Below are 456,200 nucleotides of genomic sequence, written 5' to 3'. Positions count from 1 at the left end.
CCGAATATCGCACTATCATTAGGCACGAGACGGAGGCAGGCGAACGCGCGCAGCCCAACGCAGTGGTCTCGCGTCTCGCTTTGAGTTGAGATCGATCGCCTCAGGCGACCAACAGGCCCAGCTTGCCGACCATCGCAAGCGAGCGTTCAACGCTCTCTCGAGTTGAAAGCAGCAGCGGCTCTACTGGCTTTCCGTCCTTGTCCTTTTGTTCGATCCGGATGCTGGAGCCAAATGCTTCGGTGATCTCGGCCGTGATCTGGTCGATAGTGTGAAGGCCGTCGAGCAATTGCAGGAAATGCCGGGTTCGATCGTCCTCCAACTGCACTGTTTGGTGGAGCAGGTTGGTGACGTGCGGACTTGTCTGCGACTGTTTACGGGCCAGTAAGCTCGCTTGCGGCCGGTCGGTAATTTCCTTCAGCAGGAATGGCGGCGATACCAGGAAGGAGACCTCGCCGCTGCAGCACAGGATGTACATCGCATCCGTCAGGACCCCTTCGTCATCGTCGGCGTGACGGCCATCCAGCAGCGCGCGCGCGCCGTGTAGCAACTCGCCGAATGACAAGGCGCGCGGCCACGCCCGGCCGAGGCACAGATGCGCTGCCTTCAGGAGGGGATTGGTCACGGTAATCCTGCTGCCGTTCTGGATCTCGAATTCCATTGCAGAATCGTCTGTCACACGGTCTTCGGGATCGACGGCGCTGGTCGTGCTCAAGAGGTGGTACCGCCTGACGAAATCTGTGTCGATCTGCCGGTCGAGGGAAACATTGTCGTGGCAAAACAAGCTGCGCCGGAAGCCGTTGCCGTCGATGAAATCCTGATACTGGTCGCGTGCCATGAACTCGCTTTCCGGGAAACGCTGCAGCGTGGCACGGACCTCCTCGGAGTAGCCGGCGAGATAGCGGCGCGAAAAATCGGAATCGCCCAGATACTGCAAGCCACACTGGGCGGCATCCTCTGCGACTTCGTGCAACAGGAAGGCGGTGGCGCCATCGTCGAGATCGTCGTGAAACAACAATTCGTCGGGAGACTTGAGAACGCGGTTGTACTGATCCCGCATGATCGCGCCGTGAACCGTGTTGGCCTTCGAGCCGTCGCTCAGGAACTTCAGGATCGCGCGAGCCTGTCCGACCTTCTCCTTCATGCCGGTGAGGCCGCGGGTGTGATACCGCATCATGTCGCGGGCCATGTCGCGGAGGTGCGAGAACGGATGCGCATTGTAACTGACGTAGCAGATCCCGCGCGGTGACAGGTTCTGCTTGAAAATCGTCATCATCTTCTCACGCACGGGCAGTGGCACCCATGAGTACACGCCGTGCGCGATGATGTAATCGAACTGTCCGAAGCTTGGATCGACATTCATGATGTCGCAATGGAGGAGCTTGATGTTGTTCAGGCCAAGTGTCGCGATATTTTTCTGGCCGCGCTCGATCGTCACGCCGCTCAGGTCGACACCGACGAACTCGCTGTCCGGATATTGAAAGGCCATTGGCAGAAGATTTCCGCCGACGCCGCAGCCGAGCTCCAGTACTCGGCAGCACTCGACCGGCGCAGGTTGCATGCCGTAGACGGTGGCAATCGTTGCAAGATGGTTGGGGTGGGTGAGCCCGTAGACGTGGCCGGGATAGTAGACCTCGTCGTACCGTGTTGGGCCGGTCGTCGAAGGGCGATGCTCAGTGTGAACATTCATCGTGCTCAGTTCCACGAATATGCGAACTTGTCGTTCGCGATTGAGACGCGCGTCTGCTTGATCTCTTCCTTGGCAAGCGATTTTCTCAGGAACTCGCGCGACAGCTCCGGCAGCAATGTGTTGGTGATGATGTTGTCGATCATGCGCCCGCCGGAATCCGCATCGTTGCAGCTTGACACGATGTGCTCAACGACGGTGTCGTCGTAGCTGAACGCCGCGTTGTGATTATCGCGTAGCCGACGGCCGATGCGGTCGAGCTGCAGCCGGACGATGCCGCCGAGCATCTCGTCCGAGAGCGGGAAGTAGGGGATCGAGACGATACGCCCGAGCAAAGCCGCCGGAAATACCTTCAGCAGTTCCGGCCTGAGCATTTTCGCGAGCTCTTCCGGTTCATTGCGATACTTTGGATCGCGGGACAGCCCCATGATCAGATCGGTACCGACATTGGTCGTCAGGATGATCAAGGTGTTCTTAAAGTCGATCCGTCGCCCGTTGCCGTCCTCCATGACTCCCTTGTCAAACACCTGGAAGAAGATCTCATGGACGTCGGGATGGGCCTTCTCCACTTCGTCGAGCAGGATGACGCTGTATGGCTTGCGCCGGACCGCCTCGGTGAGGCGGCCGCCTTCTCCGTAGCCGACGTAACCGGGAGGTGCTCCCTTCAGGGTCGAGACGGTATGCGCCTCCTGGAACTCCGACATGTTGATCGTGATCATGTTCTGCTCGCCGCCGTAGAGCGTCTCGGCAAGCGCCAACGCGGTCTCGGTCTTTCCGACCCCGGATGGTCCGGCCAGCATGAAAACGCCGATCGGCTTCGAAGGGTTGTCCAGCTTGGCGCGGCTGGTCTCGATACGTCTGGCGATCATCGTCAGCCCGTGGGACTGGCCGACAACGCGGCGGTTGAGGATCTCCGGCAGCTTCAGCACGGTTTCGATCTCGTCCCGCATCATCCGACCAACCGGGATGCCGGTCCAGTCGGACACGACGGACGCTACCGACTGCTGGTCCACATGGGCATAGACCATCCGTTTTTCCGGATTGATCCCCTCCAGCGTCTCGAACTTGCCCCGCAGCTCCGCTCGCTTTGCATCTGAATCTTGATCTTCCTTGGGCTCGGACAGGATGTCACGAATGCTGCGGATGTCCTTGACGAGCTCCTGCTCCTTGGCCCAGTCGGCCTCGAGCGCGGTTAGCTTTTCTTTCAACGCGGCGATATCGCTGTCGATCGTAGCGACGCGCTCGCCGTCCTCGATGCCCAGATCGCGGTCGCTGACCAGCGCGGATTTCTCAGCTTCGCGAGCCGTGATCGCGACACGCGTGTCCTCGATCAGGGCCGGCGTGGCGCTCTGGCTGATCGCCACGCGGGCCGAGGCGGTATCGAGCAGGCTGACGGCCTTGTCCGGCAGCTGTCGGGAGGGAATGTAGCGGTGCGAGAGGTTGACGGCTGCAATGATTGCGGCGTCGGAAATGCGGACACCGTGGTGCTTTTCCATTGGACCAAGAAGGCCGCGCAGCATCACGCAACAGGTCTCGACATCCGGTTCGTCGATCTGGATCGGCTGGAAGCGTCGCGCGAGCGCCGGGTCCTTCTCGATGTACTGGCGATACTCTGCCCAGGTGGTAGCTGCGATCGTGCGCAGCGTGCCACGGGCGAGTGGAGGTTTCAGGAGGTTTGCCGCGTCGCCGGTGCCGGCTGCACCGCCGGCGCCAATTAAGGTATGGGCTTCGTCGATGAAAAGGACGACCGGGGTGGGAGAGCTCTGCACCTCGTCGATCACCGAGCGCAGCCGCTGCTCGAACTCGCCCTTCATCGAGGCGCCGGCCTGCATCAAGCCGATGTCGAGGGCGCAGAGCCGGACATTGCGCAGCGGCGGCGGCACGTCCCCGGCGGCGATGCGTTGCGCGAATCCTTCCACCACCGCCGTCTTGCCGACGCCGGCTTCGCCGGTAAGAATCGGATTATTTTGCCGCCTTCGCATCAGAACGTCTATCAACTGGCGAATCTCTTCGTCCCGACCCAAGATCGGGTCCATCTCGCCCGATTTGGCCTTCGCCGTGAGATCCTGCGAGAAACGGTCGAGCGGTGTCGTGCCTTTCGGGCTGGTCTGATCCGCGCCCTCCGTGCCAGCGCCTACAAGACCCGAGCCGTCCATGGGCCGCATGCTCTCCTCGTCGGAGCCGGCCCAGATGGCGCGACGCTCGGCGGCCAATGCTTCGACGTTGACCTTGGCGAATTCCTGGGAGAGGTTGTTCAGCGCGCGACGGATGTCGTTCGACTTCAGCCCAGCCACGAGCAGGTGGCCGGTGCGGATCTGGGTTTCGCCGAAAAAGAGCGTGGCGTAGTGCCAGCCACGATCGAGGAGATCGATGACCGGATTGGCGATACCCGGCATGTCTGTTTCATTCTTCCGAAAGCCGTTGATCGCGCCGGCAAGTTCCGACAGCAACCGCCCCCGGTCGAGCTTATAATGGTCCACCGAGAGGCTTACGTCTGTGCGCTCCTGCTGCAGGATATGAAACAGCCAGTGCGCAAGCTCGACGTTGCGGTTCCCGGCGCTCTTGGCATGGCGAAGAGCCTGTATGAAGGCGTCGTAACCGGCGCGGTTCAGTTTGCCCGTTACGGCTTCAATACTGATATCGGTCACGGCAGCCCCTCCTGCTCAATTGCTCCGCCGATGTTTGACACCCAACGGAAATTGGCGCGAATCCCATGACATTGGGACGATCGGCGCGGTCGATAGGTTCAAATTGCCGAGGCATCGGCTGCGGCGTTCCGGCGGGCTCGCAGGCGCTCCCCGAGCTGAAAGCGGGCATCGCGGCGATATTCTTCAGTGGAGGTCCAGTTCGGGGAGACCCAGGTGGTCCATCCAAGCCGTCCGCTCTGCCCTAGTCTGACGGGGACGACCTCTCCCGCTGGAATGGCGAGCTCGACCTCCCACTCTAGTTCGTCGCCAACGTAGAAGAAAACGGCGTCGGCCAGCGGCTCCGACAAGTTGCGCGCTTCGGTCGGCAGGAACTGCTCGTACTGGACAAAATTCTTGACGAAGACCCGAACCCTGATCTTGTCTTCGACGCTGAACACGCGTGAGCCGAGAAGCGCGTCCCGACCGAGGCTGGCATGCGCCTCGCCAAGCCGGCTGCAGTGACTTGGATCGAACGCAAGCCAAGTGCCGACAAACTCGTCGATCTCGACCTTGACGTCGAACAGTCCCTGCAAGAACCGCGTCAGCCGTGACGCACATTTCGCCCTCGGGGCGACCAGTCCGACGAAGCTGAGCTTCGCCATGTCGGGTACGGTGTCCCGATTGGCGAAAACGTTTGAGCCGAGGCCGGCGAAGGAGCCGACATAGGCGATGAAGCGATCATCCGCGGGACGGTCGTGCTGCGCGATCGGCCGGGCGTCGGCCCAGGCACGAAAGAAGAGCTGCAGGAACCGGCCGTTGAGCAGGTCAAGAAAGCGGGGGAAGGCCTCGTCCCGCATCAGCCACCAGCTCAGACTTTCATCGGTCGTGGCAAGTGGCAGCGCACCTTGCGGACCCAGGAGGCCGAGAAACTTGACGAGGATTCTGAGCCGGCCATTCTGGTCGTCGACTACGGCAAGATTAGAGGCAGGGAACTCGAGGTAGGGCACTTGGCCGAGATCGACGTACTCCTCGCGGCGGGCGGCGCTGTCACCGATCCGAGGTCGATCCGGATTGGCTCGCTCGAGCTGACGCAGGGTATTGAAGAAATCGAACCGCCAAGGTTCAGCCTTCATCTGGTCGATCAGCGTCACAGCGGTCTCCGCGTGCCCATGCGCGGTGGCCACCGCATGATCTCGCCACGCTCCGGCGTCGAGACGACCGTTTGGGTGAAGGTGTTGAAGCCTGAATAGTCGGCGAAGAAGCGCTCCAGCACAGCTCCGAGCAGGAACACGCCGCTCCCCTCGAACGCCTTCTCGTCAAGTGTGACAGTGATCTCCAGGCCGCGCGCGGCACCGCTTCCGGTGCGCTCCCGCACCCGTCGCACGACGGGCCGGCTTTCGATGCTGCGCACGCCCCGGATCTTGCGTTCGGTGGCGTCGTCGTACTGGTCGGCAAACAGGGACAGCATCTCGCGCAGCGCTCCTGCGTTCTTGCCGCCGTTGCGCTCGACAAGGCCGAGATAGTTCAGGCTCAGCATGTTGATCAGCCGCCAACTGACGATCCCGCTGTTGGCGATTTCGCTGCGACTGCGCAACTGGGCGACCACCGGCTCGCGCGGCCGGGTTGGACCAGCAACGCACACCAGGTCGAGGGACGTGTCGTCCAGCAGGTGGAAGTCGGCGCCGCTCGCGCCGACCGGCAGGTGCTCAGTGAGGTGCCGATTGGAACACAGCGCTCGGACGCTGAGCTCGGCGGCCGAGTCCTGCCCGTTCAATTCGCCGGGCTCGAGCAGCGATAGGAACATGTCCGTCCCGGTGTAATCGGAAGATGAGCCGTACGTCTTCTCTTCCACCGTGCGGCGCCGGGGCAGGCGGCGGACCGTGAAGTAAAGCCCCTGTGCGCCGGTCTGGTCGACGCTTGCCGAATACAGCGGGCGTACCAGCCGCTTGTCCTTCTCCGCCGGCATATGCGCGTAGACTTCGAGGACCTGATGCGGCTCGTATTCGAGATAGCGACTACGATCCGGCACCACGTGATATTCGTGGGTGTTCGACTTGAGGGGGATTCGATCACTCGTCTTCTCGAACAGGTTGATCGCCGGTGCGGTGTAGAGCCTGAAGCTATCGGAACGCACCGCGGCCGCGAGCCGCGAATTGTGTTCATCGAAGGCGAAGACGATATCGATCGACTTGCTGCGCAGGCGCGGCATCACGCTGCGGAGTCCGGTCAAGTGAACGCCAAGGAACTTGCGCGGAAACATGAAATATTCCCGGAGCAGCTCTGAGCCGCGAAAGACGCGGTTGTCGTGCGGGAATAGCGACTCGGTTTCGTCGAAACCGATCTGCTGCACGCAGTCGTGCGGTGCGCGCGTCACCACCGGATCGCCGAAATCGTCGAGATGTCGGAAGTAGACGCCCTTGCAATTCGATATCAGTTGTTCGTAGAGCGCTATGCCATCTGATTCCGCACCGACGAGATAGATCGGGAGCTCGCTCATGCGGCAGCCCGCAAACCACGTTTCCGGCTTTGTCCGAGCCTCTGCATCCGACAGTTCCTCGTCAACCTGGGCCGCGGTGCGGTGGGTCAGCGACAGCCTGAGTCCGGCGATGACGTCGCCGCCGACCGGGATTCCGAGTGCCTGCAGCGCGCCCGCGGTCGAGAAGTATTCGGCGCCTGTGATGTCGAACGGCCAGAGCGTGATATCGCGGCATAGTCGAAATCGGCAGGCGAGGCTTCGCTCTCTCTCTCGGTAGGTGGCGTCGAAATAGGCGCCGCGCGCGATCTTTTTGCCGTCGCGCAGGGCCGGGTCGGCATAGGGCGGTCCTGCTGCGACCAGCATGGCCGACGGGGTAGGGGCAAGGTAGTTCGGAACCAGCTGTTCGAGCAGATTCGATGTGAATTCCGGAAATTCGTGCTTTAGCTTCAACTGGACACGGGCGGCAAGAAACGCCGCGCCTTCCAGTAGCCCGGTGATCATCGGATCCGAGCGGTCCCTGATCAGGCCGCCCAGGCGTTCAGCGATGCCGGGATACTCCTCGGCAAAATCTCCTGCTTGCTCGTACAGCAGGGACAATTCGCGATTGTAGAAGTCCAGGAATTCGCGATTCATGCTAAAGTCGATTGATCTGGATATCGCCGCTGTCGAGCTCGACGTCGGCGACGAATTCCACGGGAACGTTGAGCGGTTCAGCTTTCAGATCGGCGTGAACGATGAAGCGCAGCTTGAGCTGCTCGGGTCCGATCGAGGCGTCGCGGCGGACCCGGATTGTCTTGCGATCGAGCCTTGGTTCATAATTGAGCAGTGTGGTGCGCAGCGAGCCGCTGAGCTCGTCGTCCGTGACCTCGTCGATCGACCGATTGGCGATGTCGGGAAAGCCATAGTTCAGGATCGACGTTCGTACGCAATCCCGGCCGCTCATGTCTAGCGTCGATTCGAGAGCGATCGTATTGAGGAGCGTTTCGACGTCATGGGAGACCTCGCGCCGGAGGAGTGCCTCCGAGATCGGATGGCGTCCTGTGCTGCGTCGGCCTGCGATAATCCGTTCACCGGACTGATCGCGCAGATCGAGCTTCTTGCGCGCATCACGCGCTTCATGCGCCGCGCGAAAGGCGAGCATCAGCGGCGGAGAGAGCCGATCCTTTTTTGGCGTAAGCGTCAATCCGGTCCCCATGACGTTCGGCGCCTATGCCGCTTCGAAAGGCGGCAATCGGCGTCGCACTTGACGTATCGTGGCCAGGCATCCGGCCGTAACCGGGGCCATTCGAAGGATGCAATTTGGGATAGCGCCGCATGGCGCCGGTGTCCGCTATTGGCAACCGGCGCCAGGCGAGGGGCCAAAGATCATGCCCATTCCTTGTTGGCAGGAACGTCCCAGCCGAAGGTCGGCGAGGCGCCGGCGGCACCCTTGTCCGTCTGGGTCTTGTAGGTCATCTTGACCTTGGCGAAGTTCAGACTCACGTTTTCGGTTAGGCGCTCTTCGCCATGCGATCCGCCGGTCGACACGCTGGAGACCAGGACGTGCTTCATCTCGATCTTGAGATACTCCAGCGGGTTCTCGCCAGCCTTGCGCACAGTCAGGATCGCCGTTTCGATGTGCTTTCCGTTCGCGCAGACCTTAAACAATTCCGGGGTGGACTTGTCCACGAAGTGCGTGAAGTGGAGATCCTGGACGTTGACCTTGCCAGCGCCGCCTCCGGATCCGCTGTGGAATGTACCGGCCTGGCTTTCGCCGAACGACCAGCTCAATACATCAATCTCGTCCTTGTGCTTGTCATCCAGCGACTCGCCCTTGATGGGATCGAGTTTCAAGAAAATATCGACAGCCATAGCTTAGTCCTCTCAAAAATCTGCAATTGACAGTTGCGATGACGTGGCGTCAGGAACTCGGGCCTGGTAGGCGCGAGACGAGACTGAGGCCGACGTCCATCGCTTCGAGTTGGAAGTGTGGACGGAGAAAGAAGCGTGCGTTGTAATATCCCGGGTTCTCCTCGTTTGCTATGACCTCGACCTTCGCTGCGGCCAGCGGTTTGCGCGCTTTCTGAGCTTCTGACGATAGGGCTGGGTTGGCATCAACGTACTCGTTGATCCAGGTTTGCAGCCAGACCGTCAGCTCATCCTTTTCCTTCATGGATCCGATCTTGTCGCGAACCATGCACTTCAGATAGTGCGCAAAGCGGGACACTGCGAACATGTAGGGCAGACGTGACGACAGGTTGTCAGACGCGGTTGCATCCACGCCTTTCTCGCCGAAATACTTCTTCGGCTTGTAGAGCGACTGCGCACCGATGAAAGCCGCCTTGTCGGTGTTCTTGCGATGGATCAGCGGGATCAGGCCCGCCTTGGCGAGTTCATGCTCGCGACGATCGCTGATCGCGATCTCGGTTGGACATTTCAGGTCCACGCCGCCGTCGTCGGTCGGGAACGTGTGCGTGGGCAGGTTGATGACCTCGCCGCCGGACTGAACACCGCGGATGCGGGTGCACCAGCCGAACTCCTTGAAGGCGCGGTTGATGTTGACAGCCATCGCGTAGGAGGCGTTGATCCAACCGTACTTGTCGCCGGTATGCCCGTCGGTTTCTTCCTCGAAGGCGAATTCTTCCACCGGCTCCGACTTGGCGCCGTAGGGAAGGCGACCCAGCACTCGCGGCATGCAAAGGCCGAGATAGCGCGAGTCATCCTGGTCGCGGAGACCTTTCCAGGCCGCGTATTCCGGCGTGTCGAACACCTTGCCGATGTCGCGGGGATTGGACAGCTCGGTCCATGAATCCATGCCCATCAGCGTGGGCTCGGCGCCGGCGAAGAAGGGAGCGTGCGCGGCGCCGGCGACCTTGCTGAGATCACGCATCAACTGCACGTCGGTCGGCAGATGACTGAAATAGTAGTCGCCGATCAAGCAGCCGAACGGCTCGCCGCCTAACTGGCCGAATTCGTACTCGTAGACCTGCTTGAACAGCGGGCTCTGGTCCCAGCGGGCGTCTGGATATAGCCGCAGGTTGCGATAGAGCTCGGTCTTGGAGACATTCATCACGCGAATCTTGAGATTGGCATCCGTCTCGGAATTGAAGACGAGGTAATGCAGGCCGCGCCAGGCGCTTTCGATCGCCTGGAACTCGGGCGCATGAAGAATCTCGTTCATCTGCGCGGTGAGCTTCTGGTCGATCCGCGCGATCATCTCCTCGATGGTGTCGAGGACATCCGACTTGATGACGCTCGTGTCCTTCAACGCCTCCTGAACGAGCGTGGATACCGCATTCTCGACTTCGGTCGCAGCGCGTTCGGTGCGGGGCTTGAAGCTCTGCTTGAGTAGGTTCGCAAACTCGTCGGCCTCGGCGGTCCCGACCTGAGTGACGTTCGCCTTTTGACCAGCTTCTTTTGCCATGGTCCCCAGTCCTTCTCTTTATTTCTATTTCTCGGCGTCGGGTTCGGTCGGTTGGCTCGCTGTGCGTTCTTTCAGCGCGGCCATCAGTTGCGGATCGCTAAGGAGCTTCTTCAGCTGATCCTCCGCAGCCACCTTGCCGTCCATGTAGCGGAGCAGGTTGGCGAGCTGTTCGCGGGCCTCCAGCAGCTTGGCCGTGGCTGGAACCTGTCGGGCGACCGCTACGGGTGAGAAGTCGGCCATCTTGTTGAAGCGCAGGCTGATGGAAATCTTCTCGTCGGCCGCTTCGCTTAGGCGGTTGGCCACGCGGGCTGTCACCCCGGGCTGGATGGCCGCCATGCGGTTGTCGAAATTGTCCATGTCGAATTCGAGGAACTTGCGCTCCTCGACCTTGGGTTTCTCCACGCCAGCGTTGTTGCCGGAAAGGTCGGAAAGGACGCCCATCACGAACGGCAACTCGATCAGCCGCTCAGCGTCGTAGGGATCTTCGTAAGTGATGTGAACGCGCGGTGCGCGGTTACGACGGATGAATTTTTGACCGCTGTCGGTAGCCATGGTTCCCCTCTTTGCGAAATCATTGAGAAGCCGGTTTGCCGCGACGCAGGTTACAAGAGCAGCTCAACTTGCGGTCGGCAAAATCTATATGTCCTGTTAGTGACGTCGAGCGAAATGCGGGTTCAATACGATTTGTCGATTGTCTTGAGCGCGCCCTCGGGCAGGACGTCGTTCAAAAGGCTGAGAAAGTCTCGCTGTGCCAGTTCGCGCGCGCGGTCGACCAAAAAGGGAATAGGGCTCGACGGTTCTGCGGTCCGAAAAAATGCGGCCACTTTGGCCAGCATGCCCAAGGCCTGTGCTCTATTTTCTGCAGAGAAAACAGTATCTTGAACTTCGCTCTCGATCCCGGACGAGGATGGGGTGGCAAGCTCCGCCATCCGTTCGATGGGCAGGTCGAAGAACTTGTCTCGCCCGATATTGATCGCGGCGCTCTCTACGTGGGCGGGCACCAGCATTCGCATCACTTCGATAAAAGATTTACCAACCATCTCCTGCGCCTGACGCACCAGCAACAGGGCGGGATTGGACGGTTCCATTCGGGCGAAATAGTCCGCGGCGGCGGCAAGTGCCGCAGTGGCCTGCCCCGACGACGTCAGCGCACCGGTTGCTTCAATCGGGTGTTGCGTGTCGGCTAGTTCAGCGTCGTCTGACGGCGCAGCCACCACGGCGCTCGGGTCACGCTCCGCGACGAGACCCGCAAGCCAGGCGGCCATGCCATTGACGACGCCGGAGAGCCTGTCGAGGCTGATGGGTTGCCCCGAGTTCAACTTTTCGTGCCAGATCGTCGTGATGCCTGCAATTTCGGCAGCGACTGCCGAACAACGTGCACTCACTGCCCTCAGGGTCTCGAGATCTGTGTCGCCAATGATGCGCTCGATCATTGCAAGATCGGGACCGTCAGTGTCGGCGTCACCAGCGGGAATTTCTCCCTTGGCAACCTGATAGGCACGGTAGTTGAGGGTCCCCTGTCTGCGATTTTCGATCAGCGGCAGGAATTGGAGGGGATTGATCACGGTTGGAAACACGTCGATCGCTTCGATCGTGACTGCGCGAAGAGCGTAGTCGCCGTCTTCGGCCCTCGGATGTACAGCTTCCCACTGCTCCCTAAGCAACGTGGTCGTCGCCTTCAGGCAATTGAGAAAGCCGTCAAGATCCCGGTTAAGGATGGAGAACTTGGCCAGCAGCATGTTCAAACGCAGATCGCGGGTGCGCGCCAGAAGAGGTCGTGCGGCCGCAAACTGGCCGACGATGTCGATGGCCTTCGGATCGAAGCGCCCGCGATCTCCATTGGCGTTGACCACCTCGAAGTACGACATCGGAAGCAGCGATTCCGCACCTGCGAAGAAGTTGAGGTACTGAACGTCCCCACTTGCGTCGAGATCGGGCCCGCAGGGATCGTCCGCGGCTACGGGCTGGGTCAAGGAGGCGACGTCGAGCATGATCGTCCATCTGCTGGGCCCCCGCCGAACCCCGTGACGTACCCAGGAGCGCGGGAGAGACTATGATCCGATTGTCTTATGGGTCAGATGCTTGCGGGTCCCGGTTCATTCACCGGTGATCATGACAGTTTCGCGTGAACCAGCAAGCTCTTGGAGGCGACTACTTGAAGGCCTGGGTGGTTCTGTGTACGGCTGCTGTGGCGCGTCAGGATGCCAACCCCGGACGGACCTACCGGCCTGCCAGCAGCGGCCAGGATGTCCGTGGTTCTTGCATGACCGCCTGATCTGCTCTTTGGAGCCGATCATGCGGCCGACGAGGGAGTTTAACGCCCACATGGGCCAGCTTACCCAAGATACCCGCCTCTGCGAGCTCAAGACGCCACTCGGCAAGGACGTTCTGGTTTTCGTCGGATACGAGGCTTCGGAAGGTCTCAGCGAACTCTTTGAGTATCGTATCGAATGTCTCAGTGAGGACGCCGATCTCGACTTCGACCGCGCAATCGGTCAGCAGTGCACGCTGAAGATAAAGCTTCATGAGAAGGAGCGCGAGTTCAGCGGCATTCTCACCGAAGCGCAATGGCTTGGGGTGAAGAACGACTATTTCAGCTATAGAATCGTGCTTCGGCCCTGGTTATGGCTGCTGTCGCGAACCACCGATTGCCGGATATTCCAGGACAAGAAGGCGCCCGACATCATCAAGGAGGTCTTCAACGATCGCGGCTTCAACGACTACGAATCGAAGCTGACCGAGGAAGGTTCCTGTCCGAAGCTCGAATATTGCGTTCAGTACCGCGAGACCGATCTGAATTTCGTTTGCCGATTGATGGAGCAGCACGGCATCTACTACTTCTTCAAGCACGAGGGCGGCAAGCACACGCTGGTACTGGCGGACTCAAAATCGTCGCACAGTCCGATCAACGGACTCGCCTCGATCCCATACATACCGCTGACGGGTGCCGACCGGCGAGGCGAGCAACACATCTACGAATGGGTCTCGGAGCGCAGGTTTCGGACCGGCAAGGTCGAGCTCAACGATTACAATTACCAGAAGCCCAACGCGCAGATGATCAGCGACGCCAAGGGCAACGAGCATTACTCCCGATCAGAAATGGAATTTTACGACTATCCGGGGAAGTTCAAGGAAAAATCCGACGGCGAGCGTTACGCGAAGATCCAGCTTCAGTCCGAGCAAGCCATGGACCGGCGGCGCCGCGGCAACGGTGATGCAGTCAACCTGTTCCCCGGTGGATTGACTAAACTCGAGAAGCATCACAAGGACTCGCAGAACGTCGAATATCTGGTGGTACGAGCCACCCATTCGTTCTCGATCGAATCTTACCGCACGGGTGGTCCCAGCGACGCCGGTCAGCACGTCTATTTCGGGAGCTACGAGTTCTTGCCGAGCGACCGTCCGTTCCGGGCGCCGATGTTGACGCCGAAGCCAAGGATTAATGGTGTCCAGACCGCCAAGGTGGTGACCAAGGACGACAATTCGAGCGAGGAGATCGACGTCGAAAACCTCGGCGAAATCTATGTACGGTTTTTCTGGGACCGGAAGAAAAAGCGGTCTTGCCGGTTGCGCGTTGCTCAGGTCTGGTCCGGCAAGAAGTGGGGCGGTCAGATCATTCCGCGCGTCGGACAGGAAGTGGTCGTCGAATTTCTGGAAGGCGATCCGGACCGGCCTCTGATCATCGGCACCGTCTATAACGACGAGTACAAGCTGCCCTATGACCTGCCGTCCAAGAAGACGATCGCGGGATTGAAGTCCGATTCGACCAAGGGCGGCGGCGGCTACAATGAGTGGAATTTCGAGGACAAGAAGGGCTCCGAGAAGATCACGGTGCATGCCGAGAAAGACCATGACGTGACGGTCCGCGACACCGAGACGCGGACCATCGGCGAAGCCGCGCTCGGCGGCGACACCCGCAAGACGACCCTCGTCAACGGCAACGACAAGCTCGATATCCAGTTAGGCGGTCAGCATATCACTATGGCGATGGATCAGTCGGTCACCGCAGGCCTAACCATCACGCTCATGGCCAACGTCAACATCACGCTGCAGGTCGGCCCCAGCCAGATCATCCTGACGCCTGGGGGCATCGTCATCAATGCGCCGACCATCGCGATGACGGCGCAGGGAGCCATGGCGCTAACAGCCGGGGGCCCGCTGGGTGCCCACGGCCTGCCAACCCTTGTCGGTTGAGTGCTATGAGCCAAGTTAGGTTCGGTGCGGTGCGGGATCTTTTTCAGGCCTACCCAATGGCGCGCCATGACGTCGGCAGGGCCGAGCCCGACAAGCCTTCACTCGATTTCCTGCAGGACGCCACCGATGCGTGCAATTGGAACGGGGCCGTCTCCTTCTGCGCTTATCTGCTGCCCCGGCGCGTCGCCGTTGCCTGGGGATGCCGCTCGTTACGGCGGATGTTCGACCATTTCGATGCCAACGACGCCAGGTCGCTGAACTACGTCGAGGCCTGGGTCAGGCAGCCCGACGAGCAGTCCCGGAACAAGGCGTTGGCCGTCGGCAACGCCAACGATCCGGAACAGCCGGCGACATGGCTTGCGCTGGCGGCCGGATGGTCTGGCGGAAGCGTGGTCCCGGCGGAATTTGCGCCGGTCGAGGCCAAGCCCGATCAAGCTGCACGCGCGGTACGCGCGGCCCTGCTGATCGCCCTTTGCCGGCTCCCCCGCGAGTCCCGGGACCGGATAATGACGGCATGCCTAGAGGATGGTATTCAGTTGGCACGCGGCGAACCGCGCCCGCCGCGCTAACGAGACGAAGAGATGGTGCTTCGCTTCAATATCGAGAACGAATCGAACCTTCCGGACGGTGGCCCTGTATCATTTACGGTCACCGGCAGGCGCTCGGTCGATATTGGCCGCGACCGTCATCTTGACTGGACGTTGCCTGATCCGGCTAGGACGATCTCCGGAAAGCATTGCGAGGTGCATTTTCGCGATGGCGGCTATTGGCTGCATGACGTCTCGACGAATGGCACCTTTCTCAATGGCGCCGACCAGCGAATGCGGGCACCGCACCGGCTGCGTGACGGAGACCGGCTCACCATTGGCCACTACATCATCGGGGTTTCACTGGAGGATGAGGCGGGCGGGCATCCGCAGGACCGCGAGGCACAGCAGCACGTTCCTCTCGTCCAGCAACATGCCGATTATCAGGAATTGTGGGCGGCCGATCGCGACGTACCGCCGCCCATCGATCCGCAGCAATTGAAGAAGCCGCGCGAGGCGGCGCGGCCCGTCAATCCGGAGTTTCTGGATTGGGCGGCGAGCGTCCCGTCGCCGGGCGTGGATCCCTTTCGACGACCCCCGCCGACGTCGCCGTACCTGTCTTCCGCGCAGGACGACATGAGCTGGGCCGACGGCCCGGTCGCCGCACCGAAAGCCCCCATCGAACCGCCGCCCGCGATGCCGACCCCGCGCCGGCCCTCGGTGTGGGCCGATGCTGAAGCGGCGCCCGTCCAATCGCCGCCACCGCCATATGTCGAGCCGTCGCGACCGGCGCAGGCGATGGACGAAACGCCGGCGCCCGCCATGACGGCCGGCGGTGCCGACTTCGCGCGGCTGGTGGCACGCGCCGCCGGATTGCCCGACACTTTCTTTGCCAACACGACCGATGCCGAGCTCGCCGGACAGCTTGGTAGCATCTTGCGCATGACCGTGGACAATCTGATGGCGCTGCTGCAAGCGCGAACTCAGGCCAAGCAGCTGACGCGCAGCACCAGCCAGACCACCGTTCAGGCGATTGAGAACAACCCGCTGAAATTCTCGCCGACCTCGGAAGATGCAATGCGGATTTTGTTCGGGCCGAAGACGCGGAGCTATCTCGACGCGCAACGCGCCTTTGCACAGGGTTTCAGCGACCTCAAATCACATCAGTTGAAGACGTACATGGCGATGCAGCACGCCGTTCACGAGCTCATCACCGGCATCGATCCGACCCTCATCGCGCGCGAGCTCGAGCTTCAGCGCGGGGCCAAATCCTGGCTCGGTTCGAACAAGAGCAAATTGTGGGATGAGTTCATGACGCGCTGGAAGGCGCATCTCGGCCGCGACAACAGCGCGCCGATCGATACCTTTATGCTGTATTTCTCCGACTATTACGACCGCTCCGACAAAAGCGGTGCAAAGTGAACTAGCGGCGGCCGTCCGGTCGCCGACATTGCTAATGTGGATGTAGGAATGTCTTGGTACAGCAAGGTTTTCTGGTCGGAAGGTCTGTTTCTGCGGCCGCACCATTTGCAGCAGAATGATCGCTATGTCGAGCACTTGCTGGAAAAGCGCGTTCGTTACACGACGCCATACCCTTGGGGATTTGCCCAGCTCGAGATCAACACGGACCTCACTGAACAGAGTAAATTTGCGGTGCGCAACGCCTCCGGCGTCATGCCAGATGGCACGCCATTCGACATCCCAGCGGACAGCCCGATCCCGGACGCGATAGAGGTGCCGGATTCGGCTGCCGGCCAGATCGTTTGGCTGATGATGCCCGTCGCCGCACCGAACACGCGCGAAGTGGACGAAGATCGGACCGACAGCGCCAGCCGCTATGTTCGCACTTCGGAGACTTTCATCGACTCGACCTCCACGCTGCGCATCGAGGAAGAGATCGACATCGCCTATCCGCGGTTGTCATTCGAGTTGCGCAAGACCAGCAAGCCAGGATACATGGGCCTCGGCATCGCGCGCATTCTGGAGGTGCGTGACAAGAACGTGCTGTTCGATGACAAGTTCGTGCCGCCGATGCTGGTCTGCGCCGCACATCCGATCATCGACGGCTGGCTCAATCGCATCATCGGCTGGGTCGAGACGAAGCTCGATGAGCTCGCACGCTACGCGGTCGATCCATCGTCCGGTGGCGGATTGCAGAGCGTGGACTATCTGGTGCTGCAAGTGCTCAACCGCACCATTCCCGTGCTGACCCATTTTCAGCGCTCCGGAAGTATTCATCCCGAACGGCTGTACGAGGAGTTGCTGAGGTTCGCCGGTGAGCTTGCGACGTTTGCCACGCCGGAACGCCGCGCACGCAACTATCGGGCATACGATCATGATGACCTCGAAAACATTTTCACCCCCCTGGTAAGCGACATCCAGGACTTCCTGAGCGCGCGGCTCGGCCGGCGGGCGATCCGCCTTGAGATCATCGAGCGTGCACAGAATGCATTCGTGTCGCCGATCCGCGATCGGGCGCTATTCCGGAATGCGACCTTGGTGCTCGAAGTTGCGGCACGGCGGCCGCTCGTGGAAATCCAGAACGATTTCCCGCATCTGTTCAAGGTCGGCCCGAACACCAAGATGAACGAGATCGTGCACGCCAACTTGCCGGGGTTGACGTTGGTGCACTTGCCGACCCCGCCGCCGCACATCCGGGCCATCACCGATCACGTCTATTTCTATCTCGATCGAAAGTCGCCGCTGTGGCCCGAGTTCAGCACGGCGGCCTCGATCGGGATGCACTTCTCCGGCGACTGGCCGGAGCTTGAACTGTACCTTTGGGCGATCCTGGAAGATAGGCCATGAGCGACAGGGACAAGCCGGTCAATCCTTTCGGTCGGGGCGAGCGGACGATCATCCGTCCCAATCCCGGCGGGAAATTGCCGCTGGCGCCTGCCGCCCAGCCGCCGGCGGGAGAAGGGCCTGCGGCACGCCCTGCCTATTCGCCGTCGCCCGTGCCGTCTCCCGGCGCCGCGCCGTCGTCATCGTTTTCCCCGGTTCCTCAGGGCCCGAGCTACGCCGCCGCACCAACCAGCCATCCGTCGGAGGAATGGATATCGACCCCGACGCAACCCTCCGCGCAGCAAGCGATGCTGCCGCCCGGACCGCCTCTGCGCGTCGATGATCTGGTCGCGCCGAACGCCAATCCGGTGATGCGCGCCGCAGGGCCCTTGCTGCAACTGCTGGGCCGCTTGCGGGTGGCGCTCATGCGCGCATCATTCGCAAGTCTGATGGAACAAGTAGCCGATGCCATAAAATTCTTCGAGAAGGACATCCGTTCGGCGGGCATCTCCGAGCACCAGGCCAATACGGCAAAATATATCCTGTGCGCCACCGCCGATGATATCGTGCAGCATATCCCGACCGAGGAGCGCCACGTCTGGACGCAATACTCGATGTTGAGCCGGTTCTTCGGCGAGCGGGTGGGCGGTGTCCGCTTCTTCGAGATCCTTGACCATTTGAAGGTTGATCCGCTGGTCAATTATCCGGTGCTCGAATTGCAGCATGCCTGCCTCGCGCTCGGCTTCCAGGGCATTCACCGCACATCGACGGGTGGGCTCGCCAACCTCCAGGTGATCCAGCGCAACCTGTATGAAACGCTGCGCCGGGTCCGGCCCAAGACGATGAGCGACCTGTCGCCGAACTGGCGGGGGCAGGCGCTGGCGGCTCGCCGGCAGCGCCTCCGTGTTCCGGTTTGGCTGGTAGCGGCCGTGGCCGCCGCGCTGCTGATGGGCTCTTATTTCGTCTTGCGCACACTGCTGGCCGGCCGGTCAGAGAATGCCGCCGAGGTGGCGCTGGCCCTGCATCCAACCGATCCGATCGAGCTCAAACGCAAGGTGATCGCGCCGCCGCCGCCACCACCACCGCCTCCGCCACCACAGCCGGACCGCATCACCCAGTTGCAGCGCATCCGCAACGCGCTCGCCAAGGAGAATACCGCCTGCGCCATGACCGCGGACCAGACCGCGAGCTTCATCGTGATCAGGGTCTGTGACCTCGCACTGTTCTCGTCGGGCCAGGCAACCATCCTCGACGGCTTCAAGCCGATTGCGGTCCGGGTCGCTGCAACCCTCGACAAGGAGCCGGGGCGAATCCGGGTTGTCGGCCATACCGATAGTTCGCCGATCCGCACCGTGCGCTTCCCGTCGAACTTCGAATTGTCGGTCGAGCGCTCCAAGGCGGTCGCCGCGGCGCTGAAGGCCGGCCTGACCGATGGTTCGCGTGTCGACGTCGAGGGCAAGGGCGCGGACGCGCCGATCGCTCCCAACACGACACCTGAGGGACGCGCCAAGAACCGGCGTGTCGAAATCTTTATTGAACGCAGCGAATAGCTGCCACCACAGCTCACGCTGTTTGCGACAGGTACCGGTCAATGCTCGCCAAGGATATTATCCGCATCATTCTTTACGGAGTTGGGCTCAGCTCGCTCGGCTGCGTGATCTATTTCGCCGGTCCCTTCATCGCATTTGGCGACTGGCACCCACTCGAGAACCACATTATCCGCCAGATCGCAATTCTGCTGCTCACCACGGCGGCGGCTGGCATCGGCGGCTTCAGCTACTTCAAGCGACGCAAGAACGCCGAGAAGATCGCCGACGGGATCAGCGCGTCCGATCAGCCTGTCAGCGACGAACCGGTGCTCCAAGAGCGCATGAAGGATGCGCTCGCGACGCTGAAGACCGCAAGCGGAAACAAGTCGGGCTACCTCTACGATCTGCCCTGGTATGTCATCATCGGGCCCCCCGGCGCCGGCAAGACCACAGCGCTGGTGAATTCCGGGCTCAAATTTCCGCTTGCACGCGGGGCAACGCCGGCGGCAATCGCGGGGGTCGGCGGTACACGCTACTGCGATTGGTGGTTTACCGAAGAGGCTGTGCTGATCGACACCGCCGGCCGCTACACGACCCAGGACTCCAACAGCAAGGCTGACAAGGAAAGCTGGCTGGCTTTTCTCGACATCCTGAAAAAGAGCAGGTCGCGCCAGCCGATCAACGGTGTTCTCGTCGCCATCAGTGTCGAGGATGTGCTGATGCTGCCGAAGCAGGAACTCGCGCTTCACGCCGACGCCGTCAGGATGCGCCTGCTGGAACTGCATCAGAGGCTCAAGGTCAGCTTCCCGGTCTATGCCCTCTTCACCAAGACCGATCTGGTCGCCGGCTTCACCGAATATTTCGCCTATCTCGGCGAGGCCGGTCGTCGTCAGGTCTGGGGCGCCACGTTCCAGACGGCCGACAAGACCCAGAATCTGGTGGGGCAGATTCCTATCGAGTTTGACCGTCTGCTGGAGCGCCTGAGCGAGGAGACGCTTGATCGTCTGCAGGACGAACCGACGCCGCAACACCGCGTCCAATTGTTTGGTTTCCCCGCGCAGATGGCGCGCCTCAAGCCCCAGATCCACGACTTCCTCAACCAGATATTCGAGCCGACGCGCTATCACGTCAATGCGAACCTGCGCGGGTTCTACTTCACCTCGGGTACCCAGCAGGGGACGCCGATCGACCAGTTGATCGGGTCGCTTGCGCGCACGTTCGGCGCCGAGGAGGTCGGTTCCGGATCCTATTCAGGAACGGGCAAGAGCTACTTCCTTGCCGATCTCATTTCCAAAGTCATCATCGGCGAGGCTGACTGGGTCTCGACTGATCGTGCTGCGGTCCGCCGCGCGCTGATCATCAAGACCGCGGCGCTGTCCTTGATCGGCCTTGTCTCGATCGGGCTGATCGCGGCGTGGCTGACGAGCTACAAGCGCAATTCCGACCTGATCGAGCAGAGCCTGCAGGCGGACAGCGAATATGCAGCCGCCGGGGCGCCGCTCATCAAGCAGACGCTGATCGACGACCACGATCTCGACAAGGTGTTGCCGCTGCTCTATCGGCTGCGCAACGCGCCCGCAGGCTACGGATTGCGCAACGAGGCGGTGCCCCTGTCGGCCCGCTACGGCCTCAGCCAGCATCAACGCCTGCTGTCGCCCTCCAAGGCCGCCTATCACGCCGCGCTTGAACGCATGTTCCGGCCTCGCCTGCTGTATCGCCTGGAGGAGCAGCTCAACGCGCGCATCAACGAGCCCGCGTTCGTTTACGAGGCGCTCAAGGTCTACCTGATGCTCGGCGGCCTGCAGTCGTCGGACCGCGAGCTGATCCGCTCCTGGATGCAGCGCGACTGGCAGGACAACCTCTATCCCGGCGCAACCAACGCGGAGGGACGACGCCTGCTCGATGAGAATCTCACCGCGATGTTCGACCTCGAGACGGAGCAGCCGCCGCTTGTCCAGCTCGATGGCCGGCTGATCAAGCAGGCGCAGAACTCGCTCGCGCGCCTCAGCGTGTCGCAGCGCGCGTACGAGTTCCTGAAATCCGAGGCGCGGTCATCAACCGCAGGCGACTGGATCGCCGCACGGCGCGGTGGTCCTGATATGGCCATCGTGTTCGAAACTACGACGGGGCAGCCTCTGGACGCTGTGCGGGTGCCCCAGTTCTTTACGTATAGCGGCTTCGAGCAAAACTTCGTCGCGAAACTGCCGGGATTGTCGGAGCGCATGAAGAAGGAGCGCTGGGTGCTGGGCGATGCCGGCCAGCAATCGGCCATCGACCAGCAGTACGACAAGCTTGCCGGCGACATCTTGAATATTTATTCCAACGAATTTGTCACGACGTGGCGAACCGCACTGGGCGGCTTGCGTCTGAAAAAACTGCTTGCCGACAAGCCGAAATACGAGGTGCTGAGGGCTCTTTCCGCGCCAACCTCACCGATGCGGCAAATCCTGGAATCGGTGCGCGACGAAACGGTGCTGACCAAGGAGCGGCCGAAGCCGGCGAACGCAGCGGCGCCTGCCGCGGCCGCGCCGGCACCGGCTCTTTTCACCAACGCCCAGGATGGACCGCCCCGGGGCGACAATCGAAGCGCAGTTCAAACCCTATCATGCGGTGTTGGAAGGCGACAGCACGCACCGCCCGATCGACTCGACCATCGCCAACCTGAACGATATCGCGCAGAACCTGACGCTGATGATCGAGAATCCACAATTGACCGCGCAGGCGACCGCTTCGCTTCAGACCCAGGTCGCAGCCCTGCGCAATAATGCCTCCCGCATGCCGCCGCCGTTCTCCGACATGTTGCGCGCGGCGGCTGCGGAGTTTGAAGGCAACATCGCGGCCTCGACGGCCGGACAGATTCTGCAGACCTTGCGCGATCAGGTCACGCCGGTCTGCCAGCAGACGGTGAGCAATCGCTACCCGTTCGTCCGCGGTAGCAATCAAGAGGTTCCGCTCGCCGACTTTGCCAAGGTGTTCAGTCCGAACGGCGTCATGGACAAGTTTTTCACCCAGTACCTCGCGCCTTACGCCGACACCTCGAAATCGGACTGGGTTTGGCGAAAGGAAAGTCCCGTCGGACGATCGTTCTCCCCCGACACACTGAAGCAGTTCCAGAATGCGGCCTATATCCGTGATGCTTTCTTCCAGACCGGCGGCAGCGTGCCTGCAGTATCGTTCTCGATCCGGCCGCCCGGCGCATCCGGACCCGGCGTGACGGTGAAGACGGAGATCGGCGGTACTACAATCGCGAGCCCGATCACGCCGGGCGCGCCGACCGCCTCGCCGATGTTCGGCGGCGCGCAACCTCCGCCACCGCAACCGCAAAGCAACCCACCGACCACCGTGCTCTGGCCGGGCCCATCGCCGCGAACCGCGATTTCGGTGAGCAACGATACCGGAGCGCCATCCATTCTCGAGCGCAACGGCCCCTGGTCGTTGTTCCGGATGCTGGAGGCGGGCTCTTTGGCTGTGAAGGCGGAAAGCGCCAGTGCGACTTTCATCGTTGCCGGGCGGGAGCTCAACTATCAGATTTCGACCGGATCGTTGCGTAATCCCCTCAACCTGTCCGTGCTCCGCGAGTTTCGTTGCCCGACCGGAATATGACCATGCGTTGCGGGCTATTCGGCAAGATCGGCGCCAAACGCGATTTCATCGCGATCGCAACGCCGCGCAGCTTCCTGGAAGCCTGGGAGCCGTGGGTGCAGGCTGGGCTGTCTGCAAGTCGCCATCAGCTTGGCTCGGGCTGGCAGCAGGCCTTCCTCACTGCGCCGGTGTGGCGCTTCTGGCTCGGCGCTGCGATCTGCGGCACCACGGTGACAGGGGCGATCATGCCTTCGCTCGATGGGGTGGGACGATACTATCCGTTGACGCTGCATGCGGTGAGCGACGAGATCGCCTTGTTGCCGCCGCCGGGCATCGACCCGCAGGATGAATGGTTCGCCAAGGCGGAGGCCTTTCTGCTCTCGACCCTGGACCGCGCCGCAACGTTCGAGCAGATCTCGGATTCGCTGGATCGTCTTGCGCTGCCGCGACTACAGCCTTCGCTCTCCAATGGATCGGACGTGACCGCATTGGGCGCAACGGGGGTGGCAGCGCTTTCAGACGTCGGCGCGTTCGCCCAGTCGTTCACCACGCTTGCTGCCGCAAATCCGCAGATTCATGCCGCTGCCAGTTTCTGGTGGACCGCCGGTGGGGAAGGCTTTCCGTCAATGGCGCTGGCCTGTCGCGGATTGCCAGATCCGTTTCACTATTCCACACTGCTGAGCGGCGATCTCGGCCGTACAGAATCCGGGACCGGGTGACGCGCGATGGTACAAGTCGCATCCTCGTTCGATGTTGGCAGCGTCACCCATGCAGGACGGGTGCGGACGCGTAACGAAGATTCCTGCCTGGTCCGGACCGATGTCGGCATGTGGGCGGTCGCAGACGGCATGGGGGGCCACGAGGCCGGAGATCTCGCGAGCCGCATCGTGGTGGAGTCGCTTGATGCAATAGGCATGACGGATTCCGCCGCCGACTTTCTGGCGGAGTGCGAGGAGCGGCTGTTCCGCGCGAACCAGCAGATACTGACGCTCAGCCGGGAACGGCAGGGCGCAACCGTCGGCACCACGGCTGCGGTTCTGCTCGTGCGCGACGGCTATTATGCCTGTATATGGGCAGGCGACAGCCGGGTGTACCTGATCAACCGCAGCGGCATCAACCAGGTGTCTCATGATCACAGCGAGCTGGAGGAACTGATTGCCGGCGGTGCGGTGTCGCGCGAGGACGTCAAGGACTGGCCGAGCAATGCGATCACCCGGGCAGTCGGCGTCGCCGACGATCCGGAGTTCGAGGTCGTGACAGGTCCGGCCGAGCCGGAAGATGTCTTTGTGATCTGCAGCGACGGCCTGACCAGGCATGTGCAGGACGACGAGATCCTGCAGTATGCAGCCATGCAGCGCGCGCAGGCGGCTTGCGATGATATGCTTGCTTTGGCTCTGGACCGAGGAGGGCTCGACAACGTGACGATCGTAGTGGTGCGGCTGCTGACGCCTCGATCCTCGGAGCCGACGAGAACGCCGCTGGATCGGGAGCCGCAAGCATGAACTCCAACGATCCGTTCCGGTCGAACTATCGCAGTGTGCCGCCCGGCACCCGGCTCAACGGCATCTACGAGATCGAAGCGGTGATCGGTGCGGGCGGGATGGGCGAGGTCTACAAGTGCCGTGAGATCCAGACCGGATCGCCGGTTGCCGTGAAGATGCTGTTGCCCGACATGGTCGAAAACGAGGCGGCGCTTGCGCTGTTCCGGCGTGAGGCGGCGGCACTCCACAATCTTCCGCACGATGCGATCGTTCGCTATTTCCTGTTCACGGTAGAGCCTGTGCTGCAGCGGCCATATCTCGCGATGGAGTTCGTGAACGGCCGCTCGCTGTCGAATATGCTCGACGAAGGCCCGTTGACCTTCGAGGCGCTGGTGAAGCTGATGCAACGTGTCGCGTCCGGGCTGGATGCCGCCCACGAGCATGGCATCATCCATCGCGACGTCTCTCCGGACAACATCATCGTCCCGCTCGATGATGTGAGGCGCGCCAAGATCATCGATTTCGGTATCGCGCGATCGACCCAGATGGGTGAAAAGACCATTATCGGCTCAGGCTTTGCCGGCAAGGACAATTACGCGTCGCCGGAACAGGTCGGGCTGTACGGCAATGAGGTGACCGCCAAATCCGACGTCTACAGCTTTGGCCTCGTGCTGTTTCATGCGCTGACGGGACAGAAGCTCGACATGGGCGGGAGCCAGTTTCAGCTGGTTGAGAAGCGCCGGCGCGTACCCGATCTCGGTGCGGTAGACATGCGCATCAGGCCTTTGCTGGAGCAGATGCTGCAGCCCGATCCGGCGTTGCGTCCAACCATGGCGGAAGTCGCCAGCTGGACGCCGACCGGTTTGGCTCGCACATCCACCGCACCGTTGTCCGGCTTCGATCCGCTGGCGCGGCCCGAAAGTGCCGCGCAGGTGCGACAGGACATGGCGCCATCGACCGCTGCAAGGCGGCGCGCCCCCTGGCTCGGTGTGAGCGTGGCAGCGGTGTTGCTTGTGCTCGGCGGGGGCGGGTATGCTTTATTCGAGCTGGTCCGGTCGGCGCCCGGCGTGCCGACTTTGCCGCCGCCTCCGAAGCTTGCGGGAACGATGTCGCCGACGAAGGCTGAACCCCCGCCAAAGCCCGAACGTCAGGAGACGGCGAAGCTGTCGCCACCGCCGACGGGGACACCCACTCAGCCCAGCGAAGGGCCGGCTCGAGCCGACCGCATCCGCAAATACGTGGCCCAATACTCCGGCGGCGACTGCTTCTTCATCTTGCCGGTTGCGGTTAGTCAAACCGCCGCGGTGATCGAAGGCTTCGGTGCTTCGACGGCTCCGTTTGATACGTTCGACAAGGCGTTCAGGCGGGAGCAGGGATTTGAGGCGTCGGTCGGTGTCAGGCAGGTGACCGAGGCACAGTGCCCTGCCGTGAAGTTCCTGAGCCAGCTCGGGAGCGATCAGACGCGGGTGCCGCGCATCACCTTGTCGGCGACGGAGCTAAAGGGAGGCGAAACCCTCAATGGCACCATCGAGAACTTCGCGAACCGCGTAGTGGAGCTGCTCATGGTTTCGGACCGCGGGGAGGTGCAGAGCTTGTCCTACCTTTTGAGGCCGGGGATCGACTCGCTTTCGTTCACACTCCCGACACCGCGCGCGAACGGTCCGCAACTGCTGTTGGCTGTGGCCACGCCGCAGGTTCTTGACTCGTTGCGCCAGCCGCGACCGACAGCCGCTGATACATTCTTCCTGCAGGCGTTGAGCGATTCCCAACGCAACCATGTGGCGATCACCGCGGCGGCACGCTACGTGTTGCTCACGAACTGATCAGCGCGCCCAGAGCATGATCCGGGAAAAGTTTGAAGCAGTTTTCCGCTGGGATCATGCTCAATCGACAAGCTAAAGCGGGATGGCAGTTCGTCCCAATATGATCGCGGATTAGAATTTTCCGATCACCAGGATCTTCAGGTCGGTATCCGGTTTGAAGTCCCCTGCCGTATATTCGGGCGTGCCACCCGCCGACGATGCCTTGAGCCGACCTTGACAGAAGCTGACCAGGCGGTCGCTGCCGCCGGCTTCGATGGTCAGCTTGAACGATCGGATCGGACCTGCCCAGTTAGCGCCGGTCTTCAGCACGTATGATATGCGCCGCTCCTGCAGCTTCGCGCTATTGGCCTGGCCGTCGCCTGCGCGCTTATCAAGCTCGGCGAGGAATGCATCCGTGACGCAATATTCCTTCCGATAACGCGCGACCTCCGGGCTAAGCGCGCTGTTGCGGCGCAGGCTCGCGCGCAGGATAGTGTCTGCGCTAGAGCCGACGCTCGGCCGGTACTGATGTTCAACGACGACGGTGCGCGCGGGCGGGAACACCTGCTGACGCACGGCGGAGGTCCTGGTGACCCAGCCCGGTGCATATTGCTGCCGACCGTTGTCGCTCACGCCGGCAGGCATCAAGAGCCCATCGTCCACCAGCCGCGTCCGGATTGTTGCGGGCAGGTCGGCTACCCGGATCTCCCGGCTGCCGATGGGCAGCAGCGGCAGCTTGAACTGGCGGAGCTGCGCGCTGACATCCTTGTCGCCGATCATGGCGCGCTGATCGATTGTCAGCGGCGCCGGGCTGCCGTCGACCTTGGTCTCGAAGTCGACGAAGTTCACCGGGTCGTTCGACGGCAGAGCAATATTGTCGGCTTCCGAGAGGTCGATGTCGGGCAGCGGAAAGGCCACAGTCAGCGTAACCGGCTTATTGGTGATGTTGGCGAACTGATACCGAACGCTGACCTTGTCGAGAGCGATACGCAGATCCTCGCTCTCCATGGCCACATCGTTGGTGCGAACGAACTGCAGCCCGCCAATCGACAATTCGGCAGCCGAGTCGTTGGCCCGTGCCGGCCAAGCGGTTGCAACCATCAACGCGGCGATCAGGGCCAGCGGCCGGAACGAAGGCCGGGGCGGCAGTTCATTCACCATGCTAGTCTCCATATGGCGTGGCAACGTCTGCCGGTTCCGCCCGGCAATGGATTAGTCGAGGGCTTGGTAAAGCTCGCCCCATTCGGACTTCCAGACGCCGTCCGGATCCCACACCACGATCGCGAGCTTGACGTCATTGGCAAGCCGGATCGCGCCGCGAAAGGCATCCTGGGCAGGCAACGGGGCGCTGACCTGGTCATTTGACAGCCGCCCGCCGCTTGCAGCGGCCGGCATCACGACCGATCCAGTGGCGCTGTCATTGTCGCGTTTCAGGACCAGCGTGATGGCGTCGGGCTGGACTTCCTTGACCTGTTCAAATCTATTCCTTGTCATGGATTTGCACCGCAAGCTGAAGAATTCGGACTATCACCGTCCAGTGATAGAATTGAACGGGATCGAGATTGGTCACCACTAATTGACGCGCCGCATTCACGGCATCTCGGATTAGTCGGTCCGGCGCGACGATCGGTTCGGGGTACACTGAGGCGAATATGTTTCGTCGATTTTGCTGGACTTGGGTCTTCATCGCCGGTGCCGGCATTTTCGCCGCCCTGGCGCACGCCGAGGATACGGTCGTGCGCAGCTTCGCCGGCGGTTCGGCGCCCTCGATGGTAGGCATCGTTCCCGCCAGCGAGGACGTGGAACTGGGGGGGCCCCAAGCGCTCAGCGCCGACGGGCAGGGCAACCTGTACGTACTCGACCAGATCAACGGCCGCATTCTCGAGTTTGATCCCAAACAACCGAACTCCGCCCCGGACGTCCTGAAGATGCCGAAGGATGTCCAGCCGACCGACCTTGTCGTTCACAACGACGACATCATGGTTTGGGACGGCGGCGTGCGCACGTTGAAGGCAGCGGCCCAGCAGTCCACGCGTGGGCTCGGCGACGAGATCCAGCTCGAGGAGGTCTCAAGCCGCGGCGTGGACGATCAGGTCGCCGCCTCCGCCTTCGCCCAGATGGGATCGCAGCCGCCAGGCAGCGCAACCGACCTACTCGACCAGAACACGCGCGCGGCCGTCATCGGGCAGGGGCGGCAGCCCGATCGGCAATACATCGCGTCCCGCAGCAAGGGCTCGGTCATCGCCGACATCCTCCCGGACAAGGGCAATTCCAGCGTACGGATCGAGATCCAGACCATGGTCACGAACGAGAGCATTGGCGCGCTCGGTCTGCGCGTGCGCGACCAGCTCGGCACGGTCGAATTTCTCGAGATTGACAACAGCGACCGCTTCTATGTGCTGGCCGAGGACATCCCGCCGTCGGGGAAGAACGCCTCGACCTTCGTCGCACGCTATGCCGCGAACGGTCGTCTCGAAGGAATCTACGAACTGCCACTCGAGAACACCCCGCTGACAAGGCGGTTCGTCACCGTCTCGGGTGATGGCGATGTCTATTTCCTGCGAACCAAGCCAGACGGTGTCGAAGTGGTTGGCGTTGGCTTCAAACCGCTGGGCAACGTGTCGCTCATCGACGTGCGGCCGTCGCGGACCTCAGCGAAGCCGGCCCCGGGCCCCGAGGGCCGGCCCGGCCACGACGTCAAGTTCAGCGCGCCTGCCGCGGTCCGGCCGTCAAATCGTCAGCAGGCGATCGAGACCGCGTTCGCATTCGAAGGCGTGCAGTGGAGGCTGACGCAGGCGAACTATGGCAACGATCCGGATAGCCAGTGCAGCGGCTTCAACCGCATTCGCCGGCCGTGGTATCTACAGGGCAAGGTGAACCAGGAGGTGCGCGGCGTACCCTATTGCTGGGGCTGCCACGGTTCGCTCGCAAACTTCCGGCAGCGGATCGAGAGCGGGACGCTGGCAGGCAACGTCTGCACCCGGAACGCGCCGCGGCCGGACGCGGCGGGCGTTGACTGTTCGGCCTTCGTCAGCGCCGCCTGGGGACTCTCGGTCCACTACACGACCGCCGCCATCCCGGCGATCGCGACGCCCGTGTCGAATCCCTGGGACCTCAAGCCCGGCGATGCGCTCAACAAACCGGGCTCCCATGTGATGTTATTCCTGCGGTTCACGCCCGATCGCAAGGCGGAGGTGATGGAATCCTCGACCGGTGGATGCAATGGACGCGTCTGCCGCAACGTCTATCCGTTGGCGAGCCTGCTGGCACGTGGCTACAATCCGGTCCGTTTCCGTGCCTTCGCGGATGACCAGGCGACGGTCTCGGTGGACGCCTATCCAGAGGACGATGCCCCGACGGGGGGCAAATCGACGGCTGCCAAAGCCGCGACCAACAAGCCGGCGACCAAGAAGCGCTGAACCCCCGGTGTCCTCGGCGCTACAGATGACTATGAACTACCGCCTCGATCCGACAGTCCGGTTCCGGGGCGGCCTGCATGACGTCGAGGTGGATCAGGGATGCGAAGCTCCAGAGGATTTGACCACAGGTTCGGCCGCTTGTGCGTCGCCATCGCGCTCGCCGCGACGATCGGCCTGCCGCTGCAGCATGCTCGGGCGGCGGAAGCGCTTTCGATCGGCAATCCGGATGGCGGTGCCGTGCGTGGGCTCGTGATCGGCATTGATGATTATCAACACGTCCGCAAGCTGAAGGGGGCGGTCGCCGACGCCGCCGATATCGTCTCCAGCCTGAAGACGATGGGGGTTGGCGACGTCGTCGAGCTGACCAATGCTCAAGCGGACAGGGCGAGCGTGCTGCGCGAAATCAGCGCGATGGTGGAGCGGACAAGGAACAACGATCTCGTCTTTCTGTCGATCGCTGGTCACGGCACGCAGGAGCCGGAGCGCATCAAGGGCTCGGAGCCGGACGGCATGGAGAACGTGTTCCTGCTGCCAGGCTTCGAAACCACGCCGACTGGATCGGTCGAACGTATTCTGGGGAGCGAGTTCAACCACTTCATCCGGCAGTTCGAACTTCGCGGTGCGAAGGTGATTTTCGTCGCGGACACCTGCCACGGCGGCGGAATGGTGCGCGATATCGATCCACGGGCTGAGGAGATGAGCTTTCGCCAGGTGCCTCGCTACACGCTGCTGGTCGATGAATTAAAACCGGTGTCGGACAGCAACGATCCGAAGTCCGAGCTCGATCTCGATCACACCGCGTTCCTGGCCGCCGTTGATCGCAATACCAAGGCCCCGGAAGTGCGAATCCCCGGGATCGATGGCCTGCGCGGGGCTCTCAGCTACGCGGTGGCGCGGGCCGTAGAGGGCAGCGCGGACATCAATCACGATGGCAAGGTGACACTCAAGGAGCTCTTCGCCAACGTTCGCCAGGTCGTCTATCAGCTTTCAGACCAGCGCCAGAACATCGTGACGATATCGTCACCCGCCCAGACGCCGGAGACGGACGTCGCGTTCGAACTGACGCGCGGGGTGGTGCTCATTCAAGGGCCCGCTCCGAGAACCGCCACTGCTCAGGCAACGGTTCCCGCCGATGGGAAGGCGCCCCCCGCACCGGTTGCTACGACGAAGACTCCGACGGTGCCAGCCCTTGCCGCCGCGCCCAATTCAGCTCCCGGCAATCCAGTTCCGACCGGCACCGCGCTCGCCGGCACCGCACCGGCGCCCATCCGTCTTTCAACGCCAATCCGCCTGGCGGCGCTCGACGGCAAGATGAGCTATTTCTCGGGCGTGAGCACCAAGGATGTCACCGTGCAGGCGGTTCAGCCGACGGACAATCCCGACTTGATCTGGGACCCCGTGTCTCATGACGTGATCGCCTGGGGCGATGTGGTCGCCTACGGGATGGAGGTGGCCAATTTGCCGACGGTCGTGGATCGCACCGCGGCCATCCGCGAGCTCAAGCGAATGGCGACTCGTTCACCCCAGACGATGCGTATTTGGCCGGACGATCGACAGCAGCGCGCCGGCCAGACCATCGAAGTTGAACTGTCCGACGTCGCGGCGAGGGCGCTATTGCTGTTCAATGTGTCCGGCGATGGAACCATCCAGATGTTGTATCCCGTGGGTACGGATGCGCCGTTGGCCAAATCGCCGAGCTTGCGGCTGCCGCTCAGGGTGGGCGAGCCTTTTGGCGCCGAGCAGATTGTCGCGGTGACCTCGCAGCAGCGCATGTCCGACCTTGAGACCGTCCTGATCCAGCTGAATCGGCGTCGTGCATCGGGGCAACTGATCAAGAGCCTCGAGCGTTACCTGCCAGCGGACGCGCGGATCGCCTCGGTCGGCTTCTTCAGTGCTCCCTGACAGTTTGACCGGGGGAGCCATGTTGCCATCGGAGCCGATCCGCCGCGAGCGAATATACCTCGCGTTGCTGCTCCTGTTGACGAGCGAGCCCGCGCACTCAGCGCCATTGCCCCCGGAATCCCCGCATGCAAGCCCGCCGATCTCTTCATCGCTTTGGCGCATCCAGGTCACGCGCGGACAGACCAGTGCGGTGCAGAGCAATTCCGCGAACGTGTCCCTCGAGATCCTGCCGGGTCCGACGGTCGAGGTCGGCGGCAAGGTATCGTTCGGCGTAACTTCCAGGAAAAAGGGCTACCTCATTCTGGTCGATGTGGATGCGGAAGGACGCATGTCCCAGATCTTTCCGACTCCCGAGTTGGTGGAGCAGTCGGACGAACGCGACATCAATCTTGTCAAGCCCGGCGTCCAGTTCATCGTGCCGACGCCGACAGCGCGGCAACGGGGCTTCGAGTATGTCGTTGCCCCCCCGACCGGCGCGGCAATCATCGTTGCGATCCTCAGCGAGCGGCGTGTGCAATTGCTCGATTTGCCGGATCTCCCGCGCAAGCTGCAGAGCCAGGCCGACGCGTTGAGCTACCTGGCGGCCTGGACCAGCGAGTTGCGTGTGCCGGACAGCGCCAACGGAAGACTGCTGTCGAACAATTGGTCGCTGGACGTCAAGTCTTATTCCATCAAGTAAGCCCGGGCCTTCGACTGGCTCAGAACTTGAAACCAAGCGTGAGAGTGCCGGATGTTTCCATCTTGCCGTCAACCGAGCAGCTGCCGTTGAGCGCGATGTTGACGCGCCCGAACTTCGCGATGTCGACGTTGACTCCGACGCGGGAGAAATCTGTTGGCGAACTCGGGATCATGAAATTCACGTTGTCGAGCGCCCAGAAGGGCAGCTTGCCCTGCAAGTCGGTTTTCCAGAGCAGTTCGACAAAAATATGCCGCAACGCGTCCGGGTCGACGATGATGGTACCTTTGCTGTCCCTGACCACAAAGCCCATCTCGTCGATGTGAAAGTTGCAGATCCGCTTCGCGACGGCACAGTGCACCGAGGTGAGATCGGGCAGGATCTTCGAATCGCCGAACCGAGCCGAAGCCTTGGGATCAATCGCCGGCCCGGTTCGCGGGTCGGTCGTCGCAACCGGTCTTTCTTCCGGAAATGTCTGCCAGATTTGCCGAAAGCCGATGCCCTCGGTTGCCAGGAACGAGGCGTTGCCGGCGAAATGACCGCGGCCGGATCGTTCTCCACGAAAAAAAACACTGTTGCCGGCGGGATATTTCAGATTCGTCAGCACGTCGAGAAGCCGGTTGTGATCCTTGGCGACGAAATTGATGCCGTCGAGCACGAGCCGTCCTGCCTCCAGGTGCGAACCGATGTGCTCGTCGAGATCGACACCAAGACCCTCCACCCGCCGGTAGATATTCCTGAACACTTCGGTGTCTCTCGCCGTAACGACCCGGGCCCGTCGCAGCGCGTCGAGACGCCGCTCATCATCTTTCTCCAGAATGTAGATCCGGCACAGCCCGGGCCGGTCGATCGCAATGTCGAGATGCACGTGAGGAGCTTTTCCGGTCTGCGTGAAGCCGACGCTCTTGACGCCTGCCTTCAGCCACGGGTCATAACCCGGCATGTCGATCTGGTCAGAACCGAGCCGCGGCGCCTTGCCGGCGGCAGCGAGCAATTGCCGCCAGTTGTCGCACATGAAGTCAAAGCCAAGCGGATTCCAGTACGGCACAAGGTCGTGGATTTTATAGAAGCCGTAGAGCTGAATCCCGGCTTCGTGCAGCTTCAGCGCGACCTTGTTCATGTCCGCCCGCATCGCGGCGCGGTCCTGCCCCATGTTGCCGGCCATCGGTGCGGTGTTCGGGTCGAAGGGGCTGCCCGTCATCTGCGAAGGTCTCCTCGCGTGGCTACGGCGGAAGCTAACAGGTGGCCGGTTGGCCGGCTAGTCCGCGATGCCGCAGCCGTTCCCGCAAAGTCTACAGCTTGCTCAACCGGCCGTAGAAACCGCTCCTGGCGATCATGTAATGAATGTCTTTCGGAAAAGGAAAAGCGTCGCGAACGTTTGAAATCGCCGTTTTGAGGAATTCACCGTGATGCGACGCGGGCTTGTGGCCGAGGGGAACTTGGTCGGCGACCTGCGGAATCATGAAGCGGTCCACGTAAGCTGGATCCAGATCATTGACCCTGACCATCTGCCCGAAGGCTGGAAATGCGTCATAGTGACCTACGCTCACATTGAGGTTCTTGAGGGCAGGGCGCGGCGATGGAGCACGATCGCCATCGGGCGTTGCTAGTCCGCGTCCGAGCAAGTCCAGCTTCACCGATTGCGAAAGCGTCGACGGACCGTAGACGACCTCGAGTGCGCAGGTGCTCTGCGCGGACAACCATTGGTACCAGAAAATCGCATCATCGGGATGTGCCATCGCGCCATAGAGGCAGTCAAATCCCCAGCAAGCCGACAGGTTGGGCTGATATTTTCCGAGGCTTCCGACCAGATTGCGCATGCCGTTCCCCCCGCCAGAATGGCAAGCGATGATGAGCTTACCGATCCGGAGTTGGGGTACGCTCTCCGAGCCAAGCTTGGTCCCGAAGCCGGGACCGGTTCCGAGAGCAGGAGCCAGCCACTTGGCAAGAGCCCCCAGTATTTCGTCGAGGTAGCGTTCGCCCCATTTGGCGGAGGCCAGATCCTTGACGCTGTAGTTGCCGGCAAAGCTGTCGCCGACGGCATATTCGTAGCCCAGAAATGGCGCGATAAGCACAACGTCCCTGCCGGAATCCCGGACCTGTTCGCGCAAGCGCGCGGGATCATTGCGGAACAGGTATTCATGATCCCTGACATAGAATCCATGCAGCCAGAGCACGACGTCGAATTTGGTGGCGCTCGTGAGGTGCTTCGGCGGGAGATAGACCGCCGTCGGCCTCATGCCGGGCGCCTGCCGTTTGGTGAAGAGGGTCACACCTGGAAAGGTGCCGATATCCTTCTGCTCCAGTTCACACGTTGTCACTCAGATCGCTCCGCTTCGGGCACCTCTTCTGCGGCGCGCTAGTTGCAGACCTCGGCATTGGCATCGTTGCCGGGGCCGCCGCCGCCGCGATATTCGAGATGGCAGCCGCGGTTGACCGCGCGACAGCCGCTGTTGTTGCAGAATAGCTGTCCGCCACTCGAGCGGCGGCTGGCGCCAGCCGCAGCAGCAATGCCCGCAGCGCCACCAAAGCCGCCGGCCGCTCCGGCAGCCTCTCCGCCGGCTTGACGACGCTGCCGTGCGGGACGCTCGTCGCCGTCGTCACGCTTTGCGGTCGCAGGCTTGGCGGTCGCTGGCTTGGCGGGCTTGGCGGCGCGCTGCTTCTCGCACTCGTTGTCGTCGTTGAGGAACGAGCCCTCGGCGCAAGTGATCTTGCTGCACTGGTCGCCGTCGGCTCGGTAGCCGTGGTCGCAGATCATCGGACAGATCCGCGACGACCGGAGCTTGATCGCATCGAGCGCATCGACGCTGGCGAGCTTGGTGTCGAATTTGGTCCCCGCTTGGCGATTGAAGAGCTTCAGCGATCGCTGGGAAGCCGCATTCCATTCGCCATCGACGGCACCCGTGAAGCACCCGACGCGGCTCAATTCGCTCTGTAACGACTTGGCCAGTTCGGCTTGAGGGACATCGGTCCTAGCGAGATCGACTTGGTGCGGCCCGTCGCTCAAGGCAGCGATCGCGTCGCTCTGGACGGACTTAGCTGCCGGAGGCGAACCAACTGCGGCGGAATTCTTGGTCGCGGACCTCGGGCTGAGTGCAGCGATGATCGATGCCTCGGAGGCGGCCCGCTTCCGCTCGGCATCAGTCGCTTGCTGCTGGGCCACCTGCTTTGTCGTTTCGGCGGCAATGCGGGCGTTCTCCGCGGCCTTCAAGTCTGCGGCCGCCCTTTCCTGGTCGGTGCTCTGGGCGCCTTCGGAAGCCAGCCGAACGCGCTGCTGTTCGGCCTGCGCTTTCTCGGTTGCCTCAATCCGTGCGTCCTCCGCCTCGATCTGGTTGAGCTGAAGCTTTGCCAGACTGGCGTAATATCCTTCGGGATGCTGGCTCAGGAATACGCCCAAGGCGGCCTTGTTGTTGAGTTGCAACGCCAGTTCGTAGTCACGGCGGACCTCGGACTGGGGATTCTGCGCCGCGGGCTTCGGTTCCTCTTTCTTGGCGCTAGGCACGAGAGCAACGTCCTCGCCTCCCAACGAGCCGTAGACGTAGGGCTCCTGCCGGTTTCCTGTGGCTTGCAGGACGTCGTCGCGGACAAAGCCGAAGACCCTGCGCAGGTCGAGGCCGGGCTTTGCGATGTATTTGACCAGAGCCGCCGCGTACGGGCTGTTCTTGCTATTGCCGTCGAGCGCCGTCAATCCGGCCTTTGCGGCGAAGGCGATCAGCGTATTGGACACGGTGGGCTCGACCCTCGCAAGCCCGCGACTGATCGATCGTGAGGCGACAGTTCGCTTCATGGTGTCGGCAAAAGGATTGTTGCGGCAAGCATCGACGATCACGACCCGTAGCTGCTTCGCAGGCTCGATCGCCAGCAGCACACGGTCCAGCGAGAAAGCCTCGTCATAAATGTCCGTATCGCGTTCAAGCCTTGCATCGGTCGGGATCAGATAGTTTGTGCCATCGATCTCGATCCCATGGCCTGCGTAGTAGACGAGAGCAATGTCGGCGTCGCGTGCTTGATCAGCAAAATCCCTCAGGGCTCGCTTCATGTCCGTCGCGGTGAGATTGAGCCTCGAGTCGACTACGTCAAACCCTGCGCCTTTCAACGTCGCTGCGATGGCGGCGGCGTCGTTGGCCGGGTTGGGAAGCAGGGGTGCGTTTTGATAGGTGGAATTGCCGACCACCAAGGCCACACGCTTCATCGCGGAAGCCGGCTCAGCAGTCAGGACCAGCAAGGCGCCGAGGACAAGGGCGAATAATCTGATTTGCGTATAGAAGCTCATGGCGAAACGTCCAGTATCAGCCGAGCGGGGAGCGTCAACGGAGGTGGCCGCGCAGAATGCTAAAAAATGAGCTCTCGGCGGCCGCTTGTCTCCGTTTAGGAGTAGTCTCGAGCCCGATCCATTCCTAAATTTGTCGCGCATTTCAGTGAATGCGTTCAAAGGCCTGAGACGATTGTCGTGCCGGGCACGTTGGGCACGGTTGGCGCGTATAGGGGGAGTGCTGTAATTTAACGTGCTGATATTTAACGACTTTTTGGTCTTATGCGATGGCTTCGTTGAAGCGTACAAGGGGCTAGGCTTGCCTAGAATCGGCGTTCCGCTGGCGGCACATCAAGCGGAAGTGAAATCCGGTGTTAGACCTGCGGATCGATAGCTTTAGCGAAAGCTCTTGGCCAGCTTTGGCCGATCGTCGAGGTCTTGCAGGGATCAGAAAAGGAGTTGCAGCGGCATAGGCGGCATATTACGGAAGTGCCTGCCTCAGGCTTCGCTTTTCGTTGATCATCCGTCGGCATTGACTCGTCACGACCATGATGTCGACGAGCACGGCAAGCGAAGGCGGAGGCTATCGCGTCGTAGCGGCGGAGGTGGCGGCCCCCTTTATGCCGTTCTTCCTGCCCCTGAAATATTTGGCAGCCTTGCGCATGTCCGTTCCGCTGAGAGTTTATATCACGCCGTTTGCCGATAGAGGCGTTCTCGAGCCTGCGCAATGGGATTGCGACACGGCCAAGAAGGCGGTTGATGTCGTCAATACGATCTGGTCGAAGGCCAAGATCGCATTCGTGATCAGTGATTCCGTGATGGAAAGGCCGCTGGACATGGCAAAGAGCCGGCGCAGCAGCGACGAGGTCCTGCTGGGTGTTCTGGCCTCCCGGCATGACCCCGACAATGCGGTCCACATCTTCCTCGTCAATTCTATTCCAAATCTGAACGCCGGCGGGGGCTCGTTTCCGAACGGCGCTCCCGAGCCGACGAGCTTCGTCCAGTGGTATGGCAATGACCACGCCAATGGACGCGCCTGGGCACACGAGCTTGGGCATCTGATGGAGCTCGATCATGTCGAGATCGATTATTCCAACGAGAAGCAGGCGGCGCAGCGCGTCAAGAACCTCATGGTGCCTGGGTTGAGTGCAGGCAGCGATTTGACCAGCCAGCAGATCGGCACGGCCAAGGGGTCAAAGCTTGTCAAGAGATTTGGCGGCTAACCCGCGTCCGAAGCTCCACCATGCGATTGATCCGCGCAGCGTCATCGCTGTCTAAATTAGATAAGCGGGCAGCCGCATTCGGAAAACGGGCTTGGTTTCTGTTCAAACACATGATCGAGAGCGCGACAAAGGCCACCCGGATCACCGACGTTGCGGTGAGCACCTATCTCTGCCGACCTCCGAAATTGTGACCGGAACCGGGCGGCTCGCCGCTCAACGCGCTCCGAGTCTGAGCCACCCCTACCCAGCGTAACCCGCTCTCGAAATTTCACCCGAGGCTCAGATAGTTCTCCGGCTGCAGCGCACCTCGCACCCGCAGCCGCCATCTACTATGCATGGGGTTGTTTTCGACCTTTGTCGTTCGGCCGCGGATTGCGCATTCGCCGGAGCGCCGAATCGCATCGCGACCGCAGCCGCGAGCCTGCAGATCCGCGCCGGGTCCATTGAACGCCGTCGCGCTTCGCCGCGACCAAGAGGCGCATCCTGCGGTCGAAACCTCTGTTGGAGGAGCCCATGGCACCGTCCTACAAACCTGTCCCGCTCGTCGGCGCGGCATTCAGCTCAAATTCCAGGACCGGCGGCAGCGTTCCGGCCGCTTTCGACACCTTCCTCTACCAGCCGACTGGCGGCTTCAAACACGTCAAGCTCACGATTAAGCTCAAGATCAGCCTCAAACAGGCCAGGGGATTTCTGCCGGTCCAGCTGGACGCCGACAAAAAGCCGTTCCTCACGACGCCGTGGACCGACGCCCAGTGGTCTGCGTTCGTCAACAGCGCGTCGGCGCAGGTCAACCTATGGAATAACAGGTTCTGGCTCGTTCCGCCGCCCGCCTTTTCGGGGCTCGACGAGGTCTACCAAAAGGATCCGTTCTTCAACAAGTTTCCGAACAAGATCTTTCGGCCGAACCTGCTGTGTGCACTAGAGGTCGACTTCTCGCCCGCAAGCGGTGCCCACAGGACCATCGAGGTCACCAACCTCAACGCCGCCTTTATCACCGCAACCGGCAGGGTGCCCGATCCCGGGGTATTTCGCTCCCACGCGTTTCTTTACGACTCGTTCGACGCGACCCCATGGGCGTTCCCTCTCGGCCACGCCCCCGGCATGCCGGCAAGCCACCCCGTGATTGCTCACGAGATCGGCCACGCCATCGGGCTCGACCACATCGGTGTGCTGACGAAGGCGCCGATCTGCCAGCTCGCCGCGAATCTCAACACGGCAAATGTCGACCGGTATCTGCCCGCGGGAAGCCCGCTCGCGGGCGGCACGAACGCGCTGGTCTGCTATGGCTCAACGAACGCGGCACTCGCGAGCAACATCATGGGCGCCGGCCAGGCATTCTCCAGCGAGAACGCGAGGCCCTGGCTGTGGGCCCTGTACACGCTGCTGGACAAGCTGCTCGACAAGCCCGAGCCGATCACAGAAAAGGCCAAGTGGCGGGTGGTCATGACAGATCCAGGGCCGGGCCGCTGGATCGATAACGGCTTGGACATCATCACGTCGGATCCCGGTCCCGTGCGAGTCACCGCCAATGATGACTCGCTGATCAGGATCAGCGGAGACGTCTTGTTCGATACCGACAAATCGAACATCAAGCCGGAGGCCAACGCGGCGCTGGAGAAGGCCGCAGCGGACATCAAGGCGAGAATCGGCCCGCGCCTGCGATATGTCCTCATCAACGGGCACACCGACGCGACAGGCTCGGCAGACTACAACCAGCGCCTGTCGGAAGCGGCGCGCGCCAAGGCGGCCGCCGATTGGTTCGTCACGCGCAAATATCTCGAGCGCGCCAAGATCCGGACGCAGGGTTTCGGGAAGACCCAGCCCCTTTCGCCGAACACGGATGAGCCGGGCCGAGCCAAGAACCGGCGGGTCGAGCTTCATATCGTGAACAGCTGACGCGCTGATGCGCGAACTGTCATCGTAGTTCGTCGGGGGAGCGAACATGCCTGCTCGCGTCGGGGCATTCGTGGACTACCTCGTGGAGTGCATGGGCGGCACTCGCGGACCCCAGACGATCAACGCCGCACCGCCGCCGCCGAACTAGACAGACGCGCGCGGCAATCCTTCTCGAACCTCTGCGAGCCTCGGACCGGTTCAACTAGTATCGAGACGCGCTCGCTGGGCCGCAGCCCGGATGGGCGGACTGACGGCTCGACCCTGTCAGCTAGGGGGCCCTGAATTATTGAGGAGGTTACCGCCTCGACCAGTTGGGCCGGCGCGAATGGCTTGGACCGCATCGCGCTGCGCGGCACTCCGTTCGCCGCCCACCTGTGAGCGCTATCTCCAGTCACGTAGAGGATTGCGCAGCGGGGATCGTGCTGCCGCGCCAGGCGGGCGAGCTCCCATCCGTCCATCCTGGCCCGAGATTGATGTCGGTCACCAAAGCGCGCGTCAGGAGTGTCGCGCCGAGCAGCCTGATCCCCTCCTCGCCCGATGCGGCGCTGAGGACGCCGAAGCCGTCCTCGCTCAAGGTTTTCTCCAGCATCTCCCGAGGCGCCAGTATTAAGCGCGTCCTCTGGACGATTCTCACGGTCAACGGGCGCGATTGCCGAAAGTGGGAACTCGCGCGCGGTGGGGTGGTTGGTGGCGATACCGCGCCGCAGCAATGGCGGTGGCGAGCCATTGGCGCGCCTGTTCTAACTGCGTAGGGTGCGCATTGAAAAAGTGAGAGGTCGATCATGCCCTTGCCGCGGCCCGTGCCTTTTGTAAGCCAAGCCAATGATCCCACAGGTTGCTGGTGGGCATGTGCACGCATGCTGCGCTTATACTACGGGGGCGGCTATGCCAGTCCGCTGCAGTTGCCGGAACTCGAGAACGAAGACGGCACTCATCAACGACTGGGAGGGGACGCGTATAACAAATTTATGAGAAACGAGGGTTTAAGCTTTCTTCACAAGGACGTTCCGACTTCCACAGCGAAAGATATCGACCTAGCGCTGACCGCGCTCGGGCCAATCATGGTTAGCTGGGACGGAGGTCTACACGTATCGCTGGTCGTTGCCGTCCTCGGGGTGGACTTGTACCACCATGATCCCGCCGTTGGACCCAATCAAACGATGCCGGTGAACAGGTTCAATATTTATCGCACCGGTGGAGGCGCCTTCAAGGGTGGAATGCTGGTGCGCGACCCGCAGCTCAACCAGTGGGCTCGATACCAGAAAGAACTCGTTCTCGCATCAGACGGAGTGACAAAAAAAGATGGATGGCCGACGGGCTGGTGGCGTGTGTGGGACGGCAGCACATGGTACTATTACCTCGCCAACGACAGTATCGCGATGTCGAGTAAGACGGCACCGTCCTCGCCCGGCCCCCCGGCCAAGCCACACAACACCGGCAGGTGGGTTTTCACTGATCCGAGTACCCTCGCGATCACTTGGAGGCCGGCCGCCGGCACTACGAAGCCGTGCGTGGAAACGTTCTGGAACGCGTCGCGCGAGTGCGAGCGGATGAACGCGAATTCGAACCTGTACTCACCGCTTGCGGCGACCCGGTTCGGGAAGTGAGGCGGTGCCGGAAGTCTGCCCACCGGCTGCGCATGCAAACTCATGCCTTGCAGCAGTTTTTCTTCGAGGACGAAAAGAAGCCAGCCTGAATTCGATCAAAGCACAAGGCGCCCGCCGACACGTTGCGCTCTACAGAGTAGTCGTGCAGGTCCAAGTTGACGATGGGCAGAAAGCTTGAATTGATCGGCCTGAAGGCTTCCTGCGCAAAGGTCCTGTAAAGCTCGCCGATCTTGGTCGCTTCGGCGAAGAACATTTCTTGTGCGGATTTGGCGTATTCGGCTGTCAATTCCGTGAACCTGTCGGGCGACTTCTCGGCTGCAAGCTTTTCGAAATAGGCCTTGCTGGCCTCGAACGACGACTTCGCGAAATCGGTCTGGGCGGTTGTGATAGCGGTAAGATGCTGCTGAATGCTGGAAAAACCCAGGACATGTTCGATCTCGCCCGGCATATCGTCGAGAGCGCTCGCGGCGAGAAAGTAGGCGCGCTGCCTCGAAGCATTAGAGACACGTTTGCGAAAATCGGATGAAGTATGGCCGCTTGGTTCAGTAGCGTGCTCCCACCCGATCGCTGCGATGGTGCCAGCCCTTCGCTTCCTCAACTCGGCGGATGCCTACTCGGCTATCACTGAATTCTGGAGGACGCCAATCCCAGATATCTCGACCTCGACGGTGTCACCGGGCTTCATCCACAGCGGCGGCGTGCGTTTTAAACCAACGCCGCCCGGCGTGCCCGTGACGATGACGTCGCCCGGGACGAGGGGGCAGATGGCGGAGATGTAGGCGATCAGCTCGGGGATCGCGGTGATCAACAGATCGGTCGTGGTGTTCTGCACCACGGTGCCGTTTAGGCGGGTCTGGAGCGTGAGCTTCGATGGATCGGGGATTTCGTCATCTGTCACCAACCAGGGGCCGAAACTGCCGCTGTTGGCAAAAGTCTTACCCGACAGAAACTGGCTGGTGTGACGCTGCCAATCACGTATGCTTCCTTCGTTGTAGCAGGCATAACCGGCGACATGATCGAGCGCCCGGTCTGCCGGGATATGTCGGCCCTCCTTGCCGATGACCAGCGCGAGTTCGCCTTCGTAGTCGAAATTGTCGCTGACCTTCGGCCTGACGATCGGTTGCATGTGGCCGACCTGACTGCAGGCGAAGCGCGCGAACAACGCCGGCTTCTCGGTGACGGTGCGGCCAGTCTCGGCGACGTGATCGTGGTAGTTGAGACCGACACAGATGATCTTGCCGGGGTCTGGGATGACAGGCGCGAAGGCGATCGTTTCGAGCCCATGATCCGGCGCCGATGCCACGACCAGCTTGGCCGCCTCGGCGACGCGGTTGGTTTCGAGTAACTGCCGCAGCGAGGTGCAACCGGACATGCGCGTGGCAAGATCGACGATGCCGTTGTCTTTGATGGCGCCAAAGGAGGCGCGGCCGTCGGCGATGAAAGAAAGCAGCTTCATGGGATATCCTCGGGAATGTGTTCAGGCCGCGAAGGCACGTGGATTGGAAGGATGACGGCGGCGGCGAGCCGGTCGAGATCCCCGTCGTTACTGGCGGCGCCGACCACGTAGCGGTCGGGTCGGACGAGGGCGGCCCTGAGGCCGTTGTCGCGCAACCAGGTGCCGACGCCGGCGGCTGCGTCGCCGGTGAGCATCGACACGCCGTTATCGCCGAACGCGCGTTGCAACGGCCGGGGGATGGCGCCGGCGGACTCGGTGAGAAGGACGTAAGCGTAACCGATGGCGTCGTCGCTGCGTCGGCCATCGTGCAGCGTGAATTGTGGCGCGAGATGTCCGGCCATTGGTAGATCCGACAGCGCAAGCCCGGGGCCGAGCAGGGGCTTCTTCACCTCGAGTTTGACCGGCGCGTTCTCGCGTGCTTGGCCGGCGGCGAGGCCGGCTTCGACCGCCTTGGTGTTGATCAAGCCGCCGAGCCGAATGGCCAACTCGACGAACTCGCGGACGTGCGGCTGGCGCTCGCTCTGATAGGTGTCGAGCAGGCGCGCGTCGGCATGGCCGCTTAGGATGGCGCTGAGCTTCCAGGCAAGGTTTGCGGCATCGCGGATACCGGCGCACATGCCCTGCCCCAGGAAGGGCGGGGTCTGGTGGGCTGAATCGCCGGCGAGGATCAGGCGGCGGTCGCGCCATTGCTGCGCGATGGTGGAGTGGAAAGTGTAGACCGCGGCGCGCTCAAGCTCAGCGTCCTCGGGCGTGATCCAGCGCGACAGCAGCTCCCAGACCTTTGTCGGCTGGGTGACGCCCTGCGTATCCTCGTCGGGTAGAACCGTGATCTCCCAACGGCGGCGCGTGCCGGTGCCGCGCACATAGGTGGCGGGCCGCCGGGGGTCGCAATGCTGCAGGCTGTAGTCGCCGAGATCGTCGCGGTTTCGCTTGAGCAGCACGTCGACCACGAGCCATCGCTCGTGAAACCCGAGATCGTCCATGCCGGATCCGATGAAGCGGCGCACCAACGAACGGGCGCCGTCACAACCGATCACATAGCGGGCGCGGACCTCGGTGAGCTGCCCGTTCGAGAGATCTTCGTAGCGCACCCGCACGCCGGTCTCATCCTGGTCGAGCGCGAACACGTCGCAACGGTTGCGTGTTGCCACGTGAGGCCAACGTTGCAGGCCGCCGATCAGCACTTCCTCCAGATCCGGCTGGTGAAAGCGGTAGCTAAGGTTCCAGCCCAGCGGAGTTAGCGTCAGGGGCCGCGACCAATCCAGCAGCATGCGGCCGTCGGCGTCGAGAAAGAGCATGCCAGGACTGACGATTACGTGGGGCAGGATCGCCTCAGCCAGGCCGATGGCTTGGAACACGCGCATGCATTCGTCGTCGAAGTGCACCGCGCGCGGAAGATGATAGGCACGAGCCTCGCGCTCCAGCACCAGCGTCCTGACTCCGCATAGGCCGAGCAGATTAGCGAGCGTGGCCCCGACGGGGCCACGACCGATGATCACGACATCATAGCTCTGGAAGGCATACCCATCCTGCATGACTCCATCTGTTTCCCAGCCGCCCGCCACCTTCAAGGTCGTGTTGCCAAGTGTCCGCACAGCGGACGAGCCCATCCAGCGGCCGTTTGTCCGCCAGCCGGACAAGTTAGCGATAATGCTACGCGCAAGCATTCCGGTTTCGCTAGGGAGAAAGCAAAGCCAATAAGGCTGATCGGCCGAGGCAGTCCAAAGCGGAGGAAACGACGATGCTGCGATCCGTGCTGCGTGCATGCCTTGTGATGCAATTGTTTGCTGCGCCGAGCTTTGCCGCCGACATCAACGTTGGAATCATTCTGTCGGCGACGGGTCCCGCTGCAGCCATAGGCAACGCCGAGCGCAGCGGAACAGCCTTCGGTCCCACCGAAATCGGGGGTAAAAAAGTCAATTACTTGTTCCTTGATGAGGCTTCGGATGCTACGGCCGCCGTTTCTGCGCTGCGCAAGCTGCACGAGGAAAGCAAAATTGACCTCCTGATTGGGCCGACTACGACACCCGCCTCCTTCGCGGTGATCGAGCCAGCGGTCGAGTATAAGCTGCCCATGATCACCTTGGCGCCCGTCAACGCGCTGGTTGCGCCAGTCGACGCCAGGCGGCGTTGGGTGTTCAAGACCACGACCAACGACGATCATGAAGCGACGCCATTGTTCGCCAACATGAAGAGGTCCGGGGTGAAAAAGCTGGCTCTGATCGGTTTCGGCGATTCCTACGGCGATGCCTGGAGCAAGGTCAGCGCCGAAATGGCCAAGGCCGCCGGCATCGAGCTCGTCGCCAACGAGAAGTATGCACGAACCGACACCACGGTTGTGGGACAGGTGCTGAAAATCGTCGCAGCCGGTCCGGATGCAGTACTGATCGCGGCGTCAGGCGCGCCAGCCGCCCTTCCGCTGTTGCAATTGCGCGAGAAAGGATATGAGGGCCAGATCTACGGCACGCTAGGCGCGACGTTCGGCGACTTCCGGAAGCTCACCGGTGCGCAGGGCGATGGGATCTTCGTCCCGCTGAGCCCCGCCGTCGGGGCCGCGTCCTTCCCCGACGACTATCCCGCGAAGAAGTCCGCGCTGGAATTCATCCGGCAATACGAGGCGAAGTTCGGGGCGGGAAGTCGGAACATCTTCGCGGGGTCGTCCTACGACGCCTTGCTTCTGCTCGAGAAGGCCGCTCCCATGGCTCTGAAGACCGCCGAGCCAGGCACGCCGGAATTCAGAGAGGCTCTGCGTTCCGCGATCGAATCCTTGAAAGGCGTCGCGGGGTCGCGGGGTGTCTACAATTACGGACCCGATGATCACACCGGACTGGATCAAAGCGCACTGGTTCTAGGCAAGCTCGAAAAGGGCGAGTGGACCGCGGTCCGCTGATACGCGCATGCAAGCGGACAGAAGGTCATGAACATAGCCCACTTGGATGTGCCTACCTACGACGTCGATCTCTACAGTGACGAGGTTCTTCGTGATCCTTATCCTCACTACCGAAGGCTCAGGGAGCTCGGCGCCGCCGTCTGGCTTCCGCGACACGATCTCTACGCCATCGGCCGCTTCGACGAGGTCCGAGCGGCCTTGCGGAACCCAACCGTCTTCTCGTCAGCGGATGGCGTCGCAGCCAACGGCAATGTCAACGAAATGTCGCGAGGTACGACTCTCGCGAGTGATGCGCCTTTGCACGATCGGCTCCGGGCGATCATCGGCGCTCCCCTGTCGCCGCGATCCCTCGAGGAGATCGGTCCTCAGATCCGGGCAGAAGCAAGGCGGCTCGTCGATGACCTCGTGGAACGGAAGCAATTCGATGCTGTGACAGATCTGGCGCAGTACTTGCCCCTTACGATCGTGTCGAAGCTGGTCGGTCTCGAAGATTACGGGCGCGGCAGCATGCTCAGGTGGGCGTCGGCAACGTTCAACGTGCTCGGCACGATGAACGAGCGAGGCTGCGCCGCCATGGGGGATATACATGAGATGCGCTCCTACCTCGGCGTCCCCGATATTCGCGAACGATTGCGGCCTGGGAGCTGGGGCAGACGGATTTTCGAGGCAGCCGATCGTGGCGAAGTCGAGCCGGAGCGTTGTCCTGTCCTGATGCGGGATTATCTCGGCCCCAGCCTGGACACGACGATCTTTGCGACGGCTAACCTGATCCTGCTGTTCGGCAGACATCCGGATCAATGGCAGCTGGTCCGTGAAGATCCGAAGCTGATCCCAAGCGCCATCAACGAAGCGCTGCGCCTGGAATCTCCAATTCGCGGCTTCACGCGTTGTGTCAGCTCGAACGCAACCGTCACGGATGTGCTCATTCCGGGCGGAAGCCGGGCGCTGCTGCTGTACGCGTCGGCCAATCGTGACGAGCGGAAATGGCAAGATCCGGAGCGGTTCGATGTGCGCCGGCGCGCCAATGACCACCTCGGTTTCGGAAACGGGACGCACATGTGTGCCGGCGTGCATCTGGCTCGTCTCGAAATGACGGCTCTCTTGGAAGTGCTGGTCGAGAAGGTGCGCAGCTTCGATATCGGCGAGCCGGTGCTCGCCTTGAACAACGTGCTACGCGGTCTGGCTTCTCTGCCCGTACGGGTGAACTAGCCGTTGATCGGAATTTCGGCCGCCGCCTTGCGCATGGGAATCAAGAACTGCGAAACGGCCTCCTCCAAGGACAGGGCGGAACGGATCCAGATGATCGAAATACAGCCGAAGACAGCCTCCTCTCGAACGATCGGCACGGCGATCGAGGCGGTCTTGGGGTTGTATTCGCCCTCATTGCGGACTGCGTAGCCACGCTCACGGGTCTCGGCGATCATGCGTTCGAGCCAGTTCCCCCCAAGAAATGGGCGATCTTCCACCTCGTCGATCCGCCGCAAATGATTGACGATCAAGTCTCGCTCGCGCGCCGCTGAGGCTGCCAGGTACGCCCGACCGGCCGATGTCCGCAGGATGGGCAGGCGTTTGCCAATCATGCCGCGGTCGATCGACATGGGGCTACGGGAATGGGTGGTCTCCTGGACCACCATTGCGGCGTTCTCGTAGGTGGAAAGGTCGACGGGCCAGACCAGGGCCTTGCTCAACTCGCCGAGATATGGCGCCGCCGCCTGGCAGATCACGACGCTCGGATCGTAACCGTCGCCAAGACTGGAGGCCAGCCGTGTCACGCGAAAGCGGTCGTCGCTCGCTGAGCGAGCCACATAACCGAGCTCTTCGAGGGTCTCGAGCAGCCGGTAGACGGTCGGCCGGGGGAGGCTAAGTGCACGTGCAACGTCGGCGGCCCTCATGCCGCCGGACTTATTTACCTCGGTGAGGACGTCGAGACCGCGCTTGAAAGCGCGTACACCCGCCGAGGCTTTCGGTTGCTCGTCGCGCGTCCGCTCCTTGGACAATTCAATTTCCTTCCTTGTGCCGGACGGTACGGAGCCTAACGTGTTGCAAACGCGAGGCGTCCGCAAAACTTAGTGTACGATCGCGGTGCGTCGGCATCAACCTCCGGCGGAGCCGCCGCGCGGCCAACAGACGCGATGAACACAATGGAGGAGCCTGGATGGAGATCTCCGCACTCGGCTATATCAGCATCGGCTCGTCGCAATTGGATCAGTGGAGTCACATGGCGACGAAGTTGCTCGGCATGCAGCAGGTCGATCGCGGCGGAAAGACGCGAGCGTTCCGGATGGATGACCGAAAGCAGCGTCTGATTGTCGACGGCGGCAACGACGCCGGTCTCACAGTGATGGGCTGGGAAGTTCCGACAGCCGCGGAGCTCGATCGTCTCGCCGCCAGGCTGGAAAGCCATGCCGTCGAAGTCACGCGCGGATCGCGCGCGCTGGCCGATGAACGCCATGTGCGCGAGTTGATCCAGTTCGCGGATCCCGCGGGCAACCGGCTTGAGGCGTTCTGCCAGCCGGCGCTCGCGACGGAGCCGTTCCGGCCAGGGCGGCCGATCTCCGGCTTTCGTACCGGCGCCCTCGGGATGGGACACGTGGTTCTGAACGTCGAAGACGTCGAGCCGCTGCTGCCATTCTATCGCGACGTGCTCGGCTTCCACGTCTCCGATTTCGGGCTCAAGCCCTACGGCCTATATTTCTTCCATGTCAACGGCCGCCACCACAGCTTCGCAATGGTAGGGTCGGGCCGGAGGGCGCTGCACCACTTCATGGTCGAGCTCGGTAGCCTTGACGACGTTGGGCAAGGCTATGATCTTGCGCAGCTGGATGACGGGCGGGTCGCCTACACCCTGGGGCGGCACACCAACGACCATATGACCTCGTTCTACGTCAACACGCCGTCTGGCTTCTTCGTTGAGTACGGATGGGGCGCTCGCGTCATCGATCCGGATACCTGGCAACCGCACGAGACGTTCGATGGACCGTCGCTCTGGGGGCATGAGCGCCTCTACATGCCCGATGAGCAGCGGAAGCGCCTACGCGACATGCGGATTGACGCGGCGGCACGCGGCGTACGTGCGCCCGATCCGATCGTGCCGCCCCTGAATTGCGCATGGCTAGATGCCGTGGTCGCTAGGGAGTAGGCCTCACCCCGCATCGCTACAATCGTTCGCGCCGCGACCAGTACGACGGCGTGCCAAGCTACGCATGTTGTCCGAGTGTGAAGAGGCGTCCAAGGTTGACCCATCGCCGCTTGCTGGAACAATATTCTAGCTCGCCCATCGGTGTCGGCCCCTACCCCGATTTACACCCAGGCAGAGAATCCCACTCTCTCCGCCACGGGCTCGCGGAAGTGCCTGAAACTCCGCATTTACCTATAAAATAAGGCTTTCCGAAAAGTCCCGGTGGTACACAGGAGTGGTCACCGTGAGACTCGTCGTGATCGGCCCTTGGAAGAATCCGCGCTCGAACGTCTATTGGTTCAGACGCCGCATTCCGGCGAAGTACCGCATGTTCGGAATGCCTGCCGAGATCAAGTTCAGTTTGGGCACGGGCGATCTGGAAGAGGCCAAGATCCTTTGCCAGGAAGAGAACCTGAAGCTGGAGCGGCAATGGCGCGCCAGCTTGGTGGGCCAGCAACCGACGCAGCTGACGCATCTCCAGATCACCGCGCTCGCCGGCGAATTCTACAAGGAAACGGTGGCGGCCCGCCGCGACGAGCCGGGCACGCCGGCCGAAGTCGAACGGTCGCTGAGGGAACATGCCAGGCGCAAACGGCCCCCCATCGGGCCGCTCGATCCGCATCTATTTGTGACGTTCGGTCCCGAAGCAAAGGCCTTCCTGCAACGGAAGGGAGTCCACCTCGTCGGCGACCGGCTTCATTCCTTCCTCCGCTCCTATGTCGAGGCCAAGGAGCTCGCCGGGCAGGAATTGCTGCAGAACGCGAGGAAGGACTACACGCCCAACGACAGGGTCTTCGAACGCGCCTTTGCCGTGCAGGAAATTCAGGATGTCCGACCGACGTTGACCGGCTTCGGCGGAACGACGATCGAGTTCGGCGATCTCCATGCGGACCTCTTCCATCTGTTCGCGGAGATATGTACGACGGTTCTCGATCACCGATGCCTGGAAGCGTTCGACCTCGTCAAAACGCCGTAGCGCCACTTCGGGCAGCTCGATACCTGCCGCCTGGTAGAGCGTTTGGACAGCGGTGTAAGCAGGCGGTTTTTCTTCGACGAGCAACCCGTCGAGATAGGCGATCGTCCCCTGAGCGCGGGAGAGGTCGAGTGAGAGCCGCGACAGTTCGTTTCGCAAAGTGGCGGCCTCGGCAGCGAGCTCCTTGTAGCTGTCGAGCACTTGAAAGTTCTCGCTCTGGCGCTTGAGGCGTTCGACCTTCTCCTCTACCCGTACCAATTCGGGCCGGATCGATGCCGACGTGCCGAACATGCTACCGAGCTCGCCTTCCTTGATCGCCTTGCGCAGCTTGCCGAGCGTCTCGCGTCGCTCCTTTCCCTCTTTCATTTCCGCAGGTATCTGCCAATCCAATCCCAGTAAGTAGGACAGCGCTATCTGTGCGTCGCTCGCAGGCTGAGCGGCAAAATAACGATCGATATGGGCAAAGCCGATGTCGCGGCTTCGACGAGCGAAATAGCCGATCAGCTTTCGAAACGAAGGCGCATGCTTGGAGGCAAACGGCGTTCCCATGGGATGGCGTGGCAGACCGAACCAAGCCCAGCCCAGATATTCTTTCCAGTCGTCGAGGGCGACGAACGGTTGCCCATTTCCTTCCTCCCGACGCAACTCGAGGCCGAGCCGCCGCGCGCGTTTCTCGTCGATGTAGATTCGGCGGACGTCGTCGCAGCGACGGGTGACAGCCACGATTTTCCCGTTGATGCGCAATACGGCGGCGAAAGAGTGTTCGGCAATCCCCGGAACCTTGAAAAGCGAGGTCTTCTTGTCCGCCGAGCAGGAAATGAACGATCTCCACAAGGCTCGACTTTCCCGCGCTGTTGCGCGTGTGCCCTTCTGTGGATTCGCCAGCGATGTCGGCCAGCAGCACGTTAAGACCGCGGCGGAGCCGCACAGTCTTGAACGTCTCGATGCTGCTGCTGATCGACAGGATCATGACGGCTTGTCCGCGATGATCTTATCGCCCTCGACCCGGATCGCGGCGATGGCAAAGAGAAACGTCAGTGCCAACACGAACCAGTCGTAGGCGAGCGGCGTTGCGCGCTCTCGGGCTGCACGTGCGGCGCGGACCGCGTCCCATATCTCCGACACGGTAGAAGGCCGACCCAGCACAGCGAGAATGTCGCCGCCGACAACGACTAGGCTACGGTCGGCACTGATGTGCTTGCCTGGCAATATCACGACGCACCCCTGGAAACCTTATCCTCGAAAATCGAGCACTTCTCGAATAAGTAAGCGATAACTGCCCATGAGGCGGTCATTTCCTCCGTCGATCCCAAGCGCCCCGCCAGCGCGAAATCGGCCAACTTGTCCACGATCTGGCCCGGATCAAAGCCTTGGGCGCGAAGCTCCTTGTATTTGTCCTTGAACGCCACGGACAGTCGGGTGGCAAGCGACGCGTCCGCGTCCTCGAGCACGCAGGATTCCACGACGTCACGCGCCAGCAGGCCGTTCTTGATGGCTGCCGCGTGGCACGCTGGAATCTCGTTGATCTCCAGCTTGCTCACTGGGACCGGCTTCGTCATTTCGCCGAGATACTTCAGCGAAAACGCAGCCGCGACCGAGTTCACGACTTGCCGGACCGCGGCGGGCTGCAGGCGGATGTAGTCCTCCGTCACTGGTATCTCGCCAATTAGATCCTCAACAACCTCTGCGTCCATCTCCAGAAGATGATGCTCGAAGCGGTTCCATCCGAAATACCTGACGACGACCTTGCCGTCCGCTGACAGGTCTTCGAGCGCACTCGTCACGGGTGCAGGGACAACGCCCATATAATTCGAAACGAACGTCCACTCCTTTATTGCCGGCCATTTATCCACTGCCCCCGAATAGTCTGACGTCGCCTTCGAAACGATATCAGACGGCTGGCGCGACGAACCGCCGTTCTCGGGTCCATAGCAAGCGAAGACCGTGGGAGGCGACTTTAAGTATCCATCGCAGGACAGGTCGCCCTTGTTGCCCACGGGCATTGTGGAACGAAATTCTCGCCATGGATTCGAGCCATCCGCGCGGCAGTCAGGTCCTGGAAGGCATTCCCATGCGACCGCCGCAGCCGTAGCTCCAGGTAGTGCCTGAAATGACGTCGTTTCTCGCCCGACAATGTGGCCATCGCCCACTCGCTTATCCTGCGGGGCCAGCCTTCGGCGGCTCCGCAGAGCGGTGTACCATCGCTGCCAGCAAATCAGAATCGATCCGTGAGCCTAATCCCAAATGCTGCTGCGCATTCGGCGGGGCTGGACTCGCGTGTTCTTGCTATGTTCTAATGGAGACATGACAGACCGACCCGCGAGCTGGCGCATGCCGACCCCGAAGCAGATGGACAAGCTGGCCACGGCCGTCGGCAAAAACGTCGCACCAGGGCGGTCGATCGGCCCAGCCGACGAGCTAACGGCCGAATACTGGGAGGCCCTCCTACGGGAGGCTCCCGCCGACGACAGAGGCTCCAGCCCCGGCATACGGATGCGGCGGCTCACCGACATCCCACAGCACGTGCTTAGGGTTTCCTGCCGCCGCTGCGCGCGGATCGTCGAGATCCAGAAGGCCGACGCGACACGCTTGTACGGCCCGCAGGCACTCTGGAAGGACGTCGGGCAGAGGCTGCTGGACAACACCTGCACGCAGCGTACCGGGCGCCTTGAGGAAGACGGCTGCTGGCCGTCGCTCGACGGCGCCTAGCCCGGCGGCGGGGCGGCCATGGCCCCCAAGCACCACCCAACCCCGTTGTCCGGAGGCGACCGCAAGGCTCTTGCCAAGGAACTCGGCCGGGCCCGGGCGATGACCTCGATCCTCGCTGCGCAGTCGGCCGAAGCCCGCGCGAAGGGCGAGGCCTTGATCCGGACGGCCGACAAGCTGCTGTGTGAATCCTGGAACGAGCGCATGTGGGCCACCGGCGAGCCGCTCGACCCGTCGCCCACGATCGACCAGGCCCTGAATGGGGGATACCCATGGATCGAGATCGAGTGCCAGCGCTGCAGGACGAAGCGCGACGTCGACATGGCCGCGCTACGCCATCCGCCCACCACCTTCGTCCACGACCTGGCGAGCCGTCTTCGCTGCAGCAAGTGTGCTAAGGCGGGCCGCCGGCCGCCGGCCAAGCTACTGCAGCTGGCGCCACGGGCCCGCCATCCGGATCCGGAGAACTGACGACCTTGTGCAATCTGTACTCAATCACCACCAACCAGGCCGCCATCAGCGCGCTGTTCCGCGTCGTCAACCGGTACGTCGGCAACTTGGCCCCGATGCCCGGCGTGTTTCCGGACTATAGGGCGCCGATCGTCCGGACCGGCGCCGACGGCCGCGAGCTCGCGACAGCGCGCTGGGGAATGCCGTCGTCGTCGAAAGCTTTGATGGACGCGACGAAGAAGCGGGCGGAGAAGCTCCAAGCGAAGGGCAAGACCATCGACTTCAAGGAATTGCTCCGGATGGAGCCGGATGGCGGCACGACCAACATCCGCAACGTGAAGAGCAAACACTGGACGCGATGGCTGGGTCCAGAGCACCGCTGCGTGGTGCCGTTCAACTCGTTCAGCGAGTTCAACAAAGCCGAAGGCGGCGACATCTGGTTTGCGCTTGATGAGACCCGTCCGCTCGCGTGCTTCGCCGGAATCTGGACCAACTGGACGTCGGTCCGGAAGGTCAAGGAAGGCGAGACCACCAACGACCTCTACGCCTTCCTGACGACAGAACCTAACGCCGAGGTGGGCGCCATCCACCCGAAGGCGATGCCGGTGATCCTGACGACGCCGGAAGAGGTCGAGACCTGGATGACCGCGCCTCCGGACGAGGCGCTGAAGCTGCAGCGGCCGCTCCCGGATGGGGCGCTTCGGATCGTAGCCCGCGGCGTAAAGGAAGACCCGGCGCTGACCACTTAACGCCTTAGCGAGGCCTAAGCTCGACAATGGCCCCGGACCGCCCAAGTACCTCCGTGAATGACGTCAATCTCAAGGCCGGGGCGCCAGGAGGATCACGACGGCGCCGACGATGCAGATGGAACCGCCGGTAACGTCCCAGCGGTCCGGACGGTGCCCCTCGACGATCCACAGCCACAAGATAGACGCGACGATGTACACGCCACCGTACGCAGCGTAGGTCCGGCCGGCGGCGTCGCTGTCGACGAGCGTCAACAGGTAGGCGAAGAGAGCCAGCGATGCCATGCCTGGAACGAGCCACAGTGCTGACTTGCCCAGCCGAAGCCAGGCCCAGAACGCGAAACATCCTGCGATCTCCGCGACAGCGGCGCCTGCATAAGACAGAACCGTGATCACGCCAAATCCACTCGCGCTGCTCCTTCAGAAGCGTCCCGCCCAATCCGCCATGAACGACGGAAGAACCTGGACCAGCTCCGTTTCGAGAGCCCTATCAAGACCGAACAGGATCAGCAACCCGCTGGCGATGAGCACGCCGCCGAGAATGGCCTTGCCGCCATTGCCGAACGAAAGCATGCGGCCACGCCAGCGCATCAAGGATTCGCGAGACAGCACACCAACTAGGAGGAGCGGCAGCGCGCTACCGATTCCGAAGGCGAACATGGTCATCGCGACGTGCCCAAGTTCTCGACCTTGTGCCGCAAGTACGGATGCCGCGCCCAGCGTCGGACCCACACAGGGGCTCCAGACGGCACCGAGTAGGACCCCGACGCCGAACTGTCCTCCCAGGCCTCCGGACCGGCCGCTGGCAAATTTTTGCTCGGTCCAATTGGCGATCGGCCCCGCAGCGAGCGCCACCTGCGCCTGCCAATTCGGCACGACCAACACGGCCCCCACCGCAACCAGCAAAACAGCCGCGACTTTGCGGAAAACCTCCCCGTCCAGACCGATGGCATAACCGACTGTCGCGACGAACATTCCGATAGCGGTGAACGACAGCGCGAGCCCGCCGGCGAGAGCGGCAGGTCCGTATCTGTGTTCCGAGACCGCTGCGCCGAGCACGATCGGCAGCAAGGGAAGCACGCACGGCGAGAGGATCGAGAACAGGCCGGCAATCAGTGCCAGCGGAATGCTGAAAAGCTCCATTATGACCGCCCTACAGCGCTTTCCGGAAGAACGCCTCGACCGCCTCGGGACTGGTCGCTCCGGAGGAGCGTGCGACCTCCTTGCCGCCGCGATAGAGAATCAGCGTCGTAAGCTGCAGCGCATTGATTTCGAGAAGCTCCTTCTTGTGCGCGTCGTAGTCGGCATCGAACATCGTCAGGTGCGCGAATTCCGGCTTTTCCAGCATTTTCGCGACGACTGGTCGCTGCCGCTGGCACGGGCCGCACCACTTTGCCGTGATCTCGATGACGATCGTCTTCCCGGCCGCTTGGGCAGCTTTGAACGCGGCGGTGTCGAACGGCAGCCCATTCGACGCATGAGCTTGGGGAGCAATCAGCGCCGTGACGGCGAGGGCGAGTAAGAGGGTGCGGCGGTCGATGTTCATGGTCGATTCCTTATGAGACTTGTTGATGAGCGAGTTCGGGTGCGAAATGGTTGAACAGGTCCTCGGCAGCCAGGGCTGCGTCGGGAGGCGCCGTGATCGTGACGTGCACGCCATCATTTTTCTCGATGGTCAGGATGTCGAGGAAAGCACAACAGGACTGCTCGGCGCGGACGAGAGCGCGGACCTCGCCGAGGGCGTCGGCTGCGTAGACCAGATGCAGTGACAGCGGTCCCCTGCGCGCCGAAATCAGCGAGTGCGAGGCCAGCGCTCGGATTGACTTCACACGTTCGTGGTAGCTGGAGGCCGACAACGTGCACGCGATCGGCGGGGCGACCTCGTCGAGCCGAAGTCCCGGGGACGAACATTGACAAGTTGGCACATCGGGCTTCGCAAGCCTTCTCCGGCCGGCAAACAGGGCGCCGACCGCAGCCGCCGCCAGCAGCCCTAGGCCGCCGGCAACGCCCCAACTCGCCGCGCCGACTTGGAAGATGCCGCCCGCGAGGACAGCGGAAATCGGCAGCGCGCAGCACAGCATTCATAGACCGCCGGCGGCCGCGAGCTTGATCGCATTCATCATCACGTGAGCCTGTCTGGGTTGTTCTTGCCGGGACCCTGGGACCTCAAGTAACTTGAGGTTCAAGTCACGTTTCGGAGAGATCATGCCCCTCGACGCGTCGCCGCTCACCATTGGTACCCTGGCGGCCCAAACCGGCTGCAACGTCGCCACCATCCGCTACTATGAGGAAGTCGGACTGTTGCCGAAGCCCTCCCGAGGCCCCGGCGGGCATCGGGTCTATCGGAATTCCGACCTGCGGCGTCTCATCTTCATTCGACGATGTCGCGATTTCCAATTTCCCATCGAGCAGGTCCGTGAGCTCGTCGAGCTGATAGGAAATCCGGAACGAGACTGCACTGCGGCTAAGGACCTTGCCGAGGATCATCTCGTCGGCGTGAGAAAAAAGCTGGTCGAACTGCGTGCACTCGAAAAAAGCCTGGCCGAGTTCGCGGAAAGCTGTTCGTCCAGATGTGCCGGAGGCCCCGCGAGCGGCTGCGTCATCTTGGAGGACCTGTCCGTTCCGACGAATACTTGCTGTTGAATTCGAAAAGCTGACGCAGGCTCGGCAGCCTTGTCTGTCGCGAGTTCATTTCGCGGGCTCAAGATGAGCGGCGGAGCTTGGTTCCGACACGCAAGGCCTCTCCACCTTTCATTTTTGATTGTGCTAGGAGGCAGATCGCGACCGTGTCCACTTCGCCGCCGGCACGTCGGGGGCTGTGGGACCTGAGAGATGGTCACATTCGCCGACGCCTTTGCGGGCTATGCTGCCGCTTTCTCGGAGGAGACCGATGATGGCCGCACTGGTGAACGCGCTCTCACGCTCGACGGGTATGCATGTCGAGGCCGAGGATCTGAAAACCATCCTGATCTTTTGCCGCCTCGGGCTTTTGCTGTCGCTTGCGGCCGCGATGACCTGCGGCCTCAACACCGCAGCTGATCTGTTCTAGGCGACGCGCCGTCACTTTCCCGGCGGCCTCAGCGGGCTGTCCGCCCACCTGCAGGCGGTGGGGTCGTGCAGCGGATCGCCCTCGCAGTTGGTGCAGACGAAATTCTCCCGTCAGGGGAGCTGGTCTGCTCGCTTCGCGATCAACTCCGCCAGGGTCGATGCCGCGTCGGCCCGTGCAAGCCGGAGAAGTGCGCGTTGTTCTCTCAAAGCGGAGAGAAACGCGCGGGCCTCATCGCGCAACCTGCGACTGTCCTCCTGCGCGATCTCCAATTTGGCCAGTAGTGAATCGTCCATTCCGACATTGGGGGAAAGCTGGCCGGTTCCCGCATTTAGCTAGTTTAAGGAAAGGGCGGCGAACACGTGGACAAAGCGGAGCCACCGCGTTTCGGAATCCCTGTCCCGTACTACCCGCAGGAACGAGCCGGGGGGCCCAAGGATTCGTCTCGGCAGGAGTTATCTCGATGCTGATGACCAAGGAAAAACCCCAAGCGGTCCGCACGCTACGCGGCTGGGCTATCCACGTGCTGCAGGAGGCGGGCGCCATCCACGAATGCGAAGAGCACGGCTGGGCGAAGGACCGCGCCGACCCGCATGCGCGCGAGCACGCGTTGGATATGGCCAGGCAAGAGCCACCGACTGGCATGTCTCCGTCGCAGGCGGTCTCGGAGGTCCGCGAAGTGCTGGATTCGATCGGCGATACCTGCCCGGAGTGCCAGCCCGGGGAGTAGCCGTTCGACCAAGAACGGCAGCAGCGGAACCTCCCGGTACCTCAGACGTTCGAAACTGATTGCGAATCATATTCTTGAGGGTCGTCCGGTGCGTATACTTGTAGTCGAGGACGATCCGCTCGTTCGGGAATTCGTAGTCGAGGCGCTGCGGGACGAAGGCTGGAACGTGATCGAGGCCGGAGAAGGCGAGGAGGCACTGTCACTGTGCCGAACGAAACATCCGGACGTTCTCGTCACCGACATCAAGCTGCCCGGACATATCGACGGTTGGCAGATCGCGGAGCGGTGCCGAGAGCGCGATCCAGGGCTCCCCGTGATCTACGTGACCGGCTTTTCCCCGGTCGAGGCCAGGCCGGTCCCGGATAGTTTGACCCTCCACAAACCGTACCATCCGGACCGGATCGTCGAGGCCATCAGGACGATGGGCAAGGAAAGGCCGAGCTTCGGTTGAAAGCGGAGACATCCGCTTCGACCCCGGATTCTCCGGCCGGTCTAGGAAGAGATCGGTTGGCGAGCCACGCGGCCGCGACTACGATCACAAGAACCTCGCGGAAAAAAGAAGAGGCTACGGATGGCGGGCGTGATCGAACGAAACAATGTCCACGTCCGGGGAGCCGGAAGCAGGGCGATGATGTTCGCTCACGGTTTCGGCTGCGACCAGAACATGTGGCGGTTCGTGGCGCCAGCCTTCGAGAAGGACTTCAGAACGGTCGTGTTCGACCACGTGGGCGCCGGCGGCTCCGATCTGTCGGCGTACGACCGGAGCAAGTATTCCAGCCTGGGTGGGTATGCGGACGACGTGGTGGAAATCGGCCGCGAGCTAGATCTCCAGGACGCCGTCTTCGTCGGTCATTCGGTCAGCGGCATGATCGGGGTGCTCGCCGCTCAGAAGGCGCCCGGCATGTTCGGCAAGCTGGTGCTCATCGGCCCCTCCGCTCGTTACATCGACGACGAAGGCTATGTGGGCGGGTTCAGCGCAAAGCAGATCGAGGAGCTCCTCCAGTTTCTGGAATCCAACCATATGGGCTGGTCCGCGCAGATGGCGCCGGCGATCATGGGCAATCCGGATCGCCCAGAGCTTGGAGCCGAGCTCACCAACAGCTTCTGCCGAACGGATCCCGAGATCGCAAAGGCATTCGCCCGCGTGACCTTCACTTCCGACAACCGCAAGGATCTTCCGTTCGTCAGCGTTCCGACCCTGGTCCTGCAGTGTAGCGAGGACATCATCGCATCGCAGGAGGTAGGCGATTACGTGAACCGCAGCATTCCAAAAAGCCGGATGATCGTTCTGAAGGCGACCGGCCATTGTCCCAACCTCAGCGCGCCGGACGAAGTCGTCGATGCGATGCGGACCTTTGTCTAGTGGACGACTCCGCTCCCGACTTCCAGGATCTGATCGAGAATGCACCCTGCGGCTACATCACCGTGCAGGCGAACGGCCGCGTCGATCAGGTGAACCGGACCTTCCTGGAGTGGAGCGGGCATTCCGCGGAGCAGATGATCGGGAAGCGCTTCAGCGATTTCCTCACGATCCCGGGCCGCATCTACTATGAGACGCACATCATGCCCCTCCTGCGGATGCAGGGCTCCTTCCACGAATTCGCCATCGACATGCTCGCTGCGGACGATACCCCGCTGGAGATGATCGCGAACGCGAACGAGCGCCGCGATCCGGACGGGAAGCTGCTGCTGATACGTCTTGCGCTGATCAAGGCGACGGATCGGCGGCGCTACGAACAGGAGCTTCTGGCCGCCCGCGAGCTGGCGGTCACCGCCGAGAGGGCGACCAAGGAAGTGCTGCGCCTCGAGCATCAGAGTTCCGAGTTGCGCGAGCAGTTCATCGCCGTGCTCGGCCACGACCTTCGCAATCCGCTCGCATCCATCAGCGCCGGCGCGCGCATCCTCGACCGGACCGCGCAGAGCGAAAAAGAGCACCAGATCATCGCAATGATGCAGACCACGATCATGCGGATGGCTGCGATGATCGACAACGTGCTCGACTTCGCGCGCGGCCGGCTGGGCGGCGGCATTGCTCTGGAAACGGATGCCGACAAGCCGCTCGAACCTGTCCTGACGCAGGTCGTCGATGAGCTCCGACTGGCTTCGGCGGGGCGGGAAATCCAAACCGACTTCAAGATAGATCGGCCGATACCATGCGATCGCACCCGAATCGGCCAGCTCCTGTCCAACCTTCTGGGCAATGCTCTGACACACGGAGCGGCAAACAAGCCCGTCGTCGTTCGTGCCGCTACGGCCGGGGCCACCTTCGAGCTTTGGGTCTCCAATGCCGGAGAGCCTATCCCGCCTGACACGATGGATAAGCTGTTCGAGCCGTTTTTTCGCGGGAAGGCGCGGGCGAGCCGCCAAGGACTGGGTTTGGGTCTCTACATCGCATCCCAAATCGCCAAGGCGCATGCAGGAACTCTGACCGTGACCTCGTCGCCCGAGGAGACCCGATTCCTGTTCTCGATGCCGCTAGAGCCCGCCTGAGATCTGCTCGAAACCGCGGCGGATCGGCGGGGGTTCCCGCCTCCTTCGGGGGTGCAGACGCCCGCAAGATCGCGAGAAGACACTACCAGCCGGCCGGCATCGCTCTCGTTCACCGACGGCGGCTAAACCACATTCCGAGCACGAAGGCGACGGCCAGCGATTGAAGCGGCGCCTCAACGGTGGCCTTGCGGAGTTGATCCGCCCAACCGGCGGCGGCGTCTTGAATCGATCGCGGCCGGCGCGCTTCTGCGGCCGGCTCCTGCTCGTTCACCAGCCCGGAGGCTTCCGTCATCGCCGAGGCTTCCTTGATATCCATGCCGCTCTCCTAATCTTGGGTCAGGCGGACCTTCGCTGCGGCTTGCCCGCGGGCTTCTTTGCCGCTGCTTCCTTCGCCGGCTTCTTGCCCGCGATCGGCATTAGCATTTCCTTCTGGCCGGCCGCAGCCTTCTTCGCCTTCTTGGCCGGCTTCTTCGAAGACTTGCTCTCCGTCGCCGCGCCGCCGACGCTTTTGCGCAACGCGTCCATCAGATCGACGACGTTCTCGCCTTTCGGCCGATCCTTCGGCACGATCGGTTTGCCGGCGCGCTTCTGGTTGATGAGCTCGACCAGCGCCGTTTCGTACTGGTCCTCGAACTTGTCGGGGTCGAAATTGCCGGCCTTCTGCTCGACGATGTGCCGGGCCAGGTCCAGCATGTCTTTGGTGACTTTGACGTCCTGGATTTCGTCGAAATATTCCTTGGGATCGCGCACTTCGTAAGGGTAGCGCAGCAGCGTACCCATCAGCCCCTTGTCCAGCGGCTCGAGCGCGATGATGTGCTCGCGGCTCGTCAGCACCAGGCGCCCGATCGCGACCTTGTCCATCTCGCGGATCGTCTCCCGGATCACCGCGAAGGCATCGTGCCCGACCTTGCCGTCGGGACGCAGGTAATAGGGGCGGATCAGGTAGCGCGGATCGATGTCGGTCTTGTCGACGAACTCGTCGATCTCGATGGTCCGGGTGGATTCCAGGGCGACGTTCTCGAGCTCCTCCTTCGTCACCTCGATGAAGGTGTCGGTATCGACCTTGTAGCCCTTCACGATGTCCTCGTTGGGGACCTCGTCGCCGGTGTCGGCGTCGACCTTGAGGTACTTGATGCGATGACCGGTCGCCCGGTTCAGCTGGTTGAAGCTGATCTTCTCGGACTCTGAGGTGGCAGGGTACAGCGCCACCGGGCAGGTGACGAGCGAGAGCCTCAGAAAGCCTTTCCAATTGGCGCGGGGGGCCATGATACGCGGAACTCCGTTGAGGTGGCTCCGATTCAAGACGACTGCGGGTGCTTGGTTCCGACACGGCACGCCCGGTCCACAGCCTCATCTTTTTGATCGTGCGAGGGCAAAGTCCGCGAATGGTCACGTCGAGCCGATATAGCCGCTAGACGAGTGGAGGGCTACCTGACCTGAGAGCTGGCTCACACTTGGCGAGACCGCTGGGGCTATGCTGCCGCCTTCTCGGAGGAGACCGATGATGGCCGCACTGGTGAAGGTGCTCTCGCGCTCGACGGGCATACAGGTCGAGGCCGAGGATCTGAAAATCATCCTGATCTTTTGCGGACTCGGGCTTTTGCTTTTGCTTGCGGCCGCTATGACTACGGCCTCAACATCGCAGCTGATCTATTCTAGGGACGCGCCGCTCACTTTGCCGGCGGGCCTCAGCGGGCTGTCCGCCCACCTGCGGGGATCGTGTCCTCGCAGTTGGTGCGGATGAGCGCTCCCGTCCGGGACCGGTCCGTTCGAGCGTGAATAGTAATTTTCTCCGTAATCGCCGCAGGCTCCCATCTCTCCGTGTTGATGAAGGCGAGAGCGGTACGCTGAATGAGATTGGGCAAGACGGCTAAGCGTCTGAAGCGGTCCGCTGCGCGCGGCAGGTCAGCTAGGGCCTATGACAGGGGCCTATCTGCTCGCTTCGCGATCAACTCCGCCCGGGCCGATGCCGAGTCGGCCCGTGCAAGCCGGAGAAGTGCGCGTTGTTCTCTCAAAGCGGAGAGAAGCGCGCGGGCCTCATCGCGCAACCTGCTACTGTCCTCCCGCGCGATCTGCAATTTGGCAAGTAGCGAATCTTCCATTCCGGCATTGGGGGCAAGCTGGCTGGTTCCCGCATTTAGCTAGTTTAAAAAAACGGCGCCGTCGGCCCCTCAGGCCACTATCGGAGTGACCCCCGCGTGAAATAGATCATGGCACCCGCAACGCCCAAGAGTAGAGCCGAACCGCCGCAGAGAAGCAGAATGGCCATTGGCGGAATCCTTGTCCTTGGCCCGCAAAACTTCGCCGGCTGACGCGAGTTCCTAATCTCTCGTCCGTCCCCTTTGGAAGAGCTCGCTGGGCTGCACTCCGTGCGGGTCACAAGCCGCCGAACGCCGCGGCGCAGGCAGAATAAAGCCGGTCGCCCCCGCACGCCACACGCACCTGGGACGTGACAACCTCAACGCGGCTCAATTGAAGTCGGCACGCCTGAAAACGCCGTGAATTCCCTGTTTCCCGGTACCTCGTGAAGCCATCCTGTGTCACACCGGTCCGCGAACACAGCGCTGCATTGGGGAATCGATGCTTCAGGACACTACCGATCTGGCCGCGATGGCCGATACTTTGGCCAGGTCACCGGACTACCGCGTGCTGCGCCGCCTGGTGCCGCGGCCGACGTCGATGCCGGCGTCAGGGCGGGAAACCCGGACCGGCATCCTGCTCGACACCGAGACGACCGGCCTCGATCACGCCATGGACGAGATCATTGAGCTCGGCATGGTCAAGTTCGAATACACCCCGGATGGTCGCATCGTCGGCGTCCGCGACACGTTCTCCGCCTTCAACGAGCCGTCGGAGCCCATCTCGGCCGAGATCACCGGGCTGACCTGCATCACCAACGATATGGTCGCTGGTCACAGATTCGATGATGCCGCCGTGACCGCCTTCGTGGAAGGTGCCGCCATCGTTATCGCCCACAACAGCGGCTTCGACAGAAAATTCGCCGAACGCTACTGGCCCGTGCTTGAGCACAAGGCTTGGGGCTGCAGCATGAGTCAGATCGACTGGCGCCACCACGGCTTCGCCGGCGCGCAACTCGGCTACCTGCTGCACGGAGCCGGATATTTCCACCAGGCCCACAGGGCCGTAGACGACTGCCACGCTTTGCTGGAGATCCTGGACTTCACGCTCCCGACGACCGGCGCGCCGGCGCTCGCGGTCCTGCTCGATAGGGCACGCCGGAAGACGGTCCGTATCTGGGCCGAGCAGTCGCCGTTCGAGCTAAAGGATTCGCTGAAGAAGCGCGGGTACCGATGGAACGACGGCAGCGACGGTCGGCCGAAGTCCTGGCACATCGATGTCTGCGAGACCGCGCTCGATGACGAGCTCACGTTCCTGCGGACCGAAATCTACCTGCGGGACGTCGAGCCGCGAAAGCAGACGATGACCGCCTTCACCCGCTTCTCCTGCCGGATCTGAGACGGCAGCACCAGAAGAAGCCGCCGGCTGCACATCAGCGCCCGAGACGCTTCTCGACCCGCTTACGGGAATTGCCGACTTTCTTGACCGCCTTCTTGACGGCGGGCGCCGACCGTCCGGTCTTCTTCGCCTCATAACCGACTTCGTACTTCTGTCCGCCGGCGACGCGCGCCCGGTCCTGCTTGCGTCCACGCGCGGTCTTCTTCGCTGCCTTCGCCATGTTCGGCTCCTCACTTTTGGTCAAGGGCAACGTCGCAAGGATTCGCCGGTTCCGGAAACGAATTCCGGCCCTCGGCAGATTCCGAGAGTAGTTGTGTTGGGTTCGTTGAGTATGTTTCAGCGCGACGTGCCTGGCGAGACCCAGCATGTCCTTGGTCACCTGGATCTCTCGAAACACCCTTGTCAGAGTCAAACCGGACGGCGATCCGCTTTGGAGTTCTTGGCCGCTTTGATCCCTGCGGAAAAGAGTCCAGAGTATGACGATCGACCTTCTTCCTCATACTTTGATATGCTAGTTCCTAGACAAGGTCATACTATGAGGTTCGGCTTCAGCCCTGAACGTTATCAGTGCAGGCGGATCAGTTTGCGTAAAGCTGCTTGGCGCATCACCTTAGCCGGCATCGCGTTGACGGGCCTTTTGGCTGAAGGTCCAGTCTGCGCGCAGACGGGGCCAGCGGCGGGCTCACTGCCGCCGGTCACCGTCTCCGCACCGAAAGCGGTACCCAAGCGTACGCGGCGAGCCCAGACTTCGGCACCGAGCAGTGCGCGTCCTTTCCTGCAATCTTTAGTCTCTCAGCCATCTTCGCAGCCATCAGGACCGCTCCTGTCGGCGGGCGACGGCGGCACGCCAGGGCGGGGCGACTTGTCGAGCGCGGTGACTGCGCTGCCGGCGGCCACGACCGTGGTGGACGGGCCCGCGATCAGTCGGCTTGCAGTAGCCACCTACGGCGACCTGTTCCGCCCTCTTCCCGGCTTCAACGTCTCCAACTACGGCCAGGGCGGCATCGGCTACGGCCTGTCGCTACGCGGCTACACCGATGCCGAGCATGGCCGCGACATCGCCTATCACATCGACGGTGTTCCGCTCAACGAGGTCTCCTCGCTGCATACGCCGAACTATGCCGACCTCAATGTTTTATTCCCCGAGACGATCAAGAGCATCGAGATCGTGCGTGGGCCGTTCTCGGTCGAATACGGCGACTCCAACATGGGCGGCTCGGTCAACATCACCACCAAGCAGACGGAGCCATTTGCGACGGTGGGAGTTTCCGGCGGCACTCAGGGCACCGCCCGTGGCCTAGCCACCTACAGTACGACACAGGGTGCGTGGCTGCCTTATGTCGCGCTGGAGGGTTATCACACCGACGGTTATCGCGATAACAGCTTCATCGATCGCTACAATTCGTTCAACAAGGTCACGACGACTTTGCCTGACGGCGCGATTATCTCGTTCCGCGCGCAGGCCTATGGTACCGAATACGGTTCACCCGGATATGCCAGCCGAGAGGCCATTTCTGCAGGGATCGTTTCCGAGCGCTCGGCAACAAATCCCACCGACGGCGGCAATAAGCAGCTTGAGAACTTCGTCACGAACTACGTTTCCGGCGCTCAGGATCAGGAGCTGAAAGGCGCGCTGTTCGTCAGTCACCAGTTCTCGAACCGCTTCGCCGATTTCGGCGGCGGACAGCGGGTGCAGCACGAGGACCGCACCATGGTCGGTGGCCGTGTCAGCAAGGTCTGGAGCGGCGCCATAGCAGACGACATCCCGGTTCAAATATTGCTGGGCAGTAATTGGCGCACCGACTTCGTCGAGGCCTTCCAGGCGCCGACCATCGCACGTGCTGTGTCGGGTCCCGTCGCCGTCAACGTCGGATTGACCGAGACGAATGTCGCGGGGTTCGGTCAGGTCCAGATCAAGCCGCTCCCCTGGCTGAAGTTCACCGCGGGCGGACGCTACGACCAATTCTACTACGATATCGATGACCGGATCGCATCCGGTGGCACGCCCAACATTTCGAACGGCATAGCCAGCCCCAAGGTTGGCGTCGCCATCACGCCGATGAGATGGTTCGAATTGTTCGCCAATTACGGCGAGGGCTTCCGCAGCATCGACGCGCCAGCCGAGCTCATCGGCAACCCCGGCATTCAGCCGTTCAAGGTGGTCAGCCGCGAAGGCGGCGTTCAATTCACCATCGACCGCTTCAAGCTATTCGCCAGCTACTGGACGACAGATTCGGCCAACGAGGCATTTCAGCCGGCTCCCGGCTTGCCGGTTACGTTTCTCGGCAAGGCCCAGCGTAGCGGATACGACGTCGACGCCCGCTGGCTCGTGGTCAGAGACCCGGTCAACGAGGTGTCCCTGTTCGCCAACTTCGTCGGGATATCGGCGCGGCTCGTCGATGCAGCTCCCTCGTACTTCGTCCCGAACGTGCCGGACTACGTTGCCAATATCGGCGTCGACTTCAACTTGGCGACGGGCAATGCGCAAACGCTATCCGGCTCGGCCTACGTCATCTTCGTGGGCAAGAAGAACCTGACGCAGGATGGGCTCATCACGACCTCGCCGTACTCGCGCGTAACCGGGAAGCTTGCTTATTCATGGCCCGAAGGCTGGACAGCGTTCACGCAGGCTACCTGGTATCCGGGCGAGCGTGTGAGCGAAATCGCAATCAACTTCGGCGATCCGGTGGGGGCAAAAACTTCCGATATCTTCGTGAGCGCGCAGCCGACACTGGCCGTGCTGGCGGGTGTGACATATCGCTTCCCGACCGCCATGGCGGCCGCCCCAAAGCTGGTGACTAAATGATCGATTCCCGTCTCGTTAGATCCCTGCCGCTCGCGACGGCCCTGCTGCTCGGCTCCCTCGGTCCGTCGCCGGCGCACGATGTCTGGCTCACGCTGTCCGGACCGGCGAGCGCTCGCCGTGCCGTCGTCAATTACGGTCATCCCGACGACCGTCCTCCCGCGTTCGCAGACAAGGTCGTGGACATCTTTGCGATCACGCAGAAAGGGCGCAGCTCGCTTCTGGACGGTCTCGCGGCCGCATCGGAAAACGGCGTCCAGATCGCAAGAACAAAGCCGTTCCTCGATGACGGCCATACGCTGCTTGCAGCCCGCTACGACAACGGCTTCTGGGTCAAGACGACCGGAGGCGTCTACCGGAATGCCACGCGGCGCTTAGTGCCGGACGCGGCCGAAAGCTTCTGGTCCGGTAAGTTCGCCAAGGCGATCACGGGTGCCGACGCACCTTGGCAGGCGTTGCTTGGACATGACCTCGAGCTTGTGCCGCTATCCGACCCGGCCAAAGCGAAGCCGGGTGAGCCACTCAGGATCAAGGTACTGTTTCGCGGCAAGCCGTTGTCAGATGCGGAAGTCGAACGAAGCGACGGCAAAACCCCCGTCGCGGAGAAAGACATACCCAAATTCAAGACTGACGCCGATGGGGTAGCGGCAATTCTCATTGCCAAGTCCGGCCCCCATCTGCTGGTGCTAGATCATCGCGCGGCCCCATCGGCTGCGTCGGATCAATCGACAGCCGACCTTTACAATGCAACGCTCTGGTTCGATGTGGGGACCAAATACGGCCACGTCTCCCAATGAAAGCTACACTTGCGACTCGCCGGGAGCTCGCGGATCCGCTGGCATCTCTGATTGTCAGGGAACTTTGGCGCTTTGAAGGAGCCAATGCGGAACCACGAGATACGAAATCACTCCGAGTTCTTCGCGGCGAGGGAACGGACGTGGTGGCTTGGATGAGGCGCTGCAGGGATCAGAAGCTAACCACAGGATCAGGATCATGAAGAACGTTGTGCTGTCTTGGACATTTTGGGCTCTGCTTTCTGCAGCATTCGCCGCCCTCACAGCAGTTTTTGCCAAGATCGGTATCGAGAATGTAAATTCTGATTTCGCGACGTTCATTCGGACAATCGTCATCTTGATGACTGCAGCACTGATCGTCGTCGCTACTGGCAACTGGCAGCAACCTACTACTGTATCAGCCAAGACCTGGATTTTCTTGGTGCTGTCCGGACTAGCAACCGGGGCGTCCTGGATTTGCTATTTTCGCGCGCTGAAGATTGGGGACGCCGCCCGTGTCGCGCCTATCGACAAGCTTAGTGTCGTGTTCGTTGCGGTCTTTGCAGTACTCTTCCTTGGTGAAAAGCTATCGGTCCTCAATTGGCTGGGGATTATCCTGATAGCGACTGGAGCGGTACTCGTCGCATATAGTGGGTAGCCGAATGACTGCAGCTGACTCCGCCGCAGTGAGGCCGCTAAAAAACCTGGGCCGCAACAAACTCGCTCTCGCAGAGAGGATGACGGGCGGGTTCTTCGAGGTCATCCCCGGCCTCAGTGTTTGCCATGGCCGTGACCATTGCCGTGACCGTTGCTGTCATTTCCTCCACTGTTGCCGTTGCCGTTGCCGTTGTTGCCCTTGCCGTTCCCGGTTGCGCTCTTGCCGTCCTTGCGGTCCTTGCCGTCCTTCCCATCATTGCCTTTCCCATTCCCCTTATTGTCCTCAGAGTTTCCTCTGGTAGAACCATCACTGGACGCGCCTGCGGTCGTAACGGCTGCCGGCGTGCTCGCAGCTGACGTGCTCGTGCTTGCGACAGCCCCGCTGCTTGTCGTGCCTGCGGCCTGCCCAGCGCTATTGGATGTAGTCGAGCTGGTTTTGCCCTCATTCCAGACCGTTTCGATCCGGGATTGAGGCGCACCTCTCACCGTGCCGAGCGCTTCCCCTCCTCGCGCCAGCCCGTGCGTGGCCTTGTGGACGTTCAACTTGACCTCGCCGAGCGGATTCGAGATGCGCACGACGCCAGCCTTGGGCACGTGACCGCTGGCCGCCTGTTGCGATTGCTTGAGTGCGCCGGCGGCCTTGGTGCCCTTGTCGGTCGGACCGAGCGCGTGGACCGCATGGCCATTCGCGGCGTCGCGCGGGGCCGACAGGCCTGATTTCGGCACCGGGATCCGCTCGATCGTCGCGGCGCGCGGCTTGCCGTGCTCGATCGGATTGAACGTTCCGGAGCCGCTCAGAGAGACGCCGGGCTTGCCATGCTCGAAGACGGTGGCGGCCTGCCCCGGCAGGATCTGGGCGATCTGCCCGGTCTTGAAGTCGGAGACCTCGACCTGCCCGCGAAGCACGCCCACCTTGGTGCTGCCCGCATTCACGGTGACGCTGAACTGGGTGCCCTTGACCACGGCCGCGAGATAGGGCGTCTCGACCTCGAAATGTTTGACGTTGCGCTTCTCGACCTCAAGCAGAATCGAGCCCGCCTGCTGGATGATGGTGGTCGAGAGACCGTCCCTTTTTTCCGTCGGCAAGCCGACCACCGAGTTGGGAGAGATCAGGATCGTTTCCTCGCCGCGCACGAGCAGCACACGGCCATTACGTCCCGTGCGAATGGTGTCGCCGGGCTTGAGTGCCTCCTGCTGGTTCAACGACACCTGCTCCGCACCGCTGGTGGCGACCCAGACCTCGCCGGTGGCCTTGCCGACAGACCAGACACCATCGTCCGCGGCGGATGCGCCGGAAGCCCTTCCCAGGATCAGCGCAGCCGCGAAGGCGCACCGCATTCCAATTTTGCTCAGCATGGCGGTCCTCAGTCCACGATAGTCAGTCCTGAGGGGTATCCAAAATTACTCAACATAGACTTAGCGAGAAGCAGAGCAGCAACATCGCGTTAACGATCCATTGACCATAAAAAGTTACGAAAAATCATGCCAATAACGCACTCTCACCAGCTCATGGGCAGTTCTCCGTCAAACTACGGGAAAGGGCTCATTGCGTGCCAATGGCATCTATTTGCCGCGCTGATGTTGATGACCCCAATTTTCACCGGAGTCTCGCAGGCGCTCGCGCAGCAGGCGAACCAGCCAGGTTTCGATCCGCGCCAACCCGAGAAATACTTCGAAAACCAAGCGGAGCAGGAATCGCTGCACCGTCCAACACTGGCCGCCCCCAAGGTCGGCGCGCCCAACACCGGCGGCGATACCAAGCCTCAGTTCGTGCTGCGCGGCATCAACGTCAGCGGAGCCCGGGCCGTTTCCCCCGATCGTATCGCCGCGGTCTACCAGCCTTATGTTGGCAAGAAGGTTTCGCAGGCGGATCTCGGTGCGATCGCCGGCGCGATCAGCGATCTCTACCGCGCCGATGGTTTTCACTTGAGCCGTGCGATCGTGCCGCCGCAGGACATTGCCGACGGCCTGCTTCAGATCCAGGTGATCGAAGGCGCCATCGTCCAGGCCGAGCTGAAAGGCGACGGCGCCGAGCATTTCGGCGTGAGACCGATGCTTGGGCCGGTTCTGGCCGAGCAACCGTCGCGCCTGGCAACGCTGGAACGCCAGCTTTTTCTCGTCAACGGCAGACCTGGCGTCCGGGTCACCGATACCGCACTGGAGGAGATCGGCGACGCAACCGGCCGCTTCCGCCTCGTCGTCTATTTGAAGACCTGGCACGTCTTCTCGTCGTTCGGTCTGGACAATCTCGGCTCATCATCAGTTGGTCCGTGGCAGACCTACGCGACCGGCGCGTTCAACTCCTATCTCACGCCCGGCGACACGCTGGCGGTCAACCTGTCGACCATCGCCAACGACCCCCGCCAGCTCGGCTTCGCACGGCTGTCCTACGACGCACCAGTCGGTGTCGACGGCGTGCGTCTCGGCGGGTCGGTACTGTACAGCGCGGTCAGACCGGGCGATGCCCGCCGCCTTGACAGCGACATCACCACGACCGAGGCGTTCGAGCTGCGTGGGAGCATCGTCCCATTGCAGTCGCAATCCTCCTCGCTGACCCTGACCGCGGCGACGACCTTCAGCAACGTGTCCGAGCATGACCGTTACGGCCCTTGGTACAACGACCACATCAGGACCGCGAGCCTGACCGCCGACTACCGGCTTCAGGATCATTTCGGCGGCACCAATTTCGCGACGCTGACCTACCGCCAGGGTCTCGACATCTTCGGTGCCTCGCATTTAGACGACGACCTGTTGTCGCGCGATGGCGCCTCATCGAACTTCTCGGTGCTGAACCTCTGGTTCACGCGCTACCAGGCGCTCAATGACGTCTGGTCGCTCAAGCTCTCCGCTGCAAGCCAGACGGCGTCACGGCCGCTGTTCACCTCGCAGCAATTCTATCTCGGTGGCGCTGCCTTCGGGCGCGGCTATGGCGCAGCAGAGATCAGCGGGGACAACGGTCTTGCCGGCTCTCTCGAACTGCGCTTCGACCAGAAACTCAACTACCGCTACTGGACCGGCTACCAGCTCTATGCCTTCGGTGACGCGGGCGCAGTCTGGAACGACGGTTACCGCCTGAGCGACGGCCTCTCCTTGACCTCGGCCGGAGCTGGCGTGCGGTTCTTCCTGCCTGACGATTTCCAGGCCGATCTCGGCTTGGCCGTCCCCCTGAGCTACCGTGCGCCCGACAACGAGCGCCGCAGCCCGCGCTTTCTGTTTACCCTGTCAAGCGCGTTGCGGCTCTGCTCCGAGCGCGGCAAGGGCGGCTGTCTGTAAAAGCGCACGTTCAACCTTCACATCCTATGCCTCCTCCGCTTGCCCCTCACGAGGGCCGCTCCTGGCCCGTTCGAGACGTGCCCGTCCGGTCTGACCGCGTCCGCTTATCGGGTTAGACCCGGATGTCATCGGCTCACGGCCAAAGCGGCGCAACTGACCCAAACCGGCCCGCTCCAGCGGTCCACCGGGCTTGGCTTTTGCGCGGCAACTTTTCAGGTACTTGCAGCGTTTCGTTTGCTGGCCGTCCAGGCCGGCGAAGTGGGTATGCAGGAGTACGTTAAATGAGGTTTCAGAGCGCAAACGACCTTCAGAGCGCCGATGACATTCTCAGCAAAGTACCTGCCGTCACGCTCGGCTTCTGGGTCATCAAAATCCTTGCCACCACCCTCGGAGAGACTGGTGGCGACGCGGTAACTATGAGCTGGCTTCACGCAGATCAGAATGCCCAGAACGGCGGATATCTGATCGGAACTGCAATCTTTCTGGCGATTTTCGTTGCCGCAGTGATTGCTCAGATTTCGACGACGAAGTTCAATCCTTGGGTCTACTGGCTCGCCATTGTTGCTTCCACCACCGTGGGTACCGCGCTCGCCGATTTCTTTGATCGCTCATTGGGGATTGGCTATGTGGGAGGCTCATCCATCTTGCTTGCAAGTGTGCTTTGCTCCCTTGGTGCGTGGTACGTGACTTTGGGCTCAGTGAATGTGGACACGGTAACATCCCCAAGGACCGAACTATTCTATTGGATCACGATTACCTTTTCACAAACCTTGGGTACCGCTCTCGGAGACTGGATCGCTGACGACACCGGACTGGGATACGATGGAGGCGCTCTACTGTTTGGTGCGGGACTTGTGGTGCTTGCGGCGCTGTACTACTGGACCAAGGTATCGCGGGTGTTTCTGTTCTGGGCGGCCTTCATCCTCACGCGTCCTCTGGGGGCAACTGTTGGAGATTTTCTAGACAAGCCAGTTGGCCATGGCGGGCTCGCCCTTAGTCGTCCTCTAGCTTCCGTGGTCATTCTCGCTGCAATTGTCTTGCTCGTCGCTATCCTGCCGCAGCGGCCAGGGCGGCATTCGGTCGATTGGGCTTCGCAGCCATGGACCGAGTAGTCCCATGGATCCGAAAGGTCGCCGCTGGTCCGGAGCTGTCTGTGAGGGCAGCCCGCTTCGTCCAAGGCATCAACGATCCTGCGGATCTTTGAACTGCACGTTCGCTGTCCGCTAGAGCCCGATAGGTCCGTTCCCTTGCTTCTAATGATAGCGGGTAAATGGGTCTTTGTCGAAAGAACCTTCCGGTACTGCTCAGCCAAGCTCAAGGTATTCTTCCGGCGACATCACGACCTCCCGCTATTCCTAGCGCACAGTCGGGTCTGAGGTTTCAAACCTGATCTGTCGGGTCTCACCTGACGTATTAGGGATATGAATCGCGAACGCGAAAAAGAAGCAGTCAAAGAGAAATTGGCGCGCTGGCAGCTTGCGCGAGAGTTCGCCACAGGACCAACGGCTTAGATGATACACGACCTTGAAGCAGATCTTCGCGAACAACTCCGAGCCCTGGAGGACAACGAGTAGGGTCGCCCTCTCTTGGTTCGAAAGCATACGTCCGCTCGTGCCCCATCTGCGACCTCGGAGGCGATCCGCTGTTGGGCAGATGTTGACGGCAAATCGGACGTCAGACGGCAAGGTGCTGAATGCGTATACGCCTCAGTTACACGCCGGGCGGCGCCGCCGCACTGCTTGGAGAGCAGGTTCAATGCCGCACGATTGGCGCCTCGCGAAGCGCATTGACGCCGATCCGCTTAGCCCGGGAAAAACCGAAGATGAATATGTCGTCGCCGTCGTTGTAAATCTCGACCAGCCATTGATAGGTTCGAGGAATATGTCGTCGATCCCAACGCCGAACATCCCGCCGCGCACTTTGCTGCCGACCTGTGTTCCAAGGCCGGCGTTGTAGTAGATCGACTGTCGACCTGATCCGCCCCAACGGGAGCGGCAAGTGTGCGGAGCCGCCAGACGTTCGTGTTGTCTTGGTCGTATTCCAGGTGCCATCGACGAAGAGTGCTATCCGCTTCTTAGGCTGTTCGCTTGCCAATTCGCCGGTCATTCTCAATCCTTCTGGTGAGTAATGGCGGCGATGTTACTTGTGGTTGTGAGGATTGGCGAGCGCAGTGCGCTCCCGGCGCTGGCTCCTCAACAGAAAGAACCGGAGCTACCGACCTTGCCCGTCCTGGACTTCATGCCCCTAGCGGTCCCGTGAGTTAGTTCGGGAGCTTGCCCGGGAGCCTTCTATCTCTCTCGGACAAAACCGGCGAAGTGTCCAACAAGAGCTTCGTCGGCTTTATCTGTGTCGAATGCGGCTGGCGGTAGGAGGCTACTGCAGCAGAATCGGCAGATTGAGCGGCCCGCGGAAACCGAATCCGTGCCAACGCACGCTCACTGGATCAGGCAAGGTCATTTTTGGAAAGCGCTCGAACAGCAGCGGTAGGAGGATGTCCCCCACAGTTCGCCGCGAGAGGTGCGCGCCCGCGCAATGATGCGGGCCATTCCCAAATGCCTGGTGAGGGTTGGGTTCGCGAAGGGCGTTATAGTTCTCACCGTCCCGGAAGACGTCCTCGTCCCGGTTTGCAGAGGCCTGGATTGTCATAACGGTGTCGCCCTTCGGGATGAAGCAGCCCCGAATCTCAGTGTCCTCCATTACAAGCCGTGAACTGGCCTGGATCGGCGCCACCCATCTGATTCCTTCCTCGAAGGCTGCGCGCCATTTGCCCCCGGCGCGGACCGCCTCGAGCTGATCGGGGTTGGTCAAAAGGCCGTAGAGGACCGTCAGCAGGGCGTCACGCGGCTCGTTGATGCCGCCGCCGATCGCGATTTTCACGTTGGCAATCATCTGGCTTTCCGGAATCGGATTCTTTGCATTCACCATGAAGGAGAGGGCAGAGGAGTCCGGCTCGGCTCGCACCCGTTCAGCGTTGGCCCGGATGCATCTATCCATCTCCGCGTTGGCGATGTCGGTTGCTTGGAAAGGCCCGGGCGTCCAGCCGAAATTGCCGGCACCGTCGATCAGCATCTGCGACCACCGCTGCATGTCCTCATCGCTCGCATCCGGAACGCCCATCGCATGCGCCAGAATCCGTGCAGCAAGGGGCCCCGCGAGCGCCGGAAACAGATCGACAACCTCGCCGCGCGGCAAACGGTCGAGATACGCTTCCGCGAGGTCCGCATATAGCGCTGCCCAGACAGATTCGATTGTCTTCGGCATCAAGGCGGGCATCATAGCCATGCGTTCGCTCCGGTGCTCCTCGTGGTCCTTCCGCATCAGCGTATGCGCAAGAAAGGCGCGCTTCATGGGCGTGTTCGGATCATTGGAGCTGAACAAGGTTGGATTGTCTTTGACGTACTTAGTGTCAGCGGCCTTGGTGAGAAACGTGCGCCCCACTGATTTGACCCGCAACACGGGCGCTTGGCGCCTCAAGCGCTTGTAGATTGGATAGGGATCGCGAACGAGGTCCGCGATTGTGATCGTCTCGTCCAGGGGGCTCGATCGGTCTGTCACGTAGGTCATCCGTCGTCCACTCCCTACTATGAGTCGAGGCAGGCAAGCGCCATCGGCTAAACTATCATCAGTGCGGATTCGTTCACGGCCAACGGCAATCGATAGGCTTTTCTATCGAAAAAGGCCCGAGGCGCTGAGGCGATTTCAAAAGGTGTGAGAGGCACCTATCAAGCTGTGACACTGAGCTTCTTCCGCTAAAGGAGCGCTTCGGCGAACGGATGTCTGCGCACACTGCGAGACCGCGTCTGGACGCCTGGATTCGTCCTGTTTGCAATGCGCGATCGCTTCTGAGCACGTCGCTGCGGAGGCCGGCGAGGGAACAGGCAGGCGACGAAAACAGCAGCGGTCAGTATTCGCATGGGGAGCAAATCCCGGCTGTGGTGCGATCGATGTATCGTAACCAGAGCACCGGGGTCGCGGGGAAATTCCTATTTTACCGGCGGGCGCAGCGGGCTATCCGCCCACTTGCGGGCCGTCGGGTCCTGCAGCGGGTCATCGGCGCAACTGGTGCAGACGTACCGCAGCTTCCGGTCGCCGATTTCATCGCGCACAGCCTTCATCGGCCTGCCGCAAGCCGGGCACGCCTTCCGGACCGGATCGGACACTGGCATCTGGTTTTCCCCCGCTATGGCAGTCTACGTCCGCCGCCCACCGCGATCTCAAGACGGTTGCGGAGAGTTGCATGGGCTTGCCGACGCTTCTTGACTCCAAGACCGCGGGTTACTCAACTCCAGGCAGTGATTGCGTCGGGGGCGTGATGGGGCAGGAGTTTTATGAAAGCCTCGCGCAGCGGGTCCGTGTCATCGCCGGAAAGGCCAATCCGTTCACCCGACGTCGTCTGCTGGGTCTCGCCAAGCGGTACGACGCCAAGGGAGGCCCTTGGGCGATCTGGAGCAATTGACGGCGGCTGCCGGTCCCGGGCACCCCGCCCGCTTCCATCTTCTCCGGACCGAGCGGGGCCTGACCAGGCCTTCGACAGCGGGCCGCTTCGTCGCAACCCTATCTCCGCGTGAAGCTTGCCAGCTAATGCTCGAGGAAGAAACGCAGCATCTCCCTGGTCGCGTCCGGCCCGCGCGGATCCGTGTAGGACCCGGCAGGACTGCCTCCTGACCAGGCGTGGGCGGCCCCGTGGACGCTCCAGTGCTCGGACGTGCCCAAGCCACCTTCATCGGTGAGGATGGTGCGGGTATATGCGTGCCCCTCAGGTACTCGCCCGCGAAGAATTTCCGTCCTCAGGCTCGCATCTTCGCTCGGGCCACGGAGAATCCGGTCAGCATTGCTCGGATGCACCGTGGTGTCGCGATCGCCATGGAAGACGATGGTCGGCACCGATGCGCCAGCCGTCCCGATCGGTCCAGCGCTGCCCTGCCGCATAGCGGCCAATGCGGACGGAAGGTCGCTGGCAGCCCCGCAGGCCAGGCCGGAGTGGACGCCGACGGCGGCATATAGGTCGGGGTACGTCGCACCCATGATGGCCGCGGCGGCCCCGCCAGCCGACAGGCCTGCGACGTAGACGCGCTTGGGGTCGATAGGATGCTCCCGCATGATCTGGCGGGTGATGCCCGCGATCAGCGAAGGCTCACCGCCATCCCGCCGCTGGTCCCCTGTGCGAAACCAGTTCCAGCATTTCGCATGGTTGGCTCCGCGTGGCTGCTCCGGATAGACAACGAAGCAATTCCGCTCGTCCGCCAGAAAATTCATCCGGGTGCCGGCGGCGAAATCGTCCGGCGACTGGGTGCAGCCGTGAAGCATGACGATGAGGGGACGCGGTCCTCCATCAGCGCGGCTGGGGATGAACAGCTTGTAGGTCCGACTTCCCGCCGCGTTGGTGAAGGTGGCAGAGACGAACCTTGTGCCGTCCGGTGCAATATCCGCTTTGGACATCGGAGTACGCCCGACCGGGCCTGGCATGCCGAACCCGGAAAGATCTTTAACGCCGCCGAAGGGCGAGAGGCGATTGTGTCGTTTGGCAGGCGTGGCTTGTGAGGACGGCCCGCTCTCCGTCTCCTCGACGACATTGGCCTTCAGCTCGAGTGTCGGCGGCTCGAGCCTCGCACGCTCGACAGGCACAGTAGTTCCCCTTGTCGCTGCGGGGCCGCCGTCGCCGCGCAGCATTCGCTGCAGCAGTGCAGTGGCTTCGACCAGTTGGCCGGCGCGTGTGAGGCGAGTCGCTTCGCGAACCATGTCTGGATTCAGCATCGTTTCACCTCGTTCGGTCGGCGAGAGCGGCCTTGACCGCGGGGCTGGCATGAAGGGCTCCGAGCACCGAGACCGAGGCAATTGTGGCGCGCGCCAGCTCGGGCGTGACGTCCTGGTCGATGGTCGCCAAGCCGAGAACGTTGATGTGCAGCATCTCGCCGTCGCACCGCGCCCTCTCGAGATCGACGCGAGCATAATTACGCAGCCCCAGGTCGAGACTTTTACGGGCGGTGGATTGCTTGACCACATCCGCGTGCCGCTCGAGCTGGTTGCGGATCGCGGTCCGGATGAAATCGGTACGGTTCGAATAAAACCCTTCCTGCACCATGAGATCGACCTGGCCGAGGTCCACATAGCCTAGGTTGATTGTGATCTTCTCCGTATCCGGGGTCCGGGGTCGCAGTTCGCGAACATTGTCGGTCATCGGTACATCCATTTGTCCATCCAATTGGATGGCGCATGGATGGTAAATGGACATTCACGGGGGAATTTCAAGGCGGCAGGCAAACGTCTCCCCCCGCCTTGCTTTCGGACCGGAGCCGCTGCCGTTTCGCGATTTCCCAAGGTATGACGGAACCCTTCGTCCGGTCGTCAGGTCTAACCGTCTGAAACCAACTGAGGGCTCGTTGGGCGGCGTGCTATCATCGTTGCTACAGGAGGAAGACACATGTCCACTTCCAAGAAGCGATTAGCACCCGATGATTTTCCGGTGACCGCCGAAGGACAAAAGATCAAGAAACAAGATGGCGAGCCCATCGCCACTACGGAGGATCATGAAACCGCTGCCGACCTGGCCGAGCGCATCAACGACGACGAAGCGCGCCGTGAGGAAGACAAATGGTCGGCCTGAGCGGCTTCTCTCAGTCCTCCAGCAACGTGTCGATCAGCTTCAGCAATTGCTGGCGCTCAGGGCCGCCCGCCGCTACGCGCAGCGCCCACACGTCACCATTGCTGCCTTCGTAAAGAACTCGCTCGGTCATACCGATCAATCGAACGGGCAATAATCCGTCCAGATTGGCCTAAGGCAGGTCCGAGCATCTGTGTCGATTTGCTCGCTCGCGACGAGTAGGGCGCGCCGCCGCAGCGCCCTGCACAGCTACTTCTGCCCGGACGGCGCCTGGGCGTTCGAGTTGCTCGGGTGTCAATCGGCGTTCAAATTTGACCCCGTATCGGCGTCCAATTTTGACCCCTTTGAGCGACGAGTCTTGACGGTAGCGCTCGCCTCGTCGGAGCTGGCCGGGGTTGCGGAGACGAGGCGAGCGCGGGTTGTGTGATCGTCGTCGCGGCTTTTGAAGCGCCAACTGTCGTTGCCACTCTCGACGATGTCGCAATGGTGGGTCAGGCGGTCGAGCAGCGCGGTAGTCATTTTGGCGTCGCCGAACACGCTGGGCCATTCACCGAAGGCAAGGTTGGTGGTGACGACAATCGAGGTGCGCTCGTAGAGCCGGCTGACGAGATGGAACAGCAGCTGGCCGCCGGACTGGGCGAACGGCAGGTAGCCAAGTTCGTCGAGGACGATGAAGTCGAGCCGGGTCAGATGCTCGGCGATGCGGCCCTGCCGTCCGTTGCGGGTCTCGATCTCCAGGCGGTTGACGAGGTCGACCACGTTGTAGAAGCGACCGCGGGCACCAGATCGGATGCAGCTTCTGGCGATGGCGATGGCCATATGTGTTTTGCCGGTGCCGGTACCGCCGACCAGAACGGCGTTACGTTGCTGGGCGATAAAGCCGCCGCCGGCGAGATCATTGACCAGGCTCTGGTTGATGGGGGTGCCTTCGAACTGGAAGTCCTCAAGGTCCTTGGCAAGCGGCAGCTTGGCGATGGTGAGCTGGTACTTGATCGAGCGGGCCTGCTTCTCGTTGATCTCGGCATTGAGCAGGTCGCCGACAATGCGTTGGGGTTCGTGCTGGCGCTTGATGGCGGTCGCCATGATCTCGTCGAAGGCGGCCTTCATGCCGTAGAGCTTGAGCTCACCCATGAGGTCGAACAGTTGAGTACGCTCCATCAGATGGTTCTCCTGAGGTTGTCGTAGCGGGCACAGTCGGCGATCGGGGCATGGCGCAATGTCAGCGCAGCCGGGGTGAGGATGTTGGCCGGCGGGGCAGGATCACGCTGGCGGGCCAGGATGTTGAGCACGACATCGGCGGAATGAACGCCGTGAGCGGTCGCCTCGGCGCAGGCTGCTTCGACGGCCGGCAAGCCGTCGGTCAGAACCGCGTTGAGGATGTCGACCATCTGCCGGTTGCCGTCGTCGGCACCGGCGAGCTTGCGCCGCACACGTTCGATCGCAGCCGGCAGCACCCAGTCCTTGAAGGGAGCGCCGTTGCGCAAGGCACCGGGTTTGCGAGCCAGCACCGGCACGTAATGCCAGGGATCGTAGACGGTATCACCGCGGCCGAACGAGCGAGCATGCTCGGCAACGATGCGTCCGTCCTGGCGGATCACAATGCGATCGGCGTAGGCGTGAACCTCGACAGGCCGCCCAACGGCACTGGCCGTGACCGAGTATTTGTTGTTATCGAAGCGCACCAGGCAGGTCTTCGAGACCGATGCCAGCACCGCGTGGAATCCGTCGAACCGGCCGGCATAGGGAACGAGCATTGGTCGCTCGGCTTCGAACACCTGCCAGACCGTTTGCTCGGTCAGTTCCGGATGCCGGTGCGCTTTGGTGTAGGCGATGCACTTGTCCAGCAGCCAGGCGTTCAACTCGTCGAGGTTCTTGAACCGCAGCCGTGGCGTGAAGAAGCGTTCCCGGACAAGCCCAACCTGGTTCTCGACCTGGCCTTTCTCCCAGCCCGACGCTGGCGTGCAGGCCACCGGATCGACCAGGTAGTGACTGCACATCTGCATGAAGCGGCGATTGTAGAGACGCCCTTTGCCGACGAAGATCGTCTCCACGGCGGTCTTCATGTTGTCGTAGATGCCGCGCACGCAGGTGCCTTTGAACAGGGCGAACGCCCGATCGTGGGCGTCGAACACCATCTCCTGCGTCTCGCGCGGATAGCACCGCACGAACAGCATCCGGCTGTGGCAGAGCCGGACGTGGGCGGCCTTTACCATCACCGTCACGCCATTGAGCAAAACGACCTCATGGCTCCAGTCGAACTGATAGGCTTCTCCCGGCGCAAAGCTCAGCGGGACGTAGGCCGCAGCCGTCGATTGTCCGCGTTCCTTGCCCCATCGCCTGGCGTAACGTCGCACGGCGTCGTAACCGCCGTCATAGCCGCGGCCGCGGAGCTCCTCGAAGATCCGGATCAACGTCAGCTGCTCGCGAGCCGACTTGCCTGCGTTCCCTGCCAACAATCCGTCGAGTTCTGCAGCCCACCGTCCCAGCTTCGGTCGCGGCTGGATGACACGCTCGTACTCGAACGAGGTCTCTCCCGACCTCAGCACTTTACGGACCGTGTTCCGCGACACCTTCAGGTCACGGGCGATCTCCTTGATCGTCTTGCCCTTGATGAAGTGCTCGCGCCTTATCCGGGCAATCGTCTCCACGATCAGCATCCCCAACCACCTGCTTCATGACGAAGCAGGCAGCGCAACAGACCAACCTGTAGGGGGTCAATTTTGGACGCCGATCCCCCGGCTTAGGGGGGCAATATTGCAGGCCGAATGACAAGGAGGTAATCGACAGTCTGGGACTATTCAACCGCAGCGCCCACCCGGCGGCTTCTTCTTTGGCTTCGATCTACCTCAAGAGGCGTTCGCTCTCGCGCCTTCGCGCGCCTCACGACGACGTTGGCGGCGTTCGCGCCGCCGCTTGGCACGGTCGGCAGGTTGCCGCAGCGGAGGAACCGGCGCTGTCTCGGATACCGATTTGGGAGCCTCATCGGCTGCGGCCTGTTGGGCCGGCTCGGATGCCTCCGGGCGGGGTTCCATGAATTCAAGCACTGCCCGACCCTTTGCCGTGATCTTCCAGCCGCCGCTGATGCGCTCGACTAAGCCTTGAGAAAAGATATCGAGATCGGGTACCCGCGCGGCGAGGCGCTTGGTCCGATTCGCCCATTCGCGGCCACTGGTCGCCAGGATGGCCATGTCGCGCTTGAGGTCTTCCATGACGGCGAAGCCGTCCGGATAGCTCACCAGGATCTTCAGCACCGTGACCTGGAAATTCACGCCCGCCTCGACCGATCAGCGCCACATCGTGGGTGCACGCGAAAGGGCATCACGGCCTACCTGCCTGAGTTCGTCTAGTGATACCTCACCTTTGGTAGCAGCCTCCAGTATCTTTGAGGCGACATGGGTACGCGCTCCGATCTCGCGGTGCGAAACGCTCTCGGAAACTTCGTTTAAGACCGCGCGCAATAGCGCAGTAGTTGACGGATCGAACATGAATGCCCCCAGAAGGGAAAACCTATCATAGCCAACATTTCGCGTGCCGCGATTCAAAAATGATTGCGATAGGCCAGCTGGTCTGACCGACCTTTTGGAAATTGCCTCCACGGTGGACTTGCCTTGCAAGATCAGGCAATTCGTAAGGCTATCTTCGAGATCAGGAAGTCGCGTGTCGAGACCCCACCGAGCCTATAGGCAGGTCGTTCTTTCGATGTCGGTAGTCATGCTCCTGGCAGCCGGCGCCGCGGCCCAGGAGGATAAGAAGACCGACGACGACAAGCCGGCCGATCCGGACACGGGTGAGAGCACCGTGGAGGAAAAGACGCTCGGCATTCTGCCCAATCCGCTGCAGAAGTACGGCGTGAAGTTCGCGGCCACTTACATAGGCGAGGCGTTTGGTAACGCTTCCGGCGGCCTGAAACAGGGCGCTATCTACGAAGGCCGTCTCAACCTCGCGGTGGATGTCGATCTGCAGAAGCTCGTCGGCATCGACAAGCTCACTTTTCACGCCAACATGTTCCAGATCCATGGCGATGGCCTGTCCCGGAGCAATCTTCAGAACTTCTTTGTCGTCAGCGGAATCGAGGCTCTTCCCTCAACGCGTCTTTACGAAGCGTATTTCGAGAAGCGGTGGGGCGCAAAGAGGATCTCGCTGAAAGTGGGTCAGCTCGCCGCCGACAGCGAATTCTTCAACACCAAATATACAGACGTGTTCACCAACGCCTCAATGGGTTGGCCCGCGATCACGTCGCTTGATCTTCCCAGCGGCGGACCTTCGCCACCTTTGGCGGCTATGGGCGCAAGGCTACTGGTCAACGTGACCGACCAGCTTTCCGTTCTGGGCGGGATCTTCGACGGCGACCAAGCCGGCCCCGGATCGGGCGACCCGCAGGAGCGCAATCGCTACGGCGTGAATTTCCGCGTCAACGATCCGCCGTTGTTACTGGGTCAGATCCAGTACGCCTGGAACAACAAGAAGGGCGATCCCAACCTGATTGGCCAGATCAAGTTCGGCGGCTGGCGGCACTTTGGCTCTTTCGCGGATCAACAGCTCGCGTCGAACGGCAGCTCGCTCGCCGCTCCCGGTAGCAGCGGCGAGCCGCTATTGCTCGCAGGAGACATCGGTGGTTGGGCGGTCTTCGAGCAACAGATCTACCGCGTGCCTCACAGCGACAATCGCGGGATCGGTGTGTTCGCAAGGGCCGCCGGCGCGCCCGCCGATCGCAACCTGATCGATCTCTACGCTGATGCCGGCGTCGAGTTCATTGGGCTTCGTGACGGCCGGCCCGATGACAAGTTCGGGATCGCCGCGGGCTATGCCCATCTGTCCAAACGGGCGCAGGCGCTCGACGCCGACTACCGCATGCTGGTGAATCCCAACTGGCCCTCGCGAAACTTCGAGGGGTTGCTGACGACGGTCTACCAATACCAGATAAAGGAGGGCTGGTCGTTGCAGCCAAACTTCCAATACATCATCCACCCGGGCGGCGGCGCCACCGGGCAGGCGACGCCATTCGCCGGCAAGGCCCTCAAAAATGCGTCGGTATTCGGCCTCAGGACGACGCTCAAATTCTAGCACCGTGCGCATCGCACGGACTCTGCTCAGGAAGAGCTCGTGCAGATGAACACGATGGCGCAGGTGGCATCAGAGCGCCCCCCATGTCGTCCTCCGGGCGGACATCTCATTGAGCCTTTTCAGCCTGCTCGCGCTCGCGCAAGCCTCGGGCAAGTTGATCAACAGACGTCTCCTGCGCCAATTCGTCTTGTTGGCAATCCTCGTCATCGACATTCAGCCGCCTGGCAAGCTTCTGCAATATTCTCAAAGACCGCGTCGCCTCCCGTTCAGAGAGCAGATTAATCTGAAGTTCTAGACGATCTCGCTTCTCCAAAATGCGGTCGGTCGCATTTTGGCGAATGAGGACACAGGAGGTGAGAAGTACCGCCTCCAGCGCGAGGAATGTCCCGAGCAGCGGGAACGGGAATGGATCAAGCGCGCGATCGGGGAATACCCCGCCGAAGGCAATCCAACACACCACCGCCCCGCACTGCAGCACAACGAACTGCGGAGTGCCCGCAAACGATCCGATTGCATGAAAAACACGATGATGAAGAGCGATCTTTTCCTCATCCTGCTTTTCAAGCCGCAGGATGGCGTCGATATTTTCTACCGGTCTTTTCGATGATGTCGGCGTTGACATCGTCAGCTGGCGATCTGCTCGGCGGCTCGCCGCGCTGACTGTCGGGTCCGGTCGAGTGTCTCATCTCCGGCTTTTTCGGCCTTGGCACGCGCTTCACATTTTGAGCGAAGCTCCTCAATCTCATCGTCTGTGAGGTGCTCAATTCCCACGAGACTATTGCGCGCCGCACTCACGCGAATGAGTTCGTCCAGCTTTACCTGAATGGCCGCGCTGTCACGGTTTTGCGAGTTCTGAATCAGAAATACCATAAGGAAAGTTACGATTGTGGTCCCAGTATTAATGACCAACTGCCAAGTGTCCGAGAACTGGAAGAGCGGGCCGCTTATGCCCCACACGACCACCACACCCGCAGCTAACAGGAAGGTCGAGGCGCGCCCAGCCGCAAGCGAGGTCTTGTTCGCCAAATCACCGAAGAATTTTGAGATCCGGGATGGTTCGTTTTTCATGACTCAGCCTTTGCCACCAACCATAATGTTGTTTCGGGGCGAAAGTTCCGCGTCAGGAACCGACATACATTGGCAGCAAACCGAGGCAGGCTTTGCGCGGGAGCTCCCGAGAGCACGTATTGAGAGCGATCGCAGAGTACGTCCAAGCCACGCCCGTTCGGATGCCGACCTCAACTCTAGAATTCAACTTGCTCCTGATTCGAAAACGGCATGGCCAAGGATTCCATTCACGCCAGTGCCACAAGCCAGCCGCGGATCTCTCACCCGCAGCGTCCTCCACGAGCGATCAGGTTGCGATATCGGGTCTCGTATTCATTCGCCATCCGGCTTGCGGCGAAGCGCTCTTCGAACCGGGCGCGGACCACTCGTCTGTCCAGTCGGCCCAGTTCTTTCACCGCGCTGATCGCCTGCTCCTGACCGTGGACGATGAAGCCGGTGACGCCATCCTCCACGACTTCCGGTACCGAGCCTGATCGATAGGCGATCACGGGTGTCCCGCAAGCCATCGCCTCGATCATCACCAGACCGAACGGCTCGGGCCAATCGATCGGAAACAGCAGGCCCGCTGCGTTCGCGAGGAAGGGCTGCTTCTTCGCGTCGTCGACCTCGCCGACGAGCTGAACCGCCTGGCCATCGATGTTCGGCTCGAGCTTGTTCTTGAAGTAGGCCGTCTCCGCCCGAGGGATCTTGGCCGCGATCCGCAGCGGCATCCGGGCCGCGCGCGCGATTCGTATGGCGTCCTCCGGTCCCTTGTCCGCCGTCAGCCGCCCCAGAAAGCTCAGGTACGAACCCGGTTCGTAGGAGGGCCGAAACATATCTTTGGGCAGTCCGTGCTGGATCGTCGCGATCCAGTTCGCCTCTGGAAGCGGCCGGCGCTGGTCGGCGGAAATCGAGACGAACGGAGCGTCTGCAAAGGCACCGATGACCTGGGGCAGACCGGGAAGATCCAGCCGACCGTGCATCGTCGTCAGGAAAGGTACGCCGGTCCGGCTCAGCACCGGAAGGGGCAACCAGTCGACGTGGGAGTGGATCACGTCGAACTCGCGCGCTCGCTCGGCGACGGCTTCGATCAGAAGCGCGCAGGCGGCGCTCGGATCCGCCCCTTTCCGCCCCAGGCGCAGCGCGCGCGGCCACACGGCGTGAAGCTTTCCCTTTGTCTTGGAGTCCCCGCTTGCAAACAGGGTCACGTCGTGTCCGGACTCGACCAGTTCGTCCACGAGCCAGGCGATCACACGCTCAGTGCCGCCGTAGAGCTTGGGGGGTACGCTCTCGGCCAACGGAGCAAGCTGGGCAATCCGCATCGGCTAGGCCCCGAACACGAACCGCAGGACCGTCACGATCGTCGCGGAAATGAGGGATGAAATCGCGAGCAGCGTCCAATTGGGCCTCGTGCTTCCCCGGGCCACGCGCGCTGCGAGCGCCTTCACGGCGGTCAACATTCGTCTGGAGGAAGCCGCTGCAGGTAGGCTATCCCGAAGCCAGCGAGTTCTTCGGTATCGCTCTCTCGCGCTTCCGACCTGCTGTGGAGGTGGCGCTCCAGCAGGCAGCGCCGGCTGTCGTGCGGATCGACCTCGGGGTGCTGCGCCCGGTACACCGTCCAGGCGGTCTCCATGGCGTTCTTCAAGACGACTTCGTCGACCATACTCACTCCCTCCGGAGACCGAACCCAGTCGCTGCCAACTCAAGGCACTCCGGAAAGTTTCCGGTTTTTCCCGCTGGCTTAGCCGCTCGAGAAGGAGCCTTTGCTCGGCTCTTTCGCGCGCGGTCCGACCGAGCTGCAGGCGTTGGCTTCGGCCGGACCTTCTGGATGCAAGCGGGGCGGCCGTCGCGGTCACGGCGGCGGGCTCCGTACTGGCGCATCGCGCGCCGTCTCCGGCGGCGAGGATTCCATTGCCCGCGCCGCCCGGGCAGCTGCAACCATTGCCTCTTTTTCCCGTTATCGGTAGGGCGCGGAGCAATGTGAAAGGAATCTCGATGAAGAAGATCGCGATGTCGGCGCTGATGGTCGGCGCTCTTGGTCTGTCCACGGTGGCCACCACCTCTCCTGCCGAAGCCCACTGGCGAGGTGGCTGGGGACCGGGCATCGCCGGCGGTCTGTTGGCCGGCGCCGTAATCGGCGGGCTTGCCTCGTCGGCTTATGGATGGGGACCTGGCTACGGCTACTACGGTGGCTCGGGCTACTACGGCGCAGGCTATTACGGCGGCCCCTATGCCTACGACTACGGCTACGACGAGCCGTATCGCTGGGGTGGTGGTTACGCCACGACGACCTACTACACGGCGCCCGTGTCCTACGGCTACCGGTACCGTCGAGCCGTGCGGCCCGCTTACGCCTATTACCGCGGATCATATCCGGTCGTGAGACATCGGTGGCATCATCGCTGGTGAAGACCGAGGCGACCGGGCCGCGATCCGGACGGCGCGGCCCGGCCCGTTGCACGTGTGCTCGTGGTCGGTATGGGGCGAACATTTACCTGCCGAAGGCGACGCCGGGGCTTGGCCGTGAGCCTTCGATGTGGCTTGGCTTAGGCGGCCTTGAACCTCGCGCTCTTGCGCCCGAGAGGTACGCAGAGCGTTCTGGTGATGCTGCCTTCAGCATCGAACCAGAATTTCGTACTTACCGCGCTTCCGTCGTAATCACGGTAGTCGAGGCGAATGCAATCCTGCTCGATAAGGATTTCGTCAAGTTCGAACGCGGCCGCCGTTGCGCCCCGGAGCTTGGCCGACCAATACTGAAGCAAGCCGGAACCTCCGACGAACCGTTCTCCGCTACAGCAATCCATCGTCGCGTGATCTGCATAAAGCGCCAGCAAATTCTCCAAACGGCGCTCGCGACACGCGTCCAACCAATCGATCACGATCCCGATGGGATCGAACCCAGTTCCCAAGTTTGACATGCTCCACCTCGCAGTTGTCCCCGGTGGCAGCGTCACATTGGGCGGCGCGACTTGAACGACGCATGAACTGCCTGTTCTGCTCCCGTTTAAGTCTGGACCAGAGTGACGTCTGGCTCGCGGTGAGTTGGAACGCTACAGCATGATGGTACGATCAAGCGGGATGACGCCTCGCAGTCCCGCGCGCATCCGGACGAGGCGCGTCAACACACTTCAAAACACGCCGCTGGAGGAGGGCAACGGCCGTGCGAATGAGGACCAGATCGTCATGCGGGTATTGATCGTCGACGACCATCCCATCGTCGTTGCCGGATACCGGGCCTTGTTCACTTCGGATGCTTCCGTAGAGATACTGGAAGCTTCCGATGCGAAGGCGGGGCACCGCGCCTTTCTGCAGAACCATCCCGACGTCACGGTGGTGGATGTAAGACTTCCCGACCTCACGGGGTTCGAGTTGACGCGCCGGATCCGAAAAGACGATCCGGCTGCAAGAATCCTCATGCTTAGCGTGAACGAGGATCCCGCATTCGTGGTGCGTGCAGTCGAAATGGGCATCCAGGGCTATGTTTCGAAGACCGACGATCTCCGGGTGCTGGCCAAGGCGATCCGCAAAATCGCAGCGGGCGAGCGCTTCGTCTCGCCTCGCTTGGCTGGAGCGACTACCCGCGGCGGCGCGGCCATCAAGGCGAGTCCATTGACGCAGATGAGCGCGCGTGAACTCGAGATCTTACCGCTTCTGGGCCGGGGCGACCGCCTCTTGGAAGTGGCGTCAGAACTGGGCATCTCCTACAAGACCGTGGCCAACGCTACCTCTGCGCTCAAGACCAAGCTCGGCGCGAAAAGCCACTCGGACCTTGTCCGGATTGCCGTCGAGATCGATTTGCATTGACGAGCGACATCAACATGTCAGGTCGCGCGGACAATTGCGCGCGTCTGGAGTCGACTTAGGGAAGAAGGAGTGCGATGGAGAAAGGAAAAAACTCGAGCATCAGATCGCATTGGCTACCCGCACAAGCGCGTATACCCAGGATCAGAACACGCCGGCAGATTGCGGCAGTTCTTACCTATGCTGGCGAATGGAGGCTGCGAGACCCGAGGAATGCCGTCAGCGGTTGCCGCCTACGGTGTCGGCGACCTTCGCTCCCCTCGACCCCATCGGCTTGGATCTGCCGGTGGTGGTGTCGCGCTCGGTCTGATGTTCCATCTCCGCGTCGACCTCCGCACCGAGCAGGATGACGATGGCGGAGATCCATAGCCAGGTCATGAACCCGATGATCGCCCCAAGTGAGCCGTAAGTTTCGTTAAACTTACCGAAATTTGCGGCGTACCAGGAGAAGGCCCCGGAAACCGCGATCCACAGCAGAGCCGCGATGGCACTGCCCCAAGTGACCCAACGCCAGCGGGCCGTCTGCCGGCTCGGCCCATAGCGATAGATCACTGCGAGCGCGAGGGTCAGGATGAGAAACATCGCCGGCCACCGCCCGATCCGGAGCAGAAGGTCGCCTGCGCCGGACAGGCCGACATAGTCCAGGATAACGGGTACTGCGACAATGGATCCGAGAGCCACGACGACGAAGGCGATGCCGCCCAGCGTAAAACCTAGTGAGACGGCATTGAGCTTGAAGAACCCACGTTTCTCTTCCTCGCCGTGGACGATGTTCATAGTGTCGAACAAAGACTTCATGGCCGCGTTCGCACTCCAAAGTGAAGTACCAAGGCCGATGGCGAAGGTAATGCCGAGCGTCTGTGAGCCCTTGGACGCAACTCTGGTGAGTTGGTCGCGTGCGATATCGATCGCTCCGCCGGGGAGAAATCCGCCCAACTGATCGAGGTGCCGCGTTATGGTAGTGGGATCCGAGAAAAGGCCGTACACGGCGACAAGCGCGGCGATGGCGGGAAAAATGGCCAGGATGCTGTAGTAGGTCATGCCAGCCGCCAGCGCCAGAATGCGGTGCTTGGAGATGTTCGCGTAGACTCGCAGAAGGATGTCTTTCCAGCCGCGCGGCGGGATTTCCGAGGGGGTTGTGGCCTGGCGGCCTCGGTCTTGGTCAGCGCCTTCTGCTCGCGTGCGCGAGGAGGGAACAATAGATGGGCTCTCCTCCCGATCCTGTTGCGTCGGCAACAAGCGATCCGAGATGAGCGCAAGGCCGAGAAGCGCCAATGTGGACGCCAGTGACCAACCGATCGACTGCCGCTCTGAAACGTCCGGGTGTTCCGTCATACTTCTGTCGTCCTTGCCTTGCGAGCCGGGACAACTTTGCTCCAGTCGCGATCGTTCCTGTACCGCTTCGCCTCTCCGCGCACGCCAGTCGCGGATTTTGCAACCGAGGACGATCCCGGCCAACGAAGCGCCAACCGCATTTGCAGCGATGATGACCCAATCGCCGCGCATCGCCCCATAGACGACCCACAAGGCCAACCCTGTGGTCAGCGCTACCAACATTCCCATGGAGAGATCGGCGGTAGATCCGCGGGGCCACGCCTTTCGGACCTGTGGGACGTAGGAGACCGAAGCAAAGAAGGCAGCAAGTCCGCCCAGATAGGTGGTGAGATCGTGTGACATCTGGTTACCTCTCCGGTGCACCGGCTGAACGGACCTCCGATGGAAGGGTTCCGGCGCCAAGGAGGGTCAAGCAGCTGAGGTACGCAGGACGTCAAGGCAAAGGAGCCGTGCTGCGCTTCGCACAGAGTGTTAGGACAACGTGAGTAACCGCATGAGGTAGGGCTCTCACGTTACCCAGGACGCGTCTCAAGGAGTGGATTGGCGGCGGTGCCAGGCTGAAATGATCGTCCAGTGTCGTACCCTCGTACTCCGCACGGAATAGCGCGCGCTCCTGCAAGATAGGCAGCACAAGCTCGACGAAATTCTCGAAGCCCTCGTGGAAATAGGGCGGCATGATGTTGAAGCCGCCGGCGGCGTGCTCCTCGAACCAGAGCTGGAGCGTGTCCGCGATGCGTTGGGCCGAGTCGCAAAGGATTCAGTGCCACGCGCGGTGAGATTGTATAGATCGCGCAGCGTCATGTTCTCCCGGGCGCCCTTGGCCAGCGTCATGCTGGCGAAGCTGCGATAGCAGTCCGATGGTGCGATGTCAGGATCGGCTCGTCGAGGTCGTAGGCCGACATGTCGTACCCGAAGCGGTCCAAATAGAATCGCCGGCGCATTGCTAAAAAGACTTGCCAACTCGTCGCTGATTGCTGCGATGCGACCAGTCCCTTGACGAGTTTGAGCGCTGTTTCCGCGCCATGCCGCTGCCCAACTAGCGCCAAACCAAATCCACCCGCAGTCGAGCCCGCCGCGGTGATCGCTTCGATGAGGTGAGGAAAGTGCAAACTGGAGTGCCTGAATCAGACGGCCACAGCCGTATCGTCTACAAATGCCAGACCAAGGGCTTGTTCTGAATGAGTGCGCTCCCTTGAATAACGAGCGCGGCGCTATGTCTTCCTAGACTCCTCTTTTCAGGCCCGACTTCAGCTTCCGACTCCAGTCAATGCGTCGCGGTTGCTTCTTGCGTGCCTCCTTGACGATCGGCTGACGCTCCTCGGAACCATCGTCGAACGTCTTCACGAGAAAGCGCTCGATCCCCTCTTCAATGACTTCTATCCCGACCTGCTTCTTTGCCATTCCCGCAAACGTGAGAGAGGGAACGCAGTTCCACGCGAACCTCTCCGCTTAACGCAGGTTATTCTCACACAGCACGAGGAGAGTGGAACATGGATAAAGATCGCGTAGAAGGCGCCGCAACAAACATCAAGGGCAAGATCAAGGAAGGCGTCGGCAAGATGACCGGCGATGCTAAGACGGAAACCGAAGGTCAAGCGGACCAGGTGAAGGGCAAGGCCCAGAACGCCGTCGGCGGAGTGAAAGACAAAGCCCGCGAAGTATTGAACGGCGAGTAGTCTTAAACTCAAGAGCCCTCGCGAAAGCGGGGGCTTTTTGTTGTCTACCAGTAATCTCATGCTCACTGCCTCGCTGCGCGAGATCTTAAAACGACCGGCGCGCCCGCGCTCGCCGTCCTGCTCGAGAGCGCACGAAAGACGACCGTCCGGATCTGGGCCGAACAGTCGCCATTCAAAGATTGGCTCAAGCGCCTCGGCTACCGGTGGAGCGGCGGCACGGACGGGCGGCCCAAGTCCTGGTACGTGGACGTCTGCGAGGCCTCGCTCTATGCCGAACTCGCTTTTCTGTGGTCGGAGATCTAAGCCTGTGGTACGTGGCCGCGACCCGGGCCCGCGACCTGCTGATCCTGCCCAGGCACTCCGCCGACCTGTCGGACAAGTGCTGGGCGAAGCTCGTCGATCTGGGCCTCGCTGGTCTTCCGGCGGTCAACCCGAAGGATGTCGGCACAGCGAAGGACAGGAACGTCACGTCGCGAGAGAACGGACAGACCCGCGAGACCTTCGCCGCCGAGGCGACCGCTATCTTCGGCGCGCGGAAGACCGCGGTCTGGCGTCGCCCAAGCCGGAGCGAGCTCGATCAGGTGGATGTCCCGGAAGCGAAGATCAAAAGTGGCGATATTCCAGAAACCGGCGCTATGGAGCCGGCTGCCGTTCTCGGCAGTTCGACGCGCGGCACCATCCTCCACAAGCTGATGGAGGAGGTGCTGACCGGAGAAGCCTCCGACGCGAGGACGGACCTTGAAACGCGGGCTGCGGAATTGATCAGGCAGATGGGACTCGAACCGGCGGCGGATCCCAAGATCGGCATCAACGCCGCTGAACTCGCCGCTACGGTGCTGCGTACGCTCGCTCTTCCGGACGCCGTGACGTTGCGATCGCGCCTCGCCCCCGAGCTGCCGCTGTTCGGAAGCCAGATCAACGAAGGCAGCGAGGTCCTGCTCTCCGGACAGGTTGACGCCATCGCGTTCGACGACGCCGGCGCCATCGACGCCGTCGTCGACTGGAAGAGCGACGTGGATCCGGACGCCTCGAGCATTGTCCACTACAGGCAGCAGATCGCGGACTATCGGAAGCAGACGAGCGCTAAGCGGGCGTTACTGTGTCAATCGGCGTTCAAATTTGACCCCGTATCGGCGTCCAATTTTGACCCCTTTGAGCGACGAGTCTTGACGGTAGCGCTCGCCTCGTCGGAGCTGGCCGGGGTTGCGGAGACGAGGCGAGCGCGGGTTGTGTGATCGTCGTCGCGGCTTTTGAAGCGCCAACTGTCGTTGCCACTCTCGACGATGTCGCAATGGTGGGTCAGGCGGTCGAGCAGCGCGGTAGTCATTTTGGCGTCGCCGAACACGCTGGGCCATTCACCGAAGGCAAGGTTGGTGGTGACGACAATCGAGGTGCGCTCGTAGAGCCGGCTGACGAGATGGAACAGCAGCTGGCCGCCGGACTGGGCGAACGGCAGGTAGCCAAGTTCGTCGAGGACGATGAAGTCGAGCCGGGTCAGATGCTCGGCGATGCGGCCCTGCCGTCCGTTGCGGGTCTCGATCTCCAGGCGGTTGACGAGGTCGACCACGTTGTAGAAGCGACCGCGGGCACCAGATCGGATGCAGCTTCTGGCGATGGCGATGGCCATATGTGTTTTGCCGGTGCCGGTACCGCCGACCAGAACGGCGTTACGTTGCTGGGCGATAAAGCCGCCGCCGGCGAGATCATTGACCAGGCTCTGGTTGATGGGGGTGCCTTCGAACTGGAAGTCCTCAAGGTCCTTGGCAAGCGGCAGCTTGGCGATGGTGAGCTGGTACTTGATCGAGCGGGCCTGCTTCTCGTTGATCTCGGCATTGAGCAGGTCGCCGACAATGCGTTGGGGTTCGTGCTGGCGCTTGATGGCGGTCGCCATGATCTCGTCGAAGGCGGCCTTCATGCCGTAGAGCTTGAGCTCACCCATGAGGTCGAACAGTTGAGTACGCTCCATCAGATGGTTCTCCTGAGGTTGTCGTAGCGGGCACAGTCGGCGATCGGGGCATGGCGCAATGTCAGCGCAGCCGGGGTGAGGATGTTGGCCGGCGGGGCAGGATCACGCTGGCGGGCCAGGATGTTGAGCACGACATCGGCGGAATGAACGCCGTGAGCGGTCGCCTCGGCGCAGGCTGCTTCGACGGCCGGCAAGCCGTCGGTCAGAACCGCGTTGAGGATGTCGACCATCTGCCGGTTGCCGTCGTCGGCACCGGCGAGCTTGCGCCGCACACGTTCGATCGCAGCCGGCAGCACCCAGTCCTTGAAGGGAGCGCCGTTGCGCAAGGCACCGGGTTTGCGAGCCAGCACCGGCACGTAATGCCAGGGATCGTAGACGGTATCACCGCGGCCGAACGAGCGAGCATGCTCGGCAACGATGCGTCCGTCCTGGCGGATCACAATGCGATCGGCGTAGGCGTGAACCTCGACAGGCCGCCCAACGGCACTGGCCGTGACCGAGTATTTGTTGTTATCGAAGCGCACCAGGCAGGTCTTCGAGACCGATGCCAGCACCGCGTGGAATCCGTCGAACCGGCCGGCATAGGGAACGAGCATTGGTCGCTCGGCTTCGAACACCTGCCAGACCGTTTGCTCGGTCAGTTCCGGATGCCGGTGCGCTTTGGTGTAGGCGATGCACTTGTCCAGCAGCCAGGCGTTCAACTCGTCGAGGTTCTTGAACCGCAGCCGTGGCGTGAAGAAGCGTTCCCGGACAAGCCCAACCTGGTTCTCGATCTGGCCTTTCTCCCAGCCCGACGCTGGCGTGCAGGCCACCGGATCGACCAGGTAGTGACTGCACATCTGCATGAAGCGGCGATTGTAGAGACGCCCTTTGCCGACGAAGATCGTCTCCACGGCGGTCTTCATGTTGTCGTAGATGCCGCGCACGCAGGTGCCTTTGAACAGGGCGAACGCCCGATCGTGGGCGTCGAACACCATCTCCTGCGTCTCGCGCGGATAGCACCGCACGAACAGCATCCGGCTGTGGCAGAGCCGGACGTGGGCGGCCTTTACCATCACCGTCACGCCATTGAGCAAAACGACCTCATGGCTCCAGTCGAACTGATAGGCTTCTCCCGGCGCAAAGCTCAGCGGGACGTAGGCCGCAGCCGTCGATTGTCCGCGTTCCTTGCCCCATCGCCTGGCGTAACGTCGCACGGCGTCGTAACCGCCGTCATAGCCGCGGCCGCGGAGCTCCTCGAAGATCCGGATCAACGTCAGCTGCTCGCGAGCCGACTTGCCTGCGTTCCCTGCCAACAATCCGTCGAGTTCTGCAGCCCACCGTCCCAGCTTCGGTCGCGGCTGGATGACACGCTCGTACTCGAACGAGGTCTCTCCCGACCTCAGCACTTTACGGACCGTGTTCCGCGACACCTTCAGGTCACGGGCGATCTCCTTGATCGTCTTGCCCTTGATGAAGTGCTCGCGCCTTATCCGGGCAATCGTCTCCACGATCAGCATCCCCAACCACCTGCTTCATGACGAAGCAGGCAGCGCAACAGACCAACCTGTAGGGGGTCAATTTTGGACGCCGATCCCCCGGCTTAGGGGGGCAATATTGCAGGCCGAATGACAAGCAAAATCGGTCGACGTGGTGCCGGTGGTCGATCTCAACTTCCGATTTGCGGATTGTCAGCCGCAAGAGCGCACGTACGACCTCACGAAGCACAGCACGATCTACTACGGCGCATCGATCGTCTGCCAGCTTAACGTCGCGTACATCAGCTACGACCGGAAATATCGGTATCAGAGCGGCTAATCGATAATACGCAAAGGAGACGGCGATGACGAAAATGGTCTTTCACATGATCGCAGCCGCTCTCGTGGCCGTGATCACCATCACCCAGGCACCCTTCACGTCCACAGCTCGCGCGGGAGAGGGCTTTTTCGAGAAGATCGGCGATGGGTGGCGCAAGGGAGAATGGGTTCGCGGCCTTCCCGACGTAAAGCCGCAAACCTGGCAAGAGGTGGTGTTTCCCATCTGCTGGGGGAGCCCGCAAGATTGCCGCGGGGAGGCTGAGAAAACCGCATCCAAACCAGGGCAGGCGGTGCCGCCCCTCTATTCAGCAACGTTTCGCGTCGATTGCATCGACCGTGACAACGGGCGCGACAGGGGCGACTCCACCAGCATCTTCACGTCCGGCAAGTCGCTCGATGACGCAAAGCAGGCAGCGACAAACGCATACAATTCGTCTGATCTTTGCCAAGTCGACCCGAACTACAGGGATGCCAGCCGTATCGTAAAGCCCGGTTCGGGGCGTTTCATCTAGACCGAAGCCACCAAGTCAAGCTCAAGGGCAATGCAGATTGCCCTTGAGCACAGTTGTTGAGAAGTCTTTGGGGGCGGCCCGTAACAGATCTGCAACACGCGGCCCTTAAGGCATTGATTTCCCAAGCACTAAAACGGTTTCCTAAACCGTAGGTCGGAAGTTCGAGTCTTCCCGGGATCGCCAGTTTTTCATCAGCCGCCGTCATGGTTTGCCACGCCGATCGGCGCAAAAATTGCTAGAAGCGAACGGCTTCCTTCCTTGCTGGCCCGGCTGATGTGCCCGCCAGCCACGCCCCACTATCCCATCCGGAGACGACAATGCCCTTCGACTTGATCCTGCGCGGCGGCCGTGTGGTCGACCCGTCCCAGAAGCTCGACGCCGTGACCGATGTCGCCTTTGCCGGCGGCAAGGTCGCGGCGGTCGGCACCGGGCTCAAGGCCGATCCGGGCACCGACGTGCGCGACGTGTCACGCTACATCGTGACCCCGGGGCTGATCGATCTCCACACCCACGTCTATTGGGGCGGCACGTCGCTTGGCATCGACGCCGAGGAATTCTGCCGTCTCTCCGGCGTCACCACCGCGGTCGATACCGGCAGCGCGGGGCCTGGCAATTTCGCGGGCTTCCGCAAGCATGTGATCGAGCCGAGTCAGGTCCGCATCCTCGCTTATCTGCACGTCTCGCATGCCGGCATTTTCGGCTTCTCGCACCGGATCATGGTCGGCGAGAGCGAGGAATTGCGGCTGATGAATCCGATCGAGGCGGCTAAGGTGGCCGACGCCATACAACCGCGATCTCATCGTCGGCATCAAGGTGCGCGTGGGGCTGCACTCCTCGGGCACGTCGGGCGTCGTGCCGCTCGACATCGCGCTCGAGGTCGCGAACGAAGTCGGCATGCCCCTGATGGCGCATATTGATCATCCGCCGCCGAGCTACGAGGAGGTGCTGGCGCGCCTGCGCCCCGGCGACGTGCTCACCCATGCGTTCCGGCCCTTCCCCAACACGCCCGCGACCGCGCAGGGCACGGTGAAGCGGGCGGTGCTCGACGCGCGCGAGCGCGGGGTGCTGTTCGACATCGGCCACGGCAAGGGCTCGTTCGCGTTCAAGACCGCACGCGCCATGCTCGCCAACGGCTTCTATCCGGACACGATCTCGTCCGACATCCATCAGCTCTGCATCGACGGCCCGGCCTTCGACCAGGTCACGACCCTGTCGAAATTCCTGTGCATGGGCATGCCGCTGTCCGACGTCATCGCAACCTCCACTGTCAACGCCGCGATGGCGCTGCGGCGCCCCGAGCTCGGCAGCCTCAAGCCTGGCAGCGTCGGCGACGCCACGCTGATCTCGGTGAGGGAAGGCCAGTTCGACTATGAGGATGTGGTCGGCGAGCACCTGATCGGTGAGCGCAAGATCGTCTCCGAAGGCGTCGTGATCGGCGGCCGCTGGTGGCATCCGAATTGAGCGGCGCTAGCCCCGCTCGCGATAGAATTTCAGCAGCCGCGCGCCTGCCGGAGAAAGCCAGTCGGGCGCACCGGCGATGTAGCCCTCGACGTGACCGCTCGCTCCGACGAGATAGGTGATGGGCATGCCGACGAGGGAGAATATCGCGGTCGACGCTTCGGCCGCCGCGCCATAGGCGTCGACATAGCAAGCGAGGTTCTGCACGGCGAGGCCGCCGAGGAAGGTGCGGATCTTGCGCAGGTCTTTCGTATCCGTGCAGATCGCGACAACATCGAGCCGGTCAGGCCGCGATCCCGCGAGACTTGCGAGCACAGGCAGATCGAGCCGGCAGGCCGCGCACCAGGTCGCCCAGAAATTGACGAGGGTGATGCGGCCCGGCTTCGCGCTCAACGCGACGTCCTTCCCGCCAGTGTCTTGAAGCCTAAGCGTTGGCATCGACGCGCGCGGCCGCACCAGCGTGAACTGACTGCGGCCGGCCTCGAACACCGGCGGCCAGCCTTCCTGCGCATGGGCCGCGCGCAAGGAGGCAAGAAGCGCCGGCATGGCCATCAAGATCGATCGCCGCGACGGCAATGGACCGCTTTTGCACGCGGTCTTACGCATGGATATAGGCCCAGCCCTTGAGCTGCAGATCGACCACGCGTCCGATCCCGAACGGCACGAGGCTGGCACCTGCTATCAGCGGAATCGAGACCTGCTCCTTGGCTTCGGCGATCGCTTTTGACGACGCGCACATGCTGTAGGCGAGGTTGGGCACCGACTGCCGCAGCGTCGCGAGCGGCTCGACCAGCGGGGTCTTGTCCGCCCGGAAGACGTCGATGCCCTTGCCGTTGGCGACGACCTCGATCAGCAATCGCGCGCCCCTGTCCGCAAAGTGCTTCGAGAGGTTAGCCGAGTAGCTGATCGCGTGACCCATGACATAGGGCTCGTTGCTGTCGATCAGGATCACGACGCCGTCGGCGAGACGATCCTCCTTGGCCGCGGCGGTGCCGCCGGCCGTGAGGATCGCGGTGCCGGCGAGCAGGCCCCTGCGGGACCATCCGTTGGCGGAGATCATGGCCGCGGCGCTCGCCGATCAGAACCGGCGCGGCGCGATCGGCGCCTTGCGGTCGCGCCCCCACAGCACGAACACGCTGAGCGCGAGCAGAACGACGTTGAGCGGTGTGACCGGCGCCTCGCCGCGCGAGATGTGGAAGACGAGCGCCAACACCTGCAACATGGAGCAGCCCAGCGCGGCCAGCACCGTCAGCCGGGGCAGGACCCGCGTCAGTGCCGGCAGCAGGATGCCGATTCCGCCGGCGAGATCGACCAGCCCGATGAACCGGACGAACGTTGCGGAATACTGGCCGGCCCAGGGCATCATCGCGGCAAGCTCGGGAATCGGCGTCAGCAGCTTGACCAGCCCGGCCGCGGTGAAAACGAAAAAGAGCAGGCCCTGTGCGATCCAAAGGCCGATACGAATGGCGCGGCCGGGGGAGGCAGTCTCGAAGGCGGTGGTGGACACGGTGGTTCTCCAAAAGATGACGGTCGCCACCATTTGATAGTTTCCTCATATTTGATCATTATGCGTCCCAGGATTAGTTCATTTCCTGGGTGTTGATGATTTCATGGATTCTTTGGTCAGCATGAGGGTGTTCTGCCTGGTCGCCGAGCTGAAGAGCTTCGCGACCGCGGCGCAACGCCTGCGCATCTCGCCTGCGATGGCGAGCAAACACGTGATGCAGCTCGAGAAGCGGCTGGGCACGCGACTGCTCAACCGCACCAGTCGGCGCGTCAGCCTGAGCGAAAGCGGAGCGCTCTATTTCGAGCAGGCGCGGCAGATGCTGGATTCGCTCGACGAGGTCGAAGCCGCCGTCAGCAATGCGACGGTCGTTCCACGCGGCACGCTGCGGCTGACCGCGCCGGTGTGGATGGCGAACACGATCTTCGCGGGCGTGCTGGCGGACTACCAGGCGCGCTATCCGGAGGTGCGCCTCGATGTCGATCTCAGCGGACGGATGGTCAATCTGGTCGAGGAGGGATTCGATCTCGCCCTTCGCGCGACCGGCGCGCCCGACGAGGCGCTGATCGCGCGGCCCATCACCAAGGTTGCGTTCCTTATGGTCGGCGCGCCCGCTTATCTCGATCGCGCGGGGCGCCCGACCAAACTTGCCGATCTCGCCGGCCAGGCGATGCTGCACTACGCGCTGTACCCGGGTGAAAGCCTCTCCTTCGAGGGCGAGCACGGCACCGAGACCGTCAAGCTCAATCCGGTGCTGCGCAGTGGCAATGAAACGCTGCTGCACATGGCAGCGCTCGAAGGCATGGGCCTCGCCTTCCTGCCGAAATGGCTGGTCGCTGAGGATATCGCCGCCGGCCGCCTCGAGCACGTCATGCCCGGGCAGGTGCTCTTCGAGGGCAAGCTGTTCGCGGTCTATCCCAGCCGCAAATACCTTTCCGCCAAGGTCCGGACGTTCATCGACTTCGTCGCGGCCGACAAGCGGATGAGATAGCCGGCTATAGCGACCTGATTACAGCGACCTCGCGATCAACAGCTTCATGATCTCGTTCGTCCCGCCATAGATCTTCTGGATGCGGGAATCGATGAAGATGCGCGAGATCGGATATTCCTGCATGTAGCCGTAGCCGCCGAACAGCTGGAGGCATTCGTCGGCGGTCTCGACCTGCTTCTCCGAGCACCAGTATTTCGCCATCGACGCCGTGACGGTGTCGAGGTCCTTGGCGACCAGCCGCTCGATGCACCAGTCGACGAAGACGCGCGCGATCATCGCTTCGGTCTTGCGCTCGGCGAGCTTGAAGGCGGTGTTCTGGAAATCCATCAGCGGCTTGCCGAACGCCTTTCGTTCCTTGGTGTAGTCGACGGTGAGCTTTATCGCGCGCTCCATCGCGGCGACCGCGCCGACGGCGAGCGCGAGGCGCTCCTGCGGCAACTGCTGCATCAGCTGCACGAAGCCCTGGCCTTCCTCGCCGCCGAGCAAATTGTCTGGCGGGACCGCGACGTTGTCGAAGAATAGCTCGGACGTGTCGGAGGCATGCAGGCCGATCTTGTCGAGGTTGCGCCCTCGCTTGTATCCATCCGCGCCTGAGGTTTCGACCACGATCAGCGAAATGCCCTTGGCGCCGACATCGCCGGTGCGCGCGACCACGATGACGAGATCGGCGGCTTGGCCGTTGGTGATGAAAGTCTTCTGTCCGTTGATGACGTAGGAATTGCCCTGCTTCCTGGCGGTGGTCTTGACGGCCTGCAAATCCGAGCCGGTGCCGGGCTCGGTCATGGCGATGGCGCCGACCATCTCGCCCGAGGCCATCTTCGGCAGCCAGCGCTTCTTCTGCTCCTCGGAGCCGTAATTGAGGATGTAGTGCGCGACGATCGCGCTGTGCACGGAGACGCCGGTCGTCAGCTCCGGCACCGTGCTTTCGAGGTCGTCGAGCACGGCGGCGTCATAGGCGAAGGTCGCGCCCAGGCCGCCATATTGCTCGGGCACGCTTGCCAGCAGCGCGCCCATCTCGCCGAGCCCGCGCCAGGCAAAGCGGTCGACCATTTTCTGCTCGCGCCATTTTTCGGCATGCGGGGCCAGATCCTTGGCAAGGTATTTCCGGAACTGGTCGCGAAAGATTTCGAGCTCTTCGGTCATCCAGGAGGAGCGGTAGGACATGGAAACCTCGGTTGATGCAGTGTTCCGGCTTGGTAGGCCAGTCGGCAGCGGCAATTATTGTGTTTTCAGGCTGCGCCGGTGACGCTACCAAGGCGGCCGGACTAGCGTCTGTCGGAATGGTTGATTGTGGCTGTCAAAACTCAAGAGCTCAAGCTCGACATCGCGCGCATCGGCACGGTCTCGGCGATCCTGATGCAGCCGGACAAGGCGCGCGCCTGCTACGTTCTGGCGCATGGTGCCGGTGCAGGGATGCGGCACGCATCGATGGACAGGATTGCGGAGGGGCTCGCTGCTCGCGGCATCGCGACCTTCCGCTTCAATTTTCCTTACATGGAGAACAAGCTGGGCCGTCCCGACCAGCCGGCGGTCGCCCATGCCACGATCCGCGCGGCAGTCGAGGAAGCCGCGCGGCTCTGCCCCGGTGTGAAGCTCGTTGCGGGCGGAAAATCCTTCGGTGGACGCATGACCTCGCAGGCACAGTCCAAGGCTCCGCTGCCTGATGTCAAAGGGCTCGCCTTCCTCGGCTTTCCCCTGCACGCCGACAAGAAGCCGTCGGCGGAGCGCGCCGAGCATCTGGCCCGTGTCGAGATCCCGATGCTGTTCCTGCAAGGCACCCGCGACGGGCTCGCCGATCTCGGCCTCCTCAAGCCGGTCATCGCCGCTCTTGCCCCGAAGGCGACACTGCATGAGGTCGAAGGCGGCGATCATTCCTTTGCGGTGCTGAAAAAGTCCGGCCGCACCAATGACGAGGCGCTGACCGAGGTGCTTGATGCGCTGGTGGTCTGGATCGACAAGCTCGCCTGAAATCTCACGCCGAATATAGCCCCTTGTCGCGCGCCTTCTGGATCGCCAGCGCGGCAATGAGATCGAGGGTCGGCGTCGACAGGCCGGCGGTGCGCGCGAAGGCTTGGGGCGCCTTCACCAGGACGTCGATCTCCATGGCGCGGCCGAGCTCGTAGTCCTGCAGCAGCGACGGCTTGTGATTGGGGGCGGGGCCGCTGCGTGACACGCGCTTGACCTCGGGGATGAAGTGCTGGGCGATCTCGTTGGCCTCGTTCAGCATCCGCGGGATGACCTCGGCGAACGCAGGATCGTCGCGCACGCCGCGCGCGGTCTGGCCGGTGAGCAGGCACAGCACCGACAGCGACATGTTGGTCAGCAGCTTTGACCAGATCGCCTCGCGGATCTCGGCGACCGGCGGCGATTCCAGCCGCGCGTCGGTGAAGACACCGCGCAGCGTGGTGATGCGCTCGCAATTGCGGTCGTCGCATTCGCCGATCAGCAGCCGGTTGCGGTCCGGCGTCAGGTTTTGCACCACGCCGGGCGCGATCACCTCGTTGGAGGAGAAGACCACGCCGCCGACAATCCGCTCCTTCGGGATGCAGGCGCGCAGGCGCCCGCCCGGGTCGAGGAAGGAAATGTCGGGCGGGGTCGGGTGTCGCGGCGGCAGGCCGATCCCGTACCACCAGGGAATGCCGTTCTGCGCGAACACGATGGCGGTGTCGTCCTGCAGCAGCGGCTTGAGGCTGGAGACCAGCCCGGTCAACGCGGTTGCCTTCAAGGTGCTGATCACGACGTCCTGGGGGCCGAGCTGGACCGGATCGCCGGAGGCGTTCACCTTGGCGGAGACCTCGGAATCGCCGACGCGCAGCTTGAGGCCGTTGGCCCGGACCGCCTCCAGGTGCGCGCCGCGCATTACGCACGAGACCTCGTGGCCGGCGCGGGCCAGCCTGACCGCGAGATGGCTGCCGACGGCGCCCGCGCCGAAAATGCAGATGCGCATGTGATGTCCGTCCCTGATCCCTTAATGCCGCCCCGCGGCAGCATGACACAAGCCGCCATGCGATGGACGCGGCTGCCCTACGCTCGAAAGATATGGATCAAGGTGCGGAGCCTCGGTCATAGTGCGCGCCAAACAAAACGAGCGGAGGAACAAAGATGACCGACAGCCCCGTCCTGTGGACCCTGGATGCGCGTGGGGTTGCGACCGTCACGTTGAACCGGCCGGAGGTCAACAACGCCTATGACGGCGCGTTGATCGCGGGCGTGCTCGCGGCCATGGACGATCTCGGCAGCAAGCCCAACCTTCGCGTGGTCGTGCTCAAGGGCAATGGCAAGCATTTCCAGGCCGGCGCCGACCTCAAATGGATCAACGGCGTGCGGCCGCAATCGGCTGATGCGAACGAGGCTGCGTCGCGGGCGACATTCGAGGCCGTGCAGCGGCTCAACACGCTGCCGATCCCGACGGTCGCGCTGGTGCAGGGCGGCTGCTTCGGCGGCGGCACCGGCGTGATCGCAGCCTGCGACGTCGTGATCGCGGCCGACAACGCCCTGTTCTCGATCACCGAAGTGCGTTGGGGCTTGACCGCGGCCATCATCATCCCGCAGCTCTGCGATGCCGTCGGTGTACGGCAAGTCCGCCGCTACGCGCTGACAGGTGAACGTTTCGGCGCCGAGGATGCCTGCCGCATCGGCCTCGTCCACGAGGTCGTGCCGCTCGCCGATCTCGACGCCGCCGGCGCGAAGGTGATCGAGCAGTTGCTTGCCAACGGACCTGAAGCGATGGCCGAGACCAAGCGGCTGGCACTGGAGAGCTCGTTCGGCGGAATGGCGGTGGACGATGCCGCCTACGAGCGGCTCGTGCAGCTGCATTCGCTGAAGCGACAGAGTGCGGAAGCCGCGGAGGGGCTGGCGTCGTTCGCGGAGAAGCGCGCGGCGAATTGGAGTGGCGGCAAGGCCTGAGCGCGCCGCTCAGCAGCAAGCCGATACGATCTGCATCGTGCACCATCCCCAATCGTGCACGCGGGATCGATTCGAATCCCCGTAATTCCGCGGGGCCATCCTTAAGAGTTCAATCATTCCCGACCATTATGGTTACGACAATTGTCACGCCATGGTGTCGGATGCACAGAGAAGTTCTGGGATTTTGGAAGGCCGGATCGATCGTCGCGGCGGCAACGCTGCTGGTCCTGCATCCGGTTGCCGCTTCACCTCGGCTGGTCTCTCTGGCGTTCAATTCCCAGCTTGGGAGCCCGCAGCAGATCGGGGCGGATGAATTTCGCCAGAAGCTGGTGGCATTGCCCGGCAAGCCCATCGTGATCGACCAGCGCGCCACCAATGCAGTCGGTAGCGAGAACGCCATTCTCGCAGCGACGCAGTCCGGCGCCGTGGATATGGCGGTGCTGTCGGGTTCGGTGGTCAGTGCGGTTGTCCCCGAACTCGGCGTGTTCGACATTCCCTTCCTGTTTCGCGATACGGCTCACGCCAAGGCCGTGGCGCAAGGTCCGGCCGGCGCGGCAATCGCCGCCAAATTCGGCGACAAGGGGCTGACCTTGCTGGCGATTGGCCGACAGGGCTTCCGCAACATCACGAATTCCAAACGGCCCGTTCGCAGCCCCGAGGATATCAAGGGTCTGAAGATTCGTGTCATCCCGAACCCGATCTATCAGATGACGTTCAAGGCGCTCGGTGCCGAAGTGGTCCCGATGGAATTTCCGCTGGTCTATACCGCGCTCAAGGACGGCCGGCTCGATGGGCAGGAAAATCCGGTGCCGACCATTGCCGGATCCCGTCTCTATGAAGTCCAGAAATACCTCACATTGACCGGCCACTTCTTCGCGCCGGTCGTGTTCATCGCCAACCGGGCCATGTTCGAGCAGCTCACTCCGGCCGACCAGGCCACGCTGATCGCGCAGGCAAAGGCGGGAGCGGAGGCGACATGGCAGGCGAAGCTCGATGCCGCGTCGCTCGAGCAGGTGCGCAGTGGCGGCATGGACGTGATCGAGAAATTCGATCGCCAACCCTTCGTCGACGCGGTCAAGCCGCTCGATCAGGAATTCGAGAAGCGGTTCGGCAAGGATCTGCTCGCCACCATCCGGTCCACCCAGTAAGGATTTCGGGATTCCAATGAAATTATCGCACATGATGTCCCGGGTCGGTGTTCGTCCGCGCGTGTTTGGCGGTTTCGCGCTGGTTCTGAGCTTCCTGGTCGTGCTGGCGGGCTTCGCCGTGGTCCAGGTCGAGCGGATCGGCGGAACGGTCAATGACCTCGTGACCAGCGCTGCTGGCGACGCCGGCATGTCACAGGCGCGTGCCGCGCTTCTGGAAGCGAACTCGGCGGTCGAGAAATTCATCCGAACCTGGAATGTCGGCGACAAGGATGCCGCAGCCAAGGCGATCGACAGCGTGGGCAAACTGGCCGATCAGGCCGATCGGCAATTCGGCAAGCTGCAAGCGATCGCGGAAGGCATCGGCCCGGTCAAGACGGCGCTGGAAACCTATCGTTCGTCGTTCACCGCGGCGGCGGATGCCGCGGATCGGCTGCGCGCCGCCACCACGAGGACCGACGCCCACGGCGCGGCCGCCGGCCTCAATGTCAGCGGCATTCAGGTTGCGCTCGCCAATCGCTCGGATGATGCGGAACGGCTTGTCAACCCGATGCGCCTGGCCGGCGTCGTCGACGCGCTGCGCGTCACCGTGATGCGCTATGGGTCCACTTTGTCGACGGGCGATGCCGACGACGCCAGGCAGGCGTTGTCCTACGCCCAGTTGGCGATCGCAGACACCGAGGCTGAGCTGGCGACTGCGGACGCCCCCAAATTGAAGACGCTGGTCGCAGCACTCAAGACCGCGATCGCCGCCGACACGACGGCGCTCGAAGAGGTTATCAAGGTCGCCGCCGATCTGCGCGCCAGGCAGGCTGAACTGAAGAAGGCGAGTGCGGCGATCGACGATCAGGTCAACAAGATCAATGCGAAGCTCGGCACCGTGCGCGCCGAGCAGGGCGACAAGACCTCGGCGGCGGTCGATCAAACCAAACAGACCGTCATCGCGACCGCGGCCGGCGCGCTGCTGCTGGGAGCGGCGCTCGCATGGCTGATCGGAGCCAGCGTATCCGGCCCGATTCGCGGCATGACGGACCGGATGCAGTCGCTGGCGGCGGGCGAGCTCGATGAGCCCATTCCAGGCGGCGAATCGCGCGACGAAATCGGCCGCATGGCGCGTGCCGTCGAGGTGTTTCGCGAAAATGCACTGGCGGTTCGTCGCATGGAAGGCGAGGCCACGGCGCAGCGCGAAGCCACCGAGGCCGACCGTGCCCGCATGATGTCTGATCTTGCCGGCCGCTTCGAGCAGGGCATGCAGGGGGTGATTGCCGGTGTCGGCGGCCGCGCCGACGACATGGGGCGCAGCGCCGAGGAGTTGGCAAAGGTCGCCGAGCGTGGTCGCGGGCTCGCCGAGGCGGTCGCGACCCGCGCCGAGCAGGCATCGATGAACGTGCAGACCGTCGCCTCCGCCACGCAGCAGCTCGCGGCCTCGATCCGCGAAATCTCGAGCCAGGTGCACCGCTCCGTCGCGGTCTCGAACCGGGCGACCGACGAGACCAACCGCACCTCCGATTTGATCCATGGGCTGTCGGATGCGGCTGAAAAGATCGGCACCATCATTCAATTGATTCAGGCCATCGCCAGTCAGACCAATCTGCTGGCGCTGAACGCGACCATCGAAGCGGCGCGCGCCGGTGACGCCGGCCGGGGCTTCGCGATCGTCGCCAGCGAGGTCAAGAGTCTCGCCACCCAGACAGCGCAGGCGACCGAGCAGATCGCCAGCCAGATCGCGACGATCCAGAGTGCGACCGGCCAATCGGTCCAGGCGATCAAGCAGTTCGGCACCACGGTCAAGGAAATGGCCGACATCGCCACCGCGATCGCCGCGGCGGTCGAAGAGCAGGGCGCGGCAACGGGCGAAATCGCGCGCAACGTCGAAGAGGCGGCCAACGGCACCACGGCGGTGACGCAGGAAATCGGTCAGGTGCGCGCGGTCGCGGGAGAGACCGACGCCGGTGCCGAAGCCGCTCTTACGGTCGCGGCGGCCCTGAAGCAGCAGGCGGATTCGATGAAGTCGAACGTCGACGATTTCCTCCACACCATCCGCTCGGCGGCCTGAATTCCCGGAGAAATCGGCGACGCCGCGGGTGCAACGAAACGGGCTTACAGCACCGGCAACAGCGAGCTCTTCAATTCGCGCAATAGCGCCTGAACCGCTGCAGCCTGGACCCGTCGCTCGGGAATGGTGGCCTTGACCCATAAATCGGGGATTGGAAAATCCGGCAACACGACCTGCAACGTGCCTTGGCGTAGAGCCTCTTCCGCAAGATAGTGCGAGATGAAGGCGATGCCGTTGCCGGCGATCGCGCTCTTGACGAGCACGTGGCCCTCGTTCGAACTCAACAGCGGGCGGACCTGAACGGTGATACGGTCGCGCGGCCCGTCGAATACCCAGTCCGGGCCGGTGGGAAGAAAACTCAGGCAACGATGATCGACCAGATCGCGCGGGTGTCGCGGCATGCCGTGCGCGCCGAGATAGGCCGGCGACGCGCATAACAAGCGCTTCAATCGGCATAGGGGTTCGTCGACCACGCCGCCAAACGAATGCGGGAACGCGCCGATGGCGATATCGAAGCCTTCCGTCACCGGATCGACGGGACGATCGATCAAGACGATTTCGAGTTTCAGCTTCGGGTTTTGGGTCTGGAACGCGCTGAACACATCGGCAAGCCGAGCGATGGTCAGCGAGGTCGGGGCCTTGATACGCAAATGATCGATAAGATCATGGCCTTTCTCGCCCATGCGCGACAGGAGATCGCCGACATCGGCGACCACGCTCCGCGCCTCTCTGGACATATTCCTGGCCGGCCGCGGTCAGCCGCAATTGCCGCGTCGAGCGATGAAACAGCGGCGTGCCGATCCGCGTCTCCAATTGGGTGACCCGCTTTGCGACCACCGAAGTTGCGACATTGAGTTTTCTCGCCGCGGCGGAAAATCCGGCGGCGTCCGCGGTGGCGAGGAAGGCTTGGAGGTTCACGAGGACGTCCATTTTCCACCTTTCTCGATTCGTGAAAGCTGATCGTGTATTTTGGTGGATTGTAGCCCGGCACGCGTTAATTCATAGTCGGCCCAAGCAAGAGATTTCGGGAGCAGGACGCGCCATGCGGGCCATGACGATCGAAGAACCGGCACGCCATGTGCCGATCTATGGCGAATATGAAGTGGTCGTGCTCGGCGGCGGTCCGGCCGGCATCGTGGCGGCGGCCTCAAGCGCACGCGCGGGACGGAAGACGCTGCTGATCGAGCGTTACGGCTTTCTTGGCGGCATGGGCACCGCGGCCGGCGTCACCAATTTCTGCGGCCTGCATGGCAATGTCTACGGCGAGGCCCATCGGCTGGTGCAAGGCATGGCGTCCGAGCTGCTGGCGCGGATCAACCATTTGAACGGCCTCAACGCGCCGCATCTGATTCTCGGCAAGGTCTTCGCCCAGGCCTACGACACCGCCGCCTACAAGATCGCGGCCGACCAACTGCTCGCCAGTCACAAGGTGCACATCCTTTTCCACGCGCTCGGTGCCGGCATCGTGATGGGCGATAACAGCCGCATCCATGCGCTGATGGTCGAGACCAAGGCCGGCCGGCAGGCGGTGCGGTCGGAGATCTTCATCGATTGCTCCGGCGACGGCGATCTCGCGGTTTGGGCCGGCGCGCCGTTCGAATTCGGCGACGAGCACGGCCATCCGATGTATCCCTCGATGATGCTGCGTCTCAACGGCATCGATCCCGCGAAGGCGGGCGATGCCTGGCGCACCATCCCGCAATTGATGGAGCAGGCCGCCGCCGCCGGTACCCACACATTCCCGCGCAAGAGCGCGATCGTGCGGCCGCAAAAGTCCGGCATCGAATGGCGGGTGAACTTCACGCAAGTGGCGCGCGAGGACGGCCATGCCATCAACGGCATCGAGCCTGACGATCTCACCCGCGGCGAGATCGAGGGCCGCAAGCAAGCGCTCGCCGCATTCGAATTCCTGCGCACCGTGCCGGGCTTTGAAAAATCCTACATCGTCGACCTGCCGCCGCAGCTCGGCATCCGCGAAACCCGCCGCATCAATGGCGGCTATCAGCTTAGCGGCGCGGACGTGCTCGGCTGCGCCTCGTTCGAGGATTCCATCGGGGTCAATGGCTGGCCGATCGAGGCCCATGTCCCCGGCGACGTCGTGTTCACCTTCCCGCCGATCCCGGAATCGCGCGGCTATAACGAGCTGCCTTACCGCATGCTGGTGCCCGAAGGCGTCGACAACCTGCTGGTCGCCGGCCGCTGCGCCTCGATGACCCATGAGGGCCAATCGGCGGCCCGGGTCTCCGGTGCCTGTTTCGTGATGGGGGAGGCCGCCGGTTCCGCCGCAGCGCTGGCGCTCTCCGGAAACCGGATCCCGCGTGACATCCCCGTTGAAAAGCTGCAGGAAAGGTTGAAACAACAGGGCGCCTTCATCGGACGGGACCAGCCCGTGCCCGAAGGCCTGTAACCGACTGCAAGATAACGACGGCGAGGAAACGAAATGACCGGGATTGTGCGGCTCGCGCTAGCTGGCCTGATGGCGATCACAGCGATGGGCACGGCCCGAGCCGAAGACGGGCTGAAGGCCAGGATCGGCGTGCTCAGGCTATCCTCCTCCGCGCCGGTCTTCATCGCGCAGGACAAGGGCTATTTCCGCGAGGCCGGCCTCGACGTCGAGCTGAAATTCTTCGATGCGGCGCAGCCGATCGCGGTGGCCACCACATCCGGCGACATCGATTTCGGCGTCACCGCCTTCACCGCCGGTCTCTACAATCTCGCCGGCAAGGGCGTGCTCAAGGTGATCGGCGGCATGAGCCGCGAGAAGGCCGGCTATCCCCTGATCGGCTATTTCGCCAGCAACAACGCCTATGCGAGCGGCCTGAAGACGCCGAAGGATCTCGCCGGCAAGCGCGTGGCGATGACGCAGGTCGGCTCCTCCTTTCACTATTCGCTCGGCCTGCTTGCCGACAAATACGGCTTCAAGCTCGCCGACGTGAAGATCGTGCCGTTGCAATCGCTGTCGAATGCGGCGGCCGCGCTGAAGGGCGAAACCGTGGATGCGGCGCTGCTGCCGATCTCCACCGCGCGAAAGCTGATGGACGACGGCGGTGCGAAGTTTCTCGGCTGGGTCGGCGACGAGACACCCTGGCAATTGGGCGCGGTGTTCGCCTCGCCGAAGACGCTGACCAACAAGGTGCTGGTGACGAAGCTGCTCGGCGCTTTGGCAAAGGCCGACCGCGAATATCACAACGTCATCCTTGCCGCGATGAAGGACGGTGTCGCGCCGATCAATGACAAGACAAAGCCGCTGCTGGAGATCATCGCCAAATATACGAACCTGCCGGTCGAGCAGGTGGTCGGCAACTGCGCCTATATCGATCCCGACGGCAAGCTGGATGTGAAGAACGTCGACAACCAGATCAAATGGCTCCAGGAGCAGGGTTTTGCCGACAAGGGTTTTGACGCGAATGCGATCATCGCAAAGGAATTTGTGAAGGCGGATTGAGAGTAGAACGCAACGCATGGACCTGATCGCCAACCACATCACCCATCGCTTCGGCGAACTCGCCGTGCTCGACGACGTCTCGTTCACCGTCAGCGCGGGCGAGGTGGTGGCGATCGTGGGGCCCTCCGGCTGCGGCAAGAGCACGCTGCTGTCGATCCTCGGTGGGCTGTTGTTGCCGACCTCCGGCGCGCCCGAGCTGCGTGGATCGCCGCCGGCGGACAGTCTCAATCCGTTGACCTTCGTGTTCCAGGATTTCGCGCTGCTGCCCTGGGCCAATGTGGAGGAGAACGTCGAACTCCCGCTGCTGCACACCCAGCTCTCGGCCGTGCAGCGCCGCGCGCTGGTCGACGACGCCTTGCGCCGCACCGGCCTGACCGATTTTCGCAAAACCTATCCAAAGCAGCTGTCCGGCGGCATGCGCCAGCGCGTCGGCATTTCGCGCGCGCTTGCGGTCAGGCCGGCCATCCTCCTGATGGACGAGCCGCTCTCGGCGCTGGATTCGCAGACCCGCGAACTGCTGATGGAGGATTTCGTCCGGCTGCTCGCCGATGGCGGCATGGGCGCGGTCTATGTCACGCATAATCTCGAAGAGGCGGCGCGGCTTGCCGATCGCATCGTGGTGCTGTCGCGGCGTCCTGGCCGCATTCGCGAAGTCGTGAGCGTGCCGATGACGCGCACGGAGCGCGGTGACATTGCAGCCCGTGAGAAGCTGCTCGCGCTTCAGAACCAGATCTGGTCGCTGATCCGCAACGAGGCGATCGATGCTGAACGCGAGGTTCAGCATGCTTGATCGCGCGCCAGTGGGACCATCTGCGAAGGATGACGCGGTCCGACCCGTCCGCTTTCGCGGCGCCGGCTTCGTGCCGGCGAGCAGCCGTTTCGGCGGCTGGATCGCGCTCGCGTTGGTCATTGCGATCTGGCAGGCGGCGGGCAGCACCGGCCTCGTCAATCCGCTGTTCCTGCCACCACCATCGGCGATCGCGCGTGCGATCTACCAGCTCGCGATCTCGGGTGCGCTGTGGCAGCACCTTTCCGCGTCGCTCCTGCGCATCGGTGTCGGCTGGCTGCTCGGCACGGCGGCCGGTGTCGCGGTTGGCTTTGCCATCGGCCTGTCGCGGCTGGCGCGCAGCGTCGGCATCACCTTCATCTCGGCGCTGTTCCCGATCCCGAAGATCGCGCTGTTGCCGCTGTTGATCCTCTGGCTCGGCATCGGTGAAGAGCCCAAGATCGCGACCATTGCGCTCGGGGTGTTCTTCTCGACCGCGATCTCGGTCTATAGCGGCGTCGACGCGGTGCCGCGCAATCTCATCCGCATGGCGCAGAGCTTCAACGTGCCGTTCGCCACCATCGTGCGCAAGGTGGTGTGGCCGGGCGCGCTGCCCGCGATCCTCGCCGGCTTCCGCATCACGTCGTCGGTGGCGCTGCTGCTCGTCGTCAGCGCCGAGATGATCGGCGCGCAATACGGCATCGGCGCGTTCGTGCTGCAGGCCGGCAATTTGATGCAGACGGATCAGCTGCTCGCGGGCGTGGTGATTTTATCGGTGTTTGGGTTGATCGTGGGGCGGGTGATCAACTGGCTGGAGATGCGGCTGTTGCACTGGCGTTAGCCATAGTCGCTGCTGCCGTAGGGTGGGTTAGCGAAGCGTAACCCACCACCTTGTGTCGACGTGGAGAAACCGATGGTGGATTACGCCTTCGGCTAATCCACCCTACGACATTCACGCATTCCCGCGATCTTCCCGGAACAAGTCCAGCTTCTGCTGCACGGGGCGATCCGAGAAGCTGAACAGCACCGCGTCCATGTCAGCCTCGTGCGTCACCCATTGCCAGCTCGGCACCACGAACAAATCGCGCGGGCCCCATTCGAAGGTCGATTCCCCGATGCGGGTGCGGCCGTGGCCTTCGATCGGACAGAACACCGTTGCGTCCGTCGCGCGATAGCGCGCGGTCTTGAAGCCCTTCGGCAGCAACTGGATGAAAGTGCCGATGGTCGGCATCGCGAAGTCGCCGGTCTCGGGGTTGCTGAATTTCAGCTTCAGCCCGTGACAGGCGTCCCACTCCTGGCTCGTGCGGGCTTTCTCCAGTGCCTCGCGCGTGTAGGCATAGGGATAGCTGAAGATCGGCGACGTCTTCGAGCTCCGCTTCACGTCGACCGGCAGCAGATTGTGGCCGTAGCGTGCGAAGCTGTCGCCGGCGGGCCTTGTAATCTTCTGCTGATCCTCGTTGGAGCCTTCCGCGAAAGAGCAGTCGAAGAATTGCACCAGCGGAATGTCGAGACCGTCGAGCCAGAACATCGGCTGGTCGGTTTCGTTGGAATGATCGTGCCAGGTCATCGACGGCGTGATGATGAAGTCGCCTTGCTCCATCGCGGTGCGCTCGCCGTCGACCGCGGTGTGGGCGCCCTTGCCTTCGAGCACGAAGCGCAGTGCCGATTGGCTGTGTCGGTGAGCTGGCGCGACGTCGCCGGGCACCACCATCTGCACGCCGGCATAGAGCGACGTGGTGATTTTCGACTGCCCGCGCAGGCCGGGATTTTCTAGCACAAGTACGCGTCGCTCGGCTTCTTTCGCCGTGATCAGTCTGCCGGCTTCGGTCATGTAGTCGCGGATGACCTCGAACTTCCACAGATGCGGCCGGCAAGCGCTCTTCGGCTCCGGCGTGATCAAATCGCTCATGACGGTCCAGAGCGCAGTGAGATTCTCGCCGTCGATCTTCTTGTAGAACGCCTCGCGTTCCGGCGTCTTAGTCACGGCTTCCATGGTGCGGCTCCCGTCGTTTTGTTGATTGACAGTATACTTACGATCTAGGTAGCGTCAACGTGCGAACAAGAACGAAACGGGAGGGTTCCGATGAAGCTGCACGGCTATTTCCGCTCCAGCGCCGCCTACCGGGTGCGGATCGCGCTAAACCTCAAGGGTCTCGGTGCCGAGCACCTGCCGCATCACCTTCGCAAGGGCGAGCAATGCGCGCCCGCCTATCTCGCCATCAATCCGCAGGGCCTGGTGCCCGCGCTGGAGAACGATGCGGGCGCAGTGCTGACCCAATCGCTCGCCATCATCGAATGGCTCGACGAGACCCATCCCAACCCGCCGTTGCTGCCGAGGGATGCGTTGCAGCGCGCCAAGGCGAGGGCGTTCGCGTTGGCGATCGCCTGCGACACTCACCCCGTGCAGAATCTGAAAGTGCTGGCGCGGCTACGCGAGCTCGGCCTTGCCGAGGAGAAGGTTCAGGATTGGGCGGCCTGGGTCAACCGCGAGGGGCTCGCGGCCTGCGAGACGCTGATCAGAAACGAGCCGGGCCCGTTCTGCTTCGGGGATGCGCCGACGCTCGCCGATCTCTGTCTGGTGCCGCAGCTCGCCAATGCGCGCCGGTTCGGCGTCGACGTCTCCGCCTATCCGCGCCTGCATAAAGCGGAAGCTGCGGCCAAGGCGCTGCCGGCGTTCGTCAACGCCGCGCCGGAGAAGCAGCCCGATGCCGAGTAAGCCTGCCCTTCCGATCACGATAGACGCAGTCTATGCCGCGCCGGGCTATCTGTTCCGGCGCATGCAGCAGATCGCGGTCTCGATCTTCATGGAGGAGTGCAAGGCGTTCGACCTCACGCCGGTACAATACGCGGCGCTGATCGCGATCCACACCCACTCCGGGATCGACGCGACGCGACTGTCCGCGGTGATCGCCTTCGACCGCTCCACGCTCGGCAGCGTGATCGAGCGGCTTCAGGCCAAGGATTTCGTCGAGCGCAGGCCGGCGCCGGAAGACAAGCGGATCAAGCTGCTCTATTTGACCAAATCAGGCGCGGCGATCCTGCGCGACATCATTCCCGCCGTCGAACGCGCCCAGATGCGGATGCTCGAGCCGCTCAAGCCTGCGGACCGCAAGGCTTTGATGGGGCTCCTGGTGCAGCTCGTCGATCTCAACAACGAGGCATCGCGGGTACCGCTCCGGGCGGAGGACGCGCTGGAGCATCTGGGGAAGACGCCTTAATCTTGGTTGTCATTCCCCGCGAAGGCGGGGAATCCAGTACGCCGTGACCTCTCCGCATTGCTCGCCTTCTCGGAGTACTGGATCGCCCGCCTTCGCGGGCGATGACGGCGTGGCTCACATCCGCAACAGCGCCTGCCGGTCGATCTTCCCCGTGCCCGTCTTCGGCAGCTCGTCGATGAAGATCACCTCACGCGGATATTTGTAGGGAAGCAGCTTGCCTTTCACGTAATCCTGCAGCCGCCGGGTCGTCTCGCTCTGGTCCGCCGCGCGGCTGTTCATCACCACGACCGCCTTCAGCGTCATGCGCCGGTCCGGCAGCTCGGCCGCGAACACTGCGCATTCGCGGATGTCGGGGTGGTCGGCGAGGCACAGCTCGACCTCGAGCGGGTAGACCCACTGGCCGGAGATTTTGATGAGGTCGTCAGCGCGGCCGCGGAAGAAGTGAAAGCCGTCGGCATCGCGGACGAAGCGGTCGCCGGTGTAGATCCAGCCGCCTTCGCGGATGGTCTCGGTGGATTTGTCCGGCCGGTTCCAGTACAGCGGCGTGTTGGAATCGCCGCGCACCCACAAGATGCCTTCCTCGTCGTCGCCGACGTCGCGTCCGTCCTTGTCGCGCAGCGCGACCTCGTAGCCGGGCACGCGCAGGCCGGCGGCGCCGAGCTTCTTCCGCTCGGGGCGGTTGGAGAGATAGATGTGCAGCACCTCGGTCGAGCCGAGGCCTTCGACGATCTCGAGACCGGTGAGCGTCTTCCAGCCGTTGAAGACGTCGGCCGAGAGCACCTCCGCGGCCGAGAGCGCCATGCGCAGTGACGAGAAGTCGGTCCTGTCGGCACTCTCGGCCTTGGTCAGCGATGTATAAAGTGTCGGCAGGCCGAAGAAGACCGTCGGCTTGTACTGCTCGATCGCCGCGAAGATCGCCGCGGGCTTCGGCTGGCCCGGCAACAGCAGCGTCGTCGCGCCCGCCGAGAACGGGAAGGTGATCGCGTTGCCAAAGCCATAGGCGAAGAAGATTTTTGGCACCGAGAAGCAGATGTCGTCCGGCGTCAGCTTCAAGACGTTCTGCGCAAAGGCGACTTCGCTATAGGCCATGTCGTGCTGGAGATGCACGATGCCTTTGGGCCGGCCAGTCGATCCGGACGAGTACATCCAGAACGCCATCTCGTTGCGATGCGTATCGGCTTCCGCGAGTTCGGCCGAGAATTGCGGGAGCCAGCCGGCGGCAGAGACGGCGTTCGGTGCTGCGTGATCGCCCACCGCGCCATTGACGATGACTAGCGTATGCAGGGCCGTGTCCTTGCAAGCCTCGGCGTTGAACCGTGCACAGAACTCGGCATCCGCCACCGCAACATAAGCGCCGGAATCGGCGAGATAGAATTGCAGCAGATCTGGCGGTGTCAGCGTGTTGATCAGCAATGGCACGAAGCCGGCGCGCACCGCGCCGAAGAACGCGGCCGGGTAGGCCGGGGTATCGTCGAGGAACAGCAGCACGCGGTCGCCGCGCTCGAGGCCAAGCGAGACAAAGCCGTTGCCCCAGCGCCCGGCTTCCGCGCAGAGCTCGGCGTAGGTGCGCGTCCCCGCGGGGCCAATGAGCGCGAGCTTGTCGCCGCGGCCTTTGCCGACATTGTCGAACAGCACGCGGCTGGCATTGTAGACCTGCGGAACGGAAAAGCCGATCTCGCGCGCGCCCGCGCAGTCCGCGGGCACCTGGTCTTTAATCTGCCCGCTCATGCCTCGTCCCCACCGTTCTTGGCGGCTTCGTAGCGCGCCATGAAAGCCGGCGACATCGCGCGCAGGCGGGAGTCGTCGATGCGGCCTGAGCGGGTGATGTAGCTGTAGGCAAAGTCCATCAGGCCCTGCTGCATGTGCTGAGCAAAGTGCTCGTACCAGAACGCGCTGGTCCGCGCGGCGTTGACGAGCTTCTGCACCACCGGCTTTCGCGCGGCCTGGTAGCGATGCAGAGCGGTCGAAAGATGGGCGTCCGATTCCAGCGCCTTGACCAGCGCAATGGCATCCTCGATCGCGAGCCGCGTGCCCGAGCCGATCGAGAAATGCGCCGAGTGCAGGGCGTCGCCGAGCAGCACCATGTTCTTGAACGACCAGTGCTCGTTCCAGACCCAGGGGAAGTTGCGCCAGACCGATTTATTGGAAACCAGCGAGCGGCCGCCGAGCGTGTCGGCGAACACCTCCTCGCAGACACCCTTGGACTGCTCCACGTCCTTGTAGGCGAAACCGTAGGCCTGCCAGGTCGCATGATCGCATTCGACCAGGAACGTGCTCATGGTCGGCGAATAGCGGTAGTGATGGGCGTTGAAGGCGCCGCGGTCGGTCTTCACAAAGGTCTGCGACAGCGTGTCGAAGCGCTTGGAGGTGCCGTACCAGACGAACTTGTTGGAGGAGTAGGACAGCGAGGTGCCGAAATCGCCCTCGAAGGCGCGGCGCACCAGCGAGTTCAGCCCGTCGGCGGCGACGATCAGATCGTGGCCGTTGAGCTGGTCGATCGCATGAATCGGCGTGTCGAAGCGCGGTGTGACGCCGGCATCGAGCGCGCGCTGCTGCAGGAATCGCAAGAGCTCAAGCCGGCCGATCGAGGAGAAGCCGACACCGTCGATGGCCACGCTGTCGCCGCTCAGGTTCAGCGTGATGTTCTCCCAGCTCTCCATGTGCGGCGCGATCGCGTCGACCGTCTCGGGGTCGTCGGCACGCAGGAATTCCAGCGCCTGGTCCGAGAACACGACGCCAAAGCCCCAGGTCGCGTCGGCCGGGTTCTGTTCGAACAGGTCGACCTGATCCTCGGGGTGACGCTTCTTCCAGAGATAGGCGAAGTAGAGCCCACCGGGCCCCCCGCCAATCACGGCGATCCGCAACGTCTGTCCTCCCTGATTGACAGTATACTTACTATCTAGGGGTAGACTAATGTGCTCCGGCTTTCCGCGCCAGCGGAATTATCGGCGAAGCGCGCGGCACGCCGAAGCTCATGTCCGGACGCGCGTTTGGCGCGTGTCCGAAGCAGTGACCTCGCGAAGCATAGCCAAACCGCGCCGGCTTGGCCATCCGCCCCGTCAGACGCAGCGCTTCACGTAAACCCCGTCCACCAGCAGCCTAGTACAGCGGACCACCGGATCGCACGCCTCTCTAGCGTGCAGCGAACGGCGCCAGCACGTCCTTGCAGGCGGGCGACAACGACGCGGCGTTGCTGGCAACGCATTGGATGATCCGACCGCCACCTGGCGCCACGCTGCCGCACAGCGTGCGGACATCCTCGCGACATGCGGACTGGACGATGAACAGCTCTTCGCGTGGCCGCAGCGGGCGCAGCACGATCACGGCAGGCGCGGCCGCCGGTGCTGCTGCCGCCGCAGGAGCCGCGCCCGCAGGTGCTGCCGCGCCACCGCCGCCGGCCGCGGCGGTGACGGCCTTCTCGCAGGCCGGCGAAACCTTTGCCTTGTTCTTCTCCAGGCATTCGAGCGCAGGCGCGCCGCCCGGCGGCACGCTGGCGCACACCTTGGGATAATCGGCGCGGCACGCGCTCTTGACGGCGGCGACCTGCGCGCTGCTCGGCGGTTTGGCCGCAGCGGCGGCTGCGGCGGCCTTGGGCGCGGCCGCCGGCTTCGCGGTGGGAGCGGATTCAGCCTTCGGAGCGGCAGGCGCGGCCTCCGCCTTGGGTGCAGCCTCCTTGGGTGCAGCTTCGGTTTTCGGCGCCGCAGCTGGCTCGACGGCGCGAACCGCGGTTTGGCATCCCGATGACAGGCCGGACATGTTCTTCTGCAGGCATTGATAGGCCTCCACGCCGCCGGGCGTGACGCTCGAACAGTGCGCCATGAAATCCGAGCGGCATGCGGAGCGGATCGCGCTCTTCTGCGCCTCGGTCGGTGCTTGTGCGAATGCGCCTGCTGCAGTTGCGAAGAGAGCCGCCGCCAGCAACGCCCCGCGTGCCGACGCATGTTTCAACATGTTGAACATTTGAGTGAATTCCTGCCCTGTCGGTAACGCCGACAATTTTTCAAATGTGATGCAAATAATCGTCGCGGGTGATGCCGCGCGCGGCATCATTGGCCGTCGCGACCTCTACCGCAAGTAGATATTGGCTTTGCAATTGCGACGTAACTACGTCGTCAGAGCTTGACCATGCGCTTGCCGCGGTTGTCGCCCGCCAGCAATCCGATCAGTGCCTTCGGCGTGTTCTCGAGGCCGTCGATGATGTCCTCCTGCACCTTCAGCTTGCCGGATGTGACCCAGACCTGGAGGTCGGCGAGCGCGCGCTGGCTTTCCTTCATGTAGTCCATCACGATGAAGCCCTGCATGACGAGCCGTTTCACCACGATCAGGCCAGGCACGCCGCGCGGGCCGTGTGCCGAGGGCGCGCCGTCATATTGCGAGATCGCGCCGCAGCACGCGATGCGGCCGCAATTGTTCATCTGCGGCAGGCAGGCTTCGAGAATGTCGCCGCCGACATTGTCGAAATAGACGTCGATGCCCTTCGGAGCCGCCGCGCGTAACGCCTTGAACACCGCGCCGTCCTTGTAGTCCACGGCTGCATCGAAGCCGAGCTCGGAGGTCAGCCAGTTGCACTTGTCGGCGCCGCCGGCGATGCCGACCACGCGGCATCCCTTGATCTTCGCGATCTGCCCGACGATCGAGCCGACCGAGCCCGCGGCCGCGGAGACCACGACCGTCTCGCCTTCCTTCGGTTTGCCGATCTCCAGCAGGCCGAAATAAGCCGTGAGGCCGGCGATACCGAACACGCTGAGCAGATGCGTCATCGGCTCGAGCTTCGGCATCTTGGTGAGATGCTTGGCGGGCACTGCCGCCAACTCCTGCCAGCCGGTGTCGCCGAACACGATGTCGCCCGGCGCAAGCCCCGGCGCCTTTGAGCTGACGACCTCGGCGATGGCGCCGCCGGCCATCACGCTGTTGGCTTCGACTGCTGAACGATAGGTCGCGCCGTGCATCCAGGCGCGGTTGGCGGCGTCGAGCGAGATGTATCGCACGCGCAGCAAGGCCTCGCCGTCCTTCGGCTCAGGCACCGCACCTTCGACCAGCTTGAAGTGCTCGGGGCCGAGCTTGCCGCTGGGCTTTTCCACCAAAAGAATCTGACGATTGACGCTGGCGCTCATGATGTTTCCCCTCGGTCGTTTGACGATTATTGATGCAGCTGCCGCAAGAAAAACGTGCAAGCCGCTTTCGTTGTGCGCTGCATGAAGGCTAGATCGCGAGCGCCAGTTGCGCAACGGGAACATCCGCCCCGGCGATCGCACGCCAAGCGTGTTGCGTCATCATCATATCTGCGACATCATGAAGCGGTCGGTGTAGCGGGGGTGTTCAATGTCGAACAGGTTTACGCAATTCATTCTGGTGGCGATGGTGCTGGGCATCATCATGGGCGCGGCGATCTATAATTTCCTGCCCGACACGCGGGGCGACTGGGCCTCGTCCATCAACCTGATCGCCGTGATTTTCCTGCGCCTGATCAAGATGATCATCGCGCCGCTGGTGTTTGCGACCCTGGTCGGCGGCATTGCTCACATGGGCTCGGGCTCCAAGCTCGGCCGCATCTTCGCCAAGACCATGGGCTGGTTCGTCAGCGCCTCTTTCGTCTCGCTGATGCTCGGCCTCGTGATGGTCAATCTGCTCCAGCCCGGCGCGAACTTCCCCGGTACGCTGCCTGACAAGGCGCAGTCGACCGGCCTGCCGGTTTCCGCCTTCTCGATCGAAAAATTCCTGACCCATCTGATCCCGACCTCGATCGCGGATGCGATGGCGCAGAACGAGATCCTGCAGATCGTGATCTTCGCCGTGTTCTTCTCGGTGGCGATGGGCTCGATGCCCGAGCGCTCCAAGCCGATCCTGGCGCTGATCGACGACATCGGCCACATCATGCTCAAGGTGACGGGCTATGTGATGCTGTTCGCGCCGTTCGCGGTCTGGGCCGCCATCACCGCGACGGTTGCCAAGAACGGCCTGCTGGTGCTCTGGAAGCTCATCGTCTTCATGGGCGGCTTCTATCTCTCGCTCGCGCTGCTGTGGGGCATCCTGGTGGTCGTGGGCTTCATCGTGATCGGGCCGCGCTACGCCCATCTGCTGAAGCTGATCCGCGAGCCGCTGATGATCGCGTTCTCCACCGCGAGTTCCGAAGCGGCCTATCCGAAAACCCTGGAGGGGCTGAACAAGTTCGGCGCCTCGTCGCGGATCTCGAGCTTCGTGCTGCCGCTCGGCTATTCCTTCAATCTCGACGGCACGATGATGTACTGCACCTTCGCGAGCGTCTTCATCGCGCAGAGCTACCACATCGACATGCCGCTCGGCACCCAGCTCGCCATGCTGGCAACGCTGATGATCACCTCGAAGGGCGTCGCCGGCGTGCCGCGCGCCTCCCTCGTGGTCATCGCCTCGACGCTGTCGCAGTTCGGCATCCCCGAGGCCGGGCTGTTGATGATCATGGGCATCGACACCTTCCTCGACATGGGCCGCAGCGCCACCAACGTGATCGGCAACACGCTCGCGACCTCGGTCGTGGCCAAGTGGGAAGGCGAGCTCGGGCCCGAGCACGAGCTTGAACCGGGCGATGCCGTGCCGGGGGACATGATCCCCGGCGAAGTGCCTGCGATGGCCGGCCATTGATCGGAGTGCATCATGCGCCTTTCAATGGCGATATCGGGCGGCTTGTTTTTGGCAGCGTGCCAGCTGGCCACGGGTGCCTTCGCCCAGACCGGTGGCAGCGAAGGGCTTAGCCCGACGCTGTCAGCGATCAAGACCGCGCACACCGTGCGGCTCGGCTATCGCGAGAGCTCGCCGCCGTTCTCCTTCCTCGATCAGGCCAACCGGCCGATCGGCTACAGCCTCGAGCTTTGCGAGGCCATCGTCGAGGAGATCGGCGTCGAGGTCGACGATCCCAATCTCAAGATCGCCTACGTCAAGGTCACCTCGGATGACCGAATCGACGCCGTGCTCCAGAACAAGATCGACCTGGAATGCGGCTCGACCACGGCCAATGCCGAGCGCGGCAAGCGCGTCGCCTTCTCGCCGCTGATGTTCGTCGCCGGCACCAAACTGATGGTGCCGAAGGCGTCCAGCGCCCAGTCACTGGCTGATCTGAAGGGCAAGACCATCGTGGTGACGAAGGGCACCACCAACGAGCAGGCGATCCAGGCGGCCGACAAGAAGTCCTCGTTGGGACTGACCATCGTTGTCGGTGCCGATCACGAACAGTCATACCAGATGCTCGTCGACGGCAAGGCCGATGCGTTTGCGACCGACGACATCCTGCTGTCCAGCCTGATCGTGCGCCACAAGGCACAGGACAAGTTCCGCGTCACCGGCGATTACCTGTCCTACGACCCCTACGGCATCATGTTCCGCAAGGGCGAGCCGCAACTGACGGCCGTGGTCGATCGCACCTTCCGCAAGCTCGGCTCCAACCACGACCTCGTCCCGCTCTACAACAAATGGTTCACCGCACGACTTCCGACCGGCGAACGGCTGAACGTGCCGATCTCGCTGCAGCTGGAGGAAGCCTTCAAGGCGATGGACGATTCTGCGAGCGCGAATAACTAGTGCCTGTGCGACGAGCGCCGCTGCGCCCTTTCCCTTTACAAGGGAGAGGGCCTGGCAACGATCAGCGCGTGCTCACGCGCCTGCGGGCACCTGGTCCAGAAATCCCGTGATGCTCCTGATACGGCCGTCCTTCAGCACGGCGAAATCCGTCCCCTTGATCGGGCTGTCGATGCCCTCGGGACCAAGGCCCCAACTGAAGCGGACATGGTCGCCGTAGCCGTTGGGCTCGCCGATCAGCTTGAACTTGAAATCGGGAAAGCGCTGCTGCACGCCTGCGATCAGCGCATCGACGCCGTCATGGCCGTCGCCCTTCATCAGGGGATCGACATAGCTCGCATCCGCCGTCCAGTTCTGGCTCAGCAGTTCGCGCCGGCGGCCGGCTGCACGTTCGTTCCAGAGATCGATGTAGCGGCGGGCGATGGTGATGGGGTCGGTCATTGTAGTCTCCTTCGATGGCGCCGTGTCGTTCGGCTGACCTGACTATCGAAGGTTCACGCGCGCTGATCGATTACCGCTGAGGTCATCAGCGCGCGTAAATTTTCCGCGGTTACTTCGCCGCAGTGACCATGATCTCGACGGTGTATTGTGCTGCCGCGAGCTTGGCTTCGACGGTGGCGCGCGCCGGCGTGTTGCCGGGCGAGACCCAGGCGTCCCACACCGCGTTCATCTCGCCAAACGTCTTCATGTCGGTGATGTAGATCGTGGCCGAGAGCAGCTTCGACTTGTCGGTGCCCGCTTTGGCGAGATGGCTGTCGATGGTCGCCAGGATGTCCTGGGTCTGCTTCGTCACGCTTTCGCCGGCGGCGTTGTTGGCGACGACACCGGCGAGATAGACGGTGTTGCCGTGCACGACGACCTGGCTCATGCGCGGGCCGGTTTCAAGACGCTGAATGCTCATTGGGAGTCTCCTTTGAATGGCGGCCCTGTCTAGCGCAGCGGCCTGCCCTGTGCCACCCCAGGCAAGCATGCGTTGCCGGGGACGCATGCGTCGCGCTTCAAGGAAACTGGCCGAAGAACGTCCAGATCGTCTCGGCGGCGTCGATGTCGCCGTTCTGCGATCCCAGCAAGCTGGCGGCGACCTTCGGGAAACGCGCATCCGGAGAAAATCCGGGCATGCGGTGACCGCCTTGATTGATGCGATAAAGCACGACGTCGTGCCCTCCAGGACAGCGCGAGGAGATCCGTGTCACCGTGGACTGGTCTGCGGGCGCCCTGTCGGGCAAATCGGTTATGTCGGGATTGTCGGTCTCGCAGCCGTTGAGCTTGCGCCAGAACGCAAGCGTCTCGTCGGTGGACCAGAATCCGTCTGCGGCATAATAGCTCGATCCGCGGCCGCCCTCGTAGGGGACCAGCGGATCGGCCGTGCCGTTCATCAGCAGCATCGGTAGCGGCCGCGACGGATGGCACGTGACTGCGGCCTCATCGGTGAGGTTCATGCTCACGCTCGCGGCGGCAGCAAACAGATCGGCGCGGGCGCAGACCAGCGTCATTGCCATGGCGCCGCCATTGGAGATGCCGGTGACATAGACGCGGCGAGGGTCGGCGGTGCCGTTCGCCACCAGCTTCTCGACGAGCTTTGCGATGAAGGCGACGTCGTCGGTGCCCGCGGGCGGGCCACGGAGCGCCGGTCCCGCCTTGGTCCTCGCATCGGCCCAGGCGTGGTTGAGGCCATCGGGAAAGACCACCGCAAACCCTTCGCGCTTTGCGACCTGCGGCCACGCCGTCCGCGTCATCATGTCGGCGCCGCGCTGGGTCTTGCCATGCAGCACGACGACGAGCGGCACGAGCCGCTTCGCCGGCAATTGCACAGTGTAGGACCGCTTCACGCCGTCGACGTCGATCGTATCGGCGGACGCAGCCGAGGCGGCGGCCAATGCCGCAACAAACGCCGCGATGCGCAGCCGCCACCGCATGATCTAGCCCACGGCCTTCGCCGCGGCCCGGCCCGCATTGCGGCCCGAGAACAGGCAGCCGCCGAGGAACGTGCCTTCCAGCGAGCGATAGCCGTGCACGCCGCCGCCGCCGAAGCCGGCGGCTTCGCCCACTGCATAGAGACCAGGGATGACGCTGCCCTCCTCACCGAACACGCGCGAAGAGAGGTCGGTCTCGAAACCGCCCAGCGTCTTGCGCGTGAGGATGTTGAGCTTGACCGCGATCAGCGGCCCTTGCGCGGGATCGAGGATGCGGTGCGGGGAGGCGGTGCGGATCAGCCTGTCGCCGATATAGCGCCGCGCATTGTGGATGTTCATCACCTGCGCATCCTTGACGTAAGGATTGGCGATCTCACGGTCGCGCGCCTCGATCTGCATCCTGATGTGCTCGAGCTTGAGGAGGTCGCTGCCGGCCAGCTTGTTCATGGCCGCAACGAGATCCTCGATCTTGTCGCGCACGATGAAGTCGACACCATGGCTTTTGAACGCTTCCACCGGCGCCGGCGCGCCCTTGTTGGTGGCGCGCTTGATCGTCATGCGCCAGCTCTTGCCGGTGAGGTCGGGGTTCTGCTCCGAACCCGACAGCGCAAACTCCTTCTTGATGATGCTCTGGGTCAGGATGAACCAGGAATAATCGTACCCGGTGGACATGATGTATTGGAGCTGGCCGAGCGTGTCGGAGCCGGGAAATAATGGCGCCGGCAAGCGCGTGCCGGTGGCGTCGAACCACATCGAGGAGGGGCCGGGCAGGATGCGGATGCCGTGGCGCGGCCAGATCGGTGACCAGTTCTGGATGCCTTCGACATAATGCCACATGCGGTCGCGGTTGATCAGCCGCGCGCCTGTTTTCTCGGTGATGCCGATCATGCGGCCGTCGACATGCTCGGGCACGCCGGAGATCATGAATTTCGGCGGCGCGCCGAGCCGCTTCGGCCAGTTCTGCCGCACCAGCTCGTGATTGCCGCCAATGCCGCCGGACGCGACGATCACGGCTTGGGCCTTCAACGCAAACTCGCCGACGATTTTGCGCGATGAGCTCTTGCCGCGCTCGACATTATCCGGGGCGAGAATGGCACCGCCGACGCCATCCACCGTGCCGTTGGTGATCGAGAGCGCGTCGACGCGATGGCGGAACCGAAAGCTCAGCCGGCCGCTCCTGACGGCCTCGCGCGCACGGCGCTCGAACGGCTCGACGATGCCGGGCCCGGTGCCCCAGGTGACATGAAAGCGCGGCACCGAATTGCCGTGGCCCATTGCGTCATAGCCGCCGCGCTCGGCCCATCCGACCACGGGGAAGATGCGATGGCCCATCGCGCGCAGCCACGCACGCTTCTCGCCGGCAGCGAACGCCACATAGGCCTCGGCCCATTGCCGCGGCCAGAAATCCTCGTCACGGTCGAAGCCGGCGGTGCCGAGCCAGTCCTGCATCGCGAGGTCGAAGGAGTCCTTGATGCCGAGCCGGCGCTGCTCCGGCGAATCGACCAGGAACAATCCGCCGAACGACCAGAACGCCTGACCGCCGAGCGACTGTTCGCCCTCCTGGTCGACTACGATCACGCGCTTGCCGGCGTCCGCGATCTCGGTTGCGGCCACGAGGCCGGACAGTCCTGCGCCGACAACGATGACGTCAGTCTCTTCAGTCATCTGTTCGGCCATATGTTTCCCCCTTCATGTGTTTCCCCCTCCATGTGTTTCCTCCTCCACAGGTTCCCCCCTGTAGTTGCCCGGATTGAAGCCGGCGGTTGCAACTGAGATCAAGAGGACGGCGCGCAAGACATCGTTAACTTGTTCCACTTCGGGAAAAAGACCGCCTGAGTGCAGCGCCGGCGCAACACTGGATTTGAATTTGTTTTGAGCGAGCCGGCATGCCTAGACAAAACCGCGGTTACGACGGACCCTAGCAGGGCATCACCACCTGACACACAGATTCGAATTCGACTGGGGCGGGGGCCAATGAAGTTTCTGACGGGGTTGCTTGCGGCGGTTCTCCTGATCGCGAGCATGGGCGCTTCTCACGCGGTGGTTCGGATCGCGGATGACCGCGGTGGCCGGATCGGAACCTACGTCGACAAATACCAGGACCTGCGACAGTCGGGCGACACCGTCATCATCGACGGTCTCTGCGCCTCTGCCTGCACCATCGTCCTCGGCGCCATCCCGCCTGACCGCATCTGCGTGACGTCGCACGCGACACTGGGCTTCCACGCCGCGTGGGATTTCGGCAGCAACGGTCGCGCGGTCACCAATACCGAAGCGACCCAGATGCTCTATGCGATGTATCCCTCGCAGGTGAAACGCTGGATCAATCAGCGCGGCGGCCTCACCCCGCACATGCTCTTCCTGAAGGGCAGGCAGCTCCAGGCCATGTACAAGCCCTGCTACCTCGACGCGCAGGCCTCGGCCAATAAGCCGTCGCCGCGGTAGGCCGCAGTCGGTCGTTTTCAGAGCTGATCTCTATCCTTCGTCATGGCCGGGCTTGTCCCGGCCATCCACGTTTTTGGCCCGAGCGAGAAGTACGTGGATGCCCGGGTCTTCGCCTCGCCGGAGCGGCTTCGGCCGCGCAGGCGGGACAAGCCCGGGCATGACGGAGATCCTCCGCACCAATTGATCTCCGGCCGCCTACCGCGCTTGCCCGGCCCCGCCCCAACGCCTATTTGAGAGCCAAGGGAACCCTTCACCCCGATCGTTGTCATGGCTCAACCACTGCACCCCGCCCATCCTGTATCGGACAATTCGCCCACTGCCGGCCGGATGCCGTTCGTGCTGCTGTTGGCGGGTGCTGGCGTCGGCGGCCTGGTCGTGCTCGGCGTGCTCGCGCTCTGGTTCCACTACGGCAGCCAGGTGTTCTTCGAAATGATCAGGACCGGTTTCGCCGCCTGCTTCTGACCCGCGACAGGAAGTTTTCAGCTCATGAGCTCCACCGCCCGTCCGCTGGTGATCGCGACAGCCTTCGCCGCAAGCCTCATCCTCGGGCTGCTGATCGTATTCTGGGCCATGGGCGGGGTCAGCAAGGTGGCGCAGCCGGCCGCGATCGGTGGCCCGTTCCAGCTCACCGACCAGAACGGCAAGGCCGTCACCGACAAGAACCTCAAGGGCAAGCCGACCCTGATCTTCTTCGGCTATACCCATTGCCCCGACGTCTGCCCGACCTCGCTGTTCGAGATTTCGGAAGTGCTGCGCGCGATGGGTAAGGACGCCGACAAGGTCAATGCCGTCTTCATCTCGGTCGATCCCGAGCGCGATACGCCGGCCGCGATGAAGGATTATCTGTCGAGCTTCGACCCGCACCTCGAAGGGCTGAGCGGCGATCCTGCCGAGACCGCCAAGGTGATCACCTCCTACCGGGTCTACGCCAAGAAGGTCCCGACCAAGGACGGTGACTACACCATGGACCACACCGCGTTGATCTACCTGATGGACCGCGACGGCCGCTTCGTCTCGCCATTCAACCTGAAGCGCACGCCTGAAGAGGCCGCGGTGGACTTGAAGCGGTATCTATAGGCTTCCCTATTGGCCGCAATCCGCGCTCGCGTTCCCGGCCGGATGGGCTATAAGGCCCTCCGATCCCAACGAAATTCGTTCATTTTCAGCCGATGGCTCCATCGCAACAGGCGAAATCGTCCAAATCCGCCCGTGGCTTGCTGACCGGGCTGGTCGTCGGCGTCTGCCTGCTCGCTGCTGCGCCGTGCGCGCAGGCGCAGGCCCCGGCCAAGCAGCCCCCAGCGGCGCCGCAAGCCTCACCCCAGGTCGCGCCGCAAGCCGCCCCGCAGGCCGTGCCGGGCTTCTGGGACCCGCGGCGGCGGCCGGAGCGGCCGGACTTGTCGCGCCTGACCGTGATCCGTTTCCTGACCGAGACCGACTATCCGCCGTTCAACTATACCGGCGCCGACGGCAATCCGGCCGGCTTCAACGTCGATTTCGCCCGCAGCCTGTGCGAGGAGATCAAGGTCACCTGCACGGTGCAGATGCGCCGCTTCGAGACGCTGGTGGACGCACTCGCCTCCAACCGGGGCGACGCCATCATCGCCTCGATGGCGGTGAGCCCGCAGCTGCGCGCCCGGGTCGACTTCACCGACCCCTATTACCGCGTGCCGGCGCGCTTCGCCTCGCGCAAGGACGCGGTGATGCCGGAGATCCGTCCCGAATATCTCGAGGGCAAGAAGGTCGGCGTCATCGCGGGCTCCGCGCATGAAGCCTATCTCAAGGCGATGTTCACCGACGCCGAGCTGCACCCCTATCCGAACGACGACGCCATGCGCAGCGCCTTGCGCAAGGGCGAGGTCGACTTCATCTTCGGCGACGCCATCGCGCTCGCGTTCTGGATCAACGGCACCGATTCCGGCGATTGCTGCGCCTTTTCCGGCGGTCCCTTTGTCGAAAGCCGCTTCTTTGGCGAAGGCATCGGCATCGCCGTGCGCAAGGGCAACGACGTGCTGCGCCAGGCCCTGAACTGGGCGATGTTCCGCGTCTGGGAAAAGGGTCGCTACACGGATTTGTGGCTGCGGTATTTCTCGGTGAGCCCGTTCTAGTTTCGCTGCCTGCTCTGCCGTCATTGCGAGGAGCCCTTGCGACGAAGCAATCCAGGCTGTTTCCGCAGTGGCAGTCTGGATTGCTTCGCTTCGCTCGCAATGACGGCGCGGTGGCAGTACTCCGCAAAATTGCATTCTGCCTGGAAATCGCTATTTTCCGCGGCCCGGAGGCCCCTTAGATGTCCGTTATCGATCTTGCCGCGAACCCGAGCGATCTGCGTGCGCTCGCCGAACAATCCAACGCCTGGCCGTTCGAGCAGGCGAAGGCCATTGTCGCGCGGCTGAAGAAAAGCCCGAAGGACGAGTTGCTGTTCGAGACCGGCTACGGGCCATCAGGCCTGCCGCATATCGGCACCTTCGGCGAAGTCGCGCGCACCTCGATGGTGCGGCACGCCTTTCATGTGCTGACCGAGAACAAGATCAAGACCCGCCTGCTCGCGTTCTCCGATGACATGGACGGGTTTCGGAAAGTCCCCGACAACGTCCCCAACAAGGAGATGCTGGCCGCGCATCTCGGCAAGCCGCTGACGCGCGTGCCGGACCCGTTCTCCAACGAGTACCCGTCGTTCGGGCACCACAACAATGCGCGGCTGCGCGCCTTCCTCGATCATTTCGGCTTCGACTACGAATTCGCCAGCTCGACCGACTATTACACGTCCGGCCGTTTCGACGCGACGCTGCTCAAGATGCTGGCTGCCTACGACAAGGTGATGGCGATCATCCTGCCGACGCTCGGACCCGATCGCCGCGCGACCTATTCGCCGTTCCTCCCCATCAGCAAGACCACGGGTGTCGTGCTGCAGGTGCCGATGATCCGCCGCGACGTAGCGGCCGGCACGGTGACCTATCTCGATCCCGATACCAATCAGGAAGTCGAGACGCCGGTCACCGGCGGCAACGTCAAGTGCCAATGGAAGGCCGACTGGGCGATGCGCTGGGTCGCGCTCGGCGTCGATTACGAGATGGCCGGCAAGGATTTGATCGACTCGGTCAAACTCTCCGGCGCGATCGCGAGGGCGCTCGGCGCCACGCCGCCGGAGGGCTTCAACTACGAGCTCTTCCTCGATGACAAGGGCCAGAAGATCTCGAAGTCGAAGGGCAACGGCCTCACCATCGACGAATGGCTGCGCTACGCCTCGCCGGAATCGCTGTCGCTGTTCATGTATCGCGAGCCGAAGGCGGCCAAGCGGCTGTATTTCGACGTCATCCCGCGCAACGTCGACGACTACCAGCAGTTCATCGACGGCTTCGCCAAGCAGGACGCCAAGCAGCAGCTCGGCAATCCGGTCTGGCATGTCCACAGCGGCCATCCGCCGAAGTTCGACATGCCCGTCACGTTCCAGCTCTTGCTGACGCTGGTGTCGTCGTCGAACGCGGAGAATGCCGAGACGCTGTGGGGTTTCATTGGCCGCTATCGGCCCGGCGTGAGCCCGCAAACGCATCCCAAGCTCGATGCGATGGTCGGCTATGCCATCAACTATTATCGCGACTTCGTCGCGCCGACAAAGACGTTCCGCGAACCGACCGAGACCGAGCGCGCGGCGCTGCAGGATTTGCGGGATGCATTATCGCAGCTTCCGCAGGATGCCACGGCCGAGGACATCCAGAACGTCGTCTACGAGATCGGCCGCCGCGAGCCGTTCCTCGACCAGGTCAAGAAGGGCAAGGACGGCCGTCCCGGCGTAACACTCGACTGGTTCAACATGCTCTACCAGGTGCTGCTCGGCCAGGAAAAGGGCCCGCGCTTCGGCTCCTTTGTCGCGGTGTATGGCGTGCAGAATGCGGTGAACATGATCGACGGCGCGCTGGCGCGGAGTGCGTGACGCGACAGCTTCCGTTCTAGCGAACTCGTAGCCCGGATGAGCGAAGCGACATCCGGGACCGCCGGTGCGGCTAGCTAGCAAAAACCCCGGATGTCGCTTCGCTCATCCGGGCTACAACCTTCGGCCCAGCTCAGATCGACCGCAGCACGTAGCGCCGGTTGTCCTTCTGCACCGGGCGCGCGTTCATCGGATAGAGCTTTGCGAACGCGGCGACATCGGTGGCCGACACCTGGATCGGGTTGGTCAGCAGCAGCCATTCGACCACTTCTGAGCAGGGTGGCGTCGTCAGTGAGCCGGGATAGCGGAAGTAGCTGAGCTTCGTGGGCAGCATGGCGTGGGGATCGATGGTCGTATCTGCCTTCACGGCGGGGCCTTCCGCGGCCGGCATGGTCTTGACGATCTTGCCGAAGGCCGGGTTCGGCCTGCCCTCGGCCATCAGCACGCCGACCACGGCGAGCCCGCCGGCCTCGTTGCGATGGACGAAATGTGCCTCCATCGGAAAATTCTTGCCGCCGATCATGTGCTCGCTCGGCCGGTGGAAATGCACCTGGAGCAGCTTGTATTTGACATCGCCGAGCGTGAGCGTGCTGCCCTCGGTGAAGTTGAGCTGGATCGTGTGCCCGTTGTTGACGATGGTGTCGGCGCTCTTGCCCCAGTTCGGCTTCAGCGCGGGCAATTGCGATTTGACCGTCGCCTCGATGTCGATCGGCGATTGTTGCAGGCCGACCGCGCAGGCCTTGTTGGCCGCGTCGAGATCGCCCCATTTGGCGCCGGCGCCTTCGTAGCTCCAATGCGCACCTTCGGCGGCGAAGGCCGGCTTGCACAGCGGACAAAGCGCAAGACCCGCGAGGGCCTTCAATGCGTGACGGCGATTCATCATATTCCCCCTAACATGAATTTGCTCGGCAATGAGTGGCGGCAACCTATGCGAGAGAGATGATGAGTCGCAAGGCTGCCCGCGGCGAATGCGGCGCGGCTGACGTCATCGCCCGGTCACGACGCCAGGCGAGACGCGATCACTGGCTCGCCCACACGATCCGCGCGATCCAGCCGACCTCGCTCGCCGCCATCCTGCGTTCGGCCTGAGAGGTATCGAGCGGCTGCAACTCCAGAGCCTTTGCCGTGCGGCGCTTCAGCGTCGCCACCGTCACCTCGCCCGCCTTGCTCTTCACCACCACGCGATCCCCTTTGCGGATCGGCGCGCCGGGGGCGACCAGGATGATGTCGCCGTCGCGATAGGCGGGCGCAAGCGCTTCGCCGGAAATCTGCAGCGCGAAGCTGTGGTTGCCCTCGGCGGCGGGAAGGGCAAATTCGGTCCAGCCCTTGCCGATGGGAAGGCCGGACTCGTCGAAGGCACCGCTCGCGCCGGCCAGCGCGAAGCCGAGCAGCGGCACCGAGCGGCCGCCGCCTGCCTCGTCGGCGACCAACCTTGCAAAGGTGTCGATCGACGAATCTGCCGCCGCCAGCGCTTTCGCGATCGATTCGGTCGAGGGCCAGCGCTCGCGGCCGTCGGAGGTGACGCGCTTGGACTTGTTGAAGGTGGTGGGATCGAGCCCGGCGCGCTTGGCGAGGCCGGACGGCGACAGGCCGGCATGCGCCGCCAGCCGATCCAGCGCGCCCCAGATCTGGTCGTGGGTGAGCATCCTCTGCGCTTTGGCCTGCCTGACCATGGAAGGTCCAGCCCGTCGCAACTCAGGAAAACTATCCTCAAATCAATCGGTTTTCCGTTTTCGGTGCAAGAGGCGGCGTCTAAGTCTTGAGTTCGGCAGGGGTGGCCTTTACGGTCCCGCCCGGGATTTAACGACCCACGAGAGACGAAAATCCCCAGGAGACTCAAAGAGCTGTCTCCCCGGGCAAACAGGGCTGCGCAAGCGGTGGTCAAGATCTACAAAATCTGTCCGGCTTCGGCCTGGCGTGAGGCGGAACGGCAGGGTGTCTACCGCGGCAGCGCGGACGATTCGCGCGACGGATTCATCCATTTCTCGACCGCATCCCAGGTTCCCGAGACCCTGCAGAAGCATTATGTCGGGCAGCGCGCGCTGTTCCTGGTCGAGGTCGACGGCGATGCGCTCGGCAGCGCATTGCGGTGGGAGCGTTCGCGCAATGAGGAGCTGTTTCCGCATCTCTATGGCGAGCTCGATCTCGGCGCGGTGATTGCCGTGATCAACCTCAACACGCGCTCCGACGGCGGTCACGACGTTCCGGAGCTTGCCCCGTGATCCGCGCTTTCGACGCTCTCTCGCTGCCGGTGTTGCGTTGGCTCGATCCGGAGGATGCGCATCGCCTCGCGATCCAGGGCCTGCGCTTCCTGCCGCCGGGCAAGCCGCACGCTGACGATCCCAAGCTCGCGGTGCGTGCGTTCGGGCTCAACTTCCCCAATCCGATCGGCATGGCGGCGGGCTTCGACAAGAGCGCCGAAGTGCCGGATGCGCTGCTGCGGCTCGGCTTCGGCTTCGTCGAGATCGGCTCGGTGACGCCGAAGCCGCAAAGCGGCAATCCGCGGCCGCGGCTGTTTCGTCTGGAGCGCGACGAGGCCGTGATCAACCGCATGGGTTTCAACAATGACGGCGCGGAGACAGCCCTGCGCCGGCTCGCGGCGCGCGCGCAGCACGGCGGCATCGTCGGCGTCAATGTCGGCGCCAACAAGGATTCGCCCGATCGCGTCAACGATTACGTCAGGCTGATCGAGACCTTTGCGCCGGTCGCGAGCTATTTCACCGTCAACGTCTCCTCGCCGAACACGCCGGGCCTGCGCAATTTGCAGGAAGGCGCGCTGCTCGACGATCTCCTCGCCAGGGTGATCGACGCGCGCCAGCGGGTGCGCGAGAGCGCCGGCGACACGCCGGTGCTGCTCAAGATCGCGCCCGACTTGAGCCTCGCCCAGCTCGACGACGTCGTGCAGGTCGCGCGCTCGCGCCGGGTCGACGGCATGATCGTGTCGAACACCACGATCGCGCGGCCGAGCACGCTGCGCGAGGAGATGCGCGCCAAGGAACAGGGCGGCCTGTCCGGCCGGCCGCTGTTCCGGCTGTCGACGCGGATGGTCGCCGAGACCTATGTGCGCGTCGAGGGCGCATTCCCCCTGATCGGCGTCGGCGGCGTGGACTCGGGCGGCGCCGCGCTGACGAAAATCCGCGCCGGCGCGAGCCTGATCCAGCTCTATTCGTCGCTGGTCTACAAGGGCCTCGGCCTCGTCGACGAAATCAAGCGCGACCTCACCTCGACCCTATTGCGCACGGGACGGGATTCTCTCTCCGAGATCGTCGGCTCCGACGCCGCCACGCTGACGGCGGAAGCCTGGCCGGGGATGTAGGGGTTTTCTTTACCTCGCCCCGCTTGCGGGGAGAGGTCGGATTGCATCGAAGATGCAATCCGGGTGAGGGGGACTCTCCGCGAGTCCCGCTCTCACCGTCCCTGCCGAGACTCCCCCTCATCCCGACCTTCTCCCCGCAAGCGGGGAGAAGGAGAAGAAAGAAACGTCTTCCTGTACAGTGCCGGATAGCGCGCGGCCTGCAACCCGCCGCGCGAGACGTAGGAGGCGATCAGCGCGCTCCACAGCCCGGCATTGCCGAACGATTGCAGCGCCCACCATGTGGCGAGGAAGATCGCGAGCGAGGCCAGCATCAGATTGCGCATCTCGCGCGCCCAGGTCGCGCCGATATAGATGCCGTCGAAGCCGAAGGCGAACACGCCGGGAATGGGAGCAAGCACGACGAACGGCAGGAATTCCCGCGCGCCGCGACGGACGGCTTCGCTCGCCGTCATGACATCGATCAAGTTCGGCCCAAACAGCGCGAACAGCGCGGACACGATCAGCGCGAAGCCGAGCCCCCATAGCAGCACCAGCCGGGTCGAATCGGCAAATCCCCTGGCATCGCGTGCGCCGAGCGTTCGGCCGCAAAGCTGCTGGGCTGCGTTGGCAAGACCATCGAGGAAGAAGGCGCTGACCAGCAGAAAATTGTTGAGCACGGAATTGGCGGCCAGCGTGACGTCGCCGGCCCGCGCGCCCTTGGCGGTGAAAAACAGAAATACGGCGATCAGCGCCGCGGTGCGGATCAGGATGTCGGAGTTCACCGCCAGCAGCCGCATCAGCTTGGCCCGGTCGAACAGCTCTGCGTACGGCACCGCGAACCCGCCGACCGCATAGCGGCGGCAGACCATCACGCCGAGTCCGAATCCGGCCGCTTCAGACAGCAGCGCGGCGATCGCAGCACCCGCGATGCCGGTGTCGTAGACCAACACCAGCAGGATCGTCGCCGCGGCGTTCACGACATTGATAACAACCTGGAGCGCGAGCGCCGGATTAGCGCGGGCCTGGCCGACCAGCCAGCCGAGGATGACGTAGTTGGCGAGCGCGAGTGGCGCCGACCAGATCCGGATCACGAAGTAGGTCTTCGCCGCGCGCGTGACGCCTTCGCTGCCGCCCATCAGGTCGAACAGCACGGCGGCCAATGGCAGTTGCAGCGCGATCAGGGCTATGCCGATCAGGCCCGCGACGATGAAGCCGCGCACCAGGATCGCGGTCAGCTCGCGCGTCTCGCCAGCGCCGAGCGCCTGCGCCGTGAAGGCGAGCGTGCTCATGCGCAGGAAGCCGAACAGCCAGAACAGGCAATCGAAGATGACGGACGCGATGGCGACGCCGCCGAGCAGCGCGGCGTCGTCCAGCCGTCCGATCGCGGTGGTCGAGACCACGCCGATCAGCGGCGTGGTGAGGTTCGCGACCATCGCGGGGCCTGCGATGGCGAACACCTGGCGGGAGCCGATCTTCAAGTGAACGGGTGCGTGCATGTCAGAACACGAGCAGCATGCTGTCTTCGGCGGCGAGGTGGGCGATGTCGTCGAGGCGCGACAGCACGTCTTCGCTCATATGGGTGAGCACGAGGCGTTTTGCGTCGATTTTGGGAAGATGCTGTTCCAAGGTCTTCAGGCTGAGGTGATTCTTGACCACCTTCTCGTACATATAGGCTTCGGCGATGAAAAGGTCCGCGCCATGCGCCAGCGGAATGAGCGCCTCCGTCCATTCGGTATCGGCGCTGTAGGCCAGCGTGCGACCCTCGGCTTCGATGCGATAGGCGAGGAACGGTCCGCCGGATTCGCCGTGCACGACGGGATAGGGCGTCACCGTCACCGGGCCGAAGCTTCGGCTCTGCCCGGGCGCGAGCTCGATGACCGTCAGCTCGAAGCGCTGTTTCGTCGTCGAGGAATGCTCGAACAGAGCCTCCATCACCGCACGCAGCCGCATCTCGATGCCTTTGGGGCCGGCGATCGTGAGCGGCCGCGTCCGCCGCGAGAACTGCGCGTCGAGCAGAACAAACGGCAGCCCGGCAAAATGGTCGCCGTGGAAATGCGTGATCAGGATGAGATCGATCTCATTGCAGTCGATATCGAGCCGCTTCAGCGCCGGCAAAGCCGACGCGCCGCAATCGATCAGGAAGTTGGCCTCGCGCCCCGAGACGTGGAAACAGGTGTTGAACCTGCCGCCGGATCCGAAGGCGTCGCCACAGCCGACAAAGCGCAATTGCATCGGCCGCGAGCTCCCTAGAGCATGATCCGGAAAAGTGTGAAGCGGTTTTCCGACAAGATCATGCTCAAAACTAACGACTTACCTGCGCGGCGTGCCGAAAACGCGCATCAGCAGCCAGATCGGGATCACGATGACAGCGCCGAGCAGGAAGTAGCGCCACAGCCAGTTCACGGTGTCGAAGCCGAGATCCCACAGCCGCTGGAACAGGAGACGAATGCTGGTGAGGATATTCCAGGGATCGAAGCCGATCGCGGCCAGCACGACGCCGACGAGGATCGAGAGCAGCACCAGGCGAAACGCGACCGCCAGCGGCGAGCCGCCGAGAAAGCGGTTCAGGCCGTCACTGCGGCCGGCCGGCAAATCTCTGACGTCGTGGGCCATCTCAAACTCCTCAGGGGATTCGACCCTATCATAGGGCAAGGCGGGGGACATGGGGAACCCGCAACGGCGCGTCAATCGGTTTACGGGATTTTAATGCGGGCAAGCACACGCCCGGGGCTTTTAAGCCTCAACCTCGGCCGCCTCCGCTTTCAGCATCTTTTCCAGCGTTTCCAGCCGGTCGGCCTCCCGCGGCGGCTTGTCCCAGCGTAAGCGGCTGATGCGGGGAAAGCGCATCGCGACGCCGGATTTGTGCCGCGGCGAGCGCTGCAGCCCCTCGAAGGCGACCTCCAGCACCAGCCCCTTGTCCGGCTCGTGCACCACGTGGCGAACGGGGCCGAATTTTTCGGTGGTATTGCGACGCACGAAGCGGTCGATCTGGAGCAGCTCCTCATCGGTGAAGCCGAAATAGGCTTTTCCGACCGGCACCAGCTCGTCACTGCCCGCGCCTGCGGTCCAGACGCCGAAGGTGTAGTCGGAATAGTAGGACGAGCGCTTGCCGTGGCCGCGCTGCGCATACATCAGCACGGCGTCGATGATGTGCGGATCGCGCTTCCACTTCCACCACTGTCCCTTCGGCCGTCCCGGCAGGTAGGGTGCGTCGCGCCGCTTCAGCATCACGCCTTCGACGGCGTCCGCGTCTTCCCCCGCGCCGGCGCTGGCGGGATCGGCGCGTGCGGCGGTCAGCGCGTCCCAGCTTGCGAAGGGCACGGTGGGCGAGAGATCGATGCGGGGATCGTCGAGCTTGCCGATGAAGGTCTCCAGCCGTTCGCGGCGCTCCGCGAACGGTAGCTCGCGCAAATCGTTCTCGTCGTCGCCGAGCAGATCGTAGGCGCGCAGATGAATCGGAAACTCCTTGATCAGCTTCGGAGACACGACCTTGCGGTTGAGCCGCTGTTGCAGAACATTGAAACTCTGCACGCGCCCTTCGCGCAGGATCAGAAGCTCGCCGTCGATGGCGCCTGGTAGCCGCAATGACGGGACCAGGTCCGGAAAGCTGCCGCTGATGTCCTCGCCGGTGCGCGAATAGAGCCGCGCGGTGATGTGGCCGCGCTCGTCGCGGCCGGCCACCGCCTGCACGCGGATGCCGTCCCATTTCCATTCGGCGATGTAGTCGGCGGGATCGAGCGCGGCGAAATCGGTGTCTTCGATCGCGTGCGCCAGCATCACGGGACGGAACGGCGCGGGATCGCGATTGACCGGCTTGTCGCCGCGGCCTTCCAGCCAAGCGAACAGGTCGAGATAGGGTGGGGCGAGACCGGGCCAGATCAGCTCGACCTCATGCGGGTCCTTGTCACCGAGCGCCGCGGCCGCGGTCTTGGCCAGGCGCGCGGAGATGCCGATGCGCAACGCGCCGGTGACGAGCTTCAGCAGCGCCCAGCGGCCGGTCTCATCCAGCTCGTCGAGCCAGCGCTCGAGCTGCTTCGGCAGCTCGGTCTTGCCGAGTGTGCGCAGCGTGGTGACGACCTCGGTCAGCGTCGGCGGCGGTGGGTTGTTGTGGACACCCACGGCCTTCGGCCACATCAGCGCGATCGTCTCGGAGAGATCGCCCACATAGTCCCAGGATAGACCGAACAAGACCGGGTCAGTTCGTTGGGCGATAAGATCGCGCAGCAGAGAAGGCTTGGCGTGCTTGAAGCTCAGCGCGCCGGTCAGCGCGGCCAGCGCGTAGCCGCGATCGGGATCGGCGACCTCGCGAAAATAGCTGGTGATCAGCCGCAGCTTGTTGTTGCGGCCGGGCTCGTAGGCGAGGCGGTCCAAAAGTTCGGCGAAGCGGTTCATGCTTCGGCCTCGTCAGCGAGCGGCGTCTCGGTCTCCTCCTCGTCGCCATAGCCGACGAGATCGAGCGGCCGTGCCCGCAAACCCTTGCTTTGGCACCAGTGCACCAGCGCGTCTTCCTGGCCGTGGGTGACCCAGATCTCGCCGGCGCCGGTTGCGGCGATCGTGGCGGTGAGGCCGTCCCAATCGGCGTGATCCGAGATCACCAGGGGCAGCTCGATGCCGCGTTGCCGCGCGCGAGCGCGCACCCGCATCCAGCCGGAGGCGAATGCCGTGACGGGATCGGGAAACCGCCGGGTCCAGAGATCGGATGTCGCAGAGGGCGGCGCCAGCGTGATGGTACCGGCGAGCGCCGCCTTCTTGACGCCCTTCACCGGCCGCAACTCGCCGAGCTCGATTCCGCGGCTCTGATAGTAATGCGTGATCTTCTCCATCGCGCCATGCAGATAGATCGGCGCGTCGTAACCGGCTTGGCGCAGCAGTGCGATCACGCGCTGCGCCTTGCCGAGCGAATAGGCGCCGACGAGATGCGCGCGCTCCGGAAATAGCGCGACCGAAGCCAGCAGCTTCTTGACCTCATCGGCCGCATCACCATGGCGAAACACCGGCAGTCCGAACGTCGCCTCGGTGATGAAGACGTCGCAGGAGACCAGCTCGAACGGCGTGCAGGTCGGGTCGGGCGCATCCTTGTAGTCGCCGGAGGCGACGATGCAGGTGTTTTTGCAGGTGACCGCGACCTGCGCCGAACCGAGCACATGGCCGGCCGGGTGAAACTTCACGCTGACATCGCCGAGCCGGATCTCCTCGCCATAGTGGATTGCTTGGGTGGAGCCAGCAAAATTCTCGCCATAGCGCAGCCGCATCATGTCCAGCGTTTCCTGCGTCGCCAGCACCGCGCCGTGGCCGGCGCGGGCATGGTCGGAATGGCCGTGGGTGATCACGGCCCGCTCGACCGGGCGGACGGGGTCGATATGGAAGCCGCCCGGCTTGCAGCATAGGCCGGCGGCAACTGGCAGCAGGATGTCTTGCGGACGCATGCCTGTTATATAGGTTGCGACCCCGCATCTTCGAGTCATCACCGCTTCGTTCCCTGGTTCCCCCCAATGCCCCTGCGCCTGTTCCTGACCTCCGGCGATCTCATGGCCGACCGCCGCTTCGAGTTCGCGCGCGACCTCCAGCTCAAGGGCGATCTGGCGGCCGCCGCCGACCTGCTGGAGCAGACCATCGAGCTTGCGCCGAATTTCACCTCGGCCTGGTTCACGCTGGGCGAAATCCGCGCGCAACTCGGCGAGCGCGACAAGGCCATTGCGGCCTTTCGCAAATCGCGCGAGTCCGACCCGAGCGATCAGCACGGCGCTCATCTGCATCTGATGCGCCTCGGCGACGCGCAATTGTCCGAGATGCCCAAGGCCTATGTGCAGGCCTTGTTCGATCAATACGCGCCGCGCTTCGAACACGTGCTGATCAACGATCTCGGCTATCGCGCGCCGTCGCTGATCTTCAAGGCGGTGGTGGCTGCCCGCGTCGCCGCGAAGAAGCCCGCCCTGTTCAAGCGCGCCATCGATCTCGGCTGCGGGACGGGGCTCGCGGCCGCCGCCTTCGCAAAACAGGTCGACCAGTTCATCGGCATCGATTTGTCGCCCGGCATGGTCAAGGAGGCGCGCGCCACCGGCCTCTATGCCGAGCTCGAAGTCGCCGACATGATCGAAGGCCTGCGCACCAAGAGTGACGCGCGTGCCAACCTCGTCGTCGCTGCCGATGCATTCGTCTATCTCCCCGAGCTCGCGCCGGTGCTCAGCGAAGCCAGGCGCGTGCTCGCGCCCAATGGCGTGCTCGCCTTCACGCTGGAGACGCATGACGGCAGCGGCATCGTTCTCGGCGAAGGCCTGCGCTATGCCCATTCGGCGGAATATGTGCGCGATGCGATAGCGCAGGCCGGCTTCAAGCTCCTCACATTGGAGCAGGCCTCGCCACGCACCGAGAACAACGAGCCGGTGCGCGGCCTCGTCGTGGTCGCCGAGAAAACTTGAGTCTAGGCGCTATAAGCGGGGCTTTAAGCGTCATTGCGTCGCAAAGCCGTGACTTCCCACTTGCGAGCCGTGCGGCGATGCCAGCACAATGCGCGCACCAGGGAGAAATGAATAATGACGAAGAATCCATCGCGGCGCGATTTCAGCGCCGCCGCGCTCGCCACCATCGCGGCATCCACCTTGCCCGCGCCCTACGTCTGGGCTGCCGAGAAGAAATACGATGCGGGGGCCAGCGACACCGAGATCAAGATCGGGCAGACCGTGCCGCATTCCGGCCCCGGCTCGCTCTACGGCGTGCTCGGGCGCATCGGCGAAGCCTATTTCCAGATGCTGAACGAGAAGGGCGGCATCAACGGACGCAAGGTCAAATTCCTCACCATGGACGATGCCTACAGCGCGCCGAAATGCGTCGAGGCCACGCGTCGCCTGGTCGAGCAGGAGGAGGTGCTCGCGCTCTACGGCTCGCTCGGCACCGCGCCGCAGACCGCCGTGCACAAATACCTCAACTCGAAGGGCGTGCCGCAGCTTCTGCTCAACACCGGCGCGTCGAAGTGGAATAATCCGAAAGAGTTCAAATGGACGATGGCGGGCCTGCCGCTCTATCCGACCGAGGCGCGCATCCTGGCGCGGCACGTCGTCAGCGTGAAGCCGAACGCGAAGGTCGGCATCCTCTACCAGAACGACGATTTCGGCCGCGATTTCCTCGGCCCCTTCAAGAAAGTTCTGGAAGACGCCGGCGGCACCGCCAAGGTGATCATGGAGCAGACCTACGATCTGACCGATCCGACCGTCGATTCTCAGCTCATCAACCTCTCGAAATCGGGTGCGGACGTCTTCTACAACATCTCCACCGGCAAGGCGTCGTCGCAGTCGATCCGGAAAGTGGCCGAGCTCGGCTGGAAGCCGCTGCAGCTGCTGTCGGCCGGCTCGACCGGCCGCTCGATCCTCAATGCCGCGGGCCTCGAGAACGCCGCCGGCATCGTCGCCATCCGCTACAACAAGGAAGTCGGCCTGCCCAAATGGGAGAAGGACCCCGACGTGATGGCGTTCGAGGAGCTGCGCAAGAAGTACACGCCGGCGATCGATCAGGACAACACCATCGCCTTCGCCGGCTACGGCCAGGCCGTCACCATGGGCGAGATCCTGCGCCGCTGCGGCGACGAGCTCACCCGCGCCAACGTGCTGAAGCAGGCCTCCAACCTCAAAGGCTTCCACTCGCCTTATTTCCTCGACGGCGTCACCTACGACTACACGCCGGAGGACTACACGCCGATGAAGACGCTCTTCATCTCCACCTTTACCGGCAAGGACTGGGACATCTCCGACAAGCCGATGTCGGAGTAGGCGCTTTTTTCCTTCTCCCCTTGTGGGAGAAGGTGGCGCGAAGCGCCGGATGAGGGGTCTTTCTCCGCGTACTCGAACGGAGCTCTTTCGCGGAGAGATACCCCTCACCCGTCTCGCCGCTTCGCGGCGATCCACCCTCTCCCACAAGGGGAGAGGGAACGTCGGTATCGCGCTCGTCGTTCGCGCCACCCCCTCGACGAACCCACCCCCACGGCTTACCTGTGATGCCGTGCCGCCCCGCATCCGCAAATCTCCGGCCGAGCCCGCCGCGCTGCTGCCCGACCGCTTCCAGGCGTGGTTCGCAGCCCGCGGCTGGTCGCCGCGCGCGCATCAATTGGCGCTGCTGGAGAAAGCGCGCGAGGACCGGTCCGCACTGCTGATCGCGCCGACCGGCGCCGGCAAGACGCTGGCGGGATTTCTGCCGACACTGGTGGAGCTGAGCTCTGCGCCCAAAGCTTCGGCGAAATCGGTGATCTCCACCGGCCGCAGTCTGCAACGCACCGGCGGCCTGCACACGCTCTACATCTCGCCGCTCAAGGCGCTCGCCGTCGATATCGCGCGCAACCTCGAGCGTCCCGTCGCCGAGATGGCGCTGCCGATCAAGATCGAGACCCGCACCGGCGACACGCCGACGTCGCGGCGGCAGCGGCAGCGGCGCTATCCGCCTGATATCCTGCTGACGACGCCCGAACAGCTCGCGCTGCTGCTGTCCTCCGACGACGCGCCATTCCTGTTCTCCTCCTTGAAGCGCATCGTGCTCGACGAGCTGCATGCGCTGGTGACGTCCAAGCGCGGTGATCTGCTGTCGCTTGGGCTCGCGCGGCTGTGGCGATTGGCGCCGCAGATGCGCGCCATCGGCCTGTCGGCGACCGTGGCCGAGCCGGAATCGCTGGCGCGCTTCCTGGTGCCGCAGCCCGGCGGCAAGGAAGCGGCCGCCGACATTGTCGTCGCCGGCGGCGCGGCGCCGCCGCTGGTCGAGATGATGGACACGCGCGAGCGCCTGCCCTGGGCCGGGCACAGCGCGCGCCATGCGCTTCCCGAGATCTACGAGCTGATCAAGGCCAACAAGACCACGCTGGTTTTCGTCAACACCCGCAGCCAGGCCGAGATGCTGTTCCAGAATCTCTGGAGCATGAACGACGACAATCTCGCCATTGCCCTGCATCACGGCTCGCTCGACGTCGCGCAACGGCGCAAGGTCGAGGACGCGATGTCGGCGGGACGCTTGCGTGGCGTGGTCTGTACCTCCTCGCTCGATCTCGGCGTCGACTGGGGCGACGTCGATCTCGTCGTCAATATCGGCGCGCCCAAGGGCTCCTCGCGCCTGATGCAGCGCATCGGCCGCGCCAACCACCGGCTCGACGAAGCCTCGCGCGCGGTGCTGGTGCCCGCGAACCGCTTCGAGGTGCTGGAGTGCCGCGTCGCGATCGACGCCATCGCGGAAAATGCGCAGGACACGCCGCCACTACGCATCGGTGCACTCGACGTGCTGGCCCAGCACGTGCTCGGCTGCGCCTGCGGCGAGCCGTTTTTCTCCGACGAGCTCTACGACGAAGTGCGCACCGCCGCGCCCTACGCCGATCTCACGCGGCAGGATTTCGACGACGTGGTCGATTTCGTCGCCTCCGGCGGCTACGCGCTGAAGACCTATGAGCGCTTCGCCCGCATCAAGCAGGACAAGGAGGGGCGCTGGCGCGTCGCCAATCCCAAGGTGCGGCAGAGCTACCGCATGAATGTCGGCACCATCGTCGAGGACGACATGCTGAAGGTGCGGCTGGTGCGATCGCGCGGGGGAGGCGCGGGGTCAACGGGCGTGATCGCGCGCGGCGGCAGGTTGCTCGGCGAGATCGAGGAAGCCTTCATCGAGGGCCTCAGCCCCGGCGACACCTTCGTGTTCTCAGGCGAGGTGGTGCGTTACGAAACCCTGGTCGAGGACCAGGTCTACGTCTCGCGTGCCAACGACAAGGACCCGAAAGTGCCGTCCTACATGGGCGGCAAGTTTCCGCTCTCGACCTATCTTGCCGAACGGGTTCGCCGCCTCCTCGATGACGGGCGCGCGTGGGGTGCCTTGCCGGAGCAGGTGCGCGACTGGCTGTCGTTGCAAAAGGACGTCTCGCGCGTGCCTGAAGTGCGCGAGCTCCTGGTCGAGAGTTTTCCCCGCGCCAACAAGCATTACATCGTCTGCTATCCCTTCGAAGGCCGTCTCGCGCACCAGACGCTCGGCATGCTGCTGACACGCCGGCTGGAGCGCGCCCGCGCCCGGCCGCTCGGCTTCGTCGCCAACGAATATGCGATCGCGGTCTGGGCGCTCGGCGACATGTCCTCCATGATCCGGGACGGCAGGATCGATCTCGACGCGCTGTTCGACCCCGATATGCTCGGCGACGATCTCGAAGCCTGGCTTGCCGAATCCGCGCTGATGAAGCGCACCTTCCGCAATTGCGCGATTATCTCCGGCCTGATCGCGCGCCGTCACACCGGCGAGGAGAAGAGCCGCCGCCAGGTGCTGTTCTCGACCGATCTCGTCTACGACGTCTTGCGCAAGCACCAGGCCGATCACGTGCTGCTGCGCGCCGCGCGCGCCGATGCCGCCACCGGCCTGCTCGATCTGCGCCGGCTCAGCGACATGCTCACGCGCATCCAGGGCCGCATCACACATCGGGAACTCGATCGCGTCTCGCCTCTCGCGGTCCCCGTGATGCTGGAAATCGGCCGCGAGTCAGTCTATGGCGAAGCGGGAGACGAGCTGTTGGCGGAAGCCGCCGACGAGCTGGTCAAAGAGGCGATGGGATAACAGCAGGTTTTGACGTGACGGCAGGCGCGCTAGTTTCAGGGGATGTCGAGGACATGCGCGTTTCGAATGTCAGCATCAGCAGCGTGACCTTCGCGGCCGATCTTTCCGGCGCCCTGTTCTGGGAAGAGCAGCGCCTGCTCGTCGTCTCCGACCTGCATCTGGAAAAAGGTTCCAGCTTCGCCATGCGCGGCGTGCTGCTGCCGCCTTACGACACCATCGCGACGCTTGGCCGGCTCGCTGCTGTCATCTCCCGCCATGATCCGCGAATCGTCATCGCGCTCGGCGACAGTTTTCATGATCGCACCGCGCATGGACGGCTGTCGGCGGAGGATCGCGACGCGGTCGCCGCCTTGCAGGCCGGCCGCGACTGGATCTGGATTTCCGGCAATCACGACCCGGCGCTGCCGCGTGATCTCGGCGGCACCGTCGCCGACGAAGTCGCGATTGGTCCGATCACCTTCCGCCACGAGCCGACCGGCGCGAGCGGCGAGATCGCCGGCCATCTCCATCCCAAGGCTCGCGTCTCCGCGCGCGGCCGTTCGATGGAGCGCCGCTGCTTCGCCTGCGACGGGATGCGCGCCGTGATGCCCGCCTTCGGCGCCTATGCCGGCGGCCTCAGCATCCGCGACGTGGCGTTTGCAAAGATCTTTCCGAAGAACGGGTTTGTCGCGCATTTGCTCGGCGACCGCCGCGTCCACGCGATCGCCGCGTCGCGGTGCAGCTAAGCCGCCTTCGCCTGCACATCGTCGCAGAACTCCGCCAGCCGATCGGCCAGCCGCAGCGTCGCTGGACTTGCGCCCGGCGCAGCCATCAATGCGACTTCCGTCCGGTTGATTGGCGCAAATCCGTCCTTCGCGGTCAGCACGCGGTGGTCGGACTGGATCGCCATCTCCGACAGGATGCTCAAGCCCATGCCGGCGGCGACCGCAGCCTGGATGCCGGCGAGGCTCGATGACGTATAGGACATGTGCCAGGGCCGGCCCGCGCTTTCCAGCGCGTGGATGGCGCCGGCGCGGTAGAGGCAGCCGAGCGGAAACCCGATCAGCGGCACCGAGGCGACATCGGCGTGGATCGGATGGCTCTTGCTGGTCACCCAGTGCACCTGCTCCGGCCACACCGCGATCGCGCCCTTCGCCCCGGCCTCGCGCTTGAACAGTGCGAGGTCGAGCTCGCCGCGTTCGAGATCGCGGGCCAGATTCTTGCTCTGGTCGGCGCGCACATCGAGCCGCAGGCCCGGATGCGAACGCGAGAACGTCCCCAGCAGCTTCGCCAGCCGGTACGCGGCAAAATCCTCGGGAATGCCGAGCCGGATCGCGCCTTCGCCGTCGGGCTGGCGCAGCACGTCGCGCGCCTCCTCCGCGAGCGACAACAGCCGCCGCGCATAGGACAGCAGCCGCTCGCCGGCTTCGGTCGGGCGAACATCCTTGCCGTCGCGATGCAGCAGCACCTGGCCGACATCCTCCTCCAGCCGCTTGATCTGCTGGCTGACGGTCGATTGGGTGCGATGGACGCGCTCGCCGGCGCGGGTGAAGCCGCCGGCATCGACCACCGAGACGAAGCTGCGCAGGAGCTCCAGATCGAGCATGGGCGCCTCCATTCGAAAATCCACTAGCTAGAAGTTAATCATTTAATTTCCAAATGACAAGCCGGCTCCCTAGATCGAGGGCTCAGGAGAATGTCGCTCATGTCGCTCACCCCCTCGCTCGCCGTTCCCCGCAGCCGCTTCAACACACTGCCGCTTGCGATCGGGCTGTTCTGCCTGCTCTGGAGCTACGCCTTCGTCGCCGGCAAGATCGGCGTGACCCATTGCCCGCCGCTGATCCTGCTCGCCGCGCGGTTCTCGCTCGCCGGCATCCTGATTCTCGGTGCCACGCTGGTCCGCGGCGACGACTGGTCGCTGTCCTGGCGCGACGCCGCGATCTTCGCGGTGCTCGGCGTCGCCAATAACGCGCTCTATCTCGGCCTCGGCTACACCGGGCTGCAATCGGTTTCCGCCGGCCTCGGCGGGCTGATCGTGTCGGCCAATCCGGTGTTCACGGCGGGCCTCGCCGCGCTGCTGCTCGGCGAAGGCATGACCTGGCGCAAGGCGAGCGGTCTCCTGCTCGGCATCATCGGCGTGACCCTGATCGTCTGGCACCGCCTGTCGGTCGGCACCGACTCGCTGCACGGGATCGTGTTCACGCTGGCCTCGCTCGCCTCCCTCGTCGCCGGCACCATTTTGTTCAAGCTGCTCGCGCCGAAGGGCTCGTTGTGGATCGGCAATGGCGTGCAGAATCTCGCCGCCGGCATCGTGCTGACGCCGGTGGCGCTGACCTTCGCCGATGTTCATGCCATCGACTCCACGCCGGGCCTGATCGGCGCCTTCGCCTTCCTCGTGCTCGGCGGCTCGATCCTGGCCTACTGGCTCTGGTTTCATCTCCTGAAAGTGTGTGGCGCGACGGCTGCGAGTGCCTATCATTTCCTGATGCCGCCGCTCGGAATGCTGTTTGCCTTCATCGTTCTTGGCGAGCACGTCGAGGCGCGCGATCTGCTCGGAATCATCCCGGTCGCACTTGGCATCTACCTGGTGACGCGGCCCGCCAAATCCGTCTCGTAACAGGAGTCCATCATGCCCATTTCCATCACCCTGATCGGCGGTCCCACTGCGCTGATCGAGATCGATGGCTTTCGCCTGCTCACTGATCCGACCTTCGATGCGCCAGGCGCCTATCAACTGCCGCACGTGAAGCTGGAGAAGACGATTGGACCCGCGCTGAAGGCCGACGCAATCGGCCCGGTCGACGCGGTCCTGCTCAGCCACGACCAGCATTCGGACAATCTCGACAATTCCGGCCGCGAATATCTCAAGCACGCAAAGCGCGTCCTGACGACAGAAGCCGGCGCCAAGCGCCTCGGTGGCCATGTTGAAGGCCTGGTGCCGTGGGGCACGACACATCTGAAAGATCGCGACGGCAATTCGCTGACGATCACCGCGACCCCGGCGCGTCACGGCCCGGCGGGCATCGAGCCGTTGTCAGGCGACGTCATCGGCTTCGTGGTGTCGTCGAGCCGGACCGACACAACCTCCATCTATATCAGCGGCGACACCACCTGGTTCGACGGCGTCGCCGAGGTCGCGCGCCGCTTCAAATGCGGCGTGGTGATGCCTTTCGCCGGCGCCGCGCAAACGCGCGGGCCGTTCCATCTCACCATGGACACCAACGACACCATCGAGACCGCACGCGCCTTCCCCGAGGCGATGATCGTGCCGGTTCATACGGAGGGTTGGGCGCATTTCCGCCAGAACAGCGAGGATCTGCGCAAGACCTTCGACGTGCTCGGCTTCGGGACAAGGTTGCGGTTGCTGGAGCCGGGCGTGCCGACCGTGGTGCAGGCGCCGTAGCCCCCCAGTGTCGTCCTGGCGAAAGCCAGGACCCATTACCCCAGGGAGCAGTTTGACGCTGAGTGGTAACTCCGAATTCCCGTAATCACGACTGCCTGTGGTTATGGGTCCTGGCTTTCGCCAGGACGACTCGGGGAGAGCGCCTGCGCTCGCAATGACGAAGGTCAATCCTTCCGAAACACGATCGACGCCATCCAGCCCGTCATCAGCGCCATCGCGGCAGTGACGAGGCCGTAGATCAGCCCGTTCTGCCGCGCCGTCGTTGCGACGAACTGCTCGAAGCCGACCTTGACGATCTCGAACGCGGTCTCGGTCTTGCCGATGAACGCGCCGTCGGCAAACAGCTTGATCTCCACCTCATAGGTGCCGATCGGCACCTCCGCCGGCAGGGGAATGCCGGTACGGAACAACGTCGGCGTCAGGAACGTCACCGCGCTCGGATCCTCGCGGTAAAGACCGCGCTGGGTTCGCAGGCGGATGAAGGCGGAGCGGAACGCGTCGTTCGGCACCACGTCGGCATAGTCGCCGCTGACGCGTTGGGTCAGCAGCACGTTGTTGAGCCCGATCTGCTGGCGCCGCGCGATCTCGGGCGACGTGATGACGTCGAACGGGCGGTTGGCGAACAGTGCGAGATAGCTCGGCACCGCCAGGAACTGGCGATAGTCGGTGTTGATCCAGATCCCGAAAGTGCGCTCCTTGCGCCGCGTCACCATGTCGGCGCGCGGGCCCATCACCGTGACCACGAGATCGTAGGTCCTGCGGTCGACGGGCGTCGAGGCATCCTTCTCGACCGAGCCGAACAGCACGAGCTCCTCGCCGGAATAGTTCGGCGTCACCGTGACGCGATGGTTGGAGACCGACACGATCAGCCGCTCGGCGCGCGCAGCGGAGCCGAGCAGCACAACGAGCAGGACCGCGAGAGCTATACGCATCATCCATTCACCCCCAGCTCGCGGATGGTGAAGAGGTCTTCGGGCCGGATCACCAGCTCGATCGCGAAGCGAACACCGACCGAGAGGATCAGCAGGCCGAGCAGCAGCCGCAACTGCTCACCGCGGATCTTCTGGCCGGCGCGTGCGCCGAACTGCGCACCGGTGACGCCGCCGACCATCAGGATCAGCGCCAGCACGGCGTCGACCAAATGATTGGTCACCGCATGGAGCAGGGTCGCGAACAGCATCGTGACCAGCGTCAGGACCATCGAGGTGCCGATCACCGTCGAGGTCGGCACCCGCAGCAGGTAGATCATGATCGGCACCAGGATGAAGCCGCCGCCGATGCCCATGATGGCGCCGATGAAGCCGATCAGGATGCCGACGATCACCACCGGAATGACCGAGAGGTAGATCTTGGAGCGCTTGAACCGCATCTTCAGCGGCAGGCCATGAATCCAGTTATGGGTCCGGCGCGGCGGCAGCGCGCCGCGCCGGGTCCGCATCAAAGCGCGCAGGCCTTCGGAGAACATCAGGCTGCCGACGGTGGTGAGCAGCACGACATAGGACAGTGCGATCATCAGATCGAGCTGGCCGAGCGCGCGCAGCTGCGTGAAGGTCCACACGCCGAGCGCCGTCCCGGTCACGCCGCCGCACAACAGCACGCTCGCCAGCGCGGGGTCGATCGCGCGCCGACGCCAATAGGCGAGCGCGCCGGAAAAGGACGAGGCCGCGATGTGGCTCGCGACGGAAGCGACCGCGACCGCCGGCGTGATGCCGATGAAGATCAAAAGCGGCGTCATCAGGAAGCCGCCGCCGATCCCGAACATGCCGGAGACGAAGCCGACCGCCGCGCCCATCGCCAGCACGAGGAAGACGTTGACCGGAAGATCGGCGATCGGGAGATAGAGCTGCATCGAGAGACCACGCTTCCCGCGAGACGGATCGATTGCGCGGAATGCTCGCAGGAGGGCAGAACGATTGCCGCGCCTCTCAATAGCGGAATTCGGCGGCGGGCGGGACCAGGAATTTCGGGCGTGGTGAATGGCTGCGGTGAGGAGGGTGATCGAGGACGCCGTGGCTCCTCCAAAGTCGTCCTGGCGAAAGCCAGGACCCATTATCCCGACTGGTCGTTATCGCGGCAGGCTGTGGCCACACCGTCCTCCAACAACGATCGCTTGTGGTAATGGGTCCTGGCTTTCGCCAGGACGACGAGGCGAGATTTTTCGTCAGAGACGATTGAGCGACCGCTCTCAGCGCACCGCCGAGGCCGCGCGCTTGGCGGCAACCGGCTTCGGCGCAGGCTTCGCGTTGGCCTGCGGGGCGCTGTCCCAGCCGCCGTTCGGGGCCGCAACATTGACGGCGTCGTCGGGCTGCGGCTCGGCGCTGAAGGTCTGGATCGCGAGCTTGGCGGCCGCGAGCGACTGCGGGTCGAGACGCTTGGCGACGTCATCGCGCTTGGTTGCTGCGTCCGCGTCGCCCTGGGCGGCGGCGAGGGTGAACCATTTGTAGGACTCGGCGAGGTTCTGCTCCACCCCGATGCCGCGGGCATAGAGGATGCCGAGGTTGAACTGGCTGTCGGCGACGCCGCGATCGGCGGCCTTCCGGAACCACAGTGCCGCGCTCTTGTAATTGGCGCCGCGTCCGCCGCCGTCGGCATCGAGCACCGCGAGATTGTGCATCGCCTTGGCGTTGCCGCGCTCGGCGGCTTGCGTGTAGTAGCGGCGGGCGATGTCGGCGTCCTTCTTCACGCCGAGACCCTTTTCGTAGAGCGTCCCGAGGCGGAAGGTCGCGGGCACCACGCCGGCCTGCGCCGCACGGTCGTACCATTTGGCGGCTTCGTCGTAATTCGCGGCCACGCCCTTGCCCTCGGCAAAGCGCACGCCGATCTCGTAGGCCGCGGTCGCATCGCCCTTGATCGCGGCGGTGCGCAAGGCGGGGCCACCGATGCCGTCAGGCAGCTTTTCGCCCGGCGGCACCTGGATCATCGCGAGTTTCGCGCGGCTCGTGCCCGACAGCGCGCCGGTGACGTCGTTGGAGGCCGCAGGCGGGGTTGGCGCCGCGGTTTGCGGGATTTCGACCGAAGCGGTGCCGCTCGGGCTCGTCACGGACCCCGGCGCGGCATTGTTCTGCGACTGCTTTCCGATCGGCGTCGGCGAGGTCATCGAGGGCGTGACCTGCTCTGGCGCGGCGGGCTTGCTCTCAACGGGCGGCGGGGCTCGCGGGGCGGGCTCGCTCGACGTATTCTCCATCGCCTGCGGCGACGACGACGGGCTGCTGCCATCGAGCAGGTTCATCGCCATCTTGAAGGTGCCGAGCACGATCACGACCACGCTCGCGCCGACCAGCAGCGAGCGGATTTTCGAGGTGATGGTCGAGCCACCTTCCTGGCCCTTGTCCTTGGCGCGGGCGATTGCGGCCTTGGCGCCACGGGCCGGCTTTTCGGGCGGCTGCGCGGCCGCGGCCTGGGCTGCGCGGCGCGCGGCGGCGATGAAGCTCGACGACGATACCGGCTCCTTCGGCGCGGCCGGGATTTCGCTGATTGCGCTTTCGGACGCGGCAATGCGCTCCGACGGCGTGGCGATGCGTGCACCCGGCCGGGTGCCGGGCTCGAGCGGGTGATCCGGCGGCAGTTCGGGCGCAAGCGCGGCGCGCGGGGGCGCCGTATGCGGCTCCAGGATTTCGCTGATCGCGCGTGGCGGAAGCGGCGGCGCCATTGGCATCGGCATCGGCGGCGGCGCTGCCGGCGCGGCGGCATGGAATTCGCGCGGCGCGGCGGCGAAGGCGGCTTGCGCCGCCTGCGCGGCGGCCGGATTGGGCAGCTCGGGCTTCGGATCGTATTTCGGGTGCTGCTGTTGCTGCGGCCGCTGCTCGCGCGCCATCGGCGCGGGCGCCATGGGAGCGGCCATCGGCATCGGCATCGGCTGCGGCGCAGAGGCGGCGGGCGGCGCGGTGCGCACATTGCGAAGATCACCCTCGATCATCGAGAGACGATCGACGACGTGGCCAAGCGCGTTGTGGACGGCCTCCAGCGAATCCTGGGTGGTCCGGTTGGTTTCGGCCTGGCTGAAGCGGATGTCGGAGAGCTCGCGCTTGACGAGATCGACCATGCCGGAATCGGCAGGCGGCGCGGAGTTGCGGCTCTCGGCGAGCGCGGAATAGGTCGCCTGCTGCCGCTCCAGGTGGCGCAGGATGTCGTGCAACCCGTCCTCGACGCGGCTGAAATTGCCGTTGCGCGGATCGGCGGCGGCCTCGAGCCGCTCCAGCAGATACGACACCCGCTGTTCAAGATGAGCAAAGGTCGAAGCCGAGTCGTTGCCGACCTGCATGCGATCGAAACGGTCGGACAGGGCGCGGATCGCGCTTTCGAGATGCTCGCTGCTCTCGGAGGGCTGAGGGCGCTCGCGTGTTTCCAGAGCGGCGGTGAGCGCCGCGATGCGCTGCTCCAGCACCGCAAAACTGTCGCCGTTGCCCGAGGCGCGGGTGACCTGGTCGACCTTGGACGACAGCAGCTGCACGTCGTCCGAGAGCCGGGCCAGCGCTTCGTTGGAAGCGACGTTGGAGACGATGCCGCGCAGCGCCGAGATCGCGCCTTCGAGCTGGCGGACCGTGGACGGATCGTCATTGGCGCGCAGGATCAGATCGAGCTTGGCGCCGAGATTGCGGATCGCCTCGTCATAACCGGTGAGCTGCTCGGCCGGCGTCAGCGTGCGCAGCACCTGCTTGATCTCGGACAGCGCGTGCTCGATGCCGGACAGGACCTGACCGTCGGTGCCGTTGGAGCGGGTCTCGTCGATGCGCCGATGCAGCGAGCGGATCTCGTTCTCGATCGATTCGATCGCGCGGCGCGGCATCGCCTCGGTGATGGCGTTGCGGATCTCCGCAAGCTCGCTGCGGAACGTGTTGATCGCCTGCTCGGTATTGTCAGGGCGCTGCAGCGATTCGATCTGGCTCGTGATCTTGAGCAGATGGCGCTCGAGCGCAGAGAAATCCGGCCCCGGCTGCGGTGGCGGCGGAGCGTAGGCAGGCGCGGGCGGCGCCATCGCGGGTGCGTAAGGAGCTGCCGCAGGCGCGATCGGCGGTGCGGCGCGCGGCGGCATCTGCCTGGGCGTAAAGCCGTCGAGCTCGCTCTGCCGTGCCGTGATCTCGGCGACGGCGACGTCGAACGAAGCGGGGCTCAGGGGCGGTGAGCTGCGATAGACCTGCGCTGCCGCGCGCTCGACTGCATCGGCCTGGCGCTGGCGCATTTCAACGGGGGCCTGTCGCGGTGCCGGAGCCTGCTGCGGCTTCGAAATTTGCGACAGCCTTGCATCGAGCCGCGAGATCGCATCGTTGAGCTGGCGCGCAACGCCCTGCTCACGCGAGACGTCCTGTCGCGAAGTGTCTTGCCGCGAAGGATCTTGGCGCGGCGCGGGTTTTGAAATCCGTTCGATCTGCTGGGTGATGGCATCGAGCCGCTGGTGGATGTCGGCGACTTCGCGGCTTTCCTGGCTCGGCGCGTGACTCGGTGCTTGACTCGGAACGTGCTGGGCTTGCGGACGCTGGTCGTAAAGTCCGCGAAAGTTCGGCGGGGCGGTCTCGCCGAGCGTGGAATTCAGCCAATCGTTGAGTGACATGCCGGCGCGACGCGCAGCAGCTTCGGCCCGCTCCCGGACGGATGGATCGATGCCGTCAACACTCCACGATACGCGCGAATTCATGACTCTGTCCGGTTCCGACTCCGGCGCCCCACCCGGCGCCTCCAGTCTCCCCTCGCGTGCCGGTTGAAAGACAATCGGATTTGGCGCGGGTCGTCTGCCTCGAAAACCGACTTTTGTCTGTTACGGTAAATAACGGGTTAAGGAACCCGTTGACGGTGTCTTAAAGTTGGGCGGGGGCGCTGTGCTCCCCAGCCCGTCGGATGCGATCGGAATCTCGCATTGCCAGGAACTCTCCGGGTGCTAGCAGCTCGGAACTTCAGCGACCAAAGGATGGCTCAGAATGGCTGGTCTGACCGAAGAAGAAGTTCGCAAACGCGCTTGTGAGATCTGGAGGGTGCCGGCGAGTCCAGCGGGAAAATGGACACCTTCTGGTACGAGGCCGAAAGCAACTTCTGGCCGAACGCTCGGAGCAAGGCGAGGTGCCGCCCGGAATGACTGACAATTTGCCGAGCTAGGTGCTGTACCCAAACCGTCAATGGCATTGGACTTAGATCCCGATCGCGTCCAAGGACACGCGGCAGGAGTTTGTGGCACCCTTGTCGGTTCTCGCATCGGGCCTTAATTCCTGCCCAGACGACACCGGCGAAGGAGATCAGTCCATGCAGCGGAAAAGTTGGGCCTCGTACGAGTGCCCCATGGCCCGCTCCGTTGACGTCATCGGCGACTGGGGCAGTTTGATGATCCTGCGCCAGGCCTTCGGGGGCACGACCCGATTCGACGATTTCCAGAAGGAGCTGGAGATGTCGCGGAATCTACTGACCGCCCGCCTGAAGAAACTCGTCGCCTCTGGCATTCTCGAACGCCGGCCCATCACCGAGGAAGCGCGGCGGCACGAGTACGTTCTGACCGAGATGGGCGAGGATCTCTTTGCGACCATCATCGCACTTCGCCAATGGGGCGACCGATGGCTATTCCGGCCCGATCCGCCCCCCATTCGAATGCTTGACGGCATCGACGGCAGCGAACTGGAGCCGATAAAGGTCCGCTCCTCCCTTGGGCGCGAGATCACGCTTGCCGATATTCGCTTGCGCCGGCGCGCCGCGGGCAAGCCGAAGGCTCGGGCCGGCAACCTCTAGAGCTTTATCGGTTCTAGAGTCTCGTTTGACGCGTTTTCTTCACGCAAACCGGCCTCCATTTCGCTCGAAAACGCTCTGGTTCACGCCGGCGCCGCGACGAGGGCTTGCCAACGATCATTCATGTCAGTAAAAGTTCAATAATGAGACTAACAGGTCAGGCGACCTAGCGCGAGGAGTATGAAATGCGGGCAGCGTACATCAACGGCTACGGCGACAATTCGGTGGTCACCTACGGGGAGGTCAGCGACCCCGTTGCGGGCGCCGACGAGGCAATGATCGAGGTTCGGGCCGCCGGTGCGAATCCCGTCGAGGTCGCCATGCGCCAGGGTCTGTTCCATGCCGCCTTTCCATTCACCTTTCCGCAGGTGATGGGCTACGACGTCGCGGGCGTTGTTGTCTCCGCGCCCTCGGGCGCGGCGTTCAAGGCAGGTGACGAGGTTTACGCCCGCCTGCCTAACCGGCGTCCCGGCGCCTATGCCGAGCGCGCAGCCGTTCCACTGAATCTCCTGGCCCACAAGCCGCGCACCCTTTCGTTCGAGGAGGCGGCGAGCCTGCCGACCGTCGCCTTGACCACCTGGCAGGCATTTGTGGAGCGCGCCCGGCTCAAGGCCGGCGAAAGCATCTTGATCCAGGCAGGGGCGGGTGGCGTCGGCGCCTTCGCCATCCAGCTCGCCAAGCACCTCGGGGCCTACGTCGTTGCGACGGGCGGACCGAACAGCCAGACGTTCATGGCCGGGCTCGGAGCGGACCGCACGATCGACTACACAGCCGAAAGCTTCGAGGCTGCCGGCCCGTTCGATGTGGTCTATGACGGTGTGTGCGGTCCACTGACCGAGCGTGGCATCGACACCCTGCGCGAAGGCGGCCGCTATGTCGGTCTCGTGCGCACCGCCGACGCCCAGAGCTATCGCGAAATCGGCTTCCCGCCTCCCGTGGCCGAGCAAGCTTCGGCGGCCGTTCGACCGTTCATCGCGCGCGCCGCTGCCCGAAAGGCGGAGTTCCACGGCCCTCTCACCCGGCCGGACGGCGCTCAACTGGCGGAGATCGCGGCCCTGATCGACACCGGCGCCATCCGCGCTTCCGTGAGCGCGGCCTATGGCTTCGACCAGCTCGCCGCCGCCTACGAGCTTCTGGCCGGCCGACATACGCGCGGGAAGCTCGTCATCGTCCCCTGAGGCAAGGCTCCTTCAACAAGTCCGCGGAACGGAGGCAACCATGAGCGACATCCCCGCTAGGATCAGCATCGACAAGTCCACGCCGGGGTATTGGCGCGTGACCTTCAACAACCCGCCGATCAACGCGATCGACGATCGCACCTACGACGAGTTCTACGACCTGGTGGAGGAGATCGAAGCGGACGATGCGTTGAAGGTCGTGACCTTCGAGAGCGCCAACCCGGACTTCTTCATCGCTCACTACAGCACAGCCGAGCCCCACAGCCGGTTCGGCGCGCCACGCTGGATCGAACCGGCCACCAAGCTGGCTCAGAGTAACGTCCTCAGCATTGCAGTGATCCGCGGCCGGGCGCGCGGCGGTGGAAGCGAGTTTACCCTGGCCTGCGACATTCGCTTCGCCAGCAGGGAAAAGGCGATCTTCGGCCAGCCAGAGGTCGGATGCGGCCTCATCCCAGGCGGCGGGGCGCTTCAACGCCTGCCGATCCTGGTGGGCCGCTCTCGCGCCATGGAGATCATCCTCGGCAGCGACGATTTCGATGCGGAGACCGCCGAACGATACGGCTGGATCAACCGCGCCATCCCCGAGGCCCAGCTTGATGAGTTCGTCGCGAATTTCGTGCGGCGCATCCTGTCGTTCGACAAGCAGGCGCTGAGCACCTGTAAAGCGACGATCAACCAGCACGGGCTGCCGGACCCCGCTCAGCTGCAGGCGACGCAGGACACCTTCTTCACGACGTTCGGCTGGCCAGGCGCAGCAGAGCGCATGGCGAAGCTGCGCGCGCGAGGCATTGGATCCGCCGGCGACTTTGAGCTGAACCTCGGCCGCGAAGTCGGGAATCTTTAGCCGACAGCGGTCTCAGCCCTTGCCTTCCCGCTTGCCTTCCTCCAGCGGCACCACGGTGCCGTTTGCGCTCATCGCCGACAGCGCCTCGAGCGCCTCTTCGCAGAAATCGGCGACCATCTGCTCATGCCGGGCTCCGAGCTGAAGCAGCAGCAGGTTACCGAGGTCGAGCACGCCGGACGCGGCCCCTTCCGGAAAGCGCTTCTTCAGGATGCGCTCGTAGTTCTCGTGGCGATCGCGGTGGTGCTCGAGCCGGGCCATCAGGTCGGTGCGCATGGGCTCGAGGCCGATGCTGTCGAGCGCATGCAGCCGCACCAGGAGGTCGTCCTTGATGGAGGGGGGCGTGCTTGGCCGCGCGGCCCAGTGCCGCAGCGCTGTTCGGCCCTCCGGAGTCAGCGTATAGATCAGTTTGTTGGGTTTGCCGGTCTGCACGACCTCGCGGCCCTGGATGTAGCCGCGGTCACGCAGCTTGGAGAGCTCGCGGTAGATCTGCTGGTGGTCGGCCTTCCAGAAGAAGCCGATCGAGGAATCGAATGTCTTGGCGAGCTCGTAGCCCGTCATCGGACGTTCCGTCAGGCATGCGAGGATTGCGTCGCCCAAAGCCATGACCCGGTCCTCCTGTTCTCGACCTTAACCAATTGGCTTGACTTTATGCGCATCGGCGCATATGCGTCAATGTGCATATGAGGCGACCCAACAACGAGGGCAAACACCGCCCCGAAAACCCCAATGGAATCAACCTTCGCGCTACTGTGCATGGGGTTGTTTTCGCGTTTTTTTACGCAAGCCTTTAGGGAGGCAGCTGAATGACCGGCCTCGAGTCCTGGTACGGCTACATGAAGTCGCATGACCAGGCAGCGCTCTGGGACCTGCTCCATCCCGACGCAATCTTCGAAAGCCCCGTCGTGCACGCGCCGCAGCGCGGCCGCGACATCACCTTCAAATATCTGGCCAGCGCCGAGAAGGTGCTTGGCGGTCCCGGCTTCACCTATGTCGGCGAATGGAAGAGTGAGAGCGGCGCGGTGCTCGAATTCAAGACCATGATCGACGGCATCGAGATCAACGGCGTCGACATCATCAGCTTCGACGGCGACGGACGCATCACGCATTTCAAGGTGATGGTGCGGCCGCTCAAGGCGATCAACATGCTGCACCGCCTGATGGCGGAGCAGTTGGCCGCCGCCCAATCCTAATCCAGCATCATCACTTCAAGGCCTGCCGGGAGACCACCATGCCGATCTACAAAGCCCCCGTCGAAGACGTGAACTTCCTGCTCAACGACGTCTTTCAGATCGATCGCTACGACAATCTGGCCGGCTTCTCCGATGCCTCGAGCGACGTGCGCGAAGCCATTCTCGGCGAAGCTGCCAAGCTCGCCGAAGAGGTGCTGCAGCCGCTCAACCGCGTCGGCGATCTCGAAGGCTGCAAGCGCGCCGATGACGGCAGCGTCACCACGCCCAAGGGCTTCAAGGAGGCGTTCAAGCAGGTCGCCGAGGGCGGCTGGCTCGGCCTGTCGGCACCGACCGAGTTCGGCGGTCAGGGTCTGCCGGTGACGCTCTCCCAGGCTGTCAACGAATTCCAGATCTCCGCCAACATGGCATTCTCGATGTATGGCGGCCTCACCATGGGCGCGACCGCAGCGCTGATCGTCCACGGCACGCCGGAGCAGAAGCAGACCTACGTGCCGAAGATGGTGGCGGGCGAATGGACCGGCACCATGAACCTGACCGAGCCGCATTGCGGCACCGACCTCGGCATGCTCCGCACCAAGGCGGTCCGGCAGGCCGATGGCAGCTTCAAGATCACGGGCACCAAGATCTTCATTTCGGCCGGCGAACACGACCTCGCGCCCAACATCATCCACCTCGTGCTGGCCCGCGTCGAGGGCGCGCCCGCCGGCATCAAGGGCGTGTCGCTGTTCGTGGTGCCGAAATTCATGGTCAATGCCGATGGGTCGGTCGGCGCACGGAACGGCGTGGTCTGCGGCTCGATCGAGCACAAGATGGGCATCCACGGTAATTCCACCTGCGTGATGAACTACGACAACGCCGTCGGTTGGCTGATCGGCGAAGAGAACAAGGGCATGCAGGGCATGTTCGTGATGATGAACGAGGCCCGCCTCGGCGTCGCCGTGCAGGGTCTCGCGCAGTCGGAAGTGGCCTATCAGAACGCGGTCGCCTATGCCCGGGATCGCATCCAGGGCCGTTCGCTCACAGGTGCCAAGGCGCCGGACAAGCCGGCCGATCCGATCATCGTGCATCCTGACGTGCGCCGCACGCTGCTGTCGATCCGCGCCTTCAACGAGGCCGCGCGCGCCTTCGTGATGTGGACCGCGCTGAAGAGCGACGTCGCCCATCGCTCCGAGGATCCTAGGGATCGCCAGGCCGCCGACGATCACATGGGCCTGATGACGCCGGTGCTGAAAGGCTTCCTTACTGACTATGGCTTCGCCAACGCGGTGCAGGCGCAGCAGATGTATGGCGGCCACGGCTACATCGCCGAGCAGGGCATGGAGCAGTTCGTGCGCGATGCCCGCATCGCCATGATCTACGAAGGCGCGAACGGCATCCAGGCGCTCGACCTCGTCGGCCGCAAGCTGCCGCGCGACGGCGGCCGCGCCATCATGGCGTTCTTCGGCGAGGTCATGGCCTTCGCCAAGGAGAACGGCGGCGACGAGGCGATGAAGCCCTACGTTACTCCGCTGTCGGCTTCCCTCGGCCACCTCCAGCAGGCCACGACGTGGCTGATGCAGAACGCGATGGCCAAGCCCGACAATGCCGGTGCCGCCGCGACCGATTACCTGAATCTCTTCGGCTTCGTCGCGCTCGGCTACATGTGGGCGAAGATGGCGAAGGTGACGCAGATCAAGATTGCCGAGAGCGGGACGACCCCCTATCTCTCGACCAAGCTCGTCACCGGCCGCTTCTTCATGGAGCGGATGCTGCCGGAGACCGCCGCCAATCTCGCGCGCATCCAGGCCGGCTGCGCCACCATCATGGAACTGCCGGCGGAAGCGTTCTGAAGCCGCTTTCGCTGCGACCCGTCCAAAACCAGATCAAGACCAGAAGATCATCACATCAGGAGGGCGTCATGCCTGAGGCATTCATCTACGACCACGTCCGCACCCCGCGCGGCCGCGGCAAGGCGGACGGCGCGCTGCACGAAGTCACCGCGCTCGCGCTCGCGACTGTGCCGCTCAAGGCGCTCAAGGACCGCAACAACCTGCCGGAAGATTCCGTCGATGACGTCATTCTCGGCGTGGTCGATCCGGTCGGCGAAGCCGGCTCCGACATTGCGCGCTTTGCCGCGCTGAAGGCAGGCCTCGGCGAAGCGGTGCCGGGCGTGCAGATCAGCCGCTTCTGCGCCTCCGGCCTCGATGCCGTGAATTTTGCCGCAGCCCAGGTGATGAGCGGCCAGCACGAGCTGGTGATCGGCGGCGGCGCCGAATCGATGAGCCGCGTCGGCATCGGCGCCTCCGGCGGCGCCTGGCCGATGGATCCGTCGATGGCCGTGCCGGCCTATTTCATGCCGCAGGGTGTCTCGGCCGATCTGATCGCGACCAAATACGGCTTCTCGCGTGACGATGTCGACGCCTATGCGGTGCAGAGCCAGCAGCGGGCGGCGAAGTCCTGGGATGAAGGCCGCTTCGACAAATCGGTCGTCCCGGTGAAGGACATCAACGGCCTCACCATCCTCGCCAAGGACGAGCATATGCGTCCTTCGACGACGATGCAGTCGCTGGCTCAGTTGCAGCCGGCGTTCACGATGATGGCACAGATGGGCGGCTTCGACGGCGTCGCGGTGCAGTCGCATCCGGAAATCGAACGCGTCAATTACGTGCACCACGCCGGCAATTCGTCGGGCATCGTCGATGGTGCCGGCGCCGTTCTGCTCGGCAGCAAGGAAGCCGGCGGCAAGTACGGGCTGAAGCCGCGCGCGAGAATCCGCGCCTTCGCCAATATCGGGTCCGAGCCGGCGATGATGCTGACCGGTCCGGTCGACGTCACCGAAAAGCTGTTTGCGCGCTCCGGCATGAAGAAGTCGGACATCGACCTGTTCGAGCTCAACGAGGCCTTCGCCTCCGTCGTGCTGCGCTACATCCAGGCCTTCGACATCGACAACGCCAAGATCAACGTCAATGGCGGTGCGATCGCGCTTGGCCATCCGCTGGGCGCGACCGGCGCCATGATCCTCGGGACCGTGCTCGACGAGCTCGAGCGCACCAACAAGGCGACAGCACTGGTGACGCTGTGCATCGGCGGCGGCATGGGCACCGCGACCATCATCGAACGCGTCTAAGGGTAGGGAGCAACCAGCATGGCTTACAAGAATTTCAAGGTTGAGACCGATTCCGACGGCATCGCGCTCGTGACCTGGGACATCCCGGGCCGTTCGATGAACGTGCTCGACGAGACCTCGACCAACGAGCTCGACGCGATCGTCAAGGCGACCACGGCGGATGCTACGGTGAAGGGCGTCGTCATCACCTCCGCCAAGGAAGCGTTCTGCGCGGGTGCCGATCTTTCCATGCTCGAAGGCATGAACCAGGCCTACGCAAAGGTCTTCAAGGAGCAGGGCGAGACCGCCGCGAACCAGATGCTGTTCGAGCAGAGCCGGCGCTTCTCGCAGGTGCTGCGCTCGATCGAGACCTCCGGCAAACCGTGGGCGGCGGCGATCAACGGCCTCGCGCTCGGCGGCGGTTTCGAGATCACGCTGTGCTGCCATTATCGCGTGGCGGCGGAGAATCCCAAGACGCGGCTTGGCCTGCCCGAGGTCAAGGTCGGACTGTTCCCGGGCGCCGGCGGCACGCAGCGCGTGCCGCGCCTGGTGCCGCCGCAGGACGCGATGACGATCCTGCTCAAGGGCGATCCGGTCACGATCGAGAAAGCCAAGGCGCTGAATCTGATCCACGCCATCGTTCCCGCCGCCGATCTCGTCAAGGCGGCAAAGGACTGGATCAAGGGCGGCGGCAAGGCCGTCGCGCCCTGGGACGAGAAGGGTTTCAAGCTGCCGGGCGGCCCGGTGTTCTCCAAGGCCGGCATGATGATGTTCCCGGCTGGCAATGCGATCTATCGCCGTGAGACCTACGACAATTATCCGGCCGCGCGCGCGATCATGAGCTGCGTCTATGAGGGCCTGCAGCTGCCGATCGACGCCGCATTGCGGGTGGAGTCGCGCTACTTCACCTCGGTGCTGCGCTCGAAGGAAGCGGCCGCGATGATCCGCAGCCTGTTCCTGTCGATGCAGGAGCTCAACAAGGGCGCGCGCCGTCCGAAGGATGTGCCGCCGACCAAGGTGAAGAAGATCGCCGTGATCGGCGCCGGCTTCATGGGCGCGAGCGTCGGCTATGTCTCGGCCCGTGCCGGCCTCGACGTCGTCCTGATCGATCGCGACCAGGAGAGCGCCGACAAGGGCAAGGCGCATGCGCAAAAGGTGATCGAGGAGCAGATCAAGAAGGGCCGCGCCAAGCCGGGCGACGCAGAAGCCCTGCTCGCGCGCATCACGCCGACCGCGGACTATTCCGCATTGAAGGACGTCGATCTCGTCATCGAAGCCGTGTTCGAGGACCGCAAGGTCAAGGCTGACACCTTTGCCAAGGCGCAGGAGCATATGAAGCCGGACGTGATCTTCGCGTCCAACACATCGACGCTTCCGATCACCTCGCTGGCCGAATCCTTCAAGGACCAGGGCAGGTTCGTCGGCATCCATTTCTTCTCGCCGGTCGAGAAGATGATGCTGGTCGAGATCATCCAGGGCAAGAACACCGGTGATCTCGCGATCGCGACCGCGCTCGATTACGTCCGGCAGATCGGCAAGACGCCGATCGTCGTCAACGACTCCAGAGGCTTCTTCGCCAATCGCTGCGTCGGCCGCTACGTCGCCGAAGGCAACGAGATGTTCCTCGAAGGCGTGCCGCCCGCGATGATCGAGAACTGCGCCAAGATGGCCGGCATGCCGGTCGGCCCGCTCTCGCTGTCGGACGAGGTCGCGCTCGACCTCGGGCTCAAGATCATGAAGGCAACGGAAGCCGACCTCGGCCCCAACGCCATCAATCCCGATCAGAAGAAGCTGATGGTGGAGCTGGTCGAGAAGCAGGGCCGTCTGGGCCGCAAGAACAGCAAGGGTTTTTACGACTACCCCGAGAAGGGCAAGGGCCAGAAGAGCCTGTGGCCGGGTCTCTCCGCACTGCAGCCGAAGCAGCTCGACCCCGATACCCTCGACGTCGAGGAGCTGAAGCAGCGCTTCCTGGTGGTGCAGGCGGTGGAAGCCGCGCGCACCGTGGAGGATCACGTCATCACCGATCCGCGCGAGGCGGATGTCGGCTCGATCCTCGGCTTCGGCTTCGCGCCGTTCACCGGTGGCACGCTGTCCTATATCGACTTCATGGGCACGAAGAAGTTCGTCGAACTCTGCCACAAGCTGGAAGCGAAATACGGTTCGCGCTTCACCCCGCCGAAATTGCTCGAAGAGATGGCGGCGAAGGGCGAGACCTTCTACGGCCGCTTCGCTCCGAAGAAGGCGGCGGCGTGATTCTCTGAACCCCTAGCCGGGATGAAAAATACGAAAGGCCGGATCTCGATCCGGCCTTTCGCATCTGCGCCTCAGGCCGCCTGAATCAGCCCTTCCTTCTTCATCGCTTCCTGCACCTGCGGCCGCGCCGCGACGCGGGTCTTGTACGCGGCAAGGTTCGGCATCGCCGAGAGGTCGAACTTCATCCGGTCGCCCCAGGTCAGCATCGTGAAGAGATAACCGTCGGCCACCGTGAACTGCTTGCCCATGAGGTAGTCGCGGCCGGCGAGCTGGCTGTCGATGTATTTCAGCTTGCCCATGACGCGGTCCTTGAAGAAGGCCTTGGCCTCGTCGTTCAGGGCCGGCGCGAACATCGGGCCGAAGCTCTTGTGGACCTCCGAGGTGAGGAAGTTCAGCCATTCGAGCAGCTTGTAGCGCTCGGCGCTGCCGTGGGCCGGCGCCAGCGCCTTGGCTGAGGCCTGATCGGCGATCATCTGGACAATCACCGGGCCTTCGGTCACGATCTCTCCGCTATCGAGGCCCAGCGCAGGGACCTGGCCCTTGGGGTTCAGCTTCAGATAATCCTCACCGTTTTCGAGCTTCTTGGCCCGGATATCGACCTTGACCAGTTCATAGGGCAGGCCGGCTTCCAGGAGCGCGATATGGGGGGATAGCGAGCAGGCACCGGGCGAATAGTACAATTTCATGGAATTTCCTCCTCTTGTTGCTTGGCTCAGGCGAAAGAACGACTACATGCATCTGCTTGAAATAGTCAAGATTGATGCAGGTGCATCGAATAGGGTAAGAGACGGGCGACGAGCTTGAGCGGGACCATGAAACGCAAACCATCGACCGAGGCAACTTCCGCCTGGATCCGCTTGATGCGGGTGCAGAGCCGCGTGCTCAATTGCGTCGAGCAGGACCTGAAGAAGGCCGGCTTCCCGCCGCTGGCATGGTATGACGCGCTGCTCGAACTGTCACGGGCGCCCTCGGGCGAGCTCCGGCCGGTCGAACTCGAACGCCAGATGCTGATCCCGCAATATTCGACATCGCGGCTGATCGACCGCCTGGTCGACGAAGGCCTCGCCTCGCGGCGTGAATGCAAGATCGACAAGCGTGGCCAGTTCGTGGAGATCACGGAAGCCGGCCGCGAATTGCAGAAGCGGATGTGGGGCGCCTATTCGGCCGCGATCGAGAAATATGTCGGTTCGAAACTGTCCGATGCTGATGCCGTCAAGCTCAGCGGTCTGCTCGACCGTCTCGGCTGCTCGTGCGGCGAGATGAAACTGCCGCCGGCCCACGTCAACGAAACCACGCCGTTGCGATGATCGCGCGGCAAACCAGCTCGTCCGTGCAGCCGGTGGCTGCGCGGACCATCCCTGTCACCCACGCGCGTTCGATCGAAGCGCTTTTGATTAGAGTCTGATATGGCGCGAGACCAGATCGATATGACGCCGCTGCAATCGCGTGACGAGCTCGTCAAGTGGTTCGAGGAAGGCTGCAAGGACCCGTCCGAATTCCGCATGGGCACCGAGCATGAGAAGACACCGTTCACGCTCGAAGGCCACCGCCCGGTGCCCTACGAAGGCCCGCGCGGTATCGGCGCGCTGCTCGAAGGCATGAAACTCCTGCTCGGCTGGGAGCCGATCATGGAGAAGGGCAACATCATCGGCCTCTACGACGTCACCGGCGGCGGCGCGATCTCGCTGGAGCCCGGCGGGCAGTTCGAGCTTTCGGGCGCCCCGGTCGAGAACGTGCACCAGACCCAGAGCGAGCTGATGGCGCATCTGGCGCAGGTGCGCGAGATCGCAACGCCGCTCGGCATCGGCTTTCTCGGGCTCGGCATGACGCCGTCCTGGTCGCGCGCCGACATCCCGGTGATGCCCAAGGGCCGCTACAAGATCATGACCAATTACATGCCGAAGGTCGGCCAGTACGGCCTCGACATGATGTACCGGACCTGCACGGTCCAGACCAATCTCGACTTCTCCTCCGAAGCCGACATGGTCAAGAAGCTGCGTGTTTCGCTCGCGCTCCAGCCGGTCGCAACCGCCTTGTTCGCCAACTCCCCGTTTACCGAGGGCAAGCCGAACGGCTTTCTCTCCTTCCGGTCCGAGATCTGGCGCGACACCGACAACGCGCGCGCCGGCATGATGCCGTGGGCATTCGAGGACGGCATGGGCTTCGAGCGCTATGTCGACTACGCGCTCGACGTGCCCATGTATTTCGTCAAGCGTGACGAGGACTACATCGATGTCTCGGGCTCCTCGTTCCGCGCCTTCTTCGATGGCCGCAACAACAATTTACCCGGGGAACGTCCGACGTTGTCGGATTGGGCCAACCATCTTTCGACGATTTTCCCGGAGGTGCGGCTCAAGCGCTATCTCGAGATGCGCGGCTCCGATGGTGGCCCGTGGGGCCGTCTGCCGGCGCTATCGGCGTTCTGGGCCGGGCTGCTCTACGACGATGTGTCACTGGATGCCGCCTGGGACCTGGTGAAGCACTGGAGCGCGCATGAGCGCCAGGCCCTGCGCGACGACGTGCCGCGCTTCGGCTTCAAGTCGCGGATCAAGGACCGCTATCTGTTCGAGATCGCCAAGGAGTGCCTCGTTCTGGCACATGCCGGCTTGCGCCGGCGCGGCCGGATCGACCAGCTCGGCCGCGACGAGACCAGGCATCTGGAGCCGCTCGATCGCATCATCGATTCCGGCCGCACGCCGGCTGAGGAGATGCTCGACAAATTCAACGGTCCCTGGAACGGCTCGGTGGAACCGGCCTACGCGGAATACGCGTTCTAGGACACAAGGCCAGCGGTCAGGAGCCGAGCCGTTCATCGCCCGTACAGGTTTGCGGCGATCAAATGGCCGGCTGAAAAACCCGAGCGTCGTCAATAACTCGAAAGCTGTTCCGATGGGGAAGGGCCGCCTGGCCGCAATGGCAAGCGTCGTGGCCTGCGCCGCGCTGCTTTCGCTCGCGTTTGCGAGCTGGCCAGCGCGCGCCCAGACGGCGTTCGACCGGCCCGGCGGAGACTATTTCAGCACCCCGGTCACGTCGGGCGATCCGGAGGATTGCGCGCTGCTGTGCGAGCGCGACCGCCGTTGCCGCTCGTGGAGCTTCAGCTATCCCGACGTCGAAGGCGGCTCGGCGGTGTGCTGGCTGAAGAACACGGTGCCTGCGCGTGTGCCGGGAAGCTGCTGCATCTCCGGTGTGCGCGGCGCCGGCGTGATCGAGCCGCGTGTCGAAGGCGTGGAGACCTCGATCGACCGCCCCGGCGGCGATTTGCGCAATTTCGAGATGAAGGACGGCGAAGGCGAAGAAGCCTGCAAAGCCGTCTGCACCGCCGACAACAAATGCCGCGCCTTCACCTATGCCCGCCCGGGCTACACCGGACGCGAAGCGCGCTGCTTCCTGAAAAAGGAAATCAAGCCGCCGCGGCGGAAGGCGGGCTTCACGTCGGGCGTGGTGCGGTAGCATGCAGCTCTCACCGCTGTCATTGCGAGCGTAGCGAAGTAATCCAGAATCGCTTCCGCGGTGGCAGTCTGGATTGCTGCGTCGCTTCGCTCCTCGCAATGACGGGGAGGGTAAAGCGGGCATCTCACTCGGCCGCGATCACCGTGATCTCGGGCCATAGCGTCTTCCAGCGTGCCGCCTTCGCCGCGTAACTGGCGGCTGAAAAATTCGGCGCCCGATTGGGGCGCACGATCAGCTTCGCGATGTCGTCGAACCCGTGCGGCGCGTAGACGTCGAAATCCCGACCGGCAGGGCGAATGCCCAATTGCGTATTCTCCGTGAGGAAGCGGTCGATACCGTCGGTCGCGCGCATCAAGCGCGGATAGGGCAGACCGTGCTTGCCGGGATACCAAAGGTGCACGCGCGCCTGGTTGCGGATTTCGACCCTGGGACCGAGATGCGCGAGCTGCGCGTGCAGCTTGCGGATCACCGCGTCTTCCGCCTCCCATGAGGTGTCGGAATCGAAATAGAACACGTCGTAATCGGCGATGCCGTGATCGATCGGGCGGCCCGTGAGCGCGTTCCACACCGTCTGCACCAGGCAGCCCGCGACGAGCCACGCATCCGGCAGCGCGCGGCGATGGATTTTATCGAGGATCGCCGCATTGAACGGATTTCGCAGGGCGAGAGCCAGAAATTCGTCGCGGATCATTACTCTTGCGCTCCCTCTCCCGCGTGCAGGAGAGAGGTGAGGACATTCCAGCCTTCAATGCACGGCGGTGAAAAACCGCGCCATGCGAAATCCGGACAGCCAAGTCCACACCGGCTGGCCCCGGATGCCGAGATCCCAGGATCCGAGCACGGCATCCGCGCGGCCGACCAGATTGTCGATCGGCAGCATGCCGACGCCGCCGGAGCGCAGGGGCACCCGGCTGTCGGCGGAGTTGTCGCGGTTGTCGCCGAGCACGAAGAGATGGCCCGCCGGCACCGTCACTTCCTGCGTATTGTCGAGCGGACCATTGTCGCGCATCTTGAAGATCAGATGCGAGACGCCGTTCGGCAGCGTCTCGACATAGCGATAGGCGGGTTCGCTGCCGCCATTGTCGTCCTCGGCGGCGCCAACGCCGTCCGGCTTCAACTCGGCGGGGCGGTCGTTGACGAAGAGCTGGCCCTGGCGCAGCTGGATGCGGTCGCCGGGCAGGCCCACGACGCGCTTGACCCAGGCCTGCGAGCGGTCGCCGGGCCAGCGGAAGACGACAACGTCGCCCTGCTTCGGCGTCTCCGCGAACACGCGGCCGCTCTCGGGCAGGTTGATCTGGATCGGCAGCGACGAGGTGCCGTAGCCGTAGGGGAATTTCGAGGCAATCAATGCGTCGCCGATCAACAGCGTCGGCTCCATCGAGCCCGACGGCACGTAGAACGGCTCGGCCAGCGCACCCTTGGCGATGAACACCGCCGCGACGATGCCGGCGAGCTGCACGAGCTGGCCGGCCCAGCCGCTGCTCTTCCGTTTGGTGGTGACAGTTATCTTCTCGACACTCATCCGCCTGTTCCACCCACCGTAATGCGTTCCATCAACAGCGACGGCTGGCCGACGCCGACCGGCACGCCCTGACCGTTCTTGCCGCAGGTGCCGATGCCGGTATCGAGCGCGAGGTCGTTGCCGATCATGCGGATGCGATGCAGGTCGGTCGGCCCGTTGCCGATCAGCATGGCGCCCTTCAAGGGCGCACCGATCTTGCCGTTCTCGATCTTGTAAGCCTCGGTGCACTGAAACACGTATTTGCCCGAGGTGATATCGACCTGGCCACCGCCGAAATTCGCGGCGAAGACGCCGTTCTTCACCGACGCCAGGATCTCGGCCGGATCGCGGTCGCCCGCTAGCATGTAGGTGTTGGTCATGCGCGGCATCGGCACATGGGCATAGCCCTGGCGGCGGCCGTTGCCGGTCGGCTTCATGTTCATCAGCCGCGCGTTCTGGCGGTCCTGCATGTAGCCGACCAGGACGCCGTCCTCGATCAGCACGGTGCGGTTGGTCGGCGTGCCCTCGTCGTCGATCGACAGCGAGCCGCGGCGCGAGGCAATGGTGCCGTCGTCGACCACGGTCACGCCCTTGGCCGCGACCTGCTGGCCCATCAGGCCGGCAAACGCAGACGTCTTCTTGCGATTGAAGTCACCTTCGAGGCCATGGCCGACCGCCTCGTGCAGCATCACGCCGGGCCAGCCGGCCCCGAGCACGACGTCCATCTCGCCGGCGGGGGCAGGAATCGATTCCAGATTGACGAGAGCTTCGCGCAGCGCGCCGTCGGCGGCGTCGCGCCAATTCTTGCTTTCGATGAATTCGGCGTAGCCGGCGCGGCCGCCATAGCCCTTGCTGCCGCTCTCCTGCCGGTCGCCCTGACCGGCGACGACGGAGACGTTGACGCGCACGAGCGGGCGGATGTCGCGATAGCTCTCGCCGTCCGGCCGCAGGATCTCGACCACCTGCCAGGTCGCGCCGAGGCTGACGCTGACCTGCCGCACCCGCGGATCCTTGTCGCGCAGATAGGCGTCGATCTCGGCGAGCAGCTTGACCTTGGTCTCGAAGCCGGGGGCATCGAGCGGATTGTCGTCACTGTAAAGCCGCACGTTGGTATGCGCTGGAGGCGCGGCGAAGCTGCCGGAATAGCCACCGCGCACGGCCGCGACCGCGTCCGCGGCGCGAATCAGCGCCGGCAGCGACACGTCGGAGGAATGCGCGTAGCCGACCGCGTCGTCCTTGACGGCGCGCAGGCCAAAACCTTGCGAGGTGTCGTAGGTCGCCTGCTTCAGCCGCCCATTGTCGAACATCAGCGCTTCGGTCTGGCTGTATTCCAGGAACAATTCGCCGTCGTCGGCACCGGCAAGCCCGCGCGCGAGCTCGTGGCGAACCTGGTCGCGGTCGAGATTGGCGCGGTCGAGCAGGGAGGTTGTGGCAGGGTTGGTCATGCGTCCGTCCATTATCGGGGGATGTGAGGCAAGATAATGGTTTCCCGGCAGTTCCGCGAGGGCGCCAAGTCTCACATTACGGAAACAATAGATTCGCGGGTCTAACCGCCTTCGCCCTACGGCAGCTTGTCATATCCCTCGCCGAGCCCGTTCAGGCTGAGCGGGAAGCCGATGCCTTCTTCCGGGGTCTCGAAGATGATGAAGGTCGCGGTCTTGGCGGTGCGGAGCTGGCCGAGCAGCTTGTCGTCCATGACGACTTCGGCGACGCAGCCATTGGGCAGGCAGCGGACAAAGCCGGCCCGGCCGACATCCTGGTTGTCGAGCTTGAGGCCGAGGCCGGAGGGCAGGAGAACGCCGAGGGGGGCGACGACCCGCATCAGGCGGCTCTTCTGGTCGGCGGTCTTGAGGACGATCACGGTCAGGCCGGCGTTGGAGCGGTCTTCGGCCACCACGCTCTGGATCAGGGCACATTGCTCGGACTGGGCGCCCGGCGGGGTGTCGCAGCGGATCTGCCAGTCGCCATGGACGGAGCGCACCGCGCCCTGCGCATGGGCGAGGCCCGGAAGCGCCAGGACGACGACTGCCGCCAGCAGGGCGGCCAGCATCGTGAGGCCGCCAGCCTGGCTTTTAGCCCGCCTTGCCATGGATCTCGAAAACCCCATCGGGTCGGCCCTCTGCTCGCCTGGGTCGCTCGCGTCAGGCGGACTGATACGGGAATGACGGCGTCTTGAAGGCGATTCGCAAGCAAATTCCACGCCGCCACGGCCGCCGTCGCCCGCACGAATCAGGTTCCTGTGCGGCTGTCCGCCAGTGCCTACCGCGGGCAATTCCGCTGTCAAGCGGCAGCATCCCGGGAAACGGTATTTTTGTCTGATGTTACTGGGAAATATCTTGCGGGTGATGGCTGACAGACGAGCCTCAAGACTGCATTGCGATAGATCAAGAATTATGGTTTGAGAGGCTTGATTTCGGCGTTCTAGCGATCTGGCCCCAATTCCTCTTAGAGGTATTCTTGCGCGGCGGTTTGTCAGACGGGGGGATCGAATAAAGCGTTTCCCGAAAATAGGGGAATGCACTTGGGGTGATTTCGTTAGGGGAGCGCGAACGGCATGAAGATGTCGATGGGCCCGGTGGGCCGGCACTTGCTGGGATTGGCCGTAGCGGGTCTGACGCTGGCGACGGGCGGTGCGGCATTTGCCGAGCTCGGGCAACCGGCTGCGTGGGAGTGGACGCTTCAGCAGTCCGCTTCCCCGGTGATGGACAACATCGTCTGGTTCCACAATTTCCTTTTCGTGCTGATCACGCTGATCACGCTGTTCGTTCTGGCGCTGCTCGTGATCGTGGTCGTGAAGTTCAACGCGCGAGCCAATCCGGTGCCGTCGCGGACCACGCACAACACGCTGATCGAGGTGGCGTGGACGCTCGTTCCGGTGCTGATTCTGGTCGGTATCTCGGTGCCGTCCTTCCGCCTCCTGTTCCTCGAGCTCGATGTGCCGAAGGCGGATCTGACCATCAAGGCGACCGGCAAGCAGTGGTACTGGTCCTACGCCTATCCTGATAACGGCAAGTTCGAGTTCGACTCGCTGATGGCGCAGGACAAGCAGCCTCGTCTGCTCGGCGTCGACAACGAGATGGTGGTGCCCGTCAACAAGGTGGTCCGGGTTCAGGTCACCGGCGCCGACGTGATTCATGCCTTTGCGTTGCCGGCCTTCGGCGTCAAGATCGACGCCATTCCGGGCCGGCTCAACGAGACCTGGTTCAAGGCCACCAAGACCGGCATGTTCTACGGCCAGTGCTCGGAATTGTGCGGCAAGGACCACGCCTTCATGCCGATCGCCATCCGCGTGGTGAGCGACCAGGAGTTCGCTTCCTGGGTCGAGACGGCGAAGAAGAAATACGCGAGCGGCGGCACCAGTACCTACGCCTCCACGGCCGGCCCGACGCAGTAAGCGCCAGGTGACGGGGTCGAGGAAACTGAAAGCGACATAAGGCGGGACCTCCAGAGGTCCGATCGGGACGCAAGGCAGGATTAGAAAATGGCAACGAGCGCAGCGGCACACGGCGATCACGCGCAAGACCACGGACATGACGAGCACGCCCATCCGACCGGATGGCGGCGCTACGTCTATTCGACCAACCACAAGGACATCGGCACGATGTACCTGATCTTCGCGGTCATCGCCGGCGTCATCGGCGCCGCGATGTCGATCGCGATCCGTGCCGAGCTGATGTATCCGGGCGTGCAGATCTTCCACGAGACGCACACCTACAATGTGTTCGTGACCTCCCATGGCCTGATCATGATCTTCTTCATGGTCATGCCCGCGATGATCGGCGGCTTCGGCAACTGGTTCGTGCCGCTGATGATCGGTGCGCCCGACATGGCGTTCCCGCGCATGAACAATATCTCGTTCTGGCTGCTGCCGGCCTCGTTCGCGCTGTTGCTGATGTCGACCTTCGTCGAGGGCGAGCCGGGCGCCAACGGTGTCGGCGCCGGCTGGACCATGTACGCGCCGCTGTCGAGCTCCGGCCATCCGGGCCCGGCCGTCGACTTCGCGATCCTGTCGCTGCATCTGGCGGGCGCCTCGTCGATCCTCGGCGCCATCAACTTCATCACCACCATCTTCAACATGCGCGCACCGGGCATGACCCTGCACAAGATGCCGCTGTTCGTGTGGTCGATCCTGGTGACGGTGTTCTTGCTGTTGTTGTCGCTGCCGGTGCTCGCCGGTGCGATCACGATGCTGCTCACCGACCGCAATTTCGGCACGACGTTCTTCAATCCCGAAGGCGGCGGCGATCCGGTGCTGTTCCAGCATCTGTTCTGGTTCTTCGGTCACCCCGAAGTGTACATCCTGATCCTGCCCGCCTTCGGCATGGTCAGCCAGATCGTCTCGACCTTCTCGCGCAAGCCCGTGTTCGGCTATCTCGGCATGGCCTACGCCATGGTCGCGATCGGCGGCATCGGCTTCGTGGTGTGGGCGCACCACATGTACACGGTCGGCATGTCCTCGGCGACGCAGGCCTATTTCGTCGCCGCCACGATGGTCATCGCGGTCCCGACCGGCGTGAAGATCTTCTCGTGGATCGCCACGATGTGGGGCGGCTCGATCGAGTTCCGCGCGCCGATGATCTGGGCGGTGGGATTCATCTTCCTGTTCACCGTCGGCGGCGTCACCGGCGTGGTGCTGGCGAATGCCGGCGTCGACCGCGTGCTGCAGGAGACCTATTACGTCGTCGCGCACTTCCACTACGTGCTGTCGCTCGGCGCGGTGTTCGGGATCTTCGCCGGCTGGTACTACTGGTTCCCGAAGATGTCGGGCTACATGTACAATGAAGGGCTCGCCAAGGCGCACTTCTGGGTCACCTTCATCGGCGTGAACCTGGTGTTCTTCCCGCAGCACTTCCTCGGTCTGTCGGGTATGCCGCGCCGCTATGTCGATTATCCCGACGCGTTCGCGGGCTGGAACCTGGTCTCGTCGGTCGGCTCCTACATCTCCGGCTTCGGCGTGCTGATCTTCCTCTATTGCGTGATCGACGCCTTCGCGAAGAAGGTGCCGGCTGGCGACAATCCGTGGGGTGCAGGTGCGACCACGCTGGAATGGACGCTGCCCTCGCCGCCGCCCTTCCACCAGTTCGAAGTGCTGCCCCGCGTGCAGTAAGCCAATGCTCGCGGCGCCCGTGACGGGCGCCGCGGCTCGACAACGAAGCGAGTCAATCCAGTGTCCGTCCTCGACCACAACGCCATCGACATCAATCCCCGCATCTCCGAAGCGGAGGTTGGCGATTACATCGCGCTCCTGAAGCCGCGGGTGATGTCGCTGGTGATCTTCACCGCGCTGGTCGGAATGGCGATGGCGCCCGGGCATTTCCACCCGGTGCTGGCCTTCACCTCGCTGCTTTGCATCGCCGTCGGCGCCGGCGCGTCCGGGGCGCTCAACATGGCGCTCGAAGGCGACATCGACGCCAAGATGTCGCGCACGGCGAACCGGCCGATTCCGCGCGGCCGCATCACCCGTCCCGAGGCGATGACCTTCGGCATGACGCTCGCCTTCTTCTCGGTGATGACGCTCGGCATCCTGGTCAATTGGATCGCGGGCGCGCTGCTCGCCTTCACGATCTTCTTCTACGTCGTGATCTACACGATCGGCCTGAAGCGCTGGACCGCGCAGAACATCGTGATCGGCGGTGCCGCCGGCGCGCTGCCGCCGGTGGTGGCCTGGGCCGCGGTCACAGGCACGGTCGACGTCGAGCCGCTGCTGCTGTTCGCCATCATCTTCTTCTGGACCCCGCCGCACTTCTGGGCACTGGCGCTGTTCCGCTCCGACGACTACGCCCGCGCCGGCATTCCGATGCTGCCCAATGTCGCCGGTCCCGACGCGACGCGGCTTCAGATCCTGCTCTACACCATCGTGCTGATCGCGGTCGCGGCTGCGCCCTGGGCGCTCGGCTATTTCGACGCCATCTACGGCATCGTCTCGCTGATCCTCGGCGCCGGCATGCTGGCGTTCGCCATCAACGTCTATGTCCGTCGCGAGCGCAGCCAATCGCTGCGGGCGACCCGCAAGCTGTTCGCGTTCTCCATCCTTTATCTGTTTGCGCTGTTTGCGACCTTGCTGGCCGAGGTCGTGTTCCGGGCGCTTGCGCCGATGGTAGGGGGCGCATGATCGCAGGAATGGCCGACAAACCCGAGAGAGATGGAATCGTCCTCACCGAGGCGCAGAAGAAGAGCCGTCGTCAGCGCTCGATTGCGATCGCGCTCGCGCTCGGCGTGCTCGTGGTGCTGTTCTTCGCCGTGACCATGGTCAAGGGGCCGGCCGTGCTCGTCCGGCCGATGTAGGAAACATGGATCAGAAGTCGACCATATCGCAGGATCAGAGCCGGACGGCCACCAAAGGCCGCAGGCCTGCTAAGGGGCTTGGCCGCGACGTGGTGGTCGCCTCGATCTGCGGCGGCGTGGTCGCGCTGATGGTCGGCGCCTCCTACGCGGCGGTGCCGTTCTACAACTGGTTCTGCCGCGCCACCGGCTTCAACGGCACGACCCAGGTCGCGACCTCGGCGCCGGCCAGCGGTCCGATCGCACGCAAGATCGCGGTGCGTTTCGATTCCAACGTTGCGCCCGGCCTGCCCTGGAAGTTCGTACCGGAGCAGAGCGAGATCGAGGTCAATATCGGCCAGGTCGTGACCGTCTTTTACACTGTGACCAACCAGGCCGCGCGGACCACCGCAGGCCAGGCCGCCTACAATGTCGCGCCGCTGACGGTCGGATCCTATTTCCAGAAGATCAACTGCTTCTGCTTCACCGAGCAGACCATGGCGCCCGGCGAGAAGCGCGAGATGCCGGTCGTGTTCTACGTCGATCCGTCGATTGCCGACGACCACGAGAACGACGGTCTCAACACGATCACGCTGTCCTACACGTTCTATCCGGTGAAGGATCCGGTGGTGAAGCCGCTCGCGGCCAGCGAAGACGACAGACGCAAGGGAAATCTCTGATCTCCGGGCTCACGCGCCGGGGTTGGAAATAAGGGGATAAGTGCCTGACAGGCACGGGATTGAGGAGCGAGACCGCAAATGGCAACGGCGCACACCAAGCATCACGACTACCATCTGGTCGATCCCTCGCCATGGCCCGTCGTCGGCTCCATCTCCGCCTTCATCATGGCGGTCGGCGCGATCACCTGGATGCACCACATGTTCTCGGCTGCGCCGATCATCTTCGGTGTCGGCACCGTCGGTGTGCTCTACACCATGGCGAGCTGGTGGGGCGATGTGATCAGGGAAGCCCAGTACAAGGGTGATCACACCCGCGTGGTGCAGCTGCATCACCGCTACGGCATGATCCTGTTCATCGCCTCGGAGGTGATGTTCTTCGTCGCCTGGTTCTGGGCCTATTTCAACGCGGCGCTATTCCCGGCCGACGCTGTCCACGCCACTCGCGATGCGGTGTTCGGCTGTGGTCTCGGGACCGCGGCCGGCGCCTGCGCCGTGCCGGGCACCTGGCCGCCGCACGGCATCGAGACCTTCGATCCCTGGCATCTTCCGCTCCTGAACACGCTGATCCTGCTCACGTCAGGCACCACGGTGACCTGGGCCCACCATGCGCTGCTCGAGAACGATCGCCAGGGCCTGAAATATGGCCTGATCCTCACCGTCGTGCTCGGCGCGCTCTTCACCTGCGTGCAGGCCTATGAGTACGGCCACGCGGCCTTCTCCTTCGGCGGCAACGTCTACGGCGCGACCTTCTTCATGGCGACCGGCTTCCACGGTTTCCATGTGCTGGTCGGCACCATCTTCCTGCTGGTGTGCCTGTTCCGCGCCTATGCCGGCCACTTCACGCCGACCCAGCATCTCGGCTTCGAGTTCGCCGCCTGGTACTGGCACTTCGTCGACGTGGTCTGGCTGTTCCTGTTCCTCTGCATCTATGTCTGGGGACACGGCGCCGAGACCATGGCCCACGGCGCGCATTAAGCGGGCCGACATCGGATCGAGAAAGGGCGGCCCCGGGGCCGCCCTTTTGCTTTCTGCGCGCAGGGTTTCGGCAGAAACTGTGATAGACCCTGTCATCATGAACGAAGCCACCGATACGTCCGAGCCGCAAGTCACCGTCCTGCAGAGCGCGCTGCGCGGGCTTGCCTGCAAATGCCCGCGCTGTGGCCAGGGCAAGCTCTATGCGGGCTTCCTGACGTTAGCGCCGTCCTGCGAGCGTTGCGGCCTCGACTACGCCTTCATCGATTCCGGTGACGGTCCGGCGATCTTCATCATCATGCTGGCCGGCGCGATCGTGGTCGGCTGCGCGCTCGTCGTCGAGGTCAAGTACCAGCCGCCGTACTGGCTGCACGCGGTGTTGTGGCTGCCGCTGATCCTCGCGACGACCCTGCTGCCGTTGCGCGCGATGAAGTCGCTGCTGATCGCGCTGCAATTCCATCATAAGGCGGCGCCGGGCCGGCTGGTCGACCGCGCGAAATGAACGAGACCGCGCGCAAGCCCCGCGTGGCCGGCTTCGCGCTGTTCACGCTATTCCTGACCGCGGTCTGTATCGTGCTCGGTATCTGGCAATTGCAGCGACGCATCGCCAAGCACGAGCTGATCGCCGCACTCACCGAGCGCCTTGCGGAGGCACCGATTCCTCTGCCGCCGCCGGCACGATGGGCCGCGTTAAGTCCCGCGCGCGATGAATTCCGCCGTGTCAGCTTTACCGCGACCTATGCGCCCTTGCCCGACGCGATGGTCTATTCCCCCGGCTCCGCCGTGCGCAAGGACGCATCGAGCCCCGGCACCTGGGCGTTCCTGGCGGCGCGGCTGCCGAGCGGCGAGACGGTGGTGATCGATGCGGGCTTCGTCGAAAACACCATGCAGGATCGCAGCGTCGAGGATCGCGCGGTCAAGAAGCTCGTCACGGGGCAGGAGGTCTCGTTCACCGGTTATCTGCGCTTCCCCGAGGCGCCCGGTTGGCTGACTCCAGCGGAGAACCGCGACAAGCGGCTGTGGTTCGTACGCGATCACGTGGCGATCGCGAGCGCGCTGGGCTGGGGCGCGGTTGCGCCGTTCTATGTCGACCTCGAGCAGCCCGCGCCCGAGAACGGCATTCCGCGTCCGGGACCGCTCGACGTGCATCTCAAGGACGATCACCTGCAATACGCCATCACCTGGTTCACGCTTGCAGGCGCCGTGCTCATCGCCTTCGCCGTGTGGGCAAGAGGGCGGCGGCGGGGCTGAGCTCCGTAGATCCACCTAGGGAACCCGGTATCGCCCGGGGTTTACCATTCAGCGCACATTCACGAGTGTGGTCCTAAGCCGCCATCGTTTTTTCGCGGCAGACAGGATTGCAGCGTGAGCGATTTCGACCAGATGGGAATTGTCGTGGACTGGGTGGATGCCTGCAGGAAGGGCGACCTCGCGACGCTTCTCGACCTCTATGCGGACGATGCCCAGGTCGAATGCACGTGCAACGGCACGCAGCACTATCGCGGCCGGAGCGAGCTCGAAGCCTATTGGCAGCCCCGGCTCAGTGCTTTCTCGTCGGCCGGTTTCGGGCTGGAGGAAATCCATCCTGCGCCCCACGGTATCGATCTCGAATATTCCGTCGCCGGCGCGCTGCGCATCCGCGCCTCGTTTTGCTTCAGCCCGGACGGCAAGATCCGCACCACGCTGTGCGAACCGGCGCGACAGAACGCGCAGCTTGGCTGTGCTTGCTAGAGACTCTAGATTCTTGCTTTGACGCGTTTTCTTCACGCGAACCGGTATCCACCTCCCGAAAACGCTAGCCAGTGACCGGCGCCTCGCGTGCCGGTTCGGCGGGAAGGCGGCAGCGCACATAGGTTCTGTCGTCCAAGCGCAGCAGTGACAGCGATCCGCTGAGTGCGCGCACGCGCTCATGCATGCCGGTCAGGCCGCGGCCGAACACATTCCCTTCGGGAAAGCCGCCGCCGTCGTCGGAAATCTCGATGACGAGCGTCTCGCCGGCGAAGGTCGCCTGCACATGGGCATTGCTGGCGCCGGCATGACGCAGCACGTTGGTCAGCGCCTCCTGGATCACGCGATAGACGGTTTGAGCCAGCGGCCCGTCGATCGCGTTGAGATCCGGATCGATCGTGTCCGTCAGGTCAATAGATGGCGCCTGCTTGCGAAAATTCCGGAGCAGTGTCTGCACGCTGGTCTCCAGACCCAATTCCTCGATGTAGAGGGGTCGCAACCGGTCGAGGATGCGGCGGTTGGTCTGCTGGAGCGCTTCCACCGATTGCAGTACCTCCTGCGCCGAACTGCCGAGATTTCCCGCCGGCGGCGAGGCATCGACCAATGCGATCGTGCCGACGCGGATGCCGAACAGCAGCGGACCCAGTTCGTCGTGCAGTTCGCGCGCGAGATCGCGCCGCTCGTCGTCCTGAAGCGACACCAGGCGGTGCAGCAGGTCGCGATTGTCCTGGCTCAATTGCACCAGCGTTTCGGCCAGCGCATTAGCCTCCTCACAGCTTTGCCGGATTTCCGGCGGTCCCCCAACCGGGATCGGCGTTGCGTAGTCGCCGCGCCGTAGCCGCGTGAGCCCTGCGCCAAGGTCCTGGAGGGGGCGCAGGGCTGATCCCGCAAACACATAGGCGACGACCCCTGTCAGTCCCGTGAGCCCGACGACGAAGCCGGCCAAGGCGAGGAAGCCTACCCAGGTCTCGAACAGCGCTGCGGACAGGTCGGGGACAAACACGATGTCGCCGAAATGATCGCCATTGACGGATACGGGAAATGCAATGTGCAAGTCCGGAATGGACAGGAGATCGACAAACCATTTTGGCGGGCCATGCGAACCTTGCAGGCCTCTCGACGCAAAGGGAGGAGCAACCGCTCCTGCAGGAAGGAATTGAATATCCGAGGACCCGTCCAGCATCCGGACGAAGTCATCGAGCGTTCTTCGCGGATGGTCGGATGAACGCAGAGCGTTGTTGAGGGCCTCGGCCACGGCTTTGGTCGATCGTTGGGCCGGCAGGTTCTCCTCGGCGAGCTGACCGGTCGTGAAGACGTGCAGCAGGACGCCACCCATGATCAGCGCCGCCATGAACAGCAGGCCGAGCGGCAGAAACAATTGTGTACTGAAGGACAGCCGGTGCCACATTAGGTCAATTCTAACGCGCATCAGGGGATTTTGCTCTTTCCATTTGTTCCCGTCGGTTTATGAGTCGAAAAACTAGAGAGTTACAATGCAAGATACTGCCAAGCCGGCGACCCGCGTCCTGATTGTCGACGACCATCCCGTGGTGCTGTCCGGTTGCCGCACCCTGTTCGCCTCCGACCATTCGATCCGGATCGACGAGGCAACCGACGCCAAATCCGGGCATCGCGCCTATGTCAGCAAGCGGCCCGACGTCACTGTGATCGACATCAGCCTGCCCGATGTCTCCGGCTTTGAACTGATGCGGCGCATTCGCAAGGACGATCCCGACGCCAAGATCATCATGTTCAGCATGAACGACGATCCGGCCTTCGTGGTGCGGGCGGTCGAGCTGGGCGCGCAGGGCTACGTCTCCAAGGGCGACGATCCCCGGATCCTACTCAAGGCGGTGCGCAAGGTGGTTGCGGGCGACAATTTCATCTCACCGCAACTCGCGGAAGCCGTGACGTTTTCCGGCGCGGCGATCAAGGCCAATCCTGCCTCGCAGATGACGCCGCGGGAGCTCGAGATTCTCCGCCTGCTGGGGCGAGGCGACAAGATCGTCGAGGTCGCCGAGGCGCTCGGTATCTCCTACAAGACCGTCGCCAACACCACCTCCCTGCTCAAGCAGAAGCTCGGTGCCAAGAACCATTCCGACCTGATCCGGATCGCGGTGGAAATCGGGATGAACTGACGCCCGGGGCGCCGAACCGGCTGCTCCAGGATGCTGCCGGTTCGGCGGGCGGACCGGTCTCGGCGCTCGGCCGGGCAATGCATGGATAGCGCCGACACCATCCGCCGACACAATGAGCGCAGCCGTCGTTCGTTCCTGAACCGTCCGGTCGCTTGGGATATAATGGCAATGCGTGGCGCATGGCCGCTGGCGAACGCTTGTCCGAGCCGAAACCGGTCGGGAAAAACAGGAACATTTTCTCGCACAATCCCGTTTTGTCCCTTGACGATGTCGTGACAGCCGACGAAAGCTTGCGCGAACAGTTTTTGCGGGTCGGTGACCCCAAGAGGCCAAACCGGTCTGCACACAACGACAGACCTTCCAAGAGAGGGCTGCGGCATTGCCGCAGCCCTTTTCGTTGGCAGCCTTTTTTCCTTGGATGGCCCCAGCCGCGAAGCGGTTTCCTGATGCCGCAAAACACTTTATGGTGGCCCAAAGCCTCTGGCTGTTAACAAGTAATTTCGTAAAATCAAAGGCTTGCGGATCGAGCCCAGGCTCGGCCGGCCTTTGGAGGGCAGTTTGACTCGTTATATCTCGACCCGGGGCGAGGCCCCCGAACTCGGCTTCTGCGATGTGATGCTGACCGGGCTCGCCCGCGACGGCGGCCTGTATGTGCCGGCCACCTGGCCGCAACTCTCGACTGACGCCATCGCCGGCTTCTTCGGTCGTCCCTATTGGGAGGTCGCGGTCGAGGTGATCCGCCCCTTCGTCGCCGGCGAGATCTCGGACGCCGAGCTCGGCCGCATGGCGAACGAGGCCTACGCCACTTTCCGCCATCCGGCGGTGGTGCCGCTGCGCCAGATGGCGCCGCACCAGTTCGTGCTGGAGCTGTTCCACGGTCCGACGCTCGCTTTCAAGGACGTGGCGATGCAGCTGATCTCGCGGCTGATGGACCACGTGCTCGCCAAGCGCGGCCAGCGCACCACCATCGTGGTCGCGACCTCGGGCGACACCGGCGGTGCTGCGGTCGACGCGTTCGCAGGGCTCGAAAATGTCGATCTCATCGTGCTGTTTCCGCATGGCCGCATCTCCGAGGTGCAGCGGCGGATGATGACGACGACGGGCGCGGCCAACGTCCATGCGCTCGCCGTCGAGGGCAATTTCGACGATTGCCAGGCCCTCGTGAAGGCAATGTTCAACAACCATCGCTTCCGCGATGCGACGTCGCTGTCCGGCGTCAATTCCATCAATTGGGCGCGGATCGTCGCCCAAGTGGTCTACTATTTCACCTCCGCCGTTGCCGCCGGTGCACCCGCGCGCGCGGTGGACTTCGTCGTGCCGACCGGCAATTTCGGCGACATCTTCGCCGGCTATGTCGCCAAGCGCATGGGTCTTCCGGTGCGGACCCTGGGCATCGCCGCCAACGTCAACGATATCCTGGCGCGGACGCTGAAGACCGGGATCTATGAGGTGCGCGAGGTCCACGCGACGGCGTCGCCGTCGATGGACATCCAGATCTCCTCGAATTTCGAGCGGCTGCTGTTCGAGGCTGGCGGGCGCGATGCCGCCGGCGTGCGCCGTCTGATGGATTCGCTGAAGCAGTCCGGCCGCTTCGTCCTGCCCGATGCGACGCTGGCCGCGATCCGCGAGGGGTTCGACGCAGGCCGGGCCGACGAGACCGAGACCGCGGCCGCGATCCGCGCCGCCTGGCGCGAGGCGGGCGAGCTGGTCGATCCCCACACCGCGGTCGCGCTTGCGGTCGCCGACCGCGACACCACGGACAGGACGGTTCCCAGCATCGTGCTGTCCACCGCCCATCCGGCCAAATTCCCCGATGCGGTCGAAGCGGCCTGCGGCCAGCGGCCGCAACTGCCGGCCTGGCTCGATGGTCTGATGACCAAATCCGAACACATGAAGGTGATGAAGAACGACCAGGCCGAGGTCGAGCGGTTCGTGCTGTCGGTCAGCCGCGCCGCGAAACAGGGAGTAGCCGGATGAGCGTCGAGATTTCCAAGCTTGCGTCCGGCCTGACTGTCGTCACCGACAAGATGCCCCATCTCGAGACCGCGGCGCTCGGCGTCTGGGTCGGCGTCGGCGGGCGCGACGAGAAGCCCAACGAGCACGGCATCTCGCACCTCCTGGAACATATGGCGTTCAAGGGCACGACGAAGCGCTCCTCGCGCGAGATCGTCGAGGAGATCGAGGCGGTCGGCGGCGACCTCAACGCCGGCACCTCGACCGAGACGACGTCCTATTATGCGCGGGTGCTGAAGGCCGACGTGCCGCTCGCGCTCGACGTGCTCGCCGACATCTTGGCCAATCCCGCCTTCGAGCCCGACGAGCTCGAGCGCGAGAAGAACGTCATCGTGCAGGAGATCGGCGCGGCGCAGGACACGCCTGACGACGTCGTGTTCGAGCACCTCAACGAGCTCTGCTATCCCGACCAGCCGATGGGCCGCTCGCTGCTCGGCACCGCCAAGACCTTGCGTGCCTTCAGCCGCGACTCGCTGCGCGACTATCTGTCGACGCATTATCGCGGGCCGGACATGGTGGTGGCGGCAGCCGGGGCGGTCGATCACAAGCAGGTGGTCGCCGAGGTCGAGCAGCGCTTTGCCAGTTTTGAGGGAACGGCGGGTCCCAAGCCGCAACCCGCGCAGTTCGGCAAGGGCGGCACCAAGGTGGTGCATCGCGAGCTCGAGCAGGCGCACCTGACGCTGGCGCTGGAGGGCGTGCCGCAGACCGATCTGTCGCTGTTCTCGCTCCAGGTCTTCACCAACATCCTCGGCGGCGGGATGTCGTCGCGGCTGTTCCAGGAGGTGCGTGAGAAGCGCGGCCTCTGTTACTCGATCTACTCGTTCCACGCCCCCTATACCGACACCGGCTTCTTCGGCCTCTACACCGGCACCGATCCGGCCGATGCGCCCGAGATGATGGAAGTCGTGGTCGACATCATGAATGATTCGGTCGAGACCCTGACCGAGGTCGAGATCGCGCGGGCCAAGGCGCAGATGAAGGCGGGGCTGCTGATGGCGCTGGAGAGCTGCTCCTCGCGTGCCGAGCAGCTCGCCCGGCATGTGCTGGCCTATGGCCGGCCCCAGACCGCCGAGGAGCTGGTGGCCCGGATCGACGCCGTCAGCGTCGAATCCACCCGAGACGCGGCGCGTGCGCTGCTTTCGCGCAGCCGCCCTGCGGTTGTCGCATTGGGCAGCGGCAGGGGTCTGGACACGGCGGTGTCTTTTGCGGAAGGATTGACCCGGGCACGCGCCAAGGCGCGGCTGCATTAGGAGCCGCGCACGGGTTGATCCGCCCCGGGAAGCATCACCATGGCCCTCTTTCGCCTGCCATCCAGTGGACCCGCCGCTCTCGCGCCGCGCGGCAACGGCCTGTTGCTCCGCGCGCCGCAGATGTCGGACTTCCTGCAGTGGGCCCATCTGCGCGAGTCCAGCCGCGATTACCTGACGCCCTGGGAGCCGATCTGGCCGTCGGACGATCTCACGCGCTCCGGTTTCCGCCGTCGCCTGCGCCGCTATTCCGAGGACATCGTCGCAGACCGGTCCTATCCCTTTCTGATCTTCCGGGAGCTCGACGGCGCCATGGTCGGCGGCATCACGCTCGCCAATGTCCGCCGCGGCATCGTCCAGGCCGGCACCATTGGCTATTGGGTCGGCAAGCCCCACGCCCAGCGCGGCTACATGACGGCCGCGCTGCGGGTGCTGCTGCCGACGCTGTTCGGCGAGCTCAATCTGCACCGGGTCGAGGCCGCCTGCATCCCGACCAATGCGCCGTCGATCCGGGTGCTGGAGAAATGCGGTTTCTCCCGCGAGGGGCTGGCGCGCCGCTATCTCTGCATCAACGGGATCTGGCAGGACCATTTGCTGTTCGGCCTGCTGCACGAGGATTTTCGCGGCTGAGCGGCCAAAGTCTCCTTGTTTGCTGCCTTATCATGCTTGCCTTGGGTTCGCCGGTTTTGACGATATAACGGCGCAAGCCGGCCGGTGATCGGCCGGGGATGTTGCCATGGAGTATGGGGCGTTGAGGGTGCAGGAGCTTCGGTCATCGCGGAATGCGTTGCGGCGGGGGGCAGCGGTCGCGCTGGCGTTGTCGGTTGCGCTCGTCTCCGTCTCGCCGGTTGCGGCGCAGTCGCTGACCGATCGATTCAAGGGCCTGTTCGGCGGCAAGTCGGACGAGCCGGCCCAACCCAAGCCGGCGCCTGCGCCGGGCCAGCCGGCGGCTGATGACGATCTTGATTGCCCGCAGGTCACGGTGCGTGCCGGAGCCTCCACGTATGCGGTCGGTGCCACCGGCAAGCCGGCCGTCGGCAATGAGATCCGCTTCCAGGCCACCATCACCAAGATGGCGCGCGAATGCGCCCGCAATGGCGGCGATATCACGGCCCGGATTGGTATCCAGGGCCGCGTCATTGCCGGTCCCGCCGGCGCGCCTGCGACCGTCGAGGTGCCGCTGCGCGTCGCCGTGGTGCAGGGCGGCGTCGGCGAGAAGGTGATCGCTTCCAAGGCCTACCGGACCACGGTCGGAATGTCGGAGGGCGGCAGCGTCCCCTTCACCTTCGTGGCCGAGGATCTGGTCTATCCGATGCCTTCGGCCAAGGACGCCGATAGCTACATCTTCTATGTCGGCTTCGATCCGCAGGCGCTGTCACCCGAGCCGAAGGCGCGGGCGAAGAAGAAGTAACCAATGATTTTGCAAGTGACCGTCATGGCCGGGACAAACCCGGCCATGACGACGAGAACGCAAACTACCAATCAAAAAAGCCGGCGCTCATCGCGCCGGCTTTTTTGATTGGTGAAGGCGAAGCCCCTCAGTTCAGCTTCTGCCTGACTTCGGTGATGCCCTTGGCGAGCAGATCGTCGGCGACCTGGCCCCTGACCGACTGCGACAGGATCGTGGAGGCGGCCTGGACGGCGGCCTCTGCGGCTGCGGCGCGCACATCGGCGACCGCCTGGGCCTCGGCGAGCGCGATCTTGCCCTCCGCGGTCTTGGTACGGCGAGCGACGAAATCTTCCACCTTGGCCTTGGCCTCGATTGCGATGCGCTCGGCTTCGCTCTTCGCGTTCGCGATGATGTCGGCGGCCTCGCGTTCGGCCGAGGCGGTGCGCGCCTTGTAGTCGGCGAGCACCTTGGCGGCTTCCTGCTTGAGGCGCGTCGCGTCGTCGAGCTCGGCCTTGATGCGATCGGCGCGATGGTCGAGCGCAGTCATGGCCTTCTTGAAGACCCCGAGATAGCCGAACACGACCATCAGGATCACGAAGGCGATGGCGACCCAGGTTTCAGGATCGAAGAACATACCGATTAACCCTTCAAGGACGCATCAACGGCGGCATTCACCAACGCCGCGTCCGGAACCACGCCGGTGAGCTGCTGCACGATGGTGCCTGCCGCATCGGCCGCGATGCCGCGGACGTTGCTCATGGCGGTCGCACGGGTCGAGGCGATGGTCTTCTCCGCCTCGGCGAGCTTGGCCGCCAGTTGCTCTTCCAGCGCCTTGCGCTCGGCGTCCGCCTGCGCATTCGCCTTGTCGCGGGACTCGTTGCCGATGGCCTGCGCGCGCGAGCGTGCCGAAGCAAGCTCGCTTTCATAGGCCTTCAGCGCCGCTTCGGACTGGTCCTTCAGCTTCTGCGCTTCGGCGAGGTCGCCCTCGATCTTGTTCTGGCGCGCCTCGATCGCACCGCCGACGCGCGGCAGAGCGAGCTTGGACACGATCACGTAAAGCGCGACGAAGAAGATCGCGAGCGACACCAGCTGCGAAGCATAGGTGCCGCTCTCGAACGGCGGAAAACCGCCACCGTGACCGCCTTCGGCCCCGGTGTGGGCGCCCGCCGCCGGACTTTTCGCCCCGCCATGACTTTCAGCCATGGATTACTCCTGTTGCAGCCATGCGCGTCGCTTCGGTCGAAGCGGCGCGAGAAATCGTTCTCAGAGCGGAACGAACAGCAGCAGCAGCGCGATCAGCAGCGAGAAAATGCCGAGCGCTTCGGTCACGGCGAAGCCGAAGATCAGATTGCCGAACTGGCCCTGAGCGGCCGAGGGGTTGCGAACGGCTGCGGCGAGGTAGTTGCCGAAGATCACGCCGACGCCGACGCCCGCGCCGCCCATGCCGATGCATGCGATGCCCGCGCCGATAAGTTTTGCTGCTGCCGGATCCATTTTAGACTCCTTGGAAGAAAGATTGGGTTTTGGGTGGAAATTCCCCGGACCGCTCAGTGTCCCGGATGAATGGCGTCGTTGAGGTAGATGCAGGTCAGGATCGCAAACACATAGGCTTGCAGGAACGCGACCAGAATTTCGAGAGCGTACAGCGCGACCGTGAGCGCCAGCGGCAGCACGCCGCCGACCCAGCCAAGGGCGCCGAGCGAGAAGCCGAGCATGGCGACGAAGCCCGCGAACACCTTCAGCGCGATGTGGCCGGCCAGCATGTTGGCGAACAGACGGACGCTGTGGGAGACCGGCCGCAGGAAGAACGACAGGATCTCGATGAACATCACCAGCGGCAGGATGTAGCCGGGGACGCCGTGCGGCACGAAGATCGAGAAGAATTTCAGGCCGTTCTTGGCAATGCCGTAGATCAGGACCGTGAAGAAGACCAGCAGCGCGAGTGCTGCGGTGACGATCAGATGGCTCGAGATCGTGAAGGTGTAGGGGATGATGCCGACCAGGTTCGAAACGCAGATGAACATGAACAGCGAGAAGATCAGCGGGAAGAACTTCATGCCTTCCGCGCCGGCCGTCGAGCGGATGGTCGAGGCCACGAACTCGTAGGAGATTTCGGCGACCGATTGCAGGCGCCCGGGAACCAGCTGCGTGCCGCTGGCGAGCATCAGGATCGAGATGATCGCGACCGCCACCAGCATGTAGAGCGACGAATTGGTGAAGGCGATCGTGTGGTTGCCGATATGGCCCAGGGTGAAGAGAGGCTCGATGTTGAACTGGTGGATCGGATCGATTTTCATCAGCGCGGCATCTCTTGGTCTGCCGGGCGATGCCGGCGGGTCTCGGTCTGCCGGTCGGGCCCGGCCCGTACCGGCGCGAGCCGGCACGATCATTCCTCTCCTGGTGTGGATCGCTTAAGAACCACCGCGCCTGTTTTGACCCGCGCCTGCCGTTCTCACCACATTCACCACGCCGGCGACGAAGCCCAGCAGCAGGAACACGATAAATCCGAAAGGCGACGTCGACAGCAAGCGGTCGAAACCCCAGCCAATCCCCGCTCCGACAACGACCCCGGCGACCAACTCGGAGGATAACCGGAAACCAAGCGCCATCGCCGAGGCTCTGGCCGCTCTGTCCTCACCGTCACCTGCGGGTTGCTCGGTCTTGACGTGGCGGCCGCGAAATTCGGACAACCGCTGATCAAGATTTCCGAGCCGATCGGAAAGCGCAGCTTCCTCGGGCGATCTATCGCGATCTCCATTCTCGCCGTGTCCCGTGCCCTGTGTCATGCAACGAAGACCCGAAACGCCGCGGCTGAATGGAAATTACGCCCGCCACCCTCAAAAGCCGCGCGGACCATACTGATGGCCCATAATCAAGTCAAGCCAAGTCACGATTGTGTCCATTCCATTTATGTATTTGATTTGTTTGACAATATCGGCGCGAGCGGCAGCGCTGCACACAGCGTGACGCCGCACCGCAGCAGGTCTCCGCTGGATCGGCGGACGCAGTCGCCATTTCGCCCGGCTGCTGGGATCAAAGGGGGCGCCGTGATCGTTCATGTCAGAGGCGCGTTTTGAGCGGCGGATCGCCTCGCCGGGGTGTAGAATTTGCAAGAAGTGCCACTCTTATGAGTGCCACTCTTATGAGTGCCATCTTGATGAGCGCCATCTTTGGACGTGCTACCGGCCCGTCGTGGCGGAGAACGCGATGAGACCAGCGAATTCATCTACAGCATCATGCACAGCATCGTGGCTCGCGGCGGCGGCGTTCGCGGCGGTGATGGCGGTCAGCGCCGGCGGCCTTGCCGCGCAATCCGCGCCCGACAGCGAAAACGGCCGTTACAGCATGACCCCGATCCCCGAGGGCGTGCTGCGGCTCGACAGCCGCACCGGCACCGTGTCGACCTGCACCCGCAGCGGCGGCGGCTGGGCCTGCTACGCGGTGCCCGATGAACGTACCGCGCTCGATGCCGAGATCGGCAGGCTCCAGGCCGAAGTCGAGACGCTGAAGGGACGGCTTGCGGCGGGGCCGACCGTGTCAGGCAAGATCGACGAGGCGCTGCCGAAAACCGATCCGCTCAAGAAGGCGGAGCCGCAAGCACGAGACCCAAAGGCCGCCGAGGGCGAGCGCAGGATCGAGATCCCGCTGCCGAGCGACCAGGACGTCGATCGCGTGATGTCGTTCCTGGAAAAGGCCTGGCGCCGGCTGATCGACATGGCCAACCGCGTGCAGAAGGACGTGTCGGGGAAGATTTAGCGCATGGCGAGATCCGGTAGGGTGGGCAAAGGCGCGACGCCGTGCCCACCATCTATCCAACACGCAGAGCGAAGGGTGGGCACGCTTCGCTTTGCCCACCCTACGGCAGCTTTCGATCAGGCGAGACCCTCATGACATCAGCCAAATCCATCTCGCGCTCGGAGCCGTCGTCAGGGCTGGCCACCACCATCGCGTCGTCGCTGCTGACGGTGCAGACGCCGGGGCGCGGCTTCATCGACCTCACCGCCGAGGCGGCGCGGTTCATCGCCGACGTTCATGCGCGGGACGGCGCGCTGACGTTGTTCGTCCGTCATACCTCGGCATCGCTGACCATCCAGGAGAATGCCGATCCTTCCGTGCTCGTCGATCTCACGACGGTGCTGGCGCGGCTCGCGCCGGACGATGAAGATGCAGGCTGGACTCACGACACCGAAGGGCCGGACGATATGCCGGCGCACATCAAAACCATGCTGACAGGGACCTCGTTGCAGATACCGGTCCTGGGTGGCGCGCTTGCGCTGGGCACCTGGCAGGCGATCTATCTGATCGAGCATCGCACCCGCCCGCATCGGCGCGAAATCGTGCTGCAATTCATCGGCAGCAATCAGTAGGGCCAAAACAAAACCGGCCGCGGAGACCGCGGCCGGTTGGTGTTGTCGATCGGTGCGTCGATCAGGTCGACTTGATATCGACGTCCTTGGTCTCCGGCAGGAAGAACAAGCCGATCACGACGGTAATCGACGCGAAGATGACCGGATACCAGAGGCCCGCATAGATATCGCCCGTCGAGGCCACGATGGCGAAGGCGGTCGCCGGCAGCAGGCCGCCGAACCAGCCGTTACCGATGTGGTAGGGCAGCGACATCGAGGTGTAGCGGATGCGGGTCGGGAACAGTTCGACCAGCATCGCGGCGATCGGGCCGTACACCATGGTGACGAAGAGCACCAGGACGAACAGCAGTCCGACGACCGCGGCCACCTGCGGACGGAAGATGTCGAACGGGTGCGCCATCTTCACGATGCCCGCATCGCCGGGCTTCGGATAGCCGGCTCCCTGCACGGCGGCGAGGACTGCCGGGTTGCCGTCCTTGGCGTTGGCGTAGGCAACTTCCTTGCCGTTGACCATCACCTTCACGCCGGAGCCTGCCGCACCCGGCGTGGTCGAGTACTTGACCGACGACTGCGACAGATAGGCACGTGCGGTGTCGCAAGGCGAGGTGAAGACGCGGGTGCCGACCGGGTTGAACAGGTCGCCGCAACCCGTGGGATCCGCCACCACGTCGACCTTGACCGTCTCGATCGCTTTTTCCAGCGCCGGGTTGGCGTTGGTGGTGATCATCTTGAAGATCGGGAAGAAGGTCAGCGCCGCGATCAGGCAGCCGCCGAGGATGATCGGCTTGCGGCCGATCCTGTCGGAGAGCATGCCGAACACGATGAAGAAGCCGGTCCCGAGCAGGAGCGACCAGGCGATCAGCAGGTTGGCAGTGTAGCCGTCGACCTTGAGGATCGATTGCAGGAAGAACAGCGCGTAGAACTGGCCGGTGTACCAGACCACGCCCTGGCCCATCACGCCGCCAAGCAGCGCCAGCAGCACGAGCTTGCCGTTCTGCCAGTTGCCGAAGGCTTCCGTCAGCGGGGCCTTCGAGCTCTTCCCCTCGTCCTTCATCTTCTGGAAGATCGGGGATTCGTTGAGGCGAAGCCGGATCCAGACCGAGACGCCGAGCAGCAGCACGGAGACCAGGAACGGAATGCGCCAGCCCCAGGCCGCGAAGTCGGGTTCGCCGAGCGCGGAGCGCGTGAACAGGATCACCAGCAGCGACAGAAACAGGCCGAGCGTCGCCGTGGTCTGGATGAAGGAGGTGTAGTAGCCGCGCTTGCCGTTCGGAGCATGCTCCGCGACGTAGGTCGCCGCACCGCCATACTCACCGCCGAGCGCCAGGCCCTGGGCGAGACGCAGCGCGATCAGGATGATCGGGGCCGCGATGCCGATGGTCGCCGCATTGGGCAGCAGGCCGACGATGAAGGTCGACAGACCCATGATCAGGATGGTGACGAGGAAGGTATATTTGCGGCCGACGATGTCGCCGACACGGCCGAACACGATCGCGCCGAACGGGCGCACCAGGAAGCCCGCCGCGAAGGCCAGCAGCGCGAAGATGTCGCGGGTTGCCGGCGGATAGGCCGAGAAGAACTGCGCGCCGATGATGCCGGCCAGCGAACCGTAGAGATAGAAGTCGTACCACTCGAAGACGGTACCGAGCGAGGAGGCGAGAATGACGAACCGTTCGTCCTTCGTCATCCCTCCCGCGCCTGCTTGAGACACAGCCATTGTCGACATGTTGAGTCGCTCCCCGAAAAATCGTTTCCTCGCGCCTTGGATGTTCGGTCATGCCGGATCAACCCAAGCCTTGCCCCCAAGGTAACATTGGCGTGAAACCCGCCCCAATACGACTTTCGGCCTTTCGCACTGACGCGCACCTGACGTCGCGGGCGGTCCATTCGGCAACATAGTGCCGGCCTGTGGATTAACCCCGTTGCCGCAAAGGGATAATGTCCGCTTGCATGCCACGGCTGGTCGGGAAACAATTGACCGAGGCCCGGCGCCGGCTTACTGGCCCGGTGCGACCGCCAGCAAGAGAACGATGAACGCTCCCTCGACCCATCTCGTCATTGCCGATGACCATCCATTGTTCCGCGCCGCGCTGCGGCAGGCGGTGGCGGGCGTCCTGAGCTCGGCCAAGATCGACGAGGCTGGATCGTTCGAGGATTTGACCAAGCTTTTGGAACAGACCTCCGACGTCGACCTGATCCTGCTCGACCTCTCGATGCCCGGGATCTCCGGCTTTTCAGGCCTGATCTATCTGCGCGCGCAATATCCGGCGATCCCGGTGGTGATCGTCTCCGCTTCCGACGACAGCGCCACGATCCGCCGCTCGCTTGATTTCGGCGCTTCCGGTTTCATTCCGAAGCGGTTCGGCGTCGAGACCCTGCGCGACGCCATCCTCAAGGTGATGGAGGGCGACGTCTGGGTTCCCGCCGACACCGATCTGTCGGCCGTCGCCGATCCCGACATGACGCGCCTGCGCGACCGGCTGGTGACGCTGACGCCGCAGCAGGTCCGGGTCCTGATGATGCTGTCGGAGGGGTTGCTCAACAAGCAGATCGCCTATGAGCTCGGCGTCTCCGAGGCCACCATCAAGGCGCATGTCTCGGCCATCCTGCAAAAGCTCGGCGTCGAAAGCCGGACCCAAGCCGTGATCGCCGCCGCAAAGATCGCCGGCGGCCAATGGAAGCAGGGCACCCCGACGGGGTGAGCATGGAGCGAGGGCCTCCTGCAGCCTGTAGCCCGGATGAGCGAAGCGACATCCGGGACCGCGAGTGCGGCTAGCTAGCAAAAACCCCGGATATCGCTTCGCTCATCCGGGCTACGGGACCGCGCCTGTGTCGCCCCCTGTCAATCCGCCGCCGCAAAAATATTCCACTTTACCGAAATTCGGTTTTGGCGTATGTCTCGCCCATCCCGGCTCATCCTTGAGGGGCGATCTTGTGGTCGTCACGTTCGCGAGCCGGGCTTGCGGTGGACGCGGCAGCGTTCGGGTGCGAGGAGTCGGGCAGGGCGGATTGCTCTCCGTGAGCCCAAAACTTCGTTCCGACGAGCGGCGCTGCTAGGCTTCGTCTCGTCTGTAAGTTTCCGGCTCCGTCGACAGGGCTGGGAATACTGCGGCGAAATGGCGGGCCGTGCGTACGGCAAAACCGTGTGGTCCTGGCCGTCGTTGCTACGGTCAAGCTCTTGCGGATGCGGCATCTGCGCCAACCGGCGCAGTGTCGGCGACTTCTGTGAGAGTGAGGGAGGCCAGCAGGAACTCGGCTCCCGGGAGAGCACGGCATAAGCCGTCCAACCATCGCGCAGGGAAGGCCGAGTGATTGGCTACACCTGTATGCTGCTGTGCGGTTTTCCTGCGTGTGCTTTTCGCGCAGCGGACCGCGGGTGCCAGCCGGCACCCGGCCTTCCCTGCGCCCTCTTGGCTTTGAGGGTGGAATGACGAAGCAAAGCTCGGGCGAAACGCGCCGCGAGGATGCGAAGCTGTGTCTGCATCGAATGCGAGCTGGAAGAGTGCCGCTGCCGCCTCATACTCCGTCATTGCGAGCGCAGCGAAGCAATCCAGTCTGCCGCCGCGGAGGGATTCTGGATTGCTTCGCTACGCTCGCAATGACGATGTGGAGAGAACGGACGCCCGACTCCACTCTCATGCCCCGGACGCAGCGCAGCATCCCTTCGACGGTGCGCTGCAGAGCTGGGGCCCATCTCCGCCGCACTGTGCCATGTCGCGGCTGGGTCCCGGTTCTGCGCAGCAACGCAAGAGCGTTGCTGCGCGCCCGGGACACGAGAGGCACGGAGTCCGCCCTATAATGTCTGCAACAACATGTCGGCGGCCCTGATATCGGCTGTCTCCGAACCCTGGGCGAAGCCTTCATACGCCAATTGAAGCCGCCGCTTCGCTTCCTCGCGCCGGCCGCGTTCGGCAAGGAGACCGGCGAGATCGATCGCGGCCCGCAGCTCCCAGGCCTTGGCGCCTTTGTGACGACTCAATTCCAGTGATTGGACGAAGTGGGCTTCTGCCTGATCAGCGTCGGGCTGGGGCCCGGCCAGGAGAACCCTTCCCTTCATGCGCAGCAGCTCGGGCATGTACAGATGATCGCCGCTTTGCTCGACGGTGCGGATCGCGTCGTCAATCAGCCCCGCACTCCGCTCGATCTGCCCAAGCGCCATCAAGCCCTGAACAAGCGCGATGTTGAACGTCGTGGTGAGCAGCTCGTAACCGGCATCGTGGAGCTCACGCAGACACGCCCCGATCGTCTCGACGCCATCCGCGGCATCGCCGCGCCGGATCGCCAGTTCGCCTTTGACGCCGCGGCCGACCGCAAGATAGGGGCCCATGGAGCGCCATTCGGCATGGGCGATGAAGCGGTCGATGTTCTCTTCCGCGGCATTGAGGTCTCCGTTCCAGAGATCGATCGAGACCGCCCAGATCAACGCAATGCAGAGCGTGATCGGATGGTCCATCTGCGCGGCCTCGACGACCGTCTGCCGGGCCAGTTGCAGCGCATCCGCGGGGCGGCCCTGCAACCAGAACTCGCGCGCGAGCGAGATGCCGGCCCGGTTGCGGTGATCGAAACCATAGACGGTGCTGATTCGCTCCGTGCCCGGCCCATGCCAGGCGGTCTCCAGCATCGTCAGCGCGTCGCGATGCTCGCCGGCAAGATGCAAGGAGACACCGAGGAGCGAGTGGGCGAGAGCGAGCGAGGCGGCATCGCCGAGCGTCCCGGCGACCGTGAGGCTTTGCTGCGCATAGCCGAGCGCGGCGTCGAACTGTCCCATCCGCTCGTGGAAGATATGCATGCGCCCGAGCAGCTGGAGCTGGTTCGGTGCGTCGCCGCGCGCCTCGGCGATCGCAAGGCTTCGGCTCAACGCGGCACGCGCCGCTTCGCTGCCGCCGCGCGTGAACATCAAAGTCAGTCCGAGCGCGGCCTGGATGTGCATTTCCTCGGCGCCGCCGCGCGAGGAAGGATCGATCGCAAGCAGCGCCCGTTCAGACCAGCGCCGGCACTCGACCAGCAACGACATCGCGAGAAAAATTGGCGCCGCAGCTGCGGCAAGTGCAATGCCGATGCTGGCATCGCCGTCCGTGCCAAAACACCAGTCCAGCGCCGCGCGCACGTTGTGAAGCGCGGAGAAGTGGATCGCGCGCTCGTCGGCGCTCGGCACCGTGGCCCATGTCGTGCCGGCCTGCTCCAGCCATTGCCGGTAATAGGTCGCGTGGCGGGCGGCGAGCGCCGCGTCATCAGGTTCGATCTCGAGCAGATAGGCGCGCGTCGTGTCGAGCAGACGGTAACGCATCATGGCGCCAATCGGCCGCGCCGCGACCATCGATTTGGCCACCAGGCCGTCGATGGCGTCGAACAGGCGGGAGCGGTCGACGCGTTCGTCCGGCACGATCTCGAGTGCGGCGTCGATAGTGAAGTGACCGGCGAAAACCGCGAGCCGGCGCAGCACCAGGCGCTCGATGTCGGACAAGAGACCGTAGCTCCAGGCCAGCGTCGCCTGCAATGTCTTCTGTCGCGGCGGCGCCGTGCGCTGGCCCTGCCAGAGCAGATTGAGGCGCTCGTCGAGCATGGCCGCGGTCTGCTCCAGGCCGTAGGCTTCCACCCGGCCGGCGGCGAGTTCGATTGCCAGCGCCATGCCGTCGAGCTTGCGGCAGATCCCGGCGACGATCGCTGCATTGGCATCATCGAGCGCGATCTGCGCGCCGCCGGCCGTGGCACGTTCAAGGAAGAGTTGAAGCGCGGGATAAGTCTGCGCTGCGGCCGCCGTCAGCCCGGGATTGTCGGGCGGAACGGCAAGCGGCGCCAGCCGATAGACCTGCTCGCCCTCGACCCGCAGGGCTTCGCGGCTCGTCGCCAGAACGTAGATATTCGGTGCGGCGTGGAAGATCTCGGCGGCCAGCGGGGCTGCGGCTGCGATGACGTGTTCGCAATTGTCGAGGATCAGCAGCATCCGCTTGTCCCGGAGATGCGCGAGCAGCGCAGGCAGGGGGTCGTCGGTTTGCGCCGGCAAGCCCAGCATCAGCAGGATCGAGGTGATCACGAGATCGGGATCGCTCAGCGCGGCAAGATCGACGAAATGTGCGGCGTCGGAAAATGTCGCGAGCAGATCGTGAGCAATCGCAACCGCAATGGCGGTCTTGCCGACGCCGCCCGGGCCGGCGATCGTGACGAAGCGCGAGCCGATGAGCCTGTCGGAGACAGCGGCGACCGCATCGTCGCGCCCGACCATCCGTTGCAGCCGGTTCGGCAGTTTGACGGGCGGCAATTCCGTTCGCGATGCGGTGCGCCGCTCTGCCGGGATACTCGCCTGCGAGATCGGCGCCACGAAGCAATAGCCGCGGCCGGAGAGTGTGGTGATGTAGCGAGCACCGTCCTTGCCGTCGCCAAGGACCTTACGAAGCGCCGCCACGTGAAAGCGCAGATTGGCGTCCTCAACCGTCATGCCGGGCCACACCAGCGCCATCAGATCATACTTGCTGACGACCTGGTTCGGCCGCGACATCAGTGCGAGCAGCGTGTCGAAGGCCTTTGCACCGAGCGGCAGCGCGACGCCGTCGCGCGTCACGAGTCTTTCATGCGGCGTCACAGTGAATGGCCCAAACGAGAGGGTTCCCGTTGCGGTAACGGCCGGCTCGGTCATGGCGGAATCCTGATCCTTTCGAGCGCACCGGATAGCCAGATGATCGCAATCCGGCAAGGCCGTCCCTCCGCGATCAGACCGCGAATGCAGGCCCCCCGTGAGGCCCGCGCGCCGAGACCTCACAACTTCTCACAACTCCCAACGGGTGTGTCGCGGCAGCCGCTGCTAGTCAGTTGTGCGACGGCAAGGAGACCTTCATGACCCAAGCGGCAAAGTTGCTTTACACAGCCCGGACCCGCACCAGCGGCGGGCGACAGGACGGGATATCGCGCAGTTCCGACGGGCGCCTGGATGTCAAGCTGTCGCCGCCGGGCGGCACCGGCATCGGCACCAATCCCGAGCAATTGTTCGCGGCCGGCTGGTCGGCCTGCTTCGAGGGCGCGATGGAGATCGCAGCCCGCAAGCGGAAGATCGAGCTCCCCAGGAAATGCGCGATCGATGCGGAGATCGACCTCGTGCTCGACGAGGGCGCCTATTCGCTCAGGGCTCGCCTCGATGTCAGCCTGCCTGGGCTCGATCGCGAGATCGCGCGCGGGATCGTCGATGAGGCGCATCAGAACTGTCCCTATTCCAAGGCCGTCCGCGGCAACATCGACGTCACTCTCGCGCTGATCTGACGTCACCACCTCAAACCATCAACAAGGTAGCAACAACATGAAACAGATCATCGATCAGCACCGCCGCCAGTTTTTCGGTATCGCCGCGGGAACCGTCGCCGCCGGCCTTGGCGTGATCGGCCTCGCCCGCGCCGAATCGGAAGCGCCGCGCTCCGTCGCAACGAATGCGTCGTTCGGCGCGATCAAGCAGATCGATGCCGGCGTCCTCAGCGTCGGCTACGCGGAGGCGGGTCCTGCGAACGGCCCCGTCGCGATCCTGCTGCACGGCTGGCCCTACGACATTCACGCGTTCGTCGACGTCGCGCCGATCCTGGCAAAGGCCGGTTATCGCGTCATCATCCCTTACCTGCGCGGCTACGGTTCGACGCATTTTCTCTCCGCCGAGACGCCGCGCAATGGCGAGCCGGCAGCAATGGCCGCCGACATCATCGCGCTGATGGACAAGCTCGACATCAAGAAGGCGGTGGTCGCCGGTTTCGATTGGGGCGCGCGCACCGCCGACATCGTCGCCGCGCTGTGGCCGGAGCGCTGCCGCGCGCTGGTCTCGGTCAGCGGCTATCTGATCTCCAGCCAGGCTGCAGGCAATGCGCCGCTGCCGCCGTCGGCCGAGCTGCTATGGTGGTACCAGTTCTACTTCTCGACCGAGCGCGGCCGCGCCGGATACGAGAAGTATACGCATGATTTCGCAAAACTGATCTGGAAGCTGGCTTCGCCGCAGTGGAAGTTCGACGACGCCACCTTCGACCGCAGCGCGGCGGCGCTGGACAACAAGGATCACGTCGCGATCACCATCCACAATTACCGCTGGCGGCTCGGGCTCGCCCAGGGCGAAGTCAAATACGAGGAGCTCGAAAGGAAGCTTGCGGCAGCTCCGGTGATCAGCGTCCCAACCATCACGATGGAAGGCGACGCCAACGGCGCGCCGCATCCCGATCCAAGCGCCTACGCCAAGAAGTTCTCGGGCCGCTACGACTATCGCCTGATTACCGGCGGCATCGGCCACAATCTGCCGCAGGAAGCACCGCAAGCCTTTGCCAAGGCCGTCATCGACGCCGACGGCGGCGCCTGAGGATTTTGGCAGCACCTCGGTCCGGCAAGGGGCCGGAAAGGCTGGACCGAGGCCTGACATGCGATCGCAGTTCAATGAAGCATCAGCGAAAATGAAATCCGAGAAGTCAAAATTTCCATCCTCTACGGCGATGATCGTGCTGGCCGTGCTCCTCCTCGTCGTTGTCCTGACCTGCGTGCCGTATCTGGTCACGATCGCATTCGCGCAGGGCCCGGCGGAGGCCTCGCCGATCTTCGGCGTCACTGTCCCGGAAGGCTACAAGCGGTGGGAGCTGATCGCGCCGGCCGAGGAGGCGGCTCCCTTGGACGAGCTGCGTGCCGTCATCGGCAACAGGACCGCGATTGATGCCTATCAAGGCGGCAAGCTTCCGTTCCCGGATGGCACAATTCTGGTGAAGCGTGCCTGGAAGCGGAAACAGTCGCCCGAATTTTCGTCGGCGACGATTCCTGGTGAGGCCACCACCGTCCAGGTGATGGTTAAGGATTCCAAAAAATATGCCTCGACCGGCGGCTGGGGATTTGGTCGCTTTGTGAACGGCAAGCCGGTCGACGAGGCCCAGCATCGCACCTGCTTCGCGTGCCACGAAGCTCGTGTGAAGAGTCGCGACTACGTGTTTACGAGGCTTGCGCCTTGAGCGCGGAGTTTCACTCCGCCGCCACCATCTGCTGCGTGCGCCATTGGCCGAGCAGGGCGCGGAGCGAAGCCGGCTTGACCGGCTTGTTGAGCACCGCGACCTTTTCGTCGCGCGCCGCCATTTGTACGGCGGGGCTGCGGTCGGCGGTGATCAGGATCGCGGGAATGCCGTCACCGAAGCGGCGGCGGATGTCGCGGATCGCGGCGATGCCGTTGCCGCGGTCGAGATGGTAGTCGACCAGCAGGCCGGTCACGCGACGGCCGGCGGCTTCGATCGCGGCGATCGCGCCCTCGGGATCGGCGACCGCGATCACCTCGGCGTCCCACGCCTTCAGCAGCGTGCGCATGCCGTCGAGGATCGCGGCGTCGTTCTCGATGCAGACGATCAGGGTCCCCGAGATCGAGGTGCGTGCGAGCGGCGTCGCACTGGTCACAGCCGCGGTGTGGGTGATCGCCTTCGCCGTCGGCACCGTCACGGAAAAAACCGAGCCGCCGCCGACATTGGAATCGATGGCGATGTCGTGCTTGAGCACGCGCGCCAACCGCTCGACGATCGACAGGCCAAGGCCGAGGCCGCGGGCGATCCGCGCGCCCTGCTCGAGGCGGTGGAATTCCTTGAAGATCTCGCTACGCTTGACCGTCGGAATGCCGACACCGGTGTCGTAGACGCAGATCTTGAGCGAGGCGCCGCGGCGGCGGCAGCCGACCAGCACGCGTCCGCGCGGGGTATATTTGATCGCGTTGGAGATCAGGTTCTGGAGCAGCCGCCGCAGCAGCAGACGATCCGACTCGACCGGCAGCGAGCATGGCACGAAGACGAGCGCCAGATTCTTGGCGCGTGCGATCGGCGCGAACTCGATCTCCAGCGAGCGCATCAGATCGGCCATCTTGAAGCTCGAGATCGAGGTCGTCATCGCGCCGGCGTCGAGCCTGGAGATGTCGAGCAGCGCGCCGAGGATCTCCTCGATCGCCTGGAGCGATTCGTCGATGTTCTCGACCAGCCGCGTCTCCTCGCCGCTGTGCTGGCGCTCGACCAGGCTCGTGACATAGAGCCGCGCCGCGTTCAGCGGCTGGAGAATGTCGTGGCTGGCGGCGGCGAGAAAGCGCGTCTTGGAGATGCTGGCGTCTTCGGCCGCGCTCTTGGCCAGAGCCAGCTCGGAATTCAGCCGGGTCAGCTCCTCGGTGCGGTCGCGCACCCGCTTTTCCAGCGTCGCATTGGCCCGCTCCAGCGCTTCGGCCGCCTCGAACGTGGGCGTGACGTCGGTGAAGGTGATAACGAAGCCGCCGCCGGGCATGCGGTTGGTCAAGATCTCGATCACCATGTGGCGGTCGGGCAGGCGCTCGAGATAAGGCTCGCCGTCGGTGGTGTAAGCCACCAGCCGGCGCTCCAGCATGGCCTCGCGCTCGATCGGATCGGCCGGCTCGCTCACGCCCATGAATTCCAGGATTTCACGCAAAGGCGTGCCGAACTGGATGAAATGCGGGGGAACGTTGAGGAGATCGCCGAACTGCCGGTTCGAGCAGATCAGTTGCAGATCGGCATCGAACACCGCGATGCCCTGGCGCACATGGTTGAGCGCAGTCTGGAGGATCTCGCGGTTGAAATGCAGCGCCGCATGGGAATCGTCGAGCAGCTTGAGCGCAGCCTTCGCTGACACCGTCCGTTTGCGCAGCAGCAGCGACATCACGAGACGCGAGGAGGCCGCGCCGATCGAGGAGGCAATCAGGTGCTCGGCGTGCTGCAGCAGCTCGAAATCGGCCGGTGCCCCGGACTCCAGCCGCACATTGCGCCGCGCGGAGAAGGCCTCGAACGAATGCCGCGCCCGGTCGGGCCCGAGATATTGCGCCACCGTGGTCTGGATGTCCTGCACCGTGACGGTGGTGCGCCAGCGCCGGAAGTTCGGGGAGATCGGCGCGAGGGTGTTGGGGACGAACAGATCGGCCTGCACCAGCTCGATCGAAGACGGCCGGCGCGCCAGCGACAACAGCACGTAGGTGAGGATGTTGAGCGACAGCGACCAGACCACGCCGTGCATCAGCGGCGGCAAATCGGCGCCGAACAGCGCCTGCGGCCGCAACGCCTCGATCCCGAACGGGCCGTGCTGGAGCAGCAGGATGCCCGCCGTCGACGTATCCATGAAGCTCGGGATGAACAGCGTGTAGAGCCACACCGCGAAGCCGACCAGCATGCCGCCGATCGCGCCGCGCGCGGTCGCGCGCCGCCACAGCAATCCGCCGAAGAAGCTTGGTGCAAGCTGGGCGATGGCGGCAAAAGACAGCAGCCCGATCGCCGCGAGCTGGGTGTTGCCGAGCGCGCGGTAGTAGAAATAGGCCATCACCATGATGGCGAAGATCGCGAGCCGGCGCGAGCGCAACAGGAAGTCGCTGAAATCGGCGCCGCCGGTGCGCCCCTCGGGCCGTCGTTGCAGCACCAGGGGCACCACGAGGTCGTTCGAAACCATGATGGAGAGCGCGACGCATTCGACGATCACCATCGCGGTCGCCGCCGACAGCCCGCCGACGAAGACGGCGACGCTGAGCAGATCCGCGCCGCCTTCCATCGGCAGCGCCAGCACGTACATGTCAGGATCGGCGGCGCCGAACGGGAAGCTGACGAGGCCGGCGAACGCGATCGGGATCACGAACAGATTGATGGCGACGAGATAGAGCGGGAACAGCCAGCGCGCGCGGCCGACCTCGGCGTCCGAGGAATTCTCGACGACGCTGACGTGGAACTGGCGCGGCAGCAGCATGATCGCGCACAGCGACAGCAGCGTCATGGTCAGGAAGTTGCCGATCGACGGCGAATAGTTGATGACGCGCACCGCCTCCGGCGTCTTCATCGCGCGCTCGATCAGTTCGTGCGGCGAGAACATCCAGAACGTGACGAAGATGCCCGCGGCGAGGAAGGCGACCAGCTTGATGATGGATTCGGTCGCGACCGCCAGCATCAGGCCGTGCTGGTGTTCGGTGGCATCCGTCTGCCGCGTGCCGAACAGCACTGCGAAGGCCGCCATTGCCAGCGTGACCATCAGCGCCACGTCGCCGACGATCGGGATGTGGGAGAAGGCCTGGTCCTCGCTCAGGATGGTTTCGAGCGAGGAGGCGACCGCCTTGAGCTGCAGCGCGATGTACGGCACCGAGCCGATGATCGCGATCAGCGCGACGGTTGCCGCAACCGCCTGGCTCTTGCCGTAGCGCGCGCCGATGAAGTCGGCGATCGAGGTGATGTTGTGGGCCTTCGCGAGCTGGATCACGCGGCGGAGGACGCCGGCCCCTAACCCGATCATCAGGATCGGGCCGACATAGATCGCGAGGAAGTCGGTGGAGGTGCGGGTGGCGAAGCCGACCGAGCCGAAGAAAGTCCAGGAGGTGCAGTAGATCGCCAGCGACAGCGGATAGATCAGCCCCGAGGCGCGGCCGCGCCCGGCCGGCGAGCGGCGGTCGCCATGGCTCGCCACCAGGAACAGAAAGCCGATATAGCCGAAGGCGGCGGCGATCACGCCCCAATCGTGCAGCATGGCGAGCGTGCTTCTCCCGGGGCGCGCGCGCACTGGCCGCGCCCGATCTCATTTTCCCTGTAAATCTAGCGCGTTGGGCCGGTGGAGGCGACAGCGAAATGTCGTGGGGGCGCGGGAACTGGGGGTGTCGTTAAGGTGCAAACCCCCAGCGTCGTCCTGGCGAAAGCCAGGACCCATAACCACAGGACACGGTTATGGGCACCCCAATGGCCCCAGCAAGCCGCAACAATTCACAGTCGGGGTAATGGGTCCTGGCTTTCGCCAGGACGACCCGGACCTACTCCGCCGCCAGCGACTTCTGGCGCAGCGGCAGACCCAGGCGGTCCCACACCTGCAGCAGGGCTTCGGCGAGCTGGTCGATCAGGCCGTCGTCGTGATAGGGCGAGGGCGTGATGCGCAGGCGTTCGGAGCCCTTGGCGACCGTCGGATAGTTGATCGGCTGGATGTAGATGCCGTGCTGTTCGAGCAGGAGGTCGGAAGCCTGCTTGCACTTCTCGGCATCGCCGATGAACAGCGGGACGATGTGGGTGTCGCTCGACATCACCGGCAGGCCGGCGGCGTTGAGGATCGCCTTGACCCGGGCGGCGCGATCCTGGTGACGCTCGCGCTCCCAGCTTGACGTCTTCAGATGCTTGATCGCGGCGGTCGCGGCCGAGCAGATCGCCGGCGGCAGCGCGGTGGTGAAGATGAAGCCCGGTGCATAGGAGCGCACCGCGTCGATGATCTGACCGTTGGCGGCGATGTAGCCGCCGAGGCAGCCGAACGCCTTGGCGAGCGTGCCCTCGAGAATGTCGATGCGATGCATCACGCCGTCGCGCTCGGCGATGCCGCCGCCGCGCGGGCCGTACATGCCGACGGCGTGGACCTCGTCGACATAGGTCATCGCGCCGTACTTCTCGGCGAGGTCGCAGATCTTCGCGAGCGGGGCGATGTCGCCGTCCATCGAATAAAGGCTCTCGCAGGCGATCAGCTTGGGTCGGCTCGGGCCCGCAGCCTGCAACAGCGCTTCGAGATCGGCGAGGTCGTTGTGGCGGAACACGACTCGTTCGCAGCCGGACTGGCGGATGCCCTCGATCATCGAATTGTGGTTGAGCTCGTCGGACAGGATCAGGCAGTTCGGGATCAGCTTCGCGATGGTAGCGATGCCGGTCTGGTTCGAGACGTAGCCGGACGTGAAGAGCAGCGAGGCTTCTTTGCCGTGGAGATCGGCGAGCTCGGCCTCTAGCTGTACCAGCGGATGATGCGTGCCGGCGATGTTGCGGGTGCCGCCGGCGCCGGTGCCGACGCGGGTCGCGGTCTCGACCATCGCGCCCACCACCTTCGGGTGCTGGCCCATGCCGAGATAATCGTTGGAGCACCAGATCACGACGTCGCGCTTGCCCTTCGGCGAGTGCCAGAGCGCATGCGGGAACCGGCCGGCGATGCGCTCGAGATCGGCGAACACGCGGTAGCGCCGCTCGGTGTGGAGACGATCAAGGGCGGAATTGAAGAACTGGGCGTAATCCATCGTCAAACCTGCAGCGGAACCGACCAAAGACCCGCATATCCTTAGAGCTTTTCCAGCTCCAATGTCTATGCGCTATCCCACATTTGGACCTGCGGGGCATTTGGGCAAAATGCCCTATCGTGCGATTTGAAACTTGATCCGGATCAAGTTCGCGCGAGATGCGATGTTGCTCTGCACCATCCGGTGCATTGAGCGCAGCCCTCAGGTCGTCCTGAACTGCAACACGCCGTCTTTCATCTCCGCCGTCAGCCGGCCTTCCACGATCATGTAGTTGACGTGGGCGACCAGTTCGCCGGCGGCAAAACCCATCTGGTGTTCGTCCAGCACGTGCTTGTTGAACACCACGGGCACCAAGGCGCGCGAGGTCTGCGGCACCTCGTGGCAGGCTTCCGCGATCAGGCGGCAGCGCTCCTCGTGGTGATCGGCGAGCTGCTTGATGCGGGTCTTCAGCCCGTAGAACGGCACGCCGTGGCCGGGCAGCACCAGCACGTCATAGGGGAGAGTCGTGGTGAGGCTGGCGAGTGAGGCCAGATATTCGCCGAGCGAATTCTGGTCGGGTTCGACCGCCCACACGCTGACGTTCGGCGAGATCTTGCTCAGCACCTGGTCGGCCGAGAGGAACAGCTTGTCGTCGGCGCAATACAGCATCACCTGGTCGAGCGCGTGACCGCCGCCGGTGATCACCTTGAAGCGCCGCGTGCCGATCACGACGTCCTCGCCATGCGAGATGCGGCGGTAGGACGGCGGCAGCACCGAGACGCGCTTGAGATAGTCCTGGCCGCGACCGAGAAGTTTTTCGGTGAGCGACTCGTCCATGCCGTGGCGGCGGAAGAACAGCCGTTGCGCCTCCTGCCGCTCCTCCGTGCCGCGGTTCTGGTGATAGACCGATTGCAGATATTCGACCTGCGACATCACCAGCGGGCAGTTGAACCGCTCGACGATCCACCCGGCCAGGCCGACATGATCGGGATGGGAATGGGTCACGATCAGGCGCGTGATGTTGACGCCCTTCAGCGGCCCGTCGAACAGCTTCGTCCAGGCTTCGATCGTCTCCTCATTGCCGAAGCCGGCATCGATCATGGCGTAGCCGTCGCCGTCGGCGAGCAGGTAGATGTTCACATGGTTGAGGCGGAACGGCAGCTTCAGCCGCGCCCACAACACACCGGGCTTCACCTCGACGACCTGTTCGGGGCCGGGATGCTGTTCCCAGGGATAGCGCAGGGCGTCGGCGGAGGACTGCACGGTGTCGGTCTTTGCGTTCATGCTACCGACTTAAACCCGCTCGTCGCGGCGCGCCAGCCGAAAAAGGACGCTGGCGCGGCCCGCATAGCGGTCATTCCGGGTTACGGAACAGCGCCTACGCCGCCCGCATGTTGTTGAGGAACGCGTCGATCTCTCCGCGCAGCATGTCCGCCTCGCGGCGGAGCGCGTCGGAGGCGCCGAGCACTTCGTTCGCCGCTGCGCCGGCTTCCGCCGAGGCCGTGGAGACGCCGACGATGTTGCTGGAGACCTCGCTGGTGCCGCCGGCCGCATGCTGGATGTTGCGGGCGATCTCGCGTGTCGCCGCGCCCTGTTCCTCGACCGCGGCGGCGATCGTCGTGGTGACGTCGTTGATCTCGCCGATGATCCGGCCGATGCCCTGGATGGCGCCGACGGCCGAAGTCGTCACTGACTGCATGCTGGCGATCTGGCTGCGGATCTCCTCCGTCGCCTTGGCAGTCTGGCTCGCGAGGCTCTTCACCTCGGAGGCGACCACCGCGAAGCCACGACCGGCTTCGCCCGCGCGCGCCGCCTCGATGGTGGCGTTGAGCGCCAGCAGATTGGTCTGCGAGGCAATGGTCTGGATCAGGTCGACCACCACGCTGATGCGGCTCGCGCTGTCGGCGAGGCTCTGCACTGTGGCATCGGTCGCGCCGGCTTCGTCGACCGCCTTCCTGGCGATCGCGGCCGAGGTCACGACCTGCTTGCTGATCTCCTCGATCGAGGATGAGAGCTGCTCGGTGCCTGACGACACGGTCTGCACGTTGACCGATGTCTCTTCGGCTGCCGAGGCAACCGCGTTCACCAGCGCATTGGACTGATCTGCCGTGTTCGACATGCTCTGCGCGGTCGATTGCATCGAATTGGCTGATTGCGCGAGATTGTCGAGTGCGGAGCGGACCGTGCTCTCGAATTCTGCAATCTTCGCCTCCATCTGCGCCGCACGCTCGGCCTTGGCGACGCGATCCCTGTCCTGCTCGCTGGCAAGCGCCCGGGCTTCGATCATGCTGTCGCGGAATACCGTCAGCGTTTCCTTCATCGCGCCGATCTCGTCGTTCTGCCGGGAGCGGACGATCTCGGTGTCGAGGTCGCCGGCCGAGAGCAACTGCATGGCGCGTTGAAGCTCGCGAATGCGGCGCAGGATGTTGCGGCCGACATAGAGCCAGACGAACAGCGCCGAGCCGACCAGCGTCAGTGCGCCGAGTGCCAGCATCGCGGTGGTCGCAAGCGAGATCTCCTGCCGCGCCTGGAAGGTCGACGCGTTGGTCTCCTTCTGCACGCCCTCGACCAGCTGCTGCACGCTGATGCCGAGGCCGACATTGAGCTTGCGGGTCTCGTCCAGAATGGTCTGGCCGTAGTCGATGGCGTCGAGCTCCTTCTGGCGGATCTTGAACACGCCGGACTTGCCTTCGCCGAAGGCGAACAGCTTTTGCACGGTGTCGCGCACCGCTTGCATCGAGGCCATGTTCGGAAGGTCCTCGAGATTCGACTTGACGCGGTCGCGCGTCGCCTTGAACTCCTTCTCGATCGCCTCCAGCGTATCGCTGTTGTTGGCCGACAGCGCCGCCATCATGTCGGCGGCCATCAGATTGCCGTTGGCGGAGATGGTCGCGACCTGGGAGACGGTGCGGGCGGCTTCGGTGGCATCGTCGGCGGAAACTTCCGCCGCGCCGAGGATCGCGTTCAGGCGCGTTTGCGCATCCAGCATGGCAGGACCGGCCGCACCGACGAAGGTGAGCTGCGCCTTGCGGAGCGCTTCATACTGCTTGTCATGCACCGCGCCGGCATCGAGCCGCTCGCGCGCGGCCGATACCAGGCTCTGGGTCGCCTCGTCGATGCTCTTGGCGGTCTCGCGCAACGCGGTTGCGATCTGCTTGTCGGCGCCGAGCTCAATAATCTCGCCAAGCTTGGCCATGGCGAGCTGCTGGATCTCCTGCACCTTCTTGGTGCGTTCGTTCAGCGCCTCGTCGGACGGCGACGCCAGGAGGCCCGGCCCCTGTGCCGCGAGCGTTGCGCTTTGCGATGCGAGTTGAAGGCTGGCGGAAAGGCGCGGGATGTCGCGGCCGCTCAGGTCCATCATGGTGCTGCCGAGATGGTTGAAGACGAAGCCGGCGCCGGCTGCAATCACGAGGCCCATGCCCGCGATCACCGCGAAGGCCGTGAACAGGCTGCCGCGCACGCCCCATGTCGGCATTTTGAAACGAGGCCGGATACGACCAAGCAAACGGCCAAGGCCCAGACGGATCGCCATCGAAATTCCCCCACGCGTGATCTTTATGTTTTCGCCGCGGAGTATCCGCGCGTCAGGTTAAAAAATCGCAAGTTGCTCAATCGGTTGCGTACGTTCCGCACAGCGAAAAAAGAAGGGCCGGCAATGATGCCGGCCCTTCATCATGATAAGGTTTTGATAACCGTTCAGTAGCGCGCGACCGCCGAGTTGGCCCAGTTGAAGCGGTAGTTGACGCCCGCCTTGATGGTGTGGTCGTCGGTGGTGAAGTTGCCGGTGCCCGCCAGCGGACCGCCGGTGAAGTGCGCGTCGCCGAAATTGTAGTACTGGTACTCGGCCTTGGCCGACCAGTTCAGGGCGAACATATATTCGAGGCCGGCGCCGACGGTGTAGCCGTTGCGGTGATCGCCCGTGATGACGAAGGCCGCCGGCACGCCGCCGACAGTGACCTTCTCGTTGTTGTCCGAATAAGCGTAGCCGCCCTTCACATAGAGCAGGCCCGGGCCCCAGGTGTAGCCGACGCGGCCGGTGATCGAGCCGAGACCACGCTGGTCGTTGGTGTAGGCGACGCCGCCCGGGAACACCGCGCCGACGCTGCCGGAGAGCCAGGAATACTGGCCTTCGACGCCGACAACGAAGTTCGGGTTGAACTGCCAGTCCGCGCCGGCCTGCAGACCGCCGAGGAAACGGCCGTTGCCGTTGTTGCCGGTGGAGAGGCCGCTGAAATTGTTGTCGCTGGAGAACGCGCCGCCGACATGGCCGCCGATATAGAAGCCGGTCCAATTGTAGATCGGTGAGGCATAGGCGGGCGCGGGCGCCTTATAGTAGTTGCGGTTACCGAGATCGGCACCGACCGCCGGCGCGGCAGCGCCCACAACGAGCAGCGCAACGGTCGCAAACAGAATCTTCTTCATCGTCCAAACTCCAACACTTAGGTCCCCGGCAGGCGCGCTTTCCGCGCCGTCGTTGGTTCTGCAGATAGCTCGCTTTTGACGAAAATGCTGTCACATCCGTGGCACAGCGGCAGCCAAGCTAACTTATTGGGCTGTAAATGATTTTCGTGCTTAATGTCGGCTTAAGAAGTGGTGAAGGAAGGCTTAACTCGGCGCTATCAAGGTAACTTGCGCGCGCATCTCGTTAACCAAGACGGCGCCGCGCCTCATCGCGCATCTGTTCGCGGAATGCAGCGCGCTTTGCGGGCCGGTCTTCCTCGCGCACGTCATGACGATCGAAGACGTCGAACTTCTCCAGGATCGGATAGCGCTCGCTCGCCATCGCGAGCACGCGCAGCACCTTGGTCGCCGACGGTGTCGGGCCGCTCACTTCCCAGCGCCGGATGGTGTCGGCGCCGCCCTTCTCGGGCAATCCGCAAAGCCGAGCCATGTCGGCCGCGGTGAGCTTGCGCTCGAGGACGTCCGAGAGATCGTTGCGGAGTTGCTTCAGTTCGGGACCGGTCATATCGCCTCAATACGCGAAGTCGATGAGGTGAATGCACTAGCGCTGATTCGGGTCCATCCGAAGGCGAGGCATGCGAGCGGGCAGGCGTGCTAGTCTCCCGCCCGCCGGGCTCAGTCAGGAAAGGAAAACCGCATGCCGGTGTTCAAGCTGCCTCTGTCGGGGGACGTTGTTCAATCCATCAACCCGATCACGTCGTTCTTCAGCCCGGCCGGCGGCCAGTTCGGTCTCGTGAACATCACGGTGGGCCAATCTTCGGCGCCCGACGTCGAGAAGGACCTGCTGTCGGATGTCGGCAGTTACGGCAAGCAGATCGGTCAGGTCGCGGATGCGCTGCTCGTGGTCATTGAGCATCTGGAAGCGCTCGGTGACAGTGCACTCGGCGACGACAAGGCAGTCGCGGCTTTCAAGGAGCTGATGCACTCGGTTGCGACCGTCAAGGAGCGCCACAACCGCAAGGCCTGTCGTCCGCGGCGGCGCTGATCATGCCGTGCGACCGGCCCGCGGCACCTTCGCCCGCGCACGAAGTTATGAATGGGGTGCCCATGGAAATCCGCCGCTGAATGAACAGATGCCAAGGGGGCCGCAGAATGAAGTGATCAGCCATGACAAGCATCAAATCCGCCATTGCCGCCCTCGTCACCGTCGGGCTGCTTGCCGCGCCGTTCGCGGCTGAAGCCAAGAAGCACCGGTCAAGCCGATCTTACAGCACCGGCGTGGTGGCTCCGGGCTATGGGAGCGCCGGATCGTTGGCAGCACCGCCCAGAGCTTACGGGTCGAGCGGACAGTCGGTCGGGACGGTCACGGCGCCGTCGATCGGCACGTATAATTGGCCGTCGGTCGGCGTGACCAACGCAGTCCCGACCTGGAGTAACACAAACCCGCCCGTCCGGTAGGCGCGCCTGTTCGGCGAGCCAATCCCGGTCACCCTGCGCCGGTCGCAAGGCCAGAGAAGATCAAGTGCGACCAGCAATGATCATGGCAGTGGACCAGGCATTTCGGATCGTTCAGGGACAGCGTGGTCCCGATCCTAAATTCCCCGTCCGACCTGTTGGCCGATCACGCAGCGCCATCCGGCGAGGCGCTCGGCCGGATGCTGGTTCATCCATTCGGCGAGCTGTGGCGCACCCATCAGGCACGATTGCATCGAGACGTCGGCGAAGTCGGATGTGGTGACGGTTTGCTCATGACAGTTCGCTGGAGAGGCGAGGTTGCAGAGCACGGCGATGATCTTGATCACGCGAGGTTGCCTCCGTCGCTGCGATGCGCGGAGGCCCCGCTCGATCGTTCGCTCACCGGATCAGCCGGCGGGAAGATGCTGTCGTAGATCGCGCGCGCTTCCTGGATGAGGCGAATGCGCTCACGCTCGGATTTCGAGACAAACTCAATAACCTGGCCCATGTCGGCTCCAATAGATCCTCAATCCATCATCACATGATGGAAATCATTTCATGCAGATGTGGGGTGCCGGCTTCGGCTTTGCAGCCGTGCGGGCGGTCACGAGGGATAAAAAGCCCGTGAGTATTCCGTTCCTGAAGTGGAGCGGGATACCTTCAGCGATGCGCCGGTCTCACGGCGCATCTGTTCGGGCCGTGACCGCTTCGCAGCATCGTGATGACGAGTTGAGCCCTGCGGTGTGAGCGCATTGCGGCACATTTCCTCGCGCGCGGAGTTGTAAGATCACTCAATGCACGGGCGCCTGACGAACGGCATTGCGATTGAGAGACCGCCCGAAAGGATCACCCATGACAACGAAACACTCGATTGCTGCACTCATTGCTCTCGGATTGGCCGCAGCGCCACTCGCTGTCAACGCACAGACGTCGGCGACAGGTACACCAGGCAGCACGAGCGGACGCACCGGAGCGCCGGTACAGCAAGGGACTATCGGAAGTTCCGGGCAGACTGTCGGGACCGTGACAGCGCCGTCGGTCGGAACGTCCAACCAGCCCTCCGTCGGCGTAACAAACTCAGTCCCCACCTGGAACAACACGAATCCTCGACCGAAGTAGGAACCGCGATCGGCTGACTTAAGCCGTCGGCGCGCGCGCTCTCTGCCCGGGCACTGCCCCGAGCAGCTCGCGCGTATAGGGATGTTCGGGCGCAGCGAACAGCTGCGCGGTCGGCTTCAGCTCGACGATGACGCCGCGCTGCATCACGGCGATGCGGTCGCAGATTTGCGCCGCAACGCGTAGATCATGGGTGATGAACAGCATCGAGAGGCCGAGGCGGGCCTTCAGGTCTTCGAGCAGCCGCAGGACTTGCGCCTGCACGGAGACGTCGAGCGCGGAGACGGCCTCGTCCGCGACGATGATCTCGGGCTCGAGCGCGAGCGCACGCGCAATGCCGATGCGCTGGCGTTGGCCGCCGGAGAATTCATGCGGATAGCGCTCGAGCGCGCCGGCATCGAGCCCGACCATCTTGAGGAGATCGCGGGCGCGGTCGAACGCGACTTTCGGATCGGTGCCGGCCGCGATCGGGCCGTCGGCAATGATATGACCGACCTTGCGGCGCGGATTGAGCGAAGCGAACGGATCCTGGAAGATCATCTGGATGCGATGACGCTCGGCGCGTAGCGCCTTACCCGCGAGCTTTGTGAGATCGGTCTCGCCGATCCGCACGGTGCCCCGGTCAGCCTCGATCAGCCGCATCACCAGACGCGCCACCGACGATTTGCCGGAACCGGATTCGCCGACCAGGCCGAGCGTCTCGCCCTTGAGAATCGTGAAGTTGACTTCGCGCGCGGCATCGACGCGGCGGTCCTCGCGAAACCAGCCGCCCGAGGTGACGTAGGTCTTGTCCAGTCCGATCACCTCGACCGCCTTGGCCTGGTCGTCGAGGGGGCTGCGGGCGGGCGGGTCCATCGAGGGCACGGCGGCGAGCAGCGCCTTGGTGTAGTCGTGCTGCGGCGCGTTGAAGACCGCCGAGGCGGGGCCTTCCTCGACCACCTTGCCATGGCGCAACACGACGACCTGGTCGGCGATGTCGGCGACCACGCCGAAATCATGGGTGATGAACATCACCGCCATGTTGCGATTGCGCTGGAGGTTGCGGATCAGTTTCAGGATCTGTGCTTGCGTGGTGACGTCGAGCGCGGTTGTCGGCTCGTCCGCGACCAGCACCGCCGGTTCGAGCGCGAGCGCCATCGCGATCATCGCGCGCTGGCGCTGGCCGCCGGAGAGCTGGTGCGGATAGGCGCGCACGATGCGCTCGGGGTCGGGGAGGCCGACCTCGCGCGCCAGCGACAGCGCCTTGGCGCGCCGCTCCCTCGGCGTGAGCAGCCCGTGCGCCTCGAACATCTCCGCCATCTGGTCGCCGATCCGCATCAACGGATTGAGCGCGGTCATCGGCTCCTGAAATATCATCGCGAGCCGGCGGCCGCGCAGATCGCGCCAGCCGTCGTCGTCGAGCTTGAGCAGGTCGCGGCCTTCGAATTGGATCTCGCCGGAGGTGACGGCGACCGTGTCAGGCAACAGGCCCATCAGCGCATGCGCGCACATCGATTTGCCCGAGCCGGATTCGCCGACGACGCAGACGATCTTGCCGGGCCGCAAATCGAGCGAGACGCCATCGACCGCGAACGGCCGTTCCGCCCCCTTGGGCAGCGCGATCCGCAAGTTCTTGATGGAGACGGCGGGCGGTGCGGTCATGATCAGCGGCCCTCCCGCGACAGCCGCGGATTGAGCGCGTCGTTGAGGCCTTCGCCGATCAAATTGAGGCCGAGCACCGAGATCAGGATCGCGACGCCGGGAAACACGGTGATCCACCAGGCCTGGCGGATCACGGTGCGGCCGGCACCGACCATGTAGCCCCAGGAGATCAGATTGGGATCGCCGAGGCCGAGGAACGCCAGCGAGGATTCCAGCAGGATCGCGGTCGCCACCATCAGCGAGGCCAGCACGATCACCGGCGACAACGTGTTCGGCAGGATTTCGCGCAGGATGATCCAGGTGTTGCTCTGGCCCGTGACCACCGCGGCCTGGACGTACTCCCGCGTGCGCAGCGACAGCACCTCGCCGCGGACGAGGCGCGCGACCGGCGGCCAGCTTACCAGCGCGATCGAGGCGACGATCGAATAGATCGAGGGCTGCAGGATCGCGACCAGCACGATCGCGAGCGCAAAGCTCGGAATGGTTTGGAAGAACTCCGTGAAGCGCATCAGGGCGTCGTCGACCTTGCCGCCGAAATAGCCGGCCATGGCGCCAATGGGAACGCCGACGACCAGCGCCACCAGGGTGGAGACCATGCCGACGAGCAGCGAGACGCGTGCGCCAAAGATCATTCCCGCGAACACGTCGCGACCGAGTGCGTCGGTGCCGAGCGGCACGGTCGCGAGCGTGAACGGCGGCAGGAACGGCCGTTGCACCATGCGCCAGGGCGAGTTCGGGAACAGCATCGGACCGAACAAGGCGACCGAGATCGCAAGGAGCAGGATGATGAGCCCGATGACGCCGCTCGGGCTCCTCAACATCGATTTCCAGAACTGTTTCATGTGGTGAATTCGATGCGCGGGTCGACCAGGCGATAGACCAGGTCGGTGATGAGGTTGAAGATCAGGACCATGGCGGAGCAGATCACGAAGACGCCGAGCAACAGATTGTAGTCGCGCTGGAGCAGGGCGTCGTACATCAGGCGTCCGATGCCGGGCCAGGCGAACACGGTCTCGGTGATGACGGCGCCGCCGATCAGGGTGCCGGAGTGGACGCCGGCGAGCGTCACGACGGGCAGCAGCGCGTTGCGCAGGACGTGGCGACGCTGGATCACGGCATCGGACAGGCCTTTGGCGCGCGCGGTCTTGACGAAGTCGAGACGCTTCACCTCCAGCATCGAGGCGCGCGTCATGCGGGTGTAGGTCGCCATGAAGAACAGGCCGAGCGTCATCGCCGGCATGATCAGGTGCTTTGCCACATCGACGGCATGGGCAGGGCCGGTGAGGTTGGCGCCGACCGTCTCGTAGCCGAAGCTCGGCAGCCAATCCATGGTGACCGAAAACAGCAGGATGCCCATCAGCGCCACCCAGAAGATGGGCATGGCGTAGAATATTAGGGCGAAGACGGTGATCGCGGTGTCGAGAAAGGTTCCGGCAAAGCGCGCGGCGAAGGTGCCGAAGAGAACGCCAAGCACGAGCGAGATCGCAAACGCCGTCAGCGTCAGCAGCAATGTCGCCGGCAGCCGCTCGCCGATCAGCTTCGCGACCGGCGCCTGCTGGCGGAAGGAGAAGCCGAGGTCGAGGGTGGCAATGCCCTTGACGTAGATGAAGAGCTGCTCAGGCAGCGGCTTGTCGAGGCCGAACTTCTCCCTGAGCTGCTGGACGAAGATCTGGTCGCTGGCGCCGGCCTCGCCCGCCATCACCACGGCGGGATCGCCGGGCGCAAGCCGGATCAGGAAGAAATTGAGGACGACGATCGCGAGCACGACGATCACGCCCTTCGCGACACGCTGAGCGACAAAGGAGAGCATCTAGAGGATCATATCTTGGAGCGTGACCTGAAGCCGTCGGGGCAGTGCGCTCCCTCGCCCCGCTCTTGCGGGGAGAGGGTTGGGGTGAGGGGCCTCTCTCGACGTACGAGAATGTCGATGGATCTGTACCCCCTCACCCGCCGCGCCCTGCGAGCGCGTCGACCTCTCCCCGCAGGCGGGGAGAGGTGAAGGAAGCCGCACCCTCACTTGTCGAGCCATGCGTCCTTGAAGCCGTCATTGACCCCGATCCCGGTGGTGATCAGGTTCTTGACCTTGCAGCGCATGATGGTCGGAAATTGCAGCTCGAGCATCCAGGCCACCGGCACGTCCTCGACCAGGATCTTCTGCGCCTTCTCGTAGATCTCCTTGCGCTTGGAGTCGGGCGTTGCCACTGCGCCGTCTGCGAACAGCTTGTCGATCTCAGGGTTGGAGTAACCCTCGACGTTGTTGAACACCTGGCCCTTGGCGATGGCGCTGGAGACGTAGTTGCGGCCGACGCCGAGTGCGGGGTCGCCGTATTGGTAGAGATAGGTGAAAGCGATGTCGTAGTCCCAGTCGCCGATCTTTTGGTTGCCGCCGGCAACGTCGGTGGCGATGGTCTCGATGTTCATGCCGACGTCCTGGAGGTTCTGCTTCACGGCTTCACCCCAGCGCTGCCAGGTCTCGCCATAGGCGAGCGGCAGAAGACGGATCTTCTCGCCCTTGTAGCCGGCTTCCTTCAGCAGCGCCTTGGCCTTGGCGGGATCGTAAGGGTATTTCGGCACGTCGCCGGTGTAGTATTTGATGGTCGAGGCCGACGGGCCGGTCGCGACCTTGCCGAGCCCGTTCCAGATCACGTCCTTGGCGAACTCGCGGTCGATCGCAAACATGACCGCCTGGCGCACTCGCTTGTCGGCGAGCGGACCCTGGCGATTGTTGAGCCACAGCCAGGCCAGCGGCGAGAAGAACTCCCAGCCGGCGCCGGTGACGCAGGTGTCCTTCAGCTTGGACAGCCGCGGCACGTCGAAATTCTCGACCGAGCCGCCGGGCAGCACGTCGACCTTGCCGGTCTCATACGCCACCGAGCGCGCCGCGGCATCGGGAATGATCTGCCAGTAGATCTCGTCGAGATAGGGTTTGCCCTTCTCGTAATAGTTCGGGTTCTTGACCAGGCGGATGAATGAGCCCTTCTGCCATTCCTTGAACATGAAGGGGCCGGTGCCGACAGGGGCGTTGTTGTAGGGATTGGTCTTCCAGTCGGTGCCCTCATAGAGATGCTTCGGCACCATCGGCATCGAGCCGACCTCGAAGATGCCGAGGAACGGGCCGAACGGCTGCTTCAGCGTGAACACCACCGTGTAGTCGTCGGGAGCCTCGACCTTGTCGACCTGCGCGAGATTGTTGCGGGCGCGCGCATGCGTCTGCTTCAACATATCGAGCGAGAACAGCACGTCGGCGGCGGTGAAGGGCTTGCCGTCATGCCAGGTCACGCCCTTCCTGAGCTTGAATGTGTAGGTTTTTGCGTCCTCGCTGACGCTCCAGCTCTCGGCCAGCTCCGGCTGCGGCTCGAGCTTGGGGCTGTAGCGAAGCAGGCCTTCGAAAATGTTGCCCGACACCATCTGCACCGGGCCGTTCTGGACCATCGCCAGCATCAGGCCGGGCGGCTCGGGCTGAATCACGGCATTGATCGCTCCACCCGCTTTCGGCTCTTGCGCCAGCGCCGGGGCCGCGAGACCGCAAGCCAGGAGGACACCAAGCAACACTCGTTTTGACATGTCGTATCTTTCTCAAGCGAGACCAGCCGCAAACGCTTCGCACGTCATGGCGCGCAAAGCTAGGCCGGCCCATCCCAGTCCCCATCCGGGATCGAGGCTCACACAGTCTCGTTCGGCGCCGCAAGATGAAAGTCTCGACAGTGTTCGCACAAAAAATGTACAGCGCGTCCTGTTATGGCGTTTGACGGCCAAACCGGCGCCGCCGCGCCGCACGGCTCAGGAGGGCCGCAGCACCCGTTGCAACTCGGCAAGCGCATCCGCGAGTTGCTCCCGGTGCGCGATGTCGTCCTTGGGGATGGCCGTGACACTGCCCGCGAGCTCGCGCAGGATCGCGGCGAGCAGGCCGAAATTGAGGTGCAGGTGCACCGATTTGCGTTCCTCAGCCGTGCCCGGATGCTGCAGCACCAGCGCAACGCCGCTGCCGTCGATGTGCCTCGAACCGCGATGAATGCCCGAAGGTGCCGACATAGAACTTGTCGGGATATTCGAGCGCGATCTCTGCCTTGTCGGGAACCGGCTTGGACATGTGAGCCTCATTGATGTCAGGCTATTCTGGCCGGGAATAAACTGGTCCGCCTTGCGATAGGTCAGAGGCGGGCTCGTTCCGGATTTGATCGGGATCAAAGCCGGGCTTCCGCTTCTGCGATCTGATGGCAAGACGCGTGAAGCCCCGCGTGCCCGGTCAACTGCGAGTGCATCGGCGATGAACGTCCATTCCACCCCACCCGAAGCGGATTCAGACGATATCGCCACCTCCTTCGCGGACGAGGCGTCGGCACGTTGCGCGCAATTGCTCGGCGATGCCGGCCTCAGGCTGACGCGCCACCGTCTGGCGCTCGGTCAAATGCTGTTCCTCGGCCCCCATCGTCATGTGACAGCGGAGGGGCTTTATGAAGAAGCCACCGCCGCCAATCTGCGGCTGTCGCTTGCGACCGTCTACAACACGCTGAACCAGTTCACCGAAGCCGGCCTGTTGCGCCGGATCGCGGCCGACGGCATTAAGTCGTTCTTCGACACCGATACGTCCGTGCATCCGCATTTCTACCTCGAAGGCGAGGATGTGCTGGTCGACGTCACCGACGGCCTGACCTTCACCAGGATACCCGAGGCGCTTCCGGGCCACGAGATCGCGCGGCTCGACGTCGTCGTCCATCTGCGCCGGAAGCGCGACGCAGACCCGGCATGAGGATCGTCTAGCGCAAGCCCGCCCGCCGGAATCCTTCCAGATAGTGCTCGCGGTCGGCCTCGTTGGCCCATGGCAATTGCGTCGCGATCCAGTGCAACGAGATGTTGGGCTGGGTACGGCGGAGCTCGCCCAGCGCCATCTCCGCAAGCATGCCGTCGCCGGTCATACCGGCAGAAACCGCCAGCACGCGGTAGGCGCCGGTGAGGTCGCCGCGGTGGCGGATCGCCTCGCGCGCGAGCGCGATGGCCTCGCCATAGCGCCGCTCGGTGAAGCGGGCATAGCCGGCGATGCCGTGATAGATCGCCAGGGATGGATCGCGCGGGGAGAGCCGCATTGCCCTCTGCGCTGCCTCGAATGAATCCTTCGGTCGTCCGGCATAGGACAGCGCCAGTGCGTAATAGCCCTGCGCCAGCGAGAAGTTCGGATTGAGCGCGAGCGCCTGCTCGAACTCGGACAGTGCGTCTGCAAGCCTTCGCGTCGAGAAGCAGACGCTGCCGAGCGCGGCGTGCGCCCAGGCGTCCTCGTGATCGCAGCGCACCGCGGCGAGCGCGGCGGCTTCCGCCACCGGCGCCACCAGCGCAAGCTCGGCCCAGCCGAGATGCACGCCGAACATGTGGTTCGCCGCGAGCACCGACAGCGCCTGGCCGTAGTTCGGATCGATTCCGATCGCGCGTTCCAGCAGCACCCGTGCGGTCTCGTGATCCCGCCGCGTCACGCGCCAGTAATGCGACAACGCCCGCATCAGGAGATCCCAGGCATCCAGGCTCGCGGGGGGCTTGCGATGGGCGCGAAAACTTTCCGCCGCATGAATTTGCGGCTCGATCGCCGCGGCGATCGCATTGGTGATCTCGTCCTGCACGGCGAACACGTCGACCAGCTCGCGGTCGTAGCGCTCGGCCCAGAGATGGCTGCCGGTTGTGGCGTCGTTGAGCTGAGCGGTGATGCGCACCCGGTTGTCCGACTTGCGCACGCTGCCTTCGACGACGTAGCGGACGCCGAGTTCCTCGGCGATCTGCCGGATGTGGACCGCGCGGCCCTTGTAGGTGAAGGACGAGTTGCGGGCGATCACCATGAACCAGCGCTGCTTCGACAGCGCGGTGAGGATGTCCTCGCTGATGCCGTCGCCGAAATAGTCCTGTGCGGGATCGCCGCTCATGTTCTCGAAAGCGAGCACTGCGACCGCCGGACGGTCCGCCAGGGCGCGCGGCAGGACAGCGACGGGTTGCGCAGGCGCCGTTGCGGCTGCCACTTCTTCCCGGACTTCGCCGACGAAACGAAAGCCCTTGCGCGGAATGGTCTTGATCAGCCGCTGGCTCGCACCGTCGTCGCCGAGCGCCTTGCGCGCGGCGTTGATCCGGCTGTTCAGGGCGGAATCAGAGATGATCCGATCGCTCCAGATCTGGCTGATCAGGTCATCCTTGCTGACCACACGGGTGCGCTGCGCCACCAGATAGAGCAGGAGATCGAACACCTGCGGCTGCAACGGCACGGCGGCGCCGCTGCAGGTGAGTTCCCGCAGGTCGCCGTCGAGCACGTTGTTTTCAAAGCGAAATCGCACGTTTCTGTCGTCTCAAGCAAAAATCAAAGCCGTCTCAGGCGAAAATCAACCGTCCGCCAAAGTCTTGCGACCTCCGGTGCGGCATGGTGCAGCGACCAATGAAGTGCCGGCGTTTTGGCACAACGGAGCTGTTTATGACCCAAATTGATCATCAGGTTCATCCTATCGGCCCGGTTGCGGGCTCACGCATTTTCAAGTTCATCGCATTTCTGTACGGAATTGCGGCGTATCTCGTGTTTTTCGTCACCATTCTCTACGCCATCGGCTTCGTCATGGGGCTGGTGGTGCCGAAGACCATCGACACCGGGACCGACACGCCCGTGGCCGAAGCCGTCGTCATCAATCTGCTCCTGATGGCCCTGTTTGCGGTCCAGCACAGCGTGATGGCGCGCCGGCAATTCAAGGCGTGGTGGACGCAGTACGTCCCCAAGCCGGTCGAGCGCAGCACCTATGTGCTGTTTGCGAGCCTGTCATTGCTGCTCCTGTTCTGGCAGTGGCGTCCGCTGCCCACGGTCGTATGGGACGTCGCGAACCCGGATCTTGCTGTGACGATCGTCACGCTGTCGCTGGTGGGCTGGGTGCTGGTGTTCACCTCGACCTTCATCATCAATCATTTCGAGTTGTTCGGATTGCATCAGGTGACCAATCATCTCGTCGGCAAGGAGGCGTCGCCGCCGCGCTTCAAGACGCCGCTGCTCTACAAGTTCGTCCGTCATCCGATCTATCTCGGCTTCATCATCGCGTTCTGGGCAGCGCCGGTCATGACCGCGGGCCATCTGCTGTTCGCCGCCGTGACCACGCTCTACATCTTCGTCGGCATCGCGCTGGAGGAGCACGACCTCATCGATCTCTTCGGCGACGAGTACCGGCAGTACAAACAACGGGTGTCGATGCTTATTCCCTGGCGCAAGTCGGTATAGCTTGCGCGTCTTTCCGTCGCGTCCCCCGAAAGGAGGACGCGCGGCGGCGCCGAGGCGCGTATCGGAGCTTGCCGGACGCAACCTTTAACGCTTCTCGGGGTGATCTCCCTCACCCCGACGTTACCTGCGCGAGCGAAGCTCGTCGCGACCCCCGCGTTCGTTTTTGCCGAGTTATCGGCAAACAGGAGCGGGGAGAGGAATCTGAACAATCATCAACGGAGACGACCTAATGAAACATGTTGGAAACTGCTTCTGTGGCGCGGTCACGATCGAGGTTACAGGCGCGCCGGAGGCGATGGGCTATTGCCATTGCAGCTCGTGCCGCTCGTGGTCGGGCGGTCCGGTGAACGCCTTCAGCCTGTGGAAGCCCGAAGCCGTGCGCATCACAGAAGGTGCAGAGAATGTCGAGACCTTTGCGAAGACGCCGCTCAGCCAGCGCAAATATTGCAAGAAGTGCGGCGGCCATCTCATGACCAACCATCCGCCGCTCGGCCTGGTCGACGTCTTCACCGCCACCATCCCCACGCTCGCCTTCGCGCCCGGCGTCCACGTCAATTACGCCGAGACGGTGCTGCCAATGCGCGACGGCCTGCCCAAGCTCAAGGATTTCCCGGCCGAATTCGGCGGCAGCGGCGAGATGATGCAGGAGTGATGCGCTTTCTTCTCTCCTCTCCCCGCAAGCGGGGAGAGGAGAGATTCGCTATGTCATCCCCGCGCGCCGCAATCCCTCGAGGTAATGCTCGCGATCCTCGTCCCGCAGCATCGGTAGCTCGCGCGTGATCCAGGCGAGCGAGATGCCCGGTTGGGCGCGGCGCAAGCCTTCCAGGGCGGAAGCCGCGCGCGCGGAATCGCCCGACATTCCGGCGGCGGCCGTCAGCACGCGATGCGCGCCGACGAAATCGGCGCGCTGCCGCATCGACTCGCGCGCCATCTGTGCGGCGCCTTCGTAATCGCGGCCGATGAACCGGGCATAGGCCGCGACGCCGCAATAGATCGCCGCGAGCGGGTCGCGCGGGCTCAGCCGCAGCGCGCGGCGCGCGGCGACATCGCCGTTCTGCCATCGTCCGGCGTAGCACAGCGTCACGCCATAGAAGGCGTGCGCCATCGCAAAGTTCGGATTGAGGTTCAGCGCCAGCTCGAATTCCGCCAGTGCGTCGTCGAAGCGGCGGCGGAATAAATAAGTGTATGCCAGGCCGTGATGGGCCCAGGCATCCTCACGATCGGCCTCCACCGCCGCGAGCGCGGCGTGCTCGGCGACCGGCACGGTCGAGGCCATGTCGGACCAGCCCATATGCGCGCCGAAGATGTGGCTGGTCGCGAGCAGGCCGAGCGCCTTGCCATAGGCGGGATCGAGCGCGACGGCCTTTTCGAGCAGTCCCTGCGCGGCGGCATTGTCCTCGCGGGTGATGCGCCAGTAATGCGACAATGCGCGCATCACGAGGTCCCAGGCATCCAGGCTTCCCGGCGGCTTCTGCTGGGCGCGAAAACTCTCGGCGGTATAGAGCTGCGGCTCGATCGCGGCGACGATCGCCTCGGTGATCTCGTCCTGCACCGCGAAGATGTCGGCAAGCTCGCGGTCGTAGCGTTCGGCCCAGAGATGGCTGCCGGTCGAGACGTCGTTGAGCTGGGCTGAGATACGCACGCGATCGCCGCTCCGCCGCACGCTGCCTTCGAGCACGTAGCGCACGCCGAGCTCGCGCGCGACCTCGTTCATGTGCACCGCGCGGCCCTTGTAGACGAAGGAGGAGTTGCGCGCGATGACGAAGAACCAGCGCAGCTTCGACAGCGCGGTGATGATGTCCTCGCTGATCCCGTCGGAGAAATAATCCTGATCGAGGTCGCCGCTCATGTTGGTGAAGGGCAGCACCGCGATCGCCGGCCGGTCCGGCAGCGGCAGCGGGGCCTGCAGAAGCTTCGCTCCGAAATCGGAGTCCGGCGCGGTTGCTCCACGCTTGGTCTCGACGTCGCCGACGAAACGAAAACCCTTGCGCGAGATGGTACGGATCACCGCCTGGCTCGCGCCGGTGTCGCCGACCGCCTTGCGTGCCGCATTGATCCGGCTGGTCAGCGTGGATTCGGAGACGCTGCGCCCGTGCCAGATCTTGTCGATCAGCTCGTCCTTGCTGACTACCCGATCGCGGTTCTCCATGAGGTGGACAACGAGATCGAAGACCTGCGGCTCCACGGCAACGGGAACCTGCTCGCGGCTCAGCTCGCGCAAGTCGGTATCGAGCAGGTGATCCCGGAACAGAAACTGCACGTCGAAAACTCAGACCTCAAGGCAACATCGGGCAATGATGAAAGCAAAACGGATTTCGGCTGATGTCTGTGAGTCCACCGAGGAGCCTACCCGGTTCACCACGATCGCGTGATGGCAGCCATGCGATTTACGGGGAGGAATGCAACCTGGATTAGAAAGTGGCCGGTTCGGCCGGATTGTCCCGGTCTCCTCGCTGGACCTGATCTTGCTGAGCGCACAGTTTATCACCGTCACCCTGAGGCGCCGTAGCGAAGCCTCGCACGTCAGGATGACGGAGGCGACAGTTTAGACGTCTGAAAACTTGACGAACGGTGAATGTCCATTGCCGAACAGTTCCGTGTGCGTAAGCTGCCCTCACACAACACCAACAACGAAGAAACGCCCATGCCCGCTTTTCATCCCTCGACCACCGTGCTCGATTCCATGCTGTTCCGCGATGCATTCGGCACACCGCAGATGCGGGAGGTGTTTTCCGATATCGCGACGGTCGCGCGCTATGCCGAGGTCGAGGTGGCACTGGCGAAGGCGGAAGCGAGATGCGGGGTGATTCCGCAGGATGCCGCCGACCAGATCGCGGCGCGGACCGACGTTGCCGCGCTGGATTTCGATCTGTTGCGGCAGGAGACCGATGTCGTCGGCTATCCGATCCTGCCGCTGGTGCATCAGATGGTGAAGCAATGCGGCGATGCCGGCCGCTATGTGCATTGGGGTGCGACCACGCAGGACATCATGGACACCGCCGTGGTGCTGCAACTGCGCGCCGGGCTCGAGATCGTGGAGCAGGACATCGCCGCACTGCGCACAATCCTCGCCGACCTCTCGAAGCGCTACCGCGACACGCCGATGGCGGGCCGCACCCATCTCCAGCAGGCGCTGCCGGTCACCTTCGGTTACAAGACCGCGATCTGGCTCGCGATGTTCGACCGCCACGCCGAGCGCCTCAGTGAATTGAAGCCGCGCGTTCTGGTCGGCCAGTTCGCCGGCGCCGCCGGCACGCTGGCCTCGCTCGGCGACAAGGGGTTCGAGGTGCAGGAAGCGCTCTGCGCCGAACTGAGGCTCGGCGTCCCCGCCTCGACCTGGCACGTCGCACGCGACGGTTTTGCCGAGGCGGTGAATTTCCTGGCGCTCGTCACCGGCTCGCTCGGCAAGATCGCGCTCGACGTCATGATCATGGCCTCGACCGAATTCGCCGAGGTCTACGAGCCCTTCGTCAAGGGACGTGGAGCTTCCTCGACCATGCCTCAGAAGCGCAACCCGATCTCCTCGGAACTGATGCTCGCGGCGTCCAAGGCGGTGCGCCAGCACGCCGGCCTCATGCTGGATGCCATGGTGCAGGATTTCGAGCGCGCCACCGGGCCCTGGCACGCCGAATGGATGGCGATCCCCGAGAGCTTCGTGCTGACCGCCGGCGCGTTGCATCAGGCGAAGTTCGCGCTCGCCGGCCTCATTGTGGACGAAAGCAAGATGAACGAGAATCTGGCCGTCAGCCGCGGTCTGATCGTGGCCGAAGCCGTCATGATGGGGCTCGCGCCGCAGATCGGGCGGCAGGAGGCCCATGACGTGGTCTATGACGCCTGTCGGCTCGCCAATGAGAAAGGTCTTACACTGGCGGACGCACTGTCGTCCGATTCCCGCGTCTCCGTCAGAATCGATCGTGCCACGATCGAGGCGCTGACATCACCGAAAAATTACCTCGGCCTTGCTCCCGCCATGGTCGACCGGGTGCTGAAATCGGCAACGCGTTGAAAACCAAAATGCGCGAAACTGCGTATCTTTGGGGTGTCGCAAGGCACTCGCGCACTTGTGTCTCGCGATGCTAGACTTAGATTGAGCGAGAGACGTTCGGCAGAGGATTCGGCATGACTGATCAACGCATCACCTCCACTCCCATTGATCCCGTGAAGCTCGACCGGCTGGCCGAGGTGGCGGTGAAGGTGGGCCTGGGCTTGCGGCCCGGCCAGGATCTGCTCTTGACGGCGCCTGCGATCGCGTTGCCGCTGGTGCGGCGGATCGCCGTGCATGCCTACAAGGCCGGCGCCGGCATCGTGACGCCTATCCTCTCGGACGAAGAGATGACGCTGGCGCGCTACCGCCACGGCCACGACGACAGCTTCGATCGCGCCGCCAACTGGCTGTACGAGGGCATGGCCAAGGCGTTCTCGAACAACACCGCGCGTCTCGCCATCGTCGGCGACAATCCGATGCTGCTGTCGGGCGAAGATGCATCCAAGGTCGCGCGCGCCAGCAAGGCCAATTCCATGGCCTATCAGCCGGCGCTGGAGAAGATTGTCAATTTCGACACCAACTGGAACATCATTGCCTATCCGAGCCCGTCCTGGGCCCGGCAGGTGTTCCCCAATGAACCCGAGGAAATTGCCATCGGCAAGCTCGCAGACGCGATCTTCGCGGCATCCCGCGTCGATCGCGAGGACGCGCCGGCCAATTGGGCGAGCCACAACGCGGTGCTGCGCGAGCGCACCAACTGGCTCAACGGCCAGCGTTTCCGCGCGCTCCAGTACTCGGGACCGGGCACCGACCTCACCATCGGGCTCGCCGACGGCCATGAATGGGAGGGCGGCGCCTCGCTCTCCAAGAACGGCATCAGCTGCAATGCCAACATTCCTACCGAAGAGGTCTTCACCACGCCGCATTGCCGGCGGGTTTACGGCCATGTCGTCAGCTCGAAGCCGCTGTCCTATCAGGGCACGCTGATCGACAACATCGCAGTGCGTTTCGAGGACGGCAGGATCGTTGAGGCGAAAGCCTCGCGCGGCGAGGAGATACTGAACAAGGTGCTCGACACCGACGAGGGCGCGCGCCGTCTCGGCGAAGTGGCCCTGGTGCCGCATTCCTCGCCGATCTCGCAGAGCGGGCTGTTGTTCTACAACACGCTGTTCGACGAGAACGCGGCCTCGCACATCGCGCTCGGCCAGTGCTATTCGAAGTGCTTCGTCAACGGCGCCCAGCTCACGCCGCAGCAGATCGCGGCGCAAGGCGGCAACCAGAGCCTGATCCATATCGACTGGATGATCGGCTCGGCCGAGACCGACATCGACGGCATTCTCGCCGACGGCAGCAAAGTGCCGGTGTTTCGCAACGGCGAATGGGCGAAGTAACTACGCCGCCGCGTTGCGCAGCATCGGGCTGTTGTCGATGCTGAAGCGGTTGAACAGCGTCGTGAACGGGCTGCCGTCGGTGGCCCGCACGACGGCGTCGGAGGCCGCCACCGCGTCGTAGAGCGCACCGACCGGATCATTCGCCTCGGGCAGGTCGAGACCCCCGCGGATTTGCTCGCGGGCCTCGTTGACGTCGTCCTCGTCGTCGAGTGTCGCCTCCAGCGCGTCCGCCGCCCGCCGCATCTCATGGAGGTCACCGCCGGCGGAAAATTTGAGGATGTCGAGCCAATAGGGGCGCGCCACAACGAGCTGGACGAAAGCCTCGAAACTCTCCGCGATGATTCCCGCGCGGCCTTCCGACGAGGCGTAGAGCACGTTCTGAGACGGCAGCAGCACGAACGCGCCGCCGGAGCCGTCACTGCCGATCTGCCAGGGGCTTTCGATGCCGTCGACGGTGAACCAGGGCTCCTCGTCGGTTGCGAAGGAGACATCAAGGCTGCCGAGCCAGGCGACGACCTCGCCTTGAGCTGCGAGAACCTCCGGGGTGAGGGGCATCGGTATGGCTCCTTTCAGATAGCTCCGCGCACTTTGTCGCACCCCGGGAAAGAGGGGTTCATGTGCGCGAAATTGCAGGGAAATTGGGACGTTAACCGTTTCGCGTCTGCACTTGCGGCTGATTGTCGGGCCCTGCGTAAGAAAGAATTAAAAACCGGCTACTAGCGTTCCCGCCATCTTTGAACAATCCGGGCCGAGACCCGGCGGATCATATTTTATCCCCTGGGGGAACAGATGTCGCGCACATTGATTGAAATCAGTAGTTGCAATGTAGAGCTTGAGCTGCGGCCGATCGAGCCTTCCTGGATCATCGAAGGCAATCCGGTGTCGCGCTCGCACATCCTCTCCACCAGCGCCGACGGCACCGCTTCGACCATCATCTGGGCCTGCACCGAAGGGCGCTTCAACTGGTACTACGATATCGATGAGACGATCATGATCATGGAAGGATCGATCGTGCTCGAAAGCGACGGCATGCCGCCGAAGCGCTACGGCCCGGGCGACGTCGTTTTCTTCCGTAACGGCGCGCACGCCAAATGGCATGTCGAAGGCCACGTCAAGAAGATCGCCTTCTGCCGCAAGACCAATCCCGTGATGATCGGCTTCCTGATCCGCGTCGTCAACAAGCTCAAGAAGATGCTCGTCTCCACCGGCGAGCGCCGCCCGGCCTCGCTGATGGGCGCCGGTTAGAGTTCAACCAGTTTCAAGGACGCTTCCCAGCGGTCACGACGGAACAGGGGCCGGGATCAACATCCCGGCCCCTGTTCTCGTCATGGCGCCAATCCCTTTCAAGGCAAATCGAGCCGGTAGAAATTGCTCGCGGTCTGCGAGAATAACGCCGTCTTCTCTGTCTCGCTCAAGGGTGCGGCGATACGCTTGAACGCGTTGAAGATCACCTGGTAGCTGCACTGGCCCTTGTCCGGTGGGAAATTGCTCTCGAACATTGCGCGCTTGGGTCCAAACGCCTCGATGCAGGCCTCAATGTAAGGCCGCCACGCCGCGGCAAGCTCCTCGGATGACGGCGGTCTCCCGCGCAAATGGAAGTCGTAGCCGAGCAGGCACATCGCGAGCCCGCCGAGCTTCACCGCCACGTTCTCGCATTTGGCGATCTTCTGGATCGACGCGCGCCATTGCGCAAAAACCTCCTCGCGTCGCCCGGCAAAGCGGCCGATTCCGGCCGGGCCACCGCAATGGTCGAGCACGATCCTGGTGTCGGGAAATGCGCGGGCGAGCTCGGTCAGCTCGCCGATCTGCGGATGGAACAGCCAGGCGTCGAAGCTCAGGTTCAGCGGCGCGAGACAGGCGAAGCCCCTGCGGAAGGTCGGGTCCTGCAGCAATCCCTGCGGCCGGTTCGCATACATGCCGGCGACAGCAGGATCCGGGTCCCAGGCTGAGGAATGCCGGATGCCGCGGAAGCGACCGTTGCCCGCCGCGATCTCGGCCTCCAACACCGGTTGTGCGGCATCGCCGAGCAGCAGATTGACGTGGCTGACGATGCCGGCGCAAATCGCGGCCTTGCCGTAACCGCCGCTGGCGCTCATCGCGGCGACGCCATTGGCGAACTCGACTTCGCCGACCGGCCGGAACGCCTCGGGCCCGTGCGCACGATACATCGAGCGGCAATCGACATAGACGGTGGCGATGACGTTGTGGCCGGAGGCGATATCGGCCGCCATCTCCTCGATCAGATAGCGGTGCCCGCGATTCCAGAGATGGTGATGGGGATCGACGATCGGCCGTAAGGGATCGATGATCTCCTCCTGATGCAGCGCGAGCCAGTCCTCGCGCGGCTCGACGAATAGCCCGCTCGTGCTGGCGGGCAGACCGCTTGCGGCCATCGGTGTTCGCTCCCCTTATGAATGCTTCTTGTTCGGGGAGCCTAGCACCTCGTCATCGCACGCAGCACCGCGCGTTGCGCAACCGCACCCGGCATCGCGGGCACAGCGGCGCCGTCGTCAACCGTTGCGCCGCTTCGCCCTCACATCGACCACAAGCCGCCAATCGGTTGCGGTGGCCGGCTTGACCTCGCCGAGCCAATGGAAGAAATCCTCGGTGATCTCCGTAAAACTCCACCGCGTCAGGTCGCCGGCTTCGGTCGTGCCTTCCTGCACGATGTCGGCATCGCGTGGACGGCCAATCTGCTGGCGGAATATGCAGCGGCCGGGATCGAACCAGGAAATCCGCCAGGCATCGATGGTCGGATCGTAGACCCGCAGCGTCGTGCCGTACCAATTGCCTGCGATCGGCAAGGCCGGGCTGCCGGCCGGGCGCGGAATGATCCAGACGTCCTGCACGGCGCGGCCCTCCAGCACCCAGCCGAAATGGATTTCGCCGGGCGCGGTGTGTTTCGTTCCATCAGGTCCATGGGCGGTGATCTCGGCGTCCCAATCGCCGACGAAACGGCCGTAAAGCCGCAGCGCCGCCGCGTGCTCGGGGTTCGGTCCGTCCGCGTGCAATAATCTCGCAAAGTCGGTCATGTCGATCTCCTGTTGCGAGGAGATCAGCACGACCGGCCGGCAGCCGACTTGGAGAAAATTGCGCGTCAGACGCCGTCGAGGATGATCACTGTCGGCTTCGACGGCAACGCATCCCGGGAGATCCGGAAACTTCGTTCCATGCGCCGGTCGATCTCGAACTGCTGGCCGACGCGTTGCATGAAATCGTCGAGCGGGGTGGCGAAGCGGTGCATCGGCAGCACCACCGAGGCGCGCAGCCGCTTGGTGATCTCGGAGACGCCGTCGAGCGACATGGTGTAGGTGCCGTCGATCGGCACCATCACGATGTCGAGCCGCCCGATCTGGGCAAAGTGGCTGTCGTCGAGCTTGTGGTGAAGATGGCCGAGATGGCCAATGCAGAGGCCCGCGACCTCGAAGATGAAGATGGAGTTGCCGTCACGGATCATGTCGGCGCCGGAATCGTCGCCGAAATAGCGGCGGATGTCGGTCGTGACGTTGCGGATGAAGGTGTCGGCGATGCGCTCCGACACGATGGCCGGCTTGCCGTCCTCGCCCCAGCCATGGAGCACACGAGGAATGCGCTTGTCGGGATATAGAGAGTAGTGCGTGCTGTGGGCCCGGTTCATGGTGACGACATCGGGCAGCCGGCCCACCTGGTAGGCCCCGCTATAGTCGGTGGCGATGCGCAAGCCGCCGGGCGTGTCGATGAAATAGGTGGAATGGCCGGCATAGGTGATCTGGACTTCAGCCGAGGCTGCGGCCTGCCGGAACGCGACCGGCGTCACGCGGGGTGCCGCATTCGCCATCGCCAGGCATTCGCTGCGCTGAGGTGATTGCTGTGCGAGGGCAGGTGAGAGGAATGCGCCGAACAGCGCCAGAGCCGCCGAAACTAGTCGCCGCATGAATCCATCCCCGATGACTTCAGGGGAAAGTCTAGCGTGCAATGCAACGCGTGGCCAACAGCGCGCGATCAACAGCGCGTCAGTGTCGCACCCTCACGCCGGCCCATTGTCACTCCCGCCGCGGGCTGAACTTCCAGGTGATGGCGACGAGGCTCGCGGTGATCAGGCCGCTGACGAGACCGACGATGGGCAGCGTGAGCACCAACGCGGCGCTGGCAGCCCAGCCGATCGAGGAGAACGCCTCGGCGAAGGTCGCAAGCCGCGACGAGGTCTGGCGTCGGCGGAATTGGCTGCGCCGGGCCTGGACCCGGAACCAGAGCTGGATTGCGGTGGCGGAGGCCGCGCTGACGATGACCGCACCGGCACTGACCGCGGCCTGGAACGGCGAGGCGAAAGCGAGCGCCGCGACCAACGGGCAGAAGATGACGGCGATCGCGATCAGCACCACCTCGATCTTGGCGCGGATGACGCTCGACGGCGTCAATGGCGCGGTTGCAACCAGGTCGGGCGCGTCCTCGCCCGAGATCGTCAGCCAGGCAAGCCCGCCGGCGAGTTGTCCCGCCGCCATGACGATGACGGGCGTGATCAGCGTCAGCGCCGCGGAGCTGTCGGCAAAGTTGCGCCAGAGCAGCAGCGCCGGCGGCACCAGATAGAGCAGCTGCATCAGCGTCTGCGAGATCAGCCAGGGATCGCGCCAGAGCAGCGAAAATTCCTTGCGCCGCAGGGCATGCTGCCGCGATCCGCCGCGGAACGGGCGTACCTTCGCGCTGCGACGGCCGGACGCGCCATAGGCGGCGGCATCGATCGCCGTGTCTGCGAAGCGGCCCGAGAAGATCGCCATGACGCTTCCGAGCAGCACGAGCCCGAGTGCCAGGAGCAGCAGCAGCGCTTCGGCGTCCCCCATCGCCGCCCGCGCCGGCCACCACCAGATGCTGTCGGCATCGGGCGCGTAAGCGGCCAGGCTACCTGAAGTCAGGATGGTGAAGCGCGACAGCGTGCCGTAGGACATGATCGCCGCGACCTGGAGCGCGATCACGAAGCCGGCGCCAATGATCGCGGCGAGGATCTGGGCGACGAACCGTGTCCGTGCCGGACCGATCAGGCGGAACAGCAGGATAGTGACGGCGATCGCGACCGCTGCGGCCGACAGGCCCATCGCGACGACAACCCCGAACGCTGCAAGCCAGCGCGCGCCGCCCCCGAACACCAGTACGTCGATGAAGGGCGTCGAGAACAGCAGCGCCATCACCGTGAGGGTGAGCGCGATCGCGGCGATGCGCACCGAGAACAGATTGGCCAGCGTCGCGGGCGAGGACATGATGAGGTCGAGATCGGCGCGTGCGTAGAACACCCGCGTCACCGATTCGATTGCCTGTGACAGCATCAGCGTCCAGGCGAGAAAAATCGTCGCCGAAATCACGATCACCGAGGATTTGTCGAGCGGCAATTGCAGGTCGGCGAAGCGGCCGATCACCGCCCAAGCCGGCACGTGCAGCAGCGCCGCGAAGAACAGCAGGCCGATCACCGCGGCACGCGTTCGTTTGCGCCGCCCGCCGGTCATCATGGCGAGCCATTCGCGCCAGGCGAGCCGGAGCTCGTGGCGGGCGAACCAGGACAGCGCGGTGGCCGAGCTCATGCGGCTTCCTGCAGCGTCACCAGTGCGATGAAGAGATCTTCCAGGCTGGTATCGGCGTGCCCGTTTTGCTGGCGCAGCTCGGTCAGCGTGCCCTCGGCAACCAGGCGGCCGGCTGCGATCACGCCGATGCGGTCGGCCATGCGTTCGGCGACCTCAAGGATGTGCGTGGTCATGATGACGGTGCAGCCGGCGCGGACGCGCTCGCTCAGGAGTCCCTTGACATGGCGGGCGGAGACGGCGTCCAGTCCCGTCAGCGGCTCGTCGAGGATGATGAGGCGGGGATCGTGCACCAGTGCGCCGGCGAGAGCGACCTTCTGGCGCATGCCCTTGGAAAAACCCTCGCAGCGTTCGTGCCGGTGCGGCTCGAGCCCGAGCGAGTTCAGGAGCTCAGTGGCGACCGGTTCCGAGGCCGATGGTGCGATGCCCCACAGACCGGCCACGAATTCGAGATATTCGAGCGGCGTGAGCTTGTCGTAGATCATGGGCTCGTCGGAGACCCACGCCATCACCTGCTTGGCGGCGACGGGGTTTTGGAGCGCATCGATGCCGAAGATGGAGACTGCGCCGGCATCGGGCCGCAAAAGGCCTGCAACCATGCGTAAAGTGGTGGTCTTGCCGGCGCCGTTGGGACCGACCAGCGCATAGAATTCGCCGGCATGGATGGTGAGATCGAGGTTATCGACCGCCAGACGGTCAAAACGCTTCGTTAACCCCATGACTTCGAGCGCCGAGTCGTCCCGCTTCATCACGGCCACACCTTGCGGTTTTGCATCGCTCGCGACCATGCCCCGAAGATGTTTCGGCACCGTGAATCGCGCTGCCGCAAATTCCGTCATCCGGATAGGACTAAAGGCAAGTCACCGTTTGTTGACAGCGCTTGGCGGTTCAGGCTGAATTGGCGAAGGGACGAATGGCGCGAACGCAGCGAAACGACTGCGTAGCGACTGAACACAAGATGCGGCAAGGCGGTCAGGAAGAACCGCCGGTTGTATCGGGAGGATGCGCGACGATGCTGGATTTCGTTCAGCAGCTGGTCAGCGGTGTTGCGCTCGGCTGCGTCTACGGCCTGATCGCGCTCGGCTTCGTGCTTGTCTACAAGGCCACCGAGGTCGTCAATTTCGCCCAGGGCGATCTGATGATGCTGGGCGGCTTCTTTGCCTTCACCTTCATCGGCATGATGGGGCTGAACTACTGGATCGGCTTTGCCGGCGCGGTGGCGGCAATGGCGCTGTTCGGCATGCTGGCCGAGCGCGTGGTGGTGCGGCCGATCCTCGGCTATCCGCAATTCTCCATCATCATGGCCACCATCGGGCTCGGCTATTTCCTGCGCTCGGTCTCCGGCATGATCTGGGGCACCGACGATTTCAAGATCGACACGCCGTTCAGCCAGGGCGTGCTGCGGATCGGTTCGCTGGTGCTCGCCCATGACAAGCTCTCGGTGATCGCGGCGACGGTCATCCTCTGCGCGCTGCTCTGGCTGTTCTTCAACAAGACCACGCTCGGCACCGCGATGCGCGCCAGTTCCGAGAATATGCTGGCGGCCTATTACATGGGCATCCCGGTCAAGCGCGTGGTGTCGATCGTCTGGGCGATCAGCGCGGCGGTTGCGACCTGCGCCGGCGTGCTGCTGGCGCCGATCACCTTCATCCATTCCAATGTCGGTCTGGTGCTGGGCCTGAAAGCGTTTCCGGCCGCCGTGCTCGGCGGCTTCGGCTCGATCCCCGGCGCCGTCGTCGGCGGCGTCCTGATCGGCGTCATCGAGAGCATGGCCGGCTTCTATCTGGCCGAGGGCTGGAAGGACGTCGCGCCCTACATCGTGCTGCTCGCCGTGCTCTTGCTCAAGCCCGAAGGCCTGTTCGGCCTTCACGTCCGCAAGAAGGTCTGAACGCATGCGCTTCCTGTTCAAGACCGACTACGAGGACGACATCAGGCTGTTTCCGCATTCGGGCTATTACGTCTCATACGGTCTCCTGCTGGCCGTGCTGCTGATCGCGCCCTATGTGCTCTCCAGCTATCTGATGAGCCAGCTCGTCTTCGTCTGCATCTATGCGACGGTCGGCGTGGCGCTGCTGATTTTGACGGGTTTCACCGGGCAGGCCTCGCTCGGGCATGCGGCATTTCTCGCGATCGGTGCGTATACGGCGGCCTATTTGCAGAAATATGGTGTGCCGTTCCCGGTCTACTTTCTCGCCGCCGGGCTCCTGACCGGGCTGATCGGTGCCTTGGTCGGCTTCCCCGCGCTGCGGCTGCAAGGCATTTATCTCGTCATCGCCACCATCTCCTTCGCCTTCATCGTCGAGGAGATTCTGGCACGTTGGGAGAGCGTCACCAACGGCAACGAGGGCATGCGGATCAAGGCGGTGTCGCTGTTTGGGGTCGCAGTCTCGCGCGACAGCCACACTTTCTATTTCCTTTGCCTCGCCGTGCTGGTGCTGACCATCGTCGGCACGCTCAACCTGTTGCGCTCACCCACCGGGCGCGCCTTCGTCGCGATCCGCGACAGCGAGACGGCGGCGCGCAGCATGGGCGTCAATGTCGCGCTGTACAAGGTGAAGTCCTTTGCGATCTCCGCGGCAATCACCGGCTTCGCCGGCGTGTTGTTCGCGCACAAGCTCTCCTTCATCTCGCCGGAGATGTTCACGCTCCAGCTCTCGATCGAGTTCATCATCGTCATCCTGATTGGTGGTACCTTCAGCCTGCACGGCGCAGTGCTGGGAGCGATCTTCATCGTGATGATCGATCCATTCCTGACCTACCTCAAGGACGACATGCCCGGCATCATCGCCGGCATTGCCGCGACCTTCGGAGCGGGCACGCAAGCGGCCGCCAATGTCCAGTCCAAGATTGCGGCCTTTGCTTCGCTCAACGGTCTGAAAGGTGCGATCTACGGCATCATCATCGTATTGTTCGTGCTGTTCGAGCCGCTCGGGCTTTACGGCCGCTGGCTCAAGATCAAACTCTTCTTCCAGCTGTTCCCACTCTACAAGCGCGCCACCTTCAAACGGCAGAAGATCTACGTGAAGTCGGAGCGCAACCGATGAGCTATTTTCGCGCCGAGAGCTTGTCGCTGCATTTCGGCGGGCTGAAGGCCGTCGATGCGGTGTCGTTCGCGGTCGAAAAGGGCGAGATCCTCTCGATCATCGGGCCGAACGGCGCCGGCAAGAGCTCGATTTTCAACCTGATTTCGCGGATCTACCGGCCGACCTCCGGCCGCATCTTCTTCGAGGATCAGGACATCACGGAGCAGCCGCCCCACGACATCGCAAGGCTCGGCATCGCCCGCACGTTCCAGAACATCGAGCTGTTCGAGAACGCGACGGTGTTGTCGAACCTGCTGGTCGGACGCCACCGGCATTCGACCACGCAGCTTTGGCAGGAACTGTTGTTCCTGCCGGGCGTACGGGCCGACGAGAAGGTGCATCGCCGCAGGGTCGAGCAGGTCATCGAATTCCTCGATCTCGAACCCTACCGCGACAAGCTGATCTCGGGTCTGCCTTACGGCGTGCGCAAGGTGATCGAGCTGGCGCGCGCACTATGCTCGGAGCCGAAGCTGATCCTGCTCGACGAGCCGTCCTCCGGCCTCAACGTGGAGGAGACCGACGACATGTCGTTCTGGATCCGCGACCTCAAGAGCGAGCTCGGCGTCACCGTGCTCATGGTCGAGCACGACATGTCGCTGGTCAACCGCGTCTCCGACCGCGTCATCGCGCTGAACTACGGCCGGGTGCTGGCGATGGGCTCGCCCGCCGAAGTGCAACAGCACCCCGATGTCGTCGCCGCCTATCTGGGAGCCTGACGCGATGGATGCCGTGGTGACACCAGACATCATCCTGAAACTCTCCAACATCGAGAGCTATTACGGGCCGATCATGGCGATCCGCGGCATCTCGCTCGAAGTGCCACGCGGCCGCATCGTCACGCTGCTGGGCGCCAACGGCGCCGGCAAGACCACGGTGCTCAAGACGATCTCGGGCATTCTCGATCCGCAGAAGGGCGCCATCGAGTTCATGGGCAAGTCGATCCAGCGCATGGAGGCGGACAGGATCGTGCGGCTGGGCCTCAGCCACGTGCCGGAGGGACGCGAGGTGTTCCCGTTCCTCTCCGTGCGCGAGAATTTGATGATGGGGGCCTATCCGCGCAAGGATCGTAATGGCGTCGCGGACGATCTGGAGCGCGTCTATGGCTATTTCCCGCGGCTGAAGGAGCGCATCAACCAGCCGGCCGGACAGCTCTCCGGCGGCGAGCAGCAGATGCTCGCAATCGGCCGCGCGCTGATGAACCGGCCGACGCTGTTGCTGCTCGACGAGCCCTCGCTCGGGCTGTCGCCGATCCTGGTGAAGGAGATCTTCGCCATCATCCGTCGGGTCAACGAGGAGCAGGGCATGTCGATCCTGCTGGTCGAGCAGAACGCCAAGGTGGCGCTGGAGACGGCGCATTATGGCTATGTGCTGGAGATCGGCCGGATCGTGATGAACGACAGCTGCGACCGTTTGATGCATTCGAAGGACATCCAGGAATTCTATCTTGGCGCCAAGGAAGCGGGCGCACGAGGCGAGCGGCGCTGGAAAAAGAAGAAGACTTGGCGCTAAGGAATACTTGGGTTGCAGGAAGACTTGGGTTGAAGGAAGACTTGACGTTAGATCGGGAGACCCGTCCGCAACAATAGACCGCCGGCAAGGCAGGCAGCGGAGGGGAACGCGACAAGGAGGAGACGTGCATGGCCCGACCGGCGGTGCTGACGGTCGCTGACACGATCGCGAAGAGCTTTTTGCGCGCCGCGGAAACGCGGGGCGACAGGCCGGCTATACGCGAGAAGAAATTCGGGATCTGGCAGCCGACCAGCTGGCGCGAATGGCTGGAGATCTCGAAGGAGATCGCCTACGCGCTGCACGCCATCGACTTTAGGCCCGGCGACGTTGCTTCCATCATCGCCAACGCCGTGCCGGAATGGGTCCATGTCGACATGGGCATTCTGTGCGCCGGCGGCGTCTCTTCCGGGATCTATCCAACCGATGCCTCATCCCAGGTCGAATATCTCGTCAACGATTCCCGGACGAGAGTGATCTTCGCCGAGGACGAGGAGCAGCTCGACAAGATCCTGGCCTGTCGCGCACGCTGTCCGTCTCTGCGAAAGATCATCGTGTTCGACATGGAGGGCCTCAGCGGCTTCTCCGATGAGACGGTGATGTCCCTCGACGAGTTCCGTGTGCTCGGGCGCAACTATATGGCCGGCCGTGACGCGCTGTGGCAGGAGATGATCGACAGTCGCAGCGCGAGCGATCTCGCGGTCCTCGTCTATACATCCGGCACCACGGGCCCGCCCAAGGGCGCCATGCACGCCAACCGCAGCGTCACGCACCAGATGCGGCACGCGAACGATTTCATTCCGGCGCGCGAGAACGAGGACCGGCTGATCTTCCTGCCGCTCTGCCACGTCGCCGAACGGATCGGCGGCTATTACATCTCGGTCGCGCTCGGCTCGGTGATGAATTTTGCCGAGAGTCCGGAGACTGTGCCGGACAATCTGCGCGAGGTGCAGCCGACCATCTTCCTCGCGGTGCCGCGCATCTGGGAGAAATTCTATTCCGCCATCACCATTGCGCTGAAGGATGCGACGCCGTTGCAGCAATGGGTCTACCGCCGCGCCATCGATATCGGCTATCGCATGGTCGATTGCAGGATCGAAGGGAAGCCGCCGCCGCTGTCGTTGCGCATCGCCAACGGCATCGCTTACCGGCTCGCATTCCGCAACATCCGGCGCATGATCGGGCTCGACCGTTGCCGCGTCGCCTTCACCGGCGCGGCGCCGATCGCACCGGAGCTGATCCGCTGGTATCTCGCGCTCGGCATCGATATCCACGAACTCTACGGCCAGACCGAGAATTGCGGGGTCGCCACCATGATGCCGGCGGAGCGGATCAAGCTCGGCTCGGTCGGCAAGGCGGTGTCGTGGGGTGAAGTGGCGCTGTCGCCCGACGGGGAGATCCTGATCAGGGGCGACTTCCTGTTCATGGGCTATCTGAACCAGCCGGAGAGGACAGCTGAGACCATCGACCATCGCGGCTGGCTGCATACCGGCGACGTCGGCACCATCGACAATGAGGGCTTCGTCCGCATCACCGACCGGATGAAGGACATCATCATCACCTCGGGCGGCAAGAACATCACGCCGTCCGAGATCGAGAATCAGCTGAAATTCTCGCCCTACATCTCGGATTCCGTGGTGATCGGCGACAAGCGGCCATACCTCACCTGCCTCGTGATGATCGACCAGGAGAATGTCGAGAAGTTCGCGCAGGACCACGACATCCCCTTCACCAATTATGCCAGCCTGTGCCGCGCGGCGGAGATCCAGGACCTGATCTGGCGCGAGATCGAAGCGGTCAATGCCAATTTCGCCCGCGTCGAGACCATCAAGAGATTCTATCTGATCGAACGGCAACTCACTCCGGAGGACGAGGAGCTGACGCCGACCATGAAGCTGAAGCGCGGCTTCGTGAACAAGCGCTATGCCGCCGAGATCGACGCAATGTATCCGACGCGGGCGGTGGCTTGAACAATCCTGTTTGCATAACAGCGAAGGAGTGATGGCCCCACCCTTCGCATCATAAGGGCCCCAAGGAGAGGAGACGTCAATGTCGAGATCGTTGAGAACGTTCGGCTTTGCGGCAGGCGCGGTGGTGCTCACCTGTCTGCCCGCCGTCGCGCAGACCAAGGTCACCAATGAAGGCATCTCGGCCTCCGAGATCGTCATCGGCACCCATCAGGATCTGTCGGGGCCGATCAAGGTCTGGGGCGTGCCGGTCTCGAACGGCATGAAGATGGCGGTCGAGGAAATCAACGCGGCCGGCGGCATCAATGGCCGCAAGATCAGGATGATCCTCGAGGATAACGGCTACGATCCGAAGAAGGGCGTGTTGGCGTCCCAGAAGATGGTCGAGCGCGACAAGATATTTGCAATGATCGGCTCGATGGGATCGGCGCCGACGCTCGCCGCGCAGGACATCCTGTTTGATGCCGGCGTGCTCCAGCTCTTCCCGCTGACCGCCGCCGAGTTCACCTTCAAATTCGACCCGGCCAAGCCGCAGGAGCGGCTGAAGTTCAACAACCTCTTGCCCTATGTCGAGAGCACACGCGCCGCGCTGAAATACATGGTGGAGTGGAAGAACTTCCAGAAGCCCTGCATCATGCATCAGGATGACGAGTATGGAAAGAACGTGCTCGACGGCTTCACCCAGCAATTGACGGCCATGAAGCTGCAGCCGGCGTCGGTGACGAGCTACAAGCGCGGCGCCTCCGATTTCAGCGCGCAGATCGCCAAGATGAAGTCCGACGGCTGCGATCTCGTCGTGCTCGGCACCGTGATCCGCGAGACCATCGGCGCGATGACGGAGGCGAAGAAGCTCGGCTGGGACGTTACTTTCCTGGGGGCGACGCCGACCAACGTGCTGGAAGTGCCGGCGCTCGGCAAGGACGCCGTCGAGGGCCTCTATGCGGCGAGCGGCTTCGAGATCCCCTACGAGGACACCGCCAAGGGCAAGGTCCACGACTGGCTCATCAACTACAAGAAGATGTTCAACACCGATGCCAACACCCAGGCGATCATCGGCTACAATGCGGTGACGACGTTTGCGTTCTACGCAAACAAGGCGGGCAAGGATCTGACCGGCCAGAAGATGCTGGACGCGCTGGAATCGGGCGACAAGTTCCTCGACATCTTCAACTCGCCGCCGACCAAATTCTCCAAGACCGACCACCTCGCCAACACCGTCACCCAGGTGCAGCAGGTCAAGGGCGGCCGCTGGGTTCTGGTGAAGGACAATCTGATGTTTTGATTTGTTCGCCTCTCCCCGCATGCGGGGAGAGGCCGGAGTTTGCGCAGCAAATCCCGGGTGAGGGGGCTCTCCGCGAGTCGAACTGTCGCCGGATTCGCTTAAGCAGCCCCTCACCCCAACCCTCTCAGCGCGAGCGAAGCTCGTCGCGACCCGTAAGAACGGGGCGAGGGAGAGCACACAGCCCTACGATCCCCCGCCCGCGGTGCCTGAATTCACCGGGGCCAACTCGTCTTCCCGGCAGCGCCAGCCGTCGGCGGCTTTCACAAACGCAAAAGTGCGCTGGATCCTGAGGCGGCGTGTGACGTTGAAGGCGTCTGCGGAGCGCTCCTTGTTGCCGACGCCAGGCTGCGGACGACCCGTTCTGGCGTCCCAGCAGGTGCCCGTGCACGTCGTGGCGATCTTGCTGCAGGTGGCGAAGGGCGCCAGCACGGCCATCTCGATCTCGCCCGTGACCTGCGCCTCCTGCTCGCCCACCTGGCTGTCGAGTGCGTAGACGCGGTTGATGCGGAGGAAGTTGCCGCAGGAATTGGCCGCGTGGATTCGCGCGGCGCAGAAGTCGACGGCATCGGTGTCGGGCGCCCGGGCTGCGACCTGCCGGCCGAACACCTTCTTCGGATCGCCTTTCGCCGCGCCAATCTCGTCGGCCTTGTGCTTCAGATAGCCGGCGAGACAGTCCTCCGCGGACTCGAGCTCCCCGAGCGGCACATTCTCCTTGCCGACCAGATTGCATTTGCGATCGCGCTCCCGCGTCCACCGGCCATATTCGGCGAAGGCAAAGCGGGCCGCGGTCGGATCGAGCTTGCCGATCAGGCCGAGAACCTGGCTGTTCAACTCGGTCTCGGCAAGCGCCAGCGACGGGTCTGCGCAGATCAGCGCGCCCGCGGCGGTGTTGGCTGCGAGACAGTCGAAATCCGGATCGCGCACGATCGCGGCGCGCTCATCGGTCACCTTGAGAAGACATGCCTTCACCCGGTCAAAATCGTCGGTGCGGATCGCGGTCTGGCCGACGATGCCGCAGCCGAGATTGCGCTGGCGAATCCAGATCGCGTTCTCCTCGATCCCGGGCAGGCGATCGGGCAGGCGGGCAAGCCGCGCTTCGATTCCCGTGCTCAGCTTCTCGGCGGCGGCGGCAAGCTCGGCATCACCGCAGAACAATTGATTGCCGGGATCGCGGATCTGCTGGCAGTTGTTCCTGGCGAACAGCGGCAGCCTGTCGGCGACGGAGCGGACAGTCGGGCTGGATTGCGCGAAGCCTGGAGCCGCCGGCAAGGCCAGCAGCGCAAGCAAAGTCAGCACGATGAACCGCATTCCAGTCGCCCCCGCATAGCCGCGGCCATGCTAGCGTCCGGGATCGCACTGTGGAATGGGTTTGTGGGTAAGCGCGCATTGTGCTGGTAGCCCGGTGGAGCGCAGCGCAATCCGGGATTCGTGCGACAGGCGGCAGCGGCCCCGGATTTCGCGGAGCCCGTCATCGGGCGGCGCTGTGCGCCGACCCGGTGGCTCCATCCGGGCTACAAGAAAATCAACGCGCCTCGGCGGCGACCATCGAGAACCGCGCGGGTTCGTCGACATATTTCAGCACGGCCGACCGGTAGAGGACGAACAACGGCTGGTAGCTCCGCGCAGCGTCGTCCTCGACCATTGCCATGCGGCGGTTGTCGAGCATCAGCCAGTGACCGTCGAGCCGTGCAGCGGCAACCGCATGCTCTTCGCCGGCGCGGATGTCGCGCACGACGACGATGCGGAGATCTTCGGCGGCGACGCCCGCGAGCTTAAGGGCGGCGAGCTTGGCAATGGCATAGTCCTCGCAATCCCCGGCGCCACGCGCGAAAGTCGCGAGCGGCGAGCTCCAGACGTCCTCAGAACCGTCATCGGCGGCACGGATGGCGAGGTTGATGGCGCGATTGGTTTCGCCCAGCAGAGCGCGGCCGTCACGGCTGCGGGCCTGGTCGACGATGGCGAGCAGTTTCAGCGCAGCAGGCGAAGCGCAATTGTCCCGGTCGCCGTCGCACAGCGCGAGCTGCACCATGTCATCGTCGAGCCTGGACCTCAACGCGAGCCATTTCTGTTGCAGGCTGCCGGCGGAGATAGCGAAGGCGAACACGCCGAACGGCTCGGCGGATTTGCGCACGAGGACGCCGGCCCCCGGCGACAGTAGCGTTCCAGCGCGAAGCTCGGCGGCCGATCCGAGCAGGATCAATCCGCACAGCACAACGATTGCACGCCAAGCGCGCGAGCGAGCAGCGGTCTCCATCTGACATCCCCTTCCGGCTTCGCCAGGTCCCCCTCGACCTGCACGTGCCGGGCTTTGTTGCTTTCGGGGAGATAGTGCGAGGCGGCCGGTTTTGTTCTGCTTAACGCGCCCGGCTGGGGTCCCAAAACCGGGCAACAGGCTGAAACGGGCCTGCTCAAATTGCGTAAAATTTTACGATTCGCCAGTTAGGAGGGCGGCAGTTGCCGCGAAGAAGGACCAATTGCAGGCACAAGTTGTCGTGGAACTGATTCTGCGCCTTATGGCTAACGGCTCGCTATTTCACGGCTTCTGTTAGTTGGATCACAGATTTGGCCCCGTATTTGCCGCAGGGTGGTGCGGGGATCCACGAACAAAAGACGACATAAGTATCTATTGTAGGATTTCTACAATAGAATACATGGGGTTACTGGAAATGAGCGAAAATAAGCGCTACTTTACTTATGAGTATTTCAAAAATTACTTTGGCTTCTCTGCGGACGCCCAGCCGCCTGAGAGCATCGACCGCTTGGTGATGCCAAATCACACAAGCAATAGGTGGTTTCGCTAAGGACTTGGTAATGATATGCAAGTTTAGGCGAGCGATACTTACTTAGATTTTAACTCCCTTTTTTGGTGCCCGGATTGAATTACGCTGGCAAATTTGACGCCGCGATTTCCTTGGACGGCTTGGGTTCCCGATCGCCCGCCGATGGCCATGTCGATTCCTTTACCGCCAAGGCGCACGGTCACGTGCCTGATGGCGCGTTCGTCGTTCCCGACCCGAATCTGATCTTCAACGGCGATTTCAAGCGCGCCGGTCTCGACCTCGTGCTGTCCCATGATGGGCACGATTTCGTCGTTCACGATTATTTCAGGGGCGACAAGCGCGCGGCGATCGCCTCGCCCGACGGCGCGCACCTCACCGGCGACGTCGTCAACGCACTCACCGGCCATGTGCAATACGCGCAGGCCGCCTCCGGCATTGCCGCCGCCCAGGTCATCGGCCACGTCACCAAGCTCTCCGGCAGCGCGACCGCGGTCCGTAACGGCGTCTCCGTCATCCTGAACAACGGCGACAATGTCGAGAAGGGCGACGTGGTCTCGACCGGCGGCGACTCGACGCTCGGCATCACGTTCATCGACGGCACGGTGTTCGGCCTGTCCTCCAATGCGCGGATGGTGCTGAACGAGATGGTCTACGACCCCAACGGGTCGAACAATTCCTCGCTGCTCAGTCTGGTCGCGGGCACCATCACCTTCGTCGCCGGCGAGACCGCCAAGCACGGCGACATGAAGGTCGACACGCCGGTTGCCACCATGGGTATCCGCGGCACGGCGGTGCTGAGCCAGATCAACTTCGTCGTTCCCGCCGGCGGCGGCGATCCGCAGCCGCAGGCGAGCTTCCAGGTGCTCGTCGAGCCGAACGGCACGACGGGCTCCTACATCCTGTTCGACAAGGTCACGCTGCTGCCGATCGCGACGGTCAACCAGGCCGGCCAGATGATCCAGATCAGCGGCGGCAACGTCTCGATCTCCAATGCCCTGATGTCGCCGGACATCCAGAAGCTGATCACGGACGTGTTCACGCTGAAGTTCACGGACAACAACAGCAACACCAAGCTGACCCAGAACTTCACCGACTCGATCACGCAGACCGGCAACATTGTCTTCATCAAGACGGATACCGGTGCCACCGCGACCGCGACCTTCACGCATCTCACTGAGCCGACATCGCCGGGGTCCGGCCATGATCCGGCGACCAGCACCCGCATTCCCGGCCCGCCCCTTGCGCGCAGTCTTGATCTCAACGGCAATGTGCAGACGGCATTCGCGCTGACCGAGCGCGCGGATACGACCGGCGACACGACGCATTACGATACCATCTCCGGCCTGATCACCTTCGACGACCAGAACCTGGGCGACCGGCCGACTGTGAGCATGAGCGTCGCCGACGCGCCCAACTACGTCTACAAGGACGCCGGGCTGCACGATGTCACCGGATCGCTCACCGCGCTCCAGAAGCAGGATATTGCTGCGACGCTGATCAACATCGACGTGGTCGCCAATGGCGGCAACACCAACCACGGCTCGGCGGTCTGGACCTACACGATTCCCGACCACGTCTTCGACTTTCTCGCGGCGGGTGAGACGCTGACGCTGACCTACAAGGTCCGCGTCAACAATAATTTCTCGGTCAATGCCGAAGCGTCGACCATCGACATCACCATCACGATCACCGGCACCAACGACAAGCCGGTGATCACCACCAGCGTTCCGGTCATCGTCTTCGAAGGCGGCACCAGCGTGCCGGGTGGCCCGCTCACCAGCGAGGTGCCGACTTCGGGCACGCTGACCTTCAATGATGTCGACCTCACCGACACCCACACGGTCGCTGTCAAGCTGACCAGCGCGACCCTGCCTGATGGTACCGTTCCGCCGGGCCCGCTAGCTGCGTTCCAGAGCGCGATGTCGGTCGCGATCGCGGCGGGCGCCGACAGCACCGGGGACGGCACCGGCACCATCAACTGGTCGCTGGCCGACCTGCCGGTCTATCTCGCCGACTTCATCCCCAAGGGTGAGGTGCTGACGCTGGTCTACACCGTGACGCTCAGGGACGCGCAAGGCGCCACCTCGCAGCAGACCATCACCGTCACGATCACCGGCACCGACGCTCCCGCCGTGGTGTGGATCGCAACCGACCATGCCGGCGCGCCCTCCGGCGGCTTCTGGAAGGACGCGGCCAACTGGGAAACCGGCACGGTCCCCACCATCAATGACGACGTCATCGTCATCACGGATCAATTGCACGGGCTGACGCCGTCCTATCCGGTGACGATCGACGCGGCTGCTTATGCCAAGTCGATCACGATGAACGACTACGACACCACGGTCGGCCACACGGCACCGGAAGTCATCAACAAGAGTGCGTTGACGATTGCGGGCGAGGTCAGCCTCAAGGCCGATTCGAAGCTCACCAATTTCACGGCCAGCACGATCTCGGTTGGTGGCAAGGCTGAGTTCCTGGACAGTAGCGTCCTCACCAACGCCGGCTACCTGACGCTCAAGGGCGGCGGCGATTTCGCCAAGAGCACCACGATCACCAATTCCGGCACGATCGAGCTGTTCGGCGGCACGCTGACGACGTTGGCCGGAATTGACAATGCCGGTGGCACGCTGAAGGCCGATGCCGGCACGACGCTGATCGTCGACACCGCCACCATCAGCGGCGGCACGGTCACCATCGCCGGCACGCTGGAACTCGACGGCACCAGCGTCCTCAAGGACGGCACGCTGAACAATTCAGGAGCGGTCAACGTCAAGGGCACGGCGGAGTTCGCCCACGAGGCCGCCTCCAACACCTCCAGCGGCACGATCAAGGTGCTGGCGAATGGCTGGCTGACCATCGACCAGGGCTCCGGCGTCACCAACAATGGCAACGTCACGGTGGACGCCTCCGGCAAGCTGACGGTGAACGGGGCCACGATCAGCGGCACCGGTACGGTTACGGGCAACGGCGAGATCGACCTGACCGGCGCTGCGGTGCTGAGCGGCGGCATCCTGAACAACAATGCGGCCTTCAAGGTCAGCGGCACCGGCAACGCGCTGGACCATGAGACGGTCACGAATGCGACCACTGGCACGATCGAAGTGCTGGCGAACGGCGCGCTGACGATCGACCAGGGCTCCACGGTTGCGAATGCCGGCAACGTCACGGTCGATGCCAACGGCAAGCTGACGGTGAACGGGGCCACGATCAGCGGCACCGGCACGGTCACGGGTAACGGCGAGATTGATCTGACCGGCGCTGCGGTGCTGAGCGGCGGCATCCTGAACAACAACGCGGCCTTCAAGGTCAGCGGCACCGGCAATGCGCTCGACCACGAGACGGTCACGAACGCGAGCACCGGCACGATCGAAGTGCTGGCGAACGGCGCGCTGACGATCGACCAGGGCTCGACGGTTGCGAATGCCGGCAACGTCACGGTGGACGCCACCGGCAAGCTGACGGTGAACGGGGCCACGATCAGCGGCACCGGCACGGTCACCGGCAACGGCGAGATCGATCTGACCGGCGCTGCGGTGCTGAGCGGCGGCATCCTGAACAACAATGCGGCCTTCAAGGTCAGCGGCACCGGCAATGCGCTCGACCACGAGACGGTCACGAATGCGAGCACCGGCACGATCGAAGTGCTGGCGAACGGCGCGCTGACGATCGACCAGGGCTCGACGGTTGCGAATACCGGCAACGTCACGGTGGACGCCACCGGCAAGCTGACGATCAATGGCGCCACAATCGAGGGTGCCGGCACGGTCACCGGCAATGGCGAGATCGACCTGACCGGCGGCGCCGTTCTGAGCGGCGGCATCCTGAACAACAATGCGGCTTTCAAGGTCAGCGGCACCGGCAACGCGCTGGACCACGAGACGGTCACGAATGCGAGCACCGGCACGATCGAAGTGTTGGCGAACGGCGCGCTGACGATCGACCAGGGCTCGACGGTTGCGAATGCCGGCAACGTCACGGTGGACGCCACCGGCAAGCTGACGGTGAACGGGGCTACGATCAGCGGCACCGGTACGGTTACGGGCAGCGGCGAGATCGACCTGACCGGCGCTGCGGTGCTGAGCGGCGGCATCCTGAACAACAATGCGGCCTTCAAGGTCAGCGGCACCGGTAACGCGCTGGACCATGAGACGGTCACGAATGCGAGCATCGGAACGATCGAAGTGCTGGCGAACGGCGCGCTGACGATCGACCAGGGCTCGACGGTTGCCAATACCGGCAATGTCACGATCGATGCCGCTGGCAAGCTGACGATCAACGGCGCCACAATCAACGGTGCCGGCACGGTCACCGGCAACGGCGAGATCGATCTGACCGGCGCTGCGGTGCTGAGCGGCGGCATCCTGAACAACAACGCGGCCTTCAAGGTCAGCGGCACGGGTAACGCGCTCGACCACGAGACGATCACGAATGCGAGCACCGGCACGATCGAAGTGCTGGCGAACGGCGCGCTGACGATCGACCAGGGCTCGACGGTCGCCAACACCGGCAACGTCACGGTCGATGCCACCGGCAAGCTGACGGTGAACGGGGCGACGATCAGCGGGGCCGGCACGGTCACCGGCAATGGCGAGATCGACCTGACCGGCGCTGCGGTGCTGAGCGGCGGCATCCTGGACAACAATGCGGCCTTCAAGGTCAGCGGCACCGGCAATGCGCTGGACCACGAGACGATCACGAATGCGAGCACCGGCACGATCGAAGTGCTGGCCAACGGCGCGCTGACGATCGACCAGGGTTCGACCGTTACCAACACCGGCAACGTCACGGTCGATGCTAACGGCAAGCTGACGGTCAATGGCGCCACAATCAACGGTGCCGGGACTGTCACCGGCAACGGCGAGATCGATCTGACCGGCGCTGCGGTGCTGAGCGGCGGCATCCTGAACAACAATGCGGCCTTCAAGGTCAGCGGCGCCGGCAACGCGCTGGACCACGAGACGATCACGAATGCGAGCACCGGCACGATCGAAGTGTTGGCGAACGGCGCGCTGACGATCGACCAGGGCTCGACGGTTGCGAATGCCGGCAACGTCACGATCGATGCCAACGGCAAGCTGACAGTGAACGGCGCGACGATCAGCGGGGGTACGATCGACGGTCCCGGCACGATCGACGTCACCGGCGCCAGCAAGATCGATGGCGGCGCCACGCTGAGCAGCTCTGCCGTGACGGTTGAGAGCGGCGTCATCCTGACGCTGGATGACGTGACTGTTGCGGGCACCGCAATAGCCAATCATGGCACGGTCAAGGTCGATGCAAGCAGCAAGCTGACATTGAACGGTGCAAGCCTGACCGGCGGCGCGCTCAATGTTTCGGGCACGCTGAATTCGACTGGCACAACTGCGATTACCGACGCCAACATCTCGAACAACTATCTGATCGAGGCCACCCTGGGCGCGTTGACGCTGCTGGCGACGAGCTCCGCAACCTCGATCGCGAATGACGGCATCCTCCGGGCCAATGGCGCCGAGCTCGACATCAACGGCGAAGCCATCGCAAACACCGGCACGTTGGCGGCGATCAATCACGGGACACTGAAGCTGATCGGCATGACGGTGACCGACACCGGCAGCGGTCATGTCTCGGTCGAGTCCGGCTCGACACTCGATCTCCAGGGCGCGACCATCGTTGGTGGTACGGTGACGATTGCCGGTACGCTGGAATCGACCGGCACCAGTGCCATCAACGACGCAGACATCACCAACACCGGCACGATCACGGTGACCAGCGGCACGCTGACGATTGATCCCGCCATCCTCCACACCATCACCAATCACAATCTGATTCAGGCGAACGGTGGTGAACTCGATATTTCCGGTGACCTGATCGTCAACTTCGCCGATATCATGGCGGTCCATGGCGGCACGCTGAAGCTTGCGAGCGTCATCGTCACCAATTCCGGCGGGACGATTACGGTCGACGGCACCTCGAAACTCTATCTGACCGACGTCTCGATCAACGGCGGCAGCCTGAGCAATGCCGGCAATCTCTACGGCGTATCCGGCTCCAACACCGTTTCGGCGATGGTCACGAACACCGGCACCATCGAGGTGCAGGCCGGCACGCTCAACCTCGCCGGCGGCCTCAGCGGTGTCGGCTCGGTCATCATCGATAGCGGCGCGACGCTCGAACTCGCCGGGGCGACGGCGCAGACCATTGCCTTTGCCGGCGGCGCCGATACGCTCCAGCTCGACAAGGTGGCGGGCCAGAGCTTCACTGGCACCATTGCCGGTCAGTCGACGAAAGCCGGCACGTTCACGATCAAGGGCGCGGCCGATATCACGACATCGAGCGGCGATGCGCTCGACTTCACCGCATCGGGCGGCACATCTGCAGCGCCCGCCAACATCGTTCTCACGCCCACCGGTGCGCTGACGGGCGCGGCCAATGGCGTCGCGGTCACCCAGAACGGTACCGGCGATATCTCGTTCACGGCGACCGGCGACATCAAGGGCCTCGCTGGCCACGGCATCTGGCTGCGCGACAGCGCGACCGGCGCTGGCGATATCACTGTCAACAATCTCACCGGCAAGGCGACCGGCACCGGCGCGAATTCGGTCGGCGTTCTTGTCGAGAATTTGAACAGCGCCAGCGCCGGCGGCATCTCGATCACCCAGCTCGGCGGCGCTGTTGGTGGCGCATACGGAATCGACGCGACCACGCAGGGCGACGGCGACATTGCCATTGACGCCGGCGGTACCATCACCGGCAGCTCCGTCTACGGTATCCGTGCGCGCAGCTACGGCAGTGGCAGCGAGACCGTCACGACCGAGGCCGGCAGCGTCGTCACGTCGGGCAGTTCGGCCATCATCGCGGTCAATCGAGCAGATTCGATCGACGCGTCGGACGGCAGCACCATCACCGTCACGACCTACGGCACGATCAATTCCGGCAGCAGCCTAAACCAGAGCGGTAACACGCCGGCGGGCATCCAGGCCGGTTACACCGGTGCCACGACCGGATCGACCGCCAATACCAACGTTAACGGCACCGTCACCATCAGCAATCACGCCAACATCAACGCCGCGGCGGGCTATGGTATCGACGCGTACAATTACGGCAATGGCGACGTCAGGGTGACCAGCTTCGCCGGGACCACGATTTCGGTCTCCGGGACCCAAAGCGTCGGTATCAACGCCTCGGCATTGAGCGGCGGCACTGGCGACGTGACGGTCACGCTTGGCGCAAATGTTACGATCTCGGGTGCGACGAGCTACGGCATCAGGGCTTACAGCATCGATGCGGGCGACGTCAGCGTTACCATGGCGAACGGCGACAGCATCACGTCTGGCAGCACCGGCATCGTGGCGGTCAACTACGCCACTGCGATCGCTGATGGCGTCGGCAGCACGATCTCGGTCGAGGCCCATGGCACGATCCACTCCGGCTCGACCTCGAATAACGACGGCACCACTCCCGGCGGGATCATCGCCGGCTACAAGCCCGGCGGGGCCGGAACGTTCTCGAATGCAGTCAAGGGCGACGTCACCGTCACGAGCGATGCAACGATTATCGCCGATGCGGGCTACGGCATCGAGGCGTTCACCTGGGGTGTCGGCAACCTCACAGTCACGACCGGCGCGACCTCCTCGATTACGGCCGCCGGTACCGCTATCGGCGCCTTCGATCACGGTGGCGGCGACGTCAGCGTCACCAATAATGGCTCCGCCATCGGTGCGGTCGGCGTGTCTGCCATCGCCAACGGCAGCGGCGACGTCACCATCGTCAATCACGGCGGTATCACCAGCACGAGCCTCGCCGGCATCAGTGTGACGCAGAACGAAGTGGGCGCGACAGGCTCGACCCATATCACCAATACCGGATCGATCGTGGCCCCGAGCGCCCATGCGGCGATCTTCATCCAGGAGAACGCGACCGGCACCGCGCAAATCGATAATTCCACCACCGGAACGATCGGACCTGCCGTCGCCTCGACCGTGACCGCCGCGACCTACGCCATCGTCGAGACCGGCGGCGCCATCACAATCAACAATGCCGGCCACATCAACGGCAATATCTCGGTTGCTACCGCGACGTTCAATAACGAGCTGGGCGGCACCTGGACGGTGGCCGGAACGGGCGTCTTCGGCAATGCGTCGTCGATCGTGAACCACGGCGACATCGATCTGCACGGGGCTTCGATTTCCGGGACCGGGCTGAGCATCGCGAATTACGCGACCATCGATAGCTGGGGCACGGCGTCGATCACGGGCACCATCGCCAATACCGGCAGCATCGAGGTCCATGACGGGGCGCTGACGCTGTTCGGCACACTGTCCGGGACCGGCTCGGTCACCGTCGACGCCGGCGCGTTGCTGAAGCTCGAGGGCACGGTGACGGCCACGCAAACGATCACGCTCGACGGCGACGGCGCCCATCTTCAGATCGATGCGTCGACCTTCGGCGGATCGATCGCGGCGTTGTCCGCGCACGATACGATCGATCTGTCGAGCATTGTTTATGACGACGGCACGTCGGCGACCTATAACGCCGCGACCGGCGAGCTCGTCGTGAGCGACGCCCACAATCATACGATTACGCTGAAACTCGCCCCCGGCGTCGACTACAGCAATTATCATTTCGCCGGCAGCGACGACGGCCATGGCGGCACGCTGATCACGATCAGTCCGAATGACGACAAGCCGCTGTTCGATACGGCAACGGCAACGCTGACCGCGACGGTCTCCGAACGCGAGAGCACCACCGGCTCTTCGGCACTCGACCCCACGCCCACTGCCGCGACCGGCTCGATCGATTTCAAGGACGTCGATCTCACCGATCGGCCGACCGCGGAGATCACGAGCCAATCCGTAACCTGGCTCGACACCGACGGCACGACTCCGTTGACGCTGACGGGCCAGGAAGCTGCGCTCGAACACGCCCTGACCCTTCTGCCGCAGACCGGCAAGAACAACGGCACGGCCACCTGGAGCTATTCGATCGCCGACGGCGCGCTGGACTTCCTCGGCGAGAACCAGAGCGCCAAGGTAGTCTCCACCGTCACCCTTGATGACCACCAGGGCAAGACCGATACAACCGACGTCACAATCACGATCACCGGCAAGAACGATGCGCCTGCGATCACGGCGGAAACGAACGACCATTCCGGCGCGGACCTGCTCGAGACGAATACGCAACTGGTGAAGCATGGTACGCTAACGGTTTCGGATGCCGATACTACCGATCACGTGACGGTCGCGGTCGGTCATCTCGATATCTATTTCGACGATGTGCTCCAGACCGGCTATGTCGGCGAGCCCTCGAGCGCGACGCTGCTCAACTATCTGGCCGTGCAGCCCGGGGACATTCTCAATGGCTCCGCCACCCACGCCACGTTTACGTGGGATTTCAACTCAGGCAGCGAGGGCCTTCGACTTCCTTGCCGCCGGCCACACGCTGTCGCTGCAGTACACGATCGTGCCCAACGACGGCCACACGCCGACCGGAGCCGGTAACGGCGTGATCGCCATCAACATCGCCGGCAGCAACGATGCACCGACTCTGGGTGACGCGACGCTGGCCTCGGTCAGTGGAGATAACACTGATCCGGATGGGACCACAGTCAGCGATCTCCTTTCCGGCAATTTCCACGACGCCGATGACGGCGCCAGCTTCCAGGCCGTCGCGGTCAGCGCCGACAACGCCACTTCGGATCAGGGAGTCTGGCAGTACGAAATCGCCGGCTCCGACCAGTGGGTCAATATTGCCGGCGTCAGCGATACGAATGCGCTCGTGCTCAGCACCGATACGCTGGTCCGCTTTGTCCCGGCTAACGGCTTCAGCGGCACGCCCGGCTCGCTCGACGTTCATGCGCTCGACGACACCTACACCGGCGGGATCAGCGCCGGCTCCCCGGTCTCGATCGATGTCACGAGCGCCGGCATCGGCCACGGCGGCACCACGCCGGTGTCGGACCACGCCGCTTCGGTCAGCATCGAAGTGACAGTTCCGCCGGATGTGCTGGTTGCGAACGACGATGCGCTGGACAACGCGACGCCGCCTTCGACCGATGCCGGCTGGGTGCTCGACACCGATAACGGTCACTACTACCGGCTCGTGACCACCGAGCTGAGTTGGGGCGACGCGAAGACGCAGGCTGAATCCGATGGAGCCTATCTGGCGACCATCACCGGCCAGGGCGAGCAGGATATTGTACAGGGGCTCTCCGTGGGTTACCGCGCCTGGATCGGCGGCGGGAGCACCGACGATACCGACGGGGCCGGCGCCCATTTCTCCTGGCTGACCGGTCCCGAGTCGGGCTCGGCATTCGGCTACACGCATTGGCGTCTTGATAGCAACGAGCCGAACGGCGGCTTTGGGTCGAGCACGCAGTACGTCCATATTGAAGGCGTCGACGATGCCGCGAACGGTGGCTGGAATGATGCGCCGGGCGACGCGGGCGGCCGGTACTTCATAGAGGAATGGGGTGGCCAAGGCGGTCAGGTCGCATTCAAGGAGAATGTTGGGACCACGCTGACCACGGCGCAACTGTTGGCGAACGATACCGATTCCGCGGGCAATCCCATCACCGTCACGTCGGTCGGCGATCTCTCCGGTCAAAGCCTCCATGGCGGCACGGTCACGCTCAACGGCAACATCATCACCTATACGCCGGCCACGGACTATTTCGGCGCAGACAGCTTCACCTATACGATCGCTGCCGGCGTCGAGACTTCGACCGCGACGGTGTCCTTCAACGTCCACCACGACGGCGGCCCGGTCATCAACACCGAGAGCTTCCAGGTCTGGCACAACAACGAAGGCAATACCGATACCATCACCGGTCTCTCGGTCGTCGACACCGATTCCGGTGCCGCGACGGACGACTTCAGGATCACGGCCGTAACCGGACACGATCTGGTCAGCAGCGTCGATCCGGGGACGGCTTGCGGCAACCTCGACGATGTCAACTCGGCCCTCGCCGATGGCGTGACCTACATTCCAGGAGCCACCCCGCCCGCGACCGACCAGATCACACTGACGGTGACGGACAAGACCACGGGCCTGTTCGACACCGTCCACTTCATCTTCAACGAGGCTGGCGACACCAGCCACGGCGTCAGCCTGCAAGGCACCGGCGGCAAGGACGTCATCTTCGGCACCGATACGAACGACACGCTGACCGGCGGCGACGCCAAGGATCAGTTCGTGTTCGCGCCGGGCGTGCTGTACGGCGAGAACGGGCAACCCGTCACCGACTTCTCGCACACCATCACGGACTTCACCGAGGGCCTCGACAAGATCGACCTGCGGCAGTTTTCGAGTGTCGGCTCCATCAACAATCTCACCATCATCCAGCAGCAGGACTCCGACGACACGCTGGTCACCTGGCAGCAGCAGCTACATCCCCTGGAGGGCGCGCCGATCACCGAGCACGAGGTGCTGCTGCTCAAGAACGTGATCGCGGCCAGTCTCAAGGGCAGCGATTTCATCTTCCATATCACCTGATCGCGGCCGGGCTTGCCTGCGGCTGCCTCGCGGCATGACCACGGCAAAAAATCCAAAATCCTCCGCATTCAGGAATGGCCAATTGCAGGCCGGCGCGCCATGATCGGCGCGCATGGCGTGATGCAAGGCAGGAAGTCCTACTGAAATGAAACGTCTCAAGATCCTGCGGCGGTGGTTTGCGCGGAAGTTGGGGTTTGCGCGGCTGATGTGCCTTGCGCTGCTGGTCGTGTTTGCCGGCGCTCGCCTCTGGGATCCGCCGCCGATCCAGGAACTGCGGCTGCGCACCTTCGACATGTTTCAGTTGATCGATCCGCGCCACAAGGCGGCGCGGCCGGTTACGATCGTCGACATCGACGACAAGAGCCTCGCCAAGCTCGGCCAATGGCCGTGGCCGCGGACGCGGATCGCCGACCTGATCCAGAACCTCACCAGTCACGGCGCGGTCGCAATCGGCTTCGACGTGGTGTTCTCGGAGGCTGATCGGCTCAATCCGGATCTGGTCGCGAGCCAGATGCGTTACCTCGACGATGCCACCCGCGCCAAGCTGCGCGAGCTGCCGAGCAACGACCAGATCCTCTCCGAAGCGATCAAGCGCTCGCGCGTGATCCTGGGCGAGACCGGGCAGCGGGCGATTTCGTCCGAGGTCGACAAGTCGCTGCCCTTTACCGGCGTCGCGACGGTCGGCGAGGAGGGTGCTGAGCGCTTCCTGTTCGAATTTCCCGGGCTGTTGCGCAACGTGCCCGAGATCGAGAAGGTCGCGGCCGGCCGCGGCCTGTTCTCGATCAAGACCGAGCGCGACGGCCTGATCCGGCGCGTGCCGATGATCATGCGGGCCCAGGGCATGGTCATGCCCTCGCTGAGCCTCGAGATTTTGCGCGTCGTCACGGGCACGCCGACCTTGCTGGTCCGGACCGACAAGACCGGCGTGCGGGCCGTGCGTCTCAAGGGCGTGGAGATTCCAACCGACAGGAACGGTCAGCTCTGGGTGCATTATGCGCGCCAGGATCCCTCGATCTACGTCTCGGCCGCCGACGTGCTCGACAACACCGTGCCGCCGAACAAGATCGCCGGCAAGCTGGTGCTGATCGGCACCTCCGCTGTTGGGCTCAATGACATCAAGACCACGCCGGTGTCCTCGACCATGCCCGGCGTCGAGATCCACGCCCAGGTGCTGGAGAGCGTGCTGAGCGGCGCGGTGATCTCCCAGCCGAACTACGCGCTCGGCGTCGAGCTGCTCGCAGCGCTCGTCATCGGCTTGCTCGTCATCATCTTCACGCCGAACCTCGGACCGGTCCGTCTCGTGCTTGCCGGCGCGACCTTCGCCGCGATCCTGATCGGAGTGTCCTGGTTCTTCTATGCGCAGCACCGCTATCTCATCGACTTCACTTATCCGCTGCTCTCGACCACCGCGATCTATCTGACGCTGATCTTTGCGAGTTTCGTGCGTGAGCAGCGGCAGCGTGTGCAGATTCGCGGCATGTTCGCGCAATACATGTCGCCGGTGCTGGTCGAGCAGCTCGCGCAGTCACCGGAAAAGCTCGTCCTCGGCGGCGAGGAGCGCGAGATGACGATCATGTTCTCCGACGTGCGCGGCTTCACCACCATATCGGAAACCTACAAGCACGATCCGCAGGGCCTGATCGCGCTGATGAACCGTTTCCTGACCCCGCTGACCGACGTGATCATCGATCAGAAGGGCTATATCGACAAATATATGGGCGACGCCATCATGGCGTTCTGGAACGCGCCGCTCGACGATGCCGAGCACGAGGTCAACGCCTGTGAGGCCGCGATCCAGATGCTGGAGAAGATCGACGCGGTGAACAAGGACCGCGAGCAGGAGGCCATTGATGGCGGTCACGTCTACATCCCGCTCAATGTCGGTATCGGACTCAACACCGGCATCGGCGTGGTCGGCAACATGGGCTCCGACCTGAAGAAGAACTATTCGGTGCTCGGCGACAGCGTCAACCTGGCGTCGCGCCTCGAAGGCCAGTCGAAGGAGTACGGCTTTCCCATCATCGTCGGCTCGAGGACCGCGCTCGCGGCCAAGGACAAGTTCGCGATTCTCGAGCTCGACTTCATCATGGTCAAGGGCAAGACCGAGCCGGAAGTGATCTACGCGATCGCCGGCCGCGCGGACGTGATGCATTCGGGCGCCTTCCAACGCCTGCGCAACGTCACCATCGAGATGCTCGGCTGCTACCGCAGCCGCGACTGGCAGGGCGCGCTGGACGCGATCGAACGCGGCCGCAGGAGCGAGGATGCCGACACGCTGGAAAAGCTGTTCAAGCTCTATGAAGTGCGCATCAAGGAATTCCAGGTCAATCCGCCGGCGGAAGGCTGGACCGGGGCCTATGCGCTGCTGACGAAGTAGCGGAGCAGATGCGCGGTTTGAAGCTAACCACACATTCACTGTCGTCCTGGCGAAGGCCAGGACCCATTACCCCAGGGAGAAGTTGTTACGGCGAGCGGCCAACCACCAATCTTCGCCAAACGAAATTCGGTGGCTATGGGTCCTGGCTTTCGCCAGGACGACAGTGGTGTTTGCGGACGCCGAGCGTTGAGCCGCAACCCTCACTCCGCCCCGATCGTCGTGAGGTCCTGGAACCAGTGCTGCGCCTGCACGAACTGCTTGACCTTGGACGACAGCGCATGCGGGTTGGTGTCGTGCACCACCCACACCAGCGTGGCGTCGTCGACGATCAGCGCGTGCGCCTGCGCCAGCAGCTCGTCCTGCTTGGTGCTGTCGAAGGTCTGCTTGGCCTCGTCGATCAGCGCGTCAACCTTCGGATTCTTGTAGCCACCCCAGTTGACGCCGACCGGCGCGATCTGGCTCGAATGGAAGAAGCGGACGATGGCGTAGAGCGGGTCGGAAGTGACGTAGGCGATGTTGTTGGCGGTGATGCCGGCGTTCATCTCGTCGGCCGCGCCCTTGCGCCAGTGCGTGTATAACGTCTCGAGCTCGACGACCTTGAAATCGATGTCGATGCCGATCTCCTTGAAGCTCTGCTGCAAGAATTCGTTCATCGGCAGCGACAGCATCTGGCCGGTGCCGCCCTGCGCGATGATGAAGGTCGCCTTCAGCGGCTTCGCCTTGGAGTAGCCGGCTTCCTCGACCAGCTTCTTCGCCGCGGCGACATCGTATTTCAGCTCGAAGCTCGGCTTGCCGAACCAGGGACTCGACGGATCGACCTGTCCCTTGGCGGGTTTCGCAAGGCCATTCATCAGGCCCACCACGGCCTCACGATCGATCGCGAGGTTCAGCGCCTTGCGCAGGCGGATGTCGGTCCAGGGCGAACCCGGCAGCACGCTCAGATGATAATTCCAGACATGCGGCGTGACGTTGTCGACGAGCTTCATGCCGGCGGCCTTGAGCTGCGGCACGGCATCCGGCGCCGGCGTCTCGATCAGATCGACCTGTCCGGCGAGCAGCGCATTGGTGCGCGTCAGCGCTTCCGGCATCGGCACCAGCACGAGCTTGTCCACCTTGGGAATGCGTTTCTTGTTCCAGTAATCCGGATTCTTGGTCAGCTCGGCGAGCTCGCGCGGCACCAGTTTGGTCAATTTGAACGGGCCGGTCCCCGAAGGCTGGCTCGCGAACTTGTCCCAATCCTTGCCGAGCTTTTCGTATTGCGTCGGGCTCGAGACCAGGAACCACAGCATCTGATAGGGAAAGAAGGAATCGACCGTCTTGGTGGTGATCTCCACCGTGGAGTCGTCGATCTTGGCGTAGCTCGCGACCGAAGGCAGGCGGGTTTTGACCTGCGCACTCTGGCGCTTGTCGAATTGTGGCGCCTTGTCGTTGAGCACCTTGTCCAGATTCCAGATCACGGCATCGGCGTTGAACTCGCTGCCGTCGTGAAACCTCACGCCCTTGCGCAAGGTGAAGCGCCATTTGGTCTTGTTCTCGTCATCGACTTTCCACTCGGTGGCCAGTCCCGGCACCAGCTTTCCCGGGCGGTCGGCGACGTCCATCTCCCACGCCACGAGCGGATCGTAGATGGTGTAGGCCGTGAACTGATAGGCGCCGGCGCCTCGATCGGGCTGGCCGGTCGTCAGCGGGATGTCCGCCATCGAGATGCCGTAGCGCAGCACCGTCTCGGCGCCCGCGGGAATCGCGGACAACGCCAGTGCAAGCACGGCGAAACAGGTCGATAGTCGGATACGCATGGGCCAAAGCTCCAGGGAAGGCTTCAAGGACAATCGGAGCCAAACCTGCAATCTTGATGCCAGAATAGGCAGCGAGGTGCTTTCACCGAGGCGTCATCACAAGGACTTGTCGTCGCAGGGGCAATTTGCAGAATAAGTTTCCCCATTGGCATAGGCATTGCATACGATTGCATCAAAATTAGTCATCGAAGCCGGAAAAGGATTGAGTCAATGCTTATCAATAAGAACAAGACCCGCGCGGCGCTGATCGCGTTGCTGGCGCTCAGTAGCGCGGCTTCGTGGCCGCGCGCCGCCAGTGCCGAAACCGTGCTGCGCATCGCCATGACGGCTGCCGATATTCCGCGCACGCTGGGCCAGCCCGATCAGGGTTTTGAAGGCAACCGCTTCACCGGCCTCACCATGTATGACGCGCTCACCGGCTGGGACCTGTCCTCGGCTGACAAGGCGAGCGTGGTGATCCCCGGCCTTGCCACCGAGTGGAAGGTCGACGATGCCGACAAGACCAAATGGACTTTCAAGCTGCGGCCAGGCGTCACCTTCCATGACGGCTCGCCGTTCAATGCGGACGCCGTGGTGTGGAACGTCGAGAAGGTGCTGAAGCAGGACGCGCCGCAATTCGACGCCAGCCAGGTCGGCGTCACGGCCTCGCGCATGCCGACGTTGGCGTCCGCGAAGAAGATCGACGACATGACGGTCGAACTCACCACCAAGGAGCCGGACAGCTTCCTGCCGATCAACCTCACCAACCTCTTCATGGCGAGCCCGGCGAAGTGGCAGCATTTCTACGACAAGGCAGAGGGCGCCGACGCCAAGGCGAAGTCGCAGGCCGCATGGACCGCGTTCGCCAAGGACGCTTCGGGCACCGGCCCGTGGAAGATGGCGGGCTTCACCCCGCGCGAGCGGCTCGAGCTGGTCAAGAACGCGAGCTACTGGAACAAGGACCGCGTGCCAAAAGTCGACAAGATGGTGCTCTTGCCGATGCCGGAAGCGAATGCGCGCACCGCGGCGCTGCTCTCCGGGCAGGTCGATTGGGTCGAGGCGCCGGCGCCGGACGCGTTGCCCGAGCTCAAGCAGCGCGGCTTCAAGCTCTACGCCAACGAGCAGCCGCACGTCTGGCCATGGCAGTTCTCGCGCGTCGAGGGCTCGCCCTGGAACGACATCCGCGTCCGCAAGGCCGCGAACCTCTGCGTCGATCGCGAAGGCCTCAAGGACGGCCTGCTCGCGGGGCTGATGGTGCCCGCGACCGGCACCTTCGAGCCTGGCCATCCCTGGCGCGGAAAGCCGACCTTCGAGATCAAGTACGACAAGGCGGCTGCGCAGAAGCTGATGCAGGAGGCCGGCTTCGGCCCGAACAAGAAGCTGACGGTGAAGACCCAGACCTCGGCCTCCGGTTCGGGCCAGATGCAGCCGCTGCCGATGAACGAATATCTCCAGCAGGCGCTGGCCGAATGCTATTTCGACGTGCAGCTCGATGTCATCGAGTGGAATACGCTGTTCACCAATTGGCGCCGCGGCGCCAAGGACCCCAGCGCCAACGGCTCGAACGCGACCAACGTCACCTACGCGGCGATGGATCCGTTCTTCGCGCTGGTGCGCTTCCTGCAATCAGGCATGGCGCCGCCGGTCTCGAATAATTGGGGTTTCATCAACAATCCCAAGTTCGACGAGCTGGTGAAGAAGGCGCGGCAGACCTTCGATCCGGCCGCGCGTGACGCCGCGCTCGCCGAGCTGCACGCCGCCTCCGTCGACGACGCAGCCTTCCTCTATGTCGCCCACGACGTCGGCCCCCGCGCCATCAGCCCGAAGGTGACAGGCGTCGTGCAGCCGAAGAGCTGGTTCATCGACTTCTCGCTGGTGTCGATGCAGTAGTTCGCTCGGCTTGCTCAGTGCACCCTCTCCCTTGCGGGAGAGGGTGGCTTCGCGGATAGCGAAGCCGGGTGAGGGGTTTCTCTCCGCGAGAGACGCTCTCTTATTCGTTAACACTGCATCCGGGGATACAACCCCTCATCCGGCGCTTCGCGCCACCTTCTCCCGCAAGGGGAGAAGGGAAGAAAAGAAACAACGTGCTCGCCTATATCGCCAGACGCATCGTCTACGTCGTCCCCATCGTCATCAGCGTCGCGCTGGTGTGTTTTCTGCTCGTGCACATCACGCCGGGCGATCCGCTCGTCGCCGTGCTGCCGGCCGACGCCTCGCAGGAGCTCGCCGCGCAGCTCCGTACCGCCTACGGTTTCGACCGCCCGCTGCCGGTGCAGTTCGGGCTTTGGCTGCTCCGCGCGCTTCACGGCGATCTCGGCAATTCCATCGCCACGGGCCGCCCGGTGCTCGCCGAAGTCATGCGCGCGGTCAGCAACACCGTCACGTTGGCGATTGCGGCGGCCATCATCGGCTTCACCATGGGCATCCTGCTCGGCCTGATCGCCGGCTATTTCCGCGAAACCTGGATCGACAAGTTGGCGACGTCGTTTGCCATCGCCGGCGTTTCGGTGCCGCATTACTGGCTTGGCATGGTGCTCGTCATCATTTTCTCGGTTCAGCTGAACTGGCTGCCCGCCGTCGGCGCCGGACCCGGAGGCTCGGCCGCCTGGGCCTGGGACTGGGCGCATTTGCAATATCTCGTGCTGCCGGCGATCACGACCTCGGTGATCCCGATGGGCATCGTCACCCGCACGGTGCGGGCGCTGACCGGCGACATTCTCAGCCAGGATTTCGTCGAGGCGCTGCGTGCGAAAGGCCTGCATGAGCGCGGCGTGTTCCGCCACGTCATCAAGAACGCCGCGCCCACCGCGCTCGCGGTGATGGGACTTCAGCTCGGTTACATGCTCGGCGGCTCGATCCTGATCGAGACCGTGTTCTCCTGGCCGGGCTCGGGGTTCCTGCTCAACTCCGCGATCTTCCAGCGCGACCTGCCGCTACTCCAGGGCACGATCCTGATCCTGGCGCTGTTCTTCGTCTTCCTCAATCTGCTGGTCGACATCGCGCAAGCCGCGATCGACCCGCGCATCAAGCGGGGCTAGCGGGATGAGGTGCCACACATTCAGTGTCGTCCCGGCGCAGGCCGGGACCCATAACCCCGAAAGGTGGTTGTGGAACGAGACGGCAACGACGAGTCTTCGCCAAACGGCCGGTCGTGGTTATGGGTCCCGGCCCCTCCGTGCGCAATTGCGCACTAGGCCGGGACGACATCGGAAAGTGCGGCTATGACCGAGCTTCCGCTCTCCGTCACCTCCGACGCCGCGCTTCAGTCCGCGCCCGCGACCAAGGCGCGCGGCTATTGGGCGACCGTGGGCCGTCGTATCCGGCGCGACAAGGTCAGCATGGTTTGCGCGCTGGTGCTGCTGCTGATCTTCCTGTCCGCGATCGTTGCGCCGTGGCTCGGTCTGGAAGACCCCTACAAGGGCTCGATGATCCGGCGCCTTCGGCACATCGGCACATCAGGCTACCCGCTCGGCACCGACGAGCTCGGTCGCGACATGCTGGCGCGACTGATCTATGGCGGCCGGCTGTCGCTTCTCATCGGCATTTTGCCGGTGATCCTCGCCTTCTGCATCGGCACGTCGCTCGGCCTCGTTGCCGGCTATGTCGGCGGCAAGCTCAACACCGCGATCATGCGCACGATCGACGTGTTCTATGCATTTCCGTCCGTGCTGCTGGCGATCGCGATCTCGGGCGCGCTGGGCGCGGGCATCCTCAATTCCATCGTGTCGTTGACCGTCGTGTTCGTGCCGCAGATCACCCGCGTCGCCGAAAGCGTCACGACGGGCGTGCGCAACATGGACTTCGTCGATGCCGCGCGTGCCTCGGGCGCGGGACCGTTCACCATCATGCGCGTGCACATTCTCGGCAACGTGCTCGGTTCGATCTTCGTCTATGCCACCAGTCTGATTTCGGTCTCGATGATCCTTGCAGCAGGCCTGTCCTTCCTCGGCCTCGGCACCAAACCGCCGGAGCCGGAATGGGGCCTGATGTTGAATACCTTGCGCACCGCGATCTATGTCAACCCCTGGGTCGCCGCACTCCCCGGTGCGATGATCTTCGCGGTCTCGATCTGCTTCAACCTGCTTTCGGACGGCCTGCGCAGCGCCATGGACATCAGGAACTAGCCATGAGCGAAACCAACGCCTCCGTCACGATGCTGGAGCCGATCGAAGACCTCGGCGGCGTCGCCCAGCCGCTGCTTCAGGTCAACGGCCTGACCAAGCATTTTCCGGTGCGTGGCGGCTTGTTCGCCGCAAAGCGCACCGTGCGTGCCGTCGACAATGTCTCCTTCTCTGTCGCCAAGGGCGAGACCGTCGGCATCGTCGGCGAGTCCGGTTGCGGCAAGTCGACCACCGCGCGGCTGCTGATGCATCTGATGCCGCGCGACACCGGCGATATCATTTATGACGGCATGAGCGTCGGGCAGTCGCTCTCCCTGCGAGAGCTGCGGCGCGGCATGCAGATGGTGTTCCAGGATTCCTACGCCTCGCTCAATCCGCGCCTGACCATCGAGGAATCGATCGCCTTCGGCCCAAAGGTGCATGGCATGGCGGACGGCGCCGCGCGCGCGCTGGCGCGCGAGCTGCTCGGCAAGGTAGGCCTTGTCCCTGCCAATTTCGCCAATCGCTATCCGCATGAGATCTCCGGCGGCCAGCGCCAGCGCGTCAACATCGCGCGTGCGCTGGCGCTGTCGCCGCGGCTGGTGATCCTAGATGAAGCGGTTTCCGCGCTCGACAAATCGGTCGAGGCGCAGGTGCTCAATTTGCTTGCGGATCTCAAGAGCGAGTTCGGCCTGACCTATCTCTTCATCAGCCACGATCTCAACGTCGTGCGCTACATCAGCGATCGCGTGCTGGTGATGTATCTCGGCGAGGTCGTCGAGCTCGGCCCGGTCGACCAGGTCTGGGACCAGCCGGCACATCCCTATACACGCGCACTTCTTGCTGCGATGCCGTCCTCGGATCCGGACCGCCGCACCGAGACGCCGCCGATCACGGGCGATCCGCCCAATCCGATTGATCCACCTTCGGGCTGCCGCTTCCACACCCGTTGCCCGTTTGCGGAGCCGCTCTGCGCAAATGCGACACCAAAACTCACCGCGCTCGATAGAATGGGCCACGAGGCCGCGTGCTACATGGCGATCCCGGGTTCAGGCCATAGCCGCGCGCCGAAGGAGGAAACTGTATGACGAGACCGACGACAAAAGAGATCAAGGCGACGGCACAGGTCGCCGGCGTTCCCGTCGACGACGAGATCGCGACGCGCATCTCCAATTCCATCGGACCGGCCTTCGAGGGCTTTGCGGCCATTGCCGGCACGCTGCCGTTCGATCTCGAGCCCGCGCTCTATCCGATCGCGCAGACTGCGAAGGTCTCGAAATGAGCACCGAGCCCGCATTGATGACGCTCACCGAGGTCGCGCGCGCGATTGCGATGAAGCAGGTGTCCTCGCATGAGGTGACGCGGGCGCTGCTGCATCGCATCGCGCAATGGCAGCCGCATCTCAACGCCTTCATGTCGATCGAATCGGAGGCCGCGCTGAAGGCTGCCGATGCCGCCGACGCCGAATTCGCCAAGGGCGAAGTCCGCGGGCCGTTGCATGGCGTGCCGCTCGCGCACAAGGACATGTACTACGACGCGGGCCACGTCGCGACCTGCGGCTCGTTGATCCGCCGCGATTTCGTTCCGACCGTCACCTCGACTGCCTTGCAGCGGCTGAAGGACGCCGGCCAGGTTCGGCTCGGCACGTTGCATCTGGCCGAATTCGCCTATGGCCCGACCGGCCACAACGCCCATTACGGCCCGGTTCGCAATCCCTGGAATGTCGCGCACATCACCGGCGGCTCGTCGTCGGGCTCGGGCTCGGCGGTCGCGGCGCGATTGACCTATGCCGCGCTCGGCTCCGACACCGGCGGCTCGATCCGCATGCCCGCGCATTTCTGCGGGGTCACTGGATTGAAGACCACCGTCGGCCGGGTCAGCCGCGCCGGCGCGATGCCGCTGTCGCAATCGCTCGACACGGTCGGCCCGCTCGCCCGCACCGCCGAGGATTGCGCGCTGCTGCTGGCGCTGATGGCCGGCCCCGATCCCGAGGATTCGACCGCGAGCCGTGAGCCGCTGTCTGACTATGTCGGCGCGACCAAGGGCTCGCTGAAGGGACTCAAGGTCGGCGTCCCCTCGTCCTTCTATGTCGACGATCTCGACGGCGAGGTCGCGCGCGTGCTGGACGAGACCATTGCGGTGCTCAAGCGCGAGGGCGCCGACATCGTCACGGTCGAGCTGCCCGATCAGCGGCAATTGTCCTCGGCAAGCCAGCTCGTGCTTGCAGCCGAAGCCGCCGCCTTCCATAAGCGCTGGATGATCGAGCGGCCGCAGGATTATGGTCCGCAGGTGTTGATGCGGCTCCAGAACGGGCTCGCGGTCCCCGCCATCACCTATCTCGAGGCGATGCGCTGGCGCGGAGCTGCGCTCGCCGCGCACAACGCTGCGACATCGGGTGTCGACGCGATCATCGCGCCGGCGTCCCCGGTGCCGGCCCCGACGATCGAGGAGAGCGACGTCGGCGGCGGGCCGAACGCGCCGGCGCTGTTGCAGCGGCTGACGCTGTTCACCCGCCCGGTGAATTATCTCGGCCTGCCGTCGCTCACGGTGCCCTCTGGCTTCACCAAGAGCGGTCTTCCGATCGGCATGCAGCTGATCGGCCGCTCCTTCGATGAAGCGACCCTGCTCACCATCGGCGCCGCGTTCCAGCGCGCCACCGACTACCACGACAGGCTGCCGAAACTTCCGTCATGACAAAGCTCGTCGAGATCTCAGGCCTCAACATCCGCTTCACCGGCGAGCGTACGGTCTATGCCGTGAACGATCTCAGCCTCTCGCTCGGCGACGGCGAGGTGCTGGGCCTGCTCGGAGAGTCCGGTTCGGGCAAGAGCGTGACCTTGCGTGCACTGATGCGGCTGTTGCCGAAGAAGCGCACGCAGATCACGGGCAAGGTCAACGTGATGGGCCGCGACGTGCTCGCCATGAACGACGAGCAGCTGTCGTCGTTCCGCGGCCAGACCGTGTCGATGATCTTTCAGGAGCCGGCGCTCGCGCTCGACCCGGTCTACACCATCGGCGCGCAGATCGCCGAAAGCGTGGTGCGTCACGAAGGCAAGTCTTATGCGGAAGGCAGGGCGAGGGCGCTCGAAATGCTCGAGGTCGTGCGCATTCCCTCGGCCAAGCGGCGGCTCGATGCCTATCCGCACGAGATGTCCGGCGGCATGCGTCAGCGCGCCATGATCGCGCTGGCGCTCGCCTGTCGTCCCAAGATATTGCTCGCGGATGAGCCGACCACGGCGCTCGATGCCACCGTGCAGATCCAGATCCTGCTGCTGTTGCGCGAGCTGCAGCGCGAGTTCGGCATGTCCGTCATCTTCGTCACCCATGACATCGGCGTCGCCATCGAGATCTGCGACCGGGTCGCAGTGATGTATGCCGGCCAGATCGTGGAGCAGGGCACGCTTCGCGACATCGTCCGCTCGCCGGTGCATCCCTATGCCAAGGGCCTGCTCGCCTCGACCGTCCACGGGGCCAAGCGGGGACAGCGGCTCGAGACCATCCCCGGCACCCCGCCGTCGCTCGGCGAGAGGCCGCACAACTGCTCCTTTGCGCCCCGCTGCGCCGTAGCCCAGCCGCGCTGCCTGGAACAACTGCCAGGGAATGTGGAGGTCGGCCCGGGCCGGGCGGCACGGTGCGTGCTGGCGGAGCCGGTCACCGCGTTGTCTTGATATTTGGACCGCCAGCGGGGAACGGGGAACAGCATTCAGACCTCGTTCATCCCGGTTCCGCTTCCATGGAACCGTTCACGGAGAGGGACCTCACTTATGTACATTTCCAATGAAGGCCTGCTTGTCATCCTGTTCGTCGGCCTGGTGGCTGGCTGGTTGGCCGGCAAGGTGGTGCGCGGAACCGGATTCGGCATCATCGGCGATATCGTGGTCGGCATCGCCGGCGCGCTGGTGGCAAGCTTCCTGTTTCCGAAGCTCGGCATCCACATCGGGACCGGGCTGATATCGGAGATCATCTATTCCGCGATCGGCGCAGTCATCCTGCTGCTGGTGGTGCGGCTGGTCCGCGGCGGCGGCCGGTTCTAACGGCCCCCGAGTTCAATTGATCGAACTTTTGACCTCTCCCCGCCCGGGGAGAGGTGACATGTCTGCAAGAAAAAGCCGCAAGATCGTGAGATTCCGGACTTGCGTGCAAGGTCGGTCGGGGGTGATGTGGGCCATAGGGGTCCCGGGTGTTCGACTGCGTTGGGCGATGAGCGCAAACGCGATGTTAATCCGGGTCAATTACTCCTGAATTTGCCTTTGAAATCAGGGACTTTGGCCCCTACCCGAAAGAGATCAGACTGATGGCAGCCGTTCCCGGCGTCCGCCGCTCAGAGCTCGGTGATGCGCTGCGCGCCTGTCGCACGGCGTTTGTCGGCGTCGGCTTGATGAGCTGCATGATCAACCTGCTCTATCTGACCGGGTCGATCTTCATGCTGGAGGTCTACGACCGGGTGCTGCCGAGCCGCAGCATTCCGACCCTGGTCGGCCTGATCGTCCTCGCCAGTTTCCTCTACATGGCGCAGGGCGTGCTGGACATGATCCGTAACCGGATCCTGGGCCGGGTCGGCACCGCGCTGGACGAAGCCCTGAACAAGCGGGTGTTCGACACCATCGTGCGCCTGCCCTTGCTGGTCGGTAGCCGCAACGAGGGGCTTCAGCCGCTGCGCGATCTCGACAATGTCCGCTCCTTCCTCGGCGGCATGGGACCGAGCGCGTTCTTCGACCTGCCCTGGCTGCCGCTCTATCTCGCCATCTGCTTCGCCTTCCACGTCATGATCGGCGTCACCGCGCTGGTCGGCGCCGTCATCCTGGTCGGGCTGACGCTGGTCACCGAGTTCATGTCCCGCCAGCCGGCGCGCGAGGCGATGGGGCTTGCCGCCCAGCGCAACGATCTCGCCCAGGCCAGCCGCCGCAATGCCGAAGTCATGGTGTCGATGGGCATGGCCGGCCGGATGAACGCGCGCTGGAGCGAGGCCAACGAAAAATATCTCGACGGCAACCAGCGTGCGAGCGACGTCGCCGGCGGTCTCGGCGCGGTCGCAAAAGTGCTGCGCATGATGCTGCAATCGGCCGTGCTCGCGGTCGGCGCCTATCTCGTCATCCACCAGGAGGCGACCGCCGGCATCATCATCGCCGGTTCGATCCTCTCGGCCCGTGCGCTCGCGCCGGTCGACCTCGCGATCGCGCACTGGAAATCCTTTGTCGCGGCACGTCAGAGCTGGCACCGCCTGACCCGCCTACTGGAGCAGATGCCGGCGCAGACGATGCCGACCCAGCTGCAGGCGCCGACCAGCCGCCTCTCGGTCGAAGGCATCGCCATGGTGCCGCCGGGCGACCAGCGCCTCATCGTGCAGGACGTCACCTTCGCGCTCGAAGCCGGCAATGGCCTCGGCGTGATCGGACCGAGCGGCTCCGGCAAGTCGTCGCTGATCCGCGCGCTGGTCGGCGTCTGGCAACCGGTCCGCGGCAAGGTGCGGCTCGACGGCGCGGCGCTCGACCAATGGTCGTCGGACATGCTTGGCCGCCACATCGGCTATCTGCCGCAGGACGTCGAATTGTTCGGCGGCACCATCGCGCAGAACATCAGCCGCTTCGACCCCGAGGCCACGTCTGACGGCATCATCGCCGCCGCCAAGGAAGCCGGCGTGCACGAGATGATCATCAAGATGCGCGAGGGCTACAACACCCAGGTCGGCGAGCAGGGCACGGCGCTCTCCGCGGGCCAGGCACAGCGCGTGGCGCTGGCGCGCGCCCTCTATGGCAATCCGTTCCTGATCGTGCTCGACGAACCCAATTCCAATCTCGACACCGAAGGCGACGAAGCGCTGACCCGCGCCATCCGCGCGGCGCGCGAGCGCGGCGCCATCGTCATCGTGGTGGCGCACCGTCCGATCGGCGTGGAAGCGGTCGACCAGATCCTGGTGCTGCGCGACGGCCGCATGCAGGCCTTCGGGCCGAAGGAACAGGTGCTTGCCCAGGTGCTCCAGCCGCGTGTGACGCCGCCGGCGCCGATCAAGATCGTCAGCGAAGGCGGAGCCAAGGCATGAGCACGATGGCGCTCGGCGGGGCGAAGCCCGCCGCGAAGCGGACCGTACGGCAGTCGATCCGGTTTCACCTGATGCTCGGGCTTGGGATCGTGCTGGTCCTCCTGGTCGGGCTCGGCGGCTGGGGATCGACCGTGCAGATCTCAGGCGCGCTGATCGCGCCGGGGCAGATCGTGGTCGAATCCAACGTCAAGAAGGTGCAGCATCCGACCGGCGGCGTCGTCGGCGAGCTGCGCGCTCACGATGGCGACGTGGTCAAGGCTGGCGACATCGTGGTGCGGCTCGACGACACCGTCACCAAGGCCAACCTCGCCATCGTCACCAAGAATCTCGACGCGGCGCAGGCGCGTGCGGCGCGGCTCCAGGCCGAGCAGCGCGGGATCGACAGGATCGACTACCCGCAAGCGCTGCTCGATCGCGGCAACGATCCCGACGTCAAGGCGCTGCTCTCCGCCGAAACCAAGCTGTTCGACGTCCGTGTCAACGGACGCGCCGGCCAGAAGGCGCAGCTGCGCGAGCGCATCCAGCAGCTCAACGAGGAGATCGAGGGCCTCTCCGCGCAGGAGCGGGCCAAGGACAAGGAAATCTCGCTGGTGCAGCAGGAGCTCGTCGGTGTCCGCGATCTCTATGACAAGCATCTGGTGCAGATCTCGCGCCTGACCACGCTCGAACGCGACAGCGCCCGCCTCAACGGCGAGCGCGCGCAATACATCGCCTCGCGCGCGCAGGCCAAGGGCAAGATCACCGAGACCGAACTCCAGATCATCCAGGTCGACAAGGACATGGTCAGCGAGGTCTCCAAGGATCTGCGCGAGACCAACGACAAGATCGGCGAAATGATCGAGCGTAAGGTCGCCGCGGAGGACCAGCTTCGCCGCGTCGACATCCGCGCGCCGCAGGACGGCATGGTGCTGCAATCGACCGTGCACACGGTTGGTGGCGTCATCACCGCCGGCGACGCCCTCATGCTGATCGTGCCGCAGGCCGACGATCTCCAGGTCGAAGCCAAGGTCAATCCGGTCGATATCGACAAGCTCCAGATCGGCCAGAAGACGCTGCTGCGCCTCTCCGCCTTCAACCAGCGCACCACACCCGAGCTCAACGGCGTCGTCAGCCGCGTCTCGCCCGACGTCACCACCGACCAGCGCACCGGCCAGAGCTACTACACCATCCGCGTCTCGCTGTCCGCAGAAGAGGTCGCCAAGCTCGGTGACTCCAGGCTGATCCCCGGCATGCCGGCGGAAGCCTTCGTCCAGACCGGCGACCGCACCATGCTGTCCTATCTGATGAAGCCGCTGCACGACCAGTTCATGCGCGCGTTCCGGGAGAAGTGACGCGCGGAAGTGCGTCATCGCCTCCTTTCGTCATTGCGAGCGTAGCGAAGCAATCCAGGTCGCCTCCGCGGCGAGATTTTTTGGATTGCTTCGCTACGCTCGCAATGACGGGCGGCTTCTTTCTTGCTTTGGTTTTCTTGCTATAGTTCGATTCAGCCCCAGCAACCCGGCGTCGAACAATGCAATCCATCCAATCTCCACCCTCCGTCGCCACCGAGTCCTTCTCCGATGCTGGCCTCGCCGTCGCCCGCCTCGAAGAGATCTACGAGCGCAACACGAAGTTCCTGCGCGACCGGTTCGAAGCTTACGTCAACGGCGAGGCAATCACGACGCGGGTGCGGGCCTTCTATCCCTTCGTCCGTGTCACCACCGCGACGCATGCGCGGCTGGATTCGCGTCTCGCCTACGGCTTCGTCGCCCGGCCCGGTGTGCACGAGACCAGCGTCACGCGTCCGGACCTGTTCCGGACTTATCTGACCGAGCAGATCGGGCTGTTGATCCAGAACCACGGCGTCCCGGTCGAAATCGGCGAGTCCAGCGAACCGATCCCCGTTCACTTCGCCTACCGCCGCGACATCAACATCGAAGCCGCCATCACCACCAGCGAGAACTCGCCCGTAACGCGGTCGCTGCGCGATGCGTTCGACGTGCCTGATCTTGCCACCATGGATGATGCCATCGCCGACGGCACTTTCGAGCTTCAGCCCGGCGCGCCCGAGCCGCTGTCGCTGTTTCGGGCAGCTCGTGTCGACTACTCGCTGCGCCGGCTCTACCACTACACGGGCACGGATCCAGAGCATTTCCAGAACTTCGTGATCTTCACCAACTACCAGTTCTACGTCGACGCCTTCGCGCAGCTCTGCCAGCAGCGGCTTCAGGCTGGCGAGGCCGGCCTCGATGCCTTCGTCGCTCCAGGCAATGTGATCACGCGCAGCGGCGGCGCGACGACGGGCGTTGCGCCTCCGCGTGCGCCGCAGATGCCGGCCTTCCATCTGGTCGCGCCCGGCTATCGCGGCATCACCCTGATCAACATCGGCACCGGTCCGTCCAACGCGCGCAACGTCACCGACCATGTTGCCGTGCTGCGGCCCCATGCCTGGCTGATGCTCGGCCATTGCGCGGGCCTGCGCAACACGCAGCGGCTCGGCGACTACGTGCTCGCCCATGGCTATGTGCGCGAGGACCATGTGCTGGATCGTGAGTTGCCGCTGTGGGTGCCGATCCCGGCGCTCGCGGAGATGCAGGTGGCGCTCGAGGAGGCGGTCGAGGACGTCACCGGGCTCGAAGGTTTCGGGCTCAAGCGCCTGATGCGGACCGGCACCGTCGCCAGCGTCGACAACCGCAATTGGGAGATCAGCGGGCCCGATGTCATTCGCCGCTTGTCGCAGTCGCGCGCGGTTGCGCTCGACATGGAATCGGCGGCGATTGCCGCCAACGGCTACCGCTTTCGCGTCCCCTACGGCACCCTGCTGTGCGTCTCCGACAAGCCTCTGCACGGCGAGATCAAGCTCGCAGGCATGGCCAGCGAATTCTACCGCCGCCGCGTCGGCCAGCATCTCGAGATCGGCTTGAAGGCGCTGGAACGGCTCAAGCAGCAGGAATCCGAGCGGCTGCATTCGCGAAAGCTCCGCAGTTTCGCCGAAGTTGCGTTCCAGTAGGCGATGGATTGCCTTTGCTGCTGACAAGCAGCGGGATTTTCTGCATTTTCGGCGCGGGGGTCGACCGGGACGAATTGATGCCACTCATGCGCGACAGGATCATTGGCCATGATCTCGAACGCCTCGCCTTTCGCTTCACCATGCTGAACGACGGCGAGGTCGTGCAGTGCCAGATCAGCGACGCCGCGATGGACGAGCTTGCGGGCATGCAGGGTACCGAAAGCAGCGCGCGGCAGGCCCAGTTCCTGTCGCTGCGCGAAACCATCGAGCGGCTCGCCTCAGACCTCTACGACGAGGCGCCGCGGGTCAGGGGTCACGTGGTGCGGATCTTTACGCGACACTTGCTTTGAGCGATCGACGCCGAAGCCATAGCCCGGCGAATCAAACGGGGCCTAATCCCTGTGCGGCGACGCTGCTGCCGTACTGGGAGACACGTGCAATTGGCTTTGTATAGACGCGACGAAGCCGGAGAAAAGGCGCTTCCACGTAAACGAAACTGATGATCCCGATCGGAATCATCAGGGTGAAGCAGGCGAATGACCACGCCAATGCGACGTAGAAGTTCGAAATGTCCATGACGTGGCGTTGAACGAACTCCGCTAGCTCGACCACGAAGAACGTATGCAGCAGGTAGATTGAATAGCTATATTCGCCAATCTTCGAGAACGCCCATGAAATGCCCGCGTTCCTCAGCCTGAAACTGGTGTCATAGTAGGCGACAAGCGACGAGTAAGCGACGGCTTCGGCGGTCGGGAGGATTATCCATAGCGGATTGCGCTCTGTTCCGTAGTAGCCGCCGGCAATGTCGAACATCCAGAACCCCACACTGAACGCTGTGAGTATTCCGATGGCCGAAAGGTGTCTTCCGGTGAAAATGTGTCGATAGCTGAACGCGATGATGCCAAAAGCGAACTGATCTATGCGGCCAATGATCGTGTAGTACGCGTAATATTCTACTTCGCCGACCATTGCGAAGATGATGGAGCGCAGGGCAATTGCTGCTCCCACGAAGATGAGTGGTGTCCACTTATGGCGCCGGCTCGCGTAGATCAGAAAGGGCAGCGCGATATAGAAATGCATTTCGATGGTGATGGACCACGCGCCATTCGGCCAAGCTGGGACCACGAATCCCTGCGCTAGATTTGCGACGTATCCACCGAGCCCCTCGCCCTCCGCATGCCTGATGATCCCGACCAGGATGAGGACGAGGACCAGGAGCGGGGCGAGCCGGATCAAACGGTTCCAGAAAAATGCAAGGTAGTTTATCGTTTTGCCGTCAAGCAGCTTCGCGAACAGATATCCGCTGAGCACCATGAAAAGCGCCACGCCGGTGTGACCTTCGTCAAACAGGGCCAGCGGAAACACAGCCGGGGCGCCCTCGAAGGTCTCGGGATAAGCACCAACGGCATGCGTGAAGTGCCAAGCGAAAACCATGAGCACCGCGACTGCCCGAACGTGGTCAAGCCCGATGAAGTGCAAACCGGCTGATGACTTCAATTGTATCCCTCAAGTCTCGAAAAACTTAGACCGTGCGAGGGCCAAATCGCGCCTTTGATAGAGATGGAATGAGCAAAGCAACGACTGGTTAAAACTCGGTTGCTCACGGAGAGGAGTTGTTCAGTTTTCAGCAATCGCTCGGCTATGCGATTGCACGCGGCGCCTCCTCCTATGGGCAATCCACGATCGAAACGCCGAAAGAACCGCTGTCTCAAATCGTTCGAGCTGGCCTTTCAGCCGAAGAGCGTGTTTCTCGAGGAGGTGCCAGGAGGCGACAGCGACGCCAAAGGCAATCGGCAGGCTGATCAGGACGTTCAGATACCAGTACTGAAGCGACGGGCCAAGCGCTGCAATGCACTGCTGGATGACGAATCCATAGAGGTACATCCCGTAGGAATAGTCGCCGGACGACACGATCCAGATTCGCCGCGGGTTCGTGAGGCCCAGATAACACGCGATATAGGCGGCCGGCACCGCAAAAATCGCATCGCTGCGTCCGCCAGCCATGCCGATCATGCAAAGTACAAGCGCGAACAGGCCCGTGGCCCGGTTGAACGGTACCTTGTCGCGCCAGAGGTAGAAGCCAACGCCTAAGAGGAAGCAGAACACCAGAATGTGCGGGCGAAGGTGAATGAAAAGTTCGTCCGAATGGTAGATATCGTACCAGACGAGGCCGATCTGGGCGAACACCAGGAACCCAAGGTATAGTGCCCTGTTGAAGCAAATCGTGGTCGCGGCAAGAAGCGCCAGGATAGCGTAACACCACAGCTCATACGGCACCGTCCAGAGCTGAGCATTCACCAGGTCAGGCACCGGATTGTAAAGAAATACACCCGGGAGTTCGAAGTGGACGTCGCCGAGCATGTTGAGAAAATAGACATGGAATCTCGGGTCCGCGAAGTACTCGGTCAAAGGCATCGCGGTGAAGATCGGGCCGATGATGATGGCTGAAAGCGTCGTCTCAACCGCGAGAGCGGGCGCGATGCGAAGCACGCGCAGGCCGATAAACGAAATCAGGCTCTTGCACCTCAACAAGCTGCCCGTCACCAAGAATCCGCTCAAGGCGAAGAACAGCGCAAGAACCGTTGCGTTCACCATGCGAAAATGGCCTGCTACCTCCATTGCCCGATCAAGCCCAAGTGTGACGTTCGCGCTGTGCAGGCAGATGATCGCGGCCGCCAGCGCAATTCGCATGTAATCGAAACCTGCAGGCCGATTACGCGAAAGAGCCGCTGATCAGCCAGACTGAACATGCTTGTGCTCTTAGCGGAACGCCACAAAACCGCACGCCGGAGCGGCGATCAACCAGCACTTCTCGATCCGCCGACGCGTGGCGTGCTCCCAGCGCACTTGAACCCACGATCCGCACGCTTTTCGACGTCCCCAGGCGGGGGCGCGCCCCCATGCGGAGTAAGTCAACCCGCTAAACATTCCAGATTCCCAATTGCGACGGCAGACGTGCAACTTCGCGCTGCTTCTTGGAGTTCTAGCACGCGCGTCGTTCGGTTGTATTTACAATGAGTACTATCGTTTGTGTGTTGGTGAAGAATTTGTTCCTAATGTTGACGACGGCCTTCCAAATATGGAACCGACGGGCGGCCGCTTAAGCCGGAATGAGAAGCTCCGGATCGCAAGACCCAGAAGATGCCATTGAGGACACGACGGTCATTCACCCGTGGCACGCCGCGCGACTTATCGGCAGCATCGGCTTAATGGCAGACCTCGTGCTCAATCTTTGGCGCGGACCCGGCTACCTGTTCGCCACGGGCCTCGTCTGAGCTGCGGCGCGGCAGCTCCTGAAGCAGTCGCGTTGCGACTTGGCCGGTCCGGACCAGTTGCCTCAATCCTGAGCGTTCCGCCTCATCCGGCCTTCAGCTGTCAAACATGATCACGCTGCGCAGCGTCTTGCCGGCTTTCATGTTGGCAAAGCCTTCATTGATCTCGGAGAGCTTCAGCTTGGCCGAGATCCAGTCCTCCAGGTGCAGCCGGCCGCGCAGGTAGAAATCCACCAGCCGCGGCATGTCGACGCGAAAATGGTTCGAACCCATCGATGAGCCCTGGATCCTGCGCTCGCGCAGGAAGTCGAAGCCATGCAGCTCGATCTTCTGGCCGAACGGAATCATGCCGACGATGGTGGCCGTGCCGCCCGAAGCGAGCATGCCGAAGGCCTGCTCGGCGGTCTCCTTGCGGCCGAGCACCTCGAAGGAATGATGCACGCCGCCATTGGTGAGATCGCGCACCTGCTTCACGACGTCGCCGTCTGCCGGGTTGATGATGTCGGTGGCGCCAAGCTTGGTCGCAAGCTGGAGCTTGGCCGGATTGGTGTCGATGGCGATGATGCGGCCGGCGCCCGCGATCTGCGCGCCGTTGATCGCAGCCATGCCGACACCGCCGCAGCCGATCACGGCCACGGTCTCGCCGGCCGTCACCTTCGCCGTGTTCACGACCGCGCCGTAGCCGGTAATGACGCCGCAGCCGATCAGCGCGGCAAGATCGAGCGGCATCTCCTTGCGGATTTTTACGATCGCGTTCTCGTGCACCAGCATCTGCTCGGCGAAGGACGATAGGTTGAGGAACTGATGCAGCTTCTCGGAGCGGGCCCATTGCATCCGATTGGAAGCGCCCGGCAGCAGTTTTACGGTGGTGTCGGTGCAGAGCACCGTGCGGCCCGTGGTGCAATTGTCGCAAGTGCCGCAGAACACGGACAGGCAAGTGACGACATGGTCGCCCGGTTTCACATAGGTGACGTCGGAGCCGACCTGCTCGACGATACCGGCGGACTCGTGCCCGAGCACCGCGGGCAGCGGATGCGGATAAAGGCCTTCCATGAAGTGCAGATCGGAGTGGCAGAGACCTGCGACCGAGGTCCGGATCAGGACCTCGCGCGGGCCGGGCTTCGGCAGGCTGACATCCTCGATGACCAGAGGCTTGTTGACTTCATGGAGGACGGCGGCCTTCATCGAGCACTCCCTATCGCTTTTTTTGCTTTGAACGTGGGTGCAGCCTACGCCGCCAAGACCAGTTCGCCAACCTCGCTCATGCTGCCTGCGCGATCGCCAAGCAGCAGCGCGGCGATCTTCTGCTGTACGGCATTTTCCGTCAGCCGGAAGGGATCGCTCGGCGACACCCGGTGATCGACCACCAGCCGCGACAACAACAGCCTTCGCGCATCGCCGCGCATGTCGTGAATACGATGCGCCTCCCAGGCGAGCGCGACGGCGCTGGCGACATGATAGAGCAGGCTGGTGGCGCGGCGCGCATCGGCTTCGTTTTCGGATTTCGCCGCGACCTCACGCGCAAAGCCGACCGCGCGATCGGTGAGGCCGCGGAGCCGGTCGCGCCAGGCCTGCGGCACCGAGGGGCTGTCATCGAGGCGGGCGTGCAGATCGGCGGCGAGCGCGGATTCGGCACCGTGGCGGCCGACCGCGCGCCGGAGCGCATCGATCGCGACGATGTTGCCGGTGCCTTCCCAGACCGAGCCGAGATGCGCGTCGCGCAGCAGGCGGGCGGTTGCGAATTCCTCGATATAGCCGATGCCGCCGCGCATCTCGAGCGCGTCGCCACAGACCTTTCGCGCATCGCGGGTGGCGCGGAATTTCAAGGTGGGCGTCAGGATGCGCAGCAGTGCGGCTGCATCCTGGCTGCCGGCCTCGGCGCGGTCGAGCGCGTCCGCAGTGAGAAAGCTCATCGACAACGCCTGCTCGACCGGCAGCATGATCTTCAGCATCTGGCGCCGGCCCAGCGGCAGGTCGATGATGCGGTTGCCGAACACGACGCGATTTTTCGCGACCGTCATCGCGTCATGGTAGGCCCGCCGCATCAGCGCGGTGGATTTGACGCCGTTTGACAGCCGCGACGAGTTCACCATCTCGGCCATCTGCACGAAGCCGCGGTCGAGCTTGCCGACCGCGTAGGCGATCGCGCCTTCGAGCTTGATCTCACCGGAGGCCATCGAGCGCGTGCCGAGCTTGTCCTTCAGGCGCACGATCCGGTAGTGGTTCTGCGAACCATCGTCGAGGAACCGCGGCATCAGGAACAGGCCGACACCGCGCGTGCCGGGGCCGGCCCCTTCGGGGCGCGCCAGCAGCATCACGACCTTTGCGTCGGCATTCGAGCAGAACCATTTTTCGCCGGTGAGGCGCCAATGGTCGCCTTCTTGCACGGCCGTCGTGGTCAGCGTGCCGACGTCGGAGCCGCCTTCCTTCTCGGTCATGAACTGGCCGCCCTGGGTCAGCTTGCTCATGTCGGTCTGGGTCAGGCCGTCGAGATATTTCGCCTTCAGCGCCTCGCTGCCGAAATTCGCGAGCAGCTTGGCGCAGCCGTCGGTGACGTTGATCGGGCAGCCCATGCCGAATTCGGTCTGGTTGAACAGGAAAGTGAAGGCGTGCTTGGCGACGACGGGATATTTGTCCGGCCAGCCCATGATGCCCTTGCGGATCGAGAGCGCGTGGATGCCGAACTCGCCGAAGGCTGCCTTCTCCAACTCGCGATAGGCCGGATGGTATTCAATCCACTGCACGTCGCGACCGAACTTGTCGCGCTGGTGCAACACCGGCGTGTGCCGGTCGGCGAGCCGCGCGCAATCGTCGAGATGTCCGCCGGCGAGTTCACCCAGGTGATCGAGATGCGGCTCGATGTGACGGAATAGCGTGTCCGGCAGATGAATGCGCAGGAGATCGGTGAGTGCCTGATCGGTGCGGTAGAAATTCATGCCGGTGGTGTCGGGAGCCAGCAGTCCGGATGGTGCGGCCGCGACCTGTTTTGCCTGCGCGGGGGCCGGCTTGTGCATGATCGTCCTCTTCGTTTCCGCCTTGCGGCCATTTTGCGCTGATTTGGCGCTTGCCGCTTGGGATGATGTCGATCATGCTCCAGTCGCGAAAGCGGATAAAGCCGCAAATTGTCAGGGAGGCATGATCGCCGTGTGGGAGCAATTCGCCCTGCGGAATTGTGATCGGCTTGCCCAAAGCTCTGGCTGGTTGTCCGCGCGGGCCGTGCATAGATCAGCGGCTTCCCGTCTTCGAGAGATCACGTCATGGAACACCCCAAATACAAGATCGCCCTCATCGTCGGCGCCGGCGAAGGCCTGAGCGCCTCGCTGGCGCGACTGTTGTCCGCCCAGGGCATCCGCGTCGCACTGGCCGCGCGAAAAATCGAGAAGCTCGGCGCGCTCTGCAGCGAGACCGGCGCCAAGGCCTATGCCTGCAACGCCACCGAGCCTGATGAGGTCGAACGCCTGTTCGGCCTCGTCGAACGCGAGATCGGCACGCCCGATTTGGTCGTCTACAACGCCAGCGGCCGGGCGCGCGGGCCGTTCGTCGATCTCGTTCCGGCCGACGTGGCGAACGCCATTGCGGTCAGTGCCTATGGCGGTTTCCTGGTGGCGCAGCAGGCGGCCAGGCGCATGCTGCCGAACCAGCACGGCGCGATCCTGTTCACCGGCGCCTCGGCCAGCGTCAAGGGCTATGCGCAGTCCGCACCGTTCGCGATGGGCAAGTTCGCGCTGCGCGGGCTCGCGCAGAGCATGGCGCGCGAATTGTCGCCGCAAGGCATCCATGTCGCGCATTTCGTGATCGATGGCGGCATCAGGAGCGCAGCGCGCACCGAAGCGCCGGAGAAGCCGGATTCGATGCTCGATCCCGATGCCATCGCGGAGAGCTACTGGAATTTGTTGCAGCAGCCGCGCAGCGCCTGGAGCTGGGAGCTGGAGCTGCGGCCCTGGGTCGAGAAGTTTTGAGACGATAGATTCACAACGACCGTCATTGCGAGCGAAGCGAAGCAATCCAGAAATGCCTCCACAAAAAAAGGCTGGATTGCTTCGTCGCTTCGCTCCTCGCAATGACGAAACAGAGGGAGCAGCATGACCACGGAAACCACCATCGACACCGGCACCAATGAACTCCTCTGTGTGATCCGCGATCGCGTCGCCGTCATCACGCTGAACCGGCCCGAGGCGCGCAACTCGCTGTCGGACGCGCTGACCCCGGCGCTGCGCACGATGATCCGCTCCTGCGGCGAGAACCCCGATGTCGGCGCGCTGCTGATCACCGGCGCGGGCGAAGCGTTCTGCGCGGGCGGTAACGTCAAGGGCATGGGCGCGCATCGCGACCCGAAGAAGCTGGAGATGTCCTTTGACGACAAGGTCGCCGATCTCCAGGAGCGGCAGCGCCTGCTCACCGGCGCGCTGGTGTCGGTGCGCAAGCCGACCATCGCGGCGCTGCCGGGGCCGGCGGTCGGCGCGGGGCTCGCCATCGCCATGGCCTGCGACATCCGCATTGCTGCGCAATCGGCCTTCGTGGCCACCGGCTATGCGCGCATTGCGCTCAGCGGCGATTATGGCATCGCATGGCTGTTGACGCGCCTCGTCGGCACTGCGCGAGCGCGCGAGCTGCTGTTCACCGGCGATCGGGTCGATGCCGTTAGGTGCGAGGCCATCGGTCTCGTCAATCGCGTGGTGCCCGACGACAAATTACAGGCGGAGGCCTTTGCATTGGCAAAATCCCTGGCCGGAGGTCCGCGCCTCGCGCTGCGCTACATGAAGGACAATCTCGACGAGGCCCTGCTGTTCGACTTCGAGACCGCGCGCGACCACGAGGCCGAACGTCTGGTCCGCCTGACCACGACCGCCGATCACAAGGAAGCGGTGCAGGCCTTCATCGAGAAGCGCAAGGCGGTGTTCGCGGGGAAGTAGGGGCGAAAAAAATGCCCGGCTCTGGTTTTCGCCAGGCCGGGCTCGAGTGGTGTCAGGCCGAGGCTGAGGGGCTATCGGCCTGACGGGAAAGAGCGACGAGACGCCAGCTCGCACAGGGAATGTCTTTCGGTGCGACGGAGAGCTCCTTGTCGAAGCGCACCAGCTTCCAGTCGTCAGGATGTTTGACGAAGGCGAAGTCCGATTTGCGCGCGAGCGAGATCATGGTCGCGTTGGAGCGCAACGTGTCGCCGAAGATGTGGTCGGCGCCAAGCGCGGCCGCGCGGCATTCAAGATTCTTCATCAGCACGGTGGCGATGCCGTGGCCCTGCCAGCGGTCGGCAACTGACAGGCCGAATTCAAGCGTCGCGGTTTCGGCATGCAGCGCATAGCGCGCTTCGGCGACGATGGTCTCGAAGCCGTCGACCATCATGGTTGCGACCACGGTAAAACGCTCACGCTCGCCGATCTGGAGGAATTCGTGCAGCAGGCCCTGCGGCAGTTCGCTGATCGCGCCGAAGAAGCGGTTGTAACGGGACCGCGTCGAGAGCGAGCGAAAATAGTGCTGGAGCTCCTCGGTGTCGCGCGGCTCGACGAAGCGAACGCGCAGCGCCTCGCCGTCTCGCGTGCGCAGCGTGTCCGAATACTGCTTCAAATCTTCCAGGCGAACGGTGCTCATGACACGCCCCCAAGGGGACCAAAGGAAAAAGGGACCGCCGGCGCCCCCATAGTCAGGCGGCGCCGGCCTGGCGGCCAATCAGGCCCGCCAGAAGGGTTTGTCGGCCTCGTAGGCCACATCGCTCCAGGACAGCCCGACATCCTGAAGGTCGCGCGCGGACCAGTTGGTGAGCTCCCGCCGGGTCCGGTAGCGCTCGTGCCAGACATGGAGAGTCTCGCCGATCTGATGGATCAGGCCCGGCGCATGATGATTTGTCATCGAATTCTGGGTCAAAGTAGACATTGTCAGCTCCTGGAGCTAAGTTGACCGCTAATATCTGCTTGCTGGTGCACTGCGACAAACGACAATTTGTACTCTTTCGTATGAAATAAACTCATGTATTCTGCTGCCAGATGACTGCCAGATTGCCCTCCCTGAACGGATTGCGGGCCTTTGAGGCCGCCGCGCGCCATCTCAGCTTCACGCTGGCGGCGTCCGAGCTGAATGTGACCCAGACCGCGATCAGCCATCAGATCCGCAGGCTCGAGGAGGAGCTCGGCATCCGCCTGTTCGTCCGGCAGAACCGCGCGCTGACGCTGACGCCGGAGGCGCGCGACTATCTGCCGGGCGTCCGCGCCGCCTTCAACGACCTCCGCCTTGCCACCGACCGGCTGCTGCGCAAGGACGACGACAAGGTGCTGACGGTCTCGACGCTGGCCTCGCTTGCTGCAAAATGGCTGTTGCCGCGGCTGACCGATTTCCAGGAGCACCATCCGGGCATCGACGTCCGCATCACCACATCCACCAGCCTCGTCGACTTCCAGCGCGACAATGTCGATGCCGCGATCCGTTACGGGCGCGGCCAGTGGCCGGGCTTGCGCGCCGACTGGCTGATGGCGGACGAGCTGTTTCCGGTGTGCAGCCCGTCTCTGCTGCGCGGTGACAAGCCGTTGCGCTGTCCCGAGGACCTCAAGAGCCACATGCTGCTGCACACCTCCAATGCCAACAGCGACGACTGGCGGCTGTGGCTGACGGCGGCGGGTCAGCCGGCCGACATCGCCAGGCAGCCCGGCATCACCTTCGACATGATCTTCATGACCATCCAGGCCGCGATCGACGGCATCGGCGTCGCGATGGGGCGGACCTCCTACGTCCAGGACGACATCGCCAAGGGCCGGCTCGTCGTCCCCTTCAAGATCGCGCTGCCGGCCGATGCCGGCTTCTACCTGGTCGCGCCGGAGGGCCGCCGCGAGGCGCCGAAGCTCGCCGCTTTCCGCGACTGGATGATCGCTGCAACGCAGAATAAAGCCTGAGATCGTGCCGGCGCAGTCCGCGCCATCTGCTTCGCTACAGGTCCACCACGACGTAGTCGCTCTCGACTTTCACCGGAATCGTCTCGGCAACGTACGGCCCCTTCACCACGCTCGCACCCGGCTCGACACGCGCGGGATAAGCCTTCACCCGGAAGCGGCGGGGGTCGCAATAGGACTGGCCGGTGCGGATGTCGAACTCCCAGCCGTGCCAGGGGCAGCGAATGATCTCGCCGAGCTTGGTGTATTCGATCTCGCCCGGATCCGTCGATTGCGCGAGCCCGATCAGCGGTCCCTCGCACAGCGCCGCGCCCTGATGCGGGCAGCGGTTCATCAGGCCGAAATATTCACCCTTGATGTTGAAGACCGCGATCGGCCGTCCGTCGATCTCCAGAAATTTTCGCGTGCCGGGCGGCAGCTCGTCGACCGCGGCAATCACATGCCGCGCCATCAAGCGATCCCGTACAGCTTCTTCGCATTGCCGAGATAGAAGGCCTCGCGGTCATCGTCGCTGACGCCCGCGGGCAGCACGCGCGACGGCTCGTCGTAATCCCAGTGCGGATAGTCGGTGGCGAACAGCAGCCGATCCCAGCCGATCCACTTGATGACGTCGAACAGATCCTCGCGCCGCTCCGGGTCCTCCATCGGCTGCGTCGTCCACCACACCTGCTCGCGGATATATTCAGACGGCGGCCGTTTGACATGCGGCACCTCGCTGCGCAGCCGCTGCCAGACCTTGTCGAGCCGCCACGCCAGCGACGGCGCCCAGCCGAAGCCGGCCTCGATCATCACCATCTTCAATTTCGGGAAGCGCTCGAACACGCCCTCCAGCACGAGGCTCGCGAGCGCCGATTGCTGGCACTGCGAGTGGCCGACCATCTCCTCGATGTAATAGGAAGGCCAGCCCGACGGCGTGATCGGGTTGCCGCCGAAGCCGAAGGCGTGGACGCCGACGGGAAGGCCGGCCTCTTCCGCGGCCTGATAGATCGGCCAGTAGCGGCGCTGGCCGAGCGGCTCGACATTGCGGCTGAGCAGCAGCACCTGCACGAAATTCTTGTCGCCGGCGCGCTCGCGGATTTCGGCGGCGGCCGACAGCCCGTCCTCATTGCCGACGACGATGGAGGCTTTCAGCCGCTTGTCCTTGCTGGTCCATTTGTCGATCTGCCAGTCGTTGATCGCCGAGCACAAAGCGGCCGAGAGCTCGTGATTGCGGATGCCCTGGCCGGTGTTGAGTGGATTGAGCACGCCGAGTTGCACGTTGTGGGGGTCGAGCAGCTGCTTCTGCATGAAGGACAGCGAGGAGCCCTGCGGCCCGCCTTCCGGCGGATAGGCGTCGCGGCGCGAGGCGTTGGGCTGGGCCTTCGGATAGGGCGGACCTTCCATCATGCCTTGATAGGCATGGACGCCGTAGACTTCGAGATGATGCTGCCAGCGTTTGGCTAGATAGGGATAGAGCTCGGCGCGGGTCGCGCGTGCCGGATGGATGTCGCAGTCCGCGATCGCGGTTTTGACGGTCAGTGGGGAAGCGGCTTCGGAGCTTTCGCGGAACTGAATATTCATCGCCTTGCCTCCTTTGGCAGCGGCTAAGTCAGGCGGGGATAGGTCGCATGCGGATTATCGATCATGATCTTGCGCACGAGATCGGGGGTGAGACCTGCGGGCAGCGCCTCCTGGCCGTCGAACTGCCAGTGCGGATAGTCGGTGGAGAATAGGACTAATTCGTCCGACTGCATATGATCAAACAGGCGAATTAATGTCGCCTCATCCGGCGGCGCATCGAATGGCTGCAACGAGAAGCGGATGTTGCTGCGCACAATGTCCAGCGGCGCGCGATCGACCCATGGCGTCTCCATCCGCACCCCACGCCAGAACTTGTGCAGGCGCCAGAGAAATGGCGAGATCCAGGACACCCCGGATTCCAGCATCACCATCTTCAGTCGCGGATATTTGGCGAACACGCCCTCGACGATCAGGCTGGTGAGCTGGGTCTGGAACGCCTGGGCCTGACCGGCATAATCCTCGATGTGGTAGGAACCCCAGCCCACGGCGGTCGGCGGATTGTGATAGGCGGAACCGGCATGAATGCCGATCGGCAGGTCCAGCCGTTCTGCCGCCTCGTAGATCGGCCAGAGCGCGCGCTTGCCGAGCGGCGTATCGCCCATCACTAGCATCAGCACCTGCACGAAGCGGCGATCCGTCGCACAGCGCTCGATCTCGGCGACGGCCTTCTCGACGCTTTGGGTGGGAATCACGATGGAGCCGCGCAACCGCGTATCGCGATCCAGCCATTCTTTCGCGAGCCAGTCGTTCAGTGCGCGGCAGAAGGCGGCCTGCAGATCCTCTGAAAACACCATCTGCACGCCATAGAGCGGATTGCAGATGGCATGCGAGAGCTGGAAGGGATCGAGCACGTGGCGCTGCATGTCCGCCAGGCTTTCACCCGGCTTGCCGCTTTCGGGGCGCCAGTCGGGCCGCGCCGTGATCGGCGAGTTTTGCGGGTAGGATTGCGAGATGAGATCGACCATGCCGCGCGTCGTCACCTGATCGCGCCAATAGTCGTTCAGGTAGGGCAGCAGACTGGTCAGATGCGGCACGGCCGGATGCACATCGCAATCCACTCCGCCGGCGATCAGGGACGCCATGACGTGTCCTTCACGTTTCCTCGTCGCGCCTTCTCGGGCAGCGCTTGGCACTCCGCCTTTTGGCCGCCATTCAAGCAGGCCTGCCCGTTGGCTGCAACTCGGCCAACGGCGCTGTCATATGCTAGAAAGGCCGGGCTCGGTTGCGAAGGCATAAGGGGTCAAGGAATGAAAGAGCTCGTCGGCATTGCGGAACAGGTCGCGGCGAAACTGATCGCGCGCAAACAGACCATTGCCGTGGCGGAATCCTCGACCGGCGGCCTGATCTCGGCCAGCCTGCTCGCGGTCCCCGGCGCGTCCGCCTATTTCCTCGGCGGCGCCGTGGTCTACACCCGCGATGCCAGGCGCGTGCTGATGGATATTTCGGACGAAGGAATGAAGGGATTTCGTTCCTCGTCGGAGCCCTACGCGCAGCTGCTGGCCGAGCGGATGCGCAGCCGCTTCAACTGCGATTGGGGCCTGTCCGAGACCGGCGCAGCCGGTCCCACCGGCAATCGGTACGGCGATGCGGCGGGCCACAGCTGTATGGCGGTCGCCGGTCCCGCAGTCGGGGTGATGACGCTGGAGACGGGCAGCAACGACCGCTTCGCCAATATGCAGACCTTTGCGGCGACAGCGCTGAAATTGCTATTGAAGAATCTGGAGCGCTGACCTCGCGGCGCCGTCATTGCCAACGAATCAATCGTCGAACATCTTCGGCGGCACGAACCCGCCGAACTCGCGTTCGATCAGCTCGGCGAGCTTCAGCGGCGTGCGGTCCTCGAGGAAGGGCCCGATGATTTGCACGCCGACCGGCAGGCCATCCTTCGACAGACCGAGCGGAACGGCCGTTGCCGGCAGGCCCGTCAGCGTGGCAATGCCGGGCCAGGCAAGCTGGTCCGGATAGGCAAAGTCCTTGCCGTCGATGTTGATCCGGCGCGCTTCCTGCTCCGGCGAATGATCATGCGGATAGGCCGGGGTCGGCATGATCGGGCAGATCACCGCATCGAATGTCCTGAACAATTGCCGCCACTGCGCGCGCAGGCCGGCGCGAGCGCCTTCGTCGAACACCCAGGCCTGATGTGTGCTGGTCATGCCGCGCAGCCGCTCGGCAGCAAGGCTCTTGTCCTCAGGCGAGAGCTGCGCCGCTCCGGCACGCGCTCCGGCGAGAATGTCCGGCGGAGAGAAGGCGCCGAGAAAACCCATCAGCATGCGCATGTAGAGGCGAGAGGCTTCCGTGAAGTCCGGAAACAGCGGACTTTCGCGCGCGACGCGCGCGCCCGTGCCCGTCAATTGGTCCGCCAGCTTCTCGATCGCGCCGCGAATATCTGCATTGGCAGGCAGCAGCGGATGGCTGTCGATCACCAGCACGCGGAAGTCCTTCAGCGCGCCGTGTCGCGCCTCCGGCAGCGCGAGCTTGTATCCGATGCCGAGGTCCAGAGGATCGGGGCCTGCCATCACATCCAGGAGCAGGGGCAGGTCGACCGCGCTCCGCGCCATCGGACCGATCACCGCCATATCGCGCTCCATCGGAATGGCTGGAAATGGCGGCGGCGTGTGGCCACGTGTTGGACAGAGATTGTAGGTCGGCTTGTGCGCATAGACCCCGCAATGGAAAGCGGGCACGCGCAGCGAGCCGCCGATGTCGGACCCGAGCGAGAGTGGTCCATAGCCCGTCGCGAGCGCCGCAGACGAGCCGCCCGACGAGCCACCCGGCGTGCGGCCGAGATCGAATGGATTGTTGGTCGTGCCGTAGATCTCGTTGTAGCTCTGCCAATCCGCCAACCCCACGGGCACGTTGGTCTTGCCGAGGATGACGCCGCCGGCCTCCTTCACCCGGGCGATCGACAGCGCGTCCTCCGCCGGCTTGAAATCTTTCTGCGGCGTCCAGCCCCAGGTCGTCGGCAGGCCGGCGATGTTGAAGGATTCCTTGATCGTCATCGGCAGGCCGAGCAGCGGCTTGCGCTCGCCGCGCGCCAATGCGGCGTCCGCCTCGCGTGCGGCGTCCAGCGCACGGTCGAAATCCCGCACGCAGATCGCGTTGACCTTGCCGTCGTGCCGTTCGATGCGGTCGATCGCATCCCGGGTGAGCTCGACCGACGAGACCTTCTTCGCGGTCAACGCGGCCGACAGCGCGACCGCGCTCTTGAAGCTCCATTCGGATTTGGCCATGGCGCATCTCCTGTTCTTATTGTCGAACGATGATGCGCAGTTTGGCCCAGCACCGCAACCGCCGTTTGATCGCGATTGACATGTGGGCAAGACGGAACGCGATGAGCCAAGCAACCACTCGCAGTCATCGCCCGGCTTGACCGGGCGATCCAGTATTCCACCGGCGCCGATCGGACACCGAGAGGTCGCGGCGTACTGGATGCCCCGCCTTCGCGGGGCACGACAGCGTTCTACGCCGCTCCGATCAATATCCCCACCGCCAGCACGATCGCGCCGCCGAGCACGATCTGGAACACGGCCTGGAGGAACGGTGTGTCCATGTAGCGCGCGCGGATGAAGGCAATCGCCCACAACTCGAAGAACACGACGATTCCGGCGATTCCCGTGGCGATCCAGAATGCGTTGGCCCAGCTATCGGGCACGAGATAGGGCAGGGTGTGCCCAAGCCCGCCGAGCGTCGTCATCAAGCCGCAGGTGAGACCGCGCAGCCAGGGTGAACCACGCCCGGTCAGCGAGCCGTCGTCGGACAGCGCTTCCGCAAAACCCATGCTGATGCCGGCGCCGATCGAGGCGGCGAGGCCGACCAGAAACGTTTGCCAGTTCTGATGCGTGGCGAACGCAGCCGCAAACAGCGGCGCCAGCGTCGAAACCGAGCCGTCCATCAGGCCGGCGAGACCTGGCTGCACATATTGCAGCACGAACATGCGCCGGTTGGTGCGGTCTTCCTCGGCGCGCACGTCTGAACTCAGGATCTGGTCCGTCAGCTTGGCCGCCACCTCTTCGTGGCCTTTCTCGGCTTCGGCGAGATCGCCGAGCAGGCGGCGCACGCCGACATCCTGCGCCTGTTCGGCGGCCTTCACGTAAAAGCGCTCGGCCTGCAATTCCATTGTCTCGACTTCCCTGCGGACGATGTCGAGCGGCAGGTTTTTGGTGAGCCAGACCGGACGGCGGCGCAGGAAGCCTTTGACGTCCTCGCGGCGGATCGGGGGCAAATGCGGCCCGAAGCGCTGCTCGTACATTTCCAGCAGCATGTGGCGATGGCCGCGCTCTTCCTCGGCCATCTGCTCGAAGATCTTGGCGGAGTCCGGATAGCGCTCCTTCAGGTCTTCGGCGAAGCTCATGTAGATGCGGCTGTCCTCCTCCTCGGAGGAGATCGCGACCGCAAGCACCTCGCGTTCGGTCAGATCGGCAAAATTCTTCACGGCGGCCCTGTTTCGTTAGTTTAGAATAATTCTAAACTATATAGGGCGCTTGGGTTCCCGGGTCAAACCACGCCGCGGCTCTTCGCCAGGAAATCGAGCAACAGGCGGCTCACCTCGGCCGGCTGTTCCTGCTGCACCCAGTGACCGGCGCCGTCGACGAGGTGGCAGCCGAGCAGCTGCGTGCAGGTCCGCGCCTGCATGGCCTCGAGCACGCCGGGACGCTGGTAGGTGCCCCAATCCTGCTTGCCTGAGATGAAGCAGGAGGGCACGTCGATGGTGCGGCCGGCCAGCAATTGGAGCTGGCTGTTGAAGGCACCCGATGTGCCGCAGCGATACCATTGCAGGCCGCCCTGGAATCCGGTTCGGCCATATTCGGCGCTGTAGTAGGCGAGCTCGCGGTCGGGCAGCCATTGATTGGCGGCGATCGCGGCCGGCGAGGGCATCTCCTTTGCGACCGTCTCGGCCATGGTCTCGTTCAGGTCCATCACATAATAGGTCGGCAGCTTCGCAAGCTCGTTCGCCGACCAGGACTTCAGCGGATACGGCTTGTTGTCGGTCCAGTCCGCGCTCTTGTGATGATAGTAGGCGCGCAGGAAATCATGCACGCCCTGCGGCGCACGGTGGATGTCGGCGTTGGCCGGGCGTGTCGCATAGTACCATTGATAATGCTTGCGCGGACGCGGCAAGGCGGCGAGCTCGCGATGCACGGGGTCTGCGGCCGGTGGCTTTGCCGGCGCGTCGACGGTGTTGAACGGCAGCGGCGGCGCTCCGCCGAACGGCGCGCTCATCATCGCCACCGAACGAAACACGTCGGGCCGCATCAGCGCGCACCAGGCCGCGACCGGGCTGCCGAAATCATGTCCCACCACATCGACCTGCCTGTAGCCGAACGCCGACACCAGCCCGAGCGCATCCCGCACCAGGTTGAACAGCGAAAACGGCGCGAGATCGCCGTCGTACTCCGCGCTCCATCCCGTCGTGCGGCCGTAGCCGCGCTGGTCCGGCGCGATCACGTGATAGCCGGCCGCGCTCAGCGCCGGCATCACCTTGCGCCAGGAGAAGGCGAGCTCCGGAAAGCCGTGCAGCAGCAGGATGCAGGGCCGCCCCTTGGTCTCGAAGCCGGCCTCCAGCACGTGCATGCGCAGGCCGTTGATGTCGTCGACATAGCGTGAGCGGATGCCGGCAGGGAGGGGGACGTCGGGGAGCGCTGTCATTGGTGTTTCCTCGTCATGGCCGGGCTTGTCCCGGCCATCCACGTTCTTCGTTACGGTTGATTGTAAGAACGTGGATGCCCGGGACAAGCCCGGGCATGACGGAAAGGAAGGCCGCGCTACACCGCCGCGCAGACGAAGCCGCTGCCCTTGCGCCGGATCTTCCCCACCGAGGGCGACGGGAAATGCGCGGTGCAGCACAGCGTGTCGGTGTCGCAATAGCGTTCCAGGAAGCTGCGGCGCGTTGTTGCCGCCTTGGCTTGATCGAGGTCGAACTTGACCGACAGCTCCGGATAGAGCGTCTGCAACGGCGAGTGCATGAGGTCGCCGGAGAACACGGCGTCGTCCTTGCCGTGGCCCATCGTGATGGCGATATGGCCCGGCGTGTGGCCCGGCGTCGGCAGAATACGAACGTGATCGCCGATCTGGTGATCGTTGCCGACAAGCTCGTGGCGTTTGGCCTCGACCACCGGCAGCACGCTGTCGGCGAAGGGCGGCACCTCCGCCTTCGCGTTCTGCTCGCTCCAGTGATCGAACTCCTGCTTGGCGAACACGTAGCGCGCTTTCGGGAAGGTCGGCACCCAGCGGCCATTCTCCAGCCGCGTGTTCCAGCCGACGTGATCGACGTGCAGATGCGTGCACATCACGAAGTCGATGTCGTCGACCGAGAAGCCTGCGGTCGCGAACCCGCGCAGATAGGTGTCGTCGGTCTTCATGTTCCATTTCGGCCGCTGCGGCCGGGGCTTGTCGTTGCCGATGCAGCTGTCGACCAGAATGGTGTGGTGCGGCGTCTTGATCACATAGGACTGGAAGCACAGCATCAATGTGTCGCTGTCATCCAGGGCTTTCGCCTCCCTCATCCACGCCCGGTTCTCGGCCAGCAGCTCCGGCGTCAGCCCCGGCAACATCTCCAGTGCCGGCACAAATGAGGTTTCTTGCTCGACGATGCGATGGATGGTGAGATCGCCGACCGCGTATTTCAGGCTCATGCTCGCTTCCTTGCACTCAGCGTGCGTCACGCACGGACGGAATGACGATGTTGGAGAGGACGTCGATCGCGGCCAGCCCTTCCTTCGGCTGGCCGTATTGGGCAGCGGTGGTCATCATGACGAGATCAAGCTCGGGCACGATGAAAATGCGTTGTCCGCCCCAGCCGAAGGCGCCAACCCATTTGATTTCCCTCCCGCTGGCCAGCGAGCGGCCCATCCACCATTGATAGCCGTAGAACAGCGTGCCGCCGAAATAGCCGATCGCCTGGAAGCGCGGTGCGATCGATTGTGCAATCCAATCGGCCGAGACGATTTGTTGGCCGTTCCACTGGCCGCGATCGAGCACGAGCTGGCCGAGCTTGGCGGCATCTCGCGGACGCAAGCGCAGGCCGGCGGCCGCCGCGATCTTGCCGTTCTTCGGGTAGGCCTTCCACTCGAAATCGGTGATTCCGGGCGGTTGGAACAGCACCTCGCGCGCAAACGCCTCCAGCGACTTGCCCGAGACGCGTTCGAGGATATTGCCGAGCAGTTCAGTCCCGCCGCCATTATAGGTCCAGAGCACATTCGGCGGCGCGGCGACGGGCCTTGCGAGCACATAGCCGATCGGATCGACCTCAAAGCCGAGATGCGGCTCGTCGTTGTTCGGATCGGTCCAGGCCCGCGCCTCGTCCCATTTCATTCCCGAGGACATCGTTAGCAGATGGCGCAGCGTAATAGCCTCCCAGCCCGCCTGCTTCACCGCCTGATGGTCGGGGAAGAATTTGAGCACAGGTTCGTCGACGCCTTCGATCAGCTTGCGATCGAGCGCGATGCCGACGAGCAGCGAAACGACGCTCTTCGATGCCGAACGCATGTCGTGCCTCGTCGTCGCGGTGAATTCGCGCTGGCCTTCCGGTTGTCCCCAGGGCTGGTCGTAGCCGGCGAAGTATTGCTCGAAGACGAGCTTGCCGTGGCGCGCGACGACAACCGAATGGACCGAAGTCGCGCGTTGCCCGAGTCGGGCGGCGATGCCGCAGAGTTGCGCGCCGTCCAGGCCGACGCTGTCGGGCGACGCAGTCGTCCAGCCGTCGTCGGCTGACGATGGCGGTTCACAGGCGAGGTTTTGCTGTCCAGGCGGCATGCCGTCGGCTCGCACGGAAGTGGCTGAGACGGTCAACGCGAGCACGAGGCTCGCGCCGAGAATGCGGAGGCGGGGGAAGCGATCGTGCATCATCCTTCTCTCCGCCGTCGCGATACTACGCCGCGGGCGGCACCGAGATCTTCACCGAGGGCCGCTCCAGCATCTTCTGGTGGAAGGCGTCGAGCTTCGGATAGGCCTTGCGCCAGCCGCAATCGGCGAAGCGGAAGTCGGCATAGCCGAGCACGCAGACGAGGCCGATCTGCGAGATGTCGAACGGGCCGTTCAGCACTTCGGGCATGTTCTCGAAGCGCGCCATGCCGGTCCAGGCCCGGTTCCAATGGTCGTCCGACCACGCCTGCCATTGCAGGCCCTGCGGCCGCACCATCTTCTCGTAGCGGCACAGCAGCATGGAATCGAGCATGCCGTTGATCAGGGCATGATTGGTCTTGGCCTTCCAGCGCCGCGGACCGTAGTCGGGGATCAGGCTGCCGCCGGCCATCTCGTTGAGATATTCGACGATGACGTAGGAGTCCAGGATGACATCGCCATCATTGGTGATCAGCACCGGCAGCTTCTTGAGCGGCGTGATGCGCGAATAGTCCTCGTTGGCCTGCCCCGGTGCCACCGCTGCCGGCGTGAACTCGATCTTGTCGATCAGCCCGAGCTCGATCGCGGCGATGCGCACCTTGCGGGCGAAGGGCGAGGCGGGGGAGAAGGTGAGCTTCATGGGAAATAACCTTTGTCCAGACACACAGTCCTCATCCTGAGGAGCGCGCCGCTTGGCGCGCGTCTCGAAGGATGGCAACGGGAGGCGCTCTCTCGTCACCCGGCGCGAACGTCGGGCGACCGTGGTCTTGGCACATCCTTCGAGACGCGCGCATTGCGCGCTCCTCAGGATGAGGGCGCGGCTTACGCCGCGACGATCTCCTGGCGCTGCTCGCCGAGACCCTCGATGCCGAGCGTAATGACGTCGCCGACATTGAGGAAGGTCGGCGGCTTCATGCCGAGGCCGACGCCGGGCGGGGTGCCTGTCGTGATGATGTCGCCGGGCAGCAGCGTCATGAACTGCGAGACATAGGAGATGCACTTGGCCATCGAGAAGATCATGGTCTTGGTCGAGCCGGTCTGGCGGCGCTGACCGTTGACGTCGAGCCACATCGGCAGGTTCTGCACGTCCTTGATCTCGTCCTTGGTGGCGAGCCAGGGGCCGAGCGGGCCGAACGTGTCGTGCGACTTGCCTTTGGTCCACTGACCCAGGCGCTCGATCTGGAAGGCGCGCTCCGAGACGTCGTTGCAGACGCAGTAACCGGCGACGTGGTTGAGCGCGTCGGCTTCCGAGACGTATTTGGCGCGCGTGCCGATGATCGCGGCGATCTCGACTTCCCAGTCGAGCTTGGTCGAGCCGCGCGGCTTCTCGACGGCGTCGTTCGGGCCGGACAGCGAGGTGTTGGCCTTCATGAAGATGATCGGCTCGCTCGGGATCTCCGCGCCGGTCTCCTTGGCGTGGTCGCTGTAGTTGAGGCCGATCGCCACGAATTTCGACATGCCGGTGACGGGGGCGCCGAACCGCGGCTTGCCGGAGACGGCGGGCAGCGAGGCCGGATCGAGCGCCGCCAGCTTCTTCAGGCTTTCGGGCGAATAGGCCTCGCCGGTCAGGTCCTTCACATGCGCCGACAGGTCCCGCAACTGGCCGGATCTGTCGATCAGGCCGGGCTTTTCCGCACCCTTCTCGCCATAACGAACAAGCTTCATTCTCGTTTCTCCCTGGACTGGACCGATCGGTTGAACAGCTTCATGGAACAGGGCGGCGGGAAATTCAACCGCTCAAAGAGGGCGCATTGCAGCCCTCTCAATTCGGGAGGTTCGTCCGGGGCACCAGACTAGGCCAGCGCCTCGAACCTGAATGCGTCCCCGTCCCGCTTGATGTGCCCGGCCGAAAAATGCCCGCCGATCACCAGCGTCGGGGTATCGGCAAACCGGCCGAACAATTCGCGCCGCGTCGCGGCAGATTGGCTTTGGTCGGAATCCGCAGTCGACGACCAGCCGAGATGCGCCATCTGGCAGGGATGATGGGCGACATCGCCCGTCAGCAGTCCCTGCTCGCCGTCCGACTGGATCAGAATGCTCATATGCCCGGGGCTGTGGCCGGGGGTCGGGATCATGCTGATCTCGTCGCTGAGCCGGTGGTCGCTCGGGATCAACTCGGCCCGTTCGGCATCGACGATCGGCTTCACGGAATCGCCAAACACGGCCCGCTTGTCCGGCTCGGTGGAATGGTCGCGCCAATGCTCATACTCGGTCTTGCCGAAGACATAGCGCGCGTTGGGGAAGGTCGGCACCCATTTGCCGTCGACCCATTTCGTGTTCCAGCCGACATGATCGACATGAAGATGCGTGCAGAGCACGGTATCGATGCTGTCGGGCGGAAAGCCCGCCGCAATCATCGTCTCCAGGAACGGCGTGGTGCGATTGTTCCAGGTCGGGACGTTGCGGCCCTGCTTGTCGTTGCCAAGTCCGGTATCGACCACGATGCGGCGCGCCGGCGTCTCCACCACCAGCGAATGGATCGACATCTTCAGCCGGCCTTCTTCCGTGGCGAAATGCGGGATCAGCCAGGGCAGCTTCTGGATTTCTGCATTGCTCGCCAAGGGTAGAATGAAGCGGGTCGAGCCGACCGTCTCCAATTCCACGATCTTGGTGATTTTGACCCTGCCGACCTTCCACTGCATCCGGCGCATCCTCATGTTCTTGCTTTGGCGGGGAACATGCGCAGTTTCGCCATCAGGCGCAATGGATCATCTGACGCGGTGCGGCGTTATCGCGGGAACCCAGGGAAAGACAAAGGGCCAGCCATGCCAGAGCTTGCGATTTCCGCGGAGAAGGTCGCCTTCATCATCGAAAAGGCGCGTGAATTCGACGTCAAGCAGGCGGATTCCGATCCGGATTCCGGCTCGAATGCGACGGATGACGACGCGGTCGACGTCCTCGAGGATGACGGCTCCGATCCGGTGGTCAACGAACTCGGAAGTTTCATCGTGGCCATGAACGAGGACGAGCAGATCGATCTCGTCGCGCTGACCTGGCTCGGCCGCGGCGACGGCACGATCGACGATTGGGACGATCTGCGCGCACGCGCCGTGGAGGCGCGCGCCGAATATCGCAGTCCCCGGCGCGAGACGGCGCATTATCTGCTCGGTGAGCCGATGCTGGGCGACCTGCTCGCCGACGGGCTCGACGAATTCGGCGTCGACTGGACCGACGGAAACCCAGTCGCCGATTCATCCAGTCCGAGCCAGCGGGACGAAGACGAGCCCACCAAGCAACAGCGGTGATCCCGGCCGATATCAACGCGCGCAGTCAACGACCACGGTGCCGAGCTTGTCGCCTTTCTCGACGGCGACATGGGCCTGCGACGTCTCCGACAGCGCAAACTGCGCCGCGACATTGTGGATTCGCGGTCCCGCCGCCAGCCATTTCGAGATGTCGGCCTGCGCCGCCGCAAGCAGCGCCGGCGGCAGCGCGAACAGGACGAGCGAGCGGAGCGTGATGCACTTCTCCATCAGCTCGCGCATCGGCACGGTCGGCGCGCGGTTGCCGTTCGTGGCGTAGACCGAGATTGTCGAATTCATTGCCATCAACTGCAGGGTCGTCGCGATGTTGCCGCCGAAATCGACATCGACCAATCGATCGACCCCGCGTCCGTCGGTGAAGGCCATCGCCTTGGCAACGACATCTTCGTCCCTATAATTGACCACGAGATCGGCACCGGCCTGTCGCGCGTGCTCGCCTTTCATCGCCGAGCTGACGGTCGCGATCACCTGCGCGCCGCCCCATTTCGCGAGTTGCACGGCGTAATGCCCGACTGCACCCGCGCCGCCGGTGACCAGCACGGATTTGCCGACGACCGGTCCGTCCGCGAACAGGGAGCACCACGCCGTCATTGCGGGAATGCCCAGCGTCGCGCCTTCCGCAAAAGAGAGATTGTCCGGCAGCGGCGTCACCAGATGCTCGGCAAGCGCGATATGTTCGGCCGCGGTGCCAAAGGCACGGCCGTTGCGCTGGCCGTTGAACAGCCAGACCCTGTCGCCGATCTTGAACCGCGTCGCGCCATCGCCGGTCTGGTCGATAAACCCCGCGCCATCGCTGTTCGGAATGACGCGCGAAAATTCCTTGGCGCGATAGCTGCCCCCGCGCCGGCCGACATCGGCCGGATTGACGCCGGAGGCTTCCAGGCGAACACGAACTTCGCCTGGGCCTGCGACCGGCGTCGCCATCTCACCATAGGTGAGGACGTCCGCCGCCGGTCCTGTCTCCTCGTACCAGACCGCCCTCACAGCGTTCCCGGGAAGGCGCCACCGTCGAGCAGAAGGTTCTGCCCGGTGATGAAGCCGGCCCTGCTGCCGCACAGGAAGGCGCAGGCGTAGCCGAACTCGTCGGGATCGCCGAAGCGGCCCGCGGGATTGAGCTTGGCGCGCTCGGCCAGAACCTGGTCCGGCGTGATGCCGCGCTTCTCAGATTCCCCCTTCGCGGTGCTGCGCAGACGGTCGGTCTCGAACGGGCCCGGCAGCAGGCCGTTGATGGTGACGTTGTTGATCACGGTCTTGCGCGACAGGCCGGCGATGAAGCCGGTGAGGCCGGCGCGCGCGCCGTTGGAGAGACCGAGGATGTCGATCGGCGCCTTCACCGCGGCCGAGGTGATGTTGACGATGCGGCCGAACTTGCGCGCCATCATGCCGTCGACGGTCGACTTGATCAACTCGATCGGGGTCAGCATGTTGGCGTCGATCGCCTTGATCCAGTCGTCGCGGGTCCAGTTGCGGAAATCGCCGGGCGGCGGTCCGCCGGCATTGTTGATCAGGATGTCCGGCTCGGGGCAGGCCTTCAACACCGCCTCGCGGCCCGCCGGCGTCGTGATGTCGCCGACGATCTCGGTAACGGTCACATCGGGATAGGCCTTGCGGATGTCGTCGGCCGTCTTCTTCAGGGCCTCGGCGCCGCGCGCGGTCAGCGTGACGTGAACGCCGGCCTCGGCCAGCGAGATGGCGCAGGCGCGTCCGAGGCCTTTGCTGGATGCGCAGACGATGGCGCGGCGACCTTTGATCCCAAGATCCACTGTTTCACTCCCGTAATGTCATGCAGGTTTTTACAGCCGCTATCCTAGCCAACCTTGGCGCCGCTGATAAGGGATTGGCTCGCATCAAAATGCATGCACGCTTGCGCGGCGATGCAAATGCGCCGGATCAGATGCGCCGCTCCTGCTTGAGACGGTCGATTGCGGAGGCCGCCTCCGGCGGCAGCGACTTGAAGCCCATCCGGCCGACCGTCGAGAACAGCGGCCGCAGGTGCGAGCCGGCGAGAAACGGCGGCTGGCGGTTGGCCGGCACGATCTGGTCGAACACCAGCACCAGGGTGGTGGCGACGAGGCCGACCCTGATGGCGCCGAGGGCTGCGCCCCCGAGCCGGTCGCCGATGCCGGCCTGCCGTATCGTGTCGCTCAGCGCCAGCCGGCCAAGATATCCAAACAGCATGCCGACCACCACGAAGATGCCGAAAAACCAGATCCAGTTCTGCAGCAGCGGCGCATTCGGATTGCCCGCGATTTGCGGGACGATCAGCGGCATCAGCGCGACGGCGATGGGAGCGGCGAGGAGATAGGCCAGGATCGTCATGGCGCTGCCGAGCAGGCCGGTCCTGAAACCGAAGCCGATCGCGATGGCGAACGCCGCATAGACGGCGAGATCGAAACTGTTCATGCGCGGGAGCCTGCCATGGAACGAGTGAACGCAGAACGATCATTCCGGTTTCAGATCGTTAAAATCGTCTGTATTGATGGCTGCAAAGCTCAGGGATCGCTCCAAGGAAAGCGTCAAGGAAAGCGTCATGTCAGACCTATTCGACCTCAGTCAGGAAACCATCCTCGTCACAGGTGCGAGTCAGGGCTTGGGGCGGCAATTTGCCCGGGTGCTGGCGGCACATGGCGCGGCCGTCGCGCTCGCGGCGCGGCAGACCGACAAGCTGAAGAGCCTGGAAGACGAGATCCGCGGCAAAGGCGGCCGCGCCGCCGCCGTCGCACTCGACGTCACCGACACCGCATCAATCGCCAGGGCCGTCGATGCCACGGAAGCTGCGCTCGGCCCGGTCACAGTGCTGATCAACAATGCCGGCATCGCGATCGAAAAGCTCGCGACCGAGCAGACCGAGGCCGATTGGGACGCGGTGATTGGCGCCAATCTCAAGGGCGCCTATTTCCTCGCGACCGAGATCGCGCGCCGCATGATCGCGCGCAAGCAGGACGGCAACATCGTCAACATCGCCTCCGTGCTCGGCACCGGCGTGCTGAAGGCGTTGTCGCCTTACGCGATCTCCAAGGCCGGCATCATCCAGGCAACCAAGGCGATGGCGCTGGAGCTCGCGGGGCAGAACATCCGCATCAACGCGCTGGCGCCCGGCTACATCGACACCGAGATGAACCACGCGTTCTGGTCGACGCCGCCGGGCGAGCGCCTGACCAAGCGCATTCCCCAGCGCCGCATCGGCGCCGAGTCCGATCTCGACGGCGCGATTTTGCTGCTGGCCTCGAAGGCCTCGCGGTACATGACGGGCAGCGTCGTGACGGTGGACGGCGGGTTCTTGTTGAATTGAGCACTTTCTTCACCTCGCCCCGCTTGCGGGGAGAGGTCGCATCGCATCGAAGATGCGATGCGGGTGAGGGGGAGTCTCTGCATATTCGACTGCTTCCGTCCTCGCGGAGGCTCCCCCTCACCCCAACCCTCTCCCCGCAAGCGGGGAGAGGGAGAAGAGCTACAGCATCTCGCCCCTGATCATATCCGCCGCCTTCTCCCCGATCATGATGGTCGGCGCATTGGTGTTGCCGCCGATCAGTGTCGGCATGATCGAAGCATCGACGACGCGCAGGCCCTCGACGCCGTGCACCTTCAGCGCCGGATCGACCACGGCCATCGCATCGGTGCCCATCTTGCAGGTGCCGACGGGGTGATAGACGGTGTCGACACGCGCGCGCAGGATGGCGCGGATGTCGTCGTCCGTTCTCACGTCGGACGTGAACATGTCCTTCTTCTGCAACGCGCGCATCGCGGGTGTCTCCATCAGCCGTCGCGTGGTCTTGAAGCCCGCGGCCATCGTCTCGAGATCCTCCGCCTCGCCCAAGAAATTCGGATCGATCATCGGCGCCGCCAGCGGATCGGCGCTTTTCAGCCAAACGCTGCCACGGCTCTTCGGCCGCAACAGGCAGACATGGCACGAGAAGCCCGCCTCCTTGTGCTTCTTGCGGCCGTGATCGTCGAGCATCGCGATGATGAAGTGCAGCTGGATGTCGGGCACATCGAGGTCGGCCCGGGTCTTCAGGAAGCCGCCACACTCGGCGAAATTGGTGGTCATCAGGCCGCGCCGGTCCCGGCGATATCGCTGGATGGCGCGGAGCAGGGATGGCAGCCGGCCGAGCGATGAGTGGACGAAGTGCGGGTAGTCGGAGGCGTAGACGAACACGAAATCCGGATGATCCTGCAGATTGCGTCCGACGCCCGGCAAATGACGCACGACGCCGATGCCGTGCGCGGCGAGCGCATCGCCGTCGCCGATGCCCGACAGCATCAGCAATTGCGGTGACTGGAAGGCACCGGAGGCGAGGATCACCTCGCGCCGGGCGCGCAGCTGCTTCGTCTGCTTGCCCTGGACATATTCGATGCCGACCGCGCGCCCGCCTTCGAACAGGATGCGCGTGGCATGCGCCTGCGTCTCGACACGCAGATTGGCGCGCTTGTCGATGTGGGGATGCAGATAGGCGCGCGCCGCGCTCCAGCGCTCGCCATTGTGCTGGGTCACCTGGTAGCTGCCGAGCCCTTCGTGGTCGTCTTCATTGAAGTCCTCGCGGATGCGGAACTGCGCCTCGCGGGCGGCCTGATGGAAGACGTCATGGATCGGATTGTCCGCGCGCAGCCTGTTGACATGCAGCGGGCCGCCCTTGCCATGATACGCGCAGTCGAAATCGGCGTTGTTCTCCGAGCGCTTGAAATAGGGCAGCACGTCCGCGTACGACCAGCCAGCATTGCCGAGCGAGGCCCAGTGGTCGTAGTCCCATTTGTTGCCGCGGATGTAGACCATGGCATTGATCGCCGAGGACCCGCCGAGCCCCTTGCCGCGCGGTTGATAGCCGATCCGGCCGTTCAATCCCTTCTGCGGCACGGTATCGAAGCCCCAGTTCGCGACCTTGTATGGCAAAGCCAGTCCGAACGGCGTGGTGATGCGCCAATTGTCGTTCCGTCCGCCGGCATCGAGCAGCGCCACGGATGTCCCCGCATCCTCCGACAGCCGCCCCGCCACCGCACAGCCGCCGGAGCCCGCGCCCACGACGACGAAATCGAATGTGTCCGTCACTGACGTTTCCCCCTCTTGCATTTTTCTTCTCGTCATTGCGAGCGCAGCGAAGCGATCCAGAATCCCACGGCGGAGACAGTCTGGATTGCTTCGCTGCGCTCGCAATGACGGGCAATTACGACATGAACCGCATCATCTTCTCCAGCCGCGCGATCTTGCCGCCATAGGGCGGGTAGAGGTCGGCGAGGCGGTTGAATTTCGAGCGATAGAACACCGGCTTCAGCTTGCTGAACGTGCGAAAGCCCCATTCGCCGTGATAGGCGCCGGTGCCGGATGCGCCGACGCCGCCCATCGGCTGGTTGATTTGCGCGAAGTGGAACAAGCAGTCGTTGATGGTGACGCCGCCGGAGACGGTGCGCGCCAGCACCTCGTCGCGCGCATTGCGGTCCTTGCCGAACCAGTACAGCGCCAGCGGCCGGTCGCGGGCGTTGACGAAGGCGATGGCGTCCGCCGGGTCGCGATAACCAAGCACGGGGAGCACGGGGCCAAAAATCTCCTCCTGCATCACCGCCATGTCTGCGGTCGCGCCCATGATCAGCGTCGGCGGGAATTTGCGGTGCGCCTTCCAGTTCGGATCGTCCGCCTTCGCCGGCTGCAGGATCTTGGCGCCGCGACGTGCCGCATCCGCGACGAGAGTCTCCAGCCGGGCATAATGCCGGTCGGAGATCACGGAGGTGTAGTCCTTGTTGGCGGGATCGGTGCCGAACATGCGTCGCATCTGCGCGCGCACTTTTTCGGCAAAGGCCTGCAACGCGCGCTCGGGCACCAGCACATAGTCCGGCGCGATGCAGGTCTGCCCGGCATTGAGCAGCTTGCCGTAGGCGATGCGTTCGGCGGCCTCTTCGAGGTCGGCCGAGGCGTCGATGATAACAGGCGACTTGCCGCCGAGTTCGAGCGTGACCGGCGTCAGATTGCGCCCCGCCGCCTCCGCCACCAGCCGCCCCACCCGGGTCGAGCCGGTGAACACCAGATGGTCGAACGGCAGCGATGCGAAGGCCTTCGCGACCTCATCCTCGATGCCGGTGACGAGCAGCTCCGCAGAATCGAATTTTTGCGCGACCGTCTCCTTCAGCAGCGCTGAGAAATGCGGCACGTGTTCGCTCGGCTTGATGATGACGCGGTTGCCGGCGGCGAGTGCGCCGATCGCGGGCGCGAGCGTCAGCTGCAGCGGATAATTCCACGGCGCGATGATGCCGATGACGCCGAGCGGCTGCGGCAGCAGCCGATTGCGCGCGGGCAGGAATTGCAGCGCCGTCGAAACGCGCTGCGGCGCCATCCAGCTCTTGAGGTGTTTCGTGGCATGACGGATCTCGGAGAACACCATCATGGTCTCGGCGATATTGGTCTCGACCGCGCAGCGGTGGCCGAAATCGGCCGAGATCGCCTGCCGGAAGCGCACCTCGTTGTCGGCGACGACGGCGCGCAGCCGCGCCAGCCGGTCGAGCCGCTCGGCAAGGCCGGCCGCCGGCTCGGCCCGCGACCGCGCGATCATGGCATGGCAGGCGTCTTCGAGGGCCCGTAGCGGGGCGCTCGTCGGGGGGCGGTCCAAGGGGCGATCCGAGGGACGTTCCAAGGCGTGGTCCATGGCGTTCTCCCCTTTTTAGTGGCGTTTCCGCCTGGTTTTGTTGCCGCAAGCTGGCCCCTTGTGGAACTTCTGGCAAGGGCGGGCCAAACAGGCCGCAAATTCGTCCACCGCGCTGTCACAAAGTCGAAAAAAACGTCCCCGCAGCCCTTTCCAAAGGCACGTCGGGTTGGTACATACCGCCCGCACCCAACGGGCTTTGCCCGGGGTTGCCTTCCAAGGAAGCCTTTGGGACGGACGAAGCAAGCCACGCGAACAGCGCCGGCCCTTCATTCACCGTCCCCGGCACTTTCACGAAGGCAAAGCAACGGTTAACGCGGGGTGGAGCAGCCCGGTAGCTCGTCAGGCTCATAACCTGAAGGTCATAGGTTCAAATCCTATCCCCGCAACCAAGTTCGGACCTTACCGGTCCCGATCCGAAAATGGCCCGCTTGAAGCGGGCCATTTTTGTTTTGGGGGAGCCGTGCGTGAGTGTCACGGGCTCCGGCGAATCCCTTGCGGCTGCCTCAGGTGGTTGAGCGTTGCGCCGACAGCGCCGAACTCGGACGTGGCAGCCATTGCGATTTCGACAACCGCTATTGAGTGCACTGTCCCCGTAGTCGCCGGCAGGCGAGCGTCGTTTCGCAGGCACTGCCGAGGAAATCATGCCGCGCCTTGCTCGACGTCGCGCCGAGCATTTGCTGGTGGGGAGGCGTGGTCTCGTGATTCAGCGTCCTTCGAAAGCACGCACAAAAAAAGCACGGGCCGCAAAGTGCCAGCCCGCGCCAGATCGGATGGCGTTGCCGCCAGAGTGCGTCTTACTTTTCGGAGAGCTCCTGCCGGGCCTCGGCTGAGGCATCCGCCTGTCGCGGCTTGGCTGCATGGGGGCAGACCATGGTCAGATTGAGCAATGTCGGCGCGTGGTCCTCGCCATTGCCGTACTCCCAGATCAGACGAATCTCGTGTTGGTCGGAATTGGCGTCGTCCTTCTGGTGTTGCCGGATGTCGGCCTTCATCGGGATCGGCGGCTCCGAGTTGAAGCACTTGCGGATGGACGCATCCAGCAATGCGCATTTCGTCGGCGGGACCACGACGCGCTCGTCGTTTGACAGCGGCGTTGTGTTGGGCTGGGCGGTGAGCTGAAGGCGGGCATGGCCGAGTGCCTTGAACCACACCTTGCCGCTGCCGTTCGGCCATGTCTCCAGCGGCGACAGGATCGGCTGATACTGGCCGTATTCCATCGTCTCGATGTCGATCTGCTTGGAGGCCTTAAGCCTGGCAACGCTCCGCTTCATGTTCTCGAGCGGATAGTAGTTGCCGTTCATCAGGTCTTTGTACTTTTGATCGTCGTAGATTGCGCCCATTGATCGCTCTCGATTTTTCGCCGCGTACTGGCACAGATACTGGCAAGTATTCCACGGCAGCGAGCTCAACGACGAGCCACGCTTGTGCCCCCAAGCTTACCTGCGAACGCTATCATTCGCGAAGATGTGGCGTCAACGAAAGCAATCTGAGAGCGTCTGCGCTCTTATTTGTCGGCCGCACCGGCCAAGGTCAGCGGGCCTTTCGCATCGGCGTTGCGAGGCCCCCAGCGTGTAAACGCAACTGCGGCGGAGGAAAGGAGGCCCAGCAACATCATTGAAGCAGCCGTGAGCGAGAAAAAGCTCTCGGTCGTTGCCGTCTGCGAGACCAGATACCAGCCGCCAAGCACGATGAAGAGCAGCCGTGCGGTCTGCGCGAGCACTGGACCGAGCACATTCCCGGCACCCTGCGACGAGAAATACATCGCCGAGGCAAGCCCGATGAAGGCATAGAACGGAGCGACGGTGCGGAGAAATTGCCGGCTGGCGGTGCCCGCCTCGGCGTCGTCCGTGAAGAGACTAACCCACGGTCCGGGGAAGAGAGCAACCGCGCACGCTAGCGTCCCGATAACAACCAGTGCCACGAGGCCGGTCGTCCAGGCGATCCGGCGGGCACGCGCGATGCGTCCCGCGCCGATTGCAACGCCAATCATCGGCACCGAGCCGATGCCAACAGAGAAGGCGATGGTCGCCAGCACGTATTCCAGGCGCGCGCCGATGCCATAAGCCGCGAGGACCGCGGTGCCGAACACGGCAAGCATGTGAGTCAAGACGAGGTTCGTCAGCGTATTTTGCAGTGGGGAGAAGCAGCCGACCACGCCGACCTTGAGGATGTCGGCAAACAACGGCCACCGCATACGAAACCCATTCAGCCGGGGAATGATGCGACCCCGGCCGGAGAACAGGTACCAGCTCATAATCGCAATATTGATCGAATACGCGATCAACGACCCTGTCGCGACCCCCGGCATCCCGAATTGGGGTACGGGTCCGAGACCAAGACCTAGCGTTCCGCCAAGGATGATCTGCAAGATCGCAGAGTTGACGATCATCAGCGACGGCAATTTCATGTTGCCGGTGCCGCGCAGGACGCCGGCTAGAATATTGACCAGCCAAGTGAGCACGGCTCCGCCGAAGTACACTTGGCTGTAGGCGACTGCCAGCGCCAGCACATCCCCCTTGCCGCCGAGCAACTCCAGCAGTTGCCGGCCACCGATGAGCATGCCAAGCGTGAAAACCAGGCCGAAGAAGACGGCGATCAGCAGTGCGTGCGTGGCCAGGCTCTCCGCCCGGTCGCGGTCACCCGCGCCGAGCGCGCGGGAAATGGCCGACGCCACACCGCCGCCCATCGCCGCGCCCGACATGCTCATGGTCAGCATCACGCAGGGAAACACCAGCGCCATTGCTGCCAGCGCTTCGATCCCGAGTTTCCCAATATAGGAGGTTTCCGCGATCGCAACCAAGGTGCCGGCCGAAAACGCGAGCGCGTTCGGCCAGGCGAGCGAGAGCAGCGTCCGCAGGATCGGTCCGTCGAGCAGCGTATTCGCGACTGGGCGAGGGGGCGGCGACAACGGACCTTCCTTGTTGTCGAACTGTCGGGTCCGACCAGAGGTCAGGACTTGGGTGGCTTGTGCGGACAGACCATCGTCAAATTGAGCAGTTTGGGCGTCTTGCTGTCGGCCTCGTACTCCCACTCCAGCCGGATCTCGTGCCGATCGGCGTTACGATCCGTCGACGCATGCGTGATGATGTTGGTCTTCATCGGAATCGGAGGCTCCGAGTTGAAGCACTTCCGGACACAGGCATCGAGCAAGGCACATCGCGTCAGCGGAATCACGTCCGGCTCGTCCTTCGACAGCGGCGTGGTATTCGGTTGGAAGGTGAGGTCGACGCGCGCACGGCCCTTCTCCTTGTGCCAGTGCTTCGCGCTGCCCTGCGGCCACTTGCTCTTCGGCGTCAAAATCAGGTGATACTGGCCGTATTCCAATGTCGGGAGATGGATATTTTCCGAGGCTTTGAGCTTCTTTACGCTCTTCTTCATGTTCTCCAATGGATAGTAATTACCATTCATCAAGTCCTTAAATGGCTTACCCGTGTAAACTCTCATGCCCATGTATTTTGTCCCTCAATCAATGCTTGGCTTCCCTGGGAAATATGCAGCTCTGCGAAGCTTGACGGTTAGAACACGAGCCTGTGCCCGTTACTCGTAGCATCTTCTTCGCGCGGCTTTTGGCAAGCTACCACCCAGGACTGTGAATCGTCCAGATCAGCAACCGTTTCTGGGGGCGCTTTGTCTGGGATGCATCGCATGCCCCGTTGCTAAGCGGGTTTTCATAGGCGATCCTGTCGCCATCGTTCGCAGTGGCCTACCGACCGTCCCGCTGCAAGGTCTTGAGAGCACGGAATGCTTTGCACGGCATGTCAGTCGACGATCGAACCAAGCGACAGCCGCTGCCCCAATTGCGGTGCAGGCGTGCGCCGCTCCGATCCCGACAGTGAACGACGGTTTGTCACAATTCTCCGGGCCGATGTCGTCGATTCCACCGGGCTTGTTGCAGAGCTCGATCCGGAGGAGGCGGTCTCGCGCCTGGAGCCAGCTTTGGCCGCTATGAGGGGGGCGGTTCGGCAGTTCGGCGGTATCGTCAGCAAGGAATTGGGCGACGGCCTTGCCGCCGTGTTCGGTGCCCCCATTGCGGACGACAATCATGCGCCCTTGGCCTGCCACGCTGCGATAGAATTGGTTCGGCGCGTCGCGAGCCTTGGTGATCCCGGGCTTCAGGTCCGGGTTGGTCTCCACTCCGGCCATGTCGTTGCCTACATGGTCGCCAGCGAGTTCTCCAAGGTCTACGAGATCGGCGGCGCGGCCCAGCATTTGGCCGCTCGGCTGGAGGCGACGGCTGAGGCGAACCAGATCTGCGTCTCCGAGGCCTGCCAGAAGCTCGCCGACGGGCATGTCCGCTTTGAATCCCTGGGCGGAAAATCACTGCGCGGCTTCAGCCAACCCGTGCCGGTCTATCGGATCGTGGGCGCGAGCGACCTGTCAAGCTGGCGGGTGCGAAGGGCTCGCAGTGTCTCCCGTTTCGTCGATCGCACGACCGAGCGCGCGCTGCTGGAGCGCAGTGCGGGAAGCGCCGCGACAAGCCGGCAGACAGTGCTGCTGCTGGGTGATGCTGGTATCGGCAAGTCGCGGCTGGCGCACGAGTTTGCCCAGCAGCTCAAGGCCGATGGCTGGCGGTTGATCGATGCCGAGTGCAGCCCGAATCTCCAGGGTGCCCCCTTCAGCACCCTCAAGCGGATTTTGCTGTCGGCCATGGACGCGGCAAGGGAGCCGGACAGCCCGGGAGATATTCGACAGGGGCTGCCATCGATTCAGCAAAGTGCGCTCGATGCAGTGCTCGATCGCCCTATATCGAATTCGCATTGGGATGAACTGGAGCCTCATGCACGGGGACGAGCCATCTCCGATGCAAGCTGTGCCATCGCCGGAAGCCTGGCAAATCGCGGGCGAACGGTGCTCCTGCTGGAGGATCTGCACTGGATCGACCGGGCGAGCGACGGCGTCGTGGCTGCCATCGCGTCGTTGCAGGCGGCCGGCCTTCTCGTGCTTTTCACCTCCCGGCCAAATGGCATGCCGGTCTGGATTGCGCGCTGTCAGGCCGAGATTGTCGCAATGCGGCCCCTCGACGACGATTCGGGGCTCGCCATGCTGGCAGACATGCTCGGCTCCTCCGAAACCAACGCGGATTTGAAGAGCCGGATCATTTCTCATACCGCCAACGTTCCTCTGTTCATTGAGGAGGTCTGCCGCGGATTGAAGGACAGCGGCACGCTACGTGGCCAATGGGGCGACCTCGCACTCGTGCGTCCGATCGACGAACTCGGCATTCCCACAAGTATCCAAGGCGTGATTGCAGCACGCCTCGATCGGGTGTCGAAGCAGGAACGGTCCGTTTTGCAGATCGCCGCCAGTCTGGGGCCGAGATCGAGCGAAGTCATGCTGCGGAAGATCGCGGCCCTGCCCGAGGATGTTTTGCAGGGATGCCTCGTCGCACTCGATCGCGCCGAGCTACTGGTCAGGATCGACAGCGAATTGGAAGATGCGCTGGAATTCCGGCATGAAATGGTCCGGCAGGTGACCTACGACTCCATGGTCGAAAGGGCGCGTGAAGACATTCATGCGCGCATTCTTTCGGCCTTGGAAGACGGCGAGATTGGAGCCGACGATCCCGACAAGCTCTGCTATCATGCCACGCGAGCGAAGGATTGGACCAAGTCGTTCAGCTACGGCAGAGCCTCGGCGCGAAAATGTCTTGCGCGGTCGGCGTTTGTCGATGCGGCTGACTATTTCGAGATCGCGATGAAATCGCTGGATCAGACCCCGATCTCTCCTTCGAGAGAAGCGAACGCCGTGGATGTTCGCATCGAGGCGCGTGCGGCGTTTATCGCCTCCGGTCAGATCGCCGACTGGTTGAATCTTGGCAAGGAGGCTGAGCGCCGCGCCGACGCGATCAACGACATCGGACGGAAGGTCGCCGCCATGACCGTAATGGCTGCCGCACAGAACTTCTACGGCACCCCGCTCGAAGCAGTTACGATTGGTGAGGAAGTCGTGCGCCTCGCGGAGGGGGCGGGCAATCCGGGTTGGCTCAATGCGGCGCAATACGGTCTGGGCCAAGTGTACTTCCTTGCCGCACGCTATCGTGAAGCTGACGGATTGTTCGCGCGAGCCTGTGCCCAACTGGCGGGGCCGGAGCCGAGTGCTCCTTTCGGCACGACACCGAAGCCTGCCCTGTTACTCTGCTGCATGATGAACAGCATCACACACACCGTCATGGGCGAGTTCGATGCCGCCGACCAGCTCCAGCAGCAGGCCGCAGCGATCGCCGAGGAAACCGGCCGCCCCTACGACCGCGTCGCCGCTGCCTATAGCGGCGGCTGGCTGATGCTCGGCCGCGGCGAGCCGGCGGCGGCCGCGGCCATTCTCGAGGACGGTTTTGTCCTGGCGCAGAAGCACGGCATCCGGCTGTTCGTGCCGGTGCTCGCCTGCCACCTCGGCATGGCCTATCTGGAGCAGGGGCTGTTCGACCGGGCACGCGGCATGCTGACGGAGGCGCGCGAGGAGGCGAAGGCGGTCGGCTATACCTCGGCGGTGCTGCGCAGCTCGATCTATCTGGCGCTCGCCACCCACCGCCTCGGCGACGTCCAGGCCGCGCAGAACATGCTGCGCGAGGCGCGCAACACCGCGCGGCAACAGGGGTTCTCCGGCCTGGAGGCGGAGGCGCTGTTCGGCGAGGCCGTGGTGACGCCGCCGTCGGATGCGGAGGCCAAGGCGGCCATCCTTGGCGCCCTGCGCGCGACCATCGCGATCGCCGCCGAGAGCGGCGCGCTGCCGCTGCGGCACAAGGCCGAAGCGATGCTCAACGAGATGCAGGCGACGGGTGACGAGCTCAGTTGACGGGAGCCGCGGCCGGGCCGCCGTCGCGGCCGAAATCTGCCCGACGTGTCAAATAAATTCAGCAGGCACCGCAAGGACTTAGCTACTGTGCATGGGGTTGTTTTCGCCCTTTATCTTGAAGGGCCCTCCATGGTGCAGCGCGGAGAACGGCACGCTGGTGCGGCCCGCTCCGATGACTAGGCCCTTGCACGCGCAGCAAGGTCGGCTACCGTCGGCCCTGGCCACACGGCCAGGCGACTTTTGATTTCAATTTTTTAGCATCCGATTTTCCGGCGCCGCGACGGCGCGACGCCCACCGAACGAGGCGGGGCCATGATCACACGGGACCAGTCAGCGCTGCTCGCGCCGGTCGAGCGGGATTTGCGGCTCGATCTCTTCCGCGGCATCGGTCTGTGGATGATCTTCCTCGACCACATCCCGCACGACGTCGTGGCCTGGTTGACCCTGCGCAATTACGGCTTCAGCGACGCCGCCGAATTCTTCGTCTTCATCTCCGGCTATCTGGTCGGCTGGATCTACGGGCCGATCGTCGCCGGCGGCTGGTTTGTCGCCGCGCTGAAGCGGCTGTGGCGGCGCGCGGTCGAGATGTATGTCGCCCACATCATGCTGTTCCTGCTGTTCACGGCGCAGATCGCCCGCACCGCGCGCCGCTTCGACAATCCGATGTACGAGCACGAGTTCAACGTGTTCAATTTCCTGTCGCATCCGGACGAGCTGATCGGGCAGGCGATCCTGCTGAAGTACAAGCCGGTCAATCTCGACGTGCTGCCGCTCTACATCACGCTGGTGTTCGCCTCGCCTTTCATCGTGTGGTGCCTGGTGCGGCGGCCGAACCTGACGCTCGCCGGCTCCGTGGTGCTCTACGTGCTGGCGCGCTGGTTCGACTGGAACGTCGCCTCCTATCCGCCCGGCACGCACTGGTACTTCAACCCGTTCTGCTGGCAGCTGATGTTCGTGTTCGCAGCCTGGTGCGGCATCGGCCAGATCGACAAGATCGGAAGATGGGTGTGGTCGAAGGCGGCGATGGCGCTGGCCGCGGCCTGGCTCGCCTTCGCGCTGCTGATCGTGATGACCTGGCACGTCCCCGTGCTCGAAGCCCTGATCCCGAAATGGATGATCAAGGCGATCTACCCGATCGACAAGACCGACCTCGACATGCTGCGCTTCACGCATTTCCTGGCGCTGTCGATCTGGGTCACGCACCTCCTCTCGCGCAAATGGCGGACCCTGCACGGGGTCTGGCTGCGCCCCGTGATCCTGTGCGGGCAGCATTCGCTGCCGATCTTCTGCCTCGGCGTCTTCCTGTCGTTCTCGGCGCACTGGATCCTGACGCAATACACCAAGGGCGTCTGGGAGCAGCTCGCGGTCTCCGCCGTCGGCATCATCATCATGATCGCAGCCGCCTGGCTGCTCGACCGGACCGAGCGGGTGCCGAACCTGTTCGTGAAGGTGACGGAGATCGAGGAGGCCGACACCGTCCTGGAAAGCGCGCCTGAGGCCAGGTCTGCCGTGGCGCCCGCGGGTCGTTGAGGTTCGCCGGCCGGCATTTTCTGGAGAGATCCAACGGAGAGGTTTATGTCCAGACTTGTGTTGACGATCGCCGGCACCCTCCTGCTCCTGATCTCTAGTGCGTCGGCGCAAGCACCGTCGCCGGAGGCGATGAGCGCGGCGCGCAAGCTCGTGGTCACCTTGAAGATCGCGGATCAGTATCGCGCGCTGTTGCCGCAGCTCCTGCTCAAGTTGAGGCCCGTGGTCGCGCAGGACAGGCCGGAGATCGAGCGCGACTATGACGCGGTGACGGCGCCCGGCTCCGAGATCTACACTCCGGCCCTCACCTCGATGGTCGACCAGGTCGCCGCCCTCTATGCCCAGAGCTTCAGCATCGACGAGTTGCGCCAGATCGAGGCCTTCTATGGCCAGCCGGCGGGGAAGAAGCTTCTGGAGAAGTCGGATGCGCTGGCGCAGGCAAGCGCGCAGATCGGCCAGGACGTCGGCCAGAAGACGGCCGACGAGTTGAAGCAGCGCCTCATCGAGGCGCTGCGCCAGAAGGGGCACAAGCTCTGAGCTCAACTCTTGCGTAACGGCGCCGCGCTCGCTGGCTGATTTGACGCGGCCGGTTGCCCCGACTACGCTTTTGAAGAACAAGAAGCGCGTGAATGCCATGGTCCGACGTGTGCTCAGGGCGGCACTCACGCAATGAGAAAATTCAGGGGAACGGAAATGACGGGCGACATCGCAGCGACCATATCGAAGGCCCGCGAGCATTCCATCGGCGACCTCCTGCGCCGCGCAGCGGGCCGCGATCCTGGCAAGCTCGCGGTGAGCTGCGGCAATGTCAGCTGGACCTTTGCCGAGATGGACGCGATCTGCAATCGGCTCGGACGGGGCTTGCTTGGTCTCGGCGTGAAAAAGGGTGACCGCGTAGCCGTGCTCTCGCGCAATTCGCACGCCTTTGCGGTGCTCCGGTTCGCATTGGCCCGGATTGGCGCGGTGCTGGTGCCGATCAACTTCATGCTCAATCCGGACGAGATCAATTTCATCCTGAAGAGCTCCGGCGCAAAGCTGCTCGCGGCCGGCCCTGATTTCGTCGAGCCCGCGCGCGCGGCCAGCGCGAGAGATTGCGCGGTCGAGAAGATGATCTGGCTGCCGGGTGAGGATCCCGCCACCGCGCCCGCGGGCCTTACCACTTTCGGCGATCTCCTCAGCCCCGACGGCTCGTACCTCGAGGCGTCGGTCGACAGCCGCGATCTCGCGCAGATCGTCTACACCAGCGGCACGGAGTCGCTGCCCAAGGGCGCGATGCTGACCCATGAAGCGGTGATGTGGCAGTATGTCAGCTGCATCATCGACGGCGGCATGAGCGTGGACGACAAATTCCTGCACGCGCTTCCGCTCTATCATTGCGCGCAGCTCGACGTGTTCCTGGGGCCGCAAATCTATCTCGGCGCCTCCGGCGTGATCACGGGCAAGCCGGCGGCCGACAACATTCTGTCATTGATCCAGACGCACAGGATCACGTCGTTCTTTGCGCCGCCGACGATCTGGATCGCGATGCTGCGCTCGCCCAATTTCGACAAGTCGGATTTGTCGACCTTGCAGAAGGGTTATTACGGCGCCTCCATCATGCCGGTGGAGGTGCTGCTCGAACTCCAGCGCCGCCTGCCCAGCGTGAAGTTCTGGAATTTCTACGGCCAGACCGAGATCGCGCCCCTCGCGACCGTGCTGGGTCCTGCGGACCAGTTGCGCAAGGCCGGCTCTGCCGGCAAGCCCGTGCTCAATGTCGAGACCCGCGTGGTCAACAGCTCGATGGAGGATGTGAAGGTCGGCGAAGTGGGCGAGATCGTGCACCGCTCGCCGCATCTGCTCTCGGGCTATTACAACGATCCCGTCAAGACCGCAGCGGCGTTCTCCGGCGGCTGGTTTCACTCCGGCGATCTCGCCACCGTCGATGACGAGGGCCACATCACGGTGGTCGATCGCGTCAAGGACATGATCAAGACCGGTGGCGAAAACGTCGCGAGCCGCGAGGTCGAGGAGATGGTCTACCGCATCCCCGCCGTCTCCGAGGTCGCGGTGGTAGGCCTGCCCGATCCGCGCTGGATCGAGGCAGTGACAGCGATCGTCGTGGTCAAGAGCGGCGAGAAGCTCGACGAGGACACGGTCATCAAGCATTGCGCCGGCCAGATGGCGCATTTCAAGGTGCCCAAGCGCGTCATCTTCGTCGATGCCCTGCCCAAGAACCCGAGCGGCAAGCTGCTCAAGCGGGAGCTGCGCCAGCGCTTCGTCGGCGGCGAAACGCTCGACAAGGCGATCCAGAAGAATTTTGGGACCTGAAGCTCGCGGCCTCGCAGGAGGAGAGAGAAGCTTGCACCTCAATACTTCTTCACGTGGGCGCCGAACGCGAACCACAGCGCCATGGACGCGAGGCCAAAACCGCCGAGCAGCAGGAAGGTTGGGCCGTAGCCGATCCATTGCGCGATCCAGCCGCCCAGCGCGGGACTGAGGCTCGCGCCGATGCCCTGCACGGTGATCACGGCACCCTGACCGAGATTGATGCGGCCGGTGCCATTGAGCGAGCGTGCGACCATGCCGGGAACAGCAACCGTCTGGAGCCCGGTGCCGATGCCGTCGAGCACCTGCATCGGTACGACGCCCCACCATCCCGTGACGAAGAAGGCGAGCACGCCGCGGATGGGCAGGAACATGAAGGAGACGAGGATGATGGGCCAGTAGTTGCGCTTGCTCGCCGCCTTCATTGCGATCAGCGACGTGATGATCATGACGCCTTGCGCGATCACCACGGTGGTCGCGACGAAGCTCGGGCCATTGGCTTGGCCTTCGGCGACTGCCGCCAGGCCATAGAGCGGAACGATGGCGGCATTGCCGAGATGGAATAGCGCGAGCGCCATTGCCAGCACCAGCAGCGCGCGGTGCTTGAGCAGCATCGTGAACGCGTCCGGCGCGCTGTCGGGATCGTCCTCCTTGCTGCCGCGCGCGGCGCGATCGTCGATCGCCTTGGCCGGGATCATCATCACACAGGCGATCGCGATGGCGCCGAACACCGCCGCCAGCACGAACACCGAGACATAGCCGAACTTGTAACCGAGATAGCCCGACAGCGCGGCGCCGACCATGTTGCCGGCGTGGTTGAATGCCTGGTTGCGGCCGTTGAGCGCGTTGAAGCCCTTCTGCTTGGCGATGCCGAGCGTGATGCCGGTGACCGCCGGCACGATCGCGGCGCTCGCCAGCGATTGTGCGACCTGCGAGAATGTCACCGCCCAGAAATTCTGCGAGATCAGGATGATCGCGGACGCGAGCACCACGCAGATGCCAGGAATCACGACCCACATCCGCTTGTTGCGGCTGGCGTCGATGAAGCCGCCGATCGGCGTCGTGATCAGCATGCCCGCGACATTGCCGATCGTCATCGCGGTGCCGATCAACCCGCTCGCCCAGCCGCGCTCCTGAAGAAAAACGCCGACGAAAGGGCCGATGCCCGACTGCATGTCGGCCATGAAGAAGTTGAGAGCGAACAGGGGCCAGATACGAGACGAGGAGGGGGACCGCGATGTCATCGATACCAAAAATTGGTCTCAGCCGGGATACGGCGGGTGGGACATGATCCTTTCAGCCAATCGTTCTGGCGCGGACGAGAGTTTAACGAGCGCTGCTCGGGTTGGTTCCAGGTTTCGCCCGGTCGCTGGGGCTTGCGGTCACGGCCAGCAATTCCTTATTGACGTTGGATCGTCTCTGTCGGGAGTACGGCATGCCTCTCTGGACCTGCGAAACCTGCGGCGCGCAATTTCCGGATGGCGAAAATCCGCCAACGTCCTGTCAAATTTGCGAGGACGAACGGCAATACGTCGGGTGGAAGGGCCAGACTTTCCTCACGCGCGAGGCGCTCTCGGAACGTCACCGCCTGGTCTGGCGCGAGGATCTTGGCCTGACCGGCCTCGCGCTCGAGCCAAGCTTTGCCATCGGCCAGCGCGCGCTGCTGGTGCCGCTCGCGGACGGCTGGCTGATGTGGGACTGCGTCCCGCTGGCGACGCCGGAGGCGATCGCGCATGTGCGGTCACTCGGCGGGCTGAAGGCGATCGCGATCTCGCATCCGCATTACTATGGCGCGCTCGCCGATTGGAGCGAGGCGTTTGGCGGGGTGCCGGTCTATTTGCACGCCGATGATCGCCAATGGGTGACGCGTCCGCATGCGTCGATCGAGCACTGGACCGGCGACAGCCATCGCATCTCCGACGATGTGCTGCTGCTGCGCACCGGCGGTCATTTCGCCGGCGCCACCATGCTGCACCATGCGAGCGGTGCGAACGGCAGGGGCGCGCTGCTCACCGGCGATATCGCGCAGGTGACGATGGATCGCCGTTTCGTCAGCTTCATGTACTCCTATCCGAACTACATGCCGCTCAATGCCGCCGCGGTGCGACGGATTGCTGCGGCCGTCGAACCGCTGGCGTTCGATCGCATCTACGGCGCCTGGTGGGGCCGCAACATCGCCGCAGGCGCCAAGGCCGCATTCGCGGCCTCTGTCGCGCGCTATCTGGCCGCCATCGCCTGAGCCGGCGCGCGACCGGATTTATCTTGCTGGTCCATAATAAATGGACTATAAGTACAGTTATTAAGCGTGACGCGACGATGCGTCTGCGGGACCGGCATGATCGATGCATCGCTGTTTCCGCGGCGCGCTTGCCGCGTGAGCGGGAGTTCGGTCGATGACGGCAGGGCGCGACTACGAGATCTTCGAGGCCGGCGACGTCGCGCTCCGGTCCGGGGCCGTCGGCGCTTCGCTCAAGCTCGCCTACAAGACCTACGGCACGCTCAGTCCGGACAAGGACAATGTCATTCTCTATCCGACCTCGTTCAGCGCGCAGCACACCGACACCGAGTGGCTGATCGGCCCCGACGGGGTGCTCGATCCCACGCGCTACTTCATCGTGATCCCGAACTTATTCGGTAACGGCCTGTCGTCGTCGCCGTCGAATACCGCCGCGCCGTTCCCGATCCTGACCTATCATGATGCCATCGCGGTCCAGCATCGGCTGCTTGCCGAGCGGTTCGGCATCTCGAAGCTTGCCCTGGTCTATGGCTGGTCGATGGGCGGCATGCAGGCCTATCACTGGGCGGCGCTGCATCCCGATATGGTCGAGCGGGCGGCCGTCGTCTGCGGCAGTGCCCGCTGCGCGCCCTATAATTATGTCTTCCTGGAAAGCGTGAAGGCCGCGCTGACCGCAGATCCCGCCTTCCGCGACGGCCGCTTCGTCGAGAAGCCCGTCGCAGGCTATCGCGCCATGGGGCGCGTCTACGCGGGTTGGGCGATGTCGCACGGTTTCTATCGCGACGAGATCTGGCGCGAAGCAGGCTTCACCTCGCTGGACGACTATCTCGTCCGCACCTGGGACGCGGCGTTTGCCCGGCGCGATGCCAACGATCTGCTGGCGCAGATCGGGATCTGGCAGAATGGCGATATCAGTCGCTGCGCCACATTCAACGGCGATTTCGATCGCGCGTTCGGTGCGATCACGGCCCACATGCTGCTGATGCCCGGTGCAACCGACCGCTATTTCGACGTCCGCGACAACGAGGACGAGCTCGGTCGGCTGGTCAACGCGCGCTCTGCGGTGCTGCATCCGATCCCGTCGTTGCACGGCCATCGCGCCGGCAACCCCGTCAACAATCCGCGCGATCGGGCCTTCATCAAGGCCGAGATCGCGGAGCTTCTCGGCAAGTAGGACAGGCATCCGATCATGAGCGACACAACCGTTTCAGACTCCGGCCATCGGCTGAAGCCGCTGGCACCGGCGATGCTGCGCGAATTGTCGGTGCGGTCGAACCTCAGAGGTGCCGCGCAAAGCCTCAGCCATTACGGCCTGGTCGTACTGGTCGGCGCGCTGATCTGGAGGGTCTCTTCCACCTGGGGTGTCCTTTGGGCGTTGCCGCTGATGGCGGTGCAGGGCTATCTCGTCGCCTTCCTGTTCATGGCCGTGCACGAGACCGCGCACAAGACTGCGTTCAAAAGCCGCGGCCTCAACCTCGTAGTCGGCTATCTCTCAGGCTTCATCATCGGATTGCCTTACGAATATTACTGCCTGTTCCACTGGGACCATCACCGCTACACCCAGGATCCGGACAAGGACCCAGAGCTGGTCGTCGGCGTCAAGCCGAAATCCGACACGCAGCTCGCGCTCGCCTATAGCGGCGTGCTTCAGGTCGCCGGCCGTCTCTGGCTGATGCTCGGCCATGCCATCAGTGGCAAGGTCACCGTGCCCTGGATCCCGGAAAACAAGCGTGCGGTCATCGTGACCGAGGCGCGCGTCTATGCCGGATTCTATGTCGCGCTATTTGGGCTCTCGCTATGGTTCTCGTCGGCGCTGCTGCTCTGGGTCTGGATCGTGCCGCTGATCATTGGGCAATTCTTCCTGCGGCCCTATCTCTACGCCGAGCACACCGGCTGCGAGCGTACCCGCAGCGCATTCCAGAACACCCGCACGACCTATACCGGCGCAATCGTCAAATGGATCGCGTGGAACATGCCCTACCACGTCGAGCATCACGCCTATCCCTCGATCCCGTTCCACGCCCTGCCAAAGCTGAACGGAATCGTCGACGGCGAGATCGTCCATCGTGGCCGCGGCTACCTCAGGACGACGCGCGAGACCTGGGCCTGGTTTCGGCGGCAGCGTCAGGGCGGCTAGTGGGAAAAATTTTGACGTGCAAAGGCCCCGATCGCGGTGCGATCGGGGCTTTGCCGTGAATGCGAGATATTAGTAGATCCCGTACGCGCAGACGTTCACGACGCGGACGCGCAGGCCGTGGCGGGTCTGGACGACGCGCTCCTGATAGCAATTGTTGACGCCGCTGTTGACGTAGACCCCGCCAAAGCCCCAGCTCGGACCCCAGTGATGGTGGAAGCCGTGGGCCGACGCAGCGGTGGGGGCGAGAGCGGCAACGCCGAGCGAGCCGGCGGCGATCAGACCAAGTGCAAGCTTACGAAACATCTTCATTCTCCAGTGTGGCGCAGGGGCCGTTGTTGTGTCCCTGCATCTCGGTCGGGCCGAAACGCGGATGCGTTCATGCTGGATGAGGAGAATCGTGTTTCAGGAGTGTTTCGTCGGTTGCGGCGCGTTGCGCCGCCATCCTGCTTTCCGCGCCGCGCGATAGCGCACCGCCATCGCCTCTGTCAGCTCGGCCATCTTCTCGCGCAGATCGGCCGGCTCCAGTACTTCGGCCTCGGGCCCGAGCCGCAACAATTCGGCGGCGGCATGCCATGACGTCTTGCCGGTCGGCACTCTGGCAATGCGCCAGCCGTCTGCATCTGCGGTCTCTTCGAGCTGCGTACGCGCCCTGACGTAAGGCTGGCTCAGTGCATCGAGCAGTTTCACGCCGAAGGGCGACAGCCGAACGATCGCGACATTGGGATGCATCTCGGCCTCGAGACGCAGCGTTGCGTCCCGCCAATAGGCGGCGAGATCGAAGCCGGCGGGCCGCTCACAGCGATCGTCGAGCGCCGTGCAGTCGAGCACGCGCGCGACGCGATAGGTCCGCACGCTGCCGTCGACCAGACCTGCGAGATACCAGCTGCCACCTTTCAGCACGAGACCGAGCGGCGCGACGCGGCGCTGCTTCTCGGCGCGCCAGCTCTGGTAGCGGATCTTGATCAGTGTCCCGCGCAGAGTCGCGGCGGCGATGGTGCGCAGATGCTTGGGTTCTTCGGCCTCGCCGAACCAGCCCGGCGCGTCGAGGTGAAAACGCTCCTGCATCCGTCCGGCGTCTTCGCGCAAATTTGCGGGCAGCGCGGCCATCAGCTTGTTCTGTGCGGCGATCATCGCCGCATCCAGCCCGAACGCCGCCGCCGGGCCCGGCAATCCCCCAAGAAACAGCGCTTCCGCCTCGCTTTGCGACAGACCGTTCAGCCGCACGCGATAACCGTCGAGCAGGCGATAGCCGCCCTCGGCGCCGCGGTCGGCATAGACAGGGACGCCGGACGCCGCGAGCGCGTCGATGTCGCGGTAGATCGTGCGCACCGAGACTTCGCAGGCCTCCGCGAGCTCGGGCGCGGTGACCTGCCCCTTGGCCTGGAGGGTGGTGAGGATCGACAGCATCCGGCTCGCGCGCATGATCCTTTAAACCATACCTGACACAGGATGTCAGGTATGGTTCGCTATAACGCCATCGCCAGCCGGCCAGATGGAGACCCGCCATGACCGATCCGAACCGCATCACGCTGTATTATTCGCCGCAAAGCCGCGCCACCGGCACGCGGGTGCTGCTGGAGGAACTGGGCGCGCCCTATGATCTTCATGTCCTCAACATGAAGGCCGGCGAGCAGCGCCAGCCGGCCTACCTCGCCATCAACCCGCTCGGCAAGGTGCCGGCGATCCGCCACAGCGGGCAGCTTGTGACCGAGCAGGTCGCGATCACCATCTACCTCGCCGATTTGTTTCCGCAGGCCGGGCTCACACCCGCGCTGAACGATCCGCTGCGCGGCCCCTATCTGCGCTGGATCGCCTATTACGGCGCCTCGTTCGAGCCGGCCCTGATCGACAAGTTCATGCAGCGCGAGCCGGCACCGATCACGCAATCGCCGTATGCCGACTATGACACCATGCTCGGCGCGCTCGAGGCGCAGCTGTCGAAGGGACCGTATCTGCTCGGCGAGCGCATGACGGCCGCGGATGTGCTGTGGGGCGTCGCGTTCAGCTGGACCATGATGTTCGGTATAGTGCCGAAAAAGGACGTGTTCGTCCGCTATGCCGAACGAATGACGGCGCGGCCGGCGTTCCAGCGGATCACTGCGGCGGATGCTGAGATGGCGGCGCAGCATGCTGCGGCGCTTCAGGGCTGAGTGATCCAAGATTGAAGATGACGAAGCCGATGCACACGACCAACTGCTTCAACACCTTCATCCGGGTTGCTGAAGATTGTCCTGCGCGCACTGGCGAAGAGCCGCCGCTGCGCGCGGGAAAGCCGACGGTGGCGTGCCTGCAATATGGGATGATTGCCAAGGCGCCTTACAAATACACGTCCGACGACGTGATCTTCGCGACGTCTGCGCCAGGACGCGAACTCGCCGTGAAGGCGACGGAAACGGAGAAGCAGGCGGCCCGTGAAGCGTTCTTCTCCCGAGGGCAGGCGTGCATGAGGGCGTCAAGCCTGGGCAAGCGCTTCGGCTGGGGCGTTCATGCCGATAGCAAGGGCCGGATCGCGATCTATCCCATCGAGAGCAAACGCTACCAGGCGCTTGCCCGCGATCCCAAGCTTACGCAGGTGAGGGCGATGCGGTCGAAGCGGGCGTGATCAGAATTTTGGCGGCCGCTTCTCCGCGAACGCCTTGATGCCTTCCTTGATCTCGTCGCCGCGCATGCTGTCGCGGTGGCGCTGGTCGGCGGCTTGCTGGTCGAGTTCGCCGCGGGCGAATTCGTTGATCGCGCGCTTCATGCCGCGCATCGCCTGCGGCGCGTTGCCGGCGAGGATCGCTGCGAGCTTGTCGACCTCCTCGTCCAGAAACTCGACCGCCACCATATTGGTGAGATAGCCGATCCGCAGCATCTCCGGCGCGCTGATCTTTTGCGCGGTCAGGAACAGTTTTTTTGCATTGTCGACGCCGAGCCGCGTCACGTAACGCTTGATGCCGCTGCTGTAGTAGTGCAGCCCGAGCCGGGCCGCGGGCATGAACATCTCGGCGGTGTCGACGCCGATGCGGAAATCGCAGGCGAGCGCGAGGTCGGTCGAGCCGCCATAGACGCCGCCGTTGAGCCGGCAGATCGTGGGGACGCCGAGATCCTCCAGCCGGTTGACGACCACCTCAAAGGCGGAGCCCGCGCTCTGCTGCTCGTTCGCACTGACCGCGCGCTCGGCAACGGAATTGAGATCATAGCCCGCGGAGAAGGCGCGCCCGGTGCCGGTCAGCACCAGCACGCGGATAGCAGGATCAGCCTCGACCCGGTCGAACAGTTTGACCAGCTCGCCGAGATCCTCGGCCTGGAGCCGGTTGAGGTGTTTGGGACGATTGAGGCGGATGGTGGCGCGTGCGCCAACGAGTTCGAGCACCGGGCCGGTGGCTGCGTCGGTGATGTCCGACATTCTTGTCTCCATTTATTTGCTTGTCGCCATTTATTTATTTTCGAGCGTGCGCCGCTTCGCCTCTGCATCGATGGTCTCGGCGAGATCGGGATGCCGTGCCATCAGCACGCGGAAGTCGACGAGGTCGAGCACAAGAAGCCGCGACACCTTGGTGGTCGAGACATTGGCGCCGCGCAAATTGTTGCCGAGCAAGGCCATCTCGCCGAAGAAGGCGCCGTCGCCGAGCTGCACCTTCTTGCCGGGCAGGTCGACCTCGACCTCGCCGGCGGCGATGAAATACATGCAATCGCCCTGCGCACCCTTGCGGATGATCATGGTGCGCGCCGGCAGCTCCATGGTGCGCAGCATGTGGGTGACGTCGGCGATGGCGGCCGGTCCAAGCGCCGCGAAGAACGGCACCTTGCTGACGGATTCCCAGGTCTTGAGGAAATTGTCGCGCCGGGTCTCCGCGGCAAAGCCGGTCGCCAAAATACCGGTCCAGAGGCCGAACACACCGAGACCGGAGATCATCACCAGCGCCGCCACCATGCGGCCCAGCGGCGTCACCGGTACGACGTCGCCATAACCCGTCGTCGTCAGGGTTGCGACGGCCCACCACAGCGCGGCCGGCACGCTGCCGAACGTCTGCGGCTGCACGTCCCGCTCCAGGAAATATTCGGCGACCGAGGCCAGGAAGACCACCATCAGGAAGATCACGAGCACGCTGAGCAGCGGCCCCGATTCCAGCACCAGTACGCGGCGGAGCTGCCGCAGGCCGGGAATGCCCGGTACCACCTTCAGCACCCAGAGCACGCTGAGCAGCCACGCCGTCCTGGGCTCGATCCCGAGAAGCAGCGCGGCCGGCACGGCCAACGCACCGACCGCGTCGACCAGCCCGGCGGAGGAGGACATGTAGAGTGCAAGGCGCCCCTGCCGCGCCATATGGCGCAGCCGGACCACCCATTCGAACACGAAGTAGACGAGGCAGGCCCAAAGCAGGGCATCGACCCAGCGATGCGCCGCCTCATAGGCCGGGTTGACCGTCAGGAGCACCATGGCGAGCACGCCGACGGCGACGGCCACATAGGCCGCCCTGGTCATGTTGCGGCCGGCTGTGGCGGCCGCGAACTGGGCCAGAGCGGAGATCAGCGGCTTTGACATGCGGGACGGCGGCTCGGTTTTGTCTTTGCGGTCCCCGGCTGGAACCTCGGTGCCAAAGTGCCTGCCCCGGTCGAGGCCGTCAACGACGGGCGAGGCCGCGGGCCACGTGCCGTTACTTGAAATGCGGCGGTTCGTCGTAGCCGCGACGGCTGCTGAAGAACAGCAGCACCATCAAGCCGATGCCGACGAGAACGGAAAACCCGGCCCCCAGCGCCAGCGCCACATAGCCTTCCGTCGGAATCGGCTCGCCCTCGACCGCCACCGCGGAGTAAGCGAAATAGCCAACCGCGGCCAACATTCCCAGCAGGAAGATGATGAGGAGTGCACGCATGGCGCGGTCTCCGGTTGATCCGAGAACAAACGGTTGTGGACGGGGACGGTTCCCGCACTAAGGGTCCCCGGTCGTTCGCGGACGTGCCGGCAAGGCGTCGCCGCAGATCCTCAAATCGATAGGTCAGGCACTCTGAGCTGTCTTCACCACCACGACATTGCTCTCGTCGTGGTGGGGAGGGGCCGCATCCTGAGCGGCCTTCTCGCCCTCGCCCGCATGGCGCTTGAGATAGTCGCGGCGCATGCCGATCTCGTCGCGGACGAATTCGTAGCCGAGCTTGAAGGTGTCGAGCCCGTCGGTACTGATCGTGCCGTCTCGCAAGCCGATGACCGCGCCGCGCAAGATGCCTTCCAGCTCGTCCTGGAGACATTCGAGCTGGTCGAGCGAATGCGCGTGTTCGATCCGCTCGCCGATGTCGAGGATGGCGGTGGAAAGCTCGCTGGCCTTCTCCGGCGCGATCCGGGTGATCTTGGCGTAGATCGCGGCGAAGATCGAGCCGATGACGCTGAGCGCGGCAGCGCCCAGATACATCAGGTCGCTGTACTTATCCATGAACGACTTGGTGTCGTCGTTGATGTAGTCTGCCGCCCCTTGATGCGCCATCACGAAGGCGTCCTTCTCCACGGAGGCGGGTTCGATTCTGCTGGCAAAGCCACTGTCGAGCCCGAGCGCGGACTTGTTCTCGTACACGGTGCGCGCGAGCTCCCCGGCCGCCGTCGGCGACATCCTGGATTGGGCGACCAGCAACCATTCGAGCCCGATCGTGTCGAGATCGTCGTCGGGAATTTCCGGTGATGCAGACAGCGTGCCCGCCGTCAGCGTCTCGCTGGAAATGCCGGGGATCTTGCGCGCCAGCGCTTTCGCCTCGTCGATCGCGTTCAGCGTGAAGCCGCCGCGCCGGGCGACCTGCTCATACGCCTTGTCCCGCACCGCCCTCGAGGCGTGGACGATGGCGACGACCGCGCCAAAGCCGCTTGCCGGCGCGAACAGCTTGTCGAGCGTTGCGCCCGGCGGCGCCATCTGGATTTTCGCCGCGTCCGCGCCGTCGGGAATGTCGAGGATGCCGCGGACGAAGGCGAGCGATGATTCGCTGTCGGCGAGCACGGCGACCTTCTTCTTCTTCAGCTCGGCGAGCGACTTGATCTTCTTGTTTCCGGGCCCGAGCAGCAGCACGAGATCGTGCTCGAGGATCGCGAGCGTGCGCGCCCGCAGCGGCACCTTGGCGTCGGTGCGCAGCACCGCGAGGTCGGCCTGCTTGCGATCGAACTGGGCGATCGCCTTGGCGTTGTCGGCGTTGTTGACGATCTTGATCCGGAAGCGCGAGGCGTTGTTCTTCAGGACGCTAGCGAGCTTGGCTGCGAACTGCGCCTCGTCGCTGTTGGCGGCGCCGACCGCAAAGGTCAGCGTCTCCGAATTGTGCACCAGCATGCGGCCGCCCCAGACGGTGGCAAGCGACAACAGCAGGGTCAGCACGACGTAGAGGAAGACCTGCTGCTGATTGGTCTTGATCACCTTGGGTCGCCGGGGCGGTGGCTCGATCGGCGATGAGGTCGGGCCCTCAGTACTCATGGCAGCACTCTGGCCTTATGCTTCCGGTGGCGGGCGGCTCGCGGATGCGATCGCTGCGGTCGCCCTGTAATTCGTAAACGTCTGAAAAAAGAACGATATTCTGTGCCGGCAATGATAGCGCGCAGGCCGCGGAATGCAAATTCCGAGCCGAAGGTAACCTTACTCAACCCGGCCGCGGCGATTGGTCATCCTATCACCAGTTAGCCACAGTTGGCGATTTTCCGGTTCCCCCCGGCTGCATTCCGCCGCGGGAGGTGTCATAAATCGCAAGTCCCGGCGATTTGACCGGTCCAGGAAGAGATTGCGCTGAACGCTCCAATTCTTCTTGTCACGTCAACGAGGGCGCCTTGTCGTTTCCACCCCTGTCATCGGCGGTCCCGGTCGAAGCCCTCATTGGTTGGATGTTGCTGCTGACGTTCAAGCACGTCATCGCCGATTTCGTTCTCCAGACCGCCTGGATGGCGCATGGCAAGGACCAGAAGCACGGCTGGGCCCTGCCGCTCCTGGTGCACTGCCTGGTTCACCTTGCGGTTGCGCTGCCGCTGATCCTGATCGTGGCGCCGAGATTCTGGTTTGTGGCGCTGATCGACTTCGTGATCCACATCACGATCGACCGCGCCAAGGGCCTCGTCTCGGCCAATTTCGGTGTCGATCTTGCGCATCCCTGGTTCTGGACCCTGATCGGCATCGACCAGGCCCTGCACCATCTGACCGGCTTCGGCCTCTCCATCTTCATGGCGGCGAACTGAGCGCTGGCGGCCGTCTGGAGTGGCTGTCGGCCTGCATGGTTCGAGACGGCGCTTCGCGCCTCCTCACCACGAGAGCTGAGAATCTTTCTGCAGAAGCAGACCTCATCCTGAGGGCCCGCCGAAGGCGGGCGTCTCGAAGGATTGCCGCAGAGAAAACCCTTTCCAGCCCATTGATTCGCGGCGAGGGCGCAAGGACCCCGGGTGACTACCGGGCAGCGTGGTTAACCTTTCATTAGAGAATTGCACTGCATCTTCCGAGACGAGGGAGAACTGCAATGTTTTCAAGCCGCGATACCTTTGAAGGCGATTCGTGCCCGGTCCGCGACGAACTCCTTGGCGAGATGTACCGCGCCAGCGAGAGTGGCCTGCCTAGGCTGGTTGAAAGTGTTTCCCCTGACGCGCGCGCCAGGCTGGCGCTGTTCTGCTATCGCCGCAGCCATCTGCATTCGCTGGCGGTCGCGATCGCAGGCAGCTGCAACGAGCGCGACCTGATCGAGAATGGCGGCCGTGTCGGTTCGACGCTCTACGCGCTCGCGCGCGAAGGCGCGGCGAAATCCTCGCCGTCGCTGTCCGGTGGGCGCAAACCGATCACGCTGTCGACCAAGCCGCTCTCGGTGCTCGCGCCGCTGGACGACGAGATCGACGACGAGATCAGCGAAGCCGTCCCGGCCTAAACGCTCGCGATAACTAGCAGCCCGAATTTCCGTCGCGCCATTGCGCATTCGGCGTCGCCCGGCATGCACGTGCGGCACACCTCCGGCCGCACTGCGTAGATGCCGCACGCGGTCGCTTGTCCGATCTCTCCCTGCAACGCCGAACAGCGATCGCCTTCGCAGCGCATGCCGGATTGACGGTCGTTGACGAGCGCTTCGGGAATCGCGGCGAGCTCCTCGTCGCTCTCGATCGAGAAGCGCGGCCAGTTCGCTGAATAGCCGCAGCAGGCGCCGCAACTCTGGCAGCAGCTCGACAGGTCGATGGGGGCGTTCTCGTCCATCGTCACGTGTCCTTCATCCTTCACGTATCCTTGGGCGGGCCCCAGACCAGGCTCTGCCGCCATTTCGCGCGCAGCACGTCGCGCCTTTCCGGATATCTCTCGTCGGGATAGCTCGCGTCGACCACGCGGTCGGTGCGGAAGCTGCGGAAGTCGCCGCGCAGCTCGCACCAGGCCGCGAGCAGGCGCACGGCTTCGAGATAGCCGATCGAAATCGGCCAGATCATGCGCTCGCTGGCGCGGCCCTGCTCGTCGCGATAGCGCAGCATGATCTTCTTGCCTTCGTGGATCTGGGTGCGTGTGCGCGCCATGTCCAGGCGGTCCGGCTCCCTGTTCCAGCTCGGCCGGGCCCGGCTTGCCGGCTCCAGCACGAAGGGACGCAGGCGCTCAGGGACAGTGTCGGCGATCTTTGCCATCAGATCTTCAGCCGCACGCGCCAGCGCGGGATCGGCATGGCCGGCGACCCATTGCGCGCCCAGCACCGCCGCCTCGATCTCGTCGGGTGTCAGCATCAAAGGCGGCAGGTCAAAACCCCTTTTCCAGGATGTAGCCCATGCCGGCTTCACCGCGGATCGGCACGCGCTGGCCGATCAGCGTGGCGATGTCGCGATAGATCGTGCGCTTCGAGGTCTCGAGCTCGGCCGCGATGGCGTCCGCCGTCAACGGCTTACGCGTGCGCCTCAGCACCTGGATGATTTGAAACAGCCGGTCGGCGCGTCTCATGACGGGTCTCTTGTCGGTGGTTTTTCAGAAGGTGGCGCGCGGCTGCTGACAGGATGTTGGCAGCAGGGGAGTTCTATACCGGGTCAACACGTCGACTGAAGAGGATTTGTCCATGATCATTCCAACTCATTTCGGCCCGGCCGCTGCGCTGTGGCGGACCCAGCCTTTACAGGTCCAGCTACGAGTCCCTGCTTTGCAGGTCCGAGCTTGGTGCGCATGGGCGTTCGGCCGCCTCGTATCCCTTGATCTCATGGTTCTCGACCTCCGCCTTGCGCTCGCGACAATGGTGGCTCGCTTCCTGGTCCAGGCCGCGGACGCGCTGGTCCGTCATGTCATGGCCCGCGCCTGGCGGGGGGCCCGTCTCGCAGAAGATATCACGGCTGCTGCCACCATGGTGGCAGCAGCCCGCGGTTAAGTTCCCTCAACTCTTTCGGTGGTTTCAGGAGAGCCTTCATGATCACGCTTTACGGCTTTGGCACCGGCTTCGGCCTGCCGGAAATCAGCCCCTTCGTCACCAAGACGGAGGTGCAGCTCAAGATGGCGGGATTGCCCTACCGGAAGGAGCGGGCGATGCCGCCCGCCTCTCCCAAGGGGCAGCTGCCTTTCATCGACGATGGCGGCGAGGCGGTGGCCGATTCCACCTTCATCCGCGCCCATATCGAGCGCCGCTACGGCTTCGATTTCGACGCCGGTCTGTCGCTCGTCGAGCGCGCGCAGGCTTGGGCGTTCGAGCGCATGATCGAGCATCACGTTTATTTTGCGCTGGTCGGGGCGCGCTGGGTCGACCCCGTCAACTTCGCCAAGGGGCCTGCGCATTTCTTCGACGGCGCGCCGGAGCACAATCGAGAGAAGTTGCGCGAGGACGCGCAATTCCGTGTCGCCGAGAACTATTTGCTCTCCGGATTAGGCCGTCACGCGCCCGATGACGACGTCGATCTCGCCGTGCGCTCGCTGTTTGCGCTCTCGGTGCAGCTCGGCGACAAGTCCTATCTGATGGGCAACAAGCCCTGCGGCGTCGATGCCACCGCCTTCGGTGCACTCGCCGGGATCCTGACGCCGTTCTTCGAATCCGCCCTGCGCCGTCGCGCCGAAGGATTTCCGAACCTCACCGCTTATGTCGACCGGATGATGGACACTTACTATCCGGAGTTCGCCTGGACCCCGCTGCGGCAGGCGGCTTGACGAGAGCGCGACCGCAGACTCGGTGCACCTCTCCCGCTTGCGGGAGAGGTCGACACGCTCGCAGAGCGTGGCGGGTGAGGGCTATCTCCTCTGGGGGGCTTTGCCCGTAGACCTCAGACAATCCCAATGCGGAGGCACCCTCACCCCAACCCTCTCCCGCAAGCGGGAGAGGGGGCGACACCGGAGGTGCGGCTCGCTCATACAGCCAAAAGAAAAAGCCGGCCCATCGGGCCGGCTCTCGTCGTCTCAATCCTGGCGCCGCGTCTACTTCACCAGCGAGTACTTGCCGTTCTTCACCGTGAGCAGGATGCGCGAGCGCTCGTCGAGGCCGTAGCGGTCCTTCTCGGTGAAATTGTAGACGCCCTGGCTCGCCGCGAGCTCCTTCTCCGACAGCAGCGCCTGGCGGGTCGCCTCGCGGAATTCCGGCGTGCCGGGCTTCGCCGTCTTGAGTGCCGCCGGGATGATGCGCTTGAGAATCTCGAACGCATCGTAAGAGTGACCGGCGAATTGGCTGCGGCTGTTCGGGCCGTACTTGGCTTCATAGGCCGAGTTGAGCGCGAGGCCCGGCTTCTTGGTGGCGGCTTCGTCCGGCTGGTCCTCGGGATCCATGACGGGACCAGAGGCCATCAGCACGCCTTCCGCCGCTTTGCCGGCGATGCGGATGAAGTCCATGCTGGCGGCACCATGGGTCTGGTAGATCAGGCCCTGATAGCCACGCTCGCGCAGCTCGGTCTGCGGCAGCGCGGCCGCGGTGCCGGAAGCGCCGACCAGAATGGCGTCGGGATTCGCCGCCACGAGCTTCAGCACCTGTCCGGTCACCGACGTGTCGGGGCGAGCGAAGCGCTCTTCGTCGGCGATGGTTATGCCCATCGGCACGGCCTGCGCCTTCAAATCGTTGAACCAGAGGTCGCCATAGGAGTCGGAATAGCCGATATAGCCGACGGTCTTCACGCCCTTGGCCTTCATGTGGTCGTACAGCACCTTGCCTACGATTGGAATCGGCTGCGGCATCGCCACCGACCACTTCATGCGCTCCGGCGTGATCGGGAACGGCGCCAGGCCGAAATGCGGAATGCCGGCTTCGTTGGCGACGTTCGACACCGCGATGGTTGGCGGCGTCAGCGCCGAGCCCATGATGATGTCAGCCTTGGATTCGGTCACGAAGCGGCGGGCGTTGGTGGTCGCGGTGGTGGGATCGCCACCGTCGTCGAGCACGATCACCTTCAGCGGCACGCCGCCGATCTCCTTCGGCACGAACTCAAGCGCATTGCGCTCGGGAATGCCCAGCGCTGCGCCCGGGCCGGTCGTGGTGGTGGTGATGCCGATGGTGACCTCGGCGGTCTGAGCCAGCGTGGGCACGGCCGGCAGCGCAAGCGCGGCCGCGGTGACGGCGGCGGTCAGGTAAAAGCGTTTCATCTATTCCTCCCTTTATGTGTTTCTTTGAAAGCAGAAATCGGGGGGTAATTCAGCCCCCTCTTTTGGTGATGTGGCGATTTAGCTCCGGGCCTCGCTCCCCGTGAATTTGGCTACCATTTCCGCAGGAAACGGTGCCGATTTCAGTTTGTCGGGGTTAACGGGGTCGCGCCCGACCAGGACACGGGTCTCGAAACCCTCGATCGCCAGCGCCTCGCCCTTGAAGACGCTGTGCTTCACCTCGAAACTCGAGCGCTTGATGCTCTCGATCTTGGTTTCGATGGTGATCCAGTCGCCATAAGTCGAGGGGATGTAGAACTTGGCGCGGGTGTCGACCATGGGAATGCCCACCAGGCCGTATTTCTTGACCAGGTCCTGCTTGGAGAAGCCGGCGACTTCGAACAGGGTCGACGTCGAATCGTCGAACATCGCGAAATAGCGCGGGTAATAGACGATGTTGGCGGGGTCGCAGTCACCCCACTGGATCTGGACGTCGCGCCGGTTCACGAACATATGCTGCGCCCTATTTCGGCGCCATGCGCAGCGAGCCGTCGAGGCGCACCACCTCGCCGTTCAGGTACGAATTCTCGACCATGTGCAGGGCGAGCGCCGCGAACTCGTCGGCGTGGCCGAGCCGGCGCGGGAACGGGATCGCGGCGGCGAGCGAGTCCTGGGCTTCCTGCGGCAGGTTGGCGAGCAGCGGCGTGAGGAACAGGCCGGGCGCGATCGTCAGCACGCGGACGCCGAACTGCGCCAGCTCGCGCGCGATCGGCAGCGTCATGCCGACGATGCCGCCCTTGGAGGCCGAATAGGCCGATTGCCCGATCTGGCCGTCATAAGCGGCAACTGACGCCGTGTTGATGATGACGCCGCGCTCGCCGGTCGCCTGCGGCTCGAGCTTAGACATCTCGTTTGCGGCAAGGCGGAGCATGTTGAAGGTGCCGATCAGGTTGACCTTGATCACCTTATCGAAATCGGCGAGTGCCATCGGGCCGTCGCGGCCGACGACGCGCTTGGCAACGCCGATGCCGGCGCAATTGACCAGCACGCGCGCGGGTCCATGGGCCTTGGTCGCCTGCGCGATCGCAGCTTCCGCGGAGGCGGCATCGGAGACGTCGCAAGCCACAGCCACGCCCTTGATCTCGGCGGCGACAGTCTCGGCGAGCTTGGCATTGAGGTCGCACACCGCGACCCGGGCGCCCTGCGCCGCCAGCTTACGCGCGGTCGCCGCGCCCAGTCCCGACGCGCCGCCCGTGACGATGACAGCCTGATCCTTCAACAACATGGCGTTCTCCCTGGTGCGACGTTTTCTTAGCCGACCGATATCACACGGTCCGATGGATTGGCAGCGTAGAGCTCCTCGATCAGCAGGCTGCGATGCTCGAGCACCGCGCGCTGGTTGATCGAGCCCTTGTCGGTGACCTCGCCCTTGTCGATCGAGAGTGGCGTGTCCATGAGGATCGCGCGCGTGATCCGCGTCGAGGATCCCGTGGCCGCGCCGAGAAAGCGGGTCAGCCGTTCGCGAAATGCCTCGCGCACCAGCCGGTCGCGGGTCGCGACGACGAGATCGTCGGTCGGCAGCGTCGGGTTGATCAGCCGGCAGCCGTCGAGATCGAGCACGACGAGCGCGGAGACCTCGTCGCGGTTGATGCCGGCGATGACGACGTCGCGCACCAGCGGTGCGCAGGCCGCAACGAAGCGCGCGCGCAACGGGCCGACGCTGACCCAGGTGCCGCTGCCGAGCTTGAAATCCTCACCGATGCGGCCGTCGAAATCGAAGCCGGCGTTGAGATCATCGGGATCGACGGGCTTGAGGGCGTCGCCCAGCTTGTAGAAGCCTTCTTCGTCGAACGAATTCGCGGTGATGTCGGGCTGGCGCCAGTAGCCGGGCATCACGTTCGGCCCCTTGCAACGAACTTCCATCTTGCCGTTGTTCGGCACCAGCTTGGCGTCGTTGCCGGATACGGGAAGCCCGACATGGCCGGAGCGGCTGGTGCGCGGGTTGACCGACATGAAGAACGGCGCGGTCTCGGTTGCACCGAGGCCGGTCAGCATCGGCACGCGGTAACCTTTTTCCTTCACCGCGAGCTCGTCGAGGCTGTTCCAGACGAACGGCGACAGGGCCGCGCCCGAGAAGAACATCGCGTGCAGCCGGTCGAAGAATTTTGCGCGCAGGCCCTGGTCCTCGCGCAGATAGGGCAGCAGCGACTCGTAGCCCTTGGGGACGTTGAAATAGACCGTCGGCGATATCTCCTGGAGATTGCGCACGGTCTCCTCAATGCCTCCAGGCACCGGCTTGCCGGCATCGAGATACATCGAGCCGCCATTGTAGAGCGTCAGCCCGATATTGTGGTTGCCGCCAAAAGTGTGATTCCAGGGCAGCCAGTCGATGATGACGGGCGGCTCGTCCTTGAGGAAGGCGAGCGTCTCGCGCAGCATCACCTGGTTGGCGCAGATCATGCGCTGGGTGTTGATGACCGCCTTGGGGTTGCCGGTCGAGCCCGAGGTCAGCAGGAATTTCGCGATGGTGTCGGGGCCGATCTTGCCGTGGATCTCCTCCAGATCGGCGCGGATCGGGGTTGCCATGAGGTCGGCGAGCGAGGTGACGTCGCGGCCCGGCACGTGGCCGTAGGACGCGGCGATCTCGGTGCCGAGCGAGACGTTGGCCGCGAGCGCGTCGGCGAACTTGTCGGCGTCCTCGGCGAAGACGAGGCCGGGCGTCAGCAGCTTCATCAGGTAGGAGAGCTTGCCGTAATCTTTCGATACCAGCGAATAGGCCGGCGACACCGGGCAGAACGGAATGCCGGCATAGAACGCGCCGAACGCCAGCAATGCATGATCGATCGAATTGCCGGAGAGGATGACAACCGGCCGCTCGGCCGACAACCCGCGCGCAATGAGTCCTGAGGCGATGTGCCGGCTCGCGGCGAGCAGCTCGGCGTAGCTGATCTTGCGCCAGGAGCGGCCACCTTCGCGCTCGGCCATGAACACGCGATCGGGCGTCGCGCTCGCCCAGTGATGCAGGCGGTCGGTGATGCGGGCCGGATAATCGCCGAGCGGCTGTTTGGGCCGCAGGTAAATCGTGCCGTCGTCGCGCCGCTCGATATTCACGACGGGATCGCCGAACGAAATGGGCCGCAGCGGGGAAGTGCTCGCGCCGCGCTCCATGCTGGAAGAGGACGACGGCTGCGCGCTCATGATTTCGGCTTCACCTTTGCGGTCTTGTGTTCGAGGAACTCGCGGATCCTGCGCTTGGCTTCCTTGTCGCTCTGCGCCACCGTCGCCATCAGCGATTCCATCAACAGGCCGGTCTGGGGATTGGCCTCCGCGATCATCGGCAGCGCCTGGAGCACGGCGAAATTGGTCAGCGGCGCGTTGGAGGCGACCTTGGTCGCAAGCTCCATCGCCTTGCCGAGGCCGTTGCCGGCTTCCGTGACATATTGCGCAAAGCCGTAGGAGGTGCCTTCGGTCGCGGAATAGACGCGGCCGGTCAGCATCATGTCCATCATCCTGGCGACGCCGATCAGCCGCGGCAGGCGCACCGAACCACCGCCACCGACGAAGATGCCGCGTTGCCCCTCCGGCAGCGCGAAATAGGTCGAGGGTTCGGCGACGCGGATATGCGCCGCGCAGGCGAGCTCCAGGCCGCCGCCGATCACGGCGCCCCTCAGTGCCGCGATCACGGGCACGCGGCTGTACTGGATGCGATCGAACACCCGGTGCCACATCTGGGAATGGAGAAGGCCGCCGGTGGCATCATGGTCGGTCAGTTCGGAGAGATCGAGACCGCTGGAAAAATGGTCGCCGATGCCATGGATGACGACCGCGCCGATATCCTCGGGCAGGGACGCAAAACACTCGCCGATTTCCAGGATGATGCCGTCGTTGAGCGCATTGCGCTTGGCCGGCCGATTCAGGCCGACGGTCAAAACCCGGTCCGCCCGCTCGATCTTCAAAAGCCCGGAGGCGCCCGCGTCAGCGGTCTCGGCGTTTCCCTGTGTCATTTGCGTCCTTGTCAGAATAGTTATGTTGTATAACGAATACAGGGGGAGTCAATACGGCTGACAGCCGGGAAGCCGATGCATAGTCCGGAAAAGGGACGACAGTCCGGGTGCAGCGCCCGTACCCGAATGCCCGATGCGCAAGCTTGGGATAAATGTCGCGGACGCCGATGCTATCCGGCCGCTACGCCGCCTTGGTTCCGCTTTGGGGTTGCGCCACAAGATTGATACCCATGGCGTGGAGAACTTTAATCACAGTGCCGAATTCGGGTTTGGCCTCGCCGCCAAGCGAGCGATACAAGTTCTCACGGGATAGACCGGCCTTTTCGGCAATGGCGCCCATGCCCTGAGAGCGGGCTACGGCGCCGATTGCCATCGTTATTGCGGACGGATCGTCGGATTCAAAGGCTTCGGTGAGATAGGCCGCAATCATCTCGGGGCTGTCGAGGTACTCCGCAGCATCAAATGATTTCACTTTTGCCATTGCTCAGACCTCCAATTCGCTCGCGATCTTCTTTGCCAACGCTATGTCCCCTGGCTGAGAGCCTTTATCGCCACCGCAAAGAAGAATGATGATCTCCTCGCCTCGGGCAACGTAGTAGATCCGGTATCCGGCGCCCTCGTGAACTCTCATTTCGCTGATGCCGCCTCCGACCGGAGCAACGTCTCCGGGATTGCCGAGCGCCAGCCGATCGATCCGGGCGAGGATTTTTGCCTTCGCTCTCCGGTCTCGCAGGTTTCTAAGCCAGTCAGAGAATTCGTCGGTTCTCTTGATCGTCAGCATCTGTAGCGTATACGCTACAGGCCTCGTGATGTCAATGGACTAGCGGGCGTGGTGCGGCGCGACGCGTTCACATCACCTGATGCACGTCGATCACCACGCGATCCGCATGCCGCGCTGCTGAACCGACAAAAATGTGCTCCATCAGCCAGCGGTATATCTCATGCCCGGTCTCGAACTTCGGCACGGTGCGGAAATAGATCTGCTTCGGGTCGACCGGCTCGCCGCGCTTGAGCTTTTGCAACAGCTCGACCGGGCCGAAGCGCATGCCCTTGTTCTCGACATAGACAATTGCACCGTCGTCGGTCTCGAAGGCGTATTTGGCTTCGAGATCGATCAGCTCATTCGGGCGGATGGTCTGGAAGTCGGCACCGAACGGCAGCACCTTGCCGGTGATCGCGCCGGTCACCTCGCCGCCGATGATCGGGATGATGCGGCGAATGCCGATGCCGGTCTCGCCGGCGGTGACGACGTCGCCGATGCGTGCGGTGACGGTAAAGACGTATCTGGTTTCCAGTGCCGGCGTGGTCATCGCTTTACCTCATCAATGCGCCATCATCCGCGTCGGCAGCCATGTCGCCAGCAGCGGGAAGGCGATCAGGATCACCAGGCGCACGAGGTCTGTTGCAACGAACGGGATCACGCCCCTGAAGATCGTGGAGAAGGAGACGTCCTTCACCACGCTCTTGATGACGAAGACGTTCATGCCCACCGGCGGATGGATCAGACCGAGCTCGACCGTCATGACGATGATGACGCCGAACCAGATCGGGTCGAAACCGAGATGCATGATCACGGGGAAGATGATCGGCACGGTGAGGATGATCATCGCCATGGCGTCCATCAGGCAGCCGAGCACGAGATACATCACCATGATCAGCGCCAGCACGCCGTAGGGGCCGAGGCCGAGGCCTGTGAGGAATTCCGTCACCTTCTGCGGGGTCTGCGTCACCGTGAGGAAATAGCCGAAGATCAAGGCGCCGATCAGCACGGTGAACACGGCGGCCGCCGTGCGCGTCGCCTGGAGCAGCGAGGCCAGAATCTTCTCGCGGTCGAGCCGGCCGGTCGCCACGCCGATGATGAAGGCCCCGGCAGCGCCGACGCCGCCGGCTTCCGTCGGCGTGAAGCGCGGCAAATAGGGCAGGCCGTAGAGGCCGCCGATCACGAACACGAACAGCAGCACCGGCGCCCAGATGTCCTTCAGGCCGGCGAAGCGCTCGCGCCACGGCAGCACCTTGCCCTTGGGCAGAAAGTCCGGCCGGAAATAGCCGATCAGGAAGATCGTGATCATGTACATGGTCATCGCCAGGATGCCCGGGATGATGCCGGCGATGAACAGCTTGCCGATGTCCTGCTCGGTGATGATGCCGTAGACGGCGAGCACGGTGGAGGGCGGCAGCATCGCGCCCAGCGTGCCGCCGGCCGCGATCACGCCGGTGGCAAACGATTGCGGATAGCCGAAACGGCGCATCTCGGGGTAAGCGACCGCGGAGAAGGTCGCGGCGGTCGCGACCGAGGAGCCGCAGATCGCGGCAAAGCCGCCGCAGGCGCCGACGGTGGCGATGCCGAGCCCGCCGCGCAAATGGCCGACAAAGCCGTTGGCGGCGCGGAACAGCTCGCGGCTCATGCCGGAATTGCTGACGAAGGAGCCCATCAGCAAGAACATCGGAATGACGCCGAAGGTGTAGTCGGTCACCGTGCGCATCGAGGTCTGGCCGACCAGCTTCAGCGCCGGCGTGGCGCCGACGAGATAGGAGAAGCCGGAAACGCCGACAAGGCCCATGGCCATGCCGACGGGCACGCGCAGTAGCATCAGGGCGAACAGGGAAACAAAGCCGATAACGGCGACGGCATCGGTGCTCATGATTACTCCGTCGCCTTCAGCTTGGGGTCGTGCATTTCTTCGGGATGGAAGATCAACCGGTAGGTGCGGATCGCGATCAGCAGCACGGCCGAGACGTCGCCGATCCATGCGATCGCGAAGAACGGCCAGGTCGGCATGTGCATGTCGAAGGTCTGGACGTTGTCGTTGTAGGTGCCGCGCACCTTGTCGAACAGCGTCCAGGTCTGCACCGTCACGACGAACAGCAGCACCAGCGTCGCGAACACGTCGATCCAGCGCTGGTAGCGCGGCCCGACATTGCCCCAGACCAAATCGACCGTGATGTGGGTGCCGCGATAGGAGGTCGCGGCGATGCCCCAGAAGATGAGGATGCCGAGCAGCATGCGGCCGATGTCGAAACTATCGGGGATCGCATAATTCAGCGTGTTGCGCAGCAGCACCGACAGGAAGATGTCGAGCGCGACGATGCCGACGAAAGCGGCTGCGATCCATTCGATCGAATCGATAACGCGATCCATCCAGCTGCGCTTCATGGGAGTGTCCTGCGCATTGTCATTCTCGTTGTCGACTCCGGCGGTGGTCCTTCGCCTCTCCCCGCGCGCGGGGAGAGGCCGCGTCGCATTGCAAGATGCGAGGCGGGTGAGGGGGGCTCTCCGCGAGTCCGTTTGTCACTATTTTTGCGGAACCGGCCCTCACCCCAACCCTCTCCCCGTAAGAACGGGGAGAGGGGGAAGAAGAGCCCGCCATCGCGTCACTCCGCCAGCGCGTTGTACTTCTTCAGCGAGGCCTTCAGCTCGCTAAGCGCCGCATCCGGATCCGCGCCCGCCTTCTTTGCGCCGTCGGACCAGGTCTTCACCAGCGGCTCGGCGGCTTTCTTCCAGGCGGCGGTCTGCTCGGGCGTCAACTTGTAGACCTCGTGACTGGACTCCGCCTTGACCTTGTCGATGCCGGCATCCTCGAACTTGCCCCAGTGCTCGCCGACCACGCCTGCCATTTCGACCGTGCAATTCTTGTCGATCGCGGCCTTCTGCTTGTCGGACATCGCATTGTACTTGTCCTTGTTCATGACGAACACGAAGGTCGTGGTGTAGAGCGGCGCCTCCATGTCGTACTTTGTCACCTTGTCGATGCCGAACAGCACGAGGGAGCCCCAGGGGAAGGTGACGCCGTCGGCGACGCCGCGCTCGATGATGTCGCGCACTTCGGGCGCGGAGGACTGCACATTGGTGCCGCCGAGCGAGGTGACGAAGTTCGCCATGGTGGCGTGGGCGGGACGGATCTTCAGGCCCTTCACGTCCTCCGGCATCACGATCTTCTTGGTCTTGGAGTGGAAGGAGGAGGGCGAGTGGACGAAGGCGAGGCAGTATTTGACGTCCTTCATCTCCTTCTCGGCGTATTTGCGGTACCAGGCGTCGAGCCCCATCGAGCCGCCCTTGGCATCCGAGATCAGGAACGGCAATTCGCCGGCGCCGATGATCGGGAAGCGCCCGGGCTGGTAGCCGGGGTTGACATAGGTGACGTCGGCGATGCCGTCGCGCGCCATGTCGTAATGGTCGAAGGCCTTGCCCATCTGCTGGGCCGGAAACACCTTGCCCTTGATGGTGCCGCCGGAATCCTTCTCGACCGCGGCAGCCCAGTCCTCCAGCGATTTCTGCAGCGGATGCGAGGCCGGCACCCAGTGCGAGATCTTCAAATCGAAGGTCTTGTCCTGCGCGAGCGCAGGGCTCACGCTTGCTGCCAGCAGCAACGCCAGACAGGCTTTCCTCATCACGTGTCTCTCCCTCTTTTGACGGCGGGCTTCGATGGCCCGGTCTCGTTAATTAACATGTTATCTAATTGGCCGGCGCGTTCAAGCCGGAACTGGCGCGGCGTGCCGCCGCGCACTCCCTTTTGCCCAACCGAAAGCCTACAGGATCGGGAGGAGCAAGTATTGCGGACAAAAGTCGCAATCATCGGGGCAGGGCCGGCTGGATTGTTGCTTGGGCAACTGCTGCACGGTTACGGCATCGACAATGTCATTCTGGAGCGGCAGAGCCCGGACCATGTGCTCGGCCGCATCCGTGCCGGGCTGCTGGAGGAGGGGACCGTCGCGCCGCTCGACCAGATCGGCGCCGGCGCGCGGCGAAGCGTGCCCACCAGCGTTGTCCTCGCGCGAGATGGTGGGCACGGCGCTGCGCACCTTTGCCCACCCTACGAGTGCTCGCGTCGGCGCCACCCCTTTCAAACGCCCGCGCAAATGTCGTTTAAAACTTTGTAGGTGATGCATCCGTCACGTCCGCCGCTTCTAATGGCGGCAGCCACCAGCGCGAGACAGACATGACCAGCACCGACATTCCGGCCGGCTTCGAGCCGCACTTCCGCAAAGCCCCGCTCACTGATCCCTGGGAGCCGCTTTACTCCAGGAAGACCGACAACGGCGTCACCGTGGGATTGCGGCTGGCAACACCGCACACCAACGCACGCGGGCTGATCCATGGCGGCCTGATCGCAGCGCTGGCCGATGCCGCCATGGGCTACAGCTGCGCGCAGGCGACGGGCTGGACCACCTCGTTGGTCACGATCTCGCTGTCGGTCGACTATGTCGGCGCCGGCGAGATCGGCCAATGGCTCGCGGTCGAGGGCGAGGCGATCAAGACCGGCAGCACGATCTGTTTCGCGCAGTGCCTCGCCAAGGCCGACGGCGCCGTGATCGCGCGCGCCAGCGGCACCTTTCGCGTCGTGCCGAAAAAGGGGTGAAGACGTCACCCGAATCTCCACTCCGCGGTCTCCACCACGAGATCGACGAAGGCGCGCACCTTGGCGGAGAGCAGGCGCGAGGTCGGGTAGACGATGTGGATCGGCAGCGCCGGCTGCTCGTAGTTCGCCAATACGATCTTGAGCCGCCCGCGCCGCAAGCCTTCGGCGGCCTGATAGGCCAGCACCCGGGTCACGCCGCCGCCGGCCTCGGCATATTGCAGGGCGGCGTCGGCGCTGTTGCTGGCGAAGCGTGGATTCGGCGCCACCTCGATGTCGCGGCCGTCCTGCACGAAGCGCCAGTTCGCGGATGGACCGAAGGCGATGGTCTCATGCGTAAGCAGTGCCTCCGGCGTCTTCGGCTCGCCATGGCGCTTCAGATAGCCCGGCGTCGCCACCACGATCCGCCGCATCTCGCCGACCTGGCGCGCGACGAGCGAGGAGTCGGCGAGATGGCCGATCCGCACCGCGACGTCGACGGCATCTTCCACGAGATTGACGAGGTTGTCCGACAGACGCAATTCGCAGGCGACCTCGGGATAGCGCTTGAGGTAGGCGGTCATGACAGGCCCGACATGGAGCCGGCCGAAGCCGACCGGCGCCGACACCACCAGCCGCCCGCTCGGCCGGTTGCGCTCCTCCCGTGCCGAGCCGTCGGCTTCCTCGACATCGGCGAGGATGCGACGCGCGCGCTCGAGATAGCGCGTGCCGACGTCGGTCAGGGTCACTTGGCGGGTGGTCCGCTGCAACAGCCGCGCGCCGAGATGCTCCTCCAGCGCCGCGATCAGCCGCGTCACCGCGGAGGGCGACAGCCGCAGCTTTCGTGCCGCCGGCGCGAAGCCGCGCAAATCGGCGACGGTGACGAAAACATGCATGGCTTCGAGGCGGTCCATGGCATTATTGCATATAACGCAATGATGAAGTGTCAAGCCGGCTGATTGTTTTAGCCGGCGGAAGGTCCACCTTACATGGCGAAGACGCAAGGACGCGCCGGGATTTCAGGAGATGGTCCGATGACGGCAATTCACGCCTACGCCAGCGACGTGGCATTCACGCCGGCGGTGAAGTCGATCCAGACTCGAAAGGGATCACGCGAAGGCTATGCCCATGCCGAGCAGCGCGGCTGGCGCACCGAGGTTGATGAGAACCTCGCGGCGTTCCTGGCCGACGCCAACAGCTTTTATCTTGCGACCGCCTCGGCCGACGGCCAGCCCTACATCCAGCATCGCGGCGGCCCGAAGGGCTTCTTGAAGGTGCTGGACAAGCAGACGCTGGCTTTCACTGACTACGCCGGCAATCGGCAATACATCACGCAGGGAAACCTGTCCGAAAATCCCAAGGCCTACATCTTCGTGATGGACTACGCCCATCGCCGCCGGGTGAAGATCTGGGGCGAAGCACGGGTGGTCGAGGACGACGAGGCGCTGACGACATCGCTGATGCCGAAAGGCTATCGCGCCCGGCCGGAGCAGGTGATCCTGTTCAAGATCGAAGCGTGGGACACGAACTGCCCGCAGCACATCCCCCAGAAGTTCGACGCGACCGATGTGGCAGCGGCGCTGGCGGCAAGGGATGCGAAAATAGCGGAGCTGGAAGCAGAGGTGGCGGCGCTGAAGGGGGCGAGTTGAGCTTACCTGCCAACGAAAGCTAGAGCGGCTTGCGCGGTGCCCCCTCTCCCCTTGCGGGAGAGGGTGGCTCGTCGCGGAGCGACGAGACGGGTGAGGGGTCTCTCTCCGCGAATGAAGCGCTTTCCGTTTGGATGGATACCCCTCATCCGGCGCTTCGCGCCACCTTCTCCCGCAAGGGGAGAAGGGAAGAGGAGTTCACGGCGCGCTTACAACACAGTCGCGCCTTCGTGCTGGAAGCCGAGATAGCTGGCGGCGACGCGCTCGTTTGCCGCGATGTCGCTGGCCTTGCCGCTGAGCACGAACTCGCCGAGCTCCATGACATAGGCCTGATCCGCGATCTTGAGCGCGGCCTGCGCGTTCTGCTCAACCAGCAGCACGGAGACGCCGGCGGCACGCAGTTCGGTGACGATGCGGAAAATGTCGGCGACGATGATCGGGGCGAGGCCAAGGCTCGGCTCGTCCAGCATCAGGAGCTTGGGCTCGCCCATCAGCGCGCGGCCCATTGCGAGCATCTGCTGCTCGCCGCCGGAGAGCGTGCCGGCGAGCTGCTTGCGCCGCTCCTTGAGCCGCGGAAACAGCGTGTAGACCCGCTCCATCGAGGCTTTCGCCTTGCTTCTCTCGATGCGGAAGGCCCCTAGCTCGAGATTGTCCTCGACATTCATGGTCACGAACAATTCGCGGTGCTCGGGAACGAGGCCAAGTCCCATGGCGACGCGGTCCTCGATGTCGAGCCGCGACAGATCCTGACCTGCGAATGAAACGCGCCCCTTCAGCGGCAAGATGCCCATGATGGCGGAGAGCAGCGTGGTCTTGCCGGCGCCGTTGGCGCCGACGATGGTGACGATCTGGTTCTGGCCGACTTCGAGCGAGACCGAGCGCACGGCCTCGACCTTGCCATAGGCGACATGGGCATCAGTGACGGACAACAGCGCGCTCATGCCGCCACTCCGAGATAGGCCTTGATCACTTCGGGATTGGTCTTGATCGTGGCCGGCGTTCCTTCCGCGATCTTGGTGCCGAAATCGAGCACCACGATGCGGTCGGCGAGGTTCATGACGAAGCCCATGTCGTGCTCGACGAGCAAGACGCTCATGCCGCCGTCGCGCAGCTCCCGCAGCAGGCTCGCGAGCTGCTGCTTCTCCATGTGGCGCAGGCCGGCGGCCGGCTCGTCGAGCAGCAGCAGCATCGGATCGACGCACAACGCACGGGCGATCTCGACGATCCGTTGCTGTCCCAGCGACAGCGAGCCTGCGAGCTGATGCATCTGCTCGCCCAGTCCGACGCGCTCGATCTGGCGGGCGGCTTCGGCGAGCAGCTTTGCCTCATCAGCGCGGTCGAGCCGCAGCATCGAGGAGATCGGTCCCGAATGGCCGCGCAGATGCGCGCCGATCGCGACATTCTCCAGCACGGTCATATCAGGCACCAGCTTGACGTGCTGGAAGGTGCGGGAGATGCCGAGCTTGACGATCTCCTGCGGCGGCGCCCTGTCCACCTTGTTGCCGAGCACGGAGATCGAGCCCGAGCTGGCCGACAGCACGCCGGTGATCAGGTTGAAGGTGGTGCTCTTGCCTGCGCCGTTGGGGCCGATCAGCGCGACGATCTCGCGAGCCTGAACGTCGAAGGAGACATTGTTCACCGCGACCACGCCGCCGAATTGCTTCCGCGCCTTCTCGACCTGAAGCAGGACGCTGGATTGGCCAGGCGAGCGGGTGCGCTGCTCCAGTTTCAGCGAAGTGTCCGGCTTCTTGCCACTGGTACGCTGGGGCAGGAACGACATCAGCCAGGGCCAGACGCCGCCGGGTGCGAGCTGGAGCAGCGCCACCAGCATGATGCCGAACACGATGGTCTCGACCTGGCCGGAGCCGGGCAGGATCAGCGGCAGGTAACTCTGCAGCACTTCCTTCAGGACCACGACGAGCGCCGCACCGAGGACGCCGCCCCAGACATAGCCGGCGCCGCCGACCACGGCGATGAAGAGATACTCGATGCCCGCCTGTGCGCCGAACGGCGTCGGATTCACCGCGCGTTGAAGATGGGCGTAGAGCCAGCCGGAGAGGCCGGCGAGCACGGCGGCATGGATGAACACCAGCATCTTGGCCCGCGGCGTGTGCACGCCGAACGCCTCGGCCGCGACATGGCCGCGCCGGAGCGCGCGGATGGCGCGGCCGGTGCGGGAGTCCAGCAGGTTCATCGTGAGCAACGCCGAGAGGATCACGGCAACCCAGATCGCGTAGTAGATCGAACCGGGCGAAAGCATTTTGAACGAGCCGATCGACAGCGGCGGGATCGCCGAAATGCCGTCGTTCCGTCCCAAAAACTCCAGCTTGCTGAAGAGATAGAACAAGCCGAGTCCCCAGGCGAGCGTGCCGAGCGGCAGATAATGGCCGGAGAGACGGACCGTGACGAGGCCGAGCAGCACCGCCAGCAATCCGCTGACCAGCAGCGACAGCGGCAGCGTCAGCCAGGGCGACATGCCGTAGGTCGTCGACAGCACCGCAGTCGTGTACGCGCCGAAGCCGACGAAGGCCGCTTGTCCGAACGAGGTCAGGCCGCCGACGCCGGTGAGCAGCACGAGGCCCATCGCGACCAGGGCGGTGAGGCCGACATTGTCGAGCAGCACGATCCAGAACGGGGGCATGCCCGGAACAAACGGGATCGCCGCCATGACAGCTGCGAAGATGAGGATGGGGAGCCGGCTCTGCATCTTGGCGTCAGTCCTTCTCTTCCTCGACCGCAGGCGCCGCGAGCGAGCGCAGCAGCAGCACGGGAATCAAGAGCATGAAAACGATCACCTCCTTGTAGTTGGAGGCATAGAAGGACGAGAACGCCTCGACGATGCCGACGACCAGCGCCGCGACCGCGGTGAGGGGATAGCTGACAAGCCCGCCGATGATCGCGGCCACAAAGCCCTTCAGGCCGATCAGGAAGCCCGAGTCGTAATAGAGCGTCGTGATCGGCACGATCATGATGCCCGACAGTGCACCGATGACGGACGCCAGCAGGAAGGCGATCTGCCCGGACAGCGTGGTGCGGATGCCGACGAGCCGGGCACCGAGCCGGTTCACGGCGGTCGCGCGCAGCGCCTTGCCGTAAAGTGTCAGCCCGAAGAACAGCCACAGCCCGACGATGAAGGCGATGGTAATGCCGTAGACCGTGATGCTCTGGCCGGTGAAGCGCAGCGCGCCGGCGGTGAAAGATCCCGACAGCACGGCAGGTCCGCGCTGGCCTTCGGCGCCGAAGAACAAAAGGCCCAAGCCCTGAAGCGCGAGGTGGACGCCCACCGAGGCGATCAGCAGCACCAGCACCGACGTGTGCGCCAGCGGCTGGAATGCGATGCGGTAGAGAAACAGACCGATCATCGCCACGATCACCAGCGACAGCGCGATGCACACCGCAACCGGCGGTTTCTGGGCGGCGTAGTAGACAGTCAGCGCCAGCACGATGGCCGGTAGCACGATATTGGTGAGGACGCTGCGCAGCACCAGCCGTCCGTGCAACGCCTTGCGCGCGGCGAACAGGTCGAACGCGAAAGCGCCGAGGCCCAGGGCAAGCGCGAGTTTCGCCGTACCCGGCATCTGGCCCGCAGCCAGCGAGGCATAGGTCAGCGCGCCATAAGTGACGAATTCGCCTTGGGGAATGAGGATGACGCGGGTGACGGCGAACACCAGCACCAGCGCCAGGCCGAGCAGCGCATAAATCGCGCCATTGGTGATGCCGTCCTGCAGCAGGAACAGCATGATGGTGGTATTCAAGACCGGACGCTCCCCCTCAAAGATTCAGGACCGGTCCCCTGATTGTGGTGGACGGTCCGCTCACAGCCATTGAACAGCGCTGACGATATTTGATATGGTCCATAACAATTATCAAATATAACATCAAGGGTGGCGAACGATCCTCCCGAACTTAACGGGATTGCGAGCATGAGGCGATGACCGTTTCCAAAAGCGCTGAAAAGTCCTCTGAAAAACCCGCCGACACAGCCAAGGGCCGCAAGGACGCGGCCGAAGGGCCCGGCGAAGCCCTCCAGCTCGGCGAGCTCTCGGAGCAGCTCGGCTATGTCCTGAAGCGGGCACAGCTCAAGGTGTTCGAGAACTTCCTGCGCTGCATGGCCTCGCTCCAGCTCACGCCGGCGCAGTTCTCCGTGCTGCTGCTGGTCGAGAAAAACCCCTGCCGTAACCAGACCGAGATCGCCTCCACGCTCGGCATCCTGCGCCCGAATTTCGTGGCGATGCTCGACAATCTCGAGAGCCGCGATCTCTGTGCGCGGATCCGCTCCACCAACGACCGCCGCTCGCACATCCTGGTGCTGACCGACAAGGGCAAGGCCGTGCTGGCCCGCGCCAAGAAGCTCGTCGCCACCAAGCACGAGGCGCGGCTGAACGAGGTGCTCGGGCCGTCCAACCGCGAAGCCCTGCTCGGGATGCTCTCGAAGATCGCCAACGAGTTTTGACGGTTGATTGCCCCGGCGACCGGGCATTAAACCCGGAATCCCGGGCGGGCTGGCGGTTATGCCGCAGCGAACCGGTCGGGCATGGCAGGTGCTTCCGCGGACAGGAAACGCCGCTCGATTTCAGCGGCGGGCAACGGCGGGCTGAACAGATAGCCCTGCATTTCCGTGCAGCCCTCCGCTGCGATCCGGTCCCGTTGCTCCTCGGTCTCCACGCCCTCCGCCGTCGTCGTCATGCCCATCCCGCGCGCCAGTGCCGCCACCGCTCGTACGATGCTGAGGGAGGCCGCATTGTTTTCCACGCCGCTGACGAAGGACCGGTCGATTTTGATCTTGTCGAAGGGGAAGCATTGCAGATAGGTCAGTGACGAATAGCCGGTGCCGAAATCGTCCATGGCGACCTTGATGCCCAGCGCGCGGAGCTGGTGCAGCGTCGCCAGCGTCCCGTTCCTGTCCTGCAGCAGAACGCTCTCCGTGATCTCGATCTCCAGCCGCCGCGGATCGAGGCCGGAGGCTGCCAGCGCGCCGACGATCACCTCCGTCAGGCCCGGTTGGCGGAATTGCACCGCCGAGATATTGACGGCGACGTGCAGATGGTCCGGCCACCGGCTTGCAGTGGCACAGGCCTGCCGGATCACCCACTCACCGATCGGCACGATCAGGCCGATCTCTTCCGCAAGCGGGATAAAGCTGTTCGGCGCGACCAGTCCGCGCCCTGGATGTCGCCAACGGATCAAGGCTTCGAAGCCGCTGATCTCGCCGCCGTCGGTCTTCACGACCGGCTGGTAGTGCAGTTCGAACTCGCCGGCGGCAAGGCCGTTGTGCAGGTCCTGCTCCAGCGCGCGACGGCTTTGTGCCTCTTCGCCCATGGCCGGTTCGAAGAAGCAGTGCATGCCGCGGCCGTCGCTTTTTGCGCGATACAGGGCCAGATCGGCATTGTGCAGGAGTCGCTCGGGCGTCGAGCCGTCGCCGGGCGCAATAGCGATCCCGATGCTCGCGCCCACAATAGCCTGGTGTCCATCGAGCCCGAACGGGGCACTCAGCGTGCTGACAGCGTCACGCGCCAGCGTGTCCGCTTCGCTCGAATCGGAAATCGGCGTCTGGAGGATGACGAATTCATCGCCACCCATGCGCGCGACGGTATCGCTGTCGCGCGCGAGCTGCTTGAGGCGGCGGCTGACATCCTGCAGCAGGATGTCGCCGGCCTGGTGGCCCAGGGTGTCGTTGACAGCCTTGAACTTGTCGAGATCGATGTGGTGGATCGCGAACGTCCCGCCCTGTTCGAGCGCCTGCTTGAGGCGCTGACCGAGCACGGCGCGATTGGCGAGGTCCGTCAGCGCGTCGTGGTGCGCCATATGCGCGATCTGCAATTCCGCCTTGCGCTGCTCGGTGATGTCTTCGTGGGTCGCGACCCATCCGAGATCGGGCATCGGTCGGTGCCTGATCTTGAAGGTTCGCCCGTTCCGCATCTCGACGATGCTGTCCATGGCCTCGGCCGACGCGGCGACATCGGTCCGCCATGTGGCGTATTCCTCCCGCGTCATCGCCGGCACGCTGCCGGCTTCGAAGCGCAGGTCGAGGATCTCCTGGAGTGGCGTGCCCGGACGAACGCGGTCGGGCGGCAGGCCGTACATTTCGATATAGTGCGTGTTGCAGACCAGCAGCCGATGGTCGGCGCTGAAGAAGCAAAGTCCCTGCGACATGTTGTTGATCGCGATGTCGAACTGAAAATTGCGTTCCTGTAGCCGCGCACTGAGTTCTTCGCGCTCTGTAATGTCCTCGTGCGTCGCCATGCCGCCGCCGTCGGGCAGGGGATGGATGGTGTAGGCGATGATTCGCCCGTCGGCGAACTGCTGGACCGTCTGCTCGCTGACGACCGAGCCCTCCGTGCGGGCGAGGACATAGGCGCCGGCTTCTCCGCCGATGTTCAGGCCCAGTTCGAGCCGATGCTGGATCAGGTCCTTGATCGGCGTGCCCGGGTGCACCTGTTCGGGCGAGAGCGCGTACATCTCGCGGTAGCGGGGATTGCAGAAAATGACCCTGCGGTCGCTGCCGAACAGGATGATCCCGAGCCACAGATTATTGGCGGCGCACTTGAGCAGCTCGCCGAGCACGAGCGGATCAATGCTTGCGACCTCCTCATCACTCTGCGTCATGCGCCTTCCCCCGGGACGACGCGATTAGAGCAGGCGGTGGTGAATGAGCCCAACAATTCGCCCAATTTCGGGACATGTTCCTGAAACTGCGGCGAACGCGAGGTTAAGGGCGGCGACGCCCGGCCCCTGGAAAAGAGGATGCCGACTAGAATTAAGAGATCGTTAACCATGCCGTCGCGCCGAACACGCGGAGCCGGCGGGATAGCGATGCCGCGGGGTCAGTCGACCAGGATCACCCTGATATCGTTGACATTGGTCAGCGTGGGCCCCGGCAGCAACAGGTCGCCCGTCGTCTCGAAGAACGTCGTCGCGTCGTTGTTGTCGAGATAGGCCTGCGGCTGCAGCCCCTGCGCCGCCATCTTTGCGAACGTCGCCGCGTCGATCAGCGCGCCGGCGGGGTCGGTGGGATGGCCGGCACCGCCATCGGCGCCGTCGGTGTCGCCGGCGAGCGCGGAGATGTCAGGCGTGTCCTTCAAGAGGCCGGCGAGCGCCAGCGCGTATTCCTGGTTCGGGCCGCCGCGGCCATTGCCGCGCACGGTGACCGTGAGCTCGCCGCCGGAGAGGATCGCGACGCGCTTGCCCTGCGCGCGGGCCTGAAGTGCCAGCCTGGCGTGATCGGCGGCAACGTCGCGGGCCTCGCCTTCGAGATCGGCGCCGAGATCGATCGTCTCGTAACCGGCCTCCTGCGCGAGTTTCACCGCAGCGTCGAGCGATTGCTTCGGACGCGCGATCAATTCGAAATGCGCGCGCGCGAATGCGGCGTCACCGGGCTTGCAGCTCTCGTTGGCGGGGTCGTCCAGCGCACGGCGGACGGCATCATCGATGTCGAGCTTGTACCTGGCGACGATGGCGCGCGCATCATTGAGCGTGGTCGGATCGGGCACGGTCGGACCGGAGGCGATCGCGGAGGGATCGTCATGCGGCACGTCGGAGATCGCAAGCGTCACGATCTCGGCGGCATTTTTGCCCGCGCGCGCCAGCCGGCCGCCCTTGATCCGCGACAGATGCTTGCGCACGACATTCATCTCGCCGATCGGCGCGCCGGAGCGGAGCAGCGCCTTGTTGACCGCCTGCTTCTGCGCGAAGCTGATGCCGTTGACGGGCGCGATCCAGTTCGCCGAGCCGCCGCCGGTGAGCAGCACCAGAAGCAGATCGTCCGGCCCGGCCTCGGCTGCGAGCGCGAGCGTATCGGCCGCGCCCTTCAGGCCGGCTTCGTCAGGCACGGGATGACCGGCCTCGACCACGCGGATGCGGCGGGTCGGTACGCCGTAGCCGTGACGCGTGGTGGCGATGCCGACCAGGCGTTCCGGTGCGAGCCCGAGCGTGTCGAGATAATGCCGCTCGGCGGCGGCAGCCATCGCGGCCGCGCCCTTGCCGGCGGCGAGGCAGATCACGCGCCCCCTCGGCGCGGGCCGCAGGTGCGGCGCCAGAATCGTGCTCGGATGAGCGGCGGCAACGGCGGCGTCGTAGAGCGCGCGGAGCAGGGGGCGTCGATCGGTCATGACGAAAGGCCTTGAGCGGACAGGAAAGACTGGCGGCAAAGCGCGCCGCTCACCTGCCTACCTCATCATGGGCCAAAGCGTAAGCCGGCTTTGCCATCATTCGATTGTGCAATCGCGTGATCATAATCGACGCGCAAGCAAAAACCCCCTGCGATGGTTCGCAGGGGGTTTTCACCGTCGTTGGTATCAGTTAGCCGCCGACGTCGGCGCTGATCACGTCGCCGAACAGCTCCCACTTGTCGCCCTTGAACTTCTCGAGCTGGAGCTGGCTGATCGGCGCGAAGTCGGTCGGCGACGTGTTGATCTGCACGCCCGGCAGCAGCACCTCGGTGCGGAAGTTCTTCAGGCTGGCGGCCTGCTTCATGACGTTCGCGCGCGTGAGATCGTCGCCGCACTGCTTGAGGATCTGGACCAGGGTCTGCGCCACGCCGTAGCCGACGATGGTGCCGTGGTCGAGCTTGTCGCCGTCCGGAAAGTACTTGTTCATGAACGCGACGAAGTCCTTCATGCCGGGATCGCTGTTCCACTGCGAGTCCGAGATGTCCTTCAGGTAGTCGGCGGAGATGATGTCCTGCGAGTTCTCGAAGCCGGCGGGCTTGAGAACGCTGCCGACGGACGCCGAGACGTTGTTGAGGAAGTGCAGCGGCTTCCAGCCGATCTCGGCCACCTTCTTGATCGCCTGCGCTGCGAATTTGGGCGTCGTGATGTTCATGAAGACGTCGGCGCCGGTCGACTTCAGCTTGACGATGTGGTTGTCGATGGTCGGCTCGGACGTCTCATAGCTCTCTTCCATGACGATCATCGACGCGGCCTTGGCGCCGAGGCCGTCCTTCAGGCCCTTGAGATAATCCTTGCCGTAATCGTCGTTCTGGAACAGCACGGCGATCTTGGCATCCGGCTTGTTCTTGAGCAGCCACTTCGCGTAGATCTGCGTTTCGCTCTGGTAATTTGGCTGCCAGCCCATGGTCCAGGGGAAGTTCTGCGGATCGTTCCACTTGGTGGCGCCGGTCGCGACCAGGAGCTGCGGCACCTTTTTCGAGTTCATGTATTTGTGGATCGCCGAGTTCGGCGGTGTGCCGAGTGAGTTGAAGATCAGGAGGACTTCGTCGCTCTCGACCAGCTTGCGCGCCTGCTCCACCGTCTTCGGCGGCGAGTAGGCGTCATCGTACGAGATGAAGTTGATCTTGCGGCCGTTGATGCCGCCTTCGTCGTTGATCTTCTTGAAATAGGCCGCTTCCGTCCGTCCGATGATGCCGTAGGCGGAGGCCGGTCCGCTGTAGGGCATGATGTTGCCGATCTTGATCTCGGTATCGGTCGCGCCGGTATCGTATTTCTTCTGAGCCGATGCAGTGGAGGCCGAGGCCGCAATGAGCGCGAGCGCGAGTGACGCGGCCGCAAGTTTGCCGGTGACAGCGGGCATTCCTATCTCCCTATTTTCTTGGTGTGTGCGCGTCCCTTTTCTTGTGTTGCCTGTTTTTGGTGACGCAGCCGCAATTCAATACGATTTACTTGATGCCTTCAACAGAAAGCCCCCGCGGCGGGGGGGCTGGGGCTGCTTCTTTAGTAGTCAGGGACGGGCGTGCGCGCGTGTGCGACTGCGAGAAGGTGTATCCGTCTGAGTTGACGAACCGATCTGGAGCGAGTTTGAGTTGCGCGGCTTCAGTGGCCGAGCTCGCTCGAGATGACGTCGCCGAACAGCTCCCATTTCCGGCCCTTGAACCGCATCATCTGGAGCTGCTCGATCGGGGCGAAATTATCGGCTGCGGTGTTGATCTTGATGCCGGGCAACAGGGTGTCGGGCTCGAAATCCTTCAAGGAAGCGGCCTGCTTCATGACGTTCTCGCGGGTGAGATCGTCGCCGCACATTTGCAGCACCTTCACCATGGTTTGGGCTGCGGCGTAGCCGAACACCACGCCGGCATCGAGCTTGTTGGCCTTGGGATCGTATTTGGCGAGGAAGTTGTAGAACTTCTTCATGCCGTCATCGGCATTCCATTGCGGGTCGGAGCCGTCCTTGGTGTAGCTCGCCGACAGGATCCCTTGCGAGATCTCGAGCCCCGCCGGCTCGAGCACGCCGCCGACCGAGGCCGAGACGTTGGAGATGATGTGGACCGGATGCCAGCCGATCTCGGCCGCTTTCTTGATCGCTTGCGCTGCAAATTTCGGCGTGGTGATGCTGACGAAGATGTCGGCGCCGGAGGCCTTCAATTTCACGACGTGCTCGTCGATTGCCGGCTCCGACGTGTCGTAACCGTCTTCCAGCACGATCATCGAGGCCTTGGGGCCGAGGCCTTCCTTCAGCCCTTTCAGATAGTCCTTGCCGAAATCGTCGTTCTGATAGAGCACGCCGATCTTGCCGTCCGGCTTCTCCTTCATGATGTACTTGGCGTAGATGCGCGCCTCGCTGGCGTAGCTCGGCTGCCAGCCCATGGTCCAGGGATATTGCTTCGGATCGTTCCACTTCGAAGCGCCGCTCGCCACGAATAATTGCGGCACCTTCTTCTCGTTCATGTATTTGCGGATGGCGCCGTTGGTGGAGGTGCCGAGCGAACCGAAGATCAGCAGCACCCCGTCGCTCTCGACCAGCTTGCGGGCCTGCTCCACCGTCTTCGGCGGCGAATAGCCGTCGTCGTAGGAGATGAACTTGATCTTGCGGCCGCCGATGCCGCCCTCGGCATTGATCTTGTTGAAATAGGCTTCCTCGGCCTTGCCGATCGCCGCATAGGCGGAGGCCGGGCCGCTATAGGGCATGATGTTGCCGATCTTGATCTCGGTATCGGAAGCGCCGCTGTCGTATTTCTTCTGCGCCAGGGCCGGGCCACTCATCGCAGTGCACAACGCGAATGCGGCCAGAACGCCCGCAACCTGAAATCGAACGGCAGTCATCTTTCTCCACCCGGAACGGATCGCCGCCGCATTGAACAAGATTGATGCGGGACGTCAACAAAAAGCCCCCGCGATCGTTCGCGGGGGCTTCTCGATGTATCGGACTATTGCGTCAGAGCGTCACTCCGTGGCGATGTCGCCGCTGATGATCTCGCCGAAGAGTTCCCACTTCTCGCCCTTGAAGCGCTGCATCTGGAGCTGTGCGATCGGGGCGAAGTCGGTGGCGCCGGTGTTGATCTTGACGCCGGGCAGCAGGGTGTCCGGTGCAAAATCCTTCAACGAGGCCGCCTGCTTCATGATGTTGGCCCGGGTCAAATCGTCGCCGCACATCTCCAGGACCTTGGCCAGCGTCGACGCCGCGCCGTAGCCATAGACCATGCTGGTGTCGGACTTGTCGGCGCCCGGCATGTACTTGTCGACGAACTCGTTCCACTTCTTCATGCCGGGGTCGTTGGCCCACTGCGGGTCCGTGGAGTCCTTGGCATAGGCCGCCGACAGCACGCCCTGCGCAGCCTCGAAGCCGGCCGGCTTCATCACGCTACCGACCGAGATCGACACGTTGGTGAGGATCTGCAGCGGCTTCCAGCTCAGCTCGGCGGTCTTCTTGATGGTCTGGGCCGCGAACTTCGGCGTTGCGTAGATCAGCAGGACGTCGGGATTGGCCGCCTTGATCTTGACGATGTGACCGTCGATCGAGGGCTCCGATACCTCGTAGCTCTCTTCCATGATGATCATGGACGCGCCCTTGGCGCCCAGGCCGTCCTTGGTGCCCTTGAGGTAGTCTTTGCCGAAATCGTCGTTCTGATAGAGGATCGCGATCTTGGCGTCCGGCTTCTCCTTCAACAGCCATTTCGCGTAGATCTGCGCTTCGCTCTGGTACGAGGGCTGCCAGCCCATGGTCCAGGGGAAGTTCTTCGGGTCGTTCCACTTGGTGGCGCCGGTGGCGACGAACAGCTGCGGGATCTTCTTGGCGTTCAAATACTTCTGGATCGCGCTGTTCGAGGGCGTGCCGAGCGGGTTGAACACGACGATCACTTCGTCGCTCTCGACCAGCTTGCGGACCTGCTCGACGGCCTTCGGCGGCGAATAGCCGTCGTCATAGGTGACGAAGTTGATCTTGCGGCCGTTGATGCCGCCCTTGTCGTTGATCATCTTGAAATAGGCTTCTTCGGTCTTGCCGATGATGCCATAGGCCGACGCCGGACCGCTGTACGGCATGATGTTGCCGATCTTGATCTCGGTATCGGACGCACCGGTGTCGTATTTTTTCTGGGCGAATGCGGCGCCGGAAGTGAGAGTGATGACCGCCGTTGCCGTCACCAGCGCAGCGGTTCGCAGTGTTCTTTCAAAAAACAATTCGGGTCTCCTTGGCTTAATCAACGGATTGTCAGTTCTTTCTGAGCCGGCCGACGAGTTGCTGGCCCATGATCGCGATCTGCCTCGCGCCGTGTGGCACGAGGTAGATGACGGCGAACAGGAGTACGCCGAATACGGCGCCGGAGAGGCCCTTGGAAATGCCCTCCGCCATGTTCGGCACGAAGATGATGAAGGCTGCGCCGACGAACGAGCCGGGCAGCCAGCCGACGCCACCGACGACCATGCCGAGGAACAGCGAGATCGCCAGCGTGATCGTGTAGCTGTCGGGCGCGACGAACTGCACCGCGATGGCGCCAAGCGAGCCGGCAACGCCGGTGATGCCGGCGGACACGCCGAAGGCCAGCGTCTTGTACAGTGCGACGTTGACGCCCATCGAGGAGGCCGCGATCTCGTTGTCGCGGATCGCCATGAAGGCGCGGCCCGAGCGGGAGCGCAGCAGGTTGACCGAGAAGATGTAGATCGCGAGCACGACGGCGAGCGAGAAGTAGTAGAGCCACGTGTCCTGCGACATCGGCAGCCCGAACGGCGCGTCGGGCTTGGTGACGACGAGGCCCTGCACGCCGCCCGTCCAGTGCTCGAGGAAGTTCAGCTTCAAGAGCTGCGGCATCGCGGTGGCAAGCGCAAAGGTCGCGAGCGCGAGATAGACGCCCGACAGCCGCAGCGCCGGCTTGCCGAACAGGTAGCCGAATCCGAAGCAGACCGTGGCGGAAATCGGAATGGTCAGCGCATAGTTGACGTTGAAGTACTCCATCAGCACCGCCGACGTATAAGCGCCCACGGCGTAGAAGGCGCTCTGGCCGAGCGAAAACTGGCCGGAGCCGCCCGTCAGGATGTTCAAGGCCAGCACCGCGAGCCCGTAGATCAGGAGCATTGTCATCTGGAAGATGATGAAGTTCTTGACGAACACCGGCACGACCAACAGCACCGCCAGCACCAACAGGGAGGTGCCCGTGCCCAGCGTCATCGCCCGCTTCGGAACCGCCTCGACGGCCGGGGCTTCCGTGACGACGTCTTCTGCAGCGCTCATGATCAAACTCGCTTGACGATTTGCCGGCCGAACAGGCCAGCGGGTTTGACGACCAGGACGGAAATGATCAGCGCGAGCGCGATCGGAAGTTTGAGTTCGTTGCCAACGCCCGGGATGTAGGTGCCGGCGAGGTTCTCGAAGACACCGACCAGGAAGCCGCCGACCACGGCGCCGAACGGGCTGGTCAGTCCGCCGAGCACCGCCGCGGCGAAGCCGTAGATCAGCACGCCGCCCATCATGTTGGGCTCGAGGAACACGACCGGTGCGATCAGCATGCCGGCGATCGCACCGATCGCGGACGCCATGCCCCAGCCGAGCGCGATCATCCAGCTGGTGTTGATGCCGACCAGCCGGGCCGATTCAGGCACCGAGGCGGCCGCGCGCATGGCGAGGCCGATCTTGGTGTACTGGAAGAAGAAGTAGAGGCCGAGCAGCAGCAGCACCGTCACGCCGATCATGCCGGCCTGGTGGGTCGAAATCAGCTGGCTGCCGAGGAACGGCGAGGAGCCGAAGGGAGTCGGATACTGCTTGATGGTGAAGTCCCAGATCAGGCCGGCGGAGGAGTTGATGATCGCGAACAGCGCGATGAAGCCGGCGACGTTGGTCAGCACCGGCGCCTTGGCGAGCGGCTTGAACAGGATGCGCTCGATCGCGATGCCGCCGACGAAGGATAATGCCAGCGTGATCACGAAGGCGGCCCAATAGGGAATGCCCCATTGCATCAGCTGCCAGGAGATGAAGGTCGAGAACATCGCCATCTCGCCCTGCGCGAAGTTGAGATGGTCGATCGCCTGGTAGATCATGACCACGGCGAGCGCCATGCAGGCGTAGATCGCGCCCGTGGCGATGCCGGCCAGCACTTGGTTGGTGAACAGCTCCATCGTGCCGGCTCCTCAGTAACCCAGGTAGGATTTGCGGATTTCTTCGTTGTTCGCGATGTCCTTGGCGTTGCCCGACATCACGATGCGCCCGGTCTCGATCACATAGGCCTGGTCGGCGAGCTCGAGCGCGAGCTGGGCGTTCTGCTCGACCACCAGGATCGACACCTTGTCCTCGCGATTGATCTTGCCGAGGATGCCGAACAGGTCGCGCACCACCAGCGGCGCCAGGCCGAACGAAGGCTCGTCCAGCAGCATCAGCCGCGGCCGCAGCATCAGGGCGCGGGCGACCGCGAGCATCTGCTGCTCGCCGCCCGAGAGCGTGCCGGCCTGCTGGGTATGCCGCTGCTTGAGAACCGGGAAATGCGCATACATGCGCTCGATGTCGGAGACGATGCCGGCGCTGTCCTTGCGGGTGATGGCGCCGAGCTGGAGGTTTTCCTCCACCGTCATGGTGGTGAAGGTGCCGCGGCCCTGCGGCACATGGGCGATGCCGAACCGCACGATGCTTTCGGTGGAGCGGTTGTTCAACGGCTTGCCGTCGAACTCGATGCCGCCGGTCGAGCGCACCATGTTGCAGATCGCGCGCAGCGTGGTGGTCTTGCCGGCGCCGTTGGCCCCGAGCAGCGTGGTCAGCGATCCCTCGCTGAGCGAGAAGGACAGGCCGTGGAGCGCCTGGACCTGGCCGTAATAGGCGCGCAGGTCCTTGACGTTGAGCAGCGTCGTCATTGGTCCTTGCTCCCGAGATAGGCCTTGATGACGTCGGGATCCGCCTGCACCTGGGCCGGCGTGCCTTCCGCGAGCTTCTTGCCGAAATTCAGCGCGACGACGTGGTCGGCGATCGACATCACGAGGCCCATGTGATGCTCGACCAGCAGCACGGTCATGTGGCGTTCGTCGCGGATGCGGCGGATGAGGTCGCCGAGCACGTAGACTTCCTCGTGATTGAGGCCGCCGGCGGGCTCGTCGAGCAGCAGGATCTTCGGATCGGCAGCGAGCGCGCGCGCCAGCTCGACGCGCTTCTGCGTGCCGAACGGCAGGCCCGACACGACGGTGTGGGCGACGTCCTCGAGATCGAGATAGGCGAGGATCTCATGCACCTTCTTGTTGACGTCGCTCTCGCTGCGGCGAACCCAGGCCAGCCGTAGCGAGTCGCTGATGATGTCGCTGGAGGTGCGGGCATGGGTGCCGACGCGGACATTGTCCATTACCGACAAATTCGGAAACAGCGCCACGTTCTGGAAGGTGCGGCCGATGCCGATCTCCGCGATCCGGTGCGGCGGGCGCGTCAGGATGCTCGCGCCCTCCATCAGGATGTCGCCGGACGACGGCTGGTACAGCCGCGAGAGGCAGTTGAAGAGCGTGGTCTTGCCGGCGCCGTTAGGGCCGATCAAGCCGAGGATCTGGCCCTTGTGCATGTCAAAGGACACGCCGTTGAGCGCGACGATGCCGCCGAACACGACGCTGACGTCGCGAACCGCGAGCAGGGGCGATGTCCCCTGCGCGAGCTGTGCCTGCGTCATCTCGTCTCGCCCACTCTGTTGGGTGAGCGAAGGAGCGATGTGAACCGCTCTCGATGACAACAAAGGCTATCTGATCCCCTCGGCCACACGCGCAACTTTCCCTCCTGATTTCAGCTTTTTGCTGACGTCTTTTTTGGAATGCGGCATCAGACCCCCAAGTGCCGCTTCGATGTTCCTTACCATCGCAAGCAGACGCGGTCCAATGTCGTTGATCAAACGCTCTTCCGTGAAGCGGAATGCCGGCGCGCCGCAATTGAATGCGTAAGGACCGGTTCCGTCGTTGAGCCTGAGCGCGACGCCGGCGGCGCCGATGTCGTCGTGCCAATCGCCGACCGAAATCGCAAATCCGTATTTCGCGACCGTCTCGCCGGAGCGTTCCAGCCCGTCGCGCATCTTGGGCCAGCGGCTGCCGTAATGTTCGCGCAAGACACGAGACAGTTCCGCCCGATCGTTCTCCTCGAGCGCCCAGAAATAGGCGCGGCCCATCGCGCTGGTTGCAATCGGCACGCGGGAGCCGACGTCAAGTTGAACGCCGACCGTCTCGCTGCCGCGGCTTTGCCCGAAATAGATCATGCTGTGACGGTCGCGGCCGCCGACGGCAACGGCTCCGCCGGTCGCGCGCATCATTTCCTCGCGGAACGGTTCGGACAAATGCCGAACGCCGAGATTGGATAACGCGGCGTAGCCGAGCGCCATCGCGGCCGGCGCAAGCTGATATTTCTCGAAGCGGGGAACCGGCGTCAGATAACCGAGCTTGGTCAAGGTATAGGTCAGCCGCGAAACCGTCGGCTTGGGCAGATTGGTGCGGGCTGCGATTTCCTGATTGCCAAGAAGTCCGTCGCTGGGCTGGAATGCGCGCAATACGTCTAGTCCGCGGGAAAGCGCGACGACGAAATTCCGATCGGTCGCTGTCTTCTTTCCTGTACGCTTCATCCCTGATCTGCTTCTTGCGCGGAGTCGTTGACAAGCCACGTGCTTCAAAATAACCCTGCCGTCAAGATGCGGAATTAAATTCCGCAGTGCGAAATTGAACAAAAGTTACCCCACCAAGGAGGGACACCGTGAGCGAAGTGGTCAAGCTTGAGCGTCATGACGAAGTCGGGATCGTCACGGTCGACAGCCCTCCGGTCAACGCGCTGAGCGCCGCGGTTCGCGGCGGAATTCTGGAATGCATCAAGGCCGCAATCGCCGATCCCGCCATCAAGGGCATCGTGCTGACCTGTGCCGGTCGCACCTTCATCGCAGGCGCCGACATCACTGAATTCGGCAAGCCGCCGAAGGCGCCCGCCCTTAACGACGTGCTTTCCGAGATCGAGAATTCACCAAAGCCGGTCGTGGCCGCGATCCACGGCACCGCGCTCGGCGGCGGCCTCGAGGTCGCGCTCGCCTGTCATTTCCGCGTCGCGGTGAAGGAAGCCAAGCTCGGCCTGCCCGAGGTGAAGCTCGGCCTGCTGCCGGGCGCTGGCGGCACCCAGCGCCTGCCGCGCGCGGTCGGACCGGAGCTCGCGGTCAAGATGATCGTCGGCGGTGATCCGATCGGTGCGGCGGAAGCGCTGAAGAACGGCCTGATCGAGGAGATCGTCGAGGGCCCGGCCGCCGGAGGAGAAGCCTTCGTACGAAAGTTGCTGGCTGAAAAGCGTCCGCTGCGCCGCCTGCGTGACGACGACTCCAAGATCGCGGCGGCCAAGGCCGATCGCTCGATCTTCACCAACGCGGTCGCCGCCATGACCAAGAAGGCGCGCGGCCTGGAAGCGCCGTTCGCGGCGGCCGACGCCGTCGGCTACGCCATCGACCTGCCGTTCGACGATGGCCTCAAGAAGGAGCGCGAGGGCTTCCTGAAGCTCGTCGCCAGCGATCAGTCCAAGGCGCAGCGTTATGCCTTCTTCGCCGAGCGCGAGGCCAGCAAGATCGCCGGCGTTCCTGAAGGGACCAAGCCGCGGCCCGTGAACCGCGTCGCCATCCTCGGCGCCGGCACGATGGGCGGCGGCATCGCGATGTCCTTTGCCAATGCCGGCGTTCCCGTCACCCTGATCGAGACCGGCGAGGAGCAGCTCAAGCGCGGCATGGGCATCATGCAGAAGAACTGGGAAGCGACCGCGGCGCGCGGCGGCATCCCGGCGGATGCGCCCGCCAAGCGCATGGCGCTGATCAACGGCGTTGTCGGCATCGAGAACGTCGGCGACGCCGACCTCGTCATCGAAGCCGTGTTCGAGACCATGGCGGTGAAGAAGGAAGTGTTCGGCAAGCTCGACCAATACGTCAAGCCGGGCGCCGTGCTCGCCTCCAACACCTCGTACCTGAACATCGACGAGATCGCGAAGTCGACCAAGCGTCCGCAGGACGTGCTTGGCATGCACTTCTTCTCGCCCGCGAACGTGATGAAATTGTGCGAGATCGTGCGCGCCGACAAGACCGCACCGGATGCCCTTGTGACCGCGGTCTCGATCGCGCGCAAAATCGCAAAGGTGCCGGCCGTAGTCGGCGTCTGCGACGGCTTTGTCGGCAACCGCATGCTGGCGCAGCGCGGCAAGCAGTCGGAGAAGCTGCTGTTCGAAGGCGCGCTTCCGCAGCAGGTCGACGCCGTCGTGACGAAGTTCGGCATGCCGATGGGGCCGTTCGCGATGGGTGACCTCGCCGGCCTCGACATCGGCTGGCGCTCGCGCAAGGACCGCGGCATCAAGTCGGAGATCGCGGACGCGCTCTGCGAAGCCGGCCGCTTCGGCCAGAAGACCGGCAAGGGCTATTACAAGTACGAAGCCGGCTCCCGTTCGGCGCTGCCGGATCCCGAAGTCGAGAAGCTGATCGATGAGACGCTGCTTCGTTTGGGCCGCAAGAAGCGCGTCGTCAGCGACGACGAGATCCTCGAGCGCATGATGTATCCGATGATCAACGAGGGCGCGAAGATCCTGGAAGAAGGCATCGCCGCGCGTCCCTCCGATATCGACGTGGTCTGGCTCTATGGCTATGGCTGGCCGATCTACCGCGGCGGCCCGATGTTCTGGGCCGACACCGTCGGGCTCAAGCACATCGCCGATCGTCTCTCTTTCTACGCCAAGGAGACCAACGACCCCAGCCTCGAGCCCGCGCCGCTGCTGAAGAAGCTCGCGGCCGAAGGCAAGACGTTTGCGTCATTGGCCGCGACATCAAAGGCGGCTTGATGGAGCCTTGCGCTTCAATTCTCAGTCATTCCGGGGCGCCCCAGGGCGAACCCGGAATCTCGAGTTTCCGGGTTCGATGCTTCGCATCGCCCCGGAATGACTGTCTGTGGTTTAAGGAAGCTATGACCCATCCCGGCGAACAGTTTTATCCCGAGGGCGTGCGCTGGGACGACACCATCGTCCAGGGCACGCTCCCCGACCTGCTGGCAAAAGCCGCGGCCGAGTACGGACCGCGCACCGCGCTGGAATTCCGGGATCGTCCGATCAGCTACACCGAGCTCGCCGCGATGGCCGAGCGCGCAGCCGCCGCCTTCCTGCGCGCCGGCTACGGCAAGAACAGTTCGGTCGCGCTGTTCCTCGGCAATACGCCGGACCATCCCGTCAATTTTTTCGGCGCGCTGAAGGCCGGCGCCCGCGTCGCGCATCTCTCACCACTCGACGGCGAGATCGCGCTGACGCACAAGGTCTCCGATTCCGGTTCGCGCCTGCTCGTCACCACCAACCTCGCGGCGCTGCTGCCGACCGCGCTGAAATTCCTGGAAAAGGGCCTGATCGACCGCCTGGTCGTCTGCGAGGAGGACAGTTGGGGCAAGGTCGGCACGCCGCAGGCACCGATCCCCGATGATCCCCGCATCGTCACCTTCAGGGCCTTCGTCGAGGGCGCGACTGCGCCGGCGCAGTGGCCATCCGTGACGACCGACGACGTCGCGCTGCTGCAATATACCGGCGGCACCACCGGCCTGCCCAAAGGCGCCATGCTGACGCACGGCAACCTCACCTCGGCGGTGTCGATCTTCGACATCTGGGGCAAGCCGTCCCGAGCTGCGCGTGGCGACGTGGTCGAGCGCGTGATCGGCGTGCTGCCGCTGTTCCATATCTATGCGCTGAGCCTCGTGCTGCTGTGCTCGCTCCGCCGCGGCTATCTGATCTCGCTGCATCAGCGCTTCGATGTCGAAGCCGTGATGCGCGACATCGAGGTCAAGCGCGCAACCTATTTCCCGGGCGTGCCGACGATGTGGATCGCGATTGCAGCGCTCCCGGATCTCGAGAAGCGCGACTTCTCCTCGCTCAGCACCATTGGCTCCGGCGGCGCGCCGCTGCCGGTGGAGATCGCGAGTTTCTTCGAGCGCAAGGTCGGCAAGAAGCTCAAGAGCGGCTGGGGCATGACCGAGACCTGCTCGCCGGGCACCGGCCACCCGCCGGTTGGTCCCGACAAGCCGGGCTCGATCGGCCTGATGCTGCCCGGCATCGAGCTCGACGTCGTCGCGCTGGACGATCCGACGCGCGTATTGCCGCCGGGCGAAGTCGGCGAGATCCGCATCAAGGGCCCGAACGTCATCAGGGGCTATTGGAACAAGCCCGAGGGATCCGCCGAGGCCTTCGTCGACGGCCGCTTCGTCACGGGCGACATCGGCTATGTCGATAGCGACGGTTATTTCTTCCTGGTCGACCGCAAGAAGGACATGATCATCTCCGGCGGCTTCAACGTTTATCCGCAAATGATCGAGCAGGCGATCTATACCATACCAGGCGTGCACGAGGTGATCGTGCTCGGCATTCCCGACTCGTATCGCGGCGAGGCCGCAAAAGCCTTCATCAAGCTCAGGCCCGGCGCAAAGCCGTTCTCGCTCGACGAACTGCGCGCGCAGCTCGCCGGCAAGCTCGGCAAGCACGAAATGCCGGCGGAGGTCGAATTCGTCGACGATCTGCCGCGCACGCCGGTCGGAAAGCTGTCGCGCCATGAGTTGCGCCAGCAGCAGAAACCATCACAATCCGCCCAACTTGCCACCCGACTTGCATCAGGAGATCGCTCTTGACCGACGCCGTCATCGTTTCCACCGCCCGTACCCCGATCGGCAAGGCCTATCGCGGCGCGCTCAACGCCACCGAGGGCGCAACCCTGCTCGGCCACGCCATCGGCGAAGCCGTCGCGCGCGCCAAGATCGATCCCAAGGAGGTCGAGGACGTCGTGATGGGGGCGGCGCTCCAGCAGGGCGCGACCGGCGGCAACATCGCGCGCAAGGCGCTGCTCCGTGCCGGTCTCCCCGTCACCGTCGCCGGCACCACCATCGACCGGCAATGCGCCTCGGGCCTGCAGGCGATCGCGCTCGCCGCACGTTCGGTGATTTTTGATGGTGTGGAGATCGCGGTCGGCGGCGGCGGCGAGTCCATCTCGCTGGTGCAGAATGACAAGATGAACGGCTTCCATGCGCAGGACCCGGCGCTGCTCGAGATCAAGGGCGAGGTCTACATGCCCATGATCGACACCGCCGAAATCGTCGCCAAGCGCTACGGCATCTCGCGCGAGAAGCAGGACGAATATTCGCTGGAGAGCCAGCGCCGCACCGCCGCGGCCCAGCAGGGCGGCAAATTCAAGGACGAGCTCGCGCCGATCACCACCAAAATGGCGGTGACCGACAAGGCGACCGGTGCAGTCTCGTTCAAGGACGTCACGCTGTCGCAGGACGAGGGCCCGCGCCCCGAGACCACCGCAGAAGGCCTCGCCGGCCTCAAGGCCGTGCGCGGTGAAGGCTTTTCGGTCACCGCCGGCAATGCCAGCCAGCTTTCGGACGGCGCCAGCGCGAGCGTGATCATGAGCGACAAGGAAGCGGCGAAGCGCGGGCTGAACCCGCTCGGCATCTTCCGCGGCTTCGTCTCCGCCGGCTGCGAGCCGGACGAGATGGGCATCGGCCCCGTGTTCGCGGTGCCGCGCCTGCTCAAGCGTCATGGCCTGACCGTCGACGACATCGGCCTGTGGGAGCTCAACGAAGCCTTCGCGGTGCAGGTGCTGTATTGCCGCGACAAGCTCGGCATCGACCCCGACAAGATCAACGTCGACGGCGGCGCGATCGCGGTGGGCCATCCCTACGGCATGTCGGGCGCGCGTCTCACCGGCCACGCTCTGATCGAAGGCCGCCGTCGCAAGGCGAAGTATGCGGTCGTCACCATGTGCGTCGGCGGCGGCATGGGCGCCGCAGGGCTTTTTGAGGTGTTGCAGTAACCGTCGTCCCGGCGAAAGCCGGGACCCATACGCCGCAGCAGGCGTTTGGGGCACAGACAATAATGGCCTGTGCAAGACAACAAAGAGTTGTGGTTATGGGTCCCGGCCTTCGCCGGGACGACAAGGGTAGGAGGATCCGATGGATCTCGCATTCACGAAGGAAGAGCAGGCGTTTCGCGAGGAAGTGCGGTCATTCTTCCGCGACAACGTGCCGCCGGATACGCGGCGCAAGCTGGTCGAGGGCCGCCACCTCTCGAAGGACGAGATGGTGACGTGGTGGCGCATCCTCAACAAGAAGGGCTGGGGCGTCAGCCACTGGCCGAAGCAATATGGCGGCACGGGGTGGACCTCCGTGCAGCACTACATTTTCAACGAGGAGCTGCAGTCCTATCCGGCGCCGCAGCCGCTCGCCTTCGGCGTCAGCATGGTCGGTCCTGTCATCTACACCTTCGGCAATGAAGAGCAGAAGAAGCAGTATCTGCCCCGCATCGCCAATGTCGACGATTGGTGGTGCCAGGGTTTCTCCGAGCCCGGCTCCGGCTCCGACCTCGCCTCGCTCAAGACCAAGGCCGAGCGCAAGGGCGACAAGTGGATCATCAACGGCCAGAAGACCTGGACCACGCTCGCCCAGCACGCCGACATGATCTTCTGCCTCTGTCGCACCGATCCCTCCGCCAAGAAGCAGATGGGCATCTCCTTCATCGTGTTCTCGATGAAGTCCAAGGGAGTCACGGTGCGCCCGATCCAGACCATCGACGGCGGCGTCGAGGGTCAACGAGGTCTTCTTCGACGACGTCGAAGTGCCCATCGAGAACCTGATCGGCGAGGAGAACAAGGGCTGGGATTACGCGAAATTCCTGCTCGGCAATGAGCGCACCGGCATCGCGCGCGTCGGCGTCTCCAAGGAGCGGCTCCGCCGCATCCGCGATCTCGCCGGCAAGGTTGAATCCGGCGGCAAGCCGATCATCCAGGACGCGGCCTTCCGCGACAAGCTCGCGGCCTGCGAGATCGAGCTCAAGGCGCTCGAACTGACGCAGCTCCGCGTCGTCGCCGACGAAGGCAAGCACGGCAAGGGCAAGCCCAATCCGGCTTCCTCCGTGCTGAAGATCAAGGGCTCCGAGATCCAGCAGACCACCACCGAGTTGCTGATGGAAGTGATCGGCCCGTTCGCAGCACCCTACGACGTGCACGGCGATGACGGCTCGAACGAAGCCATGGACTGGACCGCCCAGATCGCGCCGAGCTACTTCAACAACCGCAAGGTCTCGATCTACGGCGGCTCCAACGAGATCCAGCGCAACATCATCGCCAAGGCGGTGCTGGGGCTGTGATGCTCTCTTCTTTCCCCCTCTCCCCGTTCTTACGGGGAGAGGGAGGGGTGAGGGGCCTCTCTCCGAGCAGGGACTGTCGAGAGAGCGGTACCCCCTCACCCGACACGCTTCGCGTGTCGACCTCTCCCCGCAAGCGGGGCGAGGTGAAGAAGAGCCCCACGCAATGCTGACACCAGTGACTTGAGGAAACAGAAATGGATTTTGATCTGAACGAGGAGCAACGCCTTCTCAAGGAAAGCATCGACGGCCTCTTGACCGATTCCTACGATTTCGAGAGCCGCAAGAAGTACATGAAGGAGAAGGGCGGCTGGAGCCGGACCGTCTGGGGCAAGCTCGCTGAGCAGGGCCTGCTCGGTCTGCCCTTCGCGGAGGCCGATGGCGGCTTCGGCGGCGGCGGCGTCGAGACCATGATCGTGATGGAGGCGCTCGGCAAGGCACTGGTGCTCGAGCCTTATCTCGCGACCGTCGTGATCGGCGGCGGCTTCCTGCGCCATGCGGGCAGCGATGCGCAGAAGGCCGCGCATGTGCCCGGCATCGTCGACGGCAGCAAGACGCTTGCGTTTGCCCAGCTCGAGAAGAACTCGCGCTACGATCTCTTCGACGTCACCACGACGGCGAAGAAGAAGGGCGAGGGTTGGGTCATCGACGGCGAGAAATTCGTCGTGCTCAACGGCGAGAACGCGGATACCCTGATCGTGACTGCGCGCACCAAGGGCGAGCGCCGCGACAAGAGCGGCATCGGCGTGTTCCTGGTTCCGGCCGATGCCAAGGGCGTCGCCAAGAAATCGTACCCGACCCAGGACGGCCTGCACGCCGCCGACATCACCTTCACCGGCGTCGAAATCGGCGCCGATGCAGTGCTCGGCAATCCCGACGATTCGCTCGCGCTGATCGAGCGTGTGGTCGACGAAGCCCGCATCGCGCTCTGCGCCGAAGCGGTCGGCCTGATGGACGAGTCGCTCAAGACCACCGTCGAGTACATCAAGACGCGCAAGCAGTTCGGTGTCGCGATCGGCTCGTTCCAGAGCCTCCAGCACCGCGCCTCCGACATGTTCGTCGCCGCCGAGCAGGCGCGATCGATGTCGATGTTCGCGACCATGGCTGCTGATTTCGAGGACGCCAAGGAGCGCAGCAACGCCGTTGCCGCGGCCAAGGTGCAGATCGGCAAGTCGCTGAAGTTCGTCGGACAGCAGGCGATCCAGCTCCACGGCGGCATCGGCATGACCATGGAGGCGAAGATCGGCCACTACTTCAAGCGCCTGACCATGATCGAGAACTCGTTCGGCGACACCGACTACCACCAGCGCCGCGTCGCGGACGGCGGCGGGTTGATCTAAGCCGCAAGGTCGCTGTCATCCCCCGCGCAGGCGGGGGATCCAGTACGCTGAGGCTTCTCGGTTCTAGCCGTGCCGTCTCTGGAATACTGGATCGCCCGGTCGAGCCGGGCGATGACGACCGAACAAGTGGCCTCAACGGAGCAACAACAATGAAAAACACCCCGTTCGATCTCACCGGCAAGGTTGCCGTGGTCACCGGCTCCAGCCGCGGCATCGGTCGCTCCTCCGCCGAGCTGCTTGCAAAGCTCGGCGCCAAAGTGGTGGTCTCCTCGCGCAAGGCCGATGCCTGCAAGGCAGTCGCCGACGGCATCAAGGCGGCTGGCGGTGACGCCACCGTCATCCCCTGCAACATCGCGCGCAAGCAAGAGGTCGAGGCGCTGATCGCGGGTGCGACCAAGCACTACGGCAAGATCGACATCCTCGTCTGCAACGCCGCCGTCAACCCGTATTACGGCCCGCTGCTCGACATCACCGACGAGGCCTTCGACAAGATCATGGGCAGCAACGTCAAGAGCAACATCTGGCTTTCGGCGCTGGCGATCCCGCAGATGGCCGAGCGCGGCAACGGCTCCGTCGTCATCATCTCCTCGATCGGGGGCTTGCGCGGCTCGACCGTGATCGGCGCCTACGGCATCTCCAAGGCCGCCGACTTCGCGCTGTGTCGTTCGCTCGCCGGCGAATGGGGCCCGAAAGGCGTCCGCGTCAACTGCATCGCGCCCGGCCTCGTGAAAACCGATTTCGCCCGCGCGCTGTGGGAAGACGAAGCAAATCTAAAACGCCGCACCGCCACCACGCCTCTTCGCCGCATCGGCGAACCCGACGAAATCGCCGGCGCAGTCGCCTACCTCGCCTCCGACGCGTCGAGCTTCATGACCGGACAGACCATCGTCATCGATGGCGGCGTGACCACGGCGGCGGCGTAGGTCTCTCAGCTCGTCGTCCCGGCCTAGTGCGCAATTGCGCACGGGGGGCCGGGACCCAAAACCACAGGGAGTGGTTTGGCGAAGACTGGTCATGCTGGATCGGCATCGTGCGCAATCGATGAATCACGCGGTATGGGTCCCGGCCTTCGCCGGGACGACAGCTGAGCCCGTCTTGACCTTCCCGCCCTAATCCGCTCCCTTTGGCGCGACACAATCTCCCCACACCGGACAACGCCGGGACAACGCCAAAGAAACCCCAAGGTTTGCTTCCATGTCTTTCGTCCTTGCCATCGACCAGGGCACCACCTCCTCGCGCGCGATCGTGTTTCGCGGCGACATATCCATTGCGGCGAAGGCGCAGGCCGAGTTTCCGCAGCATTTCCCGGCCTCGGGCTGGGTCGAGCACGAGCCCGAGGACATCTGGACCTCCACCGTATCGGTCTGCCGCGACGCGATCGCGCAGGCCGGCATCAGCGCAAAGGACATCGCCGCGATCGGGATCACCAACCAGCGCGAGACCACCGTGGTGTGGGACCGCGCCACCGGGCAGGCCGTGCACCGCGCCATCGTCTGGCAGGACCGCCGTACCGCCGACATCTGCGCCAGACTGAAAGCCGACGGCCGCGAGCCCGTGATCTCGCAGAAGACCGGCCTGATCATCGATCCCTATTTCTCCGGCACCAAGGTCGCCTGGATTCTCGACCACGTCCCCGGCGCACGGGCGCGCGCCGCCCGCGGCGAATTGATGTTCGGCACCGTCGATTGCTATCTGCTGTGGCGCCTCACCGGCGGCAAGGTGCATGCCACCGACGCCACCAACGCCTCGCGCACGCTGCTGTTCAACATCCACACCGGCGAGTGGGACGACGAGCTCTTGGAGATCATCGGCGTGCCGCGCTCGATGCTGCCCGAGGTGAAGGATTCCTCCGCCCGTTTCGGCGAGAGCACGCCGGACCTGTTCGGCGGCGCGATTGCGATCTCCGGCATCGCCGGCGACCAGCAGGCCGCGACCATCGGCCAGGCCTGCTTCCGCCCGGGCATGATGAAATCCACCTACGGCACCGGCTGCTTCGCCCTGCTCAACACCGGCACCACGCCGGTGGCCTCGAAGAACAAGCTGCTCACCACCATCGCCTACCAGCTCGGCGGCAAACGCACCTACGCGCTCGAAGGCTCGATCTTCGTCGCGGGCTCGGCGGTGCAATGGCTGCGCGACGGCCTCGGCATCATCAAGCACGCCGCCGAGACCGGACCGCTCGCCGATCAGTCCGACTCCATGCAGAGCGTCTATCTGGTGCCGGCCTTCGTTGGCATGGGCGCGCCATACTGGAATCCGCGCGTCCGCGGCGCGCTGTTCGGCCTCACCCGCAACACCGGCCCGGCCGAGCTCGCCCACGCCGCGCTGGAAAGTGTCTGCTACCAGACTTTTGACCTTTGGGCCGCAATGCGCGCGGACTGGCCGAGCTCGGAAACGGCAAGCGTCGTGCTCCGCGTCGACGGCGGCATGACCGCGTCCGACTGGACCATGCAGCGCCTCGCCGACCTGCTCGACGCGCCGGTCGACCGCCCGGTGATCCAGGAGACCACGGCGCTGGGTGCCGCCTATCTCGCGGGCCTCCAGGCCGGCGTCTATCCCGAGCCGACCAAATTCGCCGACAACTGGCGCCTCGAGCATCGCTTCAAGCCCAACATGAGCCAGGCGACGAGGGAGCGGAAGCTGGCGGGCTGGGCGCGGGCGGTGAAGGGCGTGCTCGCGAGCGACGAGGGCGACGGCTAGGCGGATCTCGTAGCCTGGATGGAGCGCAGCGAAATCCGGGGTTCTCCATGGCACGATTCCCGGATTGCGCTGCGCTCCATCCGGGCTACAAGAAACAGCAACAAAGGGAGCACCAACAATGAACACGGATTTCAACCGGGTCATGCAGAAGCTTTATGGCGCAGCGATCTGCGCCGCGCTGCTCACCTCGACCGCCATTGCGCGTGAGAAGCCGGACCCGCTCGGAAGCGCGCGTCAGGTCAAGACCGACGTCGCCGGTCTCAACGCTCCCGCGCAGATTCTGGTCGATGTCTGGGGCATCCCTCACATCTATGCAGGCAATGAGCATGACCTGTTTTTCCTGCAAGGCTTCAACGCCGCGCGTGACCGGCTCTGGCAGATCGATCTCTGGCGCAAGCGCGGGCTTGGTCTGCTGGCCAAGGATTTCGGCCCGGCCTATGCCGAACAGGACAAGGCGCTGCGGCTCTTTCTCTATCGCGGCGATATGAATGCGGAATGGGCGGCTTACGGCCCCAAGGGAAAGACCTACGCGGAGGCATTCGTCGCCGGGGTCAACGCCTATGTCGCCGACGTGCGCGCGGGCAAGCGCCCGCTGCCGATCGAGTTCAGGATCGCCGGCACCAGGCCGGATCCATGGACGGCGGATGACATCGTCCGCATCCGCAGCCACGGCTTGACGCGCAATGTCGCCTCCGAGGTCAAGCGCTCCTTGGTCGCCTGCGCGGCCGGCCTCGATGCCGATCGCTTTCGCGTCAAGCTCGAGCCGGCGTGGACGACGAAGGTGCCGGATGGTCTCGATCCCTGCAGCGTACCGAAGGCCGTGCTGGCGCCTTACGATCTGGCGACGCGCCCGGTCGCCTTTGCCGCGCCGAAAGATCGCCAGGCCGCACTCGCGCACGATCCGGACAAGTACCTCACCGAGGCCGACCTGCAACGCGATACCATCGGCTCCAACAATTGGGTGATCGCGGCCTCGCGGACCGCGACGGGACGGCCGATCCTCGCCAACGATCCGCATCGCGAGCACAGCGTGCCGTCGCTGCGCTACATCGTCGGCCTCAATGCGCCCGGCCTCTCCGTGATCGGCGCGGGCGAGCCGGCGCTGCCCGGCATCTCGATCGGCCACAACGGCACCATCGCCTTCGGTCTCACCATCTTCAACGTCGACCAGGAAGACCTCTACGTCTACGAGCTCAATCCGCAGCACCCCAACCAGTACCGCTATGGCAGCGGCTGGGAGGACATGCGCATCGTGCACGAGAAGGAGCAGGTGAAAGGCGAAGCCGATCGCGACCTCGAGCTGAAATTCACCCGGCATGGTCCGGTGATCTATGTCGACGACGCCAACAAGCGTGCCTTCGCCGTGCGCTCGATCTGGTTCGAGCCCGGCACCTCGGCCTATTTCGGCTCCTCCGACTACATGACCGCGAAGGATTGGAACGGTTTCCTCGGCGCCATGCGGCGCTGGGGCGCGCCGTCCGAGAATCAGGTCTATGCGGACACCAAGGGCAATATCGGCTGGGTTGCCGCCGGCAAGACGCCGCGGCGCGCCAACTATGATGGCCTGATGCCGGTGCCCGGCGACGGCCGCTACGAATGGCAGGGTTTTCTCTCGCTCGACGAACTGCCCAAGGCCTATCAGCCCAAGCAGGGCTTTCTCGCCACCGCCAACCAGATGAACCTGCCGGCGGATTATCCTGTCAGCGAGCGCAAGGTCGGTTTCGAATGGGCGGACAGTGCGCGCTGGCAGCGCATCACCGAGGTGCTGCAGGCCAACAGCAAGGTGACGCTGGCCGATGCCATGGATCTGCAGAACGACGACACCACGATGCTGGGGCGGCGGCTGGTCAAGCTGCTGCAGCCGCTCACTTCGGACGATGCCAACGTGAAGAAAGGCCTCGAACTGCTCAAGCCGTGGGACGCGCGTGATGCCGCTGACAGCGCCGCTGCCGCATTGTTCGAGGTCTGGATCGCCAATCATCTTGGACCGGTACTGTTGAAGACCACGGCGCCCAAGGCCGCCGACCTGATCGCGCCCGAGGCGTCCAGCATTTCGGCGCTTGTCGCCTTCCTGGAATCTCCAGACGCGTCGTTTGGCTCCGATCCCGCCGCCGCCCGCGACCAGATCCTGCGCGACAGCCTTGGCGCCGCGGTGGCCGATGTGACAGCCAAGCTCGGGGCCGATTCCTCAACCTGGCGCTGGGGCCGCCTGCACGTCGCAAAATTCGACCATGCTCTGATGCCGCTTGCCGACAAGGCGACGGCCGCTCAGCTCTCGGTCGGTCCGCTGGCCTATGGCGGCGCCGCCAATGTGCCGCGCGCTGCCACCTATCGCCGCACCGATTATCAGCTGTTCGCCGGCGCCTCGTTCCGCATGGTGCTCGACGTCGGCAATTGGGATGCGAGCCGCACCATCAACACACCGGGCCAGTCGGGCGATCCCTTCAGCGGCCATTATCGCGACCTCGCGCCGCTCTGGGCGACCGGCCAGTATGTGCCGCTGCTCTACAGCCGCGCTGCGGTCGAGGCGGCGACGGCGGAGGCGATCACGCTGACGCCGCGGTGAATGAGGCGTATCCACAAACTCCGCCGTCGTCCTGGCGAAAGCCAGGACCCATAACCACCGAGCTAAGTTGTCTTGGACCGCTGGTCGCCCTAGCCTGCCGCAACGGCGACCAGCTGTGGTAATGGGTCCTGGCTTTCGCCAGGACGACCCGGAATGTGTGGCCGGCGTTCAGCTTCAAAGGGACGCATCCCATGATCCTCCCCGACGGCTATTCCGACATCCCCGCCGGCAAGATCGCTGCCGTCGTCACGCATCTCGAGATGACCGCGCGGCCGCCGCTGCGTGACGATCCCCTTGGCGCATGGACCCTGCGCAAGGTCGATACTCCCGCGCTTCATTGGTATCGCGACCTCCATCGCCGCGTCGGGGAGGAGTGGTTGTGGTTTTCGCGGGCGCGCATGAACGACGCCGAGCTCGCCGCAATCATCCATGCACCGGGCGTCGAGGTCTATGCGCTTGTCGTGGACGGCCACGATGAAGGTCTGCTGGAGCTGGACTTTCGCGAGGCCGGCCAATGCGAGCTCGTGTATTTCGGCGTCACCGCAAAACTGATCGGCAGTGGTGCCGCCCGTTTTATGATGAACCGCGCGCTTGAGCTCGCGTGGTCACGCGGCCTGTCTCGCGTCTGGGTGCACACCTGCACCTTCGACCATCCGTCCGCCGTCGCATTCTATCAGCGCTCGGGCTTCCGTCCGTTCCGCCGCCAGATCGAGATCGCCGACGACCCGCGGCTCGATGGCACGGCGGCACGGACGGCGGCGAAGCATGTGCCGATCATCGAATAGTGCGCAGCGGCCTCCCCACCGTCATTGCGAGGAGCCCTTGCGACGAAGCAATCCAGTCTGTTTCCGTGGAAAGATACTGGATCGCTTCGCTGCGCTCGCAATGACGGAGTGTGGCGCTGTCGTCGCGTTGCATTGGGGCTACGCGTGGCGGGATCACCGGATCACGCCAACACTCGGTTCCGGAAGATCATAGGCAGCGAGACACCACAATCGCTCGGTCAATGGCTGCACGGGCGGAGCATGCAGCTCTCCGTAGCTAGAGAGCAGCGGGAGGCTGGACTCCCATCGATGGATGACGAACACCACGCGATACTGTTTCGCCGCGGGCAGTCTTTGCTTGTAGTCGGTCTCGATCACCGTCTCGCCATCTGCGGTCAGGAACGTTTCGTTCCACGCCATCTCTGCGTGCCCTTCGGGGTTGGACGGATCGATTTGGGTAAAATCATGAGGATTGAACCGCGCGTCCGGATTCGCCACGAACACCTCGAGAATTACAGCGTCATCCATGTAACCTCGTAGATTGTCTTCCAATTTCCGCCGCTCCTCACCAGTCAGAGGCACTATTTCATCGCCCCTGCCGACTTTCCGCAGCAGAGACTTTACCTCTTCGCTGAAATTGGGGGGATCGTGTGAGTCGATCAATTCCCGGACGAAACGGGCATAGGCAGCATTGTCAGCGCTGAAGGAGTAGGCGCCCAGGAGAGTGAGTGAGGGAGGCTGGTCAGCAGTCAAATCGCTCTGCTCCGTGCGGCGATGAGTCCGTGGTACCCGATTATGCGAAGCTCGCTAGCCGTTGAAATTGACTGCCGTGGTGTTGGCACCACAAACCAGCACCGCGACCCGCTCGCCGGGTGAGGGACGATAGCGACCGGAGAGCAAGGCGGCAAAGGCGGCCGCGCCACCAGGCTCGGCTACCAGGCGCAGGCTCGACCACAACGCCGACTGCGCCTGCCTGATCGCATCGTCGGTAACCAGGACGACGCGCTCGACATGGGCCCGCGCAATCGGAAACATCAATTGCCCGACACGTCGCGGGGCGAGGCTGTCGGCAGCAATGCCACCCGCGGGCGCATCGACCGGCGCGCCCGCCGCGAAGGCGGCGTGAAGCGTGGGCGATTGCTCCGGCTCGACCGCGACGATGCGCGTCCTGCCGGCACTCCAGGCTGCCATACCACCGATCAGGCCGCCGCCGCCGACTGCAACCAGCACCGTGTCGATGCCCGCTGCATCCTGCTCCAGCTCCATGCCGACGCTGCCCTGACCGAGCAAGGTCTCGACCTGGTCGTAAGCATGCACCGCCATGGCGCCGGTCTGCGCGACATGGGTTTCGCTCGCGGCGAGCGCGTCGGCATAGCGGCTGCCCGCGACCACGAGTTTCGCGCCATAGCCTCTGATCCGCTCGGCCTTGGCCGGCGAGGTGATGTCGGGCACGAAGATCGTGGCGGGAACGCCGAGCCGCTGCGCCGCGTAAGCCACCGCCGCACCATGATTGCCGCCCGATGCGGCGACGACCCCGGCCTCCGGCACCTGCCGCAACAGCAGGTTGGCGAAGGCGCCGCGCGCCTTGAACGATCCGGAATGCTGCAGCATCTCGAGCTTGAAAATGACGGGCGAAGCCGGCAGGCCAAAATCGGCGAGATCGGCCTCAACGAGCGGCGTGCGCCGTATGTGCGGACGGATGACGGCCTCGGTCGCCGCGATCCGCTCCCGATTGATGTCCATTGTTGCTGCCATGATGCCGTCCTTGATAGCGCATCCGGCAGGCGCTGTCGCGGTGCCGTTGCATCCGGCGCAATGCTCCACTTCCATGATTTTGCTTGCGCCACTGCGGCCTTGCCGTGGAAACTGATCGACCCTGCCTCGTCCAAAAGCCAGAGAAGAGCGCAAAACCATGTTCCTGATCGGCCAATACGACTCCCCCTTCGTCCGCCGCGTCGCGATTGCGCTGCGGCTTTACGGGTTCGCCTTCGAGCATCGGCCGTGGTCGACCTTCGGCGATGCCGACAAGATCGCGCCCTATAATCCGCTGCGCAGGGTGCCGACGCTGGTGCTCGACGACGGTGAGGCGCTGATCGAGAGTACGGTCATCCTCGATTATCTCGACGAATTGGTAGGGCCGGAGAAGGCGATGCTGCCGCGCTCCGGCGCCGAGCGCCGGCGTCATTTGCGCATCTGCGCGCTCGCCTCCGGTCTCGGCGACAAGGCCGTGAGCCTGCTCTACGAGCGCGTGTTGCGGAAGGAGCAGCTTGCGCTGTGGGTCGAGCGGTGCGAGGCGCAGATCGCGGACGTGCTGGCAGCGCTGGAGGCCGAGCGCGCCAAGGTGACCACGCCATACTGGCTGGGCGAGCGCATCGGCCACGCCGACATTGCGGTGGCCTGCGTCGTGCGCTTCACCCGCGAGGCGCACCCGCTTCTGTTCGAGCCCTCGCGCTATCCGGCGCTGTCGGCGCATGCCGACGCGTGCGAGGCGCTGGCGCCGTTCCAGGAGATCGTGCAGCCACTGTCACCGCCGAAGGGGTGAGGCTTTTTCAATCTCTCCCGCGGGCGGCAGGGCAATCGCAGTTGAAGAAGCATATGGCTGGAAGCTCGGCTGCGGCCATCCTTCGAGACGCCCGCCTGCGGCGGGCCCTCAGGATGAGGGGGTACGTATGCGGCAGCATTTTCAACGCAGGTGGATGCAGCTGAGCCTCATCCTGAGGAGGCCGCGAAGCGGTCGTCTCGAAGGACGAGGCGCTCGCTCAGGCGCCGCTACGCGAACCCGACCTTGATCAGGATCATCAGGAAAAGGCCGCCGACGACCGCGCAGACCGCGGCGCCGATCAGCGGCCCCAGCGCGCCTTTCCGGCTTGCGGGCTCCAGCACGGCCTGCCCCGGCTGGTCCGGATCGTAATAGACCTTAACGCTCTTCCCGGGCCGGTATTTCGCCGCGCCCTCTTCGGCGACCTCGCGCAGCCCGGAGATCATGGTGCCGTTCCAATCGACTTCGGTGCCGATGAAGTCGCGCTTGCCGACCCTGTAGGCGTAGCGCAAGTCGACCTGATAGCGGTGGACGAGCTTTGACGTCGTCGGTCGATTGTCGTGCTCGGTCTTCTCCTCGACGATTTCCTCGATCACGTCGCAATGGGTGATCCTGCCGGCAGCGGTCGGCCAGCGCAGGCTGGCGCTCGCCAGCCGGCGCGTCCGGACATAATCGGCGGCGAGGAACACCCCGCCCACGAGCACGATGATCGGCACCGCGAACGCGAACAGCGGCACGCCCTTGTCGGCGTAGAGCACGTGGCCTGCGAACGAATGCGCGGTCAGCGTGGCGGCGATGATGCCGAACACCATTGTGAACGCCACCAGTGCTGCGACGTTCTGCGCGGCGGCGGGCTCCAGCAGCGCCTCGGTCGGTTGCTTCGGATCGACGTGGACGTCGACATGGGCGCCGACCGGATAGCGTCCGGTCAGTTTTGCGGCCAGGACCCTCGTGGTGATGACGGTGCCGCCAACAAAGACCTTGTCGCCTTCCAGCTCCTGGCCGCCGGCCTGATAGCGGTAGCGGATGATGGGCTTGGCGTCGTTCCGATCGTCCGAGGAATGCGTCGCCGGCTGGTCGACCTGGGAGACCGTGATGATGCCCTCCACCTTGTCCCAGCTCCGCGCCGCCACCATCCGGCCTCGCATGCGGATCAGATTGAACAGCGTCAATCCAAACAGCAGCACGGCGATGCCGGCGGCAATCTGGGTCCACATCAATTGTTGGGCGTTCAGCATCCGATTCCCCTGCACTTCGGCGGCGACCGCCATTGGTCGCGGTGAACGCGCGTTGCGTTCACGGCATGGTGGGTCGTGGGGGGCGCAACGCTCCGCGAGAATGCGAAACGTTTGGATATGTGAGTTGGAGAGGCGATGCCCTTGCCCACACTCCGTCATTGCGAGCGCAGCGAAGCAATCCAGAATCTCTCCGCGGAGACACACTGGATTGCTTCGCTGCGCTCGCAATGACGAGATCGGGGTGGAGAGCCTCTACCGTTCAACGGGCGAGGTCTGCGATGATGAAACAATACAGGTGTTTTGCCCGACGGAGCAAGTCTTTTTCGGGTAAGAAGAAATTCTGCAGGCTTTTCAACCCCATCGCTACTGTGCATGGGGTTGTTTTCGCATTTTTTGTTTGAAGGGTGCTTAGCCTGCGCCCGCGCGCTTCTTCTGCCAGACCAGATGCACCGCGCAGGTGCAGCCCGGCGGATGCGAGGCAAGCTCCTTCGATGTCTCGTCATTGGCCGGCGTTGCCGCGAACGCCGCCTTGTCGCTCGCGCCCTCTCGCGCCGGAATGTAGTTCAGGATCGGCGCGAGCCAGCGCTCGGTCTCGGCGACGCTCATGCCCTTGCGCGCGGCATAATCCTCGACCTGATCGCGCTCGATCTTGCCGACGCCGAAATAATAGCTCTCGGGGCTAGCGAGATAGAGCCCCGACACGGAGGAGCCCGGCCACATCGCAAAGCTCTCGGTCAGCTTCACGCCGGCGGTGTTTTCGGCGTCGAGCAGCTCGAACAGCGTGGCCTTCTCCGTGTGATCGGGCTGCGCGGGATAGCCGGGAGCGGGACGGATGCCCTGGTACTTTTCGAGGATCAACTCGTCGGTCGAGAGCGTCTCGTCCGGCGCATAGGCCCAGAACTCGCGGCGGACGCGGGCATGCATGCGCTCGGCGAAGGCTTCGGCGAGGCGGTCGGCCAGCGCTTTGCACAGGATCGAGGAGTAGTCGTCATTGGCCATCTTGAAACGGTCGGCGACCACATCCTCGCCGATGCCGGCGGTGACGACGAAGCCGCCGACATAATCGGGCACGCCGGTGGTGGCGGGCGCGACGAAGTCGGACAGCGCGGCGTTGAAACGGCCCTCGCGCTTATCGAGCTGCTGGCGCAGCGTGTGCAGCGTCGCGATCGTCCTGGTCCGGCTCTCGTCGGCATAGAGCACGATGTCGTCGCCCTGCGCATGGGCCGGCCAGAAGCCGACGGTGGCCCGCGCGCGGAACCATTTCTCCTTGACGATCAGGTCGAGCATCTTGCGCGCGTCGTCGTAGAGCGAGCGCGCGACTTCGCCGACCTTGGCATCGCTAAGGATGGCGGGGAAGCGCCCGGCGAGCTCCCAGGTCTGGAAGAACGGCGTCCAGTCGATATAGGGCACGAGCTCGGCGAGATCGTAGTCGTCGAAGCTCCTGGTGCCAAGGAAGGTCGGCTTCACCGGCTTGTTCGCAGCGAAGTCGACCGGCACGCGGTTGGCGCGGGCGGTCGCCAGCTTCAGCCGCTTCTTGTCGGCCTGGGCGCGCATATGCGCATCCGAGATCTTGGCGTATTCGGCCCGAACTTCGGCGGCATAGGCCTCGCGCCTCTCGGGCGACAGCAGAGCAGACGCAACACCAACCGCGCGGCTGGCGTCGTTGACATGCACCACGGGGCCGGCGCGATAGCTCGGGTCGATCTTCACCGCGGTATGCACGCGGCTTGTGGTGGCGCCGCCGATCAGTAGCGGCAGCTTGAGGCCTTCGCGCTGCAATTCTGCGGCGAAGAACGCCATCTCGTCGAGCGAGGGCGTGATCAGGCCGGACAGCCCGACGATGTCGGCCTTCTCCGCCTTTACGGTCTCGACGATCTTGGCCGCCGGTACCATCACGCCGAGATCGATGACCTCGTAATTGTTGCACTGGAGCACGATGCCGACGATGTTCTTGCCGATATCGTGGACGTCGCCCTTGACGGTCGCGAGCACGATCTTGCCGGCGGACGATGAGCCTTCCGTGCCGATGCCGTTGGCGAGATTGCGCGCCTTCTCCTCTTCCATGAACGGCATCAGCCAGGCGACAGCCTGCTTCATCACGCGGGCCGACTTCACCACCTGCGGCAGGAACATCTTGCCGTCGCCGAAGAGATCGCCGACCACGTTCATGCCGGCCATCAGCGGACCCTCGATCACGTCGAGCGGGCGCTTCGAGGCCTTGCGTGCCTCCTCGGTATCCTGCTCGATGAACTCGGTGATGCCGTGCACCAATGCGTGCGACAGCCGCTTCGCCACCGGCCATTCGCGCCAGGCGAGATCGGCTTCCTTGGTCTGGGTCTTGTTGCCGCGGAATCTTTCCGCGAGCGCCAGCAGACGCTCGGACGCACCGGGGTCGCGGTTGAGGATGACGTCCTCGCACACCTGGCGCAATTCGGGATCGATGTCGTCATAGACGATCATCTGCCCGGCATTGACGATGCCCATGTCCATGCCGGCCTTGATGGCGTGATACAGGAACACCGAATGCATGGCCTCGCGCACCGGCTCGTTGCCGCGGAACGAGAACGACAAATTGGACACGCCGCCCGAGATATGCGCGCCCGGCAGATTCTTGCGAATCCAGCGCGTCGCCTCGATGAAGTCGACGCCGTAATTGTTGTGTTCCTCGATGCCGGTTGCGATCGCGAAAATATTCGGATCGAAGATGATGTCTTCCGGCGGGAAGCCGACGCGGTTCACGAGGATGTCGTAGGCGCGCTTGCAGATCTCGGTCTTGCGGGCGAACGTGTCGGCCTGGCCGACCTCGTCGAACGCCATCACCACGACGGCCGCGCCGTGGCGGCGGGCGATCTTGGCCTCGTGAATGAACTTGTCCTCGCCTTCCTTCATCGAGATCGAGTTGACGACCGGCTTGCCCTGCACGCATTTCAGGCCGGCCTCGATCACCGAGAATTTCGAGCTGTCGACCATCACGGGAACGCGGGCGATGTCGGGCTCGGCGGCGACGAGGTTGAGGAAGGTCACCATCGCGGCTTCCGAATCCAGAAGACCCTCGTCCATGTTGACGTCGATGATCTGCGCGCCGTTCTCGACCTGGTCGCGCGCGACCTGCAGCGCGGCGGTGTAGTCGCCGGCGGTGACCAGCTTGCGGAAACGGGCGGAGCCGGTGACGTTGGTGCGCTCGCCGACGTTCACGAAAGGAATGGCGTCGGTCAGGATGAACGGCTCGAGGCCGGAGAGCCGCAAGCGAGGTTCGATCTCCGGCACGATGCGCGGCTTGTGCGGAGCAACCGCAGCCGCAATCGCCGCGATATGATCCGGCGTGGTGCCGCAGCAGCCGCCGACGATGTTGACGAGGCCATCACGCGCGAATTCGCCGACCAGGCGCGCCATGTATTCCGGGGTCTCGTCATACTGGCCGAACTCGTTGGGCAGGCCGGCATTGGGATAGGCACAAACAAGCGTGTCGGCGACGCGGCCGATATCGGCGATATGCGCGCGCAGATCTTCCGCGCCGAGCGCGCAGTTGAAACCGATGGTGACGGGCTTGGCGTGCTGCACCGAATGCCAGAACGCTTCCGGCAACTGGCCGGACAGCAGGCGGCCGGACTTGTCGGTGATGGTGCCCGACACCATCACGGGCATGTCGATGCGGCGCTCCTCGGTGATCTCGGCGATCGCGTAGAGCGCCGCCTTGGCGTTGAGCGTGTCGAAGATGGTCTCGACCAGCAGCAGATCGACGCCGCCGTCGAGCATGCCGTTGATCTGCTCGCCATAGGATTTGCGCAGATCGTCGAACGTGACGGCGCGGTAGCCGGGATTGGACACGTCGGGCGAGATCGAGGCGGTGCGGTTGGTCGGCCCGATGGCGCCGGCGACGAAGCGCGGCTTGCCGTCCTCGGCCTCGACGCGGCGCGCGGCGTTGCCGGCGAGGCGGGCGCCTTCGCGCGCCATCTCGTAGACGATGTCGGCGAGATCGTAATCGGCCTGGGCAATTGAGGTTGTGGAGAAGGTGTTGGTGGCGACGATGTCGGCGCCGGCACGCAAGTAAGCGGCGTGGATGTCCTCGATCGCCTGCGGCTGGGTCAGGATCAGGAGATCGTTGTTGCCGCGCAAATCGCGATGGAAGTCCTTGAAGCGCTCGCCGCGAAAGGCGGCCTCGTCGAACTGGAGGTTCTGGATCATCGTGCCCATGGCGCCGTCGAGCACGAGAATGCGCTCGCGCGCGGCGTTGAGAAGGGCGGTTCGCTTGGGAGAGGTGGATACGGTCATGCTGTCTTAAGCCGCCTTCTGCGCGCTCTTGGCGCGGATGCCGAGCAAATGGCTGATCGCGAACACGAGATCGGCGCGGTTCATGGTGTAGAAATGGAAGGTGTCGACGCCGTGCTTGGCGAGCTTCTGCACCTGGCCGGCGGCGACAGTGGCCGCCACCAGCTTGCGGGTCTCGGCGTCTTCATCGAGCCCCTCGAATTTCGCGGCGATCCAGTCCGGCACGGAGGTGCCGTTGCGGGTGACGAAATTGCGAGCCTGCTTGAAATTATGCATGGGCATGATGCCCGGCACGATCGGGATGTTGATCCCGCGCGCGCGCACGCGGTCGAGATAGCGGAAGTAGAGGTCGTTATCGAAGAACACCTGCGTGATCGCGCGGGTCGCGCCCGCATCGACCTTGGCCTGCAGCGTGTCGATGTCATCGTCGAAGTCGCGCGCCTCGGGATGCTTTTCGGGGTAGGCCGAGACCGACACCTCGATGTCGCCGTGCCGCTTCTTGATGCCGGCGACGAGGTCGGCGGAGCTCTGATAGCCGTCGGGATGGCTGGAATAGGCCGTGCCGATGCCGCCCGCGGGATCGCCGCGCAAGGCCACGATGTGGCGGACGCCGACCTCGTGATAGCGATCGACGATCTCGTCGATCTCCCCGCGCGAGGCGCCGACGCAGGTCAGATGCGCGGCCGGCAGCAGCGCGGTTTCTTTCAGGATGCGCGAGATGGTCGCGTGGGTGCGCTCACGGGTCGAGCCGCCGGCGCCATAGGTGACCGAGACGAATTTCGGGTCGAGCGGGGCCAGCCGGTTGATGGTGTCCCAGAGATTTCGCTCCATATCTTCGGTCTTGGGCGGAAAGAACTCGAAGGAAATCGCAGGCCGCTTCAGGTACCCGTCTTGCCCGTCGGTGCGGGCAGGCATCGTCGCGTCAGTCATGGGCACCACTCACTCCAAGGGCGCGCCGGGTCGCTGGCGGCCGGCGGTCAGGTCTACATTGGGAGAGGTCAAGATAAGCCAAAGCGGTCGCGCACGACAGCCCATCGCAGATGGGAAATGGCCCACTTTTGTTAATACTGTAGCAGGTGCGATGCCTTTTGAAGTCGAGGTGGGAAGAAGGTATTCAGCTATAATGATAGCTATATCAGTCACATAATCAGAATCTTCGGCCATTTCGCGCAAATTTCTGAAGTGGGCAGTGTGAAGGACATGTTATCAGACCAGTGTTTGTCCCAACGCCACGGCGCGGTCCGGCGCGCGAGCCCGCGGCCTGCACGTCAGACCTGCGCGCCCTGCCCATTGCCGCTGCGCCGCTCTCCACTACGTTAGCGCGCCATGATCCCGCTCTCAGTCCTCGACCTCTCCGTCGTCACCACAGGCACAAAGCCCGCCGCGGCACTGCGCAACAGCATCGACCTGGCCCGCCATGTCGACGGGCTCGGCTATGTCCGCTATTGGCTTGCCGAGCATCACAACCTCGCCTCTGTCGCGAGCCCGGCGCCCGACGTGATGATCGGGCAGATCGCGGCGGTGACGAAGCACATCCGCGTCGGCTCCGGTGGCGTGATGTTGCCCAATCACGCGCCGCTGGTCGTGGCCGAGCGCTTCAAGATGCTGGAGGCGTTGTTTCCCGGCCGGATCGACCTCGGCCTCGGCCGCGCCCCCGGCACTGACGGCGCCACGGCCTATGCGCTGCGCAGCCGGCTCGACCGCCGCGAAGGCGACGATTTCCTCGAGCGGCTGCACGAATTGATCTTGTGGCAGACCCGGGAATTCCCCTCTGGCCATCCCTACCACAACGTCGTCGCGATGCCGGACGATACGCCGTTGCCGCCGATCTGGCTGCTCGGCTCCAGCGATTATTCGTCGGAGCTCGCCGCGCAGGTCGGCATGGGCTTCGCATTCGCCCATCATTTTGCGTCCCACGATGCGATCGATGCGATGGTGCATTATCGCAATCGTTTTCAGCCCTCGGCCTGGAGTGCGCGCCCGCGCGCGATCCTCGCAGTCGCCGTCATCACGGCCGACACGGATGAGGAAGCCGAAAAGCTCGCCGCGTCTTTCGACCTCAACCGCCTGCGCCGCGACCGCGGTCAGTATCTTCCGTTGCCGAGCGTCGACGAGGCGCTGGCCTATCCCTATACCGACTCGGAGCGCACCTCGATCCGGCGCAACCGCTCGCGGCTGTTCGTCGGTAACCCGGCGACGGTGCAGAAGACGCTTCAGCCACTGATCGATGCAAGCAAGCCGGACGAGTTGATGGTGATCACCGCCGTGTACGATCACGAGGCGCGCAAGAAATCGTATTCGCTGCTGGCGGAGGCGTTCGGGCTTAAGGCGGTCGGATAAGGCTCTCACGTCTCTGCGCTGAGCAGCGTCTCGATCCCGGCTCGCGCTTCGCGCGTCCGGGACACGAAACTATTCCATCGTCGCGCGGAACGGGTGGCCTGGATACACGCCGACGATGCGGAATTCGCGCGAGAAGAATTTCAGCTCCTCGATCGCGAAAGCGAGGCCCTTGTCATCAGGGTGGCCGTCGACGTCGGCGTAAAACTGGGTGGCGAAGAAATTGCCGTCGACCATGTAGCTCTCGAGCTTGGTCATGTTGACGCCGTTGGTGGCAAACCCACCGAGCGCCTTGTAGAGCGCGGCTGGCAGATTGCGCACCCGGAACACAAAAGTCGTGACCAGCGGACCGGAGCCCTGGGCGGCCCATTTCGGTTCGCGCGCGAGCACCACGAAGCGCGTGGTGTTGTGGGCCTCGTCCTCGATGTCCTCGGCCAAAATGTCGAGGCCGTAAATCTTTGCGGCCAGGCGCGAGGCGATCGCGGCGACGGTCTTGTCGTTGCGCTCGGAAATGTCGCGGGCGCTGCCGGCGGTATCGGCGTGCACGATTGGCTTGATGCCAAGCTTGCGAATGATGCGCCGGCATTGGCCGAGCGCGTGCACGTGGCTCTCGACGCTCTTGATGTCCTCGAGCCTGGTCCCCTTCACCGCCATCAACTGATGCCGGACCGGCAGAAACCATTCGCCGATGATGAAGAGGCCGGAGGCCGGCAGCAAATGATGGATGTCGGCGACGCGGCCTGCGACCGAATTCTCGATCGGGATCATGCCGAGATCGGCTTCGCCGGACGAGATCGCCGACAAGGCGTCCTCGAAGGTGGCGCAGGGCATCGGCTCTGCGTCGGGATAGGCCTCGACGATGGCGATGTGCGAATTGGCGCCAGGCTCGCCCTGGAATGCAATTTTCAGCTTGCTCATGCTCGGCCTTGTAACAGCGGCTCAGGATTTGGAAAGGATGCTGCGGGCGGTTTCCAGGTCCGCCGGCGTGTCGACCCCGCGGGGCACGGTATCGACAATGGTGAAGTCGATGCGCATTCCGGCCTCGAGCGCCCGGAGTTGCTCGAGCTTCTCCTGCAATTCCAGCGGCGAAGGCGGCAGTGAGACGTAGCGCTCCAGCGCGGCGCGGCGATAGGCGTAGAGGCCGATATGGTGGTAACGCGGCCCGTCGCCGGTCGGCGCGGTTGCGCGGGTGAAATAAAGTGCGCGCATGCGTCGGCCGCCGAGCGAGGTCCCGATCGCCTTCACGACGCTCGGCGCGAGGTCCTCCTCCTCGGTGTGGATCTGCGAAGCCAGCGTTGCGATGTCCACGACGGGGTCTTGCAGTGGCGGCAACACCTCGCGGATGTTGTCGATCGTGATCGTCGGGAAATCGCCCTGCAGATTGACCACGATCTCGGCTTTGCCGTCCGGATCGAGCTTCTGCATGGCCTCGTGGATGCGATCGGAGCCGGACGGGTGCTCCGGGCGGGTCATCACGGCCTCGCCGCCATGGGCGGTCACGACGGAGGCGATCTCCGCGGTGTCGGTTGCGACCGCGACCCGGCCTATCCCGGCGGCCTCGGCGCGGCGCATCACGTGCACGATCATCGGCTGCCCCGCGATATCGGCGAGCGGCTTGCCGGGCAGGCGGGTGGCGGCCATGCGGGCCGGAATCAGCACCAGGATGCGGGGATCGATCATCGTTCAAGGGCCTGGAAACGGGGCGTTTTCCGCGCCGGGAAATGGGGTGGGGACGGGCGTGAAGCCCGCTCGCTTATACGGGTTGCCAGACCCCGGGCAAACCGATATCTCAATGGCAAAACTCGGGGAAACAGTAAGGAACGTTGATTCTCCGAGGCTCGTCCTGGCGGCCGCATTGGGCCGCTCGATCCTTCTTGCGGTGTGGGGCCTGGCCGGAAATGGACTCTTTCGAACTGAACAAGATTCTCGGTGCCGTGCTCGGCACCTGTCTCCTTCTGCTGGTGACGAGCTTCACCGCGAGTGCGCTGTTCTCGCCCAAGATGCCGGAAAAGCCGGGCTTCGAGATCGCGGTGAAGGAAGACGCCGGTCACGGCAAGGAAGGCGGCGCTGCCCCCGCGGCTGCCGAGCCGATCGAAAAGCTGCTCCAGACCGCCTCGGTCGAGAAGGGCGCCTCCGCCGCCAAGAAGTGCGGCGCCTGCCACACCTTCGAGAAGGGCGGCCCGAACCGTGTCGGTCCGAACCTCTACGGCGTCGTCGGCGACCATGTTGGCGAAGGTCGCGGCGGCTTCAACTTCTCGGCCGCGATGAAGGCCAAGGGCGGCACCTGGGACTTCGATGCGCTCAACAAGTTCATCGCCAATCCCAAGGCGGCTGTCCCGGGCACCGCGATGGGCTTTGCCGGTATCCCTAAGGATAGCGAGCGCGCCGACGTGATCGCTTACCTGAACAGTCTCTCCGACAGCCCGAAGCCGCTGCCCACCGCGGCGAAGTAAGGCCTATCGACTTCGATCTTGGTACGCGGCCAGGCTGAAAAGCCTGGCCGTTTGCTTATCCGGGCCTCGCGGCGTTGTTATCGGGGCGTTTGGCCGCAGCGATCGGCCCAGCCGGCCTTCCAAGATGAGGAAAAAGCAACATATTCCGTCGAAACCTCGCCTATATTGGGAACTTAAAGGAGTAGCCTCCTTCAAGACAGGAATGTTGATTTGGCCCTTACCCGACGCGATCTCCTGCTCACTGGCACTGCTGCCGCAACGCTCCCCGCACTTGGTTCCGTAGGGGGCCTTCCCGTCGTCGGCGTGGCACACGCGCAATCCGCCAGCGAGCCCGCCTGGCGGCATGCTTTGTCGCTATTCGGACAGGTCAAATACCCCGCGGACTTCAAGCGCTTCGACTACGTCAATCCGGAGGCGCCTAAGGGCGGCGTCGCGCGCCAGATCGCCGTCGGCACATTCGACAATTTCAACATCGTCGTCTCCGGTGTGAAGGGGCAAGTCGCCGGTGCCGTGCAATTCATCTACGAATCCCTCACGACGGCCTCGCTCGACGAAGTCTCGACCGAATACGGCGCGCTGGCCGAGGCCGTCAGCCATCCGGATGATTTCTCCTTCGTGACTTACCGCTTGCGGCCGCAAGCCAAATGGCATGACGGCAAGCCGGTTACCGCTGACGACGTGATCTTCTCGCTTGATTCCTTCAAGAAGCACCACCCGCAGTACTCGGCCTATTACAGCCATGTGGTGAAAGCCGAGAAGGTCGGCGACCGCGAGGTGAAGTTCGTGTTCGACGCGCCGGGCAACCGCGAATTGCCGCAGATCGTCGGGCAGCTCACGGTCCTGCCGAAGCATTGGTGGGAGGGCACCGACGCACAGGGCCGCAAGCGCGATGTCTCCGCCACCACGCTCGAAGTGCCGTTGGGGTCGGGCCCCTACAGGGTCAAGGAATTCGTTGCCGGACGGTCGATCGCGCTGGAGCGCGTCAAGGATTATTGGGGACGCGATCTCGCCGCCAATGTGGGCCGAAATAACTTCGACGAGCTGCGCTACGAGTATTTCCGCGACGCCACCGTGGCGATCGAGGCTTTCAAGGCCGATCAGGTCGATTGGCGCACCGAGAACAGCGCGAAGAACTGGGCGACAGCCTACGACTTCCCGGCCGTCACCGAAAAGCGCGTGATCCTCGAGGAGTTCGCCAATCGCAGCTCGGGCGTCATGCAGGCCTTCGTGCCGAACCTGCGCCGCGCCAAGTTTAAGGATGCGCGCGTGCGACGCGCGCTCAATTACGCGTTCGACTTTGAGGAGATGAACAAGCAGATCTTCTACGGCCAGTACAAGCGCATCAGCAGTTATTTCGACGGCATTGATGAGCTGATGGCGACCGGGCTGCCGCAGGGCAAGGAGCTCGAGATCCTCGAGTCCGTCCGCGCCGAAGTCCCGCCCGAAGTCTTCACTACGGCCTACACCAACCCGGTCGGCGGCAGTCCGGAAGCCGTGCGCGACAATCTGCGCGAGGCGCTGCGCCTGTTCAAGGAAGCCGGCTACGAGGTGCGCGAGCGCAAGCTGATCGACGTCAAGACCGGCGCCCAGTTCTCCCTGGAATTGCTGAACTCAGATCCAAGCTTCGAGCGGATCACGCTGTTCTACAAGCCGTCGCTGGAACGGCTCGGCATTGCTGTCAGCGTGCGGACAGTCGATCCGACCCAATACGAGAACAGGACACGCGAGTGGGATTTCGACATCGTCACCAACTCCTGGCCCGAGTCGCAGTCGCCGGGTAACGAGCAGCGCGAGTTCTGGTCGTCGAAGACGGCCGACATCGCGGGTTCGCGTAATCTTGCTGGTATCAAGAACCCGGCGGTCGACAAGCTGATCGAGCGCGTGATCTACGCCAAGGGTCGCGACGATCTGGTTGCGGCGACCAAGGCGCTGGATCGCGTGCTGCTGTGGAATCACTACGTCGTGCCGCAGTGGAATTATCCAAAGGTACGCACCGCGCGCTGGGACCGCTTCGGCCGGCCGGCGGAATTGCCCAAATACGGTCTCTCCGGCTTCCCGTTCGTCTGGTGGTACGACGCAGACAAAGCGGCGCGGATCGCAAAGAAGTCGTGAAGGACGCTCCCCGCATGACGCAGATGTCGCGCCGGAACGTGCTGACCCTGGGTGCCAGCGGGGTGGTCGGTGTGGCCCTCGGCGCACCGCTGCCGCGCGGCGCTCTTGCATCGGAAGCGGCCGCAGAGGCCCACGGCATGTCGGCCTTCGGCGATCTCAAATATCCCGCCGACTTCCATCACTTCGACTACGTCAATGTCGACGCGCCGAAGGGTGGCACGTTCTCGCTGATCCCGTCGGTGCGCGCGTACAACCAGTCCTATCAGACCTTCAACTCGCTCAATGCCTTCATCCTCAAAGGCGATGGCGCGCAGGGCATGGACATGACCTTTGCGCCGCTGATGGTGCGCGCCAATGACGAGCCGGACGGCATGTACGGGCTTGCCGCCAAGTCTGTAAATATATCGGCAGACAAGCTGGTCTATCGCTTCACGATGCGGCCCGAGGCGAAATTCCACGACGGCACCAAGCTGACCGCGCACGACGCGGCATTTTCGCTGACGTCGCTGAAGACGAAGGGCCATCCCCTGATCATCGTGCAGATGCGCGATATGGTCAGCGCGGAAGCCGTTGACGATGCGACGCTTGTCGTGACCTTCGCCAAGGGACGCGCGCGCGACGTGCCACTCTATGTCGCGAGCCTGCCGATCTTCTCGAAAGCGTATTATGCCTCTCGCGCTTTCGACGAAACATCGCTCGATATCCCGTTGGGCTCGGGGCCGTACAAGGTCGGCAAGTTCGAGGTCAACCGCTACATCGAATACGAGCGCGTCAAGGATTGGTGGGCTGCCGATCTGCCCCCCTGTCGCGGCAGCTACAATTTTGACGTCGTGCGCTACGAATTCTACCGCGACCGCGATGTCGCCTTCGAAGGTTTCACCGGTAAGAACTATCTCTACCGCGAGGAGTTCACCTCTCGGATCTGGGCGACCCGCTATGACTTCCCTGCGGTGAAGGACGGTCGCGTCAAGATGGAGGTCGTGCCGGACGACACGCCCTCCGGGGCGCAAGGATGGTTCATCAATACCCGGCGCGACAAGTTCAGGGATCCTCGCGTGCGTGAGGCACTGATCGACGCCTTCGACTTCGAGTGGACCAACAAGACCATCATGTACGGTGCTTATGCCCGCACGGTGTCGCCATTTCAGAACTCCGACCTCATGGCGAGCGACGGGCCTCCGCCGCCGGAAGAACTGAAGCTGCTGGAGCCGTTTCGCGGCCAGGTTCCCGAGGAGGTGTTCGCCGCGCCGTTCACGCCGCCGATCTCCGACGGATCCGGGCAGGACCGCAGCCTGTTGCGCAAGGCGCAGCAATTGCTCAGCGACGCCGGCCTGCCAATCAAGGACGGCAAGAGGGTGCTGCCAAACGGCGAGATCTTCAGGATCGAATTCCTGTTGGACGAGGCTTCGTTCCAGCCGCACCATGGGCCCTACATCAAGAATCTCGCGACGCTCGGCATCGAAGCGAGCGTGCGCCTCGTCGATGCCGTGCAACACAAGGCGCGCCAGGAAGATTTCGACTTCGATATGACGATCCAACGCTTCAGCATGTCGGCCACGCCGGGCGACGCCATGCGCGCGTTCTTCTCGTCGCAGGTCGCGGCAACGAAGGGCTCGTACAATCTCGCGGGCGTCGCCAGTCCGGCCATCGATGCCATGATCGAGAAGATCATGGCGGCCGACAGCCGCGAGGAATTGACCATCGCCTGCCGCGCCTTCGATCGTTTGTTCCGCGCCGGCCGCTATTGGGTGCCGCAATGGTATAACAAGACGCACCGGCTTGCTTATTGGGACCAATTCGGTCATCCGCAGAAGCCGCCGCGTTATGCCAACGGCGTCGGCGCTCCCGACATCTGGTGGTACGAGGGTGGCAAGGCCGCGAAGCTCGATCAGGCGAAACAGCCATGAGCGCCTATATCGCCCGCCGCATCCTGCTGATGATCCCGACCTTGCTCGGGATCCTCTTCGTCTCCTTCATCGTCGTGCAGTTCGCGCCGGGCGGGCCGGTCGAGCGCGTGATCGCGCAGCTCTCGGGCGCCGATACCGGCGGGACCTCGCGCATTTCGGGCGGCAGCGACTTTGCGCAGCGCGCTCCGGGGCAGCTAGGGGCCGGCGGCGATGCCATCAATTCGAAGTATCGCGGCGCGCAAGGCCTCGATCCCGATTTCATCAAAAAGCTGGAAGTGCAGTTCGGCTTCGACAAGCCGGCCCCGGAGCGCTTCGCGCTGATGGTCTGGAACTTCGCCCGCTTCGATTTCGGCAAGAGCTATTTTCGCGATGTCAGCGTATTGCAGCTCGTCAAGGAGAAGTTGCCCGTCTCGATCTCGCTCGGCATCTGGCTGACGCTGCTGACCTACCTGATCTCGATTCCGCTCGGCATCCGCAAGGCGGTCAGGGACGGGACGCGTTTCGACACCTGGACGTCGAGCGTGCTCGTGCTCGGCTACGCCATACCCGGCTTCCTGTTCGCGATCCTCCTGATTATCCTGTTTGCCGGCGGCTCGTTCTTCAACTGGTTCCCGCTGCGCGGACTGACGTCGGACGGCTGGTCGCAATTTCCCTGGTACTGGAAGATCATCGATTACTTCTGGCATTTGACGCTGCCGCTGATCGCCATGGGGCTCGGTGCGTTCACCACCATGACGTTCCTGACCAAGAACTCGTTTCTGGACGAGATCCGCAAGCAATACGTGATGACCGCGCGCGCGAAAGGCTGCAGCGAGAACCGGGTGCTCTATGGTCATGTCTTCCGCAACGCGATGCTGATCGTCATCGCCGGCTTTCCCTCGACCTTCATTCACGCCTTCTTCTCGGGCTCGCTTCTGATCGAGACCATCTTCTCGCTGGATGGGCTGGGGCTACTCAGTTTCGAGAGCGTTCTCAATCGCGACTACCCCGTTGTGTTCGGTACGCTCTTCATCTTTTCGCTCGTCGGCCTCGTGATCAACCTCATCTCTGACCTGACCTATATGTGGATCGATCCGCGAATCGATTTCGAGGCGCGGGAGGTCTGATGACACTGGCCGCCCCTACCACGCCGATCGAAACCACTGCGAAGTCGCCGCTCGGCAGTGCCGTGCCGATCACGCGCAAACCGTTCGTGCCATCGCCGCTCAACAGGCGCCGGTGGCAGAATTTCAAGGCGAACCGGCGCGGCTATTGGTCCTTCTGGATCTTCCTGATCCTGTTTGTTGTGTCGCTGTTCGCCGAGCTGATCGCCAACGATCGTCCGTTCCTGATCAAGTATGAGGGCCACCTCTATTGGCCGTCCGTCGTCACCTATTCGGAAACCACTTTCGGCGGCGACTTCGAAACGGCGGCCGACTATCGCGATCCCTATTTGCAGAAGCTGATCAGGGAGAAGGGCGGCAGCATCGTCTGGCCGCTGATCCGCTATTCCTACGACACCCACAATCTCGATCTGCCGACGCCGGCGCCGTCGCGGCCGACCTGGATGTTGACGGAAGCGCAGTGCAAGCCTGTGGTCGAGAAGAAAGGTCTCAAGAGCTGCCGCGATCTCGAATACAACTGGCTCGGCACCGACGATCAGGGCCGCGACGTGGTGGCGCGGCTGATCTACGGCTTCCGCATCTCGGTGCTGTTCGGCCTGTGCCTGACCATCGTCTCCTCCGTCGTCGGCATCGCGGCCGGCGCGGTGCAGGGCTATTTCGGCGGCTGGATCGACCTGTTGTTCCAGCGCTTCATCGAGATATGGACCGCGATCCCTTCGCTCTATCTGCTGCTGATCCTGTCGTCGGTGCTCGTGCCCGGTTTCTTCGTGCTCCTCGGCATCCTGCTGTTGTTTTCCTGGGTGTCGCTGGTCGGGCTTGTGCGCGCGGAATTCCTGCGCGGGCGCAATTTCGAGTATATCCAGGCGGCGCGGGCGCTCGGCGTGTCGAACAAGGTCATCATGTTCCGGCATCTGTTGCCGAACGCGATGGTGGCGACCATGACGTTCCTGCCGTTCATCGTGTCGAGTTCGGTGATGACGCTGACGGCGCTCGACTTCCTGGGGTTCGGGCTGCCGCCCGGCTCGCCGTCGCTCGGCGAGCTGCTGTCGCAGGGCAAGTCCAACGTGCAGGCGCCCTGGCTCGGTTTCTCCGGCTTCTTCTCGGTCGCAATCATGCTGTCGCTCTTGATCTTCATCGGCGAAGCCGTGCGCGATGCCTTCGATCCGCGCAAGACGTTCAGGTAAGCCAATGGACGCGATCAACCAGCCCCTGCTCAGCGTGCGCGAGCTCTCGGTGGCCTTCCATCAGGGCGGCGCCACCACGCTCGCGGTCGACAAGGTCTCGTTCCAGATCAGGCGCGGCGAGTGCCTGGCGCTGGTCGGCGAGTCCGGCTCCGGCAAGTCGGTCAGCGCGCTCTCGATCCTCAAGCTCTTGCCCTATCCGAACGCCTCGCATCCTTCGGGCAGCATCCACTTCAAGGGCCAGGAACTGATCGACCGGTCGGAGCAGGAGATGCGGGAGATTCGCGGCAGCGACATCTCGATCATCTTCCAGGAGCCGATGACCTCGCTCAACCCGCTGCATACGATCGAGGCGCAGATCGGCGAGATCATCCAGCTGCACAATCCGACCAGCAATGCCGAGGCGCGCAGGCGGACGCTGGAATTGCTGACGCAGGTCGGCATTCCCGAGCCTGAAACGCGGCTGAAGAGCTATCCGCACCAGCTCTCCGGCGGCCAGCGCCAGCGCGTGATGATCGCGATGGCGCTCGCCAACGAGCCGGACCTGCTGATCGCGGACGAGCCGACCACGGCGCTCGACGTCACCGTGCAGGCGCAAATCCTGACGCTGCTCGCAGAGATCCGCGGCCGGCTCGGCATGAGCCTGCTCTTCATCACCCACGATCTCGGCATCGTGCGCCGCATCGCCGACCAGGTCTGCGTCATGAAGGGCGGCGAGATCGTGGAGCAGGGGCCGGTCGAGCAGGTCTTCAAGAGCCCGAAGCATCCCTATACGCGCGACCTGCTTGCCGCGGAGCCGAAGCCGGATCCGGCGCCGCCGCAGCCGGATGCGCCGGTGGTGATGTCGGCCGACGATCTGAAAGTCTGGTTCCCGATCAAGCGCGGGTTGATGCGCAAGACGGTCGGTCACATCAAGGCGGTCGACGGTGTCAGCATCGCCGTGCGCAAGGGCGAGACGCTTGGCGTCGTCGGCGAATCCGGCTCGGGCAAGACCACGCTGGGGCTCGCATTGCTGCGGCTAATCTCCTCGAACGGACGCATTGTGTTCCTGGGAAAGGATATCCAGGGTCTCCGCTTCAAGGAGATGCGGCCGTTCCGGCGCGACATGCAGATCGTGTTCCAGGATCCGTTCGGCTCGCTCAGCCCGCGCATGTCGGTCGCCGACATCGTCGCCGAGGGTCTCACCGTGCATCAACCGCAGCTCTCGCGCGGCGAGCGTGAGGAGCGCGTCGTCAAGGCGCTCGAGGACGTCGGATTGAAGCCGGATACCCGCAACCGTTATCCGCATGAATTCTCCGGCGGCCAGCGCCAGCGCATAAGTATCGCGCGGGCGGTGGTGCTGGAGCCGGATTTCGTCGTGCTGGATGAGCCGACCAGTGCGCTCGACATGCTGATTCAGGCGCAGATGGTCGATCTGCTGCGTGAATTGCAGCGCCGGCGCGATCTCACCTACATGTTCATCTCGCACGATCTGCGCGTCGTCGCCTCGCTCGCCAGCCATCTGATTGTGATGCGTGGCGGCAAGGTGGTCGAGGAAGGCCAGGCCGCCGAGCTCTTCAAGAATCCGAAGACGGATTACACGCGCGCGCTGTTTGCGGCGGCGTTCCGGCTGGAGACGGCCGAGAACGGTTCGGCGGCGACGTAGCGTCCGTCAGAGCCGCTTGATCGCGGTGACCTCGCTGCCGGCTTGCTTGATCCGTGCGATGGCCGGCTCGATCGGCTCGATCACCGTTGCCATTTGATGCGCATTGGCGTGAACCATGGTGCCGCCATCGCGGACGATGGCGACATGACCCTTCCAGAAGATGAGATCGCCGCGTTGTAGCTTGCTCTGCTCATGCGGCTGCAGCGCGCGGCCGAGCCCGGCCTGCTGCATGTCGCTGTCGCGCGGGCAGCCGATGCCCGCCGATGTCAACGAGACCTGGACGAGGCCGGAGCAATCGACGCCGAGGCTGCTCTTGCCACCCCAGAGATAGGGCGTGCCGACGAAACGCTCGGCGACGGCGACGAAATCCGGCTCGCGATGACCAAGCGGGACGAGATGGGCCTTGGGCAGATAGTGTCCGTCGCGCGTCACGGCGAAGCTGCCGTCCTCGCGCACAACCACGATCTTTGATCCCATCACCAGGGTGTCTGCCGGCGGCAGCTTGATCGAGGGACCGGGGAAGGCAAAAGTTCGTAGCGCACCGACCATATGCGTTGCGGCGGCCGAGGGCTTCATCAGCGCTGCATCCGGCAGCCAGCCGACATAGCCGTCACTGGAGAGCTGACCCCACGCCCAGCCTTCGCCGTTGCGGTCGTAGACCGTGACGCGCTCGCCGCGCAACGCTTGTGTCATCAGCATCGCGTTCGACGACGGTTGTTCGCGCACGGGCGCGATCGCCTCGACTGTCTCGAATTCCTCGCCCGTGACGAAACGATCCGCCTGCACCTTGCCTTCGAGGTATTTTGCGGCGAGGTCGCCGCGTGCGGGTGTCAGCCTTGGATCGTGGCTTGGATCTCGCCCAGGATCACGCATAGCGCTCGCTCAGCAATGTGTAGATCGCGCGCGCGGCCTGGCACTCGCCGCCCTCGGGGCGTGCGGGCTTCGCCGACGGTGTCCAGCCGTAAATGTCGACATGCAGCCAGCTCCTGGCGTGTTCGACGAAGCGTTGCAGGAACAGCGCGCAGATGATCGAGCCGGCAAAGCCGCCTGATGGCGCGTTGGTGATGGTGGCCGTCTTGGAGTCCAGCCACGCATCGTAAGGCGGCCACAGCGGCATGCGCCACAACGGATCGTTCTCCTTCACCGCGCAGCGCGCGACGTCGGCGGCAAGCGTCTCATCATTGGTGTAAAACGGCGGCAAATCCGGCCCCAGCGCGACGCGTGCCGCTCCCGTCAGCGTTCCGAGATCGATCAGCAGGTCCGGCTTTTCCTCGTCCGCGAGCGCCAGCGCGTCGGCGAGCACCAGCCGTCCCTCCGCGTCCGTATTGCCGATCTCGACCGTGATGCCCTTGCGCGAGGTGAAGATGTCGAGCGGGCGGAAGGCATTGCCCGCCACCGCGTTCTCCACCGCCGGAATCAGCACGCGTAGCCGCACCTTCAGCTTCGCATCCATCACCATGCGCGCCAGCGCCAGCACGTTGGCGGCGCCCCCCATGTCCTTCTTCATGATCAGCATGCCGCTCGACGGCTTCAGGTCGAGCCCGCCGGTGTCGAAGCAGACGCCCTTGCCGACCAGCGTCACCTTGGGATGAGCCGGGTCGCCCCAGCCGATGTCGATCAACCGCGGCGCGCGGCTAGATGCCATGCCGACGGCGTGGATCAGCGGAAAATTCGTCTTCAGCTCATCACCGATGGTGCAGGCAAAGCTTGCGCCGAATTCGGCGGCGAGATCTTGCGCGGCTGCGGCAAGCTCCTCCGGCCCCATGTCGTTGGCGGGCGTGTTGATGAGGTCGCGCGCCAGCATTGCGGCGTCCGCCATGCGGTTGATCTCGGTCGCGTCGACGCCGTCGGGGGGCACGAGGCGGACCTCGGGGCGATCGGCTTTGCGGTACCGGGCGAAACGGTAGCTGCCGAGCGCGAAGGCGAGTGCGGCGAGCCGTGCATCGTGCGGTGCATTGGCGAAGCGATAGACGCCCGGCGGCAGCAGGCCGGGCAGGGCGCCCGGTCGGAACAGGTCGCGCGATCTTGCACTTTCGTCCTCGAGCCCGAACAGCACTTGAGCGATCGCGCCATCGGGCGCGGGCAGCGCGAGATAGCCGCCCGGCTTTGCGGTAAAGGCGCTCGCAGTGGCGAACTGGCGTTGCGCCGCCGGCAGCCGCTCGGCGACCTGATCCCAACTCGACTTGATGACGAAGGTGATCGGGATGGCGGTAGGCGACGTCTCGAAGACAGAAGGCATTGGCGGGTCCGGATCGTCAGATCGAGCGGGTCATACGAACGGACGAGATTTCGCAGAGTTTTGCCGCCGCTGCAATCAGCTTTGCTGCCACCGTTCAGCGATCCGCTACTCGCAGCAAGGGGGCCATGCTAGGTTCCGGCAACGGCCGTCAGGTGCAGATCTCCGGCGGCCGACAACAAAGCCGGCCGGGAGGAAATGCAATGGAATTTGTTTGGAGCGTGGTCACATTCATCGGCCAGGCGGTCGAGGCGATTTTTGGCTATGTCGAGCATCATCATTGGATATTCGCGTTCCTCGCCGGTGGTTACGTCTTCTATCTCCACGACCGCTCCGTTCACGCGCGGTTCGATGCACTGGACAAACGCATTGACGAAATCCGGAAGCGGCTCGCCATTGAATATTGATCTGATGAGCGAAACCAACGTCGGGCGGGCCGCGTATCTCATGCCGAGGACCGCCGTTCACGCGAGCGGCCGCAGGGCTTTACTAGCGCTGCGGTTGTGGCATTATTGGCCAATATTTTAGATTGTGTCGTGCGGTTCTGCACGCAACGAGCGCGACAACGGGGCATGCAGTCGCTTCTTACCCCGGCTCATCATGGCCCGGGCTGATACCGGATTGAACCTGATCGTCGAAGGCATTTCTCTTATCGTTTGCGCGGCGCGGCATTCGCAAATAAGCGACGCAAAATGGATAGATCGTTCGTCATCGTACAGATTTCCGACCTGCATCTGGACGGGTCTGGTCGGCTGCTTGCGACGATCGAGACGCTCAATGCCGCAATTCGCGAGAGGATGGCGGACTTCGCGGATGTTCCCGATCGCATCCTGCTGATCACCGGCGATATCGTGGACGACCCGACGCCGCCTGCGCTCGACGAAGCGCTCGCCGTCATTGCGTCCTTCCGGCAGACCGGGCTGTTCACCGACATTCAGGCAATTGCCGGCAATCACGACGTCAAGCGCCCGAGCCAGCGTGCAGGTCGCCACGACGTCTATGATTACCTGCATTTGCCGCGGACCTCGAAGAGCGTCTACTACCGTCAAGCTGGCCTTGATCTGGTGCTGCTGGATTCCAACCGCGCGAGCCTCACGACGCTCGCGAGCGGCAACGTCGACCAGAGCGCCTATCACGCCATGGTTTCGGATTCCGCGCGGCTGAGCGTCGAGCTCGCGGGCAGCCTCGGGTCGGGCGGCCGCGCCGATTATGCCGAGCCGGTTGAAAACCTGGTGCGCGTGCTGGCGCTGCACCATCATCCACTGCCGCAGGCGACCGGAGAAGGAAAGCGGTTTCTCGGCGTGCCCGACGAGCCGCTGATGTATCTCGCCGCGCCCGCGACCTTCCTCGAAGCGGCGACATCTCTCAACGTCGATCTGGTTGTGCACGGACACCGGCATGTCGAAGGCTTAACGCGCTATTCGATTCCGGATCCGCGCGCCACGTCGAGCGAGAGCGATGAAGCATTCTGGCGCACGATCTACGTCCTGTCCTGTCCATCATCGACCGGGCAGGCCGGCGACGATGCCGGCTTCAACGTCATCCATTTCGGCCCGATGTCCCATGGCGGCCGCACCGAGTATCGCTTCGCGATCGCCCGCTACTCACGTCCGCGCAAGGATGGTGTCTTCGGGCCGCTCGATTCCAACCTGCCGCACGGCGTCGTCAGGCTACCGGCTGGGCGCGATTTTTCCCGAGATCCGGCCGTCCAGTCGGGCATCGAGATCGACGCATGCACGACGCTGAAACGGGATCAGGTCGCGGCATTCGCCCGCCGGCTCCTGCTGCGCCGCGCCTTCTATGCCGACGGCGAGGCGGATTGGGCTGATTTGCTCCACGTCTATCTGGTGACCTCTCACGCCTGGGCGGATCTCGACAGCAAGTTCTCGGGATCCGCACGCAAGCATGACGTCGAGGCCGTAGCCGTGGTGACATCGCTGCTGCGTCGGTTGGTCGAGCAATCTGCAAATGTGCTCGGCATCGACGATTTTCAGCTCGACGAGCTCCGCGCGAGGCGTCTGGTCAATCGTGACGATCTTCGGCGCGAATTGCCGAGGGTGGCGCGCTCGGACATCGATGTCGAGATCGCGACTCGGCAACGATTGCAATTGCTGCGGGACCTGAACGAGCAGGTGAGGGCGCTCGGCCTCGATCTGGGTCTCGGCGGCGAGGTGCCGCCGCAGGCGCCGCGGTGAGGGACGCGGGTCCGGGGAATTAACCGGCCGTTAGGGTTAACAGTCTATTGCTGGCGCGTTCGGCTCGATCAATCGGCTCGAGAGTCAAAGCGTCATGCGTCAACGGTTCGGTCTTGAACGGTTCAGCCTTGAACGGCTCAGTCTTGGACGGCTCAGTCTTGCCCGGCTTCTTGCGTCCACCTCGCTGGTCGCGGCGGTGGCCATGGGCCTCGGCGGCTGCACGGCGATGTCGAAACTCTCCGACGTCACGGGCTCGGTCGGGCCGCGGGCCGAAGCCGCTCCCACCGATCCCGCGCGCGCTGCCGAAGTTTATGGCGAGCGCTATCGCGCCAATCCCAAGGACGCCGATGCGGCGCTCGCCTACGGCCAGGCCTTGCGCGCCAACGGCCAGCACGCCCAGGCCGCCGCCGTGCTCGAGCAGGCGACCATCGCCAATCCCGGCAACAAGGCGCTGATGGCCCAATACGGCCGCGCGCTCTCCGACAACGGCAATTTCCAGCAAGCCTTCGACGTGCTGTCGAAGGCGCATTCGCCCGACAACCCGGATTGGCGCCTGCTCTCGGTGCAGGGCACCGCGCTCGATCAGATGGGTCGTCACCAGGAAGCGCGCTCCTATTATGCGAGCGCGCTCAAGATCGCGCCTGGCGATCCCGGCGTGCTCTCCAATCTCGGCCTGTCCTACATGTTGTCGCGAGATCTGCCGAAGGCCGAAGACGCGCTGCGGCAAGCCTATGCCTCGCCGCGCGCAAACGCGCGGGTGCGGCAAAATCTCGGTCTGGTCGTCGGTCTCCAGGGCCGCTTCGCCGAAGCCGAGAGCATCGTGAAGGCGGACCTGCCGCCGGACCAGGCTGCGGCCAATGTCGCCTATCTCAAGGAAATGCTGACCCGCAGCGACGTCAAGCGGGGTGCGCCGAAGCGGACTCCGGTCGCCTCGCTCGGCCAGCCCGACTGATCAGACGTGATCGTCCAATCCTGAAGGCAGCCGCGGACCTTGCGCGGTCCGCGTCGAGCGTCATTGCATTTCGGTGACCTTGATCCCCGTCGGTCCGAGGATGACGACGAACAGCACCGGCAGGAAGAACAGGATCATCGGTACCGTCAGCTTCGGCGGCAGTGCCGCTGCCTTTTTCTCGGCCTCGTTCATGCGCATGTCGCGGTTTTCCTGCGCCATCACCCGCAAGGAATGGCCGAGCGGGGTGCCGTAACGCTCCGCCTGCTGGAGCGCGAGACATACCGACTTGACGCCCTCGAGCCCGGTGCGCCGCGCGAGGTTCTCGTAGGCGACCTTGCGATCCTGCAAATAGGACAGCTCGGCCGTGGTCAGGGTGAACTCCTCCGACAGCGCGATCGACTGGCCCACGATTTCGACCGCGACCTTCCGGAACGCCATCTCGATCGACATGCCGGATTCGATGCAGATCAGGAGCAGGTCGAGCGCATCGGGAAAGGCGCGCTTGATCGAGAGTTGGCGTTTGGAGATCGCGTTCCTGAGGAACAGCATCGGCGCTTGAAGTCCGAGATAGGCCGCGCCGACGCAGATGCCGATCTTGATCGGCATCGACTGCTGCATATGCGCGATCAGGAACACGTAGATGATCGAGCCGACGAATAGCACGATCGGGGCAACCATGCGGGCAAACAGGAAGGTGATGTAGGGCGCCTGGCCTCGATAGCCCGCCATGATGAGCTTGTCCCGCGCAGCTTCCTGCGCGAGCCATTTGGTTAGGTTGAAATCGTCGACGACCTTCGAGACGAGCTGCTTCGGCGTCTGGCGCAGCGAGACTTTTTCGCTCTTGTGGAGGCGCTCGCGCTCGCGCTGCCGGATGCGCTCACGTTCGTTCGCCACCGCCTTCATGCGCTTGGAAAGGCCTTCGCCGGCGAACAGCGGCATCACCAGCGTATAGACGGTGGCGCTGGCGGCGATGGCCGCCAGCAGCATCGTCATGAAGTGGACGTCGTGAAGCTTCGCAATGAGGAACTCTACCATAAGGCACCATCAGAAGTCGAAATTGATCATCTTCTTCATCACCATGATGCCAATCGACATCCAGACGACGCAGCCGACCAGCATGAGCTGGCCGGTGGGATGAGTCCAAAGCATCGAGATGTATCCCGGCGTTGTGAGGTAGACGAGGAACATCACGATCGGCGGCAGCGAGCCGATGATGCCGGCCGAGGCCTTGGCTTCCATCGACATCGCCTGGATCTTCTCTTTCATCTTCTTGCGGTCGCGCAGCACCTTGGAGAGGTTGCCGAGTGCTTCGGAGAGATTGCCGCCCGATTTCTGCTGGATCGAGATGACGATGCCGAAGAAATTAGCCTCGGGCAGCGGCATCCGATCGTAAAGTCGCGTGCAGGCCTCGCCGAGCGGCATGCCGATCGCCTGCGTTTCGATGATGGACAGAAACTCCGAGCGTAGCGGCTCCGGCGCGTCGGCGGCGACGACCTTGATCGATTCGAACAGCGGCAGGCCCGCCTTGATGCCGCGGACGATCACGTCGACCGCGTCGGGCAGGGCCTTCAGGAATTTGGCTTCGCGGCGCCTCTTCAGGAAGCCCAGCGCCCAGCGTGGCAGACCGAAGCCGCCGGCGAAAGCGAGTCCGGCGGCACCGAGCAGGCCGCCGCCGATGAACAAGGCGACTGCGAACAGCACGCCCGCCACGACGGCGGACACGATCCAGAATTTCTGCGGCGCCCAGTCGAGGCCGGCCTGCGACAGGCGAACACTGAGCGGTACGCTCTTCTCCTGCAGGCGCCGCGCCTCGAGATCCTTGAGCGAGGTTTCGACCTGCTCGCGGCGCGAGCGCTGCGTCTTCTCGGCCGCGCGGGCCGTGGGCGCCTCTGCCCGCGAGATCGAGGCGCGGCGGCTCTCGGCCTTCCGTTCCCCGGACAGCATAGGATAAAGGAAGACCCAGGCGAAGCCGCCGACGGCGGCGGTGGCAAGGAAGGCGAGGGCAAGGACTTGCATGTTCATGGCTGCGCTGACCTGCTCACGTCGTGGGCGCCACTTCCGCGGCGTCGAGCGCCGCGGCAAGGCGCTTCTCTTCGCCGTAATAGCGGGCGCGTTCCCAGAACTTCGGACGGCCGATTCCGGTCGACCGATGCCGGCCGATGATCTTGCCGTTGGCGTCCTCGCCGACCATGTCGTAGAGGAAGACGTCCTGGGTGATGATGGTGTCGCCTTCCATGCCCATCACCTCGGTGATGTGGGTGATGCGGCGCGAACCGTCGCGCAGGCGCGCGGCCTGGACGATGACGTCGATCGAGGCGCAGATCATCTCGCGGATGGTGCGTGAAGGCAGGGAGAAGCCGCCCATCGTGATCATGGATTCGCAGCGCGATAGCGCCTCGCGGGGATTGTTGGCGTGCAGCGTGCCCATCGAGCCGTCATGGCCGGTGTTCATGGCCTGGAGCAGGTCGAACGCCTCGGGTCCGCGGACTTCGCCGACGATGATGCGCTCGGGACGCATACGCAGGCAGTTGCGCACCAGCTCCCGCATGGTGACCTGGCCCTCGCCCTCGATGTTGGGCGGGCGGGTTTCCAGTCGGACCACGTGCGGCTGCTGGAGCTGGAGTTCGGCAGCGTCTTCGCAGGTGATGACACGCTCGTCGTGCTCGATGTAGTTGGTCAGGCAGTTGAGCAACGTGGTTTTGCCCGAGCCGGTACCGCCGGAGATCAGCACGTTGCAGCGGACGCGGCCGATGATCTGGAGGATTTCCGCGCCCTCCGGCGAGATTGCGCCGAACTTGACGAGCTGATCGAGCGTCAGCTTGTCCTTCTTGAACTTGCGGATGGTGAGCGTGGGGCCGTCGATCGACAGCGGGGGCACGATGGCGTTGACGCGGGAGCCATCGGCCAGGCGCGCGTCGCAGATCGGCGAGGATTCGTCGACGCGCCGGCCGACCTGGCTGACGATACGCTGGCAGATGTTGAGGAGCTGCTGGTTGTCGCGGAAGCGGATACCGGTGCGTTGGATCTTGCCGGCGACCTCGATGTAGACAGTGTCGGCGCCGTTGACCATGATGTCGGCGATGTCGTCGCGCGACAACAGCGGCTCCAGCGGACCGTAGCCGAGGACGTCATTGCAGATGTCGTCGAGCAGCTCTTCCTGCTCGGCGATCGACATCACGATGTTCTTGATCGCGATGATCTCGTTGACGATGTCCCGGATTTCCTCGCGCGCGGACTCCGAATCGAGCTTGGCGAGCTGGGCGAGGTCGATGGCCTCGATCAGCGCGCCGAAGATGGTTGCCTTGACCTCGTAATAATTGTCCGAGCGGCGGGCTTCCATGGTCGGCGCAGGCTTCGCCGGGGCAAGCGGCGGAGAGGTGACGGCCGGCGGCGGCGGCACGCGCGACACAGCGGGCGCCGAAGCCTGGGCAGGCTCTGACGACACGGCACCGGGCTTCGGGGCCCGAGGGTCGGTGTCTGTTCCGCTACGCTTACCGAACACTTAAAAACTCCATGCGGCGACCTATTTTCCCCGCAACTTCTCAATCAGGGGTGAAAGCAGGGACGACTTTTGCTTCTTCGTTTCGCTGCGGCCGGTCAGGCGCTGGGCGATCTGAAGGAACATCTCGATTGACTTGTGGTTGGCCGAGATCTCCGCGATCATCTGGCCGTTATTGGCCGCCGAGCCGAAGATCTGCGGCTCGAACGGGATCGAGACGACCGGCTGGCTCTCGATCGCCTTGGCGAACTCTGCCGCGGCGATTTCGGGCCGTTTCGGCACGCCGACCTGGTTCAGGCAGTAGAGCGGCGGACGGTCGTTCGGGCGCGCGGCCTTCAGGAGATCGAACAGGTTCTTGGTGTTGCGCAAATTGGCGAGGTCGGGCGCCGCCACGATCAGGATGTCGTCCGCTCCGATCAGGGCGCGTTTTGTCCAGCCCGACCATTGGTGCGGAACGTCGAGCACGATGCAGGGCATGGTGGAGCGCAGCGTATCGAACACGGCATCGAAGGCGTCGGCGCCGAAATCATAGACCCGGTCGAGCGTCGCCGGCGCGGCCAGCAGGCTAAGGTGGTCGGTGCATTTTGACAGCAGGCGGTCAATGAAGGCGGTATCGACGCGATCGGGCGAGAACACGGCGTCGGCAATACCCTGCGGCGGATCCTGGTTATAGTCGAGCCCGGCAGTGCCGAAGGCGAGGTCGAGGTCGGCGACGACCGCATCCATCGCGAGATCGCGGGCGATCGCCCAGGCGACGTTGTGGGAGATGGTTGACGCGCCGACGCCGCCCTTGGCGCCGACCACGGCGATGATGCGGCCGACGGCCTTGGCTTCCGGCGCCGAGAACAGGTTGCAGATCGAGCGCACGACGTCGATCGCGCCGACCGGCGCGAGCACGTAGTCGCTGACGCCGCGCCGCACCAGCTCGCGGTAGAGCATGACGTCGTTGATGCGGCCGATCACGACCACGCGGGTGCCGGCGTCGCAGACGGTCGCGAGATGATCGAGCCCGCCCAGGAGGTCGTTGCGGCCGTCGCTTTCGAGCACGATCACGTTCGGCGTGGGTGCCGAGCGGTAGGCTTCGACCGCAGCCGCCATACCGCCCATCTGGATCTTCAGATGGGCCTTGCCGAGACGGCGATCTTCGCCGGCCGACTGCACGGCGGCGGCCGTTTCCACGGTCTCGCAGAAAGCCTGGACGGAAACGCGGGGCGCAGGCGCAATATGCTCCTCGGCCGGCGGGAGCGATGCCTCGGACTGCTCTTCTTGGGGCTGGCGAGCGTAGCTGATCATTTGCCGGTGTCGCTGAGTTTGGCCCTGTCGGCCTCAGGATAGGCGACCGCCGTCGGCATTCCCTTGCGATACTTCTCGAACGCGGCGGTGCGACGCGGCGTGTAGGACGGCGTTTCGGGCCGCGGCTGCTCGAGATCCGACGGATTGTCGACCATCGCCGCAAGGTTGCGCTGATAAGCGCAGCCGTAATTGTAATAGTCCTTGTTCTCGAACCAGCTCTTGTTCTTCATCGAAGGGCCGATGTCTTCCGGCCACAGGCCGCAGGGACCCGCGACCGCGGCGATCTTGGAATAGGTGAGCCGGATCGGCGGCAGGAAGCGCTTGTCTTCCGGCTGGTAAGAGCGGGCGCTGACGCCGCGCGGCGGAACGCCTGCCGCTGACAGGATCGCCTGGATTTCACGCATGGTGTCCGCGACCGGACGCGCGTTGGGCGTGCCGGACGGCACGTCGATCCGGATCGCGCCGGTGCCTTCGTGCATCCAGGCCGACGCGACGCCCATCACGTCGGCGCGCTGGGCGGCGGTCAAGCCGCCGCGGGCATGGCCGACGAAGACGACGATGGAGCGATTTTGCTCCTCGATCGCGATCGGATGCCGCTGCTTGTAGTCGTCGGGAATGGAGGCCGTGACCGCTTCGTCATGCTGGCAGCCGCCAAGGGCGAGCGCCATGCCGACGAGCGCGCCGCCGAGGTGGATGGCGCGCCTGCGAATCTGGGGTGGTCTAGTGATCTTCATGAAGTCCCCGTTCCGCCTCAGTCGGTGATGAAGCCGTAGGTGCCGCGGTAATTCTTGGCCGGTTCGGTCCGGCCGGGCACGCCGTAGATGCGGTTGATGTTGCCGAGCAGTTCGGCCTGCGGATCCGCAGGCGCGGAGAAGCCATCATCCGGCCGCGACAGATCCTTTTGCGCAACTGCGCGAACGATATAGGGCGTCACGATCACGACCAGCTCGGTCGCGTTGTTGACGAAGTCGCGGCTGCGGAACAGCGTGCCGAGGACCGGGAGCTGCATCAGGCCCGGCAGTCCGCTGACCGCCTGCTTGGTCTGCTGCTGGATCAGGCCGGCCATAGCCATCGCGCCGCCGGAGGGAATTTCCAGCGAGGTTTCCGCGCGGCGGGGTCTTGATCGAGGGCACCGTGAGCGAGTTGACCGAGGACGAGGTCACGGCCTGGGACAGCGTGATCGCGTTTTCGTTGGAGAGCTCAGAGACCTCGGTCATCACCCGCAGGCTGATCTTGCCCTCGGTGAGAACGACGGGGGTGAAGTTGAGCGAGATGCCGAACTTCTTGAAGCTGATCTGGGTGGTACAGACGTGCGTGGTGGGGTCGCACGCGTATCCGGCAGGCACCGGGAATTCACCGCCGGCGATGAACGTTGCCGATTCACCGGAGATCGCAGTCAGATTCGGTTCGGCCAGCGTCCGGATCACGCCCGCGGTTTCCATCGCACGCAGGGTGGCCTGCACCGACGGGGCCCCGCCGAACTTGGTGGTCAGGTTGTTGCCGTCGACGAGGTTGTGGCCGAGAGCCGTGAACGGATTGGAGTTGCTGAAGCTGACGACGGAGGTGCCGTAGCTGAGGTTGGCGGTGAGGTCGATTCCGAGCTGCTTGATGATGCTGCGCTGCACTTCGGCGACAGTCACCTTGAGCATAACCTGGTCGCGGCCGCGGACCACGATCGAGTTCACGACCTTCTCGGGGCCGCCCGCGAGGCGCACGGCGAGGTCGTTGGCCTGCAGGGCTTCGGCGGGATTCGCGGCCGAGCCGGTCAGGATGATGCCGTCGCCCAGCCCGTCGATCTGGATGTCTGAGTTCGGCAGGATCTGCTTCAGCGCGGCCCGCACGCCGTTGAGGTCGCGCTTGACCGCGATGTCATAGGCCGCAATCTGCTGGCCGGCGGAATCGAAGAACACGATGTTGGTCTGGCCGATCGCGGCGCCGATGATGTAGGCGCGCTGCGCCGAGCGGACGACCGCATTGGCGATCTTGGGATCGGCGACAAGCACGTCCTTGATGTCACGCGGAAGGTCGATCACGATCGACTTGCCGATGCCGAGCGAGAGGAATCGCGCGTTCATCTGACCGTCGGGCGCAGCCTGCGCCACGGGGCGATAGTCGGCGGCGACCACAGGGGTCAGCACCGGGTTGAGCGCGAGCGCGACGGCGGCCGAAAACGACAGGGCGCGGACCACAGAAGTTCGCATCGTCGCCAAGTTCGCCCTGCATTTCATATCGACAGTCCTCATCGTGCCTTCGCCGTCGAGCTAGGGATACCGTACCGAATGATCGAAACGCCCTCGCGCTTCTGCGCGGAATCATCGAGCGTGATCTCGCTCAGCTTGACGTCGACGATGCTGCGCAACGCCAGCGACAGCGTGCCGCTCTGGCGTGCGGAGGAGAGCGTCGCAGTCTGCGCAGGATTGAGCTCGAGGGTGACGGTCTTGCCGACCACCGCGTTCTGCCCGTCCTTCTCCTTCGGCGCCTGGTCGATGGCCAGGACGCGGATATTGGCCAGGATGATCTCGGATGTGATCACATCGGGGGCGCCGCTGCTCTGGTCCGGGTTCTTGAGACGGCGCGTCAGAAGCACGTCGACGCGGTCGTTGGGGAGGATGAAGCCGCCTGCGCCGGTTTCCGGCGAGATCTCGGTCGAAATCGCCCGCATGCCGGTGGGCAGGATTGCCGCCATGAAGCCGGAGCCTTCGGCTTTGACCAGCTTCTGGTCGCGGATCGGCTCACCCTGGATGAAGGGAGATCGTGCGATCGAGCCGGTGACCTGGGTTACCCCCTCGGGGCGCTCGTTGCGGCGGATGAAGGTGGTGCTGGCGGTCGCGGACGGCCAGGTCTGCCATTGCACGTCTTCCGGCTTGACGGTCTGGCCGAGGCCGATGTCGTTCTTGGCGACCAGCACGTCGACGGTGGGAAGCTGCGCGACCGGAGCCGGAGGCGGCGCAGAATTGTCCGAGCCGCTCGCCAGATACGCGGCGACACCGCCGGCGCAGATGGCGACCGTCAGGACGACAATGCGTGCCCTATTCATACGCTTCACTTTCCAACAAACGCCGCGACGCTGACGCCGCCGTAATCGGCAGTTGACCAGCTATTCGTCAAAGCATGGTTAATGAGGCGTATCTAAATCGCCTTAACGCCGGGTTGACCCGATGCGTTCAGCGCAATGCGAGGTGAGCGAGGTCGATCGCCTTCACCCATTCGGTCTCCGGGTAGACCATCAGCGCACTCATTGCGAGCGCAATGCCGTAGGGAATGCCGCTCTCCTTGGCGTGCAGCCGCGCGAGCCAGGCTTGGCCCGCCAGCCCATAAGGCAGCGGCCATTGCCGGAACTGGAGCAGGAGCAGCGTCAGCGCCCCGCCGAACAGCGAGGCGTAGAGCAGGAAGTTCATCAGCTGTGCGAACCCGAACCAGAGTGCGACGGAGGCCGCGACCTTGGCATCGCCACCGCCGACCCAGCCCATCGCAAAACAGGTGAAAGCCACGACCAGGACGAGCGCGCCTGAGCCGACATGGCTCAGCATCTCGTAAGGTGCCATGCCACCGGCGAGAGCAAGCGCGAAAAAGCCGGCGACCAGCGCCAGCGATACGCGGTTGGAGATCGTCATCGTGAAGAGATCGCTCGCGGCGGCAAACGCCATCAGGGCAGGGAAGAGCAGAAGGCGCGCAAGGTCGAGGATCATGGGCTGCGTCTTGAGGCCTGGGTTTGCCGCGGAGCTGGCGTCGCCGGATTCTAGCCGGCAGTGCTAAACAAACCGAAAACGGCGGCAGCGATTTCGAGGGGCGGAACCAGCCGAAGGCGTGCTCACCAGAGGGAGGCGATGCGTGCGGCGAGCGCGACGGTCGCAAGCAGCAGGGCCAGACAGACCCAGTAAGCCGGCGAGCCGGTCTGCGCGGCCTCCGCCGCGTTTGCCGCGACCGCGGCATCGGTTCTGTACTTGCTCAACGCCACTGGAACTCGCGGTCTGAAAAACAAAGGCCCCGGAGGCCCGGGGCTTTTGCCGTCGTTCGTCGATCGCTTACTTCAGCGAGCTGCTGATCGAGTTGAACTTGGCGTTCAGCGTGCTGCCGAGATTGTTGACGACGGTGATGATGGCCAGCGCGATGCCGGCGGCGATCAGACCGTATTCGATGGCGGTGGCGCCGGATTCATCTTTCGCGAAACGCGCAATCAGGTTCTTCATGAACAAAACTCCATCTGGGGTGGGATCGCCTCGTTCGGCGTGTGCTTGACGCAACGACCATGAGATCCGAGCTCTTTCGGGAGAGTTAATTCGATCGGTCAAACCCGCCGGCCGCTGGCCAGAGTGAATTTCGTCTTAAGGCAGCCAGCTGCAATCGTTCCAGTTCCGGATGTGCAGCAAGCGCAGCTCCGGCTTCACCGTCCCTTAAATTTGGGGGAGTACGCGTAGGCGGGACCAGCAATTCGCAAGAGAGGCGACAATGTCGAGCCTGCCCATGGAAATCGCCCTGATGCTCGGCGAGACCATCGCGAAGGTGATCCCCACGACCTTCGCGCTCGCGGTGGTCTTCACCGTGCTCGAGCACGTCTGGGCCTGCAATCCCGGCGTGCCCTGGTGGCGCAAGCGGGAGATCGTCACGGACATCTGCTACTGGTTTGTCGTTCCGGTGTTCGCACGCGTCATGCGGATCAGCCTTCTGATCGTCGGTGCGAGCTTCGTCTTCAACATCCATGATGCCGACGGGCTCGTCGCCTTCTACGACAATGGCCACGGCCCGCTGGCGCTATTGCCGCTCTGGGTCCAGGCCGTGCTGTTCCTGGTGCTGTCCGATTTCATGCTGTACTGGCTGCACCGGCTGTTCCACGGCGGCGGGTTCTGGAAGTACCACGCGATCCATCACTCCTCGGAGGAGATCAGCTGGATTTCCGCGGCCCGCTTCCATCCCGTCAATCTCGTGCTCGGTACGATCGCGGTCGACGTCGTGCTGCTGATGGCCGGCATTTCGCCGAACGCCATGGTCTGGCTCGCCCCGTTCACGACCTTCCATTCGGCCTTCGTGCACGCCAACCTCAACTGGACCTTCGGGCCGTTCAAATATGTGCTGGCGACGCCGGTGTTCCATCGCTGGCACCACACCTCGCTCGCAGAGGGCGGCGACACCAATTTTGCCGGCACGTTCCCGATCTGGGATGTGCTGTTCGGCACTTTCCGCATGCCCGCGGGGCAATTGCCGCAGGATTACGGCAAGGATGAAGCCACCATGCCGAAGGAGATCGGAGGGCAGCTTGCCTATCCGTTCCGCCGCTAGGTTCTCGAGGGCCGCAAAATGCCAGTCCGTTCAAACAATAGTCGGCGAATTTGCGGAACGTTCACGAATTGAGGGCAGGTTAGCCGGGTCGGGCACCGGCTCGGCTGTATCTGATTGCTTCTGCCGGTTTGTGACGTCCCGGGGGTAAGAGTATGCGTAAACAACTGCTGCGCCGTCATGCGCGCGTCTGTCTTCTGGTTGCGGCCGCGGTGCTGGCATCGCCGGCTGCTGGCCTTGCCGAGCCGACCGCAGATGCCATTGCCGTGAATGTCGACCAGGCCAAGCTGGTGCGGTTGCCTGGCAAGGTGGCGACCATCGTGGTCGGCAATCCCATGATCGCCGACGTCACGCTCCAGCCTGGTGGCATGATCGTCGTGACCGGCAAGGGCTATGGCGCCACCAACTTCATCGCGCTCGACCGAGGCGGCGAGATCCTGGTCGACCGCCAGATCCAGGTCGAAGGTCCGAGCGATCGGCTCGTCACCGTCTATCGCGGGATCGAGCGCGAGTCCTACAGCTGCATGCCGGTTTGCCAGCGTCGCGTGACGCTCGGCGACAGCGACACCTATTTCAACAACACGATGAGTCAGGCCGGTTCGTTGAGCAGCACGGCCAGCGGCAATGCTGGTGCGGGCGCCAAGACGAACTGAGTAAGACGAACTGAGTAAGACCAACCAGCGAGTTTGATTGGCGGTTTGCCGGGGCAAGGATCGCCCCGGGCCGACGCGGGCGCGTGAGTTTCTCTCTCCGTATGCTCGTCTCAACGCTCTCGTCTCGTTGGCCTGGGTCGTTCACAGTTAACGCGCCCTTAATGGCCCGGGCCGCCGGGTGCGGATCGCCTGAAACACTTAAACAATCAGTTTCCGCTATTGAACATGGCAGATGATTGCTGCTGCTGGGGAATTTGATGCCTTCGCCTGCACCTACGAGGTTCACGCTCCTCGCCATGCTGCGCCGGTTTCGCGGCAGTCGCCGCGGCTCCGCAGCCGTCGAGTTCGCGCTGGTCGCACCGATGTTCTTCGCGCTGCTGTTCGCCGTCATCGAGACGGCGCTGATGTTCTTGGCGACCCAGGTGCTCGAGAGCGCCAGCCAGAATTCCGCGCGGGTGTTGCTGACGGGGCAGGCGCAATCCGGTTCGGTGGCGGCCTGCGCGGTCTCCGGCGTGAGCACGCCCTGCTCGCAAGCGACGTTCAAGGCTTACGTCTGCAGCCAGATCCCAGCACTCTTTGATTGCACCAAGCTCTACGTCGACGTTGTGAGTACAAACTCGTTCGGAGCACTAAGCCTCACCAGCTACGGCAATTCCTGCAGCTTCAACCCAGCCGGCGTGCAGTACAATGCCGGGGCCGCCGGTCAGGTCGTCGTGGTGCGCCTGTTCTATCAGTGGCCGCTCATCGTCACCGGCCTTGGCTTCAACATGGGCTGCAGCAACAAACGGCTGCTGGTCGCGACCGCGGCCTTCAAGAACGAACCTTTTTGAGACAGATGGATTCGAGCAAGCCGATGCAGCCGATTGCGCATATCTGGAGGAATACCGGTCACTTCGTGCGCGACTTCGTCGCCGACAAGCGCGCGCTCGCTGCGACCGAATTCGCGGTCATCGTGCCGCTGATGCTGGTGATGTTCTTCGGTACCGTCGAATTTTCATCGGCCGTGGCGATTGATCGCAAAGTCACGATGATTGCACGGACGCTGTCCGATTTGACGTCGCAGTCAACGTCGCTCGACGCTGGCGACTTGCAGGACACGTTCACGGCAAGCATTTCGATGATCATGCCTTACGACGCTACGCTCGTGAACGGCACGGTTCTTCAGATCTATATCGACTCGAGCAGCGTCGCCAAAATTAAATGGAGCCAGTCCGCCACCATTGCCAACGGTGCGACGCAGGCCACGCTGACGGCTCCGCCCTCGGCTCTGGCTGCTGGTACCACGGTCACCTCGATGATTCCGTCGACGCTCTTGATCCCGAAGACCTACCTCATTTACAGCGAGGCGAGTTACCTCTACACGCCTTCCGTCAAATTTGTTCTGAAGTCGGGCATCATGCTGAGCGATGTCTCCTACACGCGTCCGCGCCAGGTCACCTGCGTTCCTTACAATGGCGTACCGTCGCTGCCGTGCCCCCTGAACTAGAAAAAAGGCCGGGCATTGCGCCCGGCCTTTTCTTTTTGACTTGTTCGCTCGAGCCGATCGGGGCCGTAAGCGGTAGGCTCAACCGGCGGAACGGAGGTTGTCCGCTGCCGACTTGCCGGAACGGCGGTCGGCCACGATCTCGTAGGAGATCTTCTGACCTTCGCGCAGCGTGCCGAGGCCTGCACGCTCCACAGCGCTGATGTGGACGAACACGTCCTGGCCGCCATCGTCGGGCTGGATGAAGCCGAAGCCTTTGGTCGCGTTAAACCACTTCACGGTTCCCATGCTCATGGGGGTAGTCCCTTCTCAGATAACACAATGTCAGAGCCCGCTCGCGCGGACAGGTTAGATCGAATTTTTGGAAGGGTCGTCAGCGTGTCTGAACCGGCTGTACCGGTGGATGCTAATGTCGTCCGGCCGAAAATCGATTAATTCATTTTATTGGAAACAGAACCCCAAAACAATGCTGACGTGCACGATTTTTTGATCCGCCGTGATGTTCACGGCGGATCAGCATACAGGTCGGAACTTCAGGTCCGCGCTCGCGCGCTGAGCCCCCGACTAGCGGCGGCGGAACTGGCCGCCGCGCTGTCCGGGGCGCGGAGGTCCGCCCATCCCGCTCGGACGTTCGTCCTTGTGGCGGAAAATCAGCCGGCCCTTTTCGAGGTCATAGGGCGACATCTCCACTGTCACGCGGTCGCCCGCCAGAGTCTTGATGCGGTTCTTCTTCATCTTGCCGGCGGTGTAGGCGACGATCTCGTGTCCGGCGTCGAGCTGCACGCGGTAGCGCGCGTCGGGGAGGATTTCGGTGACCAGTCCTTCGAACTGGATCAGCTCTTCCTTAGCCATGAATTTCTCCAGGTCGTGGACGGCTAGTGCGAATGGGGTTTGCGGTTCGGTTGGCCGTTCGGCCGACTCTCGCGGCGCAAAAAGGCAACGCCTTGTATCCCATCAGACGCCCCGGCGCTATGCGCGGAACGCTGTTCCGGACGGCTGTTTGGCGAAGAATGCGCCTTGCCGCCGGTGTGGTCGCGACGAGGAGCCTTCGAAGCCTTCGGGCCAGTACCGGGCCGTGCGTCAGCACGCCTGGCGTCGCCATGCCGTGCCTCGCCGGGTCTTCCGTCGCCCTTGGCGGCACTGTGGTGACGACCGTCAGCATGCCTTTCGTCGGCACGCCGCCCGTCGCCATGCCTTGCGCCTTGCGGACGCTGGCCCGGGCGGCCCGGCCGACCCTGTCGTTGCTGCTGCGGGGGAGGGCCCGCATCGCGGCGGCCGGCGTCGGTGCGGCGATCCTCACGCGGCAGCGCCACTTTGATCAGCCGCTCGATGTCGCGGAGATAGCTCAGCTCCTCGCCGCCTGCGACCAGTGAGATCGCGGTACCCTCGGCACCCGCGCGCGCGGTGCGACCGATGCGATGCACATAGGTCTCCGGCACGTTGGGCAGGTCGAAATTGATGACGTGGGTGATGCCGTCGACATCGATGCCGCGGGCGGCGATATCGGTGGCGACCAGCGTGCGGATTTCACCGGTGCGGAACTGGGCAAGCGTCCGTTCGCGATGGTTCTGCGACTTGTTACCGTGGATGGCGCTGGCGGGAATCCCCGCCTTCTCGAGTGTCTTTACGACCTTGTCGGCGCCGTGCTTGGTGCGCGTGAAGACCAGGGCTCGGTTGACCTGCTCCTGTTTCAACAGCTGGGCGAGGAACGCCGGCTTCGCGGAGAAGTCGACCTGGATGATGCGCTGCTGGATGCGTTCCACGGTCGAGGAGACCGGGGTCACCGCGACACGGGCGGGGTCGCGCAGCATGGCGTCGGCCAGCTCGGCGATGTCCTTCGGCATGGTGGCCGAGAAGAACAGCGTCTGCCGCTTGATCGGCAGCTTGGCGACGATTTTGCGGATGTCGTTGATGAAGCCCATGTCGAGCATGCGATCGGCCTCGTCGAGCACGAGGAATTCGACGCTTCCAAGCTTCAGTCCGTTGCTCTGCACGAGGTCGAGCAAACGGCCGGGGGTGGCGACCAGCACCTCGACGCCCTGCATCAGCGAGCGGACCTGACGGCCCATCGGCACGCCGCCGATGGCGAGGGTCGAGGACAGGCGGATGTGGCGGCCATAGGCGTTGAAGCTGTCGAGGATCTGGCCGGACAGTTCGCGGGTCGGCGACAGCACCAGGACGCGGGTCGTCTTCGGCTGCGGCTTGATGCGATTCTCGAGCAGGCGGTGCAGGATCGGCAGCGCGAAGGACGCAGTCTTGCCGGTTCCGGTCTGGGCAATGCCGACGACGTCGCGGCCGGTCAGCGCGGTCGGAATCGTCTGGGCCTGGATGGGGGTGGGGGTGACGTAGTTCTCTTCGGTGAGAGCACGAGCGATGGGTTCGGCGAGGCCGAAATCCTGAAACGAAGTCAAAAGATGGGTTCTTTCCATGTCAAAAGCGGGCGCCCGGCGCATTCGGCGCGGCGCGCGCAAAAGGGTGTCGAGAGGGACACCTGCGTGTTTGGGGTGTCGGATGGCTTGATGGGATGGGGCAAGCCAGACGCCCGTAAGGGCTTAAGAACACGCGGCTCGCAACGGTCTCTGATTCGCAAGAGACCTCGGCCCCCATATGGAACATTGAGGCGGCGCTTTCAAGGCAGGCGCACCACAAATGGCGATCGCGGTGCAGAAATAGTTATGCCGGAAATTTAGCCAGAGCGCTAAATTTGCTTAGAAAATAGCCTGCCTGCCGCATTCGCATACATTTGAATTGCTCAATGTTTAAGCGACCCGGCCGTGGCGATGGTTCGTTTTATGTCGATTTCGCCAGCGAAATCAATAGCCTAATATGTGTCTAATCCATGGCACGGTTCTTGCGAATCCGTTAATCGCAGGCGGCCGTTGGGGCCGTTTCGCAGCGTTTTTCACGTCTGCGTCAGGGAGATGAGATACTCATGCATAGCAAATCCACTCACGATATAGCGGCGCCATTTAGCCGCCGTGGCGTTCTCGCCGCGACCGCCGGACTGATGCTTGGTCTGGCTTCCATTTCCGGTGCGAAAGCCGCGGACGACACCATCAAGGTCGGCGTGCTTCATTCCCTCTCCGGGACCATGGCCATCAGCGAGACCACGCTGAAGGACACCATCCTCTTCCTGATCGACGAGCAGAACAAGAAGGGCGGCGTCAACGGCAAGAAGCTCGAAGCTGTCGTCGTCGATCCCGCTTCGAACTGGCCGCTGTTCGCCGAGAAGGCGCGCGAGCTGATCACCAAGGACAAGGTCTCGGTCGTGTTCGGCTGCTGGACCTCGGTGTCGCGCAAATCGGTGCTCCCGGTATTCAAGGAGCTGAACAGCATCCTGTTCTACCCCGTGCAGTACGAGGGCGAGGAGAGCGAGCGCAACGTGTTCTACACCGGTGCCGCGCCGAACCAGCAGGCGATCCCCGCCGTCGACTATCTGATGAAGGACGAGAAGGTGAAGCGCTGGGTGCTCGCGGGCACCGACTACGTCTATCCGCGCACCACCAACAAGATCCTGGAAGCCTATCTGAAGTCCAAGGGTGTCGCCCAGGAAGACATCATGATCAACTACACGCCGTTCGGTCATTCCGACTGGCAGACGATCGTGGCCGACATCAAGAAGTTCGGCTCGGCCGGCAAGAAGACCGCCGTGGTCTCGACCATCAACGGCGACGCCAACGTTCCTTTCTACAAGGAGCTCGGCAACCAGGGCATCAAGGCGAAGGACATCCCGGTCGTCGCGTTCTCGGTGGGTGAGGAAGAACTCGCCGGCATCGACACCAAGCCGCTGCTCGGCCATCTCGCCGCCTGGAACTACTTCCAGTCGATCAAGTCGCCGGAGAACGAGAAGTTCATCAAGGCGTGGCAGACCTACACCAAGAATCCGAAGCGCGTGACCAACGATCCGATGGAAGCGCACGTGATCGGCTTCGACATGTGGGTCAAGGCGGTCGAGAAGGTGAAATCGACCGATCCGGACAAGGTGATCGACGCGCTCCCGGGCATCGAAGCCAAGAACCTGACCGGCGGCACCTCCAAGATGCTTCCGAACCATCACATCACCAAGCCGGTGTTCATTGGCGAAATCAAAGCCAACGGCCAGTTCGACGTGGTGTGGAAGACCCCGGGTCTTGTCGCGGGCGACGCCTGGTCGAAGGAGCTCGACGGCTCCAAGGACCTGGTCGGCGACTGGGTCGGCAAGAAGTGCGGCAACTTCAACACCAAGACCAACAAGTGCCTCGGTTCGGGTTCCTGATCCGAACCTGACGCTCCATTGCACGATCGGAGAAGGCGGCGATCCCGCCGCCTTCTCCACCCTTTTCTGCCGGGGTCTTTCACAGTGCCAGCCAATTTGTCCGCCCGCCTCTGTTCGCTCCTGCTCTCGTTGTTCCTGATCGCGTTCGCACTGCCGGCCTTGGCTGGTCCGTTCGAAGATGCGGTCGCCAAATTCGCCAACGACGATTATTCCGACACGGAAGAGGCGATCGGCGTGGTCGCGAGCAGCGGCAATACGCTGGCCTTTCCGATCATCAGCGCGCTCCAGGACGGCCGGCTGATGGCCGATCCGGACAGCAAGAAGGTTTACGTCACCGGTACCGACGGCAAGTCGATCGATGCCGCGACCGGTCAGGCCGTGGCCAGCGTGCCCGACAGCGCAAGCGCGGTCCGCCTCAACAACCGCCTGCGCCGCAGCGTCGATGCCGCGATCGGCAGTCTGACGCTGCAGTCACCCGACGTCGGAGCGCGGCTCCAGGCCGCGCAATCCGTCTTCAAGTCGCATGAGGAGACGTCGCTCGAAGCCGTCGATGGCGCGCTCGCCAAGGAAACCAACCGATCCGTCAAGGCCGCGCTGGGCGACGCCCGCGCGGCGATCCTGTTGTTCAAGCCTGATGCCACCGAGCTCGAGAAGCTCGAAGCCGTTGCCACCATCAAGGCGCGCGGCGACCAGGAGGCGATGGCGCTTCTCACCGGCATGGGCGACCAGCCCGCCTCGGTGACCAAGGCTGCCGCGAGTGCAATCGGCTCGATCCAGAGTTCGCTCGCGGTCTGGTCGATGGTGCAGAATGCCTGGTACGGCCTCTCGCTCGGTTCGGTGCTGCTGCTTGCCGCGATCGGGCTTGCCATCACGTTCGGCGTGATGGGCGTCATCAACATGGCCCACGGCGAGATGGTGATGATCGGGGCTTACACCACCTTCGTGGTGCAGGAGGTGATCCGCACCCGCTATCCCGGCCTGTTCGACTATTCGCTGCTGATCGCGGTGCCGCTCGCCTTTTTGGTGGCGGGCGCGCTCGGCGTCGTGATCGAGCGCAGCATCATCCGCTTTCTGTACGGCCGTCCGCTGGAGACGCTGCTGGCGACGTGGGGCCTGTCGCTGGTGCTGCAGCAGGCCGTGCGCACCATGTTCGGCCCGACCAACCGCGAGGTCGGCAACCCCTCCTGGATGAGCGGCGCGTTCGAGCTCGGCCAGATCACGATTACCTATAACCGGCTCTGGATCCTTGTCTTCACGCTCGCGGTGTTCGTCATTCTGCTCGCGATGCTGCGCTACACGGCACTCGGGCTCGAGATGCGCGCGGTCACGCAGAACCGCCGCATGGCGGCTTCGATGGGCATCGCGACCTCGCGTGTCGATGCGCTGACCTTCGGCCTCGGCTCGGGCATTGCCGGCATCGCCGGCGTGGCGCTGTCTCAGATCGACAATGTCAGCCCCAATCTCGGCCAGAGCTACATCATCGACAGCTTCATGGTCGTGGTGTTCGGCGGCGTCGGCAATCTCTGGGGCACGCTGGTCGGCGCCTTCACGCTCGGCATCGCCAACAAATTTCTGGAGCCGGTCGCCGGCGCCGTGCTCGGCAAGATCGCCATCCTCGTTCTCATCATCCTGTTCATTCAAAAACGGCCGCGCGGTCTGTTCGCGCTCAAGGGCCGTGCGGTGGAAGCATGACCCCTCACATGCTGACGCGATCGCTGGACCGCGGCGCGACGATCTTCCTTGCCGTCGTCGTGGCCTGCGGCATCCTCATCCCGCTCTCCAACCTGCTGCTGCCCGCGGGCTCGTTCCTGCAAGTGCCGACCTATCTGGTCGCGCTCTGGGGCAAATATGTCTGCTACGCCATCCTGGCGCTCTCGATCGACCTGATCTGGGGCTATTGCGGCATCCTCTCGCTCGGCCACGGCGCCTTCTTCGCGCTCGGCGGCTACGCGATGGGCATGTATCTGATGCGGCAGATCGGCAGCCGCGGTGTCTACGGCAACCCGATCCTGCCGGACTTCATGGTGTTCCTGAACTATTCGAAGCTGCCCTGGTACTGGTACGGCTTCGACATGTTCTGGTTTGCCGCGCTGATGGTGTTGATCGTACCGGGGCTGCTCGCCTTTTGCTTCGGCTGGCTCGCCTTCCGCTCCCGCGTCACGGGCGTGTATCTGTCGATCATCACGCAGGCGATGACCTATGCACTGCTGCTCGCCTTCTTCCGCAACGATTTCGGTTTCGGCGGCAACAACGGCATGACCGACTTCAAGGACATCCTGGGCTTCAACGTGCAGGCCGAGGGCACGCGTGCTGCGCTGTTCGCGCTGAGCTGCCTGGCGCTGATCGTTGGCTTCCTGATCTGCCGCGCCATCGTCTCGTCCAAGCTCGGCAAAGTGCTGATCGCCGTGCGCGATGCGGAATCGCGCACGCGCTTCCTCGGCTACCGCGTCGAATCCTACAAGCTGTTCGTGTTCACGGTGTCGGCCTGCATGGCCGGCGTCGCCGGCGCGCTCTATGTGCCGCAGGTCGGCATCATCAACCCAAGCGAATTCGCGCCGGGCAATTCGATCGAGGCAGTGATCTGGGTCGCGGTCGGCGGCCGCGGTACGCTGGTCGGCGCTGCGCTCGGTGCCGTCGTCGTCAACTACGCGAAAACGTTCTTCACCTCCGGCATGCTTGCGCCCTACTGGCTGTTCATGCTGGGCGCCATGTTCATCCTGGTGACGCTGCTGCTGCCCAAGGGCATCGTCGGCACTTTCAACGCCTGGTGGGACTCGTCGAAGGAAAGGCGCGACGCCGCGACCATTGCGAGCGCCGCGGCCGAAGACGGCGTCACCGAACCCAAGATGGCGGAGGAGGCGCAATGAACGTCATGGATACCCGCGCGACTTCCGCAATGCTCTATCTCGACGGCGTGCACGTCTCGTTCGACGGCTTCCACGCCATCAACAACCTCTCGCTGACGCTCGAGCCCGGCGAGATGCGCGCCATCATCGGCCCGAACGGCGCCGGCAAGACCACGATGATGGACATCATCACCGGCAAGACCAAGCCCGACGAGGGTACCGTCTTGTTCGACGGCGTTACCGACCTGACGCGGCTGGACGAGACCCGCATCGCCGAGCTCGGCATCGGCCGCAAATTCCAGAAGCCGACCGTGTTCGAGAGCCAGACCGTGCAGGACAATTTGCTGCTCGCGCTCAATGTCGACCACAGCGTCAAGGGTACGCTGTTCTGGCGCGGCAGCCGGGCGGAATCCGAGCAGATCGACAAGGTGCTGGAGACGATCCGCCTCACCGATGCCCGCAACCGTCTCGCCGGCAGCCTCAGCCACGGCCAGAAGCAGTGGCTCGAGATCGGCATGCTGCTCGCACAGGATCCGAAACTACTCCTCGTCGACGAGCCCGTCGCCGGCATGACCGACGTCGAGACGCATCTCACCGCTGAGCTGCTCAAGGAAATCAACAAGACCCACACCGTGATGGTGGTCGAGCACGACATGACGTTCGTGCGCGAGCTCGGCGTCAAGGTCACTTGCCTGCACGAGGGTACCGTGCTCGCGGAAGGCACCATCGACCAGGTCTCGTCCAACGAGCGGGTCATCGAAGTGTATCTGGGGCGGTGAGCGATGCTTGAGGTCAAGGACATCAACCTGTTCTACGGCGCGGCGCAGGCGCTGCGCGGCGTCTCGATCGCGGCCGAACCCGGCAAGGTGACTTGCGTGCTCGGGCGCAACGGCGTCGGCAAGACCTCGCTCTTGCGCGCCATGGTCGGGCAGTACCCGATTTCCTCGGGCGCGATCGTGCTCGACGGCAGCGATATCAGCGGCCTGAAGCCCTATGAGCGCGCGCGCAAGGGCATCGGCTTCGTGCCGCAGGGGCGCGAGATATTTCCGCTTCTGACGGTCGAGGAGAATCTCAAGACCGGCTTCGGCCCGCTCAGGCGCGAGGACAAGCACATTCCGGACGACGTGTACTCGCTGTTCCCGGTGCTGCAATCCATGCTCGGCCGGCGCGGCGGCGATCTCTCCGGCGGCCAGCAGCAACAGCTCGCAATCGGGCGCGCGCTAGTGATGCGGCCAAAGCTACTGCTGCTCGACGAGCCGACCGAGGGCATCCAGCCCTCGATCATCAAGGACATCGGCCGAGCCATCTCGTACCTGCGCAATCTCGGCAACATCGCCATCGTGCTGGTCGAACAATATCTCGACTTTGCCTGCGAACTCGGCGACAGTTTTGCGGTGATGGATCGCGGCGCGGTGAAGTTTACCTGCGACCGCTCCAATCTCGACGCGAGCGAAATCAGCCGCCAGATGGCGCTATAGGCCATTCTGCCGCGACCGGCTGGGGAGGCGGATGCGCAGCGACGTTTTAGCGACATCTTCGGTGTTCGACGCCAACCGCGCCCGCGGCGCGGTGCGCTTCGACGTCCACGCGCGCGACGGTGTGACACGTCGCGGGATATTGCATGAGTCCGGCTCGCTGCGCGTGCGCTTCCCTTCGCCGGAGGACGAGGGTCTCTCCGGTGTGTTCGTCAACACGGCCGGCGGCGTTGCGGGCGGCGATCGCTTCGACATCGAGATCGCGGCCGCGGATGGTGCGAAGCTGACGCTGACGACGGCGGCCGCGGAAAAGGTCTACCGCGCGCCAGCGCAGGCGGCGGAGCTCAATATAGCGATGAAGGTTGCCGCAGGCGCACATCTCGGCTGGCTGCCGCAGGAGACGATCCTGTTCGACCGGGCGCGCGTGCGGCGCCGCTTCGACATAGACCTCGATGCGACTGCCTCGCTCCTGCTGTGCGAGATCGTGGTGTTCGGCCGTACCGCCATGGGCGAACGGATGGAGCAGGGCGAGTTCGTCGACCGCTGGCGGCTGCGTCGTGGCGGCAAGTTAGTGTTCGCCGAGACCGTCAGGCTCGACGGCAACATCGGCGCAAAGCTTGCGCGATCGGCAGTGGCGAAGGGCGGCGCTGCGATCGGCACGGCGCTGATCGTGCCCGGCGACGAGGCCCTGATCGAGCGTCTCCGCGAGGCCTCGGAATCCTTTGGCGGCGAGGTCGGGATATCCGCCTGGAATGGCTTTGCAATGGCGCGGTTCTGTGCCCAAGATGCGGCGCGGCTGCGCGCCGACATGATGGCCGTGCTGGCGCGCACCGGTGCGGCGTTGCCGCGGCTCTGGCTCAATTGATCGACTGAAAGTGTTGAACGGAAGAGATTTCGCATGAACCTGTCTCCCCGCGAAAAGGACAAGCTTCTGATCTCGATGGCGGCGATCGTGGCCCGCCGCCGACTGGATCGCGGCGTCAAGCTCAACCATCCCGAGGCGATCGCGCTCATCTCCGATTTCATCCTCGAAGGCGCGCGCGACGGCCGCACCGTCGCCGAGCTGATGCAGGCGGGTGCGCAGGTCCTCACCCGCGACCAGGTGATGCCGGGAATCCCGGAGATGATCCACGACATCCAGGTCGAAGCGACCTTTCCGGACGGGACCAAGCTCGTCACCGTGCACGAGCCGATCAGGTAGGAGAGAAGCATGATCCCCGGCGAACTCTTCATCCAGGACGGCGAGATCGAGCTCAATGCCGGCCGCAAGACCGTGACGCTGACGGTTGCCAACACCGGCGACCGCCCGATCCAGGTCGGCTCGCACTACCATTTCTTCGAGACCAACCCGGCGCTGAAGTTCGACCGCAAGAAAGCCCGCGGCATGCGCCTCGACATCGCCGCCGGCACCGCCGTTCGCTTCGAGCCGGGCCAGACCCGCGACGTCCAGCTCGTCGCGGTGGCCGGCAAGAAGACCATCTACGGCTTCCGCGGCGACGTAATGGGGAAGCTGTGAATTCCACAGGAACGAGCGTGGCGCGGCACGGTTGAGGCGAAAACGGAGGACTTTGCCATGCTGTCACCTGTCCGCCTTGTCTCCGAAGCCGCCGAGCTCGCCGCGCGCCGTCACAACGGGATGGCGCGCAAGGGCCGCGGTCATGAGCCTTACATCAACCACCTCGCCGAGGTCGCGAACCTGCTTGCGACCGCGACAGACGGCGCCGACGCCGAACTCGTTGCCGCCGGCTGGCTGCATGATGCGATCGAGGACACCGGCACCACGCGCGAGGAGCTCGCGCAAAAATTCTCCGATCGTGTCGCCTCGCTTGTCGACGAGTGCACCGACGATATGAGCCTGCCGAAGCCGGAGCGGCGGCGGCGTCAGGTGCTCGACGCACCGAAGAAATCGGCTGGCGCCAGGCTGATCAAGATCGCCGACAAGATCAGCAATATCGGCGCGCGCGTACATTCCGATCCGACGGCCGAGGAACGCGACGACCTCGTCGATTACACCGACTGGGCCGAGCAGGTTGTCGCCGGTTGCCGCGGCGGCAACTCTTGGCTTGATACGACATTCGACGACATGGTGCTCACAGCGAGGACCTCGCTGTGAGCACCGATCCCAAATTCAAACGCAAACGGGGCTTGTGATGTCCGTCAAAATAAAGCGTTCCGTCTATGCCGACATGTTCGGCCCGACCACCGGCGACAGGGTGCGGCTGGCCGACACCGACCTCATCATCGAGGTCGAGAAGGATTTCACTACCTACGGCGAGGAAGTGAAGTTCGGCGGCGGCAAGGTGATCCGCGACGGCATGGGCCAGTCGCAGGTCACCAACAAGCAGGGTGCGGCGGACACCGTCATCACCAATGCGCTGATCGTCGATCACTGGGGCATCGTGAAGGCCGACGTCGCGATCAAGGACGGCATGATCGCCGGCATCGGCAAGGCCGGCAATCCCGACATCCAGCCCGGTGTCACCATCATCATCGGCCCCGGCACCGACGTGATCGCGGGTGAAGGCAAGATCCTCACCGCCGGCGGCTTCGACAGCCACATCCATTTCATCTGTCCGCAGCAGATCGAGCACGCGCTGATGTCGGGCGTCACCTCGATGCTCGGGGGCGGCACCGGCCCCTCGCACGGCACGTTCGCCACCACCTGCACGCCGGGGCCGTGGCACATGGGGCGGATGATCCAGTCGTTCGACGCCTTCCCGGTCAATCTCGGCATCTCCGGCAAGGGCAACGCTTCGCGGCCCGCCGCGCTGGTCGAGATGATCAAGGCCGGCGCCTGTGCGCTGAAGCTGCACGAGGACTGGGGCACCACGCCGGCAGCGATCGACACCTGCCTGTCGGTCGCCGACGACTACGATATCCAGGTGATGATCCACACCGACACGCTGAATGAATCCGGCTTCGTCGAGGATACCATCAAGGCGTTCAAGGGCCGCACCATCCACGCCTTTCACACCGAGGGCGCCGGCGGCGGTCACGCCCCCGATATCATCAAGGTCGCGGGGCTGAAGAACGTGCTCCCGTCGTCGACCAACCCGACGCGGCCCTTCACGCGCAACACCATCGACGAGCATCTGGACATGCTGATGGTGTGCCACCACCTCGATCCCTCGATCGCGGAAGATCTGGCGTTCGCCGAAAGCCGCATCCGCAAGGAGACCATCGCGGCCGAGGACATCCTGCATGATCTCGGCGCCCTCTCGATGATCTCCTCGGACTCCCAGGCCATGGGCCGCCTCGGCGAGGTCATCATCCGGACCTGGCAGACCGCCGACAAGATGAAGAAGCAGCGCGGCTCGCTGCCGCAGGATAAGGGCAAGGACAACGACAATTTCCGCGTCAAGCGCTACATCGCCAAATACACGATCAATCCCGCGATCGCCCATGGCGTTTCGAAGCTGATCGGCTCGGTGGAGAAGGGCAAGCTTGCCGATCTCGTGCTGTGGTCGCCGGCCTTCTTCGGCGTCAAGCCGGATTGCGTCGTCAAGGGTGGCATGATCGTCGCCGCTCCCATGGGCGATCCTAACGCCTCGATCCCGACCCCGCAGCCGGTGCATTACCAGCCGATGTTCGGCGCCTTCGGCAAGGCGATGACCGCGTCCTCCGTGGTGTTCACCTCGAAGGCCGCGATAACCGGCGGCCTCGCGCGCAAGCTCGGCATCGACAAGAAGCTCTATGCAGTCCAGAACACCCGCGGCAGAATCTCGAAGAAGAGCATGATCCACAACGACGCCACCCCCAATATCGAGGTCGATCCGGAGACCTATGAGGTCCGCGCCGACGGCGAGCTCTTGACCTGCGCCCCCGCCGAGGTGCTGCCGATGGCGCAGCGATATTTCATGTACTGAAATAGCGCCTCAACGCATGTCTCAGGACCATGTCTTGGTCGCATATCCGGGGGCTGCTTTTCCGGGTTTTGCGTTCGATCCCGCCTGGTCTAAGGTCCCGCCGGGTATCTGAAGCCCAGAAGAAAAGCCGGGAGGATTTCTCGTGATCTACGTCGTCGCCACCTTGACCATCAAGCCTGAAACGCGCGCCGAATTCATTGCAGCCGCCGCCGCCTGCATCAAGGAGACGCGGAAAGAGCCCGGCAATATCGCCTATGATCTGCATGAGAGCGTCACCGATCCCGCCAAGATGGTGTTCGTCGAGCAGTGGGAGAATGCCGAGGCGCTGGTGCCGCATCGCGCCATGGAGCACATGAAGACGTTCGGCCGCATCGCGGTGAAGTGTTTTACGGCGCCGCCGAAGATCGAAGTGATCACGCCCGAGAAGGTCGAGACACGGTAACAGGGTAAAAGCGCATGATCCGGGCGACGCAGGTCAGGGGACAACACCGCTTCGCGGAAGCGCCGGCGGATACGGTCGTGCTCGATTTCGACGATCGGCACCGCCGCCGCATGGCGATGACGGGGACGCGGGGGCTCCAGTTCCTGCTCGACCTGGAGAATGCCGTCGCACTGCGCGGCGGCGATGCGCTGGTGCTGGAGGACGGCCGGCTGGTCGAGGTGGTCGCCGCGCCCGAGCCGTTACTCGAGATCCGCGGCCACGATCCGCACCACCTGATTCGCGTCGGCTGGCATCTCGGCAATCGCCATCTGCCGACGCAGATCATGGCCAAGGGCCTGCGCATCCGCCGCGACCACGTCATCGAAGCCATGGTGAAGGGCCTCGGTGCGCGCGTGATCGAGATCGAGGCGCCGTTCGATCCCGAAGGCGGCGCCTATGCCGATGCCGGTCATGCGCATGGACACGACGACCACGCGCATCATGATCATGGCCACCATGATCATCACGGTCATGATCACCACCATGATCACGCCGCACATGGCGACGGTCACGATCACCATCACCACGACGAGCATTGCGATCACCCCGATCATCACCACGGCCACAAGCATGCTCATGACCACAAATGAGCCGGTCGCGGCCCGCGACCTCGCGGAGCGCGAGGCGGCGGCGCTGTACCGGTTGATGACCTGGCTGTCGCCCGCGTTTCCCGTCGGGGGCTTTTCCTACTCCAGCGGCATCGAATGGGCGGTCGAAGCCGGAGACATCACCGACGTCGCGACGCTGGCGGACTGGCTCGACGCGATGCTTCGCGATGGCTCGGGTTTCTGCGATGCGATTTTTCTGGTCCACGCCTATCGCGCCACTGAAGCGGGTGAGGGCGACACCTTGAGCGATATCGCCGAGCTCGCCGCGGCCTTCGTGCCGTCGCGCGAGCGGCAGCTGGAGACGACATCGCAGGGCCGTGCCTTCATCGACATCGCCCGCGCCGCGTGGGATGCCGACGGGCTGGATGCCATGGTTGCGGCATGCCGGACGCCACTGGTCTATCCCGTTGCCGTTGGCGTGGTCGCCGCGATGCACGGCGTGCCGCTGGCGCCGACGCTGCACGCCTTCCTGCATGCGCTGGTCTCGAACTGGATCTCCGCGGCCAGCCGGCTCATTCCGCTCGGCCAGACCGACAGCCAGCGCGTGCTGGTGAGGCTGGAAGCCGCGGTTGCCACGACGGCGAATCGTGCGCTGAATGCGACGTTGGACGATCTCGGCGGCGCGAATTTTCGCGCCGACCTCGCCAGCCTGCGGCATGAGACGCAATATACGCGGCTGTTTCGGTCATGAGCACGAGCCTCACTCTGTCGTCCCGGCGAAGGCCGGGACCCATAACCACAAATCTTTGTGGCGATGGAGGGATGTGGCCACAGCCCGCCATATCAACTGAGTTCGGTGGCTATGGGTCCCGGCCTTCGCCGGGACGACGTTAAGAGAGAGTGAGTTACATGTCGAAATCTCACGGTCCCTTGCGTGTCGGCATCGGCGGTCCGGTCGGATCGGGCAAGACCGCGCTGATGGACCTGCTCTGCAAGACCATGCGCGAGCGCTACGACATCGCCGCGATCACCAACGACATCTACACCAAATGGGATGCGGAATTCCTGGTACGCTCGGGCTCGCTGACGCCGGATCGCATTGCCGGGGTCGAGACCGGCGGCTGCCCGCACACCGCGATCCGCGAGGACGCCTCGATGAATCTCGCCGCGGTGGCGGATATGCGCGCCAAGTTTCCCGGGCTCGATCTCGTGCTGATCGAATCCGGCGGTGATAACCTCGCTGCCACTTTTTCCCCGGAGCTCGCCGATCTCACCATTTACGTCATCGACGTGGCGGCCGGCGACAAGATCCCGTCCAAGGGCGGCCCCGGCATCACCCGGTCCGACCTCCTTGTCATCAACAAGATCGACCTGGCGCCCTATGTCGGCGCCTCCTTGGAAAAGATGGAGACGGACGCCAGGCGCATGCGCGGCGAGCGACCGTTCGTCATGACCAACCTGAAGAAGAGCCAGGGAATGGACCGCATCATCGGTTTCATCGAGGCCAAAGGCGGCTTGAAACGGGCCGGCTGACCGGCGCGACCACTTGGCGCAGGGGTTTTCCCCGGATAACGGCATGGGCAGAGCCGTGTCCGCGGAACAAATTTCGGTCACGGCAATTGATTACCTCCGGTGCCCGGAGCAATCCAACCCGGCCGGACCATCGGCCGGGCGGCTTTAAGCTTCTCAGGCGACCCAAGTTGCGTATCGATGCCTCCTCCTCCATTATCTCGGCCATTGGGGTTCACCCTGTTTCGGCACGTGCCCGTTCGAGCGGCGTCCATATGCTCCGTGTTTATTGCCGACCTCCTGCTTTCGCCTGAGTAGTCGCGTGGTCAGGCTGGGTTTCATCATCGGCTTCATTGCTCTTCTCGGAGCCCTGCTCTCCGGGCTTGCGGCTTATCGTGTCCACGACCAGGAGCTGGCGCTGGACCGGATCGCGCTGGCGCGCGCGATCGACGTCCATGCGAGCCTGGTCCAGGACCGGCTCACCGAGCGCGAACTGCTCGCGCGGGTTGCCTCCGGCCTGTTCCGGGCGCCGTCGGTGCTCAAGCCCAACATGCTCGAGCCGCTGCGCTCGGCCATCTACGCGTTCAAGACCGATTTCGTGGTGGCGGGCTGGGTCGCCCGCCTGAAGCCGAACGAGCTTGCCGCAGCGCAGGCCGCCATCGCGAGCGCCGGCTTCCCGAATCCGCGAATCCGCAGCTATGACGACAAGCCGATCGATCCGGCAGGTGTCACCCAGCCGATCGACGTGCTGATGGATCTCGAGCCGCGCAGCAACGAGACCAAGGGGCTGCCCGGCCGCAGTTACGACCAGGACCAGGTGCGCAGCGCCATGCTGACGCGCGCCAGAGTGGAGAAGAGGTCGGTTGCCTCAGAACCGGTTGCCCTCCTGCGTGGCGACGGGCCGATCGGCATCATTGTGGCCGCTCCCGTCATCCCCGAGGGCGCGACGGAGCCGGCGGGTTTCATAACATTTTCCTACGAGCTCTCTTCCCTGATGCTGACCAACGACGACATGTCGTTGTTCGCGGTCGCGCTGAAGGATCCGCGCCGGGACGGTGGCGAGCTGGTCGCCAACGATCAAGGCGTGGTCTCGGCCCGCCCGACGGCGGCCGATGGGCCGGCGCCGTCGGCGACGCGCACGGTGAGCTTCGGTGGTCGCGACTGGCAGCTCGGCTATTACGCCAAGACCAATTCGGCGCGCCGCGCCGAGCAGACTGCGATCATCGTGGCGGCGATCGGCTTTGCGATCACCGCGATGGTGTGCGGCCTGTTCGGCTATGTCGCCTACAACAATTTGCGGCTCAGCCGGGAAATCCAGGTCAGAATCGGCTTCGAGCGCCGGCTGACCGCTGTCATCGACGAGCTCAACCACCGGGTCAAAAACATCCTGGCGGTGATCCAGTCGATCGTGACCCGCACGCTGCGCCATGGCTCCGACATCGATGTCGCGCGCGAGCTCCTGATCGGCCGCATCCACGCCATGTCCAACGTCGTCTCGCTGCTCAGCGAGAGCCAGTGGCAGGGTGTCAAGCTGAAGGGCCTGTTCGAGGCGCGCGCCATCCCGCATGCCGACCGCATCGCCGTTACCGGTCCTGATATCGCAGTCAGCGCGCGCGCGGCGCAGAGCCTCTCGCTGCTTTTCTTCGAGCTCGCCTCGCACTCCGACGAAGGCCTGTCGCTGGTCGGCAAGCATCCGCACATCACGGCCAATTGGACGGTGACGAACGAGGGCGCCGGCGAGGTCTTCTATTTCCGCTGGGAGGAGTTCAACACCAGCGAAGCGACGCGCCGCCCCGATTCGGATTTCGGCCTGATCCTGCTCGACCGCGTCGCGCCCGAGGCGCTCGGGGGCACCGCCAAGCGCTATTTCACCGACGTTTCCTATGTCTACGAGCTGACCGCGCCGATGGAGACGGTCGAGGACATGACCGAGCGCGACCGCACCGACAAGCTGTCAGCACCGATCCGGCCCGCGCGGTGATTCCAGGTTAGCTCTTCGGCCGCAGCACGAGGTCAACCAGATTGCGCGCGTAGGCCGGCGTGATCGGCGCGATGCCGAAGACGTAGCGGTAGAACAGGCTGCCATAGATCGCGTCGTAGAGATCCTGGGGCGGTGCTTCCGCCAGGATGCTGCCGTCGCTCTGGCCGGCGGCGATCATCTCGACCAGCGCGTCGCGGCGGAATTGCAGGTAGCGGGCGTAGAACAGCTCGGCGGAGCCGGTCTTGGAGATGCATTCGGAGATGACGGCGAGCTGGACCTTGCCGAACTCGCCCTGGAGCGCTTCGGCATAGGCGGCGGCATGGCGGCGTGCGCGCGCGGCGGGGCTGCCCGAGCTTGCCGGCGGCAGCGGCAGCATCTGCGCGGCTTGATGAAGGAAGGCGTCGATCAGCAAGGCTTCGCGGGACGGCCACCATTTGTAGATCGTCATCTTGGAGACGCTGGAGTGGCGCGCGATCGCGTCGATGGTGGTGGCGGCAAGGCCGGTGGTGGCCATCAGCGCATAGGCGCTTTGGAGAATGGCGTTGGTGGTCTCGATCGACCTCGGCCGGCCGCGCCGGGGCGCGCTGTCGGCTCCCTCACTCCCGCCATTCGCCATCACCACGCCCGGCCTCCTCGCGCAATCCGCTGCCGCTCCGCTTAGCCCAGCCGCGATGGCCGGCCTAGCGGAATCGGAAGGTGCCGGGCTAGGCCTGTTGCCGCAAGGCCGCCGGCAGGTCCTGCCGCTTCGACCAGGCGATGTAATATGCGACCGCGGCCATCGCCGCGAAGCCGGCCAGACTCACGGCGATCTGCATCACTACCAGATTGGCACCGGTGATCAGGATGAGATGGCCGGCGAAGGACAGGAACACGCCGACGCAGAACACCGCGAGCCATTCCTCGCCGCATCGGATGACCGCCCGTAGCGATCTCCATTGCAGCCCGGGATGATCGGCCGGGACGAGATGTGTCGCGATGAAAGCGAGTGCGAGGAAGTGGACCACGCGATACGGCGCGAGGTTTTCCTTGTCGGTCGGCGTGATGTTGTCGAGCACGATGTTGGGCAAGTAGGCGGCAAGCGCCGGCGAGTGGCGCATCAGCGTGATCGCCATCGCGGATACGAGATAGGCGCCCGCAAGCACGCGCAGCCAGGACAGGCCGTGCAGCGCGCGGCCCGACGCACCGGTCACGGCGAACCAGCCGCCCAGCACCATCAGCATCTGCCAGCAGAACGGGTTGAAGGTCCACTCCTGGTCCGGATAGACCCGAAAATTCCAGTCGAACCACCGTGCCGCGACGTACAGCGCGACCGATGCCGCAAGCGTCAGGTTCGGCCGCCGCAACAGCCCCCACAGCGCGAACGGAAAGAAGGCCATCAGCGGGATCATTAGCTGCAACAGATCGAGATTCAGCGGCTCCTCCTGGAGCACGAGGCCACGCACCAGGATGCGCAGCGGGTGCTCGAGAATTCCTGATATGTTGTATTCGTGGATGATCTCGGGCGCCTTGGATTGCGAGGCGACATAGGCGATGGTGTCGATATAGATCACGAACAGCACGACATAGGCGGCATACAGCCGCCAGACGCGGCGAAAGATGCGCGTCGCCGCGACGACATAGCCGCGCTCCAGTGCGATCCTGCCGTGAATGATCGCGACCCCATAGCCCACCACGAACACGAACAAGTCTGCGGCGCCACTGAAGCCGAAATTACGCAGCGTCAGCAAATTGACCACGTTGTTCGGGATGTGGTCGACGAAAACCGACCAGTTGGCGATGCCGAGCGTCAAATAGAGCCGGGGGTCGTGATGGAATGCGGCGAGGTTCGCCTGGACGGACGGTTTCATCGAAAAAATGACTTTTGGAATCAGGGGCGCTGCTTTTAGCGGCAACCGCCTGCCTATCCGAGTAGCGTTTGCGTGAGTAGGGACATTCGCGTCGGGCGACGCAAATTTGGCGCGGCGCCCGCGGGTGTCGAATTCCGAAAGATGCGCTTGCGGGACCTATGACGAAATTTTCTAACGCGCGCTAGCCGCTACTCGGCAGGTTCAGCCGAGGCATCGTCGGGTACGCCGGCGCGGCTCGCCATGATTCCGAGGGCGACGCCGCCGATCGCCAGGATCGGCACCAGCCGCTTGATCCCGATGGCGCGAACGATCTGGAGTCCGGTGGCGAGCAGCATGGGGTCCGCGAGCATGCTCGAGGCCGCCGACTTCGTGGCGCGCTCGGCCGCGATAAGAGCTTGCTTGCGCAGCTGCCGTTTGTAGACCCAATAGCTCACCGCCGCGGTCAGAGTCAGCAGAAAGAAGATGCCTGCACCGGCGAGGCAGGCCTGCACCGGACCATATTTGTCGAGCACCGAAATGAACGCCGCCGCGCACAGGAAGCACGTGGTGATGAAGAGCGCGAACGCCGCGCCTGCTGCCAGCGAGGTCAGCCGCACAGTGGTGCCGGTGGATGCGCTGATCCCGTCGATGATGCGCTGAAACATGGCCTTGCTCCTCAGATCCCCACAAGCCGGCACCGGCGGCGCCGCTGCGCCACCGTCTTAATACCCGTTCGCGATCTCAGCGACGCCAGACCGCGCCGATCAGGAAGCCGATGCCGAGCGCGAGCCCGACGGTCGCGAGCGGCCGCTGCGTGATCGCGTCCTCCAGCGTCTCCTCGATCGAGCCGTAGGCCTCCTGTGCCGCGCCCATCATCGCGCTGCCGCGTTCCGACATGTCGTCGATCGCGGAATCCACGTTTTCGCGCGCCTGGCTATAGCCGCGGCGGGCTTGCTTGCTGGAGGAGTTGGCAAAAGTATTGAGCGCGTCGGTGATCTGATCGGTGAGGGCGGCGATATCGCTTTTCACGGCTGCTACATCCTTCTCGAGGCGTTCTCGGGTGGCTTTGTCGGTCCAGTCTCTCATCCCGGCTTCGGCATTGGTGGCGGACATCGGGGGCTCCGAGCTGTTGACGATTGAGACAGCCGGGAAACGTTTCGTCGTCGCGTAAGTTCCGTTCACGGAAACCGGTCAGTCCTGCGGGAGCTGCGGCGAATCCTGCGGCAACAGATGCTCCTTCAGGATCAGGGCGACGATCAGCAGCGGCGACGACAGGAACGCACCCATCGGGCCCCACAGCCAGGTCCAGAACGCCAGCGCCAGCAGCACCGCGAGAGCATTGAGCGCCAGCCGTCGGCCGATGATGGTCGGCGTGACGAAATGTCCCTCCAGGAAGGTGATGCCGCCAAAGGCGAGCGCCGCCATCAGACCGCCGCTGACGGTCGGGAAGGTGACCAGTCCCACCACGACCAGAATGGCGAACATGGCCACCGGTCCGATGATCGGAATGAAATTGAGGGTGGCCGCGAGCGCGCCGAGGCCAGCCGGATTGGGCATTCCGGTGAGGGCGCAAACAATGCCGGCGGCGACGCCGACGCCGACATTGATGAGGGTCACCGTCAGAAGGTAGTTGCCGAGATGGACCTCGATCTCGTTGAGGATGCGTAGCGTGCGCAGCCGTGCCTCGTGATCGCTGAAGGTCATGATCATCGCCCGTCGCAGGTCCCGCCAGCTGGCGATGAACAGGATCAGGGTGACGAAGAACAACAGGAATTCGGTAAACGTCGGTGACAGGAATTCGATCGTCGGCTGCACCCAATCGAATTTCGGCATCTGGAAGCTTGGCAATCCCTCCGAGCCGCCGAGCATCATCTGCAGCTCTCGCCACAGCGCCAGCGGCCGGTCGAACACGTGGACCTTGTCTTTCAGCTGCGCGCCGAGTTCGGGCAGGCGCGAGCTCCATTCCATCGCTGGCGAGGCGATCAGCGCGACGATGAAGCCGACCACGGCGGTCACCGCGAGCACGATCAAGGCGGCGGCGAGCCCGCGCGGCACTTTCTGCTTCTCGAGGAAGGTCGCCGCCGGCGAAAGCATCGTGCCGGTGACGAACGCCATCACGACCGGCAGGAAGAACGCCTTGCCGACATAGAGCACCGCGACGATGGCGATGAGGAGCAGTCCGGCGAGCGAGAAGGCGACGAGCTCGGTGCGGCGGATCACCGGCGGGAGCTCGCCGTGGCTCTCGGGTAGCGGAGTGCCTTCGCTGTTGCCGGAAGTCATACGTTCACTGGGAAGGACGCGCACAATACCTCTCCGGCACGGAGGCTTCGGTCCGCGCGCCCATGACCAGAGGAGAACGTCCACGCCTCCTGCGGGTTCCATCGCGGCTTCGTGAAGATGCGCTCGCTTGACTGTGACGTCGCTGCTGCGTCGCTCCGGGGAACTTGTATCGGTTCGGCCGCGTTGATCGAACCAGCGCATCACCCTGATGCAGGCATCCAACGGGGCAGCACATGACAAAGTTCTCTGCAGTCCGACGCCGCTTATCGCCGCGCCGCATCACCGCTTTCGCGTTCGCAACCGCTTTACTGGCAGTGCCATTCGGCGCCGCAAGCGCACAGACGATGGGCTACACCTATCCGCAGGATCAGGCTTACCCGCAGGACCAGGGCTATTCGCAGGGTTATGCGAACCAAGGCTATGCGAACCAAGGCTATGCGAACCAAGGCTATCCAAACCAAGGCTATGCAAGCCCGAACGCGCAGGCCTCCGGCGAGGATGCCGCGCTGCCCGATCGCCTGCGCAAGCAGATTGTCAGCTTCGACCGCAGCGAGCCGGCCGGTACCATCGTCATCGATACCAACAATACTTATCTTTACTACGTGCTCGGCCAGGGCCGCGCCATCCGTTATGGCGTCGGCGTCGGGCGCGAAGGTTTCACCTGGTCGGGCGTGCAGAGCGTCAGCCGCAAGGCGGAGTGGCCGGACTGGCATCCGCCGGCTGAGATGATCGCGCGCCAACCCTATCTGCCTCGCTTCGTCGCTGGTGGCCCCGGCAATCCGCTCGGCGCGCGTGCGATGTATCTCGGATCGAGCGAATACCGCATCCATGGCACCAACGATCCCACCACGATCGGCAAGTTCGTTTCGTCTGGCTGCATCCGCATGACCAACGAGGACGTCACCGACCTGTTCGGCCGCGTCAATGTCGGTGCCAAGGTCGTCGTGCTGCCCAAGAACGCGCCGCTGATGGCCAAAGGCGGGGATTCCGTGCGCAAGCGTCCGGCCGTGACGGCGCTGCCCTCGGGCCGTCAGGCGCTGAACATTTCGAATTCGGCCGTGAACTAAGGGTCGAGTGAGGTCACATGAAGAGACGTTCGATCGGCAAACTCGCCGGGGGCGCGGCGGCATTGGTCGCCGTTGCCTCCTTCGGCCTCGCGCTGACGCCATCGGCCCATGCGGAGGACTTTTTCTCGGCGCTATTCGGCGGCTTCCGCGGGCGGGCGGCGCCCGAGATCCGCATGCCGTTCCAGACCGATGACGCTCCGCGCTACGACACGCCGCGCCAGCGGGCCTCTTACGGCGGCGGCACGGCCTATTGCGTGCGCGGCTGCGACGGACGTTATTTCCCGGCGCAGGGAAATGATTCCGAGAGCAAGGCGCAATCCTGCAAGAGCTTCTGCCCGGCGTCGGAGACCTCACTGGTCTATGGCGGCAACATCGAGGACGCGACCACGGACAAGGGGAAATCCTATTCCGACCTGCCCAACGCGTTCCGCTATCGCAATGAGATTGTCGCAGGCTGCACCTGCAACGGCAAGGATCCGGTCGGGCTCGCTCAGGTCAAGGTCGACGACGATCCCACCTTGCGCAAGGGCGACATCGTCGCGGGCGCCGACGGTCTGGTGGTCGCCAGCCGCAATGCCAACGACCGCCGCGGTGTCGCGATGAATTTCTCCCCGTTGCCGGATTCGGTGCGCGCAAGATTCCGCCAAGTGCCGGTAGTGGCGAAGGAGTAGCCCTCAACGTCGTCCTGGCGAAAGCCAGGACCCATTACCCCAAATGCCGATGTTGCCCCCACACCGCTGACCACCAGCCGGCCTATTGCGGAGCCGGTGGCTATGGATCCTGGCTTTCACCAGGACGACACCGAGAGTGTGGGCGCGGTGTCTCTTTAACGGTCTACCCTACGCCGCGCGGATCTTGCCGAGGAAGTCGCTGACCTCATGGCCGAGCTGGCGGCTCTGGCTCTCCAGCATTTCGGAGGCGTGTTTTACGTTGTCAGCGGCGGCAGCGGCAGCGTCGGCATCGGATTTGACGCCGGTGATGTTGTCCGAGACGTTCTTGGTGCCCTGCGCCGCAAACTGGGTGCTGCGGGTGATCTCTTGCGTGGCCGCCCCCTGCTCCTGCACGGCGGCGGCGATTGCGGTCGCGACCTCGTTCACTTCGCCGATGATGCCGCCGATGGTCTGGATCGCGCTGATGGCGTCGCCCGCGACCTTCTGGATGTCGGCGATCTGCTCGGAGATCTCCTCGGTCGCCTTGGCCGTCTGGCTCGCCAGCGACTTCACCTCGGAGGCGACCACGGCAAAGCCACGCCCCGCATCGCCGGCGCGGGCCGCCTCGATCGTGGCGTTGAGCGCGAGCAAATTGGTCTGTTGCGCAATGGTGTTGATCAGGCCGACGACCTCGCCGATGCGGCCGGCCGACTTTTGAAGTCCCTGCACGGTGCCGTCGGTGTCGCGCGCCTGGGTCACGGCGCGGCTGGCGATGCCTGCGGCATGCGCGGCCTGCTGGCTGATGTCGTTGATCGAGGCGCTGAGCTCTTCCGCGGCGGCGGCGACGCTGTCGACGCTCATGGAGGCGTCATTGGAGGCCTTGCCCGCGACCTGCACGCGGTCGTTGGTCTGCCGCGACACCGCGGAGAGATCGCCCGAGGTCTTGCGCATTTCGCCGGAGGCTTCGCTCAATTCGCCGAGCGTTTTGCGCACCGCGCCCTCGAACTCGCCGACATAGGTCTCGACCGCGCGCTGGCGCGCCGAGGCGCCCGCATTGCGCTCGCGCTCCTGTGCCTCGATCGTGAGCTTCTCGTTGGCCTGCTGCTTGAAAGTCTCCAGCGCGCCGGCAAGCGCGCCGATCTCGTCGTTGCGATCGAGATAGCCGCTATCGACGGCAAGGTCGCCGCCGGCGACCTTCAGCATGGCGTCCCGGATGGTGTTGAGCGGGGTGATGACGCGGCGGCTGACCAGCATGATCGCGCCGACGGCAAGCCCCACGGCGAGCGCCAGCAGCGTCAGCTGCACGATCAGTGCGCGCTCTGCGGCGCCGCGCTGCTCCTGCGTGTGGACCTTGGCAGCATCAAGCGCACCTTCTGCCACGGCGACCGCGCTCGCCATGCGGCCGACCGTGAGCGGGCTCCATTGGTTCGCCGTCATCTCGGGCTTCTCACCCTTGACCAGCGCGTCCGCGAGACGGTCGCGCAAGGCCAGATATTGCGGCTCGAAATAGGAGGTCTTGGCGGAGGCCATCGCGGCGGCGAGCCCCGCCGGCAACTGCATGCCGGACGTCGACAACTCCAGCGCCTTCCACATCGCGCTCGTGCCGCCGACATGCTGGGTATAGGCGTAGCGGCCTTCCGGCGTGATCTTGCCGGCGGCAAGCCCGGTCGAGACGATCAGCGACGCCTCGCCTGCGGTATTGCGGAGCAGCCAGGCGTTCTGCTTGATCGACAGGAGCTGGTCGATCGCGGCGTCCAGGTGATTGACGGTGGCGGCCAGCGTGTTCGAGAGCTTGTCGAGCGTGTCGAGCAGGCCCTGCGTCGTCTCCATGTATTCCTTGGGCAGGCCGGCGCGGCGCTGGTCCTTCGGCTTGGCGACATCCTCCCAGAACTGCTTCTGCTCTTCGATCAGCAGCTTGTAGAGGCGCGCGAGCTCCGGCACCAGCGTGCCCGATTGCGGAAAGTCCATGGCCGGCAGCAGCTCGATCGCGCGCGCCATGGCGGGCATTTGGGCATCGCGCAGGGCGCGCAGATATTTCTCGATCTCGCCGTCCATCGGCTCGGTCGCGTTCAGGAGGCGGACCGTAGTCGAGCGGTCGGTGCGCAGATTGTGCATCGCCTTGAACAGATCGGCGGACGTGTCGGCTATCTGCGAGATGCGGTTGGCGGTCTTCAGGCGATCCCAGGACTCGTAGGCGGTGAGCGACAGTGCGATCACCACGCAGACCGACGTGATCGCGATCACCGCCTTCAGCAGCGCGGATACGGTCAGACGATTCAGCATCGAAGTCCCCCAATTCCCATTACAAAGTGCGTGAAGTCGCCCCGGCAACATCGGAAAACTGGGCGCACGCAAGACCAGGCAATCGCATGCCGTTTGTGGCTCAGGGCCCAAACGGTGACTGCATCTGAAAGGAAAAGGGTAAAGTTTTAGGCAGGCCGGCTGACGGTAGAAGTACGTATTTACTAGAAGTTGCAGAGGGTTGCGTCGATGGAACCAACCCGGGAATTGCGCGTTAGGAGACTGTCAGCAATTTTGCCTAAAGGGGGGTCCTAGCGATGCTGGTCGGCGTACTCGTCACCTTTCTCGTCGTCATTCTCGTACTTTACCTCATCAACATGCTGCCGATGGACGGCCGCGCCAAGCAGATCGCGCGCGTTGTCGTCATCATCATCGGTATCGTGTCGCTGCTGAAATATCTGGCAGTGTTCTAGCCGCGCTACTGCTCCAACAAAAAAGCCCCGGCGTGAGCCGGGGCTTCTGGTGCTCGCTTATTCGGGCCTACCCCGCCGCTTTGGCCTCGCGGCGGCGGGCGGTGAGGATGTATTCGGTGTAGCCGTTCGGCTGCTCGCGGCCCTTGAAGATGAGGTCGCTAGCCGCCTTGAAGGCCGTGCCGTCGAAGGCGGGCGCCATCGGCTTGTAGACGGGATCGCCCGCATTCTGCTTGTCGACGACGACCGCCATGCGCTTGAGCGATTCCATCACCTGCGCCTCGGTGATGACGCCCTGGTGCAGCCAGTTGGCGAGGTGCTGGCTGGAGATGCGCAAGGTGGCACGGTCTTCCATCAGGCCGACGTCGTGAATGTCAGGCACCTTGGAGCAGCCGACGCCCTGGTCGATCCAGCGCACGACATAGCCCAGAATGCCTTGGCAGTTGTTGTCGATCTCCTGCTTGACGTCGTCGGGAGCCCAGTTCGACTTCGACACCGGGATGGTGAGGATGTCTTCGAGCTTTGCGCGTGGGCCGCCCTTGGCGAGCTCCTGCTGGCGCGCGGTGACGTTGACCTGGTGGTAGTGCAGCGCGTGCAGCGTCGCGGCCGTCGGCGAGGGCACCCAGGCGGTGGTGGCGCCGGCCTGCGGATGGGCGAGCTTCTGGGCAAGCATGTCCGCCATCTTGTCGGGCGCGGCCCACATGCCCTTGCCGATCTGGGCATGGCCGGGCAGGCCACAGGTCAGGCCCATGTCGACGTTCCAATCCTCATAGGACTTGATCCAGGGCTGCGCCTTCATCTCGTTCTTGCGGATCATCGGACCCGCTTCCATCGAGGTGTGGATCTCGTCGCCGGTGCGGTCGAGGAAGCCGGTGTTGATGAACATGATGCGCTTGGAGGCGCGCTGGATGCAGGCCTTGAGGTTGACGGTGGTGCGCCGCTCCTCGTCCATGATGCCGACTTTGAGCGTGTTCTCGGGCAGCGACAGCATCTTCTCGACGCGATCGAAGATCTCGCAGGTCAGCGACACCTCGTCGGGGCCGTGCATCTTCGGCTTGACGATATAGGCCGAGCCCGTGCGGCTGTTCTTGACCTTGGAGTTGCCTTTCAAGTCATGCACGGCAAGAAGCCCGGAGACGGCGGCGTCGAGCAGGCCTTCCGGAATCTCCTCGTCCTTGTCGTCCAGCACCGCGTCGGTGAACATGTGGTGACCGCAATTCCGCATCAGCAGCAGGCTGCGACCGTGCAATTTCACTTCGCCCTTGCCGTCAGGCGTCTTGTAGCTGCGGTCGGCATTGAGCGAGCGCGTCAGCGTCTTGCCGCCCTTCTCGAAATCGGCCGACAGCGTGCCGTTCATCAGGCCGAGCGTGTTGCGATAGACCAGCACCTTGTCTTCGGCATCGACGGCCGCGACCGAGTCTTCCATGTCGAGAATGGTTGAGACCGCGGATTCCATGACCATGTCCGCGACGCCGGCCGGATCGTCCTTGCCGATCGCGCTGGTGCGGTCGATTTTCACCTCGACATGCAGGCCGTTGTTGGCGAGCAGCACCGCGCTCGGTGCGGCTGCGTCGCCCTGGAAGCCCGCGAATTGCGCGGCGTTCTTCAGCGCGGTGGCGTTGCCGCTCTTCAGCTTCACCGCGAGCTGGCCCGCGACCACGCTATAGGCGGTGACGTCGGTGTGACTGCCGGTCGCCAGCGGCACGGCGGCATCGAGGAAGGCTTTCGCTTTTGCGATCACCTTGTCGCCGCGCGCCTTGTTGTAGCCTTTGCCGCTCTCGGACGGATCGTGCGGGATCGCGTCGGTGCCGTAGAAGGCGTCGTAGAGCGAGCCCCAGCGCGCATTCGCCGCATTCAGCGCGTAGCGTGCGTTGGTCAGCGGCACGACGAGCTGTGGGCCGCAGATCGTGCCGATCTCCTCGTCCACATTGGCGGTCTCGACCTTCTGCGTCGCCGGCTCCGGGACGAGATAGCCGATCTCCTTCAGGAATGCGGTATAGGCGTTGAGGTCGAACGCCTTGCCCTTGTTGGCGCGGTGCCAGTCGTCGATCTTGGCCTGCAGCGTGTCGCGCTCCGCCAGCAGCGCGCGGTTCTTCGGCCCCAACTCCTTGATGATGGCGGCAAGCCCGGCCCAGAACGCATCCGGTGCGATTCCCGTCTTCGGGGCCGCTTCCTTGGCGATGAAATCGAACAGGACGGGAGCAATCTTCAATCCGTGGGCGTCGACGCGTTTCATGATGGGCTTTCTCGTTGGAAATGGCTGTTTTTGGCTGCTTTTGACCCGACAGCAGCAAAATGCGCTCCAAGGAGCGGCTTTCGGGGTCTTATTAGCCCCAAAATCGGGGCCGTGAGAAGGCCCCCAAAAGTTGTCAAAATGTCAAGGCGAGGTGGGCGGCCCACGCACGGTGTCATTCCCCGCGAAGGCGGGGAATCCAGTACGCTGCGGCCTCTCGGCTGAATCACTGCTGTCGGTGGAATACTGGGTCGCCCGGTCAAGCCGGGCGACGACAGCGGGGCAGCAGCCCGGCTCAAATATTGGCGGCGAGGTCCACGAGTTCGTCGAACAGCACGCCGGTGGTCTTGAGCATCTGTTCGATCTCGTCCGCCGCCTCGGCGACCGTCCGCGTCGAGGTGTCGATCACGAGCTCAGCGGCTTGCGGCGTCTCGTAGTCGTTACCGATACCGGTGAACGACGCGAGCGCGCCGGCGCGGGCCTTCTTGTAGTGGCCCTTGGGGTCGCGCTCCTCGCAAATTTCCGCCGGCGTCGCGACGTGAATCTCGCGGAACGAAGTGTCGGCGATGCGGCGCGCGGTGGCGCGGTCCTCGCGGGCGGGCGAGACGGCGGCGACAATGGCGATGTGGCCGTTACGGGCGAGATGCGTCGCGACTTCGGCGAGGCGGCGGATGTTCTCGCTGCGATCGGCGGTCGAGAAGCCGAGATCGCTGTTGAGCCCGGCGCGCAGCGTGTCGCCGTCGAGCAGGATCGGTGAGCCGCCATTGCTGAACAGCCGCCGCTCCAGCGCTTTTGCAAGAGTCGACTTGCCGGAGGCGGGAAGGCCGGTGAGCCAGACCACGGCGCCGTTGTGACGATAGCGCGCGGAGCGCTCGTCGGGCCGCAGCGCGGACTCCACCGGCACGATGTCGACGGGCACGGCGCGCTGGCCGGCGTCGACCGACAGCACGAGACCGCCGCCGGCGATGCGCCCGGACACCTCGATCACGAGACGGCCGGTGCGGGGATTTTCCGTGTAGGGATCTGTGGCAATCGGATTCGAAAGGGAAATGTCGATCTCGCCGACATGGTTGCGGCCGATCGCCTTGTTCTCGACGCTCGCCAGCTCGCCCGGATCGACCGCCTTCTCGATCGCGACGACGGTGGCGCGGCTTTCCTTCGGTCCGCAGCGAACCAGGAGCTGGTCGCCCTTGGCCAGCGGCTTGTCATGCAGCCAGAAGATCCGCGCGCGCAGCCGTCGCGTCTCGCGCGGCGCGCTGTTGGTGTGCGCGATGATATCGCCGCGTTCGAGGAACAGCTCGCGGTCGAGCGTGATGCCGACCGAGCGGCCCGCACCCTGGCGGCCCGCGACCGGCGTCACCGGCCAGCTCTCGACCGTCTTGATCCTGGCGATCTTGCCGGCGGGCATGATCACGATTTCGTCGCCGGCGATGAGGCTGCCGGATTCGATCCGGCCCGCAACGATGCGGCGGTCGTCGAACTTGTAGATCGCCTGCACCGGCAGCCGCAGCGCCAGCGCTTCCAGCGGCCGCGCCGGCTCGAGCCTGTCGAGGGCTTCGACCACGGTCGGACCCTTGTACCAGCCGATGCGGTCGGTGCGCTCGGCGACGCCGTCGCCGTCGCGGGCGGAAATCGGGATCACGGCCGTGGGCTTCACACCGAGGCCTTGCAGATGCGCCGAGATCTCGTCGCTGATCTCCCTGAAGCGCTCTGCGGAGAAGTCGACACGGTCCATCTTGTTGACGACGACCGCGACCTGCTTCACGCCGAGCAGATGCAGGAGATAGCCGTGCCGTCTCGTCTGGTCGCGCACGCCTTCAAGCGCGTCGATGATCAGCACCGCGCCGTCGGCCTGCGAGGCGCCGGTGATCATGTTACGCAGGAATTCAGCGTGGCCAGGCGCGTCGATCAGCACGATGTCGCGTGAATTGGTGCGGAAGCGGATCTGCGTTGTGTCGATGGTGATGCCCTGGTCGCGCTCGGTCTGGAGCGCGTCGAGCAGGAACGACCATTCGAACGGCATGCCGCGCCGCGCGCTGACGGCCTTGAGCATATCGAGCTTGCCGTCGGGCAGGCTGCCGGTCTCGTGCAGCAGGCGGCCGACCAGCGTCGACTTGCCGTGGTCAACATGGCCGACGATGACGATGCGGACCTGCGGACGCGTGGTGCCGTTCGGGGTCGCAGGCGATGCGGGGGTGACGATCATGTTCATACGACGCTCGCGTCCTTGATCAGAGATAGCCGGCGACGCGCAGGCGCTCGAAAGCGTCCTCGGTCTCGTGGTCGAGCGCGCGGCCGGAACGTTCCGGCACCTTGGTCTGCTCAAGCTCGATCAGGATCTCGTCGATGGTCGACGCGTTTGAGGCGACCGGATTGGTGATGTCCTGATCGCCCAGCGAGCGATAGCGCTTGCCGTTTTGCGACAGATAGAGGGGAATGATCGGGATGTTCTCGCGCTTGGTGTAGGCCCAGATATCGGACTCGGTCCAATGCAGGATCGGATGGATGCGCAAATGCGCGCCTTGCGGCGGCGAGGCGTTGAAGTGATCCCAGAATTCCGGCGGCTGGTCGCGCACGTCCCAATTGCCTTCCAGGCCGCGCGGCGAGAACACGCGCTCCTTGGCGCGCGTCGCCTCCTCGTCGCGGCGGATGCCGGCGATCAGGCCGTCAAAACCGTATTTGGCGAGCGCCATCTTGAGGCCCTCGGTCTTGCGCGCGGCGGAACGGGCAGCCGGCGGCAGCGTTGGGTCGACGGCATCAATCGGCGGGCAGGGCTCGACGCGCAGATCGAGATCCCATTCCTTGCCGTAGTGATCGCGGAAGCGATACATCTCCGGAAACTTCTTGCCGGTGTCGACATGGAGGGCTGGGAACGGCAGACGGCCGAAGAACGCCTTGCGCGCCAACCAGATCATGACGTTGGAGTCCTTGCCGAGCGACCACAGCAGGGCGATCTTCTTCAAACGGGCAAAAGCCTCGCGGAAGATGTAGATGCTCTGGGCCTCGAGCTGGTCGAGATGGTCCATGCTCGGGGCAAGGTCGGCAGAAAATTCTTGCGCGGGCACGCGCTGGGCGAGAGTGGGGCTGCTCAGCCCGCCAGCAGCGGAATTGTCCTTGAGAAGATGCATCTCTGCCACTTTGCGTTTGGAGGCGAAAATTCTATAGTTGCGGTGCAAGGGAGAAGAAAAAATTTTCTCTTTGCGCGCTCGAAACGACACATATATAGAAAATAATTCCAGTCAACCCCGGATCTGGGGGGAGCGAGTATCGTATGCGGTTCTTGCCGGTGTTCCTCGATCTCAAGGCCGGTCCGGTGGTTCTCATCGGCGCGGGTGAGCTTTTGCGCGCCAAGCTGCGCGTGCTCACTGCGGCCGGTGCGCGCATCCGCGTGCATGCGATCGACGGCAATCAGGACCTGGGCCTGAGCTCCGGGGACGCCGCGCGTATCGACATTGCGGCGGCCGATCCGCTGACCGCCGATCTCTCGGGAATCATCGCGGTCGTTTGCGCCGGCGCAGGCGATGTCGGCGTGGCGATGTCGGCCCGCGCCAAGGCGCTCGGGCTGCCGGTCAATGTCATGGACGATCTCGAGCATTCGAGCTTCATCTTTCCGGCGATCGTCGATCGCGGCGATGTCGTGGTCGCCGTCGGCACTGGCGGCACGTCGCCGGTGGTGGCGCGGCGCGTGCGCGAGAAGATCGAGGCGCTGCTGCCGGCGCGCATCGGCGAACTCGCCGAGTTCATCGGCGGCTTCCGCAAATCCGTCAACGAACGTATTGCCGAGTTTCCGCTGCGCCGCCGCTTCTGGGAGCGCGTCATCGACGGCCCGATTGGCGCTGCCGTTCTGGCCGGCCGCAAAGGCGAGGCGGATACAGCGCTCAAGGCGATTTCAGATCCATCCGCGTTCGCGCGCGCCGACAAGCCGGAAGGCTCGGTTGCGCTGGTTGGCGCTGGTCCGGGTGATCCGGACCTGCTCACCATCAAGGCGCTGCGCGCGCTCCAGGATGCCGATATCGTCTTCCACGACGAACTGGTCTCGCCTGAAATTCTCGACCGCATCCGCCGTGACACCACGCGCGTGCCGGTCGGCCGCCGCGTCGGCAAGCCCGGCATCGGGCAGGACGCCATCAACAAGCGCATGATCGAGGCCGCCCAATCCGGCCAGCGCGTGGTGCGGCTGAAGGGCGGCGATCCCTTCGTGTTCGGCCGTGGCGGCGAAGAGGTCGAAGCGCTGCGTAATGCCGGCGTTGCCTATTCGATCATTCCCGGCATTACCGCAGGCCTTGGTGGCGCCGCCGATTTCGAGGTGCCGCTCACCTACCGTCACGAAGCAACCCGCATTACCTTCCTCACCGCGCACAAGGCGCGCGACGCGGACGTCGTGGACTGGTCGACGTTGACCGACGCCAGGATGACCGTCGTGGTCTACATGGGTATGACCGCTGCGCCGGCCGTACGCGCCGGCCTCTTGGCCGCCGGCCGTTCGCCGGAGACGCCGGTCGGAGTGTTCGCCCGCGTCACGCGCCCCGATGCGCAAGGCGCGATCGGCACGCTGCGCGACCTGCCCGAGCTGGTGCGGCGGACCAACGGTGGCCCTGCCATTCTCATCATCGGCGATGTGGTCCGGCATGCCGGCTCGCTTCGCCGCCAAACCCCAAAGCAAATCATCTCTGACCTATTGGATGCAGCCGAATGACCTCCCCGCTTGAACAGAAGAAGATCAAAATCGCCGGTCCCTCGGTCGTGACCGCCAATCGCACTTGGGACGGCATCGTGGTTTACCGCACCGCCGCCAAGAGCTGGTCCGCGGACCTGTCGGAGGCCGCGATCGTGCGCAACTCCGACGAGGCGAAAGCGTTGCTTGCGGAGTCCGTGGCCGATGACGTCGGCGCGATCGGTCCCTATATCGCGCCGGTACAGGTCGGTGCGGACGGCAAGATCGAACCCGGCAATCTGCGCGAACAGATCCGCCGCACCGGCGTGACCATCGGACAGCCGGTCCAGGTTTAAGGCAATCTCTCATGTACGCTTACGATGAAATCGACCGCACGCTCGTCAACGAGCGCGTCTCGGAATTCCGCGACCAGGTGAAGCGCCGCCTCTCCGGCGAGCTCACCGAGGACGAGTTCAAGATCCTGCGGCTGCAGAACGGCGTCTATCTGCAACTGCACGCCTACATGTTCCGGGTCGCGATCCCCTACGGGACACTGGCGTCCAACCAGCTGCGGGCGCTCGCCCACGTCGCACGCAAATACGACCGCGGCTACGGCCATTTCACCACGCGGCAGAACATCCAGTTCAACTGGATCAAGCTCGCCGAATTGCCGGATGCGCTGGCCGATCTCGCCGAGGTCGGCATCCATGCGATGCAGACCTCCGGCAACAACATGCGCAACGTCACCTCGGACCAGTGGGCCGGCGTCGCGCCCGGCGAGATCGAGGATCCCCGCATCTGGTCGGAGCTGATCCGCCAGCACACCACGCTGCATCCGGAATTCTCGTTCCTGCCGCGCAAGTTCAAGATCGCGATCACCGCGTCGGACCACGACCGCGCCGCGATCAAGATCCACGACATCGGGCTGAAGCTGATCAAGAACGAGAAGGGCGAGACCGGCTTCGAGGTGCTGGTCGGCGGCGGGCTTGGGCGCACGCCGTTCATCGGCAAGACCATCAAGCACTTCGTGCATGGCCGCGACATTCTCAGCTATATCGAAGCGATCCTGCGCGTCTACAACCAGTACGGCCGCCGGGACAACATCTACAAGGCGCGCATCAAGATCCTGGTGCACGAATTGGGCATCGAGAAGTTCTCGCGCGAGGTCGAGGAGGAGTGGCAGCACATCCGCAACTCCTCGCTCCAGATCGATGACGAGGTGGTCGAGGACATCCGCTCGCGCTTCACCTATCCCGCCTACGAGAAGCTGCCGCACAATCCGGACGAGCTGCGCCAGGCCGCGGCCGATCCCGATTTCGAGGCGTGGCGCAAGAACTCGGTGGCCCCGCACAAGAACCCGGGCTATTCCATCGTCACGATCTCGCTGAAGCCGATCGGCGCGCCTCCGGGCGATGCCACCGCCGAGCAGATGGATGCACTGGCCGATCTCGCCGACAAATACTCCTTCGGTGAGATCCGCGTCGGCCACGAGCAGAACCTCGCTTTGCCGCATGTCGCCAAGCGCGACCTGCCGGCGCTGTGGAAGGCGCTCGACAAGCTCGGGCTGGCGACGCCGAACGTCAATCTGATCACCGACATCATCGCCTGCCCGGGTCTCGACTATTGCTCGCTGGCCAATGCGCGCTCGATCCCGATCGCGCAGGAACTGACGCGGCGCTTCGCCAATCACGAGCTCGCCAACCTGATCGGCCGGTTGCACATCAACATCTCCGGCTGCATCAACGCCTGCGGCCATCACCATGTCGGTCACATCGGCATTCTCGGCGTCGAAAAGAACGGCGAGGAGGTCTACCAGATCACCATCGGTGGGCGCGCCGACGAGAGTGCCGCACTCGGCAATCTGATCGGCCCCGGCGTCAAATTCGACGAGGTCGCCGACGTCGTCGAGGACATCGTGGAAGCCTATCTGGCGCTGCGCGAGCGGCCCGATGAGCTGTTCATGGACACCGTAAAGCGCCTCGGCGTCGAACCCTTCAAGGAGCGCGTTTATGCCACTCGTTAACGGCGGAAAGATCGCCGACGACAGCTTCGTCAAGCTCGCCGTCGACACGCCGCTGCCCGAGGGCGGCGACATCCTGGTGCCGGCCGAACGCTTCGTCGGCGAGGCGGATGCGTTGCTCAAGCGGACCGGCAAGGTCGGCGTGATCTGGCCGAACAATCGCGATATCGCCGAGCTGGTGCCCTATCTCGGCAAGATCGCCGTCGTCGCGCTGGTGTTCCCGACCTTCCGCGACGGACGCGCTTACAGCCAGGCGCGGCTGCTGCGCGAACGTTACAATTACCGCGGCGAATTGCGTGCGACGGGCCAGATCCTACGGGACCAGTTCGTGTTCATGCTGCGCGCGGGCTTCGATTCCTTCGACGTCAAGAAGCAGGCCGACGCGGAAGCCTTCATGCAGACCGCGAAGCGCTACTCGGTATTCTACCAGCCCACCGGTGACGGCCGGATCACGGCGCTGCACCGGCGCATGCAACTGCGTCATTCCGAGGGTGTCGGCACGTGAACGCAATCGCGCCTTCAGTTTCCTCAATCTCGGTCTCTGCGCTGCCCTCGGCGGAGGAGCTCGATCGCGCCTTGCGCGATGCCTCGCCCGCCGAAATCATCGCCGCTGCGCTGAAGACGGTCGGGCGCGACAAGCTCGCGCTGGTGTCGTCCTTCGGCACGGAATCGGCGACGCTGCTGAAGGTCATGGCCGATGTCGATCCGGCGATCCCGGTGATCTTCCTCGACACCGGCTGGCTGTTCGAGGAGACGCTGGCCTATCGCGACACGCTGATCGCGACGCTGGGCCTGAAGGACGTCCGCTCGATCAAACCTGCCGAGGAGACGCTGTCGCGCGAGGATCCCGACCGCGACCTCTGGTTCTCCGATCCCGACGCTTGCTGCCGTATCCGCAAGGTCGAGCCGCTGGCGCGTGCGCTGAAACCGTTCGACGCATGGCTCAATGGCCGCAAGCGCTTCCAGGGCAGTACCCGCGCCGGCATCCCGGTGGTCGAGGACGACGGTGCGCGGTTGAAGTTCAATCCGTTCGCCAATGTTTCGCGCGAGGAACTCGAGGCGATCTTCGCCCGCGCCAAATTGCCGCGTCATCCCCTGGTTGCGTCCGGTTTCCTGTCGGTTGGGTGTATGCCTTGCACGAGCAGAACGACTGAGGGCGAGGATGAGCGTGCCGGTCGCTGGCGCGGCCGGGCCAAGACGGAATGCGGCATCCACACGATGAAGATTTCGTAGCAAAGTTACGCTGCCCGGCTACGAACAAGAAAATCCGGTTCCGTTGACTTGAGGGCGTTTCGCCCCGAGTTATGCCTGCCATCGATGACGCCGACGTCATTGATGTGAATGGAGATGGACATGATGCGTCGTATCGTTCCGCTCGCTGCAGGACTGCTCGTGACAGGCTTGTTGGCAAGCTCGGCTCTCGCCGCCGACATCAATCTGCTGAATGTGTCATACGATCCGACGCGTGAGCTCTATGTCGAATTCAACAAGGCGTTCGCGAGTGCCTATCAGAAGGAAACCGGCAAAAGCGTCGAGATCAAGCAGTCGCATGGCGGCAGCGGTTCGCAGGCGCGCGCCGTGATCGACGGATTGCAGGCCGACGTGGTGACGCTTGCGCTCGCCTATGACATCGACGCCATCGCGGGCAAAGGCCTCACGACGGCTGACTGGCAGAAGCGGTTGCCGCAAAACTCGTCGCCCTATACCTCGACCATCGTGTTCCTGGTGCGCAAGGGCAATCCCAAGGCCATCAAGGACTGGGACGATCTGCTCAAGCCGGGCGTCGCCGTGATCACGCCGAACCCGAAGACGTCAGGCGGCGCGCGCTGGAATTATCTGGCGGCCTGGGGCTTTGCGCAGAAGAAATACGGTTCAGTCGATAAAGCCAAGGACTTCATCGGCAAATTGTATCAGCAAGTGCCGGTGCTCGACACCGGCGCGCGCGGTGCGACCGTAACCTTCGTCGAGCGTGGCGTCGGCGACGTGCTGCTCGCCTGGGAGAACGAGGCTTACCTGGCGCTCAAGGAATTCGGTCCAGAGAAATTCGAGATCGTGGCGCCGCCGCTCTCGATCCTGGCGGAACCGCCGGTCACGATCGTCGACAAGGTTGCCGATAAAAAAGGCACCCGCAACGCCGCCGACGCCTACCTGCAATATTGGTACACCAAGGAAGGCCAGGAAATCGCGGCGCGCAATTTCTATCGTCCGCGCGATCCCGAGATCGCCAAAAAACATGAAAACGCCTTCGCGAAGGTCGAGCTGTTCACGATCGACGAACTTTTCGGCGGCTGGACCAAGGCGCAGAGGGAACATTTTGCCGACGGCGGCGTCTTCGATCAGATCTACAAGAACTGATCGGGCGCTGTCGGCGGGGCTTAAATAGGGGGCCTGGTGAGCGCAATCGCAGCACGACGCCGGACATTGCCGGGCTTCGGTCTCACCATGGGGCTGACGCTGTCCTGGCTGTCGATCATCATCCTGATTCCGCTCGCCGGCCTGTTCCTGAAATCGCTCGAGCTGAGCCCCGAGCAGTTTTGGAACATCCTCTCCAGCCGCCGCACCCTGAATGCGTTGCGCGTGTCCTTTGGACTCGCCTTTGCGGCCGCCTGCGTCAATCTCGTGATGGGCAGCATCATCGTCTGGGCGCTGGTGCGTTACCGCTTTCCCGGCCGGCGGATCTTCGACGCCATCGTCGATGTACCCTTTGCGCTGCCGACGGCGGTTGCCGGCGTCGCGCTGACCGCATTGTTCGCCGAGAAGGGCTGGCTCGGCGCGCCGCTCGCGGCGGCCGGCATCAAGGTGGCGTTCACACCGGTCGGCATCTTCGTCGCCATGATCTTCATCGGCATCCCCTTCGTGGTGCGCACGGTGCAGCCGGTGCTCCAGGATCTCGACCCCGAGATCGAGGAGGCCGCGGGCAGCCTTGGCGCGAGCCGCTGGCAGACCATCATCCGCGTGATCCTGCCCTCGCTCGGGCCGGCGCTGCTCACGGGGCTCGCACTCGCCTTCGCCCGTGCTGTCGGCGAATACGGCTCGGTGATCTTCATCGCCGGCAATCTGCCCAACGTCTCCGAGATCGCGCCGCTGCTGATTGTGATCCGCCTCTCTGAATTTCGCTATGCCGATGCGACCGCCATCGCGGTGGTCATGCTGGTCGTGTCCTTCGTCATTATCTTCGCCGTCAACCGGCTCCAGCGCTGGGCGCAGAGCCGGATTCCGGTGCGGTGAGGACGGGCCATGACGATGCAGATCGCAGATTCCGTCCCACTCTCGGCCCCCGACGCCAAGGCACGCGCGCATGCGGCGGCCGCGCGGAACAATCTGCGCACCGAACCGCGCGCGGTCCGCATCGTCATCATCGCGCTGGCGATGACCTTTCTCTCTGTCTTCGTCGTGCTGCCGCTGGTCGTGGTGTTCGCGCAGGCGTTCTCGAAGGGAGTCCTCGCCTATCTCGCCGCGCTGGCCGACCCGGAGGCGCTGTCCGCGATCAAGCTGACACTGTTGGTTGCGGCAATTTCCGTCGGCCTCAATCTGGTCTTCGGCCTGGTCGCGGCCTGGGCGATTGCAAAGTTCGAATTCTCGGGCAAGACCTTCCTGATCACGCTGATCGATTTGCCATTCTCGGTGAGCCCCGTCATCTCGGGCCTCGTCTTCGTGCTGCTGTTCGGCGCGCAGGGCTATTTCGGCGGCTGGCTGCGCGATCATGACATCCAGATCCTGTTCGCGGTGCCCGGCATCGCGCTTGCGACCACCTTCGTGACCTTCCCCTTCGTGGCGCGGGCGTTGATCCCGCTGATGCAGGAGCAGGGCACGCAGGAGGAGGAGGCCGCCATCTCGCTCGGCGCGTCGGGCCTGCAGACCTTCTTCCGCGTCACGCTGCCCAACATCAAATGGGGCGTGCTCTACGGCGTCCTGCTCTGCAACGCGCGCGCGATGGGCGAGTTCGGCGCAGTCTCCGTGGTCTCCGGCCATATCCGCGGCGAGACCAACACGATGCCGCTGCTGGTCGAGATTCTCTACAACGAATACCAGTTCGTCGCGGCGTTCGCGATCGCCTCGCTGCTCGCGATGCTGGCGCTGATCACGCTGATCGCGAAAACCGTTCTGGAAAATCACCTCGACGAAGGACACGACGCAAGTGAGCATTGAAGTCAGGAATCTCGTCAAGAAGTTCGGCAGCTTCAAAGCTCTCGACGGCGTCGACCTCAAGGTCAATGACGGCGAGCTGCTGGCGCTGCTCGGTCCGTCCGGCTCGGGCAAAACAACGCTGCTGCGGATCATCGCCGGCCTCGACTGGCCCGATTCCGGCGAGGTTTCCTTCAACGGCGAGGACGCGCTGGCGCAGGGCGCGCGCGAGCGGCACGTCGGATTCGTATTTCAGCACTACGCGCTGTTTCGTCACATGACAGTGTTCGAGAACGTCGCCTTCGGGCTGCGCGTGCAGCCGCGCGCGATCCGCAAGGACGAAGCGACCATCCGCGGGCGCGTCAAGGAGCTGCTCGATCTCGTGCAGCTGGATTGGCTCGCCGACCGTTATCCGAGCCAGCTCTCCGGCGGCCAGCGCCAGCGCATCGCGTTGGCCCGCGCGCTCGCGATCGAGCCGCGCATCCTGCTGCTCGACGAGCCCTTCGGCGCGCTCGATGCCAAGGTGCGCAAGGAGCTGCGCAAATGGCTGCGTTCGCTGCACCACGAGATCAACGTCACCTCGATCTTCGTCACCCATGACCAGGAGGAGGCGCTCGAAGTCGCCAACCGCGTGGTGGTGATGGACAAGGGCAAGATCGAGCAGATCGGCTCGCCTGATGACGTCTATGAGAGCCCGGCGACCGCCTTCGTCCACAGCTTCATCGGCGAATCCATCGAGCTTCCGGTCCTGATTGCCGACGGTCTCATCACGCTTGGCGACCGGCCGCTGCAGCTCGCGGCAGATGGCCTTGCGCCTGGCGCGTCAAGACTGTTCGTGCGGCGACACGACATGCTGGTCGGCCCGCCCGGCAGCGGTGCCTTCGAGGGCGCCGTGCGGCATGTCCGGAATTTCGGTCCCGTGCAGCGGGCCGAGGTGGCACTATCAGGCGGAGAGACCATCGAGATCGACGCTCCCCGCGACAGGGAACTGCGCGCCGGCGATACGATCGGCCTGGAGCCCCGCCGCTACCGGATGTTTGCGGGCACCTGAGCGGGATCAAAGGGTCAATTTTTCTTCAATATTCACCTTTCAGCCACGGTTGGTATGCAACAACGGCCCCTGATTTTGGGGGCTCCTGTTCATGCGCGCCGCGGCCGCAATACTCATCACTTTGCTGCTCGCCGGCTGCGCCGGCAACGAGGCACCGGTCCAGCAGCCCTCGATGTATGCCGATATGTCTGTCCCGGGCTCCAAGCTCGATGCGCAAGCGGCGGCGATCATGATCTCGCAATACCGTCAGAACAACGGGCTCGGCACCGTCGTGATCGATCCTGCCCTGATGAGTCTCGCCGAATCCCAGTCCCAGGCCATGGCAGCGGCCAACAAGATGGACCATGACGTCCGCGCGCCGCTGGCCAGGCGCCTCAGCGCCGGCGGCTATCCGGCAACCGTTGCGGTCGAGAACGTCTCGGCCGGCTATCATACGCTGGCGGAAGCGTTTTCCGGCTGGCGCGACTCGCCCCCGCACCGCGCCAACATGCTCAAGAGCGGTGTCACAAAATTGGGCATCGCGGCGGGCTATGCTCCCGGCACCAAATACAAGGTGTTCTGGACCATGATCCTGGCCTCGACGGACGCTCGATAAGCCAGACTTGATCCCGGGATGCATTGACGCCGCGGCAGACTGTCGCCACGGTCGCTCGCCATCTGCTACTGTTCCCGCATGACCGATCATAGTCCAGAAGTCGCAACAATCCCCGCGAACGCGCAACGTGTCCTGGTCCTCCAGGGTGGCGGCGCGCTCGGCTCCTATCAGGCCGGCGCCTATCAGTCGCTCTGCCATGCCGGCTTCGAGCCGGACTGGGTCGCCGGCATCTCGATCGGCGCGGTCAATGCCGCGATCATCGCCGGCAACGAAGGGCAGACGCGCGTCAAGCGGCTGAAGGAATTCTGGGAGATGGTCTCCGCGCCGGTGCCGTGGAAGCCGATCGGCAAGAGCGATCACAGCCGCGAGCTGTTCAACTCGACCAGCGCCGCATTGATCGCGACCTTCGGCGTACCCGGCTTCTTCACGCCGCGCATTCCGCCCGCGCCGCTCTGGCCGCCCGGCAGCCCGCAGGCCGAGAGCTATTACGACACCGCACCGCTGAAGAAGACGCTGGAGCGTCTGGTCGATTTCGACCGCATCAACGATCTGAAGACGCGGCTGTCGGTTGGTGCGGTCGGCGTCACCTCCGGCAACTTCAAATATTTCGACAATTTCGAGTTCAGGAAGCTCGGCAAGAAAATCGGTCCCGAGCACATCATGGCCTCCGGCGCGCTGCCGCCCGGCTTTCCGTCCATCGTCATCGAGGGCGAGCATTATTGGGACGGCGGCATCGCCTCCAACACGCCGCTCGACTACGTGCTGGACGCCGAGACCGACCGCGACCTCCTGATCTTCCAGATCGACCTGTTCAGCGCCCGCGGCGATCTGCCGACCTCGCTGCTCGAGGCGACCGAGCGCGAGAAGGACATCCGCTTCTCCAGCCGTACGCGGATGAACACCGACAAGAACAAGCAGGTGCACAACGCCCGCAGGGCCGTGCGCGACCTGATTTCCAAATTGCCCGATTATCTCAAGAACGACCCTTCCGTGGAATTCCTTGCCAAGGTATCGCGTGAAAGCACCGTGACTGTGGTGCACCTGATCTACCGCAGCAAGAACTACGAATCCTCGTCCAAGGATTACGATTTCTCGCATGTCGCCATGGTCGAGCATTGGGAAGCCGGCGTGCGTGACGTGCATCTGTCGATGCGCCACAAGGACTGGCTCGAGCGGCCGCAATCCGGCGAGACCATGGTGACCTACGATCTCACGGGGGACGTCACTGCGCCCCCGCCAAAAAGGAGCGAGTAATATGGGAAGTCTGTCAGGCAAGAACGCCGTCGTGACCGGGTCGACCAGCGGCATCGGGCTTGCCTATGCGCGCGCCTTCGCCGCCGCCGGCGCCAATGTCGTCATCAACGGGTTCGGCTCGCCGGAGGACATCGAGAAGGAGCGCGCCAAGATCGAGTCCGATTTCGGCGTGAAGGCGGTCTATTCGCCGGCCGACATGACCAAGCCGGCCGAGATCGCCGGGATGATCGCTCTCGGAGAGAAGAGTTTTGGTTCGGTCGACATCCTCGTCAACAATGCCGGTATCCAGTTCGTCTCGCCGATCGAGGAATTCCCGCCGGAGAAATGGGACCAGATCATCGCGATCAACCTGTCCTCGGCCTTCCATGCCATTCGCGCCGCCGTCCCGGGCATGAAGAAGAAGGGCTGGGGCCGCATCATCAATACCGCTTCGGCGCACTCGCTGGTCGCCTCGCCCTTCAAGTCGGCCTATGTGTCGGCCAAGCACGGCATCGCCGGCCTGACCAAGACCGTGGCGCTGGAAGTCGCGACCCACAAGATCACCTGCAACTGCATCAGCCCGGGCTATGTCTGGACGCCGCTGGTGGAGAAGCAGATCCCCGACACCATGAAGGCCCGCAACCTCACGCGCGACCAGGTCATCAACGACGTGCTGCTCGACGCGCAGCCGACCAAGGAGTTCGTCACCTCCGAGCAGGTCGCAGCCCTCGCGCTGTTCCTGTGCGGCGACGATGCCGCGCAGATCACCGGCACCAACCTGTCGATCGACGGCGGCTGGACCGCGGAGTAGTTCGGCGGTGCCGTAGGGTGGGCAAAGGCGCGTCAGCGCCGTGCCCACCATTGTTTGTTCGAATGAGGAAAAAAGTGGTGGGCACGCTTCGCTTTGCCCACCCTACAAGATGATATCGGACGACGCCGTTCAGTGCGTCCAGGCCAGCGCCGTCTCGAACGCCGAGGACAGGTGCAACTCCGCGAACATGATCTTGCCGGCGACCACGAACAGCACGCTGGCAAGGGTCAGGCGCAGCACCGTCTCGGGCACGCGTGTCGCGCTGAAGCTGCCGACGATGATGCCGGGCAGCGAGCCCAACAGCAGCACGCCCATCAGCGCCCAATCCACGTCGCCAAGCGCCCAGTGCCCCATTCCGGCTATCAGCGTCAGCGGGACCGCATGGGCGATGTCGGAGCCGACGATGGTCGCCATCGGCAGGCGCGGATAGAGCAGCAGCAGAACGGTGACGCCGACCGCGCCGGCGCCGACCGATGAAATCGAGACCCAGCACGCCCAGCACGATTCCGGTGACGACCGTCGCGATCGCGGTGGTGCGGTCATCGACCTGCTCCAAACGCCGGCGATAGCGCTCCATGATCGATCTGCGGAAGATCAGCGAGGTCGCGGTCAGCAGCAGCGCGAAGCACAACACCAGATTGACCAGGCCGCGCTCGGAATCGCTGTTGAGGTCGAGCTTCCACAGCACGAGCAGCGTCAGCGCGCTCGCCGGAAGGCTGCCGCAGGCGAGCCGCAGCACCGCCGGCCAGTGCACGCTGCGCGACCAGCCATGCACCACGCTGCCGCCGGTCTTGGTGGCGGCGGCATAGAGCAGGTCGGTGCCGACGGCGGTCGATGGATGAATCCCGAACAGCAGGATCAGCAGCGGCGTCATCAGCGAACCGCCGCCGACGCCGGTCATCCCGACCAGCAGGCCGACGCCGAACCCGGAGGCGACGTAGAGTGGATCGATCATGTCCAGGGAATCTTAGGTTTATCTCGTCAGTTGGGCAATACGACGTAGAATAAACTTTCCCTGCGGTGCAACTACTTGGGGGTAATAAGAAAAATCGTGCTGTCACTCTTAAACTGGCAGGAGTTTAGCCGCGTCTATCAGCATGCCGCGAGACGGTTGTTCCCCAGCGAAAGAGCGGGACGCTGATCCTATTTTCCGAACGCCAGCACGTGCAGGCCGAGCCGCTGTCGCACGATCCAGAACAGCAGCACCGTCTCGAAACTGAGCGAGATCGAGGTCGCAGCCGCCGCGCCGTGGCCGCCGAAGCGCGGCACCAGCGCGATGCAGAGCACCAGGTTCATCGCAAAGGCCAGCGCATAGGCCAGCGCGCAGATCTTCTGCTGGCCGAGCATGTTGAGCAGCCGCTCGACCGGACCGATCGCGGATCGGACCACCAGGCCAATGGCGGCGACGAACATGATGTCGTAGCCGACCACGAATTGCGGCCCGAACAGCCAGAGCAGCGGCTTGCCGAGCGCGAGCAGCACGATGGTCGCCGCAAGCGACGGCCAGAACGTCCAGTTGATGGCATGCGCCACGTAAGCCGACAGCCGCGCCTTGTCGCCGCTTGCGTTGTATTCGGCGAAGCGATGCGCGGTCGTTGCCGACATCGCGTAGTGGATGAAGGAGACCAGCGCCAGCGTCTTCACCACGGCGAAATAGACGCCGACCTCGTCGGAGGGGCGGAATTGCTGGAGCACCAGCACGTCGGTGTAGGACAGCAGCAAATAGAAGCTTTCGACCAGCAGGATCGGCAGCGACACGGCGAGCCAGCCGCCGACGTCGTAGGCCTTGGGGCCCGGCTCGATGTGGCCGGCGAGCTTGCGGTTCAGCACCACCATCTGCCCGGTCATCGCGATCCACACCGCGCCGGCGCTCGCGACCATCGCGGCGACCGCGCCGAGATGATAGCCGAGCAGGAAGGCGCAGGCCGTGATGCCGATGATCAGCGCCTGGCGGATGATGAATTGCGGCATCAGGCCGAGCTGCATCCAGTCATGCGAGCGCGCGATGCCGTCCTGGGTGTTGGCGACCACGAAAGCGGGCAGCGTCATGCAGCCGATATAAAGCGGCAGCTCTTCGGCCGGATCGATCCAGGGCGACAGCAATTTGACGAGACCGGCGAGGCCGAGTGACACCAGTGCGGAAACGGCAAAGGTCAGCCAGCGGCTGCCCGAGAGAAAGCCGCGCAGCAGCGCATGCTCGCCACGGGCGCGGTATTCCGGAATGATTTTTTGCGCGGAGGCGGAGATGCCAAAGTCCATCATGCTGCCGAGCAGCAGCACCCAGGTCCAGACATAGACATAGACGCCGTAGTCCGACGTCCCCATCCAGCGCGCGAGCAGGACCTGCGAGAAATAGGCAAGGCCGGCGCTGATCACGCGGATGACGAAGATGGTGCCGGCCAGCCGCCGCGTCAGCGATGCCTCGCTCGACCCGCCCGTCAATTTTTCGCGCAGGCGCGCGATGAGGCCGGCAGGTCCGGTCGTTGCGGGTTCTGCATCCATCACGGCCAATTCGAAGGGTCCCCGAGGCGCGCACGAGTGCTGCGGCAGACTTGCCGCAGGAGCCCATGGGATTAGCAACCATTCGTTAAGATTCGGTTGGGTAGGCCACGTCTCTATCCCACGTCGTCCCGGCGAAGGCCGGGACCCATAACCGCAGGGAGAGGTTTGGCGAAGACGGGTCGTCCGGGATTTTCACCGTGCACTGTCGATAGATCACGCGGTATGGGTCCCGGCCTTCGCCGGGACGACAATCAATCCAAACTGGTATTAAACTCGTACGACTTCTCCGGTCCGACCAGCGTGAACTTCAGCGCTGCGCCGTCGGGCTTGGCGCCCGGCGGCAGTCCGTCGAGCTCGAACGAAAATCGCTTCACGCCCGGTGGGCTGGGCTCGACCGGTGCCGGGATCGGCAACGCCCAATCGGGCGTCGGGCCTTCCACGTACAGATTGACGGTGCGCGCATCTTGCGCGACCACGTCCACCACGACATTCTTGGGCCCGTCACGTTTGACGTCGCGGATGGTGAGCGGGTTGGGATCGCCGATCGTGGCAGGCTTCGGCACGGTGTCGAGTGCTGCACGCAGATTGGCGTCCTCGGTCGAGGCGACGCTGTTGAAGCCGAGTTCGGCGCGAGCCTCGACCGGAATGCAAAGCTTTTCGCACACCGCATAGTTGATCTCGGCGCGCAACGTCACCGGCTTGTCGGCCGCCTTGGCGATGATGCGCAGGGGCAGCACGATCTGGTCGTGGTAGCCGATCGAATGGCCGCCCGCGCCGTCGTCGAATTTCTGCGGGGCCGGCCACATCACCGTCACCGCCTCGACATTGTCGGATTTCGAGAAATCGAAGCGCGGCGGAACGCCGGAATCGCCCGGCATGCGCCAATAGGTTTTCCAGCCGGGCTGGATCTGGAAGGCGATACCGCCGAGCAGGACGGCACCGCTGCGCGATCCCGCCAGCAACCGCACCGCGGAATGTCCGTCGCGCTGCCACGGCGATGAATCGTCGGCGTAGGCTGCAAGTGCCAGCGACGACGCGAGCAGGGTTGTTGCGACGCCAATCGCCGCACGCAGGGGAACTCTTGTCAGCATGGTACGTCTTTACAGGGTCACCCCGCGGCAAACCATTGAATTGCTTGTGATGGACGTACTTGAATCGAGGCCCTGCAAGCCTTGATTTGACAGCCGGCCGGCCCGACATCAGGATAGGAATTGAAACCGGAGTGCTTCACCGATGGCTCCCACAGGCAAGAGGACGGGCGAAAGCACCCGCAAGTCAGCCCCCGCGCTCCCGAGCTCGGCGGGCTACCTCGATGGCCAGCTGTTGATCGCCATGCCCGTGATGGGCGACGAGCGCTTCGAGCGCTCGGTGATCTATCTCTGCGCCCACTCCGCCGAAGGTGCGATGGGCATCATCGTCAACCACCCGGCCGGCAGCATCGACTTCCCGGAGCTGTTGCAGCAGCTCGGCATCATCAACAAGGGCGAGCACATCAAGCTGCCTGAGAACGCCGAAAGCATGAAGGTGCTGCGCGGCGGTCCGGTCGATACCGGCCGCGGCTTCGTGCTGCACTCCAGCGATTTCTACATCGAGAACGCGACGCTCCGGATCGACGACGGCGTCTGCCTCACCGCGACGGTCGACATCCTGCGCGCCATCGCCAACGGCTCCGGTCCCAAGCACGCCATTCTCGCGCTCGGCTATGCCGGCTGGGCGCCGGGCCAGCTCGAGACCGAAATCCAGAGCAATGGCTGGCTGCATTGCGACGCGGATTCGGATTTGATCTTCGGCGACGACGTCGACGAAAAATACGGACGCGCGCTGCGCAAGATCGGCATCGATCCCGGCATGCTCTCGAACGAGGCCGGGCACGCGTAGCGCCTCAGTGTCGTCCTGGCGAAAGTCAGGACCCATTACCCCAGAGTGCAATTGTTGAAGCAGGCTGGCAACCACCAGCCTGCGCCAAACTGCGCCCGGTGGTAATGGGTTCTGGATCGGCGCTCGCTGGTCCAGGAAGACTATGGAGAACTACTCCGCCGCCTGCTGCTGCACCGTCGGCTCCGTGCCCGCCACCGTCGCGCGCCGCATGTCGCGGGGCTGCGACTGGTCGTAGCGGCGGACGCGGTGCATGGTCTGGCGGTTGTCCCACATCACGAGATCATGCAGCGTCCATTTGTGGACGTAGACGAACTCGCTCTGGGTCGCGTGCTCGTTGAGATCGCGCAGCAGCAGCCTTCCCTCGGGGACGCTCATGCCGACGATCTTGCCGGCATGCGATGAGAGATAGAGCGACTTGCGGCGATGAACAGGATGGGTGCGCACGAGACGTTGCAGCACCGGCTTAAACATCTCTTTCTCGTCGTCGGTGTATTCGGTGAAGCCAAGCGATCCCCGCGAATACATCAGCGAGTGCTCGCAGACGAGGTCGTCGATCTCCGCCTTGGTCTCGTCGTCGAGCGCGTCATAGGCCGCGCGCATGTCGGCGAATTCGGTGTTGCCGCCCTTCGGGTTGAGCACGCGGGCCGACAGCAGCGAGAATTTTGCCGGGATGGGGCGGAACGAGCTGTCGGAATGCCACAGACAGTTGCCGAGATTGAACAGATGCGCGCGGCTGTCCTTTGCCAGCGGCTTGCCGTCCTTGCCGAGATTGGAGACGTCGTTCAGGCCCGACTGGAGCCGGTAGTCCTTTTCCTTCGTAACAGTGCCGCCGCGCGCGTCCTCGCGCTGGCCGAAATTCAGCGCAAAGGCCATCTGCTGTTCGTCGGTGATGTCCTGGTCGTGGAACACCAGCACCGCATATTTGTCCATGGCGGCTTCGATCTCGCGCGCCTCGGCCTCCGTGAGAGGTTGCCGCAGGTCGAGGCCGGAAACCTCGCCGACAAAATGTTTGTGAAGCTGCCGGATGGCGATCGTCATGACGTTTCTCCCGGGCGTGCGAGCGGTTGGTCCCGCTCTGTCGTGGAAAAAGTTACTCCCGTAACAGGCGATGTCAACGCTTGGGCAGCATACCTCTCACGCGTTGCGCGCCATCAGGCCGCCGTCGACGGGGATCACCGCGCCGGTGAGGAAGGATGCTGCCGGCAGGCACAGGCTCAGCGTCATGTGCGCGACCTCTTCGGGATCGCCGTAGCGGCCCAGCGCGGTGCGGCGCTTGGCGTAGATGGTCTTGTGCTCTTCCGAGATCCGGTCGGTGATGGCGGTGCGGACCGGTCCCGGGCAGATGCAATTGACGGTGATGCCTTCGCGGCCGAGCTCCACCGCAAGCGAGCGGGTGAGGCTGGCGACGCCGCCCTTCGCCGCCGAATAGGGGCTGTGCAATGCGGTGGCGCCGAGTGCCTCGGTCGAGGCGATGTTGACGATGCGCGGGCTGTTCGACTTGCGCAAGTGAGGCAGCGCGGCGCGGATGATGCGCGGATGCGCCGTCAGCATCACCGCGATGCCCCTGGCCCAGGCGTCCTCATAGGCCTCCTCGTCGATCGCGACGCGCACGGAGATGCCGGCATTGTTGACGATGATGTCGAGTCCGCCGAAATGGGTCGCGACGTCACCGACCACGTGCTTGATCTCATCGCCGTCGGCAACGTCGAGCTTCCAGGCTTTCGCGGCGCCGCCGCTTGCCGCGATCTCCTTCGCCACGGCCAGCCCACCCTGCTCGTCATAATCGGTGACGGCAACGTTTGCGCCGTCAGCGGCGAACACGCGGGCCGTTGCACGCCCCATGCCGCTGGCCGCGCCGGTAACGAGAACGGTCAGGCCCTTCACGGAGCGGCTGAGCTTTTTGAAATCGGACATGGTGTTTCCTCGTGCCCTGCTTGTTCTTGTTGTGATTGACAAGGCTGTCATCGATCCGCAGACAGGTCAAACAAGCAAGATGATCGGGGAGGCCAGCGATGACGAACGAGCTCGATTTCTCAGGCAAGCAGGTGCTGGTCGTCGGCGGATCCAGCGGCATCGGCAACGGCATTGCGCAAGCCTTTCGCGTTAGGGGCGCGCAAGTCGCGGTCTGCGGCACGCGTGCCCACGCGAAGGAATATTCCCAAGCGGAGGGCTCGGATCTCACCGGTCTCTCCTACGCGCAACTCGACGTCGGCAATGCCGGCGCGGTCGAAGCGTTCAAGCCGTCATTCGATCGGCTCGATATCCTGGTGCTCGCACAGGGTGCGGTGCTCTATCGCCGCGGCGAGTTCGAGATGGCCGGCTTTCGCCAAGTGGTCGAGGTCAACCTGATGAGCCTGATGGCCTGCGCCACGCGATTTCATGCCATGCTGCGGGACTCGCGGGGATCGCTGATCATGGTGTCCTCGACCGCGGCCTATCATTCCACCATGGGCAATCCCGCTTACAACGCGTCGAAGACCGGGGCTGTCGGATTGACACGGACGCTGGGCGAGGCCTGGGCCGAAGACGGCATCCGCGTCAACGGCATCGCGCCCGGTCTGGTCGACACCAAGATGACGAAGGTCACGACCGATAATCCCAAGCGGCTCGAAGGTGCACTTTCACGCATTCCGCTGCGGCGATTGGGCACGCCCGCTGACATGGCCGGCGCGGCGCTGTTCCTGGCATCACCGCTGTCGTCCTACATCATCGGCCAGACATTGGTCGTCGATGGCGGGCTTATTCTTTGAGTCCAATTTCAAGTCAGATGGAACTGCGCCGCTCCTGATCGGTTACTTGGGCTGACCCCCGAGGAGGAGCATCATGGATAAAGATCGGATTGTCGGATCGGCCAAGGAATTCGCCGGACGCGCGGAAGGCGCCATCGGAGATATGGCCAGCGATACGCAGACACAGGCGTCCGGCAAGGCACGCGAAGCCGCCGGCACCGTGCAGAATCTCTACGGCCAGGCCAAGGATGCCGTACGTGACGCTACGGACACCGCGGCCAGCTATGCCAAGGACGCCTACGACAAGCCGGCCGAAACCTTGCGCGACGGTTCGCAGGCGATTGCCCAGAAGGTGCAGGACAACCCGATGGGCGCGCTGCTGGTCGCCGGCGGCATCGGCTTCGCGCTCGCGTTGCTGATGGCACGGCCTTCGCGCCGCCCGCCGCCGCGCTGGCGCTATTACGGCTGAAGCCAAGGCGCGATAAGCATCAGGCCCCGGACGCAGTGCGGCGTGCAACGCCGCGGTGCCGAGCCGGGGCCTTTTTTATGGATCTTGCAAGGGCTGTGTCCGCTCTGCGGCTGCACCGCGTTCGGGACATGAGATCAACTACCGGAACACTTCCGCCGATCGCCCGACATTGCCAGGCGGCCGCGGGATCGCGGGGTTGGGATTCGGATTGCGCGGCGCCGGCGCCAATTGACGCGGCGGGGGCGGCGGCGAGCCAAAGCCGAAGAAATCGCGCATCGATGGCGCTGCCTGTGCCGGTTGCTGCGGCGCTGGTGGCTTTTTCGGCGCAAGCTTTGGCGGGGCGATCGCTGCGGCCGCACCCGGCGCACCGCCATCCGGTGTCGTCGTGGCGACCGGCGTATCGCCCTTGGCCTGCTCGCGGCCGACTTCGCGGCGCGGCCAGGCATAATCGTCGGCGCGGCCGGCGGGCGCAGCCAGTGGCTCGCCCTTCACCATCGTCTTCGCAGCGAGCGCATCGACGGCGGCAGGACGCGAGCCCGGCCCACCCAGCAATTGATCGGTCGAGATCGAGGCCGCCACCAGCGGCACGATCGGGCCGGCCAGCGGCCGCGGTGCGGGCTTGCCGGGTTCGGCGCTGGTGTCGGGGGTCGCCGGTTCGCTCGGCAGCGCGATAGGGCCGGAGCGCCCGGCGAGCAGGCGGGTGATCTCGCGCTCGACATAGTGGGCGAGCTTGCGCGCGCCGGGTTTCGTGAAATAGACGCCGTCACCGCTGCGGAGCTGACGGATCTGGCCTTCGAAGTCCGGGCCCTTCTGCAGGAAGCGGCCCGCCTCGTCGACAAAGCCGTCCCAGACGTCGACGTAAGTGATGCCGGCCTTGGCCGCGCCTTCACGATAGAGCGAATCCAGGTACAGCATGTCCGCGGTGCCCTTGGGACCGCGGATGGCGGGCAGGCCGACCCAGAGCACCGGCACGCCCTTGGACTTGAGGACGTTGGCGAGCTCCTCGATCTTCTTGCCGTAGAGCTCGACCCAGCGCTCGTCGCGGAATTCGGTGAGGCCGTTCGGGTTACGCGCGGTCTTCTCGGGCGCTGCGACTGCGGGTGCGTCAGCATTGTCGGCATCATCCTGCGGCAGGTCGGCATCGGCCGGTTTGTCGTCCGGCTTCGCGGCGGTGTCGCCGGGCTTGGCATCGCCGGGCTTGGCCGGTGGTTTGCCGCGCGCGCCCTTGTCGTTCTTCTTGTCCTTGTCCGTCGCCTTGTCCGATTTATCGGGCGCCGCCGCCTCGCGGATCGCGATGCGGTCGTTGAGGCCGAGCATCACCACGATCACGTCGGGCTTCTCGGTCTCGAGAATGCCCTTCGCAGCAGCCGTCCAGTCCGAGGGCTCACCCTTGGGCTGATACTTGATCAGGCCGGACGTGGTCTTGTGCTTGCGGATCACGCCCATGTCGGGCTGCTCGGTGTAGGCATCCTCCAGGCCGTAGGCGAGCCAGTCGGCCATGGCGTCGCCGATCACCAGCACGTTCCTGTCGGGAATGGTGTCGCGCTTGGCCGGCGCCGGCGCGCGCGAAAAATCCTGACGCGGTGCTTGCGGCTGTTGCTGCTGGAACGGCGCGAAGAAGTCGCCGCCGAACCATCCGCCGCCTCCACCTCCACCGTTCCGCGGCGGCGGCGGAGCCGAACGCTGCGGTGGGCCGCCGAAGCCGGGGAAGTTGAAGAACTGCGCCGAGGCGGGTCCCGCGACCGACACCAGAATCGCAAGCGCCGTCCCCAGCGCGATCAGCGGGCCGGTCTCGGTCAGCACCTTGAAAAAGGACTTCTTCGACATGCGATCTCGGCACGTGCAACGGGGATCGGGGCAGGCTCGAATATAATAACGGAATCGGGCGCCAAACGGGCAGATTCTCTTTTCAGTTCTCTTCAGACACTGAGATCGTCGGCCCAAGATTCTGAGGTTAGGATCCTTGGCCCATACACGGCGAACGGCCGCCCCGGTCAAGGCTGTCGGCCAAATTCCCTGTTCAGGGTTACTTTCGGCGCGATTTTACCGCCCGCGCAGCCGGTTCAGCGCGTCGGAGGAGGCAAATCCGTCCGCGGGGACCCCGATCGAGGCCTGGAAATTGCGCAGGGCTTCCCGGGTCTGGCCGCCGAACTGGCCGTCGGGGGTGCCCTTGTAGAAGCCGCGCTGGGCCAGCAGTTGCTGGAGTTCCAGCCGCTCGGTCCGGGACAGCTCCCGTTCCTGCCGCGGCCAGGGCTGCACGAACGGCTGGCCGCCGCGCAGGCGGTCGGCGAAATGGCCGATCGCCAGCGCATATGCCTCGGCCGGATTGTACTTCATGATGACCCGGAAGTTCTGCAGCATCAGGAAGCCCGGTCCCTGTGCGCCGGCCGGTGCCAGCAGATAGGCCTTCTCGCCCGGATGCGGGAAGGGCTGGTTGGCCGGGCGCTTGAGGCCGAGCTTCTCCCACTGCGCCATCGTCATCGCCTTGGCGCGATCGGCCAGCATGTAGTTGAAGCCCTGGGGCACCACGACCTCGTAGCCCCAGGTCTGGCCGGCCTGCCAGCCGTCCTTCTTCAGATTGTTGGCGGTCGACGCAATCAGGTCGGAGGGATTGTCGACGACGTCACGCCGGCCGTCGCCGTCGCCGTCCACGGCAAAGCGCTTGAACGCGGTCGGCATGAACTGGGTCGGGCCGAAGGCGCCGGCCCAGGAGCCGCGCAATTGTTCGGGCCTGAGATCGCCGCGGTTGAGGATCTCCAGCGCGGAGAGGAATTCGTCCTTGAAGTAAGCCTGGCGGCGGCCGATGCAGGCGAGCGTCGCGGTCGATTGCAGCACGCTGCGGTCGCCCATCTGCGTCGAGTAGTTGGACTCGATGCCCCAGATCGAGGCGATGATATAACGATCGACGCCGGTTGCTTTTTCGGTGGCGTCGAACTGCGCCTTGTATTTGGCCAGAACCTCGCGGCCCTTGGCGAGGCGGTTGTCGTTCACGAGGATGTCGAGATAATCCCAGATCGACTTGGTGAACTCCGGCTGCGAGTCCATCAGGTCCATGATGCGCAGATCGGGCGCGAGGCCTGCCGTGAAGCGCTGGAAATTTTCCTGCGTGATGTTGCGCCGTGCGGCATCGGGCCACATCCCCGCGACGCAATTGTTGAAATTGCCCGCGGCCTCCCGGATCGCGGCGGCTGTCATCAGCGGATGGCCGGAAGCGCCGTCCTCGCCGGTCCAGGGTTGAACTCCCGTTTGAGCGCCGCTAGGCCCCGGCGCTGCTGACGAAGGCGCCTGGTTCGGGCCGGAGAAGATACCGCCGAACA

General features: G+C 63.8%; 406 protein-coding genes, 1 tRNA gene and 16 pseudogenes (2 of these 423 only partly in view). 214 read left to right on the top strand and 209 right to left on the bottom strand.

Annotation, left to right across the window (positions count from 1 at the left end):
* Positions 1-22 carry the 3' end of a DUF4399 domain-containing protein gene (locus ACVIN2_RS18225; RefSeq protein ID WP_456766596.1) on the top strand. 878 nt of this gene lie to the left of the window's left edge, so the window shows 22 of its 900 coding nt (coding positions 879-900); its start codon lies beyond the left edge, outside the window; its stop codon occupies positions 20-22.
* Between the two features lie 78 nt (positions 23-100).
* Here ACVIN2_RS18225 and ACVIN2_RS18220 read toward each other — a convergent pair whose 3' ends face one another.
* The 9 genes from ACVIN2_RS18220 to ACVIN2_RS18180 all read right to left on the bottom strand — a co-directional run bounded on the left by ACVIN2_RS18220 (position 101) and on the right by ACVIN2_RS18180 (position 12,181).
* On the bottom strand, positions 101-1,687 hold the full coding sequence (locus ACVIN2_RS18220; protein WP_456769754.1) for a methyltransferase regulatory domain-containing protein: 1,587 nt from the start codon (positions 1,685-1,687) through the stop codon (positions 101-103).
* A gap of 5 nt (positions 1,688-1,692) precedes the next feature.
* A complete protein-coding gene (gene tssH, locus ACVIN2_RS18215; RefSeq protein WP_456766595.1) occupies positions 1,693-4,332 on the bottom strand; it encodes a type VI secretion system ATPase TssH in 2,640 nt (879 codons plus the stop codon).
* Positions 4,333-4,430: 98 nt separating this feature from the next.
* Positions 4,431-5,495: a type VI secretion system baseplate subunit TssG gene (gene tssG, locus ACVIN2_RS18210; RefSeq protein ID WP_456766594.1), complete on the bottom strand. Its 1,065-nt coding sequence runs from the start codon at positions 5,493-5,495 to the stop codon at positions 4,431-4,433.
* Positions 5,459-7,420, bottom strand: coding sequence for a type VI secretion system baseplate subunit TssF (tssF, locus tag ACVIN2_RS18205; protein WP_456766593.1), 1,962 nt, complete (start codon positions 7,418-7,420; stop codon positions 5,459-5,461). Before tssF ends, tssG begins: the two co-directional genes overlap by 37 nt.
* 1 nt (position 7,421) lies before the next feature.
* Entirely contained in the window at positions 7,422-7,928 is a 507-nt protein-coding gene (tssE, locus tag ACVIN2_RS18200) for a type VI secretion system baseplate subunit TssE (protein ID WP_456769753.1), read from the bottom strand.
* A gap of 224 nt (positions 7,929-8,152) precedes the next feature.
* Positions 8,153-8,638, bottom strand: coding sequence for an Hcp family type VI secretion system effector (locus ACVIN2_RS18195; protein ID WP_456766592.1), 486 nt, complete (start codon positions 8,636-8,638; stop codon positions 8,153-8,155).
* Positions 8,639-8,687: 49 nt separating this feature from the next.
* Positions 8,688-10,190, bottom strand: a complete 1,503-nt coding sequence (gene tssC, locus ACVIN2_RS18190) for a type VI secretion system contractile sheath large subunit (RefSeq protein WP_027568116.1) — start codon at positions 10,188-10,190, stop codon at positions 8,688-8,690.
* 24 nt (positions 10,191-10,214) lie between these two features.
* Positions 10,215-10,742: a type VI secretion system contractile sheath small subunit gene (tssB, locus tag ACVIN2_RS18185; RefSeq protein WP_456766591.1), complete on the bottom strand. Its 528-nt coding sequence runs from the start codon at positions 10,740-10,742 to the stop codon at positions 10,215-10,217.
* Positions 10,743-10,864: 122 nt separating this feature from the next.
* On the bottom strand, positions 10,865-12,181 hold the full coding sequence (locus ACVIN2_RS18180) for a type VI secretion system protein TssA (RefSeq protein ID WP_456766590.1): 1,317 nt from the start codon (positions 12,179-12,181) through the stop codon (positions 10,865-10,867).
* A 334-nt stretch (positions 12,182-12,515) separates the two neighbouring features.
* Here ACVIN2_RS18180 and ACVIN2_RS18175 point away from each other — a divergent pair, with 334 nt between their 5' ends.
* From ACVIN2_RS18175 to ACVIN2_RS18135, 9 genes and pseudogenes are all read left to right on the top strand, one after another.
* The gene (locus tag ACVIN2_RS18175) at positions 12,516-14,384 is read left to right on the top strand and encodes a type VI secretion system Vgr family protein (protein WP_456769752.1); all 1,869 of its coding nucleotides are present in this window, start codon (positions 12,516-12,518) and stop codon (positions 14,382-14,384) included.
* A gap of 56 nt (positions 14,385-14,440) precedes the next feature.
* Positions 14,441-14,953 carry a DUF6931 family protein gene (locus ACVIN2_RS18170; RefSeq protein ID WP_456766589.1) on the top strand — a complete coding sequence of 171 codons (513 nt, stop codon included), beginning with the start codon at positions 14,441-14,443 and terminating at the stop codon, positions 14,951-14,953.
* Positions 14,954-14,965: 12 nt separating this feature from the next.
* Positions 14,966-16,333: a type VI secretion system-associated FHA domain protein TagH gene (gene tagH / locus ACVIN2_RS18165; RefSeq protein WP_456766588.1), complete on the top strand. Its 1,368-nt coding sequence runs from the start codon at positions 14,966-14,968 to the stop codon at positions 16,331-16,333.
* A gap of 48 nt (positions 16,334-16,381) precedes the next feature.
* Positions 16,382-17,719 (top strand): type VI secretion system baseplate subunit TssK, encoded by a 1,338-nt coding sequence (tssK, locus tag ACVIN2_RS18160; protein ID WP_211397497.1) that lies wholly within the window; start codon positions 16,382-16,384, stop codon positions 17,717-17,719.
* Positions 17,716-19,245, top strand: coding sequence for a type VI secretion system protein TssL, long form (gene tssL, locus ACVIN2_RS18155; RefSeq protein WP_456766587.1), 1,530 nt, complete (start codon positions 17,716-17,718; stop codon positions 19,243-19,245). Before tssK ends, tssL begins: the two co-directional genes overlap by 4 nt.
* 41 nt (positions 19,246-19,286) lie before the next feature.
* Positions 19,287-22,827: pseudogene (tssM, locus tag ACVIN2_RS18150) on the top strand (type VI secretion system membrane subunit TssM).
* Complete coding sequence (gene tagF, locus ACVIN2_RS18145) at positions 22,824-23,525, top strand: type VI secretion system-associated protein TagF (RefSeq protein ID WP_456766586.1); 702 nt, start codon at positions 22,824-22,826, stop codon at positions 23,523-23,525. The pseudogene tssM and the gene tagF overlap by 4 nt, the downstream one beginning before the upstream one ends.
* A gap of 6 nt (positions 23,526-23,531) precedes the next feature.
* Positions 23,532-24,308, top strand: coding sequence for a PP2C family protein-serine/threonine phosphatase (locus ACVIN2_RS18140; RefSeq protein ID WP_456766585.1), 777 nt, complete (start codon positions 23,532-23,534; stop codon positions 24,306-24,308).
* On the top strand, positions 24,305-26,110 hold the full coding sequence (locus ACVIN2_RS18135) for a protein kinase domain-containing protein (protein ID WP_456766584.1): 1,806 nt from the start codon (positions 24,305-24,307) through the stop codon (positions 26,108-26,110). The genes ACVIN2_RS18140 and ACVIN2_RS18135 overlap by 4 nt, the downstream gene beginning before the upstream one ends.
* Positions 26,111-26,221: 111 nt before the next feature.
* Here ACVIN2_RS18135 and ACVIN2_RS18130 read toward each other — a convergent pair whose 3' ends face one another.
* Positions 26,222-27,250, bottom strand: coding sequence for a DUF4424 domain-containing protein (locus ACVIN2_RS18130; RefSeq protein ID WP_456766583.1), 1,029 nt, complete (start codon positions 27,248-27,250; stop codon positions 26,222-26,224).
* A 51-nt stretch (positions 27,251-27,301) separates the two neighbouring features.
* Positions 27,302-27,583: a hypothetical protein gene (locus tag ACVIN2_RS18125; RefSeq protein WP_027568102.1), complete on the bottom strand. Its 282-nt coding sequence runs from the start codon at positions 27,581-27,583 to the stop codon at positions 27,302-27,304.
* Positions 27,584-27,741: 158 nt separating this feature from the next.
* Between ACVIN2_RS18125 and ACVIN2_RS18120 the strand changes: the two genes are divergently transcribed.
* The 3 genes from ACVIN2_RS18120 to ACVIN2_RS18110 all read left to right on the top strand — a co-directional run bounded on the left by ACVIN2_RS18120 (position 27,742) and on the right by ACVIN2_RS18110 (position 32,089).
* Positions 27,742-29,508 (top strand): hypothetical protein, encoded by a 1,767-nt coding sequence (locus ACVIN2_RS18120; RefSeq protein ID WP_456766582.1) that lies wholly within the window; start codon positions 27,742-27,744, stop codon positions 29,506-29,508.
* Positions 29,509-29,646: 138 nt separating this feature from the next.
* A complete protein-coding gene (locus tag ACVIN2_RS18115; protein WP_456766581.1) occupies positions 29,647-31,410 on the top strand; it encodes a caspase family protein in 1,764 nt (587 codons plus the stop codon).
* Between the two features lie 211 nt (positions 31,411-31,621).
* On the top strand, positions 31,622-32,089 hold the full coding sequence (locus ACVIN2_RS18110) for a DUF4384 domain-containing protein (protein ID WP_456766580.1): 468 nt from the start codon (positions 31,622-31,624) through the stop codon (positions 32,087-32,089).
* A 19-nt stretch (positions 32,090-32,108) separates the two neighbouring features.
* Here ACVIN2_RS18110 and ACVIN2_RS18105 read toward each other — a convergent pair whose 3' ends face one another.
* From ACVIN2_RS18105 to ACVIN2_RS18095, 3 genes are all read right to left on the bottom strand, one after another.
* Complete coding sequence (locus ACVIN2_RS18105) at positions 32,109-33,287, bottom strand: hypothetical protein (protein WP_456766579.1); 1,179 nt, start codon at positions 33,285-33,287, stop codon at positions 32,109-32,111.
* Between the two features lie 91 nt (positions 33,288-33,378).
* Positions 33,379-34,407: a hypothetical protein gene (locus tag ACVIN2_RS18100; protein ID WP_275170284.1), complete on the bottom strand. Its 1,029-nt coding sequence runs from the start codon at positions 34,405-34,407 to the stop codon at positions 33,379-33,381.
* Positions 34,408-34,445: 38 nt separating this feature from the next.
* Positions 34,446-36,359 carry a caspase family protein gene (locus ACVIN2_RS18095; protein ID WP_456769751.1) on the bottom strand — a complete coding sequence of 638 codons (1,914 nt, stop codon included), beginning with the start codon at positions 36,357-36,359 and terminating at the stop codon, positions 34,446-34,448.
* Between the two features lie 527 nt (positions 36,360-36,886).
* Here ACVIN2_RS18095 and ACVIN2_RS18090 point away from each other — a divergent pair.
* Positions 36,887-37,561 (top strand): hypothetical protein, encoded by a 675-nt coding sequence (locus ACVIN2_RS18090; RefSeq protein WP_456766578.1) that lies wholly within the window; start codon positions 36,887-36,889, stop codon positions 37,559-37,561.
* Positions 37,562-38,074: 513 nt separating this feature from the next.
* The gene (locus tag ACVIN2_RS18085) at positions 38,075-39,457 is read left to right on the top strand and encodes an OmpA family protein (protein ID WP_456766577.1); all 1,383 of its coding nucleotides are present in this window, start codon (positions 38,075-38,077) and stop codon (positions 39,455-39,457) included.
* Between the two features lie 391 nt (positions 39,458-39,848).
* Here the strand turns inward: ACVIN2_RS18085 and ACVIN2_RS18080 are convergent, their stop codons facing one another.
* The gene (locus tag ACVIN2_RS18080; protein WP_456766576.1) at positions 39,849-40,046 is read right to left on the bottom strand and encodes a hypothetical protein; all 198 of its coding nucleotides are present in this window, start codon (positions 40,044-40,046) and stop codon (positions 39,849-39,851) included.
* Between the two features lie 193 nt (positions 40,047-40,239).
* Here ACVIN2_RS18080 and ACVIN2_RS18075 point away from each other — a divergent pair, with 193 nt between their 5' ends.
* Entirely contained in the window at positions 40,240-41,064 is an 825-nt protein-coding gene (locus ACVIN2_RS18075) for a papain-like cysteine protease family protein (protein ID WP_456766575.1), read from the top strand.
* 40 nt (positions 41,065-41,104) lie between these two features.
* On the opposite strand, the gene ACVIN2_RS18070 is transcribed toward ACVIN2_RS18075, so the two are convergent.
* The 3 genes from ACVIN2_RS18070 to mhpA form a co-directional block, all read right to left on the bottom strand.
* Positions 41,105-41,512 carry a phasin family protein gene (locus ACVIN2_RS18070; RefSeq protein ID WP_456766574.1) on the bottom strand — a complete coding sequence of 136 codons (408 nt, stop codon included), beginning with the start codon at positions 41,510-41,512 and terminating at the stop codon, positions 41,105-41,107.
* A gap of 162 nt (positions 41,513-41,674) precedes the next feature.
* A complete protein-coding gene (locus tag ACVIN2_RS18065) occupies positions 41,675-42,520 on the bottom strand; it encodes a fumarylacetoacetate hydrolase family protein (protein WP_456766573.1) in 846 nt (281 codons plus the stop codon).
* The gene (mhpA, locus tag ACVIN2_RS18060) at positions 42,517-44,055 is read right to left on the bottom strand and encodes a bifunctional 3-(3-hydroxy-phenyl)propionate/3-hydroxycinnamic acid hydroxylase MhpA (protein WP_456769750.1); all 1,539 of its coding nucleotides are present in this window, start codon (positions 44,053-44,055) and stop codon (positions 42,517-42,519) included. The genes ACVIN2_RS18065 and mhpA overlap by 4 nt, the downstream gene beginning before the upstream one ends.
* A 206-nt stretch (positions 44,056-44,261) precedes the next feature.
* Between mhpA and ACVIN2_RS18055 the strand changes: the two genes are divergently transcribed.
* Positions 44,262-45,410, top strand: coding sequence for an ABC transporter substrate-binding protein (locus ACVIN2_RS18055; RefSeq protein ID WP_456766572.1), 1,149 nt, complete (start codon positions 44,262-44,264; stop codon positions 45,408-45,410).
* A 27-nt stretch (positions 45,411-45,437) separates the two neighbouring features.
* A complete protein-coding gene (locus ACVIN2_RS18050; RefSeq protein WP_456766571.1) occupies positions 45,438-46,619 on the top strand; it encodes a cytochrome P450 in 1,182 nt (393 codons plus the stop codon).
* Here ACVIN2_RS18050 and ACVIN2_RS18045 read toward each other — a convergent pair.
* Positions 46,616-47,407, bottom strand: a complete 792-nt coding sequence (locus tag ACVIN2_RS18045) for a DNA-binding transcriptional regulator (RefSeq protein WP_456766570.1) — start codon at positions 47,405-47,407, stop codon at positions 46,616-46,618. The genes ACVIN2_RS18050 and ACVIN2_RS18045 overlap by 4 nt on opposite strands.
* Positions 47,408-47,565: 158 nt before the next feature.
* Between ACVIN2_RS18045 and ACVIN2_RS18040 the strand changes: the two genes are divergently transcribed.
* On the top strand, positions 47,566-48,549 hold the full coding sequence (locus ACVIN2_RS18040; RefSeq protein WP_456766569.1) for a VOC family protein: 984 nt from the start codon (positions 47,566-47,568) through the stop codon (positions 48,547-48,549).
* Positions 48,550-48,823: 274 nt separating this feature from the next.
* Positions 48,824-49,015: pseudogene (locus ACVIN2_RS18035) on the top strand (DUF6538 domain-containing protein); the annotation flags it as partial.
* A 195-nt stretch (positions 49,016-49,210) separates the two neighbouring features.
* Here the strand turns inward: ACVIN2_RS18035 and ACVIN2_RS18030 are convergent.
* The 3 genes from ACVIN2_RS18030 to ACVIN2_RS18020 all read right to left on the bottom strand — a co-directional run bounded on the left by ACVIN2_RS18030 (position 49,211) and on the right by ACVIN2_RS18020 (position 51,564).
* Positions 49,211-50,395 carry an ABC-three component system protein gene (locus tag ACVIN2_RS18030; protein ID WP_456766568.1) on the bottom strand — a complete coding sequence of 395 codons (1,185 nt, stop codon included), beginning with the start codon at positions 50,393-50,395 and terminating at the stop codon, positions 49,211-49,213.
* 132 nt (positions 50,396-50,527) lie between these two features.
* Positions 50,528-50,776: an ABC-three component system middle component 6 gene (locus ACVIN2_RS18025; RefSeq protein ID WP_456766567.1), complete on the bottom strand. Its 249-nt coding sequence runs from the start codon at positions 50,774-50,776 to the stop codon at positions 50,528-50,530.
* Positions 50,773-51,564 (bottom strand): ABC-three component system protein, encoded by a 792-nt coding sequence (locus ACVIN2_RS18020; protein ID WP_456766566.1) that lies wholly within the window; start codon positions 51,562-51,564, stop codon positions 50,773-50,775. The genes ACVIN2_RS18025 and ACVIN2_RS18020 overlap by 4 nt, the downstream gene beginning before the upstream one ends.
* A 301-nt stretch (positions 51,565-51,865) precedes the next feature.
* On the opposite strand from ACVIN2_RS18020, the gene ACVIN2_RS18015 reads away from it, so the two are divergent.
* The 3 genes from ACVIN2_RS18015 to ACVIN2_RS18005 are packed head-to-tail and all read left to right on the top strand — an operon-like array spanning position 51,866 to position 53,466.
* A complete protein-coding gene (locus ACVIN2_RS18015; RefSeq protein ID WP_456766565.1) occupies positions 51,866-52,270 on the top strand; it encodes a hypothetical protein in 405 nt (134 codons plus the stop codon).
* A gap of 18 nt (positions 52,271-52,288) precedes the next feature.
* Positions 52,289-52,738: a hypothetical protein gene (locus ACVIN2_RS18010; protein ID WP_456766564.1), complete on the top strand. Its 450-nt coding sequence runs from the start codon at positions 52,289-52,291 to the stop codon at positions 52,736-52,738.
* 5 nt (positions 52,739-52,743) lie between these two features.
* Positions 52,744-53,466, top strand: coding sequence for an SOS response-associated peptidase (locus ACVIN2_RS18005; protein WP_456766563.1), 723 nt, complete (start codon positions 52,744-52,746; stop codon positions 53,464-53,466).
* A 69-nt stretch (positions 53,467-53,535) separates the two neighbouring features.
* Here ACVIN2_RS18005 and ACVIN2_RS18000 read toward each other — a convergent pair whose 3' ends face one another.
* From ACVIN2_RS18000 to ACVIN2_RS17990, 3 genes are read right to left on the bottom strand one after another with little or no spacing between them, the layout of a single operon-like run.
* Complete coding sequence (locus tag ACVIN2_RS18000) at positions 53,536-53,859, bottom strand: YnfA family protein (RefSeq protein WP_456766562.1); 324 nt, start codon at positions 53,857-53,859, stop codon at positions 53,536-53,538.
* Between the two features lie 24 nt (positions 53,860-53,883).
* Positions 53,884-54,606 carry a cytochrome c biogenesis CcdA family protein gene (locus ACVIN2_RS17995; protein WP_456766561.1) on the bottom strand — a complete coding sequence of 241 codons (723 nt, stop codon included), beginning with the start codon at positions 54,604-54,606 and terminating at the stop codon, positions 53,884-53,886.
* Between the two features lie 10 nt (positions 54,607-54,616).
* Complete coding sequence (locus ACVIN2_RS17990; RefSeq protein ID WP_456766560.1) at positions 54,617-55,009, bottom strand: thioredoxin family protein; 393 nt, start codon at positions 55,007-55,009, stop codon at positions 54,617-54,619.
* Between the two features lie 25 nt (positions 55,010-55,034).
* Between ACVIN2_RS17990 and ACVIN2_RS17985 the strand changes: the two genes are divergently transcribed.
* The 7 genes from ACVIN2_RS17985 (at position 55,035) to ACVIN2_RS17955 (ending at position 59,729) form a co-directional block, all read left to right on the top strand.
* Entirely contained in the window at positions 55,035-55,232 is a 198-nt protein-coding gene (locus tag ACVIN2_RS17985; protein WP_456766559.1) for a hypothetical protein, read from the top strand.
* A 436-nt stretch (positions 55,233-55,668) separates the two neighbouring features.
* Positions 55,669-56,106 (top strand): MerR family transcriptional regulator, encoded by a 438-nt coding sequence (locus tag ACVIN2_RS17980; RefSeq protein ID WP_456766558.1) that lies wholly within the window; start codon positions 55,669-55,671, stop codon positions 56,104-56,106.
* A gap of 247 nt (positions 56,107-56,353) precedes the next feature.
* Entirely contained in the window at positions 56,354-56,512 is a 159-nt protein-coding gene (locus ACVIN2_RS17975) for a hypothetical protein (RefSeq protein ID WP_456766557.1), read from the top strand.
* Positions 56,513-56,972: 460 nt separating this feature from the next.
* Entirely contained in the window at positions 56,973-57,239 is a 267-nt protein-coding gene (locus ACVIN2_RS17970; protein WP_456766556.1) for a hypothetical protein, read from the top strand.
* A gap of 88 nt (positions 57,240-57,327) precedes the next feature.
* The gene (locus tag ACVIN2_RS17965; protein WP_456766555.1) at positions 57,328-57,690 is read left to right on the top strand and encodes a response regulator; all 363 of its coding nucleotides are present in this window, start codon (positions 57,328-57,330) and stop codon (positions 57,688-57,690) included.
* A 120-nt stretch (positions 57,691-57,810) separates the two neighbouring features.
* Positions 57,811-58,602 carry an alpha/beta fold hydrolase gene (locus ACVIN2_RS17960; RefSeq protein ID WP_456766554.1) on the top strand — a complete coding sequence of 264 codons (792 nt, stop codon included), beginning with the start codon at positions 57,811-57,813 and terminating at the stop codon, positions 58,600-58,602.
* Positions 58,602-59,729, top strand: coding sequence for a PAS domain-containing sensor histidine kinase (locus tag ACVIN2_RS17955; RefSeq protein ID WP_456766553.1), 1,128 nt, complete (start codon positions 58,602-58,604; stop codon positions 59,727-59,729). The genes ACVIN2_RS17960 and ACVIN2_RS17955 overlap by 1 nt, the downstream gene beginning before the upstream one ends.
* A 109-nt stretch (positions 59,730-59,838) precedes the next feature.
* Here the strand turns inward: ACVIN2_RS17955 and ACVIN2_RS17950 are convergent, their stop codons facing one another.
* Both ACVIN2_RS17950 and ku read right to left on the bottom strand, forming a co-directional pair.
* Positions 59,839-60,045, bottom strand: a complete 207-nt coding sequence (locus ACVIN2_RS17950; protein WP_456766552.1) for a hypothetical protein — start codon at positions 60,043-60,045, stop codon at positions 59,839-59,841.
* Positions 60,046-60,065: 20 nt separating this feature from the next.
* Positions 60,066-60,995, bottom strand: a complete 930-nt coding sequence (gene ku / locus ACVIN2_RS17945; protein WP_456766551.1) for a non-homologous end joining protein Ku — start codon at positions 60,993-60,995, stop codon at positions 60,066-60,068.
* A 235-nt stretch (positions 60,996-61,230) separates the two neighbouring features.
* Between ku and ACVIN2_RS17940 the strand changes: the two genes are divergently transcribed.
* Together ACVIN2_RS17940 and ACVIN2_RS17935 are read left to right on the top strand one after the other, a co-directional pair.
* A complete protein-coding gene (locus ACVIN2_RS17940) occupies positions 61,231-61,473 on the top strand; it encodes a hypothetical protein (RefSeq protein ID WP_456766550.1) in 243 nt (80 codons plus the stop codon).
* Between the two features lie 836 nt (positions 61,474-62,309).
* The gene (locus ACVIN2_RS17935; protein WP_456766549.1) at positions 62,310-63,206 is read left to right on the top strand and encodes a 3'-5' exonuclease; all 897 of its coding nucleotides are present in this window, start codon (positions 62,310-62,312) and stop codon (positions 63,204-63,206) included.
* A gap of 34 nt (positions 63,207-63,240) precedes the next feature.
* Here ACVIN2_RS17935 and ACVIN2_RS17930 read toward each other — a convergent pair whose 3' ends face one another.
* Positions 63,241-63,426 carry a DUF3606 domain-containing protein gene (locus ACVIN2_RS17930; protein ID WP_456766548.1) on the bottom strand — a complete coding sequence of 62 codons (186 nt, stop codon included), beginning with the start codon at positions 63,424-63,426 and terminating at the stop codon, positions 63,241-63,243.
* 315 nt (positions 63,427-63,741) lie between these two features.
* On the opposite strand from ACVIN2_RS17930, the gene ACVIN2_RS17925 reads away from it, so the two are divergent.
* From ACVIN2_RS17925 to ACVIN2_RS17915, 3 genes are all read left to right on the top strand, one after another.
* Entirely contained in the window at positions 63,742-66,012 is a 2,271-nt protein-coding gene (locus ACVIN2_RS17925) for a TonB-dependent receptor domain-containing protein (protein WP_456766547.1), read from the top strand.
* Entirely contained in the window at positions 66,009-66,806 is a 798-nt protein-coding gene (locus tag ACVIN2_RS17920) for a DUF4198 domain-containing protein (RefSeq protein WP_456766546.1), read from the top strand. Before ACVIN2_RS17925 ends, ACVIN2_RS17920 begins: the two co-directional genes overlap by 4 nt.
* 196 nt (positions 66,807-67,002) lie before the next feature.
* Positions 67,003-67,440 (top strand): EamA family transporter, encoded by a 438-nt coding sequence (locus ACVIN2_RS17915; RefSeq protein ID WP_456766545.1) that lies wholly within the window; start codon positions 67,003-67,005, stop codon positions 67,438-67,440.
* A gap of 113 nt (positions 67,441-67,553) precedes the next feature.
* On the opposite strand, the gene ACVIN2_RS17910 is transcribed toward ACVIN2_RS17915, so the two are convergent.
* Complete coding sequence (locus tag ACVIN2_RS17910; RefSeq protein WP_456766544.1) at positions 67,554-68,795, bottom strand: FecR family protein; 1,242 nt, start codon at positions 68,793-68,795, stop codon at positions 67,554-67,556.
* A 153-nt stretch (positions 68,796-68,948) separates the two neighbouring features.
* On the opposite strand from ACVIN2_RS17910, the gene ACVIN2_RS17905 reads away from it, so the two are divergent.
* Positions 68,949-70,712: a ShlB/FhaC/HecB family hemolysin secretion/activation protein gene (locus ACVIN2_RS17905; protein ID WP_456769749.1), complete on the top strand. Its 1,764-nt coding sequence runs from the start codon at positions 68,949-68,951 to the stop codon at positions 70,710-70,712.
* A 281-nt stretch (positions 70,713-70,993) separates the two neighbouring features.
* Positions 70,994-71,824, top strand: a complete 831-nt coding sequence (locus tag ACVIN2_RS17900) for a COG4705 family protein (RefSeq protein ID WP_456766543.1) — start codon at positions 70,994-70,996, stop codon at positions 71,822-71,824.
* Positions 71,825-72,464: 640 nt separating this feature from the next.
* Here ACVIN2_RS17900 and ACVIN2_RS17895 read toward each other — a convergent pair.
* Positions 72,465-72,818, bottom strand: coding sequence for a phospholipase effector Tle1 domain-containing protein (locus ACVIN2_RS17895; RefSeq protein WP_456766542.1), 354 nt, complete (start codon positions 72,816-72,818; stop codon positions 72,465-72,467).
* 267 nt (positions 72,819-73,085) lie between these two features.
* On the bottom strand, positions 73,086-74,276 hold the full coding sequence (locus tag ACVIN2_RS17890; RefSeq protein WP_456766541.1) for a cytochrome P450: 1,191 nt from the start codon (positions 74,274-74,276) through the stop codon (positions 73,086-73,088).
* A 673-nt stretch (positions 74,277-74,949) separates the two neighbouring features.
* Between ACVIN2_RS17890 and ACVIN2_RS17885 the strand changes: the two genes are divergently transcribed.
* Positions 74,950-75,168 (top strand): hypothetical protein, encoded by a 219-nt coding sequence (locus tag ACVIN2_RS17885; RefSeq protein ID WP_456766540.1) that lies wholly within the window; start codon positions 74,950-74,952, stop codon positions 75,166-75,168.
* 122 nt (positions 75,169-75,290) lie between these two features.
* Here the strand turns inward: ACVIN2_RS17885 and ACVIN2_RS17880 are convergent, their stop codons facing one another.
* Entirely contained in the window at positions 75,291-76,466 is a 1,176-nt protein-coding gene (locus ACVIN2_RS17880) for an extracellular catalytic domain type 1 short-chain-length polyhydroxyalkanoate depolymerase (protein WP_456766539.1), read from the bottom strand.
* 4 nt (positions 76,467-76,470) lie between these two features.
* Positions 76,471-76,890, bottom strand: coding sequence for a CopG family transcriptional regulator (locus ACVIN2_RS17875; protein ID WP_456766538.1), 420 nt, complete (start codon positions 76,888-76,890; stop codon positions 76,471-76,473).
* A 243-nt stretch (positions 76,891-77,133) separates the two neighbouring features.
* Here ACVIN2_RS17875 and ACVIN2_RS17870 point away from each other — a divergent pair, with 243 nt between their 5' ends.
* Complete coding sequence (locus ACVIN2_RS17870; RefSeq protein ID WP_027568297.1) at positions 77,134-77,316, top strand: hypothetical protein; 183 nt, start codon at positions 77,134-77,136, stop codon at positions 77,314-77,316.
* 291 nt (positions 77,317-77,607) lie between these two features.
* Here ACVIN2_RS17870 and istB (ACVIN2_RS17865) read toward each other — a convergent pair whose 3' ends face one another.
* The 4 genes and pseudogenes from istB (ACVIN2_RS17865) to ACVIN2_RS17850 form a co-directional block, all read right to left on the bottom strand.
* Positions 77,608-78,471, bottom strand: a complete 864-nt coding sequence (gene istB, locus ACVIN2_RS17865; protein ID WP_456765735.1) for an IS21-like element helper ATPase IstB — start codon at positions 78,469-78,471, stop codon at positions 77,608-77,610.
* Positions 78,437-79,970: pseudogene (istA, locus tag ACVIN2_RS17860) on the bottom strand (IS21 family transposase). Before istA (ACVIN2_RS17860) ends, istB (ACVIN2_RS17865) begins: the two are co-directional and overlap by 35 nt.
* Before the next feature lie 189 nt (positions 79,971-80,159).
* Positions 80,160-80,582, bottom strand: a complete 423-nt coding sequence (locus tag ACVIN2_RS17855; protein WP_456766537.1) for a hypothetical protein — start codon at positions 80,580-80,582, stop codon at positions 80,160-80,162.
* 15 nt (positions 80,583-80,597) lie between these two features.
* Positions 80,598-80,798: a hypothetical protein gene (locus tag ACVIN2_RS17850; RefSeq protein ID WP_456766536.1), complete on the bottom strand. Its 201-nt coding sequence runs from the start codon at positions 80,796-80,798 to the stop codon at positions 80,598-80,600.
* A gap of 226 nt (positions 80,799-81,024) precedes the next feature.
* Between ACVIN2_RS17850 and ACVIN2_RS17845 the strand changes: the two genes are divergently transcribed.
* Complete coding sequence (locus ACVIN2_RS17845) at positions 81,025-82,377, top strand: carbohydrate porin (protein ID WP_456766535.1); 1,353 nt, start codon at positions 81,025-81,027, stop codon at positions 82,375-82,377.
* A 106-nt stretch (positions 82,378-82,483) separates the two neighbouring features.
* Here the strand turns inward: ACVIN2_RS17845 and ACVIN2_RS17840 are convergent, their stop codons facing one another.
* The 4 genes from ACVIN2_RS17840 to ACVIN2_RS17825 all read right to left on the bottom strand — a co-directional run bounded on the left by ACVIN2_RS17840 (position 82,484) and on the right by ACVIN2_RS17825 (position 85,087).
* Positions 82,484-82,999: a DUF1003 domain-containing protein gene (locus ACVIN2_RS17840; protein ID WP_456766534.1), complete on the bottom strand. Its 516-nt coding sequence runs from the start codon at positions 82,997-82,999 to the stop codon at positions 82,484-82,486.
* Between the two features lie 2 nt (positions 83,000-83,001).
* On the bottom strand, positions 83,002-83,445 hold the full coding sequence (locus tag ACVIN2_RS17835) for a low affinity iron permease family protein (RefSeq protein ID WP_456766533.1): 444 nt from the start codon (positions 83,443-83,445) through the stop codon (positions 83,002-83,004).
* Between the two features lie 260 nt (positions 83,446-83,705).
* Entirely contained in the window at positions 83,706-84,746 is a 1,041-nt protein-coding gene (locus ACVIN2_RS17830) for a glycosyltransferase family 4 protein (RefSeq protein WP_456766532.1), read from the bottom strand.
* Between the two features lie 131 nt (positions 84,747-84,877).
* Positions 84,878-85,087: a hypothetical protein gene (locus ACVIN2_RS17825; RefSeq protein ID WP_456766531.1), complete on the bottom strand. Its 210-nt coding sequence runs from the start codon at positions 85,085-85,087 to the stop codon at positions 84,878-84,880.
* 317 nt (positions 85,088-85,404) lie between these two features.
* Between ACVIN2_RS17825 and ACVIN2_RS17820 the strand changes: the two genes are divergently transcribed.
* Complete coding sequence (locus ACVIN2_RS17820; RefSeq protein WP_456766530.1) at positions 85,405-85,833, top strand: hypothetical protein; 429 nt, start codon at positions 85,405-85,407, stop codon at positions 85,831-85,833.
* Between the two features lie 137 nt (positions 85,834-85,970).
* Here ACVIN2_RS17820 and ACVIN2_RS17815 read toward each other — a convergent pair whose 3' ends face one another.
* Entirely contained in the window at positions 85,971-86,342 is a 372-nt protein-coding gene (locus tag ACVIN2_RS17815; RefSeq protein ID WP_456766529.1) for a nuclear transport factor 2 family protein, read from the bottom strand.
* 265 nt (positions 86,343-86,607) lie between these two features.
* Between ACVIN2_RS17815 and ACVIN2_RS17810 the strand changes: the two genes are divergently transcribed.
* A complete protein-coding gene (locus ACVIN2_RS17810) occupies positions 86,608-87,228 on the top strand; it encodes a response regulator (RefSeq protein WP_456769748.1) in 621 nt (206 codons plus the stop codon).
* Between the two features lie 216 nt (positions 87,229-87,444).
* Here the strand turns inward: ACVIN2_RS17810 and ACVIN2_RS17805 are convergent, their stop codons facing one another.
* From ACVIN2_RS17805 to ACVIN2_RS17795, 3 genes and pseudogenes are all read right to left on the bottom strand, one after another.
* The gene (locus ACVIN2_RS17805; protein WP_456769747.1) at positions 87,445-88,560 is read right to left on the bottom strand and encodes a YihY/virulence factor BrkB family protein; all 1,116 of its coding nucleotides are present in this window, start codon (positions 88,558-88,560) and stop codon (positions 87,445-87,447) included.
* Between the two features lie 123 nt (positions 88,561-88,683).
* Positions 88,684-88,902 (bottom strand): annotated as a pseudogene (locus ACVIN2_RS17800) (SemiSWEET family sugar transporter); the annotation flags it as partial.
* A gap of 879 nt (positions 88,903-89,781) precedes the next feature.
* On the bottom strand, positions 89,782-89,961 hold the full coding sequence (locus tag ACVIN2_RS17795) for a hypothetical protein (protein ID WP_456766528.1): 180 nt from the start codon (positions 89,959-89,961) through the stop codon (positions 89,782-89,784).
* Positions 89,962-90,050: 89 nt separating this feature from the next.
* Here ACVIN2_RS17795 and ACVIN2_RS17790 point away from each other — a divergent pair, with 89 nt between their 5' ends.
* The 3 genes and pseudogenes from ACVIN2_RS17790 to ACVIN2_RS17780 form a co-directional block, all read left to right on the top strand.
* Positions 90,051-90,236, top strand: coding sequence for a CsbD family protein (locus tag ACVIN2_RS17790; RefSeq protein WP_063994501.1), 186 nt, complete (start codon positions 90,051-90,053; stop codon positions 90,234-90,236).
* 84 nt (positions 90,237-90,320) lie between these two features.
* Positions 90,321-90,536: pseudogene (locus ACVIN2_RS17785) on the top strand (3'-5' exonuclease); the annotation flags it as partial.
* A 335-nt stretch (positions 90,537-90,871) separates the two neighbouring features.
* A pseudogene (locus tag ACVIN2_RS17780) lies at positions 90,872-91,246 on the top strand (PD-(D/E)XK nuclease family protein); the annotation flags it as partial.
* Positions 91,247-91,338: 92 nt separating this feature from the next.
* Here the strand turns inward: ACVIN2_RS17780 and istB (ACVIN2_RS17775) are convergent.
* Both istB (ACVIN2_RS17775) and istA (ACVIN2_RS17770) read right to left on the bottom strand, forming a co-directional pair.
* Entirely contained in the window at positions 91,339-92,202 is an 864-nt protein-coding gene (istB, locus tag ACVIN2_RS17775) for an IS21-like element helper ATPase IstB (RefSeq protein ID WP_456765735.1), read from the bottom strand.
* Positions 92,168-93,701, bottom strand: a pseudogene (istA, locus tag ACVIN2_RS17770) (IS21 family transposase). The gene istB (ACVIN2_RS17775) and the pseudogene istA (ACVIN2_RS17770) overlap by 35 nt, the downstream one beginning before the upstream one ends.
* Before the next feature lie 323 nt (positions 93,702-94,024).
* On the opposite strand from istA (ACVIN2_RS17770), the gene ACVIN2_RS17765 reads away from it, so the two are divergent.
* Positions 94,025-94,510, top strand: a complete 486-nt coding sequence (locus ACVIN2_RS17765; protein ID WP_456766527.1) for a hypothetical protein — start codon at positions 94,025-94,027, stop codon at positions 94,508-94,510.
* Positions 94,511-94,827: 317 nt separating this feature from the next.
* A pseudogene (locus tag ACVIN2_RS17760) lies at positions 94,828-95,971 on the top strand (amidohydrolase/deacetylase family metallohydrolase).
* Between the two features lie 6 nt (positions 95,972-95,977).
* Here the strand turns inward: ACVIN2_RS17760 and ACVIN2_RS17755 are convergent.
* From ACVIN2_RS17755 to ACVIN2_RS17745, 3 genes are read right to left on the bottom strand one after another with little or no spacing between them, the layout of a single operon-like run.
* A complete protein-coding gene (locus ACVIN2_RS17755; RefSeq protein WP_456769746.1) occupies positions 95,978-96,520 on the bottom strand; it encodes a TlpA family protein disulfide reductase in 543 nt (180 codons plus the stop codon).
* A gap of 46 nt (positions 96,521-96,566) precedes the next feature.
* Entirely contained in the window at positions 96,567-97,028 is a 462-nt protein-coding gene (locus ACVIN2_RS17750; protein ID WP_456766526.1) for a DsrE family protein, read from the bottom strand.
* 18 nt (positions 97,029-97,046) lie between these two features.
* Positions 97,047-97,508: a DoxX family protein gene (locus tag ACVIN2_RS17745; RefSeq protein WP_456766525.1), complete on the bottom strand. Its 462-nt coding sequence runs from the start codon at positions 97,506-97,508 to the stop codon at positions 97,047-97,049.
* 70 nt (positions 97,509-97,578) lie between these two features.
* Between ACVIN2_RS17745 and ACVIN2_RS17740 the strand changes: the two genes are divergently transcribed.
* Positions 97,579-98,463 carry a LysR family transcriptional regulator gene (locus ACVIN2_RS17740; RefSeq protein WP_456766524.1) on the top strand — a complete coding sequence of 295 codons (885 nt, stop codon included), beginning with the start codon at positions 97,579-97,581 and terminating at the stop codon, positions 98,461-98,463.
* An 18-nt stretch (positions 98,464-98,481) separates the two neighbouring features.
* Here ACVIN2_RS17740 and ACVIN2_RS17735 read toward each other — a convergent pair whose 3' ends face one another.
* Positions 98,482-99,627, bottom strand: a complete 1,146-nt coding sequence (locus tag ACVIN2_RS17735) for an acyl-CoA dehydrogenase family protein (RefSeq protein WP_456766523.1) — start codon at positions 99,625-99,627, stop codon at positions 98,482-98,484.
* Between the two features lie 126 nt (positions 99,628-99,753).
* Here ACVIN2_RS17735 and ACVIN2_RS17730 point away from each other — a divergent pair, with 126 nt between their 5' ends.
* Complete coding sequence (locus tag ACVIN2_RS17730; protein ID WP_456766522.1) at positions 99,754-100,431, top strand: alpha/beta hydrolase family protein; 678 nt, start codon at positions 99,754-99,756, stop codon at positions 100,429-100,431.
* 4 nt (positions 100,432-100,435) lie between these two features.
* Here the strand turns inward: ACVIN2_RS17730 and ACVIN2_RS17725 are convergent, their stop codons facing one another.
* The gene (locus ACVIN2_RS17725; RefSeq protein ID WP_456766521.1) at positions 100,436-101,410 is read right to left on the bottom strand and encodes a ketopantoate reductase family protein; all 975 of its coding nucleotides are present in this window, start codon (positions 101,408-101,410) and stop codon (positions 100,436-100,438) included.
* 155 nt (positions 101,411-101,565) lie between these two features.
* Between ACVIN2_RS17725 and ACVIN2_RS17720 the strand changes: the two genes are divergently transcribed.
* From ACVIN2_RS17720 to ACVIN2_RS17710, 3 genes are all read left to right on the top strand, one after another.
* Positions 101,566-102,369: an enoyl-CoA hydratase-related protein gene (locus ACVIN2_RS17720; protein ID WP_456766520.1), complete on the top strand. Its 804-nt coding sequence runs from the start codon at positions 101,566-101,568 to the stop codon at positions 102,367-102,369.
* 161 nt (positions 102,370-102,530) lie between these two features.
* Positions 102,531-103,517, top strand: a complete 987-nt coding sequence (locus ACVIN2_RS17715) for a TRAP transporter substrate-binding protein (RefSeq protein ID WP_456766519.1) — start codon at positions 102,531-102,533, stop codon at positions 103,515-103,517.
* A 16-nt stretch (positions 103,518-103,533) separates the two neighbouring features.
* Positions 103,534-105,570, top strand: a complete 2,037-nt coding sequence (locus tag ACVIN2_RS17710; protein ID WP_456766518.1) for a methyl-accepting chemotaxis protein — start codon at positions 103,534-103,536, stop codon at positions 105,568-105,570.
* A 44-nt stretch (positions 105,571-105,614) separates the two neighbouring features.
* On the opposite strand, the pseudogene ACVIN2_RS17705 reads toward ACVIN2_RS17710, so the two are convergent.
* Positions 105,615-106,500, bottom strand: a pseudogene (locus ACVIN2_RS17705) (LysR family transcriptional regulator).
* Between the two features lie 112 nt (positions 106,501-106,612).
* On the opposite strand from ACVIN2_RS17705, the gene ACVIN2_RS17700 reads away from it, so the two are divergent.
* The 4 genes from ACVIN2_RS17700 to ACVIN2_RS17685 are packed head-to-tail and all read left to right on the top strand — an operon-like array spanning position 106,613 to position 110,622.
* Positions 106,613-107,977 carry an FAD-dependent oxidoreductase gene (locus ACVIN2_RS17700; protein ID WP_456766517.1) on the top strand — a complete coding sequence of 455 codons (1,365 nt, stop codon included), beginning with the start codon at positions 106,613-106,615 and terminating at the stop codon, positions 107,975-107,977.
* Positions 107,978-108,010: 33 nt separating this feature from the next.
* Positions 108,011-109,015: an ABC transporter substrate-binding protein gene (locus tag ACVIN2_RS17695; RefSeq protein WP_456766516.1), complete on the top strand. Its 1,005-nt coding sequence runs from the start codon at positions 108,011-108,013 to the stop codon at positions 109,013-109,015.
* 16 nt (positions 109,016-109,031) lie between these two features.
* The gene (locus ACVIN2_RS17690; RefSeq protein WP_456766515.1) at positions 109,032-109,805 is read left to right on the top strand and encodes an ABC transporter ATP-binding protein; all 774 of its coding nucleotides are present in this window, start codon (positions 109,032-109,034) and stop codon (positions 109,803-109,805) included.
* Positions 109,798-110,622 carry an ABC transporter permease gene (locus ACVIN2_RS17685; protein ID WP_456769745.1) on the top strand — a complete coding sequence of 275 codons (825 nt, stop codon included), beginning with the start codon at positions 109,798-109,800 and terminating at the stop codon, positions 110,620-110,622. The genes ACVIN2_RS17690 and ACVIN2_RS17685 overlap by 8 nt, the downstream gene beginning before the upstream one ends.
* Before the next feature lie 111 nt (positions 110,623-110,733).
* Here the strand turns inward: ACVIN2_RS17685 and gtdA are convergent, their stop codons facing one another.
* The gene (gene gtdA, locus ACVIN2_RS17680) at positions 110,734-111,774 is read right to left on the bottom strand and encodes a gentisate 1,2-dioxygenase (protein ID WP_456766514.1); all 1,041 of its coding nucleotides are present in this window, start codon (positions 111,772-111,774) and stop codon (positions 110,734-110,736) included.
* 90 nt (positions 111,775-111,864) lie between these two features.
* Here gtdA and maiA point away from each other — a divergent pair, with 90 nt between their 5' ends.
* Positions 111,865-112,497 carry a maleylacetoacetate isomerase gene (maiA, locus tag ACVIN2_RS17675; RefSeq protein ID WP_456766513.1) on the top strand — a complete coding sequence of 211 codons (633 nt, stop codon included), beginning with the start codon at positions 111,865-111,867 and terminating at the stop codon, positions 112,495-112,497.
* Positions 112,487-112,999: a MarR family winged helix-turn-helix transcriptional regulator gene (locus tag ACVIN2_RS17670; RefSeq protein ID WP_456766512.1), complete on the top strand. Its 513-nt coding sequence runs from the start codon at positions 112,487-112,489 to the stop codon at positions 112,997-112,999. The genes maiA and ACVIN2_RS17670 overlap by 11 nt, the downstream gene beginning before the upstream one ends.
* 114 nt (positions 113,000-113,113) lie before the next feature.
* Here ACVIN2_RS17670 and ACVIN2_RS17665 read toward each other — a convergent pair whose 3' ends face one another.
* The 4 genes from ACVIN2_RS17665 to ACVIN2_RS17650 form a co-directional block, all read right to left on the bottom strand.
* Entirely contained in the window at positions 113,114-114,727 is a 1,614-nt protein-coding gene (locus ACVIN2_RS17665; RefSeq protein ID WP_456766511.1) for a benzoate-CoA ligase family protein, read from the bottom strand.
* Positions 114,724-115,863, bottom strand: coding sequence for an FAD-dependent monooxygenase (locus tag ACVIN2_RS17660; protein WP_219684556.1), 1,140 nt, complete (start codon positions 115,861-115,863; stop codon positions 114,724-114,726). The genes ACVIN2_RS17665 and ACVIN2_RS17660 overlap by 4 nt, the downstream gene beginning before the upstream one ends.
* 268 nt (positions 115,864-116,131) lie before the next feature.
* Positions 116,132-116,959 (bottom strand): cysteine rich repeat-containing protein, encoded by an 828-nt coding sequence (locus ACVIN2_RS17655; RefSeq protein WP_456766510.1) that lies wholly within the window; start codon positions 116,957-116,959, stop codon positions 116,132-116,134.
* Between the two features lie 152 nt (positions 116,960-117,111).
* Complete coding sequence (locus tag ACVIN2_RS17650; RefSeq protein ID WP_456766509.1) at positions 117,112-118,113, bottom strand: NADP-dependent oxidoreductase; 1,002 nt, start codon at positions 118,111-118,113, stop codon at positions 117,112-117,114.
* Between the two features lie 208 nt (positions 118,114-118,321).
* Between ACVIN2_RS17650 and ACVIN2_RS17645 the strand changes: the two genes are divergently transcribed.
* Entirely contained in the window at positions 118,322-119,617 is a 1,296-nt protein-coding gene (locus tag ACVIN2_RS17645) for a dicarboxylate/amino acid:cation symporter (RefSeq protein WP_027569994.1), read from the top strand.
* A 12-nt stretch (positions 119,618-119,629) separates the two neighbouring features.
* Complete coding sequence (locus ACVIN2_RS17640; protein WP_456766508.1) at positions 119,630-120,550, top strand: amino acid ABC transporter substrate-binding protein; 921 nt, start codon at positions 119,630-119,632, stop codon at positions 120,548-120,550.
* Positions 120,551-120,622: 72 nt separating this feature from the next.
* Here the strand turns inward: ACVIN2_RS17640 and ACVIN2_RS17635 are convergent, their stop codons facing one another.
* The 4 genes from ACVIN2_RS17635 to ACVIN2_RS17620 all read right to left on the bottom strand — a co-directional run bounded on the left by ACVIN2_RS17635 (position 120,623) and on the right by ACVIN2_RS17620 (position 124,125).
* Positions 120,623-120,988: a nuclear transport factor 2 family protein gene (locus ACVIN2_RS17635; RefSeq protein ID WP_063994233.1), complete on the bottom strand. Its 366-nt coding sequence runs from the start codon at positions 120,986-120,988 to the stop codon at positions 120,623-120,625.
* A gap of 109 nt (positions 120,989-121,097) precedes the next feature.
* Positions 121,098-121,448, bottom strand: a complete 351-nt coding sequence (locus ACVIN2_RS17630) for a RidA family protein (protein ID WP_007599359.1) — start codon at positions 121,446-121,448, stop codon at positions 121,098-121,100.
* Between the two features lie 97 nt (positions 121,449-121,545).
* Positions 121,546-122,463, bottom strand: coding sequence for an extracellular catalytic domain type 1 short-chain-length polyhydroxyalkanoate depolymerase (locus tag ACVIN2_RS17625; RefSeq protein ID WP_456766507.1), 918 nt, complete (start codon positions 122,461-122,463; stop codon positions 121,546-121,548).
* Positions 122,464-122,466: 3 nt separating this feature from the next.
* Complete coding sequence (locus ACVIN2_RS17620; protein WP_456766506.1) at positions 122,467-124,125, bottom strand: FAD-binding dehydrogenase; 1,659 nt, start codon at positions 124,123-124,125, stop codon at positions 122,467-122,469.
* Positions 124,126-124,434: 309 nt separating this feature from the next.
* Between ACVIN2_RS17620 and ACVIN2_RS17615 the strand changes: the two genes are divergently transcribed.
* The 5 genes from ACVIN2_RS17615 (at position 124,435) to ACVIN2_RS17595 (ending at position 128,833) form a co-directional block, all read left to right on the top strand.
* Positions 124,435-124,905 carry a Clp protease/crotonase-like domain-containing protein gene (locus ACVIN2_RS17615; protein WP_027569999.1) on the top strand — a complete coding sequence of 157 codons (471 nt, stop codon included), beginning with the start codon at positions 124,435-124,437 and terminating at the stop codon, positions 124,903-124,905.
* Positions 124,906-125,172: 267 nt separating this feature from the next.
* Positions 125,173-125,367 carry a hypothetical protein gene (locus ACVIN2_RS17610; protein ID WP_027570000.1) on the top strand — a complete coding sequence of 65 codons (195 nt, stop codon included), beginning with the start codon at positions 125,173-125,175 and terminating at the stop codon, positions 125,365-125,367.
* A 24-nt stretch (positions 125,368-125,391) separates the two neighbouring features.
* Positions 125,392-125,982, top strand: coding sequence for an SCO family protein (locus ACVIN2_RS17605; protein ID WP_456766505.1), 591 nt, complete (start codon positions 125,392-125,394; stop codon positions 125,980-125,982).
* Between the two features lie 92 nt (positions 125,983-126,074).
* Positions 126,075-127,010, top strand: a complete 936-nt coding sequence (locus ACVIN2_RS17600; RefSeq protein ID WP_456766504.1) for a transporter substrate-binding domain-containing protein — start codon at positions 126,075-126,077, stop codon at positions 127,008-127,010.
* A gap of 179 nt (positions 127,011-127,189) precedes the next feature.
* A complete protein-coding gene (locus ACVIN2_RS17595) occupies positions 127,190-128,833 on the top strand; it encodes a lysine--tRNA ligase (protein WP_456766503.1) in 1,644 nt (547 codons plus the stop codon).
* Between the two features lie 130 nt (positions 128,834-128,963).
* On the opposite strand, the gene ACVIN2_RS17590 is transcribed toward ACVIN2_RS17595, so the two are convergent.
* On the bottom strand, positions 128,964-129,710 hold the full coding sequence (locus ACVIN2_RS17590; RefSeq protein WP_456766502.1) for a carbonic anhydrase: 747 nt from the start codon (positions 129,708-129,710) through the stop codon (positions 128,964-128,966).
* A 139-nt stretch (positions 129,711-129,849) separates the two neighbouring features.
* Positions 129,850-130,503, bottom strand: coding sequence for a S24 family peptidase (locus ACVIN2_RS17585; RefSeq protein ID WP_456766501.1), 654 nt, complete (start codon positions 130,501-130,503; stop codon positions 129,850-129,852).
* A 204-nt stretch (positions 130,504-130,707) separates the two neighbouring features.
* On the opposite strand from ACVIN2_RS17585, the gene ACVIN2_RS17580 reads away from it, so the two are divergent.
* Both ACVIN2_RS17580 and ACVIN2_RS17575 read left to right on the top strand, forming a co-directional pair.
* Positions 130,708-131,052, top strand: coding sequence for a DUF952 domain-containing protein (locus ACVIN2_RS17580; RefSeq protein ID WP_456766500.1), 345 nt, complete (start codon positions 130,708-130,710; stop codon positions 131,050-131,052).
* Positions 131,049-132,146 carry a quinone-dependent dihydroorotate dehydrogenase gene (locus tag ACVIN2_RS17575; RefSeq protein WP_456766499.1) on the top strand — a complete coding sequence of 366 codons (1,098 nt, stop codon included), beginning with the start codon at positions 131,049-131,051 and terminating at the stop codon, positions 132,144-132,146. Before ACVIN2_RS17580 ends, ACVIN2_RS17575 begins: the two co-directional genes overlap by 4 nt.
* Before the next feature lie 92 nt (positions 132,147-132,238).
* On the opposite strand, the gene ACVIN2_RS17570 is transcribed toward ACVIN2_RS17575, so the two are convergent.
* The 5 genes from ACVIN2_RS17570 to ACVIN2_RS17550 form a co-directional block, all read right to left on the bottom strand.
* Positions 132,239-133,621, bottom strand: a complete 1,383-nt coding sequence (locus tag ACVIN2_RS17570; protein WP_456766498.1) for an MATE family efflux transporter — start codon at positions 133,619-133,621, stop codon at positions 132,239-132,241.
* Between the two features lies 1 nt (position 133,622).
* On the bottom strand, positions 133,623-134,357 hold the full coding sequence (locus ACVIN2_RS17565) for an MBL fold metallo-hydrolase (protein ID WP_456766497.1): 735 nt from the start codon (positions 134,355-134,357) through the stop codon (positions 133,623-133,625).
* 78 nt (positions 134,358-134,435) lie between these two features.
* A complete protein-coding gene (locus ACVIN2_RS17560) occupies positions 134,436-134,738 on the bottom strand; it encodes a DUF6460 domain-containing protein (protein WP_456766496.1) in 303 nt (100 codons plus the stop codon).
* 120 nt (positions 134,739-134,858) lie between these two features.
* A complete protein-coding gene (locus tag ACVIN2_RS17555; RefSeq protein ID WP_456766495.1) occupies positions 134,859-136,517 on the bottom strand; it encodes a cisplatin damage response ATP-dependent DNA ligase in 1,659 nt (552 codons plus the stop codon).
* Complete coding sequence (locus tag ACVIN2_RS17550; RefSeq protein WP_456769744.1) at positions 136,514-137,551, bottom strand: ligase-associated DNA damage response exonuclease; 1,038 nt, start codon at positions 137,549-137,551, stop codon at positions 136,514-136,516. The genes ACVIN2_RS17555 and ACVIN2_RS17550 overlap by 4 nt, the downstream gene beginning before the upstream one ends.
* Positions 137,552-137,617: 66 nt before the next feature.
* Here ACVIN2_RS17550 and ACVIN2_RS17545 point away from each other — a divergent pair, with 66 nt between their 5' ends.
* The 4 genes from ACVIN2_RS17545 to pdeM all read left to right on the top strand — a co-directional run bounded on the left by ACVIN2_RS17545 (position 137,618) and on the right by pdeM (position 143,407).
* A complete protein-coding gene (locus ACVIN2_RS17545) occupies positions 137,618-138,544 on the top strand; it encodes a methyltransferase domain-containing protein (RefSeq protein ID WP_456766494.1) in 927 nt (308 codons plus the stop codon).
* Positions 138,545-138,658: 114 nt separating this feature from the next.
* Positions 138,659-139,888, top strand: a complete 1,230-nt coding sequence (locus ACVIN2_RS17540) for an ABC transporter substrate-binding protein (protein ID WP_456766493.1) — start codon at positions 138,659-138,661, stop codon at positions 139,886-139,888.
* Between the two features lie 229 nt (positions 139,889-140,117).
* A complete protein-coding gene (locus ACVIN2_RS17535) occupies positions 140,118-142,682 on the top strand; it encodes a ligase-associated DNA damage response DEXH box helicase (protein ID WP_456766492.1) in 2,565 nt (854 codons plus the stop codon).
* A gap of 53 nt (positions 142,683-142,735) precedes the next feature.
* Entirely contained in the window at positions 142,736-143,407 is a 672-nt protein-coding gene (gene pdeM / locus ACVIN2_RS17530) for a ligase-associated DNA damage response endonuclease PdeM (protein WP_456766491.1), read from the top strand.
* Here the strand turns inward: pdeM and ACVIN2_RS17525 are convergent.
* Entirely contained in the window at positions 143,404-144,267 is an 864-nt protein-coding gene (locus ACVIN2_RS17525) for a LysR family transcriptional regulator (protein WP_456766490.1), read from the bottom strand. The genes pdeM and ACVIN2_RS17525 overlap by 4 nt on opposite strands.
* 99 nt (positions 144,268-144,366) lie before the next feature.
* Here ACVIN2_RS17525 and ACVIN2_RS17520 point away from each other — a divergent pair, with 99 nt between their 5' ends.
* Both ACVIN2_RS17520 and ACVIN2_RS17515 read left to right on the top strand, forming a co-directional pair.
* A complete protein-coding gene (locus ACVIN2_RS17520) occupies positions 144,367-145,278 on the top strand; it encodes a DMT family transporter (protein ID WP_456766489.1) in 912 nt (303 codons plus the stop codon).
* 12 nt (positions 145,279-145,290) lie between these two features.
* Positions 145,291-146,064, top strand: a complete 774-nt coding sequence (locus ACVIN2_RS17515) for an MBL fold metallo-hydrolase (RefSeq protein WP_456766488.1) — start codon at positions 145,291-145,293, stop codon at positions 146,062-146,064.
* 164 nt (positions 146,065-146,228) lie between these two features.
* On the opposite strand, the gene ACVIN2_RS17510 is transcribed toward ACVIN2_RS17515, so the two are convergent.
* The 3 genes from ACVIN2_RS17510 to ACVIN2_RS17500 all read right to left on the bottom strand — a co-directional run bounded on the left by ACVIN2_RS17510 (position 146,229) and on the right by ACVIN2_RS17500 (position 151,696).
* Entirely contained in the window at positions 146,229-146,999 is a 771-nt protein-coding gene (locus tag ACVIN2_RS17510) for a TIGR02186 family protein (protein WP_456766487.1), read from the bottom strand.
* A complete protein-coding gene (locus ACVIN2_RS17505; RefSeq protein ID WP_456766486.1) occupies positions 146,996-147,913 on the bottom strand; it encodes a sulfite exporter TauE/SafE family protein in 918 nt (305 codons plus the stop codon). The genes ACVIN2_RS17510 and ACVIN2_RS17505 overlap by 4 nt, the downstream gene beginning before the upstream one ends.
* 336 nt (positions 147,914-148,249) lie before the next feature.
* A complete protein-coding gene (locus ACVIN2_RS17500; RefSeq protein ID WP_456766485.1) occupies positions 148,250-151,696 on the bottom strand; it encodes a hypothetical protein in 3,447 nt (1,148 codons plus the stop codon).
* Between the two features lie 635 nt (positions 151,697-152,331).
* Between ACVIN2_RS17500 and ACVIN2_RS17495 the strand changes: the two genes are divergently transcribed.
* The 3 genes from ACVIN2_RS17495 (at position 152,332) to ACVIN2_RS17485 (ending at position 154,791) form a co-directional block, all read left to right on the top strand.
* Positions 152,332-152,772 carry a winged helix-turn-helix transcriptional regulator gene (locus ACVIN2_RS17495; RefSeq protein ID WP_456766484.1) on the top strand — a complete coding sequence of 147 codons (441 nt, stop codon included), beginning with the start codon at positions 152,332-152,334 and terminating at the stop codon, positions 152,770-152,772.
* Between the two features lie 182 nt (positions 152,773-152,954).
* The gene (locus ACVIN2_RS17490) at positions 152,955-153,947 is read left to right on the top strand and encodes an NADP-dependent oxidoreductase (protein ID WP_456766483.1); all 993 of its coding nucleotides are present in this window, start codon (positions 152,955-152,957) and stop codon (positions 153,945-153,947) included.
* Between the two features lie 40 nt (positions 153,948-153,987).
* Positions 153,988-154,791, top strand: a complete 804-nt coding sequence (locus tag ACVIN2_RS17485) for an enoyl-CoA hydratase/isomerase family protein (protein ID WP_456766482.1) — start codon at positions 153,988-153,990, stop codon at positions 154,789-154,791.
* 12 nt (positions 154,792-154,803) lie between these two features.
* On the opposite strand, the gene ACVIN2_RS17480 is transcribed toward ACVIN2_RS17485, so the two are convergent.
* A complete protein-coding gene (locus ACVIN2_RS17480) occupies positions 154,804-155,394 on the bottom strand; it encodes a PadR family transcriptional regulator (RefSeq protein WP_456766481.1) in 591 nt (196 codons plus the stop codon).
* A 200-nt stretch (positions 155,395-155,594) separates the two neighbouring features.
* Between ACVIN2_RS17480 and ACVIN2_RS17475 the strand changes: the two genes are divergently transcribed.
* The 4 genes from ACVIN2_RS17475 to ACVIN2_RS17460 all read left to right on the top strand — a co-directional run bounded on the left by ACVIN2_RS17475 (position 155,595) and on the right by ACVIN2_RS17460 (position 161,319).
* On the top strand, positions 155,595-155,981 hold the full coding sequence (locus ACVIN2_RS17475; RefSeq protein WP_456766480.1) for a nuclear transport factor 2 family protein: 387 nt from the start codon (positions 155,595-155,597) through the stop codon (positions 155,979-155,981).
* Positions 155,982-156,019: 38 nt separating this feature from the next.
* Positions 156,020-157,810, top strand: coding sequence for an acyl-CoA dehydrogenase C-terminal domain-containing protein (locus ACVIN2_RS17470; RefSeq protein WP_456766479.1), 1,791 nt, complete (start codon positions 156,020-156,022; stop codon positions 157,808-157,810).
* A gap of 68 nt (positions 157,811-157,878) precedes the next feature.
* On the top strand, positions 157,879-159,087 hold the full coding sequence (locus tag ACVIN2_RS17465) for an acetyl-CoA C-acetyltransferase (protein WP_027570024.1): 1,209 nt from the start codon (positions 157,879-157,881) through the stop codon (positions 159,085-159,087).
* Positions 159,088-159,105: 18 nt separating this feature from the next.
* The gene (locus ACVIN2_RS17460) at positions 159,106-161,319 is read left to right on the top strand and encodes an FAD-dependent oxidoreductase (RefSeq protein ID WP_456766478.1); all 2,214 of its coding nucleotides are present in this window, start codon (positions 159,106-159,108) and stop codon (positions 161,317-161,319) included.
* A 71-nt stretch (positions 161,320-161,390) separates the two neighbouring features.
* Here the strand turns inward: ACVIN2_RS17460 and gstA are convergent, their stop codons facing one another.
* Positions 161,391-162,005, bottom strand: a complete 615-nt coding sequence (gene gstA, locus ACVIN2_RS17455; protein WP_007605052.1) for a glutathione transferase GstA — start codon at positions 162,003-162,005, stop codon at positions 161,391-161,393.
* 126 nt (positions 162,006-162,131) lie between these two features.
* Between gstA and ACVIN2_RS17450 the strand changes: the two genes are divergently transcribed.
* The 3 genes from ACVIN2_RS17450 to ACVIN2_RS17440 all read left to right on the top strand — a co-directional run bounded on the left by ACVIN2_RS17450 (position 162,132) and on the right by ACVIN2_RS17440 (position 164,769).
* Positions 162,132-162,626 (top strand): MarR family winged helix-turn-helix transcriptional regulator, encoded by a 495-nt coding sequence (locus tag ACVIN2_RS17450; RefSeq protein ID WP_007599417.1) that lies wholly within the window; start codon positions 162,132-162,134, stop codon positions 162,624-162,626.
* A gap of 99 nt (positions 162,627-162,725) precedes the next feature.
* Positions 162,726-164,096: a glutamate--cysteine ligase gene (locus ACVIN2_RS17445; RefSeq protein ID WP_456766477.1), complete on the top strand. Its 1,371-nt coding sequence runs from the start codon at positions 162,726-162,728 to the stop codon at positions 164,094-164,096.
* Positions 164,097-164,208: 112 nt separating this feature from the next.
* Positions 164,209-164,769 carry a PAN domain-containing protein gene (locus ACVIN2_RS17440; protein WP_456766476.1) on the top strand — a complete coding sequence of 187 codons (561 nt, stop codon included), beginning with the start codon at positions 164,209-164,211 and terminating at the stop codon, positions 164,767-164,769.
* Between the two features lie 124 nt (positions 164,770-164,893).
* On the opposite strand, the gene ACVIN2_RS17435 is transcribed toward ACVIN2_RS17440, so the two are convergent.
* The 4 genes from ACVIN2_RS17435 to ACVIN2_RS17420 all read right to left on the bottom strand — a co-directional run bounded on the left by ACVIN2_RS17435 (position 164,894) and on the right by ACVIN2_RS17420 (position 168,377).
* Entirely contained in the window at positions 164,894-165,460 is a 567-nt protein-coding gene (locus ACVIN2_RS17435; protein ID WP_456766475.1) for a nucleotidyltransferase family protein, read from the bottom strand.
* A 54-nt stretch (positions 165,461-165,514) separates the two neighbouring features.
* Entirely contained in the window at positions 165,515-166,291 is a 777-nt protein-coding gene (lepB, locus tag ACVIN2_RS17430) for a signal peptidase I (RefSeq protein ID WP_027515268.1), read from the bottom strand.
* The gene (gene tldD, locus ACVIN2_RS17425; protein ID WP_456766474.1) at positions 166,288-167,715 is read right to left on the bottom strand and encodes a metalloprotease TldD; all 1,428 of its coding nucleotides are present in this window, start codon (positions 167,713-167,715) and stop codon (positions 166,288-166,290) included. The genes lepB and tldD overlap by 4 nt, the downstream gene beginning before the upstream one ends.
* Before the next feature lie 116 nt (positions 167,716-167,831).
* Complete coding sequence (locus tag ACVIN2_RS17420) at positions 167,832-168,377, bottom strand: invasion associated locus B family protein (RefSeq protein WP_007599430.1); 546 nt, start codon at positions 168,375-168,377, stop codon at positions 167,832-167,834.
* A 447-nt stretch (positions 168,378-168,824) separates the two neighbouring features.
* Between ACVIN2_RS17420 and coxB the strand changes: the two genes are divergently transcribed.
* The 9 genes from coxB to ACVIN2_RS17375 all read left to right on the top strand — a co-directional run bounded on the left by coxB (position 168,825) and on the right by ACVIN2_RS17375 (position 175,914).
* Positions 168,825-169,664, top strand: coding sequence for a cytochrome c oxidase subunit II (gene coxB, locus ACVIN2_RS17415; RefSeq protein WP_247362964.1), 840 nt, complete (start codon positions 168,825-168,827; stop codon positions 169,662-169,664).
* A gap of 87 nt (positions 169,665-169,751) precedes the next feature.
* Positions 169,752-171,377 (top strand): cytochrome c oxidase subunit I, encoded by a 1,626-nt coding sequence (gene ctaD / locus ACVIN2_RS17410; protein WP_007605061.1) that lies wholly within the window; start codon positions 169,752-169,754, stop codon positions 171,375-171,377.
* Positions 171,378-171,437: 60 nt separating this feature from the next.
* The gene (locus ACVIN2_RS17405) at positions 171,438-172,382 is read left to right on the top strand and encodes a heme o synthase (protein ID WP_007605062.1); all 945 of its coding nucleotides are present in this window, start codon (positions 171,438-171,440) and stop codon (positions 172,380-172,382) included.
* Positions 172,379-172,555: a CoxF protein gene (locus ACVIN2_RS17400; protein ID WP_456766473.1), complete on the top strand. Its 177-nt coding sequence runs from the start codon at positions 172,379-172,381 to the stop codon at positions 172,553-172,555. Before ACVIN2_RS17405 ends, ACVIN2_RS17400 begins: the two co-directional genes overlap by 4 nt.
* A gap of 5 nt (positions 172,556-172,560) precedes the next feature.
* Positions 172,561-173,211 carry a cytochrome c oxidase assembly protein gene (locus ACVIN2_RS17395; RefSeq protein WP_456766472.1) on the top strand — a complete coding sequence of 217 codons (651 nt, stop codon included), beginning with the start codon at positions 172,561-172,563 and terminating at the stop codon, positions 173,209-173,211.
* A 78-nt stretch (positions 173,212-173,289) separates the two neighbouring features.
* The gene (locus ACVIN2_RS17390; RefSeq protein WP_456766471.1) at positions 173,290-174,186 is read left to right on the top strand and encodes a cytochrome c oxidase subunit 3; all 897 of its coding nucleotides are present in this window, start codon (positions 173,290-173,292) and stop codon (positions 174,184-174,186) included.
* Between the two features lie 97 nt (positions 174,187-174,283).
* Positions 174,284-174,685, top strand: a complete 402-nt coding sequence (locus ACVIN2_RS17385; RefSeq protein WP_456766470.1) for a DUF983 domain-containing protein — start codon at positions 174,284-174,286, stop codon at positions 174,683-174,685.
* Positions 174,682-175,434, top strand: coding sequence for an SURF1 family protein (locus ACVIN2_RS17380; protein WP_456766469.1), 753 nt, complete (start codon positions 174,682-174,684; stop codon positions 175,432-175,434). The genes ACVIN2_RS17385 and ACVIN2_RS17380 overlap by 4 nt, the downstream gene beginning before the upstream one ends.
* A gap of 114 nt (positions 175,435-175,548) precedes the next feature.
* Positions 175,549-175,914: a nuclear transport factor 2 family protein gene (locus ACVIN2_RS17375; protein WP_456766468.1), complete on the top strand. Its 366-nt coding sequence runs from the start codon at positions 175,549-175,551 to the stop codon at positions 175,912-175,914.
* Between the two features lie 64 nt (positions 175,915-175,978).
* Here ACVIN2_RS17375 and ACVIN2_RS17370 read toward each other — a convergent pair whose 3' ends face one another.
* On the bottom strand, positions 175,979-177,319 hold the full coding sequence (locus ACVIN2_RS17370; RefSeq protein ID WP_456769743.1) for a histidine kinase: 1,341 nt from the start codon (positions 177,317-177,319) through the stop codon (positions 175,979-175,981).
* 85 nt (positions 177,320-177,404) lie between these two features.
* On the opposite strand from ACVIN2_RS17370, the gene ACVIN2_RS17365 reads away from it, so the two are divergent.
* From ACVIN2_RS17365 to ACVIN2_RS17345, 5 genes are all read left to right on the top strand, one after another.
* Positions 177,405-178,049, top strand: a complete 645-nt coding sequence (locus ACVIN2_RS17365) for a response regulator transcription factor (protein ID WP_008541266.1) — start codon at positions 177,405-177,407, stop codon at positions 178,047-178,049.
* A gap of 558 nt (positions 178,050-178,607) precedes the next feature.
* A complete protein-coding gene (gene thrC / locus ACVIN2_RS17360; protein ID WP_247283169.1) occupies positions 178,608-180,026 on the top strand; it encodes a threonine synthase in 1,419 nt (472 codons plus the stop codon).
* Complete coding sequence (locus ACVIN2_RS17355; RefSeq protein ID WP_456766467.1) at positions 180,023-181,312, top strand: M16 family metallopeptidase; 1,290 nt, start codon at positions 180,023-180,025, stop codon at positions 181,310-181,312. The genes thrC and ACVIN2_RS17355 overlap by 4 nt, the downstream gene beginning before the upstream one ends.
* Before the next feature lie 39 nt (positions 181,313-181,351).
* Positions 181,352-181,939 (top strand): GNAT family N-acetyltransferase, encoded by a 588-nt coding sequence (locus tag ACVIN2_RS17350; RefSeq protein ID WP_456766466.1) that lies wholly within the window; start codon positions 181,352-181,354, stop codon positions 181,937-181,939.
* A gap of 106 nt (positions 181,940-182,045) precedes the next feature.
* Positions 182,046-182,720 carry a hypothetical protein gene (locus ACVIN2_RS17345; RefSeq protein ID WP_456766465.1) on the top strand — a complete coding sequence of 225 codons (675 nt, stop codon included), beginning with the start codon at positions 182,046-182,048 and terminating at the stop codon, positions 182,718-182,720.
* Between the two features lie 127 nt (positions 182,721-182,847).
* Here the strand turns inward: ACVIN2_RS17345 and ACVIN2_RS17340 are convergent, their stop codons facing one another.
* From ACVIN2_RS17340 to ACVIN2_RS17320, 5 genes are all read right to left on the bottom strand, one after another.
* The gene (locus tag ACVIN2_RS17340) at positions 182,848-183,333 is read right to left on the bottom strand and encodes a F0F1 ATP synthase subunit B family protein (RefSeq protein ID WP_027570043.1); all 486 of its coding nucleotides are present in this window, start codon (positions 183,331-183,333) and stop codon (positions 182,848-182,850) included.
* Positions 183,334-183,338: 5 nt separating this feature from the next.
* Positions 183,339-183,902 (bottom strand): F0F1 ATP synthase subunit B family protein, encoded by a 564-nt coding sequence (locus tag ACVIN2_RS17335; RefSeq protein WP_456766464.1) that lies wholly within the window; start codon positions 183,900-183,902, stop codon positions 183,339-183,341.
* Positions 183,903-183,962: 60 nt separating this feature from the next.
* A complete protein-coding gene (locus tag ACVIN2_RS17330; protein ID WP_007599451.1) occupies positions 183,963-184,193 on the bottom strand; it encodes a F0F1 ATP synthase subunit C in 231 nt (76 codons plus the stop codon).
* Positions 184,194-184,246: 53 nt separating this feature from the next.
* A complete protein-coding gene (locus tag ACVIN2_RS17325; RefSeq protein ID WP_018459993.1) occupies positions 184,247-184,996 on the bottom strand; it encodes a F0F1 ATP synthase subunit A in 750 nt (249 codons plus the stop codon).
* A 114-nt stretch (positions 184,997-185,110) separates the two neighbouring features.
* The gene (locus tag ACVIN2_RS17320) at positions 185,111-185,485 is read right to left on the bottom strand and encodes an AtpZ/AtpI family protein (RefSeq protein ID WP_007599457.1); all 375 of its coding nucleotides are present in this window, start codon (positions 185,483-185,485) and stop codon (positions 185,111-185,113) included.
* A 421-nt stretch (positions 185,486-185,906) separates the two neighbouring features.
* Between ACVIN2_RS17320 and ACVIN2_RS17315 the strand changes: the two genes are divergently transcribed.
* Together ACVIN2_RS17315 and ACVIN2_RS17310 are read left to right on the top strand one after the other, a co-directional pair.
* Positions 185,907-186,455, top strand: coding sequence for a hypothetical protein (locus tag ACVIN2_RS17315; RefSeq protein ID WP_456766463.1), 549 nt, complete (start codon positions 185,907-185,909; stop codon positions 186,453-186,455).
* A 131-nt stretch (positions 186,456-186,586) separates the two neighbouring features.
* Entirely contained in the window at positions 186,587-187,066 is a 480-nt protein-coding gene (locus tag ACVIN2_RS17310; RefSeq protein WP_456769742.1) for a secondary thiamine-phosphate synthase enzyme YjbQ, read from the top strand.
* Between the two features lie 61 nt (positions 187,067-187,127).
* On the opposite strand, the gene ACVIN2_RS17305 is transcribed toward ACVIN2_RS17310, so the two are convergent.
* Positions 187,128-188,753: an MFS transporter gene (locus tag ACVIN2_RS17305; protein ID WP_456766462.1), complete on the bottom strand. Its 1,626-nt coding sequence runs from the start codon at positions 188,751-188,753 to the stop codon at positions 187,128-187,130.
* A gap of 343 nt (positions 188,754-189,096) precedes the next feature.
* Here ACVIN2_RS17305 and ACVIN2_RS17300 point away from each other — a divergent pair, with 343 nt between their 5' ends.
* The gene (locus ACVIN2_RS17300) at positions 189,097-189,768 is read left to right on the top strand and encodes a response regulator (protein ID WP_027515287.1); all 672 of its coding nucleotides are present in this window, start codon (positions 189,097-189,099) and stop codon (positions 189,766-189,768) included.
* Positions 189,769-190,859: 1,091 nt separating this feature from the next.
* On the opposite strand, the gene ACVIN2_RS17295 is transcribed toward ACVIN2_RS17300, so the two are convergent.
* A complete protein-coding gene (locus tag ACVIN2_RS17295; protein ID WP_456766461.1) occupies positions 190,860-193,700 on the bottom strand; it encodes an ATP-binding protein in 2,841 nt (946 codons plus the stop codon).
* Positions 193,701-193,897: 197 nt separating this feature from the next.
* Between ACVIN2_RS17295 and ACVIN2_RS17290 the strand changes: the two genes are divergently transcribed.
* The 3 genes from ACVIN2_RS17290 (at position 193,898) to ACVIN2_RS17280 (ending at position 196,020) form a co-directional block, all read left to right on the top strand.
* Positions 193,898-194,317, top strand: a complete 420-nt coding sequence (locus ACVIN2_RS17290; protein ID WP_456766460.1) for an organic hydroperoxide resistance protein — start codon at positions 193,898-193,900, stop codon at positions 194,315-194,317.
* Between the two features lie 37 nt (positions 194,318-194,354).
* The gene (locus tag ACVIN2_RS17285) at positions 194,355-195,386 is read left to right on the top strand and encodes an alpha/beta fold hydrolase (protein ID WP_456766459.1); all 1,032 of its coding nucleotides are present in this window, start codon (positions 194,355-194,357) and stop codon (positions 195,384-195,386) included.
* Between the two features lie 130 nt (positions 195,387-195,516).
* Complete coding sequence (locus ACVIN2_RS17280; RefSeq protein ID WP_456766458.1) at positions 195,517-196,020, top strand: cytochrome P460 family protein; 504 nt, start codon at positions 195,517-195,519, stop codon at positions 196,018-196,020.
* 10 nt (positions 196,021-196,030) lie between these two features.
* Here ACVIN2_RS17280 and ACVIN2_RS17275 read toward each other — a convergent pair whose 3' ends face one another.
* From ACVIN2_RS17275 to ACVIN2_RS17250, 6 genes are all read right to left on the bottom strand, one after another.
* Complete coding sequence (locus ACVIN2_RS17275) at positions 196,031-199,540, bottom strand: PAS domain-containing hybrid sensor histidine kinase/response regulator (protein ID WP_456766457.1); 3,510 nt, start codon at positions 199,538-199,540, stop codon at positions 196,031-196,033.
* A 277-nt stretch (positions 199,541-199,817) separates the two neighbouring features.
* Positions 199,818-201,047, bottom strand: coding sequence for a 5-aminolevulinate synthase (hemA, locus tag ACVIN2_RS17270; RefSeq protein ID WP_247283189.1), 1,230 nt, complete (start codon positions 201,045-201,047; stop codon positions 199,818-199,820).
* A 201-nt stretch (positions 201,048-201,248) separates the two neighbouring features.
* A complete protein-coding gene (locus ACVIN2_RS17265) occupies positions 201,249-202,310 on the bottom strand; it encodes an MBL fold metallo-hydrolase (RefSeq protein ID WP_456766456.1) in 1,062 nt (353 codons plus the stop codon).
* A gap of 94 nt (positions 202,311-202,404) precedes the next feature.
* Entirely contained in the window at positions 202,405-204,558 is a 2,154-nt protein-coding gene (locus ACVIN2_RS17260; protein WP_456766455.1) for a methyl-accepting chemotaxis protein, read from the bottom strand.
* Positions 204,559-204,722: 164 nt separating this feature from the next.
* Entirely contained in the window at positions 204,723-205,448 is a 726-nt protein-coding gene (locus ACVIN2_RS17255; protein WP_456766454.1) for an outer membrane protein, read from the bottom strand.
* A 223-nt stretch (positions 205,449-205,671) separates the two neighbouring features.
* A complete protein-coding gene (locus ACVIN2_RS17250; RefSeq protein WP_007599476.1) occupies positions 205,672-205,992 on the bottom strand; it encodes a hypothetical protein in 321 nt (106 codons plus the stop codon).
* A 132-nt stretch (positions 205,993-206,124) separates the two neighbouring features.
* Between ACVIN2_RS17250 and ACVIN2_RS17245 the strand changes: the two genes are divergently transcribed.
* Both ACVIN2_RS17245 and ACVIN2_RS17240 read left to right on the top strand, forming a co-directional pair.
* A complete protein-coding gene (locus ACVIN2_RS17245) occupies positions 206,125-206,472 on the top strand; it encodes a hypothetical protein (RefSeq protein ID WP_106941691.1) in 348 nt (115 codons plus the stop codon).
* A 122-nt stretch (positions 206,473-206,594) separates the two neighbouring features.
* A complete protein-coding gene (locus ACVIN2_RS17240) occupies positions 206,595-206,885 on the top strand; it encodes a hypothetical protein (protein ID WP_456766453.1) in 291 nt (96 codons plus the stop codon).
* Between the two features lie 134 nt (positions 206,886-207,019).
* Here ACVIN2_RS17240 and ACVIN2_RS17235 read toward each other — a convergent pair whose 3' ends face one another.
* Together ACVIN2_RS17235 and ACVIN2_RS17230 are read right to left on the bottom strand one after the other, a co-directional pair.
* Complete coding sequence (locus ACVIN2_RS17235) at positions 207,020-207,229, bottom strand: hypothetical protein (protein WP_027570060.1); 210 nt, start codon at positions 207,227-207,229, stop codon at positions 207,020-207,022.
* Positions 207,226-207,390: a hypothetical protein gene (locus ACVIN2_RS17230; RefSeq protein WP_456766452.1), complete on the bottom strand. Its 165-nt coding sequence runs from the start codon at positions 207,388-207,390 to the stop codon at positions 207,226-207,228. The genes ACVIN2_RS17235 and ACVIN2_RS17230 overlap by 4 nt, the downstream gene beginning before the upstream one ends.
* A gap of 344 nt (positions 207,391-207,734) precedes the next feature.
* On the opposite strand from ACVIN2_RS17230, the gene ACVIN2_RS17225 reads away from it, so the two are divergent.
* On the top strand, positions 207,735-208,001 hold the full coding sequence (locus ACVIN2_RS17225; RefSeq protein WP_456766451.1) for a hypothetical protein: 267 nt from the start codon (positions 207,735-207,737) through the stop codon (positions 207,999-208,001).
* 18 nt (positions 208,002-208,019) lie between these two features.
* On the opposite strand, the gene ACVIN2_RS17220 is transcribed toward ACVIN2_RS17225, so the two are convergent.
* The 5 genes and pseudogenes from ACVIN2_RS17220 to ACVIN2_RS17200 form a co-directional block, all read right to left on the bottom strand.
* A complete protein-coding gene (locus tag ACVIN2_RS17220) occupies positions 208,020-209,639 on the bottom strand; it encodes an ABC transporter ATP-binding protein (protein ID WP_456766450.1) in 1,620 nt (539 codons plus the stop codon).
* A 2-nt stretch (positions 209,640-209,641) separates the two neighbouring features.
* The gene (locus ACVIN2_RS17215) at positions 209,642-210,481 is read right to left on the bottom strand and encodes an ABC transporter permease (RefSeq protein ID WP_247464175.1); all 840 of its coding nucleotides are present in this window, start codon (positions 210,479-210,481) and stop codon (positions 209,642-209,644) included.
* The gene (locus ACVIN2_RS17210; RefSeq protein ID WP_456766449.1) at positions 210,478-211,449 is read right to left on the bottom strand and encodes an ABC transporter permease; all 972 of its coding nucleotides are present in this window, start codon (positions 211,447-211,449) and stop codon (positions 210,478-210,480) included. The genes ACVIN2_RS17215 and ACVIN2_RS17210 overlap by 4 nt, the downstream gene beginning before the upstream one ends.
* 203 nt (positions 211,450-211,652) lie before the next feature.
* Entirely contained in the window at positions 211,653-213,203 is a 1,551-nt protein-coding gene (locus ACVIN2_RS17205; protein WP_456766448.1) for an ABC transporter substrate-binding protein, read from the bottom strand.
* Between the two features lie 216 nt (positions 213,204-213,419).
* A pseudogene (locus ACVIN2_RS17200) lies at positions 213,420-213,729 on the bottom strand (hypothetical protein).
* A gap of 177 nt (positions 213,730-213,906) precedes the next feature.
* Between ACVIN2_RS17200 and irr the strand changes: the two are divergent.
* Positions 213,907-214,389, top strand: coding sequence for a Fur family transcriptional regulator Irr (gene irr / locus ACVIN2_RS17195; protein WP_456766447.1), 483 nt, complete (start codon positions 213,907-213,909; stop codon positions 214,387-214,389).
* Positions 214,390-214,396: 7 nt separating this feature from the next.
* Here the strand turns inward: irr and ACVIN2_RS17190 are convergent, their stop codons facing one another.
* Positions 214,397-215,947 carry a winged helix-turn-helix domain-containing protein gene (locus tag ACVIN2_RS17190; protein ID WP_456766446.1) on the bottom strand — a complete coding sequence of 517 codons (1,551 nt, stop codon included), beginning with the start codon at positions 215,945-215,947 and terminating at the stop codon, positions 214,397-214,399.
* A 134-nt stretch (positions 215,948-216,081) separates the two neighbouring features.
* On the opposite strand from ACVIN2_RS17190, the gene mddA reads away from it, so the two are divergent.
* Complete coding sequence (gene mddA / locus ACVIN2_RS17185; RefSeq protein WP_456766445.1) at positions 216,082-216,867, top strand: methanethiol S-methyltransferase; 786 nt, start codon at positions 216,082-216,084, stop codon at positions 216,865-216,867.
* A 229-nt stretch (positions 216,868-217,096) separates the two neighbouring features.
* Positions 217,097-217,519, top strand: a complete 423-nt coding sequence (locus ACVIN2_RS17180; protein WP_456766444.1) for a GFA family protein — start codon at positions 217,097-217,099, stop codon at positions 217,517-217,519.
* Positions 217,520-217,567: 48 nt separating this feature from the next.
* Here ACVIN2_RS17180 and ACVIN2_RS17175 read toward each other — a convergent pair whose 3' ends face one another.
* Positions 217,568-219,127, bottom strand: a complete 1,560-nt coding sequence (locus tag ACVIN2_RS17175; protein WP_456766443.1) for a winged helix-turn-helix domain-containing tetratricopeptide repeat protein — start codon at positions 219,125-219,127, stop codon at positions 217,568-217,570.
* A gap of 384 nt (positions 219,128-219,511) precedes the next feature.
* On the opposite strand from ACVIN2_RS17175, the gene pcaB reads away from it, so the two are divergent.
* Both pcaB and ACVIN2_RS17165 read left to right on the top strand, forming a co-directional pair.
* A complete protein-coding gene (gene pcaB, locus ACVIN2_RS17170; protein WP_456766442.1) occupies positions 219,512-220,873 on the top strand; it encodes a 3-carboxy-cis,cis-muconate cycloisomerase in 1,362 nt (453 codons plus the stop codon).
* A 113-nt stretch (positions 220,874-220,986) separates the two neighbouring features.
* Positions 220,987-222,243, top strand: coding sequence for an aminopeptidase (locus ACVIN2_RS17165; protein ID WP_456766441.1), 1,257 nt, complete (start codon positions 220,987-220,989; stop codon positions 222,241-222,243).
* Here the strand turns inward: ACVIN2_RS17165 and ACVIN2_RS17160 are convergent, their stop codons facing one another.
* A complete protein-coding gene (locus ACVIN2_RS17160) occupies positions 222,244-222,798 on the bottom strand; it encodes a hypothetical protein (RefSeq protein WP_456766440.1) in 555 nt (184 codons plus the stop codon).
* A 234-nt stretch (positions 222,799-223,032) separates the two neighbouring features.
* On the opposite strand from ACVIN2_RS17160, the gene ACVIN2_RS17155 reads away from it, so the two are divergent.
* Positions 223,033-223,488 (top strand): cupin domain-containing protein, encoded by a 456-nt coding sequence (locus ACVIN2_RS17155; protein ID WP_456766439.1) that lies wholly within the window; start codon positions 223,033-223,035, stop codon positions 223,486-223,488.
* Between the two features lie 98 nt (positions 223,489-223,586).
* Here the strand turns inward: ACVIN2_RS17155 and ACVIN2_RS17150 are convergent, their stop codons facing one another.
* From ACVIN2_RS17150 to ACVIN2_RS17130, 5 genes are all read right to left on the bottom strand, one after another.
* Positions 223,587-224,636: an amidohydrolase family protein gene (locus tag ACVIN2_RS17150; RefSeq protein ID WP_456766438.1), complete on the bottom strand. Its 1,050-nt coding sequence runs from the start codon at positions 224,634-224,636 to the stop codon at positions 223,587-223,589.
* Between the two features lie 117 nt (positions 224,637-224,753).
* Positions 224,754-225,275 carry a hypothetical protein gene (locus ACVIN2_RS17145; protein WP_456766437.1) on the bottom strand — a complete coding sequence of 174 codons (522 nt, stop codon included), beginning with the start codon at positions 225,273-225,275 and terminating at the stop codon, positions 224,754-224,756.
* Positions 225,276-225,340: 65 nt separating this feature from the next.
* Positions 225,341-226,156, bottom strand: a complete 816-nt coding sequence (locus ACVIN2_RS17140) for an MBL fold metallo-hydrolase (protein WP_456766436.1) — start codon at positions 226,154-226,156, stop codon at positions 225,341-225,343.
* A 109-nt stretch (positions 226,157-226,265) separates the two neighbouring features.
* Positions 226,266-227,792 (bottom strand): permease, encoded by a 1,527-nt coding sequence (locus tag ACVIN2_RS17135; protein ID WP_456766435.1) that lies wholly within the window; start codon positions 227,790-227,792, stop codon positions 226,266-226,268.
* Entirely contained in the window at positions 227,789-228,538 is a 750-nt protein-coding gene (locus ACVIN2_RS17130) for an ABC transporter ATP-binding protein (protein ID WP_456766434.1), read from the bottom strand. The genes ACVIN2_RS17135 and ACVIN2_RS17130 overlap by 4 nt, the downstream gene beginning before the upstream one ends.
* A 263-nt stretch (positions 228,539-228,801) precedes the next feature.
* Here ACVIN2_RS17130 and ACVIN2_RS17125 point away from each other — a divergent pair, with 263 nt between their 5' ends.
* From ACVIN2_RS17125 to ACVIN2_RS17100, 6 genes are all read left to right on the top strand, one after another.
* Positions 228,802-229,677 carry a branched-chain amino acid ABC transporter permease gene (locus ACVIN2_RS17125; protein ID WP_027570079.1) on the top strand — a complete coding sequence of 292 codons (876 nt, stop codon included), beginning with the start codon at positions 228,802-228,804 and terminating at the stop codon, positions 229,675-229,677.
* A gap of 4 nt (positions 229,678-229,681) precedes the next feature.
* Complete coding sequence (locus ACVIN2_RS17120; protein WP_456766433.1) at positions 229,682-230,833, top strand: branched-chain amino acid ABC transporter permease; 1,152 nt, start codon at positions 229,682-229,684, stop codon at positions 230,831-230,833.
* Positions 230,830-231,588 (top strand): ABC transporter ATP-binding protein, encoded by a 759-nt coding sequence (locus tag ACVIN2_RS17115; RefSeq protein ID WP_456766432.1) that lies wholly within the window; start codon positions 230,830-230,832, stop codon positions 231,586-231,588. Before ACVIN2_RS17120 ends, ACVIN2_RS17115 begins: the two co-directional genes overlap by 4 nt.
* 4 nt (positions 231,589-231,592) lie before the next feature.
* The gene (locus ACVIN2_RS17110) at positions 231,593-232,381 is read left to right on the top strand and encodes an ABC transporter ATP-binding protein (protein WP_204513223.1); all 789 of its coding nucleotides are present in this window, start codon (positions 231,593-231,595) and stop codon (positions 232,379-232,381) included.
* A gap of 128 nt (positions 232,382-232,509) precedes the next feature.
* Positions 232,510-234,348 carry an AMP-dependent synthetase/ligase gene (locus ACVIN2_RS17105; protein WP_456766431.1) on the top strand — a complete coding sequence of 613 codons (1,839 nt, stop codon included), beginning with the start codon at positions 232,510-232,512 and terminating at the stop codon, positions 234,346-234,348.
* A 79-nt stretch (positions 234,349-234,427) separates the two neighbouring features.
* Complete coding sequence (locus ACVIN2_RS17100; RefSeq protein WP_456766430.1) at positions 234,428-235,627, top strand: ABC transporter substrate-binding protein; 1,200 nt, start codon at positions 234,428-234,430, stop codon at positions 235,625-235,627.
* A 183-nt stretch (positions 235,628-235,810) separates the two neighbouring features.
* Here ACVIN2_RS17100 and ACVIN2_RS17095 read toward each other — a convergent pair whose 3' ends face one another.
* Together ACVIN2_RS17095 and ACVIN2_RS17090 are read right to left on the bottom strand one after the other, a co-directional pair.
* Positions 235,811-236,935 (bottom strand): lysozyme inhibitor LprI family protein, encoded by a 1,125-nt coding sequence (locus ACVIN2_RS17095; protein ID WP_456766429.1) that lies wholly within the window; start codon positions 236,933-236,935, stop codon positions 235,811-235,813.
* A 214-nt stretch (positions 236,936-237,149) separates the two neighbouring features.
* Positions 237,150-237,881: a transglutaminase-like cysteine peptidase gene (locus tag ACVIN2_RS17090; RefSeq protein WP_456766428.1), complete on the bottom strand. Its 732-nt coding sequence runs from the start codon at positions 237,879-237,881 to the stop codon at positions 237,150-237,152.
* A gap of 666 nt (positions 237,882-238,547) precedes the next feature.
* Between ACVIN2_RS17090 and ACVIN2_RS17085 the strand changes: the two genes are divergently transcribed.
* The 3 genes from ACVIN2_RS17085 (at position 238,548) to ACVIN2_RS17075 (ending at position 252,253) form a co-directional block, all read left to right on the top strand.
* On the top strand, positions 238,548-247,883 hold the full coding sequence (locus ACVIN2_RS17085; RefSeq protein ID WP_456766427.1) for a VCBS domain-containing protein: 9,336 nt from the start codon (positions 238,548-238,550) through the stop codon (positions 247,881-247,883).
* The gene (locus ACVIN2_RS17080; protein ID WP_456769741.1) at positions 247,846-249,876 is read left to right on the top strand and encodes an Ig-like domain-containing protein; all 2,031 of its coding nucleotides are present in this window, start codon (positions 247,846-247,848) and stop codon (positions 249,874-249,876) included. The genes ACVIN2_RS17085 and ACVIN2_RS17080 overlap by 38 nt, the downstream gene beginning before the upstream one ends.
* A 145-nt stretch (positions 249,877-250,021) precedes the next feature.
* Positions 250,022-252,253 (top strand): CHASE2 domain-containing protein, encoded by a 2,232-nt coding sequence (locus ACVIN2_RS17075; RefSeq protein ID WP_456766426.1) that lies wholly within the window; start codon positions 250,022-250,024, stop codon positions 252,251-252,253.
* Between the two features lie 200 nt (positions 252,254-252,453).
* Here ACVIN2_RS17075 and ACVIN2_RS17070 read toward each other — a convergent pair whose 3' ends face one another.
* Entirely contained in the window at positions 252,454-254,049 is a 1,596-nt protein-coding gene (locus ACVIN2_RS17070) for an ABC transporter substrate-binding protein (RefSeq protein ID WP_456766425.1), read from the bottom strand.
* Positions 254,050-254,259: 210 nt separating this feature from the next.
* Here ACVIN2_RS17070 and ACVIN2_RS17065 point away from each other — a divergent pair, with 210 nt between their 5' ends.
* The 12 genes from ACVIN2_RS17065 (at position 254,260) to ACVIN2_RS17010 (ending at position 267,507) form a co-directional block, all read left to right on the top strand.
* Positions 254,260-255,918, top strand: a complete 1,659-nt coding sequence (locus tag ACVIN2_RS17065) for an ABC transporter substrate-binding protein (RefSeq protein WP_456766424.1) — start codon at positions 254,260-254,262, stop codon at positions 255,916-255,918.
* A gap of 194 nt (positions 255,919-256,112) precedes the next feature.
* On the top strand, positions 256,113-257,066 hold the full coding sequence (locus ACVIN2_RS17060) for an ABC transporter permease (RefSeq protein WP_007599552.1): 954 nt from the start codon (positions 256,113-256,115) through the stop codon (positions 257,064-257,066).
* 183 nt (positions 257,067-257,249) lie between these two features.
* On the top strand, positions 257,250-258,152 hold the full coding sequence (locus ACVIN2_RS17055; RefSeq protein WP_456766423.1) for an ABC transporter permease: 903 nt from the start codon (positions 257,250-257,252) through the stop codon (positions 258,150-258,152).
* A gap of 2 nt (positions 258,153-258,154) precedes the next feature.
* The gene (locus tag ACVIN2_RS17050) at positions 258,155-259,216 is read left to right on the top strand and encodes an ABC transporter ATP-binding protein (protein ID WP_456766422.1); all 1,062 of its coding nucleotides are present in this window, start codon (positions 258,155-258,157) and stop codon (positions 259,214-259,216) included.
* Positions 259,213-259,410 carry a hypothetical protein gene (locus ACVIN2_RS17045; protein WP_247362904.1) on the top strand — a complete coding sequence of 66 codons (198 nt, stop codon included), beginning with the start codon at positions 259,213-259,215 and terminating at the stop codon, positions 259,408-259,410. Before ACVIN2_RS17050 ends, ACVIN2_RS17045 begins: the two co-directional genes overlap by 4 nt.
* Entirely contained in the window at positions 259,407-260,822 is a 1,416-nt protein-coding gene (locus ACVIN2_RS17040; protein ID WP_456766421.1) for an amidase, read from the top strand. The genes ACVIN2_RS17045 and ACVIN2_RS17040 overlap by 4 nt, the downstream gene beginning before the upstream one ends.
* Positions 260,819-261,796 (top strand): ABC transporter ATP-binding protein, encoded by a 978-nt coding sequence (locus ACVIN2_RS17035; RefSeq protein WP_456766420.1) that lies wholly within the window; start codon positions 260,819-260,821, stop codon positions 261,794-261,796. The genes ACVIN2_RS17040 and ACVIN2_RS17035 overlap by 4 nt, the downstream gene beginning before the upstream one ends.
* A gap of 96 nt (positions 261,797-261,892) precedes the next feature.
* Positions 261,893-262,162 (top strand): GlsB/YeaQ/YmgE family stress response membrane protein, encoded by a 270-nt coding sequence (locus ACVIN2_RS17030; protein ID WP_007605178.1) that lies wholly within the window; start codon positions 261,893-261,895, stop codon positions 262,160-262,162.
* A 260-nt stretch (positions 262,163-262,422) separates the two neighbouring features.
* The gene (locus ACVIN2_RS17025) at positions 262,423-264,168 is read left to right on the top strand and encodes a type I secretion system permease/ATPase (RefSeq protein ID WP_456766419.1); all 1,746 of its coding nucleotides are present in this window, start codon (positions 262,423-262,425) and stop codon (positions 264,166-264,168) included.
* Positions 264,165-265,499 carry an HlyD family type I secretion periplasmic adaptor subunit gene (locus tag ACVIN2_RS17020; protein WP_456766418.1) on the top strand — a complete coding sequence of 445 codons (1,335 nt, stop codon included), beginning with the start codon at positions 264,165-264,167 and terminating at the stop codon, positions 265,497-265,499. The genes ACVIN2_RS17025 and ACVIN2_RS17020 overlap by 4 nt, the downstream gene beginning before the upstream one ends.
* A gap of 179 nt (positions 265,500-265,678) precedes the next feature.
* Positions 265,679-267,157, top strand: coding sequence for an AMP nucleosidase (locus ACVIN2_RS17015; RefSeq protein ID WP_456766417.1), 1,479 nt, complete (start codon positions 265,679-265,681; stop codon positions 267,155-267,157).
* A 77-nt stretch (positions 267,158-267,234) separates the two neighbouring features.
* Positions 267,235-267,507: a DUF1488 family protein gene (locus ACVIN2_RS17010; protein ID WP_456766416.1), complete on the top strand. Its 273-nt coding sequence runs from the start codon at positions 267,235-267,237 to the stop codon at positions 267,505-267,507.
* A gap of 31 nt (positions 267,508-267,538) precedes the next feature.
* Here the strand turns inward: ACVIN2_RS17010 and ACVIN2_RS17005 are convergent, their stop codons facing one another.
* The 5 genes and pseudogenes from ACVIN2_RS17005 to ACVIN2_RS16985 form a co-directional block, all read right to left on the bottom strand.
* Positions 267,539-268,654 (bottom strand): acyltransferase family protein, encoded by a 1,116-nt coding sequence (locus tag ACVIN2_RS17005; RefSeq protein ID WP_456766415.1) that lies wholly within the window; start codon positions 268,652-268,654, stop codon positions 267,539-267,541.
* 120 nt (positions 268,655-268,774) lie between these two features.
* Positions 268,775-269,848 (bottom strand): acyltransferase family protein, encoded by a 1,074-nt coding sequence (locus tag ACVIN2_RS17000; RefSeq protein WP_456766414.1) that lies wholly within the window; start codon positions 269,846-269,848, stop codon positions 268,775-268,777.
* Between the two features lie 425 nt (positions 269,849-270,273).
* A pseudogene (locus tag ACVIN2_RS16995) lies at positions 270,274-270,359 on the bottom strand (IS5/IS1182 family transposase); the annotation flags it as partial.
* Between the two features lie 166 nt (positions 270,360-270,525).
* Complete coding sequence (locus ACVIN2_RS16990) at positions 270,526-271,614, bottom strand: Zn-dependent alcohol dehydrogenase (RefSeq protein ID WP_219682968.1); 1,089 nt, start codon at positions 271,612-271,614, stop codon at positions 270,526-270,528.
* 44 nt (positions 271,615-271,658) lie between these two features.
* Complete coding sequence (locus ACVIN2_RS16985) at positions 271,659-273,443, bottom strand: acyl-CoA dehydrogenase family protein (protein WP_456766413.1); 1,785 nt, start codon at positions 273,441-273,443, stop codon at positions 271,659-271,661.
* A 243-nt stretch (positions 273,444-273,686) separates the two neighbouring features.
* On the opposite strand from ACVIN2_RS16985, the gene ACVIN2_RS16980 reads away from it, so the two are divergent.
* On the top strand, positions 273,687-274,388 hold the full coding sequence (locus ACVIN2_RS16980; protein ID WP_456766412.1) for an SDR family oxidoreductase: 702 nt from the start codon (positions 273,687-273,689) through the stop codon (positions 274,386-274,388).
* A gap of 123 nt (positions 274,389-274,511) precedes the next feature.
* Positions 274,512-275,342: an enoyl-CoA hydratase gene (locus tag ACVIN2_RS16975; RefSeq protein ID WP_456766411.1), complete on the top strand. Its 831-nt coding sequence runs from the start codon at positions 274,512-274,514 to the stop codon at positions 275,340-275,342.
* A gap of 52 nt (positions 275,343-275,394) precedes the next feature.
* Here ACVIN2_RS16975 and ACVIN2_RS16970 read toward each other — a convergent pair whose 3' ends face one another.
* Together ACVIN2_RS16970 and ACVIN2_RS16965 are read right to left on the bottom strand one after the other, a co-directional pair.
* Positions 275,395-276,018, bottom strand: a complete 624-nt coding sequence (locus ACVIN2_RS16970; protein WP_456766410.1) for an N-acetyltransferase family protein — start codon at positions 276,016-276,018, stop codon at positions 275,395-275,397.
* A 78-nt stretch (positions 276,019-276,096) separates the two neighbouring features.
* A complete protein-coding gene (locus ACVIN2_RS16965) occupies positions 276,097-276,300 on the bottom strand; it encodes a DUF1127 domain-containing protein (protein WP_007599575.1) in 204 nt (67 codons plus the stop codon).
* 110 nt (positions 276,301-276,410) lie between these two features.
* On the opposite strand from ACVIN2_RS16965, the gene ACVIN2_RS16960 reads away from it, so the two are divergent.
* Positions 276,411-277,310: a transcriptional regulator GcvA gene (locus ACVIN2_RS16960; RefSeq protein WP_456766409.1), complete on the top strand. Its 900-nt coding sequence runs from the start codon at positions 276,411-276,413 to the stop codon at positions 277,308-277,310.
* A 34-nt stretch (positions 277,311-277,344) separates the two neighbouring features.
* On the opposite strand, the gene ACVIN2_RS16955 is transcribed toward ACVIN2_RS16960, so the two are convergent.
* Genes ACVIN2_RS16955 through ACVIN2_RS16945 form a run of 3 tightly spaced genes read right to left on the bottom strand, consistent with a single transcriptional unit; the run spans position 277,345 to position 279,949 of the window.
* Positions 277,345-277,758, bottom strand: coding sequence for a Rieske (2Fe-2S) protein (locus tag ACVIN2_RS16955; protein WP_456766408.1), 414 nt, complete (start codon positions 277,756-277,758; stop codon positions 277,345-277,347).
* Positions 277,758-278,867, bottom strand: coding sequence for an amidohydrolase family protein (locus ACVIN2_RS16950; protein ID WP_456766407.1), 1,110 nt, complete (start codon positions 278,865-278,867; stop codon positions 277,758-277,760). Before ACVIN2_RS16950 ends, ACVIN2_RS16955 begins: the two co-directional genes overlap by 1 nt.
* Before the next feature lie 23 nt (positions 278,868-278,890).
* Complete coding sequence (locus ACVIN2_RS16945) at positions 278,891-279,949, bottom strand: amidohydrolase family protein (protein ID WP_456766406.1); 1,059 nt, start codon at positions 279,947-279,949, stop codon at positions 278,891-278,893.
* Positions 279,950-280,114: 165 nt separating this feature from the next.
* On the opposite strand from ACVIN2_RS16945, the gene ACVIN2_RS16940 reads away from it, so the two are divergent.
* The gene (locus tag ACVIN2_RS16940; RefSeq protein WP_456766405.1) at positions 280,115-280,597 is read left to right on the top strand and encodes a CinA family protein; all 483 of its coding nucleotides are present in this window, start codon (positions 280,115-280,117) and stop codon (positions 280,595-280,597) included.
* A gap of 27 nt (positions 280,598-280,624) precedes the next feature.
* Here ACVIN2_RS16940 and ACVIN2_RS16935 read toward each other — a convergent pair whose 3' ends face one another.
* From ACVIN2_RS16935 to ACVIN2_RS16900, 8 genes are all read right to left on the bottom strand, one after another.
* Entirely contained in the window at positions 280,625-282,097 is a 1,473-nt protein-coding gene (locus ACVIN2_RS16935) for an amidase (RefSeq protein ID WP_456766404.1), read from the bottom strand.
* 230 nt (positions 282,098-282,327) lie between these two features.
* The gene (mbfA, locus tag ACVIN2_RS16930) at positions 282,328-283,299 is read right to left on the bottom strand and encodes an iron exporter MbfA (protein ID WP_456766403.1); all 972 of its coding nucleotides are present in this window, start codon (positions 283,297-283,299) and stop codon (positions 282,328-282,330) included.
* A gap of 62 nt (positions 283,300-283,361) precedes the next feature.
* The gene (locus ACVIN2_RS16925; RefSeq protein ID WP_456766402.1) at positions 283,362-284,513 is read right to left on the bottom strand and encodes an alpha/beta fold hydrolase; all 1,152 of its coding nucleotides are present in this window, start codon (positions 284,511-284,513) and stop codon (positions 283,362-283,364) included.
* 116 nt (positions 284,514-284,629) lie between these two features.
* Entirely contained in the window at positions 284,630-285,499 is an 870-nt protein-coding gene (locus tag ACVIN2_RS16920; RefSeq protein WP_456766401.1) for an MBL fold metallo-hydrolase, read from the bottom strand.
* Between the two features lie 16 nt (positions 285,500-285,515).
* Complete coding sequence (locus ACVIN2_RS16915; protein ID WP_456766400.1) at positions 285,516-286,712, bottom strand: serine hydrolase domain-containing protein; 1,197 nt, start codon at positions 286,710-286,712, stop codon at positions 285,516-285,518.
* A gap of 22 nt (positions 286,713-286,734) precedes the next feature.
* Positions 286,735-287,346, bottom strand: a complete 612-nt coding sequence (locus ACVIN2_RS16910) for a glutathione S-transferase family protein (RefSeq protein WP_106941743.1) — start codon at positions 287,344-287,346, stop codon at positions 286,735-286,737.
* A 182-nt stretch (positions 287,347-287,528) separates the two neighbouring features.
* Positions 287,529-288,371: a fumarylacetoacetate hydrolase family protein gene (locus tag ACVIN2_RS16905; RefSeq protein ID WP_456766399.1), complete on the bottom strand. Its 843-nt coding sequence runs from the start codon at positions 288,369-288,371 to the stop codon at positions 287,529-287,531.
* Between the two features lie 128 nt (positions 288,372-288,499).
* A complete protein-coding gene (locus tag ACVIN2_RS16900) occupies positions 288,500-289,348 on the bottom strand; it encodes an MBL fold metallo-hydrolase (RefSeq protein WP_456766398.1) in 849 nt (282 codons plus the stop codon).
* Positions 289,349-289,471: 123 nt separating this feature from the next.
* On the opposite strand from ACVIN2_RS16900, the gene ACVIN2_RS16895 reads away from it, so the two are divergent.
* Positions 289,472-289,951, top strand: a complete 480-nt coding sequence (locus ACVIN2_RS16895; protein WP_027515358.1) for a DUF3775 domain-containing protein — start codon at positions 289,472-289,474, stop codon at positions 289,949-289,951.
* Positions 289,952-289,963: 12 nt separating this feature from the next.
* Here the strand turns inward: ACVIN2_RS16895 and ACVIN2_RS16890 are convergent, their stop codons facing one another.
* The 3 genes from ACVIN2_RS16890 to ACVIN2_RS16880 all read right to left on the bottom strand — a co-directional run bounded on the left by ACVIN2_RS16890 (position 289,964) and on the right by ACVIN2_RS16880 (position 292,372).
* Positions 289,964-290,953, bottom strand: a complete 990-nt coding sequence (locus tag ACVIN2_RS16890; protein WP_456766397.1) for an NADPH:quinone reductase — start codon at positions 290,951-290,953, stop codon at positions 289,964-289,966.
* A complete protein-coding gene (locus tag ACVIN2_RS16885) occupies positions 290,950-291,732 on the bottom strand; it encodes an SDR family oxidoreductase (protein ID WP_027570121.1) in 783 nt (260 codons plus the stop codon). Before ACVIN2_RS16885 ends, ACVIN2_RS16890 begins: the two co-directional genes overlap by 4 nt.
* 127 nt (positions 291,733-291,859) lie before the next feature.
* Positions 291,860-292,372, bottom strand: a complete 513-nt coding sequence (locus tag ACVIN2_RS16880) for a CvpA family protein (RefSeq protein ID WP_456766396.1) — start codon at positions 292,370-292,372, stop codon at positions 291,860-291,862.
* Positions 292,373-292,499: 127 nt separating this feature from the next.
* Between ACVIN2_RS16880 and ACVIN2_RS16875 the strand changes: the two genes are divergently transcribed.
* Positions 292,500-293,261, top strand: coding sequence for an SDR family oxidoreductase (locus ACVIN2_RS16875; RefSeq protein WP_456766395.1), 762 nt, complete (start codon positions 292,500-292,502; stop codon positions 293,259-293,261).
* Positions 293,262-293,420: 159 nt separating this feature from the next.
* On the opposite strand, the gene ACVIN2_RS16870 is transcribed toward ACVIN2_RS16875, so the two are convergent.
* Positions 293,421-295,013, bottom strand: a complete 1,593-nt coding sequence (locus ACVIN2_RS16870) for a GMC family oxidoreductase (RefSeq protein ID WP_456766394.1) — start codon at positions 295,011-295,013, stop codon at positions 293,421-293,423.
* A 115-nt stretch (positions 295,014-295,128) separates the two neighbouring features.
* Entirely contained in the window at positions 295,129-296,598 is a 1,470-nt protein-coding gene (locus tag ACVIN2_RS16865; RefSeq protein ID WP_456766393.1) for a coniferyl aldehyde dehydrogenase, read from the bottom strand.
* A gap of 312 nt (positions 296,599-296,910) precedes the next feature.
* On the opposite strand from ACVIN2_RS16865, the gene ACVIN2_RS16860 reads away from it, so the two are divergent.
* A tRNA-Met gene (locus ACVIN2_RS16860) sits at positions 296,911-296,987 on the top strand.
* Positions 296,988-297,392: 405 nt separating this feature from the next.
* On the opposite strand, the gene ACVIN2_RS16855 is transcribed toward ACVIN2_RS16860, so the two are convergent.
* From ACVIN2_RS16855 to ACVIN2_RS16845, 3 genes are all read right to left on the bottom strand, one after another.
* Positions 297,393-297,938 (bottom strand): hypothetical protein, encoded by a 546-nt coding sequence (locus tag ACVIN2_RS16855; protein WP_456766392.1) that lies wholly within the window; start codon positions 297,936-297,938, stop codon positions 297,393-297,395.
* 164 nt (positions 297,939-298,102) lie between these two features.
* On the bottom strand, positions 298,103-299,506 hold the full coding sequence (locus ACVIN2_RS16850; protein WP_456766391.1) for an MATE family efflux transporter: 1,404 nt from the start codon (positions 299,504-299,506) through the stop codon (positions 298,103-298,105).
* A 41-nt stretch (positions 299,507-299,547) separates the two neighbouring features.
* Entirely contained in the window at positions 299,548-300,048 is a 501-nt protein-coding gene (locus tag ACVIN2_RS16845) for a hypothetical protein (RefSeq protein WP_456766390.1), read from the bottom strand.
* Positions 300,049-300,339: 291 nt separating this feature from the next.
* Between ACVIN2_RS16845 and ACVIN2_RS16840 the strand changes: the two genes are divergently transcribed.
* The 4 genes from ACVIN2_RS16840 (at position 300,340) to ACVIN2_RS16825 (ending at position 307,224) form a co-directional block, all read left to right on the top strand.
* Positions 300,340-303,390, top strand: coding sequence for an ATP-binding protein (locus ACVIN2_RS16840; RefSeq protein WP_456766389.1), 3,051 nt, complete (start codon positions 300,340-300,342; stop codon positions 303,388-303,390).
* Positions 303,391-303,702: 312 nt separating this feature from the next.
* Positions 303,703-304,920, top strand: a complete 1,218-nt coding sequence (locus tag ACVIN2_RS16835) for an OpgC domain-containing protein (protein ID WP_456766388.1) — start codon at positions 303,703-303,705, stop codon at positions 304,918-304,920.
* 45 nt (positions 304,921-304,965) lie between these two features.
* Positions 304,966-305,454: a DUF2059 domain-containing protein gene (locus ACVIN2_RS16830; RefSeq protein ID WP_456766387.1), complete on the top strand. Its 489-nt coding sequence runs from the start codon at positions 304,966-304,968 to the stop codon at positions 305,452-305,454.
* Between the two features lie 156 nt (positions 305,455-305,610).
* Positions 305,611-307,224: an acyl-CoA synthetase gene (locus ACVIN2_RS16825; RefSeq protein ID WP_456766386.1), complete on the top strand. Its 1,614-nt coding sequence runs from the start codon at positions 305,611-305,613 to the stop codon at positions 307,222-307,224.
* A 38-nt stretch (positions 307,225-307,262) separates the two neighbouring features.
* On the opposite strand, the gene ACVIN2_RS16820 is transcribed toward ACVIN2_RS16825, so the two are convergent.
* Complete coding sequence (locus ACVIN2_RS16820; RefSeq protein WP_456766385.1) at positions 307,263-308,465, bottom strand: MFS transporter; 1,203 nt, start codon at positions 308,463-308,465, stop codon at positions 307,263-307,265.
* Positions 308,466-308,656: 191 nt separating this feature from the next.
* Here ACVIN2_RS16820 and ACVIN2_RS16815 point away from each other — a divergent pair, with 191 nt between their 5' ends.
* The 3 genes from ACVIN2_RS16815 (at position 308,657) to ACVIN2_RS16805 (ending at position 311,594) form a co-directional block, all read left to right on the top strand.
* Positions 308,657-309,460, top strand: a complete 804-nt coding sequence (locus ACVIN2_RS16815) for an MBL fold metallo-hydrolase (protein WP_456766384.1) — start codon at positions 308,657-308,659, stop codon at positions 309,458-309,460.
* Positions 309,461-309,614: 154 nt separating this feature from the next.
* A complete protein-coding gene (locus ACVIN2_RS16810; RefSeq protein WP_456766383.1) occupies positions 309,615-310,631 on the top strand; it encodes an alpha/beta fold hydrolase in 1,017 nt (338 codons plus the stop codon).
* A gap of 15 nt (positions 310,632-310,646) precedes the next feature.
* On the top strand, positions 310,647-311,594 hold the full coding sequence (locus ACVIN2_RS16805) for a fatty acid desaturase (protein WP_456766382.1): 948 nt from the start codon (positions 310,647-310,649) through the stop codon (positions 311,592-311,594).
* A gap of 69 nt (positions 311,595-311,663) precedes the next feature.
* Here the strand turns inward: ACVIN2_RS16805 and ACVIN2_RS16800 are convergent, their stop codons facing one another.
* Positions 311,664-311,897, bottom strand: a complete 234-nt coding sequence (locus ACVIN2_RS16800) for a hypothetical protein (protein ID WP_007599629.1) — start codon at positions 311,895-311,897, stop codon at positions 311,664-311,666.
* 99 nt (positions 311,898-311,996) lie between these two features.
* Positions 311,997-313,016, bottom strand: a complete 1,020-nt coding sequence (locus tag ACVIN2_RS16795) for a helix-turn-helix transcriptional regulator (RefSeq protein ID WP_456766381.1) — start codon at positions 313,014-313,016, stop codon at positions 311,997-311,999.
* An 83-nt stretch (positions 313,017-313,099) separates the two neighbouring features.
* On the opposite strand from ACVIN2_RS16795, the gene ACVIN2_RS16790 reads away from it, so the two are divergent.
* The gene (locus tag ACVIN2_RS16790) at positions 313,100-313,744 is read left to right on the top strand and encodes a glutathione S-transferase family protein (protein WP_456766380.1); all 645 of its coding nucleotides are present in this window, start codon (positions 313,100-313,102) and stop codon (positions 313,742-313,744) included.
* Positions 313,745-313,761: 17 nt separating this feature from the next.
* Positions 313,762-314,196 (top strand): DUF6157 family protein, encoded by a 435-nt coding sequence (locus ACVIN2_RS16785; protein WP_456766379.1) that lies wholly within the window; start codon positions 313,762-313,764, stop codon positions 314,194-314,196.
* On the opposite strand, the gene ACVIN2_RS16780 is transcribed toward ACVIN2_RS16785, so the two are convergent.
* From ACVIN2_RS16780 to ACVIN2_RS16765, 4 genes are all read right to left on the bottom strand, one after another.
* The gene (locus ACVIN2_RS16780; RefSeq protein WP_456766378.1) at positions 314,197-314,982 is read right to left on the bottom strand and encodes an enoyl-CoA hydratase/isomerase family protein; all 786 of its coding nucleotides are present in this window, start codon (positions 314,980-314,982) and stop codon (positions 314,197-314,199) included.
* Positions 314,983-315,012: 30 nt separating this feature from the next.
* Positions 315,013-316,122, bottom strand: coding sequence for a cyclic nucleotide-gated ion channel (locus ACVIN2_RS16775; RefSeq protein WP_456766377.1), 1,110 nt, complete (start codon positions 316,120-316,122; stop codon positions 315,013-315,015).
* A gap of 112 nt (positions 316,123-316,234) precedes the next feature.
* Positions 316,235-316,453: a hypothetical protein gene (locus ACVIN2_RS16770; protein ID WP_456766376.1), complete on the bottom strand. Its 219-nt coding sequence runs from the start codon at positions 316,451-316,453 to the stop codon at positions 316,235-316,237.
* 123 nt (positions 316,454-316,576) lie between these two features.
* The gene (locus ACVIN2_RS16765) at positions 316,577-318,022 is read right to left on the bottom strand and encodes a TAXI family TRAP transporter solute-binding subunit (RefSeq protein ID WP_456766375.1); all 1,446 of its coding nucleotides are present in this window, start codon (positions 318,020-318,022) and stop codon (positions 316,577-316,579) included.
* Positions 318,023-318,423: 401 nt separating this feature from the next.
* Between ACVIN2_RS16765 and ACVIN2_RS16760 the strand changes: the two genes are divergently transcribed.
* On the top strand, positions 318,424-318,771 hold the full coding sequence (locus ACVIN2_RS16760; protein ID WP_456769740.1) for a DUF3307 domain-containing protein: 348 nt from the start codon (positions 318,424-318,426) through the stop codon (positions 318,769-318,771).
* A gap of 275 nt (positions 318,772-319,046) precedes the next feature.
* Positions 319,047-319,445: a hypothetical protein gene (locus ACVIN2_RS16755; RefSeq protein WP_007599645.1), complete on the top strand. Its 399-nt coding sequence runs from the start codon at positions 319,047-319,049 to the stop codon at positions 319,443-319,445.
* Here the strand turns inward: ACVIN2_RS16755 and ACVIN2_RS16750 are convergent.
* Both ACVIN2_RS16750 and ACVIN2_RS16745 read right to left on the bottom strand, forming a co-directional pair.
* Positions 319,442-319,765 carry a YkgJ family cysteine cluster protein gene (locus ACVIN2_RS16750; protein WP_456766374.1) on the bottom strand — a complete coding sequence of 108 codons (324 nt, stop codon included), beginning with the start codon at positions 319,763-319,765 and terminating at the stop codon, positions 319,442-319,444. The two genes, ACVIN2_RS16755 and ACVIN2_RS16750, sit on opposite strands and share 4 nt — an antisense overlap.
* Positions 319,766-319,785: 20 nt before the next feature.
* A pseudogene (locus ACVIN2_RS16745) lies at positions 319,786-320,485 on the bottom strand (helix-turn-helix transcriptional regulator).
* Positions 320,486-320,597: 112 nt separating this feature from the next.
* Between ACVIN2_RS16745 and ACVIN2_RS16740 the strand changes: the two are divergent.
* Positions 320,598-320,900, top strand: a complete 303-nt coding sequence (locus tag ACVIN2_RS16740) for a hypothetical protein (protein WP_456766373.1) — start codon at positions 320,598-320,600, stop codon at positions 320,898-320,900.
* A gap of 38 nt (positions 320,901-320,938) precedes the next feature.
* Positions 320,939-321,667 carry a glutathione S-transferase family protein gene (locus ACVIN2_RS16735; RefSeq protein ID WP_456766372.1) on the top strand — a complete coding sequence of 243 codons (729 nt, stop codon included), beginning with the start codon at positions 320,939-320,941 and terminating at the stop codon, positions 321,665-321,667.
* A gap of 264 nt (positions 321,668-321,931) precedes the next feature.
* Here ACVIN2_RS16735 and ACVIN2_RS16730 read toward each other — a convergent pair whose 3' ends face one another.
* The 11 genes from ACVIN2_RS16730 to ACVIN2_RS16680 all read right to left on the bottom strand — a co-directional run bounded on the left by ACVIN2_RS16730 (position 321,932) and on the right by ACVIN2_RS16680 (position 331,473).
* The gene (locus tag ACVIN2_RS16730) at positions 321,932-323,083 is read right to left on the bottom strand and encodes an ABC transporter substrate-binding protein (RefSeq protein WP_456766371.1); all 1,152 of its coding nucleotides are present in this window, start codon (positions 323,081-323,083) and stop codon (positions 321,932-321,934) included.
* Between the two features lie 78 nt (positions 323,084-323,161).
* Complete coding sequence (locus tag ACVIN2_RS16725) at positions 323,162-323,593, bottom strand: acyl-CoA thioesterase (RefSeq protein ID WP_018458463.1); 432 nt, start codon at positions 323,591-323,593, stop codon at positions 323,162-323,164.
* A gap of 10 nt (positions 323,594-323,603) precedes the next feature.
* Entirely contained in the window at positions 323,604-324,365 is a 762-nt protein-coding gene (locus ACVIN2_RS16720; RefSeq protein WP_456766370.1) for an SDR family NAD(P)-dependent oxidoreductase, read from the bottom strand.
* Between the two features lie 26 nt (positions 324,366-324,391).
* Complete coding sequence (locus ACVIN2_RS16715) at positions 324,392-326,278, bottom strand: feruloyl-CoA synthase (protein ID WP_456766369.1); 1,887 nt, start codon at positions 326,276-326,278, stop codon at positions 324,392-324,394.
* Positions 326,275-327,084 (bottom strand): crotonase/enoyl-CoA hydratase family protein, encoded by an 810-nt coding sequence (locus tag ACVIN2_RS16710; protein ID WP_007605285.1) that lies wholly within the window; start codon positions 327,082-327,084, stop codon positions 326,275-326,277. Before ACVIN2_RS16710 ends, ACVIN2_RS16715 begins: the two co-directional genes overlap by 4 nt.
* A 181-nt stretch (positions 327,085-327,265) precedes the next feature.
* Entirely contained in the window at positions 327,266-327,565 is a 300-nt protein-coding gene (locus ACVIN2_RS16705) for an addiction module antidote protein (RefSeq protein WP_007605286.1), read from the bottom strand.
* 3 nt (positions 327,566-327,568) lie between these two features.
* On the bottom strand, positions 327,569-327,865 hold the full coding sequence (locus ACVIN2_RS16700; RefSeq protein WP_456766368.1) for a type II toxin-antitoxin system RelE/ParE family toxin: 297 nt from the start codon (positions 327,863-327,865) through the stop codon (positions 327,569-327,571).
* Between the two features lie 67 nt (positions 327,866-327,932).
* Positions 327,933-328,394, bottom strand: coding sequence for a DUF3237 domain-containing protein (locus ACVIN2_RS16695; RefSeq protein ID WP_456766367.1), 462 nt, complete (start codon positions 328,392-328,394; stop codon positions 327,933-327,935).
* A gap of 12 nt (positions 328,395-328,406) precedes the next feature.
* Positions 328,407-329,726 (bottom strand): TRAP transporter large permease, encoded by a 1,320-nt coding sequence (locus tag ACVIN2_RS16690; protein WP_027515392.1) that lies wholly within the window; start codon positions 329,724-329,726, stop codon positions 328,407-328,409.
* Positions 329,727-329,728: 2 nt separating this feature from the next.
* Positions 329,729-330,238 carry a TRAP transporter small permease gene (locus ACVIN2_RS16685; RefSeq protein WP_007599673.1) on the bottom strand — a complete coding sequence of 170 codons (510 nt, stop codon included), beginning with the start codon at positions 330,236-330,238 and terminating at the stop codon, positions 329,729-329,731.
* A 218-nt stretch (positions 330,239-330,456) separates the two neighbouring features.
* The gene (locus tag ACVIN2_RS16680) at positions 330,457-331,473 is read right to left on the bottom strand and encodes a TRAP transporter substrate-binding protein (RefSeq protein WP_456766366.1); all 1,017 of its coding nucleotides are present in this window, start codon (positions 331,471-331,473) and stop codon (positions 330,457-330,459) included.
* A gap of 162 nt (positions 331,474-331,635) precedes the next feature.
* Here ACVIN2_RS16680 and ACVIN2_RS16675 point away from each other — a divergent pair.
* Both ACVIN2_RS16675 and ACVIN2_RS16670 read left to right on the top strand, forming a co-directional pair.
* Positions 331,636-331,827, top strand: a pseudogene (locus ACVIN2_RS16675) (FAD-dependent monooxygenase); the annotation flags it as partial.
* Between the two features lie 194 nt (positions 331,828-332,021).
* Positions 332,022-332,441 carry a PaaI family thioesterase gene (locus ACVIN2_RS16670; protein WP_007599679.1) on the top strand — a complete coding sequence of 140 codons (420 nt, stop codon included), beginning with the start codon at positions 332,022-332,024 and terminating at the stop codon, positions 332,439-332,441.
* 5 nt (positions 332,442-332,446) lie between these two features.
* On the opposite strand, the gene ACVIN2_RS16665 is transcribed toward ACVIN2_RS16670, so the two are convergent.
* Positions 332,447-333,331: a LysR family transcriptional regulator gene (locus tag ACVIN2_RS16665; protein ID WP_456766365.1), complete on the bottom strand. Its 885-nt coding sequence runs from the start codon at positions 333,329-333,331 to the stop codon at positions 332,447-332,449.
* Positions 333,332-333,451: 120 nt separating this feature from the next.
* On the opposite strand from ACVIN2_RS16665, the gene ACVIN2_RS16660 reads away from it, so the two are divergent.
* Positions 333,452-334,066: a pyridoxamine 5'-phosphate oxidase family protein gene (locus ACVIN2_RS16660; RefSeq protein ID WP_456766364.1), complete on the top strand. Its 615-nt coding sequence runs from the start codon at positions 333,452-333,454 to the stop codon at positions 334,064-334,066.
* Between the two features lie 206 nt (positions 334,067-334,272).
* Here the strand turns inward: ACVIN2_RS16660 and ACVIN2_RS16655 are convergent, their stop codons facing one another.
* Genes ACVIN2_RS16655 through ACVIN2_RS16645 form a run of 3 tightly spaced genes read right to left on the bottom strand, consistent with a single transcriptional unit; the run spans position 334,273 to position 337,818 of the window.
* Complete coding sequence (locus ACVIN2_RS16655; protein WP_456766363.1) at positions 334,273-335,004, bottom strand: ABC transporter ATP-binding protein; 732 nt, start codon at positions 335,002-335,004, stop codon at positions 334,273-334,275.
* Positions 335,001-336,770, bottom strand: coding sequence for a branched-chain amino acid ABC transporter ATP-binding protein/permease (locus ACVIN2_RS16650; protein ID WP_456766362.1), 1,770 nt, complete (start codon positions 336,768-336,770; stop codon positions 335,001-335,003). The genes ACVIN2_RS16655 and ACVIN2_RS16650 overlap by 4 nt, the downstream gene beginning before the upstream one ends.
* 7 nt (positions 336,771-336,777) lie before the next feature.
* Positions 336,778-337,818 (bottom strand): branched-chain amino acid ABC transporter permease, encoded by a 1,041-nt coding sequence (locus ACVIN2_RS16645; RefSeq protein WP_456766361.1) that lies wholly within the window; start codon positions 337,816-337,818, stop codon positions 336,778-336,780.
* 176 nt (positions 337,819-337,994) lie between these two features.
* Between ACVIN2_RS16645 and ACVIN2_RS16640 the strand changes: the two genes are divergently transcribed.
* Positions 337,995-338,516, top strand: coding sequence for a MarR family winged helix-turn-helix transcriptional regulator (locus ACVIN2_RS16640; protein WP_456766360.1), 522 nt, complete (start codon positions 337,995-337,997; stop codon positions 338,514-338,516).
* Between the two features lie 56 nt (positions 338,517-338,572).
* Here the strand turns inward: ACVIN2_RS16640 and ACVIN2_RS16635 are convergent, their stop codons facing one another.
* From ACVIN2_RS16635 to ACVIN2_RS16590, 10 genes are all read right to left on the bottom strand, one after another.
* A complete protein-coding gene (locus ACVIN2_RS16635) occupies positions 338,573-340,669 on the bottom strand; it encodes a putative bifunctional diguanylate cyclase/phosphodiesterase (RefSeq protein WP_456766359.1) in 2,097 nt (698 codons plus the stop codon).
* 218 nt (positions 340,670-340,887) lie between these two features.
* Entirely contained in the window at positions 340,888-342,171 is a 1,284-nt protein-coding gene (locus tag ACVIN2_RS16630; RefSeq protein WP_456766358.1) for a glycerate kinase type-2 family protein, read from the bottom strand.
* Positions 342,172-342,361: 190 nt separating this feature from the next.
* Complete coding sequence (locus ACVIN2_RS16625; RefSeq protein WP_456766357.1) at positions 342,362-343,591, bottom strand: ABC transporter substrate-binding protein; 1,230 nt, start codon at positions 343,589-343,591, stop codon at positions 342,362-342,364.
* Positions 343,592-343,830: 239 nt separating this feature from the next.
* A complete protein-coding gene (locus tag ACVIN2_RS16620; RefSeq protein WP_456766356.1) occupies positions 343,831-345,057 on the bottom strand; it encodes an ABC transporter substrate-binding protein in 1,227 nt (408 codons plus the stop codon).
* Between the two features lie 120 nt (positions 345,058-345,177).
* The gene (locus ACVIN2_RS16615) at positions 345,178-346,413 is read right to left on the bottom strand and encodes an ABC transporter substrate-binding protein (protein WP_456766355.1); all 1,236 of its coding nucleotides are present in this window, start codon (positions 346,411-346,413) and stop codon (positions 345,178-345,180) included.
* Between the two features lie 31 nt (positions 346,414-346,444).
* Complete coding sequence (locus ACVIN2_RS16610) at positions 346,445-347,461, bottom strand: branched-chain amino acid ABC transporter permease (protein WP_456766354.1); 1,017 nt, start codon at positions 347,459-347,461, stop codon at positions 346,445-346,447.
* A 2-nt stretch (positions 347,462-347,463) separates the two neighbouring features.
* A complete protein-coding gene (locus ACVIN2_RS16605; protein ID WP_007599708.1) occupies positions 347,464-348,342 on the bottom strand; it encodes a branched-chain amino acid ABC transporter permease in 879 nt (292 codons plus the stop codon).
* Between the two features lie 12 nt (positions 348,343-348,354).
* Positions 348,355-349,068, bottom strand: a complete 714-nt coding sequence (locus ACVIN2_RS16600; RefSeq protein ID WP_007599709.1) for an ABC transporter ATP-binding protein — start codon at positions 349,066-349,068, stop codon at positions 348,355-348,357.
* Positions 349,065-349,862 carry an ABC transporter ATP-binding protein gene (locus ACVIN2_RS16595; protein WP_007599710.1) on the bottom strand — a complete coding sequence of 266 codons (798 nt, stop codon included), beginning with the start codon at positions 349,860-349,862 and terminating at the stop codon, positions 349,065-349,067. Before ACVIN2_RS16595 ends, ACVIN2_RS16600 begins: the two co-directional genes overlap by 4 nt.
* A gap of 66 nt (positions 349,863-349,928) precedes the next feature.
* Positions 349,929-350,795 carry an IclR family transcriptional regulator gene (locus ACVIN2_RS16590; RefSeq protein ID WP_007599713.1) on the bottom strand — a complete coding sequence of 289 codons (867 nt, stop codon included), beginning with the start codon at positions 350,793-350,795 and terminating at the stop codon, positions 349,929-349,931.
* Positions 350,796-350,923: 128 nt separating this feature from the next.
* Here ACVIN2_RS16590 and ACVIN2_RS16585 point away from each other — a divergent pair, with 128 nt between their 5' ends.
* From ACVIN2_RS16585 to ACVIN2_RS16545, 9 genes and pseudogenes are all read left to right on the top strand, one after another.
* Positions 350,924-353,020 (top strand): 3-hydroxyacyl-CoA dehydrogenase NAD-binding domain-containing protein, encoded by a 2,097-nt coding sequence (locus tag ACVIN2_RS16585; protein WP_456766353.1) that lies wholly within the window; start codon positions 350,924-350,926, stop codon positions 353,018-353,020.
* Positions 353,021-353,142: 122 nt separating this feature from the next.
* Positions 353,143-354,837: a dicarboxylate--CoA ligase PimA gene (pimA, locus tag ACVIN2_RS16580; RefSeq protein WP_456766352.1), complete on the top strand. Its 1,695-nt coding sequence runs from the start codon at positions 353,143-353,145 to the stop codon at positions 354,835-354,837.
* A complete protein-coding gene (locus tag ACVIN2_RS16575) occupies positions 354,834-356,021 on the top strand; it encodes an acetyl-CoA C-acyltransferase (protein ID WP_354209515.1) in 1,188 nt (395 codons plus the stop codon). The genes pimA and ACVIN2_RS16575 overlap by 4 nt, the downstream gene beginning before the upstream one ends.
* Before the next feature lie 139 nt (positions 356,022-356,160).
* Positions 356,161-357,352, top strand: a pseudogene (pimC, locus tag ACVIN2_RS16570) (pimeloyl-CoA dehydrogenase large subunit).
* Between the two features lie 194 nt (positions 357,353-357,546).
* On the top strand, positions 357,547-358,689 hold the full coding sequence (gene pimD / locus ACVIN2_RS16565; RefSeq protein WP_456766351.1) for a pimeloyl-CoA dehydrogenase small subunit: 1,143 nt from the start codon (positions 357,547-357,549) through the stop codon (positions 358,687-358,689).
* A 149-nt stretch (positions 358,690-358,838) separates the two neighbouring features.
* On the top strand, positions 358,839-359,612 hold the full coding sequence (locus tag ACVIN2_RS16560; RefSeq protein WP_456766350.1) for an SDR family NAD(P)-dependent oxidoreductase: 774 nt from the start codon (positions 358,839-358,841) through the stop codon (positions 359,610-359,612).
* A gap of 271 nt (positions 359,613-359,883) precedes the next feature.
* Complete coding sequence (gene glpK / locus ACVIN2_RS16555) at positions 359,884-361,389, top strand: glycerol kinase GlpK (RefSeq protein WP_456766349.1); 1,506 nt, start codon at positions 359,884-359,886, stop codon at positions 361,387-361,389.
* Positions 361,390-361,507: 118 nt separating this feature from the next.
* A complete protein-coding gene (locus tag ACVIN2_RS16550; RefSeq protein WP_456766348.1) occupies positions 361,508-363,955 on the top strand; it encodes a penicillin acylase family protein in 2,448 nt (815 codons plus the stop codon).
* Positions 363,956-364,146: 191 nt separating this feature from the next.
* Positions 364,147-364,740, top strand: coding sequence for a GNAT family N-acetyltransferase (locus ACVIN2_RS16545; protein WP_456766347.1), 594 nt, complete (start codon positions 364,147-364,149; stop codon positions 364,738-364,740).
* Positions 364,741-364,893: 153 nt separating this feature from the next.
* Here the strand turns inward: ACVIN2_RS16545 and ACVIN2_RS16540 are convergent, their stop codons facing one another.
* Both ACVIN2_RS16540 and ACVIN2_RS16535 read right to left on the bottom strand, forming a co-directional pair.
* Positions 364,894-365,472 (bottom strand): hypothetical protein, encoded by a 579-nt coding sequence (locus ACVIN2_RS16540; protein WP_456766346.1) that lies wholly within the window; start codon positions 365,470-365,472, stop codon positions 364,894-364,896.
* A gap of 54 nt (positions 365,473-365,526) precedes the next feature.
* Complete coding sequence (locus tag ACVIN2_RS16535) at positions 365,527-366,474, bottom strand: threonine/serine dehydratase (protein WP_456766345.1); 948 nt, start codon at positions 366,472-366,474, stop codon at positions 365,527-365,529.
* A gap of 157 nt (positions 366,475-366,631) precedes the next feature.
* Between ACVIN2_RS16535 and ACVIN2_RS16530 the strand changes: the two genes are divergently transcribed.
* Positions 366,632-367,261: a glutathione S-transferase family protein gene (locus ACVIN2_RS16530; RefSeq protein ID WP_456766344.1), complete on the top strand. Its 630-nt coding sequence runs from the start codon at positions 366,632-366,634 to the stop codon at positions 367,259-367,261.
* Between the two features lie 227 nt (positions 367,262-367,488).
* Here ACVIN2_RS16530 and ACVIN2_RS16525 read toward each other — a convergent pair whose 3' ends face one another.
* The 3 genes from ACVIN2_RS16525 to metF all read right to left on the bottom strand — a co-directional run bounded on the left by ACVIN2_RS16525 (position 367,489) and on the right by metF (position 373,695).
* The gene (locus tag ACVIN2_RS16525) at positions 367,489-368,496 is read right to left on the bottom strand and encodes a DUF3592 domain-containing protein (protein ID WP_456766343.1); all 1,008 of its coding nucleotides are present in this window, start codon (positions 368,494-368,496) and stop codon (positions 367,489-367,491) included.
* Positions 368,497-368,904: 408 nt separating this feature from the next.
* Complete coding sequence (metH, locus tag ACVIN2_RS16520) at positions 368,905-372,768, bottom strand: methionine synthase (protein WP_456766342.1); 3,864 nt, start codon at positions 372,766-372,768, stop codon at positions 368,905-368,907.
* A gap of 6 nt (positions 372,769-372,774) precedes the next feature.
* Positions 372,775-373,695, bottom strand: coding sequence for a methylenetetrahydrofolate reductase [NAD(P)H] (gene metF / locus ACVIN2_RS16515; protein ID WP_456766341.1), 921 nt, complete (start codon positions 373,693-373,695; stop codon positions 372,775-372,777).
* Between the two features lie 396 nt (positions 373,696-374,091).
* Here metF and ACVIN2_RS16510 point away from each other — a divergent pair, with 396 nt between their 5' ends.
* Positions 374,092-375,105: an LLM class flavin-dependent oxidoreductase gene (locus ACVIN2_RS16510; protein WP_456766340.1), complete on the top strand. Its 1,014-nt coding sequence runs from the start codon at positions 374,092-374,094 to the stop codon at positions 375,103-375,105.
* Between the two features lie 69 nt (positions 375,106-375,174).
* On the opposite strand, the gene ACVIN2_RS16505 is transcribed toward ACVIN2_RS16510, so the two are convergent.
* Complete coding sequence (locus ACVIN2_RS16505; protein WP_247406242.1) at positions 375,175-376,020, bottom strand: prephenate dehydratase; 846 nt, start codon at positions 376,018-376,020, stop codon at positions 375,175-375,177.
* A gap of 21 nt (positions 376,021-376,041) precedes the next feature.
* The gene (locus ACVIN2_RS16500; protein WP_027515424.1) at positions 376,042-376,782 is read right to left on the bottom strand and encodes a 3-deoxy-manno-octulosonate cytidylyltransferase; all 741 of its coding nucleotides are present in this window, start codon (positions 376,780-376,782) and stop codon (positions 376,042-376,044) included.
* 218 nt (positions 376,783-377,000) lie between these two features.
* Here ACVIN2_RS16500 and ACVIN2_RS16495 point away from each other — a divergent pair, with 218 nt between their 5' ends.
* From ACVIN2_RS16495 to ACVIN2_RS16470, 6 genes are all read left to right on the top strand, one after another.
* Positions 377,001-377,555 carry a c-type cytochrome gene (locus ACVIN2_RS16495; RefSeq protein ID WP_027570186.1) on the top strand — a complete coding sequence of 185 codons (555 nt, stop codon included), beginning with the start codon at positions 377,001-377,003 and terminating at the stop codon, positions 377,553-377,555.
* A 210-nt stretch (positions 377,556-377,765) separates the two neighbouring features.
* The gene (locus ACVIN2_RS16490; protein WP_456766339.1) at positions 377,766-379,667 is read left to right on the top strand and encodes an extracellular solute-binding protein; all 1,902 of its coding nucleotides are present in this window, start codon (positions 377,766-377,768) and stop codon (positions 379,665-379,667) included.
* 14 nt (positions 379,668-379,681) lie between these two features.
* On the top strand, positions 379,682-381,574 hold the full coding sequence (locus ACVIN2_RS16485) for an extracellular solute-binding protein (RefSeq protein ID WP_456766338.1): 1,893 nt from the start codon (positions 379,682-379,684) through the stop codon (positions 381,572-381,574).
* The gene (locus tag ACVIN2_RS16480; protein ID WP_007605353.1) at positions 381,571-382,680 is read left to right on the top strand and encodes a microcin C ABC transporter permease YejB; all 1,110 of its coding nucleotides are present in this window, start codon (positions 381,571-381,573) and stop codon (positions 382,678-382,680) included. Before ACVIN2_RS16485 ends, ACVIN2_RS16480 begins: the two co-directional genes overlap by 4 nt.
* A complete protein-coding gene (locus ACVIN2_RS16475; RefSeq protein WP_456766337.1) occupies positions 382,680-383,861 on the top strand; it encodes an ABC transporter permease in 1,182 nt (393 codons plus the stop codon). Before ACVIN2_RS16480 ends, ACVIN2_RS16475 begins: the two co-directional genes overlap by 1 nt.
* Positions 383,862-383,865: 4 nt before the next feature.
* A complete protein-coding gene (locus tag ACVIN2_RS16470; protein ID WP_456766336.1) occupies positions 383,866-385,503 on the top strand; it encodes an ABC transporter ATP-binding protein in 1,638 nt (545 codons plus the stop codon).
* Between the two features lie 6 nt (positions 385,504-385,509).
* On the opposite strand, the gene ACVIN2_RS16465 is transcribed toward ACVIN2_RS16470, so the two are convergent.
* Complete coding sequence (locus ACVIN2_RS16465) at positions 385,510-386,376, bottom strand: C40 family peptidase (RefSeq protein WP_456766335.1); 867 nt, start codon at positions 386,374-386,376, stop codon at positions 385,510-385,512.
* Positions 386,369-387,742: a leucyl aminopeptidase family protein gene (locus ACVIN2_RS16460; RefSeq protein WP_456766334.1), complete on the bottom strand. Its 1,374-nt coding sequence runs from the start codon at positions 387,740-387,742 to the stop codon at positions 386,369-386,371. Before ACVIN2_RS16460 ends, ACVIN2_RS16465 begins: the two co-directional genes overlap by 8 nt.
* A 200-nt stretch (positions 387,743-387,942) precedes the next feature.
* On the opposite strand from ACVIN2_RS16460, the gene ACVIN2_RS16455 reads away from it, so the two are divergent.
* The 3 genes from ACVIN2_RS16455 (at position 387,943) to ACVIN2_RS16445 (ending at position 390,886) form a co-directional block, all read left to right on the top strand.
* On the top strand, positions 387,943-388,146 hold the full coding sequence (locus ACVIN2_RS16455) for a hypothetical protein (RefSeq protein WP_018454690.1): 204 nt from the start codon (positions 387,943-387,945) through the stop codon (positions 388,144-388,146).
* A gap of 285 nt (positions 388,147-388,431) precedes the next feature.
* Positions 388,432-389,934, top strand: a complete 1,503-nt coding sequence (locus tag ACVIN2_RS16450; RefSeq protein WP_456766333.1) for a metallophosphoesterase family protein — start codon at positions 388,432-388,434, stop codon at positions 389,932-389,934.
* 94 nt (positions 389,935-390,028) lie between these two features.
* Complete coding sequence (locus ACVIN2_RS16445) at positions 390,029-390,886, top strand: tetratricopeptide repeat protein (protein ID WP_456766332.1); 858 nt, start codon at positions 390,029-390,031, stop codon at positions 390,884-390,886.
* Between the two features lie 60 nt (positions 390,887-390,946).
* Here ACVIN2_RS16445 and ACVIN2_RS16440 read toward each other — a convergent pair whose 3' ends face one another.
* From ACVIN2_RS16440 to ACVIN2_RS16395, 10 genes and pseudogenes are all read right to left on the bottom strand, one after another.
* Positions 390,947-391,921 (bottom strand): type II secretion system F family protein, encoded by a 975-nt coding sequence (locus tag ACVIN2_RS16440; RefSeq protein WP_456766331.1) that lies wholly within the window; start codon positions 391,919-391,921, stop codon positions 390,947-390,949.
* Between the two features lie 9 nt (positions 391,922-391,930).
* Positions 391,931-392,908, bottom strand: a complete 978-nt coding sequence (locus ACVIN2_RS16435) for a type II secretion system F family protein (protein ID WP_456766330.1) — start codon at positions 392,906-392,908, stop codon at positions 391,931-391,933.
* Between the two features lie 16 nt (positions 392,909-392,924).
* On the bottom strand, positions 392,925-394,388 hold the full coding sequence (locus ACVIN2_RS16430; RefSeq protein WP_456766329.1) for a CpaF family protein: 1,464 nt from the start codon (positions 394,386-394,388) through the stop codon (positions 392,925-392,927).
* A gap of 21 nt (positions 394,389-394,409) precedes the next feature.
* The gene (locus ACVIN2_RS16425; RefSeq protein ID WP_027570198.1) at positions 394,410-395,678 is read right to left on the bottom strand and encodes an AAA family ATPase; all 1,269 of its coding nucleotides are present in this window, start codon (positions 395,676-395,678) and stop codon (positions 394,410-394,412) included.
* Positions 395,675-396,412, bottom strand: a complete 738-nt coding sequence (locus ACVIN2_RS16420; protein ID WP_456766328.1) for a CpaD family pilus assembly protein — start codon at positions 396,410-396,412, stop codon at positions 395,675-395,677. The genes ACVIN2_RS16425 and ACVIN2_RS16420 overlap by 4 nt, the downstream gene beginning before the upstream one ends.
* A 17-nt stretch (positions 396,413-396,429) precedes the next feature.
* Positions 396,430-397,906, bottom strand: a pseudogene (locus tag ACVIN2_RS16415) (type II and III secretion system protein family protein).
* 11 nt (positions 397,907-397,917) lie between these two features.
* Positions 397,918-398,715: a Flp pilus assembly protein CpaB gene (gene cpaB / locus ACVIN2_RS16410; RefSeq protein ID WP_007605393.1), complete on the bottom strand. Its 798-nt coding sequence runs from the start codon at positions 398,713-398,715 to the stop codon at positions 397,918-397,920.
* Positions 398,716-398,842: 127 nt separating this feature from the next.
* Positions 398,843-399,367, bottom strand: a complete 525-nt coding sequence (locus tag ACVIN2_RS16405; RefSeq protein WP_027570202.1) for an A24 family peptidase — start codon at positions 399,365-399,367, stop codon at positions 398,843-398,845.
* Positions 399,368-399,489: 122 nt separating this feature from the next.
* Positions 399,490-399,630 carry a hypothetical protein gene (locus tag ACVIN2_RS16400; RefSeq protein WP_197031224.1) on the bottom strand — a complete coding sequence of 47 codons (141 nt, stop codon included), beginning with the start codon at positions 399,628-399,630 and terminating at the stop codon, positions 399,490-399,492.
* A 73-nt stretch (positions 399,631-399,703) separates the two neighbouring features.
* On the bottom strand, positions 399,704-399,868 hold the full coding sequence (locus ACVIN2_RS16395) for a Flp family type IVb pilin (protein ID WP_456766327.1): 165 nt from the start codon (positions 399,866-399,868) through the stop codon (positions 399,704-399,706).
* 259 nt (positions 399,869-400,127) lie between these two features.
* Between ACVIN2_RS16395 and ACVIN2_RS16390 the strand changes: the two genes are divergently transcribed.
* From ACVIN2_RS16390 to ACVIN2_RS16375, 4 genes are all read left to right on the top strand, one after another.
* On the top strand, positions 400,128-400,955 hold the full coding sequence (locus tag ACVIN2_RS16390) for a sterol desaturase family protein (protein WP_027515443.1): 828 nt from the start codon (positions 400,128-400,130) through the stop codon (positions 400,953-400,955).
* Positions 400,956-401,107: 152 nt separating this feature from the next.
* A complete protein-coding gene (locus tag ACVIN2_RS16385) occupies positions 401,108-401,605 on the top strand; it encodes a pilus assembly protein N-terminal domain-containing protein (RefSeq protein WP_027570204.1) in 498 nt (165 codons plus the stop codon).
* Between the two features lie 257 nt (positions 401,606-401,862).
* Complete coding sequence (locus tag ACVIN2_RS16380; RefSeq protein ID WP_456766326.1) at positions 401,863-402,435, top strand: TadE/TadG family type IV pilus assembly protein; 573 nt, start codon at positions 401,863-401,865, stop codon at positions 402,433-402,435.
* 23 nt (positions 402,436-402,458) lie between these two features.
* Positions 402,459-403,091 carry a TadE/TadG family type IV pilus assembly protein gene (locus tag ACVIN2_RS16375; RefSeq protein ID WP_456769739.1) on the top strand — a complete coding sequence of 211 codons (633 nt, stop codon included), beginning with the start codon at positions 402,459-402,461 and terminating at the stop codon, positions 403,089-403,091.
* Positions 403,092-403,169: 78 nt separating this feature from the next.
* On the opposite strand, the gene ACVIN2_RS16370 is transcribed toward ACVIN2_RS16375, so the two are convergent.
* From ACVIN2_RS16370 to ACVIN2_RS16360, 3 genes are all read right to left on the bottom strand, one after another.
* On the bottom strand, positions 403,170-403,382 hold the full coding sequence (locus ACVIN2_RS16370) for a cold-shock protein (protein WP_007599788.1): 213 nt from the start codon (positions 403,380-403,382) through the stop codon (positions 403,170-403,172).
* Between the two features lie 270 nt (positions 403,383-403,652).
* The gene (gene infA, locus ACVIN2_RS16365) at positions 403,653-403,940 is read right to left on the bottom strand and encodes a translation initiation factor IF-1 (RefSeq protein WP_007599789.1); all 288 of its coding nucleotides are present in this window, start codon (positions 403,938-403,940) and stop codon (positions 403,653-403,655) included.
* 23 nt (positions 403,941-403,963) lie between these two features.
* Positions 403,964-405,541 carry a DEAD/DEAH box helicase gene (locus ACVIN2_RS16360; protein ID WP_456766325.1) on the bottom strand — a complete coding sequence of 526 codons (1,578 nt, stop codon included), beginning with the start codon at positions 405,539-405,541 and terminating at the stop codon, positions 403,964-403,966.
* Positions 405,542-406,020: 479 nt separating this feature from the next.
* On the opposite strand from ACVIN2_RS16360, the gene urtA reads away from it, so the two are divergent.
* The 15 genes from urtA to ACVIN2_RS16285 all read left to right on the top strand — a co-directional run bounded on the left by urtA (position 406,021) and on the right by ACVIN2_RS16285 (position 420,049).
* Entirely contained in the window at positions 406,021-407,343 is a 1,323-nt protein-coding gene (urtA, locus tag ACVIN2_RS16355; protein WP_007599797.1) for an urea ABC transporter substrate-binding protein, read from the top strand.
* Between the two features lie 84 nt (positions 407,344-407,427).
* Positions 407,428-409,035, top strand: a complete 1,608-nt coding sequence (urtB, locus tag ACVIN2_RS16350) for an urea ABC transporter permease subunit UrtB (RefSeq protein WP_456766324.1) — start codon at positions 407,428-407,430, stop codon at positions 409,033-409,035.
* Entirely contained in the window at positions 409,032-410,210 is a 1,179-nt protein-coding gene (urtC, locus tag ACVIN2_RS16345; RefSeq protein WP_456766323.1) for an urea ABC transporter permease subunit UrtC, read from the top strand. The genes urtB and urtC overlap by 4 nt, the downstream gene beginning before the upstream one ends.
* On the top strand, positions 410,207-410,968 hold the full coding sequence (gene urtD, locus ACVIN2_RS16340; protein WP_027515450.1) for an urea ABC transporter ATP-binding protein UrtD: 762 nt from the start codon (positions 410,207-410,209) through the stop codon (positions 410,966-410,968). Before urtC ends, urtD begins: the two co-directional genes overlap by 4 nt.
* A gap of 3 nt (positions 410,969-410,971) precedes the next feature.
* Positions 410,972-411,667 carry an urea ABC transporter ATP-binding subunit UrtE gene (gene urtE, locus ACVIN2_RS16335; protein WP_456766322.1) on the top strand — a complete coding sequence of 232 codons (696 nt, stop codon included), beginning with the start codon at positions 410,972-410,974 and terminating at the stop codon, positions 411,665-411,667.
* A 31-nt stretch (positions 411,668-411,698) separates the two neighbouring features.
* Positions 411,699-412,529 carry an urease accessory protein UreD gene (locus ACVIN2_RS16330; protein WP_456766321.1) on the top strand — a complete coding sequence of 277 codons (831 nt, stop codon included), beginning with the start codon at positions 411,699-411,701 and terminating at the stop codon, positions 412,527-412,529.
* 33 nt (positions 412,530-412,562) lie between these two features.
* A complete protein-coding gene (locus ACVIN2_RS16325; protein ID WP_007599811.1) occupies positions 412,563-412,865 on the top strand; it encodes an urease subunit gamma in 303 nt (100 codons plus the stop codon).
* Between the two features lie 9 nt (positions 412,866-412,874).
* On the top strand, positions 412,875-413,180 hold the full coding sequence (locus tag ACVIN2_RS16320) for an urease subunit beta (protein WP_007599812.1): 306 nt from the start codon (positions 412,875-412,877) through the stop codon (positions 413,178-413,180).
* Positions 413,181-413,237: 57 nt separating this feature from the next.
* Complete coding sequence (locus tag ACVIN2_RS16315) at positions 413,238-413,777, top strand: HD domain-containing protein (RefSeq protein ID WP_456766320.1); 540 nt, start codon at positions 413,238-413,240, stop codon at positions 413,775-413,777.
* Between the two features lie 37 nt (positions 413,778-413,814).
* Positions 413,815-415,530 carry an urease subunit alpha gene (gene ureC / locus ACVIN2_RS16310; protein ID WP_007605426.1) on the top strand — a complete coding sequence of 572 codons (1,716 nt, stop codon included), beginning with the start codon at positions 413,815-413,817 and terminating at the stop codon, positions 415,528-415,530.
* A gap of 142 nt (positions 415,531-415,672) precedes the next feature.
* The gene (locus ACVIN2_RS16305; RefSeq protein WP_456766319.1) at positions 415,673-415,972 is read left to right on the top strand and encodes a putative quinol monooxygenase; all 300 of its coding nucleotides are present in this window, start codon (positions 415,673-415,675) and stop codon (positions 415,970-415,972) included.
* Positions 415,973-415,986: 14 nt separating this feature from the next.
* Entirely contained in the window at positions 415,987-416,601 is a 615-nt protein-coding gene (locus tag ACVIN2_RS16300; RefSeq protein ID WP_456766318.1) for an urease accessory protein UreE, read from the top strand.
* Entirely contained in the window at positions 416,582-417,310 is a 729-nt protein-coding gene (locus tag ACVIN2_RS16295) for an urease accessory protein UreF (protein WP_456769738.1), read from the top strand. Before ACVIN2_RS16300 ends, ACVIN2_RS16295 begins: the two co-directional genes overlap by 20 nt.
* 158 nt (positions 417,311-417,468) lie before the next feature.
* The gene (gene ureG / locus ACVIN2_RS16290) at positions 417,469-418,092 is read left to right on the top strand and encodes an urease accessory protein UreG (RefSeq protein WP_456766317.1); all 624 of its coding nucleotides are present in this window, start codon (positions 417,469-417,471) and stop codon (positions 418,090-418,092) included.
* A 298-nt stretch (positions 418,093-418,390) separates the two neighbouring features.
* On the top strand, positions 418,391-420,049 hold the full coding sequence (locus ACVIN2_RS16285; RefSeq protein WP_456766316.1) for a CHASE domain-containing protein: 1,659 nt from the start codon (positions 418,391-418,393) through the stop codon (positions 420,047-420,049).
* 7 nt (positions 420,050-420,056) lie between these two features.
* Here ACVIN2_RS16285 and ACVIN2_RS16280 read toward each other — a convergent pair whose 3' ends face one another.
* The 5 genes from ACVIN2_RS16280 to ACVIN2_RS16260 all read right to left on the bottom strand — a co-directional run bounded on the left by ACVIN2_RS16280 (position 420,057) and on the right by ACVIN2_RS16260 (position 424,179).
* The gene (locus ACVIN2_RS16280) at positions 420,057-420,665 is read right to left on the bottom strand and encodes a TetR/AcrR family transcriptional regulator (protein WP_456769737.1); all 609 of its coding nucleotides are present in this window, start codon (positions 420,663-420,665) and stop codon (positions 420,057-420,059) included.
* Between the two features lie 88 nt (positions 420,666-420,753).
* Complete coding sequence (locus ACVIN2_RS16275) at positions 420,754-421,896, bottom strand: OpgC domain-containing protein (protein WP_456766315.1); 1,143 nt, start codon at positions 421,894-421,896, stop codon at positions 420,754-420,756.
* A gap of 188 nt (positions 421,897-422,084) precedes the next feature.
* Positions 422,085-422,540, bottom strand: coding sequence for a hypothetical protein (locus ACVIN2_RS16270; RefSeq protein WP_456766314.1), 456 nt, complete (start codon positions 422,538-422,540; stop codon positions 422,085-422,087).
* 76 nt (positions 422,541-422,616) lie between these two features.
* Positions 422,617-422,988, bottom strand: coding sequence for a DUF883 family protein (locus tag ACVIN2_RS16265; RefSeq protein WP_027570222.1), 372 nt, complete (start codon positions 422,986-422,988; stop codon positions 422,617-422,619).
* A gap of 78 nt (positions 422,989-423,066) precedes the next feature.
* The gene (locus ACVIN2_RS16260; RefSeq protein ID WP_456766313.1) at positions 423,067-424,179 is read right to left on the bottom strand and encodes an AI-2E family transporter; all 1,113 of its coding nucleotides are present in this window, start codon (positions 424,177-424,179) and stop codon (positions 423,067-423,069) included.
* A 209-nt stretch (positions 424,180-424,388) separates the two neighbouring features.
* On the opposite strand from ACVIN2_RS16260, the gene ACVIN2_RS16255 reads away from it, so the two are divergent.
* Positions 424,389-425,222: a L,D-transpeptidase gene (locus ACVIN2_RS16255; protein ID WP_456766312.1), complete on the top strand. Its 834-nt coding sequence runs from the start codon at positions 424,389-424,391 to the stop codon at positions 425,220-425,222.
* 17 nt (positions 425,223-425,239) lie between these two features.
* Entirely contained in the window at positions 425,240-425,893 is a 654-nt protein-coding gene (locus ACVIN2_RS16250; RefSeq protein WP_456766311.1) for a DUF2865 domain-containing protein, read from the top strand.
* 168 nt (positions 425,894-426,061) lie between these two features.
* On the opposite strand, the gene ACVIN2_RS16245 is transcribed toward ACVIN2_RS16250, so the two are convergent.
* Entirely contained in the window at positions 426,062-428,155 is a 2,094-nt protein-coding gene (locus tag ACVIN2_RS16245) for a methyl-accepting chemotaxis protein (protein WP_456766310.1), read from the bottom strand.
* Between the two features lie 275 nt (positions 428,156-428,430).
* Here ACVIN2_RS16245 and ACVIN2_RS16240 point away from each other — a divergent pair, with 275 nt between their 5' ends.
* On the top strand, positions 428,431-428,586 hold the full coding sequence (locus tag ACVIN2_RS16240) for a Thivi_2564 family membrane protein (RefSeq protein WP_007599832.1): 156 nt from the start codon (positions 428,431-428,433) through the stop codon (positions 428,584-428,586).
* A 67-nt stretch (positions 428,587-428,653) separates the two neighbouring features.
* Here ACVIN2_RS16240 and ACVIN2_RS16235 read toward each other — a convergent pair whose 3' ends face one another.
* The 3 genes from ACVIN2_RS16235 to cysD all read right to left on the bottom strand — a co-directional run bounded on the left by ACVIN2_RS16235 (position 428,654) and on the right by cysD (position 433,842).
* Positions 428,654-430,819 (bottom strand): malate synthase G, encoded by a 2,166-nt coding sequence (locus ACVIN2_RS16235; protein ID WP_456766309.1) that lies wholly within the window; start codon positions 430,817-430,819, stop codon positions 428,654-428,656.
* 292 nt (positions 430,820-431,111) lie between these two features.
* Entirely contained in the window at positions 431,112-433,028 is a 1,917-nt protein-coding gene (cysC, locus tag ACVIN2_RS16230) for an adenylyl-sulfate kinase (RefSeq protein WP_456766308.1), read from the bottom strand.
* A 19-nt stretch (positions 433,029-433,047) separates the two neighbouring features.
* Positions 433,048-433,842, bottom strand: a complete 795-nt coding sequence (gene cysD, locus ACVIN2_RS16225) for a sulfate adenylyltransferase subunit CysD (protein ID WP_456769736.1) — start codon at positions 433,840-433,842, stop codon at positions 433,048-433,050.
* Positions 433,843-434,087: 245 nt separating this feature from the next.
* On the opposite strand from cysD, the gene cysG reads away from it, so the two are divergent.
* From cysG to ACVIN2_RS16165, 12 genes are all read left to right on the top strand, one after another.
* Entirely contained in the window at positions 434,088-435,512 is a 1,425-nt protein-coding gene (gene cysG / locus ACVIN2_RS16220) for a siroheme synthase CysG (protein ID WP_456766307.1), read from the top strand.
* A complete protein-coding gene (locus tag ACVIN2_RS16215; RefSeq protein WP_007605455.1) occupies positions 435,509-435,826 on the top strand; it encodes a DUF2849 domain-containing protein in 318 nt (105 codons plus the stop codon). The genes cysG and ACVIN2_RS16215 overlap by 4 nt, the downstream gene beginning before the upstream one ends.
* An 11-nt stretch (positions 435,827-435,837) precedes the next feature.
* Positions 435,838-437,493, top strand: a complete 1,656-nt coding sequence (locus ACVIN2_RS16210; RefSeq protein ID WP_456766306.1) for a nitrite/sulfite reductase — start codon at positions 435,838-435,840, stop codon at positions 437,491-437,493.
* Entirely contained in the window at positions 437,480-437,995 is a 516-nt protein-coding gene (locus ACVIN2_RS16205) for a DUF934 domain-containing protein (protein WP_018454648.1), read from the top strand. Before ACVIN2_RS16210 ends, ACVIN2_RS16205 begins: the two co-directional genes overlap by 14 nt.
* Complete coding sequence (locus tag ACVIN2_RS16200) at positions 437,992-438,723, top strand: phosphoadenylyl-sulfate reductase (protein WP_456766305.1); 732 nt, start codon at positions 437,992-437,994, stop codon at positions 438,721-438,723. The genes ACVIN2_RS16205 and ACVIN2_RS16200 overlap by 4 nt, the downstream gene beginning before the upstream one ends.
* Before the next feature lie 120 nt (positions 438,724-438,843).
* A complete protein-coding gene (locus tag ACVIN2_RS16195; protein ID WP_456766304.1) occupies positions 438,844-439,845 on the top strand; it encodes a sulfate ABC transporter substrate-binding protein in 1,002 nt (333 codons plus the stop codon).
* A gap of 36 nt (positions 439,846-439,881) precedes the next feature.
* On the top strand, positions 439,882-440,718 hold the full coding sequence (gene cysT, locus ACVIN2_RS16190; RefSeq protein WP_456766303.1) for a sulfate ABC transporter permease subunit CysT: 837 nt from the start codon (positions 439,882-439,884) through the stop codon (positions 440,716-440,718).
* 9 nt (positions 440,719-440,727) lie between these two features.
* The gene (cysW, locus tag ACVIN2_RS16185; RefSeq protein ID WP_456766302.1) at positions 440,728-441,639 is read left to right on the top strand and encodes a sulfate ABC transporter permease subunit CysW; all 912 of its coding nucleotides are present in this window, start codon (positions 440,728-440,730) and stop codon (positions 441,637-441,639) included.
* Positions 441,629-442,666, top strand: coding sequence for a sulfate/molybdate ABC transporter ATP-binding protein (locus tag ACVIN2_RS16180; RefSeq protein ID WP_456766301.1), 1,038 nt, complete (start codon positions 441,629-441,631; stop codon positions 442,664-442,666). The genes cysW and ACVIN2_RS16180 overlap by 11 nt, the downstream gene beginning before the upstream one ends.
* Before the next feature lie 91 nt (positions 442,667-442,757).
* Positions 442,758-443,261 (top strand): CAP domain-containing protein, encoded by a 504-nt coding sequence (locus ACVIN2_RS16175; protein WP_456766300.1) that lies wholly within the window; start codon positions 442,758-442,760, stop codon positions 443,259-443,261.
* A 78-nt stretch (positions 443,262-443,339) separates the two neighbouring features.
* A complete protein-coding gene (locus ACVIN2_RS16170) occupies positions 443,340-444,515 on the top strand; it encodes a DUF3734 domain-containing protein (protein ID WP_027570240.1) in 1,176 nt (391 codons plus the stop codon).
* 1 nt (position 444,516) lies between these two features.
* Positions 444,517-445,305: a 3-hydroxybutyrate dehydrogenase gene (locus ACVIN2_RS16165; protein ID WP_456766299.1), complete on the top strand. Its 789-nt coding sequence runs from the start codon at positions 444,517-444,519 to the stop codon at positions 445,303-445,305.
* A 129-nt stretch (positions 445,306-445,434) separates the two neighbouring features.
* Here ACVIN2_RS16165 and ACVIN2_RS16160 read toward each other — a convergent pair.
* The 3 genes and pseudogenes from ACVIN2_RS16160 to ACVIN2_RS16150 all read right to left on the bottom strand — a co-directional run bounded on the left by ACVIN2_RS16160 (position 445,435) and on the right by ACVIN2_RS16150 (position 448,898).
* Positions 445,435-446,260 (bottom strand): annotated as a pseudogene (locus tag ACVIN2_RS16160) (sulfite exporter TauE/SafE family protein).
* A 188-nt stretch (positions 446,261-446,448) separates the two neighbouring features.
* Positions 446,449-447,816: a flippase gene (locus tag ACVIN2_RS16155; protein ID WP_456766298.1), complete on the bottom strand. Its 1,368-nt coding sequence runs from the start codon at positions 447,814-447,816 to the stop codon at positions 446,449-446,451.
* A 242-nt stretch (positions 447,817-448,058) separates the two neighbouring features.
* Positions 448,059-448,898, bottom strand: coding sequence for a protein-disulfide reductase DsbD domain-containing protein (locus ACVIN2_RS16150; RefSeq protein WP_456766297.1), 840 nt, complete (start codon positions 448,896-448,898; stop codon positions 448,059-448,061).
* Between the two features lie 142 nt (positions 448,899-449,040).
* Between ACVIN2_RS16150 and ACVIN2_RS16145 the strand changes: the two genes are divergently transcribed.
* The gene (locus ACVIN2_RS16145) at positions 449,041-449,685 is read left to right on the top strand and encodes a YqgE/AlgH family protein (protein ID WP_007605477.1); all 645 of its coding nucleotides are present in this window, start codon (positions 449,041-449,043) and stop codon (positions 449,683-449,685) included.
* A 150-nt stretch (positions 449,686-449,835) separates the two neighbouring features.
* Here ACVIN2_RS16145 and ACVIN2_RS16140 read toward each other — a convergent pair whose 3' ends face one another.
* Both ACVIN2_RS16140 and ACVIN2_RS16135 read right to left on the bottom strand, forming a co-directional pair.
* A complete protein-coding gene (locus ACVIN2_RS16140) occupies positions 449,836-450,723 on the bottom strand; it encodes a TauD/TfdA dioxygenase family protein (protein WP_456766296.1) in 888 nt (295 codons plus the stop codon).
* 96 nt (positions 450,724-450,819) lie between these two features.
* Entirely contained in the window at positions 450,820-451,599 is a 780-nt protein-coding gene (locus ACVIN2_RS16135; RefSeq protein WP_456766295.1) for an SDR family NAD(P)-dependent oxidoreductase, read from the bottom strand.
* Between the two features lie 98 nt (positions 451,600-451,697).
* Between ACVIN2_RS16135 and ACVIN2_RS16130 the strand changes: the two genes are divergently transcribed.
* Positions 451,698-452,435, top strand: a complete 738-nt coding sequence (locus ACVIN2_RS16130; protein ID WP_456766294.1) for an SDR family NAD(P)-dependent oxidoreductase — start codon at positions 451,698-451,700, stop codon at positions 452,433-452,435.
* 73 nt (positions 452,436-452,508) lie between these two features.
* Complete coding sequence (locus ACVIN2_RS16125; RefSeq protein WP_027515488.1) at positions 452,509-452,883, top strand: CsbD family protein; 375 nt, start codon at positions 452,509-452,511, stop codon at positions 452,881-452,883.
* Between the two features lie 138 nt (positions 452,884-453,021).
* On the opposite strand, the gene ACVIN2_RS16120 is transcribed toward ACVIN2_RS16125, so the two are convergent.
* On the bottom strand, positions 453,022-454,710 hold the full coding sequence (locus tag ACVIN2_RS16120; RefSeq protein WP_456766293.1) for an SGNH/GDSL hydrolase family protein: 1,689 nt from the start codon (positions 454,708-454,710) through the stop codon (positions 453,022-453,024).
* A 216-nt stretch (positions 454,711-454,926) separates the two neighbouring features.
* Positions 454,927-456,200, bottom strand: the 3' portion of a protein-coding gene (locus ACVIN2_RS16115; RefSeq protein ID WP_456766292.1) for a lytic murein transglycosylase. It continues 124 nt past the right edge of the window; 1,274 of the gene's 1,398 nt are visible here — the last part of the coding sequence; its start codon lies off the right edge, out of view; its stop codon occupies positions 454,927-454,929.

It is taken from the genome of Bradyrhizobium sp. USDA 3650 (assembly GCF_054057395.1).
The sequence above is the reverse complement of the archived record's forward strand: the minus strand, read 5'-3'. Positions and strand labels throughout refer to the sequence as shown.

Excerpts from the sequence above, each read along its gene's own strand:
- ACVIN2_RS16600 (WP_007599709.1), bottom strand. The coding sequence starts at position 349,068 with ATGACGACGCTGCTCAACGTCAAGGACCTGCGCGCCTATTACGGCCAG.
- ACVIN2_RS17665 (WP_456766511.1), bottom strand. The coding sequence starts at position 114,727 with ATGAGCGGGCAGATTAAAGACCAGGTGCCCGCGGACTGCGCGGGCGCG.
- ACVIN2_RS16640 (WP_456766360.1), top strand. The coding sequence starts at position 337,995 with ATGACCGTTTCCAAAAGCGCTGAAAAGTCCTCTGAAAAACCCGCCGAC.
- ACVIN2_RS17275 (WP_456766457.1), bottom strand. The coding sequence starts at position 199,540 with ATGCTGCACGATTGGGGCGTGATCGCCGCCGCCTTCGGCTATATCGGC.
- ACVIN2_RS16385 (WP_027570204.1), top strand. The coding sequence starts at position 401,108 with ATGCGTAAACAACTGCTGCGCCGTCATGCGCGCGTCTGTCTTCTGGTT.
- ACVIN2_RS16680 (WP_456766366.1), bottom strand. The coding sequence starts at position 331,473 with ATGAGGAAAGCCTGTCTGGCGTTGCTGCTGGCAGCAAGCGTGAGCCCT.
- ACVIN2_RS17615 (WP_027569999.1), top strand. The coding sequence starts at position 124,435 with ATGAAGTTTCTGACGGGGTTGCTTGCGGCGGTTCTCCTGATCGCGAGC.
- ACVIN2_RS16150 (WP_456766297.1), bottom strand. The coding sequence starts at position 448,898 with ATGCTGACAAGAGTTCCCCTGCGTGCGGCGATTGGCGTCGCAACAACC.
- ACVIN2_RS18065 (WP_456766573.1), bottom strand. The coding sequence starts at position 42,520 with ATGAAGCTGCTTTCTTTCATCGCCGACGGCCGCGCCTCCTTTGGCGCC.
- ACVIN2_RS16595 (WP_007599710.1), bottom strand. The coding sequence starts at position 349,862 with ATGACGCAGGCACAGCTCGCGCAGGGGACATCGCCCCTGCTCGCGGTT.
- ACVIN2_RS17260 (WP_456766455.1), bottom strand. The coding sequence starts at position 204,558 with ATGGCGATCCGTCTGGGCCTTGGCCGTTTGCTTGGTCGTATCCGGCCT.
- ACVIN2_RS18095 (WP_456769751.1), bottom strand. The coding sequence starts at position 36,359 with ATGAGCTTCTATACGCAAATCAGATTATTCGCCCTTGTCCTCGGCGCC.
- ACVIN2_RS17840 (WP_456766534.1), bottom strand. The coding sequence starts at position 82,999 with ATGTCAACGCCGACATCATCGAAAAGACCGGTAGAAAATATCGACGCC.
- ACVIN2_RS17440 (WP_456766476.1), top strand. The coding sequence starts at position 164,209 with ATGGGGAAGGGCCGCCTGGCCGCAATGGCAAGCGTCGTGGCCTGCGCC.
- infA (WP_007599789.1), bottom strand. The coding sequence starts at position 403,940 with ATGGCTAAGGAAGAGCTGATCCAGTTCGAAGGACTGGTCACCGAAATC.
- ACVIN2_RS16275 (WP_456766315.1), bottom strand. The coding sequence starts at position 421,896 with ATGAAACCGTCCGTCCAGGCGAACCTCGCCGCATTCCATCACGACCCC.
- pcaB (WP_456766442.1), top strand. The coding sequence starts at position 219,512 with ATGCCCGCTTTTCATCCCTCGACCACCGTGCTCGATTCCATGCTGTTC.
- ACVIN2_RS16120 (WP_456766293.1), bottom strand. The coding sequence starts at position 454,710 with ATGTCGAAGAAGTCCTTTTTCAAGGTGCTGACCGAGACCGGCCCGCTG.
- ACVIN2_RS17925 (WP_456766547.1), top strand. The coding sequence starts at position 63,742 with ATGAGGTTCGGCTTCAGCCCTGAACGTTATCAGTGCAGGCGGATCAGT.
- ACVIN2_RS16320 (WP_007599812.1), top strand. The coding sequence starts at position 412,875 with ATGATCCCCGGCGAACTCTTCATCCAGGACGGCGAGATCGAGCTCAAT.
- ACVIN2_RS16405 (WP_027570202.1), bottom strand. The coding sequence starts at position 399,367 with ATGATCCTCGACCTTGCGCGCCTTCTGCTCTTCCCTGCCCTGATGGCG.
- urtD (WP_027515450.1), top strand. The coding sequence starts at position 410,207 with ATGAACGTCATGGATACCCGCGCGACTTCCGCAATGCTCTATCTCGAC.
- ACVIN2_RS16440 (WP_456766331.1), bottom strand. The coding sequence starts at position 391,921 with ATGGTAGAGTTCCTCATTGCGAAGCTTCACGACGTCCACTTCATGACG.
- ACVIN2_RS17045 (WP_247362904.1), top strand. The coding sequence starts at position 259,213 with ATGACGAGACCGACGACAAAAGAGATCAAGGCGACGGCACAGGTCGCC.
- ACVIN2_RS17695 (WP_456766516.1), top strand. The coding sequence starts at position 108,011 with ATGACCGGGATTGTGCGGCTCGCGCTAGCTGGCCTGATGGCGATCACA.
- ACVIN2_RS16485 (WP_456766338.1), top strand. The coding sequence starts at position 379,682 with ATGACGCAGATGTCGCGCCGGAACGTGCTGACCCTGGGTGCCAGCGGG.
- ACVIN2_RS17470 (WP_456766479.1), top strand. The coding sequence starts at position 156,020 with ATGCCGATCTACAAAGCCCCCGTCGAAGACGTGAACTTCCTGCTCAAC.
- ACVIN2_RS16460 (WP_456766334.1), bottom strand. The coding sequence starts at position 387,742 with ATGCCTTCTGTCTTCGAGACGTCGCCTACCGCCATCCCGATCACCTTC.
- ACVIN2_RS17165 (WP_456766441.1), top strand. The coding sequence starts at position 220,987 with ATGACTGATCAACGCATCACCTCCACTCCCATTGATCCCGTGAAGCTC.
- ACVIN2_RS16145 (WP_007605477.1), top strand. The coding sequence starts at position 449,041 with ATGGCTCCCACAGGCAAGAGGACGGGCGAAAGCACCCGCAAGTCAGCC.
- ACVIN2_RS17145 (WP_456766437.1), bottom strand. The coding sequence starts at position 225,275 with ATGACCGACTTTGCGAGATTATTGCACGCGGACGGACCGAACCCCGAG.
- ACVIN2_RS17750 (WP_456766526.1), bottom strand. The coding sequence starts at position 97,028 with ATGATCTCCGCCAACGGATGGTCCCGCAGGGGCCTGCTCGCCGGCACC.
- ACVIN2_RS16265 (WP_027570222.1), bottom strand. The coding sequence starts at position 422,988 with ATGTCCGCCACCAATGCCGAAGCCGGGATGAGAGACTGGACCGACAAA.
- ACVIN2_RS17400 (WP_456766473.1), top strand. The coding sequence starts at position 172,379 with ATGATCGCAGGAATGGCCGACAAACCCGAGAGAGATGGAATCGTCCTC.
- ACVIN2_RS16330 (WP_456766321.1), top strand. The coding sequence starts at position 411,699 with ATGCGCAGCGACGTTTTAGCGACATCTTCGGTGTTCGACGCCAACCGC.
- ACVIN2_RS17025 (WP_456766419.1), top strand. The coding sequence starts at position 262,423 with ATGGCAGCCGTTCCCGGCGTCCGCCGCTCAGAGCTCGGTGATGCGCTG.
- ACVIN2_RS16835 (WP_456766388.1), top strand. The coding sequence starts at position 303,703 with ATGATCACACGGGACCAGTCAGCGCTGCTCGCGCCGGTCGAGCGGGAT.
- ACVIN2_RS17445 (WP_456766477.1), top strand. The coding sequence starts at position 162,726 with ATGGCGCGAGACCAGATCGATATGACGCCGCTGCAATCGCGTGACGAG.
- metH (WP_456766342.1), bottom strand. The coding sequence starts at position 372,768 with ATGACCGTATCCACCTCTCCCAAGCGAACCGCCCTTCTCAACGCCGCG.
- ACVIN2_RS16525 (WP_456766343.1), bottom strand. The coding sequence starts at position 368,496 with ATGCTGAACGCCCAACAATTGATGTGGACCCAGATTGCCGCCGGCATC.
- ACVIN2_RS16685 (WP_007599673.1), bottom strand. The coding sequence starts at position 330,238 with ATGAAGCGCAGCTGGATGGATCGCGTTATCGATTCGATCGAATGGATC.
- tagF (WP_456766586.1), top strand. The coding sequence starts at position 22,824 with ATGACCATGCGTTGCGGGCTATTCGGCAAGATCGGCGCCAAACGCGAT.
- ACVIN2_RS17320 (WP_007599457.1), bottom strand. The coding sequence starts at position 185,485 with ATGACACAGGGCACGGGACACGGCGAGAATGGAGATCGCGATAGATCG.
- ACVIN2_RS18070 (WP_456766574.1), bottom strand. The coding sequence starts at position 41,512 with ATGCCGGGCGAGATCGAACATGTCCTGGGTTTTTCCAGCATTCAGCAG.
- ACVIN2_RS16270 (WP_456766314.1), bottom strand. The coding sequence starts at position 422,540 with ATGTTTCAGCGCATCATCGACGGGATCAGCGCATCCACCGGCACCACT.
- ACVIN2_RS17255 (WP_456766454.1), bottom strand. The coding sequence starts at position 205,448 with ATGAAGAAGATTCTGTTTGCGACCGTTGCGCTGCTCGTTGTGGGCGCT.
- ACVIN2_RS17040 (WP_456766421.1), top strand. The coding sequence starts at position 259,407 with ATGAGCACCGAGCCCGCATTGATGACGCTCACCGAGGTCGCGCGCGCG.
- ACVIN2_RS17810 (WP_456769748.1), top strand. The coding sequence starts at position 86,608 with ATGCGGGTATTGATCGTCGACGACCATCCCATCGTCGTTGCCGGATAC.
- ACVIN2_RS16695 (WP_456766367.1), bottom strand. The coding sequence starts at position 328,394 with ATGACCACGCCGGCACTGGAAACCAGATACGTCTTTACCGTCACCGCA.
- ACVIN2_RS18220 (WP_456769754.1), bottom strand. The coding sequence starts at position 1,687 with ATGAATGTTCACACTGAGCATCGCCCTTCGACGACCGGCCCAACACGG.
- ACVIN2_RS18020 (WP_456766566.1), bottom strand. The coding sequence starts at position 51,564 with ATGCCCGTGGGCAACAAGGGCGACCTGTCCTGCGATGGATACTTAAAG.
- ACVIN2_RS18180 (WP_456766590.1), bottom strand. The coding sequence starts at position 12,181 with ATGCTCGACGTCGCCTCCTTGACCCAGCCCGTAGCCGCGGACGATCCC.
- ACVIN2_RS17050 (WP_456766422.1), top strand. The coding sequence starts at position 258,155 with ATGAGCGAAACCAACGCCTCCGTCACGATGCTGGAGCCGATCGAAGAC.
- urtA (WP_007599797.1), top strand. The coding sequence starts at position 406,021 with ATGCATAGCAAATCCACTCACGATATAGCGGCGCCATTTAGCCGCCGT.
- ACVIN2_RS17525 (WP_456766490.1), bottom strand. The coding sequence starts at position 144,267 with ATGCTCGATCTGGAGCTCCTGCGCAGCTTCGTCTCGGTGGTCGATGCC.
- urtE (WP_456766322.1), top strand. The coding sequence starts at position 410,972 with ATGCTTGAGGTCAAGGACATCAACCTGTTCTACGGCGCGGCGCAGGCG.
- ACVIN2_RS17115 (WP_456766432.1), top strand. The coding sequence starts at position 230,830 with ATGAGCTATTTTCGCGCCGAGAGCTTGTCGCTGCATTTCGGCGGGCTG.
- ACVIN2_RS17420 (WP_007599430.1), bottom strand. The coding sequence starts at position 168,377 with ATGGGGTTTTCGAGATCCATGGCAAGGCGGGCTAAAAGCCAGGCTGGC.
- ACVIN2_RS16830 (WP_456766387.1), top strand. The coding sequence starts at position 304,966 with ATGTCCAGACTTGTGTTGACGATCGCCGGCACCCTCCTGCTCCTGATC.
- ACVIN2_RS17480 (WP_456766481.1), bottom strand. The coding sequence starts at position 155,394 with ATGGCTTTGGGCGACGCAATCCTCGCATGCCTGACGGAACGTCCGATG.
- istB (WP_456765735.1), bottom strand. The coding sequence starts at position 92,202 with ATGGAGCGTACTCAACTGTTCGACCTCATGGGTGAGCTCAAGCTCTAC.
- ACVIN2_RS17940 (WP_456766550.1), top strand. The coding sequence starts at position 61,231 with ATGATGGCCGCACTGGTGAAGGTGCTCTCGCGCTCGACGGGCATACAG.
- lepB (WP_027515268.1), bottom strand. The coding sequence starts at position 166,291 with ATGAGTGTCGAGAAGATAACTGTCACCACCAAACGGAAGAGCAGCGGC.
- ACVIN2_RS16215 (WP_007605455.1), top strand. The coding sequence starts at position 435,509 with ATGACCTCCCCGCTTGAACAGAAGAAGATCAAAATCGCCGGTCCCTCG.
- ACVIN2_RS17910 (WP_456766544.1), bottom strand. The coding sequence starts at position 68,795 with ATGCTGAGCAAAATTGGAATGCGGTGCGCCTTCGCGGCTGCGCTGATC.
- tssL (WP_456766587.1), top strand. The coding sequence starts at position 17,716 with ATGAGCGACAGGGACAAGCCGGTCAATCCTTTCGGTCGGGGCGAGCGG.
- ACVIN2_RS17735 (WP_456766523.1), bottom strand. The coding sequence starts at position 99,627 with ATGTCCTACCGCTCCTCCTGGATGACCGAAGAGCTCGAAATCTTTCGC.
- ACVIN2_RS16370 (WP_007599788.1), bottom strand. The coding sequence starts at position 403,382 with ATGAGCATGGGAACCGTGAAGTGGTTTAACGCGACCAAAGGCTTCGGC.
- ACVIN2_RS17960 (WP_456766554.1), top strand. The coding sequence starts at position 57,811 with ATGGCGGGCGTGATCGAACGAAACAATGTCCACGTCCGGGGAGCCGGA.
- ACVIN2_RS17835 (WP_456766533.1), bottom strand. The coding sequence starts at position 83,445 with ATGAAAAACGAACCATCCCGGATCTCAAAATTCTTCGGTGATTTGGCG.
- ACVIN2_RS16895 (WP_027515358.1), top strand. The coding sequence starts at position 289,472 with ATGCCAGAGCTTGCGATTTCCGCGGAGAAGGTCGCCTTCATCATCGAA.
- ACVIN2_RS16530 (WP_456766344.1), top strand. The coding sequence starts at position 366,632 with ATGTTCCTGATCGGCCAATACGACTCCCCCTTCGTCCGCCGCGTCGCG.
- ACVIN2_RS17825 (WP_456766531.1), bottom strand. The coding sequence starts at position 85,087 with ATGGTCGACGAAGTCGTCTTGAAGAACGCCATGGAGACCGCCTGGACG.
- ACVIN2_RS17515 (WP_456766488.1), top strand. The coding sequence starts at position 145,291 with ATGCCCATTTCCATCACCCTGATCGGCGGTCCCACTGCGCTGATCGAG.
- pimD (WP_456766351.1), top strand. The coding sequence starts at position 357,547 with ATGGATTTTGATCTGAACGAGGAGCAACGCCTTCTCAAGGAAAGCATC.
- ACVIN2_RS17330 (WP_007599451.1), bottom strand. The coding sequence starts at position 184,193 with ATGGATCCGGCAGCAGCAAAACTTATCGGCGCGGGCATCGCATGCATC.
- cysD (WP_456769736.1), bottom strand. The coding sequence starts at position 433,842 with ATGGACCATCTCGACCAGCTCGAGGCCCAGAGCATCTACATCTTCCGC.
- ACVIN2_RS17670 (WP_456766512.1), top strand. The coding sequence starts at position 112,487 with ATGCCGAGTAAGCCTGCCCTTCCGATCACGATAGACGCAGTCTATGCC.
- irr (WP_456766447.1), top strand. The coding sequence starts at position 213,907 with ATGAACGTCCATTCCACCCCACCCGAAGCGGATTCAGACGATATCGCC.
- ACVIN2_RS17390 (WP_456766471.1), top strand. The coding sequence starts at position 173,290 with ATGGCAACGGCGCACACCAAGCATCACGACTACCATCTGGTCGATCCC.
- ACVIN2_RS17435 (WP_456766475.1), bottom strand. The coding sequence starts at position 165,460 with ATGATCCGCGACGAATTTCTGGCTCTCGCCCTGCGAAATCCGTTCAAT.
- ACVIN2_RS17600 (WP_456766504.1), top strand. The coding sequence starts at position 126,075 with ATGGCTCCATCGCAACAGGCGAAATCGTCCAAATCCGCCCGTGGCTTG.
- ACVIN2_RS17995 (WP_456766561.1), bottom strand. The coding sequence starts at position 54,606 with ATGGAGCTTTTCAGCATTCCGCTGGCACTGATTGCCGGCCTGTTCTCG.
- ACVIN2_RS18135 (WP_456766584.1), top strand. The coding sequence starts at position 24,305 with ATGAACTCCAACGATCCGTTCCGGTCGAACTATCGCAGTGTGCCGCCC.
- ACVIN2_RS16605 (WP_007599708.1), bottom strand. The coding sequence starts at position 348,342 with ATGGAGCTGTTCACCAACCAAGTGCTGGCCGGCATCGCCACGGGCGCG.
- ACVIN2_RS17150 (WP_456766438.1), bottom strand. The coding sequence starts at position 224,636 with ATGGCCGCAAGCGGTCTGCCCGCCAGCACGAGCGGGCTATTCGTCGAG.
- ACVIN2_RS16235 (WP_456766309.1), bottom strand. The coding sequence starts at position 430,819 with ATGAAACGCGTCGACGCCCACGGATTGAAGATTGCTCCCGTCCTGTTC.
- ACVIN2_RS17495 (WP_456766484.1), top strand. The coding sequence starts at position 152,332 with ATGGCCCGCTCCGTTGACGTCATCGGCGACTGGGGCAGTTTGATGATC.
- ACVIN2_RS16990 (WP_219682968.1), bottom strand. The coding sequence starts at position 271,614 with ATGAAGGCCGCCGTCCTCCATGAAGTCAACAAGCCTCTGGTCATCGAG.
- ACVIN2_RS17605 (WP_456766505.1), top strand. The coding sequence starts at position 125,392 with ATGAGCTCCACCGCCCGTCCGCTGGTGATCGCGACAGCCTTCGCCGCA.
- ACVIN2_RS17110 (WP_204513223.1), top strand. The coding sequence starts at position 231,593 with ATGGATGCCGTGGTGACACCAGACATCATCCTGAAACTCTCCAACATC.
- ACVIN2_RS17905 (WP_456769749.1), top strand. The coding sequence starts at position 68,949 with ATGGGCAGTTCTCCGTCAAACTACGGGAAAGGGCTCATTGCGTGCCAA.
- ACVIN2_RS17685 (WP_456769745.1), top strand. The coding sequence starts at position 109,798 with ATGCTTGATCGCGCGCCAGTGGGACCATCTGCGAAGGATGACGCGGTC.
- ACVIN2_RS17300 (WP_027515287.1), top strand. The coding sequence starts at position 189,097 with ATGAACGCTCCCTCGACCCATCTCGTCATTGCCGATGACCATCCATTG.
- ACVIN2_RS17285 (WP_456766459.1), top strand. The coding sequence starts at position 194,355 with ATGAAACAGATCATCGATCAGCACCGCCGCCAGTTTTTCGGTATCGCC.
- ACVIN2_RS17740 (WP_456766524.1), top strand. The coding sequence starts at position 97,579 with ATGGATTCTTTGGTCAGCATGAGGGTGTTCTGCCTGGTCGCCGAGCTG.
- ACVIN2_RS17720 (WP_456766520.1), top strand. The coding sequence starts at position 101,566 with ATGACCGACAGCCCCGTCCTGTGGACCCTGGATGCGCGTGGGGTTGCG.
- ACVIN2_RS16710 (WP_007605285.1), bottom strand. The coding sequence starts at position 327,084 with ATGACACAGGGAAACGCCGAGACCGCTGACGCGGGCGCCTCCGGGCTT.
- ACVIN2_RS17805 (WP_456769747.1), bottom strand. The coding sequence starts at position 88,560 with ATGACGGAACACCCGGACGTTTCAGAGCGGCAGTCGATCGGTTGGTCA.
- cysG (WP_456766307.1), top strand. The coding sequence starts at position 434,088 with ATGCGGTTCTTGCCGGTGTTCCTCGATCTCAAGGCCGGTCCGGTGGTT.
- ACVIN2_RS16295 (WP_456769738.1), top strand. The coding sequence starts at position 416,582 with ATGCTCATGACCACAAATGAGCCGGTCGCGGCCCGCGACCTCGCGGAG.
- ACVIN2_RS16715 (WP_456766369.1), bottom strand. The coding sequence starts at position 326,278 with ATGAGCGCGCAGCCGTCGTCCTCTTCCAGCATGGAGCGCGGCGCGAGC.
- ACVIN2_RS16855 (WP_456766392.1), bottom strand. The coding sequence starts at position 297,938 with ATGGGCGCAATCTACGACGATCAAAAGTACAAAGACCTGATGAACGGC.
- ACVIN2_RS16250 (WP_456766311.1), top strand. The coding sequence starts at position 425,240 with ATGAAGAGACGTTCGATCGGCAAACTCGCCGGGGGCGCGGCGGCATTG.
- mddA (WP_456766445.1), top strand. The coding sequence starts at position 216,082 with ATGACCCAAATTGATCATCAGGTTCATCCTATCGGCCCGGTTGCGGGC.
- ACVIN2_RS17070 (WP_456766425.1), bottom strand. The coding sequence starts at position 254,049 with ATGCGTATCCGACTATCGACCTGTTTCGCCGTGCTTGCACTGGCGTTG.
- ACVIN2_RS17900 (WP_456766543.1), top strand. The coding sequence starts at position 70,994 with ATGAGGTTTCAGAGCGCAAACGACCTTCAGAGCGCCGATGACATTCTC.
- ACVIN2_RS17305 (WP_456766462.1), bottom strand. The coding sequence starts at position 188,753 with ATGACGAAGGACGAACGGTTCGTCATTCTCGCCTCCTCGCTCGGTACC.
- ACVIN2_RS16945 (WP_456766406.1), bottom strand. The coding sequence starts at position 279,949 with ATGGCGTCCCTGATCGCCGGCGGAGTGGATTGCGATGTGCATCCGGCC.
- ACVIN2_RS17155 (WP_456766439.1), top strand. The coding sequence starts at position 223,033 with ATGTCGCGCACATTGATTGAAATCAGTAGTTGCAATGTAGAGCTTGAG.
- ACVIN2_RS16140 (WP_456766296.1), bottom strand. The coding sequence starts at position 450,723 with ATGACGATCGCCATCCGGCAGCTTCACAAACATTTTGTCGGCGAGGTT.
- ACVIN2_RS17130 (WP_456766434.1), bottom strand. The coding sequence starts at position 228,538 with ATGAAGCGGGACGACTCGGCGCTCGAAGTCATGGGGTTAACGAAGCGT.
- ACVIN2_RS16435 (WP_456766330.1), bottom strand. The coding sequence starts at position 392,908 with ATGAACATGCAAGTCCTTGCCCTCGCCTTCCTTGCCACCGCCGCCGTC.
- ACVIN2_RS16960 (WP_456766409.1), top strand. The coding sequence starts at position 276,411 with ATGACTGCCAGATTGCCCTCCCTGAACGGATTGCGGGCCTTTGAGGCC.
- ACVIN2_RS16125 (WP_027515488.1), top strand. The coding sequence starts at position 452,509 with ATGGATAAAGATCGGATTGTCGGATCGGCCAAGGAATTCGCCGGACGC.
- ACVIN2_RS17220 (WP_456766450.1), bottom strand. The coding sequence starts at position 209,639 with ATGACCGCACCGCCCGCCGTCTCCATCAAGAACTTGCGGATCGCGCTG.
- ACVIN2_RS16900 (WP_456766398.1), bottom strand. The coding sequence starts at position 289,348 with ATGCAGTGGAAGGTCGGCAGGGTCAAAATCACCAAGATCGTGGAATTG.
- ACVIN2_RS16920 (WP_456766401.1), bottom strand. The coding sequence starts at position 285,499 with ATGAGCCTGAAATACGCGGTCGGCGATCTCACCATCCATCGCATCGTC.
- ACVIN2_RS17755 (WP_456769746.1), bottom strand. The coding sequence starts at position 96,520 with ATGGCCATGCCGGCGCTTCTTGCCTCCTTGCGCGCGGCCCATGCGCAG.
- ACVIN2_RS16735 (WP_456766372.1), top strand. The coding sequence starts at position 320,939 with ATGATCACGCTTTACGGCTTTGGCACCGGCTTCGGCCTGCCGGAAATC.
- ACVIN2_RS17120 (WP_456766433.1), top strand. The coding sequence starts at position 229,682 with ATGCGCTTCCTGTTCAAGACCGACTACGAGGACGACATCAGGCTGTTT.
- ACVIN2_RS17560 (WP_456766496.1), bottom strand. The coding sequence starts at position 134,738 with ATGGCCCACGACGTCAGAGATTTGCCGGCCGGCCGCAGTGACGGCCTG.
- ACVIN2_RS17970 (WP_456766556.1), top strand. The coding sequence starts at position 56,973 with ATGCTGATGACCAAGGAAAAACCCCAAGCGGTCCGCACGCTACGCGGC.
- ACVIN2_RS17635 (WP_063994233.1), bottom strand. The coding sequence starts at position 120,988 with ATGACCGACCCCATCACCATCGCCCGCCGCTACATCGATCTCTGGAAC.
- ACVIN2_RS17215 (WP_247464175.1), bottom strand. The coding sequence starts at position 210,481 with ATGAAACAGTTCTGGAAATCGATGTTGAGGAGCCCGAGCGGCGTCATC.
- ACVIN2_RS18055 (WP_456766572.1), top strand. The coding sequence starts at position 44,262 with ATGCTGCGATCCGTGCTGCGTGCATGCCTTGTGATGCAATTGTTTGCT.
- ACVIN2_RS16255 (WP_456766312.1), top strand. The coding sequence starts at position 424,389 with ATGACAAAGTTCTCTGCAGTCCGACGCCGCTTATCGCCGCGCCGCATC.
- ACVIN2_RS16760 (WP_456769740.1), top strand. The coding sequence starts at position 318,424 with ATGTTGCTGCTGACGTTCAAGCACGTCATCGCCGATTTCGTTCTCCAG.
- ACVIN2_RS16375 (WP_456769739.1), top strand. The coding sequence starts at position 402,459 with ATGCAGCCGATTGCGCATATCTGGAGGAATACCGGTCACTTCGTGCGC.
- ACVIN2_RS18015 (WP_456766565.1), top strand. The coding sequence starts at position 51,866 with ATGACAGACCGACCCGCGAGCTGGCGCATGCCGACCCCGAAGCAGATG.
- maiA (WP_456766513.1), top strand. The coding sequence starts at position 111,865 with ATGAAGCTGCACGGCTATTTCCGCTCCAGCGCCGCCTACCGGGTGCGG.
- ACVIN2_RS18140 (WP_456766585.1), top strand. The coding sequence starts at position 23,532 with ATGGTACAAGTCGCATCCTCGTTCGATGTTGGCAGCGTCACCCATGCA.
- ACVIN2_RS16130 (WP_456766294.1), top strand. The coding sequence starts at position 451,698 with ATGACGAACGAGCTCGATTTCTCAGGCAAGCAGGTGCTGGTCGTCGGC.
- ACVIN2_RS17610 (WP_027570000.1), top strand. The coding sequence starts at position 125,173 with ATGGCTCAACCACTGCACCCCGCCCATCCTGTATCGGACAATTCGCCC.
- ACVIN2_RS16325 (WP_007599811.1), top strand. The coding sequence starts at position 412,563 with ATGAACCTGTCTCCCCGCGAAAAGGACAAGCTTCTGATCTCGATGGCG.
- ACVIN2_RS17345 (WP_456766465.1), top strand. The coding sequence starts at position 182,046 with ATGGAGTATGGGGCGTTGAGGGTGCAGGAGCTTCGGTCATCGCGGAAT.
- ACVIN2_RS16925 (WP_456766402.1), bottom strand. The coding sequence starts at position 284,513 with ATGACAGCGCTCCCCGACGTCCCCCTCCCTGCCGGCATCCGCTCACGC.
- ACVIN2_RS16210 (WP_456766306.1), top strand. The coding sequence starts at position 435,838 with ATGTACGCTTACGATGAAATCGACCGCACGCTCGTCAACGAGCGCGTC.
- ACVIN2_RS17055 (WP_456766423.1), top strand. The coding sequence starts at position 257,250 with ATGACCGAGCTTCCGCTCTCCGTCACCTCCGACGCCGCGCTTCAGTCC.
- ACVIN2_RS17520 (WP_456766489.1), top strand. The coding sequence starts at position 144,367 with ATGTCGCTCACCCCCTCGCTCGCCGTTCCCCGCAGCCGCTTCAACACA.
- ACVIN2_RS16500 (WP_027515424.1), bottom strand. The coding sequence starts at position 376,782 with ATGATCGATCCCCGCATCCTGGTGCTGATTCCGGCCCGCATGGCCGCC.
- ACVIN2_RS16825 (WP_456766386.1), top strand. The coding sequence starts at position 305,611 with ATGACGGGCGACATCGCAGCGACCATATCGAAGGCCCGCGAGCATTCC.
- ACVIN2_RS16630 (WP_456766358.1), bottom strand. The coding sequence starts at position 342,171 with ATGACCGATCGACGCCCCCTGCTCCGCGCGCTCTACGACGCCGCCGTT.
- ACVIN2_RS17490 (WP_456766483.1), top strand. The coding sequence starts at position 152,955 with ATGCGGGCAGCGTACATCAACGGCTACGGCGACAATTCGGTGGTCACC.
- ku (WP_456766551.1), bottom strand. The coding sequence starts at position 60,995 with ATGGCCCCCCGCGCCAATTGGAAAGGCTTTCTGAGGCTCTCGCTCGTC.
- ACVIN2_RS17335 (WP_456766464.1), bottom strand. The coding sequence starts at position 183,902 with ATGGCTGAAAGTCATGGCGGGGCGAAAAGTCCGGCGGCGGGCGCCCAC.
- ACVIN2_RS16800 (WP_007599629.1), bottom strand. The coding sequence starts at position 311,897 with ATGTTTCGTAAGCTTGCACTTGGTCTGATCGCCGCCGGCTCGCTCGGC.
- ACVIN2_RS16650 (WP_456766362.1), bottom strand. The coding sequence starts at position 336,770 with ATGCAGAGCCGGCTCCCCATCCTCATCTTCGCAGCTGTCATGGCGGCG.
- ACVIN2_RS18125 (WP_027568102.1), bottom strand. The coding sequence starts at position 27,583 with ATGACAAGGAATAGATTTGAACAGGTCAAGGAAGTCCAGCCCGACGCC.
- ACVIN2_RS16910 (WP_106941743.1), bottom strand. The coding sequence starts at position 287,346 with ATGAAGCTCACCTTCTCCCCCGCCTCGCCCTTCGCCCGCAAGGTGCGC.
- ACVIN2_RS16690 (WP_027515392.1), bottom strand. The coding sequence starts at position 329,726 with ATGAGCACCGATGCCGTCGCCGTTATCGGCTTTGTTTCCCTGTTCGCC.
- ACVIN2_RS16865 (WP_456766393.1), bottom strand. The coding sequence starts at position 296,598 with ATGGACCACGCCTTGGAACGTCCCTCGGATCGCCCCTTGGACCGCCCC.
- ACVIN2_RS17450 (WP_007599417.1), top strand. The coding sequence starts at position 162,132 with ATGAAACGCAAACCATCGACCGAGGCAACTTCCGCCTGGATCCGCTTG.
- ACVIN2_RS17125 (WP_027570079.1), top strand. The coding sequence starts at position 228,802 with ATGCTGGATTTCGTTCAGCAGCTGGTCAGCGGTGTTGCGCTCGGCTGC.
- ACVIN2_RS16590 (WP_007599713.1), bottom strand. The coding sequence starts at position 350,795 with ATGAAGCGTACAGGAAAGAAGACAGCGACCGATCGGAATTTCGTCGTC.
- ACVIN2_RS17930 (WP_456766548.1), bottom strand. The coding sequence starts at position 63,426 with ATGGCGAAGGCAGCGAAGAAGACCGCGCGTGGACGCAAGCAGGACCGG.
- ACVIN2_RS16810 (WP_456766383.1), top strand. The coding sequence starts at position 309,615 with ATGACGGCAGGGCGCGACTACGAGATCTTCGAGGCCGGCGACGTCGCG.
- ACVIN2_RS17540 (WP_456766493.1), top strand. The coding sequence starts at position 138,659 with ATGACGAAGAATCCATCGCGGCGCGATTTCAGCGCCGCCGCGCTCGCC.
- ACVIN2_RS17655 (WP_456766510.1), bottom strand. The coding sequence starts at position 116,959 with ATGTTCAACATGTTGAAACATGCGTCGGCACGCGGGGCGTTGCTGGCG.
- ACVIN2_RS16535 (WP_456766345.1), bottom strand. The coding sequence starts at position 366,474 with ATGGCAGCAACAATGGACATCAATCGGGAGCGGATCGCGGCGACCGAG.
- ACVIN2_RS16940 (WP_456766405.1), top strand. The coding sequence starts at position 280,115 with ATGAAAGAGCTCGTCGGCATTGCGGAACAGGTCGCGGCGAAACTGATC.
- ACVIN2_RS16970 (WP_456766410.1), bottom strand. The coding sequence starts at position 276,018 with ATGAGCACCGTTCGCCTGGAAGATTTGAAGCAGTATTCGGACACGCTG.
- ACVIN2_RS17135 (WP_456766435.1), bottom strand. The coding sequence starts at position 227,792 with ATGAGCTCGGCCACCGCGCTGTCCTGGTTCGCCCGCCACGAGCTCCGG.
- ACVIN2_RS17630 (WP_007599359.1), bottom strand. The coding sequence starts at position 121,448 with ATGAGCATTCAGCGTCTTGAAACCGGCCCGCGCATGAGCCAGGTCGTC.
- ACVIN2_RS16610 (WP_456766354.1), bottom strand. The coding sequence starts at position 347,461 with ATGAGCGCTGCAGAAGACGTCGTCACGGAAGCCCCGGCCGTCGAGGCG.
- ACVIN2_RS18010 (WP_456766564.1), top strand. The coding sequence starts at position 52,289 with ATGGCCCCCAAGCACCACCCAACCCCGTTGTCCGGAGGCGACCGCAAG.
- ACVIN2_RS17710 (WP_456766518.1), top strand. The coding sequence starts at position 103,534 with ATGAAATTATCGCACATGATGTCCCGGGTCGGTGTTCGTCCGCGCGTG.
- ACVIN2_RS16770 (WP_456766376.1), bottom strand. The coding sequence starts at position 316,453 with ATGCGTGCACTCCTCATCATCTTCCTGCTGGGAATGTTGGCCGCGGTT.
- ACVIN2_RS17690 (WP_456766515.1), top strand. The coding sequence starts at position 109,032 with ATGGACCTGATCGCCAACCACATCACCCATCGCTTCGGCGAACTCGCC.
- tssC (WP_027568116.1), bottom strand. The coding sequence starts at position 10,190 with ATGGCAAAAGAAGCTGGTCAAAAGGCGAACGTCACTCAGGTCGGGACC.
- ACVIN2_RS18085 (WP_456766577.1), top strand. The coding sequence starts at position 38,075 with ATGGCACCGTCCTACAAACCTGTCCCGCTCGTCGGCGCGGCATTCAGC.
- ACVIN2_RS16670 (WP_007599679.1), top strand. The coding sequence starts at position 332,022 with ATGACCAGCACCGACATTCCGGCCGGCTTCGAGCCGCACTTCCGCAAA.
- ACVIN2_RS17850 (WP_456766536.1), bottom strand. The coding sequence starts at position 80,798 with ATGTTCGATCCGTCAACTACTGCGCTATTGCGCGCGGTCTTAAACGAA.
- ACVIN2_RS17205 (WP_456766448.1), bottom strand. The coding sequence starts at position 213,203 with ATGTCAAAACGAGTGTTGCTTGGTGTCCTCCTGGCTTGCGGTCTCGCG.
- tssF (WP_456766593.1), bottom strand. The coding sequence starts at position 7,420 with ATGAATCGCGAATTCCTGGACTTCTACAATCGCGAATTGTCCCTGCTG.
- ACVIN2_RS16470 (WP_456766336.1), top strand. The coding sequence starts at position 383,866 with ATGGACGCGATCAACCAGCCCCTGCTCAGCGTGCGCGAGCTCTCGGTG.
- ACVIN2_RS16740 (WP_456766373.1), top strand. The coding sequence starts at position 320,598 with ATGATCATTCCAACTCATTTCGGCCCGGCCGCTGCGCTGTGGCGGACC.
- ACVIN2_RS16240 (WP_007599832.1), top strand. The coding sequence starts at position 428,431 with ATGCTGGTCGGCGTACTCGTCACCTTTCTCGTCGTCATTCTCGTACTT.
- ACVIN2_RS17295 (WP_456766461.1), bottom strand. The coding sequence starts at position 193,700 with ATGACCGAGCCGGCCGTTACCGCAACGGGAACCCTCTCGTTTGGGCCA.
- ACVIN2_RS16550 (WP_456766348.1), top strand. The coding sequence starts at position 361,508 with ATGAACACGGATTTCAACCGGGTCATGCAGAAGCTTTATGGCGCAGCG.
- ACVIN2_RS16965 (WP_007599575.1), bottom strand. The coding sequence starts at position 276,300 with ATGTCTACTTTGACCCAGAATTCGATGACAAATCATCATGCGCCGGGC.
- ACVIN2_RS17310 (WP_456769742.1), top strand. The coding sequence starts at position 186,587 with ATGACATCAGCCAAATCCATCTCGCGCTCGGAGCCGTCGTCAGGGCTG.
- coxB (WP_247362964.1), top strand. The coding sequence starts at position 168,825 with ATGAAGATGTCGATGGGCCCGGTGGGCCGGCACTTGCTGGGATTGGCC.
- ACVIN2_RS16505 (WP_247406242.1), bottom strand. The coding sequence starts at position 376,020 with ATGAGCAAGCTGAAAATTGCATTCCAGGGCGAGCCTGGCGCCAATTCG.
- ACVIN2_RS17890 (WP_456766541.1), bottom strand. The coding sequence starts at position 74,276 with ATGACCTACGTGACAGACCGATCGAGCCCCCTGGACGAGACGATCACA.
- ACVIN2_RS17505 (WP_456766486.1), bottom strand. The coding sequence starts at position 147,913 with ATGCAGCTCTATCTCCCGATCGCCGATCTTCCGGTCAACGTCTTCCTC.
- ACVIN2_RS18090 (WP_456766578.1), top strand. The coding sequence starts at position 36,887 with ATGATGTCGACGAGCACGGCAAGCGAAGGCGGAGGCTATCGCGTCGTA.
- ACVIN2_RS18075 (WP_456766575.1), top strand. The coding sequence starts at position 40,240 with ATGCCCTTGCCGCGGCCCGTGCCTTTTGTAAGCCAAGCCAATGATCCC.
- cysW (WP_456766302.1), top strand. The coding sequence starts at position 440,728 with ATGACGATGCAGATCGCAGATTCCGTCCCACTCTCGGCCCCCGACGCC.
- ACVIN2_RS17370 (WP_456769743.1), bottom strand. The coding sequence starts at position 177,319 with ATGTGGCACCGGCTGTCCTTCAGTACACAATTGTTTCTGCCGCTCGGC.
- ACVIN2_RS17915 (WP_456766545.1), top strand. The coding sequence starts at position 67,003 with ATGAAGAACGTTGTGCTGTCTTGGACATTTTGGGCTCTGCTTTCTGCA.
- ACVIN2_RS17210 (WP_456766449.1), bottom strand. The coding sequence starts at position 211,449 with ATGCTCTCCTTTGTCGCTCAGCGTGTCGCGAAGGGCGTGATCGTCGTG.
- ACVIN2_RS17650 (WP_456766509.1), bottom strand. The coding sequence starts at position 118,113 with ATGAGCGCCAGCGTCAATCGTCAGATTCTTTTGGTGGAAAAGCCCAGC.
- ACVIN2_RS17620 (WP_456766506.1), bottom strand. The coding sequence starts at position 124,125 with ATGACTGAAGAGACTGACGTCATCGTTGTCGGCGCAGGACTGTCCGGC.
- ACVIN2_RS16750 (WP_456766374.1), bottom strand. The coding sequence starts at position 319,765 with ATGGACGAGAACGCCCCCATCGACCTGTCGAGCTGCTGCCAGAGTTGC.
- ACVIN2_RS17010 (WP_456766416.1), top strand. The coding sequence starts at position 267,235 with ATGCCACTCATGCGCGACAGGATCATTGGCCATGATCTCGAACGCCTC.
- ACVIN2_RS16545 (WP_456766347.1), top strand. The coding sequence starts at position 364,147 with ATGATCCTCCCCGACGGCTATTCCGACATCCCCGCCGGCAAGATCGCT.
- ACVIN2_RS16455 (WP_018454690.1), top strand. The coding sequence starts at position 387,943 with ATGGAATTTGTTTGGAGCGTGGTCACATTCATCGGCCAGGCGGTCGAG.
- istB (WP_456765735.1), bottom strand. The coding sequence starts at position 78,471 with ATGGAGCGTACTCAACTGTTCGACCTCATGGGTGAGCTCAAGCTCTAC.
- ACVIN2_RS17230 (WP_456766452.1), bottom strand. The coding sequence starts at position 207,390 with ATGGGCCAGGTTATTGAGTTTGTCTCGAAATCCGAGCGTGAGCGCATT.
- ACVIN2_RS16390 (WP_027515443.1), top strand. The coding sequence starts at position 400,128 with ATGTCGAGCCTGCCCATGGAAATCGCCCTGATGCTCGGCGAGACCATC.
- ACVIN2_RS17875 (WP_456766538.1), bottom strand. The coding sequence starts at position 76,890 with ATGACCGACAATGTTCGCGAACTGCGACCCCGGACCCCGGATACGGAG.
- ACVIN2_RS16845 (WP_456766390.1), bottom strand. The coding sequence starts at position 300,048 with ATGGGCATGAGAGTTTACACGGGTAAGCCATTTAAGGACTTGATGAAT.
- ACVIN2_RS17725 (WP_456766521.1), bottom strand. The coding sequence starts at position 101,410 with ATGCGCATCTGCATTTTCGGCGCGGGCGCCGTCGGCAGCCATCTCGCG.
- ACVIN2_RS17935 (WP_456766549.1), top strand. The coding sequence starts at position 62,310 with ATGCTTCAGGACACTACCGATCTGGCCGCGATGGCCGATACTTTGGCC.
- ACVIN2_RS16280 (WP_456769737.1), bottom strand. The coding sequence starts at position 420,665 with ATGGCGAATGGCGGGAGTGAGGGAGCCGACAGCGCGCCCCGGCGCGGC.
- ACVIN2_RS17510 (WP_456766487.1), bottom strand. The coding sequence starts at position 146,999 with ATGATGCGTATAGCTCTCGCGGTCCTGCTCGTTGTGCTGCTCGGCTCC.
- ACVIN2_RS17765 (WP_456766527.1), top strand. The coding sequence starts at position 94,025 with ATGACGAAAATGGTCTTTCACATGATCGCAGCCGCTCTCGTGGCCGTG.
- ACVIN2_RS17245 (WP_106941691.1), top strand. The coding sequence starts at position 206,125 with ATGCCGGTGTTCAAGCTGCCTCTGTCGGGGGACGTTGTTCAATCCATC.
- ACVIN2_RS17895 (WP_456766542.1), bottom strand. The coding sequence starts at position 72,818 with ATGACCGGCGAATTGGCAAGCGAACAGCCTAAGAAGCGGATAGCACTC.
- ACVIN2_RS17500 (WP_456766485.1), bottom strand. The coding sequence starts at position 151,696 with ATGAATTCGCGCGTATCGTGGAGTGTTGACGGCATCGATCCATCCGTC.
- gstA (WP_007605052.1), bottom strand. The coding sequence starts at position 162,005 with ATGAAATTGTACTATTCGCCCGGTGCCTGCTCGCTATCCCCCCATATC.
- ACVIN2_RS16730 (WP_456766371.1), bottom strand. The coding sequence starts at position 323,083 with ATGAAACGCTTTTACCTGACCGCCGCCGTCACCGCGGCCGCGCTTGCG.
- ACVIN2_RS17105 (WP_456766431.1), top strand. The coding sequence starts at position 232,510 with ATGGCCCGACCGGCGGTGCTGACGGTCGCTGACACGATCGCGAAGAGC.
- ACVIN2_RS17280 (WP_456766458.1), top strand. The coding sequence starts at position 195,517 with ATGATCGTGCTGGCCGTGCTCCTCCTCGTCGTTGTCCTGACCTGCGTG.
- ACVIN2_RS17365 (WP_008541266.1), top strand. The coding sequence starts at position 177,405 with ATGCAAGATACTGCCAAGCCGGCGACCCGCGTCCTGATTGTCGACGAC.
- ACVIN2_RS16785 (WP_456766379.1), top strand. The coding sequence starts at position 313,762 with ATGACGAAGCCGATGCACACGACCAACTGCTTCAACACCTTCATCCGG.
- ACVIN2_RS17550 (WP_456769744.1), bottom strand. The coding sequence starts at position 137,551 with ATGCGTCCGCAAGACATCCTGCTGCCAGTTGCCGCCGGCCTATGCTGC.
- ACVIN2_RS16475 (WP_456766337.1), top strand. The coding sequence starts at position 382,680 with ATGACACTGGCCGCCCCTACCACGCCGATCGAAACCACTGCGAAGTCG.
- ACVIN2_RS16985 (WP_456766413.1), bottom strand. The coding sequence starts at position 273,443 with ATGCACAAGCCGGCCCCCGCGCAGGCAAAACAGGTCGCGGCCGCACCA.
- ACVIN2_RS16880 (WP_456766396.1), bottom strand. The coding sequence starts at position 292,372 with ATGAACAGTTTCGATCTCGCCGTCTATGCGGCGTTCGCCATCGCGATC.
- ACVIN2_RS16560 (WP_456766350.1), top strand. The coding sequence starts at position 358,839 with ATGAAAAACACCCCGTTCGATCTCACCGGCAAGGTTGCCGTGGTCACC.
- ACVIN2_RS16170 (WP_027570240.1), top strand. The coding sequence starts at position 443,340 with ATGACCGATCATAGTCCAGAAGTCGCAACAATCCCCGCGAACGCGCAA.
- tldD (WP_456766474.1), bottom strand. The coding sequence starts at position 167,715 with ATGACCAACCCTGCCACAACCTCCCTGCTCGACCGCGCCAATCTCGAC.
- ACVIN2_RS16915 (WP_456766400.1), bottom strand. The coding sequence starts at position 286,712 with ATGATGCACGATCGCTTCCCCCGCCTCCGCATTCTCGGCGCGAGCCTC.
- ACVIN2_RS18050 (WP_456766571.1), top strand. The coding sequence starts at position 45,438 with ATGAACATAGCCCACTTGGATGTGCCTACCTACGACGTCGATCTCTAC.
- ACVIN2_RS18175 (WP_456769752.1), top strand. The coding sequence starts at position 12,516 with ATGGGCCAGCTTACCCAAGATACCCGCCTCTGCGAGCTCAAGACGCCA.
- ACVIN2_RS17565 (WP_456766497.1), bottom strand. The coding sequence starts at position 134,357 with ATGCAATTGCGCTTTGTCGGCTGTGGCGACGCCTTCGGATCCGGCGGC.
- ACVIN2_RS16360 (WP_456766325.1), bottom strand. The coding sequence starts at position 405,541 with ATGCGCCGGGCGCCCGCTTTTGACATGGAAAGAACCCATCTTTTGACT.
- ACVIN2_RS16205 (WP_018454648.1), top strand. The coding sequence starts at position 437,480 with ATGCCACTCGTTAACGGCGGAAAGATCGCCGACGACAGCTTCGTCAAG.
- pimA (WP_456766352.1), top strand. The coding sequence starts at position 353,143 with ATGACCCATCCCGGCGAACAGTTTTATCCCGAGGGCGTGCGCTGGGAC.
- ACVIN2_RS17595 (WP_456766503.1), top strand. The coding sequence starts at position 127,190 with ATGTCCGTTATCGATCTTGCCGCGAACCCGAGCGATCTGCGTGCGCTC.
- ACVIN2_RS17315 (WP_456766463.1), top strand. The coding sequence starts at position 185,907 with ATGAGACCAGCGAATTCATCTACAGCATCATGCACAGCATCGTGGCTC.
- ACVIN2_RS17625 (WP_456766507.1), bottom strand. The coding sequence starts at position 122,463 with ATGCGGTGGCGGCTGCGCATCGCGGCGTTTGTTGCGGCATTGGCCGCC.
- ACVIN2_RS16625 (WP_456766357.1), bottom strand. The coding sequence starts at position 343,591 with ATGCCCGCTGTCACCGGCAAACTTGCGGCCGCGTCACTCGCGCTCGCG.
- ACVIN2_RS17240 (WP_456766453.1), top strand. The coding sequence starts at position 206,595 with ATGACAAGCATCAAATCCGCCATTGCCGCCCTCGTCACCGTCGGGCTG.
- ACVIN2_RS17585 (WP_456766501.1), bottom strand. The coding sequence starts at position 130,503 with ATGGTCAGGCAGGCCAAAGCGCAGAGGATGCTCACCCACGACCAGATC.
- ACVIN2_RS17545 (WP_456766494.1), top strand. The coding sequence starts at position 137,618 with ATGCCCCTGCGCCTGTTCCTGACCTCCGGCGATCTCATGGCCGACCGC.
- ACVIN2_RS16660 (WP_456766364.1), top strand. The coding sequence starts at position 333,452 with ATGACGGCAATTCACGCCTACGCCAGCGACGTGGCATTCACGCCGGCG.
- ACVIN2_RS18130 (WP_456766583.1), bottom strand. The coding sequence starts at position 27,250 with ATGGTGAATGAACTGCCGCCCCGGCCTTCGTTCCGGCCGCTGGCCCTG.
- ACVIN2_RS17035 (WP_456766420.1), top strand. The coding sequence starts at position 260,819 with ATGACAAAGCTCGTCGAGATCTCAGGCCTCAACATCCGCTTCACCGGC.
- ACVIN2_RS17950 (WP_456766552.1), bottom strand. The coding sequence starts at position 60,045 with ATGGATATCAAGGAAGCCTCGGCGATGACGGAAGCCTCCGGGCTGGTG.
- ACVIN2_RS16655 (WP_456766363.1), bottom strand. The coding sequence starts at position 335,004 with ATGAGCGCGCTGTTGTCCGTCACTGATGCCCATGTCGCCTATGGCAAG.
- ACVIN2_RS17140 (WP_456766436.1), bottom strand. The coding sequence starts at position 226,156 with ATGCGGCGACTAGTTTCGGCGGCTCTGGCGCTGTTCGGCGCATTCCTC.
- ACVIN2_RS16665 (WP_456766365.1), bottom strand. The coding sequence starts at position 333,331 with ATGGACCGCCTCGAAGCCATGCATGTTTTCGTCACCGTCGCCGATTTG.
- gtdA (WP_456766514.1), bottom strand. The coding sequence starts at position 111,774 with ATGGAAGCCGTGACTAAGACGCCGGAACGCGAGGCGTTCTACAAGAAG.
- ACVIN2_RS16495 (WP_027570186.1), top strand. The coding sequence starts at position 377,001 with ATGGACTCTTTCGAACTGAACAAGATTCTCGGTGCCGTGCTCGGCACC.
- ACVIN2_RS17745 (WP_456766525.1), bottom strand. The coding sequence starts at position 97,508 with ATGGTGGCGACCGTCATCTTTTGGAGAACCACCGTGTCCACCACCGCC.
- ACVIN2_RS17555 (WP_456766495.1), bottom strand. The coding sequence starts at position 136,517 with ATGAACCGCTTCGCCGAACTTTTGGACCGCCTCGCCTACGAGCCCGGC.
- ACVIN2_RS17065 (WP_456766424.1), top strand. The coding sequence starts at position 254,260 with ATGCTTATCAATAAGAACAAGACCCGCGCGGCGCTGATCGCGTTGCTG.
- ACVIN2_RS17000 (WP_456766414.1), bottom strand. The coding sequence starts at position 269,848 with ATGCGAATTGCGCTGGCGGCCGCGATCATCTGCCTGCACAGCGCGAAC.
- ACVIN2_RS16805 (WP_456766382.1), top strand. The coding sequence starts at position 310,647 with ATGAGCGACACAACCGTTTCAGACTCCGGCCATCGGCTGAAGCCGCTG.
- ACVIN2_RS17790 (WP_063994501.1), top strand. The coding sequence starts at position 90,051 with ATGGATAAAGATCGCGTAGAAGGCGCCGCAACAAACATCAAGGGCAAG.
- ACVIN2_RS17830 (WP_456766532.1), bottom strand. The coding sequence starts at position 84,746 with ATGCGGATTGCCCAGCTTGCTCCGTTGGCCGAGAGCGTACCCCCCAAG.
- urtC (WP_456766323.1), top strand. The coding sequence starts at position 409,032 with ATGACCCCTCACATGCTGACGCGATCGCTGGACCGCGGCGCGACGATC.
- ACVIN2_RS16720 (WP_456766370.1), bottom strand. The coding sequence starts at position 324,365 with ATGTTGTTGAAGGATCAGGCTGTCATCGTCACGGGCGGCGCGTCGGGA.
- ACVIN2_RS17815 (WP_456766529.1), bottom strand. The coding sequence starts at position 86,342 with ATGTCAAACTTGGGAACTGGGTTCGATCCCATCGGGATCGTGATCGAT.
- ACVIN2_RS17475 (WP_456766480.1), top strand. The coding sequence starts at position 155,595 with ATGACCGGCCTCGAGTCCTGGTACGGCTACATGAAGTCGCATGACCAG.
- ACVIN2_RS17350 (WP_456766466.1), top strand. The coding sequence starts at position 181,352 with ATGGCCCTCTTTCGCCTGCCATCCAGTGGACCCGCCGCTCTCGCGCCG.
- ACVIN2_RS16875 (WP_456766395.1), top strand. The coding sequence starts at position 292,500 with ATGTCAGACCTATTCGACCTCAGTCAGGAAACCATCCTCGTCACAGGT.
- tssK (WP_211397497.1), top strand. The coding sequence starts at position 16,382 with ATGTCTTGGTACAGCAAGGTTTTCTGGTCGGAAGGTCTGTTTCTGCGG.
- ACVIN2_RS17985 (WP_456766559.1), top strand. The coding sequence starts at position 55,035 with ATGAGCGAGTTCGGGTGCGAAATGGTTGAACAGGTCCTCGGCAGCCAG.
- ACVIN2_RS17590 (WP_456766502.1), bottom strand. The coding sequence starts at position 129,710 with ATGAATCGCCGTCACGCATTGAAGGCCCTCGCGGGTCTTGCGCTTTGT.
- ACVIN2_RS16705 (WP_007605286.1), bottom strand. The coding sequence starts at position 327,565 with ATGGCAAAAGTGAAATCATTTGATGCTGCGGAGTACCTCGACAGCCCC.
- ACVIN2_RS17570 (WP_456766498.1), bottom strand. The coding sequence starts at position 133,621 with ATGCACGCACCCGTTCACTTGAAGATCGGCTCCCGCCAGGTGTTCGCC.
- ACVIN2_RS18040 (WP_456766569.1), top strand. The coding sequence starts at position 47,566 with ATGGAGATCTCCGCACTCGGCTATATCAGCATCGGCTCGTCGCAATTG.
- tagH (WP_456766588.1), top strand. The coding sequence starts at position 14,966 with ATGGTGCTTCGCTTCAATATCGAGAACGAATCGAACCTTCCGGACGGT.
- ACVIN2_RS16840 (WP_456766389.1), top strand. The coding sequence starts at position 300,340 with ATGCTTTGCACGGCATGTCAGTCGACGATCGAACCAAGCGACAGCCGC.
- pdeM (WP_456766491.1), top strand. The coding sequence starts at position 142,736 with ATGCGCGTTTCGAATGTCAGCATCAGCAGCGTGACCTTCGCGGCCGAT.
- ACVIN2_RS17340 (WP_027570043.1), bottom strand. The coding sequence starts at position 183,333 with ATGTTCTTCGATCCTGAAACCTGGGTCGCCATCGCCTTCGTGATCCTG.
- ACVIN2_RS17385 (WP_456766470.1), top strand. The coding sequence starts at position 174,284 with ATGAACGAAGCCACCGATACGTCCGAGCCGCAAGTCACCGTCCTGCAG.
- ACVIN2_RS16445 (WP_456766332.1), top strand. The coding sequence starts at position 390,029 with ATGCGTCAACGGTTCGGTCTTGAACGGTTCAGCCTTGAACGGCTCAGT.
- cpaB (WP_007605393.1), bottom strand. The coding sequence starts at position 398,715 with ATGAATAGGGCACGCATTGTCGTCCTGACGGTCGCCATCTGCGCCGGC.
- ACVIN2_RS17645 (WP_027569994.1), top strand. The coding sequence starts at position 118,322 with ATGTCGAACAGGTTTACGCAATTCATTCTGGTGGCGATGGTGCTGGGC.
- ACVIN2_RS17355 (WP_456766467.1), top strand. The coding sequence starts at position 180,023 with ATGAGCGTCGAGATTTCCAAGCTTGCGTCCGGCCTGACTGTCGTCACC.
- ACVIN2_RS16755 (WP_007599645.1), top strand. The coding sequence starts at position 319,047 with ATGTTTTCAAGCCGCGATACCTTTGAAGGCGATTCGTGCCCGGTCCGC.
- cysC (WP_456766308.1), bottom strand. The coding sequence starts at position 433,028 with ATGAACATGATCGTCACCCCCGCATCGCCTGCGACCCCGAACGGCACC.
- ACVIN2_RS16425 (WP_027570198.1), bottom strand. The coding sequence starts at position 395,678 with ATGATCAGCTACGCTCGCCAGCCCCAAGAAGAGCAGTCCGAGGCATCG.
- ACVIN2_RS17250 (WP_007599476.1), bottom strand. The coding sequence starts at position 205,992 with ATGACCGGTCCCGAACTGAAGCAACTCCGCAACGATCTCTCGGACGTC.
- ACVIN2_RS16955 (WP_456766408.1), bottom strand. The coding sequence starts at position 277,758 with ATGGCGCGGCATGTGATTGCCGCGGTCGACGAGCTGCCGCCCGGCACG.
- ACVIN2_RS16175 (WP_456766300.1), top strand. The coding sequence starts at position 442,758 with ATGCGCGCCGCGGCCGCAATACTCATCACTTTGCTGCTCGCCGGCTGC.
- ACVIN2_RS16790 (WP_456766380.1), top strand. The coding sequence starts at position 313,100 with ATGACCGATCCGAACCGCATCACGCTGTATTATTCGCCGCAAAGCCGC.
- ACVIN2_RS17700 (WP_456766517.1), top strand. The coding sequence starts at position 106,613 with ATGCGGGCCATGACGATCGAAGAACCGGCACGCCATGTGCCGATCTAT.
- ACVIN2_RS17265 (WP_456766456.1), bottom strand. The coding sequence starts at position 202,310 with ATGAACGCAAAGACCGACACCGTGCAGTCCTCCGCCGACGCCCTGCGC.
- metF (WP_456766341.1), bottom strand. The coding sequence starts at position 373,695 with ATGACTGACGCGACGATGCCTGCCCGCACCGACGGGCAAGACGGGTAC.
- ACVIN2_RS16980 (WP_456766412.1), top strand. The coding sequence starts at position 273,687 with ATGGAACACCCCAAATACAAGATCGCCCTCATCGTCGGCGCCGGCGAA.
- ACVIN2_RS17880 (WP_456766539.1), bottom strand. The coding sequence starts at position 76,466 with ATGCTGAATCCAGACATGGTTCGCGAAGCGACTCGCCTCACACGCGCC.
- ACVIN2_RS17290 (WP_456766460.1), top strand. The coding sequence starts at position 193,898 with ATGACCCAAGCGGCAAAGTTGCTTTACACAGCCCGGACCCGCACCAGC.
- ACVIN2_RS16420 (WP_456766328.1), bottom strand. The coding sequence starts at position 396,412 with ATGAAGATCACTAGACCACCCCAGATTCGCAGGCGCGCCATCCACCTC.
- ACVIN2_RS16950 (WP_456766407.1), bottom strand. The coding sequence starts at position 278,867 with ATGAATATTCAGTTCCGCGAAAGCTCCGAAGCCGCTTCCCCACTGACC.
- ACVIN2_RS17920 (WP_456766546.1), top strand. The coding sequence starts at position 66,009 with ATGATCGATTCCCGTCTCGTTAGATCCCTGCCGCTCGCGACGGCCCTG.
- ACVIN2_RS17640 (WP_456766508.1), top strand. The coding sequence starts at position 119,630 with ATGCGCCTTTCAATGGCGATATCGGGCGGCTTGTTTTTGGCAGCGTGC.
- ACVIN2_RS17095 (WP_456766429.1), bottom strand. The coding sequence starts at position 236,935 with ATGCGGTTCATCGTGCTGACTTTGCTTGCGCTGCTGGCCTTGCCGGCG.
- ACVIN2_RS16815 (WP_456766384.1), top strand. The coding sequence starts at position 308,657 with ATGCCTCTCTGGACCTGCGAAACCTGCGGCGCGCAATTTCCGGATGGC.
- ACVIN2_RS17030 (WP_007605178.1), top strand. The coding sequence starts at position 261,893 with ATGTACATTTCCAATGAAGGCCTGCTTGTCATCCTGTTCGTCGGCCTG.
- ACVIN2_RS17225 (WP_456766451.1), top strand. The coding sequence starts at position 207,735 with ATGACAACGAAACACTCGATTGCTGCACTCATTGCTCTCGGATTGGCC.
- ACVIN2_RS16510 (WP_456766340.1), top strand. The coding sequence starts at position 374,092 with ATGATCCCGCTCTCAGTCCTCGACCTCTCCGTCGTCACCACAGGCACA.
- ACVIN2_RS16135 (WP_456766295.1), bottom strand. The coding sequence starts at position 451,599 with ATGTCCGATTTCAAAAAGCTCAGCCGCTCCGTGAAGGGCCTGACCGTT.
- ACVIN2_RS16465 (WP_456766335.1), bottom strand. The coding sequence starts at position 386,376 with ATGCGTGATCCTGGGCGAGATCCAAGCCACGATCCAAGGCTGACACCC.
- ACVIN2_RS16450 (WP_456766333.1), top strand. The coding sequence starts at position 388,432 with ATGGATAGATCGTTCGTCATCGTACAGATTTCCGACCTGCATCTGGAC.
- ACVIN2_RS17845 (WP_456766535.1), top strand. The coding sequence starts at position 81,025 with ATGCTCCTGGCAGCCGGCGCCGCGGCCCAGGAGGATAAGAAGACCGAC.
- glpK (WP_456766349.1), top strand. The coding sequence starts at position 359,884 with ATGTCTTTCGTCCTTGCCATCGACCAGGGCACCACCTCCTCGCGCGCG.
- ACVIN2_RS17460 (WP_456766478.1), top strand. The coding sequence starts at position 159,106 with ATGGCTTACAAGAATTTCAAGGTTGAGACCGATTCCGACGGCATCGCG.
- ACVIN2_RS16635 (WP_456766359.1), bottom strand. The coding sequence starts at position 340,669 with ATGACGCAGAGTGATGAGGAGGTCGCAAGCATTGATCCGCTCGTGCTC.
- ACVIN2_RS17090 (WP_456766428.1), bottom strand. The coding sequence starts at position 237,881 with ATGGAGACCGCTGCTCGCTCGCGCGCTTGGCGTGCAATCGTTGTGCTG.
- ACVIN2_RS16975 (WP_456766411.1), top strand. The coding sequence starts at position 274,512 with ATGACCACGGAAACCACCATCGACACCGGCACCAATGAACTCCTCTGT.
- ACVIN2_RS17180 (WP_456766444.1), top strand. The coding sequence starts at position 217,097 with ATGAAACATGTTGGAAACTGCTTCTGTGGCGCGGTCACGATCGAGGTT.
- ACVIN2_RS16775 (WP_456766377.1), bottom strand. The coding sequence starts at position 316,122 with ATGTCAAAGCCGCTGATCTCCGCTCTGGCCCAGTTCGCGGCCGCCACA.
- ACVIN2_RS16725 (WP_018458463.1), bottom strand. The coding sequence starts at position 323,593 with ATGTTCGTGAACCGGCGCGACGTCCAGATCCAGTGGGGTGACTGCGAC.
- ACVIN2_RS16380 (WP_456766326.1), top strand. The coding sequence starts at position 401,863 with ATGCCTTCGCCTGCACCTACGAGGTTCACGCTCCTCGCCATGCTGCGC.
- ACVIN2_RS16165 (WP_456766299.1), top strand. The coding sequence starts at position 444,517 with ATGGGAAGTCTGTCAGGCAAGAACGCCGTCGTGACCGGGTCGACCAGC.
- ureG (WP_456766317.1), top strand. The coding sequence starts at position 417,469 with ATGTCGAAATCTCACGGTCCCTTGCGTGTCGGCATCGGCGGTCCGGTC.
- ACVIN2_RS16795 (WP_456766381.1), bottom strand. The coding sequence starts at position 313,016 with ATGCGCGCGAGCCGGATGCTGTCGATCCTCACCACCCTCCAGGCCAAG.
- ureC (WP_007605426.1), top strand. The coding sequence starts at position 413,815 with ATGTCCGTCAAAATAAAGCGTTCCGTCTATGCCGACATGTTCGGCCCG.
- ACVIN2_RS17100 (WP_456766430.1), top strand. The coding sequence starts at position 234,428 with ATGTCGAGATCGTTGAGAACGTTCGGCTTTGCGGCAGGCGCGGTGGTG.
- ACVIN2_RS17015 (WP_456766417.1), top strand. The coding sequence starts at position 265,679 with ATGCAATCCATCCAATCTCCACCCTCCGTCGCCACCGAGTCCTTCTCC.
- hemA (WP_247283189.1), bottom strand. The coding sequence starts at position 201,047 with ATGGATTACGCCCAGTTCTTCAATTCCGCCCTTGATCGTCTCCACACC.
- ACVIN2_RS18195 (WP_456766592.1), bottom strand. The coding sequence starts at position 8,638 with ATGGCTGTCGATATTTTCTTGAAACTCGATCCCATCAAGGGCGAGTCG.
- ACVIN2_RS17975 (WP_456766557.1), top strand. The coding sequence starts at position 56,354 with ATGATGGCCGCACTGGTGAACGCGCTCTCACGCTCGACGGGTATGCAT.
- tssE (WP_456769753.1), bottom strand. The coding sequence starts at position 7,928 with ATGCTCGCCTTTCGCGCGGCGCATGAAGCGCGTGATGCGCGCAAGAAG.
- ACVIN2_RS16620 (WP_456766356.1), bottom strand. The coding sequence starts at position 345,057 with ATGACTGCCGTTCGATTTCAGGTTGCGGGCGTTCTGGCCGCATTCGCG.
- ACVIN2_RS16480 (WP_007605353.1), top strand. The coding sequence starts at position 381,571 with ATGAGCGCCTATATCGCCCGCCGCATCCTGCTGATGATCCCGACCTTG.
- ACVIN2_RS16765 (WP_456766375.1), bottom strand. The coding sequence starts at position 318,022 with ATGAGTACTGAGGGCCCGACCTCATCGCCGATCGAGCCACCGCCCCGG.
- ACVIN2_RS17885 (WP_456766540.1), top strand. The coding sequence starts at position 74,950 with ATGGGCTTGCCGACGCTTCTTGACTCCAAGACCGCGGGTTACTCAACT.
- ACVIN2_RS17380 (WP_456766469.1), top strand. The coding sequence starts at position 174,682 with ATGAACGAGACCGCGCGCAAGCCCCGCGTGGCCGGCTTCGCGCTGTTC.
- ACVIN2_RS17485 (WP_456766482.1), top strand. The coding sequence starts at position 153,988 with ATGAGCGACATCCCCGCTAGGATCAGCATCGACAAGTCCACGCCGGGG.
- ACVIN2_RS17020 (WP_456766418.1), top strand. The coding sequence starts at position 264,165 with ATGAGCACGATGGCGCTCGGCGGGGCGAAGCCCGCCGCGAAGCGGACC.
- ACVIN2_RS17795 (WP_456766528.1), bottom strand. The coding sequence starts at position 89,961 with ATGGCAAAGAAGCAGGTCGGGATAGAAGTCATTGAAGAGGGGATCGAG.
- ACVIN2_RS17075 (WP_456766426.1), top strand. The coding sequence starts at position 250,022 with ATGAAACGTCTCAAGATCCTGCGGCGGTGGTTTGCGCGGAAGTTGGGG.
- ACVIN2_RS16395 (WP_456766327.1), bottom strand. The coding sequence starts at position 399,868 with ATGAAGAACCTGATTGCGCGTTTCGCGAAAGATGAATCCGGCGCCACC.
- ACVIN2_RS16300 (WP_456766318.1), top strand. The coding sequence starts at position 415,987 with ATGATCCGGGCGACGCAGGTCAGGGGACAACACCGCTTCGCGGAAGCG.
- ACVIN2_RS17980 (WP_456766558.1), top strand. The coding sequence starts at position 55,669 with ATGCCCCTCGACGCGTCGCCGCTCACCATTGGTACCCTGGCGGCCCAA.
- ACVIN2_RS18120 (WP_456766582.1), top strand. The coding sequence starts at position 27,742 with ATGTTTCGTCGATTTTGCTGGACTTGGGTCTTCATCGCCGGTGCCGGC.
- ACVIN2_RS17160 (WP_456766440.1), bottom strand. The coding sequence starts at position 222,798 with ATGCCCCTCACCCCGGAGGTTCTCGCAGCTCAAGGCGAGGTCGTCGCC.
- ACVIN2_RS17990 (WP_456766560.1), bottom strand. The coding sequence starts at position 55,009 with ATGAACATCGACCGCCGCACCCTCTTACTCGCCCTCGCCGTCACGGCG.
- ACVIN2_RS18170 (WP_456766589.1), top strand. The coding sequence starts at position 14,441 with ATGGCGCGCCATGACGTCGGCAGGGCCGAGCCCGACAAGCCTTCACTC.
- ACVIN2_RS18105 (WP_456766579.1), bottom strand. The coding sequence starts at position 33,287 with ATGACGGGCAGCCCCTTCGACCCGAACACCGCACCGATGGCCGGCAAC.
- ACVIN2_RS17870 (WP_027568297.1), top strand. The coding sequence starts at position 77,134 with ATGTCCACTTCCAAGAAGCGATTAGCACCCGATGATTTTCCGGTGACC.
- tssB (WP_456766591.1), bottom strand. The coding sequence starts at position 10,742 with ATGGCTACCGACAGCGGTCAAAAATTCATCCGTCGTAACCGCGCACCG.
- ACVIN2_RS16195 (WP_456766304.1), top strand. The coding sequence starts at position 438,844 with ATGATGCGTCGTATCGTTCCGCTCGCTGCAGGACTGCTCGTGACAGGC.
- ACVIN2_RS18080 (WP_456766576.1), bottom strand. The coding sequence starts at position 40,046 with ATGCTGGAGAAAACCTTGAGCGAGGACGGCTTCGGCGTCCTCAGCGCC.
- ACVIN2_RS16780 (WP_456766378.1), bottom strand. The coding sequence starts at position 314,982 with ATGTCGGACATCACCGACGCAGCCACCGGCCCGGTGCTCGAACTCGTT.
- ACVIN2_RS16820 (WP_456766385.1), bottom strand. The coding sequence starts at position 308,465 with ATGACATCGCGGTCCCCCTCCTCGTCTCGTATCTGGCCCCTGTTCGCT.
- ACVIN2_RS16905 (WP_456766399.1), bottom strand. The coding sequence starts at position 288,371 with ATGAAGCTTGTTCGTTATGGCGAGAAGGGTGCGGAAAAGCCCGGCCTG.
- ACVIN2_RS16700 (WP_456766368.1), bottom strand. The coding sequence starts at position 327,865 with ATGCTGACGATCAAGAGAACCGACGAATTCTCTGACTGGCTTAGAAAC.
- mhpA (WP_456769750.1), bottom strand. The coding sequence starts at position 44,055 with ATGCAGGATGGGTATGCCTTCCAGAGCTATGATGTCGTGATCATCGGT.
- ACVIN2_RS17395 (WP_456766472.1), top strand. The coding sequence starts at position 172,561 with ATGGATCAGAAGTCGACCATATCGCAGGATCAGAGCCGGACGGCCACC.
- ACVIN2_RS17715 (WP_456766519.1), top strand. The coding sequence starts at position 102,531 with ATGCACAGAGAAGTTCTGGGATTTTGGAAGGCCGGATCGATCGTCGCG.
- ACVIN2_RS17465 (WP_027570024.1), top strand. The coding sequence starts at position 157,879 with ATGCCTGAGGCATTCATCTACGACCACGTCCGCACCCCGCGCGGCCGC.
- ctaD (WP_007605061.1), top strand. The coding sequence starts at position 169,752 with ATGGCAACGAGCGCAGCGGCACACGGCGATCACGCGCAAGACCACGGA.
- ACVIN2_RS17325 (WP_018459993.1), bottom strand. The coding sequence starts at position 184,996 with ATGAAAATCGATCCGATCCACCAGTTCAACATCGAGCCTCTCTTCACC.
- ACVIN2_RS16245 (WP_456766310.1), bottom strand. The coding sequence starts at position 428,155 with ATGCTGAATCGTCTGACCGTATCCGCGCTGCTGAAGGCGGTGATCGCG.
- ACVIN2_RS16935 (WP_456766404.1), bottom strand. The coding sequence starts at position 282,097 with ATGGCCAAATCCGAATGGAGCTTCAAGAGCGCGGTCGCGCTGTCGGCC.
- ACVIN2_RS16315 (WP_456766320.1), top strand. The coding sequence starts at position 413,238 with ATGCTGTCACCTGTCCGCCTTGTCTCCGAAGCCGCCGAGCTCGCCGCG.